This window comes from Vibrio syngnathi, from assembly GCF_002119525.1.
Lineage (GTDB): Bacteria > Pseudomonadota > Gammaproteobacteria > Enterobacterales > Vibrionaceae > Vibrio > Vibrio syngnathi.
In genome coordinates, this window is the sequence record NZ_CP017917.1 from 230,687 (window position 1) to 692,059 (window position 461,373).

Sequence of the window (461,373 nt, forward strand, 5' to 3'; positions counted from 1 at the left end):
GCTTCACGTGGTATTGATATTCCAAACGTAAGCCACGTTATTAACTTTGACATGCCTAAGCATACAGAAGAATACGTGCACCGTGTTGGTCGTACTGGTCGTGCGGGTAACAAAGGTGATGCAATCTCTTTGGTTGGTCCAAAGGATTGGGATAGCTTCAAGCGTGTTGAGCTTTACCTTCAACAAGATCTTACCTTCTCGGTACTTGAAGGACTAAAAGGTAAGTTCAAAGGTATTAAGCCGCGCAAACCTGCTTTTGCTAAAGGCGGTCCTGCGAAGAAGAAAACCAACACTCAAGCTAAGAAAACGCCGAAAAAACCGGTTAAGCGCGATAAGAGCTTCCATAAGAATGTGGCAGTGGGTGATACCGTATTTATCCCTAAGAAGAAAGTTGCGCCAAAAACTGACGACGAGTAATCAACTCGCGTGAGCTAAAAGATTATGTTTATAAAAACAGATTTTTATACAAGCTAGCGTAAATAAAAACCGCCTATGAAGGGCGGTTTTTTTGTATCTGGTTTCTGCACCTGAGAGGTGTTGTCTCAGGTTACAGAGTCATTCGAAAGGCTTTAGAAATCAAAGGTTGAGAATGAATACGCTAAGATATGGTCGGCAATGTATTTGTGGGTGGCGGTCGTTGGGTGTGTTACTCCCCAGAAGACATAGCTGTCTGATCCGTGCGCTGCGCAATCATTGGTTAAGCTGTGACTTTTTAGGTAGTCGGCTGCTGAGCTTCTATTGATATTAAGACAGGCATCACTCGCGTTTCGAAAGCCATGTTGCTCTGGATTATCGGTAATGCTGGCGAACAACGCACTCGCATCAAACAACACCACGTTTTTACCCATACTTTGGTAATACTCGGCCTGCGTCTTGATGAATTGGTTGAACTCTAAAATCTTGCCACGAACTTTAACAATCTCTTGTTCAGTTGAGTATTTGAATTGAGGTGCTTTGGTTGCATCGGGCAAGGTGAACAGCAGGATATTGTTTGCACCAGATTCCGTTAAGCGGATCAAAGCGCTGCTGAAATCGGCCTTTACATCGGCCACTTCTCGGTTGTAGTTCATAAAGTCATTGAGGCCAAACTCTAAAGTAAACAACGAGTTTTCTGGGCGGTAGTTTTTGGCGATTTTCATATAGGTTAAGTAAGAGGTGACTTGGTCATATACTCCGGTTAATGCGACGTATTGATTGGTGCCAGCTGCCCCACCTACTGCCCAGTTATAAAGAGGCACATCTTTCGCCTTGGCTAAATACTCTGTCCAGACTAAACCGTTTGAAAAGTGCCCTAAAAACCATGAGTTAGCGTTCGGGAAAACCCATTGAGAACCGTTAAATAGGTTACCAGTGTCAGAAAGACTATCACCGAAGGTGACGATACGGTTGATGGTGTTCGCTTGGACAATGTTGTCATTTGTCCAAATCGAGTGGTTATAAGAGAAGCGATTGTCTGCTGCAAAGTAAGTGATGTCTGCGGCGTCATGTTGGATGTCGAGCGTCTGTTCACAACGTTGCTTGATTTCAGGCTGGGGCGTATCACTGTAAAACATGTTTTTGAAAGAAACAGAAGACCACCAGTATCCATTGATTGTGTAGTAATCACCATTTTCCTTTTTCGCCCATTTCCAGTCGGTGGCTGGAGAGTCATGTGAGGCATCGGTTCGATACCAACATCGAACATAAGAATAGGTCTCTGAACCTTGTGTACTAAGTACTTGTGCGGATGTAATGGATTCAGGTGTCGGTATTGAATCTTCAGCTGCATAAGCACCAAAAGGCAGGGTTAACGCGAGTATAAAAGCCGTATTTTTCATCACTGTATTCTCTTTTATATTTAGTGAGCCAAACAAAACGTTGTTGCTTGTGACTGATTTAATAACTGAATTGCTAATAACTGGTATGACCTATATCTAAAATCAATAACTCTCGTCAATACATTCAGTTTGTTAGCGGCTCATAACTGGCATCAGTGTCAAAGTTCCAACCACTTTTTGATTGAAAAACAATGGCTTCGAAATGAGATAGCTAATATCTAACATTTGATTTTAACGAACTATCGCAGGTAAACACGTCGTCATTGACCGGTACGGGATGATTTGTCTATTGAACGCTTAAATGAAAACGTTATTAGAAGGGGGGGAGGTAAATTTTAATTTAATCAATGATTTAATTGTTCGTTATTTCAAGCTATGTTGCATTTCTAATGTTCATCGCAACTGTTTAATTCAAGTTCGCCATCACAAAGATCAAGTTGCCACTTTTTATTTTATAAAATAAGCATCTATGTTCTTTCTTACTCATCAGAGGTCTAATCTGTTTAAGGAAAGAGCATTGAAAAAGATATTAATTTGGACGATAGCCTGCCTATCCAGTTTTGGCGTATATGCCGGAACAAGCGCATCAGCATTAGAAACCAGCGGATACACTGCAACGAAATACCCTATTATGCTGGTACACGGTTTGTTTGGTTTCGATACATTAGCAGGCGTGGATTACTTCTATGGCGTACCGGAGTCTCTAACTAAAGATGGTGCTAGCGTATACGTTGCTCAGGTTTCTGCTACCAACAGTTCCGAAGTTCGTGGTGAACAGTTACTCGCTCAAGTAGAGACATTGTTAGCCGCAACAGGCGCAAGTAAAGTGAATTTAGTTGGTCATAGTCACGGTGGTCCTACTGCGCGCTATGTCGCATCGGTTCGACCTGATCTTGTTGCCTCGGTGACGAGCATTGGTGGTGTTCATAAAGGATCTAAAGTGGCTGATCTCGTTCGCGGAACGGTATCTGAAGGGTCAGTTTCAGAAGGTATCGCGGTTAAATTGGCTGGTGGATTGACGGCGCTTATCAACCTGTTATCTGGTGGAACGGATCTTGACCAAGATGGCCTTGCGTCTCTTGAAGCGTTGACCACTGAAGGTTCGCTTGCGTTCAACCAGTTTTACCCTGAAGGCGTGCCGACGTCTGAGTGTGGCGATGGTGAATGGCAAGCCAGCAACGGTGTCTATTATTATTCATGGACAGGGTCTTCCACTTTTACCAATCTTCTTGATCCTACTGACGGAGCGATGACCATCCTTGGCTTGGCCTTCAATGAACCTAATGACGGGTTAGTGGGAGCATGTAGCGCGCATTTGGGCAAAGTGATTGGTGATGATTACAAAATGAACCACCTAGACGAGATTAATGGGTTGTTGGGTATCCATCATCTCTTTGAGACTGATCCCGTGACCTTGTATCGCCAACACGCCAATCGATTGAAGTTGGCCGGTTTATAGATCACATAGTCATTCTTAAAGAGAGCAAGGAAAGCACAATGAAAAAGACCGCTATTTTGTCGATAACCACGATAGCCCTGATGAGCACAGCGGCGGTCTTTTTATATCTAAAGAACGAGGATACCAGTCCATATAATAACAACGAACACAGCGCTTCTTCATTGAAGGTTAGCTCTCAACAAGACACCGAAATCGACAATGCATCAGCCAAAGACATGATGGAATATTTCGTGTCAGGCAATACCGAATTAACCCTTGAAGATATCCGTGACAATGTGGCAAAACACCACGAGCAATCACAGGTCGCGATCGTTGATGAGGCACTGTTTGCCAAATATCTTGAGTACAAGTCGGCACTGACATCATTAGATGTCCAATTTGATACCACCTCAATCTCCGCAGAGGACCTACGCGCACTGAATCAAGCTCTCCTCGATCTTCAAGCGCAGTTTTTCAGTGAGAGCGAGATAAGTATTTTGTTTACCCATGACAACAGAATGAGGGAAATCGCTTTAGAAAAGTTACTTCTGAAACAAGAAGGGCTAGACGAGTCAGAATATCAGCAAAGGCTTGAGTCTTATCTATCTGAACAGCCAGATTACGTTCAAGCCAGTCATCAAAATCAGGTGTTATTGCAGCAACTATCTAGCTCTAAGGGCTTAGATGAACAAGGCTGGTACTTGAAGAGACACGAACTGGTTGGCGAAGAAGCAACACAGAGGCTCGAAGCGCTTGATCAACAAAGGGCGGACTTTGATGGAGCTTTAGAAATTTACTTTGTTGAACGAAATGACATTTTGAATGACTCTGCACTCTCTGACATTGAGCTACAAGAGACTATCGCGCAGCTTCGGACTACGCATTTTCAGCCAAAACAACTTCGCAGAGTCGAAGCGATTGAAAGAATCAGAGCCGCTAAGAGCGATCATTAATCTCCAGAAATTAAAAAAGCCAACTACTGATGACTCAATAGTTGGCTTAATAATGAAGCTCGGTTACTGCAATCTATACATGGTAAGTAAGTGCTTACAGTTTAAGGCTTAAATTTTGTATCCTAGAGCCTATACCATAAGCCGTTACAGCTGAACCTTAAAGCTTATTCGCCCTTACCCCTTAAACCTTAAAGAAGCCTAACTGCTGCTTTTGTTGCTCTGCGAGGTTTGATAACTCTTGGCTTGCAGCAGCAGCTTGGGTAATGCCTGTTACGTTTTGGCTTACTAAGCTGTAGATGTTTGAGATATTGCGGTTAATGTCTGAAGTTACTTGGCTTTGCTCTTCTGCAGCAGAGGCGACCTGGGTATTAATTTCAGTGATATCCGTTACTGAGTTAGCAATGCCTGAAAGTGCAGAGCTTACCTCACCCGCAAGTGTCTGGTTATGTTCCAGCATAGACAGCGAACTGCTCATACTCTCATTTGCGTTACCAGATTGAACCTGCAAGCCTTCAATGATGGTTTGGATTTCTTTGGTCGAATCTTGTGTACGTGCTGCTAGCATTCTCACTTCATCAGCTACAACCGCAAAACCACGTCCGCTTTCACCTGCACGAGCGGCTTCAATGGCGGCGTTAAGCGCAAGAAGGTTAGTTTGCTCTGAGATGCTTTGAATAACCTCAATGACATTACCAATCTTCTCTGAGTGCTCTTTTAGCGTGCCAACAACGTTCGCAGCTTCGCTAAGCTGAATCGCCATTTGCTCGTTTGCTTGGTTACTTTCATTAAACAAGCTCATGCTGTGTGTCGCCATTTCGTCAGCTTGCTTAGATGCGGAGTCGGCTTGTACTGCATTTTCGTTGACGTTTGCTGCTGTGCTCTCAAGTTGATTCACGGCAGAAGCAACTTGTTCCACTTCTTGCTTCTCTTGGTCTGAGTTCGCACTTGATTGTGTCATTACAGCAGCTAGTTCAGTCGATGCTGACGCAACTTCGATGCTGATTCGAGACAGTGAACTTACCGTGTCACGCAATTGCTCAACGGATTTGTTTACGTCTTGCGCAAGACGTGAGATCTCATTGTCTCCATGTTCTTCGGCTTTTACTAGCAGGTTACCTTTTGCTACTTCGCGCATGGTTGCCTGAATATTGTTGATTGGTTTAACAATGATGCCAGCCAGTGTCCAGCTAATAACAAGAGCAATAGAAAGAATCACTAAAAGCCCAATAGTCGCAGTATTTAGGGTGCTAGTGTGTTGCTGACCATTGGTATGGACTTGTTGAGTAGCAAGCAAGTTTAGCTTTTTAGAAAGACTGTCGATTGCTTTTACCATTTCATTACCAGCATGGCGGTATTGGTCAATTGCCGTTTGGTAACGAGTATCAAAGTCAGAAGGTAGCACTGAATTACCGTGTTTTGCCTTTAACAGGGGAAGCATGGTATTGCGTGAAAAGTTAACGTAGTGGTCCATCGCCTTGCTCATTGCTGCGACTTCATCTTGCATTCCGGGCACTGTGTCTAATGAGCTCAGTAGGCGTGAGTTTTGATCGCGTTTTTGATTAAGCGTTTCAACGAGTGTGTTTACGTCATCAGGATTGAACAAGCTGTAGATTGCTTTGATACGCATGCCGTAACTATTGTCGACGATTTCGCTGAGTTCTTCTTTATGTAAAATGAGTTGATCTGTTGCTGTTGATACATCTTTAAATGCGTTTTCCAGCTTGTCACCCCCGATGATGACACCCGTCAAAAGTAATACGACGGAAAAGAGCACTGGAATAAGAATTTGTATTTTAATTGATAAGCCACTGAGAAGTTGGCGCATGTATTGTCCCTCTAAAAATAAGTAAATGGGTAGATGCAATTGCTTTTATTATAATTATCCAGTGATTCTAACTATTGAGAATGACAATTCAATCAGTAATACATTCGATTTAGATATATGCGATAGATAATCGATAAAATAAGGTTATTTATTGTGCAAAATGAGCATTTTTCTATATTTCTCTATGGCTTACCCGTTCTGGGTGGCTGTGCGGTAATTGGTAATATTCGGTGTTGGTGGAATGTTGAACGATTTGGGTTAAATAGATTGAAATAAATGTTTAACGTTTATGAGTTATTTAAACTTATTGCTTCAAGGTTATTTGACACGAAAAAAGACGAAAATAAATGTCAGCTGTCATATAGGCTTCAATTTAATGAAACACAACTGTCACATTCAGATTCTAAAGTGGGCACCGTTCAAGTTAAACACAACGGCAATAACGCCACTTAAGGAAATTTGTGATGAAAAAGACAGTTATCGGTGCAATCGCTCTTTTAGGTGCACTAACAGTGACTCCAGCTTCAGCTAAAGAAACTATTTCAGCAGTTGGTTCAAGCAGCGTGACGCCACTGATGGAAGTTTTCTCTGAAACATACATGAAAACGAATTCAAACGTATTTATCGAAGTACAAGGCCCAGGTTCGTCTGCTGGTGTTAAAGCGGCGAAGAACGGCAGTGCAGATTTAGGTATGTCTTCTCGTAACCTTAAAGATAGCGAGAAAGAAACAACACTCGTTGAAAAAGTGGTTGCTCGTGACGGCATCGCAGTCGTGGTTAACCCTAAGAATGGCCTTGACGGTCTAACGGCTGAGCAAGTAACGGCTATCTACAAAGGTGAAGTAACAAACTGGAAAGACGTTGGTGGTGCAGACAAGCCAATCGTAGCAATCACTCGTGATACAGCATCTGGTACTCGCGGTGCATTCGAAGACATCATGTCTCTTAAAATGAAGATTTCTGGCACGAAAGTATCAGCAATCTCTCAACGTGCTCAAGTTGCTAACGGTAACGGTGCACTAAAAACAATGGTTGCATCTAACCCTTACGCAATCGGCTATATCTCTTTAGGTACAGTAGATAACTCAGTAAACGCGCTTGCAATTGACGGTACTGAAGCATCTGTAGACAACGTTAAGAACGGTTCTTACAAAGTAGCTCGTCCTTTCCTAGTACTTTACAAAGAAGGTAAGCCTTCTTCTGAAACTCAAAAGTTCCTAGATTGGATGCTAACGGACGAAGCTCAGTCTCTTGTTGAGAACAAAGGCTACATCTCAGTTAACTAATCTATATCTAAATTAATTAAATATTGCTCAGCCTACCTTTTCAGGCTGAGCCTTTTCTATCCCACTTCGAGTTAATCCGTACGCTTAGACAGCGTGTTAAGGATTTCGATATGTGAGACTTGTTATGACCATCGCAACGAATAGTGAACAGCTTATGAATAGCGAAGCGACTCAACTGAAACGCGGCTTACGTAAAAAGAAGCGCGTAGATTGGAAAGAGCGTATTTTTCACGGCTTATTTCTTACTAGCGCAATCATCGGCATCGTATCCCTTGCTGTTATTGCTTTTTTCATCGTTAGAGAAAGTATCCCTGCATTCCAAGAAGCGGGCCTATCGGGCATCGTTCTAGGGCAGAACTGGCTCCCACCAGCACTTTACGGTGTTGCTACCATGATTGTGGCATCTGTCGTATCGACATTAGGTGCGGTAGTGGTCGGTGTGCCGATTGGTGTATTAACGGCAATCTTTATTGCTGAAATCGCACCAAAGCGTCTGGCGGACATCATTCGTCCTGCTGTCGAATTGCTAGCGGGTATTCCTTCGGTAGTTTACGGCTTCTTCGGCCTCGTTATTATCGTTCCCCTTATTCAAAATGTATTTCAAGTGCCCGCGGGTAACACGATTTTGGCGGGTATTATTGTACTGGGTGTGATGATCCTTCCTACGGTAATTACGGTTTCTGAAACCTCAATCCGTGCTGTACCAAGAACGTACAAAGAAGGTTCTTTAGCGTTAGGTGCTTCAAAGATCTTTACCATTTTTAAGTTGCTCGTTCCGGCTGCTCGCTCAGGTATTATGACGGGCGTGATTTTGGGTATTGGCCGTGCTCTTGGTGAAACGATGGCAATCATTATGGTGATGGGCAATGCGCCAGCGATGCCTGAAGGTATCTTAGATTCAGCTCGTACACTAACCGCGAACATTGCGATTGAAATGTCTTACGCGAGTGGTATTCACGCAAGTGCGTTATATGCGACGGGTGTTGTTCTCCTTGTTTTCATCATGTCTCTGAATGCAATTCTCCTTTACTTGAACCGTGAGAAGGCGAGGTAACATTATGTCTTTAGAAAATAACGTAGCACCTCAAGCTAACTCTACGAATTCGCAAGGTAAGACGATGAATAAAATCGCGTTAAAGAAAGCCCGCGCACGTAAAGACGCCGTTCTGAGTGGTTTTATATGGGCTGCTGCCGCGTTAACGGTGGGCTTCTTGTTCTGGATTATGTGGTACATCCTCTCAAACGGCTTACAGCATGTTGATTGGAATTTCATCACGGATGATTACACGCGAACGGGCGATGAGCACGGTATTTTCCCGATGATCATCTCGACGATCTACATGGTTATTGCTTCGATAGCGGTTGCGGCGCCTCTTGGCATCATGACGGCAATCTACCTGACTGAATACGCAAAAGTAGGCAGTCGCTTAGTTAAGATCATTCGATTTTGTACCGAGTCATTAGCAGGTATTCCGTCAATCATCTTCGGTCTGTTTGGTATGACATTTTTCGTGGCTATTTTAGGTTTAGGTTTCTCTATCCTATCGGGCGCGTTGACACTGAGTATCTTGATTCTTCCAGTGATTATTCGTACTACTGAAGAAGCGTTGATGGCGGTATCTCAAACTTATCGTGAAGGCTCATATGGTTTAGGTGCTTCTAAAATCTACACAATCTGGCGTTTGATTCTACCAAGTGCAATGCCGGGTATTATCACTTCAGTTATTCTGAGTATTGGCCGTGTTATTGGTGAATCAGCGCCAGTATTCTTGACCGCAGGTATGGTTGCTCGTATCCCAGATTCACTATTGGATTCTGGCCGTACATTAACCGTTCACTTATATAAGCTAACGACGGAGCTATTTACCATTGAAGAATGGAATCAAGCATACGGCACAGCAACAGTACTGATTGTTCTTGTACTGCTGATCAACACACTCACGAAGTTGATCGCAAGACGTTTTAATACTGCAACTTACTAAGCAGGGTTTTCTTGAGCCAAATGAGCTCCTAAAACAAAAACAGTACAGACTTTGACGAATTACGAGATTACCAATATGAACAAATTTAATATTAAAGACCTAGACCTTTTTTACGGCGAAAACCAAGCGCTTAAATCAATCAATCTACCCGTACCAGAGCGCCAAGTGACCGCTTTGATTGGCCCGTCGGGTTGTGGTAAATCAACGCTATTACGTTGTTTGAACCGAATGAACGATCTTATTGAAGGTGTAAAAATCACCGGCCTTCTTGAGATGGATGGCGACAACATCTACGGCAATATTGATGTGGCTGATCTACGTATTAAAGTCGGTATGGTTTTTCAAAAACCAAATCCATTTCCAATGAGCATCTATGAAAACGTGGCATACGGACTACGTGCTCAAGGTATCAAAGACAAAAAGCACATTGATGAAGTGGTTGAAAGTTCACTTCGCGGTGCGGCGCTTTGGGATGAAGTGAAAGATCGTCTGAAAGCACACGCATTCGGTTTGTCTGGTGGTCAGCAGCAACGCCTGTGTATTGCTCGCACCATCGCAATGCAACCAGACGTAATTTTGATGGATGAACCTACTTCAGCACTTGATCCAATTGCGACTCATAAAATTGAAGAGTTGATGGAAGATCTGAAGAAGAACTTCACTATCGTTATCGTAACGCACTCTATGCAGCAAGCCCGCCGTATTTCAGATCGCACGGCTTTCTTCCTAATGGGAGAGCTTGTAGAGCACAACGAAACCAGCGTTATCTTCAGCGAACCAAAAGATGATCGCACTAAAGGTTATGTAAACGGTGATTTTGGTTAATTGCTTAATCGATAACGTGGTCAATACCACTAACTGAAACGCAGGTTAGGTAATCGATTCGATTTACAGAATTATCACTATAACTATAAGCGATGGAAGTTTTGCCCCACTTTAGGTGGGGCTTTTTTATGCTGTTAAAAAGCATCACATGTCGACGAAATTTTGGGCAGGAAATCCCATTTTTGTAGTCCTTCTCATGCTTGTGATAATGCAAAAGGTCAAATTGCGACCCACTTAACATCTCATTTTTAGTTACATTGATTGCATATCAAGGCTTCTGTATTTTTGCGTTATTCTTATTAGCCAATGGACCAACGCCGTGCATGTTAAAGCCTTTGCAAAACAGATATCTGCTACGCGTGATCACCGTTTATTGGCTGAGTCTCTGTTTGACTACCTGATTAAAATGCTTGGTCCCCAAGGGGTCGGAATATTTTCAGAGCCAATACCAGAAAGTGACCCGTCACCGTTGTTTTCCTACGGTGAATTAACCTCTCTTGATCATTACCCTTCAACATTTTGGCCCTGGGTTTCACAGTTCGACACTGCAGACGGTGTGTTACCGATGTCGCTCAATACGTGCAAGTGGGAGCACAGTAAAGAGCTTGGTGGAGAGTCGTTCATCATGATGCTCGACAACGCACCAGCCTGTAGAACTTATTTAATTATTCAAAATTGCATCGCAGAAAAAGTTAATCAAACCTTTGACCAAGGGCTGGATGGCCTTCAATTAGCGGCAGCTCGCTGGCAGTGTATTCGCGCAGAAAAAAATGCAGCTATCGAGATTAAGCATAGGGATACACGTGAAGCGCAATATCTTGATGAAATTAAGCTTCGAGAGTTGTTTGTCGAGAATATGAAATTGGTTCATCAGGTGGCGTTGGAGCTATCGAACCCTGAATCATTGGATGCACTCTACAAAGCATCGGTAGAGGCGGTACGCGATAGACTTGGTTTTGATCGCGCCATATTTATGTTGCTTGATATGAAAAAGCGTTGCTTTAGTGGCACCTACGGCACCGATGAACTAGGAAAAACCAACAGCGAACATCACACTCAATATGACCTGCATCAGCTTGAATCGGAATATATCGAGGCATTGTCTGACAACCACACTAACTTGGTCGTTATTGAACATGCTCCGCTCTACACTGAAGGTAAGGTTGTAGGGCAAGGGTGGAATGGCATGCTTATCTTGCGTGAAGGGGATAAACCCGTAGGTTGGATTGCTATGGACAACTACATGCACCGCTCGCCAATTACCAATTACCAAAAGCAGATGCTTGAATCGTTCGGCTCTCTGCTGTCTCAGATATACATTCGTAAACGCCAAGAACTGAACATCCGAATGCTGCATTCGAGTATGGTTGAGTTATCTCGCTGCGATAGCGTCAGTGCCGTGTGCAAGTCTGCAGTCAGTTTTGCTATTCAGCACTTAGGCATCGACCGATTAGCCGTTTTCCTTACCGACAAGAATTGTAGCTATATGCAAGGTACATGGGGCACCGACATAAAAGGCGATATTGTCGATGAATCCTATTATCGCTCTGAGCTAGTCGAGCGCGACATTGTATCTGCGGCCCGTACTTGCCCTAATCAAGTTGCTTTTGAAGAATCGGTCCCAATTTATCATGATTATAATATTGTCGGAGTTGGCTGGACGGCAATGACGATGCTTACCACGAATACCGGTGATCCTATTGCATTTATTGCTGCAGATAATTTGCTAACACGAAGCCCTTTAACTTCACAACTGCGTGAAGTGATACGTATCTTCGCCTCTAGCCTTGCTGAAGTATTGCAAAGAACCATGGCGCAAGAGGAGCTCAAAAAGCTTAATGAGACGCTAGAGCAAGAGGTCAGTAAGCGCACTCAAGAACTTGAACGAGCCAATGAGCAGTTGGATATCATCTCTAAATTAGACCCGCTAACACGTCTTGGAAATCGGCGTATGTTGTCGCAGGTGTTAGATGATCTAAATTGCGACGATCAAGGGGCGTTTGCCATACAACATGAAGTTACATTCGGATTGATACTCGTCGACCTTGATCATTTTGGTTTGTACAACACGGTTTATGGGCATACAGAAGGTGACGCTGCTCTGCGTACCATCGGCAAGATACTCAATGCCCATGTTCATAGCGATAAGGAAACCTTTTGTCGTATTGGTGGTGAGGAGTTTATGCTGTTGATGATCGGTACCAATCACGCAACAACAAAGCAGCGTGCAGAGTCGATTAGACAAAGTATTGAAGATGCAAAAATTCTTCATTGTAAAAGCAGCACTAGTCAATATTTAACCGCATCTGTGGGTTATGCGTCGATCACTTCGGATCAGCGCCAGTTCGATTTTGATTTGTTGTATGGCAAGGCTGATAAGGCTTTGTATAAGGCGAAAGATTCGGGACGAAATACGATTGTCTCTGCTTTGAAGCGGAGAAAGATTGCGACTACGCTTTCTTAGTTCTTAGTTCTTAGTTCTTAGTTCTTAGTTCTTAGTTCTTAGTTCTTAGTTCTTAGTTCTTAGTTCTTAGTTCTTAGTTCTTAGTTCTTAGTTCTTAGTTCTTAGATTTTTACTTAAACTTCTTATTAAATCGCTCCGATTTGGCTTTCTCGCTACTCTTACCTTCTCAAAAACGAAGCCGTGGTAATCAAAGAGTGATTGCCACGGCTTCGGTCTGTTATTTACTACGATTGATGTAATTAGAGTTTCTCTAGTGTGCTTTTATTCGTTTTACTAGAGATACGCTTTGGTTTCTTAATCGTATTGATTGCCACTTTAGGATCCCATACTTGGCTTGCTGAATTGGTTTCACCATAGAGACTTTGATTGAGCTTCGTTAGCTCGACTTCAATTGCCTCTAATGTTTCATCACTTAAGTCTGGATTTTCTGTTTTCCATTGCTCAAGCAGGGTTCTGGTTATTACACCATCTTTCGCTTTCAGCGCCTCAATAAGAGCGTCTGCCGTATCTGATTGATGTGGAACTGGGCGTTTTGGTTTTACTGCTGCACCGCGGCGTGACCAGAAGTAGAAAGCCATCACTGAGCTAATCACCCACAAGGCTGCGAACAGAGCAGTGAGATAAGGCCAGAACCCCGGGCTATCAACAGTCACAACTGTCGGGCTGACTTGCGGGGCTGGTGGTGCTGTAGTTGGGGTGGGGCTAGAAGTCGCGCGGTCGCTAGCTTGTACCGACAATTCTAAGCCAAGTGCTTTACTGGTTTGTTCCGATTGAGTGTCGGTGTTGAACCAAGATTGGGAAACATCAGGAAGCGAGATATTTCCAGCCTCTTTCGGAATCAAGACTTGCTTATAAACCACCACAGCATCACCAGACTGGGTTGTGCCAAATTGCGGTTTCTCTTCATAAACACGTATCGATTTAGGGTAGGTGATGTTCAGTTTCGGCAGTTGGTGTTGTGTTAAATTACTCGCCGTCATTGTGATGGTGCGAGTTAGAGAATCGCCCGCTTCCAATTCAAAGCTCTGCTTATTGTTATCGAAACCATTGCTGTCAGTTAGCTCATTGCCTTGGCTGTCTGACCATTTCTGTAGCAGCTCGAAGTCAGAGGTTGGTAACCACTCACCTTGATAGCCTTTTGGTACAGGATTGACGGTGACATCCAAGCTTTCAACAGGCGTATCGAGCTGGAAAAGGCGAGTTTTGCTTGAGTTGTTGGTTGAGTAAACAACAGCCCCTGTTAACTTCGGGCCAAGCAGTTCAAATTGCCCTGCTTTTTGCGATGAGATGCGAAAGGACTGCTGAACAACCGTCACTTCTTTTCCGTTGATAACGTCTTGAAACTGTTTCGACTCACCGATGGGCTCCACGTCCAAATTTGATGAGTTTGGTAGAGAAATTTGGGGATCTTGTAATCTTCTTGGATCTGCTTTGATAATGAGCTTTACATCAAGCTCGGCGACTTCTTGTGGATACAAGATGTTTTTGCTGAGATTTAATTGGAACTCCGCCATATCACTCTGCTTTGGAGCGGCTTTATTAATCGAAACGTTGATGGTGATAGGTAGGGTTTTCGCACCTTCAATATCAAAGCTAGGTATTTCTAATCGGCCTAATCGAAGTGGGGCAAGGGTGATATTCCATTCGCTAGATACGGTGCGACTGCCATTGACGATTCGCATCGATGAGCCAAAGTTTGGTCTACCAACATAGAAATTCTGTTGGAGAGCCGTTAGATCTAGAGCATCCGAAGAGACCTTTTCATCGGTTGCGACTCTGAGTAGGAACACTTCATCTTTAGTGACGCTGTTTTGTGAAACGCTCGCAACGGCAGTTGCTGCCAATGCAGAGAAGGACGAGAAGGCGCCCAACAACAAAGTCAGGAGTATTGAGAAAAATGGCTTGTTTAAAGATCGCATGGTTACCACTTTTTGTTTTGGTTGTTAGGAGCACTTTTTTGTCGTGCTTGTAAAATCATTTGGGCTTTAAGCAGTTGGCTCGGATCACGGGCGCTTTCTACTTGCTCAAGCTTTCGCATATCCGGATCACTCGATAGCGGCTTATCTGAGGTTTGTGCTACAGCTTGTTGAGCATCGTCTTCACCTTTTTCACTTGAAGCTTGTTGTGCGCTCGTACTTTGAGGTGTCGACCCATCTTGCTTCTGTTCTTGTGACTGCTCGGCTTTACTTGGTTGCTTAGACTGTGCTGCTTGCTCTTTTTCTTCCTCACTGGCGTTTACATCCGGTTGCTCTTTAGCTTGCCCTTGGTCTGTGCTTTGAGATTGGCTGTCAGCTTGGTTCTGCGAGTTTTCATTATCTGCAGAACCTTGCTGACCTTGCTGACCTTGCTGATTTTGTTGGTCGTTTTGGTCTTTGGATTCAGAATCGCTTTGCTGTTGCTGTTGCTGTTGCTGTTGCTGTTGCTGTTGCTGTTGCTGTTGCTTCTGAGCTTGTTCGACAATCTCTAAGTTCTTCTTCGCGTAAGCATGTTCAGGGTTGCTTTCGAGAATACGTTGATACTCTTCAATCGCTTGGTCGTACTTGCCTTGCTTTGCTTGTGCATTGGCGAGGTTGTAGCGAGCATCTTCGCCAGAAAGACCTTGTAGCGTCTGTTCGGCCGCTTCGAAATCACCGGCTTTGTATTGCGCAATGCCTTTCCATTCTTGCTGTTTGAACTGTTCTGCGGCTTGTTGAAAGTCCTCATCTTGATAAAACTGATAACCGACTTGATCATCGGTTTTCCAAGGATTCGCAAACGCAGTATTCGGCTGGCTGAACGATACAAGCACAGCTAAGCCACACCAAATGACTCCTTTTCGAAACAGGCCAAGTGCAGGAAGTAGCAGAAACGGCAATAGCCAGAAACCGTTGTTGACTCTGGTGTTGAGTGAGTTATTGGTTTTAGTCACCTCTGACGTTGTCGCAACTCGGTCGAGGTAACTTGCGATGTGCTCAACGTCTGAGTTATCAAATTGCACTTCAGTGAACGTGCCACCAGAGCGACGAGTCAGGTCGCGCATATTGCTTATGTTGGTTTTCGCAACCACGGTTTGCCCTGAGTCAGTTTGAAGCATTGAGCCTGTTGGCAAAGAGATTGGTGCGCCACTTTCTGTGCCTACAGCCAACACTGATAACGTCCAATTGCTGCCAGAGAGTAGCGAATCGATCTCTTTCTTCTCTTGAGCATCGATATCATCGCCAATCAGTACCAGATCTCCTTGATAGATATGAGCACGAGTCATCATCTCAACCGCAAGCTTGACTGCTGATGCAGCATCACCGCCTTGGTAAGGCATGATCTCCGGAGACAAGTTCGGCACTTGGTTCTTGATGGTGTTGATATCAGACGTTAGCGGACTGATGGCGTAAGCATCGCCAGCGTACGCCACCATTCCGGTTAACCCTTCCTTCCACAATGAAAGTAGATCCAGAGCCTTGTATCGGGCTTGTGTTAAACGATTCGGTTTAATGTCAGTGGCATACATAGACATCGACATATCCATGATCACAACTCGTGCCTGTGTTTTTTCAAAGCTTGGTTGTTCGTTTTTTTCAAAGCTTGGACCAGTCAATGCGATGACGCCCACTAACCACCAAACACCGAAATAAGTGCTGCGGTTTTTCGATGGCTTGCTCGATTCAGGTGCCAAATAACGGGCGATGTGTGACGCCAATAACCCTTGCTTGGATTGTCTCTTGCTAAGCCACCAAATAGCGGGTAGCACGGCAAGAGCCAAGAACCAATATGGGTAGATAAAAGTAAAGTTAGACATTGTTTCTCCTAATGGCTAACAGCATAAATGCGAAGAACATTGCCGCAGACAGAGGCCAGACAAACCATTCTTGTTGTGGTCGCCAGATCTTAGTGGTATTCGTCACAGGCTCTAACTGATTGATGGTGTCGTAAATCGTTGCCAGTTCTTTGCTGTCTCGAGCTCGGAAGTACTGACCGCCAGTGCGTTTAGCGATTTCCATTAGCGTACGCTCATCCAAATCTTGAGCAGTATTGACCTTACGAGTCATGAAGAACTCTTTGACCATCATCTCGCCGGCACCGACACCTACGGTGTAAATCGTCGCGTCGTATTTATTGGCAATATCTGCGGCTTCTAATGGGTCTAATACCCCGGCGGTATTACTGCCATCACTAAGCAGGATCATCACTCGTTGAGGAGCGTTGCTGTCGATAAAGGTTTTGGTAGCGAGGCCAATACCATCACCAATCGCAGTTTGAGTACCAATCAGTTTTAACACCGCTTGATTGAGCTGTTGTGAAAGCGTACTTCTGTCTAGCGTAAGCGGCGTCTGCAAGTAGGCGTGATCGGCAAACAGCACAAGCCCAACTCGGTCGCCTTTACGGCGCTCAATAAAGTCACTCAATACATGTTTCACAGCCGACAAGCGGTCGATATATTCGCCATTGAACTGCATGTCTTCTTGGCTCATCGAGCCAGAGAGGTCGACAACCAGCATCAAATCACGATGCTTCGGCTGAAACTCAACAGGTTCGCCATACCAAACTGGACGCGCGCTTGCCGTTACTAGCAGAAGCCAAATAATCACTGACAACGTCTTTGGTAAGCGACTGCTAGGTGTTTTGGTATGACTGTCTTTGGGCAAAAATGGAAGCCTTAGAGCACTGCTTGATTCTGACTTTGGTGAGAACAAGTAAACAAGGAGTGGTAATGGCGCTAGGAAAAACATCCACCACCAAACAAACTCGATATTTAGTAAGTTCTTGCCTAGAAACATAGAGTTTAAAAGATCACTCATAACGACCTCGCTTTGGAGGAAGGGCTTTACGAAGCCACATTTCACAGTCGTCAACTAATTGCTGTTGAACCTTGCGCTGTGCGTCATTCATTGAAGTTGGATCTTGATAAAGCGACTGTTGCCATTGGGCTTGTTTTTCTACAAACAATGGATTTTTTAATTGCGCATCTAAGAATTTCAACCAATCATCACCCGCTAAGCCTGCGACTTTTTCGCGTGGGAAATAACTCAGCGCTGCTTGACGAACGATGTCTTGAGCAGTGCTCGGAGACAAGGCATTTGAAGACTGGTTGTTATGCAAGCGAGCAAGGGCTTCTTGCTTCGCCTGTTGATTGATTTGTCTGCGTTTTACCATGAAAAACACCAAGGCGATCAGAGCGGTGGCCGTGATAATCAATGCCCACCAACCCCACGCTAAAGGCCACCAAGTCGGTGCGTCTGGTGCAATGACAGGGCTTAAATCTAAGGGCTGACTCATGACTGAGCTCCTGATATCTGGCTCATTAATGATTGTGCACTCGACAGAGAGCTATAAGGTATCGCGAGAGACAACCCCATCTGTTGTAGCTGCTGTTTCTTTAACGAAAACGCATGGTTAAGTTTTTCCTTTTCTTTATTCGAGGAGAAGTTAAACCATTGAGTTTTGTTACCATCGGTGACCTGTTTAGAACCTTTATAGGCGGTTTCACCTTGCTCTAGCGGATCGTAGAAATGCACCAAGCGTACTCGGTTGTGCCTGCGAATTTGGCTGACAAGTGAGTAGTCACTTTCTTGGTAACGCACAAAGTCACTGAGGATAATAATATCGCTGCCTTTTGGGCAAAGGTGCTGAAGAGATTTGAGCCCTTTGTCGAAGGTGGTGCTATTGAAAGCTTTGCTATCACTGTCTTGGCGAGTGAGCGCTGCATTATTGATTTCTATGACTTTCTTAAGAATGCGTAATGGCGCGTGATTACTCGCACTGGGCTTAATTTCAACGATCTCTTGGCCAGTATCAATCACAGCACCAATCCGGTCTTTTTGAGCGACGGTTAGCCAGCACAGTTGGCTGGCAAAGTGCGCGAGTTGAACCGACTTAAGTAGCAAGGTTGAGCCGAAAATCATACTGCTCGACAGATCTAAGAACAAAATCACAGGCTGTTCTCTTTCTTCAGAAAACAGCTTGGTATGCGCCTTGCCTGTTCTCGCGGTTACGCGCCAATCAATGCTGCGGATATCGTCGCCCGCCTGATATTGACGAACCTCAGAGAAATTCATCCCGCGACCTTTACGGTTGCTCTCATGTTGACCGTTAAGCTGCGACCAAAGGCTCTTGGCTGGAGGCAACCAGCGAACAGACTGCGCTTTATATTGCAGCAGTTCGTCTAGATTTAACGTGACGCCGTCACTATGGTTGGGTAATTGATTATTCATGCGCGAGTCACCTAGGCGCTACCAACCAACGAGATAAGGTGTGCGATCACTTGGTTTGCAGTGACCCCTTCAGCTTGTGCGTGGTAGCTGCGCAGTAGACGGTGGCGTAACACAGGGAATGCCATCGCTTGAACATCTTGTGGAGTAACATAGTCTCGACCAGCTAACCAAGCATGTGCGCGGGCGCAGCGGTCTAAAGCAATAGTCGCTCGTGGGCTGACACCCATATCTAACCATTGATCAAGTTGATCACTGTATTGCTTAGGTTGGCGAGTCGCCATAACCAGTCGAATAATGTACTGCTCGATGGTGTCTGCCATGTGAATGTTGAGCACTTCTTGGCGCGCTTCAAAGATCGTTTGCTGAGATAGCTCTTGTGGCTGAGTTGATTCGTTGCCTTGAGCTTCACCACGGTTGAGTCGCAGAATCTCGAGCTCACTTTCCATGTCAGGATAAGCCACTTCTAAATGCAGCAAGAAACGGTCTAATTGAGCTTCTGGTAGCGGGTAAGTACCTTCCTGTTCAATCGGGTTTTGCGTTGCCATTACCAAAAACAAATCGGGCAGTGCATAGGTTTTACGACCTGCCGTGACTTGCTTCTCAGCCATCGCTTCTAACATCGCGGCTTGCACTTTCGCAGGAGCACGGTTGATCTCATCCGCGAGAATTAACGAGTTAAAAATCGGGCCAGACTGGAAGGTGAACTCTCCCGTTTCTGGGCGAAATATATCGGTACCCGTTAAATCAGCAGGTAACAAATCTGGCGTGAATTGAATACGGTGGAAGTCTCCCTCGACACAGTCAGCCAATGATTTTACTGCGCGAGTTTTTGCTAGCCCGGGAGGCCCTTCAACGAGGATATGACCATCGGCCAAAAGGGCGATCATCAGCTGCTTAACGAGCTCTTTTTGACCAATGATTTGAGACTCTAGATAGTTTTGAAGGACTTCGAAATTTGTTTTGTGCATTTTGGACTCTCTGGGTATCCATTTGATTTTTATTTTGAGTATTGGTCACTGATTACTAGGAAAAAGTTCCAGTACGTTTGCGGAATTTATTTTTTCAAAATTGGAATTATTTACAAGAGGTTAACGAGAAAAAACATCAATCAGTAGTTTGTACCATACCAATCGATTTTTATATATCAAAGCTTCAAGGCTCTGCCGTTGTGCGTTGTTAGTGAAACTTAATTACTCAGATAACTAAAGCGAATAGTTAACTTTCGGTGCATTAACCTTGCTAATTGTTTCCGCTAAAGAATAAAGGGTTTCGTCGTTTCACCATGTTACAAATTTTTGCGATATTCCCCTCTAGTTTAATGGAGGGGTGCCGATACATAGCTGAGGGAGTGCATTGCTGGTTGAAGTGCACCCGAAAAATCCTTTTCAGGATATATAAATAACAAGCGATTCTTTTTAAAGGTCCAAATATGTTGAAAACTAACTCTTTGAGTATTAAACAAAAAGTGGTACTCGGAATTACCTTCGCGGTTCTTGCATCTACGGTGATTGTCGGTGCGATGGCACAAAAGCAAGCAAGAGATGTTTTGAGTCATCGATTAGTCGATATTGAGCTTCCGGGAATGTTAGAGCGAATTAATGGTGAAATTGACCGTGAAGTCTCTCAGCTATTGTTAGCTGCGGAACAAATTGCTTCAAATGAATTCATTTCTGACGCTATCGAATCGACCGATCGCGATGCAGTGTTAGAGAGCAAGTTGGTAAAACAGTTGAACAATGTTCGTAACCAATACCAGCTAAATGATGCCTCAGTAGCGAACCGTCAAACGGCCTACTACTGGAACCAAGATGGCTTCTTGCGTCAACTCAATCAACAACAAGATGGTTGGTTCTTTGGCTTTACGCAATCTGGCCAGCAGACAATGGTCAGTATGTTCCAAGAAGCGACTGGCGAAGTGAAAATGTTCGCTAACTACCAACAGCCTTCTGGTTTGGCGATGTCTGGCTTATCGAAATCGATGGGTGACATGGTAAGCCTACTTAATAGTTTTAAGATTGAAGATACAGGTTTTGTCTTCTTGACGAATAGCCAAGGTGATGTCCAAATTCATCGCGAGCGTTCGCTCGGTGATTCATCACTTCAACAACTTTACGGTCCTCAATCTAGTCAGTTGTTAAACAAGTCAGGATTTAACTTGATTACAACGGAACATAAAGGACAAGAGTTGTTTGTCGCGAGTTTGTATGTGCCGTCAATGGATTGGTTCGTTGTTGGTGAAGTTCCGACGAGCGAAGTTTTTGCTGAGCTTGATGCAACCGCTAAACAGATGCTGATCATGACCGCTGTTGTGGCGCTAATCTTTATTCTGATGGGCGTAGTGCTAGCAAACAGTATTACTCAGCCGATTAAACTTTTAGCTAAGCGATTCGGTGACCTTGGCGAAGGTGACGGCGATCTCGCTCAGCGTATCGAAGTGAAAGGCAACGATGAAATTGCACAGCTTTCAAAGGGCTTTAATGGATTCATCGAAAAGATTCACGAGTCGATGAAAGAGGTGTTCTCTACAAGCCAAGCGCTTCAAGTCGCTGCTGAGAGTGTTTCTAATAAGGCGCACATCACCCACGACAATAGCCAAGAGCAACGAGATCAAACTCTTCAAGTAGTCGCTGCTATTAACGAAATGGGTATGACAATCAGTGAGATTGCATCGAATGCGGCAACCGCAGCGGAAACGGCAACGCAGGCTTCAGGTAATACTGAAGTCGGCCGCACTGTGGTTAATAAAGCAAAAGACGCGATCAGCCGCCTAGCACAAGACATCGAAAGTACAGGTCAAGTGGTAGAGCAGTTAGCTTCAACGACTCAAGACATTGGTTCTATTTTGGGTGTAATTCGTGACATCTCTGAACAAACCAACCTACTAGCTCTGAACGCGGCTATTGAAGCTGCGCGTGCGGGTGAACAAGGTCGTGGTTTTGCCGTTGTAGCTGATGAGGTTCGTAACCTAGCAAGCCGTACCGCAGATTCTACGGAAGAGATTCAGAAGATGATCAACCAACTGCAAAGCGATGCTAAAGATGCCGTAACGGCTATGAGTGCGGGTAAAGTGATTACACTTGAAGGCGTATCGGCGTCGGATGAAGCGGTGGACGTACTGGGTGGCATTTCAGACCGTATCGTTGATATCACTGACCGTAACACTCAAGTGGCAACGGCAACGGAAGAGCAATCAACCGTAGTTCACACCATCAACCAGAACATTGAAGAAATCAACGCAATCAATGAAGTGACAACGGGTACTGCTGAGCAGCTTGCTGAAGCGAGCCAAGAACTTCAACAGCTTTCTTCTCGCCTAGATAAGATGGTTGGTTCGTTTAAGCTTTAATAGCCAATAAACTTACAGAACTATAATTGGAGCCGGATTCATTTCACGTGAATCCGGCTTTTTTACGTGTGATATGTTTGTTCGTTTGATAGGGCTCTTTATGTTTGTTAGGCAGTTTATGTTTGGTATGGCTTTTATGCCTGATGCTGCTTGTTACGTTTGGTATCGCTTTTTACGTCGAACGTCGCCATTCAGACCGCAGCTTTGCATTTAAGCTGACGTTCACTTGATCTGGTTTCGGGCTTTGCACTTAATCGCCCTAGCATCATAGAGCGTAAATGAGTAAAATCTGATTAGGTTTAATATTTAGGTAAGTATCATGAGCGATTTTGAAAAAGAACTAGAGCAGATGACTCAAGAGGTGGGCGATGAGCCTGAAGTGAAACTTCCATCACTTGAAGAGCAAAAAGCGATCGTTGCTGAATTTAAGCGACTAGAAGCGGAAGGCAAACTGACACCTGAAGTGTTAGAACAGCATTTTGGCCAGTTCAATAAAACAAGTGATACGCCAATTCACTAAGTTCTAAGTTCTAAGCTTAAGGCAATTTCATTTTGTCTAGATAGAGTGGAATGAACAGTTGGGCTTAGCCTGACTACACAAATCAAGGTCTAACCATTGCTATAATGCCGTTCGGATAAGCATTACTGCTTGAATCTGAACGGATATTTGGCTGGGACAAAGAGGACTGAACGTGGAAACGTTCGGTCCTTTCTTTTATCTGGAAGAATGAAGTGACTCAAACTTTCTCTCATCCTTTTCAGTTTTACAGGTAAAGTTCCGTCTGGACTTAAAGCTAACCAACGTAATTGCGCATCAATAAGGTTAATTGCGGCGGTAAAACTGACCCTAGTCGCTCGAACCCCGGCTTCTGAAGCTATCTTAACCATCTCTAATCGCACTAAGTTATAGGCAAGTAATACGCCCCAAAGCTCTTGCTTCACACCGGCAGAAAAACGACTTCGTAAAGTGACGTGACTTTGAAGTTGAGTCTGTTTAATTTCACCATAACCCTCTTCAATCTCCCAGCGTTGCCAATAAATACGCAGCAGGCTTTCTAGCGAGTATTTGCTAGGGTCTGTAAGTGAAGTAATAAAACCTTTTATCTCACCTTTTGGCTCTTGATATAGGACTAATCTGGCTTCCCAACGTGCGGGTAGATTCGGATTCTGCCGTTGAGCTTGAGGAGAGATAGGCATTGAGATAAGCATGTCGTTCTCCGCATATTTCTCCAACACTTCATAGCGTAGTTTACGTTTTACAGGCATTAACCAGTGGGCATTTTCAGCACTCTCTTGCCAGGACAGTAAAAGGTCTGCCGAGAAATAACAACGATCAAATAAGGTCAATGAGTGTGCGGGGATGTCATTGAATAGGCGCTTAGCTAAGGTCGTTTCACCGACATGACAACCATCAAAAGCCGCCCCCATAATCATTCGAGTTTCTGTTGACATCAAAGCGACTAAACGAAGTTGAGGGTAAGGTTTCAATTTTTTGGAGATGAACCCAAATTCTTCAGCGTTCTCTGGGGAATCTTGGCACCGAAATGTTGTTCCATCGACAGCAAGAACATTAAGTTCTAAGTCTTTGTCTTGTTGAAGGATATCTCCGTTCCAAGCCTTTACCGTTGTGTGAAACAGAGCCGCTAACGGACTCTCATCTAGACGTCGGCGTGAATCAGTTAGGACACTGGGTGCAACACGAGACCAGCTATCTTCAGGTTTAGGCTGAAGTGCAATGTCTAATGAACTGCATACCTCTTTGATAGACATGTTGCGTTGCAGCCCCATCCAAATAACTAACCAGACAGCTTGCTGAGCGGGAAGTCGGCGTCGTCTTATGCTCGCTTTATTGGTTTCAAGAAGAGCTTGTTCTATCCACTCAATCTGAATGGCGTCGACGACAGATTCATAATTGTCGGCATCTTCAATGGTCTCGTGTGCCATTGCTAATTCTTGTTCAAGCATAAAAAATCCCCATCAACGTTGTTGATGGGGATTATCTGCTAACTGCAAGATCGTTCAAGTCTTCTTAAACGATCGGCATTATAACCATTGCTAGGCCTTTTTTATTGCCGCTCGAAAAAGCTAACTGAGCGGTGCGCAAAATTAAACAATCAAAGCGAAAGTAGTTGGCGCCTTTAAACAAAAAAATCCCCCTTACTTGGTAAGAGGGATTCGATGTGGGCAAGTTATATCCTAAAAAGACGAACCGATTAGTCGGTACCGTACTCTTTGTACAAGCGACGACATGCGCGACCATCGCTATGGAACAAGTGACAACGGTGTGCAGGAATACCAATCGCTAGCTTGTCACCAGACTCAATTGTCAACGTGTCTGGCTGGCGATAGATAACGTCAGCATCGGCACTGTCGAGGTTGAGGTAAACTTGAGTTTCGTTACCGAGCTTCTCGACCATCATCACATCAGCTTCAATCGTCGCATCACCTGTTTCAGCAGACAACAAGTGTTCAGGACGAACACCTAGAGACATACGGTCACCAGCGTTGACTGTCGTGCCATCAACTGGGATCCAGAAAGTCATGCCGTTTGAAAGTTGTACCAAGACGCGTTCTGCTTCAGCTTGCTCGATGTGAACCGACATAAAGTTCATTTTTGGTGAGCCAATAAAGCCAGCAACGAAACGGTTTTTAGGGTAGTGATAAAGGTCAAGAGGCTTACCGACTTGAGAAACAAAACCACCATCAAGCACAACGATTTTATCCGCCATTGTCATCGCTTCAACTTGGTCGTGCGTTACATAAATCATGGTACAGCCTAGTTGACGCTGTAGCTTCGTGATTTGCGAACGCATTTGAACACGCAGCGCTGCATCTAGGTTAGATAAAGGCTCATCAAGTAGGAATACGTTTGGTTGAGAAACCAGAGTACGACCAATAGCAACACGTTGACGTTGACCACCCGATAGCGCTTTAGGCTGGCGCTCAAGAAGGTGACCAAGCTGAAGGATTTCTGCAGCATGTTCAACACGCTTGTCGATTTCAGCTTTATCGGCGTTCGCTAGTTTAAGACCAAAAGACATGTTGTCGTAGAGATTTAGGTGAGGGTAGAGCGCGTAAGATTGGAATACCATACCCACACCACGCTTTGATGGCTCAACATCGTTCATGCGTTGATCACCAATGTACAAATCACCAGACGTAATATCTTCTAGACCTGCGATACAGCGTAATAGCGTCGATTTACCACAACCTGATGGTCCAACGAATACTACGAATTCACCTTCGTTGATGTCTAAGGTTACGTCCTTAGAAATCTGTACATCACCATATGATTTATAAACGTTTTTTAACGTGACACTCGCCATCTAGCTTGTCCTCGATCGATCAAATTTTAAGTTTTACTGCTTATCATTATAAGGAATTTTTGGGTCAGCAGTAACTGTAGGAATCGGTAAGTATTGAGTGAGTAAGAAAAAAGTGGGTGGGACTTGGCTTTTCAATCAAGCCCACCCGTCATAGCCAAACTCGTGCCTAAATTCCCCCACGCCGAGCTAAATCTCCCCCGTGATTCAATCACAGATTTAGCTCGATGCTAATTAAGACACCAGCGGGCAGTGAAGCCAGATAAATGAAGAATGCGTCAACGCATACATCCACTGGTAAAGGGTTCTTACTATCCACTCTTGGATGAATGCAGTTTCGGTGAATTCGCGTAATGGTACATCCTCCTAATAGAAATTTAACTAGGGGGAGTAGGAGGGGAGGAGTAGATAAAGGGGGTTATCTATAATTGGCGATCCAGTTCAAATAAATCCATCGCATAACGGTGATGTGGATCACGATGAGTATCCACTTTGTGACTTCGCTCGCCAATCTTACCGGATGACGATCACGAAATTAGGCCATAATAGCTAGGGCGTAGTGGCTAGGATGATGAGCTGTCATTGATTTTCTCAGATCATAGCCTTCGAAAACTGGCTCGTCTTAATTGAATGCGCCCTACGTATAAATATAAAAAGGATATTGACATGAAAAACGCTCTAAGCGCTGTAGCTCTAGGCACAATCGTTGCTCTGGGTTCTTTTGGTGCAAACGCTGCTATCGAAGAAGGTCAACTAACTATTTGGGTTGGTGGCGACAAAGCTTATGAAGGAATGGCTGAAGTAGGTAAACGCTTTGAAGAAGATACTGGTGTTAAAGTAACCGTCGCTTTCCCAGACAAACTAGAAGAGAAATTCTCTCAGGTTGCAGCGGCTGGCGATGGCCCAGACATGATCTTCTACGCACACGACCGTTTTGGTGGTTTTGCAGAAGCGGGTCTTCTTGTTGATATCAAACCTTCTAAGGAAACGAAAGAAGGTATCGTAGACTTCGCATGGGATGCTGTTTCTTACGAAGGTAAAACAATCGCTTACCCAGTTGCAGTCGAGTCAGTTTCTCTTATCTACAACAAAGCACTTGTTCCTAACCCACCTAAGTCATGGGAAGAGATCCCAGCACTTAACGCCAAGCTTCAAAAAGACGGCAAGAAAGCGATCATGTGGCCTCTACGTGGCGGCGCTTACTTCACATGGCCTCTACTTGCAGCTGACGGCGGTTACGCGTTCAAGCAAACAGCTGAAGGTTACGACATTAAAGATGCAGGCGTAGCGACTGACGGTGTTCAGAAGTCTCTAGGTTTCATTGAGAAGATGGTAAAAGACAAAGTTATTTCTGCAGACATGGATTACTCAGTTGCTGAGTCTGAATTTGTAGCGGGTAACGTTGCAATGACAATTAACGGTCCTTGGGGCTGGGCAAACATCGAGAAAGCGGGCGTAGATTACGGCGTAGCAACATTACCTAAATTCAACGGTAAGGCGTCTAAGCCATTCGTTGGTGTATGGGCGGGTGGTATCAGCACGGCCTCTCCAAACCGTGACCTAGCGGTTGAGTTCATGGAAAACTACCTACTTACTGACGAAGGCATGAAGAGCCTGAACGACGACAAACCACTAGGTGCTGTTGCTCTTAACTCTTTCCAGCGTCAACTAGACAGCGACACTCGTATCGCAGCAACAATGGATAATGCGATGAATGGTGAAATCATGCCTAACATCCCTCAGTTCACAACATTCTGGTACAGCATGGAAGAAGCTATCGGCAACGTAGTTGATAGCCGTCAATCAGTAGAGCAAGCACTAAAAGGTGCTGAAGCTCGAATGACTAAGTAACAACCAAGCTTTACCTTTAAGGAGGGGGCAACCTCTCCTTACTTTTCTATTTTTATATCTCGTTAGCAGGTTCCTCTATGCAGTCAGTTCAAGGTTCAGATGCGATCCCGGCACCATCAAGCCTTCCAGGCAGTAAAAGCGTCTTCATCAAATGGGGGTTGCTTGGTAGCGTTGGCTTAATAAACGGCTACGCTACAATTTTAATGTATTCTCGCGGTGAGCTCGCATTTGCGTTGCTTACTGTGATTTTAACGGCTTTGGCACTTTACATTTTTGGTAGTAAGAAAACTTACGCCCACCGTTATATTTACCCAGGTATTGCCGGAATGATTTTATTCATTCTTTTCCCATTGGCATACACCGTAGGGCTTGCGTTTACTAACTACAGCGCAAAAAACCAGCTCTCTCTAGAGCGTACTCAAACCGTTCTTTTAGACCGTTCATTCCAAAGCGGTGAAAGCTACCCATTTACTCTGTACAAAACAGATAACGGTCACCAGATCGTTGTGAAAGATGGCGACAAGCTGTTAGCAACGGATGTATTTTCTCTGGAAGGTATGACATCAACAGAGATGGATCTATCTGTAATCGAATCTGTACAAGGTGAAAAAGAGAAGATCAAAGCGATCATCAAAAATCGCTCTGTGATCAGCGGTGTTGATTTCCATCTGCCAAATGGTGATGACATCCGCATGAGCGGCTTGCGTAAATTTGCAGCTGTTGCGCCGCTTTACACCCTTCAAGATGACGGGGAAACGCTGTACAACAATGAATCTGGCGAAACCTTGAAACCAAACATGGAAGTGGGTTTCTACCAACCGGTCGACGAGAAAGGCGAGTTTATCGGTAACACTATTTCTCCAGGGTTTGTTGTAGACATTGGTACCGCTAACTTTGAACGTGTGTGGAAAGATGACGGCATTAAAGAACCGTTTATCAGCATCTTTATTTGGACGGTTGTATTCTCCATTTGTACGGTGGCCTTCACACTTGCAATTGGTTTGGTTCTGGCAAACGTTGTGCAGTGGGAAGAGCTGAAAGGCCGTGCTGTGTATCGTGTTCTACTGATTTTGCCTTATGCCGTACCAGCGTTTATCTCGATTCTTATCTTTAAGGGCCTATTCAACCAGAGCTTTGGTGAGATCAACATGGTGCTTGAGAGTATCTTTGGTTTAAGCCCAAACTGGTTCTCCGACCCGATCTTAGCGAAAACCATGGTGTTGATCGTTAACACTTGGCTAGGGTTCCCTTACATGATGATTCTATGTATGGGTCTACTAAAAGCGATTCCTGAAGATCTGTACGAAGCGTCAGCAATCGATGGTGCTAACTTCCTTGATAACTTCAAGCGAATCACTTTCCCATTAATGATTAAACCGCTAACACCGTTATTGATTGCAGCGTTTGCCTTTAACTTCAATAACTTTGTAATGATTCAACTATTGACGAACGGTGGCCCGAACATGATTGGTACTTCTGAGCCAGCGGGTTACACAGACTTGCTTGTAAGCTACACGTACCGAATTGCATTCGAAGGCGGCGGCGGTCAAGACTTTGGTCTAGCAAGTGCAATCGCAACGCTTATCTTCCTATTGGTTGGTGCACTAGCGTTACTAAACCTTCGTTTCACTAAATTGACTCAAGATTAAGGAGCACGACAATGGCTATGGTACAAGGTAAAAGCCTTAAATACCGAGTATGGGCAACGCATATTGCGCTGTGGTGCTTCTTAGCGCTAATTATTTTCCCACTACTGATGATTATTGCTATCTCGTTCCGTGAAGGTAACTTCGCAACCGGTAGCCTGATTCCAGACAATCCATCTTTGGAACACTGGAAATTAGCTTTGGGCATGACAGTGACGAATGCTGATGGCTCGGTAACGCCACCTCCATTCCCAGTTCTTACTTGGTTGTGGAACTCGATAAAAGTAGCGGGTATTACCTCAATTCTGATTGTGACACTGTCGACAACATCGGCTTATGCATTTGCTCGTATGCGCTTTAAAGGTAAAGAAACTATCCTGAAAGCGATGATGATTTTTCAAATGTTCCCTGCGGTATTGGCTCTAGTGGCTATCTACGCGCTGTTCGACAAGTTAGGGCAATACATCCCGTTCTTAGGCTTGAACACGCACGGCGGTCTGATCTTCTCGTACTTGGGCGGTATTGCATTGCACGTTTGGACGATTAAGGGCTACTTTGAGACGATTGATAACTCTTTGGAAGAAGCTGCAGCACTGGATGGGGCAACACCTTGGCAAGCGTTCAGATTGGTTCTATTACCACTGTCAGTACCCATCCTAGCAGTTGTATTCATTCTCTCTTTCATTGGTGTTGTTGGTGAGGTACCAGTTGCTTCCATCCTATTATCGGACGTGAACTCTTACACGCTAGCGGTAGGTATGCAGCAGTACCTATATCCTCAGAATTACTTATGGGGTGACTTTGCGGCAGCGGCGGTACTTTCTGCACTTCCGATTACTATCGTGTTCTTACTGGCTCAGCGTTGGTTAGTTGGCGGTTTGACGTCGGGTGGTGTAAAAGGATAAGCTGTCCTTATAAGAAAGACAAAAGAGCGACCGTTAGGTCGCTCTATATTGGCATTTTTATTACATCATTTGGTTTGGCCGCCGATCAGTAATAAAAATAACCCTCAGGTTACGCATAGCTGGCTACTAATCAGGTTCCTTACGCTATTAATGATTAGTGGTTTTTGTAACTCTAACCCAGGTACTTACTTGGGTTTTTTTATGCCCGCTACTTTTATCTCTATCTCTATCTCTATCTCTATCTCTATCTCTATCTCTATCTCTATCTCAGTCTTTTTGCTTTCTTTCAGTCATTAAATACTGAAGTACCTCTTTCCTGGATTTTTCCGGTTTCATCTCTCTAATTGAAGACATCAACGAGTCTCACAAATCAGACACTCAGTATAGGGGGCCGTAGCTCTATTGATATATGAGTAATATTTCCATGCGTGATACTTCAATAATTTGGATGCAACGGATCGGTCGATTACACAGAAAGTGCTTACAAAGGCAGGCTCGTGTTAATGTTTTGTGGTGGCTATTCGCGGTAGTTATTGATTTGGTGGTAAATATTCCTGAAAGGGGAAAAGAAAAGGAAGAGGTGGTGTGAGACTAGAACTCTTTGCTAGAAGGTGCGCAACCTAAATGCTGAAGTAAAACATAGATGCTGTCTTGATAAAGAGCGACGCGGCGAAACAGATCCGCAAACGTCTGATCACCGCCAAAACAAGCTTGGATATAGTGGTTAATTTCATTAGTGTCGTAGCCTTCGACGTACAAACTTCTAACCCATTGATACTCAACTGCCTTCAAATTCGTCAGTGTAGATTCGCAAAGGGTGGGAAATGTCGTGCTCAAAAGTGGCTCCAGGAAATTCAAATACATCCAATATGATTGGCGGTATTTAAACAGAGCAAAATGACGACTTTATTACAGTCAAAATAAATCCGTGAACAAGTGCCGATTCATTTTAACTTTTGAGCGGGTATCACGTTCAATCGTCTGTCTTAAATGTACAGCGGTATTATTTGTGTATGGAGAGGTAATTAGATAGGAAAATGCCAAACAAGTACTGCTTGGCATCGTAATAAGGTTGTAAATCGAGCTGCTGGTGGAGTTTATTTAAGATATTTTACGTGCGCTTCCATCTCTTCACCAATCTGCTTTCGCATGTTCATTAGACGAATGGCTGAATCTCGTAATTCAATGTCTTCAGGTGTTTCTGGTACCCACTCAGGCACCTTAGTCGGGTTACCATTTTCATCAACAGCGACCATAATAACGATACAGTGAGTCGTTAGGCGGTTGTTGAGTTCTTTCGGGTCGCTGGCTTGAACATCGATAGCGATGTGCATAGAAGATGAACCCGTATAGATGACCTTCGCACTGACTTCAACAAGGTTACCAACATGGATTGGAGCAACGAATCTGATCCCCCCTGCATAAGCAGTAATACAGTACTTACCACTCCACCCCGCAGAACAAGCATAAGCCGCTAAATCGACCCACTTCATTACTGCACCACCATGGACTTTACCACCAAAGTTGACATCCCCGGGTTCAGCTAAAAAACGCAGAGTAACGTCTCGTTTACCATCTGGTCGGTTATTGTTACTGCTCATCAATCTTCCTTCATTATTATTGTACTGCGTAACATGCTCGTTACTTGATAATAACAATATACTTAAGATGACATAAATTAAAGCGGATAATCTCACGAACAAGACTATTTTTTCAAACAGATGGCGAGCTGATGACTATTGATGTTTAAAGGAGGTGGACGTGACGCTCCAACAGAGGAGTACTCTATCGAGCAAGTTGGCCGAAGGGTCGATTGCAAAAAAAAACACCTAGCGGAATGCTATAATGCCGTTCGGATAAGCATTACTGCTTGAATCTGAACGGATATTTGGCTGGGACAAAGAGGACTGAACGTGGAAACGTTCGGTCCTTTCTTTTATCTGGAAGAATGAAGTGACTCAAACTTTCTCTCATCCTTTTCAGTTTTACAGGTAAAGTTCCGTCTGGACTTAAAGCTAACCAACGTAATTGCGCATCAATAAGGTTAATTGCGGCGGTAAAACTGACCCTAGTCGCTCGAACCCCGGCTTCTGAAGCTATCTTAACCATCTCTAATCGCACTAAGTTATAGGCAAGTAATACGCCCCAAAGCTCTTGCTTCACACCGGCAGAAAAACGACTTCGTAAAGTGACGTGACTTTGAAGTTGAGTCTGTTTAATTTCACCATAACCCTCTTCAATCTCCCAGCGTTGCCAATAAATACGCAGCAGGCTTTCTAGCGAGTATTTGCTAGGGTCTGTAAGTGAAGTAATAAAACCTTTTATCTCACCTTTTGGCTCTTGATATAGGACTAATCTGGCTTCCCAACGTGCGGGTAGATTCGGATTCTGCCGTTGAGCTTGAGGAGAGATAGGCATTGAGATAAGCATGTCGTTCTCCGCATATTTCTCCAACACTTCATAGCGTAGTTTACGTTTTGCAGGCATTAACCAGTGGGCATTTTCAGCACTCTCTTGCCAGGACAGTAAAAGGTCTGCCGAGAAATAACAACGATCAAATAAGGTCAATGAGTGTGCGGGGATGTCATTGAATAGGCGCTTAGCTAAGGTCGTTTCACCGACATGACAACCATCAAAAGCCGCCCCCATAATCATTCGAGTTTCTGTTGACATCAAAGCGACTAAACGAAGTTGAGGGTAAGGTTTCAATTTTTTGGAGATGAACCCAAATTCTTCAGCGTTCTCTGGGGAATCTTGGCACCGAAATGTTGTTCCATCGACAGCAAGAACATTAAGTTCTAAGTCTTTGTCTTGTTGAAGGATATCTCCGTTCCAAGCCTTTACCGTTGTGTGAAACAGAGCCGCTAACGGACTCTCATCTAGACGTCGGCGTGAATCAGTTAGGACACTGGGTGCAACACGAGACCAGCTATCTTCAGGTTTAGGCTGAAGTGCAATGTCTAATGAACTGCATACCTCTTTGATAGACATGTTGCGTTGCAGCCCCATCCAAATAACTAACCAGACAGCTTGCTGAGCGGGAAGTCGGCGTCGTCTTATGCTCGCTTTATTGGTTTCAAGAAGAGCTTGTTCTATCCACTCAATCTGAATGGCGTCGACGACAGATTCATAATTGTCGGCATCTTCAATGGTCTCGTGTGCCATTGCTAATTCTTGTTCAAGCATAAAAAATCCCCATCAACGTTGTTGATGGGGATTATCTGCTAACTGCAAGATCGTTCAAGTCTTCTTAAACGATCGGCATTATAGCGGAATGCTAGGTGTTTCTAAGCCGTGTGGTACTCATATCGGTATCTTTTTGAGTTAGCCAACTAACCGTCGCTTATCTGGTTTAGTAAAAGTGATGGTATCTTAATTAATCCCAAAACGATAGTTTTGATTGTTTTCTTATAAGCTCACTTTCTGTTCGAAAAGTATAGAACCTTCGCGTGGATATTTCCTTTCGTATTATTGCTAGAAAACTCTTTTAATGAATTTTGCAGTAATAATCTGTATTTATTGGGAAATTAAGGTGTTAAAACTAAATTGGTATCAATTTTAAAGTATTCACTTTTGTATAAACCAAAGTAACTAGACGGTTCTTTTGTTGCTATAGCTTTTCTAAATGGCTCATAGTGACCTGGATTACATGAGCCGTGTGACCATAGGAGAGCGATTTGAGCAACAGTTACCTGCTCTCTGGAGAGCTATTCTAACGCTTTGAACACTTAAACCGTACTTAGTGCATTAAACGGAAGTTGCTGAGATATTGCAATAGTAAACACCATTATTATGCGTACTTAAAAGCTTCGTGAACGAAAAATAGAATCAGAGAGCATGAATCGAGAAATCGACAATAAACAACAGTACCTGCTAACGAGGCAGGTACTGAGTGGAGAATGGAATGGGGCATTGTCGCAGGTTAAGCGGGGTTAGTTTTGCTGAGGTAAGGGAGCCTCAAGCCTTGGTTTTCTTTTGATTTGAGCAAGGATGACACCGGAAATCACCATCACACCACCAACGATGTGGAACGGGTTAATCTTTTCGCCCAGCCAGGTGGAAGCTAATACAATCGCGATAACTGGCATCAAATTCATAAACATCGCGCTTGAGTCAGCACCAATCGTGTCAATCGCCTTCACCCACATCCAAGGCGCTAAAATTGAAGCGGCCACCGCGGCGTAAGCTATCAATGGGATCGCTTGTTGCGGTGGTAAAAGCTGTTCGCTGGTAAGCCAAAGTGGCGTAAGCATCGCGACAGCAAACAGACCCTGAATGTAAATCACCACCCAGCTACTGATTGGCATTTTCCAGCGTTTCAATAACACACAGTAAGAAGCATAAACAAAGGCCGCAATTAACATATAGCCATCGCCTTGAGTCAATTCTTGATGCATGAAGAATAACGGGTCGCCTTTACCTAACATCAGAGCTAAGCCTGACAGTGACAACACACCGCCAACAATACTCAAACTAGAAATCGACTTGTGCAACAGAGGGACGCTTAAAAATACACTGATCAATGGAACCAAAGAAGTGATCAGTGCCATGTTAGAAGCGGTTGTGGTTAAGCCCGCGTAATAACCTAGAGATTGGTTCAACACCATGCCCAAAAAGCCGAGGAACGCTAATTTTGATAGGTTTGGTTTAATGACAGCCCACTGTTTCATTACTGGGCGAATACAGAAAGGCGTGAGAATTAACATCGCAAAAAACCAACGGTAAAAACTCATCGCGCTAGGTTCTATGGTGCTTGCAGCAAGCTTGTTGACGATTGCATTGGCGCCCCAGATACAGACTGTAAAAAATGGTAAGAGATAATACATGTGAATTCCGTCGCAAATGAGTTGATGCGGCTAGTTTGACAGGTCGTTATACTTACAAGTATCTTTAGAAAGACATCAGGCGCGATAGGAAGACAAGTTTGAAAAAACACTCCAGAAACCTTCACCCATCCTTATCAATTGATAAGGCACCATCCAACGTATTTATGAATTTTGAAGCGTTTCTTTCGAACACTGAAACCCGAGTTCATAGCCATTCATGGGGACAGGTTCAATTGATCAGTGGCGGTATATTAGAGATGGAAGCGGAAAGCACTCGATTTCTAGCGCCACCACATTTGGCGATTTGGGTACCGGCCGGGGTGACGCATTGCAGTTATAACCGTAAGCCTTTGGACTACTGCTCGCTAAATATCGCCTCAGAGCTAACGCAACATCTGCCAGATAAAACCAGCCTTATAAAGATCACACCTATTGTGTCTTCTATCATCGATGATTTTCGCGATCGTGGGATCAATGTTGCGGAAAGCGAACAAGATCAAAGGCTTGTCCAGGTACTGCTTGACCAACTTGCGCAACGTGAGGTTGAACACCACTTTTTACCTTCGACCGACAATAAGTACCTCGCGCCTATATTGGCTTCTGTTGAAGAAAACCCAACCGATGAAGTGACGCTGAAAGATTGGGCTGAACGTGTCCACACCACGGAAAGAACCCTTTCTCGCCACTGCCAGACGGAGCTCGGAATGAGCTTTACAGAATGGCGGCTACGAGTGCGCTACCTTTACTCGATGGACTTGTTAAGAAACGGCCAATCGGTCAAAGAGGTCGCTCTTACATTGGGTTATAACCAAGCAAGCCCTTTTATCACCATGTTCAAACGTTACGCGAACCAAACGCCAGAACAGTATAAGAACCGTTTGTTGTAACCCGTGCTGCTCTCGTATGGCTAACATGACAAGCCTCCCTCTCGACACAATTATAACGTAGTCAAAGCAACGCACCTGTTACCTAACAGGGTCGTTAACGTTGCGATAATTGGTTTGTTAATGTAATCGCTTTCTACTGCTACGTCGTCAAGCCAGTAAATATCAGCAAGTAGGTGAAGATCTTCAATCAATGCTTGGCAATTTTCCTCAGTCACTTTTGAAATATCACTAGGGAAATCATCACTGAGATCGATGATGATTACTCGTTGGTGCTTTTTTAGCTTCAATCTTACAATATCTTCTAAATCGGACATGCTTTTCTCTCTGTGGAAAATAAACATCACACTTTGGCCCTCTCCGATATCGTAGATCTTATAGCGTCGATCATTGAGATAAATAATATTGAATTTCATGTTATCGATTCCTCGGGATTTAAATAATCAACCAAAATGAAAATGTTGAGTTGGGATTAGACGTTAATTTTTAACTCAATGTCGTTTGAATTGAGTTTGCTTAACTTCACTTAAAGACTCAAAGAATTAGAGAAATTCAAATGTGAATCTCTCTAGTCATATTTGAATTTCTGTAAACCATATTCAGGGCACTGTTGGTTATTTATGATTACCGCATTCATGGTTTTCTAGGAAAGGAAACTTAATGCGGCAAAGGAGATAGGTTCAAAAAAGAATCTAAGTAGCATCAATCCACAGTTGTTAACCCTATGAAAAAAATCAATAAATACCTCTTGTTACTCTCTCTTCTCGTAAGTGGCTTTTTCTCAAGTTTTGCATGGTCTTCGAGCTCAATGTTGGAGGACGTGTCTGCAATAGCCAAGCTCATTTATGACAGTGAACCTCAAATTGAAGCGACGAGTGATGTCAAAAAAATCAGTAATAATCAATCTCTGACGTATCGAATTACAAAGGAAGAAGCCGAAAGTGATTTGTGGTCGATTGTTATTATTGACGGACAAAGTGACGAGATAGCAGATGGTGGTCAGCAATTGATTACTAATATCGACAATATGAATTTCCATCGAGAACTCGATGGCAGCTTACTTATCAAAATCTCGAAGTACCGACCTGGTGATGTGAACGCTACTAACTGGTTACAAGCCCCAGAAGGTAGCTTTTATCTCGTGAAGTATGTGTACTTATAGGGTAGAGAACATGAAAAAAATATTTGCCTATTTCCTGCTAATTCTCTTATTGATTAGCGCCATACCGAGCTTTTTTGGCGAAAAGCCTGCATTGGTTCTTAATCACGTTGATAGTTCATTACCCATTGAGCCTTTGCTAAGCATATTAGTTAAAAATCAGATAACTCCGTTAGGTGTTGAGAACCAACAAGACGAAACTACATTAATCTTTGAAAGTAAAAAAGAACAGCGAGAAGCGCAACAGGTATTGTCATTGGCGTTTCCGTTAGCTCATTCTCATTTTTCATTCGTCAGTGCTGCACCTCAGCTATTTAGCCAAGTAGGGCTAACACCCATTAACCTTGGATTAGATCTTCGTGGTGGCGTGCAGTTCATGCTGCAAGTTGAAATAGATGATAGCGTGAGAAGTTTGGTAGAAGCGACATCGACTAATGCTCGCCACGTGGCTCGTGCAGAAGGGATTCGCAGTCGAATTGCTGACATAGATAACAATGGATTCTCGGTCATTATTACTAATTTAAGTAGTCGTGATTCAAACAGTATTCAAAGCGTAACCGACCACATGCGTTCACAGTTTTCTGAATGGAAAATCAGTGTAAACGACAACGTATTACGTTTTACGCTTGATGAAAGCATTAAAGAAGAGCAGGCAAGCCTCGCTATGCAGCAAACCCTAAATATTATGCGCCAGCGTATTGAAAGTTTAGGTATCACTGAGGCCGTCACCCAGCGTCAGGGGGCTGACCGTATATTGATAGAGCTTCCGGGCGTTCAAGATCCTCAAGCTGCGAAGCGTGTTATTGGTGCGACGGCGACGATCTCTTTTCATACGGTTGTTGATTCAAGCCAAGCTGCACAGACTCATACTACGCGTGATGGAGAACCTGTACGTCTGTCTAGGCAGCCGGTGTTAACGGGAGAGTACATTATTGGTGCATCCGCATCGGTTGGCGAGTTTGGACAACCTGAAGTGAACCTAGTGTTGAGCAGTGCGGGAGGCAGCAAAATGTCTGACTTCTCACGTAGTAACATCGGTAAACCTATGGCGACCTTATACAGCGAATATCATCAAGATCATAACAACCAACTTGTTCAACGCCATGAAGTGATAAACATTGCTACCATCCAAAGCCAATTAGGAAGTCGTTTTAGAATAACGGGTATCGGGCAAATTTCTGATGCACAAGACTTGGCGCTAATTTTACGTTCTGGCTCATTGACCGTACCTGTAACCATTATTGATGAGCAAGTGATTGGTCCAAGCTTAGGTGAAGAAAACATTCAAAAAGGTCTACTTGCTGTATTGGTGGGTTTGGCTCTGACATTTGTGTCGATGCTTGTTTTGTACCGAAGGTTTGGTGTTATTGCTTGTGCCGCGCTTATCACCAACATTGTCATGATTGTGGGTTTCTTATCATTGATACCGGGAGCAACGCTTACTTTACCGGGGATTGCGGGACTTGTACTAACTATGGGGATGGCGGTTGATACAAATGTACTGGTCTTCGAACGAATCAAAGAAGAAATGCGCTCAGGAAGATCGCTAGCGAGTGCGATACCTAGAGGTTATAAAGAGGCCAGAAGTACGATTATTGACGCAAACCTTACGTCATTGATCACTGCGATTATTCTATTTGCGATTGGTTATGGTGCAGTGAAGGGCTTTGCAATAACACTCGGGATTGGACTGTTGACTAGTATGTTTACGGGATTATTTTATAGCCAAATGTGGATGACAAAACTTTGGGGGTATGAGAATGACAAAGTTTAACCAGTTGGTCGCTGATATTCAGTGGTCAAAAGTAAGGTGGAACGGTTTATTGGTTTCACTTGGGTTGATGTTTATATCAATTGTCCTGATATCTACCAAAGGTTTCACGCTTGGGCTTGAGTTTACCGGTGGTATCTCTCATGTCGTCAATGCAGATATTCCAGTGACTTTGGAAGCGATGCAGTCAGCTTTGAATACAGTGTTTGGTGAGTTACCCAATCTGGTGCCGGATGTTACGTACCAAACTTGGCAGTTACAGTTTCCTATCGGCGGAACGGGTGAGTTGGAGTTGTTGCAGTGGTTGAGAGCCGTGGAATTGGAACTAGGTCATCCCCTTAATCTAGTGTCGAGCTCGGTTGTTGGTGCGCAAGTCGGTGAGCAATTATTTGAACAAGGTGGCTTGGCTCTGATTGTTGCGTCTATCGCCATTATGTTTTACTTAACTGTGCGTTTTGAATGGCGATTAGCTCTGGGGGCTATTGTTGCTCTACTGCATGATGTGCTGGTGGTTTTAGCCTTGTTTGTGGTGTTTTCGATTGAATTTAATCTCACCGCTCTTGCGGCATTGCTTGCGGTCGTGGGGTATTCACTCAATGACTCTATTGTGATCGGAGATCGAATCCGTGAGTACCTGACGCGTAGACCGAATCAAAGTACCAGTGAGTCAACGGATCAAGCGATAAGAGCGTCGTTGTTTAGGACTCTAGTAACATCTGGAACGACGTTATTGACAGTAAGCAGTATCGGCCTTATCGCAGGCGGCACATTAAGTGGGTTTGCGTTTGCATTGTTTGCAGGGATTATTGTGGGTACTTGGTCTTCGCTGGTGATTGGAACCGCAATACCGGAAATGATTGGCTTGTCTTCTGAGCATTATAAGCCCAAAGATCCTTTGTTAGATGAAGGCGGTAATCCTATTCATAGTTCATAGTTCATAGTTCATAGTTCATAGTTCATAGTTCATAGTTAATAGTTAATAGTTAATAGTTAATAGTTAATAGTTAATAGTTAATAGCTCATCGTTTATAGCTAATTGAAAACTTATGGCTCCTATATTGGAGCTTTTTTGTTCTAAAGGAAGTATTTATCAATCTCGTCTAATGTACCAAATTGACTTTATATTTTAGACTTTCTATGGATGACTGTTTGGAATGGTTTTAAAAATTTAAAATAGTAGTGTGCTCATGCTATCGAATGTGTTTTTATTAATGATTTACAGTGAGCTCTATTTTGAATTTCTGTAATTCGTCGTAAACAATAGCTGGTTAAGTACAATTACGTCAACATTAAATATTAAGGTTAACATTGTGAAAAAAATCGCACTAACTATCTCTGCTATTTTACCTTTAACTCTTTCAGCTGCTTTAAATGCAGCCCAGAATATCGACTTTTCAAACCCAGTGTCGACGTACTCTTATGCAAATCTAGGTTATGATAATGATGGGTTTACCGCAGGCATCGCTGCAAGTCAGGATTTTAGCAATGGTTCAGCCATGCTTGAGTACATTGGGTCGAATGATTTCTACCAACATAACTTTATTGCGACCTTGGCAAATGGTCATAGCGGTGCCGCTCTTCAGTTGGATTACCTTTGGGATACGGATTATCGCGATACAAGCAAAAACTCACACACGGTGTTTATCAATGCGATAAAAACAACCTCTATTGACTCTAATTTCAGCCTTTCGCCAAAAATTGGTTTGGGCTTAAATAATAATGACTTATCGACAAACACAAGTTATTTAGCTAATGCCGCACTGACCATGACCTACGCATTCACAAGCGTCGTTTGGCTTGATGTTACACCAGAATACACTTATAGCTTTAACGATCAAAAACAGAAGATCGGCGGTAAAGAAAGTTACCGTGATTTATCTATTGAAACAAATTTAGGTTTCAAACTAGCACCAAATCAGTTTATTGAAACAACATACCGTTACGATGAAAATAATGATCACCATACTGGTATCAGTTACAACATGAGCTTTTAAGCTCCCACAAAAAATCCCCCTTTGTTAGGTGACTGTATTTACATTGATTTTGAAGTGTACAGTTACTTAATGAATAATATGTTTAGCTAATAACCAGTAACTAACAAATGATAGTTAAATTGACTATTAGCTAAGCGTAACGTTTAATGAAAATGTTAAGTAATAGGTATGACTATATATGGGAAATATAACTGCTCAACCATTGATTCTTTATGGAAAAGTTCCCTTCAAATACATTTATTTTGGTTTGTCTTCTTATGTAATTGTTATGTGTGGTTTTTTGTTTTTGATAGGAGGGATGGATTAAAGAAAATGGTCTTCATAGATAAGTTTAATTGCAAAGAGAAGTTTAGTCGCATAGTGAAGTAATCCGCTATGCGACAGTTAAGGAGGAAATATACTTATGATGATATTCGTAACGTTAAAAATGACATGAAAATCAAATAACCAAGAATAATGGTAATAAGAGGGAAGTATTTCATGGTTTATCTCCATCAATTTTTGATGACTATTTATCGCATGATTTCTTCAAGTGAAACATGAATTAGAGAAATTCATTGTTACTCAAGTCGCCAAGAGCCATTCTTGATTTATGCTACTTATTATTGGCGGCGTCAGTGAAAACTGTATGAACCCAGAGAGATCCTCTCTACTAAATCAAAGGTCAATTATGGTCACTCGACTTTTAACTCTTTTCTTTTCAACCCAAATTCTTTTGTTTAGTTCATTGGTTCACGGTCAAGACAAGCTCGGCTTCGTAGATACCTCAACGCCCAATAGCACCCTGTCTGGTTTTATTACGTATTCTGGGCACGTGCTCCATTATTGGCAGCTTGAACAACTCCATTTACCTGAAGCTCAGCATGCTTATGCCCAAGTAATTCGTACCATGGATTTGTCAAACCTTCCTAATCGCAGTAGAACCGTAGTCGTGATGGAAAGAATCATTTTGCTGCACGAAATTCTAAATAGGTTAGGGGAAGATGTTCAATTACACCCTTCAGAAACTACGTCGATAGAAGGTGAATCTGGGATCCAGTGGCGTCTTGCGAACACAGACATCTTAATTTCTAAGCAGATGAGTGGCGAGAAAGTCGGACAATACCTATTTACGGCCACATCCGTTAACAGCTTATCTAAATGGTATCGTTTGATATCAACGTCCACTAAGAAAAATGAGCATGACGTTGATTTATATCATGAATTTTTAATTCTCCCTGGCCCGCTGTTTTCAATCTCAGTGATTCAGTCTTTACCAGAAAGCTTTAATACCTTGTACGCATCGATTCCTCTTTGGCAGTGGTTCGCCTTAGTGAGTGTATTTTTACTATGTCGATTTATGATCAAGTTAAGTTTTTCTTTTGGCGAACGTTGGAACTTACATTGGTATAGAAATGGGCTGAAATGGCAAATTGGCCGCCAGCTATCTCTCGTTGGAGTCGTCTTTATACTGTTTATTACCCGAAAGGTGATTGATGACGGAATCTGGATCACCGGAGGTATCTACCAGTTTTTGTCTACCTCTTTTCTGATTGGACAGTTTTTCTTCGTTTCGTGGTTGATCATGACCATCTTCAATTACTTTGCTGAGCTGTATGTGTTTAATAAGCACGAAGGGAAGTATGTCGACTCTTCTTTAATTACGGTGCTCGCGCGTATTTTTGGCGGCCTCACGATTGCTATTTTGGGCATCTATGTGGTCGACTTCATGGGCTTTTCAATCTCCCCTATTGTTACTGGTTTAGGCGTTGGTGGTTTGGCGGTGGCACTCGCTATTCGTCCGGTGCTGGAAAACGTGATTAATGGGCTTACCTTGTATGCTGATGGTGGAATTAAAATAGGTGAGCTTTGTCGCTATGGTGACAATTTAGGAACGATTGAGAGCATAGGGCTACGTTCTACGCGAATCAGAACATTAGAACGCTCTTTAATCACTATTCCCAATTCCGAGTTTGCCAACATGGAAATTGATAATCTAGAACGCCGTGACAAGCGCCGGATGAGTCACCGTTTGAGGTTACGTTCAGAGCTGACTCAAGACCAACTGAAACTCCTTGTTGTTGGTATTAGGCGATTGCTATTACAACACCCTAAACTCGATGAAGATCCTGTGAGGGCAAGGTTTGTGGGTGTCGGTGAGTTTGCGATACACATCGATTTACTCGCTTATATTATATGCAAAGACCATGACGAGTTTCTTGCAGTTCAAGAGGACGTGATGTTTTCTGTGATGCAGCAAATTGAAGCCGTAGGTGCTCAGTTGGCGTTCTCTAATCAATACCAACTTACGCAGGGACTTAAACCCATTGATGAGGAACTAAAAGAGAAAGCGACCGAAACTGTTAAGCAATGGCAAGAAAATAATAACTACCCATTTCCTGACTTTAGTTATGAATTTAAAGATGGGATTAAAGACAGCATTATGTATCCAGCAAAGAGTTCAGCGGTTCGAGCAAATGCTAATGGTTAAAAGAACACATTTTACCCAAGGCTATTATCGCTAATTTGAATTTCTCTAATTCATCGTGTTTACCTTCTATTTACTCCAAAGTAGCGTCAAATATTTAAGCTACTTTGGAGATATCCATGCCTCGTGTTCGTTCTTCGCGCATACTTCTTTCTTTATCTGTTTTACTTATGTCAACAGGATGTTCGACCGAAGACTCACCACTGATCGGAGATACGCCTCGCCCTGTTCGTTTGACTGAAGTCCAAGCCGTGGGTCATCAAGAAATAAGACGTTTTCCTGCTAAAGTTTCTGCGTCGAAGGAAGTCGAGCTCGCTTTTAGAGTGGGTGGTGAAGTCGTGGAATTTAACTTAAAGCCATCGCAAAGAGTGACAAAAGGCGAAGTCATTGCTCGACTTGACCAGCGAGATTTTAAAACTGAAGTCACATTGAAAAAATCGGAGTTTGATTTAGTCAAAAGGGAATTAGATCGAGCGACCCAAATGATGAAAAAGAATCTATTGGCTCAAGCGGAGTTTGATGGCATTCAAGCTCGTCTTCAAGTTGCACAGGGGGCTTTACAGCTTGCACAAGACAGGTTGAAAGATACCGTCATTACTGCGCCTTACAGTGGTCGAATTGCAACGACTCACATTGAAAACCATCAACAAGTGCAAGCTCACCAAGGTATTGTCCTTTTACAAGACCATGAAATGATTGATGTCACGATCCAGTTACCTGAGAACGTACTTAGCCAGATGGATGCTAAAAGAATTGACCCATCTTATCAGCCCTTAGCGACTTTTAACGTCTCGTCGGTTTCATACCCTGTGACTTATAAACAGCATAAAACGCAAGCAACAGTAGGAACACAAAGCTATGAAGTGACCTTTACTCTGGTCGCGCCAAAAGATAACCATACTGTGTATCCAGGTATGGGAGCAACGTTACACCTTGATATCGATAAAATCATTGCCGATAAGCAAGGTGCTCAACGTTTTGTCGTTCCTGCTAGCGCCATTTTAGACAATGACCTGATTGGTCAACCTCAAGTCTGGGTATTTCAGAACGGGCTAGTTTCTCCGTTAGATATCACCATTCAAGGCGTGTCGACGCGTGGAGCGATTGTTTCTGGAAATTTATCTGAGAATAGCTATGTGGTGAGTGCTGGTGTCAGTCAATTGTCAGAGGGTATGAGAGTCACGCCTATTGTTCGTGAGCGAGGTTTATAATGAACCTGACTAATTACGCAATTAAAAACAAAGTCATAAGTTGGCTAGTGGTTGTCATCTTATTAGTGGGCGGCGTGCTTTCGTTTCGTGGTTTAGGGCAATTGGAATTTCCAGCATTCCCTATTCCACAAGCCATGGTTAACACCACGTACCCTGGTGCCTCTGCAATGCAAGTAGAGGAGGAGGTCACCTTACCGCTTGAGCGTGCGATTTCTCAGCTCGAATATGTTAGAGATGTCGAATCTTTTACCAGTGCAGGGCTGTCTCAGATTGCGGTGATATTAAAAGAAACCATACAAGCAGAACAACAACCTCAGGTATGGGATGAATTACGTCGTAAGGTGAATGATATTCAACCTAGAATGCCGCCGGGAGTGAACCCATCGCAAGTCATTGATGATTTTAGCGATGTATATGGCATTCTCTACAACATTACGAGTGATGAATACACTTATCGCGAACTGCAAAATTACGGTGAATATCTTCAGCGTGAGCTTCTTTCCATTCAAGGGGTAAAGAAGGTTAACTTGGCTGGGCTAGTCTCTGAACACATTGTGATTGAGATTGCCCAGCAAGATCTTAATACGTTGAATCTTGATCCTGCTTGGCTTTCTCGTTTGATTCAAAATCAGAATATGGTGTCTAACGGCGGTGATTTGCTACTTGATGGACAATCGATCCGAATCCATTCCTCTGGTGAGTTTAATGAAATTGAAGCGTTAAAGTCATTTAAATTTAGCCCGCCGGGAAGCAATGACCTGATCCAATTAGGTGATATCGCAGAGGTAAGCCGTCAGTTTCAGGATAAAGCTTATACCTTGTATCGTAGCAATGGTGAACAAGCCATTTCTCTTGGGATCTCGTTTGCGAACAGCGTCAATGTGGTTGATGTGAGTGAACGTGTCAGTAATAAATTGGCAGAACTCGATTTTTCTCGCCCAATCGGCATTGAATTAAACAAAGTGTACGACCAAGGCGATGCGGTTGATAAATCGGTATCTGACTTTGTGATGAGCCTAGTCGAAGCGGTATTGATTGTTATTGTCGTGCTGTTATTTGCGATGGGCTTGCGTTCAGGCATTTTAATGGGGGCTATTTTATTACTGACTATCCTCGGTACCTTCATTGGAATGAGTATTCTAGGCGTTGAGATTCAAATCATTTCACTTGGAGCTTTGATCATTGCACTGGGAATGTTGGTTGATAATGCGATAGTGATAACTGAAGGTGTCTTAATCGGCCTGAAACGTGGATTGACCAAACGTAAAGCCATTGAATCCGTTGTTAAACAGACCCAGTGGCCCCTGCTTGGTGCAACACTGATTGGTATTATTGCATTTGCCCCGATTGGCTTGTCTGCCGACGCAACGGGGGATTTCTTAGGGTCTTTATTCCAAGTATTAGCGATTTCTTTATTACTAAGTTGGGTGCTTGCTATTACGTTAACGGCGTTCTTCTGCGAACTGATGTTTAAAGAAGAAATCGCCGAAGGTGAGTCAGAGCATATCGATCCTTATCGAGGGTTGATATTTACCCTGTATCGCACGGTTCTTAATACCGCACTAAAAAACCGTATCGCGACTATGGTCATCACTCTGGTCTTGCTTATTTCTGCTGTGATCGGGTTTGGTTCTGTAAAACAAGCCTTTTTCCCGCCATCTAATACGCCAATTTTCTATGTGGATGTATGGCTGCAACAAGGCACAGACGTTCGTGAAACAGAACAACGCCTAGAGCAAATTGAACGTACCGTGAGCGGGTTTAATGACGTTCATAATGTCACGACCGTCGTAGGTTCGGGTGCTCAGCGATTTATTCTGACGTATGCACCTGAAAAATCATACAGCAGTTACGGACAATTGATTGTTGAAGCGAAAGATTTAGCCGCGATCGAAACGATGTTACCCCAGATGAAAGCAAGACTTGAAAGTCTACATCCGGATATTGATTTTAAGTTTAAGTTAATGGATTTGGGCCCTGCACCTGCCGCTAAAGTAGAAGCACGCTTTTATGGTGCGGATCCACTGGTGTTGAGACAACTTGCTGCTCAAGCGAGTGAGATCATGCGTAATGAGCCAAAAGCAACCGCAGTTCGTCACTCATGGCGAGAAAAAACTCAAGTGCTTGAACCGCAACTTGATGGTGCAGCAGCAAGGCGAGTTGGGATAACCAAGAGTGATCTTGATAGAACCTTGTTACGCAATTTAAATGGTGAGCAGATTGGCTTGTTCAGAGATGGCAGTCATATCATGCCGATTGTGATACGCGCGCCAGATGAAGAACGTTTTGATATCGACAGATTACCTGAGCTACAAGTGTGGAGCCAAGATCAAAGTCGTTATATCCCAATAACACAGGTCGTTTCCGACTTTAATTTAACGACGGAAGACTCTCTAATTGTTCGTCGTAACTTTAAACGCGTGATTTCCGTTATGGCCGATGTGACGCCATTTGGTGATGATACGGCTGAGTCTTTACGCCGTTTGGTCGCTCCTCAAATCGAAGCGATTGAACTCCCTCAAGGCTATCATTTTGAGTGGGGCGGTGAATATGAAAGTCAGCAAAAGGCTACCAACAACCTAATGGGTTCATTGCCAATGGGATACCTGATCATGTTCTTGATTACGGTATTGTTATTTAACACTATTCGTCAGCCTTTGGCGATTTGGTTGACGGTACCTCTGGCATTGATCGGTGTGAGTGCGGGCTTACTATTAATGAATATTCCGTTCTCGTTCACTGCATTACTAGGGCTATTGAGCTTATCAGGCATGATTGTGAAGAATGGTATTGTGCTGGTGGAGCAAATCAATATCGAAACCGACCAAGGTTCAAACCTTAACCGTGCGATTGTGGATGCGAGTGTGAGTCGTGTTCGACCTGTGTGCATGGCGGCAATTACTACCATGTTAGGTATGATCCCGTTGGTATTTGATGCCTTCTTCCAGTCGATGGCGGTGACCATTATATTCGGGCTTGGGTTTGCTACGTTACTAACATTAGTGGTGCTGCCTGTGATTTATGCCTTGCTGTATCGAGTAAGCTATCGTTAACACCTCAATGTTCAATACTTCTCATTAGGAAAGAACGTCCAGAGTTGTTCAAGATAAAGCTGATGCTAACAATGTTGGTATCAGCTTTTTCGTTTGTATTAGCTAGAAAAATGAACGATTTAGTACTCAAATTCGACCAAAGATACGTGTTGTTATCAATGTATCAATTGTCTGAGTTAGTTAGAAAACCACCTGTGTGACAGCCTTAAAACGTCCATACCTTGCTATCGAATCTTTGTGAGGAAAACCTAAGCAGATGTTCGTTGAAGGAGCCAATGTTTACTAGTCCGTCAATGTTTACTGGTTCAATGTTTACTGGATCAGTGGAGCACTTACATAGAAGAACGAAGATCAAGTAGAGCGATTAGAAAATGTGTGGGTATCTTGAGGGGGATAGTATTGTCGGCTGATAGGATGAAAATTGGATGTGCTTACAAACAAGAAAATCCCACACAATAAGCAATCTAAAGTGTGGGGGTTTGATACGAAAAACTACAGCAATGCGCTGATGTCTTGTACGATCTCAGTAATACCGATAGTAAAGAATTGCACACCCATACAGATAAGCAGAAAACCCATAATACGAGTAAACGCGTTAATACCATTCTGCCCTAAAGCTTTAAGTAACGGGTAAGCCATACTCAAAATAAAAGCGGCGACCAAGCTAACGACACCAAAGCCTCCAATTACTCCTGTATAAATACTTATCTTTTCTAACTCTTCCTCGCTAGACGCGATTTCAGCGGCAAGGCTAATGATCAGTGCCATTGTTCCGGGGCCACACAACGATGGAATGGTAAGCGGTACCAATGCGATGGAATCTTGCCCGACACTACCATCCATGTTTTCTGGTTTTGGAAACAGCATGTTAAAGCCAATAGCACAAATGATAATCCCGCCACCTAAGCGTAAGCTCGGAATTGAAATACTAAACAGCTCTAAAACGGAGGCACCGATGAAGAAGGTGATACACATGGCAATGAACAGATAAATCCCAACAGTTTTCGCTTGTGAAACGATGTAACTTTTGTCTCGTCCCTTACTTAAACCAAGAAGAACAGTAGCGGCTGCTGGAGGGTTCATCATCGGCAATAAGCCAAGAACGGTGAGAGTTAAATAAGTGAATAACGTTTCTAAATGCATACGGTTTCCTTAAGTGTGGGTGGGTTTTTGTGTCATTGGGTGGTGGTTAAATTATTAGGTTTCGGTTTAATCTCGAATCAAATTAATGACTAAATGACTAAATGACTGACTAGCTAACTAGGTTAAAGAAGCATTAACTGAGCAAGATACAGAACACTAAAGAATGAAATCGCATCGGTTAATGTGGTAAGTAGTGGGCTAGATAACATGGCCGGATCGAGGTTTACGCGTTTGAGAAGCAGAGGTAACGCGCCACCGATCATGACTGCGAAAGTGGACGATATTGTGTAGGCCGCCGCAACAAGTACTGGTAATAAATGACTTTGCTGACCATGGGTAATCAACATGAGTAGAGCAATAACTAGACCAATAGCAAGACCATTGATAGCACCAATCGGGAACTCTTTGGCGACAACAAATAACCAGTCTCTAGCGGAAATATGCTTTGTTGATAATTCTCGAATAGAAACGGCAACAGATTGGTTACCCGCGGCACCGGATAAGTTAGCCACCAAAGGTAAAATTGCGGCTAATACGGCAACTTGTTCGATAATATGTTCAAAGGAAGCGATGATCGATACCGCGGTATAGCTCAAGATGACCGATGGCAGAAAAAATGTGAGGCGTCGGATATTACGCTTGAGTAGTGGCATGGTACGAAACTCGTCGCCGCCAAATATACCGCTGCTCTCACGTTGTTGTTGTTCGGATTTTTCATATAACGCCTGGTTTAATTGGGTGTGACCAACAATGCCAATTTGAAAGCCATGTTCGTTAATAACAGGAACGGTAGAGTGTGAGGTTGAGTCGAGCACACTTTTTAATGATTGGAGATCAAAATCTGCAGGTACGGTGGGAACACTTGTATCAATATGATCAAGTAATCTATCCCAAGATTGAGCGAGAAACAGTTCTCGGGTTTTCACCGCTCCTAAGTAGTTACCGTGTTTGTCGTGCAAATAAATGTAGCGCCATTCAATTCGTTCAGAGCTTTGCTCGCCTTCACGCAAGATGGTTTCCAAATCTGAAACGGTTGCCCAGTTTTCTAATTTGATGACCTCGTTCTTGCAAATTCGCCCCACAGAACCATTAGGAAATGACATCGCTGCTTTTTCTTCGTGTTCCCAGGTTTCGGGCAATGAGAATTCAAGGGCTCTGTGGAGAGGTTTCGGTAAGCTGCGTAATAGAGAGCGGCGAACGTCTGAACGCATATGCAATAGAATGTCTTTTGCACTGTTGATAGGAAGATTTGAAAATAAGAGTGCACGCTCTGGCTCTGTTAGATAATCCAGAAAGTCAGCAGCCAGATTAGGCTTTTGAGTACAAAGCAACGCCCAAAATTGTTCAGATTCAGCGCTGTTGAACTTTCTAATCACGAATGGAAGATCGGTTAGGTTTGCACTTTCTATTTGTTTGATAATGCGGTCACTAGTACCGAACTGCATTGCTGAAATTAACTCGGCGTACAGCAGTTCGGCTTCAGTGTTAGGTAGTGGTACGGCTATCAAGGTCATAGTAATTGGCTACACTGCAATGTGGTTTCGTTTACGGATAATTCGGATAAACAGGGTGATGAAAGCAATTGCCATTAGTGACAAGCTGGTGAAGAGAAACCACCTAGTGATTAGCTCTTGATACTGGCTGAGAAATGGGTGACGCATAATGGATTTTCCTGCATAAAGCAGTGTTAACACCCACACGATTGAACTGGTCATGCTGATCATGACTGTGCGGATAAAGCTTAGGTGTGCAACGCCCATCAGCATCGGGGTTAGAACACGAACAAAAGGGATAAAACGAGACACGAACAACGATAGGAACCCAAATCTATGGAGAAGGCGCCTTGCTCTAGGTAATGAGTCGTCAGGCAGTACGACTTCAACTTTGTTCATGAAGCGTGAACCTTCTAACCAGCGCCCTTGTAGATAACCGATAATGGTACCTAAACAAGCCGATAAGCTTAGAGCAGTCAGGGCGGTATAAAAATCCACAGCACCTAATCCAACCAGTCCACCTACAAACAAGACCAGTCCGTCCCCGGGAAGAGGTAAAAACACAAAACTCGACTCTAGAAATAACACAACCGCAAGCAGTAGCAGCAAGATATGGAGTGAGTTGATCTCAAGTAACGTGTCAAAATCTTGTACCCAAATGGCGGATAATATTTCATTCATACTCTTTCCTTAATGGTATCAAACGACGTAACAACCAGATCGAATGATCTGGCTGTTGTTCTTCGTGTTAATCGAACATCAAAATTAAATAAGCGAAGAAAAGGACAAGGTGGGTCGCGCCATTAAGTGAGTTGGTCCTGCCGCTACTAAAGCTAACGCTGGTCATGAGAAGTGTGGCGGCCAGTAACACCATTTCTGCAGGCTTTAGGCCTAATTTAATGGGTTGCTCCATTACCCCTGAGATGAGTAAAACGGCAGGTACGGTCAGCGCAATCGTTGCTAATACTGAGCCAAAGAACAGGTTGATAGCACGCTGCAGTTGGTTTGTGAGGGCTGCTTTGACGGCTCCGACGGCCTCTGGTGCAAGAATAATAAGCGCAACGATAAGGCCGCCAAGGGCAGGCGGGGCGCCCATAACGCTAATGCTGTCGTTAATAGGTATGGCTAAGCTTTTTGCAAGAAGTATAACGATGAGCAAGTAGCCAATTAACATCACGGTGTGAAATAGATTGCTACTTACCGGGCCGTGGTGGTCGTGTACACTTTTATTGTCGGCATCAATGAAGAAATGAATATGGCTACGTGTTTGTACGAACAGAAATACGCCATACAACGCAATGGATGCGAGAACCAGTGTGCCCATTAAGCTCAATGACATGTTTCCGTTCTCACTGCTGCTGGTAAAGTTAGGCAAGATCAAACAAAGCATTGCGAGTGGAATAATGGCAACCAAATACGCTTTAATGCCATCCAAATTATAGGACTGAGTGTGATACTTCATCCCACCCACTAATAAGGTAATACCGACAAATCCATTCAATACCGCCATGATCACAGCGAACATCGTATCTCGAGCAAGGACAGGGTTTGGATCGCCAGTTAACATAACGGAAGAGATCATAATCACTTCTAATGAGATTACCGACAATGTCAGAATGAGTGTACCAAATGGGTCTCCTAGTTTGATTGCTAGGGAGTCTGAGTGGCGTACAACCGCGAAAATTGCGGTCATTGTGATATAAAAGAGTACGGCAGTAGTGATGACATAAGAGAAGATTGAGAGACTTGAGGTCAGCATGCTTTCACCAAAAGTCTTGAAAAATATAACAGTCAAAATACCGATGAGCAGTGTTTTTTCTTGCTTCAAAGTCTTATACATTTTGAGCTTTTCGTTTGGCACCAACATCGTCAGTTCCTATTGACTTTGTTAATTTGCGAATGTTCACTACTTCCTCCATAAGGTAGTGTTCGACTCGCAGTTTATGGTGGTTCGGAAAGTCTGAGTATGAATTTGAGAAATTCATAAATGCGTTTATATCTACCCCAACGCTGAATTTCTCTAATTCGTCGAGTTCTAGTTTTGAGGTTTCAATATTGGCTTAAACAAGCGGCAAGTCGAGTTCATAAACTCCCTTTGGCTTTGCGATCAAAGGATTCGACAAAATCCTATCGGCTAAATTTAATCCCATGACTCTTGTGCCTAAGCTTATCGTTAGCCCTTTAATCTATGTTCTATATCTTCGAAATTGAATTCGCTAAATCAGCAGTGGAACGTGTGATTTATATGCTGATGGAGAACCGTTTTCGGGTACTTGAGAGTGACTGCTTACTGATACCGTTGGAATACAGCGATTACTACGCAAAGCTGATGTGGGGATTAATCATCATGTGCAGATAGTCTGTGTCATGGTGACTATACAAATGGAGGTGTTGAGTGCATGGCTGAATCGGAAGGTGCACTTAAACAGAACAGTGAATTGTGCGATAGACACATTAGCTAATTTTCATGGATTCATGAATGAAAAACGACCGACAACATACGTGATGTCAAGTGACTCTGTAGCGATGGTTCCACTCTATAGCCGCGCCGTTATTCTTATTCTATGAGCTAAGCTATTCCAGAAGTTAAATTACTCTATGGACTAAATAGTTATATCTCAGGCTGAACAACGCTATCGAAGAAGCTTTGCATGGTTTGGTGCAACAGTTGGTTCAGTGGGAAACCACGTTTTGATTGCAAGTAACCACCATTGATTTGTATCGTTCTCATCTCTTTTGGAAGAAGAGGAAGCGGGTAACAGCTTAGCTCAGGCTCATCCTTAGTCAGAAATGTACTGCCGAATAAGATCGCATCAGAGTTCTTCACTTTGTTGAGCAAAACTCGAATACTGTGGGTAGTTAGTACAATATTGGCCTTATAACCTTTTGTTAAATAAAAGTCTTCAGCGGGTGCTCGTTTTGAGTTGATTCCATCCACTACTATACGAGTAATAGGGAGGTGATGGATATCTTCTAAGGCGTTACTCTTGCTGAGTATTGGGTGGTTTTTTCGAGCAACGATACTGAGTTTGATTTCTTTTAAATGGTGTTGATAAACTTCTTGTGGCAATGGGAAATCAGAAAAATGGAGCATGTAATCTATTTGACCATTCAGCATTTCACTCAAGCTTTGTTCTTGCCAGTAAACTAGTTTAAAACTGGCAGTAGGCAGTGCTTCTCTTAGTGCACTAAAAATGTCATCGCCGTATTGTTCGAGTAAATAAATGTTCATTGCGATAGTAATTTCACCGGTAAATTGCAGCGGTTCAAAATTATTATACGACTCAACAACTTTTAATAGTGGTGTGAACATTTCATCGGCCGCTTCAGCCAATTTTTCAGCGAGCTCAGAAGGCTCTACACCGTGAGCTTTACGAATGAAAAGTTGATCACCAAACGTCTCTCTTAGCTTAGCCAGACCACGGCTGACACTGGTTTGTGATATCCCTAGTTTGTCTGCGGCTTGATGTGTGTTGCGTGTTTCTACCACAGCTTGTAATAGTTTCAGTAGGTTTAAATCTAAATCGCGAAGTTCTTTCATCGTCAGCTCTTAACTATTGAGAGTCTTTCATTGTAGTGTTCAACGCGAATGACGCAAACTCATTTTTGTCCGCAGGTGTGTCAGTCTGTGTCGAACCGACTTGAACATAAATATAAGTATGGTTTATAAAAAGTTGTATATGTCACCGTTACTTGAGGTTTGGAACATATTTGTACTCTAATAGGACTATCGGAACGACCTTGATATTGAGTAATTGATAGTATCTAGGTTGCGATAGGTGATATTGGAGAGTCACCCAAGCCATTTGCAAAGTCCGTATATTGCTGTTCCTGTATTTAATCTTATTGTTAATGAGCCCAAATGATTAGCTCTGAACGTGTTGGGACAGTTTATTGTGCCAATGGTTTTACTAGAATCTATTTAAGTCTTCAGTGGTGCTAGTTCAATTCAGCCCCCCTTCTTAATGACTCAATATGTGTTAGGTAGTATTTTCCAATCAATACCCCGTAAGCTCCATATAACCCGTACCGGAGTGTGTTCCTTCAATTGAGATAGGCCCCTCCCAATAGGGAACCGACAGCGGCATTTTGGCATTTGGATTAAGCGCTGAAGCAGTCAGTTCTATTTGCTGGCTTGGAATCGAAATTTGCCACTTTGTTGGGTAGTCACGCCCATCGATTTCAGTTTGCCTGATGGCGGTTAAGTTGATGCCTTGTTGCTTAATTGCGAGGCCGGAGCCATCTTGATTCATCAACCTCGCATGGGAATAACTAGCTTTGCCTGATGTTGAGTTTCGAAGCTGAAATACCACCAAACTGGTTTCATCACTCAGCCTTAACGCAAACCAATCCCAGCCTTGTTGTGAGTCGAGTAAAAACTGCGAGCTCCATTCTCTGTCTATCCAACCTGTACCGGAAACCTGATGGGTGACGCCATCAATAGTTACCTCGCCTGATATATCGATGAATGGCTGGCTGTAGTAATAGGAAGCCACTTTACTATCGCTACTTTTAGTGCTGTAGCCTTGCTCACCTTGTTTTTGATAAGGCGCGTTACTGGTGAGCGATAGCGAGTAGCCAAACTGATCGGAATTAGCGTTCAAGGTTGCGGGGAATAGGTCATCGCTTGAAGAGTTCCATTGCCAGTCGTCAAGATAAACACGAAACGGCGAATCGCTAACACCCGCAAGTTCAGCTTGGTCACGTGACCATTTTTCATCGGCGTAGTGTTTGTCTTTCGTGGTTACGGCGCTGTGTGCCATGTAGATTTGCTGACTTTGCCACGTCGTTTGCTTAGCGCTATTCGAACTGTCCTTTGGTGCAGCCGCGAAGCGGAATTGTGTCCATTGTACGCCTAGCGCATTGCCGTCTTCATCAATGAGGTTGGCGGTTAAGTACCACCATTCATGACGAAAATCAGGGTGTGCTTGATGGTCGGCAGGGAAGGTGATCTCGACGCCTTTTACTACTGGTGTGAATTGCTCAGTCTCTTTTTGTGTTTCATTCTCGGCTTGTGTTCCAGTGCCGAGTATCGAACCCATATTTTGAGCTGACTGTTTTGTTGATAGTTTTGTTGAGTGCTGTCTAGGCTCGTCGCATCCTAAAAGGAGCAAGATGCCAATTGTGAGAACGAAAACTTTTATTGGTCGATTCATCACAACACCTCACTTTGCAAACTGGATACCACGGGTTTACTGACCAAACGCCACAGTGGAATCAAGGTCGCAAACACAGCCACTAAAATGGTGATGGCTGCGATGCCGAGTGCATCACTCCAATTCCATGCATAATTTAAACTCCAACCAAAGGCGCGCAGGGTAACGATGTCCGTCAACACATAACCGACCATAGCGCCGAGTGGTAAGGCGATAACCAGAGTGAAGGTGACCAGAACTACGATTTGCCCGATCACCATCGCCATCAATTTTTGCTGGCTAACGCCGAGCGCATACAACCTTGCAATAGCGGCTTTGCGTGCATCGAGTAACATGAAACAGGCGCAGAACAACCCAATCACCGCCACCATTAAAGTGACGCCATTAAGCGCCCGAGTGATGGCAAAGGTTTGTGAGAAGATATCTAAAGCGATCGATTTGATCTGTGCTTGATCGTAAAGCTGACTTGGGTGCAGGTTCAGTTTCTGGCGCAGTTGTTCGTACACCACTTGTGGGTCGCCAGATACTTTGATTCCCAAGCTGGTGGGCAAGTCAGTAAATCCGCTTTCGAGCCATAAATTAGGTGCAAGTAACACTTCGCCATTGGGTGAGCCGTAATCATGAAAAATCGCGCCGACGATGAGTGTTTTGTCTTGGATCGCATCAAGTTCAAGTTTGCTATTCAATGATAATCTGAGCTTGATCGCGGTAGGCTCGCTGATCGCCACGAATTCACCTTGGTAAAAGCGCGTCCAGAAGTCATCAACGCGGGATTGGAACACCATGGTTTGCTCAAGTGTGTCTTTGTCTTTAGTGCCGAGCAAAGTCGGCAAGCCCTGCAAGTTATCATCGACGTAGTATTGCTTATAGACGGTTTCAACGTTCTCAAACTGTTCTAACGCACGTTCCACATTCGCGATTTCACCTTGGGCAGGGCTAACGTAAATATCGGCATGTAAGCGCTGTTCAAGCCATTGCTTTAACGTGGATTCAAAGCTGCCGACTAAGGTATTCATTCCGATATTGGCGGTGACGGCGAGAAGCAACGCCATCATGGCAAGGGAGAGAGGGGAGATAAGTTCACGCAGCTCAGCGAACAGATATTGTATTAACCCCGATTGGGTGCGTTTTTCGCTCCAGTTCGCTAGCACGCTGAGTGTTTTGGGCAAATACAAAGGAATCGACACCACTAACACTCCGAGCCATGCCATGGTGAAGCGATGATGTTCGCTCATCCATAACCCTGCTAACGCGAGAATAGTTAATACTGACCCGATAACAAACAGCTGATTTTCGTTAGACGTTTCCGGCGCTTGATAGAAACCACCATGGGAGGAGAGTGGTTGTCGCACCCGCTGTTTAAAGTGCTGCCAACAAGCAATAAGCGTTGCGGCCAACGTGAGTAATAGTGCCTGAACTAACCATTGCCACTGCCATGTGCCGGGAAGCAGTGTTGCGCCGTAAAGTTGCTCGAGCGTGATTGCGACGGTTGGATGTAGCCAATGGCTGAGTTGAATACCGAGAATGAATCCAAGCGAAGCACCTAATGTGACTAAAAGAGTCAGCTCGACTAATAGAGCTGAAAACACGATGCTTGGCGTAACCCCAGCTTGCTGAATTTGTACTAACAGCCGATTTCGCTTGAGCAAACTGTACTTCACACCGTTGTAAGCGATGAACAGGCCAACCAAAAACGCCAACAAACTCATGGCGGTGAGATTGAGGTGAAAGCTGTCGGTAATAGATCCGAGATCTGTGCTTTGGTTGTTGGAAATCCATTGCCCTTGATCACCGATGAGGCTTTGCCATTTATCCTGAGTATTGTTCTTAATATCAAAAACAGCGATATAGCTCAGTTGCCCTTGCTTGTTAAGCAGTTGCTGAGCGAATCCAATGTCCATCAACATTCGGCTACCTAACTGCCATTCATCTGGCAATACCACGACTTTTGTGAGCACTTCATCCAAAGTGAGCGTGTCTACTTCTCCCAAGTTCTGGTGTTGCGACTGGCTCATCATCACAATGGGTTCACCCGCTAAGAGTGGCGGCAAAGGTAAGGCATTGTCGAGCAGGGAAATGTTTGGCTCTATGGTTTGAGTATTGCTTCTTTCGTCGACGCGAGAGTGGCGAGTTCTTGAAGTGAGGGCGGCGATCAACTCACTGCCTTGAACTGACCAGCGTCGGCCTTGTTCGTCTCTTACTCGCCCTTCTATAACGGGTAGCGCTGCGCTTAATCCACTTTGTCTTAAGTTGAAGTAGAGCGATTCCGGCAAATAGTTTTGCCCTGCTGGTGGAATGATAAGGTTTTGTGCTTGGGCGCTAAGTTGCTCGGTTGATTCTGCATAACTGCGCTTGGCATTGAGGTTGATGGCTTGCACTGCGACAAACAAGGTGACCGCTAACACAATGCCGATCAGAATCGCTGCGGCTTGCAGTGGCGATTGACGATAGTGCGCTGCGAATAGATTCAGAGTCAGTTTGGTATGGGTGAGCTGGTTCTGTGCGAAGCCAGTTTGCTTCATTGGCTTATTCACAACGCTGCTGCTCTTGGGGTTAGATCCGCGTTCCTTAAACAACCATCATCTAACACCAATTTTGTCTGCATAAAGCTGGCGCATTCTGGGCTGTGCGTAACCAAAAGCACCGCAGTGTTGCCTTGAGTGGTGATTTCACTCAGCAGCTTCATAACCTCTAACCCTGCTTTGTGGTCGAGGTTGCCTGTGGGCTCGTCGGCAAGCAATAGTTTGGGGTTGTGAGCTAAAGCACGTGCTATTGCGACTCGTTGTTGCTGACCGCCAGAGAGTGCGGATACGTGTCTTTCGAGTAGCTCACTGATGCCCAATGCATCCACTAAATAATCGGACCAGTCGCTCCATTTCTGTTGATTTAAATGGAGCGGGAAGGCGATGTTTTGTTTTACGTTGAGTGGCGTTAACAAGTTGAACTGCTGAAAGATAACACCCAATTTTTGATGGCGGAATCGGCTCCACTGTGGGTCTTTCCAATCTAATGTGTTCTCGCCATCGAGCCACAACGTTCCACCGGATAGAGGTTCAAACCCCGCAATGATATTCAGTAGAGTACTTTTCCCACTGCCACTCGCCCCTGTCAAAGCCACGCTTGCCCCTGTCGCCAAAGCGAAATCGATACCTTCCAATACGTGATGGGTATCTTTGCCATCAACAAAGCTTTTGCTGGCATGGGTGAGTGTGACAATTGGGCTTTCCATTTCCTCTCCTTTCCTTATAACCAAAACTAACCATCAAAAGGTGTCGTTACTTGTGGCTATTACCGAAGCGACAATCTCTATAAAACTGTAGACAAAAATTTGAAAAAGAAAGCGATTTACATCGAATTATTAATAACTTGTACTTTGATGAGAGCGAAATGGATCAGTATGAGGAATAATGCAGATGTTAGTGGGAATGTTTAAGCCATCAAAGATGTTTTCGAATTTATTGTTAGATGGTTCGTGACCATGTTTATGATCTTAGAGTAAAGACAATTTGCTCTAAATTTTCACGTAAGAATCCGCAATAACAACTTGTTGTCAACGTAATGAGATTAATTTATTCGCGATTGTGTGCTTACACCATTAATCGCTAATACAAGATGGCAGATTCTATGATTTTCGAATATTATAGGTCTAATATTGAGATAAATATCACATTTCGGTGCGTGCATGGTTAGTTGTCAGTCCATTTGTAAACAGTTCGTTTTACTGCTAACAGTAATTGTTTGTTCGCTTTTCACGGTATCCGCTAGTGCAGACACGAAAAGCACCTTGCGTGAAGAAACAATAATCATAGGGGTTATTAGCTCTAACCCAAAAAAAGCATTCAAACGTGCACAGCCTTTTGCTGATTACTTAGCTGAAAATCTATCTACCTATGGTATCAAAACAGGCCAAGTTGTTGTCGCCCGCGACTCTCATCAAATGGCTCGCTGGATAAAAAGCGGTCAGGTAGATCTGGTTTCTGAAACGGTGTTTGCAGCACAGGAATTAATGCAATATTCGGGTGCTGAACTTTTAGCAAGACGATGGAAAAGCGGTGTGGCGGAATACCATTCAATCTTCTTTTCCAAACGCAATAATGGGGTAGACTCCCTAAGTGATCTACGTGGAAAAACGGTTGTTTTTGAGGATGTCGGTTCTACTAGTGCGTTTCTTGTCCCTGCGGCGATACTGCTTGGGCAAGGATATAAACTCTATGAGTTAAGCTCCCCTAGAGAGCATCCACCGAAAGACGAGGTGGGTTATTTTTTTTCCGATGAGTATTCAAAGTCTGGCGGCGAATCCAATATGATGAGCTGGGTTCATCGTAACATTGTTGCGTCAGCTGCTTTTAGTCATCTCGACTGGGAGAAAGAAATTCCCGAGCAGGTCAAACAACAGTTACAGGTGATCCATACTTCTCCAGCCATCCCCCGCTCACTCGTACTGATACGCCCTGATCTCTCCTCCGAATTTAAGAAAAACATGCTCTTAGTATTACTTTCAGCCCATGAAAGTGAGGAAGGCAAACAGGCTTTGAATGTCTATAAAAAGACGAAAAAATTTGATGCTATCACACCAGAGATTTTAGAAAGCATTTCTTGGGCGGAAGCGCAAAAGCTATTGGTTGATGAATACATCTCCCGTTAACTAGAGAAGTCGTTGCTTATGAAGTTAAAAGGTAAACTTGTACTCGGAAACATGCTTATGGTCGTTTTGACCATGGGTTGCCTTTCCTTGTCTCAGTGGCTGATATCTTCATACTATAGTGATGAAATTCTGGAAGAAACGGCAACGAATATTGCAGAGAACTTTACTTCCCAAGCACAGAGTCAGGCAGAACAAACGGTTGAGTACCTCTCTGAAGCACTTTTTGATCCGATGTATTTTCATGATATCGATAATATTAACTCCATTTTAGAGCCTGCCTTTGAAAATAAAGATGTCATATTCATAAAGGTTTTTGATGCTAATGGTTTGATAGTTCATACCGGAGAGGATGTAGTACTCGGTTATGGCTCCAACTTGGATATGCCAAGGGTGCAAGAAAATGTCTTGAGTAAGCAAGAAAACTATACTGAAATCAATTCATCAGCACTGATTGTTGCGCGTCCAATCACGATGAATAAAACTCGGCTAGGAGGCATAGTGATGAGCTATTCCTTAGAGGCCGTGAAAGGCGATATCGAGAAAAACAATACCATTATCAAGGATATAACTGACTCGAGTAGAAGTTATAGCACGGTATTGAGCATAATATTGACAATGTTCATGTGTCTGGTCAGCCTACTCTTTTCCATGTTATTAGCTAAGACGATGATTCGTCCGATTAATCAACTCCTACAACATTCGAAACGCATCAGTAAAGGGGTTTTCCTAGTATCAAACAACATCCAGCGCAGTGATGAACTCGGAGAGCTTGCTCTGGCGTTTGACAGGATGGATTCAAGCCTCAAGCAGCGGAATGAGGAAGTTGAGTTTTTAGCTTACAACGACCCTCTGACTAAGTTACCGAATCGCTCTCAGTTTATTCAATGTCTTGAGCGATGTATTCATCGATGCAAACAGTCAAAAGAGGTCTTTGCGGTTTTCTTTATCGATTTGGACGAGTTTAAACGTGTCAATGACAACCTTGGACATCAAGCTGGAGATGAGCTGTTAAGTGAAGTGGCTCAGACATTAACTAACTCGCTAAAAAAAATGGGGCAAATGACTACAAAGGAAGAGCCTCAATGCATGATTGCAAGAGTTGGGGGGGGATGAGTTTTTACTTCGCTTATCAGGAATTAAGACAAAGGATACAGTATCTAAGTTTGCCTCTGATATTGTGCACTCTCTAAAACAGCCGATTTACCTCAGTTCCGTAGGTGAATCGGTAGTGGTCGGAGCGAGTGTTGGCGTTGCTTTATATCCAGACTCGGGAAACACTTCTGAAGACTTGGTGAAAAGTGCGGACATGGCAATGTACAGCGCCAAAGAGAACGGTAAAGGTAGGTACTGTTTCTTCAACCAAGAAATCGAACAGAAGATACTAGCAAGGGGAGTCATAGAAAAGGAGCTTAGAGCCGCTATCGATGATTTCTCTCAGTTTAGGCTCTTATATCAACCAAAGTTTGACCTGAAAACAGGGCATGTCGTTGGAGTTGAAGCCCTTATACGTTGGCACCATCCTACAAAAGGCAATATTTCTCCTATTGAGTTCATTCCTATCGCTGAAGCCACGGATATTATTCATACACTTGGTGATTGGATAGTAATGCAAGCCTGCAAAGATATTCAGGAGTGGGATTTTAGACATCACCTTCCTCCCGAATTTTATGTTGCGATAAACCTGTCTCCAAAGCAGCTCTATGGCAATAAAGCACTCCGAACATTCCAATATCAAACACAAAAACATCAAGTTGAAGTAACAAGGTTACATATAGAAGTAACCGAAACGGCCCTAATGTTTGATAAGGTAAGCGCAAAGAAAACGTTGGATGACCTTAGGAGTATGGGGATCAAAGTCTGGTTAGATGATTTTGGCACCGGATACTCTTCACTAGGGTTCTTACGAGAGTTCAACATTGATGGTTTGAAAATTGATCGAAGCTTTGTCAGTGATATTGAGTGCGATATGAATGACCGTGCTCTATGTGCGGCAGTTGTTTCAATGGCTCACCAGCTAGGTATTAAGGTCGTTGCTGAAGGAATTGAAACAACTGTCCAGTCAAACTTCTTAGCGCAATCGCACTGTGATTACGGACAAGGTTATCTCTTAGCCAAACCTATGTGTGCGGAAACGTTGTCGAAAAAACTTGAAACAGGGTTGAGCAAACCTAAACATACAAACGTTATTTATCTGAAGTAATTACGTCTTTTTAAACTCCCCCGTTTAACGCAGTGTTAGGAGAGTTACCTAACACGAGCGCAAGTTATCGCGATCAACGATGTACTAAGGAAGCAATATGATCTTGCCATCTAATCGTGTGGTTTTCGATTCAATGAGATCAATCGCGGTTTGCACTTCATCGAACGGCAGATAGCGGTCAACGTCGAGCTGAATATCGTTTGTGATGAAGTGATCTAGCATGCTTGTGAATTTATCACGGCGAACATCTTTGCCTTCAGCCTCTTCCCAATAACGTAAGAAGAAGGTGCTAAAATCGATGCCTTGGCTCTTCGCCTGCTCAAAAAAACGTGGCTCGTAAAAATCCAGTGACAGCGTGCCATAGTTGATAAAACGCCCATTGTCGCTAAGGGTGTGAACAAGATCGGTTCCGGGTGAGCCGCCAATCGCATCAAAGGCAACGGTCGGCATAGGCAAGCCTAACGCCTTAATTTGAGAAACTAAATCATCATTTGCATCTAACACCCAACTTGAAATGGTCGGGTATTGTTTCGGTTGTGATGTAACGACAATGATTTTGAAGCCGAGTGATTCTGATAATTGAGAGAAGATTTTACCGATGGCTGAACTGCCCGCGTTGATGATCAACACATCTTCTTGGGTCAGCTTAGCTACTTCTGTCGTCAACACCCATGCGGTTAGCGCATTAATGTACAACTGGCAGGCGTAGCCATTTTCTAGGTGCTGAGGAATTTGGAACAGGTCACCTGGTGATACATCGACATAGTTTTGCCATGTTCCACTGGTTGCTACGAGCACTCGCTGATTCATTGCAAACTCAGCATGGCTGGACTCTACAACCCTTCCGACCGCTTCAAACCCCGGAACTCTCGGCGGCTGGTGGCTGTGCTTGTACTGCCCAACACCATAAATCGACAACAGATCACTAGGATTGATGTTGGTCGCCTCAACTCTTACTCGAACCTTATCCTTATCTAGCGTCCCTAAAGTGACATGTTCTAGCTTGAGAGACTCCTTCGGCTGACCGAAGCGGAACTGGCTAATTCGGGTATTTTGCTTAGTGTCAGTCATGGTTCAGGCACCTTTGTGGTTTATGAGCACAGCATCGACTTTAAGTGTAGCGTGTTCATAAACAGTCTTGGGTCGGAAATGTTGTTCAACATTGATGGAGTTGGTAAGCAATCGTCATCGACGTAGTCGACATAATCGGCCGCAGAATCAAAGATCAAAATATCCAATGCCAAACGATCCAATCCGTATCTACCTCGATGGATCATATCCGCTGAAAACACCAATAAGTCGCCCGCTTCTAACGGTATCTGCTTGCCACCAGAGATATCATCGCTGCTCACTTTACCATTTTCTTCTTGGCGAACGTTGTATTCTTCTTCATTGTCCCAGCGTTTGTGTGTTCCGGGGATAAGCTCCATCCCGGGTTCATCAAATATAGGTACACGGAGGTGCAATACTTGAGTTTCCATGATGACTTTCATCTGGTCATCAATGTCATAGTCGTATTGACAGTCGCGATGCCAGAAGTCTTTTTGTTGCGGGTTCACTGGGTTGAAAAACAGCTGCGTGTTCATGAAGGCAGGTTTGTTCGGTATCACCGCATCGACCACTTCCATCACTTTTTTTGAGCTGATGAAGTCAAACAGTACGCTTCTATCGTCGGCGGGTAGATACTCGCTTCCGGTAATCAAAGATGAGTTAAATGCCTCTTCTTGATAGAACTCTTCGTTGTCTGCTTTCCATGATTCATGGAATTTCAGCACGACTTTTCTAAGTGATGCAATTTGAGCTTCATCGAAATAATTTCTGATAACAAAGTAACCATGTTCGTCGTAACGGTCACTTAATTGTTGGCTGTTTTCTACCACTGACTACCTTCGTTCATTCTTTACTGTGTAATAACCACAGGTTTAATAGGCGCATAATGCCAGACAGTCGTCATTCAACCAAGTAACGAGTGCAGAAGCCTGTAGATTCAGTGATGCTATGAAGCTATATGGGGACGAGTTTTACATGCCTATCCATATCATGAACTCATGCGATACAGATCTCCTTATATGTGACACATCCCCTATTTTACAAAGTGTAATGATTCATATGATGAATATTTTTATGGTTTGGATGATTATTGACCATGTTGTGATTTAATTGACTTAGGGAAGAGAGTAAATCATGGATGGTTTTTCGCTGGATATGAGAACACTTAATTTTATTATTATTTTGTTCTCTTTCATTTACTGTATTGGCTTATTGTTGTTCCAATTTACCCAACAGTCTATTAAAGGGCTTTCACTCTTTTCTATTTCAATATTTGTTATCGGAACTGGGCCGATGATGTTGAGCCTAAGAGGGGGATTCCCTGATTGGGTCACTATTGTTGGTGCCAATATGGTCATTGCGCTTGGGTTTCATCTCGCTTTGTATAGTTTATGCCTGTTTCGAGAATATTCTTTAAAATGCACCTACTTCAGCAATCTGATGATGTTGGCTCTTCTGTTAGGTTTTATACACTTCACGTACTATGAACCTTCCATCAAGGCTCGAATTATCCTCATTAGCTTATATTTGGCCTTTGTGACTCTTGGCACTGCCTTTGTGGTATTAAAGGGTCAACGCGATGACTTGACCTTAGCAACTCGGATGATGGCTTTGTCATTTTTGATATATGGCGGGTTTATGGCGTTCCGAGTCTTGGTTACGCTATTTTCAGCTCAGTTGCAGGATTTCATGGCGGCCACGCTCATTCATCAACTTGCCTTTTTAGTCAGTATTGTTCTTATCGTGTCGATGAGCTTCACAATGCTTTGGTTGATCAATGCAAGGCTGCTTAGTTCTATTCACGAGCTATCTTACAGCGACCCTTTAACGGCACTTGGAAACCGCAGAGCTTTAGATGAAATGATTCCAGTCATTATGAAGCAGGCGGGTAGCACGCCTATTAGTGCCATAATGATGGATATTGATAACTTTAAGTCGATTAATGACCAACACGGACACATTGTGGGTGACCTCGTGATCAAGTCTTTTGCTGAAATGGTTCAAAGTGCGATAAAAACATCGCCCAAAGCCAGTGCGTTTCGTTTTGGCGGAGACGAGATAATGATTTTATTGCCTAATGTCGATTTCCAACAAGCTCAGGTTATGGCTAGCAAGTTACGAATGTCCATTTCAGAAATATCAGCAGTACAAAAACATGAGATGTTTCTGACGTCGAGTTTTGGTGTTGCTCAGCTTCACCCACATGAGTGTTGGGATGGGTTTATTAGCCGAGCCGACAAAGCGTTATATCACGCGAAAACAAACGGTCGCAATATGACTTCAATTTGTCCTAGTCATACTGACGAACTCGTTAATGCTTGATGGTGATTACAGGTCTTTAAGCGTTAGTGTGGTTCAAATTATTGCCACATTACCAACACAGCTGCGATAGAAAGCAAAATGAGCGCAAGAATGTCTTTGCGAGCAATGCTTTGCCCCAACCAGAAATAAGAAATCAGCACCATAAAGACTACTTCTATTTGTCCTAACGTCTTTACGTACGGTACGGCTTGAAGTGACATTGCGCTAAACCAACCGAGAGAACCAATCACACTTGCTAGGCTTGTCATCACCACCAGTTTCGACTTGGCAAATATCTGGCGCAACGTGTCGCGTTCTCTGAAAAAGAGATACGTGCAGATAATCACTGTCTGAAGGGAAATGACTAGGAACAGCACCCATGCGGCGCTATGAGGGAAGGGGAGGCCGATGCTCAAGCTGGCTTCTCGAACCCAAAGAGACGTTAAAGCAAAGGCTGTACTGCAAGCCATACCTAACAAAAACACTTTGGGAGAAAGGCTTCGCCAGCCAGAAGAGCTGCTCATGATCAACACGCCCAAAGTACCAATAAGTACACCAACCCAGCCCGTAATGGTCAAAGCGGTGCCAAAAAACAGCACGGACAATACAGCTGAAACTGGAGCTTCACATTTGGCGAGTCCGGCACCTATCGCATAGTTCTCTAGCTTAAATAGCATCACCATCAAGCCAGTCGCTAGGATCTGCATAATCGCAGCAGCAACAATGTAGAAAACAAACTCACCGGAAAAACTAGGCGTGGAGACTGGCTGCCATTGGTGCAGCGAATAGAGATAAATAAGCGCGATTGGGCCAGCCCAAATAAAGCGAGCTAACGTCACGCCAGCCACACTCATTGTTCCCGCTAGTTTACTTTGAAATGCATTGCGCCAAGATTGGCTGAAGGCTGCGAGAAGAGTAAAAGCTATCCAACTAAAAGACATGACGCTTCCGTGTGTTATGTAATTTTATGATTATATTAACAAAAAATCACATGATAAGAAGCGAGATGGTCTATTTATAACCAGAGGCTCACTTTTACTCTCTATTCGGTATCAGAACGTTCTTGAAAAGATCGATGTTTTCTTCAAAAGATCGACGCTTTTTTAAAAGATAGACTCCTTCTTGTTTTTGAAATAGAACAGCGCGCTGATCGAAACGAACAATAAGGTGAAGTAATAGAAGAACGAAGACAGTGAAGCCAAGAAGTCGAGGTTCTGTTCTATCTCTTGTGCGGTGTAGCCTTGAGACACCAATTTATAGTAGTAGGCATATAAAATACCGATCAAACCATACCCAAGGTTAAACATCAGGCCTTTGAAACTGAGAACGGTGGCTCTGTTGTGTGATTCCGTCTTCTTGTTCAGATGGTAGCTGATGAATATGTTCATCGTCATGATGATAAAGATAAGTACCAGTGCAGGGAGCACACCATAGATCGACCAACCTAAACTGATCCAATAGTAGGTCGCCATGCTCGCTAAACCCATAACCACAATGAAGGTTTTAGGCTCGATGCTTTCTGCCAATCTACGGCTTTGTCCTGCCAATATGATTTTGAGTAAACTGATCCCCGCGCCAATAAAACCGAAGTAGATGATAGGAATATCGATGGCGAGATAGTATTGGCTGTTCATGGTCAGGAACATTCTAGAGGTGTGTTCGAACAGGCTGTAGTAAAGCAAGATGAACAGCACGTAAGGCGTAGCAAGTACCCACTTACCTGTGTCAGCCGTTAATTTAAGGCTGGCAATGGTGGTTGCTAATTTGGTTTGATCGCTTGGCATCACCTTTTTCTCTTCGCGCATGTTAACAGCGGCATAAATGGCGATCATCGCGACAAATAGGGTAGCGAAAACAGGAATGCGCATGAGGTCTTTGGTGCTTTCTGGCTCTGCTAATCCGATAGCATGAAAGATGTTCGCCATAAAGTTCACGTCGTACATCGCAGCACCAATCAAGGTGACAAAGATCCCCACACTAGACGCGACACGAAGCTGGATTTGTAACACTCGCGGCCATAACTCTTCGTTACCTTGCTCTTTCAAGGCGTCGTAAGCCAATGCCTCATCGGCACCACTGGCTAACGCCATCGCTAAGCCACTTAATATCCGGTTAACCAGAAACACAATGAAGACTAGATTGGCATCTCCAGTCGGAACAAGAGCAATCATGGCGATCTCAATGAACATCACAATCGAAGACAGCACTACAAGCTTTTTGCGACCCAAGGTATCGGCGAACGCCCCTGATGGTACTTCCGCAAGCACAATGGTCGCCGCCCAAACTACGTTGAGCATGGCAAACTGAGAAAGGGTCAAGCCGTAATCTAAATAGAGTAGGGTGAAGATAGGGTAATAAAAACGCGCAAAGTAGCTGCTTCGAAACATCAAGAAGTAGCGGACATTGGGAATTTTCAGGATTTCTTTGAGCGTCATGATAATTTCAGTACTTTAAATAACACATTATTATGTATAAACCGTTTTGCCTTATAAATCATGGAATTGTTCCACGAGTTAAACAAGATATAACTCATCTACTTATCTGAACGTTCAAGGTTATTGTTCTAAAAATTAATCAATTAGAGTCAATGCTGGTCAAGTGAATACTTAGATACTGTAAAGTTATAGAGTTATAGAGTTATAGAGTTATAGAGTTATAGAGTTATAGAGTTATAGAGTTATAGAGTTATAGAGTTATAGAGTTATAGAGTTATAGAGTTATAGAGTTATAGAGTTATAGAGTTATAGAGTTATAGAGTTATAGAGTTATAGAGTTATAGAGTTATAGAGCCAATCACCCTAATGCAAAACTCTCTGCCAAGAAGGACTTTTGACGCGAGTTTTGATTAACTATTGAATTGCTCTGCTGATATTACTGGTTTAATCGTGATGATCAGATGATCAGATGATCAGATGATCAGTGAGATTACGGTGTTTAATACTAATTCTCTGTTTCCTTAGAAGCGTTAGACGTTGCGTCTTTTCTCAAGCAACTATCAAGTACGTCTTGTAGTGCATCCAATGAGGTTGGCTTCTCTAAGCGGCCATCCATCAACTTACTGATCATGTCGAGTTCACGTTGTCCTGATTCACCAGACAAAGCAATAATTGGTGTTTGAGGTGAGCGTGCCTTAATGATCAAGCTTGCGTCAAAACCATTCATTATCGGCATTTGTACGTCCATTAAGACCAAATCAACTTTGTGTGTTCTGAACAACTCGACGGCATTTTCCCCGTTTTTGGCTTGCAAACTGTTAACGCCCAATCGGTTCAAATACATCTGAACAAGTGTGCGCTGTACCTCTTTGTCATCAACAATAAGTACCGTTGGTGCAAGATGGCTTGATGCTGGTTGATTTTCTGCTTGCGAGAGTTCTGTTTGTTTACTTTCTGTTAGCGTACTTGCCGGTTCAGGTTCTATATCACCGCTTGGAGTTTGGTTCTCTGGTTTTACGTCAGCTTCGGCTTTATCTTCCGTAGATTGGTTGTGTTTCCAACCGTTGAAATAAGGCGTACGCAGCGTCTCCGCTTTTGGAGCATTAGGTACAATCGGGAAGTACAGGTGAAACTCAGTAAATTCACCAAGTTTGGAATGGCATTCTACTCTGCCACCAAATGAACGCATCACTCGTTGGCAATAACCCAGTCCTAAGCCGCTACCTCCGCTTTTTTGGAAAGAGAAAAAGTCATCAAAGACCTTATGAACAATGGCTTCGTCAATGCCGGGGCCGGTATCACGGAATGTGAGGATGTTCTCGTAAGGCCCAGTTTTGGTGCTGATCTCAATTTGGCTGTCTGGGTAAGAATCAAAGTAGTAGATTGCATTGCGTATCAGGTTGAAAATGACGAAGTTGAATAGGGTTTCATTCAGCTTTGCCACAAAATCAGCGTGTTGCGGTAAACGAATGCGCTCAATGATCTTTTCATTCTCAAAGCCATAGTGGCTGACAGCTTGATCCACGGCCTTGTGGATTGAGGTCATGGTGATTGGCCCGTGCTCAGGCGAGTTGTCACTGACTTCTCGCAAAATGATGTCAATCAGTTGCCGTCCGCGTTGAATTGCAGCTTGGCCATTCTCAATGTCAGTCAAGATTTGTTGAGTTGGTGCTTGATTATCAATGTGCTGCTTTAACACTTCAAAATGCAGTTGCACTTGAGCCAGTGGATTACGCATTTCATGAGCGATCGAGTTAGCCAGAGCACGACTTTGGCGAATACGCCTGTCGGCTTCGATTGTGCTTTGTACTCTAGTTAACAAGGTTTGCAGTGCAGAGATCTCTTCATTAGAGAACATACGATTGTTGCTTTTGTGCGATGATACTAGCAAGTGTGTGACTGATTTTTTGTGTCCGAATAGTGGCATTACCAACGCGGTGTTGTTAGAACTCATCTTGTCATAAAGTGCTTTTAGTGACCGCTTAGCTGGCTGAGTATAATCGAGTTTTTCAGAAAGCTCATCGAACACTAGAACGGAGTCTTTACTAGATAGGTAATCTTCGTAGAAGGTTTCGTTGTAATTGCTGTTAACTAGTCGAAGCTTGTCTTCTGGGATTTGCAGTTGGCTACCTAAACGGCGCATGGCATCGTCAATCGACAACTTGAAGTCTTCTTCTAATGCGAGGATTTGTTGTACCGGTGTCTTTTTGTTTCTGAAGACAAGTAATGAGGAGTAAGGACTTACACGTTTGTAGATAGGACTCCATGCGACACCGATAATCGCGCAGATAGGTATCGCTAATAACCATTGGTTACCGTTAGTTATTGGAATAAATACAGTACCAAGAGGTATCACCAATATTGTACATGCCAGAAGCACATTAAGGCTTATGTATGTAAGGTATTTAAAACTGTAGAAGCGAGAGGTCAGTAGAGCATAACCTACAAATAACATCTCACTGAGCGACAAGGCAGGGGGAAGCCAAGTGAGCGAGAAATCACGTAGGAAATAGGCAACGCCAATGTGAATCGTTGCGGTGGATAGCATGAATACCAAGATGCCCGTAATCATGTAGTTGGTTTTGGCTAATGTTAGCTTGCTGCCATTGGTACGCATGGTCACTAGATTAACCAGTGTAAGGGCAATTAAGCTGATTACCCCCATAAAAAAGTATGGTGTGTGTGGGCCAAACTCGATCACGAATTGGCTTGGTGCAGTAATGGTGACATCTTCTACCGTTAACCCTGGGGTCAAATTGATATAGAAGGAGTAGCTCGCCAGACTAGCGAGAATGGCTTGTTGCCACCTATAGACTTTACCATTGCGATTTTCGGCCGCGAGCTGACATGAAAAGTAATACGCAAAGGCAAAAGCAAGGAAAGAGCTGAGGTTGGCCAACTTTGCTGCGAATATGGCTGCTGTGGGGCCAAGTTCCGTCAATAAGTCGGTATGGAAGTAGGCATTGCTACTGATCCACGTAATAATACAGACGGAATATGCGATGTAAGGTACATGGTGTGTCCCCACTATCGCTTCGTTCTTTTGTTTAAGGCGATAACAATAGTAGAACAACCACATTACAACAACAGCGACCGTTGCAAGCAGAGTGATGGCTTTAGCATAGAATATCGCCTCTAGCCCAAGATCAAACGTCTTCATATTATTTGCCACGCTGTATTTTTATTTTCACGGAGGCACCGTCTATAGTCTCGAAATTTGACGTGACTGAATGCCTTCAACATCAGTTCAATATTCCATAACCCGCGGTAAGTCAGTAAGTTCGTTTCGTTCAAGTCACAAGACCCTAGCGGCAAGTATGCTTGCGGTTCGATAGCCTTGTAAAAATCGAGTATCAAAGGTTGATCTATAATGGTAAAGCCAATTTTATAGCCCGCTTGATGTAACAAGTTGAGCATCTCTTTTTGAGCAAGATAAAGGAAGTAGACTTTTTGTTGAATATTTCCACTCACGGTTAGGCGTAGAATTTCACATACAGCTTGCTTTTCGGCTAATTGTAATTGGAACTTATTATCGAACTCTGGAATAGAGTCACACTTTGATAGAGCCTGTGGAGTGAAAATATGTAGCCCTGCCAGTCCTTCATAACCACGTCTGGATAAACTGTACTTCCATTTGTCGTTACAGAAAGGGAGGGCGTAGCTTAGCCAAGTATCATTTTTTGACCAATCTTGAATTAGGGCTGAAGAGACTAGGGTTGGAAAGGCTTCATCTGTTGGGTGTTTGAGTAGAATAAAGTGCTTACCTGTTTGTGATAAGTGGAGTAAAGGTAGCATCTCATACCACTTCTCACCTTTAATAAAAACCTCAAGGTTGCTTAAAGCAATAGCATCGCTGATTGGTACTCCTTGAGGGCGACTTGGCGTTTGTACTATGAGTTGGCTATTTTCAATCTGGTCAATGATCACACCATAGTAAGCACTATCTATAATGGGCAGAACCATAGGATAAGAGGCATGGGTGCTTAATGGTAATTTTGCTTTGATTGCGGAAATTTCACATTCACACCAAAAGTCCAACCAATGCATATAGCATTGTCCTACCGCTTCTTCTAATAGAGCAACCTCTACGGATAGGGTATTTGGATAGCGCTGAATCAGATCGCGGTAGTCCATCACTTCAAACATTACTGAGTCGCTTTTTGTTTGATGTTCAGGGAAAAGTAATTCTATTTGGCTTCGACGGTGTTCTGCCACTGTTTTGAAAAGAGCCGTGCGCTGTTGCGGTTGATAAGTGTGGAGTACGAGTTCAACCAGTGCGTGTTGTTTTTTTTCGATAGGCAGGCTGCTAGCCAACAGTGAACCTAAAGACGACATTAATTCCATGTAGTGAACCGCCTAAGTTTATCTAATTATTTTTATGTGACTTGTACCCGTTTATGAGAGATGTATCTATGGCTGATGTTTGAGAGTAGTTACTTTATAAAGTTGCCCTAACTTTTTGTGCGTTTAGTTTCTCAAAAACAAGCTGCATTTTAGGGTGGGAGTTTACTACTTGTATTTATCCTAAACAACATGGTTTCGCCATTTTCCATTCAATTCATGAACCCCTAAATTAGTGTATTCTCAAATACTTATTTGTCTGTTTATTGTTCGTCTTTGTTTTTCTGACAGTGCTCTGTGTTTAGCGAATCGTTACTGCATAATTTCTGATGAAGTGATGACATTTGAGGGCTAATCTTGCCTGCATATACAACATCATTACGAGAAACTCTCGTGAATGACTGAATGACTGAATGACTGAATGACTGAATGAACGATGTAGAGAGGATTTATGAAGAAAGTACGATTAACATCATTACTTGGATTAGCAACCTTGCTTAGTGTTGCGGCGTTAGCAGGATGCAGTCAGAAATCTGAGGTTCCAGCTCAATCACAAGAGAATGCGAACCCTATCTGTAGCACTAAAAACCTGACGGGTGGTTGGTCGAAAAGTGATATCACACCTCAAGCTGAGCAAGCTTTAAACGCGGTTCTTGGTCAAATGAACACTTCAGCTGAGCTTAAACAGATCTTGAGTGTTCGAACTCAGGTTGTCGCGGGTTTGAACTATGCTATCGAATTTGAAATGGATAATGGTGAAGTCTGGAATACCCTTGTGTATCGTTCGCTACAAGGTGACATCGAAATGACGCAACCTGCACAGCAAGGTCGTTTGTGTCTATAGTCTAGATGCGTCTGGATCTTGTGAGATAGGCTGATAGTAAATAAAAATGGCTCCGTATTGGGAGCCATTTTTGTATTTAAGAAGACTGATTCATGGAACGTTTTTAATCGGCCAGTTCGGGCTCAGCTAACTCTTGAACACAAGCACGGCTGATGTCTTCATCAATGTAGGCCATCCCAAGTTTATTGAGGTAGTCCATGCGATCGGCTGTGCGCAGTTCGATGTCTGGGCCTGCAATGTTATGGGCTTGATAAATTTCAGTGAGATGAGACATGAATTGCTCACCAACACTCATCATCAATAGACTCATTGCGCCAACGTCCGGTCTTACTTTGGCACGTTGTTTTTCAGATAGGTTTACCGCTAACACGATAGGTTGTTCTTCACCTTCGAAGCGAACACCTCGCTCACGAACGGTTTGCTGAGCCCAGTAGTAGGCCAGTTCTTTGCTCTGAGTTAAGAAGACGGGTTCAAGGGATTCTGTGTAGTTGTTGCCAATGGTCGCCATGGTTTTTGAAGCCGCTTCGTTGAGCGCTTTATCTCCAGAGCGCTTTAGCCCTTGTCCTTGAATAGACGCGAGTAAAGCTGAAGATGTGCCGTGATACCAAGTATCACCCGTTGCGAAACCATTTTCTGACAGCAGTGTTTTAGCATCTTGTAGGTGTGTAGGTATTGAAGTCATAGGCACTCTCAAAAAAATAAGAATCTCAACAAATAGGAATATGAACAAATATGTATACAGTTAGCTTAAACAGAAGTTGTTCGGTTAACCGTGGTGTGGAACACAAATCTGAGGCTTTGAGATAAAGCCGGCAGTACAAGCTTTATCTCAAAGCCTTCCCCCGGATCTTACCTAAGTAAGAGAGAAGGGCGGGGGAGGTTTTAGTTCTAGCGATTAATCAAAAGTTCTAGCGATTAATCAAAAGTTCTAGCGACTAATCAAGAGTGTTAGCGATTAATCAAGAGTGTTAGCGATTAATCAAATTGATTCGATGTATTCGCTTCACCTGCTGCTTTTAGTGCGTTCTCACCAGCAAAGTACTCTTTGTGGTCATCACCCATGTCTGAACCAGACATGTTTTGGTGTTTAACACATGCAATGCCTTGGCGGATTTCTTTACGTTGAACATTCGCAACGTAACCCAACATGCCTTGGTCACCAAAGTACTCTTTCGCAAGGTTGTCAGTAGACAGCGCTGCAGTGTGGTATGTAGGTAGTGTAATCAAGTGGTGGAAAATACCTGCTTCACGTGATGCATCGGCTTGGAATGTACGAATCTTTTCGTCAGCGCTTGCAGACAGTTCGGTTTCGTCGTATTCCGCACTCATTAGGTTTGCACGGTCGTAAGCTGATACATCTTTACCTTCTGCTGCCAGTGCATCGTATGCTTGCTGACGGAAGTTTAGTGTCCAGTTGAATGATGGAGAGTTGTTGTATACCAGCTTAGCGTTAGGGTGAACTTCACGTACGCCGTCCATCATCTCTTTGATTTGACCAATGTGTGGTTTCTCAGTCTCAATCCAAAGAAGGTCAGCACCCGCGTTGATTGCTTCAATACAGTCGAATACACAGCGGTCTTCACCTGTACCTTCGCGGAATTGGTATAAGCCTGAAGGCAAACGCTTAGGTCTAACTAGCTTGCCGTCGCGGTTGAAGCAAACATCGCCTTCAGCCATATCAGCAACATCGATCTCTTCAACATCTAGGTATGAGTTGTAGATATCACCTTGGTCGCCCGGTTCTTTCACTACTGCGATTTCTTTTGTTAGACCAGCACCTTGTGAATCGGTACGAGCAACAATAACGCCATTGTCGATGCCTAGTTCAAGGAAAGCGTAACGAAGTGCGCGAAGTTTTGCGTGGAAATCAGCATGAGGAACCGTTACTTTGCCGTCTTGGTGACCACATTGCTTCTCATCGGCTACTTGGTTTTCAATCTGTAGACAACACGCGCCCGCTTCAATCATCTGCTTAGCCATTAGGTAAGTCGCTTCTGCGTTACCGAAACCAGCATCGATATCGGCAATGATTGGCACCACGTGTGTAACGTGATTGTCGATTTTGTCTTGGATACGGTCTTGTAGGTTTACATCGCCCGCTTCACGAGCTGCGTCTAGTTCACGAAATAAACCACCTAGTTCACGAGCATCTGCCTGGCGTAGGAAGGTGTATAGCTCTTCTACTAGGCCAGCAACCGAGGTTTTCTCATGCATAGATTGGTCTGGAAGTGGACCAAAATCAGAGCGAAGTGCTGCCACCATCCAGCCAGAAAGATATAGGTAACGACGGTCTGTCTTGCCATCAAAGTGCTTTTTAATCGAAATCAGCTTTTGTTGGCCGATGAAACCATGCCAGCAACCCAGAGACTGAGTGTATTGAGAGCTATCTTCGTCGTAAGCCGCCATGTCTGCACGCATAATATCTGCCGTGTATTGCGCAATATCCAGACCTGTTTTGAATTTGTTTTGAGCTCGCATACGAGCAGCAGATTCAGGGTTAATTGCATCCCATGGTGCACCTGCAGCGCTTTTTGCAACTTCAATCTTTTCGATATCTTGTGTAATTTGCGACATAACTATTCCTTAGTTTCACGTGGACATGTTGGCCAATTTGGCGAGGTCATTTGATTTGGATTAAATCTAACCATGGACAAAGAATAACCATGTATGTGATAATTTTGTTAATTTATAGTTATTATATTCGGTATTTTTCTTATGAATATTGCTCGTATAGACCTTAATTTACTTGTGTATTTAGACATGTTGCTACGTGAAAGAAACGTTACAAGAGCAGCACATCAATTAGGCATTACTCAGCCAGCCATGAGTAATGGCCTTCGCCGATTACGAGATCTGTTTGAAGACCCACTACTGGTGAGAACAAGCGAAGGGATGATACCGACCGAACGCGCACATAAGTTGCAGCCATTGATACGAAATATCTTGGCGAATGTAGAAAAGACACTGCAGCCGACCACGGAATTTAATGCCGAAGACAGTGAACGCGTGTTTCGTATCATGGCGAGTGACTATGCAGAGTCGACCATTATTCAGCCTTTATTGAAAAAACTGAGCGAGATAGCACCAAAGATACGATTGGACATCATGACGCCAAGTGACGTGAGTTATCAGGATGTAGAACAAGGTACTGTTGATATAATTATCAACCGATTCGACGATATTCCTCAGTCGTTTCATCAGATGAGCCTTTGGCACGACGGGTTTTCTTGTCTATTTAGTTGTGACAACCCAATCGCCGACAATTTCGAACTTTTGTCTTATCTAAAGGCGCAACATATCTGGGTAAGTAAGACAGGAATGGGGACTGGAGTTGGGATCAACCCAAGTGAAGCACAAAAGCTCGGCTGGATAGATGAAGCATTAATGCGCATTGGTAAAACGCGCAATATCACGGTGTTTACTCGACACTACTTGTCGGCGATTCTTTTCGCACAACAAAAGAATCTGATCCTTACTATTCCTACCAAAGCGGCTCAACTGCAGCGCAATAACCCTAGATTGTTGATCAAGCCTGCGCCATTTGCGATTGAACCCTTTGAGGTGAAGATGGCATGGAGTCCATTGCTACAAACCAATCCAGACCATCAGTGGATGCGTCGCTTGATTAAAAGTGTCGCTAATGAAATCGAGAGTGGAGTGACGGAATAACACAATTTGTAGGGTATTTTTTGTGTGAATATCCAGTATAACTGGCATAAATTAGCTAAATTTATGTCGGTTGCGTAAATTTATTGAGTAGTCATCAGTTAGCTTGAGAGAGATTTTATGAGCAGTCGTATTCAACAGGGAAGCTTGAACATTGATAGCACCCTCTACCAATTAATTAATGAGCAGGTAATTCCTGGAACGGGCATTATCGCCGAGGACTTTTGGCAATCTTTTGCAGCCATCCTTGCTGACTTGGCTCCCAAGAACCGCGCATTGCTTATTAAGCGTGAAGACCTTCAACATCAAATTGATGTTTGGCACCAAGAGCGTGTAGGCCAGACTCTGGATGCGGCTGAGTACAAGCAGTTCTTACAACAGATTGGCTACCTAGTTCCTGAGGGCGATGACTTTCAAGTAACGACCGCCAGCGTTGAGCCTGAAATTGCAACACAAGCGGGGCCACAGCTTGTAGTACCAATTATGAATGCACGTTTTGCACTTAACGCAGCCAACGCGCGTTGGGGTAGTTTATACGATGCGCTCTACGGCACCGATGTCATCAGTGAAAGTGACGGCGCGGAAAAGGGTGGAAGTTTTAACCCAGTACGTGGCGCAAAAGTAGTGACTTATGCGCGTGAGTTCCTTGATGATGCAGCACCATTAAATGGCGTTTCTCATAAAGACGTGACCAAATACAGCATCAGCAACGTCAGCATTGGCAATACATTGACAGCGACCTTAGATAACGGCGAAGAAGTCACTCTGATTGATCGTAACCAGTTCATTGGTTATCAAGGTGATGCGAGTGCGCCTTCAAGCATTCTGCTGAAACATAATAATTTGCATATCGAAATTCAAATTGATCCGAGCGCGCCAATTGGCAGCGTTGATGTGGCGGGTATTAAAGATGTGCTGGTGGAATCGGCTCTCACTACCATTATGGATTGCGAAGATTCGGTAGCAGCGGTTGATGGTGAAGACAAAGCACTGGCTTACCGTAACTGGTTAGGTTTGATGAAAGGTGATTTACAAGAATCACTAGAGAAAAACGGTAAAACCATTGTTCGTAGCTTGAATCCAGATCGCCAATACACCAGTGTGACGGGTGGTGAGATTTCACTTAAAGGTCGTAGCATGTTGTTCATCCGCAATGTGGGCCACCTAATGACTAACCCTGCCATTATTGATGCTGACGGTAACGAAGTTCCTGAAGGTATTATGGATGGCATGGTCACCTCGCTCATCGCAATGCACGATTTGAAAGGCAATAGCGCTTACCAAAACTCGACTGCGAACAGCATCAATATTGTAAAACCTAAGATGCATGGTCCTGAAGAAGTCGCCTTTACCAATGAATTGTTTGGCCGCATTGAAGATGCATTAGGGCTAGATCGATTCACGATCAAAGTTGGCATCATGGACGAAGAGCGTCGTACTTCAGTTAACCTTAAAGAATGTATTCGAGCGGCTAAAGATCGTGTTGTGTTCATCAACACAGGTTTCTTAGACCGAACGGGTGATGAGATTCACACCAGTATGGAAGCAGGACCATTTGCTCCTAAAACACAGTTGAAAACCATGACTTGGATTGGCGCATACGAAGATCAGAACGTTGATCTTGGCTTAGCTTGTGGCCTGCAAGGTAAAGCCCAGATTGGTAAAGGTATGTGGCCAGAGCCAGACAATATGGCGAAGATGATGGACGCGAAAATCGGACATCCTCAAGCGGGTGCTAATACTGCTTGGGTTCCTTCTCCAACTGCCGCGACGTTGCATGCCTTGCACTATCACAAGGTGAGTGTACCAAGCCGTCAGAAAGAGCTTCGTGAGCGAGTGAGAGCGAATGTCGACGATATCCTGACTATTCCGCTATTAGGTAATCAAAAGCTGACCGCTCAAGATATCCAAAACGAATTGGATAACAACACGCAAGGTATTCTTGGTTACGTGGTTCGTTGGATTGACCAAGGCGTTGGTTGCTCGAAGGTGCCAGATATTAACGATGTAGGTTTGATGGAAGACCGCGCTACGCTGCGTATTTCGAGCCAACACATTGCGAACTGGTTACGTCATGGGATTTGTAATGAAGCCCAAGTAATGAAAACCATGAAGCGCATGGCCGCAGTGGTGGATGAGCAAAACGCTGGCGACCCGAGCTACCGTAATATGGCACCTGACTTTGAAAACAGCATTGCATTTTCAGCAGCGTGTCAGTTGGTATTCGAAGGCTGCGCTCAGCCTAGTGGTTACACCGAGCCAGTGCTGCATGCTATGCGTCTAAAACTGAAAGCGCAGGGATAGAGAAGCAACCCAATAACAAAAACAGAGAATGTAAAATACTAAAAAAAGAAACCCCCTTTAACCGAGCCCAAGGTGCCGCGCTTTTATAGTGCGGCTTTTTTTTTGCTGTTTTTTTGGTGTGCGTGGGAATCTCAGAAGAGAGGTGTTAGTAGGGCTATTCGATGTTTAAGCTTGCTGATGCCTAAGAGTCAGGCTTAGTTACGACCAAGCCTAACTACTTCCGAGACCTAGTTACTACCAAAACACAGATACTTAATATCCATGTACTCATCGATGCCTTCTTTTGCGCCTTCACGGCCAATACCTGACTGCTTAACACCGCCGAAGGGCGCGACCTCGGTTGAGATGAGGCCATCATTAATACCGACCATACCGTACTCAAGTGCCTCTGCGATGTTCCATACTCGATGAATGTTCTGACTGTAGAAGTACGACGCTAATCCATAAATGGTGTCGTTTGCCATCTCAATAAGCTCTTCGTCTGTCTCGAATTGCATCACAGGAGCGACAGGACCAAAGATCTCTTGCTGAACAATGTCCATGCTGTGTTTCACATTTTTCAGAATGACAGGCTGAAGGAAAAGCCCATCAAGCTCTTGAGTTGGCGTCACAGGTGTCGCGCCTTGTTCTACCGCTCTGTCTATTAATGCTTGGATGTTGTTCTTCGCATTCTGACTGACAACAGGACCAATTGTGACACCTTCATCTAAGCCGTTACCAATCTTAAGCTGTTGAACCGCTTGATCGAATTTAGCCACGAACTCATCGTATACTTTACTGTGAACATAGAAACGGTTTGCACAGACACATGTTTGTCCCGCATTACGGAATTTTGACGCCATTGCGCCTTGAACGGCCGCGTCGATGTCTGCATCGTCAAACACAATAAAAGGTGCGTTGCCACCGAGCTCCATAGAAGTGCGTTTGATGCCTTTTGCCGCTTGAGCCATCAAGATACTGCCGACTCGAGTCGAACCAGTAAAAGAGATCTTTTTGATCCGTGGGTGTGATGTGAAAAGCTCACCGATCTGTTCAGGGCTGTCGCCAAGCACCACTTGTAATAGATCTTTCGGAATACCCGCTTGGTAAGCCAGTTCAACCACAGCAAACGCAGAAAGCGGTGTTTCATCTGAAGGTTTTACGACAAAGCTACAACCAGCGGCTAGGGCAGGTGCTGCTTTACGAGTGATCATTGCAATAGGGAAGTTCCATGGCGTAATTGCACACGCGACTCCAATAGGCTGCTTGATGGTCACCAAGCGTTTGCCAGCGACTGTGCTAGGAATAGAATCACCATAAGTACGCTTCGCTTCTTCTGCAAACCACTCAATAAAGCTAGCCCCATACACGACTTCGCCTGTCGCTTCCGCTAACGGCTTACCCTGTTCAATCGTCATGATTCGAGCAAGATCTTCTTTGTTTTCGAGGATCAGTTGGTGCCAACGGTGTAGTGATGCAGCACGAGATTTAGCAGGAATTTTTGCCCACTCTTTCTGCGCAACATGGGCACGTTCGATAGCGCTGTCTAATTCTACCTTAGATGAAATAGGCGCATATCCAATAAGCTCACCCGTTGCTGGATTGGTGACTGCAACTGCATTATTCGCTTCTGTCACCATAAAAGAGAGTAACTGCTGATTCTTAATGTTTAGCATCGTGATTCCTTATTGATGATAGCTATTGCGTGTTGCTTATGTGTGGGTCGGTGAGAGCTAGAGTGACTTCGACCAGATGTTCATTGGTCGAAGCTTATGGTTACTATTCAATAATACAGTGTTTTTTGTTTTCAATACGAAAACACCTCCCCTTTTTCCTGAAATGATTACCATAGCGTGCGTTTTGACTGTGATTGAGTCGATTATTACACAAATTCAAACAACACATAAAAGTACTCTTACTGAGTCCTCAACCCAGTTAGATAAAGGACTGGGGCTCGAAATTCCGGTTTGTGTAAAAAAGCAATTTAGTAAAATTAACACTGTGAAATTTTTGTTGTGAAATTGTTTGTGAAATACAAGTAGTATGAAATACATGGAAGCAACACAGTAAAGAACAATTTTGAAAAGGGTCAATCAGGATTTTTGACCTACATGAAATTCAAAGCCGTAAGAGGGAAAGATTATGAATATGCTGACACTAGACAAAACAGAACTTCACAGAAACCATTCAACATTTATTGCTGAAGCTGTCTTTGCCGTAGAAATGGTGAAAGCAGACAAGCAGCTCGAAAAACAAAAAATGGCGAAACAGTTGCTTGATACTCTATTTCCTCTTGAGGCAGGTTCACACGAAGACGCAGTGAGCTATGAGATTGACTACCGACATGTTCAGGTTTACTTCAAAAATGGCGAACATACTGGCTTAAAACGAGCGAAGCACTTTGTTGCTTTCACGGGCGATAAGTCTAAGCCTTCAGCAATCCTATTTCGTGATGAAAGCGGTACACACGTTGAAGTGACAATCGGTGCTCGTAAAGGCACTGGCTACTTAGAATTGGTTGATATTCAAGATATCCAGTTAGAGACATGCACCACGTTTGGCCAAACTGAGGCGAGCCGTTCTTCTGGCATCCGTCACTGGGTGAGCTTAGTGAAAGGCGATGAAAGCGGCCGACCGAACGCATCAAGTGAAGATAAAGAGTTCACGGCAAAGAATGGCGAAGACTATAACCTAGGTTTTTGCTTCGCGATTTAATGTTCAGTCTTTGAAATGTGCAGTCTCTGTGGCGAGAAGCGTTGCAAGATATAGCACCAACATTTGAACACTGATTTCTCTTTTACCTTTGGTAATTTCCCCGCCCTATAGCGGGGCTTTTTTATTAGAGCTATAAACAAACTAGGTTGTTGTTAATATTATCTGTAGAAAGTTTTCATGAGATTTTATAGTGCATTATTTTGGTTTAAGTGTTTGTAATTAAGGTTTTTTATTTATTTGTACTGCTCTTTTTTTATTGAGTTAACTATCGCGATCAACACTGGTTTGGATGACTATTGAGCTTAAACTCAGTCAAAATACTTTGAGCTGTGCTATAATCCGCGCCTTGGGATTGAGCCAGTAAGTCCATTTATCACCAATCATTGTGATTTTTATCGCCTCTATTTAGGTGGTGCGGCGAGCCAATCAAGTAGTAATTGGATATGGAGAGCGTCCTTATATTCGTTGATTCGGATATGCGAACATCATAATTTATGAGTTTTAAATCAAAAAAATACAGTATTGATTCTACTGACTATCAAGTTGGTCAAGATAACGTCAGTAAATGGGGCATGGACGTCCATAACACAGTTTTCGTAGCCTCAGTCGGCTTATCTCTTCTCTTCATCATCACTCTTCTTGCTCTTCCTCCTGCAGACGCTAAAGCTGCTATTGATTCTATTAAGGGTGCTGTTTTATCAAAGTTTGACTTCCTGTTTATGTGGGGAGCTAACATCATGCTAGCGTTTGCCGTGGTTCTTGCGTTTTCACCGTTGGGCAAGATTCGCCTAGGTGGTGAAGATGCGACAGCGGACTATTCCATGTCATCTTGGATTGCGATGTTATTCGCAGCAGGTATGGGTATTGGACTTATTTTTTGGGGTGTTGCAGAGCCAACCGCGTTCTTCACGAACTGGTTCGGAACGCCACTCGGTGCAGAACCTTTTACAGAAGCCGGCCGTGAACTGGCTCTCGGTGCGACACTGTTCCACTGGGGTTTTCATGCATGGGCTATCTATGGCATGACGGCACTTTGCCTCGCGTATTTTGTTTATAATAAAGGCTTACCGCTATCCATGCGTTCTGTGTTCTACCCAATTCTGGGTGAGCGAGTGTGGGGTAAAACAGGTGATGTGATCGATGTACTAACGGTACTGGTTACGCTGTTTGGTCTAGCGACTTCACTGGGTTTAGGTGGCACACAAGCAGCAAGTGGTATTAGCCACGTGTTTGGCTTGGAAAATAATATCTTCCTTCAGCAATCTATTATCGTTCTGATCATGGGCTTGGCGATCATCTCTGTTCTACGTGGTATGGACGGTGGCGTTAAGTTCCTAAGTAACTTGAACATGGTTATTGCGTTCGTATTCCTTGGTCTTATCGCTGTTCTGAACTTCACCACCGTGCTTGATTCCGTAGCGACGGCGGTGACGGGTTATGTGAATAACATCGTAGCGTTGAGCCAAAGTTCTGGCCGTGAAGACACAACATGGCTGCATGGTTGGACTGTGTTCTACTGGGCGTGGTGGGTTGCGTATGCACCTTTCTTCGGTATGTTTGTAGCGCGTATTTCTAAAGGTCGTACGGTTCGTGAGTTTTTACTTTGCGTACTGATTATCCCAACATTGGTAACGTCGGCTTGGATGGCTATCTTCGGTGGCGTGGCTATCGAGCAGGTGATTAATCATGTAGGGCAACTTGGCCTTGACCAAGGCATCACAGACGTGTCTCTAAGCTTGTTCTACATGCTAGATGCTTACTCGTTCGGTAGTATTCTGTCGGTTCTCGCAGTTGCACTGATCATTGTGTTCTTCGTTACAACGCTAGACTCAGGCTCTATCGTTATCGATGGTATGACTGCGGGTGGTAAGCTTGAAGTTCCAGTGAAGCAGAAAGTGGTTTGGGCGGTTATCTCAGGTGCTATTGCAATGGTGATGCTGTGGATTGGTGGTACTCAATCTATCCAAGCTCTGCAATCGATCACTATCATTGCTGCATTGCCGTTTACGATCATTCTTCTGATTGGTTGTTTCAGCTTGTTGAAAGGTCTACTGACTGAAGTAGATAAAGGACAAGAAAACGTTAGCGAAACCGCTAAATAAAGTAATCAAGTATGGGGAGTAGATAGTTCTCTAGTTACTCCTTATTAAGTATTATTTCAAAGCTCTCTTGTACTGTGTGCAAGGGAGCTTTTTTATGCCCAAGAAGAAATCAAAGACAAGCAGATAAGACAAAAAAGAGCCACAAGTGAATCGTCACTTATGGCTCTTTTGGTTTTAGGGAGCAGCTATTAGCTAATAGCTTACGCGTTCAATTCATGTTGAATTACGTAATCCAAAGCACCGACTACCGCGGCAACTTGAGCGTCATTACACTCTTCATCTGTTACTTTATCGCTGTCTGGGTAAACCTCAGTGGTTGTGCCGTACTTACAATCAGTCACACCACCACACAAGCCTAGCTTCTTCATAGGGTAGTTGATCACGCCATGTTGGGTAACTTCAGAACCAATGATCTTGCCGTCTGTATCTGCTGGTGCAATGTGGGTTACTTTTTCGACCGAAGCAATAACCGCTGCTTGGAATTCTGGTTGTGGATTTTCAGTATCACCAACCGTGTAGAAACCGTCTGGGATCATGCCTTCGATGTACTCAATGCCATCACGCGCCGCGAGAGCTGGTCGGAATTCTGTTTCGTCAGAATCCGTCGTTTCGTGCAAGTCAACGTGAACTAAGATTTCTGGTAAAGAAGCGACTAACGCACGTAGGTTTGCTGATTCTTCTGCTGGCGTACCGTCATAGAAAGAGCGGTTTGGATCAACAGCGTTTGGATTCCAGCGGTTGATTACTTCGTAACCCCAAGGGCTTACACAAGGTGCTACTACAATGTTGAAGTGCGCTGCGTATTGTTCTGCTTGAGTCGCGGCGAACTTGATCGCGCCGTGCACACCACTGGTTTCGTAACCGTGAACGCCACCTGTAACGAGAATGGTCGGCTTTGACTCGTCCCAGTTTTTGCTCTTAATTGCGAAAAGTGGGAAGCGAGCTTCGTCGTAGCTTAGTGCACCGTATTGTTCGATATCAAAACGGTCCGCAAGTGCTTTAATCTTTGGTACAACTTCTTGTTGATATTCACGCTTAACCGTTCTTTGAGCGAACCATGCTTGACGTTCTGCTTGTTGCCATTTTTGTCCAGGCTCACCGATTGGGTAGGAGTATTCACTTTTCATCTATACTTCTTCTTTTATGTTCGTGAAAGATGAAGACAGACTAGTCCTGTCTAGCTGAGACGGCAATAGAAAACACAACTTGTGACTCTATTTTTTACAGACTCATAACTTTGATGAGTGGATTGATGGTGTTACATTTTATCAATTGTTTAATCCCTTAAAAGAGACCATAAAATGGCTGGAGCAAGCTTATTAACGCTACTGGATGACATTGCAACCGTGTTGGATGATGTCGCACTGATGTCTAAGGTCGCAGCGAAAAAAACCGCTGGTGTGTTGGGGGATGATTTAGCGCTGAACGCTCAGCAGGTATCCGGTGTTTCTGCTGAACGAGAGATCCCTGTGGTATGGGCGGTTGCCAAAGGCTCATTTAAAAACAAGCTGATTTTAGTGCCCGCGGCATTATTGATCAGTGCCTTCATTCCTTGGCTGATCATGCCTTTGCTTTTGATTGGTGGTCTGTTTCTTTGTTTTGAAGGGGCGGAGAAAATCTTAGAGAAGCTGTTTCCTCATTCTCATCAAGATGATGAAAAGGGAGAGGATACGAGTACTGGCGAATCCATAGAGGAATATGAGAAGAGAAAAGTCGCAGGCGCGATTCGTACTGATTTCATATTATCTGCGGAAATCATCGTGATAGCTCTGGGTACCGTGACGGGTACAAGTATCGTCACTCAGATTCTTGTCGTGAGTTTGATTGCGGTTGTGATGACGATTGGTGTTTATGGCTTAGTTGCAGGGATCGTGAAGTTGGACGATTTAGGTTTCTATCTCCAGCGAACATCGAATGGGAGTGCCATTAAAACCCAATTGGGTAACGGGCTAGTCGCATTTGCGCCCAAGTTAATGAAGACGCTTGCGGTGGTTGGAACGGCTGCGATGTTCTTGGTTGGTGGCGGTATTGTGGTTCACAACGTCCCTGCGATTCATCATTTAATTGAACCGATTATTATGGACTTCAGTGGACATTCGATTGCAACCGCGGTGGTACCAACGCTGTTGAATGGTGTTATTGGGGTTTTAGCTGGATTGATCGTTGTTGCTGTTTGGACTGTGATTGGAAAAATTCGCGGTATGTAATCGCTCATTATTGGTCTTAATAAAACCCTCTCTCCACGAAACGAAAAAGGGGCACCATAATCATTATGGTGCCCCTTTTAATCTAATGGGTCGTGTTTAATTAACACCACGCTCTTGTTTTGCAATATGAGCGCTTATTTACCGACTAAGCGTTTATTTTACAGACCAAGTGTTTATTTCACAGACCAAGCAATCGTCTCGCCGCCACGGATTGGCACAACGGTGTCTGAACCGAAAGGCATGGTTCCAGCAACGTTCCACTCTTCTTTAACGAGAGTGATGGTGTCTGAGTTACGTGGCATGCCGTAGAAGTCTGGGCCGTTGTGGCTCGCGAACGCTTCTAGGTTTTCAAGCTTACCCTCTAGTTCAAACACTTCAGTGTAAAGCTCTACTGCTGCGTGCGCAGTGTATGAACCAGCACAACCACATGCTGACTCTTTTGCACCTTTTGCGTGTGGCGCAGAGTCTGTACCCAAGAAGAACTTCTTGCTGCCGCTTGTTGCCGCCTCGATAAGCGCTAATTGGTGCGTATTACGCTTCAAAATAGGAAGGCAGTAGAAGTGTGGCTTAATGCCGCCAACTAACATGTGGTTGCGGTTATAAAGCAAGTGGTGCGCTGTAATGGTTGCTGCTACGTTGTCGTTAGCGTTCTTAACGAAAGTCGCTGCATCTGCAGTCGTGATGTGCTCTAGAACGATCTTCAGGTTAGGGAAGTCGTTAACAATCGGTGCTAGAACCGTGTCTAGGAACTCTTTTTCACGGTCAAAGATATCAACATCGTGAGCCGTTACTTCACCGTGTACCAGCAGCAACATACCCACTTCTTGCATCGCTTCTAGTACGTGGTAAATCTTTTGAGCTGACGTTACGCCTGAATCCGAGTTAGTCGTCGCGCCTGCTGGGTAAAGCTTTGCAGCGACTACTGCACCAGACTCTTTCGCTTTGCGAATTTCGTCAGGTGTTGTGTTGTCTGTTAGGTAAAGTGCCATTAGAGGCTGGAATTGCTCGCTTGGCTGCTCTGCCATGATGCGTTCACGGTAAGCAAGAGCCATTGCGGTATCGGTTACCGGTGGGATGGTGTTTGGCATGATTAACGCTCGACCATTGTAGCGGCTGATATCGCGGACTGTATCTTTTAATACTTCGCCATCGCGTAGATGAACGTGCCAGTCGTCAGGACGAGTAATCGTAAGTTGTGTCATTGAAGGCTCCCACCATTTGAAGTGTTATTTAGTTGGAGCCTAAACTCAGCGAAATCTGTGAAAGCAATCGCTTACGTTTAGGCGACAGGATGATAGTGGAAAAGCACTTTCATTTCATCCTATTTTTAACTCTTCAGGGCTAGGAGCTTGTTTTTCTGAGTATTTTATTCGGTATTAATTCTCGGAGATGGTAGGAGGCGGGTTAACGAGTCGCCACCCAGAGTCCGTGAATCATTCCTGGCACCCAGAAGAAGAAAGTCAGGATGATGTTAATCAATAGGTCTTTACCTGCGCCACGAGCGAAGAACACGCCAACAGGCGGAAGTAGTACACATAAGATGACAATGACGAGTTTGTTCATGATAAATCCTTTTTATTCAATGAAAGTTCAATGCATTAATCGTGTTCAAAGTATAGAACGTATGGAGAGTGTTACGGCATTGCTGCCTTAATGTATCAAAACAGAAAGCTAAACATCTCAAGATAATAGCTTAGTATCAAGTGTTTAATGCCTGCCAGTTTATCTATTTATAACCATTTGTTAGCATTGGGACAAACAACAAACATTGGAATCGTTATGTCGCAGCTACCGTCAGATCAAAAGGCTTCACAGCAAGTGCCTTCTCTATCTCAAATCAATGTATTTCCGGTTAAGTCAGTGGGCGGGATTGCACTCTCTTCTGCTTGGGTCGAAAAACAGGGCCTTACCTTCGACAGACGTTTTATGTTGGCGTTAGCTGACGGCTCAATGGTGACGGCACGTAAGTACCCTAAAATGGTCAAGGTATCTTCTAGCTTGCAACCAGACGGTTTGATCTTCACTTATGAAGGTAAACAACCGTTGCGTTTAAAATACGCGAACTTCAAAATGCAAGAAGCACCAGCAACGGTGTGGAAAGACAGCTTCACGGCATACACGACATGTGATGAAGCCGATGATTGGTTCAGTGATGTGTTGGGCGTGCGCGTTGAGCTACTGTTTTCTGGCGAGCAATCGAATCGTGTTCGAGAAAAGCTCGGTCATAATGTGAGCTTTGCCGACGGTTACCCAATGTTAGTGATCAGCCAAGCCTCTCTTGATGAACTCAATCGCCGCAGCCCTGAAACCCATTCAATGGATCAGTTCCGCACCAACTTTGTTGTTTCCAACACAGAACCTTTTGCTGAAGATAGCTGGAAGCGTATCCGAATTGGTGAGGTTGAATTTGAATCCGTTAAGCCTTGTGAACGATGTATCCTAACCACGGTTGATGTCGAGAGTGGCGAGCTTAGAGCGACAAAAGAGCCGCTTAACACCTTTTCTTCATTCCGAGCCAACGAGCGCGGTGGCGTTTTCTTTGGCCAAAACCTTGTGGCTAAAAATGAAGGCTTAGTCAAAGCCGGTGATGTTGTTGAAGTATTAGAAACTAAAGAAAAAGAGCACTACCAAGATACATGGGTAGAATCGCTACACTTGACTTGTGTTGAACGCGAAGAGATCGCTCGTGATTTTACGACGTTCTGGTTAGAGCCTGCGAAAGAGAACCACTCACTACCAAATTACCAGCCAGGGCAACATCTACCGATCGAGATGGTGATTAATGGCGAGAAGATTTCTCGTCGTTACACCTTATCTTCTAGTCCATCACGCGCAGGTCGCTTAGCGATTTCAGTAAAGCGAGTAGACGATGGTCAAATCTCTAACTGGTTGAATGATCATTTCCAAGTGGGCGACACGCTAGTTGCTCAAAATCCAGATGGTGCTTTCTATCTAGAAGAAAACCCTAAGCATCCACTATTGCTTTTGTCTGCAGGCAGCGGCATTACTCCAATGCTGTCGATGCTTCGTTATTTAGCTGATCATGATCAGATCGATGATGTGGTTTTCTATCATCAATGCAGCAGCGAAGAAGACATTCCTTATCAAGCTGAGATTGATAAGATCGCCTGTGAACATGCGGGTCTTCGTGTGATTTATTCATTAAGCCAACCAACCAAAGAGTGGGATGGTTTATCTGGGCGCTTGAGTGTGTCGCATGTCGCTAAAATTGAAGAGTTACACAAGCGCCAAGCATTCGTGTGTGGCCCTGATGGCTTTATGGATAATGCAAAGAAACTACTGATTCAAATGGGGCTCAATCCTCAACATTACCACCAAGAAGCGTTTGGTGTCGCTCAATCAACCGAAGAGACGGTGAAGCAGCTACAGTTAAGTGTCAACGGCTACCTGTTCGAAGGTAATAATCAATCAACCTTGCTAGAGCAAGCTGAATCGGCGGGGGTGTCTATTGCATCAAGCTGTCGTGCCGGTTTCTGTGGTGCTTGTAAAGTGACCCTTGAGTCAGGTCAAGTTCATCAACCGGATGTACCAGCGCTGCAAGAACATGAACGCAATATGGGTCAGATACTGGCGTGTTGCAGTGTGCCTCAAACGGATATCGAAGTTGTTGATTAACGACTCGTTAGATCATTAAGAAAAACGCATTCAAAAACATTAAATAGAAAAGGCCGGAAGTTCACTCGCATGAACTTCCGGCCTTTTTGATTCTGAGACTAATTCTGAAAATTAATCGTAGATCGTTGGGATAGGTTGACGCTTGTGTTGTGTTGCTTTGTAGATGCTCACTAAACGATCGGATACGTCTTGAGGGACTTCTTTACCTTCAAGGAAATCATCAATTTGATCGTAAGAAAGGTTCAAGGCTGCTTCATCGGCTTTCTGTGGATCAAGCTCTTCTAGATCAGCGGTTGGCACTTTCTTAACAAGTTGCTCTGGAGCCCCTAGCATTGCTGCAAGTTCACGAACTTGGCGTTTGTTCAGGCCAAACAGAGGAGCTAAATCACAGGCGCCGTCACCGTGCTTAGTGTAGAAGCCTGTGATGTTTTCAGCTGAGTGGTCAGTACCAATCACAAGACCGCCGACGTAACCTGCAATTTCGTATTGTGCGATCATACGAGCACGAGCTTTCACATTGCCTTTCACAAAGTCGATTTTCGCAGAATCTGTTGGTAGTAACCCCGTACCTTCTAAAGCAACGTGAGATGCTGCGTGAAGCCCATCAACACCCGCTTTAATGTTTACAGAAACTGATTGAGAAGGCTGGATGAAAGAGAGTGCAAGTTGTGCTTCGTCTTCATCTTTTTGCTCACCATAAGGCAGGCGAACCGCGATGAATTGGTATTCATTGCTGCCAGCGTTTTCATTCAAGCTGTCGATTGCCATTTGTGCTAAGCGGCCACAGGTTGTTGAGTCTACACCGCCACTGATACCAAGGATCAGTGATTTGCATCCTGACTGTTGAAGTTTCGTTTTGATAAACTCCACACGACGAGTCACTTCGAAGTGAGGGTCAATTGAAGGTAGTACGCGCATTTCGTCACGAATTAACTGTTCCATTCGTATTCCTTTCCTGCAAGCAAATTAAAAATCTAGTGTTATCATACCTAAATCATCCGATTTAAAAACCTCTTTGCACAAGCTTAGAAAGAGAAGGCAGCAATAAATAATGGAAAAAATAGCCATTTTCGGTAGTGCGTTTAATCCACCGAGCTTAGGGCACAAAAGTGTCATTGATTCGTTGGCTCACTTTGACAAAATTCTACTCGTTCCAAGTATTGCCCATGCTTGGGGAAAAGAGATGCTAGACTTTGATACGAGATGTCAGTTAGTTAACGCATTTATTAGCGATCTTTCACTGGATCAAGTGGAGCTTTCTTTGATCGAAAAGAGCTTATTTACTCCAGGTGAAAGTGTGACCACTTATGCGGTGCTTAGTGAACTTCAGAAGTTACATCGTGATGCGCAACTCACGTTCGTTATTGGCCCTGACAACTTCTTTAAGTTCTCATCTTTCCATAAAGCAGATGAGATAACGGAACGTTGGTCTGTGATGGCTTGCCCCGAAAAAGTGAAAATTCGTAGTACCGATATCCGCCTTGCTTTGCAAAATGGGAGCAATGTTGCGAAATTGAGTACAAAGTCAGTTACAAAGATATTGCAAGATGGTGAACTGTATACAATAATGTAGATTCACTAATTTAAGAGGTCTGATGACTATGCTAAAGCGCGCGATACCAGCGACGATGATCATTGCAGCATGCAGTATGCCTGCTCACGCTGATTGTGATTTCTTTAGTTTAGATTCGATCATGCTGACTTCTGACGATGAAAATAACTGTTTAGACTTATCTACGAGCCTTGAATCCTTCGGTCAACGTATGATGGAGCTCAGCGGATTAAGCGAAGATGAACCTGAATCAACGGCAGACTATTGGTCTGATTGGGTTATTCAAAGCAAAGATGCACCTCTATTAACTCAGAGCCTTGAGTCTAACTATGTTGGTCTCGGTATGTGGTTTCCAGAAGAGCTGGAAGATGAACAGTATGATATGTCGACAGAAGAGTGGTTGATGAACCATGGCCTTCAGCTGAGCATAGGTTTTGGTGATAAAGTTGAAGGGCAGCCGCGTATGCGCTTTGATTACCGTTGGCATGACTCTAGTGATGCAGACTTAATGATGCAGGTTGAACTGCCATTCTAGACAGGTGGTTATTAAGCTTCCTCTAGGTGCTAATAATTAAAAAAGCCGCAAAAACTCAGTTTTTGCGGCTTTTTAGTATCTGGCTTGCTAGTTTAAATATCAGCCCTGACTTACCGCCAAGCTATAAATCTTCACCAAACACGAGCATACACAATTGTTCGAACTCTTCCTCTTTGCCGGAGAATAAGTCATCAATCACAAGCGTACGTTTCTGACCTGATTGCATGCGCTTCTTCGCTTCGCGCATTACCATCACCAAGGTGTGCTCTTGCGGTAAGTTAGAGTCATCAACATTCCATTGATTGAAGCGCTGAGACAGAGCACTTTCACAAAGCAGTGGTTTAAACGCCAACACTTCTTGCTTGAGCACAGAAAGCATATCTTTAAACGCTTGCTCGGTATTATTCGCTTTCAGAGTACGAGATTTAGTAAGCTCTAGCTTTTCTAGTAACGCAGAAGATAGGTTCGTTTGGGTGACGTATCCCGCTTGTCTTGGGAATGAATCCGTCAAGCGCACTGAAAAGTCGACACGATTAACCTGTGTATTTGGAAAGTAGGTCAATGATGTTAGACAGTCATAGGGAACCCAGACGCTCTGACCTGGCTCAACGGCATACTCTTGTTTGCCCAGCTTAATCAAAACCAAACCACTTTGAACCGATACAAGGCTATGTTTGAGTACTTTTTTGCGTGGTGTAATCACCAGATGTGAAAAGTAAGCCGATGTATATTCAATAGCGAAGTTCATAGATAGTACCTTAGTCTTGGGGCGTCAAGATTACCGTTAATCTTAAAGAATGCCAATAATAACAGGGCATTTTCGATGTTTCTGGTCTGACCTTGTCAAAAGTATGGGCTCTGTAGCTGCGATAAGTCAAAACAACGCGTAGAATGAGCCAGCTTTTTATTATATGAATGAAAAAATGACCTCTCCAACCGATCCATATGTTGATATTCGTCCTTACGGCGATGATGAAATTCCTGCGGCACTAAACCGTCTTATTAATGATGAAGAATTTATCAGTGCGATCTTGCACTACCGTTTTTCAAACCATGCGTCTTGGTTCAAAACATTAATGAGCCCGATCTTGCGAGTGTACTTGAAAATGAAATGGAGCAAGCTGACTAGCGTTGAATCCATTCAAATTGAAGTGAAAAAGTATTTACGCGATACGCTCGCTAAAACCACCAAAGGAGTGACATACACAGGTTTAGAGTCACTGGATGCGAACCAAGCGTACCTGTTTGTATCAAACCATCGTGACATTGCTATGGATCCAGCGTTAGTTAATTACGCTTTGCATCTGAAAAATCATCAAACTTGCCGTATTGCCATTGGTGATAACCTACTAAAGAAGCCATGTGCAACTGAATTGATGCGTCTGAACAAAAGCTTCATCGTAAAGCGTTCTCTAAAAGGGCCACGTGAAATGATGAAAGCGCTAGGGCAGTTGTCTTCGTACATTAAGCACTCTCTAGAAACAGGTAACTCTATTTGGATCGCTCAGAAAGAAGGTCGTGCAAAAGACGGCAATGACTTCACAGAGCCTGCAATCTTGAAGATGTTCCACGTTGAAGGCCGTAAGCAGAAAATAGCCTTCCCTGAATACGTGAAATCATTGAAGATCGTTCCTGTGGCTATTTCATACGAAAACGATCCATGTGACACAGCGAAAGCAATAGAGCTTTTTGAAAAAGACGTTAACGGTAGTTACGAAAAAGGTGAATTTGAAGATATCGAAAGTATCATTCAAGGCATCATCGGCAATAAAGGGCACGTTCATGTTGGTTTTGGTCAGGTTATCGACCAAGATTTCGATACGCCTGAAGCACTTGCTCAAGAGATTGACCGCCAGATCCACGATAACTACAAATTATTTCCTGTGAACTTATTAGCTGCAGAAAAAGAAGACGAGTCGATTACAGCGGCGGTTAAGCAGGAGTTTGAAGAAAAGCTATCGAGTTTGCCACAAGGTGCTCGTCAGTATTTGATCGATAGCTATGCGAACCCAGTGAAGAATATTGGTTAACGAGCGTTAGTTAGCTTGTAAGTTGATTAGTAACTTGATTGAATTGAAAAAGGAGCCTTGGGCTCCTTTTTTGTATTTATAGCTGACCAAAAATGTAAGTCACATAATCTATTGATCGCCCAATACCATTGATCTTCCAATGTTTATGATCTCCCAATACTGATGATCCCCGAATGGACTAGCGAGCAACAGCACCACCAAGATCTAATTGGGTCGGCCACGTGGTAATCGTGTTACCACCTAGGTAGATATTGCCTTTGACCGTCATGGTATCGGGAAATGTTGTAATTGCAGAGCCGCCAATATATAGGTCGCCATCAATCACTATCCCGTTGGGTAGCTCTGTCAAAGGCGTACGAATGACACTCAGGTCACCTTTGACTCTAAAGCCATTGGGTAGCCTCTGGAGTGGGGTGTCCGTGAGGTTAATAAATCCACCCACTTTGACGCCTCGTGGCCATTTGGTGATTTGGCTTCCCATCAAATCGGCATACCCACGAATCTTAATTCCTGCTGCAACGCGAGCTAATTGGCTGTTTCCTGCTTTCAGGCTTCCTTCTACTTCCAAACCTTTGGGTAGACGTGTGATCGCAGTATTTTCTATATTTAGGTTGCCATCGACGATCAATCCTGTCGGTAGCGATGTATAGGGCTTATTTCGTAAATATAAGTTTCCGTAATTATCCAGATGGTTCAATATTTGATACTGATCGAGTGGTTCTGCAGTCACATTTGTTATGGTTAAAGAACCAATAATAAGTACAATTATTCGGAGCATAACAAGCTTCTTATTACGATAGACGTTAACACTATAATGAAAAAATTATTCTCGCATAGTGTTTTACTCATTTGTTGGTCGGTAAAAAAGAATAGAACACAATGAAAGGCGAATCTGTGATTGAAATAAAGCGTCAAATTCTAAAAGGCTTTGTGATTGTAACTTCTGTATTTTGTTCAGTATCAGCGAATGCTAACAAAATAATATCAACGCCTGCTAAGGCTGCAGTCGTCGTCACTCAGAGTGGTTCACAGCAACGAGTTTGTTATTATGATGATAAGGCCTATAGCCTAGGTGCGGTCGTTGAAGTTTCAGGAGTTTTGATTCGATGTGCTGCAGAAAATGATTTTGAGACCAATGGTGCTCTTGGCTGGATTGAAATTTTAAAAAAAGACGAGTAATAAACTCGTCTTTTAGTGTTATGCGTTTTGGTGCTTATGCTGGCGTGCTAGAGAGCGAGTCTTAAGTTCGAAAATAATCTTCTCAGCGCTGACTTCAAACTTAAAGCGAGCATTTAATTCTGTGCTTTCTTCTGTCAGTTCTGATGCTTCAAACTCAACGTTGCTAGACACTTGTTTAGCAAGCTCAACGTACTTAGCAAACTCAGTTTCAATGAGCGCTTTAGAGTTACCGTAAACCGTTACTTCAGCGACATCGTCGCCTTCTTTAATGATGAACCCGATTTCGCCTGCGCAGCCGCAAGCCTCACATACATCATTGTTACCAATATCTTGGCTCATAAATAATCCTCTTACAAAGTCTGCGGTTATTCTAGCGAGCAATTTGAACTGTATCTACAAAAATCAAAATCTTTGAACTAATTTTTACTAGTATGCTATGCTGTTTGATAGGATATTTAGTGAATATGTATATTCGCGACGATAAATATGTATGTGATTAATATCACGTTTTCCTGAAGAGGTACGTTATTTATTTGTCAGAATATCATTCACTTAGTTGCGCCAGGAATGATTTTATAAGAGTATCTATCGCTTGACAGTTATTTATACAATGAATTTTTCGTTGGGTATTTCATATTCTAAGTCGTTATTTAAACTTATCGGCTTAGGGTTGTAAGGTGATTTTCGAAGAATAATTAGACAAAGTGCCCAAAGAGGTAACACTGTAAAATTGTTCGTACAAAGTATTTGTGGGTATTTAATGGAAATACTTGCGAAAAAATACCTTGCTCACATAATGCTGATAACGATTTTCATTCTGACTTCATTCGGTTGAGTTAGATGGATTTACAAAGAGAAGAACCTGAATATGCCAAAGCGTAGTAAAGAAGATACAGAAATCACGATCCAGAAGATCATGGATGCCGTTGTAGACCAATTATTGAGATTGGGTTACGACAAAATGTCATATACGACGTTGAGTCAACAAACAGGCGTTTCTCGTACAGGTATAAGTCATCACTTTCCTAAGAAAACGGATTTTACTGCTGCTCTAGACGGTCGTATATTCAAGATGTTCATGGAACACATTGACTTTGAAAATGGCCTTGATGCGTTTTCAGCTAGCTGGGTTGCAGCACTTGAAGATGCTGAGTTCCTAGCGATCTTACGTTTACTTTTCCATCATATCGTTACTGCTGAGAATGCACATGAGTTCGCTGCAAACGGTATTGATCGCTTATACAAACTGACTGAAACTCAGTTTGGTGATACTAGTGGCAAAGAACTAGAGTGGTTGATTGGTAAATCATTGATTCATATGAGCCAATAATCAACATGCAATGAAAGAAGCTCCTACGGGGGCTTTTTTTGTGTCTGCAATTTCTCTTTCTCTTTCTCTTTCTCTTTCTCTTTCTCTCTCGAACTCATATCGCTTCTGTTATCTTTCTTTGTGCCAAATGAAGTTATTTCTTTTCTTTTTATATGCTTACGCTCGAGCCTTGCATTCAGCCTTAATTGCGAAAAGCTTAGCAACACTAACTGATTATGTTTATTTCTAGAGCCTCAAACGCTCAAGGTGAGCCGTTTTAAGGGGCATTGCTATGGTAACTAATAAAATTGATTTTAAGGCGAGAGAGAGGCTGTGAGCCAATAAAAAGCCTCGAAGAAATCGAGGCGTTGAATGGTGTGGTTATTAGAGAAAGCGAATACTCAAAACGAACCTGTTCTTAATTGAGCTTATTGTGCGGGATGAACCTGAGGGAAGTTCATCGTTGGGTGCTTTTCGACAATGCTTGTGTAGCCGTATACGTCTTCGATCATTGGAGGTTTGAGCGCATCCCAAGGACTGCCATCGCACACCAAACGTCCATCTTTCAATACCACTAATCGGTCGGAATACTGAGCGGCCAAGTTTAGGTCATGCAATACCACGATAACCGCTGCGTTGTGGTTGTCTGCGAGATCTCTCGCTATCTTTAAGGTGTTATGCTGGTGGGCAAGATCCAATGCAGACGTTGGTTCATCAAGCATCAAGAGACACTGATCACCAGAGTAGTGAAGCTGGGTTAACACTCGAGCTAAGTGGACACGCTGCTTTTCCCCGCCGGATAGAGAAGGGTAAAGTCTTTCGCTCAAGTGAGACACATCGGCAACGTCCATTTTTTGGCTAGCTATATTGGTGAGCGTCTTGTTGGACTCTTGCAGAGGTATTCCTCCTAGTTCGACAACTTCATGAGCCAAAAATGGAAAGGTCAACGTACTGTGTTGAGGAAGCATAGCCAAGTGCTTTGCCAGCTTTTGAGAGGGCCACTTATCTTTGGCATGTCCAAAGTAGTGAATATCACCCGTGCTTGATATCTCTTGGCACAAAGCTTTAAGTAACGTGCTTTTCCCTGCGCCATTTGGCCCAAGCAGTGTGGTTACCTTTCCCGCTTCAATCTCAATAGAAACGCCATCTAATACCACTTTACTACCGAATTTCACTTCGATGTTGGTCGCTTTGAGTGCTGAAGGAAACATTAAAGGATTCTCCCTTTCTGTTGAAATAGTAGATACAAGAAGAAAGGAGCACCGATGATTGCAGTGACAATGCCTACAGGCAGTTCTGCTGGTGCAAGTGCCACACGAGAAAACATATCTGCGGCGGTTAACAACAGTGCGCCAAGAACGGCAGACAGTGGTAACAAAATTCGGTGGTCGGGGCCTGCCAACATACGGCCTAAATGAGGAATAACAAGGCCGATGAAGCCAATCATGCCAGATAGGCTAACCGTGATCCCAACGCCTGCGGCAGTTAGCAGAATGAGCTTTCGCTTGAGTTTTTGTACTGGAATACCAAGATGCTGTGCTTCTGACTCACCTAGCAACAGGGCGTTTAGTGACATTGCTTGGCGGTAGAAAACAACAAACAATCCAACGAGCGTGACAGCAGCAAGCAAAATACCTGACCACTTTGCACCCGCTAACGATCCCATCGACCACAATGAAAGATCACGCAGCATTTGGTCATCGGCAATGAAGTTCAAAAATCCAATACCTGCGCCTGATAGTGCGCTAATCGCCACACCTGCCAATAACATGATGGTCACCGAGGTACCGAACTTACCCGTACCTAGCTTATAAACCAACAGGGTGGTTAAGGCTCCGCCGAAAAAGGCGAATACTGGAACGGCAGCAAAGTTCATAAAGGCAGGGTATTGCAGTGAAAGTTCAGAGAACAGAACAATGGCCAACGCCGCGCCTAATGCAGCTCCTGCAGAGACACCTATGATGCCAGGTTCGGCAAGCGGGTTTCGAAACAGCCCCTGCATGACCGCACCACATAGTGCGAGAATCGCGCCGATTAGCATACATAAGATGGTTCTCGGTAAGCGGATCTCTTGAATCACCAGATTGATGTGGGGAGCTAAGTCATTGTTGGGTTGGAGTAGGCTGGCTGCGCTGTCAGCTAAGCTTATGTCCATAGGCCCAACGGTGACCGAGTACAACGCGGTTAAGACTAGGATAGCGCCGAAGCTTAACATCGATGTTTTTAGTGGGACGGATCGTAACAACATAAAGAGCCTCAATGTCTATCACTAGCTTCAATCCTCGTTACCGACTTTGCGAAAGCGACGCGGTAATGAGGATTGAGCAAGTAACAGTAAAAATAGGGTAGTGAGTTATAGCGGGTAGATAAGTTATAACGGGTAAATAAGTTATAACGGGTAAATAAGTTATAGCGGATAGATAAGTGCGTTTAATCGCTTCGCTTCCGAAAGGCTTTCAAGACCAAGCCCACCAACTAAAGCGCTGCCCTTTACGGTCATGATTTGCTTGTTCATGCCAGCTGGCGTTGCCGCTAACATAGGTAACGCTTTAAGGATGGCATCAGCGCCGCCCATTTTCTGATGGCTACGGCCGCTTACTAAAATGACATCAGGTTGCATCTCAACAAGTGATTCCATTGATAGGGGCTTGTATGAGGTCAGGCTTTTAGCCGCAGGGTTGACACCGCCAGCCAATTCAATGATCGCGTTGGGTGATGTTTCACTGCCAGCAACATTTGCAGGACGACCTTCATGCAGTAATAGGAACAGAACTTTCTTCGCTTCATTGCTTGGTACTTGGTTTGCCTGTAGTGCTGCTATTTTCTGATTTACTTCAGCTTTGACTTTCTCTGAGTGAGCTTCGGTATGAGTAATCTCAGCAATTTGGTCGATTCGCTTTAGTAGCCCTTCAACATTCGCTTCAGTGTTGACGATCTCGACATCGACACCGACAGACTTCAGTTGAGAGATCGCGCTGTCTGGCCCCATTTCATCTGACCCAATCAGTGTGGTTGGCTCTAAAGCAATCAAACCTTCTGCAGACAGGTTTCTGTGGTAACCAATCTTTGGCAGCTTTTTGGATTCAGGTAAGTGACTGGTCACATCAATTGCGATTAACTGCTTTTCAGCACCCAGAGCAAGAACTAATTCGGTAACCGCACTGCCAGCACTGATGATTCTAAGTGGTTTCACGTCGTCAGCATTGGCGATAGGCGCAGTTAGTACCAACCCCATCGCAGCGATTGCGAGTAAATGTTTGTTATTCTTTAATTTGTTGAGCATTTTTAAGTCTTTCATAATAAGTTATTTGTACTTTCTTTTGATGGAGAGTAATCGCGAAGATGCTCTGTGATCAGCCTGTTCGCATGTTGAGTTTGAATTGATAGAGAGCTGGCTTTGGCTATTTGGTCTTATCAATAAAGAGACCAATTTCGTAAAAGTAAAAGGTGCTAGGCCTCATGAAAATCTAAGAGTCGTTCTAGCCTTCTTCAGTGAGTAATTGGGTTGCCGGAATGCCGTTTTCTTGTAAGAACGACAGCAACTTCACTAAGTTCTCAACGTTAGCGGCTTTATCGGCGCCAATGATGATTGGCTTCTTATTCGATGTGCCTGTTTCTTCTAACAATGCAATCTTGAAATTTTCCCAGTCGATGTACTCTTGGCCGTTGATCGCCCAGTAAGGTTCGTGATCTAAGATATTGACGCTAATCGAATCTTTGTGAACTTCAGAAACGTTCTTAATATCAGAGCTCGGCAGTTCGACTTCTAATGACTCCAACTTCACTGATGCTGTCAGCAGAAGGAAAACCATCACGATAAATATAATGTCCAATAGTGGTGTCAAATCTGGCGCTAAGCTCTGTGTTTGAGATGAGTGAGGCGTTTTAATCATGCTTGGCTCACATCACCAATGGCGACTTTATTGACTGATGAGCCTTTGGTATCGTCAGAGTGATTGGTTTGAATCGACATGCCTTCTAGCCATACATTTACATAGTTCAATGTATGCTCCAGTTGAGCTAGAACTCGATCGGCCCATAGCCCGAGTAACTGAGCACCGGAGATAGCAGGCAGCGCAATCATTAAGCCTGCGGCTGTGGTTCTCATTGCTAATCCAAGACCGTCAGCCAAATCATTAGGCGTGATGCTGCCTGTTGTAGCGGCAACGCCTTTGAACATCTCAATAAGCCCCAGTACCGTACCAAGCAGTCCGATCAGTGGACTGATCACGCCGATCAAACCAAGCAGTCTCAATCCCGCATGAAGCTGGTGGCGTTTTTCTTGTAGCCAAATTCCAGCGGCATCTTCACGTAATCCCTTTGAAAAAGAGTGGTGTGCAAGCAGCATCGACACGCCCTTGTAAAGCAGTGGTCGTTTACCAGAAATAGATTGTGCTAATGCTTCGATTTGTTTGCTGTTGGTTGGTGAAATCTGATTGAGTTCACGACGAATAGCGCGTTTGCCAACCCCAATGCTTAGCATGACTTGGAAGACACGCTCTGCGATGATCATTGCTGTTAAGGCTGAACAGATAAGAAGAGGCCATGTCATTAGGCCAAGTTGATCTTGTAAGTAACTGATTTGTTGCATGGTTAATCCAACTTAAAACGAACAGGTATTTGTACACGGTGAGCAATTGCTCGACCATTGACAGTGTGAGGTGAGAACTTCCATTTCTTAATGGCTTTCAATGCAGCGTTATCGAGCATTAGTGCGCCTGATGAGTTAACTAATGCCTGTTTGATTTGTTTTCCTTCAGCATCTAACCAGACCTCATAAGTTGCGACACCTTCAACGCCTCGGCGCCTTGCTTGGCGTGGGTAGTTTGGTGGTGTTGGGCGAGCTGAAAAAGAGGGTCTAGTGATTAACACCGGCTCTTGGTTAGATACGCCTTGGTTAACTTGTCGAGGTTGGTTGGCGGACTCGTCCCTATTTTTATCGACTTTTTTGTCGGCCAGCTTTTCTGGTTGAGTCACCGGTTTTTTTTGAATCGGCTTTTTCTCGACTTTCTTCTCAACAACCTTTTTCTCTACTTTCTTGGGTTGAGGCTTATTCGTGATCGCTTTTTTCTTTGGTGTAGGTTTGGCTTGCTTTGGCTCCACCGCTTTCGGTTCGACAGGTTTAGGTTCTGGGTGTGAGACCGTTTCTGTGATTGGTTCTGGTTCAACCGGGTCTGTAACGGTTTTTTGCTGAGCTTGTGAGGGAATGCTCTTTGGAGTGAAGTTGATCGATACCGTGTTCGATTGGCTACCAGCAGGCATTGCAAATACTTTGGATTCTTGAGCGACAAATAACATCGCCGCATGAATCACTAACGATGCGCCGCCTGCAATAACATATCTAGGTACGTTCACATTCAATCCTTCACCAAATCTAAAATATGTATCGGATTATTGCTTAGAATCTAAATAAGATCAATTATCAATTGCATTATCATTTGCGTCTATTTATGATTCTCTCAGTTTTAGCAAATAGTCTTCTAGGCTTTGCTATATAAGTGTTTAGAGAGATTATATGAGCGTTGATATACATAAGTTTGACGAATCAATTCTGGGCGTTTCTAGCCCTGACCCACTTCGTTTTGCATTTGCCAAAAAGCAATCTGCACATGCTGAGGGAAGCTCAATCCCGGTCGACCCGAGCAAGAAATTGGAAATCTTTGATGAATTGATGCTGAGCGAAGGAAAGAAACAGGATAAACGTTGTTTGTATATCCATATTCCTTTTTGTCGCGTGCGTTGTACGTTCTGTAATTTCTTCCAAAATGCTGCAAGCCGTAAATTAGTGGATGAGTATTTTGATGCACTGATGGTTGAGCTAAAGCAAAAAGCTAAAACCCCTTGGGCTCAGTCTGGATTATTTCACGCCGTCTATATTGGTGGCGGAACACCCACTGATTTGTCCCCTCAACAAGTCGAGCAGTTAGGCAAGGCTATTCGCCAACACTTCCCACTAGCCAACGATGTTGAAATGACCTTAGAAGGTCGTATTAATCGATTTGGTGACGAGATGTTTGATCGTTCTCTGGAAGGTGGCTTCAATCGTTTCTCATTCGGTATTCAAAGTTTCAATACTCAAGTTCGACGCAGTGCTAAGCGCTTGGATGACCGAGAAGTGGTATTGGAACGCATCAGTTCACTGAGTCGCACTGAACAAGCGCCTATCGTTCTTGATTTGCTATACGGGTTGCCACACCAGTCTATGGAAGTATTTCAACAAGATTTAGAAGACTACATGTCGACTGGCGCACACGGTATTGACCTCTACCAACTGATTGTTTCGGGCAACGCGCCTATGCTTAATCTTGTTGAGAAAGGAAAAATCCCAACACCGGCTAATACGCCAGATAAGGCGAGTATGTACTTGGCGGGCGTGGAGTTCATGGCAAAGCACAAGGTTAAGCAACTGAGCGTGAATCACTGGACTCGTGATAACCGCGAACGCAGCATTTACAACAGCTTAGCGAAAACTTATGCCGAAGTTCTACCCATTGGTTGTGGCGCTGGTGGCAATATTGGCGGTCATGGTGTGATGCAACATCGAACTTTAGACAGCTACATGGAGTCTATAAAGCAAGGTCAATTGCCAATAGCCATGATGACCAAGCAGAGCTCACTAGAGCCAACCTTCTCTTCATTGAAAGCCGGTTTTGATTCTGGTGTTGTAAGAAGAAGTACGTTACCGAGCTTTATGGGCCAAGACACGTTTGACTACCTGAAGCCTCTGTTTTCACATTGGGAAAAGAATGGCCTAGTTGATCTTTCGGAAGATTACCTGAGCCTGACTATAGCTGGCAGTTTCTGGGCGGTAAGCCTTGCCCAAAGCGTAATTCAAGTGCTTAACACTGAATATCAGACCTTGCACCCAGCACCAACTGCCTCAGGCTTGGGTGCTCACCCGCATGCAACTTTGAAGCACGCTTAGTCTCGAATTTTTAATTCATAACTTACTTGTTTATACGGAAACTTATTCAATGACAGATACAACATTAGCAATGACAAAAACTCTAGAACAACGTGTCGCACGCATTCTAGAAGAAGAACCAAAACTACTTCCTACAGCTATTGCGGAAAAGTTAAGTGTTTCAGAGGTTGAAGTGGTCGCGGCTTTTCCTGGAGACATGGCGGTGATGTTAGACGGCGGCCGTGCTCAAGAGATTCTAGAAGGTTTGGTTGGTTGGGGCCCCGTGACCACAATCATGCGTTCATTTGGCTCAATCTTCGAAGTAAAAGCGCCGTTCCCTAAAGGTAAAGTCGCACGTGGTTACTACAACCTAATGGGTAAAGAAGGCGAGCTGCATGGCCACCTAAAACTCGACAACATCAAACACATTGGTTTGGTGAGCAAGACGTTTATGGGTCGTGAAAGTCATTACTTCGGTTTCTTCAGTGAAACGGGCGAGAACATTTTTAAGATCTATCTAGGCCGCAATGAAAAGCGAGAGCTGATTGCCGACCAAGTTGAACGCTTTAAAGCACTAAAAGAACGAGCTTAAGTACAGTCAACATCAAGCTTAAATAAGATAGCCAGCTAGCTAAAAGAAAATACGAATGCTCGAGGTCCACTTAGTTTACTAATGAACGCTCAACCTCGGGCAAAAATAATAAATAAGAGAAAGTGAAGAAAGGAATTATCGATGGAACAGCAAGTAAAACAAGAACGTCTACAAGGTCGCCTTGGTCCAGAAATTAAAGAGTTTCGCCAAGAGCGCCGTACCCTTCAACTTGCAACGGTTGATCAAGACGGTCGCCCGAACGTAAGTTACGCTCCGTTCGTACAGAACCAAGAAGGTTACTTTGTTCTAATTTCCGATGTTGCTCGTCATGCTCGTAACTTGAAAGCGAACCCTCAAGTCTCTTTGATGATGATTGAAGACGAGGAGAGCTCTAAGCAGCTTTACGCACGTAAGCGTCTAACCTTTGATGCTCAAGCAAGTGTTGTCGAGCGTGAAACGGAGCTTTGGACTCAAGTGATCAGCCAAATGCAGGAACGCTTTGGCGAAATCATCGATGGTTTAAGCCAACTTCAAGATTTTTCTTTGTTCAAGCTTAAAGCAGAGAAAGGCCTATTCGTGAAAGGATTCGGTCAGGCTTACCAAGTCTCTGGTGACGATCTAGTGGATTTCGTGCACCTACAAGATGGTCACAAAAAAGTGTCTAATGAGTAAGCTCGTTTAACCGATTACTTTAGGAGCCCTCAAATATGAGGGCCTTTTTGTCTCTAAGCCGTCATAGCGGCGTCGTTTAAGACTTTCGCTCCGCGTAGCATGGCTTCGATCAGCTCACCCGCATTGAATTTCTCTAGCGCTTCATGTGCTCCCACCTGATTGGCTCGGTCAACACAGATCTCACTGGATAGTGAAGTATGTAAAATACAGTAGGCATGACTGAGTGCGTTGTCGTTTTGTACTTCAAATGCAAGTTCATAACCGTCGAGTCCGGGCATCTCGATATCACTCACTAGAAGATCAATCGCAGTACCTTTGCTTGCTTCACGGCGCATCAGGTCGATGGCATCTAAACCGTTGTTACAGATGCTATAAGGGATGTTTATGCTGTCTAAGGCATCAGACAGCTGTTTACGCGCAATCAAAGAGTCATCAACCAATAGAATGTTCAACGCTTTTAGGCGTTCTCTTTCGACATCGGTCAGCATTGGAATATGTGCGTTTTCATAAGCCGGATAAATCTTAGAAAGTAATAACTCTACGTCGAGCATCTGCACGATACGATCTTCAAAACGTGTAATGCCGGTAACAAACACATTGGTTCCTACACTCGCGGGTGGCGACTCAATACTCTTCCAGTCGCATTCAATGATTTTATCAATCGAACGAACTAAGAATGCCACTACGGTTCTTAAGCAATCTGTCACGATGAGCACACAGTCTGGGTATTCAGCTGGAGAGATCGGTCGAAATCCGATAGCTGCAGACATATCAATCACTGGAACGGTAAGATCGCGAATAGTGACGGTACCAATCACATGATGATGAGAGTAGGGGATTTGGGTCATTGGCTGAAAAGGAACGATTTCTCTGACCTTAAGCGTGCCTATCGCAAAACTTTGAGTGAGGGATAACTTGAACATCAGCATTCCCTGTGACTGACTCGCTTTACTTATCGGTTTTGCCATAAGTGGCTCCTACTTAATACGCGCTTAATCTATAAGGATTAATTTAAAGGGAAATGGCATCCGCGGCAAGTCACTATGCGGTTTTTAAAGACCTTTAAGGGGGTTGCTTTCGGTTATAGAGTGAAGAATGACGGTTCTTGGGTTAAAATCACGCTAAACGCTGGCGTTCGATGGACTTTTGTCGACGAGTCGTTAGCCGTAAGCAAAATTACAACAGTCAGTATGTTGACGAATTCTAAGTAATCATCGCAAGTAAACTGACAGCAATAAACTGAGAATGATCATGGCAAGAACAGCAGCAGCGCTTCATATTTTGGTGAAGCATAAAGAATTAGCAGAAGACATCATGACGCAGCTTAAAAAGGGCGCTAAATTTCAAACGCTAGCGAAGAAGCACTCAACCTGCCCATCTGGTAAAAAGGGCGGCGACCTAGGCGAGTTCAAAAAAGGCCAAATGGTGCCTCAGTTTGATAAAATTTGTTTCACTGGCGAGACGCTTGTACCACATCTGGTAAAAACAAAATTTGGCTGGCACGTAGTGAAGGTTCTTTATCGAACTTAGTTACTGATATGTGTTAGTTTGAATAAAAGGAGCGTAGATACGCTCCTTTTTTGTCATTCTAGGGCGCATTTAAAAACATTATGGCTGAGTGTTCATCCCTGACGCTATGCGATAATAGGCGCTACGCCCTTAACTATCCACCTTGACTAATCGGTGGGAGGAGGAGGGGTTTTAATGAGTAACTCATATAATAAATACCTTTCTTAAGGAAATTTATGCAGCTTTGCCTTTTAGCCTTTGTATTTATCTAGAAAGCTGTAAACGAGTTTGGTAGGAGAACAACATGGAGAGTTCAGCTATGTTAAGCACCCCAGCGACAGATGTGATATTGCATGCTTTTGACTGGTGCTACGCTGACGTAATGAAGAACGCCCCACTCATCCGAGAGTTGGGTTATAAATCGGTTTTAGTATCACCGGCAATGAAGTCATTACGCGGGCCTAAAGGCTGTGATCGAGATTCAGGTACCCAATGGTGGCAGCGCTATCAACCCCAAGATTATCGTGTAATTGATAATCAGCTTGGTGATACGCAAGACTTTACTGCAATGGTGAACACGTTAAAGCAGCATGGGCTTCGTACCTATGTTGACGTTGTGTTTAACCACATGGCCAACGAATCGAGTATTCGCGGCGATTTAACGTATCCAAATCAAAAAGACATGGCGTCTTACCAACAAGATTCGGAGTATTACGAATCCATACGTTTGTTTGGTGATCTTTCTAAACCTTTGTTTGATGAGAACGACTTTGTCGAAGCGTTTGGTATCAAAAACTGGAAAGACACTTGGGAAGTGCAGAATGGACGTATTACTGGTGGAGCAAGCGACCCAGGCCTGCCAACGCTATTAGACAACGATAATGTGGTCGCGCAGCAGCGAGCTTACCTAAAAGCCTTGAAAGCGATTGGTGTGAAAGGGTTTCGCATCGATGCAGCGAAACACATGACACTGTCACATCTACGTAAGGTTTGGACTGATGATATTTGCGAAGAAATGCATATCTTTGGCGAGATCATTACTGACGGTGGTGCGACCAAAGAAGAGTACGAACTGTTCCTTAAGCCTTACCTTAAACACACTCGCTTAGGGGCTTACGATTTCCCTTTATTCAATACCATCTTCAAAGCTTTTGAAGAGCAGGGCAGCTTTAAGTCTCTGATCAACCCTTACTGTTTTGGTCAAGCTCTGTCGAACATGCGAGCGATCACTTTTGCTGTCACTCATGATATCCCAAACAATGAGGTGTTTTTGGAACATGTGATGGATGAAGTCGACGAGCGATTGGCTCATGCCTTTATTCTTGGACGAGATGGCGGTGTGCCGCTTGTTTACAGTGAACTCAGCACCAGCGGTATTCTGGACAAGAGCGGCCAACCTCGTTGGCTTAACGACTGGCAAGCGCCTTACATGAAAAACATGATTCAATTCCATAACCATGTTCATGGTGAAGCGATGCGGGTGGTTGAAGCCAATGATGACTTGTTGGTGTTTGTACGCGGCGACAAAGGCATTGTGGTGATTAACAAATCGAAACGAGGCAAGACGGCCTCATTAAATTGGACTGGCGCTGTGACGGATCTGTTGTCTGGTGAAGTGTTCGAATGTGTTGGTAAGGACTTAACTATTAAGGTGGAATCCAACCAGTGCAGGATGCTGACGACCAACTAGCTCGGGCCTATTACGAGTTAGAAAGCACATTTTGCAAAGAAAATCTTGAAAAGCGAATGTTGAAAAGAAAACCCCGCTTACTGATTGCCAGTAAGCGGGGTTTTTTATTTAAAGCTGTTTATTGTTTACTAAATCGGGTGTTAGTTAAACGGTAAGGCGGTTAAACCGTAAACTTGTTCAATAGCTCGTCTTGTTGGCGAACATTGTCAGTTTGAACTTGCATTGCAGTGTTTGCGTCTTGAGCTGCGTTCGATACCTGTGTTGAAAGGTCTTTGATCTTAACCGTGTTGTTGTTGATTTCTTCCGCTACCAAGCTCTGCTCTTCTGCTGCTGAAGCAATCTGAATATTCATATCAGAGATACGCTGAATCGCGTCGCGAATGCGGTCAAGTGAAGAGTTTGCTTGCTGAGCGCGCTCAACGGCGTCAGTCGCTGTGTCTTTACTTTGATTCATCGCGTTAGATACAGAGCTTGCACCCGCTTGGAGTTGCTCAATCATGTTGCGGATTTCAGTGGTCGATTCTTGAGTACGTTGCGCCAGAGTACGAACTTCGTCAGCTACGACGGCGAAACCACGACCTGATTCGCCGGCACGTGCCGCTTCAATCGCTGCGTTCAATGCCAGTAGGTTGGTTTGGTCTGCGATATCGTTGATTACTTTAAGAATCGTCTCGATATTTGCTGTTGCTGATTCAAGTACTTGTACTTCTGCAACCGCTTGGTCGATACGAGCTGAGAGGTTATCAATGGCTTGTGTGGTGTCACTTACAACTGAAGTACCGTCTAGCGTTGCTTCGTCAGCTTCACGAGCTGCTGCTGCCGCGCCTTGAGCGTTGTTTGCTACTTCTGTTGCAGTCACTGCCATTTCGTTCATTGCGGTTGCAAGCTGTTCTAGCTCTTGCAGCTGGGTATTCATCGCGTTTGCTGATTCGCCTGCGCCTTGAACCGTAATTTCAGTACCACGCTTAATTTCTACACCAATTGCTTTCGATTGAATGATCTGATTTTGCAGGTTTTCGGTAAAGGTGTTAAAGCCTTTCGCAAGGTCAGAGAACTCTTTATCAGTGTTGGTATCTAGACGTTTAGTTAAGTCACCTTGTCCACTCGCAACATCTTGAATTGCTTGGTTAAGCGTCTCAAGAGGGCGCATTAACACACGAATAAGGACGGTTAAAGCAATGATGCTGAGAATAACCGCAATTAAAGAATAGATTATCGAGCTGTTTTTCAGATCTTGAACCGTTTGGAATGCAATTTCTTCATCAAGTATTGCACCAATGTACCAATCTTCACTTGGGATGTGAGTAAAGTTCACTAAGAACTTCTTGCCGTCGACTTCAATTTGTTGAGAGCCTTCACGAATGGTCGCTTGTGGCAGGTAGCTTGATAGTGTTTCGCCATTATTCTCAGCATTAGGGTGAGCAATCGTTGTGCCGTCGGCTGTGACTAGGAATAAGTAACCCGCGTCAAACAAGTTCACTTGGTTTACCAAGGTCGCAAGGTTCGTCAGTTCTAGGTCGTAGAACATACCCGCAGTGAAGCGGCCGTTTTCTTGCACTGGCGTACCAATTGAAATGATGACTTTCTTGCTTGATACGTCCACATAAGGGTCGGTAACAACTAAACTGTTTTTGGACTTAGCATCAATGAACCAAGGGCGAATTCGTGGATCGTAATCCGGGCCAGCTTCCCAGCCATCATCATTTTCAATAACGAAACCGTTTGCTTCATAACCGAAGCCAACCGCGAGGAAGCTATTTTTAAGCTTTGGCTTTTCTAGGATTTGTTTTACGTAAGTGCGATCTTGAGGGTTGATCTCGATGACTTCAGTTGTTGATTGAGCCAATGCTTTCTTGGCGTTCATCTCTGATTCGACGGTGTTTTTAACGCCAGAGACCATTTCTTTCAGGCTCGTATTGACGTGGTTTTCTACAGCACTTCTTACGGTGTAAAGTTGTTGTATTGAAAGCAATGATACTGTCACTAGCAGCAAGGCTGATGATGCAGCAACCACCTTATGGCTAAATTTCATTGAGTGTTCCCCTTCTCACAGGCTTTGCGAAGACTAAAGTTAATCGTGTTTTTGTAATTATATATATCGACAAGATTTAAATTTACTTGAATGTAATTTCACAAAATAGACTACAAAAATACAACAACCCGCACAACGTAAAATTCAGATAATTACATACTTGTTACTTTTGCTATTTGGGTCAATGACTTGAGAGCTTCGCTAAACAACGTCACGCTCAGTTTCGTTGAGTGTTTATTAGACTTATATGCGCATTGCTTGCTATTAAGGTTAAAGGCGAGAAATAATAGATATGAAATTAAATGATATGCTCAGTCAATATAATAAATATATTGTGAAGGGAATATGAATATAAATAGCAGGAATAAAAAACCTCACAAAAGTGAGGTTTCATTAAATTAACTCTTTAACTTGCTACATCTAATTTAGAATATTAGGTGTGCCACGCCAGCGATAACTGGCAGGGTAATTAAAGTACGCAGAATAAAGATAATAAACAGTTCAAGGATGTTCACTGGAATCTTACTGCCTAGAAGCAGAGCACCTACTTCAGACATGTAGATTAATTGAGTTACCGACATTGCTGCAATCACAAAGCGAGTCATCTCGTTGTCGATAGAAGCGGCAAGGATCGCAGGGATGAACATGTCCGCAAAACCAACAACAATGGTTTCAGATGCTGCAACCGCCTCTGGTACACCAAGTAGCTCAAGGAATGGAATGAAAGGCTGACCTAAGAATGAGAACACAGAGGTGTATTCTGCAATAACTAATGCCATCGTACCTAGACCCATTACAACAGGTAGAACGCCAAATACCATGTCGACTGCGTTACGAATGCCTTCACCCAATACAGATTTAGCAGACTTTACTTGAGAAGCCTTATTTACCGCGAGTTCAAGACCCCAAGAGAAAGTCGAGTGACCTGCTGGGATTGCATCAGCATCGTTGTGAGGCTTTGTGCCATCAATAAAGGTATCTTTCTTCATGCTTAATGGCGGAAGGCGAGGGATGATTACCGCGGCCACAATACCTGCTAAGCAGATTGCAGCGTAGAAAGGTAGGAATAGGTGCTCTAGCTCTACTTGAGCAATCACAACAAGGCTGAACGTGATAGATACTGCAGAGAAAGTCGTGCCAACTACCGCTGCTTCACGCTGGGTGTAGAATTTCTGCTCGTACTGTTTGCTTGTAAGTAGGATACCGACACTGCCGTCACCTAACCAAGAAGCCATACAATCGATAGCACTACGACCCGGTAGGTTAAAAATTGGGCGCATCACTTTACTTAGTAAGGTGCCAAACAGTTCTAGCAAACCAAAGTTAAGTAGGAGTGGCAGTAACAAACCCGCAAAGATGAATACTGAAAATAGAGTCGGAAGAAGGCCTTCTAGCACGAGGCCACCGGTGTTTTCTTCCCAGATAAATTCAGGGCCGACTTGGAAGAAAGCCATGAATGCTGCAGCACCACCGATAATACGAACCAACAACCACAGTGGAGTTGGATTGAAAAGACCGTTTAAAAATGAGTTCGATGTAATCAATTTAGGCTTGAAAAGAGTGCTTAAAACGGAAGCTACAGACATGAAGGCAACGATTGCAGTGATAATAGTAACTAGAGACTCACCGAAAACCGCTTGAATTGATTTGGCTAGAATAGCGACAGGGATCGTGAGATCACCTTGGTAGCTAATTGGCGCCATGAAAAGGAATAAACCAATCAGAGATGGGATTAAGAAAACCCAGAAACTGCCTTTAGATTTCTCTGGATGAGCAGTATTCGTGTTGTTAGACATGTTAATTATTCTCGTATTTCTACATGTAAAAAAGCCACATCCTTGGCATTTTTATTCTCTAAACATCCGTATTTCTCATTGGGTGCAAGATTACCCAGTATTAATATCACTTGCAATACTATTCATCAAATATCGCTAAATATTCACGCGGGTTATTCTGCAAAACATTATGAGCTTAAAATAAAGTGTTGCAGATGTTACATATTCTGAGCTTTTTTGCCAGGCGTTTATAAATTTACTGAGGCTTCAGTTCGATAAGTCAGGTAGAGCCAGTAGCTAAACGCGATAATGAACGCGAAAGAGGCGGGGAATGCCAGTGCCAAAATTTCAAAGCGCTGGAATAGGCAAGCACCACTTAAACCACCAAACAGGAAGCCAACAACGATGAACATCAGCAGTTTGGCTTTACGGCGGTCAAAAGGCATCCCCTTTAAGCGTGCGCCAATCATGATCCCAAGATCGGTGATGATCCCGCTCATGTGTGTGGTACGAATGATTGCCCCGCTATAGGTTGTTATCATCGCGTTCTGTAAACCACACGCGGCTGAAGCGAAGTATTGGCCTGACGTGTAACCTTGTAACAGTGCCCAAAGCGCAAGAAACAGCAGCCCACCTTCAATACACAGAGCAACGCCGTAACGACGTCCTAATTTCAGTGCTTGGTTTTCAATAAAGAACCCGCTGAACGCAGCACCTAGCATAAAGCTCATAATGATTAGTAGGAGGTGCATAGAAGCTGAAGTCGGCGTGAGAAGGCTACTGCCAAGTAAAGACATGGTGCCTGAAATATGGGAGATAGCTTGATGTTGGAAGCCGAGTAAACCAATAGCATTAACGCTGCCAGCAAGGCCCGCTAACAGTAAGGCGCCGTATTCAACCCAGCGAGGTAGCTTAGAAATCATGTGGTTCACCCTGGGTTAAAAAGAGGAGCAGATTATAACGCCAGCGAAAAGATACGCTAGCGTTGTAGAACGTTGATATTTGATCTTAGGCAACAGTATTGCAGTTTGTTCTAATACTGTTGCTATATAAAGATAACGGTCAATAACGAACTAGTTGTAATGACTCATTTGATGATCGAATTTTACCCAACCGTGTTTACGTTCTTCGTAGACTGAAAAGCTTGGTAGCGGAAAGTCTTGCTCTTTAAATAATCCGAGCGGGACGACATAAAAATCGGCGGTGGCAACTGACTGCAAAAGCATAGTGGTGCCGCACTTAGGGCAAAATTGATAGGTGACTTCACTGCCCGTATCACTGATGCGTGAAAAGGAGGTGACCTCTCCGTTGAGTGTCACTTGTTCTATGGGAAATCGAGCCTGAACCCCGAACACACTTCCGGTGCGCTTCTGACATTCATAACAATGGCATACGGAGGTGCGCTGAGGCTCGCCTCTGCAGACTAAATTGACTGCTCCACAGCGGCATTCGCAACTTCTGATATTTCTATCTTTAATATGATTGATATCCATCCATGCTCCACTTCTGGTTAACCCTGTATTGATAATTATACTAAAGCCCTTTATGGTCTGCACAACTGGATGAAAACAAAAGAATATAATTGCTCATGAAAAAGAAAATCTTACCTATACCTCTGATTTTACTGATTCCTATTGTCATGCTGGTTGTGGTGATACTGGCGGGTATTTATCGCTTTAGCTTAAGCGACGAAGAGATCTTGGCGAAGTTTCCTTCTTCTCAAGTCAGTTATGACCCTGTTGTTGAAAGCGTTTTTGATTTGAAGACGACCAACCCATGGACAATCAAAGTTCCTGAAACTAATGCGTACGCCTTTATTAATGAAGTCGATGGACCAAGATCAATCGCGTTTGGGCGATATGACTCGGGTGTTGAGCGTGGTGTGGTCACTGTAGACACCAATAACCTTTCAAGCGTCACGTTAGGCAAGGCGAGTTTCTTTATTGCACCTATGTGGGTATCTAACCAAGGCAGTGGCATTTTCTATTATCTTGGCCTGTTTAAACATGACCAGCATCGGAGCCGTGTCGTGTTGGTTGATCAGCTTTTCTTGGGTGATCGTATACAGATTCAAACTTTAGATGTTATGGAACAGAAAAACCTTCAAGCGAAGAATAAACTCACTGGGGAAGGTTTTATCGGCTTTACTCAGCATTCTGCGGAACAATCATTTGCAGAATCCCCTTCTAAAAAGGTGTTAATGAGCTTTTCTTTTGATACGCAATCAATTGGTAAGCAATAACGTTTTCGTTAATGCAAGGATCTGTTGTTTATGTGAGCTAAATTACATATTATCTTAATTAGATGAATGAAATTTAGACACTCCTTATGCTTGGTGTCTGCTTATTTTTACAAATGGAGCTTGCGAATGATTAATAAACGTTTTTTTAAGACGAAAGATGAAGTTGAAGTGACCTTCGAGCTAGAAGCTCAAGAAGCGAACTCTGTATCCATCGTTGCTGACTTTCTTGATTGGAAAGCCACCCCAATGAAAAAACTGGCCAAAGGGAAGGTTTACAAGTTTAAAACTCGCTTACCTAAAGATGGCGAGTTTCAATTTCGCTATCTAGTTGATGACCAACAATGGGTGAACGATGCGAATGCTGATCGTTATATTCCGAATGAATTTGGTGAAGATAATTGCTTGGTATCGACAGTTAACGCTTAGTTGAAATAGCATGAATTAGTTAAAAAGCAGGAACCAGTGTTTCTGCTTTTTAACTTCTGAATCGTTGGTTCGTGGGCTGTTGAATTGTTGAATTGTGCCTATTTCATTAACGGCAACTCAATGACTTAGCTGACATCGCGTAGATTCACATCATATTATGACAATGCAATGATGATTTATACGTTTGAAAAGCATATCCTGTGCTTTTATATCGTAGAAAGACCTGTTTACCGTGTATTCAAAAATATTTTCCTCTCCGTTTGCTGAGCTTTCATCTGTAAAAAAAGCAGCAATTTTAGGACTGCCACTTATTGCTGCGATTGGTGTTGCTCTGCAATATTCACAATCGAATCTGACGAAAACAATCGATCTTGATTTACCAGACTCAACCGTTATTGAGTCCATTCTGTCACCTTCTTCTACTACCGTTATTGAGCCACCGACGTTTGAATATCAAATTCAATCTGGCGATAACTTAAGTAGCATCTTCACTCAGCTTGGGTTTTCTTATAACTCGATGATGAGCGTGATGGAAACCGATTTGAACTTCCTTGCGTTAGACACGCTTCGTCCGGGTAATACATTGCGTTTTTGGCGTGATGAGGAGACCGGCAACCTTTCTAAAATGGAGCTTCAATTTAGTATTGCGGACAAAGTAGTTTATCGACTGCTTGATGACGGCAGCTACGAATTTGAAGACATTTCTATTCCGGGTGAATGGAAGCAAAAGCCTTTAGTGGGTGATATTCACGGCAGTTTCTCTATGTCAGCGAACAAAGTTGGCCTGAACAGTATTGAGATTGACCATATTGTGACACTTCTTAAAGATAAGCTGAATTTCAGCCGAGACCTACGCGCTGGCGATCAGTTTGAAGTGCTTCAAAAAGCGCAATTTGTTGATGGCGTCGCAACTGGGAAACGTGAAATCGAAGCGATCAAGATCATGAACCGTAACCGTGTTGTGTCAGCGTATCTACACACTGACGGACAATATTACGATGCCAATGGCGATAGCTTACAACGTGCTTTCCAACGTTACCCTGTGAGTAGGGGCTGGCGTCAAAGCTCTCAGTTTAATCCTAAGCGCTTACACCCTGTTACAGGTCGAGTCTCTCCGCATAACGGCACAGATTTCGCGACGCCAATTGGTACACCGGTTCAAGCAACGGGTGATGGTAAAGTTATCATGACTCGTAAGCACCCATATGCTGGCAACTACGTGGTGATTCAGCATGGCAGCACATACAAAACGCGCTACCTACACTTGAGTAAGATCCTCGTTCGTAAAGGACAAACGGTATCTCGTGGTCAGCGTATTGGCTTATCAGGTAAAACGGGCCGAGTTACGGGGGCGCACTTGCATTACGAATTGATCGAACGTGGTCGTCCTGTCAATGCAATGAAAGCGAATATTCCGATGGCCGATTCCGTACCTAAAAAGGAAAAAGCGACGTTTGTCGCCGCTAGAGATAAAGCCGACAAGCTATTAAAGAAAGCTTTAGAAACACAATCGAATAATAGTTAATAGTTAATAGTTAATAGTTAATAGTTAATAGTTAATAGCTGAATATATGCCGTAAAGGTAACCGTTAACGAGATGGTTGCGAGTAATAATTCAGCCTTTTAAAGCCGTGAGCGTAGAACTAAATACTTAAAATTTTAGTGATACACTCGCGGTTTTTTTGGTTTTAGGTTGAGGTATTGAACTACGTTTAGGCTAGAGGTTCCGAGTGAGTGACGTAGCTAACGATAGCTTCTGGTCGCATCGGTGGAGAGTAGAGATATCCTTGAATTTTGTCACATCCCATTGCGTGCAGTTTTTCTAACTGTTCTTGTTTTTCTACACCTTCCGCAACCAACGACACATTGAGTCGATGCGCAAGTTGAACAATCAACCACACAACACTCTCAGATGTTGAGCTTGTCAGTAAGTTTCTAATAAAGGTGGCATCAATTTTAATACAATCGATAGGGTAGCTATGAATGTAATTTAAGCTTGAATAACCAGTACCGAAATCATCTAGTGCGATCGTGAACCCCTGTCCCCTCAGAAAGTCGAGTGCTGACTTTGTCTCTTGAGTTGGAGATAACAGCACGGTTTCGGTTAGCTCAATGACAAACTCGTTTGCTTTAAAGTGATGCTGTTCAATCGTTCGAGTGAGATAGGAAATATAACGCTTAGAATCGGTAAGCTCATGAGCGGAACAGTTTATTCCAAGCTTAACTTTGTAACCTAAACCACGCTCCAATATTGTTTTAGCACGGCATACCAGTTCGATGATCCGCTCCCCCAGTTTCACTATCAACCCCGACTCTTCCGCCACCTGAATGAACTCTACCGGTGAGATATCGCCATGTCTTTTGGTTTTCCAACGAGTGAGCACCTCGAAATAACCCCATCGTGTATCACATTGATCAACGATTGGTTGCACAACCACATACATCCCATTGTCATTAGGTATATGACTGTCTGAAATGGAGCTGTCAAGTTCACTTCGTAAGGCGGCGATTAACTCGGCTTTTCTTTGGTAACGAACCCTTAGATGAGTGTCGTAACATTGAATGTGCGTATCTTGATTATGCTGGCACTCTTTTAGTGCCAAGCTGGTATTGAAGATGATTTGTTCTACGTCTTTATTATCCCCATCTGAACGGGCAATGCCGATGCTGACGTCAAAATCGATTTTGATATCAACACTACTGTAACCTTGCTTTACCTTATCCAGTATTTGCTCGCAAACCGCTATTGGGTCTGAATGATAGGTAATGAATGCGAACTCATTGCCAGCAGTCCGGAACGTCAGGTTGTTTTCGGGCATGGTTCGGCGCAAGATCTCTGCCACGAACTGAAGCACCTTGTCGCCAATATAATTGCCGTGCATATCATTAATGGCTTTGAAGCAATTGATGTCGAGCAGAGCGAGCGTGAAGGGAGTGACACTCTGCTGAGTGATCGATTCTAAGGTGTCTGATAGACAGCTACGGTTTAATAGCCCAGTTAGGCTGTCGTGTGATACTTCATAGCTGAGTTGATTAACCAGTTGCTCAGAACGGTCGTTGAACCACATCTCACGCAAGGTGTGGATGACGATATCTGCGAACAACTGGTGGTGCTTTATCACGTCTTGTTGCTGGTCTGGGCTAAGAGGCGAGGTAAATGTTGAGAACAACACACCCATGACTTCACCACTCTGACTGCGAGCTGGGATAGCGATTGAGTTCTGTGAGGTAATTTCCTGCCTAAATGCCGATGTTGGTAGCGACTGAACAACATACTGAGCGAACGAGCAATCTGGATGTTTTTGATTGACGGCTTGTTGGTAGATGTGACCATGGCGTGCGTTTATTTTGTCATGCAGTACATGGTCAGAATGGGCAATCACCAAAGGAACCATTTGATCGGGGAAGTGCTTTTTCTCAATGATACTGGTGTATTGAGTACCGAAGGTTTGATGCAAAGTAAGCACGGCAGACTCTAAAAGGTCGATACCTTCCAATTTAAGTAAGCGGCCAATGCGCTCTGTGTCTATCATGCTGTTGCGTGTATCCTGAGTCATAGTCACCATCCGTAGCTAACCAGAATCGTGTGTAAGCTGTATGTGTATGATCTTGTGTATACGATCTTATAACTGCACTGTCTTAAATATTAACAATGCAACTTGCATTAATAATTTTGATATGCGTCTAGTTTATTATTGGTCGAGTTGTACCATTTTTCAAATTTAGTGCGATATGTTTCACAACATTTGACTATTTCGCTCTTTGTCTAGCCTATCTTTTAGGTGGTCTAAAAAGAGCTTGGTTCGTGTATGTGAATAATCAAGCTTAGGGTAGTACGCATAAACCATCACTTCGTCGGCGGTTATATTTGGTAATACTGGAACTAATGTCCCTTGTTTAAGATCCTCTTTGATCATCGCTTTGATGGTTAACAGCACGCCCATTCCTCGCTTCGCAGCATGAAACAAAGCCTCTGGGTTGGTGGTCGCAAAGTTACCGTTCAAAGTGATGCGCTGCCCTTTGGTTAAGGTGACTTCGCGAATAGGACGCTCTCCCCAGATCAAGGAATTGTGTTGTTCCAAATCCTGTTCGCAAGTGGGGTAACCATGTTTGGCGAGATAACTCGGTGCCGCATAGAAACTAGCTTTGTGTTCAAACAAGGGGGTTTTCTTGAAGCTCAAAGAGTTGAGCTGTTCCAGTTCTCTACTGATCACCAGATCCAAGCCTAGCTCAGGTAATTGACCCGGTGTGGTGGTAATGAGTTGCACTCTAATGTCTGGATACTTTTCTAAGAAGTCGTCCATGTATTGCACGAGAAACTTAGAGCCAACAGCAATGGTCGCACCTATCTTTAGCAGGCCTCCAGGGGTTTGGTTAACCGAGCGAGTCTCATCAATAATTGACTGCCAATTGTCGAGTTGGTCTTTGGCCCGCAGGTAAAAGAGTGCACCCGCTTCAGTTTGGCTAATCGAGCGTGTTGTTCGCTTTAATAGTTGAGTGCCGATACGTTCTTCTAGCCAGTTCACTCTTTTGCTGATCGCCGAACTGGTGGTGTTAAGTTTACGAGCAGCACCATTGAAACTGCCTTCTTCTACCACTCTTACATAGCTTTTTACGTTAAGAATCCAATCCATATTATTTCCTGTTGGGACTTAATTAAATTCCGATTTAGCTAATTATCAATTAATGGTTTTGAATGTAAACTCATCTGATGAACAAATAACAAACGAATAGGGAATTTTTTGAGCCAATCGACCTTTAAAAAAACACCGCTACTCTTAGCCATGATGATCATTGCTACAGGACAGGTGGGGGTGAGCATCTACTTACCATCATTGCCGCTAATTGCTTCTGACTTAAGTGTGACTCAGGTAGATGTTCAGCTGCTCGTCACGCTGTTTCTTGTGGGTTTTGGCTTGTCTCAGCTATTTTATGGGCCAATGTCTGATGCTGTTGGAAGAAGACCTATTTTCTTATTAGGTCAGGGTGTTTATTTGATTGGTACTGTCGTTTGTGTTGCGTTTTCTGACAACATGACGGCGCTGGAAGTTGGCCGCTTGCTGCAAGGTCTAGGATCGGGTAGTGCCTCGGTTCTAGGGCGAAGTGTGCTGCGCGACAGCTATGATGGCCCTCAACTGACCAAAGCGTTGTCTTACATTTCGGTCACCGCTTCGATCATGCCGATCATCGCGCCGGTGTTTGGCGGTTGGATCTCATTCCACCTCGGTTGGCAGGCGGTGTTCCTGTTTGTTCTTGTGTATTTACTGGCGATATTCACTCTCGGCTACTTTGTTCTTCATGAAACTTTGCCATACGGGAAGAGCCGCTTTGAAGTCATCCAAGTGGTCAAGAACTATGGGCGTTTGTTGACGAGTCGCCAAGTATTGACCAGTGCCAGTTATAACTGGATGAGCTACATGGCGAGTTTGGTATCTTTATCGCTGTTTCCATTCTTAATGCAAGAACAGTTGGGGCTGACAGCCGCTGAATACGGATCTTTGATGATAGTCCCTTCGGCTGGCTTACTGATCGGTAGCGTGGCTTTGAATTTGCTCAATCGTAGGTTTAGTACTCCGCAATTGATGAGTCTTGCGATTTTGATTATCTTGGCTTCGGGAACTTGGCTTCTTACTCATGAGTTATCCATATTTAACTTAGTTTGGGCGTTTACTTGGTTGGCGATAGCACAAGGCATATCGTTTCCTCTATCGATCAGTATGTTATTAGAACCTCATAAGAAGAAAGCGGGCGCCGTGTCGGCGCTGTCAGGTTCAATCCAGATGTGTTTGGCGGGCTTGCTAGGAGGATATTTGGTGGAAAACTGGGTGACGACTCACTTACAGCTCGGTGTTTTTTATCTGATTATTGGTACTTGCATGGCTACAGTACTTTGTTCTTCAACGAGAATGAATAAGAAAGCCACAGCTACCGAAGTTGAATACAGTTAAGCAACTGAAGTACAGTTAAACAGCTAGCTCGCGATAGTTCAGCAGACAGTCGTTAATACGTTGTATTTGTATGGATGGTTTTCTACAATACCTGCGTCCATTTAATAGGTAATAAACATGCAGCAAAATGAATTTGAAGTACTGGTAAAAGCTATCTGCGCACTAGATGGCCTACCTCAAGCGCTTGAGCTATTGAAATCCAATGAGGATACAGAAGTCGCTGAGGCTGCTGGATCACTGACTGGTCAATTTGCGCTAGCTGAAGTAGACGGTGAAAAGCGCATTTACCACGTGACGCTTCAAGAAAATGAACAAGGCGAAGAGCAAGAGTACATCGAACATGTCATGAATGAAGGCGATGACTTAATCAAATTTGCAGCTTGGTTCTTTGAAACTATGTTTGAATTAAAGCAAAAAGACACATACCAAATTGCGGGTAAAACTTACAGACAGCCAAAGCGCAGCTAGGCTTCTAAGCCATTTGTTTTCTATGTAAGTTGGTTGCTAAGCAATTAGGTTTCTAAAAAACTATTTTTAAAGCAGCTCTCTTGAGCTGCTTTTTTTATGGATGTTTAAAATGAAGATTTTAATTGTAACGTAATAGTTGGCTTACACTGAAAGTGTGATTTAGATCTTGTTTTTGGGCGCTTTAAGTGTAGAATCCGCGCATAAGAAAATCGATTATGTGCGGAGATAAGCATGAATTACGAACTAGGCCACGCATACCTTGGTCAAATGGTAGCAAAAAACATGATGCACGAAGCATTGTATGGTAAGCCAAAGCCAAAAAAAGCATCATTCTTTAAGCGAATGATGAAGAAAATGGCGAAATAAGCATTTTCAAAAACGGAATTTAAAAAGGCCTTAAACTTACTAATGTCCAACTATTGGGGTTAGTTCAGTTTAAGGCCTTTTGCGTTTTAGCGATTAATGAAGGTCATCGCTCGTTTTGTTGTGGATGGACACAAAAAACACTGATAAAGCTTCTGATTAGGGCGTGTTGACCTTTCGTGGTTGAATTTTGTTCGAGATAAAAGCGTTTTAATCGCGGCGAGGGAGAAGTAGCCTAGCATTCTAAGCAAATCTCCCTCAACAAAGAGTAAAACGCTTTTAGCCGAACCCTTCGGGCAGCGTTTGCTGGTCATTTCTACTACGTTATCGGCTTCTCATGTAGGCTAGCTACACATCAAAGCCTCTGCCTTGTATAAATACCCAGCAACTCGCTGCAAAAACCAGCTCGAAAGATCAACACGCCCTAATGACTGTTACTGAATTCAGCCTGTCGATTGGTTGGATAGGTCGACAACATTATTCGGGATAGTATCTAAACCGTTCTCTTTCATCCACGCTTCTAAGTTGTCAGCTCCACCGATGTATTTACCATCAAGCCAGATCTGAGGGACAGTTACTGGTGTTTTCTCACCAATGTGCGCTTTTACCTCTGGAATCATACGATACAAAGCGGCGCTGTCTTTTACGACATCGTGGTATTGATATTCAACACCCGCTTCATCAAGCATTTGCTTGGCCTTAACGCAGAATGGGCAGGTTGCTTTACCATAAACGATGTTGCCTTTTAGGCTGTCGCGTTTGGTCCACTCTTTGATCACGGATTGAACTAACACACCGCGGTTAAGCGCTTCGCCTTGGCTGACTACCTTGCCTTCAACAACAAGAATAGGAGCATGCCAAGAACCCAGTTTTAGCGGCTCCCACCAGTGAGATAACCAATCTTTCACTTCCAGTTCGACATCGACATCTGATAACTCATTCTCAAAAGTATCTTTAAGAATGTCTTTGGTAAGGGTGCACTCTCCACATGGGATGTTAACTTTAAATGGACCCCAGCTGCCTGCCCAACGGTATAGTGTAATCTTGACTGGTTTCTTCATGGTTACGGCCTCGTTTGAATTCTCTTATCCATATAGAACGGACAGGCGAACTATTTATTTCACCAACCCTAAACTTTCTTTATTTTCGCCGGTTTTTTCGTTTCCCAATGGGTAATAAATGCAACTGACGCAATAATAATAGCAGCACCTAGCCATAAACGACCCGGTGGAACCCAACTAAACACAATCCAACCTGCTAAAACATTTAGCGGTAATTTCGCGTGGTCAAACGGTTGCACAAACGAAGCATCAGCGACTGAGTAGGCTTTTACAATTGCCCATTGAGCGAGTGCCGTCATCACACCGATAACAATTAAGATAGCCCAAATTGTACCGCCGCTTGGAGTTTGCCAATCTGGCGCGGCAAGCAGGATGTTAAATGGTGTGATTAATAGCAGCAAGTACACCACCATGGTTGAAGGACTGTCTTGCGAAGAGAGTTTTTTCACCATGAGTGAGTAGCATGCCCAGAAAAAAGCCGCGCCAACCGGTAACAGTGTTGCCCAGTTAAAGTCTTCTGCCCACGGCTCTAGAATTACCATTGCACCCACGAAGCCAGCTAAGGTCGCGCCCCAGCGAGCAGCCCCAACTTTTTCTTTGAGGAAAAGTCCTGAGCCTATGGTTGCAAACAATGGCGACGTCATGAGAAGGGCAATGCCTTGCCAAATAGGTACTGGGTAAGCCAATGCCCATATCCAAAGTTGAATACCAATAACAGACAAGAAGACACGGAATACGTGCAACTTTAGGTTGTCGGTTTTTAGCGCGCGGCGAATGCCCAGCGTTTTCAGATAAGGAAGAATAGCGAACAACGCGATGGCGTATTGAATGACGGCAACGGTGGTAGAAGTAAGTCCGAAATGAATGCTAGCGACTTGAGTTAGGCTATTAATAACGGCAAAGGCTAGGCCTGCGGTTAGCATCCAGCTAGCGCCTTGGATCGGATGGTGTTGTGACATGATGCTTCTAATTATTTGATGTGGTTCACCTATGATACGGATTTAGCACCACTTAACCAGAAAAAGCATTGATGAAGTTGGTCAGAATATTTGAATATGAAAAAAGGTTGAGCAACCGCCCAACCTTTCTAGTCTCTATCTAAAGTCGATTTAGATTAGAAATCGTAGCGGACACCTAGGCGAAGTGTGTCTTCACCAGCTGTCACGATACCTTTTGCATTTTTAACTTCGTCTAAACCGTTAACGTAGTAAGAAAGGTATGTGCGGAAATTGCTGTTTAGTTTGTAGTAACCAGCTAATTCAATACCGTCGACAGCGTCTACTTTTGCTCCGCTGTTGATTTCATCTTCTTGGTAAGTATATACGACTGCAGCAGATACTTGCTTGGTGAATTTGTATTGCGCTGCAAATTCCATAGCAGTGAATGACTTAGCATCGGTACCTGTCGCTTTATCATCTAGGTCGCCTGTTGAATAAGTTGCAGCTAAGTACAGGTTGTCTAGAGAATACGCTAGGCCGGCAAGGATTTGGTCTGCGCTACCTTTATTTTCGCCTAGGTCTTCACCTGAGTAGGCTAGACCAAGATCTAAGCCTATTGGCAGTGAGTAGACACCAGAAATACCGTAGCCGTCAGAGTCTTTTTTGCTGTTGGTTTGGTAAGTGGCTTCTAGTTGCAGGGCATCAAAGCCGCCACGGTATGCAAATACGCCATCTTCTTTATCAGAAGCTGCACCGAATGCTTGCTGCACACCAGAAAACTCAGTGATATCTGTAAAGTCAGATACGATAACTGAAGCCATATCTTGGCGACCGACAGAAACGGCTTGGCCGTCAAAATCAACACCTGCGTACATGTAACGGTTTTCAAACTTATCAGAACCTGTGTCTTGCTCTGCTTCGTAGAAACCGAATGCCGTTGCAGTATCTGTAAGTTCTGTTTTACCACCAAGGTTTAAACGGAAACGAGTTTTATCTTTCATTGAACCTTCAACTTCAGCACCACCAGAACCTATAAAATCACCACGGAATTCTGCACGACCGCCAATTTTAAGTTCTGTACCATCAGAGCTGTAAACTGTTGCTGCTAACGATGAACCTGAAACTAGTGCCGCTACCACTGCAGAAGCTAGAACTGCCTTTTTCATAATCACTTACCTTGTATTTTAAAATCCGTGAGCAATGCGCTCTCCGTTTCGATATGAAACTAATCTAGAGCAGCTAAATTAAGCTTTCATTTCCATAAAATTACATTTTCGTGAATGGGGAACTTTTTAAGTGTTGATTTTATTGCATTTTTATTTCAGGGAACTGAGTGGTCTTTGAATGGCTATACAACTCGTACGTCCTTATGTGGTTACTTTTTCAAGCTTCTATCTTGGGGAGGCAATGATGATATTAGTGAGACTTATGGGGAGGTTAGATCTTGTTCATTTTATTAACTTGTTTGTACTGATTAAGATATCCTCTATGATGCAAAAATATGGAAAAGAATAAATTTTGCTCAACAAGATGGAGACGTTGGATGAAAACAGAGTACTTAGGCGATGTTTTACAAGGCAGGCAGGTTGTTGGCTCTTTGAATGTTGAAGACCTACCGATTGGAGAGCATCAGTTTTGGTTCCAAGTAACCAGTGATGGGTTAGGGCAACCTAAGAACATGCCAGTCTCTGTTTTCAAAGGTAGTCAAGAAGGCCCGAAGTTGATGATCACTGCCGGTATTCACGGTGATGAGCTAAACGGTGTGTTGGCTGCTCAGCAAATTATCCGAGATTTAGTAGGCAAAACATTAAAAGGCACGGTGACAGTTGTACCAACTGTGAATTTGTCTGGCTTGCTTAACCACAGCCGCGATTTTATCTCTTCGGATCCGGGCTCTTGCCCTGCCAACCTTAATCGACTCTTTCCGGGTGATGCGCATGGCTTAGCCGCGGAGCGATTCGTCGCATCTCTGTGGGATCGCTTACTCAAACACAACGCGACATTTGCTGTTGATCTACATACCCAAACTCGTGGTGCGGTGTATCCACTTTATGTGTTTGCTGATTACCGAGTAAAGCAATGCTTGGAGATGGCGAGGTTAATGCTGCCCGATTGTGTTCTTAATGATCCCGGCGATCCGGGTATTCTTGAAACGGTCTGGAATCGAAGTGGAATTCCGAGCATTACAGTGGAAGTAGGGATGGGGAAATTTACTCAACCTGACATGATTCAACGAGCCGTAGATGGTGTTTTTAATATTCTTTCTTACTACGAGATGCTTGATGCTGAAGGTTTAAGAGACAAAAAGCCACTGCCGAGTATAGATTGGATAGAGGGCAATAATGTAGTGTCTATCCGCGCTGATATTGGTGGATTTGTGTTACCTCAGGTCGAGCTTTTACAAAGCGTAGAGCAAGATGATCTTTTGGCGATTCAATATGACGCTTTTGGTAACGAATGTCGTCGCTATCATGCGCCGTCTGCCGGACGTGTACTTAGCTATAACGTGGATGCATTAAGGGAGCCTGGGGCGCTTGTCTGTCGACTATTGAGTTGAGATGCTCTTCGGCGGGCGTCTCTTTGTCAATCTGGCGCATCGTCATTTGAAACGTGTAAAAAAAAAGACCGAGCAGGGCTCGGTCTGATAGCTTTTCTCTGGAGTAACAGCTTTTAGCGTAACTAGTATCGCTTTAAGATCTCGATGATCTCTTGCTCTGTTTCCGCTGCGATAATGGCATCAATGTCATCATCATTTTGGAACAACTCTGATAGCGCCATAATAGTATGGATATGGCTATCTGAGTCCATCGCTGCCAGAGTGATTGAAAGGTAAACGTCACCGTTGTCTTCCGACTCTAAATCAACACCCTTTTTGAATACTGTCACCTGCAGTGATGCTTCGTTCACACCATCTTCAGGACGAGCATGAGGCATCGCAATCTTTGGTGCTAGAACATAGTACGCGCCGATGTCTTTGTGCTTTTGCTTGATAGCTTCAACATAGCTTGCTTCAATTTTCTTGCTTGCTAACAGTGTTGAACAGGTTAAATCAATCGCAGCATCAACCGTTAGGTTCTCTTCAGAGTTGATGATAACGCCTTGGTTACCGATTAAATCGAATAGGCTCATGAAACAATCCATCCTAGAATCAGACCAACAACACCGAAGTCGAAGTCAGCAAATGTTGTCGCTTCAAGCCCAAGACCACCCAGTACTGGAAGTAGTAGCATTGGTAGGAAAGAGATACACAGACCTTGCGTGAATGAACCTAGAATTGCACCACGTAGACCGCCAGTAGCGTTACCGTAAACACCTGCCGCACCACCTACGAAGAAGTGTGGAACCACGCCAGCTACAATGATTGTCCAACCAAGCGCGCCTTGAACAGCCATTGCTAGTAGACCTGCCGCGAAAGAACAAAGGAAACCGATAAGTACCGCGTTTGGCGCTACAGGGAATACCATAGGGCAGTCTAGAGCAGGTTTTGCCCCCGGAACTAGTTTGTCAGAAATACCTTTAAATGCAGGAACGATTTCAGCAATCAGCATCTTCACACCTTGCAATACGATGTAAACACCACCTGCAAAGATTAGAGATTGCATGAAGGTAAACACAACCCAGTTTTGACCGCTTGATACTGTTTCTACAAACTCGCCGCCCGCAATAATAGACGCAAGCATGAAGAAGATAGCCATTGTTGTTGCTACGGCTACTGGCGTATCACGTAGGAACATTAAGCTTTTAGGAACTTGGATGTCTTCTGTTGATTTTGATGTGTCACCGAATTTGCTACCAATGAAGCCAGACACGATGTAAGACAGTGTCGAGAAGTGACCGATAGCCAGTTGATCAGTACCCATCACTTTTTCAGTGTACTTTTGGCCTAGCGCTGGCATCACAACCATTAATGTACCCACAATGATTGAGCCGATTGCGACAAGAGCTGTGCCTTCAATGTTTGCTGTAGACAGAATTACTGCTACCAGCATAGACATGAACATTGTGTGGTGACCCGTTAAGAAAATATATTTTAAAGGAGTAATTCGAGCCAATAAAATATTCACAACGAATGCGAAGAACATAATTAGAGCCATTTCATAACCGAATGCTTCTTGTGCTAATGCAACAATTGCTTCGTTATTTGGAATAACACCACTTACGCCGAATGCTTCAGTAAATACAACTGAGAAGTTATTTAATGCGCCAACAAGAGCGCCAGCACCAAAACCTAAAATTAGGAAACCCATTACGGTTTTAATTGTGCCTTTTAGAATAGTAGAAATATCTGCTTTTTGTGCAACAAGGCCAATGAAAGCAATTAAACCTACCATGATTGCTGGCTCTTTTAATAAGCCGAGCATGAATTCGAAAAAGTTTTGCATAATTTGACCTTACATGAAAGTTTTTAGTTGTTCTTCGATTGATACTTTGTCAAAAATATTTTTAAGGCTGATGATGTTCTCTTTACCAGCGTCTTTTAGTTGGTTTGCAACGTCTGTTGCTGCAACCCAAATATCCGCATTGCTTGATGCTGCAGATGATAGATCTTCGTGATCAACTTCTGCTTCGAAACCGATTTTTTTAGCGACTTCTTTTACTGCCATTTCCATCATTAGAGAAGTACCAAGGCCGTTACCGCAAACTACAAGAATCTTTTTCATAATATTTGTCTCAATTGGATTTTAGGGGTTGAGAAACTGCGTTCTCTTGTTGTGTGGGAGAATAGTAATGGAAATATTGAGATTTCAATAAGATCTCCATCACAAAGGTAAAATGAGATTGTGATGAAGATCTCGTTATTTTGTAGTTAAGATCCAGAGTGAGACTTTGATCAAATTTAACTTTTCACACGAATATGCAACGTATCTATTGAGAAAGGTGGGGGTAAATGTATTTGTCTATTGAAATGTAAATATATAGAGGGTCTGTTGAAGAAAATAGAGAATTAATCGTATCGACCGTAGTCGGTAAGCATTTTCTTAAGCATGCTATTAACGTCTTTGGTCTTTTTATTTCTTTTAGTCAGTTGGCTAAGAGAAGTCGGTTTTGGCGAGGGAGCATTTTCACCATCTATTTCTTCGGTTTTATCTTTCATTTTCTGTACAGCAGGCAATAACATTCTAATTTCTTCGTTATTGGCATTAGTCAGAACCACAATATTTTCGGATTCAACTTGGGTAATGGTTAATATTCCATGCTTAACGGATTCAACCTTTTCACCAATCATAATTGATTCAGGTGCGACAGAGCGATCGGTTAACTGACCTGTACGTAATTTCGCCGCACTGATAGCGCGGATATTTCCGGTGTTTTCAAACGCGACAATAACAGTATAGGTATTATAATACTCAACTACTGTCACATAGCCGTGTCTATTTGTTTTGAATCTAGCTCCATTGTTCATGTCGTGCGGAGCTTCCATTTTCTTCACGTGTTTCCTCTCTTAGTCTCGATGGCTGTTATATCTAATCAGCCCTTCTCGTTTTATAGATAATGTATGGGTGAGATAATACAAAGTATATACGCATCTAAACTGAAGATGAATCTTGAAGTCATAGTAAATGAGGGAGAACACAGAAAAGTAGTAATAATCACACAGAATTAACCAAGAGATTACGCTGCTTTCTACATAGGTGAACATATCACATTCATTTCATGGTCTTCATTTACAACGCCTGTAGCTTAAAGTTTTATTGGGTAATTACTCAATAAATCCAACCTGATATGTGAGCCAATTTATATAAATAAGAATTATATAAATTATTGATTTAATGAATGTTTACTGATTAAGACAATTTTTGTTAGAACACCATCTTCAAAACAATAAGATAGGTAAATCTAATGACAAAACTCGTCAGTTTGCTCCTTGCCACAATCACGCTAGGGCTTTCAGGTTGTGCAACGGTATTAACTCCAGAGCAGAGTGCGCCACAATTGAGTGTCGTACCTCAAGAAAAAGCACTGACTATTGCAGTGATCGATAAACGCCCATACGTTTTAGACCAAGATAAAGAGCCAAAGTTTGAGGGCATTATCCGTAGTTCTCTCGGTATTCCTTATTCACACAACACGGCGACACAACAGCCGATGTCTCAGTTTTTGACGGATAGACTCGTTGCAGGATTAAAGAAGCAGCAAGTGACAGTGGACTCAGTAGAGACGACACCAAACCAAAACATCACTAAAGTCGTTGAGCAGATGAAAGCGTTCGACAATAAATCGATGATGTTCGTCTTGAATGAATGGAAATATGATTTCCACGCGTTTACAGATAACTCTTGGTACAACATTAATGTGATTATTTATGATGAAGCCGGTAAGAAGTTACTGAGTAAAAACTTCCAAGGCGAGAACGATGTGCCAGATGGAGGCGTGATCATTAATGAAATGCAGCTTATCTATAAACAACGTTTCGAAGAAATCTTCCAAGACGTTGAAGTGAAAAGTGCATTGCTAAACTAGTTACAGGTACTTTCTTTTATATTCTAGAAAAGCCACGTCCTGTGGCTTTTTATTTTAACAATCGATTTAGTTAACTTATTTTTGCCTGCCCCCGTCGATCTCGCCGATAAACACTGCGTTTTGTTTAATCCTTGACCGCGCGAACGTTTGCGTCAAAAAATGTGATGAAAGTCTCACTTAACTGTTTATACTTCTTTTCCGGTTTTAAGCCGGTGCTTAGCCAATACAAGCCGTCACATGGATATGTGAATGACCCCACGGACCGGACCAGCTACGTTCCACTGCTTGTATAAGGTGATTTTTACATGAACAACTCGTTGTTACATTCGCTAACCCTGTTAGCTCCTTCATCGCGTAGCGTTTTGCTTGCGGTTCTTTGTCCTATTCCTTTGATGTCATTCGTTTGGCTCATGTTCACTCTTTAAGGATTACTAGGACACATTATGAATATTCTATTTGGTTTTGTCGGTGTTCTGGCACTGATTGCTTGTGCGTACCTGCTATCTGAAAGTCGTTCTTCGATTAACTGGAAAACAGTCTCTCGTGCACTATTACTTCAAATCGGTTTTGCTGCTTTGGTGTTGTATTTCCCTTGGGGACAATTGGCGCTAACAAGCCTAAGTAATGGCGTTTCTAGCCTGCTTGGTTTTGCAGACGCTGGTATCGCATTCCTTTTCGGCGACCTTGCAACTGAAGGTTTCATTTTCGCGATACGCGTACTTCCAATCATTATCTTCTTCAGTGCTTTGATCTCTGCACTTTACTACCTCGGCATCATGCAAAAAGTGATTCAAATCTTGGGCGGAGCGGTGCAAAAACTGCTCGGCACCAGTAAAGCTGAATCCTTGGTAGCGACAGGTAATATTTTCCTTTCTCAGGGTGAGTCTCCTCTTCTTATTCGTCCATTTTTAAAATCTATGACTCGTTCGGAACTGTTTGCTGTAATGGCAGGTGGTATGGCGTCGGTAGCGGGCAGTGTACTTGGTGGTTATGCTGGCCTTGGTGTAGAGCTTAAATATCTTATAGCAGCAAGCTTCATGGCGGCTCCAGGTAGCCTGTTAATGGCGAAGATCATCGTTCCTGAGCGCAGCACACCAAGTGACTACGACCATATCGAACTCGATAAAGCTGACCAAAGCAACGTAATCGATGCATTGGCAAGCGGCGCGATGAACGGTATGAAAGTCGCAGTGGCTGTCGGTACTATGTTGATTGCATTCGTGAGTGTGATTGCGATGGTTAACACTGGCCTAGAAAGTCTAGGTGAAACGTTCGGTTTTGCGGGTATTACACTGCAAGCAATCTTCGGTTACCTGTTCTCCCCTCTAGCGTGGCTGATTGGTATCCCGAGTGATGAAGTATTAATGGCGGGTTCTTACATCGGTCAGAAGATTGTAATGAACGAGTTTGTTGCTTTCATCGACTTCGTTGAGAACAAAGCGTTGTTATCTGAACACAGCCAAGTAATCGTTACTTTTGCTCTATGTGGCTTTGCTAACATTGGCTCTATCGCAATTCAGCTGGGTTCAATCGGTGTTATGGCACCAGAGCGTCGTGCTGAAGTGGCAAACTTAGGCTTGAAAGCAGTCGCTGCTGGTACGCTTGCAAACCTAATGAGTGCGTGTTTAGCGGGTATCTTCATCTTGCTTTAAGCTAGATTTACCCAAAACAGCTAGATTCAGTTAAAGCGGACATCTTTCTTACGGATTCAACGTGAAAAGGGTGTCCGCTTTTTTGTGCCTGCTCGTTAAGTTGATTCAGATTCAAACTCATCTTTTATTGCCTTGCTGTGTGGCAGGCTCACTCTGAAGAGTAATAGAGCAAGCCTGTTTTATCCGATATACTTGAATATCATTAGGTTGCGATTAATAGCATTCTGCTTCGATTAAGAAAATCCGGTTTCTATTAAGAACACTCGGCTTCGATTAAGAATACGACAACCAAGCTCAAATTTATCAAGGGTCTCTCCATGAACATGCGCGTTCTCATCGGTCTTATTGCTACCTTCATTGGCTTGTTTGCGATGGTTTATCTTATTGCTGGTGGCACTCAATTTCCTATCTATCAGTGGCCGCAAGAAGCGTATCTCGGTTTGGTGTTTAGCGTAGTATGGGGCACTGGCGTCGCAGCATCGGTGGCTTATGTCTTCTCAGCTTTGGTGTTTGTGACTGTCGCGGTGGTTTGCTATGCGATCGGTTATAAAATCGGTGGGCTCTTTTCTTCAAGTTCTAAAGCTTAATTTCACTAAGGTGTGTTGATGTTCATTGAAGTGAGATTTGTTTGAATGCACTGGCTCGATCGTTGGAAAGTGTATCGCTATCATCGAAAACAGGCTAACCGCTCGAATGGCGACAAGGCTAAAGCTTTAGGGTGGACCGGCGAAGAGAGCCAATTGTGTCGCTTTGAAGTGATTGCTCGTTCGGCTGACTTCGAAAAGAAGAGTGTCTTAGATTTGGGTTGCGGCTATGGCGAGCTGTTTGAATTGCTCGACAGTATCTATCGAATTCAGTCTTACACAGGTGTTGACCAACATGCAGGCTTTCTAAAAAAGGCTAAGCAGAACTATACAGAAGCTCGTTGTCAGTTCTTGTCGGGTGACATGAGCCAAATGAGCCTTGAGACACACGATGTGGTTATCGCCAGTGGTTCATTGAATTACATCTCTCGCGACTCCGATTATCTGACTAACATGATTACTCGTATGTATGAATTGTCGAATCAGACGGTGATTTTTAATCTTCTCAACTCAAGCCAATACCCTTCACGTAACACTTTGATGAGTTATCACCCTCAAGGCGTATATCGCTTTTGTAAAACGCTCTGTGACGATGTTTCCTTGATCGAAGGGTATGCGGAAGGGGATTTCACGATAGTAATGAACAAATGCGAGTCAGGGGCTTGATGCCGTCTTTATCTTGATACTAGTACCGTCGTAGCAAACATTGAAAAGCCGCATGCCATGGAAGGTATGCGGCTTTTTGGATCCTAAAATCAACTTAGGTATTACTGCAAGTGCTTCAGCGGTTGGTTTTCAACTAATCCATAAGGAATGTTAGTAAACACTTTTGGGTTGCCTTCATAAGTCGGTGCTTCGTTCACTTGTTGCCAATCGAGTAACATAATCGCGAGTACGTTGCGGTGTTCCCCATACTTGAGGTCAAAATCACCGGTGACCGAAGGGATCATACCTTTTGTCTTATCGATAGAAGCTTGGATTGCGAGCCGAGTTTTCTCTACTACTGGGTCATTCTCTAGTCCGGCTAATAAGAAGGTCAACCCAACCTCAGCAATCACATCTTCTTTTGCTCGTAACAGGATTGTATCGATGTTCTCTCTGAAGTAATCGTAGATCCATTGGTGTTCTTGTTCGCTTACTTGATGCTGGTAATACTCTGAATCACCAAAGATGACATGTGTCATACCATAGATCTTATTACCGAATTGCTGGCTTGAAAGTTTCTTATCTTTATTGTCTGGGTACGCTTTCTTGAAGGTGTCGACGAACTCATTAACGACATCTTGTTCACCCAATTGACGCAGCCAATAGACCTGATTCGCCAATTGAGCAGCCCATGCTTTCACCATGTCTTCGTTAGTAACGTATCGTGAAAAGTCATAACGGCGAATAATTTCACGTAGTTTGGCATCATTCTTGTGTTCTAAACCGTACTCATTGGCGCGTGCCATAGAGCCGAGAAGGTCAACACCAAGGTATAGATATTCTGGCATGTGCTTGGTGATGTTGTAGCGTCGAACACTACGTTCATCGCTGTCGCCAACATAGGAAGCAACACGCTTTTCTGAGTACAGTACGATTTGTTCCATGGTGTGAACATCATTCGATAGGCGGCTGAGCTTACTTGCTACACGTGCCATATCACTCCAAACCGCGGCAGAATATTTGTCGTCTAATGTTTGTCGATACATACGCAAACCATAGTGACCCTCTTTGAAGGCGGGCAGGGTATAAAGTTGGCTTTCGTAGGTAGTGCGAATGAGGTCTGCAGACTGTTTGAAAGACTGTTCTTGAGAGGGAATAATATCAGCTTGTGATTGAATCTTTGGTACGTTTGTTGCTTGCTTGTTCTCTTGTATGTTAACAGTCTGTTGTGTGTCAAAAGCCGTTAGCGTATCTGAAGTAGTGTGTGCGTGAACCGCAACCGCAACTGAGATTGATAACAATGTGCACAGAGTTAGCGTTTTTAGCTTCATGTTCGTAAGGTACCAAGCTGATTGATTGTGAGTATAAAATAACACCCATGAATCTTTCAATGTAAGGTTTTGGTCAATACATTGTAAGCTTTAATAAGATTGATTAGATATTTGGTTCAGTAACCAATGTGTCTAATGGCTTTTAAGTGATGAATAACTCAATAATGAAATGAGAACTAGGCTAACTGTATGTATTTAAATAGCTTGACGGCATACTTAAAGAGTTAGTCTGATATGAGAAAATTTAAAAAACAAAAAGGTTTAGGGGGTCTGAATGCCAAGAGGTTCTAGCAAGCAATGGCCTGCCAAATTATTATCTTTACTGTTTTTTTTAGTGGTAATGAGTGCTATCGAGTTTTTTCACTCTAAAGAATTATCCTACCTGAAAGATGAATCCTACTCAGAGGCAAAAAAGCAGCTATCGATCATTCGTTCTCGAATAGAAGCCACGATTGTTTCAGATATGTATATCCTCAATAATTTTTCTACTCTTGTGACGATAAACCCTGACAGCGATATGAAAAGTTGGGACAAGATTGCTGAGAATATCATTCGAGATGGGTTCCACATTCGTCTGATCGGTCTGGCCGAAGATGACATCCTAAATTTCGTCTACCCATTGGAAGGTAATGAGCAGGTCCTTGGTATTGATTATCGAGACCATCCAACCCAGTGGGAGTCGGTTGAAATAGCGCGAAATATTGGCAACACCTTCATTGCCGGTCCTTTTGAGTTGTTTCAAGGTGGTCAAGCTCTCATTACACGTACACCTATTTTCAGGGACCCGCCTTTTAACCAAGACTATTGGGGTGTATCCAGTGCCGTGATTAGTTTAGACGAGCTGTTTGAAGATGTCGGAATTGGGATAATCGAAAATAAGTACCAACTCGCGATTCGTGGCGCAAACAGTTCGGGTAAAGATGGCGCGGTCTTTTATGGCACTCAGGATGTATTTGATAATGCATTTGCTACCGAACAGGTGAGCTTCCCATACGGTGGTTGGTACCTTGCTCTCGCTGGTAATGATCATGTATTAATGGATGTGCCTTGGTATCGAATTCAAGCGGTGAGGTTAGTCGGTTACACCCTCATGTTAGTGCTGGCGTTTGCCTTCTTTACTATTTATCGCCTGTACCGAATTGCAGATAGCCGTTCTATGCATGATGAACTCACCATGTTACCTAATCGCCGATACTTTATGTTCAGCCTAAAGCAGGCGTTTAAAGTCATCCAAAAGCAGAGAGCAAGAACCTTTGCTGTGGTAAATATCGATCTTGATGGGTTTAAAGCGATCAATGACACTTTTGGGCATGCGGCTGGCGATCAGGTGCTTATTGAGTGTGCTAAGCGCATTAAGAGCAAGTTACGTGGTTCAGATATCGTTGCGAGGATCGGTGGTGATGAGTTCTTAGTTTTGCTGCCACGTATCATCGATGACCAACATGTCTCTTCGATTGTAGCTAAACTTCGAAGAGCAATATGTAACACCCCTGTCGTTTATGATGCGCACTCGATTTATCTTCGAATTAGCGTTGGTTGGGTAATTCATAACAATAACTACAGTGATGTCGATGCACTACTCAAAGCAGCTGATGAAAAAATGTACGAACAGAAACGACAAATTATGTAGGTCGAATTAGAGCTGTGATTAGAATTTAGTTGCTGAATGTGGGGAAAAGCCTCAGAATACCGCGCTTTGCTCTTTATCAATCCTATTGATGAGCGAAAGCTGTAGCAACGACTTCTTTCTGCGCGTTGCTCATACTAAATGTTATTCAACTGAGAAAATAATCTATGAGTTTTACCTCCCTGGGCCTTTCTGAACCGATCCTTAAAGCTATTGAAGCACAAGGTTACGATAAGCCATCACCAATACAAGAGAAAGCCGTACCAGCTGTCCTAACGGGCAAAGATGTTATGGCCGCTGCTCAAACAGGTACAGGTAAAACTGCAGGCTTCACGCTACCTATTCTGGAAATGTTATCTAAAGGCCCTCGCGTACGTCAAAACCAAGTACGTGCGCTAGTGCTAACACCAACCCGTGAGCTTGCTGCGCAAGTGAATGGCAGCGTAGTGAAGTACGGTATTAACTTACCTCTTACTTCTACGGTGGTGTTTGGTGGTGTGAAAATTAACCCTCAGATGCAAAAACTGCGTAAAGGTAGTGATGTACTGGTAGCAACACCAGGTCGTCTACTTGACCTATATAACCAAAATGCTGTGCGTTTTGATCAACTAGAAATTCTAGTGCTAGATGAAGCTGACCGCATGCTAGACATGGGCTTCATTCGCGATATCCGTAAGATCTTGGCTTTTCTACCTAAGAAGCGCCAGAACCTACTGTTCTCAGCGACGTTCTCTGATGATATTCGTGGCTTGGCTAAAGGCTTAGTCAACAACCCAGTTGAAATCTCAGTAAGCCCTGCAAACTCAACGGCACCAACTGTTGAACAAAGCATTTATCCAGTAGATAAAAAGAAAAAAAGCGCAATGCTAGCGAAGCTGATCAAAGATAATGATTGGCGACAAGTGCTCGTGTTTAGCAAAACGAAACACGGTGCGAACAAGCTTTCTCACTTCCTTGACGAGCAAGGTATCTCGGCGGCACCTATCCATGGTAACAAGAGCCAAGGCGCACGTACTAAAGCATTAGAGAACTTTAAAACAGGTAAGGTACGAGTACTTGTAGCGACCGATATCGCTGCTCGTGGTATCGACATCCCACAACTGCCTCAAGTGGTTAACTTCGACCTTCCAAACGTATCAGAAGATTACGTTCACCGTATTGGTCGTACTGGCCGTGCTGGTGAAGTTGGTAAAGCAATTTCACTGGTTTGTGCTGATGAAGTGGGTGAACTGTTTGGTATTGAGCGCCTTATTCAGCAAGTGCTTGAACGTCGTGAACTTGAAGGTTTTGCACCTGTAAACAAACTGCCTGAATCTCGTTTGGATTCGCGTCCAATTAAGCCTAAGAAGCCGAAAAAGACACGCGAACACTCGGATGGTCAACGTTCTGGTGACAACGCTCGTGGACACAAACCAGCAGGTAAGAACAAACGTCATGTATCTGGTTCAGGTTCTGCTCCTAAGCGTAAGCCTAATGCGAACAAGCCTAACTCAGGCAACAAAGCTTCTGACAGCAACTCTGCAGGTGATGATAAATCTTTAAGAAATAATGGCAGTAACTATAAGCGTGGTAATGCGGCAAACAAGCCTTCTACGAATAGTTCTGGTAAGCCAGCTGGTGCAGGTAAACCTAAGAAGTCTGGTTTCGGTGGCGGTAATAGCTCGAGCAAACCAGCAGGTAATAAGCCTACAGGTAACAAACCTTCACTATCTAGAAGCCGTTCTAAGCCTGCACCTCAGAAATAGTAGATCTTTGGTAGACTGAAAGGTTGAGAAGATAGCTTTATAGCGGTTCAGTAACGAGAACTACTTTTTAAGAAGGTTCTCGTTCATTTGCGAATTTCTGTAATTTGACTCGAATAAGCGCGAATATTGAATTTCAATGTTCGCGTTTTTTTATGGGTGTAATTAAGCAAACAAGAAGAGGTTTCTTCAGAGTTGAAGCTATCGAATTTATTGAAAAGTAGGTATTTATAGGAAGAGAAATTAATCTTTAATGATCTATTAATAACAACATAATCACTAGCGATTTGTTGGGTTTTGCAATTTGCAATTTCAGTTTGCAAAACAAACAAGCATTTATGGCGAATACGTGTTCAGATGCGTAGTAAATACGTATATTTAAAGTTGGCACGTATAGTGCATTAGTAATAGTGACCCTTCTTAAGCCGAGGGTCACCTAGCCAACTGACGTTGTTAGTGAACCCATATTGTTCACACAAAATATATGACCAATCACCCTTTTGTGATTGGTTTTTTTTTGCCTGAATTTTGAGTTCTACTTGTTGGTTTTACTCACCACACTTCGAGTAACAGCTTGGCTGGCGAGGGCACTCTCCACCTCTGGAGCAGATAAGCCTAGCCTCTGTCTCAATCCCACGTTCAATCCAATTTATATTTAGAATTTTAGCTATTGTCGTGAGATCTTTCTTGATGTTACGCGGTATTACCACAGAGCCACCATTGTTAACGCATGACGCTTTAAGTTGCTCTGCAATGTCTCTTGAATTACCGCCTTGAGCATCAATCGCTGGATTAAGGTCTATGCCAGCACACAATACGCGATTGTTACCCGCAGGGTCCGTCATATTGATGGATTCACAGCAGTAGATTCTTGGCTCATCACCCACATTTAAAATAGATATTTGAGCCGAACTCCCTGCGCGAGGTTCTGACAATCGACGGAATACAGCCCAATGTTGACATGGGTCGGCGACCGTTCTCATATTTCCCCAAGGCAGTGGAATCCCGTTCCCGCGGTACACCGCCTTGAGTTTCCCTGGCCCATAAGCATCAAAGTAGTGCCAGTGAGGGTAGGGCGATACTACCGTCATTCGACGCATAGCAACAGAGGGGGAAACCCCCGCTCTTTTGTGAACGTCGATTTCGTAACCAGTGCGGTCAAGCAACTGTCTAAATGGAACTTTCGGGCAAAGAAGTGCGCCAGCAAAGAAGCTGGATTCAAAGTCTCGCCATGCTTGAAGGATGTCTTGGGAGTTGAGCTGTGAAGATCCTGAAACCTGATTGTCGTCCCATGTATTGTTGTTGCCGACCGACAACACACTCTTCAGGCCTTCTTTGCTATGAAGAATGCAATGGCCGATATAGACAGACAAATCGTATTTCAGTCGAGTCGGGTACTCTTTCAGAATTTCGTTTAAGAAGATGGTACTGGGAGGTTCAAAGAACGAAGTGACGAGCTGTTTGGCATTAATTCCGAGCTCATCAACAACGTCTTTCGGTGTGCGTGTTACCCAACGGATGTTGATTCCTAGGCTTCTAGCTATGTCTATAAGGTCTTCTACGCTGAGGTTAAGACGTTTTAAGCCAACTTCTTCAGCAGCACGCTCAAGGTCAGGGAAGTGGTTCTGATTGCTCTCTTGATGTGCTCGAATCAAGAGGTGCGCAAACTGACGGCCTGAGATTCCTGTTTGCGATAGCATCTCTGGAATCGCAATTTGCAGGATGTCGTTGGAGAATAGAAAGCTCGGCTCGAGTGCCATGCCACTTATCCCCCCACGATTCCCTTTATCAGGAGCAATGGCTTGTTGTTCGGATTCGTCGTCGAGGAACCAGGTTGGTGTCTTCTGAAAGACCTGCGCAATCACTTCCAGCATATCGATGCTTGGAACCCGCTTTCCGCGTTCAATCATTGATAGGTAAGAAACGGAAGGTGCGTATTCTGGGTTGATTCTAATACAACGCGCAGACAGATCTTCCATCGTTAAATGGTTACGTTTTCTTAGGTTACGTATTTTAGTACCTAGGAAATGTGACTGACGAACTAAACTTTTTGACAAGGCCATATTTGTAAAATTCACATTGTAAAATTTTTGTTGTGAAATTGTATGCAAAAAAGCGTTAGTCTACAAACTGAGCAATTCACAAAATGACAAATAAATTAAACGTTAGTTTGGAATAATTGCTCCAGGACACATTATTGTTGTAAAACTCGGTGAGTTTTCACCGGATGGCTCAAAAGGGAAAGACTATGAATATGCTGACATTCGATAAAACAGAAATCCAAAAACAATCAAAGCCATTTATCGCTGAAGCTGTCTTTGCCGTGGAGGCAATCAGTGCGAATAAGCAAACTCAGAAGCAAGTGAAAGCAAAGCAGCTACTTGATCGCCTGTTTCCACTAGAGAACGGCTCGCACCAAGATGTAACAAGCTACGTAGTCGACTACCGTCATATTATGGCTTACTTCAAAGATGGACAACATAGTGGCTTAAAGCATCCCAAGCAATTTGTAGCGTACATGGGAGAGAAGAATGACCCAGACTCGATATTGTTCCGAGATGATAGCGGGAGCCACCTAGAAGTGATGTTTGGCTGTCATAAAGGAACGGGTTGTATTGAGTTGGTAGAGATCGATGATATTCAGTTAGAGTCATGCACGACGTTTAGCCAATTGCCAATGGAAGCAACGACCACAATCCGCGACGAGACCATAGCAGCAATGCGTCACTGGATCAGTTTGATTCAAGGTGATGCAAAGGGTAAACCAAAGGCATGCAGTGAAGACAAAGAGTTTCGAGCTAAGAGTGGTGAAGATTACTGCCTGAATTATTGCTATCAACTTTAGTGGTGTGAAATAAGATTTAGAATGCTGAAGGTTTTGAACCCAGCTAGTAAGTACTAAATCGATACATTACCCATTACCAACAAAAAAGCCCCAAAGATTAACTCGTGAGTGAATCTTTGGGGCTTTTTGATGTTCTTTCCAACGAATATTGATTAGTGCTTCGCTGGCGCTAGTTAAGTCACATCAGAGATTAAACTTAAAGGGGCATGACCCGGTTACGACCCAGAGATTTCGCTTCGTAAAGTAACTTATCAGCGCGTTCGATCAGTGATTGTGCCGATTCACCGGGTTCAAGTTCAGCTACCCCAAACGATGCTGTGATATTGCCAACCTGTTGCCCGCTACGACGATCTTTAATCGATAGCTTTTCTAGAGAGCGGCGGTTGGTGTCAGCAAGCTGGCGTGCAATGCGTAATGATTTGTTTGGCACGATTATCGCGAACTCTTCACCACCAAATCGGTAAGCAGAAATACCTTCACGGCACATTTGTTTTAACTTGCGCGCAATACCTTTAAGAACCATGTCACCAAACAAGTGGCCATAGGTGTCGTTGAAGTTTTTAAAATGATCAATGTCGAGAAGAATCAAACACAGAGGTTGTTTCGCTTCACATAAGGTCTCTATATCAAGGTCAAAAGAGCGGCGGTTATAGAGTGTCGTTGTACTGTCAAAGAGCGCGTCTTTCTGCACTTCTATCAGCTGAGATTTTAGCTTGGTGATTTCTGATGTTGCAGAGTTCAACTGAGAGTTCAAAAATTGAGTAGAGTGACGAATATGACGAGATTCAGAAACCAGCTGACGAACTAAAGACATGACTTCGTCGATCGATAGACTTTCATTATCAACGCGAGCCAAGTCCTCGAAGTTTTTATCGATCATGTCGGAAAAGGCGGAGGTATCGGTCAATGTATCATTCATCGAATTTGAAACTTCCGAGACTAACAGTTCTAAATTAGCGCGGAGGTCATTGATATTCGTTTCAGATTTGCTCGCAACATAATTATTGTAAAGTTGCTCACCAACGGCTGGGGGACAAATGCCATAGTGTTCCAAAATACCATCCATGTCTTTAGTCAGCTGTGGAATAGCATTATCAACATAGGTGTACCAAAGTGCGTAATTCGCAGGTGTGGTAGACACTCGGTTCTTCATCATAAGAGGCACCGCTTTTTTTAGATTTGCGGTAGATTTTTGAAATTCGTCTTTGTTCATTATTTTTACTACAGATACCAAACTAACTTAAGCCACTGTGACCAAGATTAGCGGATTTTACCGATCTTTGCTTTAAAAATTATATAATTAATGGATGAGGATTGGGTAAACAACTCATTTTTATTATGGAAATCGATTGCATATCGATATCGAATGATAAATAGAGTGTTCTTTGACCAAAAAGGAGAGATCCGGTTTAGAGGGGATACGACTGTTGGCAAGGGTTGGCTGTGATACCAATCGTGTTCAATAATGGGTCATTTTAGATTGTTCAAACCCTGAACTTGCTAAAGCATTTAGTCTTTTAAAGTGCTTAGTCTATTCAACCCCTTAGTCTTTTAAAAACCTTAGTCTGTTAAAACACTCGGCTTGCTAAAAATGCTCTGCCGAAAAATGGGTAATAGGAGTGAGTGTGGAAGAGACAGTAACTTAGTGGAAGTTTTATTTCAGGAATAAAAAAGCGCCGATAAAAATCAGCGCTTTAAAATTCTTTTTAGCTAAAAGCTAATTATTGAGCAACAACGTTTGCTGCTTGTAGGCCTTTTTGACCGTTTTCAACTTCGAAAGAAACCTTTTGGCCTTCTTTCAGAGTTTTGAAACCTTCAGAAGCGATAGCACGGAAGTGTACGAATACGTCAGCGCCGCCGTTGTCTTGAGAAATGAAACCGAAACCTTTCTCTTCGTTAAACCATTTTACAGTGCCAGTATTTGTGTTAGACATAATTTGTCCCTTATTCATAAATTTTCTAAATTGTTGATTGCATTACTGCAATGCGCTGATAATTGAATTATTTAATATTGCTAAGAAATAAGGAAAAACTACTTACAAAAACGGGTAACGATTTTACATGTCATTTTTTACTATTCATCTAACTTAAATAACTCCGGCTAACAGAGCGAGTGCATGTTAACACAGTCTTTCGGGTTGTACACTCATTGATTGATAAATCAGCGAGTTTTTTTTGTCATGTTGCGCTCGTTAACAAAAACCACCTACAACAGCTGATAGGTTTATAAAGTTACACGCCATGACAAAGTAAAAAGGAAGCCTAAGCCTCCTTTTCTTCGTTAGTATAGACGATATTATCGTTTGAAGTTGATATCTTCAGTCTTATCTAAATTAATTTTAGTCTTCGCTGGTTGAGTCTCTGCGATTATTTTTCCGTGGCGAATAGAGTACTGCACTGGAACTTGGCGACGAACGGCATCAAAACCATTGTCTGCAGGCAAGATCAATAGGCTACCAGGCTTACCTTCTTCAATACCGTAGTTGTCTTGGATATGCAGTGTGCGTGCTGAATTTTTGCTGATCAAATCAAGCGAAGTGTTGATTTGGTCGTAGCCCATTACTTGCGTTACGTGCAGTCCCATGTGCAGAACTTGAAGCATATTCGCTGTGCCCAGTGGGTACCATGGGTCAAACACATCATCGTGGCCGAAACACACATTGATATTTGCTGCGAGCATCTCTTTAACACGCGTTACACCACGACGTTTCGGGTAGTCGTCGAAGCGACCCTGTAAGTGAATATTCACTAACGGGTTAGCCACGAAGTTAATACCAGACATCTTCAATAGACGGAACAAGCGAGATGCGTAAGCACCGTTATAAGACCCCATCTCTGTGGTATGGCTTGCCGTTACCTTCTCACCCATTTCGAATTTGTGCGCAAGGGCTGCCAGCGTTTCAACAAAGCGAGATTGTTCATCGTCAATCTCATCACAGTGAACGTCGATCAGGCAGTCGTACTTGCGTGCAAGCTCGAACACGTAATGCAGAGATTCAATGCCGTATTCACGAGTGAATTCAAAGTGAGGGATAGCACCGATAACGTCAGCACCGATCTTCACGGCTTCTTCAAGCAACTCTTTGCCGTTAGGGTATGAAAGAATACCTTCTTGAGGGAATGCAACGATTTGGATGTCGACCCACTCTTTCATCTCTTCGCGGACTTCAACCATCGCTCTTAACGCCACTAACGTTGGGTCTGACACATCAACGTGTGTGCGCACATGTTGAACCCCGTTCGCTATCTGCCATTTCAGTGTTTGCTTGGCACGAGACTTTACGTCTTCGATTGATAACAATTCTTTACGTTCAGCCCAACGCTCAATACCTTCAAACAAAGTACCAGAGATGTTCCAGTTAGGTTCTCCAGCCGTTTGCGTAGTATCTAGGTGGATGTGCGGTTCACAGAAAGGAGAAACTGCAATGCCACCTTCAGTATCAAGGATGTCACCTTGATGATCGATTTGAGCGTCATTATCGAGAATGCGAGAAAATTGACCATTTTCAATCAGAATCTGTTTCAAGCCTTCTTGGTCCTGAAGTTTCGCGTTCTTGATTAATAAGGTTGTCATAGTGTGTCCTTAAGCGGCCTGAGATTTCAGAGCTTTTTTGTTCAATAGAGGATTTAGCACGAGGTAACTGATTGCACCACCAAACACGGCATTCAAAGGAACGATGCCAGGTAGGAAGTGACCAGCGGCTACGCCTGTTGCTACCGCGATAATGCCAGCCCAGTTAACGGTTTGGAACTCTGCATTTGCAAGATCTTTGTAACGTTTACGGTTCGCGAAGAAGTCGGCGATGATTACGCCACCAATGGGTGGAATCGCCAGCGAAAGGAAGGTTAACCAACCAACGAAGTTGTTGTATAACCAAAGCGCGAAAATCGTACCGATAATACCGTTAATGATAGACATTGTAGTACTTGAGCGACCTGTGATGTTAGATAAACCCAGACCTGACGCATAAAGTGCATTTTCATTGGTTGTCCAGATATTCAAGCCAAGCACGATGATGGCTGGAAGCAGTAGACCTTGCGCGATCATCACATCTGAAATATCAGCCTGACCGGTTGCTGCTGCGCCTGCTGCGCCGAAGATAAACATCAGCGAGTTACCGATGAAGAACGCGACCATTGTAATTAACACGGCGCTTGCTGGCTTTTTGCCGAAGCGAACGAAATCGGCAGTCAACGTACCTGCACTTACAAACGAACCTACAACCATTGCTAGTGCCATTGAGAAGTCCATTGGTGTTTCTGGCTCGATGAGTTGGAGCTGTGCTAGCCCGCCAACACTGTCTACCGCAGTCAGTACTGAGTAACCACCCAGAATCGCAATCGCGGGCACCGCAATCGCTGAAAGCACCATTAGCGCTTTAATACCGAAGTACACCGTACCTGTCATCAAAAGGCCTGACACAATAATCAAGGTGTTGGTATCAATGCCTGTGGCTTTCTGTACCGGAATTGCGAACATGGCAACGCCTACACCAAACCAGCCGACTTGTGTACCACCAAGTAGAGCAGAAGGAAGCCATGAGCCTTTAGTACCGAAAGAGAAACGAGCAAGGAGGTGAGTAGAGAGGCCAGTAGATGAGCCGATGTAGCCAAGAAAAGAAGTGTAAATACCAAGAATTAGGTTACCGATGAGAACAGCAAGGAAGAAATCGTTGAAAGAAAGACCTGTCCCGAGTGAACCACCAGTTCACATACTTGCAGAGAAGAAAGTGAGTCCAAGCATTACCATGGTGAGTGAAGCGACTCCTTTCCTAGCCGATGTAGGAACCGGCCCTAGACTGTAGTTATTATCAGCAGCCATTTTTTACCTCCGCAATTGATCAAAATTAAAAATAACGGTTGCCGTATTGCAGGCAAACGTGCGCATTATGGTGATCTAAAAATGCAGTCAATATTGATTTTGTCAATAAAGGCATTTTTAAGTCAGCTAGGGCGTTAATTTCCATTTATAACAATAGTTTATTTTTTCTATTTATTTAAAAAAAATAAATAGAAAACGTTTGCTGTAACGTATGAAGTGTCTGATGTTTATGGTTGGCTATGAATGTTGATTATTATGCGTTTGAATGGGTGTCTGTATTGAAAGGAAAGCGTTTAGCCAAACTTCAGACAAAAAAATAGCCAATCGCAATAATCGCAATTGGCCTATATATATCGTGAACAAGAAAGGTTCACTAACAACGTCAGTTGGCTAGGTGACCCTCGGCTTAAGAAGGGTCAATATGTACTTTGCAGTTAGTGTGCCAACTTTTAAAGCAACGTAAAATGGGTGTTTTATAGCAATTTGGTGCGTATTTAAATGTTTAATTCGCATTTTGGAATTATCTTGTTGCGTTTTACAATTGCGTTTTGCGATTTATGGCGATTGTCATTAAGGGGTAACCGATAAAAATACATAGCGAATGTTGCTTAGTTTCTTAGTTTCTTAGTTTCTTGGTTTTTGCTGCTCTTTCTACTTCTACTTCTACTTCTTCTGCAACTAGCGGTAAAATAGACAAAAAGCCCGTGCGATCTCAGATCTCATGGGCTTTGTATCGTTTTATCTAAGACAAGTATTAGATCGAGTAGAAGAAGTACAACTGGGACTTCATTCTAATGATGATCCCGCGTATTACGTCTAGGAACGCCATAAAACTAATTGGTTTCTCACCGCTTACCCAAGCTAACCCTACAGAGCCGACAGGAATATCGTAACCTTGTGCTTCGTCAATTTTTAAGCGGACAAAGTGGTGCTTGTTCTGAAGGTTTCTACCTGTGGTGACACGAACTTGTTCATCAATACCTAACAGGCTAGCTTGTGCTTCACCCGTCGCTTCAACAATGCCTTCTACGGTTGCGGAGAATATCTTGCCTGGGTATACCGCCGTTGCAAACTCAGCAGGCTGGCCCACTTTTACGTTACGAATCGCTTGGTGATTGACTCGCATTAACACGTATTTTTCTTCAGTGTACATTTGGATACGAGGCATCATTGATACTCGCTGTCCTTCACGAAGAATGAAGTTAGTTACAAAGCCATCAGTCGGCGCCGTTACTTTGGTACTGTTCAAATCCCATTGAGCTTGAGCCAATGTTGCTTTTGCCGAATCTACCTCAGTTTGTTTCTTACTGACGTTGGTTTCTGCTTTGTGGATGTTTAACTTTGCATTTTCGGCATCGACTTCTTTTTTGCTGAGCTGAGACTCTAGCGTGGCGACATTATGAGTCGCTAAGTCTACCTTTGCCGTTTGGTGGTCGATGTCAGTCTCAGTAATTGTATGTTCTACAACTCTGTTTTGCTTTTGGTACCGGTCAAGGGTCTTAGATTGCAGCACTAGATCTGTCTTTGCTGATTCTATCTGAGCGACGGAAGCTTTGATGTCTTCAAGCGCTGATTGATGGCTTACTTTAGCGATGCTCACTTCTTGGCGAGCTGTGTCTAAAGCGACTTTTGTTGACTCCAGTTGAACGCTTGCTTTGTTTCTCGCAATCACATATTTGGTGTCATCAATTTCGTAAAGAAGTTGCCCTTCAACCACATCTTGGTTTGGGCTGATGTGAACCTTGGTGGTTTTTCCTGTGACCGCTGTTGAGTCCGGACGTAATTGAATATGCGGAGATTGAACAACTGAACCTCCAGAGAGGTCCATCGGCGTGTAGTTAATTAACCCCACCCACACGAACATCAACCATGACGTACCACCGAGATAAGCAAACGCCTTAGTGCCTTTGTTCCACGGCATGCCTACTAGTCTCAGTAAATAAATGAACAGTGCCCAAATCGCTAAACCTTCTAACATACTTGGTTCTCCTCATTTTTATCGTTTTGTTCTGGTTGAACGTCAGGTTGAACCGGCGCTTTCCATGTGTCTCTCAGGTTAATAATGGCTTTTTCCATATCAACAAAAGCCAATATGACGGCAAGTACCCATACCCAATGCCAAATAAAACCAATCCATGTTAATGCGGTTATTAAGCCGAGTTGTTGATGCTCTTTACTATGAGCTTTATTGATTGGTAGTTCATGAACACGCCAGAATCCGTAACATGCAGCTGCGATAGTTGCGACTAATACAACGCCTGCTACGATATGCAATGCGGTATCTGCACCGGTTCCGACAAATGGGACACTTAATAAACTCATTGATAAATCCTAAGCTAAATGATGCGCCGAGTGTGATGGACATCGGATTTATAGGTTGTAAATTTACTAATTACTTCGATAATTGATTTTATATGATTTGATCTGTCATTGTATTTTTAGAGGCCAGCGACGAATGAACCATTGTAACTTCTTAAGAGCGTTAGGGATTTTGGGTATTTATCAGCATGCAGTGACCAATCCTATGGTCAATGCAGAGCGTTTAGGTATTCCGAAGTCCGTATTTGCTAACTCCATGAATCTGATTCCGGTCAATGAAGTCGATAAATGGTATGGGTTTCTTGAACAGCAAACTAATGATCCAGATATTATTCTGAAGCTGTCTGACCGAGTGGATATTGAAAGACTAGGCCCGTTAACGAATTGGTTTTTTTCGGGTCATGATCTTGCTTCTACGATCCGCCGAGTGAACATCGGCCTACACTGTTTACAGTCTGGTGCGTTCTTATACGGTGCACAGGTAGGGACAATGATTAAATGGTGCTACGACAATCCTGCTTACTCAGAAACGGGTAAAGTGCATGACTCAATAAGAGTCGCGGTTTTCATTATGAAAATTTTACGTCGATATTTGGGTGATGACTTTAAACCCGTTGCGGTTTCAATCGCAGGTTGTCGAGAGAATGTTGACCTCTACCATGAATATTTCGGCTGTACGATTCAATGGGGACAGCCTCGCACGGAAGTTTGGATCCCTAGTGAGTCGAGGTTATCCATCAATCAATCACCATCGAATAGTAAAACAAATCTGGCGATGAATTTTCATGATTTGGATAACTATCTCAACATGCCCGACGCAGAGGATGAGCACAAGGTTACCTACGAGATGATCAATTACAGTCGTCATTTTGGCCTGCCAACGCTGCATAAAGTCTCAACCTTGCTAGGATTGTCGGAACAGCAATTCCAACGAAAATTGCATAAAACTGGCGTTAATTTCTCAACAATGATGGGTTATACGTTGAGTAATGTTGCTGTTGATTTACTGGTGTACTCAGTACCGATAGAAGACGTTGCGAAACGATTAGGTTATACCAACGTAGCGAGCTTTAATCGGATGTTTAAGAAACATCGAGGTTTGACGCCTAAGCAATATATTGAGCGTTTTGACAGCGAATGCTGATCTTCATTAGGTTTTGTCTAGTTTTTGAAAATGAGTAGATAGGTAGATGATTATCCATGTACTAAGGATAAAAGGGGCGGTGATTGGCAGTAGTGACAACTCATGAAAGCCGAGCGTGATGAGACAACTTAGAAGCATTCCTAATAGGATTAAGGCCCATGGGATTCGTGGATACAGTACAAGCGCAAGAGTTGCAAGGATGGCGTTGTATCCATAAAGACCTTGAGCTACCAGTTCATCAGAAGCACCAATCAAATCGCTAAATGCTGTGCTAATTATTACTGCTAGCACAACCCAAGTGGCATGCTTTAGGTTGTTAAGCGCGATGGCGATTAAGATAACGAGCCCTGACAACGCATTGTCTATAAAGCTGACTTGGCTGATCCCTTTTAACAACGGGATCACCACTGTCGGTAGGTTGAACCACGAGTTTGCCTCAAAACTGATTATGGGTATCAATACGGAGTTGGATGGAGAAAATACCGAAAGGCCTAAGCTTGATTGGATAATATAAATCAGCCAAGAGGTGAGGATAAAGGCGCTAGTGTAACCGCGATATTTCTTAAAGCGGGATACAATATTTGCAATGGGAACTGTGAGCAACGCGCCTAACACAGTCACTAAAGCCAATAATGGTGTGGCACCAAAAAAGTTACCGATAAATAAACCAATTAAAGCCCCATTTAGCGCGAACATCCCATTATCAAGGTTTTTGCTTTGTTTGATGGAATAACGAGCCAATGCATAACTGCAACTTGCGCCAAGCAGGGTAAGGAAAGCAAGTGGAAGTGATTCAATCGAAATGGCAAGCAACAGCAAAAGCGACGTCATGGCAGACGGTGTGAAATAGACTTGCCCAATGCCATTGAGCAAGCCTTGAAATGGTAGGATATCCTTATTCGTTTTCATCGTCTGATTACATCATGAGTCATGTTAATTTTTTGTAATTCAGATTGTATATAACTCCATCCTTTTGACTACCTAAGTGTGTTAATTTTGATACCAACGTTCACCATAAGCTTGTTGGTAATCCGGCGTTTCAATGATGCCTTCTTGCTCTGGAACGGTTTCTAATGGTCCTACAACGGTGCGATAAGGCAATACACCCGCCCATACTGGGATATCCATGTCAGCCTTATCATCATTCACTCCATGTTTACCTATCTTCACGGAGGCTTCCGTTAACGGTATCGCCAATAGCTCGGTTGCGGTGAGCTCTTTCTCATTACTGAGCCTGACTTCGTCGGTTCTTCCCGGCGCGATTTGCTCAATGAAGATGTTCAATAAGCGATCTTTTTCTTGGTTGTCATCGATGACTGAAAATGACCCCAATACCACAGCAGAACGGTAATGTGCACTGTGATGAAATGCAGAACGAGCCAACACCCAACCATCGAATAAGGTGAACGTTAAACAGGTGGGTTCTCCTTTTTTCAGATCTCTCAATAAGCGACTGTTTTTGGCTCCATGAATGTAAACCATGTCATCGACTCGCCACGCGAGCATCGGGATAACCATTGGCCCTTCTTCGCCCTGCAATGCAATGTGTGCGATTAAGCTCTCATCAATAATTTGGTGCAGTTTCTCTTGTTCAAATACGGCTTTGTGAGCCCCTTTTTTAATCGTGGTTCTTTTCGTGTTAGATAACATAATCACTCCTTAATCATTGCCTTTTGATTAATGTAGCGATTAACTGGTCTATTAAATAGAGCCACTTTTAAACACTATTTGGATCCAGTTATGCAGCCTATTGATGTCGGTGACCTACAGTTGGACGAACAACACGACACGCGTCAAACCGCCTTGTTCCACGCGATCAGAGAGAAGATCGTTCACGATTTATGGAGCAAGGGCAGTAAGTTACCTTCAACACGTAAGTTGGCTGTGGAATTGTCAGTAAGTCGAAATACGGTGATTTACGCGTATGAACAACTGGTTACTGAAGGCTATATCGAGAGCAAGCAAGGTTCAGGGTTTTATGTGTCGGTTGAACAGCCAGAGCACTTCCTAAGTTTGTCTCAGCCACACAGTGTTCAGGATGCACAGGTTAAGCGTGTAGTGAGTCAACCGAGTGCAAACATAGTGACACCTAACGACATTAACCGCAGCTTTGCCCCTGGAGTACCTGACTTAGATGCATTCCCTTTTGCGAAATGGCAGAGGCTGCTGCAACGTCACTCTACGCGTCAGAACATTGCGGGTAATCAAGAGGTTCAGGGAAGCTTGGCCTTGAGGGATGCATTGAGCGGGTATCTTGCGAGTAGTCGCTCGGTTAATTGTAGTGCCGATAGAATCATCATCACCGCAGGTGCGCAGCAAGCCATCTCAATCGGATTAATGGCGACGTTAGTGGCGGGCGACAAAATCCTTGTGGAAGAGCCCGGCTATCGACAAGTGCATAAAATTATCGATCTGTTGAGGCTAGAGTTAGATGGCGTCAGTGTCCGTGAAAAGGTCGGTCTTGATATTGAAAAAGTGTTGTCCAGTAATGCTAAGGCTCTCTATGTCACCCCGAGTAATCAATACCCAATGGGCACGACGCTTAATACTGAACAACGCCTCAAGTTGATCGATTGGGCTAACAAACATCAGTCATGGATTATTGAAGATGACTACGACAGTGAGTTCCAGTTTGCTCATCGCCCTTATACCAGCATGCAAGGCTTAGCGGGCAAATTGGGATTCGATGACCGAATCATTTATGTCGGTTCCCAGAGCAAGGTGATGTTCAATGGCCTTCGTTTAGGTTACTTGGTGGTGCCTGAAAACTTGGTGGCGAAGTGTCTTGAGATTAAAGATGCGCTCACCGGAGACACGGCGTCCCACACACAGGAAGCGTTGGCGGATTTTGTTCGCGAAGGCGACTTGCTGCGTCATATTAGAAAGATGCGCCGGTCATACAAACTCAAGTATGAAGCCATGATAGAAGCGATTGAAAGCGAGTTTCATGGCGATCTTGAAGTGATCAGTCAGGCGGCAGGGCTACATGTGACCGTGAAGTGGTACCAAGGTATATCTGAACATGAGTGGAGCCGTAGAGCGGAACTTGAAAATATCATCATTCGTCCTTTTGACTTTTATGAATATGGATCAAGTGATGCTCGTGATTGGAGTGGGGCGGTGTTGGGGTTTGGAAATATCCGTTTGGCTGAGATAAAGCCGAAGATCACACAGATCGCTCGGCTTTTTTATCAGTAAGTTTGGTAGGGCTTGCTTACAATCTGTCGATTCATCATTAATCGAGTTATAACTTGTCGACAGAAACGGTGGGTTTACCTAGCCACTTACGCCAAGGAAGTGACAATGTCACAAAAATAGTGACGGCATAGAGCATTGACCAACTTAAACAGATAAACACTAAAGTACAGATGACCAATGAGAGCATGGCAGTGTACCTAGATGCGCCAGTCAGCAATCGGCAAGCCGCTAACATTGCAAGCAGATAAACCAGCACAAAAATACCGTTGGCGAGTTTAAGAAAGAATTCAAGGTCCAAATTAGACAACTCACCAATCACACATGAGATCAGTGCGATAAATCCAATGGCTAACGTTGGGTAAAGTGGTACGCCACGGCTGTTAAGTAGCGCCATTTTACTGGTAGGTGTGTGTTGGCGAGCTTGGGCCCAGATCATGCGAGACAGGCTTTGGGTATAAAGGTTTAGGCTCGCAAAACAAGCAAAGAAGCCAAGCACACTGATGACGGTTTTAAAGCCATTGCCAAACAGTTGCTCTGTTACCCACGGGATGGATGCAGCATCAAATTCCGGCGAACCATAAGCGCCTAGCTTGATAATAACCACTGAACAAGCCCAGTACACTATGCCCGCAACGAAACACCCTGCAATGATCGCGATGGGGAAGTCACGCTGTGGATTCTTAAATTCTTCTCCCATGTGAGCAAAGGCTTCTATCCCGACAAAGCACCAAAACATGACCGCCAATGCAGCACCAATTGACCACATTGAATCGGACGTCATGGTCGGAACGGCGATGTCCGCTGTAGTGATGTCGGCTTTCCAAACAAAGGCGCTAACCAAGGCCAAAATCGACAAGGCAATCACCGTTTGTAAGCGGCCAGAAGACTTACTGCCCATCAAGTTGACAGCAATAAGCAGAGCGACTGTAAAGGACTGAGCACCAAGTGGTGTGTCGAGAGGTGCTGGCAATAGTTGTTGTGCAAAACCTCCTGCCAATGCAATGGCAGCCGGAATACCGACAGGAATAACACTCACAAACAACCAAGCTACGCTGGTTTCTAATCGCTCACTGAAGGCTTGGCGAACAAAATAGGCCGTGCCACCTGCATTGGGGTATCGTTTTCCTAATGCGGCAAAGGTGAGTGCAATCGGGCAAATGGCGATAAACAGGATTAGCCATGCTAGTAGTGATAACTGCCCTGCAATGCCTGCGGCAATTGCGGGAATCATAAAGAGTCCAGTGCCAAGCAAAGTTGTTGAGAGTTGTCCTATTCCTGAGATCAAGGTGATCTCTTGTTTGAGTTGTGTCATTCGCTCTCCTAGCTAATGGCTTATCATATCGGCCTTCTTATGCCTGTCTTCTGATGTTTGGGTGATGCTATGAATGAGAGCATACATTGTCGATATTAATAATGCAGCTAGCGAAACGTCTTAAGACACCGTCAATTTAACGGTTTTAACTTGATTAAGCGTGAAAGTGTCGGCTGTCATAATGGCTGTTATAAGTAGGAAAGTTGTGTCAAATTAGGCGTTATAAATAGAACAATAAATGGAAAGAATCAGAAGCATGGATAAATTTGATCGTCAGATTTTGGATATTCTCAAAACCAATGCACGATGCTCAGTGAGCGATATCGCGCGAGATGTCAGCCTCTCGCGCTCGGCGGTGAATGCCAGAATCAAGAAACTGGAAAGCGACAAAGTGATTACGGGTTATTGTGCTCAAGTGGCAGAGCCCAACCAAACGAAGAATGTGTGCGCTTACATCTTGTTGAAGTTCGACATGTCGAGCAGCGACCATAGTTGTGAGTCCTACGCGACACGAATCCAGAGTATTGATGAGGTGCAATGGTGCCACTCTATTAGCGGTGAGACAGACATGATGCTTTATGTTGAAGTTGAAAGCATGGAACGTTTGAATCAAATCCGCGACCATCAGCAAAGCTACCCAGAACTTCGACACCTCATGACTCATACGGTTTTGACGGAGTTTTTTAACAAACAGAATGCGAAGGTGCATTCATGTTAGGCAATATCAACTTAAACCTACTGCGCTCTCTGCATGTGCTTCTTGAAGAGTGTCATGTCAGTCGAACAGCTCAGCGTTTGCACATCACGCAGTCGGCGGTGAGCCGTCAATTGGCTCAGCTTAGAGATCTATGTGGCGATCCTTTGCTGGTTCGTGATGGCAATAAACTGGTTCCGACTAACCGTGCTTTGTTACTCAAAGGCAAACTCGACGATCTACTTGGAGAGTTCGACCACCTTTTAGACGATAAACCCTTTGAACCGCAAGACTGGCAGGGTGAACTGGTATTGTCTTCGAGTGACTATGTGGCTCAGTATATTCTTCCTGTTATTGTTGCAGAGGTGTCCGCCGACGCCCCGAACATTAATTTGGCATTCCGCTTGTGGCAGCCAAACTACCTTGAAGCTCTGAACGAGTCGGGTATTCATTTGGCTTCCAGTATGTTTCCGACAAAGCCAGAACATGTATCAAGCATCAAGCTTGGTGAAGATAAATCGGTGTGTTTGATGCGCAAGTCGCATCCATTAGCCCACCAATCGACTTTGAGTGCACAAGATATCGTCAGCTACTCTCACATCAAAGTGACAGGTGGCGGAGATAAAGACAGCTACGCGGACCTAGCATTGAAGAAACAAGGACTTAAACGTAGAGTGGCTCTGCAGGTTCCGTTCTTCTCATCGGCTGGCACGGTGTTAATGCAAGACGATTATCTGATGATCGTGCCAGAACATATCGCCTATAACTTAGGTCGACACCTCGACACTGCCTATTTTTCTTTGCCATTTGATACGGAAATGCACACCTATTGGTTAATGTGGCACCCTAAATATGACAACGACTCTGCCCACAAATGGGCGCGAGAAAAGGCATTTCAAGCTATGCAAAAGTCGAGCTACAATATTAGTATGACTTGAATTCATAAGTATAATGATAATCTTTGATTTCAAATAATACCTTCTGCGAATTATGGTAAGTGCCAAGTATTGAGTATTAAGTATAGAGCGTTCAGTTGGAACGCTTTGTGTCACTAGGAATGGAATGATGACAGTAACAATTTGGTTTTCTTTATTAGCGATTTGCTTGTTGGGTGCAATGTCTCCGGGCCCAAGCTTGGCTATGATTGCAAAGCACAGTTTGGCTGGTGGACGTATCAATGGTCTTGTCGCGGCTTGGTCTCACGCCGCAGGCATCGGTATTTATGCGTTCGCAACCATTGTTGGTTTAGCCGTTGTGCTTGAGCAATCACCTATGTTGTTCAAAGGGATTAGTTTAGCGGGCGCAGCGTATCTGCTTTATCTCGGTATAAACGCGTTACGCTCAAGAGGTGGGGTTGCCGCGAAATTGGAAGCGGGTGAGCAGATGAGTTACATGCAATCTGCGCGTGAGGCCTTTTTGATCTCTATATTGAGCCCAAAGATCGCACTGTTCTTCATCGCTCTGTTTAGTCAATTTGTAGCGTTAGGAAATGAACTGACCAATCAAGTGATTATTGTCTCAACGCCGCTGATTGTTGATGGCCTTTGGTACACCTTCATCACTTTGGTGTTGTCTAGCCCATTGATTGTTGAGCGTATTCGCTCGAAAGCCCAGTTGATTGACCGACTATCTGGTGTGGTGTTGATTCTACTTGCTGTGCGTGTGGTGTGGACGATATAGCGGTAGTCCATATACTGGCAAGAAACGATATCCATTAAAAAGGCTCACTAGACGTTATCTAGTGAGCCTTTTTGATTTCTATGGATTCGTTTCGATAGTCTTGTGCTTGTTAGCCTTCTGAATTCAGAACCGCATCAAGTTTTTGCATCGAGTCTGAAAAGTACGGGTTGTAGGTCAAACGCGCATGGTTTTTTCCATCTTCACGATATCCCCACGCTGAGTACCACACTTCACTTGTCGCGTTGCACTGTTCTTCAAAACCTTCCTCTTGACCATTGGAGCAGATCTTCTCGCTACCATTGATTCCGTAATACGGATTGCTTGGTGAGAACAGCAAACCCATATGAGAACCGTTCGAAATACGTTGCTCTGGGATCTTCATGCTGTATTGAACAGTGCGAGGATCGTCGAGTGTGGTTTCTCCTTGCCAAACCAAAACATTGTTTGGATTGGGCATCGATTCAGTAAACGCTTGTTGAACGAAGCGGGTATCAATCACACTGTCGCCTTCACTCATCATAATAAACACCGGTTTATCGAAGTGTTTATCTTGTAAGTCTTCGCGAACCACTTCTGATGTCTCGTAGTAAACCGAGGCACCGTTCATTGGCAGTGAGTTGTAACGCAACATATTGTCTTCAGGATCTTGATCAGCCCAAGTGACAAAGTAGCTTGCTAGCCCAGCGTATTGAACGGCAGACGAGCTTGGTTGAAACGCAGGAGAGAACAGCAGTAGTCCTGAGATCTTAGGATCGTTCATCGCCTGTGACGTGACGAGATTTGCACCTGTTGAGTAGCCACCAAGCCACACAGAATCATACTCTTGCTCAAGCAACTTAGTATGGTGAGCTACCACACCTTGCCAATCTTCTAAGCTCGGTTGCATTAGGTCACCCACACGACTGCCGTGGCCCGGTAGCAATACGGTTCTCACTAAGTAACCTTGTTCTGCTAAGTGCGTTGCGATGTCTTTAAATGAGTACGGAGAATCACCTAACCCATGTACTAATAAAACTGCCTTACCGTTAGGTGTCGCAGGTTTGTATTCGGTGGGTGAATTGAGTTGAATCTCTAGCTGCTTGTCTTCCGCCATGAACACGCGGTTTTTCAATAACCAATCTTGGGTGTCATTGACGTAGGCATCAAAGCTGTCTTGCTGATAGCTAGGCAAGTCAGGAGATGTTTGGTAAGCGGGTATCGGTGTCTCGTTGGAACAACCAACGAGACTTAAAGTCGTTAAGGCGAGCAGTGCTAGGAGGGGTTTTCTTTGCATTATGTAATCTTGTCTCTGTTGTGCTTTCACTATGTCTGAAACTGAAGTTTAGATTACTTTCTGCTTGAAAGGTCTTCGTATTCACCTTCAATAACACCGGCATCACTGGTTGATGATTGACGTGTGTTCATGTGAGCTGCGAAACCCTGTTTCTTCATTTGATTCTGAATGCGCTTGCCAGTGATTAAAGCTGCAATAGCTAAAGGAATAGCAAGAATCAAACTTGTGAATAGCGCCAAAAGGCCGGTAAACAATGCAACAATCGTAACTAGTATATTTTTCATATTCATTCCTCTCTTTCTATGTTGTCACTATATCGCTTCTATTCTGAACGAAACATGAACACCGTTAATAAATTTTAGAGAGTCACTATGACTCGCATGTGTATAGATTGAGAGTTTATATGTAGTCATAATCACGCACTAAAATTGCGGGATAATAACAAACACCTTAAAATCAATGACTTAAAAGTTGGCACGCTTGATGCTCTATAGGGTTTGGAATAAGTCACTGTAAGCAAAGTACTTACAGTTAACTAAAATATTACTGGAGCCCTTATGTTCTGTATTCAATGTGAACAAACAATTCAAACCCCAACCGTAAAAGGCTGTTCTTTCGCACAAGGTATGTGTGGTAAAACATCGGAAGTATCCGACCTTCAAGACGTGTTGGTGCATTCTCTTCAAGGTGTTTCTTTCTGGGCTAATTTAGGCCGCGCTTGCGATGTTATTGATACTGAAATTGACGAATGGGCACCAAAAGCGTTCTTCGCAACACTGACTAACGTTAACTTCGACCCTGCTCGTATTATCGAGTTCGCACAACAATCTCACGAGTTTAAGCAGCGTTTAGAGCAACAGGTACGTGCGGCTGCTACGTTGATCGGTTTTGAAATCCCAGCACTTTCGGCTGCTGCGCAATTCGATCTTCCTACAGATTCTTCAGAGCTATTGGCGCTTGCCCCTCAGGCTGCGGTAAACCGTGGTCACGACTCTCAACATGAAGATGTGATTGGTCTTCGCCTTCTTTGCCTATACGGATTAAAAGGTGCGGCAGCCTACATGGAGCACGCGCGTGTTCTTGGTCAAACTGACAATGCTATTTTCGCTGAATACCATGAAATCATGGCTTTCTTAGGTACTGACCCATCTGACCTAAAACAACTGCTAGATACGTCTATGCAGATTGGCTTGATGAACTACAAAGTAATGGAAATGCTGGACAAAGGTGAGACAGATACATTTGGTCACCCTCAACCAACAACCGTGAACGTGAAGACTAAGAAAGGCCACTGTATTCTTGTTTCTGGTCACGACTTGCATGATCTAGAAAAGATCCTTCAACAAACTGAAGGCAAGGGCATCAACGTTTACACTAACGGTGAGATGCTACCTGCACACGGTTACCCTGAACTGAACAAGTACCCACACCTTGCGGGTAACTACGGCAGCGCTTGGCAGAACCAGCAAAAAGAGTTTGCGAACTTCCCTGGTGCCATCGTAATGACATCTAACTGCCTGCTTAACCCTGATGTAGGTTCTTACGCAGACCGTCTATTTACACGTAGCATCGTAGGCTGGCCGGGTGTTGATCACCTTGAAGGCGACGATTTCAGTGCAGTAATCGACTGTGCTCTTGCGCAAGAAGGCTTCAAACACGACGAGATCGAGCAAATGATCACTGTTGGCTTCGGTCGTAACGCACTGATGGAAGCGGCACCTGCGGTTATTGAGCAAGTGAAAGAAGGCAACATCAAGCACTTCTTCCTAGTCGGTGGTTGTGACGGTGACAAGTCTGAGCGTAGCTACTACACAGACTTCACAGCACAAGCGCCAGAAGATTCAGTAATCTTAACGCTTGCGTGTGGTAAATTCCGTTTCAACAAAAACCAATTCGGCGACATTAACGGTATCCCACGTCTGTTAGATGTTGGCCAATGTAACGATGCTTACTCTGCGATTCAACTTGCTATCGCACTGTCTCAAGAGTTTGATTGTGGCATCAACGAACTTCCGTTAACGCTAGTTCTATCTTGGTTCGAGCAAAAAGCGATCGTTATCCTGCTTACTCTGTTCGCTCTTGGTGTGAAAGGTATTTACACGGGCCCAACAGCGCCAGCTTTCCTAACAGAAAATCTACTAAAGATTATGCAAGACGAGTTCGATATGCGTTCTATCTCAACGCCAGAGCAAGATCTTAAAACAATCTTAGCGGCTTAATCTAAGCCCACTTTAAGCCCCGTTGTTGTGACGTTTTTCTAAAACAGACAACGGCGGGGCTTTTTCGATTTAAATCTTTAGTCATTTAATCATCTAGTCATTAGCAAGGTACACGAACTATGTATGCATGGTCGGATAGCGATTCAATCAATTTAGTGTGTTTAAAGAAATGGCATGAGACGCCAGATACGGTCAGCTTTGAGCTTGGCAGCGTTCCACAAGACTTACATTTCAATTTTAAGCCTGGCCAGTTCATCACGTTGGGTTTGGATATGCCGACGAAAACGGATTACCGTGCTTATTCTGTCGCGTCTTGTCCTGAAGATAACCGTCTGAAACTGACAGTAAAGCGTGTGGAAGGTGGCTTGGTTTCGAACTTTATTGTTGATGAACTTGATGAAGGTGATGAGGTTTCAGTATTGAAGCCTGCTGGCGCGTTTAACTGTATTGATTGCATGCCGACAGCAACGAAAAAAGTGACGTTAGTGAGTGCAGGTTGCGGTATTACACCTGTGATGGCGATGGCAAAATATTGGCTGGCTCAAGGTAGTGATATTGAGATCGATTTTGTTCACATGGCACGTAATCGACGCGAGACCATCTACTTTGAAGAGCTTTACCAACTTGATGAGACACACGCCAACTTTAACCTTAAGTTGCTGCTGAAGGACAGTGAAGGGACAACAGTACCTCAAGGTCGTCTAGATAAGAACTGGTTGGTCACACTCAGCCCAGATATCTTAGAAAGAACGGTTTATCTGTGCGGCCCAGTTGGCTTTATGCAAAACATAGAAAGCTACCTGAAAGAACTAGAATTCAACATGGAAAATTTCTATCAAGAAAGTTTCACGCCAGCGAACCCAAACACGGATTCATTGGCCAATAGCAATACAGCTTCAGAAGAGTCACAAGCGGAAGCGCCTGCAGATTCAAATAGTGCCGTTAAGGTGTTTGTTCCTGCATTTGGCGCAGAAGTAGAAGCGGAGGCGGGCACACCACTCGCTGATTCATTAGAGAAAGCTGGTGTTCCGATTATTATTGCCTGTCGCAGTGGGATTTGTGGTTCTTGCAAGTGCAAAGTAACCAAAGGTTCAGTGGAATCAAGCAGCCAAGAAACATTGACGCCAGAACAGATTGAGCAAGGTTATGTCCTTGCGTGTTCGAGTACGATTCAGTCAGATGTTGAGGTTGAGCTGTAACAGGTGTGAAGTCGAGCTTTGTTAGAGTGAAGAAGACAAAGTTGGCGTAATAGAGACCAAAATTAAAGTAACAGATGTAAAAAGGCCACTTAGATCAGATAGAGAGAGCAGATCTAAGTGGCAACCTTCCTGTTTATACGGGGGAGTAAAACAAGAAGGGTTGCGAAGCCCATAATAGACTTCGCAGATATAATTATTATGTTGTGGAGCCGTTTGCGCTGAGTTAGTTACAAGATCGAAGTCGTTTAAACTTCAGGGTATGTCTTGTAACGAACACCCATCATCTGTTCCATACAGTGAACAACTTGGCAGCTGTAGCCAAACTCGTTGTCGTACCAAATGTAAAGAACAGCGCGGTTGTCTTGCGCGATAGTTGCAACACCGTCAACCACACCTGGGTGGCGAGAACCAACCAAATCGGTAGATACAATCTCGGTTGAGTCGGTGTAATCAATCTGTGCAGATAAAGTTGAAGATAGCGCCATTTCACGTAGGTATTCGTTCAACTCTTCTTTGTTTGTGCCTTTCTCAAGGTTTAGGTTTGCTACTGCCATTGAAACGTTTGGCGTAGGTACGCGAATCGCATTACCTGTTAGCTTACCTTCCATTTCTGGCATCGCTTTTGATACCGCTTTAGCAGCGCCAGTCGATGTCAGTACCATATTCAATGAAGCAGCACGACCACGACGATCACCTGAGTGGAAGTTATCGATTAGGTTTTGGTCATTGGTAAATGAGTGAACCGTTTCGATGTGACCTGATAGGACACCAAACTTGTCGTGAACCGCTTTTAATACTGGCGTAATTGCGTTGGTTGTACAGCTTGCAGCAGAGATGATCGTATCTTCTGGTTGAATGTCATTTTGGTTTACACCAAATACGACGTTCTTGATTTCACCTTTGCCTGGCGCAGTCAGTAGAACCTTCTTCGCACCATTACACGCAACGTGCTGGCTTAGGCCTTCAGCGTCACGCCACACACCTGTGTTATCAACCACAAGTGCATTCTCGATACCGTAAGATGTGTAATCCACTTCTGCTGGCTTGTTTGCGTAGATAACTTGGATGAAGTTACCGTTAACGATGATCGCTTTACGTTCTTGGTCTACAACGATGCTGCCGTTGAATTGGCCATGAACAGAGTCACGACGTAGCAAGCTTGCACGTTTTTCTAAGTCACCATCTTTGCCGCCACGAACAACAATTGCACGTAAACGCAGTGGGTAACCTGGGCCACTTTTCTCGATCAATAGACGAGTGAGCAAGCGGCCAATACGACCAAAACCATACAAGACAACATCACGAGGTTCTGTCATCGCCTCGCCTTCAAGCGACTCTAAAAGTGCAGTTTGTAGGAAATCATCCAACCCGTGTGTGTCTTCGCGATCTTGCCAGAATGTATGAGCAAGGCGACCAACATCGATACGACATGGAGACAAGTCCATAGAGAGAAGGTGTTGAATGATGGGTTGAGTCTGTTCTGCGGTAAGCGGAGAACCTGTGTAACGTTTTGCGATGCGGTGAGCTTTGATGATGTCGATAGTTGTTGCGTTAACCAGTGTTTTACCGAAGAGGATAACTTCAACGCCTTTTTGGCGGTACAACTGACCTAAAGTAGGAGCGATTGATTCAGCAATAGTTTGACTAGTTTGCCAGTCTAGGAGGTGCTTTTCGGGACTCATCTTTACTCGGGACCTTTCACGTTAATTTCTGCAATCATAGCGAATGTAGGGTAGCCATGAGTGCATGGGGGAGTTGAGCTATCTAAGCTTTGGTGGTCTTTAACGCCACTTAAATTTGCTTGATATGCCTTGTGTGTAATTTGTAATTTTTATGTGGCGGGATTGTAAGGTACGACGAGTTATTCTGCTAGGAAAAATAAACATAGATTAATTGTCTGAAAATTGGCTTTTAATTGGTCATAAATTAAGGTTTTAGTGTCAAGAAAGGCTATTGACTTTAACAGTCTGTAGCACTTAATTTTCGCCAAAAAATACTCAGATCAAAACATGATGTGTAATAAAGGGAATTGCGATCATTGAAGATGTGATCATTAGCACTAGTTACACTTAAAAAGTAAACGACAGATAAGGTATTCAGCGAGTTTTCTTGTTCGACCTTTGAATAAGCTGAGTTTGAGTACGGAAAGTTCGTGACGCAAACGATTAGATCTCACAAATTTGACTTAACTTTGGTGTTTATTGGTTTCTAGAGCAGTGACTTGCGGTCATCTAGAGGCATAACCTTATCCTTTCACTTGTTTAAAACAGACCTTCCTCCTTAAATCCTGTGTGTGGATAACGACTGACGCCAATTCCCTATGATTAGCTCATAATGTCATTTGTTCATATTCAATTTGATCAATAACTCCTGTTAATGTCCTATTCTTATATTGGGCTAGGTAAAAATACTATCGGGAAAGGAGTCGTTATAAAAATGATAAATATGTCAATTAGATGGCGTCTTATTTTTCTTTCAACAGTTTCTGTATTCATCATGTTTGGGTTTACAGTCAATGAAGTGCTCAAGAACGATAAGAAGATGAATCACCTTGAAGCAACGCGAATTAAGGTGGAAGCACTTCAATCTTTTAATGCTGTTTCAAGTGGTGCTTATCAATGGTTAGTGCTGTCTAAAGACTCCCCAGAGAAAGGTCCGTTATTTTTAGAGCTGCAAGCAGAAGTGGATAGGCTTGCTCATTACGAAATACAACTTCAACAGTTCGACAACAGTTGGACTGTCGAGCCGCAGTTGATTGAGTTAAAGAGTGTGTTAAAGAAGCTCGCGCGGGTAACCACTAGTCTTGACAGCGAAGCATCACAGATTACTGTCAGCAACGCACAGCAAACAGAACGAGCCTTTGACCTGTTAAAAGGCGTGTTAATGGAGCTGTCTGAATATCGTGCCAATATAGTGGACGAAAAGATCAGCCAAACAGATGCGATGTTTATCAACCTTACTCACTACGTGTTCTGGACTCAGCGAGAAGCGTGGCTGAGTTACCGCTTGTATCGTTCTCCAGAGCTGATCGATCAATATTTATTGAGCTATGTTGGTGCTTTAGACAGGCAACAACAGCTGTTAGGTACGTTTTTACGATCAGACAGCCACTCGCTGGAAATTAGCAAACTGTTAAACATGTTTTCCCAAGATGAATTTCAAGACCGTTTTACTGCTCGGCTTCTCAAAGGTGACTTCTCGGCACCTGAAATATATGAACATGTGGAAAGTTTAGAGCGAAAGAAACTGGCGATCTCAAAGGCGGTTGGTGCTTATACCAAGCAACTTCAATTGGATTTAACAAAGAGTATTGACCGACAAAAAAAGCAAACCTTGGTAATGACGTTGTTGATACTTGCTGTCGCAGGTGTCTTATTATGGTTAAGCTCAACCACTTCTCTGCGTTTAAATAGAAATCTATCACTTATCTTAAAAGGGGTTTCGGAATGCGCTGATGGTAAGCATAAAGCCATACAAACCAACGGTAATGATGAGCTCGCTGAATTTGTAGATACTTTAAATAGAGTTATGGAACGCAACCAACAACACAACCAAGAGTTGATAGAAGCAAAAGAAGATGCGATTTCTGCGAATAAAGCCAAGAGTGCATTTTTAGCGAACATGTCCCATGAAATACGTACGCCGCTTAACGGAATTATCGGTATGGCGGAAATTTTATCTCAGAGCCAACTGAGCGCTAACCAACAAGAGGTACTTGAGGATATAGAGTCGTCTTCACATTCGTTGTTGGTGTTACTCAATGATATTCTCGATCTTTCTAAGATAGAGTCGGGTAACTTAATGTTGTCGCCGCATAATGCCGATTTGCGAGAAGCGGTTTACGACTCTGTGAGCGTAATTTTGTCGAAAGCGATCAGTAAAGACATTGAACTCGATATCAACATTGATGCTCAAACCCCAACACAGCTGTTTTTCGATGAGTATCGTGTTCGACAAGTGCTAACCAATTTGCTGTCTAATGCTATTAAATTTACCTCAAAAGGCACGATTACAACGGATATTGCTTATACACCGATGTCTTTGGGGCGAGGTAAGCTTGAATGCAGTGTGTCTGATACCGGGATTGGGATTGAGCCAGAGAAGCTAGAGTCCATTTTTGAACCTTTCACTCAAGAAGATGGCAGTATTACTCGCCAATTCGGCGGTACAGGGCTAGGGCTTGCGATTTGTCGGCAGCTTGTTGACTTGATGGGCGGCTACATTACCGCACGCTCAGTGAAAGGAGGTGGCTCTACATTCACCTTTTGTTTGTATGTAGACACGGTCGAGGCTCACGCTCAAACGTTCGATAACCTAAGCCGTGCGACAATTATTTCTAATTCTTTCAATTACCTCGATCAATTGGTCAAAGAGTGCGAGCGCTTAAATGTTCGACCTAATGTTGTGTCATCCATTTCGGATCTTGGTGAGAGCCTGAAAGAAAGTGATTTGGTGCTTTATTGTCACACGCTGCATCACTCTATGAGGAAAGATCTTGAGGCGTTGAAGGCGTTGTATCCGCTGACTCGCGTTATTGTGTGCCAGCATCACCTATTTAAAACCAATCTAATCACAGAAACGGTTCACTCGACTCATACATTACCATTTTTGGGTAGACGCTTCTTAAACAGCCTACGATCGCTTGATGCCGGTGAAGTACAATCACCGACTGTGGAAGTAAAAGATGAAGAAGTTCGTTCTCTGAATCGACGTATTCTGATTGTTGAAGACAACCTGATGAATCAGAAGATAGCGAGCTTCTTCCTTGAGCAAGCGGGCTATGAATATTTGATTGCCAGTAATGGCCAAGAGGCGGTCGATGTCATCACCCAGGGCGCTCAGTTTGATGCCATTCTAATGGACTGCATGATGCCAGTTATGGATGGTATAACGGCGACTCGTGTGATTCGAGAGTGGGAGACAGATCAACAAGCCCCACCACTACCCATTATTGCTTTAACCGCTAGTGTCTTAGAAGAGGACATCAAAAATTGCTTTGAAGCAGGCATGAACGCCTACTTGCCGAAACCTTACAAATCTCACCAACTTTACGACTTGTTTAACAGCTTAGATATTGTGTGAGGGAAGCTAATTTTAAAGCTAAATCACTCTGCTAGGCACAAAAAAACCCACTACAAAGAGTGGGTTACTAACATTGTTACAAGTAAATTCGCTAGGTTAGATTATTTCTTACCTTGAGTTTGCTTGTCTTCTTCTGTTAGTTCACGAATGCGGCGACTGATGTCGCGACGAGCTTTAGAGATCTCTGCACTCTTGATGATGTGATCATCAACGCGGTCTTCGTAGTCAGCTTTCATGTTTTTGATAATGCCTAGGATCTCATCGTGAGTCATCTCTGGCTTGATGTAATCAAGTAGGTTATCAAGAAGGTCGACACGCTTGCGGTTGTCACGAACTTTCTTTTCGTTGTCTAAAAGTTCACGCTTAAGTTTGTTCTTACGTCGTGCTTGGTTAACAATTTCAAATACGCTGCTCATAGATTCCTTTTCCTAATCGTCAAATACGTTGTCTGGTTCTGATTAAAGCACATCAATTGATGATGTAACAGTATTTAGATCAAAGCAAAAGTAAGGTTGTTTAATTATTCGTCACTCTCTCTAATGTGTGATTGTTTTTATCTTACCGTTCAAGTTAGTATCCCATCTAGATACTGCATTGATACGACATGTGAAATGAATCAACAACAATTGGAAACAGAAGATTTGGGTGACGATGTCGTTGAATCTTCGGCAGAACAAAACAAGCTTCGTGACGCGTATGTACAAGAGCGCACTAATTTGGAAGTCGTGGAAATAGAGCTAAATCGTTCTAAGATTATGATGATTGACGAACAAGGCAGAAAGAAACGAGTACCGATTTTGTCTGAGCATTAGTCATTACTGGCTGCATTGTTAAATGTTGAGATGGAATGATCAAAATAATAAAAAGGAAAAACGATGAACACAGTACTTTCCCCAATTGAAGCGAGAATTATCGGTTGTTTGATCGAGAAAGAAGTGACTACTCCCGACCATTACCCGCTGACACTGAATAGCCTAACAACGGCCTGTAATCAGAAAAGTAACCGTGAGCCAGTTCTCTCTCTGTCTGAGTCAGAAGTTTTAGATGCGGTTGATGGTTTGATTTCACGTCGCATGGTGAGCGATGAAAGCAGTTTCAATAGCCGCGTAAACAAATATCAACATCGTTTCTGTAATACGGAATTTGGTGATATGCAATTTACTGAGCAAGAGCGTGCAATCATCTGTTGTATGTTATTGCGTGGTGCACAAACTCCAGGTGAGCTTCGCACTCGAACTGGCCGGCTAGCGAATTTCAGCGATGTAAAAGAGGTGGAAGCGACACTTGAGAAGCTAGCTGCAAGAGAAGCGGGCGCGTTAGTGGTGAAGCTGCCTCGTGAAGCGGGCAAGCGTGAGTCACGTTATCAACATTTGTTGAGCGGTGAAGTGGATGTTGAAGCGTTTGCAACGGCATCGGTAAGTGCGACAGCACCTTCTGCATCGAATGAAAAGTTTGAAGAGCTTGAGTCAGAAGTCGCGAGCCTACGTGAAGAAGTGGCAGAGCTTAAGGCTCTGGTTGAATCACTGCTTTAAATGTCTAAACCTGATAAAAGTGCGGATTGGGTCGTGTATTTGATCCGCAATCGACATAACGCCCTTTATTGTGGAGTGACGAATAACTTAGAACGTCGATTTGAACAACATCAAACGGGCAAAGGTGCAAAAGCCTTAAAAGGTAAAGGCCCGCTTAAGCTGGTTTGGAGTATTGGTGTTGGGTCAAAAAGTGAGGCGTTAAAAACCGAATACGCGATCAAACAGTTACCCAAATCACGTAAGGAAAAACTAGTATCACTCAAACTAATCATTGAGTGGAAACAGGACAAAATTCAGTATATTCCAGTCCCGTAATTCATCGTTAGAATTCTTGTTATCGACTCAATGTCATTCATGTTAATTGCTGCGTAACTTATTATTAAGCTGTTGATTTTATTGGTTTACTATTTTAATTTTGATTGGGTCGGTTTTGTCTTGAAACTCATTAATCTTAATCTCTATTCCAAATTAACACACTGCTTATTTAGAATGCCATTCCAATTGATATTAGACGCTATCATTTATCCTCGTTGTCCTACATAATATCTTTCAGCCATACAAAGATATGGTGTCATGCTAGGTTGAAAAAATGAGCCAAAGTAGCTCATATAAAACGAGAAAAATATGAAACGTTTACTTATATTATTGGGAGTTGCCGTGTTTTCTGCGTCTGCTCTCTCCCACGGTACTCACGTCCTGAATGGCTATTGGGAATATCAGGATTACCTCACTAAATTTCCAGAGCAAAAAGCATTGACCGATAAAATGGTTGAAGCTGTGCAAAATCCCCCTATGCCGTTGAGGCAAGTTCAGGATGAACCTATCACGATTTCAGTTGTGTACCCGGGGCAACAGATCTCCGACTATTGGGTTCGTAATATCCAAGCCTTTGAGAAACGCCTAGATAAATTGAGAATTAATTATCAAATAAATCAGGTTTTTACTCGTGACAATGCTAACCCCACTCAGCAGAGTATCTCTTTGCAAGAAGCGATTGAAAATAAAACGGATTATTTGATTTTTACGTTAGAGACGACGCGACACCGTAAGTTTATTGAACACGTGTTGAGCTCAACGGACACCAAATTGATTTTGCAAAATATTACCACGCCAGTACGTGCGTGGGCAGATAGGCAGCCGTTCATGTACGTGGGTTTCGACCATATGACGGGCAGTTTAAAGCTAGCGAATTACTTCAAAAAAGTGAGTGAACCGGGCAGCAAGTATTCTGTGTTATATCGTTCTGAAGGTTATATTAGTGATGCTCGTGGAGATACCTTTATCCATGATGTGAATTCTGATACTAACTTTGCTCTTAAGTCGTCGTTTTACACAAAATCAAGTAAAGAGAGCGGTTACCAAGCAGCTAAAATCAGCCTAGCTAACGATAAGGATCTAAACTTTATTTATGCATGCTCAACGGATGTTGCTCTGGGCGCAGCAGAAGCTATTCGAGAATCTGGTCGAGATGTCTTAGTGAATGGCTGGGGAGGCGGCTCTGCAGAATTGGAAGCAATAGCAAGGGGCGACTTAGATGTTACGGTAATGCGGATGAATGATGATACGGGTATTGCGATGGCAGAGGCGATCAAATGGGATCTTACCGGATTGGAAGTGCCTACTGTTTATTCAGGAGAGTTTGAAATTGTGACTAAAGAGGATTCTCCAGATCGTATTTTAGAACTTAAGCAGCGAGCATTTAGGTACTCAGACCAATAATGAAAAAAAGCTACGCCATTACACCAAAGAACACTTTAGCCAAATTAATTACGCGTATCATTATTTTAGTGATTGGCGTGATGGCGCTTGGCGTGCTTATTCATAACTACGAAACAAGCAGTAGGATCGTTAAGCAAGAGACGAATAGAACGGTTAAGCAAACCTCTAGCTTGATCCAAAATATGTTCGATTATCGCTTATCCGTTCTGCAGATCCATCAAGACAGTAGTTCACACAGTGAAACTTTAAGGGAGTATTTCGATACCAACAACGAAGAGGCTCTGAGCTATTTTTTTTATGGTGTTGACCAACGTGAGCCGGAGCATGCTCCTGACTTACGCTTTGTTTCTACCTATAACGGTTTAGCTTGGGAGGATGGCAACGGTCAGTTTTATGGTTTAGATGCGTCCAGCTTAAAACATATTTCTGATGAGGTTGCGTTCAGTAGTAACTGGCACTTCATTCAGCTGAATACTGATATCGGTAAGCGTCATTTGTTGGCGCGACGAACCCCTATTGTTGATAACAAGACCGGTGAAGTTCTAGGGCAGCTTTATGTCGCTATTGTACTCGACAACAATTTTCCATTGGCTGAATCTATCCAGCGAGGCAGTAATTGCGAAAATATTGTCATTGAAGCGCATGGTACACCTGTGACATCGACATTCAGTGGTGATGAAAGCTATACGATAAAAGACGTCCTCAGTTATGAAATGTACGAGCAACTACCTCGTCACTTCGTCACCATTGCAACCATTAAGATTAATGCTGTTGAAACGCCTCTTACCATTCGCGCGGTCCAGAAGAACACGAACCTCATTGCACTCGAAGAGAACTATGAACGTGCCATCATCGTTATGATTGTTATGATCATCATCATGTCTTTTCTTGCGCGATCTTGGATTCAAAGAAGAGTGGCGGCAGAACTTGATAAGTTAATGGAATTCACCCGCTCTGCAAGTGGCAATGAAGAGTTCAGTAAGTTTGATGGTTCAAATATTTTCGAATTTCACCATATTGGCTGCACGTTGGAAGACACGTTTGAGCGCTTATCAGAGCAACACCAAAAATTTCAAGACCTGTTTAATTTTGCGCATTCTCCAATTTTGGTTTGGTCCGAAAAAGGTGACTTAATTCAGATGAACCCAGCGGCTCGTATGGCGCTATTTGATGAAGATGATAACTATGGTGCAATGGCTCGAGAGTTTGAACTCCGTATGTTGCCGAACATCCAAATGGTGGTTCAAGGCTCAAAACTAACGGGTATTAACGTGCCAATCGGAGAGAAGGTTTTTCGTTGGAATATGTCTGCAATCCTGGTTGAACACGGCATATCTGGAGTGGTGGTGCAAGGTCAAGATATCACTAAACTTATAGAGGCCGAAAGGCAGGCTGATCGAGCGCGTGAAGAGGCAGAGCATCTTGCCAGTGTGCGTGCAGACTTCCTCGCTAAAATGAGTCACGAAATTCGTACGCCACTGAATGGTATTCTCGGTGTCTCTCAGTTGCTTAAACGTTCAATACACAGTGAAGATAACCGTGATCAGGTTGATGTACTTTGTCATAGTGCCGAACATCTACTGGCGGTACTAAACGATATTTTGGACTTCTCTAAGATAGAGCAGGGACAATTCAATATTCAGAAGAAAGATTTCCTTCTAGGAGAGTTGGTTAATACCTTAGATAGCATCTATCGCCCACTTTGTGAGGATAAATCCGTCGAGTTTACCATTGTGAATCACTTGGCTGATGACATCAAAATAAACACCGACCAGGTTCGCTTGAACCAGATCATGTTTAATTTACTGAGCAACGCCCTTAAGTTCACACACCAAGGCAGTATTTCCGTCAGTTTTGAAATCGAAAGTATCTTGAATACTGATTACGCTAGCTTGATTGTTCGAGTAAAAGACAGTGGCATAGGTATTGATGAGAGTAAGATCGATGCTATTTTTGACCCTTTTGTTCAAGCAGAAGAAACGACGACTCGGGAGTATGGCGGTTCAGGACTTGGGCTTACGATTGTAAAGAACCTTGTCGATATGCTGGAAGGAGACATTCAAGTCCGAAGCGTTAAAGAGCAGGGGTCTGAGTTCATTGTAGAAATCCCAGTGCAATTACACTCCAAGCCTCTACTATTAGACGTTAAGCCAAAAGCCGATATCAAGCCCGAGGCGTTGTTTAGCCGGCCGTTGAAAGTGCTGCTAGTGGAAGATAATCACACCAACGCCTTCATCGCACAGGCATTTTGCAGAAAGTATGGGATGGTGGTTACTTGGGCAAAAGGTGGCTTGGAAGCGATAGAGCTAGCAAAAAGCACGGTTTACGATCTTGTCTTAATGGACAATCAACTCCCTAATCTTGGGGGGATTGAAACCACTCAGCAACTAAGAGAGAAAGTTGGCGTAACAGCTCCGATTTACGCATGTACTGCCGATGCTCAAGAATCAACAAGAGACAGGTTCATGGCTGCAGGGGCGAATTACGTGATCGTAAAACCGATTAAAGAAGCATCGTTACACAAAGCTTTTGTTCATTTCAAACAATTGTATTGGAATGATATTGAGCATTAATATGAAGATTAAATGGTGCTCTTTAACTGGTTATAAATGGCGCTATCTAACTGATAGTATTGACTAGGTGCTACGGGTTTAGAGCCGCGTAAGAGACCATTTTGAGCTGTATTCCTTTTTTTTTTGTATTCCTTTTTCTTATATTTATATAGAGCCAGTGACAAAAGCTTGTTCCAACAGAAGCGTTTTCAATTCATCACTCATATCTAGGTGTTGAGGAAACTGAATGCCTAATAGCCAGCCTTGTCTTTGCCTTTTCTTACTCACCACTTTGTAAACCAGATCGTCATCCAAATATTCAATTAAATCAGAATTTACTTTTATATTCCAACCCACATCGATGTCTGATTGCTGTGTGAGATAGATGCCGCAGCCTGAAGCTGAAAAATCAACTAGAGTGGCATCTAGCGATAAAGTATCGACGGTAACTTCACAGCTGAGGCGTATCTTATACCTTTCATGTTCACGGATAGGTTTGTTCGCAAAGCTTGAGGGTGGGCGAAGAAAGATAAGGTGCGCTGGCGAGGTGATGTGAGCCAGTACAGTCGTCTTAAACGCGATAATGTGTCCAAGTTCAGTATCGGTAATAGCACGAACAATAATATCAACGTTGATGAGCTTTCTTAGCGTCAGTGCTTCGGTTGCTTTTTTTGAAAGTTCAAGCACAAGGTACTGATCTTCTTTGTGTCCGATATAAAGTGTGTTTATCTGGATTGAGTCGTCTAGGCCAAACTCCAATACACCTGCTGTTTTTGTACCTGGTTTAAGGTATCTGAACAGTTCTAACTTTCTGTCTTTATGCATATTCGTGACTAAACAATATTGACCGTTTGATAAAATAATATAACGCTCTGATAAAACTATGTCATTAGTTTCATTGAAGTAAGTGGAGTTGAAGCTCAAAAAAAGGAATAGCGGATTAAAGTAAACAACGGCTTACTCTTGCTGAAAAACAAGATACACTGCTTCAGTTATGTACTTGATGGAGAAATAGTAAATGGAACTGCAAACCTTATTGAATACTCTGACTGATACCCCAGAAAGCGTGCAATTTGAAGACACAATACAAGTGATAGAAGCTCATTATGATTTTACTGAGAGTGAATTTCGTAATGGCGATGTAGTGAATGCGGCAGGACAGAATAATGGTTCGTGTAAGATTTTTGCTTTTGGTTTAGATCAAGGTCTATCGGCAGAGCAAACACTCGCTTGTTTTGGCCAGTTTTATCGTAATGACGTATTAGGCTTTCCAGAGAACACTGACCATCAAAATATTCGTAACTTCATGACTCATGGTTGGAGCGGTGTACAGTTCTCTCAGCCTGCGCTGATTGCAAAATCGAAGTAACAACTAACTAGGTAACTGTTAATAGTTAATAGTTAGCAGGTAGAAACTTAATGTCGTATCTTGAAGCGAGAGAACAACCTCTCGCTTTTTTGTATATGATGAACAGGCTCGCAAACTCTTGACTAGGTTCGTAAGCTACTGAATAGGCAAGGCAGACAGGCATTTACGGCACATGCAAGCACCAGCCTTTGGAATATTGCTAGTATCACGCTTCTCTAACTCAAAGCACCAACACGTCTCTTTACCCGCACTAATATCGCATTGAGCTGGCTCATGGCACTGCGGACATTGGTGAGTTGAACTGACTCCACTAAGGTTTTCCATTACCGACGTTCGTTCGTCTTCAGATAAGCTTTTCCAACCTATAATTTCATCTATAGTTCGAAAGCAGCCACTGCACATTCCGCCATTATTTTTACAAGCCGCTCGGCAAGGTGTTTTCATCTATCTAACCCGTGATTCATTTGGGCTGAAATGTAGCATATTTGTTTCCCTTTGCAGAGCCCTGTTAACCAAGAATTGACTCAGTAAAATTAACAAAGCAACTCGTAATTTTGAGACTTTTCATGTAGCATCTCGCCCCTTTTGTTGAGTGGGGGATATTATGTTTATTGGATTTGATTATGGAACAGCGAACTGTTCTGTCGCGGCGATGGTTGATGGAGAACCAAGCCTGTTACCGCTAGAAGGTGACAACCACTATATTCCCTCAACCGTATTTGCTCCTACTCGTGAAAGTGTTTCTGAGCACCTATTTCGCCATTTGAATATCAAACCGAGTGATGCAATCGGTGAACAGGTGTTACGACGTGCGATCGCTCTGAACCGAGAAGAGAGTATCGATTTGGTGCCAGAAGACATGGCATTTGGTCAGGCGGCGTTGGACCTTTACTTAGAAGACCCTCGCGATGTTTATTACGTAAAATCCCCTAAGTCTTTTCTTGGCGCAAGCGGGTTGCATGATGTTCAGGTGAGTTTCTTCGAAGATTTAGTGTGCGCCATGATGGCGAATATTAAACACCAAGCCGAACTCACGACTCAAGAGCAGATCAAACAAGCTGTTATCGGTCGACCAATTAACTTCCATGGTAGAGGTGGTGAAGAAGCAAACCGACAAGCTGAAGATATACTCTCGCGTGCAGCCAAGCGTGCAGGCTTCCTTGATATCGCTTTTCAATTTGAACCGGTCGCTGCAGGCCTTGATTACGAAAGTACTTTGACTGAAAACCAAACGGTATTGGTTGTCGATATTGGTGGTGGTACCACCGATTGCTCATTGTTGGAAATGGGGCCAACCTGGTCTGGTAAAGCGGATCGCACTCAAAGTTTGCTTGCTCACAGCGGACAGCGGGTAGGGGGTAATGACCTTGATATCTACCTTGCCTTCAAACAACTGATGTCACCTTTCGGTATGGGCAGCAAAGGCATTTCGGGTATCGACATGCCGTTGACTCAATTCTGGAATCCAATTGCGATAAACAACGTAGAAGCTCAGAAAAACTTTTATTCAAGAGAAAACCTAGCGGCATTAAAGTTACTTCGTAAAGAAGCATCAGAGCCTCAAAAGTTAGACCGTTTAATGAAGGTTTATCACGATACTTTAGGTTACAGCATTGTACGTCGGGCGGAAGAAACCAAGATTGCATTAGCAGAATGCTCCCAATATCGAACTGCGATTAATGTTGCATCAGAGTTGATCGAAGTAGATATCTCCGTTGAACAGATGATCGAAGCGATTGAAACGCCAAAATCTAAGATGATTGAATTGGTCAAAGAAGCGATTCAACAAGGTCAAAAAAAGCCAGATGTCATCTACATGACGGGTGGTTCTGCTCGTTCGCCTATACTTCGTGAAGCAGTGCAGCAAGCCGTACCGAATGTGCCTATCGTGAGTGGTAACTACTTCGGTTCCGTAACCGCCGGTTTAGCCCGCTGGGCTGAGGTTTGCTTCAAATAAGAATGTACTAACTTGTATTAGGGCAACCAGTCACGGATTGGTTGCCCTTTTTTGTATTTGCTCTAGTGGACTCTTAATAAACCAATAAACCAATAAACCAACCTTCTTAGTTCAAATTAAAAATTTTTTCACAAAGCTAAATATTTCAACTGGCCTCGCAATGTTACAAGATGTTTCTAGGTTAATGGTATGTCACTTAATGGTCTGATGAGTGGCTACTAACTTAAGTTTTCAATGTTGTTTTTTCGCTTAAGAAATCAAAAAAGCCAAGGTCTTTATCTCAAAAGATAACAAGGTTTAGTTAATGATCGCATTTTAACTTGTTGTTTTTAAGTTATTTTTTATTTTTTATGATGCAATTGTTTTTATTTTATATATTTTAATGCAACTTTTTTGTCAGTCGTATATTAGTGTTTTCCCACTTGTTAAATGCAGGTAACAACCTCTCCGTAAGTACGAGGTTGTTATGGAATCACTCTCCCAGTTACAAATGGATATGACAATGAATAAGAAACTTTTAGCGCTAGCAATTTCTGGTGCAGTATTTGGTACACAGGCAGTTGCGGTAGAGCTTTATAACGAAGACGGTACAGCCTTCTCTGTTGGTGGTCACGTTTCTGTAAACCTGAATGGTTCAGAGAAAGGCGATACGGATGTTGGCACAAACTCGCCACGTATTAACTTTAATGCTACGCAAGAATTAGGCAATGGCTTCACAGCTGACGCTAAAGGCGAATGGGCGCTTAATTACCTAAACGGTGGTGATGAGTCGTTTACTACTCGTCTTGGTTATGTAGGTTTAACTCATGATGACCTAGGTCGTGCTGTTGCAGGTACTCAGTGGGCACCATACTACGATGTAGCTTCAGCAACAGATATGCCGATCGCTTTCGCGAATGATTTCTTATACGACAACCACGGTGCACTAGGTACTGGTCGTGCAGACAAAATGGCAAGTTACCGCAACGGATTTGATTTTGGTGAAGCGGGTGAGCTTAGCTTTGGTCTAGGTTGGCAGGGCAGCAATGACGTAACGACTGACACTCAAAATGTTGTTGGTGGTGTTGTAATTACTCGTCGTTCAACTGTGTCTTACGATGACCGTATTCAAGCGACTCTTGGTTACTCAATCGCTGGTGTTAAATTGGGTTATGCCTTCAACACTGGTGACTTCAAAGAGGGTGGTGTTTCTAAGACAGCTGAATCTCACCTAGTTTCTGCTGCATACGGTTCTTACGGTTCAGGTTTATACCTAGCAGGTATCTACGCTTCAAACGAAAACATGAACGTAGGCCTTGAAGAAAGTGATGCATATGAATTGCTAGCGGCTTACGCTTTAGCGAACAGCTTAAACTTAAGCATTAACTACGAAGTTGTTGAAGGCGAAGCGACGAAAGGCGCGGCAACACAAACTGACCGTGAAGAGCTAGCTCTACAAGCTGAATACAACTTTACGAGTAATGTTGTTGGCTACACTGGCTATCAGTTTGATCTAAACGATGCAGACAACAGAAAAACTGACGACAAGTGGACTATTGGTGCTCGTTTCTACCTATAAGTCGCGACTCATTTAGTTTGACCACTATTATGCATAGTGTTTACTCCTTAGGTTCACCTTTCGGATACTGTCCTAGACACCATGCTAAGCCCTCTCAAGCCTTTTGGTTTGAGAGGGCTTCTTTCGTTCTATACGCTCTGTTTTAGTTTTTCTTTCATGTTACCCAGCGATTCATTTCATCTACGTAGCTATGATCTGCGCAGGGATTATCTACACAGCGATGATCTACACAGCTATGATCTACATCGCTATGGCTCTTGTCATCAGTTCTTATACGTCGTGATCTTCGGATAAAAGTATTTAAATCATTTAATTGAGCTAAAGATCAGAATTTAGATATTGGTAACTATCTTGTCGAAGATTCTCTTTTCATGATGCGGTAAACTCTGCGCTCCAAAAAAGAGTTTAGGGACAAACTATGAGCAGCGTTGTAGATCAGGAGCAATTGATGAATTCGAAACGAGCAGCAACACCTAGCAAAGTACTGTGTATTGGGCGCAATTATGTTGATCACATCGAAGAGCTTAACAATGTTATCCCTGACTCTATGGTGGTGTTTAATAAGCCGAGCACTAGCGTTACGTCCTCTCTGTCATCTTTCCATCAAGAAACGTTACATTATGAAGCTGAGATCTGCTTCATTGTTGAAAACGGTGAATACTCTGCTGTGGGGCTAGGTTTAGACCTTACTAAACGCGAGCTACAAAGTAGTTTGAAAGCGAAAGGCCTGCCTTGGGAGCGTGCTAAAGCTTTTGATGGGTCTGCTGTTTTTAGCCGCTTTGTTCCCATCGGTAATTTAAACCTCTCTGACTTAAACTTAGAGTTATTTATTAACTGTGTCCGCGTTCAAAAAGGGCATGTTGAACAGATGCTGTATTCTCCACAGACCATCCTCGAAGAGTTATCTTCTTATACGACTTTGCTAGACGGTGATGTTGTGATGACGGGCACTCCGAAAGGTGTTGGAGAGGTACATCAAGGCGATATTTTTCTTGGTCGTTTAAAGTGTGGCGAAACCACTTTGATTGAGATCGAGTGGGTAGCACGTTAATTGTTCTTTTGTATTTAGTTAATAAATTGGATTTATTGTTTATTTGTGGTGTTTAATTCGATCAATTTGACGGCTAGCAACCAATTGCATCTGGAAGGGTGTTTGTAATTGATATAAAATTCGCCTCCATTTTTATCAATGCTGAAACTCATGATCGATTTAACTATTCTACCGGTTTACTTGACGGCCGTTGTTGCACTTCTCCTTTTACCTGGTCCTGATATGTTACTCATCGCGAGCTCAAGCATGAGCTATGGCCGTAAGGTCGGTGTGTTTGCGAGCTTAGGTAATGCGACTTCTGGAATTATCCTGACAGTATTGGCTGCAATGGGTGTTTCTGCGTTGATTGCGATGAGCCCTGTGGCTTTAAAAGCCCTTCATCTATTAGGCGGTACGTACTTATTAAAGATGGGGTGGGATTGTCTTCGAACAGAGCAGGGCGATGCGCCTGAGTTAAGCGATAACCGTGCTGCAAAAGCCTACTACCAACGAGCACTTATTAGTAACCTGCTTAATCCTAAAGCATTGGTTTTCTTTGTGATGTTCTTACCGCAGTTTGTGTCGACGAATATTGAAGCGACTTCCGGTGAGCAGATGCTCGTTCTGGGTTTATTGCTGAATGTGCTAGGTTTAACGTTCAACTTTTTACTTGTGGCATTAGTGGGTACGATTGGTAAATCTTTGGTAGAAAATGCTAAGTTTCGCACCTATCAGCAGAAAGTGATGGGCGGAGTTTTCATCGTGTTAGCAGTGTGGATGCTGTCTTCTTTCTTTACCTCGTAGATGACAGATCAAACAGTTTATTGCGGTTATTCGCTGAGACAAAAATGGACGCTTAGAAGCGTCCATTTTTTTTCGACCGTTTTTTGCGGTCAATCCCTTTTTGTGGTCAACCCCTTTTTGTGGTCAACCCGTTTTTGCGATCAACCTATTTGGGCGAGCAACCACTTTTTACGTTCAACCCCTAAAGGTTAAAAATACTAAATCGTTAAGAATTCAGTTCTTGTTGGTGTTGTTCGATGAGCTTCTCCATGTTTTCTTCACCGCGTAGACGAGTGTCTTCGTAGGTTTCAGTCCCTTCGAATTTTGTCACCGTCTCATAATAAACCTTAACTTTTGGCTCAGTGCCGGAAGGTCTTACGATAATGCGTGAGCCGTCTTCGAGATGATAAATGAGTACGTCACTTGCCGGTAGGTTAATCGCCTCAGTATTACCACCAATTACAAAGCGTAAAGATGACTGCAGATCTTCAATCACGGAGATAGCAACACCGTTGATAGCTTTAGGTTGTGCGGCTCTGAGTTTAGAACCAATCGATGGCGAATCTGGGTCTAGGGCAATACTTCGTTGCGCGTTGGTATGAACACCATGTTCAAATGAAATTTGAGCAAGAAGATCCCAAACGGTTCGACCTTGAGATTTGAGCTCTTCAACCAATTGAGCAAACACGACGATAGCCGATAGCCCATCCTTATCTCGTACCTGAGTACCAATTGTGTAGCCTAATGCTTCTTCATAGGCGAACAAAAACTCGTTCTGTTCATCTTCTAATTGCATGCCAATATTCGCTAACCATTTAAAGCCCGTCAGCGTTTGGAAGTAAGTCGCACCATGGGCTTGAGCCACTTTTTTAAGCAGAGTTGAAGATACGATACTGTTACCCACTAACTGGTTTTTGGTATGCGGTTTAGACAGCAAATAATGTGCGAATAGCACGCCGACTTGATCACCCGTTAGCATTTTATAGGAAGTATCATCAGTTCTAGCTGTATCGTCAGTTCTGACCGCAACGGCGAATCGATCTGCATCTGGATCGTTGGCACAAGCTATGTCGGCATCGACACTTTTTGCGAGGTTAATAACGAGATCCATTGCCCCTTTTTCTTCGGGGTTCGGGAAGTTCACGGTTGGGAAGTTACCATCAGGCTCTCTTTGTTCGGCAACACTGAAGACCTTGTGGAATCCAGCATCGTGAAGAAGATCTTCCGCCATTTTTGCCCCCACCCCATGCATTGCCGTATAGGTGATGGTGGTATTCGCCGATTCAAGAGTGTTATTCACGTATGGGCTCTGATTAATAGCAGCACGGTACGTTTGATAATAACCTTCAGTTAACCACACCAGCTTACCTTGTGTTTCAGCATCACTTAGGCTCATTAATGGGATGGGTTTGGTTGATGCGATGTCTATTTCAGCAGCAATACCTGCATCATGAGGAGGAATGATTTGAGCGCCATTCTCCCAGTATACTTTGAAGCCATTGTATTCCGGCGGGTTGTGGCTCGCCGTAACAACAACAGCGGCAGCTGCGTTGAAATGCTCAATACCAAAAGCAACAATAGGGGTTGCTGCGACATCGGAGGTTAGGTAAACCTTAATACCCAATGCGGTGAGTACAGAAGCCGTATCAATGGCGAATTGCTTTGAATCTAAACGCCCGTCATAACCGACAACGACGCCACGAATCGAGGCATTGGCGACATGTTCAATCAAGTAATGGCCAAGGCCTGTTGCCGTTTCTTGTATCACCAAGCGGTTCATTCTGTTTGGACCACATCCTACTTTGCCTCGAAGGCCCGCTGTTCCAAACTCTAATCGCTGTGTAAAACGGTCTTCAAGTTCGTCGTGCATTCCCTCGTCGATAAGGTATTGAAGCTCTTCACGAGTTCTTGGGTCTGGGTCTCTCGCTAACCAGTTCATTGCATCTTGCATAATCACTAAACCTTTTCATGTCGGGATATCTTTCTGTTGGGTTAACTTAAATGATACTGATTATCATTTCTATGAAAGCAATCGTAAAACTCGATTTAAAATAAATTCTAACGTTAAGAGGGCGTGTAGCTTAGCCACTTTAAATAATTGACTGTTTAGTAAGTAAACTTACCTTGAATAATTGGATGTCACTTACTAGCCTTTTACATAAATATAACAAAATTTAACAAATTCGCCGTTTTTGAATCTTTCATGGAAACTTCCAACGCTTATTAGCCGTATTAGCTCTTAGGTTGAGATGAGGTCAGCAGACCGTTTACAGGCTAGCTCCATGTGAGTAGTAGATTGAGATTCAGCCTTTTCATGCAATCGGAATAACAATGAATGTTGTCCTGCTCGCAATGACATATAGCTCGTAATGACATGTAGCTCGTAATGAAACAGAGCTCGCAACGACATTTAGGTCGCAAGTATCCAATTAGGAAGGATAAGGAGAGATCTTTTGAAAAGATTACTGGTTAGGCTAGCGTGGCTTTTGAAAAGTTTTGTTGTGGTTTTGGTGTCGCCTTTGGTGCATGCAAGCAGTGAATACAACATGACTCAAGGTGTCACTGAGATCAGCGGTAAGGTATACGAGCTTCATATGCTGATCTTCTATATCTGCTGTGCGATTGCCTTTGTTGTTTTTGGAGTGATGTTCTATTCGATTCTGAGGCACAGAAAGTCGAAGGGGGCCGTTGCTGCTCATTTTCACGAAAGCACGAAAGTAGAAATTCTTTGGACTATCATTCCTATTATTATCCTTATTGCTATGGCGATACCCGCCACTAAAACCTTAATAGCGATGGAAGACACATCCCAATCAGATCTGACCGTTAAAATCACAGGGTCACAATGGAAATGGCATTACAGCTATTTTGGTGAAGACGTTGAGTTTTTCAGCCTCCTAGCAACCAGTGACAAAGAGATTGAAGGCATCGAAGTGAAAGGCGCCCATTACCTGCTAGAAGTTGATAAGCCGCTTGTACTGCCTGTTGACCGTAAAGTCCGTTTCTTGATGACTTCCGACGATGTGATTCACTCATGGTGGGTGCCAGCATTCGCCGTTAAGAAAGATACCATTCCGGGTTTTATTAATGAGGCTTGGACAAAGATAGATGAGCCCGGTGTCTACCGAGGGCAGTGTGCAGAGTTGTGTGGCCGCGCTCATGGTTTCATGCCGATAGTGGTGCACGCCATGGAAGAAGACGACTTTGACGCATGGCTAGCGGAGCAGAAAGAATTGGCAGTAGCCGCACAACAAGCCGCGAAAGATGCATTAGATGCGTCACTTTCTTTGGAAGAGTTGAATACCATCGGTGAAGAGGTTTACAAAACTCGATGTGCGGTTTGTCACCAAGCAAACGGTGAGGGCATTCCCGGAGCATTCCCTTCCATCAAAGGAAGTCCTATTGCGCTTGGTGATGTCGATGTTCATATCGACACCATTGTTTATGGTCGTGGCGGAACGGCGATGCAAGCATTCGATAATCAGTTAACCGAGAAAGAGATCGCAGCGGTAGTGACTTATCAGCGAAATGCTTGGGGTAATAACACCGGCGATATTGTTCAGGCTTCAGATGTGAACGCTTATAAAGCCAAGCAAGAAGGCGGGGAACAAGCTTCTGACGAACAAGGTTCAACGGATGAAACGAAAGGTTCAACGGATGCAACGCAAGGCTTAATGGACAAAGCACAAAACGATGCTAAGGAGCAGTTATGAGTTCACCAATCAATAAGCCGGTGAAATCGGCTCCAGCAGAAGACCAAGCACTGAGTCATTCTACGGAAGGTACACTAGGCAATAATGATTTGCCTGTTGACGATCACGACTCACATGCGGCACCTAAAGGTTGGGCGCGTTGGCTTTACTCAACCAATCATAAAGACATCGGTACACTGTATCTTTGGTTTAGCTTTGCGATGTTCTTAACGGGTGGTGCGATGGCGATGGTGATCCGTGCTGAGCTATTCCAACCGGGTTTGCAACTCGTTGAGCCCGATTTCTTTAATCAGATGACCACAGTCCACGGTTTAATCATGGTATTTGGTGCGGTGATGCCGGCATTTACGGGTTTGGCTAACTGGATGATTCCGATGATGATCGGTGCACCAGATATGGCGCTGCCGAGAATGAACAACCTCAGTTTCTGGATCTTGCCTTTTGCGTTTCTAATCTTAATCGGATCTTTGTTTACAGAAGGGGGCGGCCCGAGCTTTGGTTGGACCTTCTACGCGCCACTTTCGACAACTTATGGCCCAGACAGTACGGCGCTATTCGTATTCTCAGTTCATATTATGGGGATCAGTTCGATCATGGGGGCGATCAACGTCATTGTCACGATAGTCAACATGCGCGCGCCAGGTATGACTTGGTTCAAGCTGCCGATGTTCGTATGGACATGGTTAATTACCGCTTTCTTACTGATAGCCGTGATGCCCGTGCTCGCGGGTGCGGTGACCATGGTGCTGACCGACAAATACTTTGGTACTAGCTTCTTTGATGCCGCTGGTGGTGGGGACCCGGTGATGTTCCAGCACATATTCTGGTTCTTTGGACACCCCGAAGTATACATCATGATTTTACCGTCTTTTGGTATTGTCTCTGCCATCATCCCTGCATTCAGTGGCAAGCGCTTATTTGGCTACCACTCTATGGTATACGCGACTTGTAGTATCGCATTGCTGTCATTCTTGGTTTGGGCGCACCACATGTTCACCACGGGTATGCCGGTATTTGCCGAACTGTTCTTCATGTATTGCACCATGTTGATAGCGGTGCCGACCGGTGTGAAAGTCTTCAACTGGGTCGCGACCATGTGGCGAGGGGCTTTGACTTTTGAAACTCCAATGCTGTTTGCGATTGCCTTTATAGTTCTGTTTACGATTGGTGGGTTATCCGGATTGATGCTCGCTATCGTGCCAGCTGATTTCCAATACCACGATACCTACTTTGTTGTGGCTCATTTCCACTATGTTCTGGTGACAGGTGCTGTGTTCTCAATTATGGCCGCCGCCTATTACTGGCTGCCGAAATGGACTGGGCATATGTACGACCACAAGCTCAGTCTGTGGCATTTCTGGACGTCGGTAATCTCAGTTAATGTACTGTTCTTCCCTATGCACTTTTTAGGGCTAGCGGGCATGCCGCGTCGTATTCCAGATTACGCCATTCAATTTGCTGACGTTAACCAAGTCGTGTCGATTGGTGGTTTTGCCTTTGGGTTGTCTCAATTGATTTTCTTATGGCTGGCTATTAAGTGCGTAAGAGGCGGAGAGCCTGCACCAAGCAAGCCTTGGGATAGGGCTGAAGGGCTAGAATGGACAGTACCAAGCCCTGCGCCTCACCACACCTTTACTCATCCGCCTAAAGTTGATTAGAGGAATGAGCTATGAGTGATAAGCAAAGCGATCCCAATCAAGATAAAAAACAACCAAAGCACCTGTCTAATAAGCGCTCTACCAAAAAGCTGACGGGCTACTTGGTGTTGAGCGTGGTTGCGATGTTTGGTTTCGGCTTTGCTTTAGTGCCGCTCTACGATGTGATGTGTGAGGCTTTAGGTATTAATGGCAAAACTAATACCGTTTCAGCGGTGCAACCTCAGGGAATGCAGCCTGATTACTCTCGTACTGTTCGTGTTGAATTCATGTCGCACATTAAGCCAGATATGCCGTGGCAGTTCTCGCCTGAAGTTCGAGTGTTAGAGGTTCACCCTGGTGAAGTGGTTCAAACTAACTACATAGCTAAAAACCTATCTGGAGCCTCATTGGTTGGCCAAGCCGTACCATCGGTTTCTCCAGGTATGGGAGCAACTTACTTCAATAAGATGGAATGCTTTTGCTTTAATCAGCAGCCATTGGACGGGTACAAGACCGCTGAAATGGGTTTGATATTTTACATTGAGCCAGATATTCCAGAATCGATACATACACTCACGCTCTCATATACGCTGTTTAACATCACGAGTCAGGTGAGTGGAAAGGCAAGTAAGCCTGAAGCGAGCACACTCGCAAGTAACTAGGGATTTACAGAACCAGTATCAACATAAGGAGTTGAGCGATGAGTTCTAAAAAGGAAGTTTATTTCGTTCCACATCAAAGTCACTGGCCATTGGTGGGTGCTGTTGCCTTGTTTTTGGTCGCGGTTGGTGCTGGTTTAACGGTACAAAACATGGGGACCGATGCTGCTGGTGGCGTGTTTGGAAAAGCGGTGCTGTTAGTTGGGTTTTGTGTATTGCTTTTCATGCTTGCGGGTTGGTTTAGCAATGTGATCACGGAATCATTGAGTGGACTCTATTCTGAGCAAATATCTCGTTCCTTTCGACAAGGAATGAGCTGGTTCATCTTCTCTGAGATCATGTTCTTCGGTGCTTTCTTTGGTGCGCTTTTTTACGCTCGTATGATTTCTGTCCCTTGGATTGGCGGTGCGGGCAACAATGAAATGACCCATGAAGTGTTGTGGCCGATGTTCCAATCAATGTGGCCGTTAACCACGACACCTGATGGCGTGACGACAGAAGCTATGTCTTGGCAAGGTATCCCGCTTAAGAACACCATTATCCTGCTGCTTTCTTCTGTGACGCTGCACATGGCACATATCAGTCTTGAACAAAATAAGCGTATGGCTTTGATCGTGTGGCTAGAGATAACCATTGTTCTGGCTGGCTTCTTCCTGTTCTTCCAAGTTGAAGAGTACCTTCACGCTTATCAAGATATGGGATTGACACTTCAATCTGGCATCTATGGCAACACCTTCTTCTTATTGACTGGATTCCATGGTTTGCATGTCTGTTTGGGAACGATTTTTTTGATTGTGTTACTGGCGAGAGTTGCGAAAGACCACTTCACTCCGAAAGACCACTTTGCGTTCCAAGCGGGCAGTTGGTATTGGCACTTTGTTGATGTGGTTTGGTTAGGTCTGTTTGTGTTTGTTTATGTGCTCTAACTGCTGAGCCTATTGGGGATTAATAGGGGCGAGGGTTGGGCGTTATCACTCCTGAACCTAAAGCCAGTAATAACAGCAACACGACAACAGCTGACCACATGACTCGACGACCCAAGAAGTGACTGAGTCTTTTTCCATTGTGTTTACCCGAGGCGATTTGGATTAGGCCTTTCATCAAATTGAAAACGATAAAAAATAGCAAAGCGACCAATACAATTTTAAACAACAACACAAAGGTAGATGACGCCATAGTGATAACTCCAAACCGATTGATTGATGATGAACACAAGTTCCGCAGTAAAGGTTTTTGGATAGCGGTTGTTTTAACTGTGGTTTCAGTCGGCATTTTAATCAAGTTGGGTTTGTGGCAGTTAGAGCGTGGTAACGAGAAATTGCGTTATGAACAACAGCTATCAGAACGAGCACAGCAATCGTCACAATCTCTAGGTGTCATTATTTCTGAGTTGCGAGAACTGGGTTCATCTGGTCAAGAGTCATTAAACCCTCAAACCCTAAATGGATTAAAGGCTGATGTCGAATTAGTCAATACGAGTGGCTTGTTACTCTTGTTAGACAACCAGATTAACCAAGGAACGGTAGGGTATGTGATTTACATGTTGGGTGCAGTTCCAACACAAGATGGAAGAAAACAACTGTTGATTGATCTTGGGTTCATTGCGGCAAGCAGTGACAGAAGAGAGCTACCCCAATTAGGAAGCATCACACTACCAACCAATATGTCAGGGCGTTTGTACACACGTTCGTTGAACCCTCTAAGTCATGAGTTGGGATTAGAAAATACGACACCGAATAGAATCCAAAACTTAAACATAACAGCGTTATCAGAGTACACCGGGCAAGAAGTGCTGCCCTTTGTTTTCCAACCGCAAAGCTTAGAATCGTGGCCTTATGAGTTGTTGTGGCGACCAACTGCGATGAAATCTGAAAAGCACTTCGGTTACTCATTTCAATGGTTTGTAATGGCAGCGGTACTTTCGTTTTTGATGTTGTTGATTGGGTTCCGATATTTTAAGAAAAATGGCCACATGAATAAGAAGAAGTAGGAACTTGAAATAGCGACTTAAAGGCAGCGCCTACAACAAGGAAGAAAGATGGATAAATCTCAAGTAAAAATGAACAGGGAAAGTACCGAGGCAAACATGGCTGAGCTTAGAAACCGTCGAACTAAAGGGCGCTTGGTATTAATCGGACTCGTTTTAATTTTCGCTTTGCCAGCCATTATCGCCAAAACGGTGTTGGACCAGAATTGGTATACCTCAGGTGTCACTAACTCAGGCGAATTGGTCGAACCAAGAACCACGCTTGCGGATTTCGGCGTAACGATACCCATGGCTGGAGAAGGGTGGTTAGTGGGTTATATCGCTCCTACAGAGTGTGAAAGCTTATGCGAACAGCAACTCCATTATTTGAATCAAAGTTACTTGGCGCTAGGTAAAAACAAAGAGCGAGTGACCGCCGTTGTTTTTGTATCTGAGGGTAATTCGTTATCGGGTTCGCTTGATAAGCCTGATTTGTCTTTGTTAGCGGGTGGTGATCAATTGAGTACCGAGTTTTCGCCTGCTTCTATTGTCATTATTGACCCACTAGGACAGTTGGTTATGGAGTACAAAAGCGTTTCAGAACCTTCGCAGTTAGTTGGTCAATCTAAAGGCATGATTCATGATCTAAGAAAGCTACTCAAGCTGTCACGAGTTGGGTAGTTAATCAGCTTAAGTTGATGAGCTTGAGTTGATGAGCTTGAGTTGATGAGTTGTAGAAGATTGCGTTAATGCTGAGTGTTGTTAGCGAAAAGGGAATAAGTATAGGGAGATAAGTGATGCAGAATAAAGCCCCTGATTTACTCATGCTCGTGATGAGATTAACTATCTTGTTAACACTTACCGTGATTGTTCTCGGCGCTTATACACGTCTGTCGGATGCTGGCCTTGGCTGCCCTGACTGGCCTGGGTGCTATGGAAAGATCACCGTTCCCTCGAATACCCAAGCTGTTAATCAAGCCAATCTACAATTTCCAGAACGTGCTCTCGAAGCAGACAAAGCATGGATAGAGATGATCCATCGCTACTTTGCAGGAACATTAGGGCTGCTTATCTTTGTCGTTGTTGCTTGGTGTATTAAAAAGAATATAACAGCGGCTGGTCTACCATTACTTATCTCTGCAACCGTGATATTTCAGGCTTTGCTTGGAATGTGGACGGTGACTCTCAAGTTGATGCCCGTTGTGGTTATGGCGCATTTGATGGGGGGCTTCACGTTGCTGTCACTGTTGTGTCTGCTCTACTGTCGTTTGTCTCAATTCCAAAGCCGTTTTGGCGAGGCTGCCTATCCTTCATCACTTAAAGTTTGGGCGCTGTTTGGGTTACTTATTGTGGTTGGGCAGATACTGCTTGGTGGTTGGACGTCGTCAAACTATGCCGCGTTGGTGTGCACCCAATTACCCATCTGTGAAGGTAATTGGATGAACTATCTCGACTTCAAAAATGCGTTCGATTTTGCTCAACACGGCCATGATAACTATGAGTTTGGTGTGTTGGAATATCCCGCAAGGCTCACAATCCATGTCATGCATAGGTTCGGGGCTATTGTGGCGACGTTAACGGTGCTGATGATCGTTTACCAGCTATGGAAATTTGGCCAAGCGCCTCAACAAAAGCTGAGCGTGATTGTCGCAATAGTCCTGTTTACCCAAATCAGCCTTGGGATCAGTAATGTATGGTTTCACCTGCCAATCTCAGTCGCGGTTTTGCATAACCTAGTCGCAGCTATGTTGCTCATCAGCATGGTTGTCACCAATTTTGTCGTGTGGCAACGCAAACCAAGTCAGAGATTGGTGAAAAACAGTGTATTACAAGGAGGTAATCATGGTCAGTAGAACGTCAACACAGTATGAAGTGGTGGCTCAAGACGCAGCCTTAACTCATAAGATAACAGCCAACAATGACATAGCTTTAAGCAATGAAATGGCTGCAAAAAACAAAGCTGTTTGGAAGGTCTATTTAACACTGACCAAGCCGAAAGTGGTGGCTTTGATGTTGCTGACTGCATTGGTTGGAATGTGTTTGGCTGTACCGAATGGATTGCCTTTGCAACAAACTTTGTTCGGGATGATTGGGATTGGGTTAATGGCAGGTTCAGCCGCTGCGTTTAACCATTTGATCGATAAAAAGATCGACGGCCAGATGACTCGAACCAATCGACGCCCTTTACCATCCGGCGAACTGAGTAGTGCGCGCGTGTTCAGCTTTGCCGCGGGTATTGGCTTACTTGGTTTCGTCACGCTTGTGGTGTGGGTCAATCAACTCACCGCTTGGTTAACCTTTGCAAGCTTGTTGGGCTACGCGGTGATTTATACCATGTACTTAAAGCGAGCGACGCCGCAAAACATCGTGATAGCAGGGATCGCTGGTGCAATGCCTCCGCTGTTGGGCTGGACGGCAGTTACTAATGAGCTTCATTCAAACGCTTGGTTATTGGTGATGATCATATTTATTTGGACCCCTCCGCACTTCTGGGCGCTGGCAATTCATCGTCGTGACGAGTATGCCAAAGTGAACATCCCCATGCTGCCTGTGACCCACGGAATCGAATACACCAAGACTTCTATTTTTCTCTATACCTTGTTGCTTAGCATCGTGTGTATATTGCCTGTATTGGTCGGCATGAGCAGCTGGATATATCTGAGCGCTTCATTGGTACTCAACGGTGGGTTTGTCTATCACGCTTGGGTACTTAAGTATCGTGATGAGCCTAACATGGCGATGAAGACCTTCAAGTTCTCCATTTATCATCTCATGATCTTGTTTGTTGCTCTGTTGGCGGATCATTATTTGCTCTGATAGCTCTGATAGCTCTGATAGCTCTGATAGCTCTGATAGCTCTGATAGCTCTGATAGCGGTGAGGAGCTCAATACAAGGTCATATCAAAACCAAACCTTTGGTTTTCACTAACCAAACCCTGACATGCCATCTATGAAAAGCCGGACAATTGATTGGCATGAATTATATAAAGGAACCGGTAATGGAATTCACTGAGCAAGATAGAGATGCTTTGTACCAAACGTGGATGTCACAAAAATCTCGAATGCGAATTACGCAGATGGAGTTTTCAAAAAAGCTTGGAATGAACCAGTTGGATTTTTCGCGAGTGCTAAGAGGGGAGAAAGCATTAACCATGTCTTTCGTTAGTCACTTCTGTCGTTTGCTTCATTTGGAGCCAAGGAATGTGCTCCCTTCACTTAAAGAAGACAATGAATCCGGGCCCAAAGTGGTTTATCTGAAAAGTAGAATGAGTGTTGATGGTGAGATCCAAAATGCTTATATCGAAGGCAATCAGGTGATCGTAGAGTATGCACATACCGTTCAGAACCATTGATTTTAGATCGAGCTCTGAGTTTTACCTCTTTTTCTACAACTTTTCCACTTAGGGTATGTCATACTTAGTTAATTCCTTGATTTACTTAAGTGCGTTATGAAACCTTTGAAAGTCCTTTTGCTTGTTGCAACCAGCATGTTTTTGTTTGGTTGTGCAGGCGGCCCAATTAAAACTGCGACTAAATTCACCAGTTATGAAGATTTTCAGCCTGGCCCTGATGGAGGCGTTGATTTAGTTTGGGCAAGGATAGGGCTGCGTGACGAACAACGTTTGAAATCCAAATTAGACGCTTATGACTCTGTGGTGATCGACCAAATCTTTGTGTTAGCAGAAGAAGGCACATTAGATCAGGAAGACATTCAGGAGCTCACAGATCATATGGTGAGTCGTTTGGAAGCGAAAATATCGCCTCATAAAACGATTGTCGATGAACCAACAGGGAACACGCTACGTTTGAGTATTGCCTTAAGTAATGTTGAAACGCCCAACCCGATCTTAGCCGTGACAAGCAGTGTGCTGCCGTTTGGTCTTGCGATGTCGACTATATCTAAGGTGACGACAGGTGAGCACACCAACGTTGGGAGCGCCAGTGTTGAGCTATTGGTCAGTGATGCGCAAGACGGCACTCCGTTGTTTGCAGCCATCGACCGCGAAGCGGGTAACAAAGACTTTTCTACTATGATTGATTCGCTAGATGACGCCAAAGATGCGATCAACTATTGGGTTGAACGCTTAGGTGATACTCTACAGAACATCGACGACGTCTAGAAAGAGCTTGTAATGCTAGAGAAAGAGAACCTAATTAAGCTAGCCAGAATGCAAATGCCATTTGGCAAATACGCTGGCCGCACCTTGATTGACCTACCTGAAGAATACTTGCTGTGGTTCGATAAAAAGGGCTTCCCACAAGGTGAGTTGGGCGATTTAATGCAGCTATGCTTAGCTCTTAAAATTGAGGGCTTAGATTCTGTGGTGCAACCGCTCAAATATGACTATTAGCCTTAAGTAGCCCCAGTCCGTCCCCCCGCAGTTCTAAACCAAAACCCATACACCTAAGTGACGAGTAGTGGTGATTTTCTGAGGAACATTCAAAGGCAAAACTGAATCTTGCCTTTGAATGTTTATGAACCCAGAGTCGCCGTAACTGTAATATTCCCCCCCAACACTTCCCTCAAAGCTTCCAAATTTATGATTACTTTTAGTCATTCACATGTTCATTAATGACGAGTCAGAATCGACTAGCTTTAGCTTCCCCTCAGTGACCAGTACACACAGACAGTTTATTGAATAATTAATGACTTTAAAAAGAGTGTTTTTTACACTGAATGAGCACGAACCTAACGAGGGTAATGGTGTTAAGTTTTTGAATAGTAATTGGATTGATAAGTGGCTAAGAATGATAACGTGCCTTACAAAGGCGGCAATGTGTGCTTGCACGTTTTCACACGGAATGTTGAGACCCGATTTTATATCAAATGCATAGCATTCAGTTGGTTATGACCGACCTTTTTGATATATTGATCGGATGAATTCGTGCTTGAACGATATTAAAATGTTATATTTAAGGAATAATTTTGAATCAGTCTTTAGCGGATAAGCTCAACCCAAATTGGTATTCAGTTGCAATTATTAATCTTTTGGTTCTTGGTTTGATAATGTTGTTCTATAAAGAACTGGCTGATAATACAAAGTCGTATCTAGTGCCTGCTTTGCTTGTATACACAATAGGCAATGCTTTAATTGGGCACATACAAGGGTCATATTTCAGAGCTAATGGTATGAAAAAGGGATTTAGTGAGCCGTTGTGGTTTTATTATTTTTTATACTGCATATGGTTTGCTCTTTTTTTAGCATACCTTTTATATCGTAATGTACTTTAAATATAACAAGTTGCTGCTGTCGGACAATTTTTCCGCTGCGCTCCAAAATTGCCGCAGAGCAAGGCGTTATACGCTATCAAGGAAATAATCCAATATGAACAAGGTAGTATTCAGAAGTTGTGATTAAAATAGCCTGCATTGGATTGCTTTAGAAAGGCTGTTTCAAACCGAATGGTCTGATTTTCTGTTCGCGGATACCTACAAATCAGAAGCTCATCTTCCACCTGTTATTGTCGCGCTTAGAAATAATGAAGTTATCGGTGGTCTTGCTTATTCTTGTTTTAAAGAGCCTCAAGGTAACTCTGAAGTTATTTGGTTTAATGCGGTCTTTGTATCTCCCGAATTGCGTGGGCAAGGTATTGCGAGTGAGTTGATTAATCGTGGTGTTAAGCAAGTATCAGAAGCCGTTCAAGGTAATCTGTATGCTTATACAAATGTAGCACCATTGTATCTGTCTTTAGGCTGGTCAGTGGTTGATATTGAAAGTGCACCAAACCATAGCGTAATGAGTTTCTCACTTGAGCCTCAACCACGCGTATAACGAATAAGGATTAAGGTGTTGCGCAGCCAACACTAAATCCCAAGTGTAGAACAAGCCCGAAGCCACTTTATTAAATAAATTGTGTAATTGAGTTTGAAGGGCACATCGCTTTGAGGCTTTTCACAAGACGATCGAGGCCAAGGTAAGGTCGCGATAGCAATCTTATCAACCAGTTAGCTGTTTTTCGTTTCTTTCGTCGTCACATCTCCTCTGTTTTCGTCAATGCCATTCCCCTTATTTTTGATGCCTTCGGCTAGGTGGGGCGGCTCACTTCTACGCATGTCAAAATCGACAACCATAAATTGGGCATCGTGACCGAGTTTATTGAGTGTTGTTACCTAATAATGTGCAGATGTGGGTGCAAGTTTCGCTGTCGGCTGTGGGTATGCAGGCGTTATAGCTCAGGTCAGATTCGCCTTCCGAAAAGTCATAACTACGTTAATCACGTATAGTTTTGCTATGTGTACGTTACTTGCGTATACTCTGCATATGAAAAGTGTATTTGTTGAATCGACCATATTTGAAAAGTACCGTAATGAATATCTCAGCGATGATGAGTTTAGGCTTTTTCAAGCTGAGTTAATGTCTAACCCGAAACAGGGGGACGTGATTCAAGGTACAGGTGGTTTGCGAAAGATTCGAGTTGCAAGTAAAGGTAAGGGCAAGCGAGGCGGCTCTCGTGTTATCTATTACTTCCTCGATGAAAAGCGTCGCTTCTACTTGCTGACAATTTATGGCAAGAATGAAATGTCTGATTTAACTGCAGATCAAAAGAAACAATTAAAGGCTTTTATGGAGGCGTGGCGTAATGAGCAATCGTGATCTATTTGCAGAGTTAAGTTCTGCTCTTGTTGAGGCTAAAGAGCATTCAGAGGGTAAACTCACTCTTAAAACTCATCAAGTTAACGATATCAGTGAGTTAGATATTTCACCTAATGAGATCGTGAGTATCCGTGAACAGTTTAATATGTCGCGTGGTGTGTTTGCGCGTTTACTGCATACATCATCCCGAACATTAGAAAACTGGGAACAAGGGCGTAGCGCACCAAATGGACAAGCTGTGACCCTTCTAAAATTGGTTCAGCGTCATCCGGAAACTCTTTCGCACATCGCTGAGCTATAACAAACAAGGGCTAAGGTGTTGCGTAGCCAACACTAAACCCGAGTGTTGAACAAGCCCTTAGCCACTTTGTTAAGTAAATTGTACGATTGTATTTGAAGGGCACATCGCTTTGAGGCTTTTCTCAAGGCGAGCGAGGTCAAGATAAGGTTGCGATAGCAATCTTATCAACCAGTTAGCTGTTTTTCATTTCTTTCGTCGTCACATCCCCTCTGATTTCATCAATGCCATTCTCCTTATTATCAATGCCTTTCGGCTAGTTGGGTCGGCTCACACCAATACACGCACAGCTAGCATTCATAGTTCGTGCGTCGTCACCGGGTTTCTTAGGTGCTCTGACCCAATAATGTGCACCACCACACGCTTCAATGCCTATACGCATGAGTGGAATATTTGCTATTGTAGTCAGTAGTTTAGAGCGAGTTACTGACTTATGAAGTATGACCTTACCATTTTGGTCTACGGCATGAAGACTAAAGTGGTTTTTAGCTAGGTCGATACCGCAGAAATAAGAATAATCAGACATGGTGCCTCCGGTGCATTTAAGTACCACATAAGTGTGGCAGATCCTCGGTAGGGGGAATCCATGTCATTCGTTAGGCTTCCCCAGTTTGGAAAGCTCAATGAATAATGGCATCATGATAATCAACTAAGTGCATTTCATTTGTAAACATAAGTAGTTTTATGGGGTTAAAGTTGGAAAATCAAGTTCGGGACAGTGAAAAAGATAGTAAAAAATGGAAATCCATTTTCGGTGTTATTTTCTTAGGTGCTTTAGGAAGTGGATTTTGGGAGTATTTCCTAAAAGATTTTTGTATAAAGGTATTAGATCTTACTGTTACCGCGGCTAGTTATTTGTTCTCAGGGTTTGCTGATAGCCTTTACAGTAATATCGGGAATGGTGTCGGGGGCTTTCTTCCTATTTTCACTCCAGTAATTATCATGGTCATGATGATCCTTTTTCCTTGGGTTTTTACAATGAAACTGTATTCGGTGACAAAGCAGATGAATGTACGGACTAAAAAAGTAGATAATGATAAACTCTTGAAGAAAATCAGGTTTTTTAAGATAGCTACACCTTTATTATCTCTTCTAATAACTTTAATGTATGGTCATATGTTATTTGAATCCGTTTATCAGTATAAAACCGTCCATTACATAGAAAGAACCTTAGAGATTGTAAGACCGTCAGTCACACCACAGGAGTTTTTGCTTTTAAGGTCTGAATATAGGCAAATTAATTCATTAGAAAAATTTGAAGATTTTTACTTTAAAGTTTCTTCTGTTGCTAAAGAAAATAGCATTGAACTACCTCAGTTTTCACCATTGTTAATCAAACCTAAAGCCTAACAAATAAGGATTAAGGTGTTGCGCAGCCAACACTAAATCCCGAGTGTTGAACAAGCCCGAAGCCACTTTATTAAGTAAATTGTACGATTGGATTTGAAGGGCGCATCGCTTTGAGTCTTTTCTCAAGGCGAGCGAGGTCAAGATAAGGTTGCGACCGAAATCTTATCAACCAGTTAGTTGTTTTTCATTTCTTTCGTCGTCACATCCCCTCTGATTTCATCAATGCCATTCTCCTTATTATCAATGCCTTTCGGCTAGGAGGGGCGGCTGACTTCTACGCATGTTAAAACCGACGCCCATAATTTGGGCATCGTGACTTAGTTTATTGACTGTTTTGTTCAATAAGGTGTACCTACACACGCTTTAGTGTTTGATTGATATATTTACTATTTTAGTCAGTAGGTTAGCGCAGTTTACCGACTTATTAATATGACCTTACTATTTTGCTCTATGGGATGAGGGCAAAACTAAGTCGATACCGCACAATTAAGACTAATCAGACATGGTGCCTCAGGTGCAATTAAGTATCACATAAGTGTGGTAGCTCCTCGGTAGGGGGAATCCATGTCATTCGTTATATGACACTGAAGTATGGTTGATGAAATTGAGTATATTGAATGTTGTGAGCATGGAAAGCAGCAACAAACTTATGTCTGTCAGCACACTGTTGAGAGTCTGAAAGATGGAAACCCTAGAGGTTTTTGGTGGTCAATTGAGCAACCAGAAAGCCCTAGGCCGGACGCGTGGTGTTCCGAATGCGAAGACTTAGAGAATAAAATTGGAGAGTAGGAAGGAGAAGCTGAAGAATTTGCAAATATTAAAACTCTCTGTGGCCATGTTACGACAACGCTAAACTTCTTAACTTTCTAAATAAAAAATCATGGTGGCGCTTTTGGTAGTTCTGGCATATAACAAGCTAATAAATAAGGACTAAAAACAGTTTTCTGTTTTCGTTTCTCAACATTTTAGCAAACAATTTTTAGCCCATTATTAGAACGTAAGTTGCACTTATTAACCTTTTGGAGGTGACTTTGAAGTTTAGTCGAAAAACTTAATGTAGTTGAGGCTTTGCTCTCAGCTACATTATTTTATTTTATCTCACGCCATTGACAGTGATTTCTGCTGTTCCAGCATGTTGACTAGATGTTTGATTGAAAATTTGTAGTACTTTTCCATCAAAGTCACTTGGTGTATCATGAAAAAACAGCTCTTCTTTTGGTGCTATTTTTTGTGTACTTCCATCTTTCCCTAGAGTAATAGATATGGTAATAGTATTCTGTGAACTTAAATTCTTTATGACGACTTGAGAATTTGAACCCTCGTTAGTTTTACGCATTTCTGCAACATTCCCGTGTTCCAATTTTATTGCTTTGTTATATTCCAATTTAATTGTTTTTGTAGCTTCGGCAGTATTCATTATGTTAATCCTATTGATATATATTGATTCACTTTCGATTTAACTTGCTTGAGTTCCTACTGACTAAGTAGGTAGGAATAACTATAAAGTAGTTTTCAAAAAATAATATTACACCGTTATTACGCGTTGCCGGTTTTAGACCGTAGTGGTACGGTCAACTAACAAAAAATAAACGAATAAGGATTAAGGTGTTACGCAGTCAACACTAAATCCCGAGTGTTCAACAAGCCCGAAGCGACTTTATTAATTAAATTGTACTATTGCATTTGAAGGGCACATCGCTTTGAGGCTTTTCTCAAGGCGAGCGAGGCCAAGATAAGGTTGTGATAGCAATCTTATCAAACAGTTAGCTATTTTTCGTTTCTTTCGTCGTCACATCTCCTCTGTTTTCGTCAATGCCATTCCCCTTATTTTCGATGCCTTCGGCTACGTGGTTCGGCTCACTCCAACACGCGCAAAGCCAGCATCCATAATTCATGCGTCGTAACCGAGTTTCTTAGGCGTTCTTGCCCAATAATGTGCACCACCACACGCTTTAACGCCTATACGCATGAGAGGCATATTTGCTATTGTAGTCAGTAATTTAGATCGGGTTATTGACTTATGAAGTATGACTTTACCATTTTGGTCTACGTCATGAAGACTAAAGTGGTTTTTAGCTAGATCGATACCGCAGAAATAAGAATAATCAGACATGGTGCCTCCAGTGCAATTAAGTACCACATAAGTGTGGCAGATCCTCGGTAGGGGGAATCCATGTCATTCGTTATATTTTAAAAATGTAAAGGTTAACTAATTGATTACTGATGATTATATGAGTGAAGCAGTGGTGTATGTAGTTTTTTGGCTTATCTGCTTGTTTATCACTATAAAGTTTGTTTTATTTTCGAAAAATAAAAAGCGTTCGGTATTACATTCCAGACTTGCTATTTCTGGTTTTATTATTGGCGGTGCTACTGCCTTATTTTTAGCGTTTACATTTTCTTTACAGAGTGAAGTGATCGGTGAACTTAATAAAGAAATGACCGATCCTAAAAATGCCAATCTTAAAGATATTAATCAAGCCTTGCTTTTAGCAATCAACAGTTATTTTGAAATATTTAAGCAGGTTGTTACGGTTTTTGGAAGTGGCATTGGAGCAAGCCTATTAGCTTCTGGTTTAGTTATGAAAGCCCAGTTTGGTTATGATGATCACTGTGACAACACACGAATACAGAATGAGAGCTGTCAAGATATTGCAAGTTCAAAGGAGAGAAGTTTGGGGAAGTTTTCGCGGGTCTCGAAATCTGTAAAAGCAGCGTTTCAAAGTAACATATAACGATTGAGGTATTGCGCAGCCAACACTAAATCCCGAGTGTTGAACAAGCCGAAGCCACTTTATTAAAAAAATTGTGTAATTGAGTTTGAAGGGCACATCGCTTTGAGGCTTTTCACAAGACGCTCGAGGCCAAGGTAAGGTCGCGATAGCAATCTTATCAACCAGTTAGCTGTTCTTCGTTTCTTTCGTCGTCACATCTTCTGTTGTTTCGCCTGTACAATTCTCCATATACCGTTCCTGCGCAGAAATTGCCAAATTTGATCGGTTCTATTCTTCGATGAGTAACATCCAAACCAAGGTTGTGGTGCTAGTTCCCATTTTTCTCTATGTGACGAAAAGTCTTTAGCTCTCTATTTTTTGTGTATGCGTTTTGTAAAGGCTGTAGTGTGGTAAAGAGCTTTTATCTATCGTTGCGTAAGACATTATCTAGCCAGGATAGTTTGAAGAGCTGTGTTCTTACTGTGTCTGATAACTGCGCAATCGATGGCGTGTAAACAATGTTATACGGGGTGTTTTAAATATAAAACATAAAATAAATTGCCTTTTTTTTTAATTAGTGATTGAAACTGTGGTTTTTACTCGTTAAGTTACAGGGAACAAGAAGATAAATGCTGATGTAAAGTGACGTGAGATAACGTGCATTCAGCCTCAAGGATAGAAAATAGGAAGAAGTAAGCAATGTTCCAGACTGATGATGTAAGAATTACCAAAGTAAAAGAGTTATTACCCCCTGTTGCTGTTTTAGAAAAGTTTCCAGCGACAGAAATTGCTTCTTCTACAACCTTTGAAAGCCGCAAAGCGATCCACAATATTTTAGAAGATAGCGATGATCGCTTACTTGTTATTGTTGGCCCATGTTCTATTCATGATACAGAAGCTGCTCTTGAGTACGGTAAACGTTTGAAAGTGCTACGTGACGAACTAGGCGATAACCTTGAAATCGTAATGCGTGTTTACTTTGAAAAACCACGTACCACTGTTGGCTGGAAAGGCCTAATCAATGACCCGTACATGAACGACACGTTCAAACTAAATGACGGTCTTCGTTTAGGACGTAAGCTACTGCTTGACCTAACTGATATGGGAATGCCTACGGCGAGTGAATTCCTAGATATGATCACGCCACAATACGTTGCAGATCTAATCAGCTGGGGCGCAATTGGCGCACGTACGACAGAATCTCAAGTTCACCGTGAACTGGCTTCAGGCCTATCTTGCCCTGTTGGCTTCAAGAATGGTACGGATGGCAACATCAAGATCGCAACAGATGCAATTCGCTCTGCAAGCGCTTCTCACCACTTCTTGTCGGTAACTAAATACGGCCACTCAGCGATCGTTGAAACAGCAGGTAACCCTGATTGTCATATCATCCTACGTGGTGGTAAAGAGCCAAACTACAGTGCAGAGCACGTTGGTAAGATTAAAGAAGAGCTAGAAGCTTCAGGTCTTCCACAGAAAGTGATGATTGATTTCAGCCACGCGAACAGCTCAAAGCAGTTCAAGCGCCAAATGAACGTTTCTGATGACGTAAGTGCACAGATCTCGGGTGGTGATAAAGCAATCTTTGGTGTGATGATTGAATCTCACCTAGTTGAAGGTCGCCAAGACTTAGTTGACGGTAAAGCGGCGACATACGGTCAATCTGTTACTGACGCATGTATTGGTTGGGAAGATACTGAAACAGTACTTCGTCAACTTGCAGGTGCTGTTGAAGCGCGTCGTAACAAGTAATCTAATTATTACAGCCAGTCGCTAAGCGGCTAAAAATTCAAAGCCCTTATTAGCAAATCGCTAGTAAGGGCTTTTTTATAGTTCTTAGTTGTAAATTGAAAGTGCCGTGTACTCTTAAATGAGAAAAGACAGTAACTCGTCGACTTTAAGCGAAAGCAAAGCTCTGTCTTGCTTGGTTTCTACATTAAGGCGTATCAATGGCTCTGTGTTGGATTGTCTTAGATTGAAGCGCCATGTTCCCATATCCACACTAATACCATCCATATAATCGATGTCTACGGCATTGTCACGATAGTGTGCTAGCACAGAAGCGATGACTTGCTCTGGATTGGATACTCTGCGATTAAGCTCTCCGGACGAGGGGAATCTATCCATACTTGCGCTGGTCAGTTGGTGAAGAGACTGTTGGGTTTTCGACATCAGTTCAATAACCAGTAGCCAAGGAATCATTCCTGAATCGCAGTGTCCAAAATCACGGAAATAATGGTGTGCGCTCATTTCACCCCCGTAGACAGCATTCGTTTCACGCATCTTCTCTTTGATAAGTGCGTGTCCCGCTTTAATCCCAATGGCTTTTCCACCATGCTTGTTGGTGACTTCAATCGTGTTCCATGTCATGCGCATATCGTGCAATACAGTGGCGTTCGGCTCTTTTAATAAGAATGCTTCAGCAAGTAACCCGACAATGTAATAACCCTCAATGTAATCGCCTTTCTCGTCAAAGAAAAAGCAGCGATCGAAGTCGCCATCCCAAGCAATACCAAGATCGGCCGAGCTTTGTAAAACGGCGTCTCTGGTGGCTGTTTGGTTTTCTTTAATCAATGGGTTCGGAATGCCATTAGGGAATGTTCCGTCAGGAGTATGGTGAACCTTGATGAAGGTGATCGGAATGTCGAGCGTGGCAAAGCGAGCTTCTAAATCATCAATGATACGCCCAGCGACACCGTTCCCTGCGTTCACCACAATCTTCATAGGTGAAAGATTAGACGGTGTTATATAGGAGAGTAGGTGGTCTACATAGGGAGCTAGAATATTCGCCGATGTCGAATACTTGTTTTTCTGTGAGTCATAGAGAGTCACATCGTCATAACACTTTGGAGCTAACGTTTCCATGTGAGCTAATGCCTCAAGGCGATGTTTAATCTCAGTCAGCCCACTCTGCTTGCTGATTGGGCTAGCGTTAGCACCGACTAATTTCATTCCGTTGTAATGGATTGGGTTATGGCTAGCTGTGATTTGGATTCCGCCAATCGCTTTTAGGTAACGAGTCGCAAAGTAGACTTCTTCAGTGCCAGTCATTCCAAGATCAATGACGTTTACCCCTGACTCGCTTAATCCTTTGGTCATGGCTTCTTGTAATGAAAGGGACGTTTCACGGTTATCTCGACCAATAACGACTTGAGCCGATGCATCTAAACCTTTGGCATTTCGTGATAGGAGATATTCACCAAACGCCTTTCCAAGCAGATAGGCAAACGGTTCATTGATTTGGCGACCAATGATGCCGCGAATGTCGTTGTTCTTAAAGCAGCTAAGATCTAATGTTGGTTTCATTTGATTGTCGCTGCTTCTATTTCGATTTTTTGTTCTGAAGCGGAGAAGCTTGTTCGCTTCGAATATCTCGCCCATAGCTGTCTTGATATCGAATGATATCGTCTTCACTTAAGTGACTGCCAGTTTGAACTTCAATCATTTCAAGAGGTGTCTCGCCAGGGTTCTCTAAGCTGTGAATATGACCTAACGGAATGTAAGTGGATTGATCTTCTTTGATTAGATACGTTTTATCGTCGTTGGTTACCTTCGCAGTGCCAGCCACTACTACCCAATGTTCTGCTCTATGGTGATGCATTTGCAGTGAAAGCTTATGGCCAGCGTTGACTGTAATGCGCTTCACTTTGTCACGCTTACCTAAATCGATCACATCGTATTTACCCCAAGGCCTAAAGACTTCTCGGTGGTGAATGTGTTCTGTTCGACCGGCTTGATTCAGTTGGCTGACAATCGATTTCACGCCCTGAACCTTGTCTTTATTCGCAACTAATATCGCGTCTTTGGTTTCGACAATGATCAGATTGTCGACACCTACAGTCGCAACCAGCTTATTTTCCGCATGAATATAGTTGTGTTGAGAATCGACGGTTAATACATCACCTTCAATGACGTTATTGTGCTCATCTTTGGCGCTTACATCCCAGATAGCAGACCATGAACCGATGTCATTCCAACCGACATCCATTGGGAGCACTGCGGCGTGTGAGGTCTTCTCCATCACAGCATAATCGATGGAATCACTCGGGCTGCTTTTGAATGCTTCAGCATCAATACGGATAAAATCGAGGTCGGTATTTTGCTTTGCAAGAGCAAGTTTACAAGCCGCTAATATCTCTGGGTGGTGTTCGGCGAGTTCTTCAATATAACGAGATGCCTTAAACATGAACATGCCACTGTTCCATAAGTACTGTTCTGAGCGGATGTACGCTTCTGCAGTTTCTCTATCGGGCTTTTCTACGAAGCATTCAATGGTGTAGGCGTGATGGATTGGTTGCACTGTAGCGTTGGTTTCTATTTGCAGGCTAGAGGGAAGTGGCTGGCCTTGTTTGATATAGCCATAGCCAGTCTCTGGAGCATTTGGGGTTATACCGAATGTCACCAGTTTCCCTTGTTTTGCGTAATCAACACCACGGCTAATTGTTTGTTGAAATTCAGAGGTTTTAGCGATGTGATGATCGGCCGCCAACACTAATAAGATAGGGTCAGATTCGTTCGATTTCTTATCCACTGATTTGCTTAGAGTCTGTAGGGCAGCAAGCGCAATAGCTGGGGCTGTATTTCTGCCTACAGGCTCTAATAGGATTCCACTGTGTTGGATTTTAGCGGCGCGGACTTGTTCTGCAGCAATAAAGCGATGTTCTTCATTACAGATGATGAGCGGGGCATCGCAGGTACTATCTGTTAAGTGCTTCTCAAGCCCTTGCAGGCGTTGAAGTGTTTGCTGAAGCATCGACTGTTCGCCAGCAATATTGAGAAATTGCTTAGGGTAAAGCTCGCGAGACAAAGGCCAGAGGCGGCTTCCGGAGCCGCCAGCTAGGATCACAGGTAAAATCATAGAGTGGTAATTAGGTGTATTTGAATACTGGCGCCATGTTACCACGCTTCACTCTGTTTATTTATCGATAACCAGTTTACTTATCAATAACGAACTTACATATCAATAACCGACTTACTTATCGATAACTCATCGACTTAACGAGAAGCTATAAACGGTCATCAATATAGCCGTGCTTATTGATGACCTTCTGGGTTGGAAATGACCATACCTTGCGCTTCGCCAAAATCTTGAGGATCGATCTTGAGTGTCTGTGTAGGGAATGCAATATCAGCATCGTGCTTATGAATAATCTCTAACACTTGTAATAACACATCCTGCTTAACTTTGTGGTATCTCACCCAATTGACTGTCTTTGTAAAAGTGTAGATAAAGAAGTTTAGTGTTGATGGCCCAAATTTATCAAAGTTCACGATGAGTGTTTGCTTGGCATCGATATCTTTGTGGTTTTCGAGCATGGTTTTTACGTCATCGACAATGAGAGCCAGTTTGTCTGCATCTTGATAACGAAGTCCAAAGGTTTCGTTGATTCTTCTGTTGAGCATTCTTGATGGGTTTTCCACCACGATGCTACTGAAAACTGAGTTCGGGACATAAAGTGGACGTTTATCAAAGGTGCGAATGATCGTCATGCGCCAGCCAATACGTTCGACAGTACCTTCGATTTGGCGGTCTGGTGAGCGTATCCAATCACCGACTTTAAAAGGACGGTCGAAGTAAATCATCATGCCGCCAAAGAAATTCGACAGTAGATCCTTTGCTGCCAAACCGACGATTAAGCCACCCACACCACCGAAGGTGAGTAAGCCAGATAGGCTCAGACCAAATGCCTGCATGATGGTCAGGCCGCCCATCACCATAAAGAACAAGCGAGCGACTTTAGCGATAGCTTGTACTGTGGTTTCGTCTCTGGTTTTTTGCTCTAAGACGTACGCTTCAGTGTTGGTGATCATTCGCAAGGTAAACCAAACGAAGGTACAGATAATTAATATGTGCTTAAGTGTTTTTAACCAATTAATTTCATTACCAAACTGGTCTTGAAGGATTAACCCCACAGAGACAGTTGCAGGCCAACACCAGAGTAATGTACTGACAGGCGTTTTTAGCGCCTCTAATAGTAGGTCGTCCCAGTGGAAAGGGGTTTTCTGAACCAGAATTTCTAAGCGATTATGGATAATTCGCCAAGCGACCCAAGCGAGAAAACTCGCAATAGTGATGAATAGGACGCTGCTTGCCCAATCACTATGGCTCTGGTTAATGTAGGTTTGTACTTGGGTTATGAATTCATTCATTGTGTGTACTGCCGCAGAAATAGTGGGTTAGAAATTAGCAGAAATCACTTTTGTTCTCTACCTTTATAAATCAAGCGATTAGCTGACAATTGTATCTCTATATGGATATATAGTCGTTTTTTTGTATGAAGACAATTTCGTTGCTTGTTTTCGATGCGACGTAGCTTTGTAAGTGGAGTAATAAATGAGTGACAAACAATATGCAGTTATTGGCTTGGGACGTTTTGGTCTCTCTGTCTGTAAAGAGCTACAAAGTTCAGGCTCACAGGTACTCGCTGTCGATATTGATGAAGAGAGAGTGAAAGATGCGGCGGCTTTTGTTTCTCAAGCGATTGTTGCGAACTGTACAAGCGAAGAGACAGTTAAAGAGTTAAGGCTCGACGAGTACGACATGGTGATGGTTTCAATTGGGGCTGACGTTAACGCCAGTATCCTGACTACATTGGTCGTCAAAGAGGCCGGGGCAAAAACGGTTTGGGTAAAAGCCAATGATAAGTTTCACGGCAAAATCCTTTCGAAAATAGGTGCCGATCATATCATCATGCCGGAACGAGATATGGGAATACGCGTAGCTCGAAAAATGTTAGATAAACGCGTCCTGGAATTCATAGATCTCGGTAGCGACCTAGCGATGACAGAAATCGTAATAGGGCATAAATTTTTAGGAAAACGACTCTGCGATTTAAACCTGTGTAAAGAAGCGGATGTACAAGTCTTGGGCTTTAAGCGCGGTCCTAACCTAACCAAAGCGCCGTCGTTGGATATCAGTTTGGAGATAGGTGATGTCGTTATTATTGCAGGACCGAAAACTCTCTTGGCTCATAAACTAAAAAACTTATCGTAAGGTGAGTATATGAATTCGTTAAATCGAAGAGGGCTGTTTTACGCTTTAGAGCAAGATAACAAGCGCAAAAAAGGCTCTGAACCTAAGGTTATCCTGACGAGCTTTCTTGCGGTGCTTATTCCTTCTGCCATATTGCTGACTCTGCCTGTTTTTTCGGTTACAGGGTTAAGTTTTACGGATGCATTATTTACGGCTACATCAGCGATCAGTGTGACTGGACTAGGCGTGGTCGATACTGGTGAGCATTTCACCTTGTCTGGAAAGATTTTGCTGATGTTTTTGATGCAAGTGGGTGGCTTGGGGCAGATGACGTTGTCTGCGGTACTGCTCTACATGTTTGGAGTTCGGTTAAGCTTGAAACAACAAGCATTGGCGAAGGAAGCGCTTGGACAAGATCGTAAGGTTAACCTCCGAAAGTTAGTCAAGAAGATTATCATCTTTGCATTGGTTGCGGAGTGTCTTGGTTTCGTGTTGCTCTGTTTCCGTTGGGTTCCTGAAATGGGTTGGGCAACGGGAAGCTTTTATGCGCTTTTTCATGCGATTTCAGCGTTCAATAACGCAGGCTTTGCCCTATTTTCAGACAGTATGATGAGTTTTGTCGATGATCCATTGGTGATCTTTACCTTAGCGGGCCTATTTATCTTTGGTGGACTAGGTTTTACGGTGGTTGGCGATCTCTCTAGTAATTGGCGTAGAGGATTCAAACACCTTCATCTACACACTAAGATAATGTTAACGGCGACACCGACTTTATTGTTAGTAGGCACAGTGATGTTTTGGTTATTGGAGAGGAATAACTCAACAACGATGGAAGGTTTGTCTATCCAAGGTCAGTGGCTTGCGGCTTTTTTCCAGTCTGCTAGCGCACGTACTGCTGGTTTCAATAGCGTAGACTTATCGCAGTACACACAACCTGCATTGTTGGTGATGATAGTACTGATGCTGATTGGTGCAGGCTCAACTTCTACAGGGGGCGGAATTAAGGTATCGACCTTTGCCGTGGCATTTGTTGCGACCTGGACTTTTCTACGTCAGAAAAAACATGTGGTGATGTTTAAACGTACGGTAACGTGGCAAGCGGTAACAAAGTCATTGGCCATTATTGTGGTCAGTGGCGCGCTATTAACTACCGCGATGTTTTTGTTAATGCTTACTGAAAAAGCGGCGTTTGATCGAGTGATGTTTGAAGTGATTTCTGCTTTTGCAACGGTTGGGTTAACGGCGGGACTAACAGCCAATCTTTCTGAGCCTGGGAAATACATCATGATTGTCGTGATGGTAATAGGGCGTATTGGTCCTTTGACTTTGGCGTACATGTTAGCTCGTCCAGAACCGTCCTTATTGAAATACCCAGAAGATACGGTGTTGACGGGTTAATAATGTTAATAGGTTAGTAAAAAAGATTTGTTAGTCATAACAAAGCCAGCGATATGCTGGCTTTGTTGTTTATGGTTAGATTTTTATGCAGAGCTATTTAACCCTCAAACATTTCCACGTATTCCTCATAACCTTGTTCTGCTAATTTATCTGCAGGGACAAAACGCATTGCAGCTGAATTCATGCAGTAGCGTAAACCTGTTGGCTTTGGACCATCTTTAAATACATGACCTAGATGAGAGTCACCAAATTTACTGCGAACCTCAGTTCTTGGGTATAGCAGCTTATAGTCAGTCGTCGTTACGACATAAGCCTCGCTGATTGGTTGGGTAAAGCTCGGCCAACCTGTACCTGATTTGTACTTATCTTTTGAAGAGAACAATGGCTCACCAGTCACTATATCGACGTAAATGCCTTCCTGCTTGTTATCCCAATACTTGTTGTCAAACGGGCGCTCTGTTGCGTCGTCTTGTGTGACATCGTATTGCAGTGAAGTTAGAGATGCTTTGATCTCTGCATCAGACGGCTTCACGTAGGTCTTAGCGTTGGCTGTTGCATTCTTACTGTCGATGATCTGACGGAGTGTTTGTGGGTTTTCTTTTCTATCCTCGCCGAAGATTTTATCTAGGTACTGATCACGACCCGAAGCATAGCGGTAGTAGTTATAACGAACTTTGCTCTTTTTGTAATAATCTTGGTGATAGTCTTCCGCTGGCCAAAATTTTCCAAATTCAATCAGTTCTGTTTTTAATGGCTTCCCAAAAATCTGAGCTTTGTCGATTTCCATCATGAAGCTCTGAGCGACGTCTTTTTGCTCTTGGTTATGATAGAAAATAGCAGGTCGATATTGAGGGCCTCTATCTACGAATGAGCCTTTGTCATCGGTTGGGTCGATGTGTCTGAAGAACTGATCAAGCACTTGCTCGTAGCTAACCACTTCAGGGTTATAAGTCACATTGATCACTTCGATGTGTCCAGACTTGCCTGATGAGACTTGTTTGTAGGTTGGGTTTTCTAATTCACCACCGGAATAACCAGAGATAACGTCGGTGACACCGGTCAGTTTTTCTAGGTCGGATTCTGTACACCAAAAACAACCACCAGCCAGTGTCGCGATTTCACTTTTACCTGAATCCATCGCTTTATCCATTGTATTGGCAGTGCCAGTTTGGCTTACAAATAGCGAAGTCAGTGGTAGTGCAACCACGAGTGATACCAATATTTTAGATAACTTATTCATAGATACCTCATCTTGACGTTTTTCTCATTCGATTTTGAATGTACGAATAGAGACAGGGTTTAGATGGAAAAAATTGCACTATTCATGAAAAAAATTATCTCAAATAGAAAATCTTGCTCATCAATGCTGCCAGTAGTAGGGTGTCCACTATTGATATAATAGATAATGATGGCGGTTTTCGTACATCTAAGGAACAGCATGCAAGCAGAAGTTAAATGGGTCGAAGGCTTTAAATTCCTAGGTCAATCTCAGTCAGGTCATTCTGTCGTTATGGATGGCAGTGGCGGTGCTACGGCGCCAAGCCCTATGGAAATGGTGTTAATGGCTGCTGGCGGTTGTAGCTCTGTTGATGTGGTTGATGGCTTGAAATCTGCAGGTCAAAACATCACCAGCTGCAATGTAAAGCTTGAAACGACACGTCGTGAAACGGCACCAAAGATCTTTACTGTGATTAATATTCACTTTGAAGTGTCTGGTGATAATCTTGATCCTGAGCTTGTCGCTAAGGTATGCGTGGATTCATTAGAAAAGTACTGTTCAGTATGTCTAATGCTAGGTGCTGGCGTAGAGATGACCCACAGTTGGGAAATAGTCTAGTCTCTGATTGTACACTTGGCGGTAGACTGATTTATACAGCTTATGGCTTACGGTTTATAGGCATAGCCAGATTAAGAAAGGGGCGGAGCACTTGAAAGTGCTCCGCCCTTATTATTTTAACTAAGGTAGAGTGCTATTATTGAGCAGTTTCTACGATAACTTCTTCCATTTGCGCTTTTTCTTGGTATTCGAAGCTTGGGATCGTTGCGTCAACACGACGGTTTTGCGCACGACCTTCAGCTGTAGCGTTTGATGCTACAGGGTTTTCTTCCCCTTCGCCTGAAGCTGTAATGCGGTCTGCCTCAATGCCTTGCTCTTCAATGTATGCGGCTACAGCAGCAGCACGCTTCTTAGAGATCATCATGTTGTACTCTGCTGCACCTGTTGAATCGGTGTGACCAACAACATTAACTGATGATTGAGGGTGAGCTTGCAGTACTTCAACTAATGGCATTAATGCAGTTTTGCCTTCTGAAGATAATTCAGTGCTGTTTGTCTCAAACATACCTTGAGAGAAGCTTTCAGTTTTCGCTTTAGTAACCACAACTTCTTCTTCAACAACAACGACTTCTGGTTCGGCAATTGGCTCTGCAGGAGCCTGTGTTATAACGGCTGCAGAAGCGGCTGCTGCTGAAGCCGTTGTGTTACCTGTACCAAAGTTGTAGCTAAGGCCAACGGTAACAAGGTTAGAGTTTAAGTCTTGCACGAATTTATCATCGAAATCATCGAAGTATTGATATTCAACACGCAGTGCCCAGTCTTCAGCGAATTGCTTTTCAGCACCGATACCAAGAGACAATACTACGTCATCTTCGTCATCGTGCATGATGTAAGCTGGGCCGGCTTTGAAGAAGATATCAAATTTTTGTTGGATAGCGAGTCGATACATAGGGCTCAGAGAGATAGCGACGATTGAATCACTATATTGCTTCAAAGTTCCTGTGCTGTTAAAGCTTGTATCGTAGTCTCCTAGGTAGTCTGCGCTCAGTTCAAGAGCAAACTTGTCAGAAAAGTTGTAGCCACCGTAAAGGCCACCCGCAACAGAATCATCTTCGCATTTAACGCCATCGACACAGGCACTATCTAGCCAACCCATGCCCACTTTTGCACCAACATAAGTGGTTGCAGCAATAGAAGGAGCTGCCGCTAAGCCGGAAGCTGCGACGACAGCACACATGATTTTAGAAAGTTTTTTCATAATCTTATCCTTGGATTAATTTTTATTGTTATCTGAACTGGCCTGGAAAGCGATAACTTACTGGCTAAGACACTGCGACCGTAAGTAAATCAAGGCGTTGATTCAGGTGGAGCTTTTAAGACACTACTAATATATTGTTAGTCTGATTGCGTATGATAGTCAATCAGATTGTTGGTATTCATAGTTTTCAAGGCGCTATTTATAGCTTTTTTGTTGATCAATTGTTGTCTTAAATGTTGGAAACGATGAAACCTCGTATCATTTTTGGGTGATATGAGGTTTCATCTTTTTGTGTGAACGGATTATTTGGCTACATAATCTGAGTTGTAGGGTGGAGCGGAGCTTTAGCTGTTACGGGCGTTCACCGTCTAACAAACGCTTTTCGATATCTGCAATCACTCCAGGTAAGTCGGCGATGGTATCGATCAGGTAGTGCGGGTTTGATTTGTTTAGCTTAATGCTTGCTTTTTCTCGCGCAGCTGCAAGTGTCGCTTCGTCGGCATCCACATATTCTTGGTAGGTTAAGCCTGCTTCGTTGCCTGATAGTACAAGTCCAACTGTCCACATGCCTGCGTTGTGGCCTTCATCGATACCTGGTGCCGCGTCATCTACTTTCACACACGCAGCGACGTTCGTCACACCTAGGTCAATGACGTTTTTAAGCGCCATGAATGGAGCAGGGCGACCGCCTTGCGGTAAGTCATCAGTTGCAACTACGTTGTCAGGAAGATAACCGTAAACTGCTGCAGCTGGAATCAGTACGTCCATCACCTCTCGTGGGTAACCAGAACAAGAGCCAATTTTTACGTTCTTTTCTTTTAAGTTATTCACCACTTCAATCGCGTTTAAAACTGGTGCTGCGTGGTCTGCTACTTTTGCTTTCTGAAGAGGCATGAATGCCGCGTAGATCGCATCAACGTCTTCACTGGTCATGGAGCGTCCGAATTGAGCATTCCAACGAGCGTCAACAGCTGGAATTCGACCAACCGCTTGGATGTGCTCCCATTTGCCGATACCCATAGGTTCACGCGCTTCTGCTAGGTCGATATCAAAGTCAAAACCTTGTCTGAATGCTTCTACAAAAATACTGGTTGGAGCAAATGATCCAAAATCAACGATAGTGCCTGCCCAGTCAAAGATAACCGCTTGGATAGGTGATGTTGTGTTCATAATAATGTCCTATTTTTGTGTCACTGCCAGTTCAAAAGTACTGGGGGACGAATGATTTTTTAGGTTATTGGTTGCTTGAAATTATGGCTTCAAGACATGCTTTAAAAGGAGATTCAAAGGTATTCAAAGTCTTTACAGACTTTTGCTATCGCTTTTTCAAATACAGACAGAGCGCCTTCTAGTTCGCTGCGGCTGATGATCAATGGTGGGCTCAACTGGATCACGTTACCTTGTGACACCTTAAAGCTCAGGCCATCGTTCAGACATTGGTAAAGTACGGCTTCCGCTTCATCGAACGCTCGGGTTTTGGTGATATGATCGGTGACCAACTCAACGCCCCAAAGTAGACCGATGCCGCGAACGTCGCCAATGACTGGGTACTTCTCTTTCATTTGAAGCAGGTGTTCTCGTACGAATACGCTGTCTGCTTGCACTTTTTCAAGTAGGTTTTCTTGCTCAATCACTTCCATGGTAGCCAGTGCTGCCGCGCAGCCAATAGGGCTTTTCTCATGGGTGTAATGACCAAGTGATACTTGCGCTGCCGTGTTGTATTTGTCTTTAGTGATCATGGCTGCAATTGGTACTAAGCCGCCGCCAAAACCTTTACCGATACAAAGGATGTCAGGTTCGATATCAAAAGCTTGGTGAGTGAACCATTCCCCGCTTCGACCCATGCCGTTAGGAATGTCGTCGATGATCAACATGACGTTGTGCTTATCGCAGATCTCACGGATTCGCTTCCAGTAGGCTTTGCTTGGAACTTGAACGTCTGTGTTACGCACTGCTTCGGCAATGAAGGCGCCGATACCACCTTCTTTTTCAATCACGTACTCAAGGTAATCCGCATAATGCACATCACATGCGGTCTCGTTGTTATCGCCTGAGCTAAACTCACTTAACGGAAATCTAGCGCGACGCGAAAAAGAGTCATTAAGGGGGAAAGCACCACGATAAGAAACCGCTGGTGGAATGCGTTCTACGCCAGCCATTAATGGTCCCATGCCTTCGCGGAAACAAGCTTCACCACCTACTGAAATTGCATCGAGTGACGCGCCATGGAATGAGTCCCACAATGACACTACTTTGAAATTGTTGGTGACATGTCGAGCAAGTTTTAGCGCCATGCCGATCACTGATGTGCCACCGGGAGCAAACAATACGCGATTCAAATCACCACCGCAGATCTGTGTGAGTTTCTCAGCACACTGAACCGCAGTTTGATTGGTGAAGCGACGGGGTGAAAACGGCAATGACGCCATTTGTTGAGTCACCTTATTGATGATGTGTGGGTGACCATAACCTAGCTGGTGAACATTATTGCCGTGAAAGTCCATGTACTTCTTGCCCGTCGCATCTTGAATGTAGATGCCTTCAGCGGCTGTAAGTGTGTCTAGGCAAGGCGTTGACATGGCTTGATGAAGAAACACGTCTGAGTCACGTTTTAACATCGCTTGAGTTGCATCATCGTTTAGCGACTCGTTCCATTTTTCGCGTGCTGGCGTGGTGTTCACATCGCCTTCGCTTCGAAAGTGTGTGGCCTTTAGAATCGGCTCTTGATTGGTCGTCGTCATTATTTGATGTCCCAGTACATAGCGTTTTTCACCGCGCCAATTAGGTCTTCAATGTCTGACGGGTAAACTTCACCGATGTTACCGATACGGAAGCAGTCTGCGTTTGAAACCTTGCCCGGATAAATCACAAATCTTTGCTCTTTCAAACGGTCATAGAACTCCTTGAATTGGTAATCGCTATGAGTTGGAGAGTAGAAAGAAGTAATGATAGGTGAATGAAGATCATCATTAAGCAGTGGCTCAAAGCCAAGAGAGCGCATACCTGCAACCAATGTAGTTTGGTTGGTTTGGTAGCGACTATGACGAGCTTCGATGCCGCCTTCTTGTTCCAATTCAAGTAGAGCTTGGTAGAAAGCGCGCACTGTATGAGTCGGAGAGGTGAAGCGCCATTTCCCATGGTTGCTTTCCATACAGTGCCATTGGTCAAACAAATCAAGGCTTAATGAGCGAGCTTGGCCTTTACACTTCTCGAGATCTGATTGCTTTGCAATAACAAAGCCGAACCCCGGTACGCCTTGAATACACTTGTTTGCCGAGCTGATCATGTAATCGATACCTAAGTCAGCAATATCCATAGGGATGCCACCAAAGCTCGACATCGCATCTAGAATGACGGTTTTGTTGTGCTGCTTTGCCAATTTGGCGATGTCTTCGATTGGATTCAACATACCCGTAGTGGTCTCACAATGCACAATCGCAACGTGAGTAATGTCTGAATCCATAGCCAATGCAGTCTCCATTTCGTTCAAGCCAGGCTGTGATGTTTCACCTGGGGAAACGACATGGCATGGAATGTTTAAATATTCTGCGATTTGAGCAATCCGAGCCCCATACGCACCGTTGTCAACAACAAGAAGCTTACCGCTTTTAGAGATAACGCTACCGATTGTTGCTTCAACTGAAGCGGTGCCGCTACCTTGCATTAGTACGCTCGTGTAACCCGTTTGCTTAGTCGCCAAAGTCACTAGCTTGCTACGAATCACTTCAACAACGTCTTTGTTGTATTCATCATCCCACGTACACCAATCTTTTAGCATCGCTTGGCGAACGGTTTCAGAAGTAGATAGAGGACCCGGTGTCAGTAGTAGGTATTCGTTTCTCATGTTCAATTCTCGTGATTCATATTTTGGACTATACCAATATTTACGGTTACTTTAACAACCAATTTAAACGGTCGTAAATAGCCCAAACGTTATTTTCACAAAAGCTTCATATTCAAATTTGTCACTGGTGCTGATCAATTTTCCGATCTTTAAACTGCCATTTTTTGTTCATTTAATCGTCATAAAAGCCAGTTAGCTTAATACTCGAAATCTGGTACATACCAATGCAAAGGTGTGTGTTAACAACCTAAATGAATTTATGGACATAGAAGCCTCTTGATGGGGCTTCTAGCTTCTAACCTTGGCATCGGGCCTGACTGGAGAAAATGATGAAAAACCGTTTTATGAAAGGATCACTTGCAGCGTTAGTAACTCTACTCGCTGGTAATGCTTATGCAGCACAGGAAGTGACGGTTTACACCGCTTTTGAAACTGACATTTTAGCGAAATACAAGAACGCATTTGAAAGTGAAAACCCAGACATCAACATCAAGTGGGTACGTGATTCAACTGGGATTATGACGGCAAAATTATTGGCCGAAAAAAACAACCCGCGTGCAGAGGTAGTTTGGGGACTTGCTGGTTCTTCAATGGCACTGCTTAAAGAAGAGGGCATCCTGAAACCTTATACGCCTCAAGGTGTAGAAGCATTACGCGCTAACCTTAACGACCCACAGTCTACTCAAGCTTGGTACGGTAATGATGCATTCTTCAATGCAGTTTGTTTCAACGAAGTGGTCGCTAAGCAATTGAACCTACCGGCACCTAAGTCTTGGGATGACCTAACGAAACCTATCTACAAGGGCCACATTGCTATGCCAAACCCAGCATCTTCTGGTACGGGCTACATGCAGGTTTCGGCTTGGTTACAAAACATGGGTGAAGACCAAGGTTGGAACTACATGCAGAAGCTAGATCAAAACATTGCTCACTACACGCACTCAGGTTCGAAGCCATGTGTTCAAGCGGGTATGGGTGAAGTGGCTATCGGAATCTCTATGGCGAGTCGTGGTGCGAAGCTGAAAACTCAAGGCGCGCCACTTTCTGTGATTACACCGGAAGGTATCGGTTGGGAATCTGAAGCGGTAGGTCTTGTTAAGCCTTCAGATGCTGCACAACGTGTTATCGATTGGTCTATCTCTAAAGCAGCGAATGAACTTTACATCGAAATGTACCCAGTTGTTGGTCACCAAGATGTGACAGGCAAAGCAGAGAACTTCCCTAATGTAGAAAAGAACATGGCAAAAATGGACTTCGCTCGCATGGGCAGTGAACGTGCAGACGTTCTTAAAACATGGTCTGACAAGTTTGACGCTAAATCAGAGCCAAAATCTTAATCTGACGACCTATTCAGTTACTTAACTATTTAGTTCATTAGAAGTTAGAAATCAGTAAAGGAAGGCTTCGGTCTTCCTTTTTTAGTTTTACGCCTTTAGGTTTTAAGTAAGGTACAACAAATGACAAAGCACTACTCATATTGGTTCAAGCAAGCATTGGAACAGGAATTTGGCAGCATCAATGCTGGGCTAGAATCCGCTAAACCGCTTCAAAAAGACGTTAACTGTGATATCGCCATTGTCGGTGGTGGTTACACCGGTTTATGGACAGCGATTTTAATCAAACAACAACAGCCTCAAAAGCACGTTGTGGTGATTGAAAAAGGTTTGTGTGGCAGCGGTGCTTCTGGCGCCAACGGCGGTTGCATGCTGACGTGGTCAACTAAGTATCCGACGCTGAAAAAGCTCTACGGAAAAGCACAAGCGAAATGGTTGGTTAAGGAATCGGAAAAGGTTATATACGAGATCGAAGATTTCTGTAACGAACACAACATTGATGCGCACCTGTATCGCAGCGGTACTTATTACACGGCGACCAATGAAGCTCAAAAGGGCGGAATGAAGCCTGTGATTAATGAGTTGGTCAAGCAGGGTATCAATAGCTGGAAGAAGTGTGATAAGTCTTTGGCTGATAAAGCGGGGTCGGATCGCCACATTGAAGGTTACTACTCAGAAGCTGCGGGTAGCGTTCAGCCAGCTTTATTGGCGAGAGGCTTGCGCCGCGTTGCGATCGAATTGGGGATCGAAATTTACGAAAATACAGAGATGACTTCTCTTGATTACGGCTCACCAGCTCGCGTCCAAACTAAGGAAGGGACGATAACTTCCGATAAAGTGATCTTAGCGCTCAATGCATGGATGCTCGATCACTTTAAAGAGTTCAAACGCAGCATTGTGGTTGTCTCGTCTGACATGGTAGTGACCAAGCCTATTCCAGAAAAACTCAGGCAGTTTGGTCCCGAAAAAGGAGCGGCGATAGTGGACTCACGCATCTTTGTTCATTACTACCGTGACACTGAAGATGGACGACTCATGTTGGGCAAAGGCGGCAATAAATTCTCGTTTGCAAATCAGGTTGAAAGCATGTTCAACCAAACGACTAACTACCTGCCGATCCTCAATCAATCTTTCCAGAAATTGTTCCCTAAACTGGAACAGAATGAATTCGATTACAACTGGTCGGGCGGTTCAGACCGATCCGTCACAGGATTGCCATTTTTCGGTAATCTAAAAGGCCAAAACAACATCTATTATGGCCTCGGTTACTCAGGTAATGGTGTGGCTCAAACTCGCATGGGAGGCAAAATTTTGTCTTCAATGGTGTTAGGAGATGATAACGAATGGACACGTAGTGGCTTAACTAGCGGTCCACGAGGCTATTTCCCACCAGAGCCATTCCGTTGGGTTGGGGCAATGATGGTTAGAGATGCTGTTCGAAGAAAAGAGAACGCGGAAGACTCTGGCAACACGCCATTGTGGCTGGATAAACAATTGGCAAAGCTCGCGGGTGCGGCAGGTAAAGCCGACAAGGTTGAATCATAAATTAATCTAGCGTTTAAATTAGAGGTTTACATTAAGGCTCTCAGTGACTTATGGGCTAGTTATTGAGGGCTTTCTGAATTAACTTTCAAAGCTGAACGAGTAGCAATCTTTAATGCTTATTATTTCTGCAATGTAACTGTCATTTAGCTTCTATAAATTTGTCACTCAACTGCAATGTTCAAAGTTTAAATTTGGTATATACCATTTAAAGAGTGCTGTAGTATGAGCAACCAAACTTATTTGAATATTGAAAACGTTGTAAAGCAATTTGGCCAATTTACAGCGTTAAAAGACATCTCCCTATCGATAGACAAAGGCGAGTTCGTCTGCTTCCTTGGCCCCTCTGGCTGTGGAAAAACCACCTTATTACGTGCGATTGCAGGACTGGATTTACCGACCTCAGGCTCAATTGAGCAGAATGGAGCGGATACGACCTTCTTGCCACCAGAAAAGCGTGACTTTGGCATCGTGTTCCAGTCTTATGCTTTGTTTCCAAATCTCACCGTTGAAGAAAACATCGCGATTGGGTTGAAGAACCAAGGGATGTCGACCAAAGAAGCTCTTGAGACGGTTGAGTCTTGGTTAGAAACCATTAGCTTACCAACATCTGGCCAAAAGTATCCGAATCAACTGTCTGGCGGACAACAGCAGCGTGTTGCTTTGGCTCGCGCATTGGCTCTTTCTCCAGGCTTGTTGTTACTGGATGAGCCGCTTTCTGCGTTGGATGCGAAGGTAAGAACACACCTGCGTGACGAGATTTGCCAACTGCAACGCAAGCTGGGGATCACCACTATTATGGTGACGCACGATCAAGATGAAGCCTTGACGATGGCAGACCGAATTGTGGTGATGAACCATGGTGTCATTGAGCAAGTAGGTGCCCCACAAGAGATCTACCAAAAACCAGTCAGTCGTTTTGTCGCTGAGTTTGTTGGCAGCATGAACTTCATTCAAGCTTCTGTTGCTGTGCAAGGCAAGGTGCGTATTGCTGAGTCGATGCTACCGTTACCTCGCTTAGACAATCTCACGCCAAAACTTGGTGAGGTTTTTGATATTGCCGTTCGTCCAGAGCAAATCCAATTTGTTGATCGTTTTAGTGAATCCTTACCCGTGAGAATCGTATCAAGCGAGTTCCTCGGGGCGTTTTATCGTGTTGAGTGTCAATTGCAACATGACTCAACGGCGAAAGAGATCATCGTTGATGTATCAGTTAAAGAGTTCAATCGATTGAAACTGCGTCGCAGTGATATTCGTTACGTAGCATTTGATCAAGAAGGTCTTAGAGCTTACTCATCGAAAAGCCTGCAAGTGATGAAAGACGAGGCGGCGTAAATAATCATGGAATCGACTCAAATGATGCAATCTAAGCTGCTAGTTCAACGACGAATACAGCCTTTTCTGGCTCGGTTAAGCAAAGACAACGTAATTCTATTTGGTCTGCTGGCCTTTTTGTCTGTGGTCATGACGCTATTCATTCTGATGCCACTGTGGGCAATGTTGAAAAAGAGTGTTCAGAACGCAGACGGTGAATTTGTAGGATTACAGAATTTCGCAACATATTTTGCTTCGCAGAGCCTTTGGCAGTCGGTAGGAAATACGTTCTCGCTTGGGTTGTTAGTGACCGTTGTCGTGGGGGTACTAGCTTTTGGTTATGCCTATGCGTTGACTCGTTCATGCATGCCTTTCAAGGGGCTTTTTCAGGTGTTGGGTTCAGCGCCGATTCTTGCTCCGTCGTTGCTTCCTGCTATCAGTTTGATCTTCTTATTTGGTAATCAAGGTATCGCAAAAGAAGTCTTGGGTGGCAACTCGGTTTATGGCTTGATTGGTATCTCACTGGGCCTGATATTCTGGACGTTTCCACACGCCTTAATGATTTTAACTACTTCATTGAGAACCTCTGACGCTCGTCTTTATGAGGCGGCACGTGCACTCAATACTTCATCGCTAAAAACCTTCTTCATGGTGACGTTACCTGCGGCAAAATACGGTTTGATAAGTACCTTGATCGTTGTATTTACGCTGGTGGTTTGTGATTTTGGTGTGCCAAAGGTGATCGGTGGTAGCTACAACGTTCTGTCTACCGATATCTTTAAGCAGGTAGTAGGGCAACAGAATTTCTCTATGGGCGCGGTGACTAGCATCCTATTGCTATTGCCTGCGTTGCTTGCGTTTACCGTTGACCGCTGGGTTCAAAAGAAACAAAAGAGCTTGTTTGATACTCGCTCCGTCGCTTACCAACCAGAGCCAAACACTCTACGTGATGGCGTGTGTTTACTCTATTGCACCGTAATTTCAGTGGCTGTTGTTATCGTGCTAGGCATGGCGATATACGGATCTATGGTCACTTTCTGGCCTTGGAATAAAACGCTAACGCTAAATAACTATAACTTCGCAGAGATGAGTACTTATGGTTGGACGCCATTTTTCAACTCTTTAACCCTCGGCGCTTGGACTGCGATTATCGGTACCGTATTGATTTTCTTGGGTGCTTATTGCATTGAGAAAGGCCGCGCTTTCGGTCCTGTTCGTCAAGCAATGCAAATGCTCAGTGTGGTACCGATGGCGGTTCCGGGTATGGTGTTGGGTTTGGGATATATCTTCTACTTCAATGACTTGAGTAACCCACTCAACTTCTTGTATGGCACGATGGCGTTCTTGGTGATTAATACGGTGGTTCACTACTACACAGTCGGCCACATGACAGCGTTAACCGCATTAAAACAGCTGCCTGAGGAAATAGAAGCGACGGCGGCGTCGGTTAACCTACCGCAATACAAGCTGTTCTTTAAAGTGACGGTGCCGGTTTGTTTGCCTGCGATTTTAGATATTGCGACATACCTGTTTATTAATGCACTTACCACGACATCTGCGGTAGTATTCTTGTATTCTACCGATACGATACCTGCGTCAGTTTCAGTACTGAATATGGATGATGCGGGACAAACGGGTGCAGCAGCTGCCATGGCGGTGATGATCATGATATCGGCAGCGAGCGCGAAGTTGATTCATATGTTAATCAACAAGTTATTCGAGAAGCGCACCCAGGCTTGGCGTAAACGCTAAAGAACTATTTTATATTGCAGTTGGCCAAGGAGTGGCTGACGACAAGAACAAGAATGAAAGGAAATGAAGTGCAGTACGTAAAAATCAAAGATGTCATCGTAGAGCAGATAGAGTCGGGGATGTTAACACCACGACAGAAACTGCCTGCGGAACGTAAGCTGGCTGAATCGTTTGATACGACTCGAGTTACCTTACGTGAAGCCTTGTCTTTACTTGAAGCGGAAGGGCGCATTTATCGAGAAGACCGACGTGGTTGGTTTATCTCTCCCGAGCCGCTTCGTTATGATCCAACACAAACGCTGAACTTCACCAATATGGCTCTGTCGCAGAACCGTAAGCCGAAAACAGAATTAGTGGCAGCGAAAGGCATGTTAGCAACCAAGGAAGCAACTAAGCTTCTTGAGCTGCAACCTTTTTCGGATGTTTATCGAGTAGACAGAGTTCGTTATCTTGAAGACAGACCCGTTGTGTATGTGACCAACTACATTCGACCTGAGCTGTTCCCTAACTTGCTTGACTACGACTTGTCTAAGTCGTTGACGGACATCTACCGAGAACACTTTGGTGTGGTGTATCAGAAGATTCGCTACCGAGTGAGCACAACGTCTTTGCTTGGCGAAACCGCGCAAGCTCTGCGTGCGACTTCTGGTTCTCCGGCTATGGTGGTTGAGCGTGTTAATTACAATCAAGACGGTGATTTGATTGATTGCGATATTGAATATTGGCGTCATGACGCGATCAGTATCGAGTCGATAGCGCAGTTAGAGCGTTAGTCGAACGTTAGAACATCGGCACACCTCGCTTTGGGGTTTTGCCCAACTGGAATGATCAAAGGTCTCTTATCTGGAGGCCTTTTTTATCCCCTGTTTTCAGCGACTGCTTTTATTAGTCAATAATTTAGGAATGAAATGGAATTCTCTGCCACTGTCATCGTGATCATTTCGGCTTTGCTTCATGCGGTTTGGAACGTTTTAGGTAAATCTAATCAAGGTTCGGGCTCGTCTTTCTTCTTGGCCTCTGGTTTTACCGCTGCCGCGATATTGACGCCTTACTTGATCTGGTATGTACACAGTGTTGGCCTGTCAAATATCTCAATTCCATTTTGGCAATTGGTTTTCTTGAGCGGGATTTGCCAAATCATCTATTTGATCGGCTTGGGCGCAGCCTATAAACAGGCTGATATCGGCGTGATTTACCCAATGGCCCGAGCTCTTCCGGTTCTAATGGTTGGCTTGGGTACTGTGTTGATTGGTTATGAACTGTCGTCTAATCAATGGATTGGGTTCACCTTGATTACCTTGGGTTGTTTGTTTGTCCCGTTGAAGCAATTCTCTGAGTTGAGGCTTAAGGCCTACCTAAACCTTGGCGTGTTGTGGGCGCTCATCGCCGCAATAGGTACCACGGGTTATTCGATTATTGATAAAGAGGCACTTCTATTATTGGAGCCTCTAAGCACACTTAGTACCACAAACAAGCACACCGCGATTTTCTACCTAGGCATTCAGTTTTGGGCGATTGTGATTCCGCTGAGTGTTTGGTTATTCGTAACCAACCAAAGAATCGAATTTCATAATGCTTGGATACTGCGAAAGAAAGCCACAGTGGCCGGCATCATGATGGCTTCGACTTATGGTTTGGTGTTGTTTGCGATGACCATGACAGAGAACGTCAGCTTGGTTGTTGCTCTTAGGCAAGTAAGTATCATCTTCGGCGTAGTGATGGGGATCTACTTTTTAAAGGAAAAGTGGCACGTTACACGTGGTGTAGGCGTCGTTTTTATCATTGCTGGCTTAGTTATCTCACTGACTTAAAAAGAAATTAAACTCTACCTCCAACCTATAATGTGACTTTTCAGTCGCATTTTTCTTATTGATAGCAAACGTTTTACTAATGTTAAAGATGTGATCCTTCTCATAGACAAGGTTGTAAAGTTACCGGTAACATTCATCTCAACGTTACCGGTAACATATAATAACAAGCCGGACTCTGTGAAACTCATAAGGATACCCAAATGAAAGCTCTGACTAAAACGCTGATTGCCGCTTCCCTCACTGGTCTATTTGCTACTTCAGCAATGGCTGCAGACTTTAAACTTAAGATTCAATCTTCAGATCCATCTGGTGATTTGAACTTCAAGGTTCAGCAGAAGTGGGCCGAGCGCGTAGAAACGATGTCTAACGGACGTATCGACATCGATCTACTTCCTGTTGGTGCTGTGGTTAAGCACACAGAAACGCTAGGCGCGATCAAAATGGGTATCTTAGATGGCCACATCACTGCAACAGGTTACTTCTCTGGTAAAGATCCAGCATTCGGCCTAATCGGTAACATGGTTGGCGCATGGTCAGACACAACGCAACTGCTTCAGTACATGAACTACGGCGGCGGTAACGAGCTAATGACTGAACTGTATAAGCCTTACGGTGTTCAGTTCGTTGGTGCTTCTACTACGGGTGTTGAGTCTTTCATTTCTAAAAAACCAATTGATGGTGTCGCGGATCTTAAAGGTCTTAAACTGCGTGCACCTGAAGGCCTAGTACAACAAGTATTTGCAGCTGCGGGTGCGACTCCAGTAAACCTGCCGGGTTCTGAAGTATTTACTGGCCTGAGCAAAGGCGTAATTGATGCCGCGGACTACACAGTATTTTCAACAAACCAAAAAGCGGGCATGAACGACATTGCTACCCACCCAGTTCAACCGGGCTTCCACTCACTGCCGCTTATCGATATATCTATTTCTCAGAAGAAATGGGACAAGATGCCAGCTGATCTACAAACAATGCTGCAAACATCAGTGCGTGACTTCTCTTACGACATGACGACTCAGCTGAAAATGGCTGACCAAGCGGCACTTAAAGAAGCTCAAGCGAACCCAGAAATCACTATCCACGACTGGTCTCAAGAAGAACGTAAAAAGTTCCGTGAAATCGCGAAAGGTCAATGGAAAGTATTTGCAGAGCGTTCTGATAACGCAGGAAAAGTTTACACCTCAGTGACTGTGTTCCTAGAAGAAAACGGCTTACTGTAATTCAAACTTAGTTTACTGACGGGGGAGGGCACTGCTCTCCCGTATTCTCCCAGGAAATTTGGCTCATGACCGATAAAATCCCCCACGCCCCAGCTGAAAACGACGAGCAACCAAGAAATGCGCTTGATCGTTTTGTTATAAAGTTCAGTAATCTCGTTAGCTGGTTGTTTATTTTTACTGTATTGATTTCATTTTATGAAGTTGTGATGCGTTACGCATTCGATGCCCCGACCACATGGGTACATGAAACAGCTTCTTTCATCGGCGGTTCTTTATTCATTATTGGTGGTATCTACGCGTTTGCTGCGAATAAGCACGTGCGTGTGGTTCTTATTTACGACTCAGTGTCTAACCAAGCACGTAAATATCTTAATCTTGTTCACCACATTGTGGGTTTGGCCTTTGCTGGCATGCTCGCTTATGCGGCTTACTTCACCGCAGAGGAAGCATGGTTTGCACCATGGGGTGAATTCCGCCTTGAAACATCAGGTTCAGTGTTAAACGCGCCTTATCCTGCATTGCTTAAAGGTCTGATCTTTGTCGTTTTGTGTGTTCTTGTTGTCCAGTTTGTATTGCACCTAATCCAAGAGTTGATGGGTCTAAGGAAGAATGACGATGTTTGATTTATCTTCTATTGGTATCGCATGGGGCAGCTTGCTCATGCTGGTTATGATGATTGGCTTGCTACTCACTGGTATGCAGCTGGCCTTCGTAACAGGCTTTGTCGCGATATTCTTTACTCTATGTTGGTTTGGTCCTGATGCCCTGCCATTGATCGCAAGCCGTACCTACAGCTTTGCTTCTGGTTATGTTTTCCTCGCCGTTCCCATGTTCGTATTGATGGCGGCTTTATTAGACCGTTCGGGTATCGCGCGTGATCTGTTTGATGCCATGAAATCCGTTGGCCGCAAGGTTCGTGGTGGCGTTGCAGTACAGACGTTATTGGTAGCCGTGTTATTGGCTTCTATGTCGGGCGTTATCGGTGGTGAAACGGTACTACTAGGTATTCTTGCACTACCACAAATGCTTCGTTTGGGTTATGACCGAAAGCTTGCTATCGGTACAACTTGTGCGGGTGGTGCACTAGGCACCATGCTTCCACCAAGTATTGTACTTATCATTTACGGCATGACAGCCAGCGTATCGATTGGCGACTTGTTCAAAGCGTCTTTCTTGCCAGCGTTTATCCTGGCGGGCTGTTACATCGGCTACGTATTGATTCGCTGTAAGCTGAACCCTTCCCTTGCGCCAATTCCAAGTGATGATGAGACAGAAGAAGACATTGCAAATCAGCCTAGTTACTTCAAGGCTCTGTTCTTCCCACTGCTCTCTGTAGCAACGGTGTTGGGCAGTATCTACACAGGTATCGCTTCAGTAACAGAAGCTTCTGCCTTGGGCGTGGTTGGTATCATGATCAGTGCGCTAATCCGTGGTGAACTGAACTTCAGTATGTTGAAAGAGAGTGCCATCGCAACCATGCGTACCTGCGGCATGATCATGTGGATCGGTATCGGTGCAAGTGCATTGGTTGGTATCTACAACCTAATGGGCGGTATTGATTTTGTTGAAGAAACCATCCTTGCTCTCAGTGGCGGTAATGCGACAGTAACGCTGCTAATCATGATGGCTATCCTGTTGGTACTTGGTATGTTCCTTGACTGGGTAGGTGTAGCACTTTTAACAATGCCAATCTTCGTTCCAATCATCACTGGCCTTGGCTTCGACCCCGTTTGGTTCGGTGTTGTGTTCTGTCTAAACATGCAGGTGTCGTTCTTATCGCCACCGTTTGGTCCTGCGGCTTTCTACCTAAAATCGGTAGCACCAAAAGACATCAGTTTGGGTGAGATTTTCTCTTCACTACTGCCGTTCATTGCACTTCAAGTACTGGTTCTGGCACTGGTTATTATCTTCCCTCAGCTTGCGCTTTGGTGGCAATAACAGCGAAGGTTCCAGAGCGAATCTAATGTTCAGGAACCGATCATCAGCAACACAAGTTTAACTATTAGATTCGATTGTCAGCCCCTGTTTTGGTTGGGGCTTAGGGAAGGCTTGCCTTATGAAAAGCAAAAAAATACTCGTGATGGGCGTATCTGGATGCGGAAAAAGCCTAATTGGTAGCCGTATCGCACAGGCTTTAGAGCTTCAATTCTTTGATGGCGATGACTTCCATCCGCAAAGCAATGTAGAAAAAATGCGTCAAGGTATTCCGCTGACTGACGAAGATCGTCAAGGATGGCTAGAAACACTCAACAAGCAATACATTGAGCAGCCAAGTGCTGTGATTGCATGTTCTGCATTGAAACCTCAATATCGCGACATTCTACGGAAGAACAATGAAGGTTTAGTTATCGTGTACCTACAAGGTAGCTTCGACACCATTTGGAACCGCCACAAAGCGCGCGAGAACCATTACTTCAATGGTCAAGAAATGTTGAAAAGCCAGTTCGCAACCTTGGTTGAACCGAATGAAGCCGATGCGTTGTTTGTTGATATCTCACAAGATGTCGAACAGGTAGTAGAAAGCGCACTCAAACAAATTAAGCAGATAGGCTAAACCATGACTCAGTTAAAAAACGACATCGCGATGATTGGTTTAGGAGTGATGGGCAAAAGCCTAGCACTCAACCTACTGGATAACGGCTTTAACGTTGCTGGCTTTGACTTGAATACAGACAACATTGATCGCGCCAGTTCAGAAGCAAAGCTGCTTAATGAATCGTTTACTGGTAAAGGTAAGTTCACACAAGGGGCTAGCCTTGAGCATGTGCTGCAAGGGCTAGCTAAGCCGCGTGTAATCGCGTTGTCGGTTCCTGCTGGAAAACCTGTCGATATCGTCGTGAATAGCTTGCTTGATGCTGGCTTAGAAAAGGATGACATTGTTATCGATACAGGCAACAGCCTTTGGACAGATACCGAAGCACGCGAAGTGAACTACAAAGGCAAGCTTCGTTTCTTTAGCACCGCTGTTTCTGGTGGAGAAGAAGGGGCTCGTGTTGGCCCTGCGCTCATGGCGAGTGGCGACCAATCGGCTTGGCAATATGTGAAACCAATGTGGGAAGCGATTGCTGCAAAAGTGGATGCTAATGGACTACCTGTTGGTCAGTTTGAAGCGGGTGAAGCGTGCGCGGCGTATGTTGGTCCTTCTGGTACAGGGCACTATGTAAAAATGGTACACAATGGTATTGAATATGCCGACATGCAGCTAATTTGTGAAGTTTACCAGTTCATGCGTGATGTGCTTGATATGCCAGCTCAAGAGATTGGACAAGTCTTTGAGCAATGGAACAATGGTGTACTTAATAGTTACCTGATGGAAATCAGTGCCGATATTCTTCAACAAGAAGATGTTGTAACGGGTAAGCCGTTCGTTGAGGTTGTGCTTGATAAAGCAGGGCAGAAAGGCACGGGTTTGTGGACAGCAGTTAACAGCCTTCAAGAAGGGTGTCCAACCCCAACCATTGCACAGGCGGTTTATGCACGAGCGATGAGCGGTCAAAAATCACAACGTATTCAAGGTAGTCAGCTTCTAAAGGGCAATATTGCTGATGCTAGCCAGTTGGATAAAACAGAGGTTATTTCTGAGCTTCACGATGCTCTATACTGCGCCAAGTTGTCTGTTTACGCGCAAGGCTTTGATTTACTGAAAACAGCGTCAGACAAAGAGGGGTGGAATCTCGATTTCACTCAAATTGCTAAGATTTGGCGAGCGGGTTGTATTATTCGTGCAGCATTCTTACAAGGTATTACATCGGCTTATCAACAAAATGGTGAGCTGGCGAACCTGTTGTTTGATGAGGCTTTCATCAAACAAGTGGAAGAGCGTGAGCTTGCTTGGCGCATCGCGGTAGCGAACTCAGCTCTGTATGGTGTGCCGATGCCGGGAATCAGCTCTGCTCTGAGTTACTTCGATTCATTACGTTGTGAGGTGTTGCCTGCAAATCTGCTGCAAGCGCAACGTGACTATTTTGGTTCTCATACTTATTCGCGAGTCGATAGAGATGAAGCAGAAAAGTTTCACGTGACTTGGAGTCAGTCTCCAAGAACTGAAGTAAAAGTGAACGCTTAAACAATCGATAACGCCCTCAAATAAGAGGGCGTTATTTTTATTCGTTTTAAACCAAAACAAACATGTCGAACAAATCTATTAACTACTGACGCCACCATAACGTATGACCATCATCTCAACATGACTATCATAGGTTGCGCACCTTTGGTTGTGGGGATTATAGATTCCCTTGATTACTTCATGGTTGTTATAGAAAAGTTTTCCCCAAATTGAAAAGATGTTTAATGATTTCGATTATTACAATAATGCTGGAATAGAAATGCGCTCAATTCCTTCGCGTTATGGTTATGACGGAACTGTTTTATCTCAAAAGGTCATTCCTTTTCCGAACTTGTTTACTGGCGCACATTACTTCCCCTCAATTTATGAATACTTACCCGTAGAGTCTTTGAAAGCGGCAAGTGCTGTAGTTCAAGAGAATATCAAAATAATATATAGTAAATTTGCAAATTGTAGTGAGGTTGTAATGAATGTAATGCTATTTAGTAACGGTAAGTTACCAGGTGACACATCACTTTTAGAGTATGGTAAAGAGTGGATTCGTCCAATGATGGAAAAAACTCAGCCTAAAAAAATGTTGTTTATTCCATTCGCAATGATTCGAGGGCAATACTCAGATCGCACGCAACAATTGCAGCAAGTGTTCGATGAATATGATTGCGAAGTGGTGAGTATTCATGAAGCCGAAGACCCAGTGCAAGCCTTGAAAGAGGTTGATGGTATCATCATTAGTGGCGGTAATACGTGGGTGCTTAACCGTATGCTTCACGACCTAGGCTTGGTAACACCGATGCGTGATGCTGTGATCAACAAAGGTAAGCTGTTTATTGGTTGGAGTGCGGGAACAAATGTCGCAACCCCAACGATCCGTACCACTAATGACATGCCAATTGTCAGTGCTGCTATCTTGCCTGCGCTTAATTTTGTGCCATTTCAGATCAACCCTCACTATATAGAAGCATCCATTTCTGGGCATATGGGCGAAACACGTGATGAACGTATTGAAGAGTTCTTGTGTATGAACCCAAGTGAAGTCGTTGTTGGTATCCCTGAAGGGACGATGCTGCAAGTGTGTGAAGGAAAATTAACGTACCACACCGCGACAGGCAAGCCAATGAAGCTCTTTAAGCATGGTCAACTTGCTGAAACGTTCACGGCGGACAGCGATCTTGCATTCTTGATGGACATCGGTTGCTAGGTAACGAATAGAGACAGGCTACTGCCTCTTTAATAGGGGTAGGCTATGTACGCAACTGCAATGGGTTAAGATAAACCCCAATCTTGATCATCTTAGGTTGGGGTTTTTAATACGTAATATACACATCAAGTGTAAGTTGAGAACTTATTGAACATCGTCTTCGAAAAGAAGTATTGTTAGTTTTATTAGTGGTAAAGCGACGTGTGTGTTTATGATCTGATATCAAGTTTTAGGTGTTTAGTTCTTCTAAAGTAGTCGAAATTCGTTACTATGTTACCAGTAACATTAATCGTAACCATGATGCTGTCAGTATGCTAAGTAAGAAAAAACGCCCCACATTACAAGATGTTGCCAACCTAGTTGGTGTCACCAAAATGACCGTCAGTCGCTGTCTAAGAGACTCTTCACAGGTATCAGAAGCACTGCGAGATAAGATCAGCGCTGCAGTAGACGAGTTAGGTTACATCCCTAATCGTGCGCCAGACATTCTTTCTAACGCAAAAAGTAATGCTATCGGTGTTCTTGTTCCCTCGTTAACTAACCAAGTTTTCGCCGAAGTTATCCGTGGCATTGAACAAGTTACCGCGCCTGCGGGCTACCAAACCATGATTGCCCACTATGGCTATAGCGCTGAACTGGAAGAGCAGAGCATCGCTTCACTGCTTTCTTACAACGTTGATGCGATTATCCTTTCAGAAAACGTGCACACTGATAGAGCGCGTAAAATGCTGCAGACTGTTTCTATTCCTGTGATTGAAATTATGGATTCGGTGTCTCCCCGTATTGAACAAGCAGTGGGCTTTGATAACTTCGAAGCGGCTAGAGCGATGACCAAAACTATGCTCGACCGAGGGCGCACCAATATCGCTTATTTAGCTGCTCGAATGGATGAGCGTACTCGCTTGAAAATGGCGGGCTACGAGCATGCAATGCAAGAAGCCGACAAAACACCAGTAACGCTGCAAACGGAAGACGCTTCCTCGTTTACTCTTGGTGCTAAACTGATTGGTGAGCTACTTGAGAAACACCCACAAGTGAATGGCATTTTCTGTACTAACGATGATTTAGCGATTGGTGCTTTTTACGAGTGTGTACGACGTGGTATTCAAGTACCCGAGCAGATGGCGATTGCAGGTTTCCACGGACACGACATCACAGTGGCGATGACGCCTCGTTTAGCGACTGTAGTAACACCAAGGGAGCAGATTGGTAAAGTCGCTGCACAGCAAGTTGTAGCGCGTTTACAAGGCAACAAAGAATGGGTGGCGAAGCTGGATCTCGGTTACGAGATTGAAGTGGGTGAGAGTATCTAATTTTACATGTCAGCTTTGCTCTTCATTGGATTCAAACTAAAACGCCCTTAGCGATACGAATTTCGTTAAGGGCGTTTTCAATTTGTCTTTCTCTGCTTTTAGGAACAAGGCTTTTGTAGCAAGGATCTTTAACCCACTAAAGCTTGAGCATCTTGTTGCTTCAACACTTTGTGGCCGTCTTCAGTGACGCCACGCTTCCAATAACTGCTGATGTAGATGTTCTCTTTCGCGACTTGTTTTTCGTTTCGGAAGTATTGTCTCAGCTCGCGCATGCTTTCAAACTCACACGCTGTCCAAATTGAAACCTGACCGTCTAACCATTCTAAATTGCGAACCGTTTGTGAAAGTGTTTCTTCAGTTTCATCTTCAATTAACCAAATGACTTTTATACCTTGAGGTGCTTCAAGCGTTTGTTTATCTGCTGCTGAGTTGATCTGGATGACGGCATGGCCTACGGCGTGTTCTGGAAGCGATTTTACTTTTGCAGAGAGCGCAGGTAGGGATGTCATGTCTGCAACTAAGAAGAACCAGTCTGACTCAAGGTTAAGTCCTTGAATTAAACCTGGGCCAGCCACTGAAACTGTGTCACCCACTTTCGCGTTCATTGCCCACCGTGCTGCAAAACCACACTGCAAATCTGTAGTGATGTGGCGAACGAAATCAACCTCAATCCAGTTTTCTACAGGGTTGTACTGACGAATGGTGTAAGTGCGCATGGTTGGGCGCTGACCATCATTGAGTTGGCTTAAATCAGCTGTGCCGAGTGGCGAGAATAAAAGCTTGATGTAGCCGCCGGCACATTCGGTTGGATACTTACTTAATCCTTCACCGCTAAGCGTTATACGCTGCATGTTCGGTGTAATGGTTGAGGTTTGAGTAACAGTTAATGTGATAGGGCTAGGCTTGCTCATATAAGGCTCTCTTAGATTTTGATTTTCACATCATAATCCTGAACATGAAAACACTCAATAATAATAGTTATCATTTACTGTAATTTACACAGACGCAACGTAACTTGAATCACCTATCTATTTAGCCTGGCTCCATACCAACCAAAAAAGCCCTTTAGGAAACTAAAGGGCTTGAAGTGTTAGCGCTATTTAACGTGAGCAGAATTAGCTGTTTGCTTGCTCTAGTTCAATCGTCTCATCTGCGGCTTTCGCTGCGTCTAGCATCTTACGAATAATGAACGATGCTGCCATTGCGATACCCACCATTACAACCGCTAGAACAGTCAGCATTTGGAAGTAATCACCGTAAACCGTTTGAACGATCTCTTGTGTGATCTCTTGGCCTTTCTCAAGTGCAATAGACGTTGAGAATACAGCACCAACAATGCCTGACATTGCGATTGCTACAGAGAATAAGCTCACTGAGAAGTTCTCGATGTGCTTAGGTGCAACAGACAGAATGAAGGCTACAACCATAGAACCAACAATAACTTCACCAAATGCTAGGAAGAAGTGGATTGCTAAGAACACTTCAGGGCGAATCAGAATATCTTCACCTACGGTCGTTACTGCCATCGTTAAGATACCGAAAGCGATCGCCGTCAGAATGAAAGAGAAACCTACTTTGGTTGCGGTAGAGAAGTGAATGTTTTTCTTTTCTAACTTAGAGAAGATACCCGTAATAATAGGGCCTGCAACCATACACCAAAGTGGGTTCATTGCCATTGAAGCTTCTGGGGCTACAGGGATGAAACCTAATAGATCGCCACGCATTGTGTTGATCGCTACCATTGTCATCGACGTCATCATTTGGCCGTAGTAGACGAAGAAACATGTTGTCAGGAATGTGATGATTAAGATCGTACCCATCTTCAGCATGTCTGACTTCTTCGATTTCATCATCAAAGAGACAAAGTAGACGATCGCTGCACCACCAATTGCGTAAACAATGTTCTGGCCGATATCCATGTTAGAAAACATGAAGAATACCAAGCCAATCATCGCAGCAGAAAGACCAAGGAACGCAGCCCAGTTTTTAGTGCTTACTGGTTGTTGATCGATTTCAGCACTTGCTTCAACAAGGCCCTTGCGAACAAAGAGCATCATCAGAAGTGCAGCACCGGCTAGAACACCTGAAAGAAGAAAGCCACCGTGGAAACCGACAACCAGCACTAGCATTGGGAACAGGTATTGACCTAATAGAGCACCAATATTGTTTACTGAGTAGTTAATTGGGTAGCAATTTTCGAAATCTTCTTGAGTTTTGAACGTGCGTTTGTAAAGACTAGGGTAAGAAGGGGACATCAAACCACGCGCATAACTCGCTAAAGCAATACCACATAAAGCCATTGGAACATGAGTCGCTGCGGCACCTAGTACCAGTAGACCGTAACCACTTGCGAATCCGAGAAAGGCAATGGTCAATGATCGGTATGCGCCTAAAAATTTGTCGGCGATGAAACCGCCTGCGATAGCAAATAGCGGTCCGATTGCAGAGAAAGCACCAACAACCATCATGGTGTCGGCTTCGTTGTAATTCAGATCTTCAAGGAAGAAACGAGTCAAGATCACCATGACGCCATAGAACGAAAGTCCGAACATCATCTGGCAGAACATCATTGATTTGTTTAATCTATTCCACATTATTTTATTCTCACATTTGTGTTGATATGTAGTGTAATTACCCAATTATAATATCATTAATAGCAATACATAAAATGAAACATTTGCTGTGTTCGTTACTTTGCTCTCTATATCTTTTCTTATCGGGCGATTCATTTTTCTCATGCGTTAAATATGCAATGTTAGATTTTGCTAGTGGATGGTTGTGTAAATGTCGGTCAGATTTATTTGTTGCTAATCCGAGCGCCAAGAAAGGAAAGTTACAGGTGGTAATCTTGTAAAACATTCAGTGAATATCAATTTCAATCAGCTGCTGGATTTTAGCCAATAAAAAAGCCAGCTTGGTGGCTGGCTTTGTTTGGGAATCGAACTAAAATGCCGTCTCTACGGGGCTTTCTCGACTCGTGTTTTAGCTGTTATTCACAAGGTGGAGCCATGTGGATCACGGCCAAGCCACCTAAGGACGTTTCACGGTACTTCTTGTTCATGTCTTTACCTGTTTGGTACATGGTTGCGATAACCTTGTCTAACGAGATAAGGCACTTGCTGGTACGTTTCAGCGCCATACGTGATGCATTGATTGCTTTCATCGCGCCCATTGCATTACGTTCAATACACGGTACTTGAACAAGACCACCGATTGGATCACATGTCATGCCTAGTGAGTGTTCCATAGCGATTTCAGCTGCAATACAGATTTGCTCGTTGCTACCACCGCGTAGGGCGGTTAAGCCTGCTGCTGCCATTGATGAAGATACGCCAACTTCGCCCTGACAACCCACTTCTGCACCAGAAATCGAAGCGTTGGTTTTGTACAAGATGCCAATAGCGCCAGAGACTGCTAAAAAGTCTTTCAACTGCTTGGTGTCTAGCTCTTTGATGAAGCGGTGGTAGTACATTAGTACCGCAGGGATAACGCCAGCCGCTCCGTTAGTTGGCGATGTTACGACTTGTCCACCCGCAGCGTTTTCTTCACTAACAGCAAAGGCAAATAGGTTAATCCAATCCATGATCTCCATTGGATCGTTTTCAATCGAAGCATTGGCCTCAAGCTTTTTCAAAAGAGCAGGGGCTCGACGCGTCACTTCTAGACCGCCATCAAGGATGCCTTCGGTGTCGAAGCCTCGCTGCATGCACAGAGACATCACCTTCCAGATTTGGTCTGCTTTCTGGTCAATCGCATCCATACCTTGGAAAGACACTTCATTACGCAGGATTAAGCCTCCAAGGCTAAGTCCTTGTTGCTCTGATAATTCAAGTAGCTGGTCAGCAGAAGTAAAAGGGAACTCAACTTGCGTTTTCGCTTCTTGCTTGCCATTTTGTAGCTCATCAGCGGTTGCGATAAAGCCACCACCAATTGAGTAATATGTTTCCATCTCTAAAAGACTACCGCTTGCGTCAAAGGCAGAGATGGTCATGCCATTTTCATGCAGCGGAAGGTTGGTTTTATGGAACAGCAAGTCGCTTTCTACGTCGAAGTGAATTTCATGGTTACCGCTAACCAGTAGAGACTTATCTTCAATTGCTTTACGCATTGCTTGGTTAGCACTGGTAATTTTAATGGTGTCGGGGCGGTTACCGAGTAAACCTAATAAGGTCGCTCTGTCTGTATGGTGACCAATACCCGTTAATGATAACGAGCCGTATAAGTCGATTTGAATACGCTTTACTTGTGTAAGCTGAGCATCAATTTTTTGGGTAAAGTTAAACCCAGCGATCATTGGTCCATTTGTGTGGGAGCTGGACGGCCCAACCCCAATTTTGTAGATATCAAAAATAGACAGCATAGTAACTTCCTGTGAAGACGGTTCGATGTACGAACTCTGTGTAAAATTTGTATTTTGTTAGTTCCACTTCTTTGAGTGAACCTGTTATTTGGGTGAAACAGTGCCTTGTCTGAAACAGTGCTTCGATTGAGCTGGTTCTTTGCTTAAAACGTTTCTTTTATTGAAACTGGTGTTAATGAGCATAGAACGATGAAATACAAGAGCGTGCTATGTTTGCTTTAAAGCGACACGTCTATTCTTGTATGACCCGAGATGTTGCTATCAATAGTGAGCATTATTGAGAGCAACATGTAAGAATTTCAAAATACTTTTGTTAATAAGTATTGTATACATAATTCACTCCATCTAATCACTAAAACGAGACTTGAACATAAAATGAGCATTATTCACCTCCTTATTGTGCTAGGTAAGCGACTTCATGAGAATAAATTGACTAATGAAGGAATCAGTCGAGTTGATGCTTTAGTTGAGTATCTGTCGGGGCCTTTGGCTGAAAAGTCGAACCAACAAACGGCTGTGGCGTTCTGTGGTGGGGTGACACAAGGGCAAACCGTTTCTGAGGCCGATATGATGCACGAGTATTTTCGAGAGCTTGAAAATCAACGTGAGTATCCGCTTCCCATAGGGGCGGTTTTACTTGAGCAGCATTCGACAAATACGGTTGAGAACATTCAAAACTTGGCCTCAGAGATGATTAAAAGTGGGCTGTTTACACGCGGGCAGAGTGTGAAGGTGACGTTCGTTTCTAATGACTACCACTTACAACGTATCTTCGAGATTCAATCACTGATGGACGAGCAAGGTTTGCTTAAGGTTTTGGTCGAGAAGTGCTCTGCACTTGGGGTGGATCTACAAATAGATCGTCAGCTAGAGGCTCATGTTGCGGTGCCATACCCTCATCAAACAGAGCAAGGGCAATTGTTTCTGTTAATGGATGCCCTGACGACCTACCGAGTTTATCTTGAAGGTGTCTCTGTGGGGGCATTTAAGAGAGATTTGGATTCAGTAAGAAGAGAGCCAGAAAGGTTGTCTCTGGAAGCCTTGCTAGCGGCAAAAGAGTTAGTCGGGCGTTCATCTCATTTTGATATCGTAGAAAGTTTGCTTCCAGTGTTGGAGACTTGCATCCAAAATACCCCAGTCGGAATCGACAGAGAAAAAGTTAGGGAGTACCTAGCATTGCTCGATACTAACCTGACTTTATTGAATCGTTATTTAGATCCAGAATCAGATCACACACATCGCTGGTGGAGATAGCGAAAAACACCAATATTAGCGACACGTATAGGTAGCTAAAAGGTGCTTTGTGTATATAGGTGCTGTGTGTATAAAGTTGAGGTGTATAGGAAGGTAAACTGACCGTTCGATAGCGGACAGTTTACCTAATGTCATGGGATTTGATTGGGTGGAGTTGGTGAAGGGTTAACGTCGTGTATAGGTGCGACGTCAACAGTTCACGATATCGCAGTTTAGCTTTCTTCTTTTTGCTCATGGTTGTTGCGGTAGTATTCCCATTGCTCGATACGTTCGCCGTCATTAAATACGCAATAAGTAGTGCGTTGATTGTTTTCAGTTACGGTTTCTAATTCACCATTTTGTTGAACACAATAAACCGCGGCTGGGTTAGCGACTGAAACACGTTGTCCTTCGCTATATTCTGCATAGTCGTTTGCACAACCGCCCAACACAACGGCAAATACAGCCATCAAACCAATTTTCTTCATGTTTATCTCCTATGTGATAACTCTATAATCGAATGCGTTAAGTTCTACAGAACCAGATTAGAAGCTCTATGAAATGAGTATATTTTAGATTTCAGAAAAGGTTGTTCTAATTTGGTCAAGATATTGAAATAGGTTGATATTTCACTATTTTTAACTGCTTTCTGAGTGTTTGATCAAGCTGGCATAGCTGAGGCTCTAACAGGAACGGTCTCTGTCAATAAGACGCTACTTGATGGTTATTTTGACTCGATGGCCGTGGGCAAACAGCGCTCAAAATCAGAGGTTATGTGTTCTTACAGGGGACGGAGAACCTCGAATCTATTGATGATTATGATATGATGCCGCCAAATTCAGTAGAGCAGTCAGAATCATGAGACACCTAAAAACCACTATTCATCCTGATATCGATCACCTAGACAATAAGACGGTATATAAGCGCAATGCTGCACGTGCCATTGTGTTAGATGGCGAAGATATTTTGATGCTTTATACCGAGCGTTATCACGATTACACCATTCCTGGTGGTGGTTTGGATGACGATGAAGATGTGATCGCAGGTATGGTCCGTGAGCTTGAAGAAGAGACAGGTGCGAAGAACATTCACAATATTAAACCGTTCGGTATTTTTGAAGAGTTTCGCCCTTGGTATAAAGATGATGCGGATATCATGCACATGATCTCTTACTGCTACTCATGCAAGATTGATCGTGAGCTTGGCGAAACAGCTTACGAAGATTACGAAGTGAAAAACGGGATGAAACCGGTGTGGATGAATATCCAAGAAGCGATCGCACACAACGAAAAAACCATGGCTGAGAGCCCTAAAAAGGGCATGAGCATTGAGCGCGAAACCTTTTTGCTGCATCTAATCGCAAAAGAAAAGCTGTAACCCTTTTAATCAATCAAAACTGTTTAAAAGCAGAGCGTTTTTAAACAGTTTTTGCTCACCATGAACTAACAATAATTCCTCCCTCCATTAGTTGAGCTAACCCATCGTAATTTGAGTTTTCAGTAAAATATCTCCAGTCCTTAAGCACGCCATCTAGTTTTCCGACAGCATAAAACGTGGCTGCATCTAACAGACTTTCAAGTTGACTTATCTTTCATCCAGTTGGCTAACCTCTCATCAAGTTGGCTAACCTTCATCAAATTGATTCTTATTTTGAAGAAAAGACCGTTTTATTCTTACTGTAATTTGAATTGAGAAAAATAAGTCTTATTTTTCAATGCAATAAGGTGATTTCAAAATGGTTGAAAACTTGGCTTCTCTTTTGCTTCCTTGTATTTAGCAGCTCGCTTTATCGGCACCAAAACAATAAACAAAGATGCGAATAGTTTGTTTCAGAGTTAACGGAGACGCATCGTTAACTTGCCGTTCAGAGTTCACACACTTTTCAAGGAAATCGCTCATGCGAAGAAGAAGTCGAGGTTTACTATGAAATACAAGCAAGTTATTTATCTTATGACGGCAGTGGTCAGTGTTCCTACCTACGCGACGACCGTGGATTTGGACTTTTCAAATCATGTAGAGGCGACGAACGGCAGCAGTTCATGGGCTGGGCCAACCTACGACGGGGCTTCGATGCACTTCCTCAATGTTGGATCGCATGATGGGAAAACAATAGATGCCAAAGTGTCTAGTAGTGTGTTCGGTGATGCGACATTTCTGTTTCATGCTCCGAACTACAAAGTTGGTGCAGTACAGCCCTCAGGAGATATTGGTTTTCTCTATCAAACTAACTCTGCGGGCTCTGCTGGTCTAACCTATACGTTTGAATTTTATGATGGTACGGATGGCCTGTCAGGTACGTTCTCAGTGCCTTATACACTTCCCGAATTTGATATGATTGGCTACGACATTGATGGCGAACCCGTGCAGTCGGAGCAAGTCAGAGTGTTTAAAAGTGAAGGTTTCTACAGTTATCAACTTGGTAGTGCAAGCGCGAGTTTAACGGCGGAAGAGAGTGCTGATGGAACGTCGGTGCTATTCACTGGCCCAGGTACGAACTATTCCGAAACCGACACCTCCGGGGCTGTAAAATTCACCTACAAGAATACCTCGATTGTAACTCTACAATTTGAAACGGTTACCAGCAGTGGCAGTAGTTTCCCCAACCCAATATTCTCGGCATTTGATGGTAATTGGGATTTATCTGGATTTACTACGCCAATAGAAAGTTCAGATGAATCTGATTTTGGTGACGCGCCTGATAGCTATGGAACGTTGCAGGCGAGCAACGGTGCTGAGCATGCGATATCTTCCACACTGTATTTAGGCGCTAGCGTTGATGCCGATACAGATGGCCAACCTGGCGCATCATCCAACGGCGACGATTTGGACGTTGGCGGAAATGACGATGACGGAATTGCATTGTTGACGAACTTTGAAATCGGCCTAGACAGTTTAATTAATGTCAACGTTGTCGGGAGTGGTTACCTGCAAGCTTGGGCTGACTGGGATATGAATGGATCTTTTGAGGATGACGAGCAGATATTAAAAAATCATTCTGTTGTCGACGGAAGCCAAGTCGTCCCTATTCGAGTGGGTGATGATGCTGTCGTTGGGAGCGTGCAAACTCGATTCCGTTTAGCGAGTAGCCCTAACATTCCGAGTGACGGTTACGTTGGTGATGGTGAAGTTGAGGACTACGTGTTTAACGTTACGGATCTTGGCACAACGGTTCAACATTCGAATTACTATACAGCGGCCTTCGAAGATAATTGGCCAGAAGTTGGTGACTTCGACTTAAATGACGTTGTGGTTTACTACCGCACCACCATTTTAAGTAAAGATGACGCAGTGCTGCGAATGGATATTACGGGAACCATAATGGCCTACGGTGCTTCTTATGGTAATGGATTGGGATGGAAGCTTGATGGCTTCGATGAGTCAGATGTCGATCTTCAAACGGCTCGAGTACAAAAGAATGGCGCGACTCGGGTAAATATTTCGCCGTTTACGGGTGAAGACAAAAGCGTTGCATCGCCAGGAGGAGACCTCGTTGTTGTCGCGTCGTTGAACCTAAAAAATGATCTGCCGATTAACGGTGAGTGTATGTTCCACCGTACTAATCCTTCTTGTAGTCCGACGTTAGAAGCTGACCAAATGACGTTCAGTATTTCTCTGCCGTTTGCTTCTGGAAGCGAGCCCACAGCGAGTTCACTGATGCCATTAAGTGGCTTCGACCCATTCATCTTTGGTGCGGGAGCGGGTTATTACCATGGTGACAGTTTCTCTACATCGCCGGGGAAAGACTTAGAAATCCATACTGCGGACTTCCCACCAACGTCGCGTGGCACGTTAGTGAGTGATTTCTATGGTATTGCACAAGATGATTCAGACCCGTCTAGTGATAAATACTACCGAACGACACAAAACATGCCTTGGGGTATCTTAATTTCATCACCTTGGAATCATCCATCAGAATACATTGATGTTAGTGAGGTGTACCCCGAGTTTGCTGAGTGGGCTACATCAGGCGGTGCTTCAAAACCAACGTGGTACCAAAACCCTAACGCCGATAAAACTTGGTCAACGGAAGATTAATCAGGAGGATTTATGAAAACAATCAAACTAATTTTGAGTGGTGTAGGCTTTGTATTCCTTTCAGCTTGTGGTGGCGGAGGCGGCGGTGATAGTACCGCTTCATCTCCAAGTACTGTCGCTCCTCCGAGCAATACGACAGCTTCGGTCTCCGCCACTCCACCGAGTAATTCGACCGTTGGTAGCAATAACGTGGTGACACCTGCTCCAGTGGTGGCAACGCAGTCTATTAAATCATCTGAGTTATCTATACCGGAAGGTTTTGACTTTTCTACAGAGAGAGAAGTGTCTGTAAGAGTAGACGTAGCAAGCTCGCAAAGTTCTCGAGGTTTCGTGAGTATTTATACAGAGTTCAATGGTGATGTTGTCGATTACACCTCACAAGTGTTGAGGAGTCCAATCAATCAAGATATTGAGTTCTCTACAACTCTCCTTTTACCCAATCATGTAGATAAAGTATGGGTTGAAGTCTGGTATCCGTCGGCATTGGGAAGCGAAGTGAAACTCCTTGTGAATATTGAGAACGACAACGTAGACGTCACTCTTTAATTTCTCTCTTCTACTAAACAAAGTTACCGCCATTTCGGCGGTAACTTTGTTTTCGGCGCTTTTGTTGTGAATTTTTCTAACATCGAGACCTGAGATAACCTGTATAAAATGAATGGAGTGATATTATCAATCCGGTGTTTTAGGTGTATCTTTACTTAAGTGACGCTCATTTCTAGCTTTACGAAATCACCAAAACTCGGTGAGCCTGCCCTAAACAAAGAAGACTATGAATAAAAGACAGTTTGTTGCCCATTATTTGCGCATGAATCGCACCTCGTACTTACTGGCGATTGTGTTCATTTTTCTCGTTAACTGGTTACAGGTAGAGATCCCTCGTTATATCCAACTTGCCATCGATCTTATTGAGGATGCTTCAACAACGGGCCATCAGCAGCTTCAAACCTATGTTTGGATCGTGGTCGGTATGTCGGTTGCCATGGTGGTGGTGAGAATTCTGTCTCGTATCTATGCGCTTAATCCGGGGCGAATTACAGAAGCAGCGCTCAAAAGCACACTTCTACAAAAGCTAAATCGCTTACCGAGCAGTTTTCATGAACGCTTTGCATCGGGTCGGCTAATTTCAATCATAAATAATGACCTTAGCGGCATCCGACTGATGTTTGGTGTGGGGTTTCTTCAGTTTTTCAACGCGTTACTCGCGCTATCGCTGACACCTCTTTATATGTGGCGTATATCACCAGAACTCACACTGTATTCGATTATTCCTATCTCAATCGCTTTTGTGATTTTCCGAGTGGGCTTCAAGCGTATGAAAATACTGCATTTAGAGCACATGAAACGTCTACAAAACTTGTCTGCTCAGCTAATGAGTTACCTGTCTGGGATTGACTTGATTAAGAGCCAGCAGATGTCACCTTGGGTCAAAGCTGAAACTGAAAAGCTTAATCAGTTATTACTTGAATGCCGCCTTAAAATTACACGTATTCAAGTCTTCTTTATGCCAGTACTCGACTACGCCAATGACCTGATGAAAATCATCATTCTAGGGCTTGGTGGCTACATGCTAATGAGACAAGAGCTAACCCTAGGTGAGATTACCGCCTTTCTGACTTATTCGGTTTTGTTGGCAATGCCATTGATGCAATTAGGCAGAATCGCGACCATTTATCAGCGTGGCATGGTAGGTATTCAAAGTGTACAAACCATTCTTAATGCCAAAATTCCAGAGCTTGATGAAGTTAAGCTCACTGAGCTAGATGTTGAATCGCTGAAGGGAAAAACGTTCTCTATTCGCAACCTCAGTTTCAGCTATTCAGGTGAAGAGCGTCTGATTCTCGATGACATCAGCTTTGACATTCCAGCAGGTAAGAAAGTGGGTGTGCTAGGCGGGATCGGAGCGGGCAAAACGACATTAGTGAATTGCTTGAACCATCATTTGGATGTGCCACAAGGTTCTATTTTCTTTGGCGAAAGAGATGTCACTAGCTTCTCTCGCAGTGATTTACGTCGTTATGTGAAAACAGTGACTCAAGATCCTTACCTGTTTTCAGCAACCGTTGAAGACAATATCCGCTTTGGTAGCTTAGATACTGACTTGGCAAAGAGTCAGGTTGATGAAGTGCTGGAGCTCAGCCAGTTGGCCAGTGACGTGACACGTTTTGAGCATGGAGACCAAACCTTAGTCGGTGAGAAAGGGATCATGTTGTCGGGTGGTCAGAAACAGCGCTTGAGCATTGCGCGATCTTTATTGCAACCCACCGACCTGATCATCATGGATAACGTTCTATCGGCTGTCGACTATGAAACAGAACGTAAAATTTTAGAGGGCTTGTTTAAACGCTTGGAAAATCAATCGGTACTTGTGGTTTCACACCGTGTTAATGCCCTTGAATATATGGATGAAATTATCGTGTTGAACGAAGGTAAGGTGATTGCGAAGGGCGACCACGCGACGTTATTGAAAACGTGCGATTACTATTACGATACATGGCAGTTACAGCAGAATGAAACGGAGGCAGCAGCATGTTAAAAGGTGTTGACCTCAAGTACCTCAAGCACTTTTTTAAGTTTGCTAAGAAATACAAACGCTCTGCGATTCTGGGCATTGCTATGCTTCCGCTCTCTGTCATTACAAGCCTATTGTTTCCTTGGCTTATCATTCAAGTGATTGATGTACATCTGAGCCATGGGGATATGGATGGACTGCTCGAATATGTCTTCTATCTAGTTGCTGTGCTGGTGGCGAGCTATGTGGTGGATACCACCTATTCGTACAACCTACGAAAAACGGGGCAGTACACAATAACCGACATGCGTTCAGTGTTGTTTGATCGCGTACTTAAACTACCGCGCCGCTATTTTGATAACACACCGATTGGCGTCACGCTTTCACGACTAACCAGCGACTTGGAAACCATCGGCGAGACGTTTGTTCAATCGGTTGTTGGCCTAGTGAAGGACAGTATTAACACCATTGCGCTATTGGTGATGATGTTCTTCATTGATTGGCAATTAACCATGATCGTTTTGATTATCATGCCACCAGTGATGTATTTGACGGTGTATGTGAGAAACCGACTTCGTGAACTGTACAAGGTGACTCGTTCTTCGCTCGCTCGTGGTATTGGCTTTTTACAAGAAGTCTTATTTGGTATGAAAACCGTTCAGATGTACCGAGCGGAAGATCAAGTAGAACAGCGTTACCAAGGCTATACCAATGAGTTTTTAAGAGCGCAGAAAAAGATAAATAAATACGATGCGATCTTGTTCTCGTTTATCTCTGGCATCACCTCTATCACCATCGCAATTATGATCTGGTATGGTTCTGAGCAAGTGATAGAAGGGGCACTCACGTTGGGTGTGCTAATTGCGTTCATCAACACCTTAGAGAAAGTGTTTGTTCCGATCCGTGATTTTACTTCGCAGATTGCTTCGATTCAGAGTTCATTTGCAGCGTTTGACCATATTGAAGAGCTGTTTGTTGAGCCGACTGAAGAAGAAGGGCGTAACCTGTTGCTATCGAGCAAGGTTGAAAAACAGCTCGAACAGTTTGTGAGCCTAGAGTTTAAGAACGTGAGCTTCCGCTACAAAGACGACTCTCCATACGTTCTAAAGAATGTCTCGTTTTTATTGGAGAAAGGGCATCAAATCGCGCTTGTGGGTTCGACCGGATCTGGCAAGTCGACGATTCTGCGTCTGATCTCTAAAACCTACCAAGACTATGAAGGCAGCATTTTGTTGAATGGAATAGAGCTGTCGCAGATCTCAAGCGAAGACTCTGCTCATTTGTTCTCAATGATGATGCAAGACGTGCACCTGTTTGAAGAGACAATCCAATTCAATATCGCGCTGGGCAAAACGCATCTATCTAGAACTGAGGTTGAACAAGCAGCACGCTATGTGTACGCCGATAAGTTTATTGAACAATTGCCACAAAGCTATGACTTCCATTTAGAAAAGAACGGATCCAACCTTTCTGTGGGGCAAACGCAACTTATTTCGTTCGCTAGAGCGGTTGCTCAAGGTGGACAACTGATGATGCTTGATGAAGCAACTAGCTCGGTGGATTCAATCACCGAAGACCTCATCCAAAAAGCAATGCAGCGTCTGTTTAAGGACAAAACCGTGATTGCGATTGCACACCGTTTGAGTACCGTTCGTCACTCAGACACGATTCTTGTGTTGGAAAAGGGTGAAATTGTTGAACAAGGTAACCATCGACAGCTGGTGGCACACAATGGAATTTATGCAGGGTTGTTGGAAGAGTCGGTGGTTGAAGGAATCGAGTGTTAAAAGAGTCGATGGTTGAAAGAGTCGATTGTAGAAGTGAGTGACATTCGAGCTATGTATAGCTATTAACTAATACGAATAAGCCAAACTTGTCAACTTCCTAGCTTGTGTGACTATTACAAGATACAGTTAGCTTAAAGATAAAATATATAAGGAATTTATAATGCTTCGAATCTTATTGATTGCAGTTATCTCGGTGTTCAGCACGATGAGTTTTGCAAGCGAAGAGGTTAAGTACTCAGATCAAGAATACTTGGATAGACCATTGATGGAACGCTACATCTTAGATGAGTTGAAGCAGTTACGAATGGAACAGCAGGATCTTGAAAGACGTTTGACCATTCAGATGACCGACCGTGAGTTGTCTGTGGCAGATAAGTCTTTGAACTACGCTAATGTCACCGTGACGTATTTTTTCTATATCATTGCAGGTGTCGCTTCGCTTATTGCTTTGGTTGGTTGGCAATCCATCAAAGAGCTTAAACATACAACTCAAGACATGGCTGATAAGCGACTTAATTCTATCGCTCAAGATTATGAGAAGAAGTTTAATGTTCTTGAAAGGGATCTTAAGCGCAAGACCAGAATCATTTCCGACAACAACCGAGAAATTGAAATTATCAATGAGATTCATAACCTCTGGTTGAGAGCACAGAACGCACAAACGGCAGAGCAAAAGATTGAAATCTACGATGAAATACTAAAGGTTCGTCCTGGAGATTTAGAAGCACTAACTGCCAAAGCTGACGCTGCGATGGATATACAGGAATACCATTGGGCAATGAGTCTTTGTAACCGTGTATTAGAAGTCGATGACCAAAATGCTCATGCCTTGTACCAGCGCGCTTGTGCCTACGCTAGATTAGGGGCAGAGGGTCAAGCTATCGATGACTTAGATCGCGCTATAGAAGCTAGTGGTTCAATGAGAGAGTTGCTAGCTGAAGAGCCAGACTTTGAGATGCTACGCGGCTTAGATCGTTTTGAAGCGCTTTGTGAAGAGTAATGTCACATAAGGTGGTGGGCTTCACTCGCCCATCATACTTTTACTATTGGTACCGAACGGTTTCTTATATTCCGTCTGTTTTTATTACTTAATTGCTATGTTATAACATTCACAAGCTTCCTTGTTATCACTGTTAAGTATTTTATGAATTTCATCCGTATAGGCCTGATCCTTATTGCTACCTGCGCATTCTCACTTTCAGCTTTACTCCATTTTCAATCCGAACCAGCAAAAGAAATTTCAATTCAAGTCACCCCTTTCGAAAGTTTACCTGCTAATGAAGAGCAGTCATTAAGCTCAGAATCAAGCTCAAGAACACTTGTGAAAGTTCATTATTTCGTGAAGATAGGCGACACGCTCAGCAACATATTCTCATCATGGAAACTGCCGTATGGGACTGTTCAGAAGGTGATGGAAGCGGATCTAGAGTCTTTGAAGCTCGACACAATAAAGCCTGGTGATCATCTGGAGTTGCTTTTAGATGGTGATTCGAAAGATTTAGTGAAACTGATTTATCATGAGAGTTTGGTTGAGCAAGCTGTCTTTACCAAAAATGATGCTGGAAGTTTTGACTATCAATTCCATGAAATGCCCGGCGAATGGAAAGAAAAGCTCTATACGGGCACCGTTCATGGCAGCTTTTCAACGTCAGCATACAAAGCGGGATTAACAACCGCGCAGATCGCAAATATAACTCGAACGTTAAGAGACAAGATTAACTTCTCAAAGCAGTTAAGAGCGGGTGATGAGTTTAATGTGTTGGTCAATGAGCAATACACAGGCGACCATCTAACAGGAAAAACAGAGATCCAAGGAATATCGATTATGTTACGAGGTAAGGAAGTGGCCGCGTTTCTAGCCTCGGATGGGCGCTTCTATGACAGAGGTGGCAATAGCCTTGAACAAGCCTTTAATCGATATCCGGTAGATAACAAATTCCGAAGAATCACTTCGTCATTCAATCCATTCCGAAAACATCCTGTGACTGGACGTGTATCACCGCATAATGGCACTGATTTCGCGACTCCGGTAGGTGCACCGGTTTATTCCACCGGAGACGGTAGAGTTGTAGCACTTCGTGACCATCCATACGCAGGGAAATACATAGTGATTGAACATAACAGTGTTTACAAAACTCGCTATCTGCATTTGAGTCGATTCTTGGTTAAGAAAGGGCAACAGGTTAAGCGAGGTCAGAAAATTGCCTTGTCTGGTGCTACAGGCCGCTTGACGGGGCCTCATTTGCATTTTGAAGTGCTGGTTCGAGGAAGAGCTGTAGATTCGATGAAAGCCAATCTACCTTTAGCGAGTTCTATCTTGCCTGAAAATAAGGGTGAATTTTTGGCGAGAGTTGCGTCGTTTGATGAGATGCTCTCTGAGCAAAAGGTTACACGAGTTACGTCAGGCTAAGTGTCAGCTGATAAATGTTCAAACCCTTTGGCGGCTAATCACCAAAGGGTTTAAATAATCTAATAATCTAATAATCTAATAATCTAATAATCTAATAATCTAATAGCCTAATAGATTAAGCCCTTAACGTGTCAGGAGTTCATGTGTTTAGGTCTTAAATGACTAAATGACTAAATGACTAAATGACTAAATGACTAAATGACTAAATGACTAAATGACTAAATGACTAAGCAACGACAACCGCTGTGCCGCTGGCGGATACCATCAACATGCCATTACCTGTTCCCAATACTTCATAATCGATGTCGACACCCACCACCGCGTTGGCACCCGCTTCAATCGCTTTCTGTTCCAACTCTTTGAATGCGTAGTTACGTGCTTTTTCTAATTCTTTTTCATAGGTGCCAGAACGTCCACCTACAAAGTCTCGAATACCTGAGAACATATCTTTGAAAACGTTGACCCCTAGAATGGCTTCTCCGGCAATAACCCCTTTGTAATCGACAATACGCTTGCCTTCGACTGATTGTGTGGTGGTAATAATCATAATGGCCTCTTGTAAGCTTGCTGAGCAGTTACTCACTGTATGGATTGATAGTTTGGTCTTGTTCTTGAATGTCATGGCTCCGTGTTGTCTCTGAGCGTGTGAATTCATGTCTTAACCATGTTCTCAGTTTTAGCACACTTTCTTGTTTTAATTTGTTTTTTGGGCAAACAAAATAGAAATCTTAGTGTGGATTAGAGACGGGTTCGCCAAGTTCCACGAGCATCCCACGGCTGATGTCGTCTTTTACAAACAAGCGATGGGTGACCAACCCACCTAATGAACGAATCGTAGCTTTATGGTGATGTATGAATGAACCACAATAAACTCTTATGTTTGGGTGCTAATTGTCACTTTCAACTGATAAACTGGTCAAATTGTTGCCACGAGGCACTTATTTTCAGAAAAGGGTACAGGTACTCCTTTCTAGAAGAGGCTAATAATTTTTTCTGAAAAACGTTTTTTGACTAAGCGAAGAGAGCATTGATTCATGGAACTCAAAGTAGATACTCACACCCACACATACGCAAGTGGTCATGCTTACAGCACATTGATCGAAAACGCTAAGTCGGCAAAGCAAAATGGTTTGGCTATGTTTTGTACCACCGACCATTCAGAATCCATGCCGGGCGCGCCACACTATTGGTTCTTCAGCAATCAGCGTGTGCTCCCTCGTTTTATTGAAGATGTCGCCATTATCCGTGGTGTCGAGTCAAATATCATGAACACTCAAGGTGAAATCGATATTCACCCGAGTGTGGATAAGAACTTGGATTGGGTGATCGCGAGCTTTCATGAGCCAGTATTTCGCCCATCGGATGTCACTACCCATACAGAGGCCCTCGTGAATGTGATTAAGGGCGGTCGAATCGATGCACTTGGTCACTTAGGCAATCCTAATTTTGATTTCGATTTTGAAGCCGTTATTCAATGTGCAGTTGAGAACAACGTGGCGATTGAAATAAACAACACCACACTCAAAGGCAATAGCCGTGTGGGTAGTGTTGACCGTTGTTACGAGATCGCAAGAATTGCTAAAGCGAAAGGTGCGTTTATTACGACAGGTAGCGATGCGCATTTCTGCATAGATGTGGGCGGGTTGGATCTCGTGTCTTCACTACTTGATGAAGTGGGCGTGGATTCGAGTAAAGTGATCACTCATTCGCCACAGCAATTCCTAGCCTTTTTGGCCTTGCGTGGTCGTAATGAAATCCCAGAATACTCACCGCTTGTTTAAGAGAAGGTCGGCGGGTTTGCATTTCGACACAATCAATTTTTGTGCCTGACAGATTTTTGTATACACTAGCCGAAAATAATAAAGTCGAAGTGCCTCAACAATGATGGCGCTATCTTCAAAGACATCGCTTCACTTGGAGAAACAATGAAAACTCGCTCAATCCTTTTATCTGGTTTAATCGCTGCTTCAGTATTGTCTGGCAACGCATTTGCTAATGTAGACCTTAAGAAAAACATGCAAGAAATGAAGCTTGCGTTCAAACAAGCGGCAGAAGCTCAAAGCATTGAAGAGATGCAAAAGCCTATCGTTCGTTTAGATACGCTAGTGGCAGAGCTGAAAACGGGTGTTTACCCAGTCGAAAAAGAAGATAACTTCATGGAAGGCTTCAAAAAGATCAGTGCATCACTGGATAGCATTGAGCAGAAGCTAGACCAAGGTGACTTAGAGTCAGCACAGCAAGAACTTCGTACTATTGACGGCCTTCGTGAAGAGTACCACGAGAAGCGGAACCCAAGTATCTGGAGCAAGATCTTCGGTTAATTCGTTAATCAAGACAGTTTGTTAGATACGCATCAAAGGGCAAAACCTTAAGATTCGATCTCTAAAACGCCGCCTTACATTACCCTCTTTAGAGTAAGGTGTAAGGCGGCGTTTTTTATTGTCTCTGTCTCGAAAGTCTGCTGCAAAGAATTGAGAGATACTTTCTTAGCTCTAATGTTGTAACCAGTTTTTAACGAAAAAGAGTGTGCGTTAGCTTCAATTTTTTAACTTGCTGTTAATCTTTACGTTTACCTATATTTCAAGTGCCTCATAATAAGGGGAATTTATAAAGATTTGGAATAATGCGCCGAACCTCGTTCAACTTCTCCATGTTACTTGCAACAGCATTAAGCTGGGCGTTGGTAACATTAATGCCTGTTATCAATGCTCATGGTAATAGTGCGGGAGTATGGGCGTCGTTATGTACGGTTAATGGCTTTGAACTGGTTCAAATTGAAGAAGGCGAACCTAATACTCATAAAGGAAAGCCGTGTCCGTTTAGCCATTTTTCCACGTTTCACCAAGATGAACTTCCCACTACACTACTAACAACTCGACTGAGTTTTGTTGTCTCAGACAGCTACGCTTTTTTGGCTCTAAGCGAACGCTACACGAGACAAGCCCCTCGCGCCCCTCCCTTTGTTGTTGCTTAAACCTAACCCATTAAAATAATTAAAAAATAAAGTATTAAGTAAAGTTAAACATGCTCAGATTACTTTCTGATTTTTCAGAAGGTACATTTGCGTGTGTCAAAGGAAATTATAATGTTGAGAAATGAATCTCAAACCCCTGCGAAAGCACAAGCGACTTCGCAACCTAAAAGCAGTGCAACAACCGGTTCGGAAACCAATATAAAAAGAAAAGACCGCAATAAAACCCTCTACTTCCTCACATGGCGCTGGCACTTCTATGCTGGCTTGTTTGTAATCCCGTTTATGTTGATGTTGAGTATTACTGGCTTGGTGATGCTGTTTGATGATGAAATCGAACTTGCTTTCCATCACGATGCTATTGAGATTGTTGCATCGGGCGAACCAACCGAGGTTTCACAACAGTTAGCTGCAGTGCAGAATCAATACCCACAAGGTAAGGTTACGCAGTTTACTCCGAGCAAAGCGCCTGATCTGGCTAACCGATTTTCTGTATCACTTGAAGATGGCACTTCCGTTTTCGCCACGGTGAATCAATACACTGGCGAAGTGGTCGGAGAGATTCCACGTAGCGACAGCCTTTATCAACTGGCGAATGACATTCACGGCACTTTATTGATTGGTGATTGGGGTGATTACCTAATTGAAGTCGCAATAAGCTTGTCTATTCTGTTACTCATCAGTGGCATTTACTTATGGCTTCCTCGAGATAACGCGAGCCGCGCTGGTTTTCTTAAGCTTCGATTTGGTTCAGGAACGCGTGTTTTAATGCGTGATCTGCATGCGAACATCGGTGGAACACTGTCATTCATTTTTCTGTTATTTATTCTATCAGGATTATCATGGACAGGTTTTTGGGGCGGTAAGCTAGTGCAAGCATGGAGTACTTTTCCTGCTCAAATGTGGGATGACATTCCTCTGTCTAACGAAACGCATGCTTATTTAAATCACGGGTCTGAAGAGGAAATGCCTTGGAACCTAGAGCAAACGCAACTGCCTTTGTCTCAAGATAAGCCAGCAGAGCGCGTCCAGCAAGTAGAAGAAGCGTCTGAAGCTCATGATCATTCTAAGATGGGTGAGGATCATTCTCAGCATGTATTATCTGCGAGTAATTTCTCGATTGATGATGTGATAGCAAAAGCTCAATCTCTTGGTTTTACGCAATATAAAGTCAATTTCCCGCGATCAGAAACGGGCGTTTACACCGTGGCTGCCAATACCATGGGCGGTGACATTATCGACCCAACCCAAGATCGCACGACTCACCTCGACCAATATTCAGGGCGCACCCTAGGAGAGGTGACGTGGCAAGATTACAATTTATTCGCCAAAACATTAGCCGTCGGTATTTCTCTGCACCAAGGTGACATCAGCATCATCAACAAGCTTCTAAACGCGTTGTTCTGTTTGGCATTCATTGTGGTGTCAGTGACTGGTGGAGTAATGTGGTGGATGCGCAGACCTTCAGGCCAAAGTAAGTTGGGAACGCCACCGAAGTTTGGTGATGCAGGCTTATGGAAAGCGGGTTTGGTGACTGTGGTTGTTATTTCGATATTGTTTCCACTCGCGGGTGCGACGATTGTGACTGCAATGCTAGTGGATTGGTTACTGTTTTCACGCGTTGAGAAATTCAAGACGGCATTGAGTTAATTGACACGTAAACGGACTTTCTCGACTTGAGAAAGTCCGTTTTATTCATCAGATGGGCGATTCCTTTGTGAGGAAGACTTTTAGACTTGATACAGCGCTAGATTTGATAAAGCTCTAGGTTTGATAAAGCTTTAGATCTGATAAAGCTCTAGCGGCAGGCCGTCTGGGTCTGCGAAAAACGTAAATGATTTCCCCGTATACTCATCAACTCGAATCGGTTCGACTTCAATGCCTTGTCCTTCCAAATAGCTTTTGACATGTTGAACGTCATCAACACAAAAAGCCAAATGTCTCAGCCCTTGAGCTTCCGGAAAGCTTGGTCTTTCAGGTGCGTCAGGGAAGCTGAATAATTCTATTTGAGCGCCATTAGGCAGAGCCAAGTCAAGCTTGTACGACTGGCGCGCTTCACGATAATTCTCCGCAATCACTTCAAGCTTTAAAACTTCTGTATAAAAGCGTTTAGAGACTTCGTAGTCTGAGCAAATAATGGCGGCGTGGTGTATTCCTTTCAGCATTAGTTTATTTCTCCTGCCAGCTTGTCACCCAAGTGTTCCATCGCGTAATCAATGAATACACGCAATCGGGCAGGCATGTACTTGGTTTGAGCAAACTGCATCGCGATAGCGCCATGGTAATTACTCTTGATGGTCCAATCTTCCAGCACTTGCACTACAGAACCTTCAGCCAATGCATCTTGAATCACGAAGTCATGGAAAATACCCACGCCAAGCCCTTCTTTAACACCTTTCAATCGCATCTGAGAGTGGTTCACAGCGTAACGTCCGCTGACGGGGACTGTGTAAAACTCATCATCTTTAAGGAAGTCCCAAATGTGGTCTTTATCTGTTTCTGCAAGGTATAAGCAGTCGTGCTCAGAAAGCTCGGTAGGGTGGTGAGGAATTCCTTTGGCATCTAAATAGTCGGGGCTCGCACATAACACGAGGTTTGTTTTTCCGAGTTCTTTCAATACCAAACTCTCGTCAGGCTTGTCAGTAAGACGAAACGCAATGTCGATGCCTTGGCGCAATATGTCGATGTCGCCATCGGCGGCTCTTAACTTGAGTTGAATCTCTGGGTACTGATTCAAGAATGGAACAACGAAAGGCTGTAGCACGGAGTTCAAGAAGGCTTCTGGCGCCGCTACCGTTATAGAGCCTGCAGGTTCAGTATGGTCGGAGGTAGAAAGCTCAACCGCTTGTTGCGCCGCATTAATCATGACCACGCTTTGGTCGTATACCAACTGGCCTGCTTGCGTGATGAGCAATGTACGAGTGGTTCGTTCGAACAGCTTTACTGAGAGTGCTTTTTCTAGACGTGTGATCAATTTACTCAACGCTGAAGGTGTAACGCCTAGCTGCTTTGCTGCGGCGGTAAAGCTACCCTCATTCACAATTAAGATAAACGAGGCGAGATCGGGAAGTAGGGCGATGAGTTTTGGGTTAATCATAAGTATCCAGTTAGACTAATTTCAACGGTGACCATAACCTTAATTGTGATTGATCTATTCTGATTTGTGAATCAATTTCATTAATTGATACGCGCAATAGTAGCCGTGATGGAAGCCGTTCTTTTGTTGTTCCTATTTCAAATTACTCAGTTATTCAGATCTCAAGTCAATATGGCGATTCTGTTGCTTCCAATTGGTTGTTAGATGCTTTTGTTATATGAATGTAAATACTTGTAGTTACTTGTTAAATTTAATTTAAACGGTGTTAGTATCCTCCCAACTTGTGCTGAATCGAATCAGCCATATTTCATCGTTCGAAGAGAACTTTTAACTTCGAGTTCGGAAGAGCAAAACATAGTCAGAGGTAAGTATTTTGCAACGTACTGATATCACTCCAACGCAATCTCCCGCGTTAGCCGCGTTAATTAATAACGATTATGAGCTTAATTTCCAAGAGATTATGGACCAAATACAGCTGGCGAATAAACCTATGTCTCTGGCTTCCATTCGGTTCATATTGGATAACATCGAGCTGGGTAAAGAAGAGATCAAGTCGTTGGCGAGTTTTGATAAAGAAACATACTGCCGACAAAGACTTTTCAAGAATGACCACTGCGAAGTTTTAATTTTGAGCTGGCTTAACGGGCAAAGAAGTAAAATACACGATCATTTGAATACGTCTTGTGGCGTAAAGGTTCTACACGGGCAAGCAACGGAAACCCTGTTTGAAACGGCGGCTAATGGCCATATTTTTGCTTCTCAGTCGACTCATTTCCAAGAGGGCAGTGTGACCGTCAGTAAAGATAATGATATCCATCAGATATCGAATCTACAGGCTGGAGATGAACCGCTCATTACGTTACATGTGTATTCGCCCCCTTTAAGCCAATTCCACCTCTATCAGCTAGAGAGTGGTAAGTCGGAGCTGCTCGATATACAACAAGAGTGCTGGGCTTACGAGATTTAAAGTGCGTGAAACGGAGACAACTTTCTACTTAAATGGTCATGATAAGGCTAAAAGGAAGCGTAGAAAGTCTGTCGTCTAATTTTGCTTTAACGCTATGCATTATAAAATTTTATACTATTTATGAACTTCGCATATCCACGGTAGTCATAGGGCTCACAAATATAAAATAATGAGCTGGATAAATTATGACTAAACTCGGGTTAGTGTCTGTGGCATGTACCACGCTGCTAGGTGGAGGTGCGTATTTCTATTTTCAAACTTCAACACTTCCTGAAGCCTTTCCAACCCTAACGGTTGCCACGGGGACGATCGAAAAGCAGGCGGTTGCGGTGGGGTATATCGTTCCCGCTCACTCTGTGTCTATCAAATCTCAAATCGACGGGATCGTTGGTGAAATCTATGCCGGTGTTGGTGAGTACGTAACGCAAGGTCAGCCGCTTATTAAGGTTCGCCCTAACCCTACCCCGAAAGCGTTGACCGATGCCTCGACCGAATTGATGCGAAGTGAGGCGAACATTGAGTCAGCAAAACAACAACTCGCTAATCTGCAGAGTTTGGTCGAACAAGAAATCATTCCTAAGAACTACGACGAATATGTGACTGCACGTTCCAATGTGAAATCAGCACAGGCTGACGTTATGCAAAAACGTCAGAACCTCGAATTGATTCAAAGCGGGGAGTCGACAATTGGTAACTCTCGCCTCACCTCTACCATTTATGCTCCGATAGACGGTACGGTGTTGAATCGAAAAGTCGAGGTAGGAGAACCGATTATTTCTACTGAATCGAGTCAAGCGGCAACAGAAATGATGTCATTGGCCGATATGAACAGCCTGATTTTTAAGGGCAGTGTTAGTGAGCATGATGCCGCACAACTTACTCCGGGGATGCCAGTAACACTGACCGTTGCACCTTATCCAAGTATCGAAATAGAAGGAGTGCTGACTAAGATTGCGATTCAGTCTGAAAGTCTTAACTCGACAGCTGATAGTAGTTCGGGCAAAAGTTTTGATAACGGTTTTGAAGTCGAAGTTGGCGAGCTCAAAATACCTCAAGACGTCCGGTTACGTTCAGGTTTCTCATCATCTGCTCAGATAATTCTAGTTAAATCAGAAAATGTACTCACTTTACCAGAGCGCGCACTGCAATTTGAAGGCGATAGCCCTAACGTATTAATTCCAGACAGCTCAGAACAAGGCTTCCACAAACAAGCGGTAAAACTGGGCCTATCCGATGGCATCAATGTCGAAGTCATCGAAGGTGTGGAGTTAGACGAAGCCGTCATCGACAACAGTATGATGGGGGCATCACATGGTTAAGCCAGCGCTGTTTAGTTGTTCACAGCGATTAGACAAACCTCTGTCACCTCGTAAATCGACCCTGTTGAGTATAGGCAGCTTGCTATTAGCAACTGTACTTAGTTGTCCTTCATATGCCATTTCTATTGAACAAGCATGGCAGCGAGCCAAACAGACGGATCCTGATTACGAGAAAGCTCGAATTGGTGTTCAACTCGGTGAGAGTTCGGTGGATTTAAGTCGCAGCTCTTTATTACCCGCTTTAAGCGCGAGCGCTTCAGCAGACTGGAGCGAAGACCGCAGTAGTTCAAATCGGTATGGTGCAGAGCTGTCTCAGGTTATTTGGGACAGTAGCCTTTGGTCTGAATTAGATAAAGCACAATCAGATTATCTGAAATCCCAGCTGGAATTGGCTCAAGCTCATAATGATTTGGCGGCTAAGTTACTTCTGGTTTATCTTGATATAGGCAGCGCTCAAGGTAACTTACAGCTCACTAAGAGTAAGTTAGAGGAAGGCAGTAAGCTGCTAAAAATCTTCGAAAAACGCTATCTAGCAGGCAAAGTGAAATCGATTGATGTAGAAGAGATGCGTGCTAATCAGTTGTCTGACAAAGCCAATATTCTGCGAGCAAAGGCAGAGTTAGAAAGTAAAAAGTCAGAGCTGGAAGCGCTGATAAACCAAGCTCCTGATTCAGTAGATCAAATTCGTACTGAGAACTTGGTTGAGCCTCCTATGCTGGTGGCTTCTCAACAGCAGTGGCTTGAGCTAGCGAGAAATAATAGCCCTGAATTACTGGTTGCCATAAAAGGCGTTGAAGCGCGCAAGCTAGACAAAAAGTCCGCCCAAGGAGGTTATTACCCGACAGTTAAAGGGCAAGTGGGCTATAACGACAGTGATCGGTTGGACAACGGTGAGTTTAACGCGGGTTTAACTCTTAGTGTTCCTATAGATTTAAATGGTTCAACACGCGCCAAAGTGGATCAAACTTCGCTTAATTTGTTGACGGCTAAGCAGGATCTACGAAAGGTTGAAATAGACATCAAGAAGCGAATTGATCAGAACTTTACTCAAGTGAAGCTCAACTGGGAACGAGTGTTAATGGCGCATGATGTTGTAGCATCTCGCGCAGAGGTATTGAGTAGCAAAGAAAAGTTATACGACGCGGGTTTCCTGGAAGCTTCAGATGTTATCAATGCACATAACAGCTTATTTGATTCAAGGTTCCTTCTACAGACCAACTTATATGATTATTGGCGTCAGAGAATAGGCCTACTACAGACAACCGGTAAATTAGATGATGAAGCGATGGCGCTGATATCTCAGGCGCTACACCATGGTTAATCTTTTTCTTCAGACTTGGCAAACGTTGTTGGCGCATCGGATGAAAAGTGCCTTGGCTATTATTGCAATTTCATGGGGCGTACTGTCTGTTGTTGTTTTAATGGCGTTAGGAGAAGGCTTCTATCGTTATCAAACGAAGTCTTTCTCATTTTTGGTCAATGACACTCAGGTTGTGTTTCCCTCTAGTACGAGTAAACCTTGGCAGGGCTTGCCCTCAAGGCGCGAAATAAACCTTGAACAAGATAAAATTGAGCTGATCCAGCAAGCTGGTTTTGTTAAAGAGGCGTCTGCTGTTTACCTTAAATGGGATACCAGCGTGACGAACACTCAAGGGCATAATATTGGCAGTATGGTAAGTGGTGTTGCTCCCTCTTATTTTCCTATCTCACAAAATAAGTTGCAGCCTGGTTCACGAAATATTTCGGCGACGGATATGGAAAACCACACACGGGTGGTTGTATTGGGTGATCGAATTGCTCAAATGGGCGGAGTCGACATTGGCGATCATATTAAGATCCACGGTATTCCATTCTACGTAATAGGTGTGATGGTCGATAATGAAGGAGGGATCTCTTTCGGTGAGAGTCGACGAGTTTTTGTGCCCCAAACTACTTATCTTGATCTCTGGAACGATAAGCCATGGCAACTGCTATTAAAGCCTGTAGAAGCCATGGATTCCGCATCGTTTAGACGTAACATTGTTAATTTTTTTGCTAAACAGATGCACTTTGACCCTACTGATAAAGATGCGGTCTATCTGCCCGACTTTAGCGAGGGTGGAGACGTGATTACCGGTATCTTTCGTGGTATTCAAATATTCCTGACGACCAGTGGCGCTATGACTATGGCGGTTGGCGCTTTGGGTGTGGCTAATATCATGTTTCTCTCTGTTACGGAAAGAACTCGGGAAATTGGCGTTCGGCTAGCGATTGGTGCAACACAGGGTTCCATCATGTCTCAGTTTATTATTGAGGGGCTTATCTTAGTTACCTTAGGATCCATCGTGGGATTAATGGCGTCCTTTGGTACGGTTTATTTGCTTGGCTCGATGGCGTTACCAGAATGGATTGGATCACCTGTTATCACGTTAAGCTCGATTGGAATGGCGTTAACGGTGACACTGATTCTGGCGTTCCTAGCCTCTTACTTTCCTGCAAAACGGGCGTCTCGTCTAACTCCTGTTGATGCACTTAGTGCGAGGGTTTAATCATGCTATTACCGATGAGACAAATCTTTCAGGAAATGTCTGCAGAAAAGCTACGACTTGGGCTCACGATTCTGGCTGTTGCGTGGGCAACCTTGTGTATTTCAGCGATGCTATCGGTGGGAGAAGGCATTAGGCAAGGCGTGCTTAAAACGGCACAAAATGGCAATGGTAATTTGATTTATCTATCAGGGGGGATGGCTACGGTTGATTATGGATCTTTTCATCAGGGCAAGCCGCTGACTCTAACAGTAGAAGATACGAAAGTTGTAGAGGCTCTGCCTAACATCAAAGCTGCAGTGCCGACAGCTGTGTGGGATGAATCACTTACTGTTGGGGAGCGAGGGTCTTGGAAAAAAGCGTTAGCCGTAACGACTGAATTTCAGCCGGTGACGAATCTCAAGACACGCCCAGGAGGGCGTTGGTTTAATCCTCTAGATCAAACGCAACAACGCAAAGTCATCGTGTTGGGTTACCTTTTAGCGGCCGATTTGTTTAACCCTAATGAAAGCTTTAGCTGGTTTTCTACTGTCAAATTAGAGGTCAATCCCGTGGGGAAAACAGTAAAAATTGGCAGCCAAGAGTTTACGGTGATTGGTGTACTAGAGAAAAACAGTGCCAAGGTTGAACAGGGAGATAGCATCAATTATTCGAGCTTTGTTCCTTTCTCTACATGGCAGCGTTTTAATATTAACGGTGACATTAGTGGTATCAACGTTCAACCTCATGATGGTGTCGACAGAGTCAAACTTGCAGATACGATTCGTCAGGTTATTGCGCGCAAACATGGTGCCAGTGTCAGTGATGAGCAGGTCGTTCAGGTTGAGGATATGTTTCTCAAACAAAAAACGATGCAACAATTCTTAGTTGGTCTTCAGGGGTTCCTTGGTGTGATTGGTTTTATCACTTTGGCAGTGGCGGGCATAGGTATTGCTAACGTGATGTATGCAACGGTGAAACGATCCACACGAGATATTGGCGTGAGAATGGCGGTCGGTGCTACTCCAGGGATGATTCGCATGCATTATCTGGTTCAGTCATTGATGACTATGATGATGGGCGGTTTATTGGGCTTAGTAATCACTTATACACTGATTGCTGTAATTCGCTCTTTAGAGCTTGAAGGCAACATGTTTTATGAGCGTCTTGGTAAACCTGTGCCTGAGCTTTCATGGTTGGTTGTCACCATTGTTGTTTTGACGTTGGTGGTTATTGGTGTCGCTGCGGCTTGGCTTCCGGCTAATCGTGCGGCGAAAGTGACTCCGATGGAGGCACTACAAAGTGAATGATGAGATCAAAGACAGCGGAGAAACCATGTCTAACAAATTCTTAGTGGAACTCTCAAATATCGGTAAACACTACTCAAACGGTGATACTGAGATACGTGCACTAGACGGTGTCGATCTCTTGATTGAGAAGGGAGAGTTTTTGTCTATTTTAGGCCCGTCAGGATCCGGTAAATCAACGCTGATGAATATGCTTGGTTGCCTTGATAAGCCGACGGAAGGGGAGTATCAGCTAGATGGAAAAAATGTTGCTGCGTTGAGTGCTAATGATCTTGCTGGTATTCGGAATCAAAAAATTGGTTTTGTATTCCAGAGTTTTAATTTGCTTGAGTATGCATCTGCATTGGACAATGTTGCTCTGCCTCTCGTGTACTCAGGGATCAAAGCCAAAGAGCGTCGTAAGCGTGCGGCGGCCCTACTTGAACAAGTAGGGTTGGGCGATAGACTTGACCATAAACCGAATCAGCTGTCTGGCGGTCAGAAACAGCGTGTCGCTATTGCTAGAGCTTTGGTTAATGACCCTCAGATTATATTAGCTGATGAGCCAACAGGGGCTCTGGATTCCAAGTCTGGCGCTGAGATAGAGGCTTTGTTTAATCAGCTTCATGCTGAGGGCCGAACATTGATTATCGTTACGCACGATAACTCGCTTGCTGAACGAACTAAGCGCATAGTGACGATCAAAGACGGTAAAGTATTGTCTGATCGCCAAGGGCAAAATTGCTCAACCTAGAACCTTGCAGCTTTCACTTAGAGCCACTTCATCACGAAGTGGCTTTTTTCTTAAGTGTCTAACACTGACCTTGTACGGACGATATTGAGTGAACTACACTGATAAAAAAGCTAGGTAAGTAACAGATGAATAAAGAAAATTTCCCTATAGAGTTAAAACGACTTCGTGAATCAATCTCTATTTCACAGGAAGAATTTGCAGAGTTGCTTTCCAATTCTCATAGAGCGTTTTTTGGTGTAAATCAGGTGATGGTCAGCCAGTGGGAAAGGGCAAAGACGTTGCCGAGTTTTGTTCGTCGTCTTGGTATCGCGAGTTTCTTTCAGGTCGATTACGATTTTTCCGTTGAAGAAATGGTACAGGTGAAAGCCGCCACTAAGAATGTCGAGCGTCCATTCAGTATTGATATTGGTTATGACTATGAGGTGACGAGTGTTGAGTCATATAACATGGGAGCACTTCCAGCGAAAAGGCTTAAGTCGATTCAAGGAATGCATCTAAAAACCTATGGCAAAGATTTTATCGAGGTTTCTCAGCATCTGGGTGTGAAAAAAGAAGATATGCAGGTGCTTTGTTTTCTTTTCGAGGGGGTCATTATTGGTCATGTGGTGTATGACGGCTTAAGTAAGATGCTTTGCAGTGTTGGCGCGGTTAGCATTGTGATTCGTCGTAAGATCTTCGATTACATGGCGGATAATTTGTCTGATACTGAGTTTCGCTTTCCAACCCTTGACCCTGCTATGTGCCAGTTCTTGTATGACCTGTATTTAGAACCTTATATGAGCAAGCTCGGCATGCCGTTTTTCAAGGCAGACATCAAGAAAGTGGTGAAAAATCCTTTTTCTCAGAACATCCAAAATAAACACGATATTTACTTTAAGTATATCCGTTACCACGACCTTAAGCAGAAGAAGAAAAGTGTCGAGTTTGTTTTAAGCTCTAGTCTGTAAAGGCGCTTTACATGACTAATCTTAGGTCGGTTAAAGGCTGAGGTTTTGAGTACAAGAAGCCTCGATAGCGATCAAACCCTAGCTGGTGGATCATTTGACGTGTATCTGCGTCTTCAACGCCTTCCGCAACGGTTTCAATACCAGACTCTTTGCAGTATGCCAAAGTACGCTTAACTAAATCGGAGCTTGCGGGCTCAATACTATTCACAATCGATTTATCGAACTTTACTTCATCGACATTAAGGCTAATCACCTTATTCATGTCTGAATAACCGATACCAAAATCGTCGATAGAGATTCTGACGCCCAGAGACTTAAAGCGCTTTATCTGCTCACAAAGCTGCTCATCTAACTGATCATTTTCACTTAGCTCAAAGGTAAGCTGTTCTGCTTTGAAAGATGCATTCCAAAGTAATTCACGAACCTTTTCGACATTATCAGGGTTTGCTAGCACTTTCTTGCTGATGTTTACCGCCAAGCTTAGATGAACGGAAAGCGATTTGACCTCCGTTAGAGATTGCTCAAGCACACTAAAGAAGATTTCTTCTTCATAACCCAATGCAAACGCGCGATCAATAAACACGCCCGGAGAGAAAATCCCTTCCTCTGGAATATCTAAACGAAACAGCGCTTCAACCCCAGTCACTTTCTCGACACTAGGCTGCACCTTTGGCTGATAAAAGCAGGTGTACCAGTCGTTTTCGAAGGCTTCTTGAATGGTGTGGTCGGATAGGGTCATGTGCTTGTTTCTCATCTTGTCTCATTTGCATAGCGGCGTAACGGTCGCACATTCTGAGAGAAGCGGAGAATCATCACTATATCGTTCTGAGATGAAAAATTGATATTCGATATGAAAGCGAAATTAGACAGGAACGGAAGGGGATTTGACGCTAAAAAGAACAGGTAAGGCGCGTTTATGTGCCCTGTGTCACTGGGATGAACTATTATTAGTGCCTGTGATTCATTAATGTTTTTCCAACTAAAGGGATAATCGAGAAGGGGATGTTCAACTAGAATAGGGGTATAAGTTTTACAGTGTAAATGATCGAATTGAAATCGTTTACATCCCCTACATAATGCGGCGCGCGATGCTGCTGAATAATAATTAGGAAGGAATAGACAATGTCTTCTGCATTTTACCAACAGATTCAAACTCAAATCGAAGAAGTTAAAGAAGAAGGTCTTTACAAGTCTGAGCGCATTATCACTTCTGCTCAAAAAGCAGCGGTTTCTATCTCGACTGGTGAAGAAGTACTAAACTTCTGTGCAAACAACTACTTAGGCCTTGCTAACCACCCTGACCTTATCGAAGCTGCTAAAGACGGTATGGATCAACACGGTTTTGGTATGGCTTCTGTTCGTTTCATCTGTGGTACTCAAGATTCTCACAAAGAGCTAGAGCAAAAGCTATCTACGTTCCTTGGTAAAGAAGACACTATCCTTTACACATCTTGCTTTGATGCAAACGCTGGCCTATTCGAAACGATTCTAGGTAAAGAAGACGCAATCATTTCTGATGCTCTAAACCACGCATCTATCATTGATGGTGTTCGTTTGTGTAAAGCAATGCGCTTCCGTTACTCGAACAACAACATGGAAGAGCTAGAGCAGCAACTTATCGCAGCTAAAGAAGCGGGCGCTCGTCACACGCTTATCGTAACTGACGGTGTGTTCTCAATGGACGGCGTAGTCGCTAACCTTCCTGCTATCTGTGACCTTGCTGACAAGTACGGCGCACTAGTGATGGTTGATGACTCTCACGCAGTTGGCTTTATGGGTGAAAACGGCGCGGGTACTCACGAGTTCCACAACGTTGTTGACCGTATCGACATCATCACAGGTACGCTTGGTAAAGCAATGGGTGGCGCTTCAGGCGGTTACACTTCTGGTAAGAAAGAAGTGATCGACTGGTTACGTCAGCGTTCTCGTCCATACCTATTCTCTAACTCTGTTGCACCAGCAATCGTATCTGCGTCTATTCGCGTTCTCGATCTTCTAGCGGAATCTGGCGACCTACGTACTCAACTATGGGAAAACTCTGCTCACTTCCGTACTCGGATGGAAGCCGCTGGTTTCACTATGGGCGGTGCTGATCACGCAATCATCCCAATCATGCTGGGTGATGCAAAAGTAGCAGCTGAATTCGCAGAGCGCGCACTAGAGAAAGGCATCTACGTGGTAGGCTTCTCTTTCCCTGTAGTACCAAAAGGCCAAGCTCGTATCCGTACGCAAATGTCTGCAGCACACTCTCGTGAGCAACTGGATCGCGCAATTGATGCGTTCATCCAAGTTGGTAAAGACATGGCTATCATCTAATTTTAAAGGGGTGCCTTGTGCATCCTTTGATTAGATAGAACAACACCCAATAGAACATATAGATTTTTGATTCTCGCCTTACAGTTAGGCGAGATGAACTGGATAACATTATGAAAATTAAAGCACTTTCTAAGCTTAAGCCTGAAGAAGGCATTTGGATGACCGAGGTTGAAAAACCTGAAATGGGTCATAATGATCTTCTTATTCGTATTAAGAAAACTGCAATTTGTGGTACAGACGTACATATCTACAACTGGGATGAGTGGTCACAAAACACAATTCCAGTACCTATGGTAGTAGGTCACGAATACGTGGGTGAAGTTGTTGGCATCGGCCAAGAAGTTCGTGGTTTTGAAATCGGCGACCGTGTATCTGGCGAAGGTCACATCACATGTGGTCACTGTCGTAACTGTCGTGGCGGCCGTACTCACCTTTGTCGTAACACAACAGGTGTTGGTGTAAACCGTACTGGTGCGTTCTCTGAGTTCCTTGTGATCCCTGCGTTCAACGCATTTAAGATCCCTGCAGAAATCTCTGACGATCTAGCATCAATCTTTGACCCGTTTGGTAACGCAGTACACACAGCGCTTTCTTTCGACCTAGTAGGCGAAGACGTGCTGATCACTGGTGCTGGTCCAATCGGTATCATGGCTGCTGCTGTAGCTAAGCACGTTGGTGCTCGCCACGTTGTAATTACTGACGTAAACGAATACCGCCTAGACCTTGCTCGTCAAATGGGTGTAACTCGCGCAGTAAACGTAATGGAAGAGAAGCTTGAAGACGTAATGGCTGATCTTGGCATGACTGAGGGCTTCGATGTAGGCCTAGAAATGTCTGGTAACCCATCAGCGTTCAACAGCATGCTGACTAACATGAATCACGGCGGTAAGATCTCTCTACTAGGTATTCCACCATCAGACATGGCAGTAGACTGGAACCAAGTAATCTTTAAAGGCTTGGTTATCAAAGGTATCTACGGTCGTGAGATGTTTGAAACTTGGTACAAGATGGCTTCACTAATCCAATCAGGCCTAGATCTAACACCAATCATTACTCACCACTACAAAGTGGACGACTTCCAGAAAGGCTTCGACATGATGCGCTCTGGTATGTCTGGTAAGGTAATCCTAGATTGGGAATAAGCGAATAGGGGAGACCCTTAGTTAATTCCAAAATGAAATGCCCCAAAGAAATTTGGGGCATTTTTGTCTAAACCTCACTTTTCATACAACCATTGCTATTCACACACACTTAAACTTCTTTATTTGTACTATCAATAGCAATTGGAATGATTACTTAGGACTCATCTTCTTCGAAGCCGTCGGCATAACCTTTCGGTGGTGGTGTCCAACCACGTTCTGAGCGAGAGTGTTTGTCTGAACGGTCTTTTTTCATGTCTTCTTTCATCGCTTCTTCTAGATCAATAAAGATCTGCCTAAAGTTGTTGTCATAACGAGGGTTGTCTTGAGCTTCTGACCAAGCACTATATAGGTTTTCAGATTTACGACTTTCAACACGTTGATAAGTCGACTTTTGTTGTTCAACAAAGAACGGGTGATGACCTAAGGCACGTAAGGCTTCAGATCCCATTTCGAGGGCTGAGTGGTATGTTTCTAATTCCACAAAATCGGCGCCGGCTTCTCTTAAGCGGTAACTATGGCCACGGTCGAACGCACGTACTAGGATCTTAACTTTTGGATAGGTATGTTTAACGTATTTTACTAGTTCAACACTTGAGTCTTGGTTGTCGATAGCAATCACCAACATAGCAGCTTCTTCAATGCCTGCGGTATGCAGCAAGTCGTGACGAGTAGCATCACCAAAGTAAGATTTGATATTGATGGAGCGTAATAAGTCTACTTGGTTTGCTTGATGATCCAGTACCACCGTATTGACATCGTTTGATACCAACAAGCGGTTTACGATCTGACCAAATCGGCCGATACCTGCAATGATGACAGTACCTTTCTCTTCTATTTTGTCTTCTTCTCGGTCGTTCGATTTTTGCTCGTAACGGGGCAGGATGACTTTATCAAACAGAATGAACAGACCCGGGGTTAAGAACATAGAGAGGGCAACAACCAGTGATAGCGTTTGAACAATATCCGCAGGTAACACATGGTTCTGTGCTGAGAAGCTCAGTAGTACAAAACCAAATTCACCCGCTTGAGCCAAGCTCAATGTAAATAGCCAACGGTCGCTGTTTTTGATTTTAAAGATCAGCGCCAGTGTGAACAGCACCAATGCTTTAAGTGCCATTACGCCGAGTGTTAAGCCAATGATGAGCGCAAAATCGTTAAACAAAACGCCAAAGTTGATACCTGCGCCTACCGTGATAAAGAACAATCCAAGCAATAACCCTTTAAACGGGTCAATGTTAGATTCCAGTTCGTGTCTGAACTCACTGTTGGCAAGCACCACTCCTGCCAGGAAAGTGCCTAACGCAGGCGACAGACCAACGAGACTCATCAACGCGGCAATACCAATCACTAACATCAGCGCCGTTGCGGTGAAGATCTCACGTAGGCCAGAGCTTGCAACAAAGCGGAACAGTGGGCGACTTAAATAATGTCCACCGACTACCACAATCGCGATTGAAGCCGTAATTACAAGGCCGTATGCCCAGCTTGGCAAACCTGCAACTAAACTGAGTTCATCGTGGTGTGCCGCGGTTTGGGCGGCACTCTCTGCCAAAGCAACCAATTCAGGAAGAGCCAACAAGGGGATGAACGCCAGCATAGGGATAACGGCAATATCTTGGAATAAAAGCACCGAGAATGCGTTTTTGCCACCTTCTGTTTTAGATAGGCCTTTCTCATTGAACGTTTGTAGAACAATGGCTGTCGATGAAAGCGCAAAGATCAAACCAATAGTCAGAGCGATCGTCCAAGGTTGTTCGAAGAACAATGCAATCCCCATCACGATAGCAGCCGTTCCGCCAACTTGAAGGCCACCAAGCCCCATCAACCGGTTTCTCATCGCCCATAACATCTTAGGTTCCAGCTCTAGGCCGACTAAGAACAGCATCATAACTACACCGAATTCGGCAAAGTGTTGAATGGTTGTCGTCTCTTCACCAACCAATCCAATGATAGGCCCGATCACAACGCCAGCGATTAAGTAACCGAGTACCGATCCAAGCCCAAGTCTTTTGGCGATGGGGACTGCAATCACGGCGGCCACTAAATAGATAAATGCTTGTAGAAAATATCCCGTCATTATTTAACCTCAGCCATTAATTCTTCCACAATGTGGTTCAACTTTTCTGCCTTACTGGCCCTTTTGATGTTGATATCACCTGCAACCAGCGCTTGTAAAAGCGTTCTGTAACTATCGACATGTTGTTGAATACGGTTTTCTTCTAATGCTGTACGAGAACCAAAAAGTGCAAAAGGTGCAAGGTAGTTCATTCCACATAAGGAAGCAGTTTGTTCAATGGGGTGAAGCAGTTCTCGAATGGTGAAATGGTTGTAGCCATCGCTTTGGTACGCATCTTTCTTACCGCCAGCGGTGATGCAACACAGTAAATTCTTGCCTTGTAATTCGTTACCATCGGTTCCGTATGCGAAGCCATATTCTAGAACGAGATCTTGCCACTCTTTAAGAATTGCCGGTGTTGAGTACCAATATAAAGGGAATTGAAAAATGATGATGTCATGGTCCAACAGGCGTTTTTGTTCACGATCGATGTTGATTTTGAAGGTTGGATATTCGGCATAGAGATCGACCCACGTGACACCGTCAACGCGTTTGGCTTGCTCAAATAAGGGTTTGTTTGCTTCAGAACGATGTTGAGAAGGGTGTGCGAATAGCACTAAAACTCGATTTTTCGACATATAGCCCTCTTTGTATATAAACGAATAATACTTATTAGAATTATAGATATACAATAATAGAAGAATGCTTGAAGAACAATGAATTAGCCAATAGTTGTTGTTTGCTCATTATCTCACTTTGTATCGGTCACCTTGTATTAAGGAATTGTAATACTTATGCAATTCAATACTTCGAAGGGATATGAGCTTGTAAAACTAAATATTCGTTAATAATCAAAGCTAACGTTTTTACTTTATGTCACCTTAACGTTAGAACGAAACCATTAGATAACTTTTCATACAATGATAACGAATAAAGGAAAGAGTATGAGTACAGATCTGCGTCAACAATGTGATTTTTTGCTTTCTGGTCACTTAGAACCCACTCCGGCACAAACATTCGCTCAGATGGCTGAATGGTGTGAAACGCATAATGTCACTCACGATAGCTACGGCGATGGCGAGTTTATCGAGAGTTTTGAAAAGAAAGTTGCAGACTTACTCGGTTATGAAGCGGCTGTGTTTGTGATTACGGGCACCATGAACCAACCAACAGCATTAGAAATTGCGTGCCAAGAGAAACGAAACCCAGTAGTGGCGATGCATGAATCGAGTCATATTATGCGCCATGAACGGCAAGGATATCAGCTCCAGAACAGATTCAACGTACTTCCAGTTGGTAACGTATTTCGCACTTGGAATGTTGATGACTTAAAGGCGTGGCCTGATGAGATTGCAGCCGCATTATATGAACTGCCTATGCGCGAAATTGGTGGGCAATTACCCGAATTGGAAGAGCTTGAAGCGATTAAACAGTACTGCAAAGAACAATCGATTCATCTGCATATGGATGGTGCTCGTTTGTGGGAGTGCGGCGCGTATTATCAAAAGTCATATAGCGAGATTGCTAAGGGGTTCGATACAGCTTATGTTTCGCTCTACAAAGGGTTAAACGGTCTTGGTGGGTCACTCCTATTAGGTGACAAGGCTTTCGTAGCAAAAGCTTCAGCATGGATGAAGCGTCAGGGCGGAAATGTTTATCATCGCACGCCTTACGTGGTTTCGGCAGCAATGCAGTTTGATCAACGGATTGAGTTGATGCCTGCATTGTATGAGCGTACTAAGCAAATCTATCAAATCTTACAAGATTACCCGCAGTTCAAAGTGAACCCGCAGCAACCCCAAGTAAACATGCTTCACCTCTATTTACCGGTGGGTTTTGAGGATGGCATTATCCTGCGCGACAATATAGCGAAGAAGCACAAGATTTGGATAGGAAACCCAGCGATCAGCGAACTGCCAACCCAATGTAAGATTGAATGGTATGTGGGTGATAACTTACTAAACTTGCCAGATCATGAGCTGATCGACATTCTAGACTTTATTAACGAAGAGCTGATTTAATTAACTAAGAGTTGATTTGATCGCAGAAGAGTTGAATTGATTACAGCAGAAGTGGGTTAACTGAGACGAATACAGGACATGTTTCCTGTATTCATTTTTACGCCGATAGGATAGCGGGGTCTTATTACATGTATTGGTTGATGTACACATCGACTAAAAACATGAATACGGGTACCGTGCTGAGAAGTCCGAAGAAGACGATTGGCACCCAGTTTTTCATTTTCTTTTTAGGTTGCTCGGTGTTGTTCATAAGTTCGGCCTTAAATTGGTTGTTGAGTCACACAGCTTGCTACAATGTCCCATACGCTATGAATAAATGTGCGTGGGGAACTGTCTAACAGCAGGCTCTAGTTACGTTTATGGTATCAAATAAAATGGTTGAGCCCTATGCGGATTTAGCGTTTCGTGGTGTGTATCAATCACAGAAAATGTAGGCGATTCATGAGCGGTTCATAAAGACTCAACAATAATGAACCTATTAGAACAAGTATTGCCTTACTTGGCATATCAAATAAACAGCATTCAAAGATTTGGAGAAGACAACATGAGAACAATAGGAAACATCATTTGGTTTCTGTTTGGTGGCGTATTTATGGGATTGGCTTGGTGGTTCTTCGGACTGCTCGCATTCCTCACCATTGTTGGCATTCCATGGGGTAGAGCGTGTTTTGTAATGGGTAATTTCTCATTCTTCCCATTCGGCCAAGAAGCGATTTCACGTGATGAACTGACCAATGAAACTGATATCGGGACCAGCCCACTTGGTATGATTGGTAACATCATTTGGTTCTTATTTGCGGGAATCTGGTTGGCGATTGGTCACATCATGTCAGCAGTAGCGTGTTTCATTACTATTATAGGTATTCCGTTTGCGATTCAGCACCTTAAGCTCGCAGTTATCTCATTGGCGCCAATCGGTAAAACCGTTGTCGACAAGCGTGAAGCAGAAGCGGCACGAGTAAGAAACTACAAGGGTTAAGACTACAGCTTAAGCCTTATATAGAGCTGAAAAAGCACATCACATGATGTGCTTTTTTGTGTCCATGTTTTATCTCACGATGCCCGCCTCTTACAAACACTCACTAGACATTGTTGAACAAGACTTCAAGCCTAAGGGTGATGTTGGCTTCTTCGATATGTTTCTCATAGGGCTCTCGTTCCCATTGATAGCGCGGAATCAATTCGTAGAACAGCCACTCTTTCCAAACGTTTTCTCGGTAGGTTATCGGCACCTGTGAATATTCGTAGTGGTTATACGGTTCGCTGGTTGCTGTGATAGTGGCGCTGTATTGCAGAGCTTGGTCTTGAGAAAGATAGTGATACAAAGTTAGCCCCGTACCGTAGTCCCAGCCTTTAATATCGTCGTTATAACCTGCAAAGTTCGACCATCGCGCTAAGAAGTCATCACTCAAAGAAAGATCAAAATCGACGTCAGTGATCTCGCCAGTTTCTTGCTTTTCTTGATACACACGTTGGGTCAGCCCGAATACGGCATCGGTAGTGAGAGGGTAGGTAAAGCGATAACGAGCTTCAATACGCTGACGCAGTGTCGCTTTAATATTGAAGCTGCTGTAACCCTTCGCATAAGCATCGTAACGAAGGCCGAGTGCGCTCTCTAATTCCTCTGAATCTTGTGGAAAAAATCCAAGAACTCTTCATCGCTGACAGACTCGTAGATCAACTTTAGGCGTTTACTCACAAAGGGAAGATGCAGACGCGCCTTGAGTTTTGTTGAGTAGTCGACCTCGCCACCTTCCGAGTAAATAAAATCGTTATACCAACGGACGGACGTGCCAGCTCTGGCATCTTCGGTAATGCGGTCATCAACAAAAAAACTATCAAACCACAGAGCGGGTTGGCAAAATTTACTGTTCAGGAAATGGTAAGCTTTTTCGACAGGGGCGTCTTCTAACGGCTGACTGTGGCACTCATTTTGTTCCTCTGCTTGAGTGGAGTGGACAACGAGTGAAGCTAATAATGAGGTGCTAACTATCCAACGACTCAATGGAACCTGTTTGTCATTCTATATATCAATAGTTTGACTATAACCAAGCGATCGCAACAATGCGACTTTTTAGTGGTGAGTCGCTATTGATTCGTCGCTCTTGGTTTGTGTGAAGGTAAAGAATTGAAAGAGACCGGTAGATAAAAGAAAACGGGCTCAGAAGGTGAGCCCGTTTGTGTTAGCTATTTGTTTTTAGCGAGAGCCGCGTGTTTCTAGCTCGAATAACTTGTCGCTAGATTACATTGCCGCTTCGAAGATCGCTGAGATTTCTTCGTGAGTCGCTTGTTTAGGGTTAGTGAAACCACAAGCGTCTTTTAGTGCGTTGTCAGACAGAGTCGGGATGTCTTCTAGTTTAGCACCCAGTTGCGCGATACCAGTTGGGATGTTCACGTCATTTGCTAGTTGAACAATCGCGTTGATAGCTGCTTCTGCGCCTTGCTCTGGTGTCATACCTTCAACATTCACACCCATTGCTTTTGCAACGTCACGTAGACGCTCTGGGCAAACTTGCGCGTTGTAGCGTTGAACGTGTGGAAGCAGGATAGCGTTACATACACCGTGTGGAAGGTCGTAGAAACCACCCAGTTGGTGAGCCATTGCGTGAACATAGCCAAGAGAAGCGTTGTTGAACGCCATGCCCGCCATGAACTGTGCGTAAGCCATTTGCTCACGAGCTTCAATATCTTCGCCGTGCGTTACTGCTGTTCTTAGGTGTGCTTGAACAAGTTCGATTGCTTTAATTGCTACTGCGTCTGTAATTGGCGTTGCTGCGATAGAAACGTAAGCTTCGATTGCGTGCGTTAATGCATCCATGCCAGTTGCAGCAGTTAATGATGCAGGTTTAGCAAGCATTAACTCAGGATCGTTTACTGAAATAAGCGGTGTTGTGTGCTTATCAACGATAGCCATCTTAATGTGACGAGCTTCATCAGTAATGATGCAGAAACGTGTCATTTCAGATGCCGTACCAGCTGTGGTGTTGATAGCAATCAATGGCATCATTGGTTTTTCAGATTGGTCTACGCCTTCGTAATCTGCAATTTTTCCGCCGTTAGAAGCAACCAGAGCGATGCCTTTTGCACAGTCATGTGGCGAACCACCACCGAGAGAAACAACAAAATCACAATCGTTGTCAGTCAGTAACTCTAGACCATCGTTCACGTTAGTGATGGTTGGGTTTGGTTGAGTGCCATCGAATACAACGGTGTCTACGCCGCGCTGGCTAAGAAGGTCTTGTACCTGCTTAACTACGCCAATTTGATTAAGGATCTTATCAGTAACGATCAGACCTTTTTTGAAGCCTTGAGACTGAATGCTATCAGCAGCATCCTTCAAACAGCCAGTACCCATGAAGTTGATTGTAGGGATATAAAATGCAGTAGACATTGGAAAACTCCGTTAATTATGATTCTTTAATTTCCTACATGTTGTCGGCATTCAAGTGGTCGACCATTGATCTGGAACAACTTTGATTCCGAACTACCACTTTATGGCTAGCTGTTGTGATAGGGCTCATATAGCAATCGTTTTTATGGTGTTCTGGTGTGTTCTTTGTCAGTAATGGATAGTGCTAGGTTGATTAAATAACAAGCAGGACGGTGCTCATATCATCATGAAAAGTAAGGTTTTTAATCAAAAGTTTCTCTCGTTCTCTTGTGTCTAGTTTTTATCGGAGTCATCACTGCATTGAACTTGAGGCTCTTGTAACTCTTCAGACTCAGCCATGTCCTCTGGCTCCTCGTCATAGTATTTGACAAGAAAAGGGGTGAGCATGACAGATGACGGTAAAAAGTGCTTCATAATACCTCCCGGTACCTAAGTGTATTTCTTGTATGGTATTGGTTTAATATGTGGCAAAATTTGCGATACATCATGACTTGTTACTTGTTTTCTATAAATTATTAGAACTATATACAGGCTCACAAAATTGAGAGTAAAGTGATGCTCCGCCCTTTGAGGGTAATAATAAAAACCAACACAAAAACAACGATAAAACAGTGCAGACACTGCTCCACAGCGCGAATAGTAGGAAATAAAATGAAGTACGATTGGATATTCTTTGATGCAGATGAAACCTTGTTCCACTTTGATGCTTTTCAAGGCATGAAGTTAATGTTTTCTCGTTTTGGTGTGGATTTCGGCGAGCAAGATTATGCTGCTTATCAGAAGGTTAATTTACCACTTTGGGTCGATTACCAAGATGGTCGCATTACAGCTGATCAATTGAAGCACACGCGCTTCGAAAGCTGGGCTGAAAAGTTAGAGACAACAACCGCAGCTTTAAACAGTGCTTTCCTAATGGCGATGGCGGATATCTGTTCTTTGTTACCGGGTGCACAAGAGTTAATGGAGTCTTTAAAAGGCAAAGTGAACATGGGCATCATTACTAACGGCTTTACAGAGCTTCAGTCTATCCGTTTAGAGCGTACAGGAATGACTGATTATTTTGATCACGTGATTATTTCTGAAGAGGTTGGGGTCGCTAAACCGGATGCCGAGATTTTTGAATATGCGCATAAGTTGGTTGGATTGCCATCAAAACAGAGAGTATTGATGGTCGGAGATAACCCACACTCTGATATTTTAGGTGGTTTGGATTTTGGTATTGAGACCTGTTGGTTGAATAGCCAAGAGAAAGCGACACCAGCAGGAATTAATCCTCATTATCAGGTTAAGTCTCTGGCTGACCTGCAAGCACTTTTGTTGGCATAATTGCTAATTGCTAATTGCTAATTGCTTTTAGATTTTTGAGTAAATGATTGATAGCCGAGTGCAGTTATGTGCTCGGCTACTTATTTTTACTTACTGCAACTTATCGATAGTGGTGCTTAAGCCTATCTTTGCTTTAAGTTACCTAATTACAATAAAGAGAAGGAAGAGGCGTGCTCAAATCTCATCGCCATAGCTGCTACGGCATTGCTGCCATTTTACTATGGAGCTGCTTAATTGCATTGTCTCGTAGTGTCTCAGAACAACTGGGCCCAATTGGTGGTGCAGCCAGCCTTTACACGGTGAGTTCGCTGTTGTTGGTCTGTGTTATGGGGTTACCTAAGCTTTCACGCTTCTCTAAATCGTATTTGATGATCGGTGGTGCCTTATTCGTTTGCTACGAAATCTTCTTGGCTCTGGCTTTAGGAATGGCAAATAGCCGACATCAAGCGTTAGAAATGGCCGTTATCAACTATCTATGGCCCGCGCTGACGGTGTTGTTTGCGGTGCTGCTGAGCGATAAAAAGATTAACTGGTTGGTTTATCCAAGCATCTTCTTGGCGTTCTTTGGCGTGGCTTGGAGTATCAGCGGCGATCAGGGGCTTTCTGTCGATCAAATCGCGGCCAATATTGCGACCAACCCTAAAACCTATTCGATGGCATTCTTCGGCGCGATTATTTGGGCGGTATATTGTAATTACACCCAACGAGTTGCTAAAGGGCAGAATGCGATTGTACTTTTCTTTATCGCTACGGTGATCACCTTGTGGATAAAATACGTATTGAGTGATGAAACAGGCATGGTGATGACAACAAGTGCGGCGATTGACTTAGCGCTAGCTGGTGTTTGTATGGGCGCAGGCTATGCACTTTGGAACACGGCAATTCTGGGCGGCAATATGGTGTTTCTTGCGACCATGTCGTACTTTACGCCTATTTTTGCAACCTTACTCTCTTCGGTGATTTTGGGCTTGTCATTAACGATGATGTTTTGGCAGGGCGTGTGTATGGTAACCGTTGGTTCACTGGCTTGCTGGTGGGTAACCAGAGATAAAAAGCCGACGGTTAAGGCGTCGGCTTCTGAAGAGGTTCAGTCTTGAGTGTTGAGCTTAAGAGAGAATGCTCTTAGCTCGCGATATTGAAGTTCAATTGAAGCTCATAATGCATCTTAGATAAGCGTCGCTTAAGTTGGCGGCGCGTACGTTCAATATCATCGACCGCAATCGCTTGTTGGTCGTTGGTATGAATATCAACATTGATTCATAATTCTGAGCTAACCATACAATAGGTGACACTATGATTAAGCGTGCAAGAAGAACTTAATAGTCTAGAGTTCAAGGTCGAAGCTGTTCACCCAGTCACAGAGCAGGACTACTCTGCTACTGATTAAGCACTGAACATCACTGCGAGTTTGCATAACGTTATGCTAAAGACGCGGGGATTTCCTAGTCTTCAATCAATATTCCATTTCTTCCTTGGTCTTTTACTTTGTAGAGTGTTTTATCTGTTTTTTGGATCAGCTCTTCATTGGTTAGATTTACAATATCAAAGTGTTTGAATATCGCTCCACCAACCGAAAGAGTTAAGCGATCACTGCATTTAGACTTCTTGTGGCTGATATTTAAATCATGCACACCGGATAAGAGCTGAGAAGTTTTTTCTAGCAACGCGTTTTGTGTTTCACCTGTACATAAAACTAAAAACTCATCACCGCCAAATCGAAATACCTTAAAAGATTCTGCTGAAAAATGATGTTTAAGCTGTTTTGATATGGTAACCAAAACCTCATCCCCTTTCACATGACCGTAGCAATCATTGAATTGTTTATAGTAGTCAATATCAATTAATAGTAACGCGTAAGACTGTTCTATTTCTGCAATATCACGCCACTGTGTGATGGATTCTGCCAAGGTTAAACGGTTAAATAATTGACTGAGCGGATCTAAATTCATCAGTGTTTTGAGCGTCATTTTTTGTTCTTCAAGTTGTTTCTTTTGCTGCTTATTCTGAAGATCAATGGATAAATAAGAACCCAAATGTTTCATTAAAGATAAGTGATGTTCTTGGTATGCGTTGGGCTCAATGGATTGGACGGTAAGAACACCAAGGCGCTTACCCTCAAGAATGAGCGGCAGCATGATAACAGACGAGTAGTCTTCTTTAGTTACACCAGTTAAAGCGTGTTCACCGAGCGGTTTATTTAATAGTTTGTTCAGTGCTGCTTTTGTAAATGCACCATGACAGAAAGGCACTCTGTTATTGATACAATATGCACTTAATGTCGCTTTTTTTGTACAGTCGACAGTGAAAGGCTCGAGTGTAACACCAAGGTCTAAATAAATTTCATAGGTCAGTTGGTGTGTGTCTTCGTTATACAAAGCGAGCCCAAGAGACTCAACTGGCATCACCTTTTTCAGATCTTCGTGAAGGCGTTGCATCATATCGGTGAGGTTTGAATGTGAACTTAAATACTCACCAAATGAAGTAATTAAATCTAAATCTGTTGTGAAAGAGTGTGCTTTCTCTAATGCGGGGCGTTCTGAGTACAGTTGGTACAATTGAAAAACGGCTTCGTTATTACTCTCGGAAAGGTTCTGGAATGCTATTGACTGAAGCTCAAAGGCCTTATCAACTATCTTAGATTGTTGGGCTTCCATTGCTTCTTGGCGACTAAAATTAAATAGCGATGAGGCGAGATTTTGCAGTGATGTAGCGCTGCCATATTTGTTTCCTAAAGATATAGCACGGCTTAAATATGGCTCAAGGACATCGTGTCTTTTATGCTCTATTGCACATGAACAGTAATTTTTTAAAGTTTCGATTAAGTAAAAATTGTCGCCTAGTAATTCACAGGTTTCAATTGCAGTCTTAAAAGAAGAGAGTGCTTCATCAATCTGGTTGATAGATTGAAGGTGTTCTGCATAGCAACTGTGGTAAAAGTAAGTACCAATAAGACTAGGGTGTTTATTGAGTAGTTCTCGACATAAAGTGAATTTTCTTTCGGCCTCGGCTTTATTACCTAGCGTTGAATCAATGATAGCAAGATTACTTAATATTGATCTCGATGAAGCTTGAAGAGAATTTTTTTCTATTTCCCATGCGAGCTTGCAATAGTACTGAGCTTTTGAATAATCTTGGGTTTCTAAAAAAATGTAACCTAAATTATTATATATTCGAGTTAGGAGGCGCTCATTGTTAACGGCTTTTGATGCGCTTGCTTTAGTGAGAGAAATAATGGCTTTTGAATAACAGCCTAATCGTATGAGAGCAACGCCAATAGAGTATTCTATGCAGAATTTAATATCGTGAATATTGGATGTTTCACTTCGGTGCAGTGCTTCAGTTAGAGGCTCAAAGGCTTGATGTACATGGCCCGATTTCAATAGCCGGGATCCCGTACAAAAATAATCAATGGCGCTTGGGATTGGTTGATTATTTTCAGAGGCAACTTTTCTTATTTTAGCTTCAATCGTAAGAATACTTGCTTCATTAGGAGCTTCAACTATGTCGTTTATTTTTTCACTTAAAAAATAATTAAAGTGCTTAGAAGGGTTCATGTCACGATCACTAAAATAAGATAATCTCGTATTGTACGAAGGGGCGAACAAATTTGAAAGTAAAACTTATAATATAAAAGTGATGTATAAAGGCTACTAGGGACCAGGTCATTAAGCCGTAATATTTAAATTCAATTGAAGCTCATAAGGCATTTTAGATAAGCGTCGCTTTAATTGATGGCGTGTTCGTTCAATATCATCAACCGTAATCGCATCTTGGTCGTTAGTATGAATATCAACATTGACTCTTAGCTCCGGGCCAACCTTAGTCACACCCATTAGCTCCAAATCTTGCTCCGCATCTTTGTCCACAGCGACAACATTCTTATCTACCGCGTCACAAATATCTTTGGTTGCCGACATCATTAGCAGTTCACGCATTGCTTCACGTAACATGTCGAACGGCACTTTGATAAAGTAGAAAGACATCAGCAACATCATCATTGGGTCGGCATATACCGCGTATTCAGCAAACGGAGAGTAAGCCACCAACCAAGCAACAACGAAACCTGCCGTAACAGCCACACTCAAAAGCGTATCCATTTGCCACTGTTTAGACTCAGCTTGAATCAAACCTGAAGAAATACGTTTGCTCTTGTTAGCGATGTACCACCAAGCGTAACCACAACCCAATACGTTGAAAATACCAAACAGAGTTGCGATAGAAGCATCGACTTCACGACCCCCTGTCATCAGAGCACCAATCGCAGAGTAAAGCGAATAACCGACCACAAGTAGAATCACAATCGCTTTAATGGCGATTACGATTGGCTCAATGATGGCTCGACCGAACGGGAACTCCCTGTCTGATGGGCGATTAATGTATTTTGAAGCAGCTAGTGACAATAAAGTTAACAGTAAACTGATAAGAGAATAGACACCGTCAAATACTATGACTAGAGAGCCAACGAGAAGACCCAACACCAATCCGCCAATTGCGAAGCCTGATGCTAAAAGGGCTGAGAACAATAGTACTCGGTTTTCGTTTTGGCTTTTCCTGTCACACATAATATTTTCCAGATGTTTTTGATAACTTCATTGTTCTAATATTGAGCTAGCTTTACAAACTTTATCTGATGACGTTTATATTTCGGTAACTCGTTTTATATTCAAGTTATTATAATTCAATGACTTAACGACAAATTCAGGTGTCAGTAAAGTTGACGATGACTGTTTTCAGGAAATGTGAAACTGGCGTTAAATGGTTTATGATTAGTAAAACACATAGGTTGTGAAGGTCTCATAGCCTAGCTGTGTAAAGGATCAGGCTGTTAAAGTTACAGAAATCGCACTGAAACCTTATACCTTAAACTTGGGTTTGAACCTTGAGCGTAGATCTGAGTTGAACTCGAAAAGGAATGGATGAAGATGAAATTTGATGATCTCAACGATAGCGACTTGTGGGCGATTGCTAACCCGATCATGGACAACTTGATGGATGGTTCAACCAAGGTGGACCATGCTCAGCACTGCCGAGACTTTACGCAGCGCATGAAGGATATTGTGACGCCTGAGTATCTGGAAAAGGTGTGTCATCATTATCAGCACAGTAATGGCTTTTTTGCTGAACGTGAGCCCGTTGCGCTATTCAGACGCTCCGATTCCATCGCCTTTGTTTGGAAACAAGCGTATACCATTGCGAAAGGCGAGTTTGTGGCAGAAATGGTGTTGGTTGAAGAAGACGGACGTTATTTAGTGGATCACGTGATGGTCTTCTAAAGAGAGGGCTTTCTATTTGTTAGATGATTTTAAGTGTCGAGATTGAACATTATCTGACACTTTAGAAATCAAACAAGTAATCGCTGATCTGATCCGCTAACCAATTCATACCTGGATGCTCTGCCATACCTGCCGCGGTAAACATACAGTAGTCTTCTTGAGTTAGGCCATAAGTGTGTTTGATTACCGCCAGTTCTTGTTCACGCAATAAATGGCGTATCAATGGCTCAGGCATTACGCCCCATGCATCTTCTCGTAGAATCGTATCCAACATAAAATCGAAGCTAGAGAAGCCGATGTATCGGCGAGAGAAGGGCTCAAGCTCAGGGTTATCTTTTTCATTGAGATAAACCATGGTCGCTTGCATTGAATTTCTTAGTACTTCATCCGAAACTCTTCGCATCGCACTCAAATCATGCCCTTTCTTACATACCGACATCATTCGGATCTTGCCGAGTGGGTTGTAGATAATTCTTGGGTCGTCGACACGCTCGTAATCGACACCAAACGCAAAATCAACTTGCTGAGTTTCGACAAGATTAGCCAAGTCGCCACTAGACGCGAGAACGAAGTTGAAAGAAGTGGAAGGGTATTTGTTGTTTAGGGCGTGCGATAAACTTTGCCACATTTCATCGGGTAGGGAATCGTCGCGTGCGATCCAAATCTCGGCGTTGAATTCACCCGAAACATGTAAGCAGGTTTGCTTAATGCGTGCTGCCGTTACCAACATGCCTTCACAGTCTTTATAGATGGCCTTACCTGCCTCAGACAGCTCGACATGGTTACCGCTTCGAACAAACAGTTCGACATCTAACTCTTTTTCCAAGGCTTTGATCGACATGCTGAGTTTGGTTCGGTTACATTCAAGCTGTCGAGCAGCTTCAGAGACGGATCCTAAATCAGCAACAGAACAAAAGGCTTGGACTTGAGAAAGGTTCATTTCATTTCCATATTGAGCGGGTGGCGGTGCATATTATCTGAATATTGTGCTGACTATCTTAGAAATAGTCCATCTTTGCATGATAACTCTATGACGAATTGACTAATTTGGTTTATTCTGGGGGCGTTCCGAACCTACAAGAAGTAAAGATGGAGGCCATGATGGCGAAACAATGGGACGAGTACGCACCTGATTGGGATAACGATCCCGCTACTGCTGTATTCGCACAGTCCGCATTTGACCAGTTAACACAGCTCGTTGATTTGAACGGAACCCGTGTCCTTGATTTTGGTTGTGGTACAGGATTACTCAGCCAGAAAATATCTCCTTTTGCAAAAGAGATCATCGCTCTCGATATCTCAGAAGGGATGATTGAAGAGTTAGATAAAAAAGAGCTGTCTAATGTAGAGCCTGTCGTTGATATCTTATCGCGTGGACTTGCAGCCCAACACCCAGCATTCAGAAATCAGTTTGACTTAGTGGTAGCCTCTTCGGTATGTGGCTTTATTCCGAACCTACAAGACACGGTCAGCCTTATTTATACTCTGTTAGAAAACGATGGCACGTTTGTACACTGGGATTGGTACTTAGAGAACGACAGCGAAGACTACGGTGTAAGCCAACAGCGCTCAGAGAATGTATTGAGTGCAGCTGGCTTTGCAGTGGTTGAAGTGTCAACGCCGTTCTCGATCAACACTCCACAAGGAGAGTTAAAGGTATTGATGGGTGTTGGACGTAAACAAGTGCTTCCTTATCTGTAATCGTGTGTATGCCTAGAGCTAGCCTCGGTAATGCTCATCTAAAATAACGAAACCCACATCAACGATCTTAAGGTCAGTTGTGTGGGTTTTCTGTTATTAGTCGTTTGCGTTTAAAATAGGTGTGATAGTGAGTGCTTTAATATCTTCACTATCACTATCACTATCACTACCAACGCCAACACTGGCTTCTTTCTTCCCATTTCGTTCATAGATAAGCAAATTTCAGGCAATTAACAAATCACTCATTTTCATTTTGGAAATATAGTCTTGCATACATTTCATTAGTGGAAATGTAACAGTGAGATATAAAATAAGCCCATAATAATATTATAATGCCGTTCGGATAAGCATTACTGCTTGAATCTGAACGGATATTTGGCTGGGACAAAGAGGACTGAACGTGGAAACGTTCGGTCCTTTCTTTTATCTGGAAGAATGAAGTGACTCAAACTTTCTCTCATCCTTTTCAGTTTTACAGGTAAAGTTCCGTCTGGACTTAAAGCTAACCAACGTAATTGCGCATCAATAAGGTTAATTGCGGCGGTAAAACTGACCCTAGTCGCTCGAACCCCGGCTTCTGAAGCTATCTTAACCATCTCTAATCGCACTAAGTTATAGGCAAGTAATACGCCCCAAAGCTCTTGCTTCACACCGGCAGAAAAACGACTTCGTAAAGTGACGTGACTTTGAAGTTGAGTCTGTTTAATTTCACCATAACCCTCTTCAATCTCCCAGCGTTGCCAATAAATACGCAGCAGGCTTTCTAGCGAGTATTTGCTAGGGTCTGTAAGTGAAGTAATAAAACCTTTTATCTCACCTTTTGGCTCTTGATATAGGACTAATCTGGCTTCCCAACGTGCGGGTAGATTCGGATTCTGCCGTTGAGCTTGAGGAGAGATAGGCATTGAGATAAGCATGTCGTTCTCCGCATATTTCTCCAACACTTCATAGCGTAGTTTACGTTTTGCAGGCATTAACCAGTGGGCATTTTCAGCACTCTCTTGCCAGGACAGTAAAAGGTCTGCCGAGAAATAACAACGATCAAATAAGGTCAATGAGTGTGCGGGGATGTCATTGAATAGGCGCTTAGCTAAGGTCGTTTCACCGACATGACAACCATCAAAAGCCGCCCCCATAATCATTCGAGTTTCTGTTGACATCAAAGCGACTAAACGAAGTTGAGGGTAAGGTTTCAATTTTTTGGAGATGAACCCAAATTCTTCAGCGTTCTCTGGGGAATCTTGGCACCGAAATGTTGTTCCATCGACAGCAAGAACATTAAGTTCTAAGTCTTTGTCTTGTTGAAGGATATCTCCGTTCCAAGCCTTTACCGTTGTGTGAAACAGAGCCGCTAACGGACTCTCATCTAGACGTCGGCGTGAATCAGTTAGGACACTGGGTGCAACACGAGACCAGCTATCTTCAGGTTTAGGCTGAAGTGCAATGTCTAATGAACTGCATACCTCTTTGATAGACATGTTGCGTTGCAGCCCCATCCAAATAACTAACCAGACAGCTTGCTGAGCGGGAAGTCGGCGTCGTCTTATGCTCGCTTTATTGGTTTCAAGAAGAGCTTGTTCTATCCACTCAATCTGAATGGCGTCGACGACAGATTCATAATTGTCGGCATCTTCAATGGTCTCGTGTGCCATTGCTAATTCTTGTTCAAGCATAAAAAATCCCCATCAACGTTGTTGATGGGGATTATCTGCTAACTGCAAGATCGTTCAAGTCTTCTTAAACGATCGGCATTATACCAAATCGGTAGGGCTTTTGCTTACGGCTTAAATAATAACGTTTCCTTAAAACTGCTGTCTTGGCTCATGCTCGAAGACAACAGTGCTTAAGCTTGCTTGTAAGTACGCGTGATAGAGCCGCGTACTTATTTTGATGGTCTATCGTTTAAGACCTAAGACCCAAGATGAGCTACAGGTCGACCAAAATTGTCTTAGTTGTAATCCCGCCTTGGTCATCGATTATCTTCAGTGTCACCTCGTGCTTTCCGTATGAAGGGAAGATTGAAGTGAATGTGCGACCTCGTTTCACCTTTCCGTTTGGAAGTGTCCACTCGGTATCAACAATACGACCATCGCTGTCTGAACTCGTAGACCACATGGTTACCCAGCGACCCAAGTGAATGTACTTTGCACTCGCTTCTGGAAGGGCGTTTGGAGATTCAACACTCACTACGGATCTAAATGAATCGGTAGCGCCTTTGTCGTCAACAACAGTCAAGTTCACCGTGTATTCACCGGCTTGCTCGTAAGACCAAGTTGGTGCCACTTCGTTACTTGTTGTGCCGTTGCCAAAGTCCCATAGATAACTGGCGATCTCACCGTCTTGATCAGAACTGAAGTTACGTGCAGAAATGTTCAGGCCAGTGACATTGAGCTCGAAGTTCGCAGTAGGGGCGATGTTGTGTTGGCTTACTTTCGATAAGCGAACCACGCCGTATTCGTTGTTGTCACTCTGATTCACAATATCAACGGCTAAGCCAAACTCCGTTAGGATACGTCCTGAATCAGGCGCTTGTGGAGAGGTGTAATCTTGGTCGTCAGAGAAGCTAGCATTGCCAACCAAACTGGTATCTTCAAGTACATCATCGTCGCTGTTCACAAGACGCATTGGGGTATGATCTTTGAGTGAAAACGCAGCATCACGAACTTGATAACGAGTTTGAGCGACTTCACCGGATTTTTCCCAAGTCATGGCATTCTGGTCTGCATCGACCACGCCTAACCAACCTTCACCTGGGTGTTTGCCTACCCAGTTATCAGTCAGCGACTCGTCTACGTACCAAATGATCAAACCTGGATCGAATGAGATGAGTTGGCCCATGCGTTTGATGTTGGCTAGGCCTTCATCAACGTCCATGTGGCTACGCCATTGCAGTAGGTAGTAGTGTTGCGCTTGGTGGAATCCATTACTTAGCTTGTAGCCATTTAGGGCGAAGGTGGAGTTGCTTTCTCCATCGTCTATTGAGGTTACTTCACCATCCACGACCACACTGAGGTTATCCAGATAGAAGCCTTCCATCGCCAAGCCACCATCGGTGATGTACTCAAACGAAAGCTCTACTTCTTGGCCTACCCATTGTGATGCGTCAAACTCAGCGTCAATCCACCCGCTAGATTCGCCGCCAATAGCAGGAACGAGGCCAGTATTGTATGGGTCATCCATTGAGGTGATGTTGCCAGCTATTGCTTGTCCGTTGATTAGCACGCGAGCGAAGTCGTAGTCTTTCTCAATTTCATACCACGTTTTGAACGAAAGCAATGCAGAATCACCCGCTGGAATCACCAACTTGCGAGTCATGCTATTTTTCAGATCATCGCCTTTTTGAGAGTGGAATGAATACTCTCCCTCAAAGGGTCTCAGACTTTCAATTTGCTTTTCAGGAAGATCGACCTTAATCATGTTCGGACGGCTGTTATCCGTTGTTTGGAACAGCGTATAAACTTGTGGGTTGTCTTCTAGGTCATCAATCGAGATTTGATCATCGTTAACCCAGCGACCACCAATCGATTTTTGTAGGAAGTGCTTTGCCCAAGAGCTGAATGCCGTTGGTTGTGTGCCACCAATTTTGCCAGCCCAGCTGCCTGAAGACATGATTGACCAGTAAGATACTGGTTCACCCTTGCCTGTGTATTGCGTGTCGTACTCGTCTGGTAAGCCTAAATCATGGCCATACTCGTGAGCACAGACACCCGCTGCTGCATCAATCGGTTGAATGGTGTAATCAAATGCCGCGTATTGGCCACCAAAGCGGTCGGGAAGCGAGCTAGAGGTACCTTCAAGCACATGTGTGCGACCAAGGTTGAATCTGTGTGACCAGATAGCGTCAGGGCCCAATACACCACCACCGGCTTCTTCGCCAACAGATGCGTGGAATACCATTAGGTGATCAATCACACCATCTGGTTCACGGAAGTTTCCGTCACCGTCGTAATCGTAACGATCTTCGATATCGTAATCGGCTAGGTTGATACTCGGATCTTGAGCCAATTGATTAAGTGCTTCACGAACCAGTTCCTGTGCGTTTAAGTCGTTGTCGGTCGTCGGGGAGTTACCACCATAGAATGACGCAGGTTTAGAGGCGCGATACCAACCCGCAGCTTGACCTGCAACGCTGTAACTATCACCTGATTCGCTTTGGTAATACTGACGCATCGAGATTAGGTTTTCGCCATTTGGCCCTGTGTAGCCAGAATTTGAAAACAACAACTCTTGATAATGTTCAGGGTTGTAGCTCTCGTAGAGCATTTGCGTGTGCTCTTCGGTCAGCTTGTTATTATCCCAGTTCAAATCAGGGAAATCGACTAACAGAGCGAGTACTTTATCGGTACGCTTGGTGCCGACTTCTAAAGCAAAGACACTCGCTTTTTTAACACCGGATCCTTTTTCGATGGCTTTGAGTATTTTCGCTCGTTGTTCAAGTGCTTTTTTACCGAATTGAGCGTCGCCTTTAAAACCTGAATTGATCTTATTTTTTAAGTAACGGTCAAGTGCGTCGTGTTTTGCCACATCGGTTGCATCTTGGTCGACTAAGCCTTGTCTAACTAGCATTTCAATAAGTTTGTCTTCATTAACAACGCCTAAATCAATAGGTGTTTTTGCATAACTACTGACGCTAAATAGAGTAAGCATTGCTGAAGCCAACAATGTTTTTCTCATCATTTTCATTATATTTCCTTTTTATATTTCCATGTCGATATTAGTATCAACTGCCTTATTTGAATCAGTTGTCCGAGTCTGGCCTAATACACTCTTGTGGTGTCTTATTTAACTGACGTGTGTTTGCTGTATTTTTCGTACTTTCTATCTCTTTTATACTTTCTATTTCTTTTGTATTGGTTGTCTCTTTTCTATTTTTTGAATCAAACTGAGTGCTCTTTACTTTTTTAGCGTTTAGATAGATACGCAAAGCTTCTTGATTGCCCTCATAGGTTAAGCCTGGACAGATAACGCCTCGTTCAATCAATGACTTCAGCAATAGTTCGTCGTTCTCAATAGTGGAAGCCTGTGACAGTGAGGAAAAAATGAGAACCATTAAAGCCATTGTTTTTCTGGGTATTTTTGTAAGAGTCTTAGTTGTAAGAGTCTCAGTTGTAACAGGCGCTGCTATAAGGAACATATTCATAAGAGCCATCAGTTTTGATTATGTAACAAAATATATTTATAAAATTCACCAATCAAATGGATAATTATTACAAATCATTGTTCGTTCCGATTTCAACATTTAAAGTTAATATCAAATAAGGGGTGTTATTTATTTTATTATCAGCTATTTAGTGGGTTTCGTTGAATGAATAGTTGATAGTTTGGATTTTTAACAACATTAGTTGGGAAGTGGTTATTATCTTGAGAGCGCGTTATACAAGGTATGGAGTGATAATAGTAATATATGTGTTTTATTATCTATGTTTAAAAAATGCATGTAATAATTGAGTTATTAGTAAATACTCATGCTGAAATTATTTTCACTCGAAATATCAATAATTGGGGTGTTGAGAATGATTTTCAGTGTTTCAAGGGCGTGAAATTTAACAATAGCGGAGGTGATAGGAGCACCAAGCTGTAAAAAAGAGCCCGTATTTGAGCTCTTTTCCTTTTATTCTCGTTGGCGATTTACTTATGACTGAGAGACGTCACGATAAAAATAACGTTCACAAGTACGTGGATTCATGCGCTTAATGACGTTTGATATTAAGGCGATAACCAGCACTGAGAATACTAACCTTCCCCAAAATATGGTGTAAAAGTCAGCCCCAATTAACATGATCAAAAGTGTATCTTCAATCAAACTGTGGAGTAGATTGAGCAGCATGATTGCGGTGAATACATCTCTTGCTGAGATATGTCCTTTCTTGGCTTCATTGATTAATAAGCCGCCACCAAACGAAAGGCCAAGCGTGATTCCTATTATTGTTAGGTTCGTGGCGTCCTTGCTGATTCCCAGTAATCTCAAGAATGGTCTCAACAATACTGCCATGAGTTTCTCAATACCCAGAACCTTTAAGATCTTGAGTAACAGTAATAGTGCTGAGATCACCATGAAGATAACCGCGAAGTTCTTGAACTGTTCAAGCGCCCAACCAAGATAGCTAGTGTCTCCAGATACTTCCGGTTGCCAAAGCACGGTTGCTGGGTAGTTGAGCAAATCACCGTATTGATAACTGAGGTTGAGCAGCCATGCCAGCACCAAGCTTCCACCCACTCTCACCGATAGGGTAGCCAGCCAGCTTACACCTGCTTTTTTTGCAATTGCGCCTTCAATTGGCAATGAGTGAGCAAGGAGCATCATGCTGCCTAAAATTGAAGCTTGAGCGACCGTTAAGGGAACATCGGAATTAATGAGAATAATTAGCCCGGCATAGATGTTGGTGAGTATGGTGGTTGCCCATACTAGGCCCATTTCTTTCGGTAATCCGACGCTTTCCATTATAGGGCTTAGCCATTCGCTAAGAATCATTATGCCGCCAAGCTCTTCGACGACTTTTATCAATATGATAATTGGAATCATGATGCGGAAAAGCGTCGAGGTGACATCAAGGATTTCTTTGAGGAGCTCTTTAAAAAATTGATAGGCTGATTTCATTATTACGACCATAACTCGTTGTGTTGTATCAAAAGATCTTACCGCGATTGTTGTGATTATTATTTCAAAAATAACCTATAAAGTTACCTACGATTTTTAAATTGTCGTAAAGTAAGAAATTATCAATCACAAAACCATGGTTTAAGAAATTATGGAAATAGACCGTATAGATAGAAGCATATTGGTTGAGCTTCAGAAGAACAACCGGATCCCAAATCAATCGTTAGCCGAGATCGTAGGGCTATCACCTCCGGCTTGCTTAAAGCGAGTGAAACGATTGAGGCAAGAGGGTGTGATAGTCGGTGATGTATCGATCATTAACCCTGATCTTACTGGTAGCAAGATGACCCTAGTTGTGTCCGTGGAAATGGAGCGCGACCGAGGGGATATCTATCAAATTTTTCGCCATTCTATTTCTAAGGCTGCAGAGGTCACTCAGTGCTATCAGATCTCAGGTAGCTTTGACTTTATGTTGATTGTTACGGTCAAAGACATTCAAGCTTACGAAGACTTTGTTGAGCGAGTATTACGCAAAGATCTGAATATTCGCAAGTTCCACACCTCAGTCTCTATGAGAACCGTGAAATTTACCACTGCAGTTAATTTAGATGAGTCATGACTTTTAGTCAGATAGAGGTGTGAATAATTAGATCAAAGGCATAAGAGTTAGAGAAGAGGCTTAGCGTTCAGAGTTTTGTGACATGCATAGGTTATTTTTGTATAAATACTAGTCATCTGTACAAAATGTTACTTTCATATTTTGTCATAACTTTAATAATTGTATATATTCCTCCGCTACAATAATAATTAACCGAAGTTAATACCAAATGACTGTCAGTTCAGCTTCTAAATCTCGTGAAACGCTTTTAAGCGAAAATGAACAACTTGTCTCGACTACTGACCTCAAAGGTGTGATTACTTACAGTAATGACGCTTTTTGCCACATTGCAGAATACAGCCAAGATGAATTACTAGGGCAACACCATAATATTGTTAGGCATGCTGATATGCCGAAAGCGGCTTTTGCCGATATGTGGGTGAATCTAAAACAAGGCAAGGCGTGGCGTGGGATCGTAAAAAACAAGACTAAATCTGGTGGATACTACTGGGTTGATGCGTACGTTACCCCTATTTATGATGGCGGGAAGGTAAGTGGCTACCAGTCTGTTCGTGTTAAGCCGAAAAGCGAATGGGTACAAGTTGCAGATAAGGCTTATCAAAGCTTATTGAAGGCTGAAAAGTCGGGTCGTCAATGGTCGTTACAGATCAGTGACACTGTTCGTTATGCCGTGTTATTAGGTTCCCTTGTTGCTCCTGTGATTTCAAACCTAATCGAAGTAGGGCAAGTATCGCAATGGTTGTTGAGTCTACTCCCTGTTTCAGCGCTAGCGTTGCTTTTCCGACAAGAACTTATTGAAACCCCATTACAGTTGAAAAAACTGCAATCTAAATTCGATAGTGTCAGTCGCCTTGTCTACTCAGGTAATAGTCAGTTCTCTGTTGCCGATTTTCATTTAAAACTATTGTCTGCTCGAATCCGCACCGTATTAGGCCGCATGACAGACTCTGCCAAGCCACTACAAGATTTGGCTGACAACCTTAATGCGACGTCATTTCAAGTGACTGAAGCGCTTGATCAGCAAACGAAAGACATTCTTCAGGTGCGCGAAGCAACGGAAGAGGTTGAAGTGACCGCCAATGAAGTGTCATCTCGTACCGAAGAAGCCCACCAAATTGTCGACGTTACCCTGCAAACTTGTGCTGGCGCGAAAGAGAGTATTGATCAAACCCATCGTAGCCTTGAAAACTTGGCATCTCAGGCAGAGAAAGCGACACACACGACTTACCAATTGAGCGACCAAGCGCAAAGCGTGAGCAAGATAATGGAAGAGATCGGTGGAATTGCCGAACAAACCAATTTGTTGGCGCTGAATGCTGCGATTGAAGCGGCGAGAGCGGGCGAGCAAGGACGAGGTTTTGCCGTTGTTGCCGACGAAGTCCGAGCACTATCTGGGCGAACGTCAAAGGCTACGGTTCAGATCAAAGAGAGCATTGATACCATGCTGGCGACGATCGAAGGCTGGCAGAAAGATATTCTGGCGAACCGAGATCAAACCGACGCGTGTGGCGATGTTGCTAAGGTGAGTGCAGAGCGTTTATCTGAAGTTGAAAACCTAATGCAGTCGATGAATGAATTGATGCAGTCTGTTGAAAGCTCTGCGCATAAACAGCGTCAGCTATCGAGTGACGTCAACCTTCATATGCAGTCTATCGCGTCAACCGCCGAGCAAAACCTAGTGGCGACACATTCAGTGAAAGATCATTCGAAAGAGCTCAAAGAGCAAGTGAATGAATTCTATCACTTAGCGAAGCGTTTCGAAGAAAAATAGCGGCTATATTTAAGTCGAGCGAGAAATAAGGAAAGCCTTGCGATATTAGCAAGGCTTTTTTGTGGGTCAAAAGGGCAGTTTACAGAAACAGATTAACAGGCAACAGCTACAAAAAAGCCCCGCATTTTCATGCGGGGCTTTCAGTATGCATCAACCCACTTAAGGGCGAGACAATTTAATCAAGACTAAGCAAGAATCTCTTTCGCTGTGTTTACTACGTTTTCAGTAGTGAAACCAAACATCTTGAATAGCTCGCCTGCTGGTGCAGATTCGCCGAACGTTGTCATACCGATGATCTTGCCACCGAAACCAACGTACTTGTACCAGAAGTCAGCAATGCCAGCTTCTACTGCGATACGTGCTGTAACGTCTGACGGAAGTACAGACTCACGGTATTCCGCGTCTTGCTTGTCGAATGCGTCAGTTGCAGGCATAGATACTACACGTACCGCTTTACCTTCAGCTGTTAGTTCAGCAGCAGCGCTAACCGCTAGCTCAACTTCAGAACCCGTTGCAATGATGATTAGCTCTGGCTTACCAGCACAATCTTTCAGGATGTAACCACCCTTAGCGATGTTTGCTACTTGTTCAGCGTCACGATCTTGTTGTGCAAGGTTTTGACGAGAGAAGATAAGTGCAGAAGGACCATCTTTGCGCTCGATTGCCAGTTTCCAAGCAACAGCAGACTCAACTTGGTCACATGGACGCCATGTGCTCATGTTTGGAGTCAGACGTAGAGATGCGATCTGCTCAACCGGTTGGTGAGTTGGACCATCTTCGCCAAGGCCGATAGAGTCATGAGTGTAAACTTGGATGTTCTGAGTTTTCATCAGAGCCGCCATACGCATAGCGTTACGTGCGTATTCCATGAACATTAGGAACGTTGCGCCGTATGGTACGAAACCACCGTGCAGAGCGATACCGTTCATGATAGCCGTCATACCGAATTCACGTACACCGTAGTGGATGTAGTTACCAGAGAAGTCTTCAGCTGTTAACGACTTAGAACCAGACCACATAGTTAGGTTAGAAGGCGCAAGGTCAGCAGAGCCGCCCATGAATTCAGGTAGCATAGCACCGAACGCTTCTAGAGCATTTTGAGATGCTTTACGTGATGCGATGTTTGCTGGGTTAGCTTGAAGATCAGCAATGATTGCCGATGCTTTATCTTCCCACTCAGCAGGAAGGTCACCGTTTACGCGGCGTTTGAATTCAGCTGCCAGCTCAGGGTATGCTGCTTCATAAGCTGCAAGTTTCTCGTTCCACGCTGCTTCCTTAGCTGCGCCTGCTTCTTTCGCATCCCACTCTGAGTAAACTTCCGACGGAATTTCAAAAGGACCGTGCTCCCAACCTAGTTGTTTACGAGTTGCTGCAATTTCGTCAGCGCCTAGTGGTGCACCGTGACAGTCGTGCGTACCTGCTTTATTTGGAGAACCAAAGCCAATCACTGTTTTAGTACAGATTAGAGTCGGACGAGGATCCGCTTTAGCTGCTTTGATAGCCGCGTTGATAGCGTCAGCATCGTGACCATCTACTGCAGGGATTACGTGCCAGCCGTAAGCTTCAAAACGCTTAGGAGTATCGTCAGAGAACCAACCTTCAACTTCACCATCGATAGAGATGCCGTTGTCATCCCAGAAAGCAACCAGCTTACCAAGACCTAGCGTACCCGCTAGAGAACATGCTTCGTGAGAAATACCTTCCATCAGACAGCCATCACCCATGAATGCATAAGTGTAGTGGTCTACGATGTCGTGGCCTTCTTTGTTGAACTGTGCAGCCAATGCTTTCTCAGCCATCGCCATACCAACAGCGTTAGTAATGCCTTGACCTAGAGGACCAGTCGTTGTTTCGATACCTGGTGCGTAGCCGTACTCCGGGTGGCCTGGAGTCTTAGAGTGCAGTTGACGGAAGTTCTTAAGATCTTCAATTGAAAGCTCGTAACCTGCTAGGTGAAGCAGAGAGTAAATCAGCATAGAGCCATGGCCGTTAGACAGGATAAAACGGTCGCGGTCAGCCCACTCTGGGTTTGCTGGGTTATGGTTTAGGTGAGAGCGCCAAAGTACTTCAGCGATGTCAGCCATACCCATAGGTGCGCCAGGGTGGCCAGAGTTTGCTTGTTGTACGCCGTCCATGCTTAGAGCACGAATAGCGTTAGCTAGATGTTTGCGGTTCATAATTGCTTCCAAAATTGATTCGAAATTAAAAATTCGTGGATAGATGTAAAAGAGGAACGAAATTCGTTCCTCTTATTTATTCGGTAGTGATTACAGCTTAGCTGCGATCATGTCTTCTAGTTTGCCTTGGTCAACTGCGAAGTTGCGGATGCCCTCAGCTAGTTTCTCTACAGCCATTGGGTCTTGGTTGTGGTCCCATAGGAACTCAGCGTGAGTCATTGCAGCAGGACGCTCTTTAGTACCGTTAGAGTCGATTAGCTTCTCTACTACTTCGCCTTCTGCTGCTTCTAGGTCAGCTAGAAGTTGAGGAGCGATAGTTAGACGGTCACAGCCCGCAAGTTCAAGGATCTCGCCGATGTTACGGAAGCTTGCGCCCATAACAACAGTCTTGTAACCGTGGTCTTTGTAGTAGTTGTAGATATCAGAAACAGAGATTACGCCTGGATCTTCTGAAGCTTCGAAATCGCGACCTTCTTTCGCTTTGTACCAGTCCATGATGCGACCAACGAAAGGAGAGATTAGGAACACGCCAGCTTCAGCACAAGCACGAGCTTGAGCGAAAGAGAATAGAAGCGTTAGGTTACAGTTGATGCCTTCTTTCTCTAGGATTTCAGCTGCACGGATGCCTTCCCAAGTAGAAGCCAGTTTAATAAGAATGCGGTCGTTAGTGATGCCAGCGTCGTTGTACATTTTGATAAGTTGACGAGCTTTAGCAACGCTGCCTTCCATGTCGTAAGAAAGACGAGCATCTACTTCAGTAGAGATACGGCCAGGTACAACTTTCAGGATTTCTTTACCGATGTTTACGTTAAGCATGTCGCAAGTATCTTGAACTTGCTGTGCTTTATCAGCGCTTTGCGCTTTAGCGTATTCGATAGAAGCATCGATTAGAGGAGCATACTCAGCAATTTGAGCGGCTTTAAGAATTAGAGATGGGTTAGTCGTTGCATCTTCCGGAGTGTACTTGCTGATAGCTTCGATATCGCCAGTGTCAGCTACAACAGTTGTTAGTTTACGAAGTTGCTCTAATTTATTGCTCATTTTGATCATCCTATGTATCGCAGAACACCCCTTTAATGGGAGAGGTGTGGGCATTTGCAAGCTAACTAATGAAGTTCTCAATGGCTGTACCAGTGAGCCTAACTTACATTAATTTAAATTTTTCTCCGAACGAACATTTGCACAGAACATTTGATCGCTCGATGAGTAAATGATGTAGCCATATTTATCCGATCTAGCACCAAAGTCAACGGTAAATAGTGCGGTATGGTGACTTCAGTCAAATATATTTCGCTCTAGTAACCATGGGCTATCCAAGCAAACGTTTAACGAGCAAAGTAGGATGATCTAATCAATAATAAAACCAAGGTTATTATGGTGAGCAAATGTTCCTTGTTGTTACATATGTTCAGGGTGTAAACTTATGTATCACTTGTTTAGGCATCGAACATTTGCTCACTAAGCAGGTAAAATAATTGTTAAATATTGGTTAAGTGGTATATGAGTAACAATATCCAAGATGTTTCCGAAGAAAATACTGATCTCCTAACCGAAGTCGCCGTTGCTTACTATCAAGATGGCGCTACACAAGAAGAGATCTCTAAAAAATTCTCTATCTCTCGTGCAAAGGTTGGTCGAATGCTCAAACAAGCCCGCGATGAAGGGATTGTTGAGATCACCGTGAAATACCACCCAGTATTCAGCGCGAAGATCGAACAACGTTTGATCGAACGATTTGGTGTGAAGCGTGCGCTTGTAGCACTAGATCAACCGAACGAAGAGAAGCAACGTCTTCAAGTTGCAGGCTTGGTGTCTAATTACCTAACTAGCACACTGAAAAACGGCATGGTAGTGACGGTCGGCCAAGGTCGAAACGTATCGTCGGTTGCTCACCATACTGGGGTGATTACACCGCGTGACTGTAAGTTTGTATGTGGCATTGGCGGTATTCACCCAAGAGGCGGTATGTTTAATGCTGACCATATATGTAGACAGCTAGCCAAGAAGTACGGTGGTTCATCAGAAACTTTATATGCGCCTGCTTATGCAGAGAACAAAGCACAAAAAACCGCTTTTATGGAAAACAGCACCGTTAAGCAAACATTGGATCTAGCTCGTAAGGCCGACGTCGCTTTAGTGGGTATTGGTGATATGAGTGAAAACAGCTATATGGTCGACCTAGGTTGGTTTACGGCGGGAGAGGTCGTTCAATCTCGTTTACTACAAGGTGTAGTCGGTGATTTTGCGGGCTATGACTTTTTCGACGTGCACGGTAAAGCGGCAAACACAGTAATGAGCGACCGAGTCATCGGCTTAGGTTTGGAAGAGTTCCGTCCTATCGCGGAAGTAATAGCCATCGCTGCCGAGAACAGTAAGCCATTAGCTTTGTTAGGTGCACTAAGAACAGGTGTGGTTGATGTGATTGCGACCAGTGTAAGTAATGCTTTAACAGTACTTAACTTAGATGAGCAGTTGAAGCATGCGTCTCCATAGTTAATTCTTTTGTAAATATCTATTATTTTAATAAGTTCGCGGATTAATTAAACCATCCAATAATAAAAGATAGAGTTATCCATTATCTATCTTTTATTGTTATAAATTTATACGCTCATAATTAATTCTTATATAAGTATTTTATAAGTATTACTTATAGGTTTAGTCAGAAAGTTAATTGGTTAATATAATTATTGGTTGATACAGTCTCGTTTTATTTAACGAGTGAATTATCTCTTTCTGAGAAAGTTTGCCTAACGAGATTATCCTAATGAGGACAAAATTAATTTGTACATTTATTACAGCACTCATTGCTGTTTGCTCTGTACAAGCGACTACTTTACCTGCGCCAACTTGGCACACAATGACCTTTATTGATGGCAGTACAAAAGAACTGCGCTTAATGGGGTCTCAATATATGTTTTGGTACCAAGACCATTATGGTCACCTATACGTTCAGGGTGTTGATAATCAGTGGTACTTTGCTAAATATGAAACAAGTGAAAAAGGAGGGGGGAGTGTTGTTTCAACTGGGGTGTTGGCTTCGAGTGATACTGAAATACCCGTTGAATCAAACATAAAAAACCTAAAGATTGATCCAATACATATCAATGAATCTTTTGACTCACCCGCTGCGAACCACAAAAGATTTACCCCAATGAATACTCAACGCTCACACCTAAACAGTCCTTCGAAAAAAAGGATCACTGAGCAGGCCTTATTGGTAATACAGGTCAGTTTTTTAGACGAACAGATTGAAAATGATTTTCAGTCGACGATATTTGGTGAAAACCAACAAAGTGTTCAAGATTATTTTCTAAAAAATAGTTATGGGAATTATAAAGTTGTTCCTGCCAAAGAAAATGAAGGAACAAAAAATGATGGTGTTATTAATATCACGCTGGATATAGATCATCCTAACTGCCATTCAAAGTCTGAGAAAAACTGCCAAACTAAGCTTAATAATGTGTTCACAAAGGCATATGAAGCGCTAGATGTTGACTTCGACCTTTCTCAATATGATTCGAACAACGATAATAGCATCTCAGCTCAAGAGCTGTCAGTCATGTTTGTCTTTGCTGGGAATGACAAATCTAGTGGTACACGAAAAACCCCGACAATTTGGCCTCATAAGTATGCTCATAGCACTGTCGAGATCGATGGAAAACGCATTAGTGCTTATTGCTTGTTCGCCGATTATCAAGGTGACCATCAGTCAACAATGGGGGTGATAGCACATGAGCTTGGACATCTGATGTTAGGACTTCCAGATTTATATTCTTATCAGCATGATGGTTCTATTGGTCATTGGGGGTTAATGGGAGGGGGCAGTTGGGGGAGAAAACCGACGGATCAGTATGCTGGCGAAACTCCGGTCAACATGTTGGCTTGGAGTAAAGAGGCATCTGGTTTTTTAAAGCCGAAAGTTCTCTCCAATAACGGGAGTATTGAAGTTGGTACAATCAAGGGTGAAAGCGTTATCCACCTTGACCCTTACCTTAAACAGTTTGGGCCTCGTGCTTATGTGGAAAATAGACGCAAAAACGATTATGACCAAGCGCTCCGTGGTGAGGGGTTATTAATCACAGCCGTGAATATAGATAACCAATTCAATAGTTCTGGTCCGATGCAAGTACAGGTATTCCAAGCCGATGGAGAGGGGTTATTAGAAAATGGATTCTCGTCTGGAGACACTGGCGATGTCTTCCCAGGTAGAGAATCGGTTACCAATCTCTCCGATGATTCAGAACCTTCCTTAACAGCGATTACGGCGGGGCGAAAGACGGATATCTCAATAACCAATATTGTTAGCGATGATACCAAAGCGAGTTTCTCTTTGTTGGTACCTAACACCAACAACAAATCATCTTGGGTAACCTCTTTTGGGAGAACATACCCACGTTATGACGCGAATATTAATGTTCTAGGTTTCCCCATTGATGTGGTCAAGGGAAACCAAAGTATTGGAGGAATTCACTTTTACGCGAAAGCAACGAGCGTCGCGATGCCGATGTTTTATCGTTTGGTGGAATATCCATATCAATCAAGATTCGGCAATGCAGTTATTGACGAGCAAGCAGCTCGATTGTTACACAGAGGCATCGCGAGGCAGGGCGGCGGACAAATCATTTTCGACGAGAAAATTAAGCTTGGGCTAGGCACAAAGTTAATTGTCTTAGAGATTGAGAATGGTACCCCTGAATACTCAACTCAGTTTTTAGATGCGTATTTAGGGGATGGACAAAGGAAAAGTCAATTTTCAGGATCTATTTCTGATTACAAAACTCGAGGGTTGAGTCGCGGTTTCGGTCAGAATTTCCCTTTTGCAGCGCTTTTTGAGTTGCCAATAGATGCGAGGCCAATTGCTGTCGATGACATGATATCGACCGAGGAAGATACCCCTTTTATGCTTAATTTATTGGCTAATGATATCAATTTACCGAAGCCAAATAATTACTCTTTTGAAATCGCTCAGAAGCCAATGAAGGGCGTGATAAAGGATGGAACCTACTTCCCAAAGGTTGACCAGTTTGGCCGTGACAGCTTCACATACCGTTTGGTAGATAAGCTAGGGTATGAGACGGATTTTGCTAGTGTGGAAGTTGATATTAAGCCTGTGAATGACGCGCCAAAGTTAACAATAGATAGGCTCGAGGTGACGTCTAAGCCTGGTGAAACTGTTACTTTTACGGTAACCGATATTACCGACGTCGATTCTTCTGAGCATCAAATTATGTGGTCTCAAATTCAAGGTCCAAGCCTGAAATTAAGTGGTTCACGCTCCAAAGTCCTACAAGTGATAGTACCTAGTGATGCTCTGGAAGGAGAGCGATACCGATTTGCAATTTTGGTACAGGACTCGTCAGGAGGTTATGCAAAGCAATCTGTAGTACTGGATGTGCGAAGATCACAAGTTTCATTATTGGGCACCAAATCGCTGCAAGTAAAATATGGCGATACAATCGATTTAGTTCCTATTATTAACGGAGATGTTTACCGATTATCTATTTTAGAATTTCCACGCAGTGGTATTGCAAACATTGTAGATAGTAAGATCATTTATAATGCTCCTGCTCAACGTAAGCTCGCTTTATATGACACTATTAGATATAAGGTTTTATCGGCCGATGGTGATGAGTGGGTTGGGTCGTTTGATATAGAAGTTTTACCGAGTGTTTCAAACGCATCATCTGTGTCATTAAGTCAAGATGATTCGTCAGGAGGAAGCTCCTCACTACCAATCCTCTTTATATTGTGCATGCTCCTTCGACTACGAAAGCAACGATAGAATAAATTGAAATAAAAGAGCTATATTTATTGGCTCTTTTTATTTTTCTGCACATACATGAGATAATCGAAAAAAGAATGTTCTGTCGCACTTCTTTCCCTTAGGTTACATCAATAGGTGTTTAGTTGCATTTTGGTGTAACACTGATCACAAAAATAGATAATGGTTACTTTGAGTGTTTTTTGAGCTTTAATCCTATGCCGTGGGAATATTTACATTAATTTCAACGATTTTCGTCAACGAAAAGGTGGAGAGTGCATAGGTTTTGGTTATAATTGTGTTGATTGTCATTTGCATTGGAAAGGTGTTGTGTAAGGGCTTTGGTATGTGAATGACACACAAAACATGTTGTTTGTAAAAGCACATAAGGATTTGTGAATCAGTTGTTGGTTGTGGTGGGTGTGTTTATTTATATAGGTGCATATAAACATTATTTATGAGTATATAAATAATGTTTTTTTGTATCTGAATGACACTATTGTTACTTTGACGCTGATTTTTAATAAGAATAATTAATAAAATAACGCAACATCGGGGTAGTTTGCACCATGAAAAACGTCAACAGGTCTATCGACGTCAAATATTTAAGAACATTTTCGCACGTTGCTAAACACAAAAGTTTTACAGCAGCCGCTGAGTCTTTATTTATGACACAACCCGCTGTATCTCAGCATATTAAAAAGATCGAAAGTACAATCGGGGCGAGTATTTTTGATAGGAAAGAGGGATTTTTACTCACTAAACACGGAAAAGTATTACTTGATTATGCAGACCAAACAATGTCTATGTACGAAAGATTGTTTGAAGATTTGGAAAAGGTTGAATTAAGAGACCAATTCAATATAGCGATTTCTGAATCTTTTTGCTTCGATATGGTTGAGCGTGTAATCAATGAATTTCGAATGTTGAACAATATAGACTTGTCCATAAATAGTTTCACAAAGTCTTCTTTATTGGATTCTTCTCGTTACGATTTGATTTTTTCAATGGATAGAATTTCACAAGAGAATGGAAAATCCTATCAACTGAATACCGTTAACTATGTTATCGCGCATTCTAATTCACTTGATCCGCATGAGTGTTATCCGCAGAGAGTTGTTTTTTGTAGTTCTCTTCCCAAATCTTATGTACAAGAGATACTCAACGATTATAAAATTGACTCAAATCATGTGACGAGTTGGGTGAAGACAAGTTCATGCCAATTCCTTAAAAATGAACTGGAAACGAATGGAACTATTTTAATATTTCCTGAATGGTCGATACGTCACAATAAATGCAAGACAATACCATTACGTCAAAAAGTAAACATGTACGTTTGGTGTAGTGATGAAATTTCACAAGAGTTAGAGGCGTTAGGTATCAAAGATAAGATTCAACAATTATTTCAAATCAGTGATATTTCTAGCCCTATATTAGAGCACAATATTATGTAGTCAGTTTGCTAAAATGGATATAGTGCTAAAAAAGAAACAGCTCATAGCAATAGGTATTCCGTAAGGAATGCCTTTTGTAAAGCTAGGTAATCCTCTTACCTTTCCTACTATGTACATTGCGAAAACCAAAAAGCCTCCTAGAAAACCTATACAAATCAACGCTATCGTAACTAGATTTGGCTGTATGCCAATGATTAAGGCACAGAGTAACTTCACATCTCCAGCTCCTATCACTTTTAGATACCAAAGTATAAAAAACACCACGAAACATAAAATCGCAATGGGTAGTGATGACATCAAGTAACCGTTATTTAACGCGACAATATTACTAAATATCAAAGCAATTTTGTTTAGGTTGTTTGGGATTTTTCTATGCCAACCATCAAAGAAGCATACAAACGACAGTATTAAAAAATTTGTTGATATTAATACAATGTTAACTAATAAATCTATATTCATAGTTCTAGGGTATACTCAATAAATTTTCATTTCAACAGATGTCGCGTTTATCTTATTTATGGCTTTATAAAAATACCTTATCCCAAGGCTCAATAAATTTGTGTTATGTGTCCATAATAACTATTAATTTGATGTATGTTTTTGTATCAGGTAAATTTTCCTCGCAATTTCAATTAGACCAATGGTCAATATACTTTTTATAGGATTATTATGTACTACAAAACTTTAGCAAAAATGGCTGAACTTAAAATGAAGTTCGAAGATGATGTTCGTGGTGTGACTGCAGTTGAATACGCAATTATTGCAGTTGTAATGTCAGGAATTATATTAGCTGCGTTCCAGAATGATACTATTTCAGGAGGAATAAAGACGGCACTTGATGCTGTAAAGGTTGATCTAGAATCAGCTAGTAAATAGTTGAAATATAATAATCTATAAGGGGCTCACGCCCCTGTTTTAGGCTTAATATGAACAGAATAATCATTCTTCTTCTTGTCGCTTTATCTATTTTTTCAACGCTGATTTATATTAATGTTAACTATATTTCAACTGACGAAGAGCCACTGGAGGTTCACGAGAAAGAAGAACCTAAAGTTAGTATTTTAGTTACTCAAAAAGAAATTAGACGTTCTCAACCTTTAATCCCCAAGTTTTATGAGCAGAAGTTCGTTCACATATCTGATTTAGATGGTAATTACTATACGTTAGAAGACGATTTGGTTGTTAAACCTGGCGCTCTTTTTAAAGATGACATCAGTAAAGGCACTTATTTAACACAAGATATGATATCCAACCCGGGAGACCGAGATTATATGTACTTGTCACTAAATGATGGTGAATTACCTTATTTTTATGAAGTGACAGGTATTGGAGTCGTACAAACTGCAACTCTTACCCCTGGTGATAAAGTGAGTTTTGTTTCAACAACTTCTTCAAAATCAAACCTGATCGAGAATGGGTATGGTGATATTGGCGATCTCGTTAGCCGAGTAATTATCAGTGGAGCGCGTGTTTTACAGGTAATAAAAGGCAGTAAAGATAGTGACTCCGAAGATGCCGATGATAAGAAATACAGTTTAGTCATTGCATTAAATATGCGGAGTGTTTTGAAGCTAGAAATGGCTCAAAAAATTGGTGATGTGAATATTATTCCATCTGAAATAGAAAACCAATATTTATCTATCCGCAGTAGTGACCTTTTAGAAACTCAGTTTGGTGTCAGAGAATTACGTGGTAAGGAATAACATGACTTTAAAGAAGAAAAATATAGCCTTGCTATTGTGCGGGATTCTTTCATGTCCATTGCTCGCATCAGAATTAATGAATTTGGATCAAGGCGCTGCGAAAACCATTAATTTGAAGAGACAGATATCGACGGTGTTTGTCGCGAATCAAGAAATAGCAGACTACAAAATTATCGATGAAAATAAGGTTGTAGTTTATGGCGTTGGCCAAGGGACTACCTCTGTGATTGTTTATGATCGCGGTGGAAATGAAATTTATAACGCAGAATTGGTAGTCAACCAAAGTTTAAGACTATTGAAGCAAACACTCATTGCTAGATTCCCTGATGAAAACGTTGTGGTTTCCAATGTAGGTGACCAAGTTGTCTTAGATGGCATTGTCGGTAGTGAAGAGATTAAACAAAAGATCAATCGACTTGTTGGTGAAATGTTGAAGAAAGATCGCCGTCGCGCAGCTTATGAACTAAAGGATGCGGACGGTGAAGCTTTAGACGAGCTAGAGTACACGGCAAAGTACAACTACGATCAAGTCATTAATAACTTGAAAGTACTCACTACTGAGCAGATCAATGTCAAGCTGACGGTCGCGGAAGTTTCTAGCTCATTTCTGACAGAATTAGGTGTTACCTATAGCGATAGTGGTGATCCGGGTACTTTTGTAAATAAGCTCCTTGATTTTACTGCTCAAGATATCGTTTCTGTTATTTCCGCTAGTGGTGATGACAAAATCGGTCGCGTATTGGCCGAGCCCAACCTTTCTGTTATTTCAGGTGAGCAGGCTAGTTTCCTAGCCGGTGGCGAGATACCAATTGCTGTGAGAGATGAAGACGGGATTACCATTTCTTATAAAGAATACGGCGTGAAGTTGGCCATGGTTGCAAAGGTCACTGACACAGAGAATATTCGCCTAACCTTGATCCCGGAAGTAAGCTCGATTGATGAATCAAACAAAACCACGACAGGTTTAATTTCTGTGCCTTCTTTACGAACTCGACGAGCTCAAACAACGGTTCATTTGAAAGATGGGCAAAGTTTTGTTTTGGCGGGGTTATTGACATCGGAAGAGCGTGAATCGTTAACCAAAATTCCAATCTTGGGAGATATTCCAATTCTAGGCGCGCTGTTTAGCCACTCTTCCACCAACCGTTCCAAGACTGAATTGATCATTGTTGCGACTGTAAACTTGGTTGATCCGGTTGAGCAAGAGCAGGTCAAATTGCCAAGCTTTAGACGTACAAGTGATCTTGAACGACTCCTTAAAATTGATCTTTCGGAACTTGATGAACCAGAGCTTGAAAACACGATAAACCAAGGAGGATTCAACTAATGAGATGGATCGTTATCACTTTAATCGCTCTTATTACTTCTGCTTGTTCTCATGTTGATACTTCGAACTCTAGTGTGATTGAGCAATTGGAAGAGCGTTTTGAATTTGATATGGCGAGTAGCGAAGATTCAATCTCTCGCTCGGTGGCCTTTATTCGAGAACTCAATGCGAGAGAACCGAAGGCGACGTTCTACGTCAAATATAAACCGGATGCGAGTGATTTTGTTGCTAAATTACGAGATCGATTTAAGTCGGAATCTATTGCAAAAGACAGATATAAAATCGAACTTGCCGATCATGACCAAGAAAAAAACATCTTAATTATAGGTCGATATGTCCGAATTAAAAGCAGTGACTGTGGAGTGATGGTGTTCTCGAAAAGGGAAGAGTATCAATTTGGTTGTAGCGTTGAGCATAACCGAAACATCAGCTTGGTTAACCCAATTAAGAAGGCGAAATAGTAATGGACTTGGATATATTGTTTCGTAATTCGTCGTCGAAAGTGAAGTCGACGGTTGAGGCTACCGATCTCATTGTGTCTGATGATAATACCCTAACTGAATCTATCAATGATTTGTACGCTATTGAAGGTTTCCCTAAACCACTTGAAGTCACCGATATTGATTTAGATGGCGTTTGGAATCAGTCAAACATTAAGCTTAATCATGTTGTTCTGGATCTTCGTAGTGCCTCCAACGTTATAGAGCAAGTCTCTGAGATTTCGATTCGTTTAGATGTGAATATATCTTTGCTTGTTCTCTGTGATGTTGATTCTATAAAGCTGCGTAACCAAGTGCATGCATTAGGCGCTAGTTATGTTCTGTGGGACCCAGAACTTGATTCATTACTTGCGGCAATTAAATCGACACAAGGAGATGAAAGCACCGTCAAAAAAACGCGTGTAGCCAAACGTATATTAGTTTTGGGTACCAAAGGAGGTATTGGAGTATCTTGCGTAAGTTCTGTTTTAGCACACTCCTTAGCAGAGCAAGCAAATCTAAAGACACTCTTGGTGGATCATGATTCAGGAGCGCTAAATAGTGACATTTATATTGGTGTAAAAGGCTTGAAAGCCAAGCACAACAGTATAGATTTGAATCAGATCGATATCGACAGTGCGATAGCTAAGACCTATGTACATGGTGTGAAAGATAAGCTTGATTACTTGGTATTAGAGAAAAATGTTGCTTGCCTTACAGATCACGCATCTACATTGTACAACCTTTCCAATCAACTCATTGATCAATATAACTTTATCATAGATTCGGCGCCCTTATCTTGCTATGAAGAGATGCATGATCAGGAGCTATCAGATAAGTATCACCGCATCTTTATTGTTTGCGAACCTTCGGTCTCTTCACTGCGTTCTTACAACTCTTTGAAGAAGAAGATCGGGAAATCTGAACACCAAATCATCTTCAACCTTAATCGGCCAGCGAAAGACTTCATGATGACACTCGCGAGTGCGAAAGAGAGAATCAAAGCCAAAGATAGCATTGATTTCATGTACGAGCCGTCGCTAGAAAAAATTGTGGTACAGCAGGGTATTAATGAGTTGCTTAAATCTAAATCTGCCACTGCCGTTCTAACTATGGTTGCCACGTTGACTGGCAAGAAAATTAAAACTAAATCACGTTTCAGTTTGTTTAGAAAATGAATCAATTAAAAGAAATTTACATCCAGCTTCGAGATGAGATCTTTGATGCTCTAGATGCCGCTACACTTGTTGAGATTAGCAATCAAGAGCTAGAAGAACAACTCAAAGACTCGGTTAATATATTGATCGATAAGAAGCAACTGCAAGTTAGCTCATTGAAACGTGTCGACTTAGTCAAAGCATTACTCGATGAGTTGAAAGGTCTTGGGCCTCTGCAAGCGTTAGTCGATAACGATGATATCTCGGATATCATGATCAACGGTCCTTCGGATATCTTCATAGAAATCAATGGCAAGGTTGAACAATCACCCATTCAATTTGTTAACGAAAAACAACTGAACACCATCGCTAAACGAATCGCATCAAATGTGGGTCGTCGTATCGATGAATCAAAACCGCTTTGTGATGCTCGTTTGATGGATGGGAGCCGTGTAAATATTGTGATCCCCCCGTTAGCGATAGATGGCACTTCTATCTCTATTCGTAAATTCAAAGAGCAAAAAATTAGGCTTGAGAATCTTGCTGAGTTTGGTGCGATGTCTGTCGAAATGGCCAAGCTTTTGTCCATTGCGAGCCATTGCAAGTGCAACATATTGATCTCCGGTGGTACCGGTTCAGGTAAAACAACGTTATTGAACGCATTATCTGGCTTCATTGGCGAAACGGAACGTATTGTTACCATTGAAGATGCTGCGGAGCTACAGCTTCAAAAACCGCATATAGTTAGGCTTGAAACTCGACAAGCTAGCGTTGAAGGAACAGGAGAAATCACCGCTCGAGACCTTGTGATTAATGCCCTTCGTATGCGCCCGGACAGAATTATTGTTGGTGAATGTCGTGGTGGTGAAGCCTTTGAGATGCTTCAAGCCATGAATACTGGCCATGACGGATCTATGTCGACATTGCACGCTAACACCCCTCGTGATGCCATTGCTCGTACTGAGAGCATGGTGATGATGGCTACCGCCAGTCTACCTATATCAGCAATACGCCGAACCATAGTCAGTGCAGTAGACTTAATTGTTCAAGTAAAGCGTCTCCACGATGGTAGCCGTAAGGTGATGTACATTTCTGAAATTATCGGCATGGAAGGAGATAGCGTGGTGATGGAAGACATTTTTCGTTACGAAGCGACTTCAAATTTCAAAGATGGAAAAATGGAAGGTGAATTCAGAACTCCTGGTTTATCAACTCGTTCTGTGATTTATGAACGCGCAAAATTTTTTGGTTTAGAACAAGCAGTAAGGGAGATCTTTAAATGACCTTAATACTGATTGCATCATGGAGTGCTTTGTTTCTCTGCTTTCTTATTCATCGGTCTCGCCAAAACAAAAAATTGAGTAGTTTGATCGAGATGGAAGGTGAGTTCGAAGGTGTGAAAGGTGTTCGCTCTGTTATCGATTCACAACAGTTTGAAGAGAGCTATAAAGCCAGAATCAGGAAAATGTACAAGAAGGTAATCAAGGTATTTCAACCTAATATGTCCTTGAAGTTGGTCTTGTTTTTCTCCGTGACGACATCTGCAACGTATGCTCTCAATGAGTTTTTTTTGCGTCAGGACTTTATGGTTTGCCTGATTGTTGTTGAGCCTCTCTTATTCTTTGTCTTTTACAACAATCTAAAAGCAAGGCAAGTAGAGCGCTTTAAAACTAACTTTCCAGACGCTCTGAACATTTTGAGTGGGGCGATTTCTTCAGGGCAAAGCATCATTCATGCGTTCGAGTATGTAGGTAAGCAGCTTGATAACGAAGTGGGCAAAGAGTTTAAATTCATGGCTGAGCGTTTACTTATTGGTGAAGACCCTGATGACGTTCTTGAACGAAGTAGCAATACGTTTCCATACTTAGAGTACTTCTTCTTTGCTTCAACGATAAGAATCAACTTGGCTAGAGGTGGCCAACTCAAAGATGTGATCAACAAAATAAACCGACTTATGTTTGATTCAAGAGCTGTGGAGAAAAAGAAAAATGCCTTGACCTCAGAAGCTCGAGCTTCGGCAAAGATAATTGCCTGCTTACCTGTGATTTTTCTTATTATTTTGAAGTTTACGAGTCCTGAAAACTACAGTTTTGTGATGTTTGAAGAAGCTGGTCAACCTATTTTTTATTATGTATTAGCCAGTGAGCTAGTCGGGTTCTTTTGCATTTGGCTGATTTTGCGGGGTGTGAATTGATGGACTTTGAAACCGTTATAATTTGGAGCGTAATATTTATTATATCGATAGTCCTAGCAACGTATTGTTTACGGTTTTGGGATAATACGAGAGCGGACATAGAAACTCGAAAAATAATCGGTTCGACACGTGAAGAGAAGAAAAGAGCAGATTTATTCAAGGCTATATTGTCTAGGATTAGTTTTAATAAGCATGAAACAAAAAGGAAATTGGTCGCTGCTGGCTTTTACAGTGATTTTCTTGCTGATGCTTATTACTTATTAAAAATAATTCCTTTTTGTGTTTGCTTAGCATTGATTGTCTTTGCTTTTTATAGCGGTGAAACAAAAGCAGTATTCGCACTGTTATATCTAATGGGGGCTTTATTAATATTTATCATTGGCCCCGATTCTTATGTGTCGGCTCGAGGTAAATCTAACATCAAGCACATAAGTTCACGATTGCCATTTTTACTCGACCTAATGAATGTTTGCGTCCATACAGGGATGACGATTGAGTCTAGCTTGGAGTACTTGGCAAAAGAACTTCACTCAGTAGACAGTAACCTTGCTCATGTGGTCAGAGTGACTGTCGAACGCTCTCGCCTGGTGGGCCTTGAAAAGGCATTAGAAGAATTTTATGAGCTTGTTCCAACCAGTGAATCACAAAGTTTCGTGATGACCATGGTGCAGAGCCTCCAATTTGGTTCATCAGTTGGTCCAGTATTAGTGACTTTAGCAAGCGATATTCGTGAGCTTAATATGATGGATTTAGAAGAACGAATCGGGAAAATGGGGGCGAAGATGTCGATTCCACTTATCGCTTTTATCATGGTTCCGATTATTATTTTAATTGCTGCTCCAGGTATTATGAGGGCGTTGATGTGATAAGAAATTTTGTACTGTCCGTTATTGTTTTGGTTCTCTTCTCCGGTTGTTCAACGGTTAATAACCAACTGGATACCAAAGAACAACTACTTTTAGGGTCGGGTGACTCACAGAAACTCATTGAATTTTATAAGGCAAATATACAATCGGAACCTGAATATAAAGTTAAATTGGTTAATTTGTATTTAGATCTAAAAGATATCAAGTCTGCTGAGCTGTATCGCAGCACTTACAATGATAATGATCTTAATGAACCTGAATACATTTTAACTAATGCAAGGCTTTATTATCAAAAAAAGAATTTTGAAAAAGCACTGGAAGAGTTGAGTAAGTATCGGGATGAAGGTGGCAAAGAGTATGAGTATCAACTTTTAACTGGGAAAATATTGGCTCAGCAAAAGCGATTTACCCAAGCGATCGAACATTTTGAAGAAAGTAGAAAACAAGGGGCTTCAGACAGGGAGGCTGGCAACAATATCGCTGTCGTCAAAATAATGCAGTCTGATTATTTGGGTGCAACAGACATTTTATATGACCTTTACCTTTCGAACCCGAATGATCAGAGAGTGAGTTCTAACTTGATTCTCTCTTCGGTTAAATCTCAGCGACCGGATATCGCGCTAGAGGTTTTGAAGCATTCGAATAGCGATGAGCAAGCTCACAAACAGTTGTCTGCATTAATGAGGTCAATATCTAAAAGCAAAGGGAAGAAGGCCGTGACACAGTCAACGATAGAAATGGAACAACAGTTTATTGGCTCTCAAGCTAATTCAGGGGGCTTTGTAGCCCCGACGTCTCGCGTAAGTAAATTGGATGCTACCACAGAGTTTCAAGCATCTAGACACAGTGTCGATGGTTCTGTACTTGACCCAAGAAAACTTAAGCCTGGGGCAAAACCCATTTATCGTGTGCAAGTATTGGCGACGTATACGGCGATCCCTTCTGACTTTTTGAACTATTTGAAAATAAACTACGGCTCTGTTTATTCGTATACACATGGTTTATGGAAGCGTTACTGCATTGGTGACTTTAATGACTTAGATGAAGCTAAAGTGTTTTTAAACAGTATAGATATCAAGGGAGCATTCGTTGTTGATTACACTAAGAAAAGGTATGTCCGACTATGAGAAGGTTTAAGCGAAAGCAAAAGGGGTCATTGACGGTTGAAGTCGCTATGGGGATTCCGATTTTTCTAGCTATTGCCTTTGGCTGGGTAGAGATCTGTATTTTGACGTTCTCAATGAGCATGACAGACCATGCTTTGACAACAGCGGTAATGCGTACCAAAAAAGCGGGTGATTCAAGCAGTAGTAATTCCATCAACTACGGGAAAATGATCAATGATGAGTTAACCAAAGCTGGCGGGGCATTATGGAGTAATGTAGTCAAAGAGGGGAGTGTGGTTATTCATGTTAACTATTTTCGTGACTACGAAGGCTTTCTCAAATGTACGGATACTTACGCTTCTACAGATGAGTGTCCAGATAAGAAAGATGAACCCGAAGACATGGCATTAGCTGTCTATGCTTTAGAGTATACGTACGACCCGATTGTATCCATTTGGTTTCCAGACATTGCTATTAAGCGTGAAGTCATCACTATTCAAGAATATGAAAGATGTTCGTTCAAAATTGGTCAGGGGGCAGGTTGTGCAAGCTAAACAAAAAGGCGCATTTGCTGTTGAATTGGCGATGGTATTGGTTTTTGCTTCAGGGATCTTCGTTGTCGTAGTCAATCATATGCTAGCTATTAATAAGAAGGGCCAACTCGACAGAGCTTCTTATTCATTGACCACTATCTTTGCTGAACGAAAACAATTGTTTAATGCCGATATGGATATATGCGCGGGTGACTGTAGAAAAACAGAACACAACGCGTTTGTGATTGCTTCTGCTTCGATGAAACGAATGATTCCAAACTTTGATAAAAACAAATTTGGGATGCGCATCGACGAAATAAGGCTTGAAGAAACCGCTTTGTCTGGAGGTAAAGTGAATTACCGAAGGGTTCAAAAAACTCTAACTAAAGGGAGTATTCATGGGTGTAACTTTCCTGATATGAGCGATATAACGAAGCAAAAAGCGATAGAAATACTGCCAATCACATCAAGAGGTCGCAGATTACCCATGTATCAGGTTTCATTATGTTATGAAACTCCAATTAATGTGCTTGGTGTTGCTAATGGTGAAGTCTTTCGCCTTGTAAGTACATCTTATTCATTTGCGAGGGTTTAAGGTGAAATCGATAAAGAAAAACCGAGGTGTCGCAGGTGTTTTGTTCGTTGGCCTCTTACCAGCGATGGTTATTTTTATGGCGTTTTCGATGCAAATGTCGCAACAGATGTTGGCTCACTCTCGGTTATTAGAAGCTGCAGAGGTAGCGAGCCTCGCGCTTATTGCAAGCCCTAAAGAGGATGAAGATAAAAACGTAAAGTATGCACGTTACTTGGTTGATAGATACATTTTAGACAATTCAGAGGATGTGGATGTCGCCGTGTTTACCCGTAAATGTGAATATAAAGATGGTTGTGTTCAAGCTAGCGGTGAATTAGCGCCATTTAGTGACTTTGTCGTTAGTGCTACAGCCAAATATACATCCTGGATTTCGTATGAAGATGTCGATTTAGAACCTGAATTTACGGTTAGTGGACGAGCGGTCACGCGAAAGTATCTTCCTCAATCTGTCGACGTTTACTTCATCGGTGACTTTAGTGGTTCTATGGGTAATCCTTGGAAGAACGGAAAAATGAAGTTAGATGTAGTGAAAGAAACCATTAAACGAGTTGTTGATGACATTGAAAAATTTAATACGGAAGAAAAGAGTCGAGTCGCCTTACTTGGTTACAACCCGTTTCATGTTAAGCAGACCGATAAAACTGTAAGAGTTAACGCTTATGGCTATTACGGTTCATGGAGAAAAAAATACGCTTACAATTACGCTCGTTCCTCGCCAGGAACAACGGTTAGGCGAATGTTTGACAAACCCAAACTGTATAACGAAATACTCGAGCCAAAGAGGGGTATGAGTCGATACGAGGTTGAACGTCTCCATACTCACAACGTTAATTTTGCTAAGTATCACAAGTTTTATGATATCCCGTTGACTGAAGACTATGATGAATTTCGGTCTCAATTAATGAATACCGAGCTGCAAGCTGGTGGAGGAACGTCGTCTTGGAATGGGATCATTGCTGCTGCCCAAGAAGCTAATAAAGCAACGAATCTAAACCCTGAACAAGTGTTTATTGTTTTATCTGATGGTCAGGATGGTGACAAGAACTATTTACAAAAACTAGTGGACCAAGGGCTTTGTAAAAAGCTGCGTTCAACCATATCCGCAAAACGAAATCGCTTCCAAAGTAATTCGCCGACTGAAGCTGAAAAAACCAAAGTCACGATGGGCGTTATTGGCATTAACTACAAAGTAAATGAAAGCGACGGCTTTGGGGATTGTTTTGGTAAGAAAAACATTTACCACGCAAAAGATGGCGAAGATGTGTACAAGTACATTTTGAATTTGATTAATGAAGAAACCGGGAAACTAAAGGATTAACATGAGATACCTAGTAATTATGTCTACGATACTACTGTCTTCATTGAGCTATGCAAACTGCTTGGGCAATGTCGGCGAATACGTCACTTCGAAAACGTTGGTGTCTTCTCATACTGTTACGACACAAGTGACTGGAAAGCTAATAGAGCTTGATGAAAAACCTCAAAACGAGGTGCTCAATAGAGAGAGTGAAGTCATTCAAATCGCAGCTCAAGATGATGTCTGTTTCTATGATAAAGCGACGCAATCTTTGGTGCTCAATTATCCAACTAACGTGTACCTATTGGATGAAAATCATAAACAAGTATTAGGGCAGTACCTTAGTTTGGTGGGAGATAAATCCAAGATTTATATAGAAGGTCACGCAGATAGCTTAGGTAGTAAAGCCTATAATAAAGCGTTGTCATCCCGCCGGGCAGGGCAAGTGGCGAGCTACTTGAAGAAAGATCTTCATCAAGGGAATCGCATTGTTGAATATGCGTATGGCGAAAGTGCACCAATTTGTAAAGTCACAGACAATAAGGCAACAGGTTGTAACCGACGAGTTGTGATAACAGTTAAGTCGTAATGGGCTTTGTTGTCGTTGTCTGTATTTTTATTTTTTGGGCCGCTCTGTTAAGTGGTGTGTAAAGAAAAGGGAACCCGTTTGGGTTCCCTTTTTTAATCTATGGCGTTATTCGTTTAACCAGGTAAAGTACCCAAACAGTTACAACGTGGGATCTGGTAGTTCTGTAGCCATAACTTGAGCCGGTGTTAGATACTTGCATAACTCATCATAAGGAATAGGACGGGAGAAGTAGTAACCTTGCATCAAGTCACATCCACATGCTTTTAGAATCGCGAAGTGTTCGTTTGATTCTACGCCTTCTGCCAACACCACCATACCGAAGTTTTTGCCGATAGCGATGATGTTCTGGACCATTGTTAGTGACTGTTGATCGACTGCTATGTTTTCAATGAAACTCTTATCAATCTTAAGTTCGTCGATAGGGAGTGCTTTTAACATGCTCAATGAAGAGTAGCCCGTACCGAAGTCATCCAGAGAGATCTTAATATCGTTTTCTTTGAGGGCTTCAAACAGTGGTTTCACTATAGCCACATCTTCAATGAACAGGCTTTCGGTGATCTCTAGCGTTAAGCTGCTCGCTGAAAATTGATACTTCTCTAACGTCGTGAACAAGTGATCGGAGAACGACCTATGCGAGAATTGACGGACTGAAATATTGATCGATAATCCGATATTTTGGTTCGTTGTGCGGTGTAAATGAGCAATTTGCATAACACTGGATTCAATAATAAAGGTACCAAGTTTGTGCATTAAGCCTGTGCTTTCAGCAATAGGAATAAATACATCTGGCGGGACAAAACCCAGTTCATCGTCTATCCAGCGTACCAGCGCTTCTACACCGTGGGTGCTTTTATCTGCACGAACCAATGGTTGAAAAACCATAAACAAAGCTTGTTTGTCGATAGCAATACGAAGCCTTTGTTCTACTCTCATTTTGTAGAGGTGTGCGTCTTGCATCTCAGTCGTGAAAATACTGTATGAGTTTTGCTGCTGTTTCGCTTTGTACATAGAAATGTCGGCAGAGCGTAACAGGCTATCTAAATCTTTTCCGTGTTCTGGGAACCTAGCAATACCTATGCTACAGCCCAACAAGAATTGAGAGTGTTCAACTTCATAGGGCCGAGAGAGAACTTCAATAATTCGTTCTGATAGTCGCTTAATTTCAGATTCACTATTCAGCGTTGTTAAAAACAAGAACTCATCACTGGATTCTCGTACCAATAGGCTGACTCTGGAGCGAAACCGCATCAAACGTAATGCAATTTGTTTGAGCACCTTGTCTCCGAAGTCATGTCCATGGGTATCATTAACACATTTGAAGTTATCGATGTCGATAAACAGTAGCGAGAATGGCTTTGATTCATTTTCAATCCATTTACTGATGTTTTTGCGCATATATGAACGGTTGGGGAGAGAGGTTAATGGATCGTGATTGGCTTGGTAAATCAGTTGACTGCGAGTTCGTTGCTCGTTCTTGGCAATCGACTTTACTAAGAAGTAGAAACCAAGCTGAAGAATAATAAAAACAAAGAAAATAGCGCCGAACTCTTTTGCGAATATACCATCAACGTACGCCAGGTCTGTTCGGCCGACAACCCAAAGTTTGTAGTCTGGAATGTACCTAGCGCTAACGAGTGATGGGAATGGGCCGTCATCGTTACAGAAAGAGTACGTGTATTTACCCGTTTTCGCTTCTTCGACGCTGTCACTCACTTGTTCTGAAAAGCTTTTGGCAATGCGAGCCATCAGGTCGTGATTAACCGGTGTCAAATAAGCGTCTAGCGACTCGATATCGCTAGAAAAAAACTGACGATAGTTATCGGTTCTAAGTAGAGTTAACGTGTTGTAACTGCCTGCGTGCGCATTGTTTTCAAACAAGATTGTGCTGTCTAAGCGTAAGCCTGCTGTCATGACCGCATCAACGTTCTTGCCATCAATAGAAATGGATTTTCTTAATGGGATCACGAGGCTGTTAAGAGAATCATGGAAATAAGTGCGCCCCAAAACCATTTTTTCGCTAGATACAGCCTCTAGAAATGAGTCTTTGGTGTATGGGAGGTCTAGTAAATTAAATTGGTCAGACAGCTGTAGGTTTGAGCTGATTGACAGGTAATCCCCTTGAGGATTTAGTAACCCGAAAGCGGCTATTGCAGGATGAGTATCAAGCAGTTTATCTAAGATTGGACGAATTTGAATCGAAGCTGTGCGGGTAAAATCGGACTGCTGAGCAAGCTGATGTCCAACCACTTCAAGTAATGCTTCTTGGCTGGTTAATAGAGAGTTTACTGAGCTAGAGAAGATCTCAACTTGGATATGTTGTTGCTTAGTAAAGTCATCTCTGTTTGATTGCCACTTGGTTATGCCAAAGGCGCTGAAAAGTATCAGGGTAAGCAGCACGATCAGAGCGTACAGCGACCAGATATTTTTCTTAAATAGAGCCATGAGATGCCTTTTGTTGGTGACTACTTTTAACTGACTGCAAGTGACAAACGTTTATATCGCCAGTGTGATTAATGCAACGAGGCATAAAAACATCAAAGATGAATATATCAATGATTAAATAGTTTAACGGCTACGAACAGAGATTCTTGAGTGAAATATTAACACTCTTAAATATGGTGAAAATTAACCCATGGCTAATCACGGTTTTTCTAGAAATCGTATGGTTTTACACGGAGGTAGCGTTAACTCGGTCACTAAATTGCTATGTCGTTAAGTGACTGCATAGTTAAGTAACAGCGTCTTAAGTAAGCATGTCTTCAAGTGACTGCATCTTCGGGCGATTACGTCTTCAAGTTACAACCGCGTTAAACGCCTGAGCTATTAAGTGCTTAGCTTGTTGAGCAATAAGATGCTTAAGTATCATGAATTACAACCATAACCTTTAGCAAGCTCCGTATGCATGCACAGTATATTCTAACAGTGTCATTAAGCGAAGCTGAATTACATTTTAGTTACGGCAATAGGTAGCTTCTCATTCGCGCCCCATTCAGTCCATGAACCATCGTAAACCCCCATATCACCTGAATAACCGGCTAGTTTAGCGGCTAATAGGATGATGCAAGCCGTTACCCCAGAACCACAACTAAAGAACATAGGCTGAGAAGGGGTTAGGTCTAAGGTTGAAAATATTTCAGCTAATTCATTTTGAGCTCTCAATTTGCCATCATTTAATACTTGAGCGAATGGTAAGCAAATTGAGTTCGGGATGTGACCGCTACGCAGGCCTTCGCGTGGCTCAGGAACCTTAGAATCGAAGCGAGCTTGTGAACGCGCATCTACAATGTTTGCGCTCTTGCTGGTTGAGTAACTTTCAATCTGCTGAGCGTTTACAAAATAGTTGCCTTGAATACTCCCTTCAAAATTGCCGGTTTGCACTGTTGTTTTGAAGTCGGTATCTGTTGCGTAGCCGGCATCAATCCATGCCGGTAAACCACCATCTAAGATATAAACGTTGTTATGTCCCATTGCCATAAACATCCACCATGCGCGGGGCGAGGCAAAGGTTCCTGAGTTATCGTAAACCACTATCGTGCTGTCTTGATTGATACCAATTTCTTGTGCACGTGTATTGAAGTGTTTTTCGGTCGGGAACATGTGAGGAAGTAAAGTGTGTTTGTTACAAAAGTCTTTATCGTAGTCGAAACGAATAGCTCCAGGAATCATTTGCCCTTTGATCTTTTCTGATTCACTTGGGATCTGAAATTCGATGCTGGCGTCGAGGATGATGAGATCGTTGTTATCGGATATTTTCTGTTGTAGTTGCGCAGGCGAGATGAGAGGCTGATTCATTACTGTGGTGTCCATTATTATTGTGCAGCTCGACAGTGGATGAACTGATAGCTGCTTTGTCCGGTTATTTGATTGTTTAATGTATCAAGTGCGACCACAGAATCAAGAGGGCAGTCTGTTGTTGGTTGAATGGAAACGCGAAATATTTCGTTGTCTTGAGTTTCAAGCGTGAGGTAGCGCCTATGTCCGTCTAGGGATTGAGTGAGCGTATTAGAGATGACTGTGGCTTCAATGCGTTCTCCGGCAGAAGATGTTATCGGGAAATAGGAAAGAAACCAAAGTAGGCCAATACCAATCGACAGTATAACGAATCCTATTTTCAACTGTTTCATAAAAATAAGCCTTTGAAAGTCATATCATAAAAGATAAGACAGGCTCTCGATAAAGTGAACATAACCAGTACTGAAAATTGAAATAGCGCCCAAATAAAAAGGTGAGCCTCATTGCTCACCTTTATGTGCTGTTATTTGACTTTTGACTTTTGATTTCGAGCCTGCTGCTTAACTTCACTGAATTCAGCCATTGGCTAAGTTAACTCAGCGCGTTTTATTCCTTTCTGTTTACCAAGTGATTTGTGAGCCGTTACTTGCAACGACTTGTTGCAGCGGTGCTTGACCGTCATAAAACCAGATTTCAATCAACAGAGTATCTTCGCTTAAAGGCGCCGCAAAGTTGGAGGTGAATGTCCCGTTGTCTAAAGGGCCGCCAATGACCTTACTTGAATAATCCGGCTTGTAGGTTGAATCTGCTCTTGTGGTAAATCGGCTATATACAGATACAAACGAACGATCGGTTGAGATGTTACTGATATCAATATTGAGGTCGAATTGATCTACAGAGTTGTAATCGAAACCATCAGGGATTACGAGCTCATCCATTTTGTACGCTTGCGGGCCGTTGGAGGTTACCGCGGTAACTGGTGTCGGTTCCGGGTTTATTGCGACATTGACAGGTGTTGGGGCCACTGATGGTGATGTAATGAGCGCTGATATCACAGGTGCTGACGCTGCTGGTGTTTGTGTCGCTGGTGTTGACGTCGCTGGTGTTGACGTCACTGGTGTTGACGTCACTGGTGTTGACGTCACTGGTGTAGACGTCACAGGTGATGTCACCGCAGGTGTTGAAGGCGATGGACTTGACGTTGATGAGCCACCATCGCCACCTCCGCCCCCACAACCTAACAACGCGAGTGGTGCAATGAGTAATGTAATACGTATGGATTTCGACAACCCCCAACATTGCGACTGCGCCGTACTCTTTTTATGTGCAGTATTGGACAGGTTAGGTAACAGAGCACTGTTCGAATTTTGGTGACCGCTTGTTACTGTCTGTTTAATTGGCATATTCATGATCATTCTCCTAAGGCAAGTAACATTGGTCAGCGGCAGGTGTTTGGAACCAATCTGTTGATTGAGTACCACCGGATTCAGCAAAGTTCGCAAAGTTTGGATAGGCTGTGACAATATCTACGTATTCCAGTGGCCATTCCCATTCCGTGTCTGAAGTAATCAGTAGCGCCCAAGGGTGGTTGTCTGCGGTTTTAAAATACTTGCCCGCTGCGGGGTCACTGTCGTCAACACCTAGCCCCGTATTGAATAGATTTACTGTATCAAATGCTTCAGTTGGAGCTTGGTCTGGTAAGTGAACCTCCCAACTACGTCCAGGATGTAGAGGTAGGTTTTCACCGTGATAATACCCAGGTGTTGCGAAGATGAATGGGTCGTAAGGCATGTCTATCCAACTGTCTGTACTCACACCGTCTCCCGCTAAGGTAATACCGATTTGGAATGAGAACTGCTCATCTTCTTTACATCCATTACTGGTGCGGTAGAAGGTACAGCCAGTGCTAATTTTTTCTGTCAGGTCATTGGCGATAACAAATATTGCTTCGCTGCGCCCATCTTCTAGGTCGAGGTCAGTGAATGCACCATTGTGCTTCATGTAGGAGTTTCCGCTACTCACTAAGCTCGGGTCTAAGTTAGGGAGTCGAACAGCAAACCCATTTCTGTACGAAGCACCTACCGCAGCAAGACGTCCATCGATGGTTGATTTAACGACTTTGCCATCTTTAAGGATCTCGGTAATGCGATACATTAGAACGGCGTCGTTCATGTCGTAGTCGGCTTTATAAGGCCAGTTGTCTTCATACGCCAAGGTTGCGTAGCCTGAAGCACTTGGGAAGTAACGAGCTGTGGCACCATCGTTAAGCACATCGACTTGAATATCGACCACTTCACCAGAGGTAGAACCGCCAAAGTAACTTAGGTTGGTTTGTTGGCTGAATCTGAAGCGAGCCCAAGTGGTTCCTGTAAGTGCGTTGATGTCGACATTGAGGAACAGGTCGTTCTCACCCGAATTCAGTTGGTAGTCGGTAAACACTTGTTCGTTAGCACCATCGAAGCTGCCATCTTGGTTCCAATCGATCCAAGCTGATAGGTAACCAGAGGTCGAAGCTTCTACGATAATTTTTGAATCAAGTCCGGCTTCAAGGGCGGTGACAAAACCGATACCACCGTTAGCCCATTCATCGTCAATGCCAACACTTTCATCTGATTGTGGAGTTACGTAGCCATCAAGGTCGGCGTCAGGTGCATCTGTGCCTAGCCATGTGATGCCATCAAGTTCATGTCGAGGACCATTGCTTGCGAGTAGAGTTAGGTAACTGTCTGGCGCGTCACCAAAGTCGATGTTTGAATCTTCATCAACAACCGGGGCATTGGCACAACGAGCACCATCGTTTTGGCCTGAAGAAGGCCCATTCGATACAAATTCAACGGCTGGAACAATTCCCGCTGCAATATTGGTCGCGTTGCCGGGAGATAGGTTGATTCGGTAGATTTTCCCGTCTTGATTTCGAGATACGTAGTAATAGCCGTTTACGTCAAAATAACCCGCTCCGAATGTACCTAACTCACCAGTATCACCGATGTAGGTTTCGGCACCCGTTGTCGGGTTGAAGCTGTATAAGCCTCCGGAGTCATTATCAATGCCATATAAAGAGCCATCACTTGGGTGAAAAGCAAAATCGGTGAGTTTTACGGTTGCGGGGCTGTTTGCAATCTTATTTACAGTGACGGTCGCATTTGGATCAGCATCTAAAGGAGATAGGTCAACGGTGAATAGCCCTTTGCCCGTGCGATATAAGTAGTAAACGTGGTCATATACGTCACCTACATAAAAGGTGTGATCGGTTGGTAATCCACTGGTATTGATGACTTCAGCTTGGAAATCCTGTCCAAGGCGCACCAAACGTTTGTTTGTTGTGTCGTAACCGTAGATATATCTGTCTTGAAAGTCGAAACCAACACCATTGATATTGGCATTCATACCAGTATCGTCTTCTAGAAGGGTTGTTGAACCTGTTACTAGGTTGACACCCCAAACCTCAACGGGTTTTGATTGAAAGAGGTAAGCCTGGCTTGGACAGGTATCGAATGGCGCGGAGTTGGCGACAAAAGACGCACTTAATAGCAAACTTAACGTTGTAATTCTCATATCTACATCCGTGTCATAGAAGGTTTAGATACAGTTACAAGTTATGTGCCAATTTTAAGTTGTTGATTTTTAGTTATTATATTTCAGCTTGCTGAGGTGTTCATTATATTCTCAAAATGAGAACTCAAATGAAACTAATCTTTCATAGAGTATTTCAAATTGATAAATCGATGTGAGAAGCTGATGTAGAGATCTAAAAAAGCCCTGACTTTAGTCAAGGCTTAGGCTTAAGTTTTCGGTGGGAGAGGATTACGACTTAGTCTACCCACACACCGAACAATTAGGCATCTTCATTAAGTTCATCTCACGCCAGCTGTGCGACATAGCATCGAGAATCAAAAGCCTGCCTTGCTTTGGTTGCCCAAACTTGGCAATAACCTTGATAGCTTCCAAAGCCTGAGCGGCACCTACCATTCCGACAACTGGCGCCATAACGCCAGCTTCAACACAGCTTAGTGCAGCGTTGCCAAATAGGGCGCTCAAACACTGGTAACACGGTGCATCTGCGTCTTGATACGTGAACACACTAATCTGACCTTCCATGCGAATTGCAGCACCAGAAACAAGTGGTGTTTTTGACGTGTAGCACAAGCGGTTCAACTGATTGCGCGTTTCAACGTTGTCACTGGCATCAAGAACAAGCGAGTGTGCTTCAATCAACTTTCCAAGCGCTTGGTCATCAAGTCTATGATCGACGGTCTCAACTTTTAGGTGTGGGTTTAACATCTGCAATGATTCTGTGGCTGAGTTGACCTTCTTCTTGCCAATATCAGCATCGGTGTGAAGGACTTGTCGTTGCAAGTTAGAAAGCTCGACAACATCATCGTCGATCAGTGTCAGCTTACCAACACCCGCAGTCGCAAGGTATTGAGCAGAGGCACAACCCAAGCCACCGGCACCCAGTACCAAGATAGAGCTCTGTTTCAGAGCTTCTTGGCCTTCAAAATCAAACTGTTTAAGGATGATTTGACGGTTGTAGCGAAGCATCTCTGCGTCAGACAGTATTTCCATCACCAAGCCTCGTTAGTAAAGCGTTGAGTTAAACAGTTGAATCTGAACAGTTTCACCGACTTCAACACGGCCACGTTCACGCTCTAGAACCACAAAGCAGTTTGCTAAGCTCATTGAGCGGAAAGCGCCTGAACTTTGGTTGCCTGTTGTTTCTACCACAAATTGACCGTTTTCAATCGAGTAAATACCACGTTGGTAATCAGTACGGCCTGGGCCTTTTTTGAATGCAGATTTAGTAATAGCAGGGATAGACTCTGGTGCCGTCCATGCGGTGTGGCCTGAAAGTTTAGCCAGCATAGGTTGAACCAACACGTACATGGTCATCATTGCTGAAACTGGGTTACCCGGTAAGCCACAGAACCACGCGTTATCTAATTCACCGAATGCGAACGGTTTGCCCGGTTTGATTGCCAGTTTCCAGAAGCCGATTTGGCCGATCTCTTCCAAAATATCTTTGGTGTAATCCGCCTCACCAACACTCACGCCACCAGAAGTCACAACCACGTCTGCTATTTGCTGTGCTTTTTCGAAGGTTTCTTTAAGCGTCGCAGGACAATCTGGGATGATACCCAAGTCGATAGCTTCACAACCAAAGGCTTCGATTAATGGTTTAATACCGTAACGGTTACTGTCGTAGATCTGACCGTCTTCAAGAGGTTGGCCTAATGGTTTTAGTTCATCGCCAGTAGAGAAGAAAGCGACTTTAGGCTTATGTAACACTGTCACGTGGCTCACACCCAGTGAAGCAATCATTGGAATGTCACGAGGTGTTAAACGCTCACCGCGGCTCAGAACGATATCGCCTTGTTTGATGTCGTCACCAGTAGGGCGAATGTTATTGTTCAGCTTTATGTTGTCTTGTTGAATCTCAATACCAGCCTCAGTTTCGGCCGTATTTTCTTGCATGATAACGGCGTCACAATCTTCCGGGATCTTTGCGCCAGTCATAATGCGAATACAGGTATTGTTTGGCCATTCACCTTCGAACGGTTGGCCTGCAAAAGATTTGCCTGCTAATGGTAGTACTTTACTGTTTTCTAGATCTGCTAAGCGCAGTGCATAGCCATCCATTGCTGAGTTATCAAAAGGAGGTACGAAAATAGGGGAAAGAATATCTTCAGCAAGGACATAACCTAATGCTTCAGCAAGAGGTAGAGATAAAGTCGTTTGGATTGGTTTGATTGGTGATAGCAGCTTATCTAGTGCTTCTTCAATTGGCATTAAGCCCGGAGCGTCGCAACAGCCCATAATTGAAATCCTTTGGTCGTTATTATTTTGATTTAGTGGTTGGCAATGGTGGTTTAATAATTATCAAATCACGGTTGTTCGCCAACGAAATTGCAGCCACTTTAGCATAGTTTAAGCCCCGTAAATAATGACCTCCCTTAAAATATGGGTGTATTTATTCAAAATTCCGAGTATCCTTGTTTGCCATCCAGAAGGGGCAATAAAAGAGGAAGTTCAATGTCAGGTCTTAGCGAATCAGCGAAGTTGGTTAAAGATGCGCTAGCAAGCCGCGGATTAGAGACACCAATGCGTCCTAACCAGGTTAGCCGAGAAGAGAAAAAGGAACGAATCGAACACCATATGCGTGAGATTCTAACTCTCCTTGAACTTGATCTTGCAGATGACAGTCTGGAAGAAACACCACAACGTATTGCGAAAATGTATGTGGATGAGATTTTCTCTGGTTTGGATTACGCCAATTTCCCTAAAATCACCGTGATCGAAAACAAGATGGGTGTTCGTGAGATGGTACGAGTAAAAGACATTACCGTAACCAGCACATGTGAGCATCACTTAGTCACCATTGATGGTAAAACCGCAGTCGCTTACATTCCTCAAGGTAAGATCATTGGTCTTTCGAAGATCAACCGAATCGTTCGTTTCTTTGCTCAGCGTCCTCAAGTTCAAGAGCGCATGACACAGCAAATCCTTGTAGCATTGCAAACGCTACTAGAAACGGATGATGTTGCTGTAACCATGGATGCGGTTCATTACTGCGTAAAATCTCGTGGTGTAATGGACGCAACCAGCGAAACAACAACAACAGCACTGGGCGGTATCTTCAGATCAAACCCAGCAACGCGCCATGAGTTCTTACACGGCCTGCGTTAGAACTAAATCTACTAAGATCAAAAAACGGAGCATTATGCTCCGTTTTTATTGGTTGCTTCATAAACCTACAGATTGACTATTTTCTTAAACTCTTCCTCTGAGTATTTCTTCTCTGTGCTTTTAGTCAAATCTGTAATCATTTTGTATCTAAGCTCAGTCGCCATATCTAAGGTACGCTTAAGCTGTCCGTATGAGTAGTCGGCAGCCATGTTCAGAGCCACTTGTTTATCTACTTTATACATGTCTGCTAACGTTTTATCTAAGTGTGCGACCTGCTTGTATAGTTGAGTTTCTTCTTTGTCCCAAGCTGCTTTTAGTACTGGTAAATACTTGTCTGGGTTTGAAGAAGCGAGGGCGGTTAAGCTACGGAACTGCCAATAAGCTGAATCATCACTGTAGTTATCATCGCCTACTTGGTACGCTTTTGGGTAATCTTGTAGGGTTGAGTATAACGGCACTAACACAGATTCTGGTAACACGCCAAAGCTTTGCCAAATAATACCTTGAAGCTCTTCTGGCATCTCAGGGCGAAGCTGAATAATATGCGACTCTAGTTGACGCTCAACTCTAATTGGTCGTTTCGATTTTCCTTCCAAAACCGTGTCTTTATAAGTCGCGCTAAGTACTTCTGCCACATCTTCAACTGAGATTTTTGTCTCTGGCTTCATAAACAAAGGGTATTGCGTCATGCGACTTTGTTGATGCAGCGAAGGTGTCAGCATTTTTTGGCCTAGCCATTCACGATCGATATTATACTCATCACCAATAACTCCGAATGCTTTTGCAAAATTGAAAGATTTTTTATCTGCGTTATCAAGCAGTTTGTGTTGTTCTACAAACTCGAATATATCTTTTGAATGCAGTACCTCTTTGTTTGCCAAGTTGACATCATGTACACGCAAGCCATTTGCAATCATGGCGTAACTGTCATCAGGCACTTTTACAGCAATCCAATGGTGACCTGAACCAATTTCAAATAGCCACGCCTCATTGGTGTCTGCAATATAGAGGCTGTTACCTTCGCCAGCACCATAGGTTTCGATGTAATGACCGAGTAACTCTACAGCTTGTTTTGCGTTTTCTGCCTGAGGAAGGATTAGCGTAGGTATAATGGCTTCGATTACGCCATTATCGATTAAAGGATCTACTTTGGCGACTTTGTCGTTTATTTCTGCGCTGGTTGTTGCTGAAATGGCAACGTTGTGTTCATTAATCCCACGTTCTTCATAGAACTTTCCATCGCGATTAACGGTATCCGCATCCCAGTCTGGTATCGCAGAGTAAGCAAAGAAGTGTTTTGGCATTGGAACAATTAATCCGTTACCTAACTGCCAGTCACCTTCTTGGTTATCTTGCGCAGGTCGATACTTTAGGTATTTGTTCCAGTTGTTAATGCCAAAATCTTCATTACGAGCAATTATAATGCTACCGTCGCTCGAGGCTCCTTTGCCAACAATAAGCCCAGTACAAGCTATCGCATTACTGCTTAGAGCGACAGCTACTGCAGTTGCAAGAAAGGATACAGACCATATTTTCATTTTAATTCTCCGCTTATAAAACAAGATAATTTAAAGTTAACGTTAGTTGTATTTGCAGGTTTTTTATTATCATTTTATAAAAGTCAGTGTACTTATCATCATAGGAAAAAATGCTTCCGCTCGTCACATAAATGATCATTTCCATTTGAGAATAATTATCTGAAAAATATGCACTTTTTGAATAAATTGATAAGTTATATTTGTAAAATAACCTTGCCATATACGTAGCTTTAATTCGTCGTTTTATGGGAAGCATCATTATCACAACAAAACTTTGTTCGTTTCTAACGTATGGTTTTTGGATTGCAATCGGATAAGCAACAGTGCTGAAGTGCGGTATCTTGTGGGATCTTTTTTGTGCTTGTAATGAAGTTAACTGTAATGGCTGCGAATGTCGTCATTCTCTAGAGTGAAGAATAAGCGAGTAGGGAATGTGTTTATCTGCATGCTTTCTGATTTGGTATGAGATCCCCGACTTAGTCGTTCCTCCTTCTCGAGGATGACGGCGTGTGAGGGTTCAATGTGTATTCTATCGACAGCTTTTTAGAGGAAACGCTGCTGATCTTGTTGAATGAGAGACTCGTTAACTTGTGTCATTCCCTAAAGCGAGGAACGAGTGTAATAGGGAATCTGTTTGTCTGTGTAGTTTCTGATTTGGTATGAGATCCCCGACTCAGTCGTTCCTCCTTCTCGAGGATGACGGTCAAGATTGATGATGTTGATTAGGAAATGATCACGCTTTAACTCGAAAGACCTGTCGTCATTCGCTAAAGAGAGGAACGAGCGTAATAGGGAATCTGCTTTTTCGAGGTGGGTTGATTGGAACGAAAATTAGATGCGCTCTACAGAATCTATAGAGCGCAAATTTGGGTACAGCAGTTGGTGGAATGCTTAAGAAAGATTAAACAAACGCTTAAAGTGGTGAACAAAACCGGACGGCTTATTCTCAGCTTGATAGAGGTTCAAACCATCATAAAAACTTGCCATAAACTCTACGCGAATCTCATCATCAGTGTTTCTCGATACGCGAGATAGCAACGAAGCGGCTACTGCTGCGTGATCATTAGCAAGGCTGTAATCCATTCCTAGTCGTCCCTGAACGAACAACCACAAATGAGTGATTAACTTTAACTGCTGAGCGTTAGAGTTTTGAAACTTGTCGCTATGCTCGGTGCCCACTGTAGTATCGAAGACATTTTGCATCGCCTCATTCGCTTCTTTATTGCTTTCAAAGCGATAGCTTGCATCGATATGTACCTTGGTTAACAGGCCAAGCAACGTCTGACGTGCAGAGTTGTCTGGCTTGTTCTCGCAAGCGTGTCTAAACAGATCATGGTTGTCATCAATAAATGACTTTAACTCTTTTTCATAGCCCGTCGTCAGCGCTTTGACTGAACCGAGACCTGCGAGCTGCAAACACGCTTCGAGCTTAGTTTGGCGCTGAGGTTCAGTCTGAGTTTGGATCTCAGTCATTACTCTGTAGCTCTTCCCACGTTACTTCTGCTGATTGAGTGTCGCTGTTTACAAACGCAGAGTTACCCGACAGCATTACTGAAAGGTCCATAGTACGCTGTGTCATCGCTGCTAGTTGCTCAATACCATCGTTGTCTAGACGAACGATCTGAGCTTTCAGGTAACCGAATTTACCTTTGTTCTGCTCCCACCAAACGTTCGACTTGGTGTTGAAGCTGAACACACTCACTGACTTAGATAAGCGAGTCGCTTTCTTAACGCGTTCTGGATCGGGTTCGCCAACATCAATCCACTCTAAGATTTGGTCATCTAACGACTTCTGCCATAAATCGGGTTCTTCAATGCTAGACAACCCTTTAGTGAACTCAAGTTCAGGAGATGCATTGATACAGAAAGCAATAATACGCGCCATCATACGCTGTTCTGTTTCAGAAGGGTGTTGTGCAACCGTTAGATTAAAAGAGTCGTAATAGTCGCGATTCATATCGGTTAAAGAGATACGAAACTTATAGATTGTCGGTTTGAGAGCCATTGATAGGGTGTCTTAGATAGAAATAGTGAGGGGATGTTACCTTAAATCTCTGAATAGCGGGTAAAAAAATAGCCAGCAGAGGCTGGCTATTTTTAGAAAGCTTTAAAATACTAAATTAAAGTACTTTGATGCTGTCAGCTTGTGGGCCTTTTTGACCTTGAGATACAGTGAACTCAACTTGTTGGCCTTCAGCAAGAGTTTTGAAACCGTCGCCTGTGATTGCAGAGAAGTGTGCAAATACGTCTGGGCCGTTTTCTTGCTCGATGAAGCCGAAGCCTTTAGTTTCGTTGAACCATTTTACTTTACCAGTAACTGTGTTAGACATGATGATATCCTAAAATTAAATTTTTATTTTGAGCCAATTGTGGCACTGATAGCGCGGAAAAGTTTATTGCTATTGCGTACAACACAACGGGGTTACTAGTAATCCAACGAAATGTTTATATACAAAGAACTTTCTTTCTAGCCGAGATGAAGTCTAAATCAAATTAGGGGATAGTCAATCGAATCCATAGTGAAAGGTTGCAGAAACTTGGGGGTAGTCAAACTTTGCATTCCTTAAATATCATGGAGTTACAGTTGTATGGTGATTTGTTGTCATTTTTGTGAAAATGGTGGTCGAAATTGATGACAAATTTGGAGTAATTGCACTGTTTTGGCACATTTATTTTTCAAATTAGAAAGCCGCTAATTGGCACTTGAACCCAATTTTAACGGCTTATATTTATAAATCTCTCTGTAAATCTCGTGTCTCTATTGGCTCGAGAGCTAGACTACTTTTTCAAGCGATACAGGTTGCCATTATCGGTACTGAAAAAGATGTCGCCGCTTGGTGAAGTTTCAATGTCTCTTACCCTCTCGCCTAAATCTTCTAAAATACGTTCCTCTTTGATTGCCTCACCTTGTCCATTGACTGTCACGATATTGATGTGGGTAAGTTTAAGCGCGCCGGCCAGCAGCTTTCCTTTCAACTCTGGGTATTTATCGCCTTGGTAAACAATCAAGCTCCCCGGGGCGATTGAAGGAACGTAGACTTTTTTCGGCGCTTCAATACCATCTTTGGTTTTAGACTCGCCTACGCTAATTGGGCCCCAGTACTCTTTACCGTGTGAGGTGACTGGCCATCCATAGTTGGCACCTGCTTTAATTAGGTTGATTTCGTCACCACCTCGCGGACCATGTTCAATCGACCACAGCTTCTGGGTCGGGAAGTCGTAATACAAGCCTTGTGGATTACGATGGCCATAGCTCCAAATCTCATTGAGTACCTTGCTGTTATCCGAGAATGGGTTATCGCTTGGTGTGCTTCCATCAGCATTCAATCGTAATATTGATCCGGCGTGAGTCATGGTGTCTTGGCCGTTGTCTCGATCACCACGGTCGCCGATTGAAAAATACAGGTGGCTATCATCAAAGGTGATACGGCTACCAAAGTGACGCCCTGTGTCCGTTCTGGATTTAGATACAAACACGTCTGTCCAATTGGTAACTTCATTATTGCTGTAATTAGCAGAAGCCAGTGTCGTTACGCCTTCACCATCGACGTCTTTACTGTAAGTGACGTAGAACTTTTCGTTTTCAAAAGGGGAGAGCGCGATATCCAACAGACCACCTTGGCCTTTCGCCCAAACATTGGGCAGCCTGAACAGCGTGCTTTGCTCACCCGTCTTTAAATCAACCTGTTTAATGACGCCAGCTTTTTCTGTTACTAGCATGGAGTTATCGTTGATATAAGCCAACCCCCAAGGGATCACGAGTCCGTCGGTGATCTTCTCTACTTGCCATGCAAAAGCAGAGGATATTGGGCTCGATGCGATGAGCACCAAAGCACAGGAAAGAATACGGTGATGAGTGTTCATTGAAGTCCCTTGATTATGAGTGTTTAGTGTTAGTCTAGCGCCTGTGGTCGATAGGCGGAAAGTTGAGGTTACTGAAAAGTGACTATTCACATATTTAGTTGAACGTCTATTGTATGATTATACAAGCTCACGTATGTTTACTGTGCCTTTCTCTATTTGATCCAGTCGGAGCATTATGAATAACTCGCCAGCAGCGTTTCCGCTATTTTCTCTGTTTTTATGTTGTGAGTTAGATACGCACGTTTTTTCTTCGAACGGACGTATTAAACGATGAGTCGTCGATTTGATTTTAAATCGATCTTACTTGCGTGTTTGGTCATCAGCATCGGCCAACTCAGTATGGGTCTGGTGTTTCCATCATTACCTTGGATCGCGAAAGACTTTGATGTTTCTCTAGAGCAAGCTCAGCTTCTGGTGAGTGTGTATCTATTAGGTTTTGGGCCTTCCCAGTTTATTTATGGCCCTATTTCCGATGCTCTCGGGCGCAAAAAAGTACTGCTAAGCGGTTTGTTGATTGCCATGCTTGGGCTATTAATGATCATCTTCTTTAGCCATTCATTTACTAGCATGGTGATGGGGCGTTTTCTGCAAGGCTTAGGGACTGGCTGTTGCGCTGTACTTGCTCGTGCTTCCACGCGGGATAGATTCAGTGGGGCAGATTTACCTTTAGCGATGTCTTATATTGCGATGGTTGCCTCTATAACACCTTTGATCGCGCCTGTTATCGGTGGGTTTATTAACTTCCACTTTGGCTGGAGTATGGTGTTTATCTCACTACTTGGCTATGTCTCACTGGCTTGGGTGGTATTGGCGTTCAAGTTTAAGGAAACCGTTACTCAGGTTTCGGCTATCCCTTCCCCGAAGAAAATGGTTTCTCAATATAAAGAGTTACTTACGTCTCGTTATTTTATGAGCTTTGCGAGTATTGGCTGGCTTAACTTTAGCTTGATGATCACCACCGTATCAGTGATGCCATTTATCATGCAAAATCAGATTGGCATGACGTCAGATGAATACGCGATGTGGGCGGTGATTCCTGCATTAGGTATGCTGGGCGGAACAAGCTTATGTAACCGTATTCGCCCTATGCTGGGTAACAAGAAAACTCTGTTATGCACACCTGTATTACATGTTGCTGCGGCGGTGTGGCTTTTCTTTTGTCCACTTGAGCCACTGTATTTAATGCTTGGCCAGTTCTTGATGATTATTGGCAATGGTATTGCGTTACCTTGTGCTCAGGCCTTGGTGATGTTGCCTTATAAGAAGAACGCTGGCGCGGCGGCTGCGATGTCTGGCGGAGGGCAGATGGTGGTGTCTTCAATGGTGAGTATGGGGCTAGTTCAATTAGGGCTAGGAGAAGCGTGGCATCTATCGCTTGTCATCATGTTGTTCACACTGATTACCCTATTTAATATTTTACGTGGTTTCAGTAGCCAAGAAGCGAGAGAGTCCCAGCTTAGCTAGTTATTTGGTTATTTAATTATTTAGCTAGCTAGCGAGTGAAAAACGAAAAGGCCATTGAAGTTTATGATTTCGATGGCCTTTATTATGCTTAGAACTTAGAACTTAGAACTTAGAACTTAGAACTTAGAACTTAGATTTAAATTGAAATTGAAATGCCCGAACTATTCACAGACGACTGCAACCTTCTCACTTGCTGCAGTATTGGCTGGAACTGGATGATCGATCAGTCGGATAGGGGACTCATACAGTGCTGACAAAGCCTCTTCATCGAGTAACTTATCCGCGCTGCCTTCGAACGCAATCTGACCTTTTTTCAGGGCGACAATATGCGTCGCGTAACGAAGCGCTAGGTTCAAATCGTGCAAAATAACGATCACCCCAACATCTTCTTTTTTGTTGAGTTCAGACAGTAAGCCCATGAGCTGAAACTGATGATGAACATCCAGTGCCGATGTCGGTTCGTCGAGGATCAATACCGGTGACTGCTGAGCCAACAACATTGATACCCACGCGCGTTGACGCTCTCCTCCAGATAAATCATCCGCCAAGGCTTGCGAGAACTCAGTAACACCGGTTCTCTCCATCGCTTGTTGGATAATCGATTTGTCTTCTGAATTCCAACGACCTAGTGCGCCTCTCCATGGGAAACGTCCTAAACGAACCAGCTCTTCGACTGTTAAGCCAGCAGAAGCGGGGAGCTTTTGCGGTAAATAAGCAATCTGCTTGGCTAAGTATTTGCTTTTGAATGAAGAGAGGGAAGTGCCGTCTAGTTCCACGCTGCCGTGATCCGGCGACATCTGCCCTGAGAGCAAATTAACGAGTGTAGATTTACCCGAACCATTATGGCCAAGAACGACGGTCAGTTCGTTGGTCGGAATCGTGAGGTCTTCGATTGAGAGAATCGTTCGTTCATCACGAACAATTTTGATGTTTGAAAGCTGAAACATGTCAGTCCTGTGCCTAGACCAATAAAGCGCTTCAGTGAAATTAAACGAGCTTTATTGGCTTTTAAAAATAGAGGGTGTTATTGAGCTGTTTTTTTGTTGTCGGGGTGTCTTGGGCAATCGTCGCAATACTTTCTAGAGTCGCACTTATAAACTAAGCAGCAGCTGATTCTGATCAGTTTTAGCATCTCCGAATCAGCGTCTATTTTAAGGCTGTCTAAATGATTTTCAGGCAACTGGCATGCTTCTAACCAAAGCTTAGCTTGCGCAGTAATGTAATCGTTGGTCAGGCTTGGTTCGTGCTGCTGAAGTTTTATCAAACTGCTTAACAATAGATCGGCCAATAAATGATTGGTAAATCCTGGGCGAATACGTGTCCATTCACTGATCTGGCTTCGATAAAACTCAGTCAGTGCAAGAATGGCTTCACCAGCATCTGGAATCAGCTCTTCTGGTGAACCATGTTGATGATCACCATTAAAGAAACGGTAGCCTGTGACAAATTCTTTGTACCTAAACTGGCCGATGTTCTTAATATCAGGCAGTGAGTGAAGGCCGTAGATAGATATAAAGGTCACGTAGATTGGTTGCCAGCAAACCAGATCCCACGTTCGGGTTAACCAATAGGCTTTGCCTGCTTCAGGGTGGCTCTGCGCAAGGCCATCGTAAACTCGTTTGATTTCTTTATGGCTATCATCATTCGTTATTGCAATGCTCTTGCTATGCAGAGTACCAAAGCTTCCACTTAAATAAGGTGTCACTTGTTTTGAGTGAGCGAAGATTTTCTGATGTAGAGACGGGGCTCTCCGACGAGTGATAATATTGTGCAGCTGGGAAAGCATCATAAACCATTAAATGAGAATCAGTAGCGTTATCATAACGGACATAATCGAGGATAACCATACAAAATGGAGCATCTACTCGGTGCCTCTGTCTTTTGGTCATTTTATAGAACACACATGAGTGCTTCTTTTTTTGAGTGATAAAAGCCGTTTTAAATGATAAAAGTATTGGTGAATCGAATGTGTCGCTGCCAACTATAGAGAATATAAAAGCTTAAATATGAACACACCTGCATTTGGTCGTATCAGTCGCGTTTTGACCTATATCCATTCGAACCTTAGCTCCTCGCTATCGTTAGAAGATATTGCGACACAAAGCTGTTGGTCTCGTTGGCAGCTTCAGAGAGTGTTTCAAGCCGAAACAGGGCTTACTGTGGCTAATTATGTGAGAGAGCTAAAGTTAAGCCAAGCTGCAGAACACCTGCTTGATGGAAAAGAGCGCGTGATAGATATTGCTTTTGGGCTCGGGTTCAATTCAGAAATAAGCTTTAGCCGCTCGTTTAAGCAGATGTTTGGGTCTAGCCCAAGTCAGTATAGAAAAGCAGGTAAAAGAGTCGGGCTAAGAAAGCCGATACAAGTATCTGAAACAGCGAGTACTTCTGAAAAAGGGGCGTTAAGCTTTGTGGAAGTGCGCATTGATGAAAGAGAGTCTTTCCTAGTGAAAGGTATGACATCAGAAATCAGTGGTTTGTTTTCACTCACGCAAGACTTCGCTCAGAAAGTCCCTCAGCTATGGTCACGTTTAGAAGGTGAGGTTGAGATCCCTGACGACAACGTGCTCCAGTTCATTGGCGTGGTTGACCTGACTCAGTCTTGCTTTGACGGGACGAATATTCACTATTGGGCAGGGGTAGAGCTTCAGGAAGGAATTTCAATCCCGCAATTACCGAGTATTATCTCTGAAAGGTTAGAGGTACTGACGGTTCCTAAGCAAACTTATGCTGTAGTGAAGCACTGTGGTCCAATTGAGAATTTACGACACACCTTGAGTTGGTTTGTGCTGAATTGGATGCCAAGTTCAGGTTATCGTGGCGTCGATGGATATGAGCTTGAAGTGTACCCGTTTGCCTATCAAGCACATGCCTCTGACGCTGAAATGGAGTACTGGGTTCCTATTATTAAATCGTAGTCATATTCCCGCTCACTCTCTTCTAGCAAAGCCTTCCTATCAATAGGGTCAATTGTGTTTTTAATCACCAATTGACCGTTTTCTACTAAAAATAGGTCAAGTTCTTTTTGAATTTGCACCAAATTGTTAATTATCCCACCTCTAGATACATACAATGCAAATGAGTTTTATTATTATTTATATTAAGCATTGGTACCGAGGGAATTATGACCACTCACACTCGTTTTAAGTATTCATCATTGGCAGTAGCGTTGCTGACTGCGTTCTCAGCGCAAGCATTGGCGGAAGATACCGCTACTTCGGCAGATTCGAATGTAGAAACTATTACTGTTATGGGTAAAGCCTATCGTAATACAGCAACTAAATCGGCACTTGAGCCAGAAGAAACACCTCAAGGTATTACAGTCATTGATGAAGAACAGTTAGATCAACGAGGTGTAAAGTCTCTTAACCAAGCGCTTAGATACGCGCCGGGTGTTGTGACTGAGCAAAAGGGCGCATCAGTAACCATGTACGATACGTTCTCGATTCGTGGGTTTAGTAACAATCAGAGTTACTACGATGGCTTGATTCTGCCGTTTCTGACTGGATGGAACCTGCAACCTCAGATCGACCCTATTGCGATTCAGCAAGTTGAAGTGTTTAAAGGCCCTACGTCTGTGTTGTATGGATCGATGCCGCCGGGTGGTATGGTCAACATGATCGCGAAGGCACCGCAAGAAGACGGGTCGACAAAAGTGGGTGTATCTACAGGCTCAAGAAACTTGATGGAAGCGTCAATTGATACTTCAGGTCAGTTAGGTGAAAGTGACTTTTCATATCGTTTAGTTGCACTCGCTCGTAAACAAGACAGCCAAGTTGATAACGCTGAAGAAGAGCGTTATGTGATTGCTCCATCGCTAGATTGGCAGGTATCTGATAGAACACTTATTAACTTCAATCTTTACTATCAGAATGATCCGTCAATGGGTACTAACTCTGCAATGCCGCTTGAAGTGCTGAAGGCAAGTGACCCATCTGTGTCTATGGGCGACAAAAACTGGAGTACCTTTGAACGTGAAGTCTTGATGTTAGGTTATAAGATCAATCATCAAATCAACGATAATTGGACTTTCCTTCAGAACGCTCGTTATTCCGATGCATCGCTATATCAAGAAAACACCTATCATCGCGGTACGAATTTTAACGCCGCAACTGGTAGTTTAATTCGAAATGTGTACAGCACAGATGAAGACTCTCAAAGCTTTGTTATCGACAACCAAGTATCAGGTCGCGTCGAGGTTGCTGGGCTAGAGCATAACTTATTGTTTGGTCTCGATTACCTAAAGCTAACAGGTGACTCTTTGTACAAAGAGTTTGATGCAAACAGTAGTTTCGGTGATTTCAACGCATACAATCCAAATAACGACCTTTTGGATAAAAGTCAGCTTCAAGAGAATTACCGTGAATCCCACGACATTACTACCGAGCAGTTAGGATTATATTTCCAAGACCAAGTTCGCTATGACGCGCTGGTTTTACTTGCTGGTGGACGTTACGACATGTTCAAAGCGAGTGACGATAAAACGAGTACTTACCCAACAAGCGATGGCACAGAAAAAGCGGATCACAATCAGTTCTCTTACCGCGTAGGTGCCTTGTATGAGTTAGATAATGGCATCTCTCCATTTGTGAGTTATGCGACGAGTTTTGAGCCAGCTGCTGGTACTGATATTAACGGTAACTCGTTGAAACCTCAGTTGGGTGAGCAAGTCGAACTAGGTGTGAAATACCTGTCTGCTGATATGGCACAGCAACTTACAGCATCATACTTTTACATTACTAAGAAAGACTCAATTGCTGCCGATCCATCGGATCCAACGTATCGCTCTAAGATTCAGTTAGGTGAAGTGCGCTCTCAAGGTATGGAAGTTGAAGGCCGGTGGTTTGTAACGGACAACTGGGATGTTAATGCAAGCTACACGTATGTTGATATGGAAGTGACTGAAGATGCGAACCCAGATCTAGAAGGCACTACACCAATCTATGTACCGACACACGCCGCTAATCTATGGAGCAATTACTATGTCTATGGTGGTGCTTTATCTGGAACTCGCTTCAGTGCAGGTGCTCGTTACATGGGTGAAATGGAGATGGATGCAACCAATACTCAAGGAAAAGTACCATCATATACGGTTGTCGATTTATCCGTAGGTTATGACCTAGGGGAAGCAAGTGAAACTCTGTCAGGTGCAACGGCTAACTTGCTGGTTAACAACCTGTTTAATGAAGAGTACTACACCTGCTACGACCAATCGAACTGTTGGTTCGGTGCAGAGCAGTCAGTAGAACTCAGCGTGAACTACGAGTTCTAATTCATTTGAATACATAAATCTAAGCAGCCAGTGTAGGCTGCTTTTGTCGTTAAATAAACACTTAAAAAGTGACAGTGATTATATGAAAGCCAACTATTTTACTTCTCGTTTTCCTAAAGTGAGTTCGTTCATTGCCTCATTGGGCTTGTTGTTATCAGCTCAAGCGATGGCTAATTTTCAAGTTGAAGACAGCGAGGGAGTTAAAACCCTTGAAGCTCAGCCCGTTAGAGTGGCTGCGTTGAACTGGGATATTGCTGAACAAGTGATTGAACTCGGCGTTACGCCAGTCGCAGTGCCCGATATTGCAGGTTATACCGATTGGGTTGTTCAACCTGCCATTCCAGAAGGCGTGGCGGACATTGGCACTCGAACTGAGCCTAATTTTTCTGCTTTGAAGAAGCTAAACCCTGATGTGATTCTTATCGCTTCGCCTCAGAAAGATCTTCAGGATCGACTCTCGGAAATTGCACCCGTACTTTACTACCAAACGTACAGTGAACAACACAACAATGCAGCGGCTGCTATCGAGAACTTCAAGAAGATAGGTAAATTGCTTGGCAAAGAAGAACAAGCGAACAACAAATTGGCAGTGATGGATGAACGTATCGCTGTTCTAAAAGCTGAGTTAGACAAAGCGTATCCGGGTGACAAGCCAAAAGTTACTTCTTTCCGTTTTGCGAGTATCACATCGGTGTTTATCTACGGCGATAATTCGATTCCACAATACGCACTCGAAAAGCTTGGTTTTGAAAATGCGATGGATCTTCCTGCGAGTCAGTGGGGTATCAGTCAAAAGCGTATGACCGAGCTTAAGAACGTGAAGAACGGTATTGCGCTTTACTTTGAACCTTTCCCATATCAAGAAAAGTTAGACCGATCTCCGGTTTGGAAGAGCATGCCTTTTGTTCGTAACGGTCAATTTAGCCCAGTAGCGGCAAGTTGGAGTTACGGTGGTGCAATGTCGATTTTGTATAACGCAGAAGCTATGGCGCAATCGCTGTTGACGTTAGCGGAGTAGTAATGAAATCCAGTGGTTTGGTGATGGGGGCAGCGCTGTTTTTCGCTTCCCTTGTTCATTTATGGTTAGGGCAATCTGAATTTGGCCCTATCGGTGAGCTGCTCCAGCAAGTTTCACTGATCAGTGACAGCGTGACATTCAACTCAATGGTTGATGATTCATTCGAGTTGATGGCGTTAATCTATGTCAACTTGCCTCGCTTGGTCATGGCGATTTTGGTTGGTGGAACACTCGGCACCATAGGTAGCCTGTTTCAACAACTGACGCAGAACCGAATGATGTCGCCGCTTACTTTAGGTACGTCGTCAGGGGCGTGGCTTGGTTTGGTTATTCTGAATGTGGTTGCGCCGATGTTGGTCGCTCAGTATTCAGTTTGGTTCGCTCTGATCGGTGCACTGCTCGCGATGGGACTGATTGTTTCGATTGTCGGAATCAAAAACATGAGCGGCTTGCCAATTGTTTTGGCGGGCATGGCAGTTAACTTACTGTTAGGCGCATTTGCGACTGCGATTATTTTGCTCAATGACGAGTACGCCCAGAACTTGTTTGTATGGGGAGCGGGTGATCTAGGACAGAACGGTTGGGAACAAGTAATTTGGCTGATGCCTAAGCTACTTCCGATCTTTGCCATCTTCTTATTGGCGCCAAGAGTCCTGACTTTGCTTTCGATTGGCACTGAAGGGGCAGCAGCACGCGGGCTCAATATTGGCGCAACATTCTTTGTATTGATGGCGGTTGGCGTTTGGTTGGTGTCGGTGTCGATTACCTCAGTGGGCGTGATCAGCTTTATTGGCTTGATAGCTCCGAACATCGCTAGGCATCTAGGTTTTCTAAAGGCCAAATCTGAACTCGTCGCAAGCTGTGTATTAGGTGCGCTACTGCTTTGCGTCACTGACAGTTTCGCGATCTTCTTGGGGCGATGGTCTTTGGATATGATTCCAACAGGGACGGCAACCGCGGTCATTGGCGCTCCAGCGTTGATCATTATTGTGAGAAAGCAATTATCGGCTCAAGATCAGCTGTTTTTCTCGATGCCTAAAGGCCCAAAGTTTATTTCACCTTTGGCTTACTTCTTGTTGGGCACAATGATTTTTGGACTGTTGGCGTTGAGTACGCTCTCACAGCCTTCTTCTGATATGGGCTATTTTGTTATCCCAGACGCATTTGAATGGTCGATTCGTTGGCCGAGAATATTAACGGCGATATTCGCTGGTGGTGGCTTGGCGGTGGCGGGCGTGATTTTACAAAGGTTAGTCTACAATCCGCTTGCAAGCCCGGACATTCTTGGTGTGTCGGCGGGCGCTGTTCTGGCGTTGATTTTCAGTAGCCTATTTATGGGTTATTCGATTCACTCATTGAGCCCTTGGATTGCTTTCTTAGGCAGCGCGATTGCACTGTGTTTATTGCTATTCCTTGGCAAGAAGCATCAGTTTGCACCTTCGATCTTGATTCTCACAGGTATCTCATTAACCGCAGTTTTGGAAGCTTTGGTGCAATTCTCTTTAACGCGAGTGGGTGAGGGGAAATACACTTTATTGGCTTGGTTAGCGGGGTCTACCTATCGTGTTGAACCTGAATCAGCAATGATTTTGGCCATGGTGATAACGGCTTCTATCGGGGCTGCTTTGCTATTGAGTCGTTGGGTGACCTTAATTGCGACTGGCCGACAGTTCGCGAGTGCCAGAGGGTTAAATATCAATCTCGCCTACGTGGCATTGTTGTGTATTGTTGCGATCTTATGCTCGGTCGTGACAACCACCATGGGGCCAGTCGCATTTGTCGGCTTGTTAGCTCCGCATATCGCTGCAATGATGGGGGCTCGTTTGGTGCGAGTGCAGATCATCTTGTCGTTTTTAATTGGTGCTGCTCTCATGCTATTTGCAGACTGGTTAGGTCAAGTAGTGGTGTTCCCAGCGCAGCTTGCAGCAGGGACGTTAGTTTCAATTATTGGTGGCAGCTACTTCATCTTCTTGTTATTGAAATCTCGAAGAACATAGGTTCTGCCAAAACTGAGATCCCTTAATTATCAAAGCTACGAATGAAAAGCAGTGAATGGAGCGAACCATCACTGCTTTTTTATTGATGTCGTTTGTGTAAGGGGCGGTGTTAAGCAACACAGGTCTCGCTTCTTAATGTGCAAGTTTGGCATATGTTAATAAAATGTATAACCTAAAGGTCTGACCACTTATAAGGTAGCCACCATGCCAAACCTCGATCGTATCACTTGTTCTATCGATGAAAACCAAATTGCGACGGTTGTGTTGAATCGACCCGATAAGCTCAACGCTATTGATATGGCGATGTTTGAAGGCGTCAATAATATGATCAGAGAACTCAAAAAAAATAACGAGGTTCGCGCTGTAATAGTGAAAGGTAATGGTACGGATTTTTGTTCAGGGCTCGATGTTAAATCATTATTGAACAGTAAAGTTGGGGCGATGAAGCTTTTGTTCAAATGGTTGCCGACGATGCCAAATGCGGCTCAGTATTTTTCTATTGGTTGGCGAGAGATCCCTTGCCCTGTTATTTTTGCGATTCACGGGCGTTGTTGGGGAGGTGGGCTTCAATTAGCCAGTGGTGGCGATTTTAGAATCGCTAGCCCAGATGCGAACTTCTCGATATTGGAAGCGAAGTGGGGGTTGATTCCTGACATGGGAGGCGCCATCGCATTTCGCGAGCTGATGCGTAAAGATCATACTTTGGAAATGGCGATGACAGCTAAGGTGATTGATTGCCAAACCGCCAAAGAGTACGGCTTGGTGACAAAAATTGCTGAAGATCCTTACGCTGAAGCTTATTCCTTGGCACTTGAGTGCGCGAATCGTTCGCCAGATGTCGTTGCTGCTAATAAGAAACTCTATAATAAAACTTGGTGGTCTAGCCCTGGCATGGCAGTGTTTTACGAGACCTGGTATCAGATAAAGGTAGGGTTAGGCAAGAATAGAGCAATCGCTGCTCAACGTGAAATTCATCGAGACAAGCCACGTCCATACGTCGCTAGAAAGTTCAAATAGCGCTTGTAAAGTAATAACGGGTATTCCCATTGTTTATAGGGCTTTGCGGTAACCTTAGATCAATTTAATGTCTAAGGCTAAATGAGCAATCTGATGAACAAAACTTTTACTTACTCGCTAGCTGCCACCGCAATTTTTACAAGCTTAAATGCTTTCGCAAGTGGTTTGTTTTTACAAGAAGCTGTTGTCGCCAATGCCGGTACTACTGGTGCCGGTGACGGTGTTTATACTCGTTCGGCTGCGGCGATGTGGACCAACCCAGCCACTATGTCTCATATGGGCGAAAGCAAAACCACGATCAATACCATGGCGTTCGATCTTGAGATGAAATATCAAGACAACCAAGATTCTAGCGGCGATGGGAAAGGGCATTCAGTTCTTCCTTCATTTGGTGCCTTCCACGCACATCAAGTTACCGACAAATTACACCTTGGTATTGCGCTTGGCGCTGTCGGTGGTTCAAGCCTCGATTACGGCAGTGAATGGGCAGGCGCCGCCCTTCTAGAAGATATCACGCTCACTGCGATGCAAGTGAACCCATCACTAAGCTACCAACTGAATGACCAGTGGTCGGTTGGTGCCGGTATCCAGTTAAGTTGGGCTGCGTTTCAACAAACAACGTCAATGCTTACTGCTAAACAAGATACTGACTGGGCATACGGTTATAACCTTGGCGTAATGTACACGCCTACAGATAAACTCAAGTTAGGTGCTAGCTACCGTTCTAAACTCGAGCATGAATTCAACAATGATGTAAACGGTAAGTTAGGTGCTAACGTTTTGAATTCGTTATCGACAGATATTGCTTTACCTGAAATCATCGACGTCAGTGCGAGCTATGCGTTGAACCAACAGCTTGACCTGTTGGCGAGTATTCAGTTGCACCGTTGGAGTGAGTGGGATACTACTGTTCTCGATTTTGGAACCCAAATAGGGGGGCTCCAGATCGATCGTAACTGGGATGATGTTTGGAAATTTGCAGTAGGTGCAGACTACCAACTGAACTCAGACTGGCGCTTGAAAGCAGGCTTCTCTTACGAAACATCGCCACAAGACGATCCGTCAATGCAATGGGTTGACCTCCCTGTAGGCGAACAGTATCGCTACTCGGTAGGTGCTTCAACGTATTGGGATGATATTTTAATCGACGTGTTCTACGAATATGCAGATTTAGGGTCGGTTGATATGGACAGATTTATGGTAGATGGCTCGTTCGATGGCCGTATCCACTTTGTTGGCGTTAGTGCGACCTTCTAATGACATTACGTAATCTATTACTTGTTGCTACGGCAACGCTCGGATCGATGGGTGCTTTGGCTGAAGAGAAGCACCCTGATGATCCGACTAAAATCGTGACCAAAGCGGGCGTTGCTTATAACGAAGATTTGCAGTTCTCAGGCTCTATCGGTTTAGATGAAGCGCGAATGATCAATGCTCGTGTCAATGCGGACGGCGAAGAGTGGCGATTAGGCGGTTCATGGCTGTTGCCGATGGGTATCGTGAATTTCAACTTTAGCCGTTCTGAATATGATAACGATGCTTATAAGAACAACTACAGTATTGGCACATTTATACCACTGAGCTATTTCGATATTGAGCCGTTCGGTTGGCAAATCTTCCCAATGGCTGGCTACAGCTATAACGATGGTGAAGTAGCCGTATTCGATGATGATAACGTTGGCTCTGACTATGTATTGATGCCGAGCTCAACACACGGTGGCTATATTGGTGCGTTTGGCTTAAAAACGATAACCGATGAATGGTCTATCATGGGATTTGGTGGTGGTTCAATGGGTTCTGACGATTACTCAGGCTATTGGGCTGGCGTTGGTGCGAGCTATAAATTGAGTGATGCTCAATCATTCAACTTCTTCACTATCTTTGCTGAGGATGACTTCGGTGAAAATAACAGTGTTGGCGCATCTTACACCTATGAGTTCAAATAGCTGTTAGTAGGCAGCAATTCGTAGGTGGACACCTCTCGTAAGAACCATTGACTTAGTCCAGATTAATTTGAACAAAGTCGCTTATTAAAACTGAGCGACTTTCTTTTATTCTATTTCCCAATCTTTTTTATCTCTTTCTAATGTGAGAGTACTGCTCTCTTAATCTAGATTAAGTTTCCTTCGCCTTATTCTCTGTAGTATCCGCATAAATCAACGCCCATTCAGTAATGGACAAAAGAGAGTCACTTTGTGAAAACGAAGTGGTTCTCTTTTGTCTTTTAAAATGGGCAAACATAATAAAAGATTTAATGAGGATAACACTTGAGCACTTTGTTTACAGAAACCCACATTGGCAAGATGACACTAAAGAATCGCTTCGTGAGAAGTGCAACGTGGGAAAATATGGCCACTGAAGATGGCCATATGACAGATAAACTTTACGCTATCTATGAAGAATTGGCTCAAGGTGAAGTCGGCCTGATCGTGACGGGTTATGCGAACATCGTTGAAGAAGAAAAGCCTAACGCGGGCATGATGGGGATGTATAACGACTCATTCATTGAAGAGTATCAGAAGCTAACTCAATTGGTGCACGACAACGGCTCTAAAATCGTGATGCAATTGGCTTATGGCGGCACGAAAACCACGTATGATCTTGGTGAACGAGTGATCTACGCACCAAGTGAAGTTCCAGAAAAAGGAACTCAAACACTCGGCAAAGCGATGACCAAAGACGAGATCGACTACATTGTTGATGCCTTTGCTCAAGCGTCTTTGAGAGCACAAAAATCAGGTTTTGATGGCGTTGAAATCCATGCTGCTCACACTTACCTAATTAACCAGTTCTTAAGCCCTTATTACAACCAACGTGAAGATGAATACGGCGGTAGCCTAGAGAATCGCATGAGATTCTTGCTAGAGATCTATACCGCGACTCGCAAGTTAGTTGGCGACGATTTTACTATCTTGGTTAAGCTCACCGCTTCTGAGTTTTTTGAGGGTGGTCTAACCTTTGATGAAACCCGTTTAGTCTGTAAAAAGCTAGAAGAAGTGGGTGTGGATGGCATTGTCGTGTCAGGTAATATTCATGGTAAAGCAGACACTATGATTGGCGAGTCGCACGATGGTTTTACCATTCAAGCTGAAGGCTACTTCCATGAGTATGGTCACGCGATCAGCCAAGACGTTAATATCCCAGTGATCACGGTTGGCGGCTTAACGGATTTCGATGCCATTGAAGCCATCGCAAACAATACGGGCATTGAGTACTTCGCGCTTTCGAGACCTCTGCTTTCTGAACCCCATTTAGTTAAGCGTTGGAAGGAAGGGGATAGAAGCCCTGTTGAGTGCGAAAGATGTTCAAAATGCCGAACTAAGCGTGGCAACTTCTGTGTCGTGAATAAAGACAGAAAAGTTCAGCTTGCTAGTATGTAATCGCTGATCCTAAATCCAAGTGTAAGCCTAAGTTTATAAACGAGCCTGAGCCTGTGTGATACCACAAGTTCCGGCTTGTTTTTGCATTCGACAAAGCGATGTATGAAACCTTATTTATTACATTCCCCTGTCAAATTAGTGCCTATCAACGGATACAATACATCAATGAGCTTTCTAACTGAGCCACTGTAAACAAGCTACTGTTAACAAACTATCGCAAACAAACCGAGCATATTGTGAAATTACTTCCTCTCTTAAAGCAACCTCGAATCCACTGACGTCTCTTTAGTTTCTGCGACATTACGATCATTTCAACTGTGACTACACTATTGATGTATTAGGGCACCCAGTGCTACTACGTCAGCGAAGTTGTGCACGTTGAATCTGTATTGTCGAATATATTGATATTTAACTAATAAAGATTAATCAGAGGTAAAAATGCAAAACAAGCATTGGTCCAAATTCGAATTGCTGCATGAAGTCGTAACCAACCCCAATATTCATGTAAAAGGTCAACACAGTTATTACAGCGATTGCTGGGATAATGGCTTCGAACAATCGGTAGTGCGCTATTTACATGGTGACGAAGTTAGCCGTCAGTGGGTGCCTCGATGGGAAATCGACGAGCTTTACATCGGTGATTATGTCTGCATTGGTGCCGAGGTCGTGATTTTGATGGGCGGCAACCATACACACAGAGTCGACTGGTTTTCGCTGTATCCATTTATGGATGTCATCGACGACGCCTACATTGGGAAAGGCGACACTCATATTGAAGATGGTGTTTGGCTTGGTATGCGAGCCATGATAATGCCCGGAGTAACGATCGGGGAGGGAGCCGTTATAGCGGCGAACAGTGTTGTTACCAAAGATGTCGAAGCTTACAGTATTGTTGGTGGTTCTCCTGCAAAAGTCGTTAAGTACCGCTTTGATGAGTCCGTTATTGATGAGCTCATCTCAATGAAAATCTACGAGTGGCCAACAGAGAAGTTTGAGGCATTAAGAAAGCACTTATGTGATTCAGATTTTACAAAGTTAAAGCAGGCGATTGAGGATTATGACAACAGATTGTAGAGCACGAACAGAACGGAAGATTTTTTTAGGAAGATCTGTGTCATATTTATATTGAAAAACACGTTAAATCAGTCCGTTACCTTGCAATACTCAACATGGTGTACCAATCTTATCTCATAAGCATGGATAAGGATTGTGTATGCCCGCAAGTTCAATGAAAAACAAAGGGGTGGTGGGGAAAGTCCTACTTCCTTCTTTACTTATAAATCTTCTCTCTCTTGCCGTTCCGTTAACGGTTTTACAAATTTACGATCGTATTTTACCTAACCAAAGTTACGGTACTGCCACTTTGTTGTTGGCGGGTGCAGCGTTGGCTGTTGCCATGGAAGCATTAATCCGGTTTGTGCGTACTTGGCTTTTGTCAGCCGCGGCCAGCAATACCGAGAAAGCGACCTATCAAACCTTGGTTGAAAGAGTAACAACGGCTTCATCAGGCCATCTTCGCCACATTGGTGTTGGCGGCGTGGAAGAGGGGTTGGGTTCCGTATCAAAAGTCAAAGACTGGTATTCTGGTGGGGTAATAGCTGGCTTTATCGACTTACCTTTTGCACTGATCTTCTTGGGGTTGGTGGCTTACATTGGCGGCGAGCTGGTGGCGATACCTTTGGCAGTTTGGCTTATTACTCTCGGAATCGTTTGGTTATCTTCTATTCGTGTTAAAAGCCTAAGTGAAGAAGCCTCTCAAGATGAGCAGGAGCGAAAAGCGTTCTTGATTTTGCTGAGCCAAACCATTCAGGGAATCAAACGTCAGGCCGTTGAGTCTCGAATCTTCAATCAGTTTAAATCCCTCAATAACGTTCGTTCTCAGTCTAAAGCGAGAGAAGAAGAACAAAACGCGTTCGCACAAGAGTGTATTCAACTCGCAGCATTAGCGACGTCAGTTTTACTCGTGATTACGGGTAGCTTGTGGGTATTGGATGGTCAATTGACCACTGGTGGGTTGGCAGCATGTTCTATCTTATCAGGCAGAGCGGTTGCGCCGTTAAGCGCTCTGGTTGGCGTTCGAATCAAGCTTAATTCAATACACAGTGCCAATCAGGCAATAGAAAAGCTGAGTGACTTGTCGTTATCTGAGTCTTTAGATTCTAAGCAACCTGAGATCCATTTATCTGACTTTGAGACTTTGGAAATCAAACAAGCGACCGTTGAAAGATATGGCGAACTCGCTCATGCAGATGTGATGCTGAAGAAAGGTGAGTTGGTTTTGTTAGAGAGTGAAGACCGCCATACCAACAGTCATTTATTATCTTCGATTGCAGGTATTGATGATCTGAAAGCGGGCGAGTGCTTCATTAATGGCGCTGCCGTTTCAATTGCATCCGTAACCAACATTGCTGCCTACTGTGGCGTGAAAGGACAACTGGTGTCGGGGACTATTCTCGACAACTTATGTGGCTTTGATCCCGAGAGAACACAAGGCGCCAATGACTATGCTAAGCGTTTGGGTTTAACCAAAGAGATTACTCGATTACCTGATGGACTAGAGACACAAATTGGCCATACGAGTGCTTCTTTGTTGAGTATGGGTAACGTGAAAATGCTCAACATCGCGGCTCAATTGGCAAGTGATAAACCCATAATCATGTTGGAAAGGCCGGATTCTTCACTTGATTTAGACGCCCTTGGGAATCTAGCTAAGGTGTTGGAAGAAGAAGTGACGGCAGGACGCACTATACTGATGGTGAGCTACCATTCGAAACTTCGCGAATTAGCTAATCGAATCATTACAGTGGAAAGTCGAACCATTACGGTCGAAAGCGAGATCAAGCAGGAGGTCGTAATATGAATCGTTTAGATACTAGTGACCGCTCAGATACGAGCAACCGTCCAGACACGAGTGATCGACAAGAGGTACTGAACCATTTAGAAACCGAAAGCCTTTCTGTTCTTAAGCAGTTGGAAGTTAACGCTAATATTCAGTTGTTCGCACATCAATGGGTCGATGAGAATGGCATTGAATCAATCGACGATATGTTTGCCATGTTCGACAGGCTTGCATTGCCCTATCGCTTGGTTGCCAACCTAGATGAAGTTGGCGAACACAAACTCGTATTACTGGTGCTTGGTGAACATGAGTTGGTCTCTGGTCATATAGAATCGAAACAGTTTATTGCTTTTGATGCCAATGAAGACATTACCCAGATCCCACAGTTTTGCATTGTTATCGAAGGTCCACCACTAGAGAAGGCTTCTCCTGATTGGGTTGGCGAACGGCTACATGCGTTTCGCCCCATTATTCCTAAATTGCTTCTGGTCAGTTTTATCACTAACTTATTTGCGCTTGCCGTTCCTTTCATCACGATGTCGATCTATGACCATGTGATTGGTGGTGATGCAGGGCATGAGCTGCAAGGTATCGCCATTGGCGCGGCGTTGTTGTTTGTGATGATGGGTTGGTTAAGAACATTGCGTAGCCGAGTGTTTGCATCAGTTTCAAACCGAGTAAGTCGTGAGATATCTCAATCTCTTGTGCAGCGTCTACTTCGAAATAGCTATGCTCAAAATCAGCAAACAGCCTCGTCTAGTCAGCAAAACCAAGTGATGCTGTCAGAGCGTATTTCAGGTGTGCTATCGGGGCCATTAGGAAATGCGCTGTTTGATCTGCCATTCATTCTTATTTTTGTACTTGCGATAGGTGTATTAGGCGGATGGTTGGTACTGGTTCCAGTCATCTCTTTAATCCTATATTACTTGCTAGCAAAACGCTCGATACGCTCTAGCAGCAAGCGCTCAATGCAATCGACAGTGGCAGGTACGAATCGTCAAAACATGACTAATGAGCTGTCATCCAAGCTTGCCTTTATTCGCAGTGCTGGATTCTCAGAGCACTGGATTCAACGCTTCAAAAAGGCCAACCTTCTTGCGTCTACAGTGACGTTCAATCAATCGGTTCTCCAGAGTCGTTACACCTCGATTTACTACTTCATTGGTGTGGGGTCTACAATAGCTGTGATGGGGCTAGGCATAGGACTTATTTTTGAACAAGTGATGACACCCGGTGGTTTGATTGCTTCAATGATGTTGATATCTAAGGTGACTGGCCCTGCTCAGGTGTTGGCAAACAGCGCGATGCGTTTTAATAGCTTTAATCAATCCAAGCTGCAAGTGAACCGTATTTTGTCTCAGCCGTCCGAGCGAGAGTTCAGTTACCAGCATCACCCGTTGCCTGTGGTAGCGCCTAGCTTGAAGTTAGAGCAGGTGACTCTACGTTACCCTAAGCAGAGTCGCCCTGCCTTGAATGGTGTGAGTTTTGATATTGAAGCGGGTGAAATTGTCGCGATTACTGGCCCTTCTGGGAGCGGTAAATCAACATTAATTGAAGTGCTGTCTGGCTTACAGCCTATCCAAAACGGCATGGTCGAGCTTGAAGGCGTTAACCTCGTTCAATACGATCCGCAGCTTTATCGCCACTGGTGTTTCATTCGAGCCGCATATCCTGATTTGCTTACGCTGAGTATTCGAGAGTGGCTAAACGACGGCCATAAAGTTGAAGATCAGAAAATGATCTCTGCAATTGAAATGGTGGGCGGAAAGCGTTGGTTCGAGACATTATCAGGCGGGCTCGATACTTCCATCAGCAGTATTCAGCCGGACAGCCTTTTTGACATGTTGTCTGGCAGCGTCGCGCAGATCCTCATTGACGCGAAAGCGCTGGTTTATGAATACCCCATGTTCTTAATGGATAATCCTGTGCCTGATGCTCACCCAAATGCTAAACGTATATTTGGTGAGTTTTTGACTTCGAAAAAAGGAAAAGCAACGGTGATCTACACGTCCCACGACCCGGATTTAATCAAGCTTGCCGATAAAGTCGTGGTATTAAATGAAGGTGCAGTGGTTTATGCCGGTCCATTAGAACCGGAGCAGTCTTCGAAGCAGGAACAGCCTTCAGAGCCTCAAGCTTCTCAAGAACCGCAGTTATCTGAGCAACAGTTATCTCAAGAGTTACAGCTATCTCAAGAGCTACAGCAGTCAACTCAAGAGGCGTCTGCTCAACAAAATTCAGCCCAACAAGAACAATCAGAGTCTAAGCAGGGAGTCGCTAATGACTAAACAATCTATCGAGAAGGGCAAGCGCTACGGTGAACTTGTTGAATCACAAAATACGGCTCGTACATTGGCGCTGGCCACATGGTCGGTTGCCTTATGTGTTATTGCTTTTGCCACTTGGTCTGTCGTCACTCAAGTTGATGAAATTGCCAAAGCCAAAGGCGCAGTAATTCCAGAAGGCGAAAAGCAAGTACTTCAAAGCGCGATTGGCGGTAAGTTAAAGCAAATTCTCGTTAAAGAAGGCCAGTTGGTTGAGAAAGGCCAGCCGCTTGTTGAGTTTGATGCCACTTTCCAGCGTACCGCCCTTGAAGAGCTCAAGTCTCAACAAGTGACGCTTCTAGCCAGTGTGGAGCGTATGAATGCTCTGCTTGAACAACGCGAGCCTAACCTTGCTGAGTTCGAGGTCGATTACCCAGAGATCGTCAGCCAACAAAAAGCGCAGCTGAACGCGCAAAAAGCCCTGTACTTCCAAAAGCGAGTGGTGCTTGAGAAAGAGAGCGAGCAAATTGCAGAACAGCTTCGTAGTGTAGAAAAGGCCTTGCCGAGTTATGAGAAAGAGTTGAATGCGACTAAGCAAGAGTTGAACATACTAGAAAAGGGTTATAAATCGGGCAATATTTCACGCTTACGTGTGCTTGAAATGCGTCAAAAACTGGCCAGTATTGAGCAGAAAATTGAAGAAGCTCGTGGCAAGAAGTCGGTATTGATTAGACAAGCTGACAGTAATGATCAAAAAATCATACAACTTCTTGCGGAGGCAAAAGCTAAAGTGAGCGATGATCGTTCTAAAGCCGTATCTGACTTATCAGCCCTGAACGCGAGAGTACGCTCAAGCCAAGCAAAATTGACCAACACCATGTTGGTGTCGCCGTTACAAGGTTTGGTGCAAAGTCTGCCAAGCACACGAAACGGTGGTGTTATTCAGCCGGGTGGGACAGTGGTAGAGATCGTCCCTGTTGGTGGGAAAGCTGACTTTAAAGCCCGTTTATCACCAAGAGATATTGGTTTTGTGAGTGTAGGGCAGCCGACTCGAATCAAGATTGATGCGTTTGATTACAGCCGCTTTGGGGCATTAAAAGGAGCGGTAGAGAGTATTTCGCCAACCACAAGTCAAAGCGAACGTGGCGAGATCTATTATGAAGTAGTTGTCTCGGTGGATGTTCCTTATTTCCGTGATAATCCGGAGAGTTTTTCTATCTTGCCTGGTATGACGGGCGAGGTAGATATCACCACCGGTGAGAAATCTGTATTCCAGTATCTATGGAAGCCGATTTACACCAATGTGAGTGTTGCTTTTGGTGAGCGTTAATACTGGGGCGTGTTGATCTTTCGAGCTGATTTTTGCAGCAAACGCTGCCCGAAGAGTTCGGCTAAAAGGGTTTTACTCTTTGTTGAGAGGGATTTGCTTAGAATAACTAGGCTACTTCCCCCTCGCTGCGATTAAAACGCTTTTATATTGAACAAAATTTAACCGCGAAAGGTCAACACGCTCTAACCACTGCTAAATTAATCTAAATAAAAAGCCGCGTTATTAACTAGCAATAACGCGGCTTTTTATTATCCATATTAATACTAACTATTTGGGTCTATGTCTGGTAACCCATCGACATCAAGGTGATGCTGGTGGTGATCATCATCTTGTTGCTGATCATGATGGTTATCTTCATTCTGATGTGTGAGTGTATCAGCCAAATCGCCATCCATACCAGCCTCCAGAGCAGTAGACACATCATCTTGAGCAAACACAATATCCATATCGTTAGGTAGGGCATCGTGGTCAGTTATGACATCTTGTGAACTATCTGGAAGTTGAATACCTAATGCGTGTAAGTAAGCCGCCGCGCCAAAAACTGGCGTAGTTGGATCAACACCCTCATCCGATACTTGTATTGTGATATCCGCAGTCTCTATGATTGGCTCTGGCTCATCATGTTGTACCGGCGGAGGTGGTGGAGGAGCTGGAGATGCTATTGGATTTGTATCACTATGGCCTGTGATATTCACCTCAATCGTATGATCTGCGGTGCCATCAGGAGACTTGATTATAATGGTGTCTTTAACGTGGTCTCCTGTATTTAACGCATCAGTGGCTGCTAGGTTATTATCTAATTGATAAGTCCATGAGCCGTCAGCCGCTAACGCTACATGGCCATAAGTCCCTGCTATATGCGGATCTGCTGTGAATAGATTTTCACCGTGATCTGCATCCGCTAAGGTTAACGATCCCGTAATAGTGGATGTCGCATCATCTTCGATAAGGCTGCCACTTGATGTTGAATGCACAACACCATTGATAGTTGCAGCGTCATTTGTGCCTTCAACATTAACCGTAATGGTATCTGTTTTAACTAAATGGCCATTGACATACCCAAAAATATTAAAGGTTTCTTGTACTACTTCACCGCCTTTTAAAGCGTTTATGGCCGAATTAGAATAATGTGCATCACCATCGTGATCAACGTGATAAATCCAAGTGCCGCCGGTCGATATTTGTAAGAACCCGTAAGTCCCTTGCATATGATTAGGGCTAGCATCGGTGCCATCTTGATGTTCGTGCCATACAATGGATTGATTAACGCCGCCACTGACCATATGGGTTTCTAACTGGCCATTAACACTATAATCAACACCCGTGGCGCGGCCATCTTCTTTCACATCGCCTGTCATATCCGTTACGGTTAAGTGGAAATCATGAGAAGCCTGTGCACCGGCTAAGTCTGTTGCTGTCACTTTTATATCAAAGTCGCCATCGGCTGAATGTGGCGCTTTACCAGACAATGTGCCTGTGGCCGCATCAAATTTAAGCCATGAGGGTAACGCACTGCCATCACCCAAAGTTGCTGATAAGCTCAGGGTGTCTGAGTGATCAACATCGGTAAAAGCGTTTGTTGGCAGTACTACATGAATGGAAGTGCCATCACTACTATCATGTTGATTAATATCGTCAATATGATGTATCACTGGAGCATCATTTGTGCCTTTAATTTCGAGATGAAAAACTTGCTCAGAGGTAACCCCATTTGAATGAGGGAGACTAGAATGAGTGACGGACGCAATGGTGATTTTTTCGAGTGCAGATTCTCCAGCGCCTAATTGTTGTACGGAACTTGCCGAATTATTTAAGGTGAAGTGGCCTTTGAAATCATTGTCCCATGTGTAGGTTCCCATCGCGGTGGTTGCGTGCCAACCACTGGCGTCATGAGTTGCGGTAACGGCGCTTGCGCCATCGCCAATAACAACGCTAGTGATTTCTGGACGGTCGTCTTGATGCGCACTTCCTGTGAATGTCGCGTCGGGGTCAAAGATGCCTAAATTGAGAACGGTTTGGTAATTCCCTCCTTGGTCTTCGGTCATTTGTAGCTGGGGCGCTATTTGAGCCGCGTCATGGGAAACACCAGGGTTTAAACCATTGAGGGTGATAATCGGTTTATGATCAATATCTAAATGGAAATTAGCCGCTGCACTGGTTTGGCCACCGCTATCTGTAGCGGTAAAACTAAAACTGGTATCTACCCCTCTATCCATGTGGATCAAGCCGGCTTTAATATCATCCATCGAAATTTCATTATGCGTACCGTCAAACGTTATGTACTTACCGTTTTCTACTTTATAGACATTGGCATGTCCAGATACTAGGTTAAGATGATCAATCGTGTCGCCATCTGCATCACTAAATTGACCTTGCAGCATAGCGGGAGTGAGGACAAACTCGCTGGTTGACGCTGGTGCAAATTGATCAATATCATGCACCACGGGGGAGCTGTCGGTGCCTTGCCAGTTAAGATTTAAGCTTTTGCTGGTAGTTGCGCCATCGCTGTCGGTAGCGACTACTGCAAATTGACCAAAACTGATAGGGCTATCACCCTTATGTAAGGCATTGACGCTCGCCACTGCTACAGCGTCAAAATGCGCGCTAGTATCTGCGGCATTCAGTACCGTTAAGCCACTTTTGGCCACATCGCCTGCATGCATTTGCCAATGAAGCGTACCACTGGTGTAAGTCAAGCTGAGGTAGCCGGTTGGTGCGCTAATCGCAACACTAGAACCATCATGTGGTATCGCCAAACCTGCGACAGTGAGGCTTTGAATACTGCCAAGGTGGTCTGGGTCGCTTATAGCAACATTACCTTGGTTTGGCGTCCCGGTAATGGCACTCTGATCATCATGCAATCCACCACTTAAAATGCCGCTGATTGTGGGAGCATCATTTGTGCCTTTTATATTAACGACAATCTCTTGTGTTGTGCCATCACTCGCGGTAACGGTTATTTTATCCTGAACGGACTCATGAGGGTTAAGGTGTTGAACTTTTGTTTGATCAATCTCATAGGTCCACTGATTGTTGACCATGGAAAAGTGACCATAAGCATTGGCGCCATCCAGGTTATGGAAGTCTGCAATTGTCGGGGTTTGCCCGGTATCCACATCCACAATATTGAGCGTGCCATGTGCAGACACATTATCACCAATATTTCCTTCATTAAGAGTTGCAGAAATATCGCCTTTAAATTCAGCTTTGTCTGCCACATCAGCTAAATTAAGTGTGCCGGTTGCTTCAGTTGAATCAACGGTTCCATCATTAACAGTATATTTAAAATGTACATCGCCGTTAAAGTTTGCAGCTGGGGTGAAAACGAGTTTTCCTAGATCTGACGCGGCTATTTGTTGATTGGAATTCACTGCGATTCCGTCAAGAAGAAACTGGCCTTCAAATGGGTTTGGTAAACTGGTAATGGTGACATGGTGAAGAGCACTGCCAAAATCGACGTCTTTGAAGCCAAAGTCGGTCGCTGTGAAGGTATAGTCGTTATCTTCTGTACCGTGAAGCGCAACTGCAGTAACGGTTGGCGCATCATTTGTCCCATGTATCGTGATATCAAGTACTTTGGTTGTGCCATCCGTCGTTGTGACGGTCACATGATCGGTGGTTTTCATCGTCATCGATAATGCGTCGACTAATCGGTCGCCGGGATTCAGTGTATAGGTCCAAGCGCCGTCGGCTCCAATATCCAGGGTGCCATGTGTACCCTTTAAGCCGGTAGCCGCTTGGAAATTCGATTCACCTGTATCTACGTCGGTTACGGTTAACTGGCCAGTAGCTGAAAGACCTGTTTGGTCAGTTACTGAACCTGTAGCAACACCACCAATAACAGCCGCGTCATTCACGGCAGAGACATTGATGGTTGCGGTGCCCGTTTGTGAGTTATTGCGACCATCACTAACCGTATAGGTAAAGCTGGCACTGCTATTAAAATCTTGCGCTGGAGTAAATACTAATTTCCCTACATCAGTGGCATCAATTTGCTGATTTTGTGTAACCGCATGGCCGTCAAGTAATAACGTGCCTTGCGCGGCACTTGGTAATGTTGAAAGGGTAATCGATGCCAAGATATCGCCTTTATCAACATCGGAAAAGCCAAACTCTGCGGCAGTAAAGGTGTGGCCAGTATCTTCCTGTGTGGTTAATGCCTGTGACGTTATTACCGGAATATCATCGGTTCCGTTGATTGTCGCTGTTAACTCGTGAGGTGTGCCATCATGACTGTATACCGTGAGTGTTTCGGTGAGTGTCTCGCCTGTTTTTAACTCTTGTATGTTGCTGCCGTTATTGTCGACGCGGTATAACCAGTGACCATTTGCATCAAGCTTAAATTCGCCAAGCCCCTTATCGCCAGCAACCCAAGCGCCAGATGTGGCTGTAGAACCTTCTTTTTCGCCACTGGCTAGGAAACGATTGTCGCCGGTATCGCCATCTTGAATGCTAAGAATATGCTCATCAGAGGTGATATAGCCGCCTGATGCATGGTTATCCTCTGTGACGCTATTGGTATCATCGCCAGAAATGATGGCATTGGGAATAGGACGAGTTGGGTCTAGTTTAAGCCCTGTGTATTCCGTGATAACCGCTGTTTGACCATCAGGCCCTTCGGTGGTTGCAGTAATGCCAATGTTCATGTTTCGGGTCACCGCAGGGGGCAACTGCGCAGTCATATGATCGAGATCCCAGTCTTTGATATCAACCGTATCGTTAATGCCAGTAATCGTATGACTGTGCGTACCATCGGATAAAACTGTATCTTTAACTAAACCATGCAGGGTAATTCCTGTCACGGTATCTGCGCTATCTGGTGAACTCACTTGTGGATGAAGGTTAACCAAGCTGCCAGCGGGTGGCACTCCAATAGAAGTGTCAACCGTATGTAATTCATGGCCTACGCCATTTTCAGCAAGGTGATGAGCGCCCGTGGTATCTTGAATACTGCCACTGACGCTGCGCACATCGGCAAGTAGCCCGGTGTGTTCATTAAGCTGCGAAGCTAAAGGTCCTAAGGCGACTTGAGCAGGGGTAAGAGCATGTGACGCGATCGCAGTATTAAAAATACTGCCTTCGTAATGTTCGCCAGCGTTCCACGTTGGTGAAGCGATACCCCCATTGGCTTTACTGCCGAGTACCATATACATGTCGGCAGGCAGAGATCCACCTTTATGAAAATTAGCGGCGGTTGCGGCTAACACACCATTATCAAATATTTTTAAATCACCCGAGGCCGAATCCCAGGTTAGCGTGACTCGGTGACTATTGCCATCCCCCAAATTGATGCCTGTTGCGACATCGCCAGCGCCACCAATTTTCATATTGCCCGGATTCCACAAGCTGAGCATGTTAGTGCTGCTACCATGTCCCATATTAACGACAACAGGCCCAGTTGTTGCGCCGGTATCTGCAACGGCTTTGCCGATGACGGTCATCTCTAAGGTGAACTCGGTAAGTGGCGCGGCAGCTTGAATGTCATCAATTTGAATACGACCCGCTGCGCCCGTGGTAATGATCTCTTGTTGTACACTGCTGGTGAGATTGATATTGGCTTTATCAGTGACGGTAGTCACGTTTACTGTCATATGGTTGTCAACATCGGCATGACCATCATTGACTTTGTAATCTAGAGTAATATCCCCCTTAAAGTTGCTATCAGGGTGCAGAGTCCAAGTGCCATCGCCGTTATCGGTTACCGTGCCATGGCCACCATTTACCACCACACTATTGATATCAAGCACATCGCCGCTATCAATATCATTCGCGCCTGATAGCAGCTGCGCTTTGCTGATAATAATATCGGTATCTTCTTGTGTGTTTTGCGTTGTGGTGACAACGGTTGGTAAGTCGTTAACATTGGCAACGCTCAGTGTGGTCGTTGCTGGTGCTGAGTCGGTGTGGCCATCATTGACCGTATAACTAAGATGTACATCGCCATTGAAATTAGCGACGGGCTTAAATGTTAAATGCGCAATATCAGCATGGTCTATTTGTTGGTTCGCACCAACGGCAACACCATTGAGTAGTAGCTCGCCTTGTGTGGCATCAGGTAAAGCGGTGATGGTGATATGATCTAAAGTCTCCCCACTATCGGTATCGGTAAACCCAAAATTTGCCTCAGTGAAGGTATAATCGCTGTCTTCAGTTGCGTTTAAAGTCTGTACCGTGATGGTGGGTTGATCGTTTGCTCCTGTCACGGCAATGTTGATGTTATGGACGGTGCCATCAGCCGATTGTATTTGTAGGGTATCGGTGACTTTTTGTCCATCAGCTAACGCTTGTACTTTATCGCCAGAGGTGCCCGATGTACTTAGGCTGTAATGCCATGTCCCTTGTTTATCAATAGTTAAACTACCGTAAGTACCTGTAATCGTTGCCGCTGTAAAGTGTGATTGATTATCATCGGTATCAGTGACTGCTAGGGTGCCTGTTGCTTGCGCTGGGTTGTCTTCAACCACACTGCCGGTGGCTTGACCTGTAATCACGGCGCTGTCATTGGTGCCTGCAATGGTAACCGTTGCTGTTTGCTGTACCGTGCCACCATGCGTATCGTTGACATTATAAGTGACGGTAATGGTTTGCGAATCACCTGCGCCAAGATGCTGAAATTCAGGGGCATTCGCATTGATAACTAATGTATGACCATCTTTACCCAGAGTCAGATATGAAGGAATTGCAGACGTTTTGGCATTTGAGCCAAGTTGATACTCAAGATGATTAATACTTAAGGTATCCCCGGTATCGGCATCTGTCGCGCCAGCTAATAGATTAATCGCTCCCATGCCAGAGTCTTCCGCTTTATTGCCGGTGACTGCGCTAGATAATTCTGGTGGCGCATTGACAAATAACGAGACGGCTTGGGTGGTAGATTTCGACTCTCCGCCAGCTGAAGCGGTTGCCGTGACATTAAAGTGTAAATCACCGTGGAAATGCGCATCGTGAAGATTTAACTCAAGTCCTGCAAGGTCTGACTGGTGCAGCACCCACATTTTGGCAATGGTATCGTGAGTACCATGATTGAGTGTTGCCGCATCAGGTAAACCACTGATTTTTATTAGTAGATCTTCATGGTCACCACCGGTATCAGTCGCTGCTACATCAAGGTTTAACGCCATCGATGTGCCTTGTTGTCCATCGGGTGCAGTGGCATTTAATATCGGTTTATCGACGGAGCCTTGAATGGTAATGGTGACATTGGTGGTCACCGACGTACCGTCTGTAGAAACCGAGGTCACCGGGATAATTTCGGTTAATGTTTGATTTACCCCAAGATGATTAACATCCTGATTACTGTTATCAACCGTGTAATGGTATTGCCCATTTGCATCAATAGAGAAATGGCCGTATCGAGTGGCATGATCTGTTTGTGCGGTGATTGTCGCTGTATCACCATGATCAACGTCTGTTGTACGTAACTCACCGTCAATGGTTGTTTGTGAAGAGTCCTCTTTTAATTCGGGGTTAAGCCCTGCGGGGGTAATATTAGCGACGGTATGACCAGAAACTTGGAAAACCGTTTCAGCAGAATGCTCACCTGCACTATTTTCAACATGTAGCGTATGTTGACCATCACCTAGCTGGCTAGCTGCAACCTCCCAATGACCATTGCTGTCGGCCACTACGCTGGCAATTTGATGAGTGCCGTCCATGACATTGACAGTTTCACCGGCAGTTGCAGTGCCACTGTAGGTCGTACTACCGACATGAAGATTTTGATAGCTGTGGTAGTACAAGTAATCGACTTCGCCGGCTCCCCCCGTACAAACACGGTTAACAATACCAATAGTTTGGTGCCCTGAAGCATCTTCAAAGACAACAATACCCCCAGTCCAAGCATTACCATGACCACTCGCACCACCTGAGCCGGTATTAACCGTGTCAGGTATGCCATTGTGAGCCCACCAATCATGATTATCAACACGACTAAATCCTCCTGCGCCACTGTGGGCGGTTGAGGTGGTTGCCGGTGAGGTGATGTAGTTATGACCTGAGCCAGGCTTGTAAAGCCCAACCAGTTTAACCCCTGCTGGCACACCTGTAATGTCGCTACCCCAGCGCGCTACATTGTCGGCATTTGTTGTAGCAACATCGATATTGGCACCGGTAGGGTGCTCAATAATGTCAACATCTTGTAATTTTAGTGTGCTTGATGCACCTGCTGGGGCTGCATGAGCTGATTCAATGATCGGTTTATCATTAGTGCCTTTGATGATGATATCAACAATCTGCGTTGAGCCATCACTGGCGGTGAAGGTGTGATGATCAACCACTGCCGCTTCATCTGGATCTAACTGTTGCACCTTGCTTTCATCTAAGGTGTAAGTCCATTGACCATTATGCATGGTGATATGGCCATAAGTGGTTGCTGTTGACGCAACATCAGGAAAGTCAGGATTATCGGCTTTGTCGACGTCGCTGATAGATAACGTACCTGTTGCCGTTACGGTCTCTCCAATATTACCTTCATTGACTGCAGCTGAAGTATCACCTGAGATAACAGATATATCGTCCACTGCACTGAGCGATGTTGACGCTCCTGTGTGTGTTACACCACCATGGGCGTCTTTTACATCGTAAGTAAATTGTACATCGCCGTTGTAATCTTTGTCTGGCGTAAAGCTGAAGGTGCCGTCAGGGTTAGTGATAATTGAACCATGATCGGCAGTTAAATTAGCAACTGAAAGCTGACCAATATCGTTGTGATCAACATCAGTTGCATTCGTTAATAATTGAGCCGATGTGAGTGTTATGTCAGTATCTTCAGTACCTGCTGGTAGCAATGTAGCAGCACTAACAACTGGCGAATCATTAGTGCCATGAATGGTTACTTCAATGGTATGTTCGGTGCCATCTTTTGAATGAATAATAACACTGTCTTTTAGCGTTTCTCCATCACCTAACGCTTGAATTTCTGGCTTAGTGTTATCAACCACATATTCCCACTCACCGTTTGGATTTATACTTAATTTTCCACCTAATTGGCTCTGATAAGGTGCCCATTCTGGATTTGTGGAAGAACTGATAAAAGATCGGAAATCAAAACCGGCTTCACCTGCATCAGGATCAGTAATCGTTAATTGCCCAGTTGTGTGTAGCATATTAGTTAAAAAACCAGAATAAGTCCGCCCATCTTCAGTAACATTACCCGTATCAACTCCTGTGATTAATGCATTATCATTCACGGCCACTAAACTAGTTGTTGCACCGGTATGGGTAACCCCACCATGTGCATCTTTTACATCGTAAGTAAATTGTACTTGACCGTTATAGTCTTTTTCTGGTGTGAAAGTGAAGGTACCATCTGTATTTATCGCAATAGTGCCATGATTAGCATGCAGATTTTCAATGGTAAGTAACCCTGCGTCATTAGCGTCAACATCAACGGTATTTTGTAGTAATTGAGTTAAGGTCAATACTTGGGTAGTATCTTCTTTACCCGAGCTAAGTTGAACTTCAGAAGAGCAATAAGGTTTGTCGTTATCGCCATGAATGGTAACGACAATATCATGTGATGTGCCATCTTTAGCGTGAATAGCTATTGTATCTGTTATCTCTTGACCTTCACCTAACGCATCAATGGTTCTTCCTGATGATGAGTTGCCAACGTTTACTTGATAGTTCCAGTGACCTTGTTCACTAATCACTAAGTGTCCATATTGCCCATTAAATTGTGTTGTTCCACCATTTAAATTCTGAAATGCAGCTTCACCACTATCGGGATCTGAAATCGATAAATCACCACTGACCGACAATACCTCATTAAATAAATTACTGCTGTTTGCTTGATGATGATCGGGAGATTTATTCGTTAAATCGGCATAAGCAGAGCCATGACTTCCGAATTCATCAAGGCTACCTGTATCTTGGCCACCAATAACTGCTGCATCATTGGTGCCGTGTACGGTAATCAACAGGTTGTTCGTATCAGTCGCTCCGCTTTTATCGGTCACTGTCACGGGAATCGTGACGGTCTGATCCTGTCCCGCAGCTAAATGCTGATACGCACTGTGGCTTGGGTCGAAAGTGTATGCACCCGTTGTTGGATCCAGACTAAAGCCGTCGATATTCGGCGCGGTATACGCCGCCGTTTCATGCGCATCGACATCCGATGACGTGATGGTTCCCGTTACTGTTGCCCCGTCTTCGGTCGCGCTCTGTGCCGTGATCGCACCGAGTACCGGCTTGTCATTGGTACCGGTGACTGTGATTTCTAAGTTCTTGGTTTGTGTGGCGCCCGAACCGTCGGTTACCGTCACCGGAATTGTGATTTTCTGCGTGTCGCCATCGGCAAGACCATTGTAGGCAGCATCGGTGGGATCGAAGGTGTAACTGCCGTCTGCTTTGAGGCTGAAACCTGCTACCGTGGCCGTGGTGGTGTAAGCCGCACTGTCACCCGTATCCGTATCGGTCGACGTAATAGTACCCGTTATTGCGGTGGTGTCGCCTTCAGTCGCGGTCGCCGCGCTAATCGTATTCAATACAGGGCCATCGTTGGTGCCGTTGACCGTCACCGTAATGTGATGCGTGGTGCCATCGGCACCTTTCACTTCGATAGTGTCAGTTAAGCTCGAGGTGGTACCGGCTTTACCTGTTCCTAGAGACTGAACCGACGGGTTGGTGTTGTCTAAATCGTAGATCCAGCTGCCATCAGCTTTCAGGTGTAGCGTACCGTGAGCGGTTGCGATGTCTCCACTTTGGAAGTGGTCTTGACCTGCGTCTTTATCGGTAATCGTCAGTGTGCCCGAGGCTTGAAGCTGCGTTTCTTCCGTAGTACTGCCCGTATTGGTTCCCGCAATCACTGCGCTATCCGCGGTACCATGAACCGTGATCACTAAGTTCTTGGTGTCCGTTCCGCCATTTTGATCGGTTACTGTCACTGGAATCGTGACGGTCTGATCCTGTCCTGCTGCTAAGTGTTGATATGCAGCGTGGCTCGGATCGAAGGTGTATGCACCCGTTGTTGGATCCAGACTGAATCCGTCGGTAGTTGGTGCGGTATACGCTGCCGTTTCATGCGCATCAACATCGGTCGAGGTGATCGTTCCGCTGACTTTCGAACCGTCTTCGGTCGTGCTCTGTGCGGTAATGCTATCGAGCACTGGCTTGTCGTTCGTGCCCGTTACTGTAATTACCAGGTCTTTTTGGTCTGTGCCGCCTGAGCCATCCGTGACGGTGATAGGAATCGTGATTTTCTGCGTGTCGCCTTCTGCTAAACCGTTATAGGCGGCATTGCTTGGATCGAAGGTGTAACTGCCGTCCGCGTTGAGGCTGAAACCCGCAACCGTGGCAGTGGTACTGTAAGCTGCACTGTCGCCCATATCCGTATCGGTCGATGTGATCGTGCCCGTTGTCGCTGTGGCATCACCTTCAGTTGCGGTTGCCGCTGTGATGGTATTGAGTACCGGACCGTCGTTGGTACCCGTTACCATCACGGTCACTGTTTGGGTGGCCGTGCCACCATGACCATCGGTCACCGTCACATCAAAGGTTACATCTTTAGTTGCGCCTTCTGCTAATGACTGGAAGTCGCTACCTGGCGTAAAGGTATACTCGCCAGTTTGAGGATTAATCGAGACTGTGCCTTCGCCCGCTGCCATTGAACTCACGCTGTACGTGTGCACATCGCCGCTATCCACATCCGTAAATGAGGCCTGACCTTTCACTGCAGCGCCATCTTCTTTTGCTGCTAAATTTGTTACAGCCAATGTTGGGGCATCATTGGTGCCATGCACTGTAATCGTCAAATTTTGAGTCGATGTTGCATTGACTTCATCTTTGACAGTTACAGGGATGGTAATCGTCTGATCTTGCCCAGCAGCTATGTGTTGGTATGCGGCATTGGATGGGTCAAAGCTATAGCTGCCATCAGCATTAAAGGTCAAACCATCCACAGGATTTGCTATTTCAAAAGAGAGATGCGTATTGTCATCGACATCAGTGGCCTGCATCTGTCCTTTAAGTGCGCTGCCATCTTCGATTACCGACTGTGTCTGAACGGTAAGTACAGGGGCATCGTTGGTGCCATTAATAGTGACCGTAACTTGATGTGCTGTGCCATCGGCAGAGTAAACAGTAACGATGTCTGTCGCAGTTGAACCTTGACTAAGTCCTTGAACTACAGGGTTATTGTTATCTAAATTGTATGTCCATTCACCATCTTTTGTGATGCTTAGCGTACCGAAATTACTAGTCACTTGTGAGGCTTGAAAGTGCTCTTCTCCAAGATCAAAGTCCGTTACCGAAAGCTGTCCTTGAACTTGCATTGTCAAATCTTCAGTTACAGTGCCAGCATCCACGCCTGTGATGATGGCATTGTCATCGTTACCCCCAATGGTCATATCAATGGTTTGTGGCGTGCCATCTTTAGTGTGGATTGTGAAGCTTTCATGTAGTGACGTCGCCCCAGTTAACGCTTGAACATTCGAAAGAGAGTTATCAACTTGATACTGCCAATGTCCATCAGCATCGATAGTTAATGAACCATACTTTCCTGCGATAACTTCCGGCGTAACCGAACTTTCATTTTGGTCAGGGTCTATGACATCAATTTTACCGTTGGCATGTAACAAGCCTTGTGAATCAATATTGTGATCTTCTGTTACGACACCTGTTAGGTCTCCAGAAATACTTGGCGTGTCTTGCTTACCTGTTACCGGTATCTGAACAATGATGCTCGAGCCATTAGATAGGTGTAACGCAAAATGGTCAGTACCTGGTTGGTGCTGATTTAACAGGATGTATTGAGGAGAATTTGGATTCAATACGAATGTGTATTGACCATTGGCATCAACATGAAGCTCTCCGTATGTACCTTTTATGACTTCTGGCATGAAGGTGACGGGTAAAGCGGGCGTCGTAGGCGCATTCGAATGAGTCGGCTGACCGTTACTTCCTGAGGAGATAGTCGGCATCGATACCGAAGGAATGTAATGGACTTGCGGGTGAGAAAGCGTCGACAAATGATGAGAAGGAACCAAGTGAGAGCTCGAACCATGGGGGGTATGACTTGCACTTAAGGTGGCGTTTACGTCGCTGTCACTTGTCTGAGCTTCTTGGAGAGCAACCGCTGATGAGTCCGCTGTTGTATGGTCATCGGTGACGTCTTTTTCGGTCACGCTATTTGTGGTTACTTGATCTGCAGCACCGCTGGAATTGTCTATACTCTCGGCAGCAGCGTGTTTAGCCAATGATGGCAAAATCATCATGAGTGATTGAAAAAGTGGGATATTAACTTTTAAGTGTGAATGCAGTCTGAGCTTCTTTTTTTGTGTTGGTTTCTTTTGTTCTAGCTCGTTACTTTTCTTATTTTTGGTTTCTGTATTTTTCTTGTTTGCTTCGACGTTTTTTTTGTTAGCCATTTTTATCATCCGTGAATCGTGGTTGAACTATCTTCAGTAAAATACACAAATAGAGGTTTCGCTAGCTAATTGGATAATTTTTAAAGAAAATTTCCTCAAATCAAACAATTCTCTCAATTTAATGCAAAAAGGTAATAGAACCTTTTCTGGTCTATCATACAAATGTACAAAGAATTATATTGACCTTACCCTAAGGGGAACCTTTATAGTTGCCCCATAAATTTAAAGGTTAGCTATGACAAACACACTCCGAACAACTTGGATTACTGTTTTCAGCATCTTCGCGATGTTGGTGTCGAGCTATGCCTCAAGTTCATCGGCTCTGATGGCCGATGTAATGATGGCTCAGATGGGCTCACCCCAGTCAGATTGCCATCTTAATGCATCATCGAATGCGGTATCAGATCTGTCTAACATGACAACGGGTTGCGACATTAGCGTAGTAACTGGCGATGCAGCTGGTGAGCATGCTGCACATGCCACTATGCCTCATCATTCCAGTCAGCAGGGTCATACTGAAATGACCGTTTCCGATGATGAAGTAACAACTGCACATTCTTCTTCAATTAGCTCTCACGATGACAATATGATGGGTACGCACTGCCTAGGTGGTTCGGATTCTATTCATAACTGTTGTATCTCTGTTTGTTCTACTGCTTCCTACCCAATTCAGGCTGTTCAAGCCGCCGATCCATTTGTCTCTTCTTTAGCTCGTTTTCAATCTGTCGTTATCGGGCAGAAAGTCGCACGCGCTCAATCTTTGTTACGCCCACCCACCGCATAAATCTATATCTAAAAACCTAGCGATATCAGACTCATAAATTTGATACGCCAATCTTTTATATGCGTTATTTAACGCTAGATATGGACATTCATTGTGAATATAAAACCAACAACCTCCGTGTTTGGAATAAACGCGAGTGTCGTGGTCGCTGCTGCCTTTGTTTCGAGTGCTGCTTTTATTTCAACCAGTGCTTTAGCTGCTGCGTCTGCTTCAACACAAGCTGATCAACAGAGCTCAACACAGCAACTCAATACATTGATTGAGATAGCATTGAGCCAAGATAGCAATCGAAAGCAGTACTTTGCTCAGTCTCAAGCGATGCGAGAAACGGGCATTGCTAGCTCGACCTTAATGGACCCGAAATTGAAAGTTGGATTTGGCGGTTTGCCTGTCGATAGCTTTCAATTCGACGAAGACCCGATGACCAATATATCGGTAGGGTTGATGCAGCAGTTTGAGCGTGGCGATACGCTTAACCTCCAACAGAAAAAGGCAGGCCAACAGGCAGATGCTTTAGCTTTGCAGGTGCAAGCAAGAGAATTGACGGTTGCGAATAGCATGACGCAGCTTTGGCTTGAGTTAGGTTATCAACAAAAAGCTGAGTCGGTGATACGTCAAAATCGTCGCTTGTTGGTTGAGCTTGAAAACTATGTACAAACCAATTACTCGATTGGTAAAAGTGAAGCGCAAGATCTGCTTAATACTCAGCTCCAAGTGAGCAAGCTTGATGAGAAACTTCAGGCAAACCAACAGGTTCAGCGTCGTCTAATCTCTCAGCTTTCTGAATGGTTGGGTTCTGATTGGCTAGGCTCTCAGGTTCTTGATTCTCAGGGCACACTGAATGCAACTAACCAAATCGATTGGTCATTGTTAGAAAGCAAATTAGCGACCAATATCGATTCAACCAAGCACTACCAGCTACTGACTGACCATCCTTTGGTTAAGATCTCCGATGTCAGTATTTCCTCTAATCAAACTCAGGTTGAATTAGCCGAGCAAGCTTATACCCCGCAGTTTGGGGTGGAAGTGATGTATGCACACCGTCAAGCCAATAACATGGCGGGTGAACCAGCTTCTGATCTGGTAAGTGCTTATCTGACTGTCGACATCCCGCTGTTTACAGGGAACCGACAAGATAAAAACTTATCGGCTGCTCAGTATCAAGTTGGTGCGGCTAAATCTCAAAAAGACACCTTACTTTCCCAAATGAACGCGCAAGTGAATGCATTGCTGGTGGACAGATCAAATCTGATCCAGCGATTAGATCGCTATCAAACGTCCTTGCTTCCTCAAACCGCAGCCCGAATCAGCGCGGTTGAGAGGGGCTATCAAAACAATACCGCTCAGTTTAACGATGTCATTTTAGCAACGACCGATGAGCTGGCGCTTAAGTTAGAGCAACAACGTTTGATCACCGATCTCAACATCGTTAACAGCAAACTGGCAGCGTTAGTCAGTGGCTTTGAATACCAAGTAAACCAACCACAACTCAACTCAAGCGCAACTAAACACACAGCCAATCAATAAGGGAATAGACAATGAGTACAGTAAAAGTAGCAACAATCGCTTTATTGGTCGGTGGTGCATTGGGTTTTGGTGTGAACCATTTTCTAATTAATCCAGCACATGACATGTCAGCAATGGCAACGAGTACAGGCGCAGATGTCAGTAAACAGGCCAAGGATGAACCTCTGTATTGGGTGGCTCCGATGGACCCAAATTATCAGCGAGACAAGCCGGGTCAGTCACCTATGGGGATGGATTTAATCCCTGTTTACGCGGATGACTCAAGTGGTGTTAAAGATGAGCCCGGTACCGTGTTCATTGATTCGTCGGTAGAAAATAATCTGGGTGTCAAAACAGCGAAAGTTAAGTTCGAAGCGCTGTCTCCTCGGATTGAAACCGTGGGTTATGTGGCGTTCGATGAAAGTACATTGTGGCAAACCAACGTAAGAGCAGCTGGTTGGGTTGAGAAGCTCTACATCAACGCTGTGGGTGAGAAGGTAAACAAAGGTGATGTGCTTTTCACACTCTATTCTCCAGAGCTTGTTAAAGCACAAGAAGAGTTGATCAGTGCTTATAAAACGGGTCGTAAAGGTTTGATCAAAGGCTCGACTGAACGCTTAATTACCTTGGGTGTTGATAAGACGCAAATCCGCGCTATTACGCGCAAAGGCAAAGCCTCACAAACCATTGAAGTCAAAGCGCCAGCTGATGGTGTCATCGCAAGTTTGAATATCCGAGAAGGTGGTTACCTTGCACCTGCACAAGCGGTGATCAGTGCTGGCCCATTAGGCGAAGTATGGGTTGATGCTGAGGTGTTTGAGCGTCAAGCGCACTGGATCTCGTCAGGCAGCAATGCGGTGATGACGCTAGATGCCATTCCCGGCAAAGAGTGGTTGGGTAATGTCGATTATGTCTATCCAATCCTAGACCCGAAAACTCGAACGTTACGTGTTCGTTTGAAGTTCTCGAATCCTAATGGCGAGCTCAAGCCAAACATGTTCGCCAATATTGCTTTGAAGCCAATCAGTGATGATGCCGTGCTCACCATTCCAAGATCATCGGTTATCCATTCAGGTGGCATGACTCGAGTGGTGCTGTCTGAAGGTGAAGGGAAATACCGTTCAGCACGCATTGAAGTCGGGCGTGAAGCTGGCGAGAAAATCGAGGTGTTGCAAGGGCTTGAACAAGGCGAACACATTGTGACTTCAGCGCACTTCATGTTGGACTCTGAATCTAGCCAATCCGCTGATTTGTCACGAATCAATGGCGTTGAAGAGCAAGCTGAAACCGTGTGGGCAAACGGTGAAATTTCCGATGTTATGCAAGGCAGTCGCATGGTGACGATTAACCATCAGCCTGTTCCTGAATGGGATTGGCCGGGCATGGTGATGAATTTCACCTTTGCGGAAGGCTTAGACATGAGTGACGTGAAACGTGGTAAGGCGATTGATTTTGAGATGAGAAAGACAGAGTCAGGGCAGTACGAGGTTGTTGATTACAAGGTCAACAAACACAAGATCGCCGGCGAAGTTTGGGTAACGGGTGACATCACCATGTTGATGTCAGATTTTGGCATGATCACCGTAAAACATCAGCCTGTCCCTGAGTGGAATTGGAAAGCGGGTGAAATGAATTTCCAAGCCAGTGATGACCTTGATTTATCTGAGTTTTCCGAGGGTCAAACCATTCGGTTTCTAGTGGCGAAGCAAGGTTCTGATTATGTGCTCAAATCTCTCGAACCGACGAATAGCACGGGTGAGGGCGAACTATGATCAATGCAATCATTCGCTGGTCTATTAGCAACCGCTTCTTAGTGTTGGTTACTACTGTAGCCATCGTATTTGGCGGCTTATACAGCGTTAAAAATACACCTGTCGATGCCATTCCTGATTTGTCAGATGTTCAGGTAATCATCAAAACCAGTTATCCGGGTCAAGCGCCTCAAGTGGTTGAGGACCAAGTAACGTATCCGCTCACAACGGCGATGTTAGCCGTGCCGGGAGCCGAAACGGTTCGTGGTTATTCGTTCTTTGGCGATTCCTACGTCTATATCATCTTCAATGATGATACTGATATGTATTGGGCGCGCTCTAGGGTATTGGAATACCTAAGCCAAGTAGCACCTAACTTGCCATCAAGTGCCAAGCCAACATTAGGGCCAGATGCAACCGGTGTGGGTTGGGTTTACAGCTATGTGTTGCAAGACAAAACTGGTAAGCACGACTTAGCAGAGCTTCGTAGCCTGCAAGACTGGTTCTTGAAATACGAGCTGCAAACCGTTGATGGTGTGTCTGAAGTCGCGACTGTCGGTGGCATGGTGAAGCAGTATCAAGTACAGATTGATCCTGCCAAATTACGTGCTTATGACTTAACGCTTCAGCAAGTCAATAAGGCGATCCAAGATGGCAACCAAGAAACCGGTGCGTCAGTGGTTGAGATTGCTGAAGCGGAGCACATGGTTCGCACTACGGGTTACCTGACAAGCATTGAAGATATTCAATCACTACCGCTAAAAGTGACAGACAAAGGTACTCCTTTGCTATTGGGCGACATTGCAGATATTAACCTTGGACCACAAATGCGTCGTGGTATCTCTGAACTCAATGGTGAAGGCGAAGCGGTTGGCGGCGTTATCGTGATGCGCTTTGGTGAAAATGCCAGTGAAGTGATCGACTCGGTGAAATCCAAGCTCGCTGAACTGCAAGCTGGTTTACCCGATGGCGTTGAAATTGTCGCGACTTATGACCGTTCGACTTTGATTGATTCAGCCGTTGAAAACCTTTGGAAGAAGCTGGCTGAAGAGTTCATCGTGGTTGCGATTGTGTGCGCGCTGTTCCTCTTCCATATTCGTTCATCATTGGTTATCGCGCTAAGTCTGCCTGTCGGTATCTTGGGTGCATTCATTGTGATGCATTGGCAGGGTATTAACGCCAACATCATGTCTCTTGGCGGTATCGCAATTGCGATTGGTGCCATGGTGGATGGCGCCATAGTGATGATCGAGAACGTTCATAAACACATTGAACGGACTCCGCTCACTGACAAAAACCGTTGGCAAGTGATTGGTAAGGCAGCAGAAGAAGTTGGCGCGCCGCTGTTCTTCTCTCTGATTATCATTACCTTGAGTTTTGTGCCTGTGTTCGCGCTAGAAGGGCAAGAGGGCAAGATGTTCTCGCCACTTGCGTTTACCAAGACGTATGCAATGGCCGCTGCAGCCGGTTTGGCTATCACGCTTGTGCCTGTGCTAATGGGTTACTTCATTCGTGGCAACGTGCTACCTGAACACAAAAACCCAGTAAACCGCAGCCTAGTGGCGATGTACAAGCCGCTTCTAAATCTCAGCCTAAAATATCCAAAGGTGATGATTGTTATCGCACTTGGCTTAATGGCGTCTGCTTATTACCCAACCAGTAAGCTTGGCAGCGAGTTCATCCCTCCTTTGGACGAAGGGGATTTGATGTACATGCCAACCACGTATCCGGGCATCTCAATAGGTAAGGCTCGCGAGTTGTTGCAACAGACCAACAAGCTCATCAAAACCATCCCAGAAGTTGAAACCACATGGGGCAAAATTGGACGTGCGGAAACGGCGACCGATCCTGCGCCACTGACCATGATTGAAACGGTTATTCAGCTAAAACCTCGCGATGAATGGCGTGACGGTGTCACTACGGAGTCGTTACGCAAAGAGTTCGATGATCTGATTCAGTTCCCGGGTTTGACTAACGCATGGGTCATGCCAATCAAGACTCGGATCGACATGCTAGCGACCGGTATTAAAACGCCAATCGGAATCAAGATAGCAGGGCCAGATCTGAGTGTTATTGAGGGTATCGGTTCTGAGCTTGAGCCAATCTTAAATGGTGTTAGCGGCACGGCTTCTGTTTACGCTGAACGTGTAGCCGGTGGTCGTTACGTCACGATAGACATTAAACGTCGCTCTGCTGCGCGATATGGCTTGAGCATTAAAGAAGTGCAACAGGTTATCTCGACTGCGGTTGGTGGCATGAACGTGGGCGAAACCGTTGAGGGGCTAGAGCGCTATCCAATCAATGTCCGTTACCCACAAAGCTATCGTGATTCTGTCGTTAAGCTGCAGAACCTGCCGTTAGTGACACCAAATGGAGCGCGAATTGCTTTGTCTGATGTCGCGGATATTCGCTATGAAGATGGGCCACCAATGATTAAGACGGAGAACGCGCGTCCTAATGGCTGGGTGTTCGTTGACATCGAAGGGCGCGACCTTGGTTCTTATGTGGCAGAGGCGCAAAAAGTCGTTACAGATCAAATCGTCTTGCCTGCCGGATATTCACTGGCATGGTCTGGTCAATACGAATACATGGAGCGCGCCAAAGAACGTTTAAGTGTCGTTGTGCCAATTACCATCGCCATCATCATGTTGTTGCTCTACCTCAGCTTCCGCCGTGTCGGTGAGGTGATGATGATTATGCTGACATTGCCACTCGCGATGGTTGGTGGCCTATGGCTGATGCATGTCCTCAATTACAACTTCTCGATTGCGGTGGGTGTGGGCTTTATCGCCCTTGCCGGGGTAGCTGTTGAGATAGGCGTCATTATGTTGGTCTACCTAAACCAAGCATGGCACTACAAAAAATTGGATGCGGAGCAGAACCAGCAAGCACTTCAGAGTGAATACTTAACGGATGCGATTCGTGAGGGTGCCGGACTGCGTGTTCGCCCAGTGATGATGACAGTACTTACGGTGATCATTGGCCTCATTCCAATTATGTATGGCGAGGGAACGGGCTCTGAAGTGATGCAGCGAATTGCTGCGCCAATGATAGGCGGAATGGCGTCTGCACTATTGCTTACCCTACTGGTGTTGCCTGCAATCTTTAAGCTCTGGAAACAGCGTGAGATCACGCACAGCCAAAACGAAACAAACAAATAACGTATTGATTATTAGCCCTTACTGACCAAAACAGAGTGGGTAAGGGCGTACCACACAAACATGTGAAACTAACAAATAAATAACTGAATTTATCTAAGGAACGATCATGAAAAAGACACTTATTGCGATTGCACTGACGTTAACTACTGCAACGGCTTTTGCTGAAATGGACCATTCAGCTGTTGACCATTCAAGTAAAGATCATTCAGGCATGGATCACTCGATGATGAAGAGTGGAGAGATGGATCATTCAAAAATGGATCACAGCATGATGAAGGATGGAAAGATGGACCATTCGATGATGAATATGGGAGGTATGTCTGAAGTGGGTATGCCTGCGACAGGCGCAAAGCCGGATAAAGTGGTTCATGTCCTACTAAGTGATGATATGAAAATCACATTCAAAAATAAGGTCGATATTGAGCCAAATGATGTAGTGCAGTTTGTTGTGATGAACACGGGTAAGATTGACCACGAATTCTCGATTGGTTCTGCCTCAGAGCAGCTAGAGCACCGTGAAATGATGAAAAACATGGGTAATCACGCTCATGACTCGGGTAGCACAGTTACGGTTAAGGCGGGTAAAGCGAAGCAATTGTTGTGGCATTTCCATGGTGATAATAAAGTAGAGTTCGCGTGCAATATCCCTGGTCACGCTGAAGCGGGCATGGTGAAGTCGTTAACGCTATAAGGTGATACACAAGCCATATCTAGTTCAAAGGGATGAGTGCTAGGTATGGCTATCTTGTTTTAGTGCTATTTAGGTATTAGCTTAAAAGACTATAGGAATAGGAGTTTAAGGATGAATAAGACAGTTCTAGTACTTGCAGTAACAGGTGCTTTAATAACGTGGTCGACCCACAGCATTGCTGCTAAACCTGAGTGGGCTGGTAAAGGTAAGCCCGATTTAGAAGAAGTGAAAACGTTCGCTGAGGCTAAAAAAGTTGAAGGCGAAATTGATGATCGTGAGAAGCCGCTTGATTCAATGGTCGAAGAGAAAAATAAGAAAGCGAAAAAAAGTAAGAACAAAAAAGATAAGCAGAAACTAGATAAAGAACTCGACGATTTGGAAGACGAGAAAGAAGCTCTCGAAGAGAGTAAAGAGAAGCTTAAAGATAAGAAAGAAAAGCTTGAAGATGATATAGATAATGACGAAGAAAAGTCGGGATTAGAAAAGCAGAAAGACAAGAAAGCGGAACAAGAGCGTAAAGAAGAAGGAAAAGGGTCAGAGAAAGGCCAACAGCAGCGTGAAGAAAACAGCAAAAAGTGGTGGAACTTCTGGGAGTAATGCGAGGGCGTTACATCACCAATTCATTTCAACCAATCAGCACAGCTTTGTGTGACCGCTAAGTCATTGGTTAAACATTGTGACCAGTTAAAGATAAGTCTCAACCTGTTCAGGAATACATGAACTAACTTGTATTGGCTGAGGCTTATCTGTAGTTAGAATCACTGTAGCAAGATAGAAGTTTCAAGCAGGTGGTGTGCTTCGCCGCTCAGGTGCGGTAGCTCTGCCATGATCTTTTTAAACTTGTCATCGATTGACTCTGCTTCATTCAGCGATCGAAAAGCCAGTACAGCCTGTTCAGGCTCGCTGTTCACATAACCTTTCAATGTATCTAGCTGAATTTTATTGGCATTTTCAACTTTTGTTAGCGCGACATTAATTGCTTCGATGTTTATTGTTAACTCATTGCTTTTAAACATTTTTTATTATTTATGGGTTGTTGCTAATGCGCGCACATTAACACAACTGATTTTTCGGATATTGACCAAGATTATTAAATTGGAACAATTTTGAAAATCATTGAAAGTTGATCTGTAATGTGTAATGTGTAATGGGCAAGGTGTCAGAAATACGAAGCGATTTAAGGAGTTAATAGCTCTGGTTAGTCAATCAGCGTTGATTCGTCAATCCAAGCTTAAACAAAATAAGTTTAATCAGTATAGATTTAATGACTATGGATTTAGCAAACGGAGAAAGTTTTTGAATAGGGTATTGCTGGAAGAAAGCACGTCATGGAGCGTAAGAAGAAGTTGGAGCGTGCAGCGGGAATCGAACCCGCATCATCAGCTTGGAAGGCTGAGGTAATAGCCATTATACGATGCACGCACACTGTCTTAAGAGTAAGACTGAGGCATCAAGAAGACTGGAGCGTACAGCGGGAATCGAACCCGCATCATCAGCTTGGAAGGCTGAGGTAATAGCCATTATACGATGTACGCACATCGTCTTAACGAGAGTGATAATGCCACATCTAACTGAAAACGAAACCTTTTTCTTTCATTTTTATTCTAAGTGCTCGCATAACCACCACACCGCTAGTTTTTCAATCATGTTCGGCGTTTTCAGAGCGAATAAAATGTGACTAAACTCTCGCTAAACGGAGGGCGAGAAACAATGGAAAATCCCCCGCTATTTCTGTGACAAATTCGGTTTGATTTATAAACCAGTTTGTTGGTGTTAGCTTGTCATAAAACCCATACAAATTAAGGAATTTGGAGTGTTAACATAAACTGATTTTTAATCGTGTTTTGGCGTCCATTAATAACAATATGGATGCATAAATTTAACTTACCAACCAGTCGAAGTATTCAGGAAACTAATCCCAAATGAGTAGAGTTATACGTACCTTTAAGCGTTCGAAGAAAAAAGTAACGAGTTGAGTTGATAATTTACGCAAAAGTCTCGTCAATCCGTCTATCGTTTGGTACATTTGCCGCACATTTTGTCTCCCCTAAAATACCCATGCCTTCTCAGTTCCGAATTAACAAAATTGTTGAAATTGGTGACACTCTTCACCGCAGTGGTTGTGCTCCTTACAAGCTAGAGAAATACACTCAATTCTATGCAAAAAAGCATGGTGTTGATGTGATGATCCAAGCTACGCCAACTGCGATTAACTATCAATTTCCAGACGATAACAACGCCGTTATTCTTAAGCGTCTAAAGCCTGCGTCAATTAACCTGAGTTTGTTGGCCAATACGATCATTCGTATTAACCAGCCAAGCAGTGAGCCTGTACCAGAGCCTGTCGGTTACTCTAAATTTGTGACGGCACTTGCCAATATGGGTATTCCGCCTGCGTATTTGATGCTGGTGGGCAGTACGTTGGAAGCGGTGGGTTTTTCTGCGTTATTGGGTTTGATGGTTTGGGTCTGTCAGCAAGTCCTTCATTCACGTCGCGCTATCGCAGTTGAATTCATCTCGGCATTGTTAACGGGTATCTTTGTAGCGTTTTTGGCGAGCACAGGGTTGCCGATACCAGTGTGGGCGTTGTGTATCGCCTCGATCGTCTTGTTTGTCCCCGGGTTATCCATAGCCAACGCACTAGAATGTTTGGCGTTTAATGATCTCGTCTCTGGTACCAGTTTGTTAGGGCAGAGCGCATTAACCCTGATAAAGCTGTTTGTCGGGATTATCATGGGTCTTAATATTGGTGAAGCGATATGGGGACAAGCGGTCTCCATCGACTATACCAATGCGGTACCGATGTGGATGCACATATCTGGTTTGGTTTTGATCTCGGTGTCTATCGGTGTGATGTTCAATGCGCGTCCTAAAGACATCTTACTTGGCTTGCCAGTGGCGGTTCTGGGTATGTGGGGGCCGTTCTATCTAGGCTTTGATAGTGGTTGGGTGGTAGGTACATGGGTAACCACCGTTTTGATTACTTTATACGGGACTTGGATTGCTAAGAAGATGGAGCTAACGGGCTCTATTTATATCGTGCAAGGGATCATCATTTTGGTTCCGGGTAGCCGAGTATTAGTAAGTGCCAGCCAGTCGGTGTTTGAACAATCGATTTTGCCTATTCCGAGTATTGGTTTATCGGCGTTATTCATGTTCTCTGCAATCGTGGCTGGGCAAATCACCGCTTACTCGATTTACTCACCAAAAGTCGAACGTTAAGCTGTTCTGCTTCTCAAATTTTTAAACAAACACAGCTTAACGGCTGTGTTTGTTCGTTTTAGGTACTGATCTTTTTTACGACAATTAGCTCTGTGTAAAACTTGTTAGATTTATGCTCGCTAAGCCTGACAAGAGTCATTAAAATGGGGACAAATTCTATTTAAATGAAGTCTTAACGTATGTCTTTACCTCCTTGCCCGCAATGCCAATCTGAATATGTCTACCCAGACCAAAACAACCTAATCTGCCCTGAGTGTGCCTATGAATGGAATCCAGAAGAAGAGCGTTTAGAAAGAGAAGCCGCGCGTGTTAAGGACGTGAATGGCGTTGTATTGGAAAGTGGCGATAAAGTTACCTTCATTAAAGATCTAAAAATTAAAGGCAGTTCTTCTGTACTGAAAATCGGTACTAAAGCCGTAATCAGACGAATCAATGAAGGCAAAGATCACCAGTTAGATTGCAAGCTTGATGGTGGCGGTGAAATGCTTGTTACGGCGAAGTACGTTAAGAAGCAGTAGTCGAGCGTTGGCTATATAGTTCATTGATTATTGTTGGAGATATTTTGAAGTATTCGACAAGACCCGCTCAGTCATCAGATTATGAATTTCTGTTCGAGCTAAAAAAGGCGGCTGAATTTGAGCCAATCAAGGCTGTTTTTGGCTGGGATGAACAAGTTCAACGAGATATACATGCCGAAGAGTGGGCTGAAGAACGGCCCGAGATCATTGAATATCACGGCAAAGCGATTGGTAGTGTTTTGTTGCAAGATAAAGGCGACCACTTCTATTTCTGCCGATTCTTTTTGCTGCCTGAGTATCATGGAAAGGGAATTGGTAGCCAAGTACTGAAAGACTTCTTAACTAAGGCTGACAGCCTCAATAAACGCGTCGAACTTTGTTACCTACAAGGTAATCGAGTTGGGGAGTTGTACTTGAGATTTGGGTTTGTAATCACCTCGCAGAACGATCAGTTTGTTTATATGTGGCGTCAGTAATTTCAAGCGTTAGTTATAACCTCAACGGCACAATGTGCCGTTGTGTTGTAATCGTCACTCAATAGGCAAAGACAATACACTGCCATTGAGTTCGACTTGTTTTAGCCATTCGGTTGGAATTCCGTCATCTTCATCGTAGAAACACGCCGCTAATACCGCGCCAATTACAATCGCTCGACCGCAGCTGTCACCACCACATAAGATGTTGTCGCGAATGCCTTGTTGATAACTCTGAGCACCTGAAATGATGCGAATCAGCAAGGGAAATGCGGCACTCAGTTCACAATGCAATCCGAACTTCTTCGCGGCATCTGTAATCGAAAGCTCAGGATTAGCCAGTGCTTCGTCGATTTGATCGTGTATAAACTTGCTACAAGTTTGTCGCACCATTTCTACCGATTGCAGTGGCGAGTTGCCTTGAATTGCCGCTTGAACCAATAGGGTGATGGCTTGCGCCCATTCCACGGCTTTGTCGTTATTGTTGGTCACTCGTACCGCACTCTCTACCATGGCTGGCAAAGTGTGAGACGTGTAAGTACAGGCTACTAATGGAATGATCTTTGAAACTGCGGGGAGCTGCGTGTCATCTGCGCCACAGGCAGTAATCGGGGCGTCCTCTAGTTCTAATTGATGGATATTCAGCAAGCTCATGCGCGTCGCTTTATCAATGTAGCCTTGCCAACTGCCGCCAAAATCAAACCAGTTGCGGAAATGTTGAATATAGCTCGCTTCATCGTATTTTTGGTTGTCGACTAAACTATCGACCATAGCCAATAACTGAGCTCCGTATTGCGATTGATCGCCAGCGGTTTTTCCTTGGTGCGCAAAGTAGCCCTTGTCTTGATAATCGAACTGATTCGGTGAGCGAAATTCTGGCTCGAAACCAGCTACGTGTAAGATCCTCTCTTGGTCATACAGCCAGTGCAACCCCATGGAAGCGGCGTCTCCAACCAATGCGCCGACAACGGCGTAAAAAGCTCGTTCTTTATGATTGTCCATGTTGAGTGATGTCCTTGAGAAGAATCAACGTAGTTCGATACGTTAAGTATAGTGATTAGACGAGTATTTCGCTGTGTTTCTAAGAAGAAATATGAAGGGATAAATCCCGATTGGTCAATAGCTTAAACCAATCAGGTGAACTTGATAAGGGAAAGGAATGGTCGGGCGAGTCGGTACTATTAATTAATGACGTTACTGATGGTTAAGGTAAGCACTAGAACGTTGCTCAATCACTTTGAAAAGACGTGAAAGCGCAAAGCACAAAGCAAAATATACGAAGCCAACAATGAGCCAGATCTCAAAGATCAAACCTGAAGAGTTTGCCATCTCAGTACCAACAAACGTCATCTCTTGGATAGAAATCAGAGACACAATCGACGTGTCTTTAACCAAGGAGATTGCTTGGCCAGCCAATGGCGGTGTGATAGCCGTTAATACTTGCGGGCCGACAACAAATCGATACTTAGACAATGCAGACAGACCGAGTGAATCGGCCGCTTCCCATTGGCCTTTTGGAATACCTTCTAAGCCAGCTCTAATCACTTCAGCAATATAAGCAGAAGAGAGCAAGCCAATACAGATAACACCAGACGCCAAGTTTTCCCAAAGGTTAGCCGGGCCGAAAAGGAAATCTTGAACAGCGTTAATCTCGCCACTGTGTTCACGCAAGATACTTTCTAAGCCAAGTAATGGGATCAGTTGGTTAGAAACAAAGAAGTAAAAGATGAAGACAAACACCAGCGGCGGAATATTACGAACCAACTGAATGAAAATCAGTGCCGGTGTTTTGAAAAAAGCGATCTTTGAGTGTCTTGCCACACCTAACAGTGTGCCAAAAGAGAGTGCTAACACCATACTCCATAAACTTAAGCGCAGCGTTGCGATCAAGCCTTGGAAAAAATAGGGAATACTGCCTTGAGAAGGCGGAATAAAAATTAGTGTAAACGCATCTTCCCATCGCCATTGGTAGTTAATACCAACAGCAGAGCGATAATAAAGCCAGCCTGCAAACACACACATCACAGCGAGTAACACGCCATCCAAAAGGTTAAGGCGTTGATACCAAGGCTTCATATGAACGTTGGGCTTAGGTGTTGTCAATGCGCTAGTACTACTCACGTCATTCCTGTTTAAACAATAATAATTAGTAGGCTGTTTTGTTGAGTTTTAGATCATCAATAAAGCGAATCAAGTTGTTGATGAGAAGGCAGTGCAGACAATGCACTGCCTCGATTCACTAGCAACAGTTCTGATTACTGACCTTGAGCAATCTGGTCTTGCCAATCTAGAGTAGAGAACCAGTACTCGTAACGCTCTTTCAACCAACCGTCTTCAGTACGTGCTTTGATCCATTCGTTGAAGAATTCTGCCTTGTCAGTTTCACCTAGGCGAACTGCAAATGCTTCGTTACCTTTTGATAGACGCTCTTCAAATGGAATAAATAGCGTGTCTGCGTTTTTGATCGTTTCGTGTTCTGGTTTCGGGCTAGACGCAATAACCGCGTGTGCGTTGCCGTTCAACACTTCTTGGAATGCTTGAGCATCGTCATCGAACTGAAGTACTTTTGCTTTCGGGAAGGTTTCACGAGCCACTTGAACAGTGAAAGCGCCACGGCGTGCAGCAATTTTTACGCGACGAGAATCAAAATCAGAGATTTGAGTAAAACCTTCCGCTAGCTCTTTATTAGCCGCCAGTTGAACGCCAGAGTGCGAGTAAGGTTCAGTGAACAGTACGCTTTTAGCTCGCGCTTCAGTGATAGACATACCGCCGATGATTACATCAAATTTTTTCGATAATAGAGAAGGGATAATACCGTCCCATGCTGTCGGTACAAATTCGACTTTCCAACCAGAATCTTCGGCAAGGCGTTTCGCCACGTCGATTTCAAAGCCAACGAGATCGCCTTGTTTGTTACGCATCGCCCAAGGAACAAATGTCGACATACCAACGCGCAGTGAGCCACGTTCGTTGATTTTATCGAGGTTAGGCGTTTCAGAAGCAAGTGCAGGCAAACTTACGGCAAGCGCAAGTAGGGCTGTAATCGCGGTTTTAAATAGCTTCATGCTGATAAATCCTTATTGTGTTCGCCAGTTAGCCCCGAGCTTATGCTCAAGCCAAGCAGCAACGGCAGAAAGTGAAAGTGTAAGAGCAAGATAAATGATCGCCACCGAGAACCAAATCTCGAATGGCATCGCGGTTTCAGAAACGATGTTTCTGGCTTCAGTCGTCAGGTCAAAAATAGCCATGACACTTACAATTGAAGAGTTTTTAATAAGAGAGATCACTTCATTGGTCAAAGGTGGCAAGGTACGTTGCACCACCTGAGGAAGAATCACATCCCAGTAAGTATAGGTCTTTGATAAGCCCAAGGATTGAGCTGCTTCAAATTGTCCTCTCGCAATACCATTTAAACCGGCACGAAATATCTCGGCGGTGTAAGCGCCTTGGAAAAGTGCTAAGGCTAAAACGGCAGTACTAAAGCGATCGAGCCCTAATACGGGGCCAAATACAAAATAGAGCAAATAAATTTGTACCAACAACGGCGTGTTACGAATCAACTCAACATAGCTGGTGGCTAAGGTGCGTCCAACCACAGAATTTGACTTTCTCAATAGTGCTGTCGTTAAACCAATGATCAGTGTGGCAACCAAAGAAATCAAAGAGATATTGATGGTAACCAGTAGCCCTTCAACTAATTCTGCAGGCCACCATTCACCATCTTCATAGAAAGCAATATAGTCCGGCACACGCTCCCATTGCCAGCTGTATCCCATGGTTTGTGCACCAGAGTCGAGAATCCAAACAACAGCAGCCACCAGTACAACAATCTGTACCAAAGCAGATAGGGCGGGTTTAATAATTCGAATCAACATTAATAAGTCAGGATCTGATTTAGGAACGCTTGAGTACGTTCATGTTGAGGGTTTTCAAAGAGTGCTTGTGGCGTATTCGATTCCACAATTTGTCCTTCATCCATGAAGATAACGCGGTCGGCCACTTGTTTCGCAAAGCCCATTTCGTGGGTCACGCACACCATGGTGATACCTTCGCTCGCCAGTTCAACCATCACGTCGAGCACTTCGTTGATCATCTCCGGATCAAGCGCTGAAGTCGGTTCATCAAAAAGCAGTAATTCAGGCTTCATGCACAGCGAACGGGCGATAGCTACACGTTGTTGTTGACCGCCAGAAAGTTGCACTGGGTATTTGTTGGCTTGTTCAGCGATGTGTACGCGCTCGAGATAGTGCATTGCAAGCTTCTCGGCTTCTCGTTTGCTTTTTTTAAGCGTACGAATAGGCGACAGAGTTAGGTTTTCGAGCACGGTAAGATGGGGGAATAAATGAAAATGCTGAAACACCATTCCGACTTGGCCAGGTGTGTTGAATTTACTCGGAAGCACTTGTTCTAACACGCAAAGCTCGCCGCTTTCGAAAGGTTCTAGCTGATTGATACAACGGATTAAGGTTGATTTACCCGAACCTGATGGTCCGCAAATCACCACTATCTCTCCTTGTTCAATATTTAAATCGATATCCTTTAGGGCATGAAAATCACCATACCACTTGTTAAGTGACTTAAACTTAACCATTTCCTTGAGATTGTTCAAATCGTTGTTCATACCTAGTAAAGAGACAGGTTTACCTTACCAATATAGAAATCTGAATGCACATAAAATTAAGGACTTATGAGAATTTAATAGCATCTTGTAGGGCAAATTAAAAAGCAGCGCCCAAAATGAACGCTGCTTTGTTTATACGAAAGAAATAAGTAACGGGTTCAGTCAGATGTAAAAAATCATCTTTGTGTGACTATTGTCTTTGCTTTCTCTCCACTTTAGCAATTCTTAGTAAATCGCAGACTCTAAAATCTCACGCGTTTTCTCTGGCGTGATTGCTTGGTTTTCGCCAAGTTGCAGGTAACCGTGTGATTCAAGTTGAGCAACAACGTTGTCGATTGCTGCTGCTTTAGTTGCTTCGTAACCGTCGAACATCGTTGGAACGTCTAGGCTGTGGTAGAAGGCTTCGATTGCCGCGATTGTACGCTCGGCTAAATCAGCACCCGCTTCTAGGCCAAATACGTTACGACCCATTTGCTCTAGCTTGCCACGCTTCGCTTCGATTTGGTTACGAAGTAGTGAAGGTTGAACAATCGCCAGAGAACGCGCGTGGTCTACGTGCCATAGTGCTGTGAACTCATGGCCAATCATGTGTGTTGCCCAATCTTGAGGAACGCCAGTACCAATCAGGCCGTTAAGCGCTTGGTTTGCAGTCCACATTAGGTTTGCACGCCATGCGTCGTTGTCACGCTCGTCGTATTGCTTACCCAGTACAAGTAGGTTCTTAAGCAGTGTTTCTGCGTAACCGTCTTGAACCATCGCGTCTGTTGGCATTGTGATGTATTGCTCACATACGTGAACCCATGCATCCACCAGACCGTTGATCAGTTGGCGCTCTGGCAGAGACTTCATTACGTCTGGGTCCATAACCGCAAATTTAGGCTGAACCGCAGGGTTCATGAATGCCAGTTTCTCCTGAGTCTCTTTACGAGTGATTACCGCACCCATGTTAGATTCAGAACCTGTCGCAGGAAGGGTCAGTACAGCACCAATAGGAGTGGCTTCTGTTACTTGATGTTTGCCCGCTAGGATATCCCAACCGTCGCCGTCGTATTTAGCCGCTGCAGCAACGTACTTAGAACCGTCGATTACCGAACCACCGCCAACAGCGATAATGAATTCTACGTTTTCTTCTTTAACAAGAGCGACGGCTTTATCTAGCGTCTCTTTCGTTGGGTTAGCTTCAACACCAGCGAACTCAATCCAAGCGTGATCCTTTAGAGAAGCGACAACTTGGTCGTAAACACCGTTGCTTTTGATTGAACCGCCACCGTAGATGACAAGTACTTTCTTTGAAGTATCAACTGCTTGGCTGATAGCATTGATTTGGCCTTGGCCGAAATGGATTACTGTAGGGTTAACATAAGTAAATTGCATTGTAGGTTCCTTGTGTAAAGCTAGATTTTTTATTCTGATGTGTTGCTCAATTTCTATATTTGCATATTAGTACAGTAATCTAGGGTGATGAAGAGCTGTTTCTCCAAATAAATTGCCTATTTCTACAAAATTGATATTCTTTCTCTGCTTTAGCTTACTTACTCTTAGCACTTGGAATGGAAAGTCGCCACTTATGAAAACACTCGCGCAGTTGTTACAGTCTTATGTAGAACACAAAGGTTGGGATGATCTCGAAGGGATCAGAGAAACTGAAATTGGCGGAGTGTGGTTGTATAGAAGCCGTGGCGGGAATCAGCGTCAACCATTCACTTACCAGTCGGGTATTATCATGCTCGGGCAGGGCAAAAAGAACATCTACATTGGCGACAGACCCGTTACTTACGCTGCAGGTGATTACCTTGTGGTAGGTGTGCCAATGCCATTGGAGTGTGAAGCTTTACCGGTTGATGGCGAACCATTGCTTGGTTTGTCTATTAATATTGACTCTCAACGTTTGCACAGCTTGGTAAAAAAGTTAGAAGACCAAGGCTTTCTTGAGAGCTACTGCAATAAGCACAAACAGAATTCGAGCGGCTTAGAATCGACGCCAATGGAAGAGCAAATGCTAGAGAGCTTTACTCGATTGGTCAAAATGCTGCATTGCGACATCGAAGCCAACATATTGGGCGATGCCATGGTCAGCGAGATTGTCTACCGTGCACTAACTGGTTCAGAAGGGCGTGTGCTGTTTGATCTAGCCCATCATGACGGTCACTACGCACGTGTTGCTAAAGCGCTGTCTAAAGTGCATGAAGAATACGACCAAACCATCACTGTTCAATCGCTTGCCAACGAAGCCAACATGAGTGTGTCAGCCTTTCACAATGCATTCCGTAATGTCACTTTTGAATCTCCGCTGCAATACTTGAAAAAGGTCAGGCTCAACAAAGCCAAAGAACTTATTCAGCTAGAAGGCCTTCGCATCAGCGATGCTGCTCGCCGAGTCGGTTACTCGAGCCCATCCCAATTCAGCCGCGAATTTAAGCGCCACTTCAACACAACCCCAAGAGCGATTTAGTTCTTCTTTCAACGAAATTATGTGTTCATAGCTATGGTGCCAAAAGCTATGGCGTCTCGTTCATCGTTGACGCCATCATGCTCCCTGCAAGTCCTATTTCTTGGCTGAGCAACCATCTTTCTCATGTCGTCAGCAATAAGTCTCATATTTGTTGAATTATATGAGTAAATGTATCTAATTATAGGTATTGTCAGATTGTAGGTATTTGATTCTCGAATATATTATTAACGTACTTATATAAAATAAGCTCTCTAAAATAATTAATTAAATAGCCTAAGAGTTTATGCACGGGTATAAGGGATAAATTCACTAACTTAGCAAGTAACGGAGTTTTAGTGTGAACAACCTATCAAATATCATCTAAATTTTTAAAATTACCCATCGAATTATCTGAGAGAGTATTCAGGATTATTGAATAGACTTAAAATTAAAGAGAATTTAGCAGTTGATAAAGCCTAGTGTGACGGATAATTAGTCGTTTGATGACTAATTATCCTGTAACTTGCTGATTTATAGTCAACTGAGAGTCTGATGGATATCACGTTTACCCTCAAATAATTCACTTAACATGGCGCTACTTTAATCATTCTTTCCAATACGATTGTTAAATATAAATACGTATACCTATTTTATTAAAAGGATAATACCGATGAGTAGCGATATCATTAAAATTTCAAGAAATACTGAAAACGCACCAATTAATTCTGTATCTACACAAACGGTCGCTTTTTCTCATTATAATAACTTTTCAGCTCAATTACCTGTTGACCCTAAAACAGGTGAAGTCGTAATCGGTAATATTAAAGACCAAGCCGTACAATGCTTAAATAATATTAAGGCCATTGTTGAAAGCATCGACCATGTTATGGATGATGTTGTGAAGATTAATGTTTTCGTTAAGAATATTTCTGATATCGATGCTATTGATGAAGTTTACAAAAGCTTCTTCCAAAACAGCCTCCCTACACGCACAGTCGTGGGCGTAGCTGCGCTACCGAACAGTGACGCTTTAGTTCAAATGGATGCGCTTATTTCAAACGGCGAAGGCACTAAACCACAAGCACCTTGCGCGCTAGTTAAGGTATCAAGAAATACAGATAACGCGCCTCAAAGTGCTGTGTCCACTCAGACCGCGGCTTTTTCTCACTACAATAATCTTTCAGCTCAATTGCCTATCGATGTAACCACAGGTGAGTTGGTTGATGGTGGTATCGAAGCGCAAACGTCACAATGTCTATCAAACATTAAAGCTATTCTAGAAAGTATCGGTCATGTCATGAATGATGTGGTTAAAACGACTATCTACGTGAAAAATATCGCAGATGCGGAAGTGGTAAATGAAGTATGTGCTAAATTCTTCCCAAGCTACGTTCCTGCTCGTACCGTTGTTAACGCCGCTGAACTACCAATGGGCGCTTTAATTCAAATTGATACATCCGTTTCACATGGTGACGGTACACCGCCGCAATTACCAGAAGACACTCGCTTACTGGTTATTGAAGCTAATAATACTGTTGCTGCACCATTCATGCCTTATTCGCATACTGTTGCTTTTTCTCACTACAATCATATTTCAGGTCAATTACCTTTAGACCCGAAAACAAATCAAGTGGTTGCTGGTGGTGTAAAAGAGCAAGCTCAACAATGTTTGAGCAATATTAAGGCGATCATTGAAAGTGTTGACCACAGCATGGACGATACTGTGAAAATTAATATTCAACTTAAGGATATTTCAGATATTGATGCGGTGAACGAGATTTACACAACGTTCTTTAATGCTGATTTACCGGCAAGAACGGTAGTTGGGGTTTCAGAGATTTCTATGAATGCTCTAATTCAAATTGATGCAGTCGTTTCCAACTGCGAAGGTACACCACCACAAGACGTCGTTGCTTAAATTAATTGCACCCTTCTCAATAATAGCGATCAGATCTCGGCTTTAGCTCTTAAACATTGAGTCGAAACATAAGCCGGCGGTCTGATCTGCTAACTCCCCACAGATACTGCCAATTCCAAGCCTCGCTACATAACTTATTCGAAGCGATATAATTAAGCTTATACTCGACATATGGTGCTTATTGAGTCGAAGTGTCTTAATATGAAAAACAGATGCTTAACGTAAGAAAGAAAACCAGTTTATGCAATTTCGAGTTATTTTATTGTTGTGCCTAGCGATAGTGGGGTGTTCATCTAATCAAGAGCTAACACCTGATCCGACAACTATCACGCTTTTTTATGGTGAGACGTCGATCTCGGCGGGTGTGTTAGAAGATAAAACATTTAATTCGGTTCTAGCCGATAGAAGAGAGAGTGTTACTCTCTCGGGCTCACTATCAAAGCAAAACTCAGGTTACTTAGTTGATATGTTAGTGATCAGAGAAAATAGAGCACCACGTTCAAAGCGCCAATTAAACACCTTACTTCTTATGAAGCCGGGAGAATTAGTGGATGTTGGCGGTGTGAACAATGATGTGTTCAGAGTCATTCTAGAGTAACAATCCCGAAGTAATCAATTAATGTGAAATTTTTCTTTACCTCAACCTAACTTCAAGTCTTAAGCTTCTCTTACCCAATAAGAAGGAGCTTATTATGCAAAATGACTACGTAAAAGAACTCGCCGTTAAAACTTACCAAGAAGAACTTCAGAAAGAGTACGTTAAATCTAAAGTTAGACCATTCCACGGCCCGAGTTTTATCGGCGGCGTACTGTTGTCAGTCGTGTTGGTTGGGTTGTTTTTTTGACTTGAAAGCGTACAGGCCATTGAGATAACTTATTACAGGATACTAATAGCCAAATTGTTGTGAAAGCTAAAATAATCAGAGGTACCGAGATAAACATAGTAACCTTAATTGCGTTATCTTCTACCGATGATTTGGCAAACTCACAGTAATACTGGCCAAATATATCCAGCGACTACCCATTCGACAGTAACTTAGTGTAATTACACTAAACTATTCATTGCAGATTGCCTTGACCAGCCTTTATGTAGCTTTACTACCTCAGTGCTGATTCGTACTGGATGATTCTGCTAATACCTACAACAACGTTAGCTGTTGACGACTTTACGTCGCTATGAACTATGGCTCTTCGTTAGTTTCCCCATCATCAATTATTGTTCAGTTAATTATACAGAACGACTCCCTCTTTTATTTAGTTCTATCCATCAAAATGTCCTGTTCTCCTTTCAATTGAGATTTCCCATCTATTCAGATAGTTGAGGTTAGGATTAGGTGTTTGCGTTAGGACTTAACTTACCCTCTAGCGTGCATTTGATTAAATTTATGGTTTGTTTCACTTCCAAACAGATTGGTTTCATCAAGGGTATGTAGTGATGTAACCCAGATAAAGTTGCTGATTTCAATCCCTCCCCATTAAATCTCGCGATCACTGTCAGTTTTTTATAGCGTAAATAAATACTAAAAAAAGCGATGCAATCATTACCCCCCTGAAATGGCACTGTGGCGTAATTTGGTGGCTATTATGTTATGAAGTTGTCGGGATATTACGGGATGTACAATATGCGGTTAGTGGTGTTTTCGTGCATGATATTTATAAATGTGCACAATTACACTCAATTCAAGTAGATGACTGTTAAGTGGTCAGATTTGTTTTTATTTGTGCGAATCTCATAAGTAAGAATACAATCATTCCGTTGCATCGCAAAATGCGATGCATATCACTTTATTCGGGGTGCCGTGTTGTCTACTGTTAATTTACTTTGTCTGTTCTTTATTACATTACTAATAATATGCACATCATTTCATCTGAAGTCGTCGGAAGGTAAAAAAAAGCTATCTTTTGTTCAGCAAAGACTTGAACGAGAACAAAATAAACAAAGGCTCAAACGTTTTTTCTGTGAAGAAACAGATTTACCTAACATCAACTATATTCAAGAAAAATTATTAAGAACAAACAGAAGTACCTACAAGATCATGCATGTAATCTGTGTTGGGAGATCTGCAGATTTCTATAAGTTTTTCGATTCAAAAACTAGTCGAATAGTTAAAACAGAATTACATCACTACCTAAGTGAGACACTTTCACCAAGGGTTATCGGTTTGTTTGAAGACAAATACATTGTTCTTGTATTTGAAAGCGATACCCCCTGGGAAGAAAAAAAAATCCTTGAGCAGCAACAAAAAATTCAATTCTCTTTGCCTCATGAAAAGAAAGTAGGCGATAAAACCCTAACTTTTGATTATTCTCTTGCTAGCATGATCCTATCTAATTTTGATAAACCCCAAGATAAAAATCAGTTGTTTAGAAGAATGGCTTATAGTGTTAAAAAGTCACTTCAATCTATTGATGGTGTCTACATATATAACATTAATGACTATGAAAAAAACGTTAGAACCCGTTCGGTAATCCAAGCTTTACATCACGATATAAAAAAGGGAGGGACTCAGTTCGAGCTTTTTTATCAACCCGTCGTTTATAGTATGAATACTTCTAAAGAGTACCTTTGGGAAATATTGCTTAGGTGGAAACGCACAGAGTTCGGAGGTCCTGGTGTATTTATGCCATTATTGGCAACGGAGCCGCACCTACATTATTCATTAACCATTATAATTTTTAAAAAAATAATTGAATACGCAAAAAACACTCAAGATACACTTCCTAATATCAGTGTTAACATTAGTCATGCAGATTTAAGTATCGTTGACTTTTATGATGATGTAATGGAATTAACCAAATTAGTTCCAGAGTTAAGAAGTAAGATAATATTTGAAACAGTTGAATATAGTGAGGGTCTTTTACATAGTTATGCTAAAGAAAATATAATTGCTCTTAAAGGGGCAGGTTTTCGATTTGCTATTGATGATTTTGGATGTGGTTACTCCAATTTTAACCTTTTATCAGAAAAATATTTTGATTTTATTAAGCTAGATAAGTCGTTACTACAAAAATGTCAGGAAGATATTGTGGCCAATGAGACACTTAAGTTTATGGTTAAGCTATCTGAGCGTATTGATGTAACCTTGATTGTCGAAGGCGTTGAAAATCCTCAACACCTACGACTACTTCCAAAGAAATCTAACATATTATTCCAAGGCTTTCATTTTTCCAAACCAAGAAGGTTAATTAGCAATGTAAAAACAGGTTGATATGTGTATGGGTAATAATATGTGAAGGGCTGTAAATAACATCGTATTCGTTAACTAATTTAAGAGTATTACTATTTTAATATTTTTAAATCTCAACAAATAATAGAGAGCCATTTAAATGAAAATGAAAATGAAAATGTTGATACCAATTTTGGGCGTTCTGGCCCTAGCAGCTTGTGGTGGCGGTGATAGTGGGCCAAATCCACAAAAAAGCTACTGGAAAAGTAATCGATGGTTATATTGTTGGCGCTACCGTTTTTCTAGATATAAATAATGATGGTAAGTATAACGCAAACACTGAACCTAGAGCTTTAACTACAAAAGGTGGTAGTTATGAGCTTGACCTAAATGAAACCCAGGATAAATGCCTTGGTTATGCGCCAACGATAGTAGATGTTCCTGTTGGCGCTATTGATGAAGATTTGGGGCCTGTGAAAAATGCTTATCGTATGGTATTACCCCTGAATTTAAAGAACAGATCGATTTCAAAAACCGTTTTATCACCCCTTTAACTTCATCTTTATGGGCGACAGTAGAAACCAGTAATGGTAAAAGTAACTATACGTGTCAGGACCTAATGAGCGATATAGAAAAACAAACTAAACAGGCTCAAGCGTTAGAGCATGCTCTTACAGAAACAATTCGCACATATAATATTTCTGAGGGTAAAATTTATGGTGACTTTATTGCATCTGAAGATAGTGACCTTGCTTTAAAGGCCCAAAATATCGTAACAGGTCTAAAGAAATCGTTCACAGATACAAAAGATTTACAACAAACCAACCCCAATAGCTATGTGCAAGTTCATTACTACTTCAAAGATGAAAACGGCGCTAGGATTGGTATAAAAAGGTTTATATTTCTTCTCTAGGTACTAATCAATCAGCAAAGCAAACAACCACAAAAATGAGCGATGATTTGTTAACAGAGGTGGAAGTGTTGTCTGAGTCCACATCGGTTAACCTTTCAACTCAGTGGGGTGTTTACAACAATACTTTTGATATTGCCAGTATTAACAATTTTAATAGCAGCATCCGTCCGGGCTGTACATTCACAGAGAAAATCATTATTAAAGATGGTAAATTTGACAATGTACTATCTAACATTGCCTACGATGGTAATATACATAACTTAGTAAATTGTCAATCTCTGGATCTAACAACTAAAATAGTCTCTAGAACTACTTCAACTTGGAAATATAACAAGAGTATCAAAGAACAATTAAATCGTACTTATGTCGACTGGAATGAGCATACTTTTGGAAAAGGCGATGACTTTGGATTATCGACAGTCGTTAATGTTAAAAGTCATTTAAATAGTTTAGATACTGAAAATATCAAAACAAACATTATGGGTAGATATAAAGATTACTCTAGTAATGAATTAGGTGACGCATCTAAGGTCATACGGTCAAAGATAGTTAATGATCAGAGTAAAGAAATTGCCTATTGGAAAACACTCTTTCGTGCATCTCCGACGACATATTCACGAAGAATAACATCGTCAGATCAAACTTCTGTATACGAAAAAAGTACTGACGGAACTAATTGGGTAGTATCGAGTAAACCGTAGTCGTTAAGTATGTATATAATTGATGGGGTGGGTTGCTTAAATGTCACGCCCCATTCACTTCTATTAAAAAATATCTTCCTATGCCCACTAGAACCTCACTTTCAGCTGCTAACTCTGAAATAAGTAGTGACGTACCGTTTACTCAGAGATTTGGGTACTCGAATTTCAATCGTAGGCAAGGCTTTCGAAATAACCATTGGGAGTATTCGTTATGGATGTATTTTTGCATTTACTTCAAACAAGTGATGCTAGGGCGCTGTTGGAATTTGAAGTAGACAATAGAGATTGGTTCGAGGTGTCTGTACCACCACGGGAAGACAGTTTTTATTCACTTTCAGGTGTAGAGAAGCAGATTGCTAGTTTTTTATCGGAATATGAAAGTGATGAGATGATTCCTATGTTGATAAAAGATGAACAAGGGATTATCTGCGGTAGGATTAATGTACGTGACATTGACGAAAACGGAGAGCGAGGAGAGCTAGGCTATCGAGTGAGTCACTCCTTTAGTTCTAAAGGCATTGCGTCTAACGCGGTCAGGAAGTTACTTATCTATTTGGCGGAGCACTCTTCCCTTAAATATGTGGATGCCTATGCGTTAGTGGGTAATGTTGGCTCCAACAAAATTTTATCTAAGGCCGGTTTTGGCTTAGTTGAGCGTGTAGAGAATTACGCGTTATTCAAAGGGCAAAATCAAGACGCTAATCATTATCGTAAGGTGCTAGCCTGAGTAGGTGAGTATCAGTGCCTTATTCATTAGAAGCTGGCAGCGTCCTTCTAGCCAGCTTATAGTTTTATGTTGCTTAAAGAAGATCTTTAGGTTTACGGCTATTTCAAAATTTACAGTGACTTCTGAGGTTTGTTACGTTCGATTACGCTAATAGCGATAGTGCTGTTTAGCTGGTACTACGAGCTTTCTAATTTTTGTTTTCAATGTTAGGAATTTGGATTAGATTACGCTGATGTGCACCCTAATTATAAGAAGAGTATAACCAGTGAAAATCCATAGAATTAACCCGACCAAACGTTGGTCTGATGTGACTGTGTTTAACGGTATTGCAAGCTTTGTTGAAGTACCAGAGACGGATACAACGGCAGGAATTAAGAGTCAGGTTCAGCAAATCTTCGAACAAGCTGAAGAAATGATGAGTTTGGTAGACAGCGATAAATCTCGTGTATTGTCAGTGACTATTTACCTAACGGATTTCGCTAACTTTGATGCACTCAATGAAGTGTGGGAAGCGTGGTTCCCTGAAGGCTGCGCGCCAAGCCGTGCGTGCGTGAAAGCAGAACTCGCTAACCCTGAACTATTGGTTGAGATGTCATTCATGGTTGCTGCTGGTGAAAAGTTTCAATAAGCCGAAATATCGGTAGATACAAGCGTTAGTAGACAGAACTATTAATAGAGTCGACAGCGAACAGATAAAACAAAGCCACTCAGGTGAATCACTTGAGTGGCTTTTTAGTGTTCTACGCTATCCGAAACTAAATCGGATTAGGTATTAAGCGAGGCCTTGATCTCTTGCCATCTGCTTCGCGATCTTCGGAGCATGCCATAGACATGGCAGCAAGATAAACGAAACAGGAACGGCAGTGATCACAATGAACGACTGCAGAGCTGAGATGCCGCCAGAGCCCATTGAGATAAGCGCGATAGCCACTGCCCCCATAATGACGCCCCAGAATGTTCTAACTGCTGAGTTAGGTTCTGTTGTACCAGTCATTACTACACTGATGGTGTAGGTCATTGAGTCACCTGTGGTCACGATGAACGTGGTCGTCAGGATAAGGAACAGGATTGCAATCAGAGTCGGGAACGGTAGTTGCGAAGTAATAGCCAGTAGTACAGCAGGAAGGTTGAAACCTTCGAATGCGCTAGATATTACGCCTGGGTTCTCTAATTCAAACGCTAAGCCACTACCACCAACAATGCTGAACCAAAAACAAGTCACAAGCGGTGCAACGATGCTGATAGAAACGATCATTTGGCGAATAGTTCGGCCACGTGAGATGCGAGCAATGAAGATCGCCATCATTGGGCCGTAACCTAAGAACCAACCCCAGAAGAATACTGTCCAGCCGCCTAGCCACGCAGTATCTTGGCGGTACAGTGCCATTGGAATGAAGTTGTCGACCATTTCACCGATGCCTTGTAGGTAACCATCAATGATAAAGCTGGTTGGGCCCACAAGGAGAATGTAAACGATTAGGCACACCGATAAGATGATGTTGTAACGGCTTACCAGTTGGATGCCTTTACTTAGACCACTTAATGCCGACAGCGTATACATTGCAATAGCGAATAGAATAACGACGCTTTGGGTAGCAAAGCTGTCAGAAATTCCAAATAGTTCGCTCAGTGCGTAGCTGATCTGTAGGCCAAGGAAGCCGATAGGGCCGATTGTACCTGCGGCTACTGCCACAATGCTGCACGCATCAACGACGTTACCAATCCAGCTGTTGATTGCCTTGTCGCCCAGTACTGGGTAAAGCAGGGTGCGAGGCTTAAGAGGAAGGCCTTTTTCGTAGTGCAAGTACATAAGCACAATCGAAGAGAGACCACCTAAGATAGCCCATGCAAGGAAACCCCAGTGCATGAAAGATTGTGATAGTGCATTGAATGCCATCGCTTGAGGGTCTGCGTTGCCATACAGTGGTGGAGCTGAAACAAAGTGAGCAATTGGCTCTGCAGCTGCCCAGAACACGCCACCACCCGCAAGGAGTGTACATAGGACGATAGACATCCATTTAAACGTGGTCATTTCTGGTAGGGCAAGCTTCCCTAAACGAACGTGGCCTGTGCGACTCAGTGCAAGCACTAAACCGATAATGAAATTGAGTAGTAGTAGGAGTTGCCAGAAAGCACCGAACCATTTAGTTGAGTAACTAAAGCCGATGTTGACAAGTTCGGACAATACGGAGGTGTTGGTGAAAGCAAGGATGACAAAGAGGGTCAGGAAACTGCCACTCAGCCAAAAGACTGGGTTTCCGAGTTCCAGTTTTTCACCCAAAGATTGAGCTCTATTGAAATCGATAGAAGTAGATTCTGCGTTGATGTTTTCGTTGGCGACTTGCGTCAAGTTGGACATTATTTCTTCGCTATATTTGGCTCTTTCAAGCCTATGTATTTCTCCCACATTTGGATAAAAATGTGAGGCTCGTCAAAAAAGCCGCTGATACTAACATATTTGTAATCAAAAAGTGGGCGATTTCATAAAATAATCCCAAATCGCCAATAAATCCCTATTTTTTGGTTAGTTTTGATACGAATTTTTCTCAAACTCAAATCACATTTCTGACTTTTGAGACATTATTTTTTTAGCTTTCCGAAATAAATTAATATTAGTTGTTGGTGCAAAATAAGTGTCGAATCATTGCATGCTATAAACAAATTAATGCGAGTCATTTTATAAATAGTAAATATTTTAGGTGTTTAATTGGCACTGTTACCTACAGTTGTTTTTCGAAGGAATTTAAGTGGCAAAAAAAGTGTCATTTACTTTAAATATCTTAAAACAACAACTTAAGGGACTGCTAACATGCACCTAAATCAAGGAAGAGTGGCCAAAAAGGTTTTTACACTCAGTACTCTCACTGCGTCATGCTTAATGGCTTTCAATAGCTATGCGGCTGTGGATTGCTCAACGTTAGAAGCGTGGGATCCTGCCACGGTTTACACAGGCGGCGATCAAGTTTCACATGACAGCAGCGCGTACTCAGCAAATTACTGGAATCAGAACAACAACCCAAGTCAATTTGAAGGTGACTACGCACAGTGGAAAAAGCTAGATGTGTGTAGCGGCAATGGAGGTGGAGGTATACCAAATGAAGCACCAACGGCTTCGTTAACGACTCCATCTGCCTCTGACATGTTCACTGAAGGCGATAACGTGGTGTTGAGTGCAACGGCGCTAGATTCCGACGGCAGTGTTACTTCGGTTGAATTCTTCATTGATGGAACTTCAGTCGCGGTTGTTACAGCAGCACCTTTCGAAGCGGTTTGGGCTGCAACGTCTGGTAGCCATCAGGTTTCGGTTGTTGCTACAGACAATGAAGGCGCGGCTAGCTTAGCAAGCGCGGTCTCTATTTCTGTCGATTCAGTTACACCTGGAAATGAAGCGCCGACGGTTTCGGTTGCGCTTTCTGCATCTTCGGTTGATGTTGGTGGTGTGGTAACGCTTACCGCAACAGCAACAGACAGCGATGGTACGGTTGATAAGGTCGATTTTTATGTGGCAGGTTCTTTAGTCGGAACGGCTGCGACAAGCCCATACACGCTTAACTACACAACCACTCAAGCGGGTTCTTTAGCGGTTTACGCAAAAGCGACTGACAATCAAGGCGCAACGACAGATTCAGCGCTGGCTTCTTTGAGGGTGAATGGCGTACCAACGGTGAGCACTTGTCGACCTGATGGCTTGTATCAAACTCAAGGTGTCGATGTTCCTTATTGTACGATTTACGATGATGAAGGCCGTGAGAAAATGGGCGCGGATCACCCACGTCGTGTCATTGGTTACTTCACCAGCTGGCGTGCAGGAGATGACCCACAAGCTGCTTACCTAGTAAATGACATTCCTTGGGAACAACTCACACACATTAACTACGCTTTCGTGAGCATCGGCTCTGATGGCAAAGTAAACGTGGGTGATGTGAACGATCCGAACAACGCAGCGGTTGGTAAAGAGTGGCCGGGCGTGGAAGTTGACCCAGCATTAGGCTTCAAAGGTCACTTCGGTGCATTAGCGACAGCGAAGAAAAAACACGATGTTAAGACTTTAATCTCAATCGGTGGTTGGGCGGAGACCGGTGGCCACTTTGCCACTGATGGTAGCCGAGTGGCTGATGGTGGTTTCTATACCATGACGACCAATGCTGACGGTTCTATTAACCATCAAGGTATCGAAACATTCGCAACTTCAGCGGTTGAAATGCTTCGTAAATACCAGTTCGATGGTCTAGATATCGATTACGAATACCCGACGTCAATGGCGGGCGCAGGTAATCCGTACGATAAAGACTTTATGGAACCACGTCGTCAATACCTATGGGCTTCTTACCAAGTGTTGATGAAAGTGTTGCGTGAGAAGCTTGATGCAGCCTCTGCGCAAGATGGCAATCACTACATGTTAACGATCGCGGCGCCTTCTTCGGGTTACCTACTGCGCGGTATGGAAACATTCGATGTAACCAAATATCTCGATTACGTAAACATCATGTCTTATGACCTTCACGGTGCGTGGAACGATCACGTAGGCCATAACGCAGCGTTGTTTGATACAGGTAAAGATTCAGAGTTAGCACAGTGGAACGTATACGGCACAGCGGCTTACGGCGGTATCGGTTACCTGAATACGGATTGGGCCTACCACTACTTCCGTGGTTCTATGCCAGCAGGTCGTATTAACATCGGTGTGCCTTACTACACACGTGGTTGGCAAGGTGTAACTGGTGGTGAGAATGGTCTTTGGGGCCGAGCTGCACTGCCAAACCAAGCTGAATGCTCAGCAGGTACTGGTGAAGGCGAGAAGAACAACTGTGGCCATGGCGCAATTGGTATCGATAACATGTGGCACGATACTGATCCGAAAGGCAACGAAATGGGTGCAGGTTCAAACCCAATGTGGCATGCGAAGAACTTAGAGAAAGGCATTTGGGGTTCTTATGCAGCAGCTTACAAGCTTGATCCTGTTAACGATCCTTCAGATGTTCTAACGGGGACTTACACGCGTAACTATGACAGCGTGGCTGTTGCTCCTTGGTTGTGGAACGCAGAGAAGGGCGTATTCCTTTCAACGGAAGATAAAGATTCTATCGATGTGAAAGCCGATTACGTTATCGACAAAGAAATCGGTGGCATCATGTTCTGGGAACTAGCAGGGGATTACAACTGTTACGTACTCGATGCGAACGGTAACCGAACTTCAATCGATACAACCGAACAGGCTTGTAATAGCGGAAACGGTGAATTCCACATGGGTAACACTATGACGAAGGCTATCTACGATAAGTTTAAGTCAGCTACTCCATATGGAAACAAGGTTGCAACGGGGGCTATCCCAACGGAAGCATTAGATATTACTGTCTCTGTAGGTGGCTTCAAAGTCGGTGATCAAAACTATCCAATTAACCCTAAGATCACGTTTACAAACAATACAGGTCAAGCGCTTCCTGGTGGTACTGAGTTCCAGTTCGATATCCCAGTGTCTGCACCTGATAACGCAAAAGATCAATCGGGCGGTGGTTTGTCTGTGATTGCTTCTGGTCACACTCGTGCCAATAATATTGGTGGTCTAGATGGTCCGATGCACAGAGTAGCGTTTACTTTACCTGCATGGAAAGAGCTTCCTGCTGGTGGTGTATATGAACTCGATATGGTTTATTACTTGCCAATTTCTGGCCCTGCAAACTATACAGTGAATGTGAATAGTGTCGATTATGCATTTAGCTTTGAGCAGCCGGATCTACCACTGGGTGATATCAGTACTGGTGGCGGTAATCCTGGTGATGGCGGTACCAACCCAGGTACATGCGATACTGCGGGTTTAGCTGTATATCCCGACTTACCTCAGAAAGATTGGGCGGGTAACCCAAGCCACGCAATCACGGGCGACCAAGTGGTTCATAACGGTAGTGTTTACCAAGCAAACTGGTGGACAAGTGCCGAGCCGGGAAGTGACGGCAGTTGGAGCAAAGTGTGCTCTTAATTTAATGCTAAGCAATGTATTTATAGACAATAGAGCGTAGTAATAGGTAATAAATGCGAATGCTTTTAAGTCGATTTATCAGGACTTTAGTATAAATTAAGTTATCAATTTAAACGTAAAATCAAAACGCCGAACTGAATCCAGTTCGGCGTTTTTGCTATAAGTCACAGATTGCACATGAAGAGCGCCATTAATATCGACTATCGTTCAGTAAAATAGATAAATGTGATATAAAACAATCTGCTTATAAAAACAATCTACTTATAAAAACAATAGCGTTACCTAAAATTTAAAAGCTATGAGGTAATTTTGAAAGTAAGACGTAAGTATATCCTCAACTTTTCCATCGTGTTGGCCCTCGTATCTTTGGTCCTCTCTGCTATTCAATTTAACCGAACCAAAGAATCACTTTTAGAGTCTAATCAATTCTTCTTCCGTACTATTGTAAACGCAAGCTACGACATCGTAGATACTACCGTTAACGAAGCTATTAAAACCTATCTCAAAGGTGTGACTGATACTGTCGCTTCTCACACACTAGGTGTCACTCCAGAACAAGAAGTTAAAGAAGTCATCCGAATTGCTAACGAATTAGTGATTGGAGAGTCAGGTTATATCTATTTGATGTCACCACAAGGTGTCCACCTGTATCATCCGTTTTTACAAGGGCGAAATCGCGCGCATTTAACCCATATTCAAACGCAACTGACCTCAAAGTCTGGAATGACTCAGTATTCTCATGCTAATCCACATGAAGTCGGCAAGCGTGCGAAGGTCGCGTATTCAGTGAGGCTACCGAGTGGTAATACATTGGTGGCGACCACTTATAAAGATGAACTCATGTACTTGGTCGATCTCGAAGCGCTTAAAGATAAACTAAGAAAGTATTCATATGGCGATAGTGGTTATGTATATATCGTTGATTTGCAAGGCGAGCTAGTCCTCCGACCCAATTTTGAACACGAACACTTGAAAGCCTTAATTGGTTATTCATCAGAGTTGCTCATCGATAAGGTCGTTGCTGAGCCTGAAGGGCATTTTAGTTACTCAATTTCAGATGACAACGGTACGACAAACAAAAACATTTTCTATAAGTTCTACCCATATCTAAATTGGATCATTTCTGCTGGAGTTTTGGAGCAAGAGCTCAATAAGAACCACAGTTTATTGCTAGTTAGTTTGATGACCTTGGTTATAAGTTTGCTTAGCATCATCGCCGTTTTGGTGCTTTACCTGCGGCACCGTCATTTAAAGATCTTAGATGTAGCTAGCTTAGATTATCTTACGGGGTTGAGTAATCGGCGGGACTTTATTTCTCAGGTTAAGATGAGAATTTTAGAGTGTTCGCCTTATCCGTTAAAAGGTGTTGGTATCATTCTTCTAGATATTGACCATTTTAAATCGGTAAACGATCTACACGGGCATAATGAAGGCGATAGAGTGATCTGTGCCGTTGCAAAAGTATTGAAGCAATTTGCAAATAAAAATCGTCTAATTGCTCGCTATGGCGGTGAGGAATTTATCTTTGTGACTTTTGATTGCAATGAATATCAATTGTACGAGTTGTCGGAAGAGTTGAGGCGTAGCGTCGAAAAAATTGAGGGGTTAGTGTTACCTGTAACGGTCAGTGTTGGGTGTCGCTATGCAAATGCACTGTTCCACATAGAAGGCACGATAGACCAAGCTGACAAAGCACTTTATCAAGCGAAAAAGAATGGACGCAATAACACACAGGTATACAGAGAGAGTCAATATCGTATTGTCTGTCATTGAAGTTTTCTAAAACTAATAAGCATGAAAAAGCCCAAATAGAACGTTCTATTTGGGCTTTTTTAGAATTGTTTGAAAGTGCTAGCCGTTAATCTAAGCTTTTGCTGCTTTCATCGCTTCATTTTTTTTTTCCTTTTGCATTTTTGCAAGGAAGTAGATGTTCACACAAGCGATGAAACCGTTGGTTGCAACCACTGGCCATGCATCAATCATAACGCCGTATGCTGTGAATAGAGTACAGCCAACAAAGTTAAGGACACGCAGACGCACGATATCTTTCATTGTTAATGAAATTGCGACCATAATAGATGCCGCGTAACCTAAAATTTCAACCATATTGAATTCCATTGTGTGACCCTCTTAAATTTGCCGATGCTTTATCGGTACCAATTCTTCTCTTCATGAGATGATTGAGGAAGCTCCGTGCCCCGAATGGTTTGGTTATGTTTAACTAAGTTTACTATACCGAGTCTATTTCTGTGGTTAAACCCCCAAAATGAGTAGAAGTGAAGGTTAGCGATTACGCAAACGTTTAATGATCTTTCTATTAATATAATTACTGTTTATGTTGAAGGTCAAATTGATAATTATTCTTGTATAGCTAGGGCGTGTTGATCTTTCGAGCTGATTTTTGCAGCGAGTTGCTGGGTATTTGTACAAGGCAGAGGCACCGATGTGTAGCTAGCCTACATGAGAAGCCGATAACGTAGTAGAAATGGCCAGCAAACGCTGCCCGAAGGGTTCGGCTAAAACCATTTTACTCTTTGTTGAGGGAGATTTGCTTAGAATGACTAGGCTACTTCTCCCTCGCCGCGATTAAAACGCTTTTATCTCGAACAAAATTTAACTACGAAAGGTCAACACGCCCTAAGGAAGCCGCGAATGATAAAACGATTCATATGTGCAACAAAAGGCGTAAATAAAGTCGTATTGTTGGCTTTGATAGCGATTGGACTGACAGCGTGTACAACCAATGAAACAACTCTAACTCACAATTATGGCGTGGTGACCAGTGGTGACTTTGATTTCATGAAACATGGGGTAGTCACGTACTCATGGCATCCCGAATCAGAGCAAGTGTACCTTTCTGAAAAATATGACAAGACGGTCGTCACTGATCTTGTACGCGAAGCGATTAAAGAACAACTTTCATTGAAAGGTTATCAGTTGAAATCCGGGGCTGGTGACGTCGTAGTGGGTTTTGGATTAGCTGAAGAATCTGAACTGAACGATGAATCGATCTTTGATGCGATTCAGCTATCTACAGGTGTGCCATTTTATAGTGATGATGGAAAGGTAAGCGAGAAAGGCTCTTTGTATATTGCTTTTTTTGTTCCTAATTCGGAAGTTATACATTGGCAAGCACTGGCGCAGTCTGGTATCCAACCTGATATAGAGCCGAGCGAAAGCAAACAACGGGTTATGGGCTTTGTTGAAATGTTATTTAGACGTATGCCTGAGAGGTAAAGCGAAGTGTTGAATGTATTCATTGAGTCAATCGTTCTTGTGTGAAAAATGGACAGGTCGCAGATTATACTTTTTTATTTGTAACGAACCGTACAAATACGTAAAGCAACGTAAAGTTCGCGCTTCTTTTGCTAGCATTTGTCTATACTGAACAAAACGTTAACTTAGGTTTAATTCAATGAAACGGTTCTCAAAATACTCTCTCCCTCTATTAAGTATGTTCATTGTAAGTAACGCAGCGATGGTAGCAAATACTGCTGTCGCGGCACCTTCTATAGTACCAAGCCCACCTAGCCTAGGCGCAAAAGGGTATGTGTTAATTGATTTTAACTCTGGTGATGTGCTGGTAGAAAAAAACGCACACACTAAGTTGAACCCAGCGAGTCTAACCAAGCTTATGACCAGTTATGTGGCTGGACAAGAGATGAAACGAGGTAACATCTCTGCGGATGATCAGGTGCGAATTAGCGAAAACGCATGGGCGAAAAACTTCCCTGATTCTTCAAAAATGTTCATCGAAGTGAACACTGATGTCGCGATGATGGATCTTTACCGCGGCTTGATTATTCAATCAGGGAACGATGCGAGTGTTGCGATTGCAGAACATGTTGCGGGTTCACAAGATGCATTTGTTGACTTGATGAACTCTTGGGCGGCTTCGCTAAAACTGGAAAATACCCATTTTGCGAATGCACATGGCTTAGATGCGGACGATCTCTATTCAACGCCTTATGATATCGCTCTATTAGGCCGTGCAATTATTCGCGATTTACCGGATGTGTATGGTTTATACAGCGAACGCTCGTTTAGCTACAACAAGATAACCCAACACAACCGCAATGGCTTATTACGTGATAGAAGCTTAACGGTCGATGGCATGAAAACAGGCTACACCTCTGGTGCAGGCTACAGTTTAGCGAGTTCGGCGACGCAAGGTGAGATGAGACTTATCGCGGTTGTGATGGGCGCATCAAGCGTTAAGAGCCGTGAGTCAGACAGCAAACAATTGTTGAGCTATGGTTTTCGTTTCTTCGATACGCTAAATCCTCACCAAGGCGGTGACCAAGTCGCTGAAGAGAAGGTGTGGTTTGGTGCCCAAGATACGTTGAAGCTAGGCGTTGCAGAAGATACGTTTATTACGCTGCCTAAGTCAGACAGTAAAAAGTTAACGGCATCGATTGAACTGATTTCTGAACTGAAAGCCCCGATTTCAGAAGGCCAAACCTTAGGCGTTGTTCATTACACCGTTGATGGTGAAGATGTTCAAACTCAACCTTTGATCGCGTTGGAAGCGGTAGAGCAGGCTGGCTTGTTCAAACGCTTGATGGACTACGTAAAGCTATTTTTTGCTAGTTTGTTTTAAATAGAGATAGTGGCGACAAGTCACGATGGAAAACCTAAACACTATGGGCGTTGTGAGTTAATCACAGCGCCTATTTTTATTTCTACATCAATCAAAACACCGTGCCGCACTATCTTTATTAGCCGTAGCGGTCGGTTTCGATTACTATACGCAAAATTTAGTAGCGTAGTTACTTATGACGATTGATATAAAGAACGTAACCGAACCCGAAGTAACATGTGCCAATTGCCAGGCGTGCTGTTGCCGTTTAGAAGTTATGATCATCACAGATACGGGCGTACCTGAAGAGCATATTGCTTATGACGAATGGGGCGGCGAAACGATGTTGCGACTCGACGACGGTTGGTGTTCTGCTGTAGATAGAGAAACACTGATGTGTACTATTTACGAAAACCGACCTTGGATCTGTCGTGAATTCGAAATGGCCTCTTTTGAATGTGTTGATCAGCGAAAGGATGTAATGGGTTAAGTGTTTGCAACATTGACGTTAGTAACGAAAGTACGCTACCGAGCTGTGATAAGGACATTAAAAAATTAAATTTCAGGGTTCTATATCTCAAGCAGATTTAGAACCCTGATGCGTTTAACGAGACAAGAACTTTTATGGGACAAAAATTTTAGTGCGGTAATAGTTTTAGCAGGATAAGAACAGCTTAAAACTCAGAAGGCACTTCAAACTCGATCCACTTGCCTGTTGTTGGGTGAATCAGTTTTAGGTAGCCCGCATGAAGGTGCAGACGTTCGCGTTTGTAACCATAGAGATCATCACCACGAATCGGTACACCAAGCCCTAATGGATGAGCACAATGCACACGCAGCTGATGTGTGCGTCCTGTTTTAGGATACAAGTGAACCTTGGTTTTACCATTATGAGTGCTAACAGTCTGCCAATGGGTCTCTGCGTTTCGTCCGTGATCATGGCAAACCAGTTGTCTTGGTCTATCAGTAATGTCGCCGCGCAAGGGAAGGCTGATATCGCCAGATTCGCCCGTTATTTCACCATCAAGCAGAGCGGTGTAGCGCTTCTCGACGGTTCTGTCGATGAATTGCTTTTGGATGTGTTTATTAGACTCTGCGGTCAGCGCCAAAATCAATAATCCAGACGTCGACATATCTAATCTATGGATTATCAAAGGCCCTGTTGCATTCGGATAACGCGCTTTAATGCGGGTATAAACCGAGTCTTCGATAAACTTACCAGGAACCGACAAGAACTCCTCGGGTTTATTCACCACCACGATCTCGTCGTCTTCATAAACAATATCAAACGACTTACCAACCGCAGGATTCACGATAAGCGGGTTATCTTCTAATTCGATGCCGTTTAGCTGGTGGTCGAGGATCTCGAAGCTTTTACTTTGGCAAACCGGGTACAGATTTGAGTGCTGGCGAATGACAGCCGTTGGAGGCAATCCCCACCAAAACTCAGACAAAGCTAATGGTTTAAATCCGTGTTCAAACGCAAAGTTAAGTAACTTAGGTAGGCAGCAGTCGCCAGAGCCTTCAAGAGCGTCTTTGCCATCTAACAATTCAAGCAGGTTCTTTGATTCGAGTGCTTGGTTGATAAAGCGATAATGAGACAAACGTTGCGCTTCTAATTCGCCGGAAATCGCTTGGTATTCTTGCTTGCGGCTTTTGAGTTCGCTTTCGATTGCATCAACTTGCGACTGGCGTTCTGCGATCTTTTGTTTCCACTGGATACGGAGCGCTTTTAGGTCGCGCTTCTCTTGGCTGCTTAGATTGCCTAATTGTTTAAGCAGGTCAGCGGCTGAATCAAGATTCCCCAATGCCTTTTCTTGATTGGCTTGTTCTCTGAGTTCGTTACGCTGAGATTTGTTTGCTGCCATGGCTAATTGAAAGGCTTCGATAGATTGTGCTGATTCGATTTTTAACTCTTCAAATTCAGCCAATAATGCGTCTAGGTTGTGCGACTGTTGTAGTTTTTCAATGTCATCCGCTAGTTGCGATTGGCGAGCAAGGTTTGCACTGTTGTGAGATTGAAACTGTTCTGAATCGAAGGCTGATGGAACAAAGTTAATGTTGTTTAACTGAGAGGCCAAAGACGGATATAACTGCAAACCTGAAAATGCAGAAAGGTAGCCTAGCTCTTGAGTTGTTGGATCCTGAACAAGAAGTACGGCATAGAGGTTGCCTTGCGATGTTTCATTCACACCGCAGTCGAGTAATGACTGCTGAAGTTGCTGCATGGCAAACTCACACGTTGGATGTGGTGTGTAGTAGTACGGAAACGTAAAACGAGTCGGTAGCGGTAAGTCTACATTCGTATTGTCGTTTTTTAGGTGCAGTGGCGTGTATTGAGCAAGGTTTGCTGACATGAAGATCAAACTCTATGGCTGTTCAGTTAGAGTTCGGTATTGTTGTCGAAATGAAGGCAAATGAGAAGCCAAAGCGAAAGATAAATCGGCTTTGGCTTCATTTAGTTGCTTGTACTTATTCTAAGAACGCACGAGCTTGAGTAAAACTCGATCAGTTCGAGTGTTCTAGCTCTACTTGCTCGGCTTTTTGGTAAGCAGGGTGGCTGGTTAAAAGCTCACCGTATTTAGCGATGTTCGGGTAGAGCGCAGTTGCACCGAAGTTACCCACGATTTCTACGATGAACGACATCATGAAATCGGCACCCGTTAGTGTGTCTGCGACCAAGTAGGTTTTACCTTCAAGTGCATTATTCACGTAAGTTAAGATCTTTTGGTTTTCATCGTCAGCATAACCGCCTAGGAAGTTAGTCTCACAACCGTCTTTCATTACAAAGATCTTAAGTAGCATTGGTAAAATGCCTGAGCTCTCAGCAAAATGTAGCCACTGTGAATATTCTACGTAGTCAGATGTACCGCGTGTTGGTGCGAACTTACCTTGACCGTATTTGTCGATTAGGTATTCCGTGATAGCGCCAGATTCAGTGATCACCATTCCATCGTCTTCAATGACCGGAGACTTACCAAGAGGGTGAACGGACTTCAATTCTGGTGGCGCTAAAAACGTTACACTGTCTCGTTGATATGGTTTGACTTGGTAATCAACACCAAGCTCTTCTAACAGCCAGATGATGCGTTTTGAACGTGACTTATTCAGGTGATGTAAAGTAATCATGATTCTACCTAGTTAACGGGTTCAGTTTTTTGAATTTATTTAGCTTCGTTTGTTTTGATAACAAGCTTACCGAAGTTTTGGCCTTCCAATAGACCCATGAATGCTTGTGGCGCTTCGTCTAGACCTTCAATTAGGTGCTCACGATAGTGCATCTTGCCTTGAGACAACCATTCCGTCATTTGAACAGCAAACTCGTTATAACGGTGCGCGTAGTCATCAAAGATAATGAAGCCTTGCATCTTAATACGCTTAACCAATAGGGTACCAACAAGGCTAGACATGCGATCTGGGCCTTCTGGAAGTGATGTCGCGTTGTATTGTGAAATTAGGCCACACACAGGAATACGAGCACCTGTGTTAAGCAATGGCATTACCGCGTCGAACACCTTGCCGCCAACGTTTTCGAAATAAATGTCGATGCCGTTGCTACATGCTTTAGCCAATTGCTCCGCGAAGTCGTCGGCTTTGTGGTCGATACATTCATCAAAACCAAGCACGTCTTTCGCGTACTGACACTTCTCTTGACCACCAGCAACGCCGATAACACGACAGCCTTTTAGTTTGCCGATTTGTCCAACGGTTGCGCCTACTGCACCTGTTGCCGCCGCAACGACTAGAGTGTCGCCTTGTTTAGGTTGGCCGATATCAAGCAAACCCATGTAAGCCGTAAAGCCAGGCATACCCATGATGCCCAGTGCGTAAGAAGGGTGTGTTGGCTCTTTACCTAGTTTGATTAGGCCTTCACCGTTAGACACACCAAGATCTTGCCAACCAGTGTAAGCCAGTACCCATTCGCCAACTTCAAAATCGCTGTTGTTTGACTCTTCAACCTGACATACGGTTGCACCAACCATCACTTCATCAACCGTAACAGGGTCTGCGTAAGATTTAGCATCGCTCATACGGCCACGCATGTATGGGTCTAGAGAAAGGTAAACTGAACGAAGTAACATCTCGCCGTCTTTAATTGTAGGTGCGGCTACTGTTTCTAAACGGAAGTTGTTTTGAGTCGGTGCGCCAACTGGGCGAGAAGCCAATACGATGCGGCGATTGTCTTGTTGAGTCATTGGATATCCTTAATTTAATGTTTATATATTTAGAATTAGACCAGTCGTCTAGTCTTGCTGTCTAAAAATCCCGCCGTCATCTAAATATAAGAGGGCGGGTTATCTGTTGTTAATAAAGACTAAACACAGTACGTGGTTAGTTTTTACCTTTTAAAATCTGTTGGGTTAGGTTTAAAGCTGATTCTAAGCTGTGTGAACTCTGGCTTAGTTTGCTTAATAAGCTTGCACCCAACCACATTGAGTAAAGGTTCTGAGCTGCTTCTTGGCTGTCTTCAACCTTTATCGAGCTATCTTCAACACCACCGACAATGCACTGCTCGATGGTGTTCGTCACTTTCTGTGCACCTTTTAATAGCGCTTGGCGCATAGGATCCGAAAGATCAGAAACTTCAGCGCTAAGCTTAACCACTAAGCATTTATGAGCGTTACAGGTACCGTTTTCAATCTGTGACCATCGAGTGAAATAACTGATAATTCTTTGGTAATGGTTGCCTTCACCATGAATCAAAAGAGTTTCAACTCTGCTGATGTAGGTCTCAAAATAGTGCTGGATCAGAGCCTCGCCAAATTGCTCTTTCGATTTAAAGTAGTGGTAAAACGATCCTTTTGGAACATCCGCTTCTTTAAGCAATTGCGATAAGCCAACGCCCGTAAAGCCGTTGTTCACTATTAATTGGTAGCCAACATCTAAAACATGCAGGCGTGTGTCATTCGTTTTATCGTTCATGGGCAGCACTATAAATAAAATTAGACCAGTCGTCTAGTGGTTAATTTAGAAAGTAAAATCTTGGCGTGCTAAATGGGATTTAACCGTTTCCCCGTTTAACCGTTTAGATATAAAAAAGCCCCAACATAGCTCGTATGTTGAGGCTTAAATCAGTCTCTTCGATTATTTGATAGAGATTAACTCAACATCAAAAATTAAAGTAGCTGATGGTGGGATAGGGCCTGAACCACCTTTACCGTAAGCCAATTGGCTTGGGATAAACAGGCGAACTTTTTGGCCTTCAACCATGTAAGTCAAACCTTCTTGCCAGCCTTTGATCACTTGTTTAAGAGCAAATGAGATTGGCTCACCACGATCAACAGAGCTGTCGAAAACAGTGCCGTCGATAAGTGTACCGTGGTAATGAACCGTTATTTTGCTGTTCTTAGTTGGGTGCTCTGTACCAATACCTTCTTCAAGAACTAGGTATTGAAGACCACTTTCAGTCGTAACAACCCCTTCTTTAGTGCCGTTTTCGATAAGGAATTGTTGGCCTTGTTCGATATTTTCTTCGCCAGATTTATGGTTCATCCAAGTGCGGTAGATCATGAAGCCAGCCAAAATAAAGACAATGACCGGGATGATAAATTTAGACATAGTAAAACCTATTTATTGTTGATTCTTTATAGAGAAAAGCCGTTACGGCTGAGTCAAAAGGTAGTTGATCGTTTTTGCGATGCCAGCAACGTCTTGGTGACCTGCAGTGAGTACTTGGTATTTACCGTTGATGATAAAGGTTGGTACTGAGTTGATTTGACCTTTTACTGAGATCTCTTCTGCTTTCTTAACGTAGTCAAATAGAGCAACTTGCTGTTCTTTGTTCAGTTGGTATGGGCTAACCAGACCACGAGAAGTGAACGCAGACTCTAGAGCTTGTTGACGTTGTTCCGGAGTCGCATCTGCACCCATTTGAACCGCACCAAATAGGTCGTCCATGAACGCGTGGTCAGGTGTCGCGTCAAGTTGCATCACTGCTGTGTAGTAGATCATTGCGCTGATTTGAGCACTTTCATTGAACGTAACGTGCATTTTGCCAATAGTTTGGCTAGTTAGCGACTCAATTTCTGGAATTGCACTTTCCATTTGACGACAGTGACCACAGTTTAGAGAGAAGATTTCAGTGATCGGAGACAGGTTAAATTCAGTTAGAGCAGTAGGTAGCGCTTCGTATTGAACGCCTTTCTGTGGCTCGTTGGTTTCACTACAACCTGCGATAATTAGTACGGCAGCGAGTGCTGTGATGAATTTAGTAAATGGTTTAAACATAATGTTTGCTCTAGCGTTGAGATATCGTGAGATTCTAACTATTTAGTACGAATTGGAAAACAATTATAAGGTAAATAAATGCAAACAGTTGGAACTCGCGGGCGATGACAGGCGAGTTGACGGTTAACTGTGATCAAAAGCACTTTTTTTGGATGTGCTTTCTTTTCGTATAAAGTTTTTATCTAAAGTTTTTCTCTCAGTGCCGATATAGACATTAGTGAATGGTTTATCTGCATAAGTGGTTGGTGAAGTAATGAGATATTTAGCGATAATGTTAAGCATAGCTTTGGCTGGGTGCGAAACTACGTTACCAACAGGGTTATTCGGTGAGAATATGTTACAAACTGCACCGAAAACTGATTATGACATTATGTACCCTGAATGGGGGGTGGTTCAAACCACTCATCAGCAAGGAACTATTACCACTAACTACGGACGTGGTGTTTCGACCAATGATCCACTGGAAGTCTTTTTAAGACAAAACCGTATCGATTTTGAAGTTTTACCTGGCAACCATGTGATGGTAAAGCTTGTACAGCATGTGAACTTTAAAACAGGTTCGACATCTCCAGAACCCGCTTACAACCATTGGTTGGACACGTTAGGCAGCTATCTTTCTCGACGCCAAGACATTGATGTCGTCATTGAAGGGCACACGGATAATTCGGGCAGTGATCGTGTTAATGATCCGCTTTCTGAGCAGCGCGCAAAAGAAGTGAAAGCTCGATTAGAAAGTAACTATGTTTCGAGTCGTGCTATTTACACCCGCGGTTTTGGCGAGTACGTTCCCGCGTGTACTAACGCTTCGCCGCAAGGTAAAGCTTGTAACCGCCGTGTAGAGTTGATGCTGATTGTGGCGAAATAGAGACGAGAAGCTTGATTCATTGAATCGAAAGAGCGTATTGATAACAGACATAAAAAATCCCTCATGAAGAGGGATTTTTTGTATTTGGGTTGTATTGCTTTTTCGCTTATGCGAATTGTTTCTCTAAGTAAGATACGATATCCGAAGATTCGTACATCCACTCAGTTTTGCCGTCTTTTTCGATACGTAGACAAGGCACTTTCACACGACCGCCGCCAGCTTCAAGCTCTGCACGGTGTTGCTCGTTGTTTTTTGCATCACGAAGTTCAAATTGAACCGACTGACGTTTCATCGCGCGGCGCACTTTCACACAAAATGGGCACGCTTCGAATTGGTATAACGTGTGCGTTTTTGCCTGTTCGTTCACTTTGCTTTGTTCTTCTTGAGAACGCTTGACACCGCGTGGGCTGAAAACAAAATTCAATAACAAGATGACGCGACCTAAAAACCAACGAATAAACTTCATAACTCTCTCTACATATTTAAAATTAGCGTTACAATTTGCAGCATTATATACACAAGTTTTGCTAGATGCTCGCAACAAACCGCTAATATCTATTTTGTCCGTTCGATCGTGTGAGACTTCGCCACATTTAGCCCTAAACGTTTAGACAGTCGAGTCAAATTGGCTCTGTCTGTTTTCAGAATTCGTCCTGCTTGCGCCCAGTTAAAGTTGGCGTCTTCCAATACTTCAGTAATGATACTGCGCTGAAAATCATCGGTAGCACCACGCAAACCTGCAGAAAGGTCGATCGTTGGTGTTGATAACGGTGTGTTTTTTACCTGTGTCGTCGCTATCGGCTGATCTTGGTCGAGTGGGCCACAATCTTCTTTAGTGATTGTCACGAGGTTTTTGTTGGTGCTACGAGCTAATGCTTTTAGTGCTGAACGGCTGATAACGTGTTCAAGCTCACGCACGTTACCTGGCCAACCGTAACGGTTTAGAAATACCAGTACATCAGAGCGGAATTTAACTTGGTTGATACCAAGTTTACGACGTGCCTGTTCTAGAAAGAAGCCTGCTAGCAAGCTAATGTCGTCACCACGGTCTTTCAGAGCGGGTACTGCGATAGGGTATACACTCAGTCGGTGGTATAAATCGGCTCTGAATCGACCGTCTTCAACTTCTTGCTTTAAGTCTCGGTTGGTTGCTGCCAAAACACGAACATCAATGGTTTGAATGTTGTCTTGGCCTACCGGTTGGATTTCGTTGTTTTGCAGCGCACGCAGTAACTTACTTTGTGCTGCCAAAGGCAATTCACCAATTTCATCTAAGAACAGTGTGCCGCCGTCGGCTAGAGCAAACTTACCTAAGCGGTTTTTGTCTGCGCCAGTAAATGCGCCACGAACGTGACCAAATAGTTCACTCTCTACCAAGTTTTCAGGAATCGCCGCACAGTTAACATACACAAGCGGGTTACGCTTACGCTGTGATTGATGATGCAGAGTACGAGCCACTAACTCTTTACCAACACCAGTATCACCATGAATCAGAATATTAAATTCAGAGGGTGCGACAACCGCGATATCGTTTTTAAGCGCGACCATGGTGTCACTATTACCAATCAATTCGCCGCCGTCACGTTCCCACGCTTCAACATTCAGCTCTTCCAGTAATTGCTTTGACTGTTTTGCTTGATGTTCAAGTTGCGAGAAAGTCATCGCCATTTGCATCGTAGAGGCAGCAATAGCAGCGAGAACTTCTAGGTTCCGAGCAGGAATATTCGCGAAGACATCAGGTTTTAGGCTGTCGAGGGTTAGTACCCCTAACAATTTGTCACCAAAAAGAAGAGGCAAACCCATACAGGCATGCATGGGCAAATCGCCGTCGTGGTCGATCAGTAAGCCATCGAAAGGATCAGGCAATGAGCTATCCGCATCAAAACGAACTGGAGAACGCGATGCACAAATCGCATCAAAACGTGGATGTTCTGAAATAATAAAGCGGCGACCGAATGTATCTCGACTGAGCCCTTGCATTGCGATGGGTACTAGCGTGTCGCCTTGAAGGCTTAAAAGTGCGACACAATCACACGTTATGGTTTTACGAATGGCATCGATTAAGCGATTGAAACGGTCTTGATCGTTCACACCGCTGGCTAAACCAATGGTCATTTCCATGAGAGTGGATGCTGAGATATCTTGCATAAAGGGCTCATACTGTTTGTATTTTTATACATGGTAGAGTCTTTATGACATAAAAAAAAGGTCTTTTTGACTAAAGTTTGAAGAGGGTTTTTGAAGGGATGCTAGGCACAACAAGCTTTCGCATGTTGGCACCGTTTGTGCAATGTGTCCATTGCGTGTTGTCTATATGACTGAATATCTGACCCATCATTGATTTGAATCAATGAATGCGAATTTATCAGCCCACGTAATTCTCATAAAAATAGTAGCCACAGAGCTCATTGAGAAAGAATTAATATAAAGTCATCTTTAAATAAAATTAGTCAATTTGACACGAAAGGTCAAAAGGCTAAGTGTTCGGAGTAAATCAATGCTAAACAATCTACATATCAACATCATCAAATCGACGATTCCTCTTTTAGAAAGCGCAGGCCCTGCTTTAACTCAACACTTCTATCAACGTATGTTCATGCATAACCCTGAATTGAAAGATATCTTCAATATGACTCACCAAAGAACCGGTCGCCAAGGCGTGGCACTGTTTGAAGCTATCGCGGCTTATGCTAAAAACATTGAAAACCTAGCAGCGTTAACCTCAGCGGTTGAGCGTATTGCACAGAAACATACAAGCTTTAACATTCAGCCTGAGCATTACCAAATCGTTGGCCTTCACCTAATTGAAACACTGCGTGAATTAGCTGCTGATGCATTCACACCAGAAGTAGAAGAAGCATGGACAGCAGCTTACCTATTCTTAGCTCAAGTATTTATCGACCGTGAAGCGGAACTTTACCTACAGCGCAAGCAAGCTGTTGGTGGGTGGGAAGCTGCACGCGCATTTGTAATTGCGGACAAAATTGAAGAATCAGCATTAGTAACAAGTTTCATCCTTCAACCAAAAGATGGCGGTGAGGTTCTGGATTACACACCAGGACAGTACATTGGTATCGAAGTGAAACCTGAAGGCGCTCAGTACAGCGAGATCCGTCAATACTCACTATCTGACAAACCAAACGGCAAGCAGTACCGAATTTCTGTGAAACGTGAAGGCCAAGGTCAAGAAACTCAAGGAGTAGTATCGAATCACATGCACGATACTGTTGCTATCGGCGATGAAGTTAGCCTATACGCGCCAGCGGGTGATTTTATGTACCAAGAGCGCAGTAAACCGGTAACGCTTATCTCAGCAGGTGTGGGTGTTACACCAATGCAATCAATGCTTGAGTTCTTAAACAACCAGCAGAAAAACGAACCTGTGCTGTACCTTCACGCTTGTGAAAACGTAGGTCAGCACTCTTTCACGACTCGTGTTAAAGACATTGTTGCCGATAAAGGTTGGGAAGCGAAAACGTGGTACATGAACAAAGGCGACTCTGTATGTGAGAACACACATCAAGGTCAAATGGATCTAGCATCTATCTCTGACACTAACGGCTTTGAAGAGAGTGATTTCTATATTTGTGGCCCTGTTGGTTTTATGAAGAACATCGTAGAACAGCTAGATGCACTTAAAGTTGACCGTTCTCGCGTCCATTACGAAGTCTTTGGCCCTCACGCTAACTTCTAATAGCTCTCGACAGTTCAATTGACACTCGCCTGAACTGTTACACCTTGCCTATACAAAGACCTCATATTGTGAGGTCTTTTTTCGCTTGGTTTATCCAGCGAGAGGTAATTGGTTATTGGAGTAGGGGTGGGAACCAAGGTGAGATCTTCTACCTTAGGTTTAAGACCGTTTGATCTTCTTAGACATATAATCTGTATCAAAAAACTCAGGCCAGTACATTTTCACATAGCCGCCCGCAACCCAAATCACCAAGATAGTCGCGATGGTTAATTCAAAGAAGCCGAATTTATGCAGCCAATACCATTGTGGGTATTCCGCGCCGAAAAACGTGGTTAGGCGGTGCATAGCAATGGCGCTGATCACGGATGGGAAGGTGACGGCAGCAATCGAAGGTTGGAATTTCAGACGCATTAATCGGATGTAACACAAGTAGATCAACAGTGTCATGGTGATGGCAATGCCAGCCAAAGCTCCTGTCAGAATCGGATCTGGGTTGTCGAAGTTCACCAAGTAAGCGGCTAAAGATAAGTTAACCGGAGCCGCCATGATTGCGAGTGTTGGTCTTGCTCGACGTGGCAGGTTTCCTTCGAACACCAAGCGATACAACACCACTGGCAGCATGAGGAAATAGATACCGATACAAGTGGCCGCCAGTGTCTCTGAAAAAACGGTGTGTCCAAACTGTGTACCTGCTAAGGAACTGCTGATTAACCCCACGGGATACAGGAACCAACTCGGCACAATGTTCGACATTTTGAAATTGAGGATCTGAAAACTAAAGAACAACACCATCATGGTAAAGTGTAATAACAACGCACAGAACCAAACTGGGTAAGCAATGACTGGAGATATTTCGGCTAAGTAGTCACATAGAATCAATAACGCCATGCTCATTGGCGCCATTAAGCTTCCAACTAACGGGTGACGTATATCATTGAGGAAAGCACTAAAGTTCGTTAGATAACGGAGTAAAACGGGTAGCAATAATAGAGCACCAAACGCAGCAAGGTAGGGGCGAATGATTTCACCAATGCCCGGGACATACAAAGCCCAAGCTTGCCCTAGCCCAATAACACCAAGTGCCAAAGACGCCTGAGATGGCGGAACATTTTTTACTTGGGTTAATCTTCTCCAGTTCAACGACTTGCTCCGACTTAGTTAATTACAGAATATTAGATTCTTTGTATTAGTTAGAGCGTGTAGGTGTTTGGTCAATAGATTTTGAGAGCACTCAACTAATTTTGAGTGGATAATAGCAAGTTTAACGTTTGCTTTTTTGATTTTGATACGGAATCGGGATATTAAGCACGTTGAATGTGTGCTTTTTTTCATTAGTCATTTGTGATTAACGAACTTCCTCTTGCTGAGGAAGATCTTGCTGTCTTAGTTTCTCGTTTTTAAGCGTGCGGTTCAGCAGTTGGCTGTAAATTGGCTGACCACCTAACATCTGGGCAATGATTACCGCGCCTAAGCAGGTGATGATCAACGGCAAGATGAGGTAGTAGTTATTGGTCATTTCAATAACCAACAGTATGCCAGTGATAGGCGCTCGCACGGTAGCGGCAAATAAGGCGCCCATGCCAGCAATTGCAAACATACCCGGTTCAATATTCAGTTCAGGAAAGAATACCGCCGCGATAAGCCCGAACGCATAACCAAAGAGGGTTCCTAGCGCAAGCATTGGTGCAAAGATACCGCCAGGCGCACCAGAGCCGAAACAAAGCAGAGTAGTAATGACTCGCCCTAAGAAGATCAAGAGCAATATGTTGGCGCTGTAGTTGCCATTAGTGATGTTCGGGATGATACCAATACCACCGCCAGTCAATTCGGGGATATAGAGCAGTAATAATCCGAAGCAACCGCCCAGCAGGGTACCTGTCATCAAGTAGCGTTTACGGTCATTTTTATGTATTGCCACAAATAGCTCTTGGGAAAGCGTAATCAGCTTATTGAAAATGACACCAAACAGGCCGAACAACACGCCTAACAACAAGAACAACCACAGAGCGTCCAGTTCAGGCGGTTGGTATTGCGGCATTGTGATAACGGCAGATTGACCATTGATCGAACGAAACACAATATTGGCTGAAACCGCCGATATGATGACGGCTTTGATCGAAATGAGTGAGTAACGAAACTGTGGTCTCATTTCCTCGACTACAAACATGATTCCGGCGAGTGGTGCGTTGAATGCCGCGGCCAAACCACCTGCTGCACCCGAAGCCAGCAGTGAATGTCGGGCGTCGTCATCTTTGACTCGAAATATATCTGTGACCATGCGGCCGATACTACCGCCCATTTGAACGGTTGGTCCTTCACGGCCTAACACCATCCCAGAACCTAATGCGCCCATACCGCCAAAGAATTTTACGGGCAATACTCTCCACCATCGAACTGGGCGCATGCCGTCCATCGCGCCTTCGATTTCAGGTATACCTGATCCAGCAGCTTCTGGCGCAAAGCGGTGCACGAGGAAATAACCAATAAAGGCAAATGCTGCACTAATTAGGAAAGCGGCGAGCCAAAGGGGTAAATGACTACCGATTTCATCTTTTAGCCAATCGGTACGAGTCTCTGTGATGAAATGAACCGCGACTTCGAAATAGGTACCTACCACACCAGCAAGTACACCAACAATACAAGAAAGAAAGAGAACAGAAGCGGGTGTCTTATCTCTTGAGAGAAATTGATTAATAGCATCCCTTGGCATTTTTGCTAGCAAGGACTGCTTAATTTTCTCTCTTCTGGTCATTGAGGCTAGGTTCCTGAGTCGTTAAAGGAGGGCTGTACTGAATTATACGCCTCCTATACATATCCTATAGCAATAAAGATGAAAAGTTGATTTTCATTTATGGAATATACTCATTTCATAAATGGAATCTATGGACAATAGTGGAATCATTGTCACAATTTTGATCGAATATCTGGGGGCAGCTTGAATATCCCCAAAAATGAACCATAGTTAAATCGTAAAGCAACATAACAAACCGCAAGGAGAAGTGAGGTTTTACACACAATTTGGATGGATTCAGAAACAAAGTTTTTAGTTCCTCGTTAATTGTTCAGGTCGATATTTAAGGCTTCCTGATTCGCGAACTCACGATTGAGTAACGAGGGTGAGGCGTACTGAGTAAGTACGCCTTTAGTTCGTCTGGAGCGTCCAAACTTCGCATCTACCTATCTATTTACCCTCTATTTATTTCTACTCTTATCTATTCTGATTATATTTTCGCAATGTCTCTATTAATGAATCTCAGTATAAACAATCGATTGGGGTCAACTTTTCGGTGATTGAGTTATACTCCCTGAAAAAGGAGAACTGATATGACCAAAAAAGTTCCTACAAACATAATTACGGGTTTTCTGGGTGTCGGTAAAACGACCGCTATTTTGAACCTACTAAAAAACAAACCTGAGAATGAAAACTGGGCTGTTCTGGTTAATGAGTTCGGAGAAATCGGCATTGATGGCGCATTGATGACAGATCAAGGCGCTTTGATTAAAGAAGTGCCGGGTGGTTGCATGTGTTGTACTGCAGGCGTCCCTATGTCGGTGGGCATTAATGCTTTGCTGCGCCAAAAACCAGATCGTTTATTGATTGAGCCTACAGGGCTTGGTCACCCTAAACAGGTTATTGCGACACTAACTTCAGAACAGTACACACCTTATGTTGATTTAAAAGCGACGCTTGGCTTGGTTGACCCACGAAACCTATCCAATGAAAAGTACACCTCGAATCAGAATTTCAATGATCAACTGGGCAGTGCAGATGTGATTCTTGGTACTAAAGTTGACCTTGTTCATTCTGAAGACATCGATGTGTTCAATGATTGGGTGACGGATCAAACGCCAGCAAAAGTATTCCATAAGCTAATTCACGATGGTGAAGTGCCATTGGAAGTGTTGGATATTGAAAGAGTATATGGCAGTGCTTCCTCTCATATTGAAGCTCACCATCACGATCACGCTGAACAAGAGCCACAATTCCAACTTCCTCCCGGTGAAGCTTTCATCCGCAAAGAGAATAAAGGGCAGGGCTACTTTAGCTGTGGCTGGTTGTTTGGCGCTGAACACAAATTTGATTTTGATGCGCTATTCTCAATGTTGTCTGATTTGACGGCTGAGCGTGTGAAAGCGGTGGTGAATACTGACCAAGGTTGCTACGCGTTCAACGTGGCGAATCAAGTTGTATCTGTGAATGAAATTACACTGGACGGCTTTGAGTCTCGTCTTGAAGTGATTGACTCGCAGCTCATGCCGTGGAGCGATCTCGAGCAGATTCTACTCAAGCTGTGTGGCATCAAATAGCCCTGTTTTTGCTGTTTGAACCAAGGATCTTGGTGTTTACCTCGTTGAAGGCGGGATAAACACCAGATTAAATGAGAAAGTTTGCGTTATATCACGATAAATGTGAGATAAATCACTCTAATTACTTTATAGTGCTCGGCTGAAATAAGAATGTAGGCTGTCTGCTTAAGGAACCCGTAACAATGTCATTTTCCTCTCAAGGTTTTGCTCCTGAATTAGTCAAAGCGTTGACTGAGTGTGGTTATGAAAAACTCACTCCAATTCAACAAAAAGCGATTCCAATGGCTCGTAAAGGCCATGATATTTTTGCTACTGCTCAAACCGGTACGGGTAAAACAGCGGCATTCTCATTGCCTGTTATCCAACATCTTTTGAACAGCGGTAAAAAGGCGTCTAGAGGAACGGCTCGCGGCCTTATTCTTGCTCCAACTCGTGAGCTTGCTGCGCAGATCGCTCAAAACATTAAAGACTACGTTAAATACACTGAACTAAGCGTTTCAGCGGTTTACGGTGGTAACAAAATGTCTTCACAAGTTCGTCAATTAGAACTGGGTGTGGATATTTTGGTTGCAACACCTGGCCGTTTAGAAGAGCACTTAGAAGCGGGTAACGTGTCTATCGCAAACCTAGAGTTTCTAGTATTTGATGAAGCTGACCGTATCCTTGATATGGGCTTTATCAATGCCGTTCGTAAGATCATGTTGGATGTAGAGACATCACCGCAAATCATGATGTTCTCGGCAACGACTTCTACTCAGTTGAACCAACTGTCTGTTGATATTCTACGTAAACCAAAACGTATCAGTGTTGAGCGTGAAAACTCAACGGCTGCTACTGTCGGTCACGTGGTTTACCCTGTGGACCAAGAACGCAAAACAGAACTGCTTTCTGAGCTGATTGGCCGTAAAAACTGGCGCCAAGTTCTTGTGTTTGTGAACTACAAAGAAACAGCGAATGATGTAGTTAAAGAACTTAAGCTAGACGGCATTAAAGCGGTACTTTGTCACGGTGATAAAGCGCAAAGCGCTCGTCGTCGTGCTTTGGATGATTTCAAAGAAGGCCGAGCACGTGTGATGGTTGCAACCGATGTTGCGGCTCGTGGTCTTGATATCGAAGACTTACCACACGTAATTAACTACGACATGCCTTTCCTAGCGGAAGATTATGTTCACCGTATTGGCCGTACAGGTCGTGCTGGTAAACAAGGTCACGCAATCTCTTTTGTCAACCGCGAAGAAGAGCTGACTGTTGTCCAAGTTGAAAAACTGATTCAACAGCGTATTCGCCGTGTTGAACAGCCGGGTTATGAACCGAAAAAACGTGATGCTTACATCGAGAAGCTGAACACTAAATCGGCTTACAAAAACCGTCAGGGTCGCAAGAACAACGCGAACGAAGAGCCACAAGATCAAGCAAGCGCTGAACGTCGTTTGACTATGATGAAGCGAATTAAAAACCGTCGTAAGTAATTACGGTTGGTGATTGAAAAGAGCCACTGTTATGTGGCTCTTTTTGTTTGTATTGTTCGCAATATTGGTTATTGTCATCACTACTTCGTTTCAATATCGCTTCGTTTCAAGTCCGATCAAGAAGCAAAAGCTACTAAATAAAAATAAGCCAGTAAGGTAATAATATGGATAGCGCACTACTTTGGGCTTTTATTCCCACGTTTTTCTTTGTCTCAATCACGCCCGGTATGTGTATGACCTTGGCTTTGACACTGGGAATGAGTGTTGGATACAAACGTACATTATGGATGATGATCGGTGAACTGGCCGGTGTCGCTGTGGTTTCTATTGCTGCGGTATTGGGTATTGCATCGATCATGTTGAACTACCCATGGTTATTTACGGGTTTCAAATTTGTTGGTGCCGCATATTTGTTCTATTTAGGCGTTCAGATGTGGCGTTCAAGAGGCAAGTTGGCGATCAGCACTGACAACCAAACAACAAAAGTCAGCAATGATTGGGATTTGGTGGTGCAAGGCTTTGTAACGGCAATCGCGAATCCTAAAGGCTGGGCATTCATGATTTCGTTATTGCCTCCTTTCATTAACAGTAATAAAGACTTAGCGCCGCAGTTGTTAATTTTAGTGTCTATTATTCTGGTTTCTGAATTTGTTTGCATGACTTTATACGCGACAGGCGGAAAGAGCTTAAAGCACATGCTGGGTAAAGCCGATAACGTTAAGTTGATGAACCGTATTGCTGGTACATTGATGATGGGCGTTGGTGTGTGGTTGTTCGTGAGTTAACTGTGATTAACGGCATTGCGATCAGTGATAACGGTTAGAGATCCCCGACTCAGTCGTTCCTCCTTCTCGAGGATGACGCGTACTCGGGATGATGAGTACTTAGGATGACGATGAATTTTGAAGATTCGGATTCTTACTCAAGCCGAAGAATGCATCGAATATAAAAAGAGCGATAGGACATTTGGCCTTATCGCTCTTTTTGATTTTACTTAGCTAGCGAACAGAAACTAGATAACAGGAAGGTTGCTGATCTTAGCTAGATTTGCTTATTAAACCGCGATTTCTCCGCCGTCTTCACGACGAATCACTACGGTAGATGCTCTTGGGCGAACATTGCCTTGAGTCTGTGCGGTCGCATCTTCTGACGATGGCCAGTTAGCTGGATGTTGAATGTTCACAAACAGTGATTTGTAATCTGGGCTAATGGTAAAGCCAGTCACTTCACAACCGTTTGGACCAACAAAGAAGCGTTTGAGCTGTGCTTGGTTGTTTGCATCAATCACCGCGCTGTTGCCGTTGTCATCCGTTAACTGGGACGGAACCACTGCCAGCATTTGGTCATTGGTGTAGCCCGTTACTTCATCTGCGCCGTTATCAGTCTGAATCCACAAGATGCCACGAGCATCAAACGCTAAGCCGTCAGGGCTCGCGAACTGGTTCATGTCTGTTAGACCCGAGCGGTTAATAGACTTGTCTTCCACTGCTGGAGAACCGAAGACAAAGATATCCCAATCGAATTCACCTGCGGTTTTGCCTTCATCCCAACGAATAACATGACCGAATTTGTTGTTTACGCGAGGGTTTGCTGAGTTCGCTTCTTTACGCTTGTTGTTATTCGTCAACGTTAGGTAAGCCGTACCTGTCATCGGGTCAACAGAGCACCATTCAGGGCGATCCATTGGCGTTGCACCAACAAGGTCGGCTGCGCCTGCTGTATTGATGATAAGCGCTGCTTGAGAGTCAAATGCATCACCTAGCTTGCCGCCGTTTGTAGTCTTGCTGCTCAGAGTCAGTGGTAGCCAAGTACCTGAACCATCATCATTGAACTTAGCCACATACAGCGTGCCTTTATCCATGTACTTGTCACCCGCACTTAGGCGATTGCTCGGCTCTGTATCACGCGGGTCCCATTTCTCTTCAGAAACGAATTTGTACAGGTATTCAAAGCGAGAATCGTGACCAGAGTAGAACACGATTGGCTCGCCTTCGGCCAACTTACCAAACGTACAGCCTTCATGGCGGAAACAACCCAGTGCAGAACGTTTTTTAGCGCGAGAGTTAGCTGTGTATGGGTCGATTTCAACAATGTAGCCGTGACCATGTGCTTCGTTACGGTAGTCATCCATTGCTGACTCACCTGTTGGTGTCACGTCAAAGCGTGCAAACTCGTCTAAGCGTTCTTGTTTGTTACCTGAAAGCGTATCCCAACCGTAACGTGTTTTGTCGGTTGCGATACCAATACGTTCTTGAGCTGGCGTTGTCTCGCCTTTGTTCACGAAATAACCCGGCCAGTTCTCTTCACACGTTAGGTAAGTGCCCCATGGCGTGTAGCCGTTACCACAGTTGTTCAGTGTGCCACGAGCTTGGCTGCCGTCTTGCGAGAACTTGGTCTTGGTAAATTCACTGTGAGCAACAGGACCAGACAGATCCATTACTGTAGCGCCCGTGTAGCGGCGATTCAGTGGATCGTTATCGACCATCACCCATTGATTATCTTCAAGCCTAACGCGAACCACACTCACGCCGTGCGCGTTGATCTCTTTACGTACTTCATCAAGGCTAGGGCGGTTGCCTTCATCGTATGTTGGACCATTAGCGTGCAGCGCTTTTTGGTCGATGTATTCGTGGTTGATCACCAACAAGCCATCATTGCTGTTGCCATTAAGTGGGAAGAAGTGCATGCCATCGTGATGCATGCCTAATGCGTTGGCTTGATCTTGTGCATTGTTGGCGCCGTCTTTTAACCAAGCATTGCCTTGCTTGTTAAGCGGAGTCCCCCAAGGAACCAGAACTTGTGCCGTGTAACCTTTTGGTACGACTACGCTGTCTGTCAATGAGCCTTTAACCGATTCGAAGGCAAGTGTTGCAGTGCTTTTTTGTGCGCCTGTTGCTTGCATTGTCGCAGCGTTAGCGGTGCTGTGGCCTGCTAAACCAAACGCGCCAAATGCGGTCATTGCACTGATGCCTAAACCGCCTTTCAGAACGTTTCTTCTTGAAAGGTTCGCATCTAGAACTTCTTCGAAGGGCTTGTTGTTACTCTTGTTAAAACGAGTGCTATCAAATGTTTCCTTGCTCATCGGGACTGCTTCCTATTGGCTGACTTTATTATTCGTTATTCATGATTCGCCCAGTTATCAACTAATGAGTTAATAAGTTGGGTCAATGTGTGACCAATCGTGAAGCAGTTAAGTGACAGATTTTTATAGTTTTGATTAAGGTTTTGTTTCTGTAGCACGACTTTTGCCATTAAGCGTCTCGTGTAATACAAAACTCTTGGGGATCAGCAAGGAACTGTGTATAAATGCTTTATCAAACGAAAAGAGAGACAGTTATGAAATTAGATAAAATCGAAAACAAAAATCGCCGCCTACGCAAGAAGTTATACCTAGGTGAATTCGCTATTTTAGGTTTTGAAGTAAGCTGCACGACTTCGATTGCTGATTTTGACCAATACGATGTGTTCATCGATGAATTTATCGATTTTATCGACAGCATCGGCCTGTGTTTTGGCGGCGGTGGTTTAGAGCTGTTCGAAGGTTTCTTATGTTCTATTGAGCGCTACCGTTCAGTGACAGAAGCAGAGCAACTGCAAGTAGCGCAGTGGCTTGAAGCTCGCGCAGAAGTAAGCAAAGTTGAAGTAAGCGAACTTGTTGACGCAAACTACGCATTCTAAATTGGTGTTGTTCGGCTAGCTCAGTTGGAAGCGAATAGAGTCTTCCTGAGAGAAGCTTTATACATCAGTGAAAGGCCCAGTCGGTATATCGATTGGGCCTTTTTGCGTTTGGTCTACGCTATTCTAGAACCATGGTTCCTTGTGTAACTCTCATTTTTATAACGAGAGTTTCTAATTATGTATCAGTCTTTTATGTCTGTTTTTTCTGGATGGTAAGAAGTTTGAATAAACTTGTGAGAGTTTTATGAGAATTCAATGAAGTTGCTGATAGATTTGATCGCCATTCTTAGAGTCAACAACACCACAATTCGTTCTGGTAAAGGTAACGGTATATCGCTGTTACTCGTTTTGTTGGCAACGATAGGACTCGATAAAGGATGGAATCAAAATGAATAAACGTACTCAAATCAGCTTAGTGATCAGCTCGGCTATGTTGGCCTTCGGAGCGGCTCAAGTTCAGGCTGCTGAGCTTGAAGTCACTGTCACTAATGCAACGAAAGGGATCTACTTTACGCCTATCTTGGCAGCCGCTCATGACTCCAGCTTGTTCATGTTTAGAACGGGTGAGAGTGCTTCTGCGGAATTGGAATCGATGGCCGAAGGTGGCGATATTTCAGGTCTATCGAGTTTGATTGCAAACGCGGGTGGTGTGGTGGTTGAAAACCCAGCTACCGGTATTCTCAATCCGGGCATCGCAACTACGTTTGATATCGACACTGGTGATTTAGCTTACTTGTCATTGGGTGCAATGCTGCTGCCAACCAACGACGGTTTTGTTGGCTTAGACAGTTGGAAAATCCCAACTCAAGCGGGCACCTACAAAGCGACCCTCAATGGCTATGACGCAGGCACTGAAGCGAATGATGAGTTGGCTGGCAGCATGCCAAACCCGCCATTTATTACCTTTGGTGCTAGTGGTACGGGAGTTGAAACTGCAGTGTCAAACGCTAAGGTTCATATTCATCCGGGTAACATCGGTGATAGTAACGCGGCTGGCGGAATCAGCGACCTTGATAGTAGCAGTCATCGTTGGTTAAACCCTGTGGCTACTATCACTATTGTTGTGAAGTAAGGGGGATGTATGAAAGCTAGAATTCTATTTATCGCTGCATCAGTAGCTGTGTTAGCAGGTTGTCCGGACGATGACGACGATTACTATCGCTATGATGTGAGTGTGACTAACCTCACCCCCAATCAACCTATGTCGCCCCTCGCGGTATTGACTCACAATAATACCTTCAACTTGTTTGAAGTCGGGCAAAGTGCCTCGGTCGATCTTGAATACTTAGCGGAAGGTGGCAGTAATGCACAATTGCTTGCACTCAGTGGCAGTGACGCCAATGTTTATCAAGGCATCTCTGGCAATGGACTGATTCTTTCTGGTGAAAGCGACACTGTTTCAATCCGTGTCAATCCTAACCAAGAAGACTACCTCTCCGTCGCTTCCATGTTGGTGAACACTAATGATGCGTTTGTTGGTGAATCCGGTTTGTCGCTCAAGTCATTAGCGGTGGGTGACACCTTCGTCATGAAAATGAATGTTTGGGATTCAGGAACGGAATTGAACGTCGAGCTTGCTGCAACGATTCCGGGGCCTGCCGGTGGTGGTGAAGGCTTTAACACTGCAAGAAATGACACGGATGTAGTGAGTTTCCATGCAGGCGTAATAAGCCAAGATGATGGCCTGACGACGTCGACACTAAGTGGCAACCACCGCTTCCTTAACCCAGGCGCAAGAATCACTATTACTCGAACTGAATAATAGGGTTGAAAGCACGATGAAATAATTCCTGTTCTGTTCCGGTCAATTGAAAGGTGGGTAGACTCCGAATAGAGCAGGGATCATGAATAATGCTGCGGTAAATTTGATGGCAAACATATTGTTGATTGAAGACGATGATGACTTAGCTGAACTGGTGAAGATGCATCTTAAGTTCCAAGGCCATGACGTAATCAGGACCAATGTGATTGAAAAGGCTCAGGCGCTCTATGAAGATGGTCATTTCGATTTGATCGTACTGGATCGTGGCTTACCAGACGGTGATGGACTCGATTTTTGTCGAATGTTACGTCAGCAAGAGGACTGGACACCTGTATTGATGCTGACGGCAAGAGATGCGGAGCTAGATAAGGTGTCAGGTTTAGAAGCTGGTGTTGATGACTACATAACGAAACCTTTCAGCGTTCTTGAATTTCAAGCAAGAGTGAGGAACGTACTTCGCCGTTTAAGCCATGTTGAATCAGCGACTCAAGAGGTTGTGACAGCAGAATCAACTATGAATTTTGGCGGGCTCATTATTCAACCTGAACGCCATCAGGTGTCACTCAATAATCAAGACGTACCGCTGACTGCTACCGAGTTTACCTTGCTTCATTTCTTAGCAACCCGCCCGGGACGTGTGTATAGCAAAGACGAGCTGCTCGATCATGTTTGGAATACTCATCACTCTGGCTATCACCATACCGTCTGTAGCACAGTCAACCGCTTAAGAACCAAGCTTGCGATGCCGAATAGCGATGATGATTTTATCAAAACCGTTTGGGGTGTTGGCTATAAGTTTGAGTCAAAAGCTTAGGTCTATGTGTCGCGTCCTAAGTTAACTAAAAGGCCAGTAAGGCCTACGAGTCATCGAGGAGAAAACATGAGTTTCAAATCGCATTTAGTGCTGTTCACAAGCTTGTGGTTTCTACTCGTGAGTGTGGTGATTGCTTACACCTATCATTGGCAAAAAGAGACCATAGAACAAAGAACCAAGCAGAGCTTACATAAAGAGCTCGCGGTGCATATGCGTGATGATAATCCTCTCATGATTGGGACCGACTACAACCCCAAAGCACTCAAATCTATATTCCATACCTTGATGTTGATAGGGCCAGATTTCGATATCTATTTTCTTGATAGTCAGGGCAATATTACGACTCATGCTGCACCGGAAGGCACTGTGTTAGCGAATCAGATAGACCTAGCACCCATTCAACAGTTCTTAAACGACGAGCCATATCCCATTTTGGGCGAAGACCCGATCAACCCAGGCTATCCTAAAGTATTTTCTGTGGCGGCGATTGCAGAGTTAGGTTCAACCGTGGGGTATTTGTATGTGGTGATTGGCAGTAATCGCCATACTGTAATCACCAACTCTCAGGTTGATACGCCATATATTGCGCTAGCAGGGCTTGTTCTGGTTTCTATCTTGGGCTTTGCAATTGGTGCGTATCTGTTAGTGAAACGCAGTTTGTTGAACCCAATAGAGGCGGTAACCAATAAATTGCAGCAACAAGCTGAACAAGACTTTCGATTGGAACCTAACTTTGTCCATCAAGTCCCAGAATTAGTGCCTATTGCGCGTTCTTATCAATTGATGGCGAAACACATTCAACAACAATTCTTGCAGCTTGAGTATCAGTCATCACACCGTAGACAAAGCTTATTACAGCTCAGTCATGATTTGAAAACGCCACTGTCGAGTGTGTTGGGTTATCTAGAAACGTGGAAGATTAAAAATCCGAAGTCAGACCCGCTGATTGACGTCGCTTACCGTAATGGCAACAAGTTGTCTGAACAGCTCCATTCACTACTCGATAGCGCCAAGAATGATAATCCTGTGCCTACATATCAATACGCTTCAATCGATTTCAATATGTTGATGAACGAATGCTTGGAAACGATACAAAGCCAGTATCGCCACAAGAATGTTGAGTTGAACGTCAATATGCCTCAAGGAATCAAGGCTGTAGGTGATGGTGATTTGCTTGAGAGGCTGATCTTGAATCTGCTAGATAATGCGTTGAGGCATAGCCCGAGCGGAACAATGGTGTCGTTAGATGTAGGTTTAGAATCGGATTCAAAACGGGTGAAGGTCGTTATCCATAATGAAGTTGAACTAGAAGCACCTAATGGTTCGTTAGGTATTGGCACCAAAATCGCTCAGTCGATACTGATGTTGCATCATAGCGTGTTAGAAACAACAAAGGCAGAGAACTCATTTCAGCAAAGTTTCTACTTGCCTTCGGTATAGTTCTGTCTGCCTTCGATTCGGAGATATTCGAGTCTAACCGTTTTCTTTACCTTCATTTACCTCAGCATAGAAGTGCAGCAACTCTGTGAGCTCTTTTACCCAACCAAATGCTTCTGTGGGTGCTTTCAACAAAATCTTCTCGACTTTGTCACAGTGAATTTCAAGGCTGATCGCTTGCTCAAGGTTGAACGACATTGCATAAAAGTGCCAAAGCAATAGCCGAGTCATGCGTTCGATGTTTTGTTGTGAGTTATCCGACTCACTAAACGCAAGATTCACTTCACTCAGCGCGATTGCAGTCATTCGAAGCATCGCATCAAACTTCGCTGATTGCATACGCTCTTCATTGGTCACTTCTTCCTGTTCGAACGTAAACAGTTCCGTCATTGCATCTTCAGGGACAAGGCGATGAATCATTCTTAAACTAAATTCTTCTAGTTCTTCACGAGGCATGTTGTTTAAGCAAGTTAAAGTGTAATCGCGTTGCATGGTGTTCTCTTGGATCTGCAAAAAGGTCGGACAGTTTAATGGAGAAGCGAGTTCAGAAAAAGCAGATTTTAGATAAGCCTACGTTTGTGGGCTTATCTGTGTACTACAAGCCCTAAGATCGATGCTTAGGGCAACGGTACGTTGTTCAAACGCAGCTCAGGCTTTGCTATGGCTTGGCGGTTGATACTGCATAGACTTGTCATGCTTCATGAAAATGTTGCTCGCGACCAAGCTGCCGATGCAAATCGAACCAAGCGCTAACCAAGTTATCGTATCCGGAATTTCGTTGAACAGTGGGATCGCCAACAAGGTTGCAACAGCGGGTGTTGCACTGCCAAAAGCAGCAGAGCGCTCAGCCCCTAAAGTATTAACAGCATATAAATATGTGAATGCCGCGATTAAGCCGGCGCCCACACCTTGCACAGCTGAATGCACTGCAAGCTCAGTAACTGGCCATTGAGAAATTGGTGTGACCATCAAATGGCTAGGGAGGGTTCCTGTCATGATGAGGACCAGCAATAGTAAAGTGGATCCGAATGAAATGAAACCTGCACTCACAAGTGCATTAAGATTGGCAACACGTGCTGAGATGGTAAAAGTCGCCCACATTAGGCTGCCACACAAAAACAACAAGTGACCTTTGGTGTATTCAAAGTTGAAGCTGGTTAGGCTACTTCCCAGAAACAAAAATATCCCAAGCAAAACCAGACCTAAACCAACGACACGGTGTCGGCTGAGTGGCTGCTTAAAAAAGAGTACAGCGATCCCTGTTACGAACAGAGGAAGCGTTCCCGGAACCAAGGCGCTCCCGTGTGATACCGGAACAAACTGCATGGCTGTCCCTGCAACGAGTAAATAAGGCAACCCGCACCCAATGAACATACCGACCAAGTATCGACTTGGGACAGCTGCGATTGTACTGCGTGCTTTCCACACCAAAGGCAATAGCACCAATGCAGGTATGAGGAATCGAGTCAGTGCGATGTCTGCAGGTGTTAAATCTGAGTTTGCGCCGCCTTTAAGAGAAAGGAAAAAGCTCGCCCAGATGAGCAGAGTGACAGTAATAGATAAATAGCCAAGCTTCATAATAAACAAGGAAAGTGGATGATGACTCATTATGGGGCACTTGGTGTGCCACAAGTTGGCAAGTTTTGTTCTAACTTAAGTTATGGTTGATGATTTCTGCTAATATTTCTCTAATTATTAACGAATTTAACCAATAATCGGTATTTGCTATGGATAGGATTGATAGACATCTTCTTGAGTTGCTTCAGAAAGACGGCAGGCTAACCACGGCTGAGTTAGCAGATGAAGTTGGCTTATCGGCTTCACCATGCGCAAGGCGAATCAAAAGACTGGAAGAAAAAGGGATTATTGATGGCTATCGTGTAAGCCTGTCACGAGAACAGGTCGGTATCGCAATGAGTGTGTTTGTTGAGGTGAGCTTAAACAACCACCAAGAAGTGTCGATTGATAAATTTGAAAGTGCCGTTGTCGAGATGGAAGAGGTCATCAGCTGCCACGTTGTATCCGGGGCTTATGATTACTTGTTAGAAGTTGTCAGTCCTAACTTGATGGCTTACGAAGCATTTACCAGAAAGCTCCAGCGACTCTCCAACGTAAAAGACATACATACCCATCTTGCGATTAGGCAAGTGAAAGGCAATGCGCCACTTCCGGTTTATACTGACTAAGTATAGGTAGGGGAGACGTCTTTGGGGCTAATGAGCTGAAAACGAAATGACTTTCGTTGTTAAACTAGAGTGCCGCTGCTCCTAAAGACTATCGTCAAATACCAGATGCGCAACAATAAAAAACGGAGCACCTCGTGAAAGGTACTCCGTATATGATAGGTGCAAAACTTAGTGATACTTAAAGTTAGAGATTGAACAATCCCCGGTTTGAGCGTTAATTCTGAATGAAAAAGCATGTGAATGATAATCCACACCGTCATTCCAAATCGTCTCTCCAAATATCTTACATAGCTCTAGCTCACTTACTGAACCGAACTCTTCCATGTGTTTAGCGACAGATAAAAGTTTACCTCTTATCTCTGCAGTCCCTTCCGTGTTACTCAAGCAGTTGAAAGCCATAGTTTTTTGCATATTACCTAGCCAAAATGTTTCTTGTTATTAAGTTATATGAATAATCATGATAACAATTTTCTGGCGTTTGTAAATCTATTTTGTGATGAATATCTCACATAGTCGCTTGCATTGGTCGGAAAGTGAACGTCATTGTTGATAGTTACCACATTAGTTTTACAACTTATAGATAAAGCTTTGATTGATGCTTTTACTTAATGTGTTGGTTTGTTCGACCTATGATTATTGGGATAATCAAGTTGAGCAAGTGAGTAATCATTTTAGTTTTGTACATCGTTTATTGGTTGGTTTGTGTGGCGAGCTTCGTCAATCATCGTCGCTTCTTTACGGTATTTTGAAGAGAGCTGACGAAATTTTTTACTGAGTGTATGAAGATCTTGCGAGAGTGATAGTGAGCTTTGTACGTGTACCTGTGCACTTTCTGTTTGACGCGGTAGTTTTGCTTTAGCGCAGTGTTTAGCTATGGTTTGCCACGAATGCGTTAGAGACTCCGCCCCATCTAGTTCTGTAGACACAATGTATGCCTGTTTTAATAGAACCTCAGAGACATCATAAGCGGTATTCATATGACTATTGAGCTGCACATTAAATCTTTGCTCGTACTTTGCCCAAAGTCCAATGATCTGCTTTTCGTTGAAGTGTTTAGATAGCAGCGTTTGTGATTCATAGGTCGAGAGAACTTGGTTAAATTCTTCAGTGTATTGATTATAGCGTCCTTCAAAAGAGAGTTGGCGATCTAACAGTGTTTGCCAGTTTTCACGGTCACAATGGCCTGCTAACGCGATATCGGCACTCAGAGGTACACTAATAATGACAACCTTCACCAAAAAATTCATGATTTACCTCTACTTAACTCGCTCTCTATTAAGAGTATAGATGAGCAGCAACATGAGTTGATGTACACTTGAAACATACCTAAAACGGAAGAGCTGGTGGATTTGATGAAAAAAGCGCTGATCGCTTTAATTGTGTTATTAATATTGGGAGGAGGAGGGGCAGCATACTACTTCTTCGTCATGAAAAAAGACCCCACTCCGCCAGAGAAAACGGAAGAGCCGGCTGTTGAAGTCGCGGCGCAGTCTGAATCTGACCTTGCATCCCTCACTACTCGTCAGCCTGAGCCAGAACAGACTGAGTTCTACGTTTTAGATAGAAAACTTAAAGTAGTCGAGCAGCCCGAAATTGATGGTTTGATAACCGACTATCTTTATAAGGGGGAAAAGGTCGAACTACTAGAGAAGCAAGGCGAATGGGCTCGTATCTCTGACTATATTGTTTTAAAGGAAGGCGGACCACAGACGGCGGAATGGATTTCAATGTCTGGGCTATCTAGTGATGAAGTGATTATCTCTGAGCAAGAAAACAGAGAGATATTAGATTCATACTTGGCTAAATCTGATGATCTTAAAGTCTATCAAGAGAAGTTCCGCAACACGGTTTCAGAGCTGATCTCTGATGGTGAATGTGACCCAAGTGACTTCGAGGAGTTAGGTGGTTGGGTTAAATCAGTCAAATACAGTAACCGAGACGTTTATTTCATTTATTGTGGTGGGTTGTCTCTTAAAAACAAAATTTATCTAGATGTAAATACTAATGAAGTATTCATTAAGTAGAGAACTGCTGTTTTATTGATTCGTTAATACCACCGTCTAGAGCTGTGGTGCTTGTTTCTTAAGGCTATAGCACCAAATACATTGGAGGTGAAATGAGTTTTTGGTTACTGATCAAAATTGGATATGAGCTGATAACGGGCGCAGAAAAGAATGGTTTAAAAAAGAAAAGCCACTGAAATCAGTGGCTTTATAGACTTGTCCGTTTTATCAAATCAGGCCATACATGGAAAGCGCTGACCTCATGACCCTTGAATAGCCGGCTCTATTAAAAGAAAGGGGTGACATCAACTTCAGCCCTTGCTGGAGAGATAGCTTTCACAATCGTAAGCCAGCTGTGTTTCAGATCAACATATTTGACATCAATGAAACGTTTGTTTTTTCTTGAATAAAAGCACTTAACGACAGGCTCAACAGGAGCATCATCATTCGACGTCCACACAATTCCAAGATGGCCATTGCTCAGCTCAACGATCGCCCCAATAGGGAAAATACCAATGCAATTAATAAATTTGTATACCAATTGCCGGTCTAAGTGATTAGGCGTCATACCTAACATGATTTTAAACGCTTCCGCTGGGCTCATTCCACGTTTGTAGCAACGGTCTGCCGTTAATGCGTCATAGATATCGACGATACAAGCCATTCGGCCGTGCTGCGGGATTTGCTCGCCACTCAGCCCATTCGGGTAACCAGTACCATCTAACTTTTCATGGTGCATTAAACATACATCACGGCTAATTTGACTTAAGCCTTCGATTTTTTTGATGATAGGTTTAGCAAATACTTGATGTTGTTTGATGTGAGCGAACTCCTCCTCGGTTAAGCGAGAAGGTTTGTGTAACACCTTATCATCGATATGTACTTTACCAACATCATGAATAATCCCACCAATCGCCAAGGGCTTTAATCGCTCTTTGCCAAAACCCAAATGCTTGCCAAATGTGACCAAAAGTGTGGCTACATTAACGGAATGTTCAAGCAAATAGGCATCTTTCTTACGTAATGCCGAAACACATTGCAAGGCATCTGAGTTAATCAGTGCTGATTCAATGAGCTCATCCGCCCAACCATCCAGTTCATCCGTAACAAACGTATGCGAATCAAATGTTGCCGTAATAATTTTCTGAGCAAGACCGCGCGCTTCTTGGATGATTCGCTCTGCATTTTTTTGCCTGACTTCTCGAGACGCTAATTTGCTTGGAGAATTCTTACTGTTCTTTTGTGGCCCCTTTGTCGTTTCATCATCAGGAACTGGATGAAATTTACAACCTTTTGCTGAGAGTTTCTTGTCAACCCAGACATATTGAATGCCTTTATTAACTAATGTATCGATTCCTTTCTTTGAAGACACGCGTCCAGCGTTAGATAAATAAACACGTTCACTTTTCTGAATTGATGTAACAAACATTCCCACAACCAATGTGTCTATGGAAATTTTTACTGAGTCTTTAATATCGAACTGCATTACATCCAATCAAGTGTTGCCGAAAACAATGTGATTCTAATCCAATTTCGCGACGAATCTAGTCAAATTGTTGATTTATTTACTCAAAAAGCCTGGAATTAGTAGTGAAACATCTGAAATTAATAGTAAAAGACCGGAATTAATAGGAAAAGACCGAAATTTCACCGACTTATGCTTCGATCTTAGCGACATTGTTTACAACGGTTAAGTGGCAGTGTCGTAGTTAAGCAAATTAGCTGTTCGTTACTAACAGTTCTCTTCTAATCGAAGTGTCTATCTAAAGGGTTCTGTAGAAAGGGACTTTGTATTGTGGATGTGACAAAAGAAGTGAGGTAGGAAGGTTGCCATTAATTAATAAAAAGACAAAACGTCAGGTATTAAAAAAGCCACTGATTTCAGTGGCTTTTTAGAGTCAACCCATATCCGAGTGGATTAAAACTTGCTGATAAAAGTTGACGAACTCTCGATTTCTAATCGATCTTTTTGTCTTTACCCATAGATAAAATCCAAAGAGATACGGCTGCAACACCTGCGAAGCCACCAAGAATGATCACTGGCATGGCACTGTAACCTAGGATGTGCCAAATTACGTTTTCTAAAGTACTCATTCAATCGCTCCTTATTGCCAGCCTTCAACGCCGTGCATATCTGGTAGTTTGTGTGCAATACCTTTGTGGCAGTCTACACACGTTTTTTCACCAGAAGCTAACGCTGTCGAGTGTTGCTTCGCACTACGAGGGCTCTGTTCTGAGAAGTCCATGTAATCGAATTGGTGACAGTTACGACACTCAAGTGAATCGTTCTTTTTCAATCGGGCCCATTCGCGTTCTGCTAGGTGAGCACGACGTGCTTTGAACTTTTCTTCAGTATTGATGGTTTTCGCAATAAAGTGTGCGTATAGCTCTTTAGAAGCCTGAACCTTACGAACAATTTTATCTGTCCACTCATGAGGTACGTGGCAGTCTGAACAGATAGCACGAACACCAGAACGGTTAGAGTAGTGAATTGTTTCTTGGATTTCAGCAACGATAGGTGCGTGACAACCAGAACAGAACTCTTCCGTATTGGTTGCTTCCATACCCGTGTTGAATGCACCCCAGAACAAAAGACCACCCGAGAAACCCAAGAACAAAACAACGCCTACCGCTGCTTTACTTGGTGTCGCGAGTCTTTTCCAAAACGCTTTAAGTAATTTTATCATATATAGCCTCTCTTACAGTCCGGCTACGATTAACGCAGTGAATCTACAGGTTTGAACTCGTTCTCAACTAGCGGTTTAGCATTCGCTTGAGGAACGTGACACTGTAGACAGAAGTAACGACGAGGTGAAACATCAGCAAGTACCGCGTCTTCACGGTTCATGTAGTGAGTTACACTCACTTTAGTTGCACCCATTTCTTTTGCGTTTTTCCAGCTGTGACAAGCAAGACACTTGTTCGCGTTAAGAGACACTTCATAGCTACGAATAGTATGAGGTACTAAAGGTGGTTGGTATACGTAGTCACTCTCAAGTACTTGGTCACGAGGAAACTTTTTGAAGTCATCTGCTGCGCGAGTTGCTTCAAGTTCACTTGCACCACGTAGAGATTCTACGCCACCAATGCCGCCTGGGTTATCCAGCTCAGCTTGAGCTTGAACTGTACCAGCTAGCAAAAGACCAGCTGATAGTAGGGCAGTAATCAGTTTTTTCATGGTTAATTTCTCCGCCTAAAGGCTAATTCTTTGAGTGGACTACTTCCTTCAAAAAGTGATGAAAAAAGTAGTCGCAATATTAAATACGTTAGATCTTGTATCTAGGTTTGAAAAGCGCTTGGCTCTTAAGAAACCTTAGTGATCTTAACTGGACACTTCTTGTAATCCGTCTGCTTAGACAGAGGATCCGTTGCATCCAAGATCAACTTGTTGATCAGAATTCTTGCATCAAAGAATGGTACGAATACCAAGCCTTGTGGTGGACGGTTACGACCACGAGTTTCAACACGAACGCGTACTTCACCACGTTTGTTTTCGATAAGAACTTCATCACCACGGCGAAGGCCACGAGCTTTAGCGTCAGCAGGGTGAATGTAACAAAGTGCATCCGGTACTGCTTTGTAAAGTTCTGGTACACGACGAGTCATAGTACCTGTATGCCAGTGCTCAAGAACACGACCTGTACATAGCCACATATCGTACTCATCGTTTGGTACTTCTGGTGGCGCTTCGTATGGAGCATTGATGATCAGTGCTTTACCGTCTGGTTTACCGTAGAAGTCCCAGCCAGAACCTTTCTTAGCGTATGGATCTGAACCTTCTTTAAAGCGCCATAGTGTCTCTTTACCATCAACAACAGGCCAACGTAGGCCACGTACTTTGTGGTAAGTGTCGTATGGTGCTAAATCGTGACCGTGACCTCGACCAAAGGCAGCGTACTCTTCGAATAGACCTTTTTGTACGTAGAAACCTTGTGCTTGTGCATCGTCGTTAAGCTCTTGAGCTTCTGACAATGGGAATGCATCAACGTTACCGTTTTTGTAAAGCACGTCGTACATGGTTTTACCACGGTACTCTGGCGCTTTAGCAAGAAGCTCTTCGCCCCAAACTTCTTCAACAGTGAAGCGTTTAGAGAACTCCATGATTTGCCATAGGTCAGACTTAGCATCACCAACGGTTTTAACCTGCTGGTACCAAGCTTGTGTACGACGCTCAGCATTACCGTATGCGCCTTCTTTTTCAATCCACATTGCTGTTGGAAGGATAAGGTCTGCCGCTTGTGCAGTTGCTGTAGGGTATGGGTCCGAAACAACAATGAAGTTATCTGGGTTACGGTAACCTGGCAGACGTTCAGTGTTGATGTTTGGACCAGCTTGCATGTTGTTGTTACACATCACCCAGTAAGCGTTGATCTTACCGTCTTTAAGCATACGGTCTTGAACAACGGCGTGAGCACCAGGCTTGCCATTTAGAGTGCCTTCTGGAAGCTTCCAGATTTTTTCTGAAATTTGACGGTGTTTAGGGTTAGCAACCACCATATCTGCAGGAAGACGGTGAGAGAACGTACCAACTTCACGAGCTGTACCACACGCAGATGGTTGGCCAGTAAGTGAGAATGGGCTGTTACCTGGAGTAGAAATCTTACCTGTAAGAAGGTGGATGTTGTACACAAGGCTGTTCATCCATACACCACGAGTATGTTGGTTCATACCCATAGTCCAAAGTGACATGACTTTGATGTTTGGATCCGCGTATTGCTTAGCCAGCTTGATCAGGTCATCTTGAGGTACACCTGACATTTCAGATGCTTTCTCAACGGTGTATTCAGCAACAGAAGCTTTGTAGTTCTCGAAGCTGATATCAGTCATTTTGCCTGAGTTAGGGTTCGCAGCTGCTTGTTGTAGCGGATCATCATCACGAAGGCCGTAACCGATGTCTGTTGTTGCTTGCTTGAAGTTCGTGTGTTTGTTCACGAAATCCCAGTTAACCGCATCGTTTTGAATGATGTAGTTAGCGATGAAGTTCGCAATCGCAAGATCTGATTGAGGCTCAAAGATGTAACCCGTGTCTGCAAGCTCGAAAGAACGGTGGTAGTAAGTAGACAGTACGTTTACTTTAACGTGTGGGTGGCTTAGACGACGGTCTGTAATACGAGTCCATAGTACTGGGTGCATTTCTGCCATGTTTGAACCCCACAGCACGAATGCATCTGCGTGTTCAAAGTCATCGTAACAACCCATCGGCTCATCGATACCGAAGGTACGCATGAATGCACCTACCGCAGAAGCCATACAGTGACGAGCGTTTGGATCGATGTTGTTTGAACGGAAGCCCGCTTTCATCAGCTTAACTGCTGCGTAGCCTTCCATTACTGTCCACTGGCCTGAACCGAACATACCAACGCCTGTTGGACCATTCTTCTTCAGAGCGGCTTTCCATTTTTCAGCCATTACGTCGAATGCTTTGTCCCAAGATACTGGTGTGAAATCACCATCTTTATGGAACTCACCATCTTTCATACGAAGAAGAGGCGTCTCAAGACGGTCTTTACCGTACATGATTTTTGAAAGGAAGTAGCCTTTGATACAGTTAAGGCCTTTGTTTACAGGCGCTTCAGGGTCGCCTTGAGTCGCGACCACTTTACCGTTTTGAGTACCAACGAGTACCGAACAGCCCGTACCACAAAAACGACAAGGCGCTTTATCCCACTTAATTTTTGTTTGATCTGAGCTAGCAATCAGGTTGGTTGCTGTTGCTGGTAGAGTTACACCTGCAACGGCTGCCGCTGATGCAGCTGCGTTTGCTTTCACAAACGCGCGTCTTGTCATTTTCATACTTCACCCTCAAGTTGAGAATTGTTGCTTCCAGTTTCTAAATCCGTTTCGTCTAGTCCAGTCTCGATTTGGTGGTAAACCAAAGCTGTCCCTAAAACGTTCGTAATATTATTAATTTCTTCGATGGTGTCCGTAACAAAACCTTGGTTCTCGGTTTCTAGGACCACGATGATTTTACCTTCAGGGCTACTGCCGTAGATTTCCGCATTATCGTATTGCTCGATTTGTGCTTTGATCTCGTCTAGATGCTCTGGGCTCACATGCACGACTAAACTTGATATATGCACTTCATTTAGTGCCATAAATTGCTCTCGTTATTTTTGTTTTATGCATTACTCACAAGAATAGCCGAATTAGGGCAAACTGCTACGCAGGCTCCACATCCGCTACACTCATCTAACTCGATTTTTGGTAGAGCAACACTGCCTGCTCTAAGTTGAAATTGAATCGCCATAGGTTCACACATGTCACCACAGCTTCGGCATTCAACATTTTGTTGTGCTAAGCATTTATCAGAGATAGCTGCTTTTGCCAACCAAGGCGTTTCTTCCTTGGGTTTAAAAATTGGTTCAGGACAAACGTCTGCACATTGATAGCAGAATGTACATTCGTCTTTTGAGAAGTCGACAGTAGGAAAACCACCGTCGCCAACAATGATGATGTGTGTCTCGCAACTTTCGATGCACTTGCCACAACGTGTACAATCATCTGCAAAGCTTTCTAGGCTGTTAATCCAAGGCAATCGAATCTGGCTTGAATCTACTTTTCGCCTAGAAAATAGGCGTCGTCTCGATAGGTCTACCACTAAATGCCCACTAATGTTGCTAAGATGTTGTAATTGTAGATCATTGTTTCGTTAATATCTTGTCATTTATCCTCACAAGTAGTGTAGTTTTAGAAATATTTGTATAAATACCCCTTAAGGGCTAAATAGGATCCTATATTGTCTTAGATCAATAAATTATGAAGCGTTTGATCACATATTGAATGGAGCTCTGTTTTTTGATGTGTGACAATGGGTTTCAGATAGCCACTTATATACCTTCAGGATATTAACATTGCTTATTAAACCTGTTTCATCTGTGACGAGTACAATAGCGAAATCATTATTACTAATATTGCTCCTTTCAGTTGCCACCACTGGTTTTGCTATTTTTACATTGGCGTCTAGCCTTAACGATGCCGAAGCCGTTAACGTGGCAGGCTCAATGCGTATGCAAAGCTACCGCTTAGCGCATGATATTCAAATAGAATCAGTCGATTATGATTCACATATTCGTGAATTTGAAAGTTCGCTTTATTCCACATCAATGACTAATTTAGTGAGTTGGGAAGTACCAACTGATATTACAAATGATTATTATTTAATAATTGGCCGTTGGCATGAATTGAAGCAGGTCTTAAATAGCGAAGATCGAAAACATTACCTTGTGTTGGTTAAAAACTTTGTTATTGAAATCGACCGCTTTGTTTTTAAGTTACAAGAATTTTCAGAAAATAAATTAATTAAATTGGCATGGACTGGTGGTATAGGTCTAGGTGGAATACTCGTCATATCTCTTTTTGTTGTTCATTTTGTACGTAAACAAGTTGTTAAGCCCCTACACGCTCTCGTTAGAGCTAGCCAGAGAATCAAAAATAGTGATTTTGAGGTTAAGTTAGAGGTTACCAACAATAATGAACTGGGCATTTTGACCAAAACATTTAACTCGATGGCGAAAGATTTAGGGGTGCTGTATAGAAACCTTGAAGATGTAGTCGATGCCAAGACGGTTGAGTTACAAAATGCTAACCAATCATTGCAAGCACTCTACTATTCTTCTCAAGAACTCACGGTAACGCGTGTTGCACCAGAAAATTTCCGAGCTATTTTGCAACACTTGGTCAGCCTAGAAGGGATTGAATCGTTAAGGTTAGAAATCGTCGATAATTCTGGACGTTCTTTGATTATGGATGAAGGGTACGACCCGACTTGCGACTATGAAAAGTTTGAAATGAAACTGGATGATAACGAACTTGTTTTGGGCTATCTGTATTGCTCATATCATCATGGTCATTCGACTAAGACGTTAATTGAGAGTTTTATCCAACTGTTATCGAGAGCTATCTACTATAATCGCGCTCAAAAGAAAGCTGAGCAGCTTATTATTATGGAAGAGCGAGCGACGATTGCGCGTGAATTGCATGATTCATTGGCCCAATCGCTGTCGTATTTAAAAATCCAAGTGACATTGTTGAAGCGTGTTATTGGTAAACTTCCGGAACACAAACATCGAGAGCAGTCAGAGCAGATAGCATCTGAGCTCGGGAATGGATTAGCGGGTGCCTATACTCAATTGAGAGAGCTACTCACCACATTTAGGTTATCCATCAAAGAGGGTAGCTTTGGAGATGCTTTGAGCACCATGCTAGAGCAACTCAGTGAAAGAACCGATGCGAAGATTAAATTAACTAATAACCTTTCATCGTTAGAGCTTGATGCACACAGTCAGGTTCACTTGCTTCAATTGATTCGTGAAGCAACAATAAACGCAATAAAACACGCCAATGCCGACTTGATAGATGTATGCTGTATCGATGAGGACGGACAAGTATTAGTCGTGATAAAAGATAATGGAGATGGCTTTGACCCAAGTAGTTCTAAGATGAACCACTACGGAATGAGTATTATGCAGGAGCGTGCGGCAAGACTGAATGGTGACTTAACGATTGAAGCGGCTCAAGGTGAAGGCTGTACAGTCATATTGAAATATAAAAGTTTGAAGGAAGTTAAAGTTGACGATTTGTAAAGTAATGCTGGTTGATGATCATCCATTGATGCGCAGAGGCATAAGCCAATTACTGAGCTTTGAAGATGAATTTGAAGTGATTGCAGAAGCTAGTAACGGTACTGAAGCGGTCGCTCTTGCCCATGAAGAAGAACCTGATTTGATCCTGTTGGATCTTAATATGAAAGGCATGTCTGGCCTAGATACCTTGAAAGCACTTCGCACTGATGGTTCAAGCGCTAACATCGTTATTTTAACGGTTTCTGATAGCCCTGCGGATATCGAAGCGATTGTTAAAGCGGGCGCCGATGGTTATCTATTGAAAGATACTGAACCCGATGAGCTGATTGAACTGCTTAAGCAAGCACATAGCGGTGATAAGGCTTACAGCAGTGTCGTCGCTCGTTACTTGAATGATGCTGATAGTCGCAACGACATCTTCGACCAATTGACTGAACGTGAAATGCAAATTCTTCAAGAAGTCGCGAAAGGTTACCGTAACAAGCAGATCGCCGATCATCTGTTTATTTCTGAATCGACAGTTAAGGTACATATGAAGAGTTTGTTGAAAAAGCTGCAAGTGCCTTCTCGTACCGCTGCAACCGTTCTTTATCTTGAACGCTATGGTGACATGAAGTAGGGCTTGGTCCTTTGAATAACACTATTTAAAGTCGTGTTGTTTAAAGTTCTTGTGAGACATTTCTAGTGTCATACTCAAATAGATAGAGTTTTGAATCTTCTAAAATAAGATGACATAAAAAAGGCGCTGAACTCATTAAGTTCAGCGCCTTTTTGTTAGGGCATTTTATATCTGTATCTCAGTTTTTCTCTGTCTAGATAGTTTGTTTCTTAAGCCGCCATTGGAACTAATACTAACGTACCAAAGATAACCGTGATAAGACCACAGATTACTGGAACAGAAGTACGTTTTACAACTTCAAACGGGCTGATTTTACCCATACCAGATGTCGCAACAATTACGCCAGATACTGGAGAAATAGTACGGCCTAAGTTAGATGCTTGAAGCATTGGGATGATTAGGAACGCTGGGTTCAAGCCCATTTTCGCCGCTAGTGATGGAGCTAGTTCTACGAATGCATAGAAAGGCGCGTTACCAGAACCTGTCGCGATAGCTGCAGCAACCGTTAAACCTGTTAGGATAAGCATCAATGCGATACCGCCAGCACCTGCCGATTCAGCAAGACCGATTAGGTTATCAATCGCACCGATAGACATTAGACCTTGTGCAAATACGCCCGCCGCAACCAACAGCATTACCACGCCTTTGAACGCTTCAGCCATGCCTTGGTAGCAAGAATCTAAGTCTTCTAATGTTTTCTCGCCGTCAAACTTCTTAACAACGTAATCGATAACTGCGCCCACGAAGATTGAACCTACCACAATGGTGTAGATATCAAGTGAAAGCCCTGGAATCGTACGACCGTTGAATAGGAAAACGCCGATGATAGGTAGGAATGGCAGTGCCGCGTAGAAAGCCGGTGCTGTTGTTTCGATTTCAGAAACGTCTACTTTTTCCATTGGTGTGTTTTCTTTCTTATCCAGATACTTGTTCCAGAAGAAAGCGGCTGCAGCCATCACGATGATTGCACAAATAGAAACAGGAAGTACTGTTTGAACGGCAAATACATCAAGAGACATTCCTGATTTTTCTGCTGCGATAACCACATCACCAGAGGTTGGAGAAAGAATGATTGCTGCAGGAGATGCACAAACTGCAACTGCTGCTGGGCGAGAAATACCCATTGCCGTCATCATTGGGAATAGGGTCGCCATCAATAGAACACCAAGGCCTGTTGCAGAACTTACTGCTAGAGACATTAGACACGCTACGATGTAAGCCGCAACAAGAAGTACGTATGGAGATTTGATAGCAGCAAGCGGTTTAGAGAATTGTTTCACTACCACGTTGTTTGCGCCGATGTGCGTCATATAAGAAGCAAAGCCACAAAGAAGCATGATTTGCATGCCTAGGCCGCCTCCACGGTACTGAAGCATGTACTTAACAAATTCTAGTGAGTCGGTAACCATGTTACCTGTTGAAGCGACCTTAACTGGTAAGACGGTGTGACCAATAAGGCCAGTAATAAGAAGTAGGGCAAGGCCAGCAGTCAGTAACACGCCTGCCGCTTTATAGCCTTTCACAATAAAGTAACCAACAGCGATGGTAATCACTAATCCGATCAAGAGCTCTAACATAGAAATCTCCACAAAGTTTAAAAAATATAAGAAAGTGTTTCAGAATATGACAATGAATGTACAGAAAACTGCACTGTGGCACGAGACATACTTGAGGTTGCTATGATCTAAGACAAACATTTTTTTTGATGTTAATTGTGGTTGTAAATCGTGATTAACTACTGTTGTTTGGATGTTAATAAACAAATTTTGTAGCTCATCAGAATATAACTTGGATCACTTTTGCTTGTTTTAGTTTCATATGGTGGAGTTGTTTTATAAGGCGTGGGTGTTTGTTGTGTGTTGAAAAGAAACGTGTGACGAAATGGGTGTTTATCTGAGAAAGGCGGTGAAAGTGGCGGTTTTTTCATTATTAGAATGAGCAGATACAAGCTTGTAGAAATGACAAACCCTGCGATCAGAGCAGGGTTTTTTATTGAATCAGTACTGAGTGACTGGTTAGTCAATGTGCGTCATTTTATTAAGCACAAAGGTTTCGATACAGTCTTCAGTCGCAGCCATGTACTCAGCGATGTGTTGGCTCGCTAAGTGTTTCTCTAGGTGAGCTTCAGACTCCCAGTTTTCATGAAAAACGAAGTGAGCAGGGTTACTGTTATCTTGGTGTAAGTCGTAGTTAATACAGCCGTCTTCAACACGGGTTTTATCGATCAATTTAATCATCTCTGATTTAACAAGCTCAGTTTTGTCTTCTTTAGAGACGATCGTTGCAATAATAGTCAGTTTGCTCATTTTTATTTCCTTAGCTCCAAACTCAGTAAGTTAAAGTAATATAAGTATAAATTAAGATTGAAGAAAGAGTTCTGGAATCCAATAACTATGGTGCTTAGCGTCCACAATTTAAATCAGAGAGCATAACGTTGGGGTGATCGGTTGCGCTTATTAAAAAAGCCCTCATAGTAATATGAGGGCTTCAAATAAGAGTTAAGCAGTGTCGTTACTGGTACATTAAGCGGACTACCCAGCCTTAAGTATATTGTTCTACCTTAAGCATACTGTTCCACTGTCATTGCCCAATTTTTTTTCTGTTGCTCAAAATTCATTTTGATTTGTTGATAACGAACTTTAAGTAGAGAGTGTTCGTACTTCTTCACAACATCTTCGCGCTTACTTTCAAGTAACTGCTTTTTCACTTCATAGTATTCATTCATGTTTGATACAAGCGCATCGAACTCTTGCTGAAGTTTGTCCGCGATTTGTTGCTTGTCGGCGCGGTGCATGATTTTTTGCTGTGTGCGTTTGAGTAGCATTGACGCTTCGGCTTTCTCAATACGAGCTTGAGGGGTTTTCTTAAGCTTACTTGCCAGTCCCATCAAAGAAGCACTCTGGATCAACCATTTTGTTGGATCGTATTGCCACCAGTAGATGCCGTTACGGTAGTCGTTTTCAAAGATGTGGTGGAAGTTGTGGTAGCCTTCGCCAAACGTAAGAACCGCTAACACACCGTTATCACGGGCCGTGTTTTTGTCGGTAAAAGGTTGGCTACCCCAGATGTGAGCGAGAGAGTTAATGAAGAATGTCGTGTGATGGTTAAGCACCAAACGAACAGCACCTACGATTAACAACATGCCAATCACGTCACCGTAAATCACGCCCAATGCAATAGGAACACCGAAGTTCATTAGTAATGCCAACAGAACGTAGTGCTTGTGCTGCCACATAACAACTTTGTCTTTTTTAAGGTCACGGCAATTTTCATAGTTTTCATACATTGAGGTGTTGTAGTTGCGAATCATCCACCCGATGTGAGAATACCAAAAACCACGTTTTGCAGAGTATGGGTCTTTGTCGTTGTTATCGACATGCTTGTGGTGCACACGGTGATCAGAAGACCAGTGTAGCGCGCTGTTCTGAAGGGCAAATGCGCCACCTAATGCAAATAAAAATCTTAGGCTCGAATGCGCTTCAAACGCTTTATGTGACCATAAGCGGTGATAACCCGTCGTGATTGAAAGGTTACAGAACGTAAAGCAGATCGCTAGCCATATCCAGTGCTCCATACCATAGCCAAAAAAGTAGCCATAAACGGGAGCCGCAACAACAGCAAGCAGCATACTAAAAGAGAATACAAAAATATTGAGCCAGATTAATGGCGGCTTTTTTGTAGATTGTTTGTCGGCACTATTCATTAGCAAATTTCCATTGAGCTTACATCTGTGCGCTAGAATATCAGCGTACACGTGTAAGTCAAGATTGAAAGTGTAAACGTGCATTAGTATGTTTTGCTTAAATATTGTATAAAGGTAGTGTGAAATGTAGTAGCAAGTCATAAATGGAAGTACTAAGGGCTAATAAATGGAAATTAAGGTAGCTGAATATAAAGATTATGAGCGGATTGCCCAATTACACGCGGATAGCTGGAAGCTATATTACCGTGGCATTCTTGCTGATGATTACTTAGAAAATGATGTTTTGGAGGACAGATCTGTTATTTGGCAGACTCGTTTGATTAATCCTCCTTTTAACCAACATGTTTTATTGCTTGAAGAGGGTGGTTTACTGGTTGGTTTTGTCTGTGCGTTTGGTAATCACAACTTTGAACGTGGTACGTTCATTGATGCGTTACATGTAGACAATAATTACCGCGGTCGTGGTGTTGGTAAGCGTTTGTTGTCTGAATTATCAAAGTGGTTACAGCAATACTATTCGGACTCAGGACTGTACTTAGAGGTGATGTCTGAAAATCACCAAGCCATTGCGTTTTACCAAGCGATTGGTGGTAAAGAAGAGCTAGAGCAAGTTTGGAATGCACCATGTGGTAGTCAAGTTAACGAAAAAGTGATTTCTTGGGGTTCACCTGTTGAACTTGAACAGAAGACAGCAAGCGTTGTGTATTCTTAATCGCTTCACGTTGACTAATCGTTCCTTTTTCAACAGTAGCTTCTTAGTAAAGTTGCTTTAAACCTGAAGAACAAAGACAAAAGCCCCGAGAATTAAAGTGCTCGGGGCTTTTTTGATTCGAGTAGACGCTTCAATTATTTGGCGTTTAGTCGCACCATGTGGTTTTTCTTTAAACGAATAGATCTTAACGTTTGTTCTTCAAGTAACGCTTGCGTCGCTCTTCTTTCTTCTTAATTTGTTGTTCTGCTTTCAGCGCAGCCGCTTCTTCAACTTCGATCAACTCTTGTGTGATCATTTCTGGTAGCTCTAACGTTACTTTACCTAAAGTACCATTACGCAGTTCATGAAGTAGGATTTCAGAACATTTGTGAATGTCTATATGACCACCAGCACGAAGTGCACCACGCTTACGACCAATCGCTTCCATCAATTCGATATCAGACTCTGGAAGCTCTTCAATTTGGTAGCGTTCTTGCAAAAGATTAGGGTATTGCTTTGCAAGGTACTCGACTGTGTAGAATGCCACTTCATCGTATTCCATTGCCGTATCTTTTACAGCGCCTGTTGCAGCCAAGCGGAAGCCACTGTGTGGGTTTTCTACTTTAGGCCATAGGATTCCAGGAGTATCTGAAAGGATCACGCCATTTTGCAGATTGATGCGTTGCTGGCGACGAGTTACCGCTGGTTGGTTACCAGTAACCGCAATGGTACGTCCAGCTAAACAGTTGATGATGGTCGATTTACCCACGTTCGGAATACCCATGATCATAGTGCGAATGTTCTTGCCCATTTGCTCACGGTGTGGTGCCAGTTTACGCACTAACTCCATAACGTGGTTAACTTCTTCTTTTACGCTAGTCGTAATCGCAATCGCTTTAACGCCTTGCTCTTTCTCGAAGTGCTCGATCCAACGTTGAGTCAGTTCAGGATCCGCAAGGTCACGCTTGTTCAACACTTTTACACAAGGCTTATCGCCGCGCAGTGAAGAGATCATTGGATTTTCACTACTGAACGGGATACGAGCGTCCAGTACTTCGATGATCACATCAACCTGTGGGATAACTTCTTCGATTTCTTTACGGGCTTTATGCATGTGACCCGGAAACCATTGAATAGACATAGAGATAAACCTTGATAAATATATTTGCTGCACATTGTAAGGGTTGGATGATACGTGTAAAGGTATATCTATCGCGACCTTCAATGAGTTCAGTGACTTTGCTTGAAGTATAGGAGAATTAGTGATGTTTATTTAGCTTAGATTGACCTAATGAAGGTGAGCTCCGTTACTGTTGTGAAGCATAAAAAGCCGCAATATCTTTCAAGTCTTGATCATTGAGCTTACTCAGTTGTGTTTGCATCATCTCAGCGTAAGCGCCTTGTCTATCACCGTTTTGGTAAGCTTTCATTGTGTTATAGAGGTAAGTTGAATCTTGGCCAGAAAGTTTTGGGTAAGCAGTGTTACTTGTTTCACCCGTGGGGTTATGACAGAAAATGCAACTTGGTGACTTCATTTTACCCAGTTCAGGATCGCCAAAATTAGAGGCATGAAGGCTAGGGGAAAGAGTGAGTAATAGTAAAGTGAAGGAACGGTAAGTCATGCTTTTGCTCCGGTAAAAACATAACAATAAAGCTTACCCTAAGGGGAAGCTCAAGTCTGAATTGCTAAAAAGCCAAATATTGTTAAGCACTCAGCGTACTTTTTGCTCTGCTAGGGAAATCGAGGGTTTCAGACGTGATGTTTTGTGAGTTTACAAACTCTACTCGTTTCTTAGAGGGCAGAATGTAATTAAGTCACTGGTGATATGATTTAAACTTCGTTGTTCAGTCTAACTGTGATTCTATGATGGAGGGGGATAATAGAAGCGCCTAAATTATAATGCGGTATGTTGTAAAACAACTGTAATCCGGTGTCTCTATATTCGTGACTCAAATATTAACTACATGCCTGGTTGTATAATAGTCTCTAAACTATTGATAAAATTTGCTTTTCTTATCGCTTCTTTTCGATTGGTTACGTTTATTTTTTTATATATGTTATATACATGCGTTTTTACTGTACTTTCTGAAATAAATAGTTCATTTGATATCTCTAAGTTTGTTTCTCCTCTGATAAGTCGTTTAAATATTTGAGCTTCTCTTTTCGTAAGGCTAGATAATATTACCTGTGACTTGAATGTATGAGAGCGCGCATTGGATAAAATATGCGACATTAACTTCCTCGGTAACCATAGGTCATCATCACAGACTGTTTTCAAACAACGTGTAAGGTGTTCGATAGGAGCATCCTGATAGATTATGCCTTTTATATTAAACATGTTGAATAACTGCATTACAGTAATACTCTGTCCGGTAATATCAGAGGGGACGTCATAGATTACCCATTTATTTGACTCAACTTTTGATAAGGTGAGGTAGATATCTTTGATGTCAGCTAAGAGTAAGTAACTAATGAGAATGACATCAAACGTCTTACGATGATTTGAACGTTCAATACCCAAAATACATTCGCGACTAAAAGAAAAGTCACTGTATTTCTCTATTTCTCGTTGAATAAACTGGTTATTTATACCGTTGTCGCCAATTAGGAGCATGTGCTTTAAATTATTTTTTTGGTTATGCATAACGTACTCCGAAACTGACAAACTAAGTTTTGATTATATGATGTGTCGTTTTATATAATTTCGTTGCATATCTCAGGATTTATATAATTACATATTTACGGCTGCTGTGAAAGGAGAGGTTCTATAGAAATTTGTAATGTGTCGTCATATATTCCTCCCGGTTTGTTCTCTGTTTCCCCAATAACAAAACTCAAAGGAATAGGTTGACCAATCGTAGCTGAAAGACGCTGAATTTTTGCATCAAGTTGATTGAGGTTTACTCTATCGTTATCTAGGGAAAGTTCGTATGGAATATCCCATTTTGTCTCATCAGATTCATGACGTAGCATCCCTTGATGGGATGATTCCAATACGATGGTATACGCTGTATTACTTTGCACCCATAGGTTCGGTGCAGAACTAATAATCTTGTTTGAATATAATGTTCCTAGATCAAGGTCATAATGCTGTTGAGTTAACCCATAAAAGTGAACTTTTGCAGCTGGTGGCACGGTAACGGATACTGGGAGTGAGCTAGGGCTGATCTCTATTTGTTGGTTGTCTGAGGTATAAGAGGGCGACACTTCTAAAAGCCCCCGGTAGGTTCCAGACGCTAGCCACTGTTTGCTTGGGAAACGCATTTGTATGGTTGTCGAAGGTTGACTGTCGGTTAATGATAAATGCCACTGATTAGCGATTGGCGTACCAACTTGCCCACTCCACTCGAAGTTGAGTTTGTCTTGGTTTACCCCTTTTAACGTCCGACTAGTATCATTAAGTTGTAGAACCAAACTCAATTTGCAGTCTTCGCCAATTATATTCGCATCGATCCTATAAGTATTAATTGTTGCGTAAGTACCAGTGTTGAAAACGTCGTATTGCGACTGGGATGAGACGGGTTGAATCGTCAATGCACTAGTTTCACATGCTAATACAGAGGATACAGAATTTATGGCGATGAGGAACCATCCTCCCCACAGAAGTTGTTTAATCCACATACACATCTCCTAGTCTGATCAAGTTGTCACTGCGCTCGCTGAGAGTAATGATGGCTGACTCTTGTCCTTTCGTGTCAAGGATCAGCTGATATTTACCTGGCTTTAATCCAGATATCGCAAATATGCCGTTCCGATTGGTAAAGAAGTCAATCGGTAACTGTTTAGCGTCGCCAAGGTAATGTGCAACACCTGCGACAAGTGAAATTGGATTGTTACTTTGACGATCGTATAGTTTGCCAATCACGGTTAAGACAGCATCGGAGCCAATTTGTAGTTGGTAACCCCGCTTATAGTCAGGCTTAACCCAAAAAGCACCATCACCCAAGTCATATCCCGGTGGTAAGTTATCGACCTCATAACCGATGACTTGGCCATTATAAGCAACGAGATCAGGGACCATAGCCTTTGCATCTCCTTTAAGGTAAACGCGCGCGTACTGTCCGTCTTTTGTTGGGTCCAATGCTACGTCATTCTCTGTCAGGCTTTCATGTTTGCTGACAATGGCAAATGCTTCTCGGACTGGTCTGCCGATCGTCACCGATGAACCTGCAAACGCAAGCGCACTACTGATGGTCACGTCGGTACTGTGGTTTCTTGTGTCACCACTAATGTCTTCAAGTCGCGAGGCATGTGTCGCACTCAATTCGTAACGGTTTGCCGTATAATTAACTCCAGCGTCCATATCGACGTCCGTTTCTTCATTCGTAATGACACTCGCAAACCCCGATATCCCTCCGGTGTTACCTATATTATTCTGATAGCTATAATCTAAGGCGGCTTCTTTGAGCTCTGTACTGTAACGACCGACGACACGAGTTTGTCGGCTGAGAGGCCAACTTATGGTGACCGTGGTGCTGATGTCATCGTCTTTACTGGCGTGATCTTGATAGCTAACACGCGCACTCCAAGTCGCGGGAGTATCAAACAGTCCGTCTGATAAACTCGGGCTAATTCGCCAATAGTCATTCTCTTTGTCTATTCCTGAACGGTAATTGACTGTCATGGCGGCACGTAAAGATCGACCTAGATAAATCGAACCGAATGCAGAAGCATAGTGAGTGGTTAAGTTGATGTCTTTATCGGAAGCGTCAAACCCAGTAACACCGGTAAAATTGTTGCTCAGATACTCATAACTAACACTCAGTTGTGGAGCAAGTGTATTCTTACTGGAAAATTCCGCATCGAACGCAACTTTATAAGCATCGCCAGTTCCAAATGCAGGGTGTTCGCTACGTGAAGCATTGAGTTCAGTGACTCCCCATCTAGAAGCAATCAGTGCGGTGGTACCATACTGGTATAGATCTTCACGGGTTTGAAAGTTCGTACCCAACGTTAACCAAGGGTTAATACCCACATCGATATAACCATGGAAAATACGCTCGTCGGTTAGGTATTCTAATTGTCCATTTTGGAGTTCAGAGGGTGCGCCGTACATAATGCTATATTCAAACTCACCGCTATTGAGTAAGTCGTTACCTGTCGCAATAGAAAACTCGATACGCTCTTCATTCCCAGAACGATCGGTAATAACGAGTACAATGTCGTTACTACCTTGCGCGAGAGGTATATCACTCAGGTTATAGCTACCAGCGCCTAAGGTTAATCGTTGGACTGCAATCCCATCTATATAGACATCGACATTCGAGGCTCTTTGCAGTGTGAATGATTGATTAGCTCGTGGTCGTGCATTTCTGGTTGGAATGAGTGTGAAATCTCGAGTTAAGCCAATCCCCAGTATGTCGGTACTGTCCTGAAAAGATTGACCACTGTTATACATATCACCGAACACAAGCCGTGTACCTTGCTGAGCAAAGTCAATATTAAGACGAGATCCTTCTCTTACGTATCGCGAATCTTGTGATGAACTGTTTTCTAAATAGGATTCATATTCAAAGTTTAGAAAACCAATGTTAAGTGCTGAGTCGAATTGACTGCGATAGAGATCCTGCCTAGACGATTTTTGATCGACATATTGGCTCTCATTGGCGGAAAGGGCGACGTTAACGTATCCGCTTAACAGACTTGGCTCAGCATAGTTATAAAAATCATCTTCGCCGTTCATCGAGAGTTGTTGGGTTAAGCTAAATTCTGGCGGAACCGTCACGATACATTCCAACGAAGAAAAGTCGAAATTAAGTCCCAGCCCTACGTTTTCAAAGTGGTGCTGAGAAAGCATCTCATCGTTTGTTGTGTCATTGAGCTTCCCAATACCTTCTTTAGTGACGACAGACGAAAGGAGAGACAACGTACTTTCCTTTGGCAAAAGAATCTCGTTGTTCGCGGTAATGATAATATCCGCTTCCCCCAGTATGGTGTCGCTTATCCTTAGTAAAGAGGTTAGTTGAATATCGCGTCCTGTCGGGTTCAAGACCATTTCCTGGCCCCAAGCAGCAGGGCTTAAGGCAGCACAATAAAACAGTGCTAATCCCAAGACATAGAAAACTTGCCACATCTTGTGAGAGGTTTCAGTTTTCATATCCATGGTAAGTGCCTACTGGTAAGTAATTTAAAGAAGAAGGCAAAGTAATAGTCGAGCGTGGTGGAATAAACTGTTCACCTAAAGCCTCATGTACCTTTTGGTTCTGAGATTCGAGCCCCTTAAAATGAAGTAACGATGTATAGGTAAATCGCGACCCTGAATTAGTGAGTGTTAGTTTTCCTTGTTCATCTATGTGTAATTTCACGTCAGGCTCTAATGAGGATGAGTGAATGTGCAACAACGCATTATAGTGAACTTGCAAATTGATACCGGTTGTTAAACTTGTGGGCTTATCTATTTTTGCGTTGTTTTGACCAATGTTTACGGTACTGAAGCGAACAAAGTAACTTTGGGAAGTTTCGAGTGAGCGTTTTCCCAGCCATTGGATACGGAATACTTGACGTTCACCGGGTGCCAACATTGCGGCTGGTGGAAATACAAACATCATCTCACTCGATAGATCTGATGTTTGGAACGTGCCATCAGGTAAGAATTTCAAACGACGAACGTTAGCTTCAAGTGGGAGATCCCGCGTTGAGTTGTTAGTTACAACCAGTTGCGATGTTGCCCTGTGATCGGTGTTGAGCTCAATGACGGTTGGAAACAGTGTTATGCCAAACGTTTGTGCACACAGAACGCAGTAAATGAACCCACCCAAGATATAACGTCTCATTGCTACTGATCCTGCTCGATTTCAATCGATAGCGTGTCTACATTGTAATCTTCAAGTGGCTGCATTTCGAAAAAACGAGTGGAATAGGGAAGAACCAAAGTTCCTGGAATACGTTTGGCAATTTCTACGCCTTTCAAATATGTTGAATTTGTACCGTCAGAAATTTTCCATGTCGTATTGGTTAACCGACCATAACTATTGCCACTATTCAGTACTTCAAGGACCCATTTGTTATTTTTGTCATTTGCTTCGATACTTTTTATTTCTAATTGAGAGGCTGTGTTCTGAGGTCGCACGTTGATCAGCGTATTAAACTGAAGTAACAAACTCACTTGTCCTTGGTTACTGCTTGCTCTTTGAACTTTCACTTGCTTAACCGCAATACGAAAAGCTTTTGACTCTGTGATGGAAGGGTCACCTAAATATCGCACCATAATGGATTGGGAACGTCCAGGCTCTATGATTGCGGTTACCGGAATCACTAATAGCTCGTCATCTGCAGGCGTCGTGGTCTCTTTTCCATATTTGTCCATTGTCATGTATACCGGAGACAACTCAACCGTGAGTGGTTCTTGAGACGAATTCTCAACCCTCATCGTCATTTGGGCTCTTTTACCAAGTGGCGTCATCTCCATAGACATCGGCTCTACTTTGAACGCATGAGCAGACAAACAAGTGAGTGACAATATTAAGAGAACAGTCCATTTATGCATGATCCATTTATACATCGCGATGAGCTCCAAATTAAACTAGAGACGGTAATACAACTGAGGTTAAGTTTTAATACAACTAAGGCTTGGATGAAGTCGGAGGCCAAAAAATAGCCCCCGACTTATTTAACCTCTAATTTGAGGTGATATTGACGGTTAATGTATCTGAGTAGCCACCTGCCCAAGGGGAGGTTTCTGTTGTCACAATATCAATGGACGCGGCAACACCAGTCGCCAATGTTCCAGAACCACCATAAGAGTTACTTACAGAAACATCGTTTTGACCAGGTCCACCAGGAGCATTAAGTGTGAAAGGAGCTAGGCCGCCCGCAGGGTTAAATGTTGCATCGTAGGTAAGAGCGTAGTCTTCGCTATCGTCTGACTCTAAACCACCTTCTGCACTCGTTAGTGTCACCGTTGCACCATCGACGTCATTACACTTCATGTTAAGACCACTAACAGAAAGGTTTTGAATTTGAGATACGTTACCGAAGTCCATCAATTGTGTTGAAAGACCAGTAACTTCACATACAGGTGAAACAAAACCAACTAACTGGACATCACCAGGAGCGGCTTGAACTTGAGCACCAAAAATAGCAGTGACTGTTGCTGCGTAGAGTGTTAGCTTTTTCATTAGAAATTCCTTTATCTTAAATGATTGGCTCGAATACTGCTGAGCGTATTTTGTATCTGCAGATACATTGCAGAGTTTTTACTTTGTCACGCTATGAATCGAAGGGTAAACTTCGATCTCAATAACGTCTTGATAATAACCTGCGTAACGCAAGCTATTTTCGAGTGCTACCCTAAGGCTCCCTTGTTGAGAGAAAGGAATAACACCAGAACTGTTTATCATTACTGGTGAAATAAGTTGGCTGCTGTGCCTGTTTTCATAAAGACGAAGCTCGTCTATTTGTAATGACAGATTATAACTTTCAACAATATCAACACCTTGGTGCTGATATTTTAAGCCTCCATATTTTGAATTGATCGTTATACCCAACGGACGGTTACAATACATATTAAAAGGCAACAATTGCACATCATGGTTTTCCGTGAACTTCATGATGTTGCCAGAGAAGAAATTTATTTCGCATCGATCTTTGATCTGACCGTTAATTCCTAACGTTAAGGTGTTAGCACTGGCATAGAATGAAAGTGACAAACTAAAAATTAACGTTGAGATGATGAAATTATGAAGAATCCTGAATGCTCTAGTCATCATTTCCCCTCTCACTAATTGAATGTAACTTGTTGCTTAACTTTCAAAACTATAAGTGCTTTAAAAAATAGTGAAGTAGTAAAAAAAGTTTATTATTTTCTAGAAGTATGAGTTTTAGTATGAGTTTTATATATAAGATAAAGAGAGATTTTTTTGATAATAATTTTGTTTTCAATTAGATAGGTGATTTTCAAACAATAGCCAAATTAGCGATTGATAATTGTTTAATTGATAAAATTAAAGCTATGGTCTACGGGAAGTGATTTTAATTTATCTATGGATTATTCTGCCTGCCATCATTAATTTGACAGTGCTTTCTACTAAAAATAAACGTAGTGATTTTATTAACTTGCTGAATGTGGCATTTGTGGGTTTTCACAGTCGATAATATTTATCGAGAGTAAGTGAGATTTATTTATTGAAATTAAACGCTTACGATGATTTTTTTGAAATTGATATATTCAATATTTAAAATACCGCACGCATGGTAAATAAAACACCTGAAACTCTAATTATTAAATTATTTATCTTTAGTGGGTATGTATGTTCCGCCTAACTCCTGTAACTCGAACTTAAACGATAATTGGGTACTAAAATGTAGGGGCAATGGATGGAAGGTATTGAGATAGGCCAAAACGAGATTGCGTACTATTACATTTAATCTACTGGGGTTTATTAGAAAAATTAGCGGATGTAGATGGCTATTTTTCGGTGGAATAGATGAACGGTCTTTCTGAAAGACTAAAGCTTCGTAAGGGAAGCTCTAGTCTTAAATGCTTTAATGGGAATCTTGTTCAGCGTTAAAGCGCATTTTCCAATTTAGTTAGGAAAGTAGCGATGTCTTCTGAACTGATATCTCTATGAGTAACAAAACGTACCGGGTTACCTGGCGACATCGTAATACCTTGTTCACCTAACTCTCGCGCGATGCGGTTAATATCAACCGACTCATCTAACTTCGCAAACACGATGTTAGTTTGAATGAAATCAGGATTAACCGAGAAGCCTTCCAGTTTACTTAGGCCAATGGCTAGGTTTTTCGCGTTCTCGTGGTCAACTTTTAGTTGAGCCACGTTCTCTGTCAGCGCCATTTTACCTGCTGCAGCAAGAATGCCAGCCTGACGCATACCGCCACCGACCATTTTACGCAGTCGACGAGCTTTAGCGATGTACGCTTTGCTACCAAGAAGTAGAGAGCCAATCGGAGCACCCAAACCTTTTGATAAACAAATTGTCATCGAATCGAAGTATTGCGCGATCTCTTTGATGTGTACATCCAATGCCGCAGCAGCGTTATAGACGCGCGCGCCATCTAGGTGCATTTGCAAGCCGTGTTGGTTTACGAACTCACGAGCTTCCGCTAGATAAGAGATTGGCAGCACTTTACCATTAATGGTGTTTTCTAAACTAAGAAGCTTGGTGCGAGCGAAATGGCTATCGTCTGGCTTAATTGCAGAAGCAAGCTTTTTAAAATCTAACGTGCCGTCTGGGTTGTTTTCAATTGGCTGAGGTTGAATAGAGCCAAGTACAGCGGCGCCGCCGGCTTCGTACTTGTAGTTGTGTGCTTGTTGGCCACAAAGATATTCGTCACCACGCTCACAGTGCGCCATTAAACCAAGTAGGTTGGCTTGTGTGCCTGAAGAGGTGAACATCGCTGCTTCAAACCCCGTTTCATTAGCAGCCCACTGCTCCAATTCATTGACGGTTGGGTCGTCGCCATATACATCATCGCCCACTTCTGCATTTGCCATTATATCGCGCATAGCTTGTGAAGGTTTAGTTACGGTATCAGAACGAAAGTCCATGTTTCTCTCCTAGAGTACTTTAGGTAGTTATATCAATGGCTATAGATGACCACATAGTTGGGCTTTGCTTAAACAAGCGATAGTTTTGGTATCTGTGATTTGATCGTGTCGTATTTTATGGTGCAGTTCTTCCAGGCTAAGTTCGACCACCTCTATTACTTCATCTTCATCGCATTCAAAGCGGGTAGTGAGGCTTAAGTCTTTTGCGACAAACAAATACTGGATTTCATCACAGAAGCCAGCTAAAGGTGTCACTTGCCCTAAGCTCTGAAAATAAGTTGCACTGTAACCAGTTTCTTCTTCCAATTCTCGTTGGGCACATTGAAGAGGTGTCTCATTAAGTTCCATCGTGCCAGCAGGTAACTCTAAAAGCCATTTTTTAAGAGAAGGGCGAAATTGGTTAATGAGGATGATTTTTCCAGACGAAGTGATAGGAAGAATAACAGCCGCGCCAGGGTGGTTTATTGTTGTATGTTTTACCACAACGTTCGTAGGGAGCGTCACGTTCTCTTCGATGAGAGAAATACTTTTCCATTGATGGATAACTTTACTCATGCAGTCTGGCCACTTTCCTTGCCAATATTTCGTATAACTGAAGACGTGTACCACCATAACGTCTATGGTGTCGAAAATAAAAGAAAAATTAGGCTTAGTAATAGATTTAATTTCACGCCGTTCGTGATGCTACTCTCATAATTGGAATCTATGATTGCGCGAAAATTGCAGCGTAACCATCTGATATAAAGGCAACTCAATAATAAAAGATACTTGTAACAAAGTGCTAACAAATGTATAAAAACGTATCTACACTCTCAACTGTTCATAGATTTTCGGAGTAACGCATGACCCCCTCTATTTCCTCACATGCTGACAAGGCGCTACTCTCTGAAAGAATCAATAAATTAGCGCATGCTCTCTCTGACGGCGTTTATGAAAGAGAAGACACGATTAAGCTCTGTCTGCTGGCGGCTCTTGCTGGTGAAAGTGTGTTCTTATTAGGTCCTCCGGGTATTGCAAAAAGCCTTATCGCCAAACGCCTCATTCAGGCTTTTGACAACAGTAGCTACTTCGAATATTTGATGACGCGCTTCTCTACTCCAGAAGAAGTGTTTGGTCCGCTAAGCATTCAAGAATTAAAAGATAACGGTCGCTATGTAAGGCTGACCGAAGGCTACCTACCAACAGCGCAAGTTGTTTTCCTTGATGAGATCTGGAAAGCAGGCCCAGCCATTCTTAATACGTTACTGACTGTGGTTAACGAAAAGACATTTAAAAATGGCGCAGACATTGAGCGCGTGCCGATGCGCTTGTTGGTTTCAGCATCCAATGAACTTCCGGATGAAGACAGCGGCTTAGAAGCACTTTATGACCGAATGTTAGTTCGCGTGTTCGTCAACCGTATTCAAAACAAACAAAACTTCAAATCGATGCTAACAACGGGTACTTCTCAGGAAGCCGTAATCCCCAAAGGGTTAGCGATTACAGACATTGAATACCATCAATGGCAGAAAGAACTCGATAATTTGGAGCTGACGGATAACTCGTTTAACAAGCTATTTGAACTGAAAACTATGCTTGAAGAGACCGTTAAGAATCAGGGCTCATCATCAGATTCTGACTTGTATGTATCAGACAGACGTTGGAAGAAAGCGGTCAAGCTATTGAAAGCGAGCGCCTTCTTCAGTGGCCGTGACAGCGTAAATCCGTTGGATATTATGCTTCTTCAAGATTGTTTGTGGCATAGCCCTGAATCTCGTGATGTGGTTCGTAGCGTTGTCAAAGATTTTGCGTTGAACCGAGCGTTTGATCAGCAAGAGTCGAAAGCTCAAATCGAAATGTCTCGTGAAGAGCTAGAAGAGATTCAAGATGATGTTGAATCGACTCTGTCGGTGTCGCTCTCTGTGGAGTCAACCAGTGGCTTACGACGTAAAGACGTTTACCAACATGATATCAAGAACGCGAAAATGTACAGCGTCGGTAGCGCATACAATCTTATTAAATTGGTTATGCTGCAAAGCAATATGTCGGTGTCTGAATCTGAGAAAGGCGATAGTCGTTGGGTGTACGTAGCCAAAGATGATTTTGATCGTGTTCTTAAAGAAGGTCATGGCGACATTTACGGTTACGTAAACGAAAACAAAAATCTATGCCGCTTAAAGCTCGACTTGGATGCATCGAATCAATTAGTGATTAAAGATATTGCTAATCGCTCTGTATTGGTGAGTGTGGTTACCACAGACGGCTTAGATCAAGAACTGTATAGCAAGTGGTTGAGCGGTGCAGAGAAAGCCCTAGAGCAGTTAACCGAAGCTGAGTTCAAGCTAAAAAGAGTACGCACCGAATTTCACGATGCGTTACCTCATAACTATATCGACCCTGATTTGCCGAAAGCGATGGAATCAAGCTTGCAAGCGGTAACACAAGATCTCGAAACGACGAAAGCAAAGAGCAGCAAGATCGCACAGCGCATTAAGTTCATGAGTCAGTACTTTGAGTAAGGGAGGGAGCATATGTTAGGAGCAGACGGCTTAAACCTTGCTTTGATGGTCGCTGATTCAGGTATCATTGATACCGCGATGAATGATCTCATCGCTCGTTCTCAAGTGATGATGGCTGCTGAGAACAAAGGTGTAAAAACATCAGTCAAAAACCATTTAGTTAAATGGCGCGGCAAAGTAAAAAAACGTGTTACCAAGGTATGCGAAACCGATCGATTCCAAGAGGAAATCGCGCTATACCAAGAAGTCATTCACTGGGATGAATCTCAGTTCTTTGACGAGATCGACAGCGTTATTAAGAAGCTGGAGTGGCACTCAGCATTTTATCTACAAGCAAGACGTTTGATGGAAAACAATAAAGGCGTTTGTAACGCGATGTTTCCACACTACTTTTGCGATCAATGGTACCAATCGCTGTCAGATGCCATTAAGCAAGCTCAAGTAATCGAACTCGAAACAAGCAAAGAAAAAGTCTTAGCCGATCTTTATCAGCGCATGGAAACCATGAAAAACATGGACAAAGTGACGGAGTCGGGCGATGAAGGCAGTGTAGGGCGCTTGTGGGACATGGCATCAGCTAAGTTAAGTAAAACAGACCTCACCATCATGAAGCGCCATGCTGAGTTCTTGAATAAGCACAAGGGCTTGCAAGAGATCGCAGAAAAGCTCGGCCGTATGGCTGGCGAGGAAGATGATCCTTCGTTACACAAAGCCCCTGTAGAAGAACTGCAGATGGTTGAAGAGAAAAGCGATGAAGCAGTCGATGATATTGTAGGGATTCATGAAAGTGATGACCTCAACAAGATGTTGCCAAACGAGACCATGTTCTTAGCGTACCCAGAGCTTGAGGTTATCTTTTACAAACACTTGGCCGACAAGCGTTTACTGAGCTATCGCTCGCAAGGTAAATCACGAACATTACGTAAAGTGAAAGCGCAAAAGCCTGATAGTAAGAACATCGATATTGAAAAGGGCCCGTTTATCGTCTGTGTCGACGCCTCTGGTTCTATGAGCGGTTTCCCTGAGCAGTCAGCTAAAGCAATGGCTTATGCCTTGATGCAGATAGCTCTAGCCGAAGAGAGAGACTGTTACGTGATTCTGTTCTCTTCTGAGCAGATCACTTACGAGTTAACAAGGCAAGATGGCCTGCGTGAAGCGAGTGATTTTTTAAGCTACTCGTTCCATGGTGGTACAGATTTAGAGCCGGTTCTGATGAAGTCGATTGATTTGATGACGGGTGATAAATACAAGAACGCAGATTTGATCGTGCTCTCTGATTTTATTGCTCCTAAGCAATCTGATGAAATGATTGCTCAGGTCGAAAAATTGAAAGAGCACAAAAACCGTTTTCATGCGGTTAGTCTTTCGAAATATGGCAACCCACAACTTATGACGATGTTCGATCATTGTTGGGCTTACCATCCGAGCCTAGTCGGTCGTTTCATGAAGAAGTGGTAACGTCCGAATACCTTAACTTAATTTATATTGCTGCGTGTTTATCGAGTGAAGAGATCGAACATGCAGCAATTTGATTTAAATGTCAGCAAACGGAATTTAAATTCATTTTTTTGTTTGACTATCTCCCCTCGATCCGTAAAGTAGGCACCCGAACACAGCGGTGTGGCTTGCTTTAGTCCCTAACGTGTTGAATTAAAAAGGCGCCTTGGCAGAGTGGCTATGCAGCGGATTGCAAATCCGTGGACCTCGGTTCGACTCCGGGAGGCGCCTCCATCATTTAGAAGAAACCAGTCCTTGTGGCTGGTTTTTTCGTTTTTGGTTTCTTCATCCTTGCCTCTTCATTTCTCCCCTTTACCTTTCATAGACCCACTCTATTTTGATGAGATCCTAAGTTGAACCTTTATTGATAGACCGGTAAATAAATCAAAGTCACAATTAACCATAATGCTCGATTTGTTTCATTGTTTTATGGGATAACCCTAATTAAAACATGCGTATGAGTGATAGTGTCCCTCATTATATTTCTTTAATTGTTCTATAAGAGGTTCTTAAATATGCAATTTAGTCTAAAGAGGAAAATGGTTTTCTCTGTAGTTTTGGCGATTGCTGTTACATCTGCCATTCTTCTTTTCATGGGTTATAAGACTTTTCAAACAAACAGCTGGCAAGCAATAGAAAGTGAAAGTCGCAATACACTTCAAGCTCATGCTAAGGGCATCAGTGACTGGTTTTATGATAAGAAACAAGCAGTACACGGGCTTCAGCAACAAGTGCAGCTTAACCCTTCAATAGATATCGTTCCTCATTTACGTCAAACCTTGGTATCTGGTGGGTTTGGATTGAGTTATTACGGTAACAAAGAAGGTGAGATGTTCCGTCATGATCCTTCATTGAATAAAGCGGGCTATGACCCAAGAGTCCGAGGTTGGTATAAACAAACCTTAGCTGAGAATCGAGCGGTGACAACAAAGCCGTATGTAAGTGTGACGATGCAAACCTTGGTGGTGACACTGACAGACCCAGTGACCGAGAATGGATCGATCATCGGTGTTGTGGCATCAAACTTGGCATTGGACAAATTGATTGAAGACGTATTAGCCATTCAGGTTCCGGGGAATGGGCGTGCGATTCTGATCGATAAGCAAGGAACGGTTGTTGCTCATCAAAATAAAGATTTCATTCTGAAACAAGTCAATGATATTGCGCCAGAGCTGAGTATGTCTGGCTTGAACAGTGCTGCGCAAAACTTGACGACGATCTTTACTCAAGTGGACGGTGCTGAGCGAGTCATCATGGCTGAGCCGATTAAAGGCACTGACTGGTTACTTGTGATTGAAATGGATAAAGACGTACTAGAGCAGCCCCTGTTCGATATGTTGATTAGCCAAATCACCACAGGTTTGATTGTATTGATCGTTATGGCTGTAGCAACCTCATGGTTTGTGGCTCGTCAATTAGTTGAACTAGGGCGAGTGAGTGAAGCATTAGCTGATATTGCGGAAGGGGAAGGCGACCTCACACAAAGACTACAAGTGTCGAGCCAAGATGAGGTGGGTCAACTTGCCGATAAGTTTAATGTCTTCGTTGATCGGCTCCATCAAATGATGCAAAACGTCACTCAAGTTTCTACCGCGATGAACAGCGGTGCCGAGCATGCTAATACCAGTGCGATGAAGCGCAGTGATAGTGTAAGCAGGCAACAAGATGAGATCACGATGGTGGCAACGGCTGTGACAGAAATGGCGACAGCAACAGCGGAAATCGCCACGAATGCTGAGAGTACGGCAAAAAGTGCGACTCATTCGGTGGAGTTGAGCGAGCAAGGCTTCCAACAGATGGCTAAAAGCCAATCATCGATCAATGATCTCGCTACTGAGCTAACAAGCGCTGTGTCTATCATCAGTGAGCTTGAAGAGCATGGTCAGCAAATCGCGTCTATCTTAGCGACGATTCGTGAAATAGCGGAGCAAACGAACTTACTCGCGCTCAATGCGGCCATTGAAGCGGCTAGGGCAGGCGAACAAGGTCGAGGCTTTGCAGTGGTTGCTGATGAGGTTCGTGTGCTTTCTCAACGTACTCATGCTTCAACAGAAGAGATCGAAGACAAGATCAAACGCTTACAACAAGCGACCAATGGTGCGGTGAAAGTGATGACGCAAAGCCATGATATGGCGAAAACAAGCGTACACGATGTGGATATGGCCGGAGAGAGCCTAGCTCAAATCCGTGAAGCGATTCAGATAATCAGTGATATGGCGACTCAGATTGCTTCTGCCGCTGAAGAGCAGTCACTGGTTACTGCCGAAATCAATGCGAATACCGAATCTGTTCGTGAAGTGAGTGATGTGATGGCAGTTGATGCGACCGATGCGGTTTCACAAGCCGATCAGCTAAGTCATTTAGCGAGTGACTTGAAACGAGAGTTGTCACGCTTCAAGCTTTAATCGATATTGCAGAAAACAACATAGGTTTAGAAACTAAAGAGCACAGACAGTAATAGGCCTGTGCTCTTTCTTTAATAGCTTCAAATGAGTCTCAGTGCTTATCAAAGAAATCCTTATTGCGAATATATTTGCTCATTAAGTGGTAAGAGAAAGGTCTGATCAACCAACTTAAAACAGAGCGCCCAAGGCGTATAAAGGTTGGGGTGTTCTCATAGATTCGTCCGTTATAAAGCCAAAGCACTTTACCTACATGCCAATACAACAGAGGTACGGGTGGCATGAAGGTAACGATATCGATGTCACAGCAGATACGGTAGGTTTTCTTACTCAAACGATAGTGCTTTCGAAAATTCCAATCACCAATCGCAGGTTGGCCAAAGGTCACTATTCGCCTAACACAGCCTGGATACTTTTGATCTAGGTAATCAGCGAACACGCAACCAATTGCACCGCCAGAAGAGTGCCCGGTGATAGAAATCCTTTTCCCTTGCTCTAACAAAGGTATGAGCGTCGCTTCTAAGCGCTCGATAACGTTTAACCCGAGCTTATCTTCATTGCGGCTTGGTTGGCTTTCTTGAAACATCAAATGATAGAAACCCGCATGTATCCGGTAGTTGAGCCCAACTCTTTTGCAGCTTCTTGTCCATAGAGCAAAGGTAAGCAACCAATCTGAGATACTGTGCGATCCCTTGATAACCACAACCACTTCATCTTTGTCACTACTCCATAAAACTCGAATCATGGTTTTGCCAAACTGGTTCTTTATGATGCGCTGTCCATTAGGATCAAAACCGTAACGAGTCTGTTTAAAAACTCTCGGGTAGGCGAGGTTACAAAGAACCGCGTAGCGTTCATATTGGTATCGTTTTAGTGACTTCACGTTTTCATTTCGCAATTTAAGTTACTTAAAACTCTAGCCTTTGAATGTGAAAAGCACATGAAAACGAAGGAGTGTTTCTTACATTCAACTGAATTAACAACATTTGTTGAATCTGAAAATTGTAATTCGGCCTTTTAATCCCTGCGACAACTCAAGATCTACGTATAAGAACCGTACAAGCTGCACTAAATTCATTCTGTACAGTTCGATAATTAATCACTTGAATTAAATGATAAAATTTATTGTTGACGAATTTTTTTCATCCGTTAAAGTAAACCTCGTTCTCACGGCTTCGGTCGCTGGGAGATGGTGTTTTACTCTTCAGTAATCAGCATCGCAGGTTTGCGTTGCCCTGGTGGTGGAATTGGTAGACACAAGGGATTTAAAATCCCTCGGCGTTCGCGCTGTGCCGGTTCAAGTCCGGCCCGGGGCACCATCTATCTTGTTTCTACTTTTTAGTAGAGTGATGAACAAAGAGTGGTTCTCTTTAAACACTTCAATATATTTTTATATTGATAAAGGCGCCTTGGCAGAGTGGCTATGCAGCGGATTGCAAATCCGTGGACCTCGGTTCGACTCCGGGAGGCGCCTCCATTCTCTTTCTCTCTTTTATGAACAAGAAGAGATAAGCAAGAAGAATGAAATTGCGATACTAGCTCAGTTGGTAGAGCGCAACCTTGCCAAGGTTGAGGTCATCGGTTCGAACCCGATGTATCGCTCCAAATTTTGTAATGTTGATTCATTTTGACATTAAGATGGTGTTTTACTTTTCAGTAATCGGCATCGCAATAAAGAATTGCGTGCCCTGGTGGTGGAATTGGTAGACACAAGGGATTTAAAATCCCTCGACGTTCGCGTTGTGCCGGTTCAAGTCCGGCCCGGGGCACCATCTATTTGATTGTTACCTTGTTTGGTAATACTCAAAAGAGTTGTTCTCTTAAAACACTATTGAAGGCGCCTTGGCAGAGTGGCTATGCAGCGGATTGCAAATCCGTGGACCTCGGTTCGACTCCGGGAGGCGCCTCCATCATTTAGAAAGCCCGATCAGAAATGATCGGGCTTTTTTACGTCTATAGGAAAGTGATTTGGCTTTTGAATGATTGCTAATCAAAAGGTCCAAATCTGATCAGTGAACTGCACTTTTTCGATACTGGACAGTAGGTTCAAGCCGTCACGAGAAACCACGGTATCATTAAGCTGAAATTTGCCATTCCCCAGATCATGAATTTGGTATTCACTTTTAGGACCATGGGTGATAACCGTATTTGTACCTAAATTGCCAGTCACTTTGTTATCAAATCTATTGAGCTCAACATTCGTGTTGTTGCTGCCTGTTAACGTTAGCTTCGTTAGATACTGAGAATGATGGGTATAGGACGTTGCCGGGTCATATTTCATTTTAAATGTACCAGTGAATGTATCGGCAATGTATGCATCGTAAGTCAATGTTGGAGAGAAAATCTGTTCCACTATTGATTGCGCATCGGGATCTTCTGTCGAAAAGTCGTCACGAGTTTTCACTTGGTAGACCCCCCACATTCCTTTGCCGTTGTATGCACCCCAAAGACCGTAGTAGCTATCAATCACTGCCGCAAAGTACTCTTGATCAACGCTGACTTCTTCTTGCCACTCTTCTAAAATATCACGGGATGGCGTGTAAGCATGGTGTAACGCTTGTCTCTGTATTGCATTAAATTCTTTTTGAAATTCAGGTAATGCGGTGACTGCATCTTCAGGTGAGTTGAAAACGCCGATTCCATAGTCGTGGACTAGGTGAAGTATTTCTTCATAAGCGGCGTCACGATGCTCTCTATAATTTTGTTGGACATACCATTCACCACCTTCAACTTGAATCTCTTCTTCGAACAAGGGCTGCCCGGCTAATTCATCATTGTATCGTGGATCATCGTAATAATTCATAAGCTTTAGTATTGCGCCATTGTTGGCCATCGCGTTTGCAATCTCGCGTTTTGAGTCAGTGCTCCCATACTTAGTGCCATCAACAGGGGTTAGATAGTGGTTGAGAACATTGACGGCTTTGACTATTTGATAATTGCTCAGGCGATCCATAATCAAAATATGGATAGATTTGCCATTCGGGGCATTGACCGCTACATATCGGTTGTAGCCTGCTTGAGAGTATTCAGCGAATTGAGAGGGAACGGCTTCAATCGTGACCCCATGTACAACTGACGGTGCTGCGTTTGCCTGATTGAATAGCGATTTATTTTGATTTGAACCGCATCCAATGAGAAAGATAGCTGTCGCTAAGGTAGCTAAAGATAGAGTTTTCATGACACACCTTATTATTCATACGAAGTATCAATATACGGAACTGCAGTGCGTTGTTTAGTGACAGAAGTTACTGTTAGACATACTCATACAATGTCTTACAAAGCATTTTGTCCCCATAATTCTTTGCTGTTAGTTGTTTCTAGAAACACTAGGTAGGCCTGAAGAGTCAACGATGGTTGGTTTTCGAAATTTGCGTTTAGTTGTTTATAAACGAAATTAGCATCGAACTTAGCCAGTTGAGAGTGAAGCAATGGATCATTAAGAATCAAGCCGATTAACTTGTTACTAGAATCAGTCGCTACTTGTGTCAGTCGATAGAGAGCGGCGTGCTGAATGCCGATATACGAATGCTTGACCAATTCTAATAATTGTTGCTCGTCATCGATGTATTTTATTAAGCCGATACTTAAAGAGAGGTTGGGTGATGATGTCAGTGACAAATGGTTCAGTTGTATCCAATCATCACCAAGCCAGCCGAGGATGTCGTCGATGTTCTCGGATTTTTCATCTAGTAAGAGTTCTAACGCTAGCTGGCTAAAGCGTGATGTTTGTGCATCGGAAAAGCTTATATTGTGTCTACATAAGGCAAGAATTAAGGCGTGAAATGCTACTTTGGTTAGATGACTTGTTTTGTCTTCCGAGCAAAGGCTGCGCAGCCATGCTTTGTTTGAGCAAAGCTCTAGAGCGATCACTTGATTTTCGAGGTCCTCTATTTTTGCTGATCTCTTCGACCGCTTTTTTACCGAACCAGAGCTAGATGTGGCGGTAGATATAGCGGCAGAAGTAGCCGGTGAGTGGGCTTGTTTTAATGCATCAAGCGTTGATGTAATAAGTGCTGGTTGAGGATTAGCATCATTGATTACCGCGCTAATCATTTCATTTGTAGGTGCGGTGCTCGTTGTTGTTCTACTTTTTTCTGAAGAATCCGTAACTATGGTATCCGATGTCCTTAAAGTGAGTTTTTTCAAATAGCTTTGATGGCTAGCTTTAGGATTTTTCGAAAGGTGTTCAATCAGCAGTCGCTTGATAGCGTTGCTGCAAGTGACCCGCTGAATTTGTTGACGAATAAAGGCTACGCTGAGTTGTTCGCAAGTTTCAGTCAATAGGCTGCTTAGGCAGTCGAGTTGTTCTGACTCTTCTAACTGTGAAAACACTTGATAGAAATGGGGTATAAAACGGGCAAGTTGAAGCTGTTTGTGCTGACTTTCCAAACTGCAAATCAGCAGAAGAAGCGTTGTGGTTGAATAAGCAACATTGGGTTTATCTTGAAGTTGGTCAATGACATGCAGTTTATCTTTGTTACTCAGTAGCCCTGTGAGTGAGTAGAGCTGCATACCAGATAGCAGTAACTCAAAATTAAGGTGCTTTAAATCTACTAGGTAATTCCATTTAGCTAATTGATGTACGGAACTCTTTCTTATTGATGAATCTGAATGAGACAGGCCGTTTAAAAATACCTGCAGATATTCACGACAATCCATTTCAGATAGACGCTGAAATGCGACTTTTTGGCAGCTAATATCAGGGTGTTGTGTGGCTTTGTACAAGACTATTTTGTCTTGAGTGTTTCTCAAAAAAATCCGACTATCAGCGGTGCTTTTGAGTACGTTGTTTTCATTTAGCAGAGTCGGGGAGTGGCGTGAAAGTAAAGCAATGAGTTTGCCTTTTAGATCTGGCTCGGGGTCACTCTGAAGCCGATGCAGTAAACGCTGAGACTGTTCGTGATCTAGTTCGTGCTTGTGATTATCTAAAATCCGCGCAGCTATCAAGCTGATGTCATCTCCATCATTCCAACCACCGTCCCAGTAGTCGTTCTCGTCGCATACCGCTTCTAATAATATCGGAACAGCGAGTAGAGAGTGTCGGTTGTTCTCAATAGCCATTAACGATGCCAACTTAATTTCGCTGTCGTCCCAGTATTGATAGCAGTTTAGGATAGGCTCAATAGGCGCTTCGTTAGCTAAAGCGAGACATTCAAGGCTAGTAAGAACAAGGTCAGGGTTATGGGACTCTAAGTTCTCAATAATCAGGTGTTTAGTGTCTTGAAAGCCGCTTAATATTTGTGCTGCTAAAACCTGTTCGGAGAGGTTTCCAGTCAAGTAGATGTGTTTAACCTTGTGAAGTAATTTATCTAGAGACATTTATTCAAGCACCACTGAATTAACAAGTTTGAATAATAACTCTTATCATTTCTAATTGTATGATCCTAATCATATCTTTAATGTTTCATGTGTTAATAATAGGGGTAGATGATAGTAACCTCCGAAGGAATACCGATGAGCATCGCACTAAAAAGCTTGGTAGGAGTGTGTTCTCTTTTTTCTGCAACTCTATACGCCGCTTTGCCTCCTATAAATATAGATACGGCGAAGGCTGAACTCGGTAAACGTCTGTTTTTTGATACGCGCTTGTCCGGGGATGACTCGATTTCGTGTTCCAGTTGCCACATTCCGGCGAATGGCTTCTCTTATCCTGAACCGTTAAGCCCGGCGTACACAGGGAGTGATGGGTTTCGTAATGCACCCACACTTATTAACACAGCCTATAAAGAGGTGTGGTTTCACGATGGTCGGATTGGCACCAACCTAAACGATGTGGTGCGGGAAAATATCACTGAAGACTGGCTGATGAATATGGACATGCGTTTGATGCAAGAACGCCTCAAACAAGACCCTATATACGTCGAGATGTTTAAAGAGGCTAATCTAGGGGAACCTTCAAATGGCGGTGTGCGCAAAGCCCTGCCTGAATATCTAAAAACACTGACTTCGAAGAACGTCCCTTTTGACAAGGGTGAGCTTAGCGACTTAGCCATCCAGGGAGAAAAGCTGTTCACAGGCAAAGCGGGGTGCAGCCAATGCCATAGCGGCTCTCTATTTACGGATGGGAAGGCACACAATACCGGAGTGCCAGAAAATCATGAGATATTTTTAGACCCAATGCGGCATCAATCTTTTCTTGCCTACAACATGTTTATGGGTGTGCAAGATTACTTAACGTTAAAGCGTGATGTTGGTGCGCATGTTCAAACTCATAAAGCGGATGGTAGCGATCGCGGTAAATTTGTTACGCCAACGCTGCGAGAGCTGACTCAAACTGCGCCGTATATGCACAATGGCATGCTGGCCACGCTTGAAGATGTGGTTGAGTTTTATAATCAAGGCGGTGGCGAGGACTCAAATAAAGACTCTCGACTCACCACGCTTTCCTTAACGGACGATGAAAAAAAGGCACTGGTGGCCTTTTTGGAGTCGTTATCTGGAGACGTTCTCACGGGTGAAAAGTACGAATGGTTGGATTATGACTTCGACTACGAATACACGGAGGATTGGTCAAATGTTCGTAACTAAGCGCTCTGTATTAAAGATGGCACTCTTTATTCTAATTGGGATAACGGGGCTTCCTAATGTTGTTTATGCAAAGTTACAGCTTGAGCCTCTAGGGGAGGTACCTGTACCTGCGGATAATAAACAAACGCCTGAAAAAATAGAGTTGGGAAAAATCTTATTTTATGACGGTCGACTCAGCGGTGATACGACGAGCCCTTGTGCTGGTTGCCATATTCAATCTCAGGGCTGGGATTTTCCTGATGACCTTTCTATGGGGTACCCGGGAACGGTGCATTGGCGTAATAGCCAAACGATCATTAACGCAGCTTACTACGATAAATTATTCTGGGCGGGCAGCGCTATGTCATTGGAAGCGCAAGCCAAAGATGCAGCGAAAGGTGCGGTCGCGGGGAATGGTGAAGATGACATCATGGAAGCTCGTTTAGCATTAGTGCCAGAGTATGTTGAACGTTTTAAGCAAGTGTTTGGTGATGATACACCGAAAATACATAACGCTTGGCGTGCTATAGCCGCCTTTGAACGTACGATGATTCAACGTGACACACCAATAGATAACTATTTACTCGGTGACAAAACCGCTTTGTCCGAGTCCCAACTGAAGGGCAAAGCACTGTTTGAAGGTAAAGCGAATTGCATTGCTTGTCACAACGGGGCTTTGGTATCTGACCAAAAATTCTACAACATTGGCGTACCGCCAAGCCCTTGGTGGAATGATGATGGATTAGCACAGATAACGTTCCGATTTGAGCTTTATTCTAAAGGTGTCACCGAAGAGATGTACCGCACTACAAAGGCCGATCCCGGTGCTTACTTTCGTGCCAAACGCAAAGAGATGTTAGGTAAGTTCCGCACACCGAGCTTACGTTATACGAAGTACACAGCACCATATATGCACAATGGCACCATTCCTACTTTAGAAGCGGTGATCGACTTCTACGATCGAGGTGGTGTCGCAGATGACGGGCGAACGACTGGGTTTCCTCAGACCAAATCTACTTTGATTCAACCTCTAGGTTTAACCGAGCAAGATAAAAAGAACTTACTGAGTTTTGTTGAAGCATTTTCTGGTGAACGGATTTTTATTGAAGAGCCGACCATTCCAGAATACCAAACGCTATTTACCCAAGAAGAACTTGCTGGAGCAGAAAAATGATCGCCAACTCAGAGCGAAATTCGAGTAAACGACACAACAAATGCATGATGTCACGACGTGATTTTTTACTCTATTCCGGCGCGGCTACTGCCGTATCTATGGTTCCTCTTACCTTATTTGCAGGGATGGATTCTGAAACTCAGGTTGAAGGCCGTATTGTTGGTTACCCGCGTAAGAAAATCGCAAAGTTAAGTCAACTCAGTAACCACACTCCGGTTCACTTTCAATATCCAGATGAGGGGAAAAACTCCATTGCGATGCTGGTTAAATCCGACATTGAATGTGGCGGTGGGATAGGGTTACAGCGCGATATTGTGGCGTACTCGATGACGTGTACTCATCAAGGTGGACCTTTAACTGGAGCTTATAAAGCAAAAGGAGAGCATCGCATTGTCGGGCAGTGTCCATTCCACCTGTCTACATTTGATTTGCGTCGCCATGGCATTATGGTGTCTGGTCAAGCCTTTGAAAGCTTACCTCAAGTACTGCTCGAGCTCGAAGGTGACGATATCTATGCGGTTGGCGTCATGGGATTGATCTTTGGTCGCGTGGAAAACCTGATTGATGTGGAGGGAAGTTAGATGACTCAACTTTCTTTAGCCGATAAATCGGCTTTAAACGATAAATCTGCCTTAAACGAACAGCCGGCTGTAAACAGCCAGTATCTGCAACCGACCAACACATTACTGCCACCTGCTAGCGCGGAAGTCATCACTACAGCGTGTGACTATTGTATTGTTGCGTGTGGTTATAAGGTTTATCGCTGGCCTGTGAATAGCCCTTCAGGTGGGCCAGCTGCAAGTGAAAATGCGTTTGGTGTCAATTTCCCGGCTCATGCTCTGCAAGCTTGGGTTTCGCCACAGCAACATAATATTGTTTCTCATAATGGCAAACCACACCATGTGGTTGTAGTGGCAGACAAAGACATACAGGTCGTCAATAAAGGCGGTGATTCTTCGGTTCGTGGTGGACTGCTCGCAAGAAAGCTTTATAACCCAGAAACACCAACCAAAGATAGATTGAAGCAACCACTCGTTCGAATTAACGGTCAGTTACAACCTGTAGAATGGGATTTTGCGTTGGATATAGCAGCCCAAGTCGGCCGTCATGTGATTGATACGCACGGTTCAAACAGTTACTGCGTAAAAACCTATTCCTATCAGTATATTGAAAACACCTATGCGATAACAAAGTATGCATTGCGTCATGTCAATACCGCGAATTTTTCGTTTCATGATACGCCGTCAGATGTGACTGCAACCCCAGGGTTTCGAGATGCGGGTTTTGATAATTTTGCCCCAAGTTATGATGATTGGGGCGCGGCAGATACTTTGATGATCTGCGGAACGGATCCGTATGAGACCAAAACCATCATCTTTACACAGTTTATTATGCCTGCGGTTCATCGTGGGATGAAAACCGTGATTTTGAATCCTCGTGAAACCGCAGGAATAGCGTGGCTTAAAGCTCAAGGTGGATTACACCTCGATATTAATCC

383 protein-coding genes, 8 tRNA genes and 9 pseudogenes (2 of these 400 only partly in view) are annotated in these 461,373 nt (G+C 43.5%); 220 read left to right on the forward strand and 180 right to left on the reverse strand.

The features are described 5' to 3' along the window. On the forward strand, nucleotides 1-417 hold the 3' end of the coding sequence (locus tag K08M4_RS15950) for a DEAD/DEAH box helicase (RefSeq protein ID WP_009845828.1). Its footprint begins 915 nt before the window's first position; only the last 417 of its 1,332 coding nucleotides appear in the window; its start codon lies off the left edge, out of view; the stop codon is at nucleotides 415-417. Nucleotides 418-569: 152 nt separating this feature from the next. Here the strand turns inward: K08M4_RS15950 and K08M4_RS15955 are convergent, their stop codons facing one another. Next, nucleotides 570-1,817, reverse strand: coding sequence for an SGNH/GDSL hydrolase family protein (locus K08M4_RS15955; protein ID WP_086050588.1), 1,248 nt, complete (start codon nucleotides 1,815-1,817; stop codon nucleotides 570-572). A 517-nt stretch (nucleotides 1,818-2,334) separates the two neighbouring features. Here K08M4_RS15955 and K08M4_RS15960 point away from each other — a divergent pair. Together K08M4_RS15960 and K08M4_RS15965 are read left to right on the forward strand one after the other, a co-directional pair. Continuing rightward, nucleotides 2,335-3,276 carry a lipase family alpha/beta hydrolase gene (locus tag K08M4_RS15960; RefSeq protein ID WP_086050589.1) on the forward strand — a complete coding sequence of 314 codons (942 nt, stop codon included), beginning with the start codon at nucleotides 2,335-2,337 and terminating at the stop codon, nucleotides 3,274-3,276. Between the two features lie 38 nt (nucleotides 3,277-3,314). Further along, nucleotides 3,315-4,208 carry a lipase secretion chaperone gene (locus K08M4_RS15965; protein WP_086050590.1) on the forward strand — a complete coding sequence of 298 codons (894 nt, stop codon included), beginning with the start codon at nucleotides 3,315-3,317 and terminating at the stop codon, nucleotides 4,206-4,208. Nucleotides 4,209-4,389: 181 nt separating this feature from the next. Here K08M4_RS15965 and K08M4_RS15970 read toward each other — a convergent pair whose 3' ends face one another. Further along, complete coding sequence (locus K08M4_RS15970) at nucleotides 4,390-6,033, reverse strand: methyl-accepting chemotaxis protein (protein ID WP_086050591.1); 1,644 nt, start codon at nucleotides 6,031-6,033, stop codon at nucleotides 4,390-4,392. 464 nt (nucleotides 6,034-6,497) lie between these two features. Between K08M4_RS15970 and K08M4_RS15975 the strand changes: the two genes are divergently transcribed. From K08M4_RS15975 to K08M4_RS15995, 5 genes are all read left to right on the forward strand, one after another. Then, a complete protein-coding gene (locus tag K08M4_RS15975; protein WP_086050592.1) occupies nucleotides 6,498-7,319 on the forward strand; it encodes a phosphate ABC transporter substrate-binding protein in 822 nt (273 codons plus the stop codon). A 124-nt stretch (nucleotides 7,320-7,443) separates the two neighbouring features. Further along, on the forward strand, nucleotides 7,444-8,373 hold the full coding sequence (gene pstC, locus K08M4_RS15980) for a phosphate ABC transporter permease subunit PstC (protein WP_009845821.1): 930 nt from the start codon (nucleotides 7,444-7,446) through the stop codon (nucleotides 8,371-8,373). Nucleotides 8,374-8,437: 64 nt separating this feature from the next. Further along, nucleotides 8,438-9,301, forward strand: a complete 864-nt coding sequence (gene pstA, locus K08M4_RS15985) for a phosphate ABC transporter permease PstA (RefSeq protein WP_012600195.1) — start codon at nucleotides 8,438-8,440, stop codon at nucleotides 9,299-9,301. A gap of 75 nt (nucleotides 9,302-9,376) precedes the next feature. Continuing rightward, nucleotides 9,377-10,126 (forward strand): phosphate ABC transporter ATP-binding protein PstB, encoded by a 750-nt coding sequence (gene pstB / locus K08M4_RS15990; RefSeq protein ID WP_009845819.1) that lies wholly within the window; start codon nucleotides 9,377-9,379, stop codon nucleotides 10,124-10,126. Between the two features lie 319 nt (nucleotides 10,127-10,445). Then, nucleotides 10,446-12,590, forward strand: a complete 2,145-nt coding sequence (locus K08M4_RS15995; protein WP_086050593.1) for a sensor domain-containing diguanylate cyclase — start codon at nucleotides 10,446-10,448, stop codon at nucleotides 12,588-12,590. Between the two features lie 239 nt (nucleotides 12,591-12,829). Here the strand turns inward: K08M4_RS15995 and K08M4_RS16000 are convergent, their stop codons facing one another. The 6 genes from K08M4_RS16000 to K08M4_RS16025 are packed head-to-tail and all read right to left on the reverse strand — an operon-like array spanning nucleotide 12,830 to nucleotide 19,743. Beyond that, a complete protein-coding gene (locus K08M4_RS16000) occupies nucleotides 12,830-14,509 on the reverse strand; it encodes a BatD family protein (RefSeq protein WP_086050594.1) in 1,680 nt (559 codons plus the stop codon). Nucleotides 14,510-14,511: 2 nt separating this feature from the next. Continuing rightward, complete coding sequence (locus K08M4_RS16005; protein WP_086050595.1) at nucleotides 14,512-16,362, reverse strand: VWA domain-containing protein; 1,851 nt, start codon at nucleotides 16,360-16,362, stop codon at nucleotides 14,512-14,514. Next, nucleotides 16,355-17,362, reverse strand: coding sequence for a vWA domain-containing protein (locus K08M4_RS16010; RefSeq protein WP_086050596.1), 1,008 nt, complete (start codon nucleotides 17,360-17,362; stop codon nucleotides 16,355-16,357). Before K08M4_RS16010 ends, K08M4_RS16005 begins: the two co-directional genes overlap by 8 nt. Continuing rightward, nucleotides 17,355-17,840, reverse strand: a complete 486-nt coding sequence (locus K08M4_RS16015) for a DUF4381 domain-containing protein (RefSeq protein ID WP_086050597.1) — start codon at nucleotides 17,838-17,840, stop codon at nucleotides 17,355-17,357. The genes K08M4_RS16010 and K08M4_RS16015 overlap by 8 nt, the downstream gene beginning before the upstream one ends. Continuing rightward, nucleotides 17,837-18,775 carry a DUF58 domain-containing protein gene (locus K08M4_RS16020; protein WP_086050598.1) on the reverse strand — a complete coding sequence of 313 codons (939 nt, stop codon included), beginning with the start codon at nucleotides 18,773-18,775 and terminating at the stop codon, nucleotides 17,837-17,839. The genes K08M4_RS16015 and K08M4_RS16020 overlap by 4 nt, the downstream gene beginning before the upstream one ends. Before the next feature lie 11 nt (nucleotides 18,776-18,786). Next, on the reverse strand, nucleotides 18,787-19,743 hold the full coding sequence (locus K08M4_RS16025; protein ID WP_086050599.1) for an AAA family ATPase: 957 nt from the start codon (nucleotides 19,741-19,743) through the stop codon (nucleotides 18,787-18,789). 461 nt (nucleotides 19,744-20,204) lie between these two features. On the opposite strand from K08M4_RS16025, the gene K08M4_RS16030 reads away from it, so the two are divergent. Continuing rightward, nucleotides 20,205-22,121, forward strand: coding sequence for a methyl-accepting chemotaxis protein (locus K08M4_RS16030; RefSeq protein ID WP_086050600.1), 1,917 nt, complete (start codon nucleotides 20,205-20,207; stop codon nucleotides 22,119-22,121). A 319-nt stretch (nucleotides 22,122-22,440) separates the two neighbouring features. Beyond that, the gene (locus K08M4_RS16035; protein WP_086050601.1) at nucleotides 22,441-22,641 is read left to right on the forward strand and encodes a restriction endonuclease subunit S domain-containing protein; all 201 of its coding nucleotides are present in this window, start codon (nucleotides 22,441-22,443) and stop codon (nucleotides 22,639-22,641) included. Between the two features lie 122 nt (nucleotides 22,642-22,763). On the opposite strand, the gene K08M4_RS16040 is transcribed toward K08M4_RS16035, so the two are convergent. After that, nucleotides 22,764-24,086: an IS4-like element ISVbsp1 family transposase gene (locus K08M4_RS16040; protein WP_086050602.1), complete on the reverse strand. Its 1,323-nt coding sequence runs from the start codon at nucleotides 24,084-24,086 to the stop codon at nucleotides 22,764-22,766. A gap of 248 nt (nucleotides 24,087-24,334) precedes the next feature. Continuing rightward, nucleotides 24,335-25,447: a maltose/maltodextrin ABC transporter ATP-binding protein MalK gene (gene malK / locus K08M4_RS16045; RefSeq protein ID WP_086050603.1), complete on the reverse strand. Its 1,113-nt coding sequence runs from the start codon at nucleotides 25,445-25,447 to the stop codon at nucleotides 24,335-24,337. Nucleotides 25,448-26,110: 663 nt separating this feature from the next. On the opposite strand from malK, the gene malE reads away from it, so the two are divergent. From malE to malG, 3 genes are all read left to right on the forward strand, one after another. Then, the gene (malE, locus tag K08M4_RS16050) at nucleotides 26,111-27,295 is read left to right on the forward strand and encodes a maltose/maltodextrin ABC transporter substrate-binding protein MalE (RefSeq protein WP_017096230.1); all 1,185 of its coding nucleotides are present in this window, start codon (nucleotides 26,111-26,113) and stop codon (nucleotides 27,293-27,295) included. Between the two features lie 77 nt (nucleotides 27,296-27,372). After that, on the forward strand, nucleotides 27,373-28,944 hold the full coding sequence (gene malF, locus K08M4_RS16055; RefSeq protein ID WP_086050604.1) for a maltose ABC transporter permease MalF: 1,572 nt from the start codon (nucleotides 27,373-27,375) through the stop codon (nucleotides 28,942-28,944). 11 nt (nucleotides 28,945-28,955) lie between these two features. Then, nucleotides 28,956-29,846, forward strand: coding sequence for a maltose ABC transporter permease MalG (gene malG, locus K08M4_RS16060; protein WP_086050605.1), 891 nt, complete (start codon nucleotides 28,956-28,958; stop codon nucleotides 29,844-29,846). Between the two features lie 591 nt (nucleotides 29,847-30,437). Here the strand turns inward: malG and K08M4_RS16065 are convergent. The 4 genes from K08M4_RS16065 to K08M4_RS16080 form a co-directional block, all read right to left on the reverse strand. Beyond that, nucleotides 30,438-30,710: a hypothetical protein gene (locus tag K08M4_RS16065; protein WP_012600205.1), complete on the reverse strand. Its 273-nt coding sequence runs from the start codon at nucleotides 30,708-30,710 to the stop codon at nucleotides 30,438-30,440. A gap of 233 nt (nucleotides 30,711-30,943) precedes the next feature. After that, complete coding sequence (locus K08M4_RS16070; RefSeq protein WP_054545838.1) at nucleotides 30,944-31,447, reverse strand: acyl-CoA thioesterase; 504 nt, start codon at nucleotides 31,445-31,447, stop codon at nucleotides 30,944-30,946. A gap of 262 nt (nucleotides 31,448-31,709) precedes the next feature. Then, nucleotides 31,710-33,032: an IS4-like element ISVbsp1 family transposase gene (locus tag K08M4_RS16075; RefSeq protein ID WP_086049053.1), complete on the reverse strand. Its 1,323-nt coding sequence runs from the start codon at nucleotides 33,030-33,032 to the stop codon at nucleotides 31,710-31,712. A gap of 746 nt (nucleotides 33,033-33,778) precedes the next feature. Continuing rightward, a complete protein-coding gene (locus tag K08M4_RS16080; protein WP_086050606.1) occupies nucleotides 33,779-34,672 on the reverse strand; it encodes a DMT family transporter in 894 nt (297 codons plus the stop codon). A 98-nt stretch (nucleotides 34,673-34,770) separates the two neighbouring features. Between K08M4_RS16080 and K08M4_RS16085 the strand changes: the two genes are divergently transcribed. Continuing rightward, nucleotides 34,771-35,559: an AraC family transcriptional regulator gene (locus tag K08M4_RS16085; RefSeq protein WP_086050607.1), complete on the forward strand. Its 789-nt coding sequence runs from the start codon at nucleotides 34,771-34,773 to the stop codon at nucleotides 35,557-35,559. A gap of 50 nt (nucleotides 35,560-35,609) precedes the next feature. On the opposite strand, the gene K08M4_RS16090 is transcribed toward K08M4_RS16085, so the two are convergent. Continuing rightward, nucleotides 35,610-35,972, reverse strand: a complete 363-nt coding sequence (locus tag K08M4_RS16090; protein WP_086050608.1) for a hypothetical protein — start codon at nucleotides 35,970-35,972, stop codon at nucleotides 35,610-35,612. A 404-nt stretch (nucleotides 35,973-36,376) separates the two neighbouring features. Here K08M4_RS16090 and K08M4_RS16095 point away from each other — a divergent pair, with 404 nt between their 5' ends. The 7 genes from K08M4_RS16095 to K08M4_RS16125 all read left to right on the forward strand — a co-directional run bounded on the left by K08M4_RS16095 (nucleotide 36,377) and on the right by K08M4_RS16125 (nucleotide 47,211). Beyond that, complete coding sequence (locus K08M4_RS16095) at nucleotides 36,377-36,718, forward strand: DUF1214 domain-containing protein (RefSeq protein ID WP_157665754.1); 342 nt, start codon at nucleotides 36,377-36,379, stop codon at nucleotides 36,716-36,718. 10 nt (nucleotides 36,719-36,728) lie between these two features. Next, nucleotides 36,729-38,489, forward strand: a complete 1,761-nt coding sequence (gene secD / locus K08M4_RS16100; RefSeq protein WP_198299346.1) for a protein translocase subunit SecD — start codon at nucleotides 36,729-36,731, stop codon at nucleotides 38,487-38,489. Beyond that, nucleotides 38,476-39,420, forward strand: coding sequence for a protein translocase subunit SecF (secF, locus tag K08M4_RS16105; RefSeq protein WP_157665755.1), 945 nt, complete (start codon nucleotides 38,476-38,478; stop codon nucleotides 39,418-39,420). The genes secD and secF overlap by 14 nt, the downstream gene beginning before the upstream one ends. 376 nt (nucleotides 39,421-39,796) lie before the next feature. Then, the gene (locus tag K08M4_RS16110; RefSeq protein ID WP_086050612.1) at nucleotides 39,797-40,480 is read left to right on the forward strand and encodes a hypothetical protein; all 684 of its coding nucleotides are present in this window, start codon (nucleotides 39,797-39,799) and stop codon (nucleotides 40,478-40,480) included. Nucleotides 40,481-41,150: 670 nt separating this feature from the next. Then, nucleotides 41,151-42,950 carry a mechanosensitive ion channel family protein gene (locus tag K08M4_RS16115; protein WP_086050613.1) on the forward strand — a complete coding sequence of 600 codons (1,800 nt, stop codon included), beginning with the start codon at nucleotides 41,151-41,153 and terminating at the stop codon, nucleotides 42,948-42,950. A gap of 116 nt (nucleotides 42,951-43,066) precedes the next feature. Next, complete coding sequence (locus K08M4_RS16120; RefSeq protein WP_086050614.1) at nucleotides 43,067-44,158, forward strand: efflux RND transporter periplasmic adaptor subunit; 1,092 nt, start codon at nucleotides 43,067-43,069, stop codon at nucleotides 44,156-44,158. After that, the gene (locus K08M4_RS16125; protein WP_086050615.1) at nucleotides 44,158-47,211 is read left to right on the forward strand and encodes an efflux RND transporter permease subunit; all 3,054 of its coding nucleotides are present in this window, start codon (nucleotides 44,158-44,160) and stop codon (nucleotides 47,209-47,211) included. The genes K08M4_RS16120 and K08M4_RS16125 overlap by 1 nt, the downstream gene beginning before the upstream one ends. Nucleotides 47,212-47,703: 492 nt before the next feature. Here the strand turns inward: K08M4_RS16125 and K08M4_RS16130 are convergent, their stop codons facing one another. The 8 genes from K08M4_RS16130 to K08M4_RS16165 all read right to left on the reverse strand — a co-directional run bounded on the left by K08M4_RS16130 (nucleotide 47,704) and on the right by K08M4_RS16165 (nucleotide 58,232). Then, on the reverse strand, nucleotides 47,704-48,354 hold the full coding sequence (locus tag K08M4_RS16130) for a MarC family NAAT transporter (protein WP_086050616.1): 651 nt from the start codon (nucleotides 48,352-48,354) through the stop codon (nucleotides 47,704-47,706). Between the two features lie 122 nt (nucleotides 48,355-48,476). Next, complete coding sequence (locus K08M4_RS16135; RefSeq protein ID WP_086050617.1) at nucleotides 48,477-49,868, reverse strand: magnesium transporter; 1,392 nt, start codon at nucleotides 49,866-49,868, stop codon at nucleotides 48,477-48,479. Between the two features lie 9 nt (nucleotides 49,869-49,877). Continuing rightward, nucleotides 49,878-50,528: a DedA family protein gene (locus K08M4_RS16140; RefSeq protein WP_086050618.1), complete on the reverse strand. Its 651-nt coding sequence runs from the start codon at nucleotides 50,526-50,528 to the stop codon at nucleotides 49,878-49,880. Nucleotides 50,529-50,595: 67 nt separating this feature from the next. Next, a complete protein-coding gene (locus K08M4_RS16145) occupies nucleotides 50,596-51,687 on the reverse strand; it encodes a calcium:cation antiporter (protein WP_086051491.1) in 1,092 nt (363 codons plus the stop codon). Between the two features lie 771 nt (nucleotides 51,688-52,458). After that, entirely contained in the window at nucleotides 52,459-53,388 is a 930-nt protein-coding gene (locus K08M4_RS16150) for a LysR family transcriptional regulator (RefSeq protein ID WP_086050619.1), read from the reverse strand. A 457-nt stretch (nucleotides 53,389-53,845) separates the two neighbouring features. Continuing rightward, a complete protein-coding gene (locus tag K08M4_RS16155; RefSeq protein WP_086050620.1) occupies nucleotides 53,846-55,003 on the reverse strand; it encodes a lipocalin-like domain-containing protein in 1,158 nt (385 codons plus the stop codon). Then, entirely contained in the window at nucleotides 55,003-57,525 is a 2,523-nt protein-coding gene (locus K08M4_RS16160) for an ABC transporter permease (protein WP_086051492.1), read from the reverse strand. The genes K08M4_RS16155 and K08M4_RS16160 overlap by 1 nt, the downstream gene beginning before the upstream one ends. Nucleotides 57,526-57,533: 8 nt before the next feature. Beyond that, entirely contained in the window at nucleotides 57,534-58,232 is a 699-nt protein-coding gene (locus K08M4_RS16165; protein ID WP_086050621.1) for an ABC transporter ATP-binding protein, read from the reverse strand. A gap of 555 nt (nucleotides 58,233-58,787) precedes the next feature. On the opposite strand from K08M4_RS16165, the gene K08M4_RS16170 reads away from it, so the two are divergent. From K08M4_RS16170 to K08M4_RS22345, 3 genes are read left to right on the forward strand one after another with little or no spacing between them, the layout of a single operon-like run. After that, complete coding sequence (locus K08M4_RS16170) at nucleotides 58,788-59,648, forward strand: phosphate/phosphite/phosphonate ABC transporter substrate-binding protein (protein WP_232460254.1); 861 nt, start codon at nucleotides 58,788-58,790, stop codon at nucleotides 59,646-59,648. A gap of 18 nt (nucleotides 59,649-59,666) precedes the next feature. Further along, nucleotides 59,667-60,761, forward strand: coding sequence for a HAMP domain-containing protein (locus K08M4_RS22385; protein ID WP_250638349.1), 1,095 nt, complete (start codon nucleotides 59,667-59,669; stop codon nucleotides 60,759-60,761). Then, nucleotides 60,739-61,848 (forward strand): putative bifunctional diguanylate cyclase/phosphodiesterase, encoded by a 1,110-nt coding sequence (locus K08M4_RS22345; protein ID WP_250638350.1) that lies wholly within the window; start codon nucleotides 60,739-60,741, stop codon nucleotides 61,846-61,848. The genes K08M4_RS22385 and K08M4_RS22345 overlap by 23 nt, the downstream gene beginning before the upstream one ends. 84 nt (nucleotides 61,849-61,932) lie before the next feature. Here K08M4_RS22345 and K08M4_RS16180 read toward each other — a convergent pair whose 3' ends face one another. Together K08M4_RS16180 and K08M4_RS16185 are read right to left on the reverse strand one after the other, a co-directional pair. Beyond that, nucleotides 61,933-62,919: a zinc-dependent alcohol dehydrogenase family protein gene (locus K08M4_RS16180; protein ID WP_086050623.1), complete on the reverse strand. Its 987-nt coding sequence runs from the start codon at nucleotides 62,917-62,919 to the stop codon at nucleotides 61,933-61,935. A 20-nt stretch (nucleotides 62,920-62,939) separates the two neighbouring features. Beyond that, entirely contained in the window at nucleotides 62,940-63,728 is a 789-nt protein-coding gene (locus tag K08M4_RS16185) for a phytanoyl-CoA dioxygenase family protein (protein WP_086050624.1), read from the reverse strand. Nucleotides 63,729-64,032: 304 nt separating this feature from the next. On the opposite strand from K08M4_RS16185, the gene K08M4_RS16190 reads away from it, so the two are divergent. Next, the gene (locus K08M4_RS16190) at nucleotides 64,033-65,220 is read left to right on the forward strand and encodes a GGDEF domain-containing protein (RefSeq protein ID WP_086050625.1); all 1,188 of its coding nucleotides are present in this window, start codon (nucleotides 64,033-64,035) and stop codon (nucleotides 65,218-65,220) included. Nucleotides 65,221-65,258: 38 nt separating this feature from the next. Here K08M4_RS16190 and K08M4_RS16195 read toward each other — a convergent pair whose 3' ends face one another. From K08M4_RS16195 to luxM, 4 genes are all read right to left on the reverse strand, one after another. After that, nucleotides 65,259-66,140, reverse strand: a complete 882-nt coding sequence (locus K08M4_RS16195) for a DMT family transporter (RefSeq protein WP_086050626.1) — start codon at nucleotides 66,138-66,140, stop codon at nucleotides 65,259-65,261. A gap of 162 nt (nucleotides 66,141-66,302) precedes the next feature. Continuing rightward, on the reverse strand, nucleotides 66,303-67,634 hold the full coding sequence (locus tag K08M4_RS16200) for an MFS transporter (protein WP_086050627.1): 1,332 nt from the start codon (nucleotides 67,632-67,634) through the stop codon (nucleotides 66,303-66,305). Between the two features lie 505 nt (nucleotides 67,635-68,139). Beyond that, nucleotides 68,140-70,794 carry a quorum-sensing autoinducer 1 sensor kinase/phosphatase LuxN gene (gene luxN, locus K08M4_RS16205; RefSeq protein ID WP_086050628.1) on the reverse strand — a complete coding sequence of 885 codons (2,655 nt, stop codon included), beginning with the start codon at nucleotides 70,792-70,794 and terminating at the stop codon, nucleotides 68,140-68,142. Further along, nucleotides 70,791-71,978: an acyl-homoserine-lactone synthase LuxM gene (gene luxM / locus K08M4_RS16210; protein WP_086050629.1), complete on the reverse strand. Its 1,188-nt coding sequence runs from the start codon at nucleotides 71,976-71,978 to the stop codon at nucleotides 70,791-70,793. The genes luxN and luxM overlap by 4 nt, the downstream gene beginning before the upstream one ends. Nucleotides 71,979-72,426: 448 nt before the next feature. Here luxM and K08M4_RS16215 point away from each other — a divergent pair, with 448 nt between their 5' ends. Beyond that, nucleotides 72,427-72,819, forward strand: coding sequence for a cystatin family protein (locus K08M4_RS16215; RefSeq protein WP_086050630.1), 393 nt, complete (start codon nucleotides 72,427-72,429; stop codon nucleotides 72,817-72,819). A 103-nt stretch (nucleotides 72,820-72,922) separates the two neighbouring features. On the opposite strand, the gene K08M4_RS16220 is transcribed toward K08M4_RS16215, so the two are convergent. After that, nucleotides 72,923-73,501: a hypothetical protein gene (locus K08M4_RS16220; protein WP_086050631.1), complete on the reverse strand. Its 579-nt coding sequence runs from the start codon at nucleotides 73,499-73,501 to the stop codon at nucleotides 72,923-72,925. 293 nt (nucleotides 73,502-73,794) lie between these two features. After that, the gene (locus K08M4_RS16225; protein ID WP_086050632.1) at nucleotides 73,795-75,393 is read right to left on the reverse strand and encodes an isocitrate lyase; all 1,599 of its coding nucleotides are present in this window, start codon (nucleotides 75,391-75,393) and stop codon (nucleotides 73,795-73,797) included. Between the two features lie 141 nt (nucleotides 75,394-75,534). On the opposite strand from K08M4_RS16225, the gene K08M4_RS16230 reads away from it, so the two are divergent. Both K08M4_RS16230 and K08M4_RS16235 read left to right on the forward strand, forming a co-directional pair. After that, nucleotides 75,535-76,488, forward strand: coding sequence for a LysR family transcriptional regulator (locus tag K08M4_RS16230; protein WP_086050633.1), 954 nt, complete (start codon nucleotides 75,535-75,537; stop codon nucleotides 76,486-76,488). A 117-nt stretch (nucleotides 76,489-76,605) separates the two neighbouring features. Further along, entirely contained in the window at nucleotides 76,606-78,789 is a 2,184-nt protein-coding gene (locus K08M4_RS16235) for a malate synthase G (protein WP_086050634.1), read from the forward strand. 227 nt (nucleotides 78,790-79,016) lie between these two features. Here the strand turns inward: K08M4_RS16235 and K08M4_RS16240 are convergent, their stop codons facing one another. Then, nucleotides 79,017-80,444 (reverse strand): NAD-dependent succinate-semialdehyde dehydrogenase, encoded by a 1,428-nt coding sequence (locus K08M4_RS16240; RefSeq protein WP_086050635.1) that lies wholly within the window; start codon nucleotides 80,442-80,444, stop codon nucleotides 79,017-79,019. A 466-nt stretch (nucleotides 80,445-80,910) separates the two neighbouring features. Here K08M4_RS16240 and K08M4_RS16250 point away from each other — a divergent pair, with 466 nt between their 5' ends. Further along, nucleotides 80,911-81,483: an aldolase/citrate lyase/malate synthase family protein gene (locus K08M4_RS16250; RefSeq protein ID WP_017094519.1), complete on the forward strand. Its 573-nt coding sequence runs from the start codon at nucleotides 80,911-80,913 to the stop codon at nucleotides 81,481-81,483. Nucleotides 81,484-81,977: 494 nt separating this feature from the next. Then, complete coding sequence (locus K08M4_RS16255) at nucleotides 81,978-83,585, forward strand: BCCT family transporter (RefSeq protein WP_086050637.1); 1,608 nt, start codon at nucleotides 81,978-81,980, stop codon at nucleotides 83,583-83,585. A 200-nt stretch (nucleotides 83,586-83,785) separates the two neighbouring features. Here the strand turns inward: K08M4_RS16255 and K08M4_RS16260 are convergent, their stop codons facing one another. Continuing rightward, nucleotides 83,786-84,712, reverse strand: coding sequence for a M14 family metallopeptidase (locus tag K08M4_RS16260; protein ID WP_086050638.1), 927 nt, complete (start codon nucleotides 84,710-84,712; stop codon nucleotides 83,786-83,788). 174 nt (nucleotides 84,713-84,886) lie between these two features. Here K08M4_RS16260 and K08M4_RS16265 point away from each other — a divergent pair, with 174 nt between their 5' ends. Beyond that, nucleotides 84,887-85,792 carry a DUF808 domain-containing protein gene (locus K08M4_RS16265; protein WP_065605233.1) on the forward strand — a complete coding sequence of 302 codons (906 nt, stop codon included), beginning with the start codon at nucleotides 84,887-84,889 and terminating at the stop codon, nucleotides 85,790-85,792. A 173-nt stretch (nucleotides 85,793-85,965) separates the two neighbouring features. On the opposite strand, the gene pyrC is transcribed toward K08M4_RS16265, so the two are convergent. Beyond that, complete coding sequence (pyrC, locus tag K08M4_RS16270; RefSeq protein WP_086050639.1) at nucleotides 85,966-86,994, reverse strand: dihydroorotase; 1,029 nt, start codon at nucleotides 86,992-86,994, stop codon at nucleotides 85,966-85,968. A 202-nt stretch (nucleotides 86,995-87,196) separates the two neighbouring features. Then, on the reverse strand, nucleotides 87,197-87,355 hold the full coding sequence (locus tag K08M4_RS16275; protein ID WP_086050640.1) for a YqaE/Pmp3 family membrane protein: 159 nt from the start codon (nucleotides 87,353-87,355) through the stop codon (nucleotides 87,197-87,199). 216 nt (nucleotides 87,356-87,571) lie between these two features. Between K08M4_RS16275 and K08M4_RS16280 the strand changes: the two genes are divergently transcribed. Beyond that, nucleotides 87,572-89,428 (forward strand): hybrid-cluster NAD(P)-dependent oxidoreductase, encoded by a 1,857-nt coding sequence (locus K08M4_RS16280; protein ID WP_086050641.1) that lies wholly within the window; start codon nucleotides 87,572-87,574, stop codon nucleotides 89,426-89,428. 111 nt (nucleotides 89,429-89,539) lie between these two features. Here the strand turns inward: K08M4_RS16280 and nadE are convergent, their stop codons facing one another. Further along, complete coding sequence (nadE, locus tag K08M4_RS16285; protein ID WP_086050642.1) at nucleotides 89,540-90,370, reverse strand: NAD(+) synthase; 831 nt, start codon at nucleotides 90,368-90,370, stop codon at nucleotides 89,540-89,542. 109 nt (nucleotides 90,371-90,479) lie between these two features. Here nadE and K08M4_RS16290 point away from each other — a divergent pair, with 109 nt between their 5' ends. Beyond that, nucleotides 90,480-91,001, forward strand: coding sequence for a nicotinate-nicotinamide nucleotide adenylyltransferase (locus K08M4_RS16290; protein WP_086050643.1), 522 nt, complete (start codon nucleotides 90,480-90,482; stop codon nucleotides 90,999-91,001). Between the two features lie 22 nt (nucleotides 91,002-91,023). Continuing rightward, nucleotides 91,024-91,515, forward strand: coding sequence for a hypothetical protein (locus K08M4_RS16295; RefSeq protein ID WP_086050644.1), 492 nt, complete (start codon nucleotides 91,024-91,026; stop codon nucleotides 91,513-91,515). Nucleotides 91,516-91,636: 121 nt separating this feature from the next. Here K08M4_RS16295 and K08M4_RS16300 read toward each other — a convergent pair whose 3' ends face one another. Next, nucleotides 91,637-92,263: an AraC family transcriptional regulator gene (locus tag K08M4_RS16300; protein WP_086050645.1), complete on the reverse strand. Its 627-nt coding sequence runs from the start codon at nucleotides 92,261-92,263 to the stop codon at nucleotides 91,637-91,639. Nucleotides 92,264-92,438: 175 nt separating this feature from the next. Here K08M4_RS16300 and K08M4_RS16305 point away from each other — a divergent pair, with 175 nt between their 5' ends. Further along, complete coding sequence (locus K08M4_RS16305; protein WP_086051493.1) at nucleotides 92,439-93,545, forward strand: 1-acyl-sn-glycerol-3-phosphate acyltransferase; 1,107 nt, start codon at nucleotides 92,439-92,441, stop codon at nucleotides 93,543-93,545. Nucleotides 93,546-93,723: 178 nt separating this feature from the next. On the opposite strand, the gene K08M4_RS16310 is transcribed toward K08M4_RS16305, so the two are convergent. Further along, nucleotides 93,724-94,323, reverse strand: a complete 600-nt coding sequence (locus K08M4_RS16310; protein WP_086050646.1) for a hypothetical protein — start codon at nucleotides 94,321-94,323, stop codon at nucleotides 93,724-93,726. Between the two features lie 101 nt (nucleotides 94,324-94,424). Here K08M4_RS16310 and K08M4_RS16315 point away from each other — a divergent pair, with 101 nt between their 5' ends. Beyond that, nucleotides 94,425-94,724: a YnjH family protein gene (locus tag K08M4_RS16315; RefSeq protein WP_086050647.1), complete on the forward strand. Its 300-nt coding sequence runs from the start codon at nucleotides 94,425-94,427 to the stop codon at nucleotides 94,722-94,724. Between the two features lie 18 nt (nucleotides 94,725-94,742). Here K08M4_RS16315 and K08M4_RS16320 read toward each other — a convergent pair whose 3' ends face one another. Next, nucleotides 94,743-95,063, reverse strand: coding sequence for a YfcZ/YiiS family protein (locus K08M4_RS16320; protein WP_086050648.1), 321 nt, complete (start codon nucleotides 95,061-95,063; stop codon nucleotides 94,743-94,745). Between the two features lie 529 nt (nucleotides 95,064-95,592). Between K08M4_RS16320 and K08M4_RS16325 the strand changes: the two genes are divergently transcribed. Then, nucleotides 95,593-96,054 (forward strand): TetR/AcrR family transcriptional regulator, encoded by a 462-nt coding sequence (locus K08M4_RS16325; protein ID WP_086050649.1) that lies wholly within the window; start codon nucleotides 95,593-95,595, stop codon nucleotides 96,052-96,054. 407 nt (nucleotides 96,055-96,461) lie between these two features. Here the strand turns inward: K08M4_RS16325 and K08M4_RS16335 are convergent, their stop codons facing one another. From K08M4_RS16335 to K08M4_RS16360, 6 genes are all read right to left on the reverse strand, one after another. Next, entirely contained in the window at nucleotides 96,462-97,244 is a 783-nt protein-coding gene (locus K08M4_RS16335) for a heme ABC transporter ATP-binding protein (protein WP_086050651.1), read from the reverse strand. Then, nucleotides 97,244-98,281, reverse strand: a complete 1,038-nt coding sequence (locus tag K08M4_RS16340) for a FecCD family ABC transporter permease (RefSeq protein ID WP_086050652.1) — start codon at nucleotides 98,279-98,281, stop codon at nucleotides 97,244-97,246. Before K08M4_RS16340 ends, K08M4_RS16335 begins: the two co-directional genes overlap by 1 nt. A 159-nt stretch (nucleotides 98,282-98,440) precedes the next feature. Beyond that, nucleotides 98,441-99,331: a heme/hemin ABC transporter substrate-binding protein gene (locus K08M4_RS16345; RefSeq protein WP_086050653.1), complete on the reverse strand. Its 891-nt coding sequence runs from the start codon at nucleotides 99,329-99,331 to the stop codon at nucleotides 98,441-98,443. Between the two features lie 181 nt (nucleotides 99,332-99,512). Next, nucleotides 99,513-99,926, reverse strand: a complete 414-nt coding sequence (locus K08M4_RS16350) for an ExbD/TolR family protein (RefSeq protein ID WP_086050654.1) — start codon at nucleotides 99,924-99,926, stop codon at nucleotides 99,513-99,515. After that, entirely contained in the window at nucleotides 99,923-100,624 is a 702-nt protein-coding gene (locus K08M4_RS16355) for a MotA/TolQ/ExbB proton channel family protein (RefSeq protein WP_086050655.1), read from the reverse strand. The genes K08M4_RS16350 and K08M4_RS16355 overlap by 4 nt, the downstream gene beginning before the upstream one ends. A 2-nt stretch (nucleotides 100,625-100,626) precedes the next feature. Continuing rightward, complete coding sequence (locus K08M4_RS16360) at nucleotides 100,627-101,388, reverse strand: energy transducer TonB (RefSeq protein ID WP_086050656.1); 762 nt, start codon at nucleotides 101,386-101,388, stop codon at nucleotides 100,627-100,629. A gap of 160 nt (nucleotides 101,389-101,548) precedes the next feature. Between K08M4_RS16360 and hutW the strand changes: the two genes are divergently transcribed. From hutW to hutZ, 3 genes are all read left to right on the forward strand, one after another. Next, nucleotides 101,549-102,958 carry a heme anaerobic degradation radical SAM methyltransferase ChuW/HutW gene (hutW, locus tag K08M4_RS16365; RefSeq protein WP_086050657.1) on the forward strand — a complete coding sequence of 470 codons (1,410 nt, stop codon included), beginning with the start codon at nucleotides 101,549-101,551 and terminating at the stop codon, nucleotides 102,956-102,958. A 49-nt stretch (nucleotides 102,959-103,007) separates the two neighbouring features. Next, nucleotides 103,008-103,529, forward strand: a complete 522-nt coding sequence (gene hutX, locus K08M4_RS16370) for a heme utilization cystosolic carrier protein HutX (protein WP_086050658.1) — start codon at nucleotides 103,008-103,010, stop codon at nucleotides 103,527-103,529. Nucleotides 103,530-103,670: 141 nt separating this feature from the next. Continuing rightward, nucleotides 103,671-104,201: a heme utilization protein HutZ gene (gene hutZ, locus K08M4_RS16375; protein ID WP_086050659.1), complete on the forward strand. Its 531-nt coding sequence runs from the start codon at nucleotides 103,671-103,673 to the stop codon at nucleotides 104,199-104,201. A 53-nt stretch (nucleotides 104,202-104,254) separates the two neighbouring features. On the opposite strand, the gene K08M4_RS16380 is transcribed toward hutZ, so the two are convergent. Continuing rightward, nucleotides 104,255-105,169 (reverse strand): chemotaxis protein, encoded by a 915-nt coding sequence (locus K08M4_RS16380; RefSeq protein WP_086050660.1) that lies wholly within the window; start codon nucleotides 105,167-105,169, stop codon nucleotides 104,255-104,257. Nucleotides 105,170-105,446: 277 nt separating this feature from the next. Here K08M4_RS16380 and ppiC point away from each other — a divergent pair, with 277 nt between their 5' ends. After that, complete coding sequence (gene ppiC, locus K08M4_RS16385) at nucleotides 105,447-105,731, forward strand: peptidylprolyl isomerase PpiC (protein ID WP_257789284.1); 285 nt, start codon at nucleotides 105,447-105,449, stop codon at nucleotides 105,729-105,731. A 283-nt stretch (nucleotides 105,732-106,014) separates the two neighbouring features. Continuing rightward, nucleotides 106,015-107,400, forward strand: a complete 1,386-nt coding sequence (locus K08M4_RS16390) for an alpha-amylase family glycosyl hydrolase (RefSeq protein ID WP_086050662.1) — start codon at nucleotides 106,015-106,017, stop codon at nucleotides 107,398-107,400. Between the two features lie 160 nt (nucleotides 107,401-107,560). Here K08M4_RS16390 and K08M4_RS16395 read toward each other — a convergent pair whose 3' ends face one another. The 4 genes from K08M4_RS16395 to K08M4_RS16410 form a co-directional block, all read right to left on the reverse strand. Next, nucleotides 107,561-109,432, reverse strand: coding sequence for a methyl-accepting chemotaxis protein (locus tag K08M4_RS16395; RefSeq protein WP_086050663.1), 1,872 nt, complete (start codon nucleotides 109,430-109,432; stop codon nucleotides 107,561-107,563). Nucleotides 109,433-109,857: 425 nt separating this feature from the next. Beyond that, a complete protein-coding gene (locus K08M4_RS16400) occupies nucleotides 109,858-111,228 on the reverse strand; it encodes a YjiH family protein (protein WP_086050664.1) in 1,371 nt (456 codons plus the stop codon). A gap of 227 nt (nucleotides 111,229-111,455) precedes the next feature. Continuing rightward, nucleotides 111,456-112,130 (reverse strand): YoaK family protein, encoded by a 675-nt coding sequence (locus tag K08M4_RS16405; RefSeq protein WP_086050665.1) that lies wholly within the window; start codon nucleotides 112,128-112,130, stop codon nucleotides 111,456-111,458. Nucleotides 112,131-112,280: 150 nt separating this feature from the next. Next, nucleotides 112,281-112,763, reverse strand: a complete 483-nt coding sequence (locus K08M4_RS16410) for a GFA family protein (protein ID WP_157665756.1) — start codon at nucleotides 112,761-112,763, stop codon at nucleotides 112,281-112,283. Nucleotides 112,764-112,795: 32 nt separating this feature from the next. Here K08M4_RS16410 and K08M4_RS16415 point away from each other — a divergent pair, with 32 nt between their 5' ends. The 3 genes from K08M4_RS16415 to shyA all read left to right on the forward strand — a co-directional run bounded on the left by K08M4_RS16415 (nucleotide 112,796) and on the right by shyA (nucleotide 115,400). Beyond that, nucleotides 112,796-113,449 carry a hypothetical protein gene (locus tag K08M4_RS16415; RefSeq protein WP_086050667.1) on the forward strand — a complete coding sequence of 218 codons (654 nt, stop codon included), beginning with the start codon at nucleotides 112,796-112,798 and terminating at the stop codon, nucleotides 113,447-113,449. Nucleotides 113,450-113,575: 126 nt separating this feature from the next. After that, on the forward strand, nucleotides 113,576-113,875 hold the full coding sequence (locus K08M4_RS16420) for an isoamylase early set domain-containing protein (RefSeq protein ID WP_009845720.1): 300 nt from the start codon (nucleotides 113,576-113,578) through the stop codon (nucleotides 113,873-113,875). Nucleotides 113,876-114,107: 232 nt separating this feature from the next. Further along, a complete protein-coding gene (gene shyA, locus K08M4_RS16425; protein ID WP_086050668.1) occupies nucleotides 114,108-115,400 on the forward strand; it encodes a peptidoglycan DD-endopeptidase ShyA in 1,293 nt (430 codons plus the stop codon). 187 nt (nucleotides 115,401-115,587) lie between these two features. Here shyA and K08M4_RS16430 read toward each other — a convergent pair whose 3' ends face one another. After that, a complete protein-coding gene (locus tag K08M4_RS16430) occupies nucleotides 115,588-117,432 on the reverse strand; it encodes a putative bifunctional diguanylate cyclase/phosphodiesterase (protein ID WP_086050669.1) in 1,845 nt (614 codons plus the stop codon). A 180-nt stretch (nucleotides 117,433-117,612) separates the two neighbouring features. After that, on the reverse strand, nucleotides 117,613-118,509 hold the full coding sequence (locus K08M4_RS16435) for a LysR family transcriptional regulator (protein WP_086050670.1): 897 nt from the start codon (nucleotides 118,507-118,509) through the stop codon (nucleotides 117,613-117,615). Between the two features lie 108 nt (nucleotides 118,510-118,617). Between K08M4_RS16435 and K08M4_RS16440 the strand changes: the two genes are divergently transcribed. From K08M4_RS16440 to K08M4_RS22425, 3 genes are all read left to right on the forward strand, one after another. Further along, entirely contained in the window at nucleotides 118,618-119,823 is a 1,206-nt protein-coding gene (locus K08M4_RS16440) for a multidrug effflux MFS transporter (protein ID WP_086050671.1), read from the forward strand. Between the two features lie 117 nt (nucleotides 119,824-119,940). Further along, nucleotides 119,941-120,291 carry a hypothetical protein gene (locus tag K08M4_RS16445; protein WP_086050672.1) on the forward strand — a complete coding sequence of 117 codons (351 nt, stop codon included), beginning with the start codon at nucleotides 119,941-119,943 and terminating at the stop codon, nucleotides 120,289-120,291. A gap of 231 nt (nucleotides 120,292-120,522) precedes the next feature. Then, complete coding sequence (locus K08M4_RS22425; protein ID WP_004731825.1) at nucleotides 120,523-120,657, forward strand: hypothetical protein; 135 nt, start codon at nucleotides 120,523-120,525, stop codon at nucleotides 120,655-120,657. A gap of 440 nt (nucleotides 120,658-121,097) precedes the next feature. Here the strand turns inward: K08M4_RS22425 and K08M4_RS16465 are convergent, their stop codons facing one another. The 3 genes from K08M4_RS16465 to K08M4_RS16475 form a co-directional block, all read right to left on the reverse strand. Beyond that, nucleotides 121,098-121,715, reverse strand: coding sequence for a glutaredoxin domain-containing protein (locus K08M4_RS16465; RefSeq protein WP_086050673.1), 618 nt, complete (start codon nucleotides 121,713-121,715; stop codon nucleotides 121,098-121,100). 68 nt (nucleotides 121,716-121,783) lie between these two features. Further along, nucleotides 121,784-122,674: a DMT family transporter gene (locus K08M4_RS16470; RefSeq protein WP_086050674.1), complete on the reverse strand. Its 891-nt coding sequence runs from the start codon at nucleotides 122,672-122,674 to the stop codon at nucleotides 121,784-121,786. A gap of 155 nt (nucleotides 122,675-122,829) precedes the next feature. Further along, entirely contained in the window at nucleotides 122,830-123,819 is a 990-nt protein-coding gene (locus tag K08M4_RS16475) for a porin (RefSeq protein ID WP_086050675.1), read from the reverse strand. Between the two features lie 377 nt (nucleotides 123,820-124,196). Here K08M4_RS16475 and K08M4_RS16480 point away from each other — a divergent pair, with 377 nt between their 5' ends. Further along, entirely contained in the window at nucleotides 124,197-125,210 is a 1,014-nt protein-coding gene (locus tag K08M4_RS16480) for a succinylglutamate desuccinylase/aspartoacylase family protein (protein ID WP_086050676.1), read from the forward strand. Nucleotides 125,211-125,332: 122 nt separating this feature from the next. On the opposite strand, the gene K08M4_RS16485 is transcribed toward K08M4_RS16480, so the two are convergent. The 4 genes from K08M4_RS16485 to K08M4_RS16500 form a co-directional block, all read right to left on the reverse strand. Further along, nucleotides 125,333-125,782: a PTS sugar transporter subunit IIA gene (locus K08M4_RS16485; RefSeq protein ID WP_009845709.1), complete on the reverse strand. Its 450-nt coding sequence runs from the start codon at nucleotides 125,780-125,782 to the stop codon at nucleotides 125,333-125,335. After that, complete coding sequence (gene ulaA, locus K08M4_RS16490) at nucleotides 125,779-127,035, reverse strand: PTS ascorbate transporter subunit IIC (RefSeq protein WP_004729966.1); 1,257 nt, start codon at nucleotides 127,033-127,035, stop codon at nucleotides 125,779-125,781. Before ulaA ends, K08M4_RS16485 begins: the two co-directional genes overlap by 4 nt. Nucleotides 127,036-127,044: 9 nt before the next feature. Next, nucleotides 127,045-127,314: a PTS sugar transporter subunit IIB gene (locus K08M4_RS16495; RefSeq protein ID WP_086050677.1), complete on the reverse strand. Its 270-nt coding sequence runs from the start codon at nucleotides 127,312-127,314 to the stop codon at nucleotides 127,045-127,047. A 284-nt stretch (nucleotides 127,315-127,598) separates the two neighbouring features. Beyond that, on the reverse strand, nucleotides 127,599-128,075 hold the full coding sequence (locus tag K08M4_RS16500) for a hypothetical protein (protein WP_086051494.1): 477 nt from the start codon (nucleotides 128,073-128,075) through the stop codon (nucleotides 127,599-127,601). Between the two features lie 419 nt (nucleotides 128,076-128,494). Between K08M4_RS16500 and K08M4_RS16505 the strand changes: the two genes are divergently transcribed. The 4 genes from K08M4_RS16505 to K08M4_RS16520 all read left to right on the forward strand — a co-directional run bounded on the left by K08M4_RS16505 (nucleotide 128,495) and on the right by K08M4_RS16520 (nucleotide 132,017). After that, the gene (locus K08M4_RS16505) at nucleotides 128,495-129,115 is read left to right on the forward strand and encodes a YajG family lipoprotein (RefSeq protein ID WP_086050678.1); all 621 of its coding nucleotides are present in this window, start codon (nucleotides 128,495-128,497) and stop codon (nucleotides 129,113-129,115) included. Between the two features lie 443 nt (nucleotides 129,116-129,558). Beyond that, nucleotides 129,559-130,767, forward strand: coding sequence for a NupC/NupG family nucleoside CNT transporter (locus K08M4_RS16510; protein WP_009845705.1), 1,209 nt, complete (start codon nucleotides 129,559-129,561; stop codon nucleotides 130,765-130,767). 317 nt (nucleotides 130,768-131,084) lie between these two features. Beyond that, on the forward strand, nucleotides 131,085-131,354 hold the full coding sequence (locus K08M4_RS16515) for a hypothetical protein (RefSeq protein ID WP_086050679.1): 270 nt from the start codon (nucleotides 131,085-131,087) through the stop codon (nucleotides 131,352-131,354). A gap of 45 nt (nucleotides 131,355-131,399) precedes the next feature. After that, on the forward strand, nucleotides 131,400-132,017 hold the full coding sequence (locus K08M4_RS16520) for a class I SAM-dependent methyltransferase (RefSeq protein ID WP_086050680.1): 618 nt from the start codon (nucleotides 131,400-131,402) through the stop codon (nucleotides 132,015-132,017). Nucleotides 132,018-132,118: 101 nt separating this feature from the next. On the opposite strand, the gene K08M4_RS16525 is transcribed toward K08M4_RS16520, so the two are convergent. Further along, on the reverse strand, nucleotides 132,119-133,327 hold the full coding sequence (locus K08M4_RS16525) for a DUF3541 domain-containing protein (protein WP_086051495.1): 1,209 nt from the start codon (nucleotides 133,325-133,327) through the stop codon (nucleotides 132,119-132,121). A gap of 274 nt (nucleotides 133,328-133,601) precedes the next feature. On the opposite strand from K08M4_RS16525, the gene K08M4_RS16530 reads away from it, so the two are divergent. Next, nucleotides 133,602-134,957: a diguanylate cyclase gene (locus K08M4_RS16530; protein ID WP_086050681.1), complete on the forward strand. Its 1,356-nt coding sequence runs from the start codon at nucleotides 133,602-133,604 to the stop codon at nucleotides 134,955-134,957. 164 nt (nucleotides 134,958-135,121) lie between these two features. Further along, entirely contained in the window at nucleotides 135,122-136,699 is a 1,578-nt protein-coding gene (locus K08M4_RS16535; protein WP_086050682.1) for a DEAD/DEAH box helicase, read from the forward strand. Between the two features lie 545 nt (nucleotides 136,700-137,244). Here the strand turns inward: K08M4_RS16535 and K08M4_RS16540 are convergent. After that, on the reverse strand, nucleotides 137,245-138,774 hold the full coding sequence (locus K08M4_RS16540; protein ID WP_086051496.1) for a DUF3612 domain-containing protein: 1,530 nt from the start codon (nucleotides 138,772-138,774) through the stop codon (nucleotides 137,245-137,247). Nucleotides 138,775-138,944: 170 nt separating this feature from the next. Between K08M4_RS16540 and K08M4_RS16545 the strand changes: the two genes are divergently transcribed. Beyond that, nucleotides 138,945-139,541, forward strand: a complete 597-nt coding sequence (locus tag K08M4_RS16545) for an aldolase/citrate lyase/malate synthase family protein (protein WP_086050683.1) — start codon at nucleotides 138,945-138,947, stop codon at nucleotides 139,539-139,541. A 196-nt stretch (nucleotides 139,542-139,737) separates the two neighbouring features. Here the strand turns inward: K08M4_RS16545 and K08M4_RS16550 are convergent, their stop codons facing one another. The 6 genes and pseudogenes from K08M4_RS16550 to K08M4_RS16575 form a co-directional block, all read right to left on the reverse strand. Further along, nucleotides 139,738-140,754 carry a GGDEF domain-containing protein gene (locus K08M4_RS16550; protein WP_086050684.1) on the reverse strand — a complete coding sequence of 339 codons (1,017 nt, stop codon included), beginning with the start codon at nucleotides 140,752-140,754 and terminating at the stop codon, nucleotides 139,738-139,740. 508 nt (nucleotides 140,755-141,262) lie between these two features. Beyond that, nucleotides 141,263-141,475, reverse strand: a complete 213-nt coding sequence (cspE, locus tag K08M4_RS16555; RefSeq protein WP_004730009.1) for a transcription antiterminator/RNA stability regulator CspE — start codon at nucleotides 141,473-141,475, stop codon at nucleotides 141,263-141,265. A 362-nt stretch (nucleotides 141,476-141,837) separates the two neighbouring features. Continuing rightward, nucleotides 141,838-143,115: a cytosine deaminase gene (locus K08M4_RS16560; RefSeq protein ID WP_086050685.1), complete on the reverse strand. Its 1,278-nt coding sequence runs from the start codon at nucleotides 143,113-143,115 to the stop codon at nucleotides 141,838-141,840. A gap of 9 nt (nucleotides 143,116-143,124) precedes the next feature. Then, nucleotides 143,125-144,363, reverse strand: a pseudogene (gene codB / locus K08M4_RS16565) (cytosine permease). 754 nt (nucleotides 144,364-145,117) lie between these two features. Continuing rightward, the gene (locus K08M4_RS16570) at nucleotides 145,118-146,341 is read right to left on the reverse strand and encodes an HlyD family secretion protein (RefSeq protein WP_086050686.1); all 1,224 of its coding nucleotides are present in this window, start codon (nucleotides 146,339-146,341) and stop codon (nucleotides 145,118-145,120) included. Continuing rightward, nucleotides 146,335-146,685 (reverse strand): MFS transporter, encoded by a 351-nt coding sequence (locus K08M4_RS16575; RefSeq protein WP_086050687.1) that lies wholly within the window; start codon nucleotides 146,683-146,685, stop codon nucleotides 146,335-146,337. The genes K08M4_RS16570 and K08M4_RS16575 overlap by 7 nt, the downstream gene beginning before the upstream one ends. A gap of 133 nt (nucleotides 146,686-146,818) precedes the next feature. Here K08M4_RS16575 and K08M4_RS16580 point away from each other — a divergent pair, with 133 nt between their 5' ends. Next, nucleotides 146,819-147,826, forward strand: a complete 1,008-nt coding sequence (locus K08M4_RS16580) for an AraC family transcriptional regulator (protein WP_086050688.1) — start codon at nucleotides 146,819-146,821, stop codon at nucleotides 147,824-147,826. A 6-nt stretch (nucleotides 147,827-147,832) separates the two neighbouring features. Here the strand turns inward: K08M4_RS16580 and K08M4_RS16585 are convergent, their stop codons facing one another. Further along, a complete protein-coding gene (locus K08M4_RS16585) occupies nucleotides 147,833-148,735 on the reverse strand; it encodes an urea transporter (protein ID WP_086050689.1) in 903 nt (300 codons plus the stop codon). Nucleotides 148,736-148,816: 81 nt separating this feature from the next. After that, nucleotides 148,817-149,476 (reverse strand): pyridoxamine 5'-phosphate oxidase family protein, encoded by a 660-nt coding sequence (locus tag K08M4_RS16590; protein ID WP_086050690.1) that lies wholly within the window; start codon nucleotides 149,474-149,476, stop codon nucleotides 148,817-148,819. Nucleotides 149,477-149,566: 90 nt separating this feature from the next. On the opposite strand from K08M4_RS16590, the gene pdxR reads away from it, so the two are divergent. After that, a complete protein-coding gene (gene pdxR / locus K08M4_RS16595) occupies nucleotides 149,567-151,024 on the forward strand; it encodes a MocR-like pyridoxine biosynthesis transcription factor PdxR (protein WP_086050691.1) in 1,458 nt (485 codons plus the stop codon). Nucleotides 151,025-151,070: 46 nt separating this feature from the next. On the opposite strand, the gene yjeH is transcribed toward pdxR, so the two are convergent. After that, a complete protein-coding gene (gene yjeH, locus K08M4_RS16600; RefSeq protein ID WP_086050692.1) occupies nucleotides 151,071-152,336 on the reverse strand; it encodes an L-methionine/branched-chain amino acid transporter in 1,266 nt (421 codons plus the stop codon). A 256-nt stretch (nucleotides 152,337-152,592) separates the two neighbouring features. Here yjeH and K08M4_RS16605 point away from each other — a divergent pair, with 256 nt between their 5' ends. From K08M4_RS16605 to K08M4_RS16615, 3 genes are all read left to right on the forward strand, one after another. After that, nucleotides 152,593-153,054, forward strand: a complete 462-nt coding sequence (locus K08M4_RS16605; protein ID WP_086050693.1) for an Lrp/AsnC family transcriptional regulator — start codon at nucleotides 152,593-152,595, stop codon at nucleotides 153,052-153,054. Further along, nucleotides 153,048-153,968, forward strand: a complete 921-nt coding sequence (locus K08M4_RS16610) for a LysR family transcriptional regulator (protein ID WP_086050694.1) — start codon at nucleotides 153,048-153,050, stop codon at nucleotides 153,966-153,968. The genes K08M4_RS16605 and K08M4_RS16610 overlap by 7 nt, the downstream gene beginning before the upstream one ends. A gap of 127 nt (nucleotides 153,969-154,095) precedes the next feature. Then, a complete protein-coding gene (locus K08M4_RS16615; protein WP_086050695.1) occupies nucleotides 154,096-154,710 on the forward strand; it encodes a LysE family translocator in 615 nt (204 codons plus the stop codon). A gap of 109 nt (nucleotides 154,711-154,819) precedes the next feature. Here the strand turns inward: K08M4_RS16615 and K08M4_RS16620 are convergent, their stop codons facing one another. Both K08M4_RS16620 and K08M4_RS16625 read right to left on the reverse strand, forming a co-directional pair. Continuing rightward, nucleotides 154,820-155,983, reverse strand: coding sequence for an alpha/beta hydrolase (locus tag K08M4_RS16620; protein ID WP_086050696.1), 1,164 nt, complete (start codon nucleotides 155,981-155,983; stop codon nucleotides 154,820-154,822). Nucleotides 155,984-156,036: 53 nt separating this feature from the next. Continuing rightward, nucleotides 156,037-156,267, reverse strand: a complete 231-nt coding sequence (locus tag K08M4_RS16625) for a hypothetical protein (protein ID WP_009845683.1) — start codon at nucleotides 156,265-156,267, stop codon at nucleotides 156,037-156,039. 273 nt (nucleotides 156,268-156,540) lie between these two features. On the opposite strand from K08M4_RS16625, the gene hcp reads away from it, so the two are divergent. Together hcp and K08M4_RS16635 are read left to right on the forward strand one after the other, a co-directional pair. Beyond that, complete coding sequence (gene hcp / locus K08M4_RS16630; protein ID WP_004730037.1) at nucleotides 156,541-158,202, forward strand: hydroxylamine reductase; 1,662 nt, start codon at nucleotides 156,541-156,543, stop codon at nucleotides 158,200-158,202. Between the two features lie 119 nt (nucleotides 158,203-158,321). Then, a complete protein-coding gene (locus tag K08M4_RS16635) occupies nucleotides 158,322-159,401 on the forward strand; it encodes an FAD-binding oxidoreductase (protein WP_086050697.1) in 1,080 nt (359 codons plus the stop codon). 245 nt (nucleotides 159,402-159,646) lie between these two features. On the opposite strand, the gene K08M4_RS16640 is transcribed toward K08M4_RS16635, so the two are convergent. Continuing rightward, nucleotides 159,647-161,083, reverse strand: a complete 1,437-nt coding sequence (locus tag K08M4_RS16640; protein WP_009845680.1) for a glyceraldehyde-3-phosphate dehydrogenase — start codon at nucleotides 161,081-161,083, stop codon at nucleotides 159,647-159,649. Nucleotides 161,084-161,897: 814 nt separating this feature from the next. Between K08M4_RS16640 and K08M4_RS16645 the strand changes: the two genes are divergently transcribed. After that, nucleotides 161,898-164,483: an ATP-binding protein gene (locus tag K08M4_RS16645; RefSeq protein ID WP_086051497.1), complete on the forward strand. Its 2,586-nt coding sequence runs from the start codon at nucleotides 161,898-161,900 to the stop codon at nucleotides 164,481-164,483. Between the two features lie 101 nt (nucleotides 164,484-164,584). On the opposite strand, the gene K08M4_RS16650 is transcribed toward K08M4_RS16645, so the two are convergent. Next, nucleotides 164,585-164,899, reverse strand: coding sequence for a DUF496 family protein (locus K08M4_RS16650; RefSeq protein WP_004730049.1), 315 nt, complete (start codon nucleotides 164,897-164,899; stop codon nucleotides 164,585-164,587). Nucleotides 164,900-165,094: 195 nt separating this feature from the next. On the opposite strand from K08M4_RS16650, the gene K08M4_RS16655 reads away from it, so the two are divergent. The 5 genes from K08M4_RS16655 to luxQ all read left to right on the forward strand — a co-directional run bounded on the left by K08M4_RS16655 (nucleotide 165,095) and on the right by luxQ (nucleotide 170,307). Then, nucleotides 165,095-165,295, forward strand: coding sequence for a hypothetical protein (locus K08M4_RS16655; RefSeq protein ID WP_086050698.1), 201 nt, complete (start codon nucleotides 165,095-165,097; stop codon nucleotides 165,293-165,295). Nucleotides 165,296-165,358: 63 nt separating this feature from the next. Continuing rightward, the gene (locus tag K08M4_RS16660) at nucleotides 165,359-166,015 is read left to right on the forward strand and encodes a YceH family protein (protein WP_086050699.1); all 657 of its coding nucleotides are present in this window, start codon (nucleotides 165,359-165,361) and stop codon (nucleotides 166,013-166,015) included. Next, nucleotides 166,016-166,330, forward strand: coding sequence for a GIY-YIG nuclease family protein (locus K08M4_RS16665; protein WP_086050700.1), 315 nt, complete (start codon nucleotides 166,016-166,018; stop codon nucleotides 166,328-166,330). 309 nt (nucleotides 166,331-166,639) lie between these two features. Continuing rightward, on the forward strand, nucleotides 166,640-167,734 hold the full coding sequence (locus K08M4_RS16670; protein ID WP_086050701.1) for a substrate-binding domain-containing protein: 1,095 nt from the start codon (nucleotides 166,640-166,642) through the stop codon (nucleotides 167,732-167,734). After that, nucleotides 167,734-170,307 carry a quorum-sensing autoinducer 2 sensor kinase/phosphatase LuxQ gene (gene luxQ, locus K08M4_RS16675; RefSeq protein ID WP_086050702.1) on the forward strand — a complete coding sequence of 858 codons (2,574 nt, stop codon included), beginning with the start codon at nucleotides 167,734-167,736 and terminating at the stop codon, nucleotides 170,305-170,307. Before K08M4_RS16670 ends, luxQ begins: the two co-directional genes overlap by 1 nt. Before the next feature lie 144 nt (nucleotides 170,308-170,451). Here luxQ and K08M4_RS16680 read toward each other — a convergent pair whose 3' ends face one another. Further along, complete coding sequence (locus tag K08M4_RS16680) at nucleotides 170,452-171,111, reverse strand: PilZ domain-containing protein (RefSeq protein ID WP_086050703.1); 660 nt, start codon at nucleotides 171,109-171,111, stop codon at nucleotides 170,452-170,454. A gap of 193 nt (nucleotides 171,112-171,304) precedes the next feature. On the opposite strand from K08M4_RS16680, the gene K08M4_RS16685 reads away from it, so the two are divergent. Next, nucleotides 171,305-171,655 carry a HopJ type III effector protein gene (locus K08M4_RS16685; protein ID WP_086050704.1) on the forward strand — a complete coding sequence of 117 codons (351 nt, stop codon included), beginning with the start codon at nucleotides 171,305-171,307 and terminating at the stop codon, nucleotides 171,653-171,655. A 135-nt stretch (nucleotides 171,656-171,790) separates the two neighbouring features. Here the strand turns inward: K08M4_RS16685 and K08M4_RS16690 are convergent, their stop codons facing one another. Beyond that, nucleotides 171,791-172,099, reverse strand: coding sequence for a DUF1289 domain-containing protein (locus K08M4_RS16690; RefSeq protein WP_086050705.1), 309 nt, complete (start codon nucleotides 172,097-172,099; stop codon nucleotides 171,791-171,793). Nucleotides 172,100-172,259: 160 nt separating this feature from the next. Here K08M4_RS16690 and yegD point away from each other — a divergent pair, with 160 nt between their 5' ends. The 4 genes from yegD to K08M4_RS16710 all read left to right on the forward strand — a co-directional run bounded on the left by yegD (nucleotide 172,260) and on the right by K08M4_RS16710 (nucleotide 177,004). After that, nucleotides 172,260-173,612: a molecular chaperone gene (yegD, locus tag K08M4_RS16695; protein ID WP_086050706.1), complete on the forward strand. Its 1,353-nt coding sequence runs from the start codon at nucleotides 172,260-172,262 to the stop codon at nucleotides 173,610-173,612. Nucleotides 173,613-174,114: 502 nt separating this feature from the next. Continuing rightward, nucleotides 174,115-175,170, forward strand: coding sequence for a porin (locus K08M4_RS16700; protein ID WP_086050707.1), 1,056 nt, complete (start codon nucleotides 174,115-174,117; stop codon nucleotides 175,168-175,170). Between the two features lie 418 nt (nucleotides 175,171-175,588). After that, the gene (locus tag K08M4_RS16705) at nucleotides 175,589-176,221 is read left to right on the forward strand and encodes a fumarylacetoacetate hydrolase family protein (protein WP_086050708.1); all 633 of its coding nucleotides are present in this window, start codon (nucleotides 175,589-175,591) and stop codon (nucleotides 176,219-176,221) included. A gap of 150 nt (nucleotides 176,222-176,371) precedes the next feature. Further along, on the forward strand, nucleotides 176,372-177,004 hold the full coding sequence (locus K08M4_RS16710) for a LysE family translocator (protein WP_086051498.1): 633 nt from the start codon (nucleotides 176,372-176,374) through the stop codon (nucleotides 177,002-177,004). A 205-nt stretch (nucleotides 177,005-177,209) separates the two neighbouring features. Here K08M4_RS16710 and K08M4_RS16715 read toward each other — a convergent pair whose 3' ends face one another. Then, nucleotides 177,210-178,934: a phospho-sugar mutase gene (locus K08M4_RS16715; RefSeq protein ID WP_086050709.1), complete on the reverse strand. Its 1,725-nt coding sequence runs from the start codon at nucleotides 178,932-178,934 to the stop codon at nucleotides 177,210-177,212. A gap of 502 nt (nucleotides 178,935-179,436) precedes the next feature. On the opposite strand from K08M4_RS16715, the gene coxB reads away from it, so the two are divergent. Genes coxB through K08M4_RS16735 form a run of 4 tightly spaced genes read left to right on the forward strand, consistent with a single transcriptional unit; the run spans nucleotide 179,437 to nucleotide 183,918 of the window. Continuing rightward, a complete protein-coding gene (coxB, locus tag K08M4_RS16720; protein ID WP_086050710.1) occupies nucleotides 179,437-180,696 on the forward strand; it encodes a cytochrome c oxidase subunit II in 1,260 nt (419 codons plus the stop codon). Further along, nucleotides 180,693-182,354 carry a cytochrome c oxidase subunit I gene (ctaD, locus tag K08M4_RS16725; RefSeq protein ID WP_054542972.1) on the forward strand — a complete coding sequence of 554 codons (1,662 nt, stop codon included), beginning with the start codon at nucleotides 180,693-180,695 and terminating at the stop codon, nucleotides 182,352-182,354. Before coxB ends, ctaD begins: the two co-directional genes overlap by 4 nt. 11 nt (nucleotides 182,355-182,365) lie before the next feature. Beyond that, nucleotides 182,366-182,995: a cytochrome c oxidase assembly protein gene (locus K08M4_RS16730; protein WP_086050711.1), complete on the forward strand. Its 630-nt coding sequence runs from the start codon at nucleotides 182,366-182,368 to the stop codon at nucleotides 182,993-182,995. Nucleotides 182,996-183,033: 38 nt separating this feature from the next. Beyond that, a complete protein-coding gene (locus K08M4_RS16735; protein WP_086050712.1) occupies nucleotides 183,034-183,918 on the forward strand; it encodes a cytochrome c oxidase subunit 3 in 885 nt (294 codons plus the stop codon). A gap of 19 nt (nucleotides 183,919-183,937) precedes the next feature. Here K08M4_RS16735 and K08M4_RS16740 read toward each other — a convergent pair whose 3' ends face one another. After that, on the reverse strand, nucleotides 183,938-184,168 hold the full coding sequence (locus K08M4_RS16740; protein WP_086050713.1) for a DUF2909 family protein: 231 nt from the start codon (nucleotides 184,166-184,168) through the stop codon (nucleotides 183,938-183,940). On the opposite strand from K08M4_RS16740, the gene K08M4_RS16745 reads away from it, so the two are divergent. From K08M4_RS16745 to K08M4_RS16800, 10 genes are all read left to right on the forward strand, one after another. After that, entirely contained in the window at nucleotides 184,056-184,982 is a 927-nt protein-coding gene (locus K08M4_RS16745; RefSeq protein WP_086050714.1) for an SURF1 family protein, read from the forward strand. The genes K08M4_RS16740 and K08M4_RS16745 overlap by 113 nt on opposite strands. Before the next feature lie 48 nt (nucleotides 184,983-185,030). Next, entirely contained in the window at nucleotides 185,031-185,639 is a 609-nt protein-coding gene (locus K08M4_RS16750; RefSeq protein ID WP_086050715.1) for a redox-active disulfide-containing membrane protein, read from the forward strand. Nucleotides 185,640-185,755: 116 nt separating this feature from the next. Next, nucleotides 185,756-186,811: a COX15/CtaA family protein gene (locus tag K08M4_RS16755; RefSeq protein WP_086050716.1), complete on the forward strand. Its 1,056-nt coding sequence runs from the start codon at nucleotides 185,756-185,758 to the stop codon at nucleotides 186,809-186,811. After that, nucleotides 186,801-187,775 (forward strand): heme o synthase, encoded by a 975-nt coding sequence (cyoE, locus tag K08M4_RS16760; protein WP_086050717.1) that lies wholly within the window; start codon nucleotides 186,801-186,803, stop codon nucleotides 187,773-187,775. Before K08M4_RS16755 ends, cyoE begins: the two co-directional genes overlap by 11 nt. Before the next feature lie 182 nt (nucleotides 187,776-187,957). Continuing rightward, a complete protein-coding gene (locus tag K08M4_RS16765) occupies nucleotides 187,958-188,311 on the forward strand; it encodes a hypothetical protein (RefSeq protein ID WP_009845655.1) in 354 nt (117 codons plus the stop codon). Between the two features lie 96 nt (nucleotides 188,312-188,407). Further along, complete coding sequence (locus K08M4_RS16770; RefSeq protein WP_017097015.1) at nucleotides 188,408-189,079, forward strand: DUF3313 domain-containing protein; 672 nt, start codon at nucleotides 188,408-188,410, stop codon at nucleotides 189,077-189,079. Between the two features lie 12 nt (nucleotides 189,080-189,091). Then, nucleotides 189,092-189,310 carry a DUF3820 family protein gene (locus K08M4_RS16775; RefSeq protein WP_009845653.1) on the forward strand — a complete coding sequence of 73 codons (219 nt, stop codon included), beginning with the start codon at nucleotides 189,092-189,094 and terminating at the stop codon, nucleotides 189,308-189,310. Nucleotides 189,311-190,324: 1,014 nt separating this feature from the next. Then, nucleotides 190,325-190,732: a GNAT family N-acetyltransferase gene (locus tag K08M4_RS16790; protein WP_232460266.1), complete on the forward strand. Its 408-nt coding sequence runs from the start codon at nucleotides 190,325-190,327 to the stop codon at nucleotides 190,730-190,732. Nucleotides 190,733-191,221: 489 nt separating this feature from the next. After that, on the forward strand, nucleotides 191,222-191,554 hold the full coding sequence (locus K08M4_RS16795) for a type II toxin-antitoxin system RelE/ParE family toxin (protein ID WP_012600340.1): 333 nt from the start codon (nucleotides 191,222-191,224) through the stop codon (nucleotides 191,552-191,554). After that, nucleotides 191,541-191,855 (forward strand): helix-turn-helix domain-containing protein, encoded by a 315-nt coding sequence (locus K08M4_RS16800; RefSeq protein WP_086050720.1) that lies wholly within the window; start codon nucleotides 191,541-191,543, stop codon nucleotides 191,853-191,855. The genes K08M4_RS16795 and K08M4_RS16800 overlap by 14 nt, the downstream gene beginning before the upstream one ends. 295 nt (nucleotides 191,856-192,150) lie before the next feature. Here the strand turns inward: K08M4_RS16800 and K08M4_RS16805 are convergent. Further along, a pseudogene (locus K08M4_RS16805) lies at nucleotides 192,151-192,378 on the reverse strand (IS110 family transposase); the annotation flags it as partial. A 170-nt stretch (nucleotides 192,379-192,548) separates the two neighbouring features. Here K08M4_RS16805 and K08M4_RS16810 point away from each other — a divergent pair. Next, entirely contained in the window at nucleotides 192,549-193,202 is a 654-nt protein-coding gene (locus K08M4_RS16810; RefSeq protein WP_157665757.1) for a hypothetical protein, read from the forward strand. Nucleotides 193,203-194,295: 1,093 nt separating this feature from the next. Here K08M4_RS16810 and K08M4_RS16820 read toward each other — a convergent pair. Further along, nucleotides 194,296-194,619 (reverse strand): hypothetical protein, encoded by a 324-nt coding sequence (locus tag K08M4_RS16820; RefSeq protein WP_016786991.1) that lies wholly within the window; start codon nucleotides 194,617-194,619, stop codon nucleotides 194,296-194,298. Between the two features lie 477 nt (nucleotides 194,620-195,096). Beyond that, nucleotides 195,097-195,315: pseudogene (locus K08M4_RS16825) on the reverse strand (IS110 family transposase); the annotation flags it as partial. A 100-nt stretch (nucleotides 195,316-195,415) separates the two neighbouring features. On the opposite strand from K08M4_RS16825, the gene K08M4_RS16830 reads away from it, so the two are divergent. Then, entirely contained in the window at nucleotides 195,416-195,937 is a 522-nt protein-coding gene (locus K08M4_RS16830) for a hypothetical protein (RefSeq protein WP_086050724.1), read from the forward strand. A gap of 678 nt (nucleotides 195,938-196,615) precedes the next feature. Continuing rightward, on the forward strand, nucleotides 196,616-197,668 hold the full coding sequence (gene aroG, locus K08M4_RS16835) for a 3-deoxy-7-phosphoheptulonate synthase AroG (protein WP_065678182.1): 1,053 nt from the start codon (nucleotides 196,616-196,618) through the stop codon (nucleotides 197,666-197,668). Between the two features lie 114 nt (nucleotides 197,669-197,782). Here aroG and K08M4_RS22545 read toward each other — a convergent pair. The 4 genes and pseudogenes from K08M4_RS22545 to K08M4_RS16850 form a co-directional block, all read right to left on the reverse strand. Next, a pseudogene (locus K08M4_RS22545) lies at nucleotides 197,783-198,709 on the reverse strand (phosphohexomutase domain-containing protein); the annotation flags it as partial. Nucleotides 198,710-198,795: 86 nt separating this feature from the next. Further along, a pseudogene (locus tag K08M4_RS22550) lies at nucleotides 198,796-199,222 on the reverse strand (phosphomannomutase CpsG); the annotation flags it as partial. 16 nt (nucleotides 199,223-199,238) lie between these two features. Beyond that, entirely contained in the window at nucleotides 199,239-200,774 is a 1,536-nt protein-coding gene (locus K08M4_RS16845; protein WP_086050726.1) for a mannose-1-phosphate guanylyltransferase/mannose-6-phosphate isomerase, read from the reverse strand. 176 nt (nucleotides 200,775-200,950) lie between these two features. Then, a complete protein-coding gene (locus K08M4_RS16850) occupies nucleotides 200,951-202,066 on the reverse strand; it encodes a mechanosensitive ion channel family protein (RefSeq protein ID WP_086050727.1) in 1,116 nt (371 codons plus the stop codon). A gap of 184 nt (nucleotides 202,067-202,250) precedes the next feature. On the opposite strand from K08M4_RS16850, the gene K08M4_RS16855 reads away from it, so the two are divergent. Both K08M4_RS16855 and K08M4_RS16860 read left to right on the forward strand, forming a co-directional pair. Then, nucleotides 202,251-202,910: a potassium channel family protein gene (locus tag K08M4_RS16855; RefSeq protein ID WP_086050728.1), complete on the forward strand. Its 660-nt coding sequence runs from the start codon at nucleotides 202,251-202,253 to the stop codon at nucleotides 202,908-202,910. Nucleotides 202,911-202,919: 9 nt separating this feature from the next. Further along, nucleotides 202,920-204,287 carry a TrkH family potassium uptake protein gene (locus K08M4_RS16860; protein WP_017075819.1) on the forward strand — a complete coding sequence of 456 codons (1,368 nt, stop codon included), beginning with the start codon at nucleotides 202,920-202,922 and terminating at the stop codon, nucleotides 204,285-204,287. Nucleotides 204,288-204,384: 97 nt separating this feature from the next. Here the strand turns inward: K08M4_RS16860 and msrB are convergent, their stop codons facing one another. Next, on the reverse strand, nucleotides 204,385-205,527 hold the full coding sequence (gene msrB, locus K08M4_RS16865) for a peptide-methionine (R)-S-oxide reductase MsrB (RefSeq protein WP_086050729.1): 1,143 nt from the start codon (nucleotides 205,525-205,527) through the stop codon (nucleotides 204,385-204,387). A 198-nt stretch (nucleotides 205,528-205,725) separates the two neighbouring features. On the opposite strand from msrB, the gene K08M4_RS16870 reads away from it, so the two are divergent. Further along, nucleotides 205,726-206,124 (forward strand): OsmC family protein, encoded by a 399-nt coding sequence (locus K08M4_RS16870; protein WP_086050730.1) that lies wholly within the window; start codon nucleotides 205,726-205,728, stop codon nucleotides 206,122-206,124. A 136-nt stretch (nucleotides 206,125-206,260) separates the two neighbouring features. Here the strand turns inward: K08M4_RS16870 and K08M4_RS16875 are convergent, their stop codons facing one another. The 4 genes from K08M4_RS16875 to phnW all read right to left on the reverse strand — a co-directional run bounded on the left by K08M4_RS16875 (nucleotide 206,261) and on the right by phnW (nucleotide 211,166). Then, nucleotides 206,261-207,322, reverse strand: coding sequence for an OmpA family protein (locus K08M4_RS16875; RefSeq protein WP_086050731.1), 1,062 nt, complete (start codon nucleotides 207,320-207,322; stop codon nucleotides 206,261-206,263). Nucleotides 207,323-207,673: 351 nt separating this feature from the next. Next, nucleotides 207,674-208,492: a phosphonoacetaldehyde hydrolase gene (gene phnX, locus K08M4_RS16880; RefSeq protein WP_086050732.1), complete on the reverse strand. Its 819-nt coding sequence runs from the start codon at nucleotides 208,490-208,492 to the stop codon at nucleotides 207,674-207,676. A gap of 113 nt (nucleotides 208,493-208,605) precedes the next feature. Next, a complete protein-coding gene (locus K08M4_RS16885) occupies nucleotides 208,606-210,063 on the reverse strand; it encodes an aspartate aminotransferase family protein (RefSeq protein WP_086050733.1) in 1,458 nt (485 codons plus the stop codon). Continuing rightward, nucleotides 210,063-211,166 carry a 2-aminoethylphosphonate--pyruvate transaminase gene (gene phnW, locus K08M4_RS16890; RefSeq protein ID WP_086050734.1) on the reverse strand — a complete coding sequence of 368 codons (1,104 nt, stop codon included), beginning with the start codon at nucleotides 211,164-211,166 and terminating at the stop codon, nucleotides 210,063-210,065. Before phnW ends, K08M4_RS16885 begins: the two co-directional genes overlap by 1 nt. A 326-nt stretch (nucleotides 211,167-211,492) precedes the next feature. Here phnW and K08M4_RS16895 point away from each other — a divergent pair, with 326 nt between their 5' ends. From K08M4_RS16895 to gntR, 14 genes and pseudogenes are all read left to right on the forward strand, one after another. Continuing rightward, nucleotides 211,493-212,503, forward strand: a complete 1,011-nt coding sequence (locus K08M4_RS16895; RefSeq protein WP_054542987.1) for a putative 2-aminoethylphosphonate ABC transporter substrate-binding protein — start codon at nucleotides 211,493-211,495, stop codon at nucleotides 212,501-212,503. Nucleotides 212,504-212,623: 120 nt separating this feature from the next. Continuing rightward, a complete protein-coding gene (locus K08M4_RS16900) occupies nucleotides 212,624-214,045 on the forward strand; it encodes an FAD-dependent oxidoreductase (protein ID WP_086050735.1) in 1,422 nt (473 codons plus the stop codon). Between the two features lie 222 nt (nucleotides 214,046-214,267). Then, entirely contained in the window at nucleotides 214,268-215,377 is a 1,110-nt protein-coding gene (locus tag K08M4_RS16905; RefSeq protein ID WP_086050736.1) for a putative 2-aminoethylphosphonate ABC transporter ATP-binding protein, read from the forward strand. 21 nt (nucleotides 215,378-215,398) lie between these two features. After that, a complete protein-coding gene (locus K08M4_RS16910) occupies nucleotides 215,399-217,108 on the forward strand; it encodes a putative 2-aminoethylphosphonate ABC transporter permease subunit (RefSeq protein WP_435532568.1) in 1,710 nt (569 codons plus the stop codon). A gap of 68 nt (nucleotides 217,109-217,176) precedes the next feature. Further along, nucleotides 217,177-217,881, forward strand: coding sequence for a phosphonate utilization transcriptional regulator PhnR (gene phnR, locus K08M4_RS16915; protein WP_086051499.1), 705 nt, complete (start codon nucleotides 217,177-217,179; stop codon nucleotides 217,879-217,881). Nucleotides 217,882-218,016: 135 nt separating this feature from the next. Then, a complete protein-coding gene (locus tag K08M4_RS16920) occupies nucleotides 218,017-218,919 on the forward strand; it encodes an EamA family transporter (protein ID WP_086050738.1) in 903 nt (300 codons plus the stop codon). A gap of 200 nt (nucleotides 218,920-219,119) precedes the next feature. Beyond that, nucleotides 219,120-220,136 carry a TRAP transporter substrate-binding protein gene (locus K08M4_RS16925; protein ID WP_009845626.1) on the forward strand — a complete coding sequence of 339 codons (1,017 nt, stop codon included), beginning with the start codon at nucleotides 219,120-219,122 and terminating at the stop codon, nucleotides 220,134-220,136. Between the two features lie 65 nt (nucleotides 220,137-220,201). Further along, nucleotides 220,202-220,759 carry a TRAP transporter small permease subunit gene (locus K08M4_RS16930; RefSeq protein WP_004730132.1) on the forward strand — a complete coding sequence of 186 codons (558 nt, stop codon included), beginning with the start codon at nucleotides 220,202-220,204 and terminating at the stop codon, nucleotides 220,757-220,759. Then, entirely contained in the window at nucleotides 220,752-222,074 is a 1,323-nt protein-coding gene (locus K08M4_RS16935) for a TRAP transporter large permease (RefSeq protein ID WP_010428786.1), read from the forward strand. The genes K08M4_RS16930 and K08M4_RS16935 overlap by 8 nt, the downstream gene beginning before the upstream one ends. Nucleotides 222,075-222,192: 118 nt before the next feature. After that, nucleotides 222,193-222,690 carry a gluconokinase gene (locus K08M4_RS16940; protein WP_017059513.1) on the forward strand — a complete coding sequence of 166 codons (498 nt, stop codon included), beginning with the start codon at nucleotides 222,193-222,195 and terminating at the stop codon, nucleotides 222,688-222,690. Between the two features lie 3 nt (nucleotides 222,691-222,693). After that, a complete protein-coding gene (gene gnd, locus K08M4_RS16945) occupies nucleotides 222,694-224,202 on the forward strand; it encodes an NADP-dependent phosphogluconate dehydrogenase (RefSeq protein WP_086050739.1) in 1,509 nt (502 codons plus the stop codon). Nucleotides 224,203-224,440: 238 nt separating this feature from the next. Continuing rightward, nucleotides 224,441-224,644: pseudogene (locus K08M4_RS22160) on the forward strand (peptidase T); the annotation flags it as partial. A gap of 24 nt (nucleotides 224,645-224,668) precedes the next feature. Next, nucleotides 224,669-225,400 carry a dipeptidase PepE gene (pepE, locus tag K08M4_RS16950; RefSeq protein WP_012600367.1) on the forward strand — a complete coding sequence of 244 codons (732 nt, stop codon included), beginning with the start codon at nucleotides 224,669-224,671 and terminating at the stop codon, nucleotides 225,398-225,400. A gap of 311 nt (nucleotides 225,401-225,711) precedes the next feature. Further along, on the forward strand, nucleotides 225,712-226,713 hold the full coding sequence (gntR, locus tag K08M4_RS16955; RefSeq protein ID WP_086051500.1) for a gluconate operon transcriptional repressor GntR: 1,002 nt from the start codon (nucleotides 225,712-225,714) through the stop codon (nucleotides 226,711-226,713). 128 nt (nucleotides 226,714-226,841) lie between these two features. On the opposite strand, the gene K08M4_RS16960 is transcribed toward gntR, so the two are convergent. The 3 genes from K08M4_RS16960 to K08M4_RS16970 form a co-directional block, all read right to left on the reverse strand. Further along, nucleotides 226,842-227,624, reverse strand: a complete 783-nt coding sequence (locus tag K08M4_RS16960; RefSeq protein WP_086050741.1) for a siderophore-interacting protein — start codon at nucleotides 227,622-227,624, stop codon at nucleotides 226,842-226,844. A gap of 204 nt (nucleotides 227,625-227,828) precedes the next feature. Further along, a complete protein-coding gene (locus K08M4_RS16965; protein WP_086050742.1) occupies nucleotides 227,829-229,307 on the reverse strand; it encodes a peptide MFS transporter in 1,479 nt (492 codons plus the stop codon). A gap of 395 nt (nucleotides 229,308-229,702) precedes the next feature. After that, nucleotides 229,703-231,073: an L-serine ammonia-lyase gene (locus tag K08M4_RS16970; protein ID WP_086050743.1), complete on the reverse strand. Its 1,371-nt coding sequence runs from the start codon at nucleotides 231,071-231,073 to the stop codon at nucleotides 229,703-229,705. Between the two features lie 375 nt (nucleotides 231,074-231,448). Between K08M4_RS16970 and K08M4_RS16975 the strand changes: the two genes are divergently transcribed. After that, the gene (locus K08M4_RS16975; protein ID WP_086050744.1) at nucleotides 231,449-232,327 is read left to right on the forward strand and encodes a YdcF family protein; all 879 of its coding nucleotides are present in this window, start codon (nucleotides 231,449-231,451) and stop codon (nucleotides 232,325-232,327) included. 212 nt (nucleotides 232,328-232,539) lie between these two features. On the opposite strand, the gene K08M4_RS16980 is transcribed toward K08M4_RS16975, so the two are convergent. Then, on the reverse strand, nucleotides 232,540-232,794 hold the full coding sequence (locus K08M4_RS16980) for a putative hemolysin (RefSeq protein WP_086050745.1): 255 nt from the start codon (nucleotides 232,792-232,794) through the stop codon (nucleotides 232,540-232,542). Between the two features lie 370 nt (nucleotides 232,795-233,164). Here K08M4_RS16980 and K08M4_RS16985 point away from each other — a divergent pair, with 370 nt between their 5' ends. The 7 genes from K08M4_RS16985 (at nucleotide 233,165) to K08M4_RS17020 (ending at nucleotide 243,050) form a co-directional block, all read left to right on the forward strand. Continuing rightward, on the forward strand, nucleotides 233,165-233,683 hold the full coding sequence (locus K08M4_RS16985; protein ID WP_086050746.1) for an NUDIX hydrolase: 519 nt from the start codon (nucleotides 233,165-233,167) through the stop codon (nucleotides 233,681-233,683). A 546-nt stretch (nucleotides 233,684-234,229) separates the two neighbouring features. Beyond that, a complete protein-coding gene (locus tag K08M4_RS16995) occupies nucleotides 234,230-236,341 on the forward strand; it encodes an LruC domain-containing protein (RefSeq protein ID WP_086050747.1) in 2,112 nt (703 codons plus the stop codon). A 12-nt stretch (nucleotides 236,342-236,353) separates the two neighbouring features. Next, on the forward strand, nucleotides 236,354-236,887 hold the full coding sequence (locus K08M4_RS17000; protein WP_086050748.1) for a hypothetical protein: 534 nt from the start codon (nucleotides 236,354-236,356) through the stop codon (nucleotides 236,885-236,887). Between the two features lie 226 nt (nucleotides 236,888-237,113). Further along, on the forward strand, nucleotides 237,114-238,877 hold the full coding sequence (locus K08M4_RS17005; RefSeq protein ID WP_086050749.1) for an ABC transporter ATP-binding protein: 1,764 nt from the start codon (nucleotides 237,114-237,116) through the stop codon (nucleotides 238,875-238,877). Next, a complete protein-coding gene (locus K08M4_RS17010; RefSeq protein WP_086050750.1) occupies nucleotides 238,871-240,640 on the forward strand; it encodes an ABC transporter ATP-binding protein in 1,770 nt (589 codons plus the stop codon). Before K08M4_RS17005 ends, K08M4_RS17010 begins: the two co-directional genes overlap by 7 nt. 160 nt (nucleotides 240,641-240,800) lie before the next feature. Further along, entirely contained in the window at nucleotides 240,801-241,640 is an 840-nt protein-coding gene (locus K08M4_RS17015; protein WP_086050751.1) for a tetratricopeptide repeat protein, read from the forward strand. A gap of 144 nt (nucleotides 241,641-241,784) precedes the next feature. Then, a complete protein-coding gene (locus tag K08M4_RS17020) occupies nucleotides 241,785-243,050 on the forward strand; it encodes a peptidoglycan DD-metalloendopeptidase family protein (RefSeq protein WP_086050752.1) in 1,266 nt (421 codons plus the stop codon). Between the two features lie 226 nt (nucleotides 243,051-243,276). Here the strand turns inward: K08M4_RS17020 and K08M4_RS17025 are convergent, their stop codons facing one another. Further along, complete coding sequence (locus K08M4_RS17025) at nucleotides 243,277-243,597, reverse strand: heavy metal-binding domain-containing protein (RefSeq protein WP_004730185.1); 321 nt, start codon at nucleotides 243,595-243,597, stop codon at nucleotides 243,277-243,279. 28 nt (nucleotides 243,598-243,625) lie between these two features. Then, nucleotides 243,626-243,892, reverse strand: a pseudogene (locus K08M4_RS17030) (LysR family transcriptional regulator); the annotation flags it as partial. 192 nt (nucleotides 243,893-244,084) lie between these two features. Here K08M4_RS17030 and K08M4_RS17035 point away from each other — a divergent pair. The 4 genes from K08M4_RS17035 (at nucleotide 244,085) to K08M4_RS17050 (ending at nucleotide 247,671) form a co-directional block, all read left to right on the forward strand. Next, on the forward strand, nucleotides 244,085-244,831 hold the full coding sequence (locus tag K08M4_RS17035; RefSeq protein ID WP_086050753.1) for a phosphatase: 747 nt from the start codon (nucleotides 244,085-244,087) through the stop codon (nucleotides 244,829-244,831). A gap of 144 nt (nucleotides 244,832-244,975) precedes the next feature. Further along, nucleotides 244,976-245,371 carry a cytochrome b562 gene (locus tag K08M4_RS17040; RefSeq protein ID WP_017100642.1) on the forward strand — a complete coding sequence of 132 codons (396 nt, stop codon included), beginning with the start codon at nucleotides 244,976-244,978 and terminating at the stop codon, nucleotides 245,369-245,371. A 302-nt stretch (nucleotides 245,372-245,673) separates the two neighbouring features. Further along, entirely contained in the window at nucleotides 245,674-246,024 is a 351-nt protein-coding gene (locus K08M4_RS17045) for a hypothetical protein (protein WP_086050754.1), read from the forward strand. A 111-nt stretch (nucleotides 246,025-246,135) separates the two neighbouring features. Beyond that, nucleotides 246,136-247,671: a PepSY-associated TM helix domain-containing protein gene (locus K08M4_RS17050; protein ID WP_086050755.1), complete on the forward strand. Its 1,536-nt coding sequence runs from the start codon at nucleotides 246,136-246,138 to the stop codon at nucleotides 247,669-247,671. A gap of 131 nt (nucleotides 247,672-247,802) precedes the next feature. Here the strand turns inward: K08M4_RS17050 and gloA2 are convergent, their stop codons facing one another. Further along, nucleotides 247,803-248,186: an SMU1112c/YaeR family gloxylase I-like metalloprotein gene (gloA2, locus tag K08M4_RS17055; protein WP_086050756.1), complete on the reverse strand. Its 384-nt coding sequence runs from the start codon at nucleotides 248,184-248,186 to the stop codon at nucleotides 247,803-247,805. Then, nucleotides 248,186-249,118 carry a LysR family transcriptional regulator gene (locus tag K08M4_RS17060; protein ID WP_086050757.1) on the reverse strand — a complete coding sequence of 311 codons (933 nt, stop codon included), beginning with the start codon at nucleotides 249,116-249,118 and terminating at the stop codon, nucleotides 248,186-248,188. Before K08M4_RS17060 ends, gloA2 begins: the two co-directional genes overlap by 1 nt. A 373-nt stretch (nucleotides 249,119-249,491) precedes the next feature. On the opposite strand from K08M4_RS17060, the gene K08M4_RS17065 reads away from it, so the two are divergent. The 7 genes from K08M4_RS17065 to K08M4_RS17095 all read left to right on the forward strand — a co-directional run bounded on the left by K08M4_RS17065 (nucleotide 249,492) and on the right by K08M4_RS17095 (nucleotide 256,895). Continuing rightward, entirely contained in the window at nucleotides 249,492-250,085 is a 594-nt protein-coding gene (locus tag K08M4_RS17065; protein WP_086050758.1) for a cysteine dioxygenase, read from the forward strand. Nucleotides 250,086-250,270: 185 nt separating this feature from the next. Further along, nucleotides 250,271-251,404 carry an efflux RND transporter periplasmic adaptor subunit gene (locus K08M4_RS17070; RefSeq protein WP_086050759.1) on the forward strand — a complete coding sequence of 378 codons (1,134 nt, stop codon included), beginning with the start codon at nucleotides 250,271-250,273 and terminating at the stop codon, nucleotides 251,402-251,404. After that, on the forward strand, nucleotides 251,397-252,725 hold the full coding sequence (locus K08M4_RS17075; RefSeq protein ID WP_086050760.1) for a TolC family protein: 1,329 nt from the start codon (nucleotides 251,397-251,399) through the stop codon (nucleotides 252,723-252,725). Before K08M4_RS17070 ends, K08M4_RS17075 begins: the two co-directional genes overlap by 8 nt. Further along, nucleotides 252,718-253,932, forward strand: coding sequence for an ABC transporter permease (locus tag K08M4_RS17080; protein ID WP_086050761.1), 1,215 nt, complete (start codon nucleotides 252,718-252,720; stop codon nucleotides 253,930-253,932). The genes K08M4_RS17075 and K08M4_RS17080 overlap by 8 nt, the downstream gene beginning before the upstream one ends. 2 nt (nucleotides 253,933-253,934) lie before the next feature. After that, the gene (locus K08M4_RS17085) at nucleotides 253,935-255,218 is read left to right on the forward strand and encodes an ABC transporter permease (RefSeq protein WP_086050762.1); all 1,284 of its coding nucleotides are present in this window, start codon (nucleotides 253,935-253,937) and stop codon (nucleotides 255,216-255,218) included. Nucleotides 255,219-255,243: 25 nt separating this feature from the next. After that, complete coding sequence (locus K08M4_RS17090) at nucleotides 255,244-255,948, forward strand: ABC transporter ATP-binding protein (RefSeq protein ID WP_086051501.1); 705 nt, start codon at nucleotides 255,244-255,246, stop codon at nucleotides 255,946-255,948. Nucleotides 255,949-256,073: 125 nt separating this feature from the next. Next, nucleotides 256,074-256,895 (forward strand): helix-turn-helix domain-containing protein, encoded by an 822-nt coding sequence (locus K08M4_RS17095; protein WP_017111833.1) that lies wholly within the window; start codon nucleotides 256,074-256,076, stop codon nucleotides 256,893-256,895. Nucleotides 256,896-256,902: 7 nt separating this feature from the next. On the opposite strand, the gene K08M4_RS17100 is transcribed toward K08M4_RS17095, so the two are convergent. After that, nucleotides 256,903-257,634: an EAL domain-containing protein gene (locus K08M4_RS17100; protein WP_086051502.1), complete on the reverse strand. Its 732-nt coding sequence runs from the start codon at nucleotides 257,632-257,634 to the stop codon at nucleotides 256,903-256,905. A gap of 383 nt (nucleotides 257,635-258,017) precedes the next feature. Between K08M4_RS17100 and K08M4_RS17105 the strand changes: the two genes are divergently transcribed. Then, nucleotides 258,018-259,211 (forward strand): glycine C-acetyltransferase, encoded by a 1,194-nt coding sequence (locus tag K08M4_RS17105; protein ID WP_017094962.1) that lies wholly within the window; start codon nucleotides 258,018-258,020, stop codon nucleotides 259,209-259,211. 110 nt (nucleotides 259,212-259,321) lie between these two features. Beyond that, nucleotides 259,322-260,353, forward strand: a complete 1,032-nt coding sequence (gene tdh / locus K08M4_RS17110) for an L-threonine 3-dehydrogenase (protein ID WP_004730216.1) — start codon at nucleotides 259,322-259,324, stop codon at nucleotides 260,351-260,353. A 154-nt stretch (nucleotides 260,354-260,507) separates the two neighbouring features. Here tdh and K08M4_RS17115 read toward each other — a convergent pair whose 3' ends face one another. Beyond that, nucleotides 260,508-262,430, reverse strand: a complete 1,923-nt coding sequence (locus K08M4_RS17115) for a monovalent cation:proton antiporter-2 (CPA2) family protein (protein WP_086050763.1) — start codon at nucleotides 262,428-262,430, stop codon at nucleotides 260,508-260,510. Next, a complete protein-coding gene (locus K08M4_RS17120; RefSeq protein WP_086050764.1) occupies nucleotides 262,430-263,047 on the reverse strand; it encodes an NAD(P)H-dependent oxidoreductase in 618 nt (205 codons plus the stop codon). Before K08M4_RS17120 ends, K08M4_RS17115 begins: the two co-directional genes overlap by 1 nt. Before the next feature lie 306 nt (nucleotides 263,048-263,353). On the opposite strand from K08M4_RS17120, the gene K08M4_RS17125 reads away from it, so the two are divergent. After that, complete coding sequence (locus K08M4_RS17125) at nucleotides 263,354-264,430, forward strand: threonine aldolase family protein (RefSeq protein ID WP_086050765.1); 1,077 nt, start codon at nucleotides 263,354-263,356, stop codon at nucleotides 264,428-264,430. Nucleotides 264,431-264,554: 124 nt separating this feature from the next. On the opposite strand, the gene K08M4_RS22430 is transcribed toward K08M4_RS17125, so the two are convergent. Then, a complete protein-coding gene (locus K08M4_RS22430; RefSeq protein ID WP_017060906.1) occupies nucleotides 264,555-264,680 on the reverse strand; it encodes a hypothetical protein in 126 nt (41 codons plus the stop codon). 294 nt (nucleotides 264,681-264,974) lie between these two features. On the opposite strand from K08M4_RS22430, the gene K08M4_RS17130 reads away from it, so the two are divergent. Beyond that, on the forward strand, nucleotides 264,975-265,409 hold the full coding sequence (locus tag K08M4_RS17130; protein ID WP_017075771.1) for a YccF domain-containing protein: 435 nt from the start codon (nucleotides 264,975-264,977) through the stop codon (nucleotides 265,407-265,409). A 103-nt stretch (nucleotides 265,410-265,512) separates the two neighbouring features. Here K08M4_RS17130 and K08M4_RS17135 read toward each other — a convergent pair. Both K08M4_RS17135 and yiaY read right to left on the reverse strand, forming a co-directional pair. Beyond that, nucleotides 265,513-266,435: pseudogene (locus K08M4_RS17135) on the reverse strand (hypothetical protein). Between the two features lie 237 nt (nucleotides 266,436-266,672). After that, entirely contained in the window at nucleotides 266,673-267,821 is a 1,149-nt protein-coding gene (gene yiaY / locus K08M4_RS17140; RefSeq protein ID WP_086050766.1) for an L-threonine dehydrogenase, read from the reverse strand. Between the two features lie 651 nt (nucleotides 267,822-268,472). Between yiaY and yjjG the strand changes: the two genes are divergently transcribed. Further along, nucleotides 268,473-269,147 (forward strand): pyrimidine 5'-nucleotidase, encoded by a 675-nt coding sequence (gene yjjG / locus K08M4_RS17145; protein ID WP_086050767.1) that lies wholly within the window; start codon nucleotides 268,473-268,475, stop codon nucleotides 269,145-269,147. A 170-nt stretch (nucleotides 269,148-269,317) separates the two neighbouring features. Further along, nucleotides 269,318-270,244 (forward strand): aromatic amino acid DMT transporter YddG, encoded by a 927-nt coding sequence (yddG, locus tag K08M4_RS17150; RefSeq protein ID WP_086050768.1) that lies wholly within the window; start codon nucleotides 269,318-269,320, stop codon nucleotides 270,242-270,244. A gap of 25 nt (nucleotides 270,245-270,269) precedes the next feature. Here yddG and K08M4_RS22010 read toward each other — a convergent pair. The 3 genes and pseudogenes from K08M4_RS22010 to K08M4_RS17160 all read right to left on the reverse strand — a co-directional run. Beyond that, a pseudogene (locus K08M4_RS22010) lies at nucleotides 270,270-270,404 on the reverse strand (cation transporter); the annotation flags it as partial. A 185-nt stretch (nucleotides 270,405-270,589) separates the two neighbouring features. After that, the gene (locus K08M4_RS17155; RefSeq protein ID WP_086050769.1) at nucleotides 270,590-272,701 is read right to left on the reverse strand and encodes a GGDEF domain-containing protein; all 2,112 of its coding nucleotides are present in this window, start codon (nucleotides 272,699-272,701) and stop codon (nucleotides 270,590-270,592) included. A 111-nt stretch (nucleotides 272,702-272,812) separates the two neighbouring features. Beyond that, nucleotides 272,813-273,709: a cation diffusion facilitator family transporter gene (locus tag K08M4_RS17160; RefSeq protein ID WP_012600400.1), complete on the reverse strand. Its 897-nt coding sequence runs from the start codon at nucleotides 273,707-273,709 to the stop codon at nucleotides 272,813-272,815. A 360-nt stretch (nucleotides 273,710-274,069) separates the two neighbouring features. Between K08M4_RS17160 and K08M4_RS17165 the strand changes: the two genes are divergently transcribed. Beyond that, nucleotides 274,070-274,420 carry a hypothetical protein gene (locus K08M4_RS17165; RefSeq protein WP_065105430.1) on the forward strand — a complete coding sequence of 117 codons (351 nt, stop codon included), beginning with the start codon at nucleotides 274,070-274,072 and terminating at the stop codon, nucleotides 274,418-274,420. A gap of 61 nt (nucleotides 274,421-274,481) precedes the next feature. Here K08M4_RS17165 and K08M4_RS17170 read toward each other — a convergent pair whose 3' ends face one another. Further along, on the reverse strand, nucleotides 274,482-275,360 hold the full coding sequence (locus tag K08M4_RS17170) for a LysR family transcriptional regulator (RefSeq protein ID WP_009845583.1): 879 nt from the start codon (nucleotides 275,358-275,360) through the stop codon (nucleotides 274,482-274,484). 161 nt (nucleotides 275,361-275,521) lie between these two features. Here K08M4_RS17170 and K08M4_RS17175 point away from each other — a divergent pair, with 161 nt between their 5' ends. Next, nucleotides 275,522-276,121, forward strand: a complete 600-nt coding sequence (locus K08M4_RS17175) for a class I SAM-dependent DNA methyltransferase (protein WP_086050770.1) — start codon at nucleotides 275,522-275,524, stop codon at nucleotides 276,119-276,121. Between the two features lie 350 nt (nucleotides 276,122-276,471). On the opposite strand, the gene K08M4_RS17180 is transcribed toward K08M4_RS17175, so the two are convergent. From K08M4_RS17180 to K08M4_RS17195, 4 genes are all read right to left on the reverse strand, one after another. Then, nucleotides 276,472-277,794: an IS4-like element ISVbsp1 family transposase gene (locus tag K08M4_RS17180; RefSeq protein WP_086049053.1), complete on the reverse strand. Its 1,323-nt coding sequence runs from the start codon at nucleotides 277,792-277,794 to the stop codon at nucleotides 276,472-276,474. Nucleotides 277,795-278,047: 253 nt separating this feature from the next. After that, a complete protein-coding gene (locus K08M4_RS17185; RefSeq protein ID WP_086050771.1) occupies nucleotides 278,048-280,804 on the reverse strand; it encodes an immune inhibitor A domain-containing protein in 2,757 nt (918 codons plus the stop codon). Nucleotides 280,805-280,859: 55 nt separating this feature from the next. Beyond that, on the reverse strand, nucleotides 280,860-281,195 hold the full coding sequence (locus tag K08M4_RS17190) for a hypothetical protein (RefSeq protein WP_086051503.1): 336 nt from the start codon (nucleotides 281,193-281,195) through the stop codon (nucleotides 280,860-280,862). 558 nt (nucleotides 281,196-281,753) lie between these two features. Further along, entirely contained in the window at nucleotides 281,754-282,719 is a 966-nt protein-coding gene (locus K08M4_RS17195) for a hypothetical protein (protein WP_086050772.1), read from the reverse strand. 151 nt (nucleotides 282,720-282,870) lie between these two features. Between K08M4_RS17195 and K08M4_RS17200 the strand changes: the two genes are divergently transcribed. Continuing rightward, entirely contained in the window at nucleotides 282,871-283,338 is a 468-nt protein-coding gene (locus K08M4_RS17200) for an Lrp/AsnC family transcriptional regulator (protein WP_086050773.1), read from the forward strand. Between the two features lie 208 nt (nucleotides 283,339-283,546). Then, the gene (locus K08M4_RS17205; protein ID WP_086050774.1) at nucleotides 283,547-285,109 is read left to right on the forward strand and encodes a methyl-accepting chemotaxis protein; all 1,563 of its coding nucleotides are present in this window, start codon (nucleotides 283,547-283,549) and stop codon (nucleotides 285,107-285,109) included. A gap of 185 nt (nucleotides 285,110-285,294) precedes the next feature. On the opposite strand, the gene tkt is transcribed toward K08M4_RS17205, so the two are convergent. After that, nucleotides 285,295-287,286, reverse strand: coding sequence for a transketolase (gene tkt / locus K08M4_RS17210; RefSeq protein WP_086050775.1), 1,992 nt, complete (start codon nucleotides 287,284-287,286; stop codon nucleotides 285,295-285,297). A gap of 90 nt (nucleotides 287,287-287,376) precedes the next feature. Next, entirely contained in the window at nucleotides 287,377-288,327 is a 951-nt protein-coding gene (gene tal / locus K08M4_RS17215; protein WP_086050776.1) for a transaldolase, read from the reverse strand. A 459-nt stretch (nucleotides 288,328-288,786) separates the two neighbouring features. Here tal and K08M4_RS17220 point away from each other — a divergent pair, with 459 nt between their 5' ends. The 3 genes from K08M4_RS17220 to K08M4_RS17230 all read left to right on the forward strand — a co-directional run bounded on the left by K08M4_RS17220 (nucleotide 288,787) and on the right by K08M4_RS17230 (nucleotide 294,501). After that, nucleotides 288,787-289,779, forward strand: coding sequence for a sugar-binding transcriptional regulator (locus K08M4_RS17220; protein WP_086050777.1), 993 nt, complete (start codon nucleotides 288,787-288,789; stop codon nucleotides 289,777-289,779). 271 nt (nucleotides 289,780-290,050) lie between these two features. Then, a complete protein-coding gene (locus tag K08M4_RS17225) occupies nucleotides 290,051-293,068 on the forward strand; it encodes a M6 family metalloprotease domain-containing protein (RefSeq protein WP_086050778.1) in 3,018 nt (1,005 codons plus the stop codon). A gap of 548 nt (nucleotides 293,069-293,616) precedes the next feature. Beyond that, nucleotides 293,617-294,501, forward strand: coding sequence for a LysR family transcriptional regulator (locus K08M4_RS17230; RefSeq protein WP_086050779.1), 885 nt, complete (start codon nucleotides 293,617-293,619; stop codon nucleotides 294,499-294,501). Here the strand turns inward: K08M4_RS17230 and K08M4_RS17235 are convergent, their stop codons facing one another. Further along, complete coding sequence (locus K08M4_RS17235) at nucleotides 294,502-294,960, reverse strand: A24 family peptidase (protein WP_086050780.1); 459 nt, start codon at nucleotides 294,958-294,960, stop codon at nucleotides 294,502-294,504. A 210-nt stretch (nucleotides 294,961-295,170) separates the two neighbouring features. Between K08M4_RS17235 and K08M4_RS17240 the strand changes: the two genes are divergently transcribed. From K08M4_RS17240 to K08M4_RS17300, 13 genes are read left to right on the forward strand one after another with little or no spacing between them, the layout of a single operon-like run. Next, on the forward strand, nucleotides 295,171-295,377 hold the full coding sequence (locus K08M4_RS17240; protein WP_086050781.1) for a Flp family type IVb pilin: 207 nt from the start codon (nucleotides 295,171-295,173) through the stop codon (nucleotides 295,375-295,377). Nucleotides 295,378-295,427: 50 nt separating this feature from the next. Continuing rightward, nucleotides 295,428-296,204 (forward strand): pilus assembly protein CpaB, encoded by a 777-nt coding sequence (locus K08M4_RS17245; protein WP_086050782.1) that lies wholly within the window; start codon nucleotides 295,428-295,430, stop codon nucleotides 296,202-296,204. 1 nt (nucleotide 296,205) lies between these two features. Continuing rightward, nucleotides 296,206-297,531, forward strand: coding sequence for a type II and III secretion system protein family protein (locus tag K08M4_RS17250; RefSeq protein ID WP_139686092.1), 1,326 nt, complete (start codon nucleotides 296,206-296,208; stop codon nucleotides 297,529-297,531). Continuing rightward, nucleotides 297,531-297,992 (forward strand): ATPase, encoded by a 462-nt coding sequence (locus tag K08M4_RS17255; RefSeq protein ID WP_086050783.1) that lies wholly within the window; start codon nucleotides 297,531-297,533, stop codon nucleotides 297,990-297,992. The genes K08M4_RS17250 and K08M4_RS17255 overlap by 1 nt, the downstream gene beginning before the upstream one ends. 2 nt (nucleotides 297,993-297,994) lie before the next feature. After that, nucleotides 297,995-299,188 (forward strand): CpaE/TadZ family protein, encoded by a 1,194-nt coding sequence (locus K08M4_RS17260; protein ID WP_086050784.1) that lies wholly within the window; start codon nucleotides 297,995-297,997, stop codon nucleotides 299,186-299,188. Then, a complete protein-coding gene (locus K08M4_RS17265) occupies nucleotides 299,185-300,450 on the forward strand; it encodes a TadA family conjugal transfer-associated ATPase (protein ID WP_086050785.1) in 1,266 nt (421 codons plus the stop codon). The genes K08M4_RS17260 and K08M4_RS17265 overlap by 4 nt, the downstream gene beginning before the upstream one ends. After that, entirely contained in the window at nucleotides 300,447-301,361 is a 915-nt protein-coding gene (locus tag K08M4_RS17270) for a type II secretion system F family protein (protein ID WP_086050786.1), read from the forward strand. The genes K08M4_RS17265 and K08M4_RS17270 overlap by 4 nt, the downstream gene beginning before the upstream one ends. Further along, entirely contained in the window at nucleotides 301,361-302,227 is an 867-nt protein-coding gene (locus K08M4_RS17275; RefSeq protein WP_086050787.1) for a type II secretion system F family protein, read from the forward strand. The genes K08M4_RS17270 and K08M4_RS17275 overlap by 1 nt, the downstream gene beginning before the upstream one ends. Beyond that, a complete protein-coding gene (locus tag K08M4_RS17280) occupies nucleotides 302,224-303,354 on the forward strand; it encodes a tetratricopeptide repeat protein (RefSeq protein WP_086050788.1) in 1,131 nt (376 codons plus the stop codon). The genes K08M4_RS17275 and K08M4_RS17280 overlap by 4 nt, the downstream gene beginning before the upstream one ends. Continuing rightward, complete coding sequence (locus K08M4_RS17285) at nucleotides 303,351-303,887, forward strand: TadE/TadG family type IV pilus assembly protein (protein ID WP_086050789.1); 537 nt, start codon at nucleotides 303,351-303,353, stop codon at nucleotides 303,885-303,887. Before K08M4_RS17280 ends, K08M4_RS17285 begins: the two co-directional genes overlap by 4 nt. Beyond that, nucleotides 303,877-304,461, forward strand: coding sequence for a tight adherence pilus pseudopilin TadF (gene tadF / locus K08M4_RS17290; protein ID WP_086050790.1), 585 nt, complete (start codon nucleotides 303,877-303,879; stop codon nucleotides 304,459-304,461). Before K08M4_RS17285 ends, tadF begins: the two co-directional genes overlap by 11 nt. Nucleotide 304,462: 1 nt before the next feature. Continuing rightward, a complete protein-coding gene (locus K08M4_RS17295; RefSeq protein WP_198299348.1) occupies nucleotides 304,463-305,779 on the forward strand; it encodes a VWA domain-containing protein in 1,317 nt (438 codons plus the stop codon). Between the two features lies 1 nt (nucleotide 305,780). Then, nucleotides 305,781-306,347, forward strand: coding sequence for an OmpA family protein (locus K08M4_RS17300; protein ID WP_086050791.1), 567 nt, complete (start codon nucleotides 305,781-305,783; stop codon nucleotides 306,345-306,347). A 138-nt stretch (nucleotides 306,348-306,485) separates the two neighbouring features. Here the strand turns inward: K08M4_RS17300 and K08M4_RS17305 are convergent, their stop codons facing one another. From K08M4_RS17305 to moeA, 7 genes are all read right to left on the reverse strand, one after another. Beyond that, nucleotides 306,486-308,789, reverse strand: coding sequence for a putative bifunctional diguanylate cyclase/phosphodiesterase (locus K08M4_RS17305; RefSeq protein ID WP_086050792.1), 2,304 nt, complete (start codon nucleotides 308,787-308,789; stop codon nucleotides 306,486-306,488). A gap of 501 nt (nucleotides 308,790-309,290) precedes the next feature. Then, nucleotides 309,291-310,139 carry a sulfurtransferase gene (locus K08M4_RS17310; RefSeq protein ID WP_086050793.1) on the reverse strand — a complete coding sequence of 283 codons (849 nt, stop codon included), beginning with the start codon at nucleotides 310,137-310,139 and terminating at the stop codon, nucleotides 309,291-309,293. 17 nt (nucleotides 310,140-310,156) lie between these two features. After that, a complete protein-coding gene (locus K08M4_RS17315; RefSeq protein ID WP_086050794.1) occupies nucleotides 310,157-310,471 on the reverse strand; it encodes a hypothetical protein in 315 nt (104 codons plus the stop codon). A gap of 228 nt (nucleotides 310,472-310,699) precedes the next feature. Then, nucleotides 310,700-311,488 (reverse strand): hypothetical protein, encoded by a 789-nt coding sequence (locus tag K08M4_RS17320; RefSeq protein ID WP_435532569.1) that lies wholly within the window; start codon nucleotides 311,486-311,488, stop codon nucleotides 310,700-310,702. 10 nt (nucleotides 311,489-311,498) lie between these two features. Further along, on the reverse strand, nucleotides 311,499-313,634 hold the full coding sequence (locus tag K08M4_RS17325) for an LruC domain-containing protein (protein ID WP_086050796.1): 2,136 nt from the start codon (nucleotides 313,632-313,634) through the stop codon (nucleotides 311,499-311,501). 261 nt (nucleotides 313,635-313,895) lie between these two features. Next, nucleotides 313,896-314,645 carry a molybdopterin-synthase adenylyltransferase MoeB gene (moeB, locus tag K08M4_RS17330; protein WP_086050797.1) on the reverse strand — a complete coding sequence of 250 codons (750 nt, stop codon included), beginning with the start codon at nucleotides 314,643-314,645 and terminating at the stop codon, nucleotides 313,896-313,898. A gap of 12 nt (nucleotides 314,646-314,657) precedes the next feature. After that, nucleotides 314,658-315,893 (reverse strand): molybdopterin molybdotransferase MoeA, encoded by a 1,236-nt coding sequence (gene moeA / locus K08M4_RS17335; RefSeq protein ID WP_086050798.1) that lies wholly within the window; start codon nucleotides 315,891-315,893, stop codon nucleotides 314,658-314,660. A gap of 216 nt (nucleotides 315,894-316,109) precedes the next feature. On the opposite strand from moeA, the gene folE reads away from it, so the two are divergent. Then, nucleotides 316,110-316,763, forward strand: a complete 654-nt coding sequence (gene folE, locus K08M4_RS17340) for a GTP cyclohydrolase I FolE (RefSeq protein ID WP_004731548.1) — start codon at nucleotides 316,110-316,112, stop codon at nucleotides 316,761-316,763. A 65-nt stretch (nucleotides 316,764-316,828) separates the two neighbouring features. Here folE and K08M4_RS17345 read toward each other — a convergent pair whose 3' ends face one another. The 5 genes from K08M4_RS17345 to K08M4_RS17370 form a co-directional block, all read right to left on the reverse strand. Next, entirely contained in the window at nucleotides 316,829-318,301 is a 1,473-nt protein-coding gene (locus K08M4_RS17345; RefSeq protein WP_086050799.1) for a C69 family dipeptidase, read from the reverse strand. 891 nt (nucleotides 318,302-319,192) lie between these two features. Continuing rightward, nucleotides 319,193-319,774: a hypothetical protein gene (locus K08M4_RS17350; RefSeq protein WP_086050800.1), complete on the reverse strand. Its 582-nt coding sequence runs from the start codon at nucleotides 319,772-319,774 to the stop codon at nucleotides 319,193-319,195. Further along, nucleotides 319,767-320,306, reverse strand: a complete 540-nt coding sequence (locus K08M4_RS17355; RefSeq protein ID WP_004731545.1) for a YaeQ family protein — start codon at nucleotides 320,304-320,306, stop codon at nucleotides 319,767-319,769. Before K08M4_RS17355 ends, K08M4_RS17350 begins: the two co-directional genes overlap by 8 nt. Before the next feature lie 115 nt (nucleotides 320,307-320,421). Beyond that, complete coding sequence (locus K08M4_RS17360; RefSeq protein WP_004731543.1) at nucleotides 320,422-320,631, reverse strand: cold-shock protein; 210 nt, start codon at nucleotides 320,629-320,631, stop codon at nucleotides 320,422-320,424. 448 nt (nucleotides 320,632-321,079) lie between these two features. Next, a complete protein-coding gene (locus tag K08M4_RS17370) occupies nucleotides 321,080-322,165 on the reverse strand; it encodes a PQQ-dependent sugar dehydrogenase (RefSeq protein WP_086050801.1) in 1,086 nt (361 codons plus the stop codon). Between the two features lie 270 nt (nucleotides 322,166-322,435). On the opposite strand from K08M4_RS17370, the gene K08M4_RS17375 reads away from it, so the two are divergent. After that, nucleotides 322,436-323,629 (forward strand): multidrug effflux MFS transporter, encoded by a 1,194-nt coding sequence (locus tag K08M4_RS17375; protein WP_086050802.1) that lies wholly within the window; start codon nucleotides 322,436-322,438, stop codon nucleotides 323,627-323,629. A gap of 161 nt (nucleotides 323,630-323,790) precedes the next feature. Here the strand turns inward: K08M4_RS17375 and K08M4_RS17380 are convergent, their stop codons facing one another. Beyond that, nucleotides 323,791-324,576: an ABC transporter ATP-binding protein gene (locus K08M4_RS17380; RefSeq protein WP_086050803.1), complete on the reverse strand. Its 786-nt coding sequence runs from the start codon at nucleotides 324,574-324,576 to the stop codon at nucleotides 323,791-323,793. Nucleotides 324,577-324,653: 77 nt separating this feature from the next. Continuing rightward, on the reverse strand, nucleotides 324,654-325,415 hold the full coding sequence (locus K08M4_RS17385; RefSeq protein WP_086050804.1) for a siderophore ferric iron reductase: 762 nt from the start codon (nucleotides 325,413-325,415) through the stop codon (nucleotides 324,654-324,656). 220 nt (nucleotides 325,416-325,635) lie between these two features. Between K08M4_RS17385 and K08M4_RS17390 the strand changes: the two genes are divergently transcribed. The 12 genes from K08M4_RS17390 (at nucleotide 325,636) to K08M4_RS17445 (ending at nucleotide 342,743) form a co-directional block, all read left to right on the forward strand. Beyond that, nucleotides 325,636-326,544 carry an AraC family transcriptional regulator gene (locus K08M4_RS17390; RefSeq protein ID WP_086050805.1) on the forward strand — a complete coding sequence of 303 codons (909 nt, stop codon included), beginning with the start codon at nucleotides 325,636-325,638 and terminating at the stop codon, nucleotides 326,542-326,544. Between the two features lie 206 nt (nucleotides 326,545-326,750). Next, nucleotides 326,751-328,898 carry a TonB-dependent siderophore receptor gene (locus K08M4_RS17395; protein WP_086050806.1) on the forward strand — a complete coding sequence of 716 codons (2,148 nt, stop codon included), beginning with the start codon at nucleotides 326,751-326,753 and terminating at the stop codon, nucleotides 328,896-328,898. 82 nt (nucleotides 328,899-328,980) lie between these two features. Further along, nucleotides 328,981-329,916, forward strand: a complete 936-nt coding sequence (locus K08M4_RS17400) for an iron-siderophore ABC transporter substrate-binding protein (RefSeq protein WP_086050807.1) — start codon at nucleotides 328,981-328,983, stop codon at nucleotides 329,914-329,916. 2 nt (nucleotides 329,917-329,918) lie between these two features. Continuing rightward, a complete protein-coding gene (gene fhuB / locus K08M4_RS17405) occupies nucleotides 329,919-331,913 on the forward strand; it encodes a Fe(3+)-hydroxamate ABC transporter permease FhuB (protein WP_086050808.1) in 1,995 nt (664 codons plus the stop codon). Nucleotides 331,914-332,117: 204 nt separating this feature from the next. Continuing rightward, a complete protein-coding gene (locus K08M4_RS17410) occupies nucleotides 332,118-332,930 on the forward strand; it encodes a crotonase/enoyl-CoA hydratase family protein (protein ID WP_086050809.1) in 813 nt (270 codons plus the stop codon). Nucleotides 332,931-333,023: 93 nt separating this feature from the next. Continuing rightward, nucleotides 333,024-334,187: an OmpP1/FadL family transporter gene (locus K08M4_RS17415; protein ID WP_086050810.1), complete on the forward strand. Its 1,164-nt coding sequence runs from the start codon at nucleotides 333,024-333,026 to the stop codon at nucleotides 334,185-334,187. Further along, nucleotides 334,187-334,876 (forward strand): hypothetical protein, encoded by a 690-nt coding sequence (locus K08M4_RS17420; RefSeq protein WP_086050811.1) that lies wholly within the window; start codon nucleotides 334,187-334,189, stop codon nucleotides 334,874-334,876. Before K08M4_RS17415 ends, K08M4_RS17420 begins: the two co-directional genes overlap by 1 nt. 321 nt (nucleotides 334,877-335,197) lie before the next feature. After that, nucleotides 335,198-336,310 carry an NADH:flavin oxidoreductase gene (locus K08M4_RS17425; RefSeq protein ID WP_086050812.1) on the forward strand — a complete coding sequence of 371 codons (1,113 nt, stop codon included), beginning with the start codon at nucleotides 335,198-335,200 and terminating at the stop codon, nucleotides 336,308-336,310. 438 nt (nucleotides 336,311-336,748) lie between these two features. Further along, nucleotides 336,749-337,384 carry a CatB-related O-acetyltransferase gene (locus tag K08M4_RS17430; protein ID WP_086050813.1) on the forward strand — a complete coding sequence of 212 codons (636 nt, stop codon included), beginning with the start codon at nucleotides 336,749-336,751 and terminating at the stop codon, nucleotides 337,382-337,384. 139 nt (nucleotides 337,385-337,523) lie between these two features. Continuing rightward, on the forward strand, nucleotides 337,524-339,170 hold the full coding sequence (locus K08M4_RS17435; RefSeq protein WP_086050814.1) for an ABC transporter transmembrane domain-containing protein: 1,647 nt from the start codon (nucleotides 337,524-337,526) through the stop codon (nucleotides 339,168-339,170). Then, on the forward strand, nucleotides 339,167-341,437 hold the full coding sequence (locus tag K08M4_RS17440) for an ABC transporter transmembrane domain-containing protein (RefSeq protein WP_086050815.1): 2,271 nt from the start codon (nucleotides 339,167-339,169) through the stop codon (nucleotides 341,435-341,437). Before K08M4_RS17435 ends, K08M4_RS17440 begins: the two co-directional genes overlap by 4 nt. Continuing rightward, nucleotides 341,430-342,743: an HlyD family type I secretion periplasmic adaptor subunit gene (locus K08M4_RS17445; RefSeq protein WP_086050816.1), complete on the forward strand. Its 1,314-nt coding sequence runs from the start codon at nucleotides 341,430-341,432 to the stop codon at nucleotides 342,741-342,743. Before K08M4_RS17440 ends, K08M4_RS17445 begins: the two co-directional genes overlap by 8 nt. A 263-nt stretch (nucleotides 342,744-343,006) precedes the next feature. Here the strand turns inward: K08M4_RS17445 and K08M4_RS22015 are convergent, their stop codons facing one another. Continuing rightward, nucleotides 343,007-356,107, reverse strand: coding sequence for a VCBS domain-containing protein (locus tag K08M4_RS22015; protein ID WP_157665758.1), 13,101 nt, complete (start codon nucleotides 356,105-356,107; stop codon nucleotides 343,007-343,009). A gap of 235 nt (nucleotides 356,108-356,342) precedes the next feature. Between K08M4_RS22015 and K08M4_RS17505 the strand changes: the two genes are divergently transcribed. The 6 genes from K08M4_RS17505 (at nucleotide 356,343) to K08M4_RS17530 (ending at nucleotide 364,597) form a co-directional block, all read left to right on the forward strand. Next, nucleotides 356,343-356,891, forward strand: coding sequence for a hypothetical protein (locus K08M4_RS17505; RefSeq protein ID WP_086050817.1), 549 nt, complete (start codon nucleotides 356,343-356,345; stop codon nucleotides 356,889-356,891). A gap of 99 nt (nucleotides 356,892-356,990) precedes the next feature. After that, nucleotides 356,991-358,418 (forward strand): TolC family protein, encoded by a 1,428-nt coding sequence (locus tag K08M4_RS17510; RefSeq protein ID WP_086051507.1) that lies wholly within the window; start codon nucleotides 356,991-356,993, stop codon nucleotides 358,416-358,418. An 11-nt stretch (nucleotides 358,419-358,429) separates the two neighbouring features. After that, the gene (locus K08M4_RS17515; RefSeq protein ID WP_086050818.1) at nucleotides 358,430-360,169 is read left to right on the forward strand and encodes an efflux RND transporter periplasmic adaptor subunit; all 1,740 of its coding nucleotides are present in this window, start codon (nucleotides 358,430-358,432) and stop codon (nucleotides 360,167-360,169) included. Beyond that, nucleotides 360,166-363,309, forward strand: coding sequence for an efflux RND transporter permease subunit (locus tag K08M4_RS17520; RefSeq protein WP_086050819.1), 3,144 nt, complete (start codon nucleotides 360,166-360,168; stop codon nucleotides 363,307-363,309). The genes K08M4_RS17515 and K08M4_RS17520 overlap by 4 nt, the downstream gene beginning before the upstream one ends. A gap of 106 nt (nucleotides 363,310-363,415) precedes the next feature. After that, nucleotides 363,416-364,000, forward strand: a complete 585-nt coding sequence (gene copI / locus K08M4_RS17525) for a copper-resistant cuproprotein CopI (protein ID WP_086050820.1) — start codon at nucleotides 363,416-363,418, stop codon at nucleotides 363,998-364,000. Nucleotides 364,001-364,111: 111 nt separating this feature from the next. Further along, nucleotides 364,112-364,597 carry a hypothetical protein gene (locus K08M4_RS17530; RefSeq protein ID WP_086050821.1) on the forward strand — a complete coding sequence of 162 codons (486 nt, stop codon included), beginning with the start codon at nucleotides 364,112-364,114 and terminating at the stop codon, nucleotides 364,595-364,597. A 161-nt stretch (nucleotides 364,598-364,758) separates the two neighbouring features. Here the strand turns inward: K08M4_RS17530 and K08M4_RS17535 are convergent, their stop codons facing one another. From K08M4_RS17535 to K08M4_RS17545, 3 genes are all read right to left on the reverse strand, one after another. Beyond that, nucleotides 364,759-365,016 carry a hypothetical protein gene (locus tag K08M4_RS17535; protein WP_017085576.1) on the reverse strand — a complete coding sequence of 86 codons (258 nt, stop codon included), beginning with the start codon at nucleotides 365,014-365,016 and terminating at the stop codon, nucleotides 364,759-364,761. Nucleotides 365,017-365,347: 331 nt separating this feature from the next. Next, nucleotides 365,348-365,422 (reverse strand) — tRNA-Gly (locus tag K08M4_RS17540). Between the two features lie 38 nt (nucleotides 365,423-365,460). Further along, nucleotides 365,461-365,535: transfer RNA gene (locus tag K08M4_RS17545), tRNA-Gly, on the reverse strand. Between the two features lie 523 nt (nucleotides 365,536-366,058). Here K08M4_RS17545 and K08M4_RS17550 point away from each other — a divergent pair. The 3 genes from K08M4_RS17550 to K08M4_RS17560 all read left to right on the forward strand — a co-directional run bounded on the left by K08M4_RS17550 (nucleotide 366,059) and on the right by K08M4_RS17560 (nucleotide 368,216). Next, a complete protein-coding gene (locus K08M4_RS17550) occupies nucleotides 366,059-367,222 on the forward strand; it encodes a threonine/serine exporter family protein (protein ID WP_004731486.1) in 1,164 nt (387 codons plus the stop codon). Between the two features lie 179 nt (nucleotides 367,223-367,401). Continuing rightward, nucleotides 367,402-367,740: a zinc ribbon domain-containing protein YjdM gene (locus K08M4_RS17555; RefSeq protein WP_004731484.1), complete on the forward strand. Its 339-nt coding sequence runs from the start codon at nucleotides 367,402-367,404 to the stop codon at nucleotides 367,738-367,740. Between the two features lie 44 nt (nucleotides 367,741-367,784). Then, nucleotides 367,785-368,216 carry a GNAT family N-acetyltransferase gene (locus K08M4_RS17560; protein ID WP_086050822.1) on the forward strand — a complete coding sequence of 144 codons (432 nt, stop codon included), beginning with the start codon at nucleotides 367,785-367,787 and terminating at the stop codon, nucleotides 368,214-368,216. A 54-nt stretch (nucleotides 368,217-368,270) separates the two neighbouring features. Here the strand turns inward: K08M4_RS17560 and K08M4_RS17565 are convergent, their stop codons facing one another. The 6 genes from K08M4_RS17565 to K08M4_RS17590 all read right to left on the reverse strand — a co-directional run bounded on the left by K08M4_RS17565 (nucleotide 368,271) and on the right by K08M4_RS17590 (nucleotide 374,208). Further along, a complete protein-coding gene (locus K08M4_RS17565; protein WP_086050823.1) occupies nucleotides 368,271-369,215 on the reverse strand; it encodes an ADP-ribosylglycohydrolase family protein in 945 nt (314 codons plus the stop codon). Between the two features lie 192 nt (nucleotides 369,216-369,407). Further along, nucleotides 369,408-370,334 (reverse strand): amino acid ABC transporter permease, encoded by a 927-nt coding sequence (locus tag K08M4_RS17570; RefSeq protein ID WP_086050824.1) that lies wholly within the window; start codon nucleotides 370,332-370,334, stop codon nucleotides 369,408-369,410. Between the two features lie 134 nt (nucleotides 370,335-370,468). Next, on the reverse strand, nucleotides 370,469-371,278 hold the full coding sequence (locus tag K08M4_RS17575; RefSeq protein ID WP_012600468.1) for a transporter substrate-binding domain-containing protein: 810 nt from the start codon (nucleotides 371,276-371,278) through the stop codon (nucleotides 370,469-370,471). Nucleotides 371,279-371,290: 12 nt separating this feature from the next. Continuing rightward, on the reverse strand, nucleotides 371,291-372,088 hold the full coding sequence (locus K08M4_RS17580) for an amino acid ABC transporter permease (RefSeq protein WP_086050825.1): 798 nt from the start codon (nucleotides 372,086-372,088) through the stop codon (nucleotides 371,291-371,293). Continuing rightward, nucleotides 372,088-372,834, reverse strand: a complete 747-nt coding sequence (locus tag K08M4_RS17585; protein ID WP_017082064.1) for an amino acid ABC transporter ATP-binding protein — start codon at nucleotides 372,832-372,834, stop codon at nucleotides 372,088-372,090. The genes K08M4_RS17580 and K08M4_RS17585 overlap by 1 nt, the downstream gene beginning before the upstream one ends. Nucleotides 372,835-373,059: 225 nt before the next feature. After that, nucleotides 373,060-374,208: an iron-containing alcohol dehydrogenase gene (locus K08M4_RS17590; RefSeq protein WP_086050826.1), complete on the reverse strand. Its 1,149-nt coding sequence runs from the start codon at nucleotides 374,206-374,208 to the stop codon at nucleotides 373,060-373,062. 193 nt (nucleotides 374,209-374,401) lie between these two features. Between K08M4_RS17590 and K08M4_RS17595 the strand changes: the two genes are divergently transcribed. The 10 genes from K08M4_RS17595 (at nucleotide 374,402) to K08M4_RS17625 (ending at nucleotide 383,319) form a co-directional block, all read left to right on the forward strand. Beyond that, nucleotides 374,402-375,286 (forward strand): AraC family transcriptional regulator, encoded by an 885-nt coding sequence (locus K08M4_RS17595; RefSeq protein ID WP_086050827.1) that lies wholly within the window; start codon nucleotides 374,402-374,404, stop codon nucleotides 375,284-375,286. 649 nt (nucleotides 375,287-375,935) lie between these two features. Beyond that, nucleotides 375,936-377,183 (forward strand): RidA family protein, encoded by a 1,248-nt coding sequence (locus tag K08M4_RS17600; protein ID WP_086050828.1) that lies wholly within the window; start codon nucleotides 375,936-375,938, stop codon nucleotides 377,181-377,183. A 241-nt stretch (nucleotides 377,184-377,424) separates the two neighbouring features. Further along, nucleotides 377,425-377,781: a hypothetical protein gene (locus K08M4_RS17605; protein ID WP_086050829.1), complete on the forward strand. Its 357-nt coding sequence runs from the start codon at nucleotides 377,425-377,427 to the stop codon at nucleotides 377,779-377,781. A 94-nt stretch (nucleotides 377,782-377,875) separates the two neighbouring features. Continuing rightward, complete coding sequence (locus tag K08M4_RS22165; protein WP_198299349.1) at nucleotides 377,876-378,028, forward strand: hypothetical protein; 153 nt, start codon at nucleotides 377,876-377,878, stop codon at nucleotides 378,026-378,028. Between the two features lie 954 nt (nucleotides 378,029-378,982). Beyond that, nucleotides 378,983-380,392 carry an EAL domain-containing protein gene (locus K08M4_RS17610; RefSeq protein ID WP_032555056.1) on the forward strand — a complete coding sequence of 470 codons (1,410 nt, stop codon included), beginning with the start codon at nucleotides 378,983-378,985 and terminating at the stop codon, nucleotides 380,390-380,392. 191 nt (nucleotides 380,393-380,583) lie between these two features. After that, entirely contained in the window at nucleotides 380,584-380,904 is a 321-nt protein-coding gene (locus tag K08M4_RS22350; RefSeq protein WP_232460256.1) for a hypothetical protein, read from the forward strand. A gap of 65 nt (nucleotides 380,905-380,969) precedes the next feature. Beyond that, nucleotides 380,970-381,263 carry a hypothetical protein gene (locus K08M4_RS22355; protein ID WP_232460257.1) on the forward strand — a complete coding sequence of 98 codons (294 nt, stop codon included), beginning with the start codon at nucleotides 380,970-380,972 and terminating at the stop codon, nucleotides 381,261-381,263. Nucleotides 381,264-381,298: 35 nt separating this feature from the next. After that, on the forward strand, nucleotides 381,299-381,964 hold the full coding sequence (locus tag K08M4_RS22360) for a hypothetical protein (protein ID WP_232460258.1): 666 nt from the start codon (nucleotides 381,299-381,301) through the stop codon (nucleotides 381,962-381,964). A gap of 211 nt (nucleotides 381,965-382,175) precedes the next feature. Then, entirely contained in the window at nucleotides 382,176-382,691 is a 516-nt protein-coding gene (locus K08M4_RS17620) for a GNAT family N-acetyltransferase (RefSeq protein ID WP_086050830.1), read from the forward strand. Between the two features lie 265 nt (nucleotides 382,692-382,956). Beyond that, nucleotides 382,957-383,319: a RidA family protein gene (locus K08M4_RS17625; protein WP_017097511.1), complete on the forward strand. Its 363-nt coding sequence runs from the start codon at nucleotides 382,957-382,959 to the stop codon at nucleotides 383,317-383,319. Nucleotides 383,320-383,463: 144 nt separating this feature from the next. Here the strand turns inward: K08M4_RS17625 and K08M4_RS17630 are convergent, their stop codons facing one another. Next, a complete protein-coding gene (locus tag K08M4_RS17630) occupies nucleotides 383,464-385,050 on the reverse strand; it encodes a BCCT family transporter (protein WP_086050831.1) in 1,587 nt (528 codons plus the stop codon). Between the two features lie 450 nt (nucleotides 385,051-385,500). On the opposite strand from K08M4_RS17630, the gene K08M4_RS17640 reads away from it, so the two are divergent. Together K08M4_RS17640 and K08M4_RS17645 are read left to right on the forward strand one after the other, a co-directional pair. After that, a complete protein-coding gene (locus K08M4_RS17640; RefSeq protein ID WP_086050832.1) occupies nucleotides 385,501-388,668 on the forward strand; it encodes a chitinase C-terminal domain-containing protein in 3,168 nt (1,055 codons plus the stop codon). A 309-nt stretch (nucleotides 388,669-388,977) separates the two neighbouring features. After that, nucleotides 388,978-390,441 carry a sensor domain-containing diguanylate cyclase gene (locus tag K08M4_RS17645; RefSeq protein WP_086050833.1) on the forward strand — a complete coding sequence of 488 codons (1,464 nt, stop codon included), beginning with the start codon at nucleotides 388,978-388,980 and terminating at the stop codon, nucleotides 390,439-390,441. Between the two features lie 90 nt (nucleotides 390,442-390,531). On the opposite strand, the gene K08M4_RS17650 is transcribed toward K08M4_RS17645, so the two are convergent. Then, nucleotides 390,532-390,786, reverse strand: coding sequence for a YgjV family protein (locus K08M4_RS17650; RefSeq protein ID WP_009845500.1), 255 nt, complete (start codon nucleotides 390,784-390,786; stop codon nucleotides 390,532-390,534). Nucleotides 390,787-391,320: 534 nt separating this feature from the next. Here K08M4_RS17650 and K08M4_RS17660 point away from each other — a divergent pair. The 3 genes from K08M4_RS17660 to K08M4_RS17670 all read left to right on the forward strand — a co-directional run bounded on the left by K08M4_RS17660 (nucleotide 391,321) and on the right by K08M4_RS17670 (nucleotide 393,737). Beyond that, on the forward strand, nucleotides 391,321-391,905 hold the full coding sequence (locus K08M4_RS17660) for a DUF4136 domain-containing protein (RefSeq protein WP_086050834.1): 585 nt from the start codon (nucleotides 391,321-391,323) through the stop codon (nucleotides 391,903-391,905). A 178-nt stretch (nucleotides 391,906-392,083) separates the two neighbouring features. After that, complete coding sequence (locus tag K08M4_RS17665; RefSeq protein WP_086050835.1) at nucleotides 392,084-393,268, forward strand: D-alanyl-D-alanine carboxypeptidase family protein; 1,185 nt, start codon at nucleotides 392,084-392,086, stop codon at nucleotides 393,266-393,268. 175 nt (nucleotides 393,269-393,443) lie between these two features. Next, on the forward strand, nucleotides 393,444-393,737 hold the full coding sequence (locus tag K08M4_RS17670) for a YkgJ family cysteine cluster protein (RefSeq protein ID WP_086050836.1): 294 nt from the start codon (nucleotides 393,444-393,446) through the stop codon (nucleotides 393,735-393,737). Between the two features lie 184 nt (nucleotides 393,738-393,921). Here the strand turns inward: K08M4_RS17670 and K08M4_RS17675 are convergent, their stop codons facing one another. From K08M4_RS17675 to K08M4_RS17700, 6 genes are all read right to left on the reverse strand, one after another. Beyond that, nucleotides 393,922-395,604, reverse strand: coding sequence for an RluA family pseudouridine synthase (locus K08M4_RS17675; RefSeq protein ID WP_086050837.1), 1,683 nt, complete (start codon nucleotides 395,602-395,604; stop codon nucleotides 393,922-393,924). Nucleotides 395,605-395,755: 151 nt separating this feature from the next. Further along, nucleotides 395,756-396,376 carry a glutathione S-transferase family protein gene (locus K08M4_RS17680; RefSeq protein WP_086050838.1) on the reverse strand — a complete coding sequence of 207 codons (621 nt, stop codon included), beginning with the start codon at nucleotides 396,374-396,376 and terminating at the stop codon, nucleotides 395,756-395,758. Between the two features lie 35 nt (nucleotides 396,377-396,411). Continuing rightward, a complete protein-coding gene (gene curA, locus K08M4_RS17685) occupies nucleotides 396,412-397,443 on the reverse strand; it encodes an NADPH-dependent curcumin/dihydrocurcumin reductase (RefSeq protein ID WP_086050839.1) in 1,032 nt (343 codons plus the stop codon). A 136-nt stretch (nucleotides 397,444-397,579) separates the two neighbouring features. After that, complete coding sequence (locus K08M4_RS17690; protein ID WP_086050840.1) at nucleotides 397,580-398,170, reverse strand: TetR/AcrR family transcriptional regulator; 591 nt, start codon at nucleotides 398,168-398,170, stop codon at nucleotides 397,580-397,582. A 162-nt stretch (nucleotides 398,171-398,332) separates the two neighbouring features. Further along, complete coding sequence (gene bamJ / locus K08M4_RS17695; RefSeq protein WP_086050841.1) at nucleotides 398,333-398,806, reverse strand: BamJ family beta-barrel-assembly machinery protein; 474 nt, start codon at nucleotides 398,804-398,806, stop codon at nucleotides 398,333-398,335. Nucleotides 398,807-398,848: 42 nt separating this feature from the next. Further along, nucleotides 398,849-399,475 carry a thioredoxin domain-containing protein gene (locus K08M4_RS17700; protein ID WP_086050842.1) on the reverse strand — a complete coding sequence of 209 codons (627 nt, stop codon included), beginning with the start codon at nucleotides 399,473-399,475 and terminating at the stop codon, nucleotides 398,849-398,851. A gap of 271 nt (nucleotides 399,476-399,746) precedes the next feature. Between K08M4_RS17700 and K08M4_RS17710 the strand changes: the two genes are divergently transcribed. Beyond that, nucleotides 399,747-400,340, forward strand: coding sequence for an OmpA family protein (locus K08M4_RS17710; protein WP_086050843.1), 594 nt, complete (start codon nucleotides 399,747-399,749; stop codon nucleotides 400,338-400,340). Nucleotides 400,341-400,446: 106 nt separating this feature from the next. Here the strand turns inward: K08M4_RS17710 and K08M4_RS17715 are convergent, their stop codons facing one another. Together K08M4_RS17715 and norR are read right to left on the reverse strand one after the other, a co-directional pair. Continuing rightward, nucleotides 400,447-400,806 (reverse strand): glutaredoxin family protein, encoded by a 360-nt coding sequence (locus K08M4_RS17715; RefSeq protein WP_010430193.1) that lies wholly within the window; start codon nucleotides 400,804-400,806, stop codon nucleotides 400,447-400,449. Between the two features lie 89 nt (nucleotides 400,807-400,895). After that, nucleotides 400,896-402,488 (reverse strand): nitric oxide reductase transcriptional regulator NorR, encoded by a 1,593-nt coding sequence (gene norR / locus K08M4_RS17720; RefSeq protein WP_086050844.1) that lies wholly within the window; start codon nucleotides 402,486-402,488, stop codon nucleotides 400,896-400,898. Between the two features lie 349 nt (nucleotides 402,489-402,837). On the opposite strand from norR, the gene hmpA reads away from it, so the two are divergent. Next, entirely contained in the window at nucleotides 402,838-404,034 is a 1,197-nt protein-coding gene (gene hmpA / locus K08M4_RS17725; protein ID WP_086050845.1) for an NO-inducible flavohemoprotein, read from the forward strand. Between the two features lie 159 nt (nucleotides 404,035-404,193). Here the strand turns inward: hmpA and K08M4_RS17730 are convergent, their stop codons facing one another. Together K08M4_RS17730 and clcA are read right to left on the reverse strand one after the other, a co-directional pair. Continuing rightward, entirely contained in the window at nucleotides 404,194-405,174 is a 981-nt protein-coding gene (locus K08M4_RS17730; RefSeq protein WP_086050846.1) for a TDT family transporter, read from the reverse strand. A gap of 205 nt (nucleotides 405,175-405,379) precedes the next feature. Beyond that, the gene (gene clcA, locus K08M4_RS17735; RefSeq protein WP_086050847.1) at nucleotides 405,380-406,786 is read right to left on the reverse strand and encodes a H(+)/Cl(-) exchange transporter ClcA; all 1,407 of its coding nucleotides are present in this window, start codon (nucleotides 406,784-406,786) and stop codon (nucleotides 405,380-405,382) included. 572 nt (nucleotides 406,787-407,358) lie between these two features. Between clcA and K08M4_RS17740 the strand changes: the two genes are divergently transcribed. The 3 genes from K08M4_RS17740 to K08M4_RS17750 all read left to right on the forward strand — a co-directional run bounded on the left by K08M4_RS17740 (nucleotide 407,359) and on the right by K08M4_RS17750 (nucleotide 410,596). Then, nucleotides 407,359-408,342, forward strand: a complete 984-nt coding sequence (locus tag K08M4_RS17740) for a CobW family GTP-binding protein (protein WP_086050848.1) — start codon at nucleotides 407,359-407,361, stop codon at nucleotides 408,340-408,342. Nucleotides 408,343-408,524: 182 nt separating this feature from the next. Then, the gene (locus K08M4_RS17745; RefSeq protein WP_012600498.1) at nucleotides 408,525-409,811 is read left to right on the forward strand and encodes a DEAD/DEAH box helicase; all 1,287 of its coding nucleotides are present in this window, start codon (nucleotides 408,525-408,527) and stop codon (nucleotides 409,809-409,811) included. A 164-nt stretch (nucleotides 409,812-409,975) separates the two neighbouring features. Then, nucleotides 409,976-410,596 carry a LysE family translocator gene (locus K08M4_RS17750; RefSeq protein WP_004731394.1) on the forward strand — a complete coding sequence of 207 codons (621 nt, stop codon included), beginning with the start codon at nucleotides 409,976-409,978 and terminating at the stop codon, nucleotides 410,594-410,596. Nucleotides 410,597-410,865: 269 nt separating this feature from the next. Here the strand turns inward: K08M4_RS17750 and K08M4_RS17755 are convergent, their stop codons facing one another. Continuing rightward, nucleotides 410,866-412,893, reverse strand: coding sequence for a PhoX family protein (locus K08M4_RS17755; protein ID WP_086050849.1), 2,028 nt, complete (start codon nucleotides 412,891-412,893; stop codon nucleotides 410,866-410,868). Between the two features lie 254 nt (nucleotides 412,894-413,147). Here K08M4_RS17755 and K08M4_RS17760 point away from each other — a divergent pair, with 254 nt between their 5' ends. The 6 genes from K08M4_RS17760 (at nucleotide 413,148) to K08M4_RS17780 (ending at nucleotide 417,505) form a co-directional block, all read left to right on the forward strand. Then, the gene (locus tag K08M4_RS17760) at nucleotides 413,148-413,489 is read left to right on the forward strand and encodes a YggL 50S ribosome-binding family protein (protein WP_004731398.1); all 342 of its coding nucleotides are present in this window, start codon (nucleotides 413,148-413,150) and stop codon (nucleotides 413,487-413,489) included. A 255-nt stretch (nucleotides 413,490-413,744) separates the two neighbouring features. Continuing rightward, nucleotides 413,745-413,885: a hypothetical protein gene (locus tag K08M4_RS22170; RefSeq protein ID WP_167409374.1), complete on the forward strand. Its 141-nt coding sequence runs from the start codon at nucleotides 413,745-413,747 to the stop codon at nucleotides 413,883-413,885. Then, on the forward strand, nucleotides 413,878-414,561 hold the full coding sequence (locus K08M4_RS17765; RefSeq protein WP_086050850.1) for a spondin domain-containing protein: 684 nt from the start codon (nucleotides 413,878-413,880) through the stop codon (nucleotides 414,559-414,561). The genes K08M4_RS22170 and K08M4_RS17765 overlap by 8 nt, the downstream gene beginning before the upstream one ends. A 9-nt stretch (nucleotides 414,562-414,570) precedes the next feature. Then, entirely contained in the window at nucleotides 414,571-415,251 is a 681-nt protein-coding gene (locus K08M4_RS17770; protein ID WP_086050851.1) for a spondin domain-containing protein, read from the forward strand. A gap of 82 nt (nucleotides 415,252-415,333) precedes the next feature. Further along, complete coding sequence (locus K08M4_RS17775; RefSeq protein WP_086050852.1) at nucleotides 415,334-416,065, forward strand: response regulator transcription factor; 732 nt, start codon at nucleotides 415,334-415,336, stop codon at nucleotides 416,063-416,065. A gap of 66 nt (nucleotides 416,066-416,131) precedes the next feature. Next, nucleotides 416,132-417,505: a sensor histidine kinase gene (locus tag K08M4_RS17780; protein ID WP_086050853.1), complete on the forward strand. Its 1,374-nt coding sequence runs from the start codon at nucleotides 416,132-416,134 to the stop codon at nucleotides 417,503-417,505. 33 nt (nucleotides 417,506-417,538) lie between these two features. Here the strand turns inward: K08M4_RS17780 and K08M4_RS17785 are convergent, their stop codons facing one another. Together K08M4_RS17785 and K08M4_RS17790 are read right to left on the reverse strand one after the other, a co-directional pair. Next, nucleotides 417,539-417,994, reverse strand: coding sequence for an exoribonuclease R (locus K08M4_RS17785; RefSeq protein WP_086050854.1), 456 nt, complete (start codon nucleotides 417,992-417,994; stop codon nucleotides 417,539-417,541). Nucleotides 417,995-418,150: 156 nt separating this feature from the next. Continuing rightward, nucleotides 418,151-419,080: a DMT family transporter gene (locus tag K08M4_RS17790; RefSeq protein ID WP_086050855.1), complete on the reverse strand. Its 930-nt coding sequence runs from the start codon at nucleotides 419,078-419,080 to the stop codon at nucleotides 418,151-418,153. A 149-nt stretch (nucleotides 419,081-419,229) separates the two neighbouring features. On the opposite strand from K08M4_RS17790, the gene K08M4_RS17795 reads away from it, so the two are divergent. Continuing rightward, entirely contained in the window at nucleotides 419,230-419,688 is a 459-nt protein-coding gene (locus tag K08M4_RS17795) for an Lrp/AsnC family transcriptional regulator (protein ID WP_009845472.1), read from the forward strand. A 168-nt stretch (nucleotides 419,689-419,856) separates the two neighbouring features. On the opposite strand, the gene K08M4_RS17800 is transcribed toward K08M4_RS17795, so the two are convergent. Together K08M4_RS17800 and K08M4_RS17805 are read right to left on the reverse strand one after the other, a co-directional pair. Next, nucleotides 419,857-420,099, reverse strand: a complete 243-nt coding sequence (locus K08M4_RS17800) for a hypothetical protein (RefSeq protein ID WP_009845471.1) — start codon at nucleotides 420,097-420,099, stop codon at nucleotides 419,857-419,859. Nucleotides 420,100-420,359: 260 nt separating this feature from the next. Next, on the reverse strand, nucleotides 420,360-420,935 hold the full coding sequence (locus tag K08M4_RS17805) for a hypothetical protein (RefSeq protein WP_086050856.1): 576 nt from the start codon (nucleotides 420,933-420,935) through the stop codon (nucleotides 420,360-420,362). Between the two features lie 96 nt (nucleotides 420,936-421,031). On the opposite strand from K08M4_RS17805, the gene K08M4_RS17810 reads away from it, so the two are divergent. Then, a complete protein-coding gene (locus K08M4_RS17810; RefSeq protein ID WP_086050857.1) occupies nucleotides 421,032-421,712 on the forward strand; it encodes an SH3 domain-containing protein in 681 nt (226 codons plus the stop codon). Nucleotides 421,713-421,977: 265 nt separating this feature from the next. Here the strand turns inward: K08M4_RS17810 and K08M4_RS17815 are convergent, their stop codons facing one another. The 7 genes from K08M4_RS17815 to napF form a co-directional block, all read right to left on the reverse strand. After that, nucleotides 421,978-423,177, reverse strand: coding sequence for a cyclic di-GMP phosphodiesterase (locus K08M4_RS17815; protein WP_086050858.1), 1,200 nt, complete (start codon nucleotides 423,175-423,177; stop codon nucleotides 421,978-421,980). Between the two features lie 470 nt (nucleotides 423,178-423,647). Beyond that, the gene (locus tag K08M4_RS17820) at nucleotides 423,648-423,785 is read right to left on the reverse strand and encodes a TIGR02808 family protein (protein WP_086050859.1); all 138 of its coding nucleotides are present in this window, start codon (nucleotides 423,783-423,785) and stop codon (nucleotides 423,648-423,650) included. 11 nt (nucleotides 423,786-423,796) lie between these two features. Further along, nucleotides 423,797-424,378 carry a NapC/NirT family cytochrome c gene (locus K08M4_RS17825; RefSeq protein ID WP_009845456.1) on the reverse strand — a complete coding sequence of 194 codons (582 nt, stop codon included), beginning with the start codon at nucleotides 424,376-424,378 and terminating at the stop codon, nucleotides 423,797-423,799. Nucleotides 424,379-424,407: 29 nt separating this feature from the next. After that, nucleotides 424,408-424,869 (reverse strand): nitrate reductase cytochrome c-type subunit, encoded by a 462-nt coding sequence (locus K08M4_RS17830; RefSeq protein WP_086050860.1) that lies wholly within the window; start codon nucleotides 424,867-424,869, stop codon nucleotides 424,408-424,410. A gap of 125 nt (nucleotides 424,870-424,994) precedes the next feature. Next, the gene (napA, locus tag K08M4_RS17835; RefSeq protein ID WP_086050861.1) at nucleotides 424,995-427,484 is read right to left on the reverse strand and encodes a periplasmic nitrate reductase subunit alpha; all 2,490 of its coding nucleotides are present in this window, start codon (nucleotides 427,482-427,484) and stop codon (nucleotides 424,995-424,997) included. Next, complete coding sequence (locus tag K08M4_RS17840; RefSeq protein WP_009845453.1) at nucleotides 427,481-427,786, reverse strand: chaperone NapD; 306 nt, start codon at nucleotides 427,784-427,786, stop codon at nucleotides 427,481-427,483. Before K08M4_RS17840 ends, napA begins: the two co-directional genes overlap by 4 nt. Nucleotides 427,787-427,809: 23 nt before the next feature. Then, entirely contained in the window at nucleotides 427,810-428,289 is a 480-nt protein-coding gene (gene napF / locus K08M4_RS17845) for a ferredoxin-type protein NapF (RefSeq protein ID WP_086050862.1), read from the reverse strand. Between the two features lie 253 nt (nucleotides 428,290-428,542). Here napF and narQ point away from each other — a divergent pair, with 253 nt between their 5' ends. Together narQ and K08M4_RS17855 are read left to right on the forward strand one after the other, a co-directional pair. Continuing rightward, entirely contained in the window at nucleotides 428,543-430,273 is a 1,731-nt protein-coding gene (narQ, locus tag K08M4_RS17850; RefSeq protein WP_086050863.1) for a nitrate/nitrite two-component system sensor histidine kinase NarQ, read from the forward strand. After that, nucleotides 430,260-430,892, forward strand: coding sequence for a response regulator (locus K08M4_RS17855; protein ID WP_009845450.1), 633 nt, complete (start codon nucleotides 430,260-430,262; stop codon nucleotides 430,890-430,892). Before narQ ends, K08M4_RS17855 begins: the two co-directional genes overlap by 14 nt. Nucleotides 430,893-431,101: 209 nt before the next feature. Here the strand turns inward: K08M4_RS17855 and dcuC are convergent, their stop codons facing one another. From dcuC to K08M4_RS17870, 3 genes are all read right to left on the reverse strand, one after another. Further along, entirely contained in the window at nucleotides 431,102-432,469 is a 1,368-nt protein-coding gene (dcuC, locus tag K08M4_RS17860) for an anaerobic C4-dicarboxylate transporter DcuC (RefSeq protein WP_086050864.1), read from the reverse strand. 438 nt (nucleotides 432,470-432,907) lie between these two features. Then, on the reverse strand, nucleotides 432,908-433,198 hold the full coding sequence (locus K08M4_RS17865; RefSeq protein WP_086050865.1) for a putative quinol monooxygenase: 291 nt from the start codon (nucleotides 433,196-433,198) through the stop codon (nucleotides 432,908-432,910). A 254-nt stretch (nucleotides 433,199-433,452) separates the two neighbouring features. Next, nucleotides 433,453-434,595, reverse strand: a complete 1,143-nt coding sequence (locus K08M4_RS17870) for an acyl-CoA desaturase (RefSeq protein WP_086050866.1) — start codon at nucleotides 434,593-434,595, stop codon at nucleotides 433,453-433,455. Nucleotides 434,596-434,761: 166 nt separating this feature from the next. Between K08M4_RS17870 and K08M4_RS17875 the strand changes: the two genes are divergently transcribed. Next, nucleotides 434,762-435,307 (forward strand): GNAT family N-acetyltransferase, encoded by a 546-nt coding sequence (locus K08M4_RS17875; RefSeq protein WP_086050867.1) that lies wholly within the window; start codon nucleotides 434,762-434,764, stop codon nucleotides 435,305-435,307. Nucleotides 435,308-435,491: 184 nt separating this feature from the next. Here K08M4_RS17875 and ylqF read toward each other — a convergent pair whose 3' ends face one another. The 11 genes from ylqF to K08M4_RS17930 form a co-directional block, all read right to left on the reverse strand. After that, on the reverse strand, nucleotides 435,492-436,427 hold the full coding sequence (gene ylqF / locus K08M4_RS17880) for a ribosome biogenesis GTPase YlqF (RefSeq protein ID WP_029405588.1): 936 nt from the start codon (nucleotides 436,425-436,427) through the stop codon (nucleotides 435,492-435,494). Between the two features lie 166 nt (nucleotides 436,428-436,593). Then, complete coding sequence (locus K08M4_RS17885; protein WP_009845439.1) at nucleotides 436,594-436,908, reverse strand: c-type cytochrome; 315 nt, start codon at nucleotides 436,906-436,908, stop codon at nucleotides 436,594-436,596. 339 nt (nucleotides 436,909-437,247) lie between these two features. Continuing rightward, a complete protein-coding gene (locus K08M4_RS17890; RefSeq protein WP_086050868.1) occupies nucleotides 437,248-437,931 on the reverse strand; it encodes a response regulator transcription factor in 684 nt (227 codons plus the stop codon). Nucleotides 437,932-438,026: 95 nt separating this feature from the next. Then, nucleotides 438,027-438,908: a hypothetical protein gene (locus tag K08M4_RS17895; RefSeq protein WP_086050869.1), complete on the reverse strand. Its 882-nt coding sequence runs from the start codon at nucleotides 438,906-438,908 to the stop codon at nucleotides 438,027-438,029. Next, nucleotides 438,898-441,390, reverse strand: coding sequence for a fimbria/pilus outer membrane usher protein (locus K08M4_RS17900; RefSeq protein WP_435532570.1), 2,493 nt, complete (start codon nucleotides 441,388-441,390; stop codon nucleotides 438,898-438,900). Before K08M4_RS17900 ends, K08M4_RS17895 begins: the two co-directional genes overlap by 11 nt. After that, entirely contained in the window at nucleotides 441,374-442,060 is a 687-nt protein-coding gene (locus K08M4_RS17905) for a fimbrial biogenesis chaperone (protein ID WP_086050870.1), read from the reverse strand. The genes K08M4_RS17900 and K08M4_RS17905 overlap by 17 nt, the downstream gene beginning before the upstream one ends. Nucleotides 442,061-442,062: 2 nt before the next feature. Further along, a complete protein-coding gene (locus K08M4_RS17910) occupies nucleotides 442,063-442,788 on the reverse strand; it encodes a fimbrial biogenesis chaperone (RefSeq protein WP_086050871.1) in 726 nt (241 codons plus the stop codon). Nucleotides 442,789-442,903: 115 nt separating this feature from the next. Next, a complete protein-coding gene (locus K08M4_RS17915; protein WP_086050872.1) occupies nucleotides 442,904-443,404 on the reverse strand; it encodes a hypothetical protein in 501 nt (166 codons plus the stop codon). 78 nt (nucleotides 443,405-443,482) lie between these two features. Next, the gene (locus K08M4_RS17920; protein WP_232460259.1) at nucleotides 443,483-444,007 is read right to left on the reverse strand and encodes a hypothetical protein; all 525 of its coding nucleotides are present in this window, start codon (nucleotides 444,005-444,007) and stop codon (nucleotides 443,483-443,485) included. A 785-nt stretch (nucleotides 444,008-444,792) separates the two neighbouring features. Continuing rightward, nucleotides 444,793-445,797: a low-specificity L-threonine aldolase gene (gene ltaE / locus K08M4_RS17925; RefSeq protein ID WP_086050873.1), complete on the reverse strand. Its 1,005-nt coding sequence runs from the start codon at nucleotides 445,795-445,797 to the stop codon at nucleotides 444,793-444,795. 39 nt (nucleotides 445,798-445,836) lie between these two features. Beyond that, the gene (locus tag K08M4_RS17930) at nucleotides 445,837-446,352 is read right to left on the reverse strand and encodes an NUDIX hydrolase (RefSeq protein ID WP_086050874.1); all 516 of its coding nucleotides are present in this window, start codon (nucleotides 446,350-446,352) and stop codon (nucleotides 445,837-445,839) included. 287 nt (nucleotides 446,353-446,639) lie between these two features. On the opposite strand from K08M4_RS17930, the gene K08M4_RS17935 reads away from it, so the two are divergent. The 4 genes from K08M4_RS17935 (at nucleotide 446,640) to K08M4_RS17950 (ending at nucleotide 452,197) form a co-directional block, all read left to right on the forward strand. Further along, nucleotides 446,640-448,295 (forward strand): ATPase RavA domain-containing protein, encoded by a 1,656-nt coding sequence (locus K08M4_RS17935; protein ID WP_086050875.1) that lies wholly within the window; start codon nucleotides 446,640-446,642, stop codon nucleotides 448,293-448,295. Nucleotides 448,296-448,307: 12 nt separating this feature from the next. Then, nucleotides 448,308-449,753 (forward strand): ATPase RavA stimulator ViaA, encoded by a 1,446-nt coding sequence (viaA, locus tag K08M4_RS17940; protein WP_086050876.1) that lies wholly within the window; start codon nucleotides 448,308-448,310, stop codon nucleotides 449,751-449,753. Between the two features lie 199 nt (nucleotides 449,754-449,952). Next, nucleotides 449,953-450,026 (forward strand) — tRNA-Cys (locus K08M4_RS17945). 281 nt (nucleotides 450,027-450,307) lie between these two features. Beyond that, nucleotides 450,308-452,197, forward strand: a complete 1,890-nt coding sequence (locus K08M4_RS17950) for a methyl-accepting chemotaxis protein (RefSeq protein ID WP_435532571.1) — start codon at nucleotides 450,308-450,310, stop codon at nucleotides 452,195-452,197. A gap of 91 nt (nucleotides 452,198-452,288) precedes the next feature. On the opposite strand, the gene K08M4_RS17955 is transcribed toward K08M4_RS17950, so the two are convergent. Then, nucleotides 452,289-453,077 carry a lipase family protein gene (locus K08M4_RS17955; protein WP_086050878.1) on the reverse strand — a complete coding sequence of 263 codons (789 nt, stop codon included), beginning with the start codon at nucleotides 453,075-453,077 and terminating at the stop codon, nucleotides 452,289-452,291. Nucleotides 453,078-453,426: 349 nt separating this feature from the next. On the opposite strand from K08M4_RS17955, the gene K08M4_RS17960 reads away from it, so the two are divergent. From K08M4_RS17960 to K08M4_RS17980, 5 genes are all read left to right on the forward strand, one after another. Continuing rightward, nucleotides 453,427-453,513: transfer RNA gene (locus K08M4_RS17960), tRNA-Leu, on the forward strand. Nucleotides 453,514-453,597: 84 nt separating this feature from the next. Next, a tRNA-Cys gene (locus tag K08M4_RS17965) sits at nucleotides 453,598-453,671 on the forward strand. 52 nt (nucleotides 453,672-453,723) lie between these two features. Next, nucleotides 453,724-453,799: transfer RNA gene (locus tag K08M4_RS17970), tRNA-Gly, on the forward strand. Between the two features lie 80 nt (nucleotides 453,800-453,879). After that, nucleotides 453,880-453,966, forward strand: a tRNA-Leu gene (locus tag K08M4_RS17975). A 64-nt stretch (nucleotides 453,967-454,030) separates the two neighbouring features. Then, nucleotides 454,031-454,104: transfer RNA gene (locus K08M4_RS17980), tRNA-Cys, on the forward strand. An 80-nt stretch (nucleotides 454,105-454,184) separates the two neighbouring features. Here K08M4_RS17980 and K08M4_RS17985 read toward each other — a convergent pair. Further along, on the reverse strand, nucleotides 454,185-455,372 hold the full coding sequence (locus K08M4_RS17985) for a hypothetical protein (protein ID WP_086050879.1): 1,188 nt from the start codon (nucleotides 455,370-455,372) through the stop codon (nucleotides 454,185-454,187). 95 nt (nucleotides 455,373-455,467) lie between these two features. Continuing rightward, nucleotides 455,468-457,513 carry a hypothetical protein gene (locus K08M4_RS17990; protein ID WP_086050880.1) on the reverse strand — a complete coding sequence of 682 codons (2,046 nt, stop codon included), beginning with the start codon at nucleotides 457,511-457,513 and terminating at the stop codon, nucleotides 455,468-455,470. A 135-nt stretch (nucleotides 457,514-457,648) separates the two neighbouring features. On the opposite strand from K08M4_RS17990, the gene K08M4_RS17995 reads away from it, so the two are divergent. The 4 genes in view from K08M4_RS17995 to K08M4_RS18010 are tightly spaced (each overlapping or abutting the next) and all read left to right on the forward strand, a layout consistent with a single transcriptional unit that may run on beyond the window. After that, nucleotides 457,649-458,722: a cytochrome-c peroxidase gene (locus K08M4_RS17995; RefSeq protein ID WP_086050881.1), complete on the forward strand. Its 1,074-nt coding sequence runs from the start codon at nucleotides 457,649-457,651 to the stop codon at nucleotides 458,720-458,722. Further along, complete coding sequence (locus K08M4_RS18000) at nucleotides 458,709-459,875, forward strand: cytochrome-c peroxidase (RefSeq protein ID WP_086050882.1); 1,167 nt, start codon at nucleotides 458,709-458,711, stop codon at nucleotides 459,873-459,875. Before K08M4_RS17995 ends, K08M4_RS18000 begins: the two co-directional genes overlap by 14 nt. Then, nucleotides 459,872-460,456 (forward strand): arsenate reductase (azurin) small subunit, encoded by a 585-nt coding sequence (locus K08M4_RS18005; RefSeq protein WP_086050883.1) that lies wholly within the window; start codon nucleotides 459,872-459,874, stop codon nucleotides 460,454-460,456. Before K08M4_RS18000 ends, K08M4_RS18005 begins: the two co-directional genes overlap by 4 nt. Then, nucleotides 460,457-461,373 carry the 5' end (the start) of a molybdopterin-dependent oxidoreductase gene (locus K08M4_RS18010; protein ID WP_198299350.1) on the forward strand. The gene runs 1,846 nt beyond the window's last position, so the window shows 917 of its 2,763 coding nt (coding positions 1-917); the start codon lies at nucleotides 460,457-460,459; its stop codon lies off the right edge, out of view.

Coding starts and splice junctions, on each gene's coding strand:
- K08M4_RS15955 (WP_086050588.1), bottom strand. CDS start 1,817: ATGAAAAATACGGCTTTTATACTCGCGTTAACCCTGCCTTTTGGTGCT.
- K08M4_RS15965 (WP_086050590.1), top strand. CDS start 3,315: ATGAAAAAGACCGCTATTTTGTCGATAACCACGATAGCCCTGATGAGC.
- K08M4_RS15970 (WP_086050591.1), bottom strand. CDS start 6,033: ATGCGCCAACTTCTCAGTGGCTTATCAATTAAAATACAAATTCTTATT.
- K08M4_RS15975 (WP_086050592.1), top strand. CDS start 6,498: ATGAAAAAGACAGTTATCGGTGCAATCGCTCTTTTAGGTGCACTAACA.
- pstC (WP_009845821.1), top strand. CDS start 7,444: ATGACCATCGCAACGAATAGTGAACAGCTTATGAATAGCGAAGCGACT.
- pstA (WP_012600195.1), top strand. CDS start 8,438: ATGAATAAAATCGCGTTAAAGAAAGCCCGCGCACGTAAAGACGCCGTT.
- pstB (WP_009845819.1), top strand. CDS start 9,377: ATGAACAAATTTAATATTAAAGACCTAGACCTTTTTTACGGCGAAAAC.
- K08M4_RS16000 (WP_086050594.1), bottom strand. CDS start 14,509: ATGCGATCTTTAAACAAGCCATTTTTCTCAATACTCCTGACTTTGTTG.
- K08M4_RS16005 (WP_086050595.1), bottom strand. CDS start 16,362: ATGTCTAACTTTACTTTTATCTACCCATATTGGTTCTTGGCTCTTGCC.
- K08M4_RS16010 (WP_086050596.1), bottom strand. CDS start 17,362: ATGAGTGATCTTTTAAACTCTATGTTTCTAGGCAAGAACTTACTAAAT.
- K08M4_RS16015 (WP_086050597.1), bottom strand. CDS start 17,840: ATGAGTCAGCCCTTAGATTTAAGCCCTGTCATTGCACCAGACGCACCG.
- K08M4_RS16020 (WP_086050598.1), bottom strand. CDS start 18,775: ATGAATAATCAATTACCCAACCATAGTGACGGCGTCACGTTAAATCTA.
- K08M4_RS16025 (WP_086050599.1), bottom strand. CDS start 19,743: ATGCACAAAACAAATTTCGAAGTCCTTCAAAACTATCTAGAGTCTCAA.
- K08M4_RS16030 (WP_086050600.1), top strand. CDS start 20,205: ATGTTGAAAACTAACTCTTTGAGTATTAAACAAAAAGTGGTACTCGGA.
- K08M4_RS16035 (WP_086050601.1), top strand. CDS start 22,441: ATGAGCGATTTTGAAAAAGAACTAGAGCAGATGACTCAAGAGGTGGGC.
- K08M4_RS16040 (WP_086050602.1), bottom strand. CDS start 24,086: ATGCTTGAACAAGAATTAGCAATGGCACACGAGACCATTGAAGATGCC.
- malK (WP_086050603.1), bottom strand. CDS start 25,447: ATGGCGAGTGTCACGTTAAAAAACGTTTATAAATCATATGGTGATGTA.
- malE (WP_017096230.1), top strand. CDS start 26,111: ATGAAAAACGCTCTAAGCGCTGTAGCTCTAGGCACAATCGTTGCTCTG.
- malF (WP_086050604.1), top strand. CDS start 27,373: ATGCAGTCAGTTCAAGGTTCAGATGCGATCCCGGCACCATCAAGCCTT.
- malG (WP_086050605.1), top strand. CDS start 28,956: ATGGCTATGGTACAAGGTAAAAGCCTTAAATACCGAGTATGGGCAACG.
- K08M4_RS16065 (WP_012600205.1), bottom strand. CDS start 30,710: ATGTATTTGAATTTCCTGGAGCCACTTTTGAGCACGACATTTCCCACC.
- K08M4_RS16070 (WP_054545838.1), bottom strand. CDS start 31,447: ATGAGCAGTAACAATAACCGACCAGATGGTAAACGAGACGTTACTCTG.
- K08M4_RS16075 (WP_086049053.1), bottom strand. CDS start 33,032: ATGCTTGAACAAGAATTAGCAATGGCACACGAGACCATTGAAGATGCC.
- K08M4_RS16080 (WP_086050606.1), bottom strand. CDS start 34,672: ATGTATTATCTCTTACCATTTTTTACAGTCTGTATCTGGGGCGCCAAT.
- K08M4_RS16090 (WP_086050608.1), bottom strand. CDS start 35,972: ATGAAATTCAATATTATTTATCTCAATGATCGACGCTATAAGATCTAC.
- secD (WP_198299346.1), top strand. CDS start 36,729: ATGAAAAAAATATTTGCCTATTTCCTGCTAATTCTCTTATTGATTAGC.
- secF (WP_157665755.1), top strand. CDS start 38,476: ATGACAAAGTTTAACCAGTTGGTCGCTGATATTCAGTGGTCAAAAGTA.
- K08M4_RS16115 (WP_086050613.1), top strand. CDS start 41,151: ATGGTCACTCGACTTTTAACTCTTTTCTTTTCAACCCAAATTCTTTTG.
- K08M4_RS16120 (WP_086050614.1), top strand. CDS start 43,067: ATGCCTCGTGTTCGTTCTTCGCGCATACTTCTTTCTTTATCTGTTTTA.
- K08M4_RS16125 (WP_086050615.1), top strand. CDS start 44,158: ATGAACCTGACTAATTACGCAATTAAAAACAAAGTCATAAGTTGGCTA.
- K08M4_RS16130 (WP_086050616.1), bottom strand. CDS start 48,354: ATGCATTTAGAAACGTTATTCACTTATTTAACTCTCACCGTTCTTGGC.
- K08M4_RS16135 (WP_086050617.1), bottom strand. CDS start 49,868: ATGACCTTGATAGCCGTACCACTACCTAACACTGAAGCCGAACTGCTG.
- K08M4_RS16140 (WP_086050618.1), bottom strand. CDS start 50,528: ATGAATGAAATATTATCCGCCATTTGGGTACAAGATTTTGACACGTTA.
- K08M4_RS16145 (WP_086051491.1), bottom strand. CDS start 51,687: ATGTATAAGACTTTGAAGCAAGAAAAAACACTGCTCATCGGTATTTTG.
- K08M4_RS16150 (WP_086050619.1), bottom strand. CDS start 53,388: ATGAAAGAACTTCGCGATTTAGATTTAAACCTACTGAAACTATTACAA.
- K08M4_RS16155 (WP_086050620.1), bottom strand. CDS start 55,003: ATGAATCGACCAATAAAAGTTTTCGTTCTCACAATTGGCATCTTGCTC.
- K08M4_RS16160 (WP_086051492.1), bottom strand. CDS start 57,525: ATGAAGCAAACTGGCTTCGCACAGAACCAGCTCACCCATACCAAACTG.
- K08M4_RS16165 (WP_086050621.1), bottom strand. CDS start 58,232: ATGGAAAGCCCAATTGTCACACTCACCCATGCCAGCAAAAGCTTTGTT.
- K08M4_RS22385 (WP_250638349.1), top strand. CDS start 59,667: ATGAAGTTAAAAGGTAAACTTGTACTCGGAAACATGCTTATGGTCGTT.
- K08M4_RS16180 (WP_086050623.1), bottom strand. CDS start 62,919: ATGACTGACACTAAGCAAAATACCCGAATTAGCCAGTTCCGCTTCGGT.
- K08M4_RS16190 (WP_086050625.1), top strand. CDS start 64,033: ATGGATGGTTTTTCGCTGGATATGAGAACACTTAATTTTATTATTATT.
- K08M4_RS16195 (WP_086050626.1), bottom strand. CDS start 66,140: ATGTCTTTTAGTTGGATAGCTTTTACTCTTCTCGCAGCCTTCAGCCAA.
- K08M4_RS16200 (WP_086050627.1), bottom strand. CDS start 67,634: ATGACGCTCAAAGAAATCCTGAAAATTCCCAATGTCCGCTACTTCTTG.
- luxN (WP_086050628.1), bottom strand. CDS start 70,794: ATGAAGACGTTTGATCTTGGGCTAGAGGCGATATTCTATGCTAAAGCC.
- luxM (WP_086050629.1), bottom strand. CDS start 71,978: ATGGAATTAATGTCGTCTTTAGGTTCACTGTTGGCTAGCAGCCTGCCT.
- K08M4_RS16215 (WP_086050630.1), top strand. CDS start 72,427: ATGAAGAAAGTACGATTAACATCATTACTTGGATTAGCAACCTTGCTT.
- K08M4_RS16220 (WP_086050631.1), bottom strand. CDS start 73,501: ATGACTTCAATACCTACACACCTACAAGATGCTAAAACACTGCTGTCA.
- K08M4_RS16225 (WP_086050632.1), bottom strand. CDS start 75,393: ATGTCGCAAATTACACAAGATATCGAAAAGATTGAAGTTGCAAAAAGC.
- K08M4_RS16230 (WP_086050633.1), top strand. CDS start 75,535: ATGAATATTGCTCGTATAGACCTTAATTTACTTGTGTATTTAGACATG.
- K08M4_RS16235 (WP_086050634.1), top strand. CDS start 76,606: ATGAGCAGTCGTATTCAACAGGGAAGCTTGAACATTGATAGCACCCTC.
- K08M4_RS16240 (WP_086050635.1), bottom strand. CDS start 80,444: ATGCTAAACATTAAGAATCAGCAGTTACTCTCTTTTATGGTGACAGAA.
- K08M4_RS16250 (WP_017094519.1), top strand. CDS start 80,911: ATGAATATGCTGACACTAGACAAAACAGAACTTCACAGAAACCATTCA.
- K08M4_RS16255 (WP_086050637.1), top strand. CDS start 81,978: ATGAGTTTTAAATCAAAAAAATACAGTATTGATTCTACTGACTATCAA.
- K08M4_RS16260 (WP_086050638.1), bottom strand. CDS start 84,712: ATGAAAAGTGAATACTCCTACCCAATCGGTGAGCCTGGACAAAAATGG.
- K08M4_RS16265 (WP_065605233.1), top strand. CDS start 84,887: ATGGCTGGAGCAAGCTTATTAACGCTACTGGATGACATTGCAACCGTG.
- pyrC (WP_086050639.1), bottom strand. CDS start 86,994: ATGACACAACTTACGATTACTCGTCCTGACGACTGGCACGTTCATCTA.
- K08M4_RS16275 (WP_086050640.1), bottom strand. CDS start 87,355: ATGAACAAACTCGTCATTGTCATCTTATGTGTACTACTTCCGCCTGTT.
- K08M4_RS16280 (WP_086050641.1), top strand. CDS start 87,572: ATGTCGCAGCTACCGTCAGATCAAAAGGCTTCACAGCAAGTGCCTTCT.
- nadE (WP_086050642.1), bottom strand. CDS start 90,370: ATGGAACAGTTAATTCGTGACGAAATGCGCGTACTACCTTCAATTGAC.
- K08M4_RS16290 (WP_086050643.1), top strand. CDS start 90,480: ATGGAAAAAATAGCCATTTTCGGTAGTGCGTTTAATCCACCGAGCTTA.
- K08M4_RS16295 (WP_086050644.1), top strand. CDS start 91,024: ATGACTATGCTAAAGCGCGCGATACCAGCGACGATGATCATTGCAGCA.
- K08M4_RS16300 (WP_086050645.1), bottom strand. CDS start 92,263: ATGAACTTCGCTATTGAATATACATCGGCTTACTTTTCACATCTGGTG.
- K08M4_RS16305 (WP_086051493.1), top strand. CDS start 92,439: ATGACCTCTCCAACCGATCCATATGTTGATATTCGTCCTTACGGCGAT.
- K08M4_RS16310 (WP_086050646.1), bottom strand. CDS start 94,323: ATGCTCCGAATAATTGTACTTATTATTGGTTCTTTAACCATAACAAAT.
- K08M4_RS16315 (WP_086050647.1), top strand. CDS start 94,425: ATGAAAGGCGAATCTGTGATTGAAATAAAGCGTCAAATTCTAAAAGGC.
- K08M4_RS16320 (WP_086050648.1), bottom strand. CDS start 95,063: ATGAGCCAAGATATTGGTAACAATGATGTATGTGAGGCTTGCGGCTGC.
- K08M4_RS16325 (WP_086050649.1), top strand. CDS start 95,593: ATGCCAAAGCGTAGTAAAGAAGATACAGAAATCACGATCCAGAAGATC.
- K08M4_RS16335 (WP_086050651.1), bottom strand. CDS start 97,244: ATGTTTCCTTCAGCACTCAAAGCGACCAACATCGAAGTGAAATTCGGT.
- K08M4_RS16340 (WP_086050652.1), bottom strand. CDS start 98,281: ATGTTGTTACGATCCGTCCCACTAAAAACATCGATGTTAAGCTTCGGC.
- K08M4_RS16345 (WP_086050653.1), bottom strand. CDS start 99,331: ATGAAAGACTTAAAAATGCTCAACAAATTAAAGAATAACAAACATTTA.
- K08M4_RS16350 (WP_086050654.1), bottom strand. CDS start 99,926: ATGATTAAAACGCCTCACTCATCTCAAACACAGAGCTTAGCGCCAGAT.
- K08M4_RS16355 (WP_086050655.1), bottom strand. CDS start 100,624: ATGCAACAAATCAGTTACTTACAAGATCAACTTGGCCTAATGACATGG.
- hutW (WP_086050657.1), top strand. CDS start 101,549: ATGAGCGTTGATATACATAAGTTTGACGAATCAATTCTGGGCGTTTCT.
- hutX (WP_086050658.1), top strand. CDS start 103,008: ATGACAGATACAACATTAGCAATGACAAAAACTCTAGAACAACGTGTC.
- hutZ (WP_086050659.1), top strand. CDS start 103,671: ATGGAACAGCAAGTAAAACAAGAACGTCTACAAGGTCGCCTTGGTCCA.
- K08M4_RS16380 (WP_086050660.1), bottom strand. CDS start 105,169: ATGGCAAAACCGATAAGTAAAGCGAGTCAGTCACAGGGAATGCTGATG.
- ppiC (WP_257789284.1), top strand. CDS start 105,447: ATGATCATGGCAAGAACAGCAGCAGCGCTTCATATTTTGGTGAAGCAT.
- K08M4_RS16390 (WP_086050662.1), top strand. CDS start 106,015: ATGGAGAGTTCAGCTATGTTAAGCACCCCAGCGACAGATGTGATATTG.
- K08M4_RS16395 (WP_086050663.1), bottom strand. CDS start 109,432: ATGAAATTTAGCCATAAGGTGGTTGCTGCATCATCAGCCTTGCTGCTA.
- K08M4_RS16400 (WP_086050664.1), bottom strand. CDS start 111,228: ATGTCTAACAACACGAATACTGCTCATCCAGAGAAATCTAAAGGCAGT.
- K08M4_RS16405 (WP_086050665.1), bottom strand. CDS start 112,130: ATGATTTCTAAGCTACCTCGCTGGGTTGAATACGGCGCCTTACTGTTA.
- K08M4_RS16415 (WP_086050667.1), top strand. CDS start 112,796: ATGAAAAAGAAAATCTTACCTATACCTCTGATTTTACTGATTCCTATT.
- K08M4_RS16420 (WP_009845720.1), top strand. CDS start 113,576: ATGATTAATAAACGTTTTTTTAAGACGAAAGATGAAGTTGAAGTGACC.
- K08M4_RS16430 (WP_086050669.1), bottom strand. CDS start 117,432: ATGACTCAGGATACACGCAACAGCATGATAGACACAGAGCGCATTGGC.
- K08M4_RS16435 (WP_086050670.1), bottom strand. CDS start 118,509: ATGGATTGGATTCTTAACGTAAAAAGCTATGTAAGAGTGGTAGAAGAA.
- K08M4_RS16445 (WP_086050672.1), top strand. CDS start 119,941: ATGCAGCAAAATGAATTTGAAGTACTGGTAAAAGCTATCTGCGCACTA.
- K08M4_RS22425 (WP_004731825.1), top strand. CDS start 120,523: ATGAATTACGAACTAGGCCACGCATACCTTGGTCAAATGGTAGCAAAA.
- K08M4_RS16465 (WP_086050673.1), bottom strand. CDS start 121,715: ATGAAGAAACCAGTCAAGATTACACTATACCGTTGGGCAGGCAGCTGG.
- K08M4_RS16470 (WP_086050674.1), bottom strand. CDS start 122,674: ATGTCACAACACCATCCGATCCAAGGCGCTAGCTGGATGCTAACCGCA.
- K08M4_RS16475 (WP_086050675.1), bottom strand. CDS start 123,819: ATGAAAAAGGCAGTTCTAGCTTCTGCAGTGGTAGCGGCACTAGTTTCA.
- K08M4_RS16480 (WP_086050676.1), top strand. CDS start 124,197: ATGAAAACAGAGTACTTAGGCGATGTTTTACAAGGCAGGCAGGTTGTT.
- K08M4_RS16485 (WP_009845709.1), bottom strand. CDS start 125,782: ATGAGCCTATTCGATTTAATCGGTAACCAAGGCGTTATCATCAACTCT.
- ulaA (WP_004729966.1), bottom strand. CDS start 127,035: ATGCAAAACTTTTTCGAATTCATGCTCGGCTTATTAAAAGAGCCAGCA.
- K08M4_RS16495 (WP_086050677.1), bottom strand. CDS start 127,314: ATGAAAAAGATTCTTGTAGTTTGCGGTAACGGCCTTGGTACTTCTCTA.
- K08M4_RS16500 (WP_086051494.1), bottom strand. CDS start 128,075: ATGGAAGCTCCGCACGACATGAACAATGGAGCTAGATTCAAAACAAAT.
- K08M4_RS16505 (WP_086050678.1), top strand. CDS start 128,495: ATGACAAAACTCGTCAGTTTGCTCCTTGCCACAATCACGCTAGGGCTT.
- K08M4_RS16510 (WP_009845705.1), top strand. CDS start 129,559: ATGAATATTCTATTTGGTTTTGTCGGTGTTCTGGCACTGATTGCTTGT.
- K08M4_RS16515 (WP_086050679.1), top strand. CDS start 131,085: ATGAACATGCGCGTTCTCATCGGTCTTATTGCTACCTTCATTGGCTTG.
- K08M4_RS16520 (WP_086050680.1), top strand. CDS start 131,400: ATGCACTGGCTCGATCGTTGGAAAGTGTATCGCTATCATCGAAAACAG.
- K08M4_RS16525 (WP_086051495.1), bottom strand. CDS start 133,327: ATGAAGCTAAAAACGCTAACTCTGTGCACATTGTTATCAATCTCAGTT.
- K08M4_RS16530 (WP_086050681.1), top strand. CDS start 133,602: ATGCCAAGAGGTTCTAGCAAGCAATGGCCTGCCAAATTATTATCTTTA.
- K08M4_RS16535 (WP_086050682.1), top strand. CDS start 135,122: ATGAGTTTTACCTCCCTGGGCCTTTCTGAACCGATCCTTAAAGCTATT.
- K08M4_RS16545 (WP_086050683.1), top strand. CDS start 138,945: ATGAATATGCTGACATTCGATAAAACAGAAATCCAAAAACAATCAAAG.
- K08M4_RS16550 (WP_086050684.1), bottom strand. CDS start 140,754: ATGAACAAAGACGAATTTCAAAAATCTACCGCAAATCTAAAAAAAGCG.
- cspE (WP_004730009.1), bottom strand. CDS start 141,475: ATGTCTAACACAAATACTGGCACTGTAAAATGGTTTAACGAAGAGAAA.
- K08M4_RS16560 (WP_086050685.1), bottom strand. CDS start 143,115: ATGACAACCTTATTAATCAAGAACGCGAAACTTCAGGACCAAGAAGGC.
- K08M4_RS16570 (WP_086050686.1), bottom strand. CDS start 146,341: ATGTTAGAAGGTTTAGCGATTTGGGCACTGTTCATTTATTTACTGAGA.
- K08M4_RS16575 (WP_086050687.1), bottom strand. CDS start 146,685: ATGAGTTTATTAAGTGTCCCATTTGTCGGAACCGGTGCAGATACCGCA.
- K08M4_RS16580 (WP_086050688.1), top strand. CDS start 146,819: ATGAACCATTGTAACTTCTTAAGAGCGTTAGGGATTTTGGGTATTTAT.
- K08M4_RS16585 (WP_086050689.1), bottom strand. CDS start 148,735: ATGAAAACGAATAAGGATATCCTACCATTTCAAGGCTTGCTCAATGGC.
- K08M4_RS16590 (WP_086050690.1), bottom strand. CDS start 149,476: ATGTTATCTAACACGAAAAGAACCACGATTAAAAAAGGGGCTCACAAA.
- pdxR (WP_086050691.1), top strand. CDS start 149,567: ATGCAGCCTATTGATGTCGGTGACCTACAGTTGGACGAACAACACGAC.
- yjeH (WP_086050692.1), bottom strand. CDS start 152,336: ATGACACAACTCAAACAAGAGATCACCTTGATCTCAGGAATAGGACAA.
- K08M4_RS16605 (WP_086050693.1), top strand. CDS start 152,593: ATGGATAAATTTGATCGTCAGATTTTGGATATTCTCAAAACCAATGCA.
- K08M4_RS16610 (WP_086050694.1), top strand. CDS start 153,048: ATGTTAGGCAATATCAACTTAAACCTACTGCGCTCTCTGCATGTGCTT.
- K08M4_RS16615 (WP_086050695.1), top strand. CDS start 154,096: ATGACAGTAACAATTTGGTTTTCTTTATTAGCGATTTGCTTGTTGGGT.
- K08M4_RS16620 (WP_086050696.1), bottom strand. CDS start 155,983: ATGCAAAGAAAACCCCTCCTAGCACTGCTCGCCTTAACGACTTTAAGT.
- K08M4_RS16625 (WP_009845683.1), bottom strand. CDS start 156,267: ATGAAAAATATACTAGTTACGATTGTTGCATTGTTTACCGGCCTTTTG.
- hcp (WP_004730037.1), top strand. CDS start 156,541: ATGTTCTGTATTCAATGTGAACAAACAATTCAAACCCCAACCGTAAAA.
- K08M4_RS16635 (WP_086050697.1), top strand. CDS start 158,322: ATGTATGCATGGTCGGATAGCGATTCAATCAATTTAGTGTGTTTAAAG.
- K08M4_RS16640 (WP_009845680.1), bottom strand. CDS start 161,083: ATGAGTCCCGAAAAGCACCTCCTAGACTGGCAAACTAGTCAAACTATT.
- K08M4_RS16645 (WP_086051497.1), top strand. CDS start 161,898: ATGTTTGGGTTTACAGTCAATGAAGTGCTCAAGAACGATAAGAAGATG.
- K08M4_RS16650 (WP_004730049.1), bottom strand. CDS start 164,899: ATGAGCAGCGTATTTGAAATTGTTAACCAAGCACGACGTAAGAACAAA.
- K08M4_RS16655 (WP_086050698.1), top strand. CDS start 165,095: ATGAATCAACAACAATTGGAAACAGAAGATTTGGGTGACGATGTCGTT.
- K08M4_RS16660 (WP_086050699.1), top strand. CDS start 165,359: ATGAACACAGTACTTTCCCCAATTGAAGCGAGAATTATCGGTTGTTTG.
- K08M4_RS16665 (WP_086050700.1), top strand. CDS start 166,016: ATGTCTAAACCTGATAAAAGTGCGGATTGGGTCGTGTATTTGATCCGC.
- K08M4_RS16670 (WP_086050701.1), top strand. CDS start 166,640: ATGAAACGTTTACTTATATTATTGGGAGTTGCCGTGTTTTCTGCGTCT.
- luxQ (WP_086050702.1), top strand. CDS start 167,734: ATGAAAAAAAGCTACGCCATTACACCAAAGAACACTTTAGCCAAATTA.
- K08M4_RS16680 (WP_086050703.1), bottom strand. CDS start 171,111: ATGCATAAAGACAGAAAGTTAGAACTGTTCAGATACCTTAAACCAGGT.
- K08M4_RS16685 (WP_086050704.1), top strand. CDS start 171,305: ATGGAACTGCAAACCTTATTGAATACTCTGACTGATACCCCAGAAAGC.
- K08M4_RS16690 (WP_086050705.1), bottom strand. CDS start 172,099: ATGAAAACACCTTGCCGAGCGGCTTGTAAAAATAATGGCGGAATGTGC.
- yegD (WP_086050706.1), top strand. CDS start 172,260: ATGTTTATTGGATTTGATTATGGAACAGCGAACTGTTCTGTCGCGGCG.
- K08M4_RS16700 (WP_086050707.1), top strand. CDS start 174,115: ATGAATAAGAAACTTTTAGCGCTAGCAATTTCTGGTGCAGTATTTGGT.
- K08M4_RS16705 (WP_086050708.1), top strand. CDS start 175,589: ATGAGCAGCGTTGTAGATCAGGAGCAATTGATGAATTCGAAACGAGCA.
- K08M4_RS16710 (WP_086051498.1), top strand. CDS start 176,372: ATGATCGATTTAACTATTCTACCGGTTTACTTGACGGCCGTTGTTGCA.
- K08M4_RS16715 (WP_086050709.1), bottom strand. CDS start 178,934: ATGCAAGATGCAATGAACTGGTTAGCGAGAGACCCAGACCCAAGAACT.
- ctaD (WP_054542972.1), top strand. CDS start 180,693: ATGAGTTCACCAATCAATAAGCCGGTGAAATCGGCTCCAGCAGAAGAC.
- K08M4_RS16730 (WP_086050711.1), top strand. CDS start 182,366: ATGAGTGATAAGCAAAGCGATCCCAATCAAGATAAAAAACAACCAAAG.
- K08M4_RS16735 (WP_086050712.1), top strand. CDS start 183,034: ATGAGTTCTAAAAAGGAAGTTTATTTCGTTCCACATCAAAGTCACTGG.
- K08M4_RS16740 (WP_086050713.1), bottom strand. CDS start 184,168: ATGGCGTCATCTACCTTTGTGTTGTTGTTTAAAATTGTATTGGTCGCT.
- K08M4_RS16750 (WP_086050715.1), top strand. CDS start 185,031: ATGGATAAATCTCAAGTAAAAATGAACAGGGAAAGTACCGAGGCAAAC.
- K08M4_RS16755 (WP_086050716.1), top strand. CDS start 185,756: ATGCAGAATAAAGCCCCTGATTTACTCATGCTCGTGATGAGATTAACT.
- cyoE (WP_086050717.1), top strand. CDS start 186,801: ATGGTCAGTAGAACGTCAACACAGTATGAAGTGGTGGCTCAAGACGCA.
- K08M4_RS16765 (WP_009845655.1), top strand. CDS start 187,958: ATGGAATTCACTGAGCAAGATAGAGATGCTTTGTACCAAACGTGGATG.
- K08M4_RS16770 (WP_017097015.1), top strand. CDS start 188,408: ATGAAACCTTTGAAAGTCCTTTTGCTTGTTGCAACCAGCATGTTTTTG.
- K08M4_RS16775 (WP_009845653.1), top strand. CDS start 189,092: ATGCTAGAGAAAGAGAACCTAATTAAGCTAGCCAGAATGCAAATGCCA.
- K08M4_RS16795 (WP_012600340.1), top strand. CDS start 191,222: ATGAAAAGTGTATTTGTTGAATCGACCATATTTGAAAAGTACCGTAAT.
- K08M4_RS16800 (WP_086050720.1), top strand. CDS start 191,541: ATGAGCAATCGTGATCTATTTGCAGAGTTAAGTTCTGCTCTTGTTGAG.
- K08M4_RS16820 (WP_016786991.1), bottom strand. CDS start 194,619: ATGAATACTGCCGAAGCTACAAAAACAATTAAATTGGAATATAACAAA.
- aroG (WP_065678182.1), top strand. CDS start 196,616: ATGTTCCAGACTGATGATGTAAGAATTACCAAAGTAAAAGAGTTATTA.
- K08M4_RS16845 (WP_086050726.1), bottom strand. CDS start 200,774: ATGATTTTACCTGTGATCCTAGCTGGCGGCTCCGGAAGCCGCCTCTGG.
- K08M4_RS16850 (WP_086050727.1), bottom strand. CDS start 202,066: ATGAATGAATTCATAACCCAAGTACAAACCTACATTAACCAGAGCCAT.
- K08M4_RS16855 (WP_086050728.1), top strand. CDS start 202,251: ATGAGTGACAAACAATATGCAGTTATTGGCTTGGGACGTTTTGGTCTC.
- K08M4_RS16860 (WP_017075819.1), top strand. CDS start 202,920: ATGAATTCGTTAAATCGAAGAGGGCTGTTTTACGCTTTAGAGCAAGAT.
- msrB (WP_086050729.1), bottom strand. CDS start 205,527: ATGAATAAGTTATCTAAAATATTGGTATCACTCGTGGTTGCACTACCA.
- K08M4_RS16870 (WP_086050730.1), top strand. CDS start 205,726: ATGCAAGCAGAAGTTAAATGGGTCGAAGGCTTTAAATTCCTAGGTCAA.
- K08M4_RS16875 (WP_086050731.1), bottom strand. CDS start 207,322: ATGAAAAAACTTTCTAAAATCATGTGTGCTGTCGTCGCAGCTTCCGGC.
- phnX (WP_086050732.1), bottom strand. CDS start 208,492: ATGAACACAACATCACCTATCCAAGCGGTTATCTTTGACTGGGCAGGC.
- K08M4_RS16885 (WP_086050733.1), bottom strand. CDS start 210,063: ATGACGACGACCAATCAAGAGCCGATTCTAAAGGCCACACACTTTCGA.
- phnW (WP_086050734.1), bottom strand. CDS start 211,166: ATGAGAAACGAATACCTACTACTGACACCGGGTCCTCTATCTACTTCT.
- K08M4_RS16895 (WP_054542987.1), top strand. CDS start 211,493: ATGATGAAAAACCGTTTTATGAAAGGATCACTTGCAGCGTTAGTAACT.
- K08M4_RS16900 (WP_086050735.1), top strand. CDS start 212,624: ATGACAAAGCACTACTCATATTGGTTCAAGCAAGCATTGGAACAGGAA.
- K08M4_RS16905 (WP_086050736.1), top strand. CDS start 214,268: ATGAGCAACCAAACTTATTTGAATATTGAAAACGTTGTAAAGCAATTT.
- K08M4_RS16910 (WP_435532568.1), top strand. CDS start 215,399: ATGATGCAATCTAAGCTGCTAGTTCAACGACGAATACAGCCTTTTCTG.
- K08M4_RS16920 (WP_086050738.1), top strand. CDS start 218,017: ATGGAATTCTCTGCCACTGTCATCGTGATCATTTCGGCTTTGCTTCAT.
- K08M4_RS16925 (WP_009845626.1), top strand. CDS start 219,120: ATGAAAGCTCTGACTAAAACGCTGATTGCCGCTTCCCTCACTGGTCTA.
- K08M4_RS16930 (WP_004730132.1), top strand. CDS start 220,202: ATGACCGATAAAATCCCCCACGCCCCAGCTGAAAACGACGAGCAACCA.
- K08M4_RS16935 (WP_010428786.1), top strand. CDS start 220,752: ATGTTTGATTTATCTTCTATTGGTATCGCATGGGGCAGCTTGCTCATG.
- K08M4_RS16940 (WP_017059513.1), top strand. CDS start 222,193: ATGAAAAGCAAAAAAATACTCGTGATGGGCGTATCTGGATGCGGAAAA.
- gnd (WP_086050739.1), top strand. CDS start 222,694: ATGACTCAGTTAAAAAACGACATCGCGATGATTGGTTTAGGAGTGATG.
- pepE (WP_012600367.1), top strand. CDS start 224,669: ATGAATGTAATGCTATTTAGTAACGGTAAGTTACCAGGTGACACATCA.
- gntR (WP_086051500.1), top strand. CDS start 225,712: ATGCTAAGTAAGAAAAAACGCCCCACATTACAAGATGTTGCCAACCTA.
- K08M4_RS16960 (WP_086050741.1), bottom strand. CDS start 227,624: ATGAGCAAGCCTAGCCCTATCACATTAACTGTTACTCAAACCTCAACC.
- K08M4_RS16965 (WP_086050742.1), bottom strand. CDS start 229,307: ATGTGGAATAGATTAAACAAATCAATGATGTTCTGCCAGATGATGTTC.
- K08M4_RS16970 (WP_086050743.1), bottom strand. CDS start 231,073: ATGCTGTCTATTTTTGATATCTACAAAATTGGGGTTGGGCCGTCCAGC.
- K08M4_RS16975 (WP_086050744.1), top strand. CDS start 231,449: ATGAGCATTATTCACCTCCTTATTGTGCTAGGTAAGCGACTTCATGAG.
- K08M4_RS16980 (WP_086050745.1), bottom strand. CDS start 232,794: ATGAAGAAAATTGGTTTGATGGCTGTATTTGCCGTTGTGTTGGGCGGT.
- K08M4_RS16985 (WP_086050746.1), top strand. CDS start 233,165: ATGAGACACCTAAAAACCACTATTCATCCTGATATCGATCACCTAGAC.
- K08M4_RS16995 (WP_086050747.1), top strand. CDS start 234,230: ATGAAATACAAGCAAGTTATTTATCTTATGACGGCAGTGGTCAGTGTT.
- K08M4_RS17000 (WP_086050748.1), top strand. CDS start 236,354: ATGAAAACAATCAAACTAATTTTGAGTGGTGTAGGCTTTGTATTCCTT.
- K08M4_RS17005 (WP_086050749.1), top strand. CDS start 237,114: ATGAATAAAAGACAGTTTGTTGCCCATTATTTGCGCATGAATCGCACC.
- K08M4_RS17010 (WP_086050750.1), top strand. CDS start 238,871: ATGTTAAAAGGTGTTGACCTCAAGTACCTCAAGCACTTTTTTAAGTTT.
- K08M4_RS17015 (WP_086050751.1), top strand. CDS start 240,801: ATGCTTCGAATCTTATTGATTGCAGTTATCTCGGTGTTCAGCACGATG.
- K08M4_RS17020 (WP_086050752.1), top strand. CDS start 241,785: ATGAATTTCATCCGTATAGGCCTGATCCTTATTGCTACCTGCGCATTC.
- K08M4_RS17025 (WP_004730185.1), bottom strand. CDS start 243,597: ATGATTATTACCACCACACAATCAGTCGAAGGCAAGCGTATTGTCGAT.
- K08M4_RS17035 (WP_086050753.1), top strand. CDS start 244,085: ATGGAACTCAAAGTAGATACTCACACCCACACATACGCAAGTGGTCAT.
- K08M4_RS17040 (WP_017100642.1), top strand. CDS start 244,976: ATGAAAACTCGCTCAATCCTTTTATCTGGTTTAATCGCTGCTTCAGTA.
- K08M4_RS17045 (WP_086050754.1), top strand. CDS start 245,674: ATGCGCCGAACCTCGTTCAACTTCTCCATGTTACTTGCAACAGCATTA.
- K08M4_RS17050 (WP_086050755.1), top strand. CDS start 246,136: ATGTTGAGAAATGAATCTCAAACCCCTGCGAAAGCACAAGCGACTTCG.
- gloA2 (WP_086050756.1), bottom strand. CDS start 248,186: ATGCTGAAAGGAATACACCACGCCGCCATTATTTGCTCAGACTACGAA.
- K08M4_RS17060 (WP_086050757.1), bottom strand. CDS start 249,118: ATGATTAACCCAAAACTCATCGCCCTACTTCCCGATCTCGCCTCGTTT.
- K08M4_RS17070 (WP_086050759.1), top strand. CDS start 250,271: ATGACTAAACTCGGGTTAGTGTCTGTGGCATGTACCACGCTGCTAGGT.
- K08M4_RS17075 (WP_086050760.1), top strand. CDS start 251,397: ATGGTTAAGCCAGCGCTGTTTAGTTGTTCACAGCGATTAGACAAACCT.
- K08M4_RS17080 (WP_086050761.1), top strand. CDS start 252,718: ATGGTTAATCTTTTTCTTCAGACTTGGCAAACGTTGTTGGCGCATCGG.
- K08M4_RS17085 (WP_086050762.1), top strand. CDS start 253,935: ATGCTATTACCGATGAGACAAATCTTTCAGGAAATGTCTGCAGAAAAG.
- K08M4_RS17090 (WP_086051501.1), top strand. CDS start 255,244: ATGTCTAACAAATTCTTAGTGGAACTCTCAAATATCGGTAAACACTAC.
- K08M4_RS17095 (WP_017111833.1), top strand. CDS start 256,074: ATGAATAAAGAAAATTTCCCTATAGAGTTAAAACGACTTCGTGAATCA.
- K08M4_RS17100 (WP_086051502.1), bottom strand. CDS start 257,634: ATGACCCTATCCGACCACACCATTCAAGAAGCCTTCGAAAACGACTGG.
- K08M4_RS17105 (WP_017094962.1), top strand. CDS start 258,018: ATGTCTTCTGCATTTTACCAACAGATTCAAACTCAAATCGAAGAAGTT.
- tdh (WP_004730216.1), top strand. CDS start 259,322: ATGAAAATTAAAGCACTTTCTAAGCTTAAGCCTGAAGAAGGCATTTGG.
- K08M4_RS17115 (WP_086050763.1), bottom strand. CDS start 262,430: ATGACGGGATATTTTCTACAAGCATTTATCTATTTAGTGGCCGCCGTG.
- K08M4_RS17120 (WP_086050764.1), bottom strand. CDS start 263,047: ATGTCGAAAAATCGAGTTTTAGTGCTATTCGCACACCCTTCTCAACAT.
- K08M4_RS17125 (WP_086050765.1), top strand. CDS start 263,354: ATGAGTACAGATCTGCGTCAACAATGTGATTTTTTGCTTTCTGGTCAC.
- K08M4_RS22430 (WP_017060906.1), bottom strand. CDS start 264,680: ATGAACAACACCGAGCAACCTAAAAAGAAAATGAAAAACTGGGTGCCA.
- K08M4_RS17130 (WP_017075771.1), top strand. CDS start 264,975: ATGAGAACAATAGGAAACATCATTTGGTTTCTGTTTGGTGGCGTATTT.
- yiaY (WP_086050766.1), bottom strand. CDS start 267,821: ATGTCTACTGCATTTTATATCCCTACAATCAACTTCATGGGTACTGGC.
- yjjG (WP_086050767.1), top strand. CDS start 268,473: ATGAAGTACGATTGGATATTCTTTGATGCAGATGAAACCTTGTTCCAC.
- K08M4_RS17155 (WP_086050769.1), bottom strand. CDS start 272,701: ATGAACCCTTCTAAGCACTTTAATTATTTTTTAAGTGAAAAAATAAAC.
- K08M4_RS17160 (WP_012600400.1), bottom strand. CDS start 273,709: ATGTGTGACAGGAAAAGCCAAAACGAAAACCGAGTACTATTGTTCTCA.
- K08M4_RS17165 (WP_065105430.1), top strand. CDS start 274,070: ATGAAATTTGATGATCTCAACGATAGCGACTTGTGGGCGATTGCTAAC.
- K08M4_RS17170 (WP_009845583.1), bottom strand. CDS start 275,360: ATGAACCTTTCTCAAGTCCAAGCCTTTTGTTCTGTTGCTGATTTAGGA.
- K08M4_RS17175 (WP_086050770.1), top strand. CDS start 275,522: ATGGCGAAACAATGGGACGAGTACGCACCTGATTGGGATAACGATCCC.
- K08M4_RS17180 (WP_086049053.1), bottom strand. CDS start 277,794: ATGCTTGAACAAGAATTAGCAATGGCACACGAGACCATTGAAGATGCC.
- K08M4_RS17185 (WP_086050771.1), bottom strand. CDS start 280,804: ATGAAAATGATGAGAAAAACATTGTTGGCTTCAGCAATGCTTACTCTA.
- K08M4_RS17195 (WP_086050772.1), bottom strand. CDS start 282,719: ATGAAATCAGCCTATCAATTTTTTAAAGAGCTCCTCAAAGAAATCCTT.
- K08M4_RS17200 (WP_086050773.1), top strand. CDS start 282,871: ATGGAAATAGACCGTATAGATAGAAGCATATTGGTTGAGCTTCAGAAG.
- K08M4_RS17205 (WP_086050774.1), top strand. CDS start 283,547: ATGACTGTCAGTTCAGCTTCTAAATCTCGTGAAACGCTTTTAAGCGAA.
- tkt (WP_086050775.1), bottom strand. CDS start 287,286: ATGAACCGCAAACATCTAGCTAACGCTATTCGTGCTCTAAGCATGGAC.
- tal (WP_086050776.1), bottom strand. CDS start 288,327: ATGAGCAATAAATTAGAGCAACTTCGTAAACTAACAACTGTTGTAGCT.
- K08M4_RS17220 (WP_086050777.1), top strand. CDS start 288,787: ATGAGTAACAATATCCAAGATGTTTCCGAAGAAAATACTGATCTCCTA.
- K08M4_RS17225 (WP_086050778.1), top strand. CDS start 290,051: ATGAGGACAAAATTAATTTGTACATTTATTACAGCACTCATTGCTGTT.
- K08M4_RS17230 (WP_086050779.1), top strand. CDS start 293,617: ATGAAAAACGTCAACAGGTCTATCGACGTCAAATATTTAAGAACATTT.
- K08M4_RS17235 (WP_086050780.1), bottom strand. CDS start 294,960: ATGAATATAGATTTATTAGTTAACATTGTATTAATATCAACAAATTTT.
- K08M4_RS17240 (WP_086050781.1), top strand. CDS start 295,171: ATGTACTACAAAACTTTAGCAAAAATGGCTGAACTTAAAATGAAGTTC.
- K08M4_RS17245 (WP_086050782.1), top strand. CDS start 295,428: ATGAACAGAATAATCATTCTTCTTCTTGTCGCTTTATCTATTTTTTCA.
- K08M4_RS17250 (WP_139686092.1), top strand. CDS start 296,206: ATGACTTTAAAGAAGAAAAATATAGCCTTGCTATTGTGCGGGATTCTT.
- K08M4_RS17255 (WP_086050783.1), top strand. CDS start 297,531: ATGAGATGGATCGTTATCACTTTAATCGCTCTTATTACTTCTGCTTGT.
- K08M4_RS17260 (WP_086050784.1), top strand. CDS start 297,995: ATGGACTTGGATATATTGTTTCGTAATTCGTCGTCGAAAGTGAAGTCG.
- K08M4_RS17265 (WP_086050785.1), top strand. CDS start 299,185: ATGAATCAATTAAAAGAAATTTACATCCAGCTTCGAGATGAGATCTTT.
- K08M4_RS17270 (WP_086050786.1), top strand. CDS start 300,447: ATGACCTTAATACTGATTGCATCATGGAGTGCTTTGTTTCTCTGCTTT.
- K08M4_RS17275 (WP_086050787.1), top strand. CDS start 301,361: ATGGACTTTGAAACCGTTATAATTTGGAGCGTAATATTTATTATATCG.
- K08M4_RS17285 (WP_086050789.1), top strand. CDS start 303,351: ATGAGAAGGTTTAAGCGAAAGCAAAAGGGGTCATTGACGGTTGAAGTC.
- K08M4_RS17300 (WP_086050791.1), top strand. CDS start 305,781: ATGAGATACCTAGTAATTATGTCTACGATACTACTGTCTTCATTGAGC.
- K08M4_RS17305 (WP_086050792.1), bottom strand. CDS start 308,789: ATGGCTCTATTTAAGAAAAATATCTGGTCGCTGTACGCTCTGATCGTG.
- K08M4_RS17310 (WP_086050793.1), bottom strand. CDS start 310,139: ATGAATCAGCCTCTCATCTCGCCTGCGCAACTACAACAGAAAATATCC.
- K08M4_RS17315 (WP_086050794.1), bottom strand. CDS start 310,471: ATGAAACAGTTGAAAATAGGATTCGTTATACTGTCGATTGGTATTGGC.
- K08M4_RS17320 (WP_435532569.1), bottom strand. CDS start 311,488: ATGAATATGCCAATTAAACAGACAGTAACAAGCGGTCACCAAAATTCG.
- K08M4_RS17325 (WP_086050796.1), bottom strand. CDS start 313,634: ATGAGAATTACAACGTTAAGTTTGCTATTAAGTGCGTCTTTTGTCGCC.
- moeB (WP_086050797.1), bottom strand. CDS start 314,645: ATGGAAATACTGTCTGACGCAGAGATGCTTCGCTACAACCGTCAAATC.
- moeA (WP_086050798.1), bottom strand. CDS start 315,893: ATGGGCTGTTGCGACGCTCCGGGCTTAATGCCAATTGAAGAAGCACTA.
- folE (WP_004731548.1), top strand. CDS start 316,110: ATGTCAGGTCTTAGCGAATCAGCGAAGTTGGTTAAAGATGCGCTAGCA.
- K08M4_RS17345 (WP_086050799.1), bottom strand. CDS start 318,301: ATGAAAATATGGTCTGTATCCTTTCTTGCAACTGCAGTAGCTGTCGCT.
- K08M4_RS17350 (WP_086050800.1), bottom strand. CDS start 319,774: ATGACTGAGATCCAAACTCAGACTGAACCTCAGCGCCAAACTAAGCTC.
- K08M4_RS17355 (WP_004731545.1), bottom strand. CDS start 320,306: ATGGCTCTCAAACCGACAATCTATAAGTTTCGTATCTCTTTAACCGAT.
- K08M4_RS17360 (WP_004731543.1), bottom strand. CDS start 320,631: ATGTCTAACACAGTTACTGGTAAAGTAAAATGGTTCAACGAAACTAAA.
- K08M4_RS17370 (WP_086050801.1), bottom strand. CDS start 322,165: ATGAACACTCATCACCGTATTCTTTCCTGTGCTTTGGTGCTCATCGCA.
- K08M4_RS17375 (WP_086050802.1), top strand. CDS start 322,436: ATGAGTCGTCGATTTGATTTTAAATCGATCTTACTTGCGTGTTTGGTC.
- K08M4_RS17380 (WP_086050803.1), bottom strand. CDS start 324,576: ATGTTTCAGCTTTCAAACATCAAAATTGTTCGTGATGAACGAACGATT.
- K08M4_RS17385 (WP_086050804.1), bottom strand. CDS start 325,415: ATGCTTTCCCAGCTGCACAATATTATCACTCGTCGGAGAGCCCCGTCT.
- K08M4_RS17390 (WP_086050805.1), top strand. CDS start 325,636: ATGAACACACCTGCATTTGGTCGTATCAGTCGCGTTTTGACCTATATC.
- K08M4_RS17395 (WP_086050806.1), top strand. CDS start 326,751: ATGACCACTCACACTCGTTTTAAGTATTCATCATTGGCAGTAGCGTTG.
- K08M4_RS17400 (WP_086050807.1), top strand. CDS start 328,981: ATGAAAGCCAACTATTTTACTTCTCGTTTTCCTAAAGTGAGTTCGTTC.
- fhuB (WP_086050808.1), top strand. CDS start 329,919: ATGAAATCCAGTGGTTTGGTGATGGGGGCAGCGCTGTTTTTCGCTTCC.
- K08M4_RS17410 (WP_086050809.1), top strand. CDS start 332,118: ATGCCAAACCTCGATCGTATCACTTGTTCTATCGATGAAAACCAAATT.
- K08M4_RS17415 (WP_086050810.1), top strand. CDS start 333,024: ATGAACAAAACTTTTACTTACTCGCTAGCTGCCACCGCAATTTTTACA.
- K08M4_RS17420 (WP_086050811.1), top strand. CDS start 334,187: ATGACATTACGTAATCTATTACTTGTTGCTACGGCAACGCTCGGATCG.
- K08M4_RS17430 (WP_086050813.1), top strand. CDS start 336,749: ATGCAAAACAAGCATTGGTCCAAATTCGAATTGCTGCATGAAGTCGTA.
- K08M4_RS17435 (WP_086050814.1), top strand. CDS start 337,524: ATGCCCGCAAGTTCAATGAAAAACAAAGGGGTGGTGGGGAAAGTCCTA.
- K08M4_RS17440 (WP_086050815.1), top strand. CDS start 339,167: ATGAATCGTTTAGATACTAGTGACCGCTCAGATACGAGCAACCGTCCA.
- K08M4_RS17445 (WP_086050816.1), top strand. CDS start 341,430: ATGACTAAACAATCTATCGAGAAGGGCAAGCGCTACGGTGAACTTGTT.
- K08M4_RS22015 (WP_157665758.1), bottom strand. CDS start 356,107: ATGGCTAACAAAAAAAACGTCGAAGCAAACAAGAAAAATACAGAAACC.
- K08M4_RS17505 (WP_086050817.1), top strand. CDS start 356,343: ATGACAAACACACTCCGAACAACTTGGATTACTGTTTTCAGCATCTTC.
- K08M4_RS17515 (WP_086050818.1), top strand. CDS start 358,430: ATGAGTACAGTAAAAGTAGCAACAATCGCTTTATTGGTCGGTGGTGCA.
- K08M4_RS17520 (WP_086050819.1), top strand. CDS start 360,166: ATGATCAATGCAATCATTCGCTGGTCTATTAGCAACCGCTTCTTAGTG.
- copI (WP_086050820.1), top strand. CDS start 363,416: ATGAAAAAGACACTTATTGCGATTGCACTGACGTTAACTACTGCAACG.
- K08M4_RS17530 (WP_086050821.1), top strand. CDS start 364,112: ATGAATAAGACAGTTCTAGTACTTGCAGTAACAGGTGCTTTAATAACG.
- K08M4_RS17535 (WP_017085576.1), bottom strand. CDS start 365,016: ATGTTTAAAAGCAATGAGTTAACAATAAACATCGAAGCAATTAATGTC.
- K08M4_RS17550 (WP_004731486.1), top strand. CDS start 366,059: ATGCCTTCTCAGTTCCGAATTAACAAAATTGTTGAAATTGGTGACACT.
- K08M4_RS17555 (WP_004731484.1), top strand. CDS start 367,402: ATGTCTTTACCTCCTTGCCCGCAATGCCAATCTGAATATGTCTACCCA.
- K08M4_RS17565 (WP_086050823.1), bottom strand. CDS start 369,215: ATGGACAATCATAAAGAACGAGCTTTTTACGCCGTTGTCGGCGCATTG.
- K08M4_RS17575 (WP_012600468.1), bottom strand. CDS start 371,278: ATGAAGCTATTTAAAACCGCGATTACAGCCCTACTTGCGCTTGCCGTA.
- K08M4_RS17580 (WP_086050825.1), bottom strand. CDS start 372,088: ATGTTGATTCGAATTATTAAACCCGCCCTATCTGCTTTGGTACAGATT.
- K08M4_RS17585 (WP_017082064.1), bottom strand. CDS start 372,834: ATGAACAACGATTTGAACAATCTCAAGGAAATGGTTAAGTTTAAGTCA.
- K08M4_RS17590 (WP_086050826.1), bottom strand. CDS start 374,208: ATGCAATTTACTTATGTTAACCCTACAGTAATCCATTTCGGCCAAGGC.
- K08M4_RS17595 (WP_086050827.1), top strand. CDS start 374,402: ATGAAAACACTCGCGCAGTTGTTACAGTCTTATGTAGAACACAAAGGT.
- K08M4_RS17600 (WP_086050828.1), top strand. CDS start 375,936: ATGAGTAGCGATATCATTAAAATTTCAAGAAATACTGAAAACGCACCA.
- K08M4_RS17605 (WP_086050829.1), top strand. CDS start 377,425: ATGCAATTTCGAGTTATTTTATTGTTGTGCCTAGCGATAGTGGGGTGT.
- K08M4_RS22165 (WP_198299349.1), top strand. CDS start 377,876: ATGCAAAATGACTACGTAAAAGAACTCGCCGTTAAAACTTACCAAGAA.
- K08M4_RS22355 (WP_232460257.1), top strand. CDS start 380,970: ATGAGCGATATAGAAAAACAAACTAAACAGGCTCAAGCGTTAGAGCAT.
- K08M4_RS22360 (WP_232460258.1), top strand. CDS start 381,299: ATGAGCGATGATTTGTTAACAGAGGTGGAAGTGTTGTCTGAGTCCACA.
- K08M4_RS17620 (WP_086050830.1), top strand. CDS start 382,176: ATGGATGTATTTTTGCATTTACTTCAAACAAGTGATGCTAGGGCGCTG.
- K08M4_RS17630 (WP_086050831.1), bottom strand. CDS start 385,050: ATGTCCAACTTGACGCAAGTCGCCAACGAAAACATCAACGCAGAATCT.
- K08M4_RS17640 (WP_086050832.1), top strand. CDS start 385,501: ATGCACCTAAATCAAGGAAGAGTGGCCAAAAAGGTTTTTACACTCAGT.
- K08M4_RS17650 (WP_009845500.1), bottom strand. CDS start 390,786: ATGGAATTCAATATGGTTGAAATTTTAGGTTACGCGGCATCTATTATG.
- K08M4_RS17660 (WP_086050834.1), top strand. CDS start 391,321: ATGATAAAACGATTCATATGTGCAACAAAAGGCGTAAATAAAGTCGTA.
- K08M4_RS17665 (WP_086050835.1), top strand. CDS start 392,084: ATGAAACGGTTCTCAAAATACTCTCTCCCTCTATTAAGTATGTTCATT.
- K08M4_RS17670 (WP_086050836.1), top strand. CDS start 393,444: ATGACGATTGATATAAAGAACGTAACCGAACCCGAAGTAACATGTGCC.
- K08M4_RS17675 (WP_086050837.1), bottom strand. CDS start 395,604: ATGTCAGCAAACCTTGCTCAATACACGCCACTGCACCTAAAAAACGAC.
- K08M4_RS17680 (WP_086050838.1), bottom strand. CDS start 396,376: ATGATTACTTTACATCACCTGAATAAGTCACGTTCAAAACGCATCATC.
- curA (WP_086050839.1), bottom strand. CDS start 397,443: ATGACTCAACAAGACAATCGCCGCATCGTATTGGCTTCTCGCCCAGTT.
- K08M4_RS17690 (WP_086050840.1), bottom strand. CDS start 398,170: ATGAACGATAAAACGAATGACACACGCCTGCATGTTTTAGATGTTGGC.
- bamJ (WP_086050841.1), bottom strand. CDS start 398,806: ATGTCTAAATTTATCATCCCGGTCATTGTCTTTATTTTGGCTGGCTTC.
- K08M4_RS17700 (WP_086050842.1), bottom strand. CDS start 399,475: ATGTTTAAACCATTTACTAAATTCATCACAGCACTCGCTGCCGTACTA.
- K08M4_RS17710 (WP_086050843.1), top strand. CDS start 399,747: ATGTTAAGCATAGCTTTGGCTGGGTGCGAAACTACGTTACCAACAGGG.
- K08M4_RS17715 (WP_010430193.1), bottom strand. CDS start 400,806: ATGAAGTTTATTCGTTGGTTTTTAGGTCGCGTCATCTTGTTATTGAAT.
- norR (WP_086050844.1), bottom strand. CDS start 402,488: ATGCAAGATATCTCAGCATCCACTCTCATGGAAATGACCATTGGTTTA.
- hmpA (WP_086050845.1), top strand. CDS start 402,838: ATGCTAAACAATCTACATATCAACATCATCAAATCGACGATTCCTCTT.
- clcA (WP_086050847.1), bottom strand. CDS start 406,786: ATGACCAGAAGAGAGAAAATTAAGCAGTCCTTGCTAGCAAAAATGCCA.
- K08M4_RS17740 (WP_086050848.1), top strand. CDS start 407,359: ATGACCAAAAAAGTTCCTACAAACATAATTACGGGTTTTCTGGGTGTC.
- K08M4_RS17745 (WP_012600498.1), top strand. CDS start 408,525: ATGTCATTTTCCTCTCAAGGTTTTGCTCCTGAATTAGTCAAAGCGTTG.
- K08M4_RS17750 (WP_004731394.1), top strand. CDS start 409,976: ATGGATAGCGCACTACTTTGGGCTTTTATTCCCACGTTTTTCTTTGTC.
- K08M4_RS17755 (WP_086050849.1), bottom strand. CDS start 412,893: ATGAGCAAGGAAACATTTGATAGCACTCGTTTTAACAAGAGTAACAAC.
- K08M4_RS17760 (WP_004731398.1), top strand. CDS start 413,148: ATGAAATTAGATAAAATCGAAAACAAAAATCGCCGCCTACGCAAGAAG.
- K08M4_RS22170 (WP_167409374.1), top strand. CDS start 413,745: ATGAAGTTGCTGATAGATTTGATCGCCATTCTTAGAGTCAACAACACC.
- K08M4_RS17765 (WP_086050850.1), top strand. CDS start 413,878: ATGAATAAACGTACTCAAATCAGCTTAGTGATCAGCTCGGCTATGTTG.
- K08M4_RS17770 (WP_086050851.1), top strand. CDS start 414,571: ATGAAAGCTAGAATTCTATTTATCGCTGCATCAGTAGCTGTGTTAGCA.
- K08M4_RS17775 (WP_086050852.1), top strand. CDS start 415,334: ATGAATAATGCTGCGGTAAATTTGATGGCAAACATATTGTTGATTGAA.
- K08M4_RS17780 (WP_086050853.1), top strand. CDS start 416,132: ATGAGTTTCAAATCGCATTTAGTGCTGTTCACAAGCTTGTGGTTTCTA.
- K08M4_RS17785 (WP_086050854.1), bottom strand. CDS start 417,994: ATGCAACGCGATTACACTTTAACTTGCTTAAACAACATGCCTCGTGAA.
- K08M4_RS17790 (WP_086050855.1), bottom strand. CDS start 419,080: ATGAAGCTTGGCTATTTATCTATTACTGTCACTCTGCTCATCTGGGCG.
- K08M4_RS17795 (WP_009845472.1), top strand. CDS start 419,230: ATGGATAGGATTGATAGACATCTTCTTGAGTTGCTTCAGAAAGACGGC.
- K08M4_RS17800 (WP_009845471.1), bottom strand. CDS start 420,099: ATGCAAAAAACTATGGCTTTCAACTGCTTGAGTAACACGGAAGGGACT.
- K08M4_RS17805 (WP_086050856.1), bottom strand. CDS start 420,935: ATGAATTTTTTGGTGAAGGTTGTCATTATTAGTGTACCTCTGAGTGCC.
- K08M4_RS17815 (WP_086050858.1), bottom strand. CDS start 423,177: ATGCAGTTCGATATTAAAGACTCAGTAAAAATTTCCATAGACACATTG.
- K08M4_RS17820 (WP_086050859.1), bottom strand. CDS start 423,785: ATGAGTACTTTAGAAAACGTAATTTGGCACATCCTAGGTTACAGTGCC.
- K08M4_RS17825 (WP_009845456.1), bottom strand. CDS start 424,378: ATGATAAAATTACTTAAAGCGTTTTGGAAAAGACTCGCGACACCAAGT.
- K08M4_RS17830 (WP_086050860.1), bottom strand. CDS start 424,869: ATGAAAAAACTGATTACTGCCCTACTATCAGCTGGTCTTTTGCTAGCT.
- napA (WP_086050861.1), bottom strand. CDS start 427,484: ATGAAAATGACAAGACGCGCGTTTGTGAAAGCAAACGCAGCTGCATCA.
- K08M4_RS17840 (WP_009845453.1), bottom strand. CDS start 427,786: ATGGCACTAAATGAAGTGCATATATCAAGTTTAGTCGTGCATGTGAGC.
- dcuC (WP_086050864.1), bottom strand. CDS start 432,469: ATGTTAGAGCTCTTGATCGGATTAGTGATTACCATCGCTGTTGGTTAC.
- K08M4_RS17865 (WP_086050865.1), bottom strand. CDS start 433,198: ATGAGCAAACTGACTATTATTGCAACGATCGTCTCTAAAGAAGACAAA.
- K08M4_RS17870 (WP_086050866.1), bottom strand. CDS start 434,595: ATGAATAGTGCCGACAAACAATCTACAAAAAAGCCGCCATTAATCTGG.
- K08M4_RS17875 (WP_086050867.1), top strand. CDS start 434,762: ATGGAAATTAAGGTAGCTGAATATAAAGATTATGAGCGGATTGCCCAA.
- ylqF (WP_029405588.1), bottom strand. CDS start 436,427: ATGTCTATTCAATGGTTTCCGGGTCACATGCATAAAGCCCGTAAAGAA.
- K08M4_RS17885 (WP_009845439.1), bottom strand. CDS start 436,908: ATGACTTACCGTTCCTTCACTTTACTATTACTCACTCTTTCCCCTAGC.
- K08M4_RS17890 (WP_086050868.1), bottom strand. CDS start 437,931: ATGCATAACCAAAAAAATAATTTAAAGCACATGCTCCTAATTGGCGAC.
- K08M4_RS17895 (WP_086050869.1), bottom strand. CDS start 438,908: ATGTGGATTAAACAACTTCTGTGGGGAGGATGGTTCCTCATCGCCATA.
- K08M4_RS17900 (WP_435532570.1), bottom strand. CDS start 441,390: ATGGATATGAAAACTGAAACCTCTCACAAGATGTGGCAAGTTTTCTAT.
- K08M4_RS17905 (WP_086050870.1), bottom strand. CDS start 442,060: ATGAGACGTTATATCTTGGGTGGGTTCATTTACTGCGTTCTGTGTGCA.
- K08M4_RS17910 (WP_086050871.1), bottom strand. CDS start 442,788: ATGTATAAATGGATCATGCATAAATGGACTGTTCTCTTAATATTGTCA.
- K08M4_RS17915 (WP_086050872.1), bottom strand. CDS start 443,404: ATGAAAAAGCTAACACTCTACGCAGCAACAGTCACTGCTATTTTTGGT.
- ltaE (WP_086050873.1), bottom strand. CDS start 445,797: ATGGACTTTCGTTCTGATACCGTAACTAAACCTTCACAAGCTATGCGC.
- K08M4_RS17930 (WP_086050874.1), bottom strand. CDS start 446,352: ATGAGTAAAGTTATCCATCAATGGAAAAGTATTTCTCTCATCGAAGAG.
- K08M4_RS17935 (WP_086050875.1), top strand. CDS start 446,640: ATGACCCCCTCTATTTCCTCACATGCTGACAAGGCGCTACTCTCTGAA.
- viaA (WP_086050876.1), top strand. CDS start 448,308: ATGTTAGGAGCAGACGGCTTAAACCTTGCTTTGATGGTCGCTGATTCA.
- K08M4_RS17950 (WP_435532571.1), top strand. CDS start 450,308: ATGCAATTTAGTCTAAAGAGGAAAATGGTTTTCTCTGTAGTTTTGGCG.
- K08M4_RS17985 (WP_086050879.1), bottom strand. CDS start 455,372: ATGAAAACTCTATCTTTAGCTACCTTAGCGACAGCTATCTTTCTCATT.
- K08M4_RS17990 (WP_086050880.1), bottom strand. CDS start 457,513: ATGTCTCTAGATAAATTACTTCACAAGGTTAAACACATCTACTTGACT.
- K08M4_RS17995 (WP_086050881.1), top strand. CDS start 457,649: ATGAGCATCGCACTAAAAAGCTTGGTAGGAGTGTGTTCTCTTTTTTCT.
- K08M4_RS18000 (WP_086050882.1), top strand. CDS start 458,709: ATGTTCGTAACTAAGCGCTCTGTATTAAAGATGGCACTCTTTATTCTA.
- K08M4_RS18005 (WP_086050883.1), top strand. CDS start 459,872: ATGATCGCCAACTCAGAGCGAAATTCGAGTAAACGACACAACAAATGC.